We start from the raw sequence: 461,373 nt of genomic DNA on the forward strand, positions 1-461,373 counted from the left end.
AAAGCGCCGTTCCCGTATTTATTCAGGCGAGGCACGCGTAGCTTATATTTGTTTGATTCCGGCCTTTCTAGGATTGATTTTTCTGACGTATTTGCCTCTTCTAGGAGTACTGGGCATCAGCTTGACGAATTGGACTGGCTTGAAAAACCCCGAATTCATCGGCTTTGATAACTATGTCAAGCTATTTACGACTGATCCATATATTAAAGACTCCATTATCGCGACGATTTATTTTGCGGTTTTATCGGTAATCGGCAGTATGATCTATTCCCTGTTTATTGCGTTACTGCTGAATCGAAAAATTCCTGCAAGAGGGTTTTTCAGAGCGGTATTCTATGTGCCGTATGTTTTGCCTGCTGCTGCGATCTACGTAGGATGGTCGTGGCTCTATGAGGGGAATTTTGGATTCTTCAACTATCTTCTCTCCGAGCTTGGGCTGAAAAAAATTCTCTTTATCGCCGATTCCACCTATGTCGTTCCTTCGCTTTCGTTAATTTCGGTGTGGCTGGCAGGCAACTTGATCGTTATCTTTTTGGCCGGACTTCAGAACGTTCCCGTCGTTTACCATGAAGCGGCTGAAATGGATGGCGCGAACGGCTGGCAACGCTTCCGTCATATTACGTTACCATGCATGACCCCAATCATCTTCTACAACCTGCTGATGAGCTTGATCGCCAACCTTCAAGTCGTTACGCCGGCGCTTTCTTTAACGAATGGCGGGCCTGGCAACTCTTCCCGATTCATGACTTATCTCATGTATGATCAGGCCTTTGTGAATTACAAATTAGGTTATGCCTGTGCAACTACGTTCATCATTTTCGCCATTCTTGCGGCCTTTACTGTCGTATTGTTTAAGACGTCTAACAAATGGATTTATAATGAAGGAGGGGACGACAAATGAGTGTAGCAGCATACGGGGGCAGACTTAGAAGCAAAAAACGCAGGGACCTGTTGATGAACATTTTAACTTTTGTCGTCATTATCGTTTTTACCGTTCTAGCCCTCTTTCCGATCTGGTGGATTTTCCGCACATCACTCATGACGAATGCCGAGATTTATAAATATCCTCCTTCCCTCGTACCGCAAAATTGGTTGTTTTCCAACTATGAGAGGACGCTTGAAATATTCAAGTTCTGGAAATACCTGTGGAACACGATGGTCATTATCGTTCCCTCCTGTCTGGCAGGAACCCTTACGGCTACCTTATGCGGATACGCTTTTGCAAGGTTAAGATTCCGGGGCAAAAATTTGATCTGGGCACTATGCGTTGGTTCCATGCTTCTGCCTGCCATGGTAACGCTTATTCCGCTGTACATCGGTTGGACGCGTGGCCTTGGACTTAATGACAGCTACTGGCCATTGATACTGCCTTACTTCTGCGGTGGCGGCGCATTTAATATCTTTTTGATCCGTCAATTCATCATGTCCATTCCAAGGGAACTCGATCAAGCGGCAACGATCGACGGTGCCGGGTACTTCCGCATCTTGTTCAGCATCATTATGCCGGCTATCCGGCCTGCAATGATTGTTGTCGCATTGTTTATCTTCATAGGGTTATGGAACGATTTGCTTCAACAGATGATTTACATCAACTCAAGCGATAAATATACGATTGCCCTTGGACTAACCAACTTTAGAGGCCAATTAAAGAGCGACTGGTCGCTAACGATGGCCGCCACATGCTTGTCTTTTGCTCCAGGTGTCATTTTCTACTTAATTGGTCAAAGGTATTTCGTAGAGGGAATCACTCTAACCGGATTGAAAAATTAGTTTTAAATCAATTAATCAATGTTAAAGCAGTAGCCGGTCTATGACCAGCTGCTGTTTTTATATATTGTTTAAAATCAATTTTTATTTTATTTGATGATTCTATATCTTTTTTTATCTCGAGAAAAATGAGTACTAAGAAGTAACGAATCATCCCAATAAGTATAAAAATTTATTGACTGTGGAACTAGTGTTTCCTTACTTATATTCTGTGGAATATGAACAGAATAGTTATACAGAACATTTCTTATAACCGCTGCGATAAACTCGGGAGAGCTATTGCCGTAAGTTGAATCATTAATGAAGGCTTGAGAATTTATTGTAATAGAGATATCAAGACTTTTAATTTCATTTTGATAGTTAACTTTTGTAGAAGGCAAATCCAGTCTTTTTGGTGCTCCAATAGTTTCAAGTTTAATGAATTCAGTAATAACCGCATAGGTAGGTTCCGTTTTAATAAGTTTTTCATACTCCATGATTCTAGGCAGAATAAATACAATAATGAACGGAAGGATAAAAATACAAGCTGCTAGTTTTCTCTCCAAAATCCATTTTTTATTGGTGCAAAAATAGTAGAAAGAAGCCATTAGTGAAAGTGATGGGAAAACATATCCGTAAATTAATAAAGGAGGGATAGCTATCACGGCAAGAGAAACTCGTCCAAGTAAGAACACTAGAAGCCATAATCCAGTAAGGATATAAAGCGTATTGAGAATGCCTCTATTACTGGTCTTCATTTAGACGAACCCCTCCTAATGAGATAAATAATACCGCATCTCCTATGTAACTAAGATAGAGTATACCTAATGGTTTAATAAGTTCTAACTTTTATAGAACCCTTTGGAAGGACTTTTGGGACCTAAAGTTTCATAAGTGAAAGAGCACCCGTCATTCATCAATCGAATGGAGCGGGTGCTCTTTATTTACAAGGTTTGATTGCTCTGACCGTTATCGAGATCGATGTCATCCTTCGGCTGTTTTGTCTTCCGGCCTCGCAAGAAGCGCATCACTGCCGCGCCTGCCGCAACGATCAGGATCCAGAATTTCTTCGCGAAGACAAGAATGACTGCGAGGAGTCCGAGCTTTTTCGCGGCAACAACGCCAACGCCGCCAAGAATAAGGCCGGTAAGGCCGAAACTTGCTTTTTTATCCGTATCGGCGTTGTAATCCTCATAACGCTGGCCTTCCTTCAACCGGAAGGCAGGCAGCAGCTTGTCTTCCATCGTTTGCCGGTCGGCTGCCAGATGCTCCGGATCGGAGACCAAGACGGCGGATACGACGCCTTGTCGGCTTAGAAGCCGAACATTATAATTGATGAGCTTGGACTGGTCCGCATCGTGCGCAAGCAGCGACCATGCGAGACTGTGCATCTTCTCGTCGTAGAAAGGCGCTACGTCCCAGCCTTCGACATAGAGCCGATTCGCTTCATCTAGCTCTTTGTTCATTTCCTCTGTGCCTTTCTTGTAGCTTTGCAGAAGCTTATCTGCGTCAATATCATCCTTCTCGCTTTCATTGACGTAGCCTGTCTCTTCATATTCAAAGTACAAAGCCCAGCTTTCATTCTCGCTGGACGGGAAGACAACCCCAATCTCTCTATTCGTTGGCATTCCTCCAAGCTGTTCCTGATAAGCTCTGGCATCGTCCCCGTCCAGGAATACGAAATCCTCGCGAAGCTTGAGATCAGCAAGCCCATCGCCCAGTTCAACCGTTTGACCCGTACCTTGGACCCAATTGAGCGTTTGCGCGTCGGCATTTTCCCCATCCGCATGAAGAACGGCCGGTAATCCCGTCAACATCAGGCACGTTATTAAACCGATTTGTAACCATTTCTGTAATCTAGCTTTAACCATTGTCGTAATGACCCCATTCTTAGGTAGTAAATATCACTACGACATCATAACAAATTCAAAGAGGGCTGGATACAATTTATTCCTATACTTACAAATAAATATCAGGGTTTCTTTATTGCGAGGGCAGATTTAGTTAAATACATGGGTGATTGAAAAATCTCCCGATCCGGTATGCCAAGTTCATAGTTCCACAATAGAATAATCAAATTAATTCTATTATTTTAAATAGACGGGTTCCAAAAAGTGTATAATTTTTGTTAGTTTATGTCGAATTGCCGCGCTTTTATGGGGAGGGAATAAAGGGATGAAACCAAATGCGATACCAGGGTCCAAACAGGGGCCAATTGCCTTATCCAAGCTGCTTGTTCCAAATGCGGCATCAAACTATGTCGAGCATCCGCGATTATCGGATATGCTGAACCGGTCGGGTACCTGCCGGCTGACGTTAGTCGCGGCACCAGCCGGATTCGGCAAAACAACGCTGGTCAGCAGCTGGATCAGCCGGCGGGCGGTTCGTGCGGCCTGGCTGTCGCTTGAACCGGCGGATAACACGTTCGTGCGGTTTTGGAGCTGCGCGGCAGCGGCGATTGACCGGACGATTCCGGGCTTCTACGAAGCGGCGATGCCGATCTTCCTCTCATTTGGCGAGACGTCCGCGGAGTCGGCGATGTCTTTTTTCCTGAACGAGTTAATCGGCAGGATTACCGAGAAGATGATACTTATCGTGGACGATTATCATTTCATCGATAATCCGGCCATTCATAATGGTCTTGCTTATTTGCTTGACCATCTGCCAGCTGCCCTTCATCTTGTCATCGTCAGCCGCACGGTTCCGCCGCTTCCGCTGTCACGGATGCGGGCGCGGAGACAGGTGCTGGAGCTGGATGGACGTCATCTGCGGTTCACGGCGGATGAAGCGATGGAGCTTCAAAACAAGACGTCGGAGACAAGGCTTACGCCTGAAGAAATGACGGAGCTTGACGCCAAAACCGAAGGCTGGGCGGTAGGGCTGATTTTAGCCTTTCATTCCTTGGCGGGAACAAGCGGCAACGAAGGTTTTCTTCACTCCTTCGACGGTCACAACCGGTACGTATTTGATTATTTGCTTGACGAGGTTATCCATCGACAGCCGCAGAATGTGCAGAGCTTCTTGCTGCGGACAAGTATTCTGGAGCGTTTTTCCGTATCGCTATGCGACGCGGTGACCGGTTCGACGCACTCCGCTTCCGCGATTTCCTATTTAGAAAAGGCGAATCTGTTCGTCAATCCGCTGGATCATTCGCGTACTTGGTATAAATATCATCATCTATTTGCGGAGGCGCTCCGGAACCGGCTGAACGAAACCTACGACCAGGCAACAAGAAGCGAGCTTCACCGGAATGCTCATCGCTGGTTCGGAGAACGGGGCTTGTATCGGGAAGCGATCAAACATGCGCTAGCGGCGGAGGATTTCGATTCGGCCGGCCAGTACATGGAACGGCATTTGCCCGAGATGATCGGAAGCGGAGAAGAAGCCGATCTGCTTCGATGGCTTAGCGAGATGCCGCTCAGAAGCATCGTACGTTTTACGAATCTGTTCTTTTTCCAGGAAAGCGTACAAGCCGCGAAAGGGCGGGCTGCTGAAGCCCGCCGGTACTTGGATCAAGTCACCGCATTGTTGGATACGGAGCCCGAACTGATTGAAAGCGAACGGATAAAGGAAATGCAAGTGCACATTAGAATGTATAGCAACTCTCTTTCCTATTATGAAGGAGATATTGACGGATTCATCGGACAGCTGAAAAGCAATCTGGATTTATTGGTACGGCATGGATCGATTGCGAATGTCGTGAACATGGGAGAGGCTCTGCTGTACCGCGGTCCAGTCGGATTTGGCGGCAGACTGCGTAAAATCGCTTATTTGTCTTCGAACGTTTCGGCCGATGAGAAGCTGTCGCTAGTGCTGCACCGGAGCCTGGAAGGCTTGGGCGTGATTTTGCTAGCGGATCTGTTATATGAACTGAATCGGATCAAAGAGTCGCGGCTGACACTCGAAAAGGCGCTGTACGGCGGAGCATTTCCGCGCAATCCCGCGGCTTTGGCGCCCGGATACATCCTGCTGTCCAAAATTTTGCAAGCGGAAGGAAAAATGGATCAGGCAAGGAACGTCATCCTGCGTGCGATTGAAGAGATGAGGGAATGCCGTTCTCCTCGCTGGCAGATGATCGTGGAAGCTAGACTGGCGAGACTGCAGCTTGCCGCAGGAGAAACGGAGGCAGCTGCCGCATGGATTAATGCCCGCCATATTCGAATCGTAGATCGCGCGGATGTGAGCCGTGAATACGAGAACTTTTCTTTGGCGCGCGTCTTGATGTCGCAGGGCGAGCTGCGCAATGCTTTGGGCTGGCTTTCGCGAATGAGCCTGGAAGCGAAACAGGCGGACCGGATTGCAAGCCGAATTGAAGCACTGCTGCTTCAGGCCTTATGCCACAAGGAGCTGGCGGATTACGCCAGTGCCGCCTCTGCGTTGGCACAAGCCTGCGAATTAGCGCGCCCGGAAGGTTTTATCCGCATTTTTATGGACGAGGGACAAGCATTAACCCCTCTATTCGAACGGTGGTTAAGCGAAGCTCCGCTGGATGAAGAAATGTTTGCATACGCGAATCTGTTGCGAGAGAGGGTTTCCGAGGGTGGTTTATCTGCTTCGTATGTACGGTTGAAACATAGCTTCACCATCAAATTGACTGAGCGGGAACGTGAAGTATTGCGGAAAATCGGCGAGGGTCTTTCGAATGAAGAAATCGGCGGACAGCTCTTTCTATCCACGGGGACTATCAAGAAGTACGCCTATAATATTTTCGAAAAGCTGCAGGTGAAGAACCGGGTGCAGGCCATCTCGAGAGCAAAGGAAATGGGATTGTTATAAAAGGCTTATTTATGGGATAAGGCTCCTGTCATTAGCGGATGACAAGAATCTTATCCCATTCCTCGCTCACACGAATGATACATCAGATTCGTCGTTGAATTCTTCCTCCAGCACCTCGACCGGTACCGTCTGCTCTTCTTCCGGCGTAGCCATCGGATGAATTCTCGCCGTGCCTGCCCCTACATTAACATGCTCGATAAAAACAGGGACGCCGAAATAAGATACGGTTATCGCATCCGGTGAATCGGCGATCTCCTTTGCTCTAAACGCTTCCACAGTCCATCACCTCTTGCAAAGTATTTACATAGTTGCGGATGTTTATCCACGCGCCGCATCGAACAAAAACACGATTATTCTCGAACAAATTACCTCTTTTCATTCAAATAAATCTCGCTGCGAACAATTAACCTCCCCTCTAAAAACAACTGTCGGTTACTCCTGAACCCTCCTTTCGATAAAATGAAAGCGTATACGATGCTGAGAGGGAGATTATGATGAACTTTGACTTAAATATAGTGCCGTTCAGTCGCAGAGACTCGTTCCTGGCGGTCTCGATTCTGCCTGAAGCCATAGATAGAGAACAAGGCCTGTACCTGCGCACCGTTCGCGGCGGCGATGATAAGTTCGGCGAGGCTTTTCATGTCGCCATGCTGGATGGAAGCGGCCATGCCGTACCATTCCGCTCAGTTGCCTCACCCGAACGGGTGAAGCTGACATCGGAATGCGGCTTAACGGCCGATATCTGTATTTCCGACAGCCGGACGTTCCGAGTTCGGACAAGCGGCTGCGGAATCCGTTTAACCTTCCGTACATCGGCCTATGATTACGCGTTTCAAGAATCGCCGGGCAGATGGGAGGTCAACAGCTTCACCCATGAATGCAGGTTCAGGCTTACGGCGCTTGTCGGAGAACTGCGGATGGAAGTGCCTTGGGATAAAATCAAAAGCTCTTACGTGATCGCCGACTTTTTGCCGGACCGGGCAATAGGGCAATCCGAATTCGCTATCGAAGAATTCCGGACCGTACTGGAGCCGCGGGCTGCTTGGAAACCGTTCGATGATATCGTAAATGAAGTGAAAGAAGAGTTTAGCCAGTGGCTGAATAGCAGCTTATCGATGCCCGAACACTGGGAAGAAAGCCGTACTCTTGCTTCCTATATTACCTGGTCCTGCCTTGTTCCGGCGGAAGGATGCCTGACGCGTCCCGCTATGTATATGTCAAAGAACTGGATGACGAATATATGGAGCTGGGATCACTGCTTTAATGCCATGGCGCTGGTACGGAATAATCCGAAGCTGGCTTGGGATCAGTTCATGATCTTCTTCGACCGTCAGGATGAGAGCGGGCTTATCCCGGATTTCATCAACGATAAGTATGCGTTATGGAATTGCAACAAACCGCCTATTCACGGATGGACGCTTGCTTGGATGATGGCGCGAACGGATTTTATCCAAGAGGAGCAGCTGGCTGAGGTATACGGACCTTTATCCAAATGGACAAATTGGTGGTTCCGGTTCCGCGATAATGATGGCGACGGCATACCGCAATACAATCATGGCAATGACTCCGGTTGGGATAACAGTACGGCGTTTAACAACGGCATTCCCGTTGAGAGCCCGGACTTGGCAGCTTTTCTTATTCTCCAATCGGAAGTGCTGGCCGATATTGCGGAGCGGCTTGGAAAAGCGGAAGAGGCTGTTGGATGGCGGAAGCTTGCCGGGGACACACTAGAGAAAATGATTGCCCATTTCTGGCACAACGGACGGTTTGCGTCCTGCCGCTCCGGCACTCACGAGATATCGGAAGGAGACAGTCTGCTTCTGTTCGTACCGATTCTATTGGGTAAGCGTCTGCCTGAACAAATCCGGGCAGCTCTGCTGCAAGGATTGAGAGAAGAGGGCAGATTTTTGACGAGTAACGGTTGGGCAACGGAAAGTCTAAATAGTCCGTTCTATCATTCGGATGGCTATTGGCGGGGGCCAATCTGGGCGCCATCGACCATGTTATTGGTTGAAGGAGTTGCGGCGGCAGGAGATCGCGAGCTTGCGGAAGCCGTCTCGCGGCGGTTCTGCGCGATGCTTGACCGGAGCGGGATGGCTGAGAATTTCGACGCGGTTACGGGGGAAGGCTTGCGGGATCGCGCATTCACTTGGACTTCCAGCGTATTTCTGATCTTGGGAAATGAATATACAACTTAATGGATAGGCCGCACTTCTTCACTGTCTTAAATGGACTGTTGTGGAAGTGCTTTTGACGTTTGGGGACCTATGACATTGTCTGTCAGAGATGTCCATGCTACAATTCAGATGATTTTTGCAAGAAGCAGCACGGAGGGCATCCCTATGAACGATTTACTGAAACGGCTTCGCATTCGCCTTCAGCCAAGCTCTTACCGAAGCATTCGCACCAAATTTCTTTTCTGCTTTCTAATTGTAACGATTATTCCGCTGCTTTCGCTTGGCGCCATGTCCTACTACCAATCGGCGAATGTTATTAATTCCCAGTTCGGCAAATACGGCGAGAACGCTGTAGCGCAGCTGGAGCAGCAGACGAGTTCCTATTTGAACCGGATGAATCAGACGACGGAGACGATTTATACGTATTTGCTTGATCCCGCGTGGGCTGACTTAGGGGATCAGCCGCCTTCTACCTATAGCGATATTATGGATAAAAATGATTTGGAGGCGCTCTTGAAAGCGCTTAAAAGCGATCGGACGACCGGCATTTATATCCTTACTCGTACCGGCTATTATTATGGGGAAAATAATCTTGACGTATCCAAGCTGCAAGCCATTCCCGCTTGGCATGCGATGCCGGATTCCCAATCGGGCAAATATTGGCTTGGGTTCTACCCTCAGAATCACGGAATGAACGAGACGGCTGGTGCGGGGCTGCCTGTTCTGGGATTGGCCGTGTCGATTAACAACCCGTACGGAGCTTTGAAAGGCAGTAAAATTCTGATCGAAGAGAATGCCGAAGAGCTGCTTCATATGTTCAAGCTGTTCGAGAACGATACGAAGGCTCATCTACGCATCCGTGATTCGAGCGGAAGGATTATTTACGAAACGGCAGGACCTTTTATTTCGCAATCGAGTGATATTGTCTGGAACAAAACCATTGCCGTAAACGGGTGGAACATAGAATCGAGGCTGCCGGCCGCGTCGTTCTATCGTTCCTCCGGCATTATCAGGTCCAATACGATAATCGTGGCAGCGGCTTCCTGTCTTTTGGCATTTGGACTAGCCTATTTGTTCTCCTCCCGTTTTACAGTGCGGATCCGCCGGCTCAAAGACGCAATGCAAAAGGTCAGCTTCGGCAAGCTTCATACGAGAACGCAGGTTGAAGCAAAGGACGAGCTGGGCGTTCTCGATATCAGCTTTAATAATATGGTAAGCGGCATACAGACGTTAGTCGGCGAGATTGAGCAAAGCGAAAGGCTTAAGAAGGAAGCGGAGCTCAAAGCTTTTCATTATCAGATCAATCCCCATCTGCTGTTTAATACGCTTAACTCGATCCAATGGAAAGCAAGGCTTCAGGGAGCGGAGGACATTCGCCAGATGCTGTACCATCTGACCAAGGTGCTGGAGGGCAATCTGGATATCTCGCAGGAGATGATTCCGCTTGGGAGCGAGCTGAGGATTATTGAGCATTATCTCAAAGTTCAGGAAATACGTTATGGCCCCGTGTTTACGTACAAGCTGGAATGCGACGAGCAGCTTAAGCGCTATCTGATTCCCCGTATGACGCTGCAGCCGTTATTCGAAAATATTTTTTTTCACGGATTCGAGGACGGTCAAGGCGAGATTGGGTTGACCATTCGAGAAGCAGGCAATCATCTGCGGCTTATCCTGTCCGATAATGGAGCGGGTATTCCCGCAGCGAAGCTGGAACGTCTTCTCTTGCCGAATATGGAGAAGCGCAAGGGTAGGGGAGGGCTTGGCGTGCAAAACGCGAATCAGAAGTTCAAGCTGCATTTTGGACCGCAGTTCGGGTTAAACGTACAATCGATTCATGGGGAAGGGACAACCATCATTATTGAATGGCCCAAGAAGGAGGAGAATCTGCATGGAAACGGAAACAGCCATTAAAGTACTAATTGCAGACGACGAGAGTATTGTCCGGAAAGGGCTTCGTTCGACCGTACCTTGGGAGAAATACGGAATGGAAGTGGTCTCGGATGCCCCAAACGGACGCAAAGCCTGGGAAGCTTTTCTGGAGCATCGGCCTCAGGTCGTCATCACGGATATCGTAATGCCCGAGATGGACGGCATTGAATTATCGCGGAAAGTGAAGGAAGCAGCTCCCGATACAAAAATCATTTTGCTCAGCTGCCATCGGGACTTCGAATACGCTCAGCAGGGCATGAAGATTGGCGCATCCGGCTATTTGCTTAAAACGGCTTTCGAGGACGAAGAGCTGGAAGAAATGCTGGTGAAGTTTCAAAGAGAGTTTGCGGCGGCTTCGGAATCAGCGGCTGTGAAAGACAAGGAAAGCGATCAAGGAGAGCTTCTTGGCACTCTTCTATATGCTTGGCTGAATGGACACAATGATAAGTTTATCGGCGAAATGGAGAAGCGTTCCCGCGAGGACTGGTCCTTTAACGACGAGCCCGTCTATATCTATTTGATCAAAACTTTGGGCTGTGAATGTTCATGGCCGGATCTGCTTAGGCAAGGAACCTATGAGGATCAGCAGCTGTGTACCGGCATGCTTGTTCCTTACGGGGAAGAACGCTGTTATTGCATGCTGCCGAAATCTAAGGTAAATGCTATGGAAAGCTTTCTGGTGGAGCAAAAAAGCGAGATTGCGAAGCTGCAGTGGGCGAGAAGAGGGCCGCTCTCGGATACGGACGAAAGGCTTGAAGCCTTGCAGTCGCTTCATAAAGAGGCCGAATTGGAGAAAGCTTACAACGTGTCCAAGTCAGATTGGCCGGAAGCCATTTGGCGCGCCGTCAAGCTTCTTCACGACAATCCGTCCGCCGAATGGTCCGTCAGCGACGTGGCAAGGCAGGTAGGTCTCAGCCGAAGCCATTTTTCGATTTTGTTCAAGAAAGCGGTCGGGGACAGCTTTGTTGCTTTCCAATATAAGCGGAAGCTTAAGCTGGCTACGGGATTATTAAGAGATACCAATCTTACGATGCAGGAAATTGCCGAGCGCACGGGGCTTGGCGACAGCAAATATTTCAGTAAATGGTTCAAGCGATGCACGGGGGAAACGCCAAGCCGCTACCGTTCCGAACAAAAAGACAACAGGCATCTAACAGAAGATCACCAACCTTCGTAATCGAACAAAAACACGCAAACAATCGAATACTTATCGGTTTTGAACCGCTTTCATTTTCGTTATGATGAAAGCGGTTCAATTATTATATATCTTATTTTTCAAAAGGGGAGCTGCCAGAAATGAAAAAGAAACTAACCTTTATTCTTCTGACAACAGTAGTGGCGATGTCTGCGCTAACGGCATGCGGCGGCAATAATGAAAGCTCGGGCGGCAACGCGGCGCAGTCCGCGGGCGGCAAAGGTTCAGGCGATGTGAAGAAGCTTCGCTTCGCGACATGGGATACAGGCGATGCGCTTAAGATTGAGCAGGATATCGCGAAGAAATTCGAAGCCGATCATCCCGGAACGCAGGTGCAGGTAGAAGCATACGCGGATGGCTTTGACCAGAAGCTTGCAGCGGGCTTTGGAGCTACGAATCCTCCGGATGTGATGTACATGTGGGACTTTCCAACGTATCACCGGTCGCTTGAGCCTCTTAACAGCTACGCGGACGGCGACAAAGATCTGAACAAGGATGATTTCTACAGCGGTTTGTTCAATTATGCGACTATAGATAACAATCTCTATGGCATTCCGGCAGGCTTTACGACTCGCGTGGTCTACTACAACAAAAAGATGTTTGACGATGCGGGCATCCCGTATCCGAAGGATAGCTGGACATGGGATGATTTACAGTCCGCTGCGCAGAAGCTGACGGATAAATCGAAGAAGCAATACGGCTTTGGCGTACGCGCGGAGAACGATACGTATGATCTGCAAGGCTTTGTATGGAGCAACGGAGGTTCTTATATTTCGGAGGACGGCAAAACAATCGACGGTTATATGAACAGCAAGGAAACGGCCGGTGCCATTCAAATGTTTGGCGACATGCTGAAGAACGGATCGGCTGTGCTGACCGGCGGTAAAGGGCAGCAAAGCGGAGAGGATATTTTCAAAGGCGGAAAAATCGCCATGTGGGAAAGCGGCATCTGGCCGCTGGAATCCTTCAAGCAAGCAGGCATTGACGTAGGCACGGTAGAGATGCCGGCCTTCCCGGGCAAACCGGTAAAAGGCGTCGTTGCCGAATCTGCCCTATCCATTGCCAAGGATTCCAAACAGAAGGAGCTGGCTTGGGAATTTATCAAATATTATGTGTCGAGCGAAGCGATCAAGATGCGCGTAGCCGACTTGCCGGTACGGGTAAGCGTAGTAAGCGAGCTGAAGAAGGATCAGGATCCTCTATACAAGCCTTACTATACGATGCTGGAGCGCTCGGATAATACGCCTGCCTTCCTTCTTAACGACAAGTGGAATGAAGTGAACCGGCAGCTGTCCGCCGCGGTTGAAGCGGTCGTGCACGGCAGCAATGCGCAGGATGCGCTTAATCAAGCCGTGAAGGACAGCGAGCGGTATTTGAAATAACATTACAGCTTTGGAAAGAAGGTTAGGAGATGGCTCAGACCTACTCGCAGACAGCAGGGAACAACGCGGCCAGCCTCACGCCTAGAAGAAAACGCAGATGGGGTGGGGCTGCGCCCTACCTCTTCATCTTCCCGTGGATCTTCGGATTCCTTGTTTTCACGCTAGGCCCGTTGTTATTCTCGCTTATTATTTCGTTTTTTGATTGGCCTATCGTAGGCCAGGTGCATTTCATTGGTCTTGGAAACTACAAATCCATGTTTACGGATGATCCGTTATTCTGGAAGTCGCTTGGCGTAACGCTTAAGTTTGCCGCCCTTTTTGTTCCTTTCAACATTATCGTCGCGCTAGGGCTTGCGATTCTGCTCAATCAGAACACGCGCGGCACGGCTATTTTTAGAACCGCCTTTTATCTGCCATCCGTCATTTCCGGCGTTGCTCTGGCGATGATCTGGTCTTGGGTATACAGCGGCGATTACGGCATCCTGAATTATTTCCTCTCTATCCTTGGCGTGCAAGGTCCGGACTGGCTGAATGATACCAAATGGTCCATGGTTGCGATGGTTGTCGCAAGCCTATGGGGACAAGGCTCCATGATGCTTGTCTTTCTCGCGGGGCTGAAGGGAATTCCGAAGGATCTCTATGAATCAGCTTCGCTTGACGGAGCGGGGAAAATCCGGCAGTTCTTCAGCGTGACGGTTCCCATGCTTAGCCCGACCATTCTGTTCAACCTGATTACTTCCATTATCGCGGCCTTCCAGCAGCTGACTCTCGCCTTATTGCTGACGGGCGGCGGGCCGATGAAAGCCACTTACTTCTATGCGATGTACATGTACGAGAATGCGTTCAAATATTACAAAATGGGTTATTCCGCGGCTAATGCATGGTTTATGTTCCTTATTGTGCTTACGTTGACCTTCCTGGTCTTCAAGTCTTCCGAGGCATGGGTGTTCTACGAAGGCGAGATGAAGCGCAAGCCGCAGAAGAAAATGAAAGCTGGCGGAAAGGGGAAAACAGCATGAAAAAGCTATTCATCTATGCGTTATTGATCTGCTGCTCGCTGCTGTTCGCCGCCCCGCTGTTCTGGGCAGTGACCACGGCGCTTAAGTCACAACCCGAGCTATATCTTTTTCCGCCTAAATGGATTCCTTCCGCGCTCCAATTCAGCAACTTCTCGGATGCCTGGACGATACAGCCCTTCAACTTATTTTTGAAAAACACGGTTATCGTGACGCTGTTGACAACGATTGGCCAGCTGGTATCCTGCACGCTTGTGGCTTACGGATTTGCAAGATTCGAATTCAAGGGACGTAATCTGTTGTTTCTTGTCGTGCTGGCGACGATGATGATTCCTTGGGAAGTTACGATGATTCCGCAATACATGGAATTTAACTACCTGGGCTGGATCAATACGCTTAAGCCGCTTATTGTTCCATCATGGTTCGGGTCGGCCTATTTCATCTTCCTGCTCAGACAATTTATTCTGACGCTTCCGCGTGAACTGGATGAAGCAGCAACGATTGACGGAGCGAACAAGTTTGGCATTCTTGCGAGAATCATCGTGCCGCTTATGGGGCCGCCGCTTATTCTCGTCGGAGTGTTCCAAGTAATGAACTGCTGGAACGATTACCTGGGACCGCTTATTTTCCTTAATGATCAGTCGAAATATACGCTTACGCTTGGACTGTCGCAGTTCAAGGGCATGTTTGGCGTCGATATGCAGTCCATTATGGCGATTACCTGTCTGATCTCGATTCCGCCGCTTGCCGTATTTTTCTTCGCGCAGCGTTATATTGTCGGCGGAATCGCAAATACGGGGATTAAATAACTAGAGAGCTTTGCGATTCGGGAGGAGAAGCATCATGATAAACAAGACAATAGAACGGGATTGGGACAATCTGGCGGTGCTGGAACGAAACCGGGCGGAAAGCCGGGCGTATTTCATCCCCTTTTCTGATATAGAAGGCGCTTTAAGCTATGACAGGGGAAGCTCCCCTTGGTTCAAATCCTTAAACGGCCAATGGAAGTTTCACTATGCGCAAGGGCCTGAGTGGGCACCGGAAGCCTTTTTTGAAGAGAGCTACGATGTGAGCGGCTGGGACGAGATTCAGGTTCCGGGTCACTGGCAGCTAAAGGGCTACGGCCATCCGCATTATACGGATCTTTATTATCCGTTTCCGGTCGATCCTCCTCATGTGCCTAACGATAATCCGACAGGCAGCTATGTGCGGGAGTTTGAGCTTCCACCGGATTGGAACGGAAGAAAGCTGGCGGTCAAGTTTGACGGCGTAGACAGCGCCTTCCATGTTTGGGTGAACGGTGAGTTCGTCGGCTACAGCCAAGGAAGCCGCTTAACGTCGGAGTTTGATTTGACGCCTTATGTGAAAGCCGGGATCAACCGCATGGCTGTCCGGGTTTATCAATGGTCGGACGGGTCCTACCTGGAAGATCAGGATATGTGGTATATGAGCGGTATTTTCCGGGACGTGTATCTGGTTTCCGAGCCATCCGCTATTCGTATTGCAGACTACCGGATCGTGACCGAGCTGGACGCACAATATTGCGATGCAATTTTGTCCGTAAAAGTAGAGTTGAAGGGAGACGACCCGCAAGGGGAAGTCAGATTGAATCTGCTGGATCAAGAAGGCAAGCCGGTTGCTTCCGCGGTTAATCCGATCGGTTCGGCAACCCAGAATCAAGCTTGTACCGAATTCGCGATTCCCGTAACAAAGCCTTTATTATGGAGCGCTGAAGCGCCTGCTCTGTATCATTTGGCGATTAGCGTAGTTGATCAGCATAACCATGTGGTGGAGACGGTTGCCCAGCGGGTAGGCTTCCGCAAGATTGAGGTGAAGGACGGCCAGTTTCTGGTGAACGGCAAAGCCATTTTGCTCAAAGGCGTGAACCGGCATGACCATCACCCGGATACGGGGCGTACGGTTACGCTGTCCACGATGATTCAAGACGTCATTATGATGAAGCAGCATAACATTAATGCGGTCAGAACGGCGCATTATCCGAATGACCCCCGGTTCTATGACGTTTGCGATGAATACGGGTTATATGTCATGGAAGAGACCGATTTGGAGACGCATGGCTTCGAGCCGCTTGGCAACATCTCGCGTTTAAGCGATGATCCCGCCTGGCAGGATGCGTATGTCGACCGGATCCGCCGCATGGTCGAGCGCGATAAGAACCATCCATCGATCATATTCTGGTCGCTTGGCAACGAGTCCGGCTTTGGCTGCAATTTCAGGGCGATGTCGGAATGGTGCAAGCAGGCTGATCCGACCCGTCTCATCCATTATGAAGAAGACCGGGAAGCGGAAGTATGCGACGTTGTGAGCACGATGTACTCCTCCGTGGAGAAAATGGAAGGCTTCGGACAGCTGGTTGATCATCCCAAACCGCATATCCTATGCGAATTCGCTCATGCGATGGGCAATGGACCAGGGGGGCTTAAGCCTTATTTCGATACCTTTGATGCTTACCGAAGATTGCAGGGCGGCTTCGTGTGGGAATGGATTGATCACGGCATCTCCCGGAAGACGGCTGACGGAAAAGACGATTACGCCTATGGCGGAGACTACGGGGATGAACCGAATAACAGCAATTTCGTTATTGACGGTCTTGTTCGTCCCGACCGGACGCCTTCACCGGGACTTATCGAATACAAGAAGATTATCGAGCCTGTAAGGGTCGAATATTTATCGAACCATCGTATACGTGTTACGAACCGGTACGATTTTATATCGCTTGACCACCTCCTTGCAGACTGGAGCGTGATTGCAGACGGACGTACGGTTCAAAGCGGTGTTCTGGTGCTGCCTTCGGTTGGTCCTGGGGAAAGCGTGGAGCTGCTCGTTCCTGTACGGATAGACGTACAGCATACCCGATTGGAGACAGAAGCCGAGCGGTGGTTGAACATCGGTTTTTCTCTTTTGGCGGATTGTATCTGGGGAGAGCGTGGACATGAAATCGCTTGGGCGCAGCTTGCGCTTGAAGCTGTGGAGAGGAACTCCTCGGCGGCAGCTGTAAATCTGCCTATTCGAAGCTTATCCTGCGCGGGGGAAGGACGAGAAATTATTCTGAAAAACGATTTGTTCCAAATGGCCTTTGACTCCCGTCAATCCGGCATCAGCTCGCTTCGAATGAACGGTCAGGAGCTTGTGAACAAGGGGCCGCGCCTTAACTTCTGGCGGGCGCCGATTGATAACGACATGTATGTCCTGCCCGATTGGCGCAAGGCGCATCTCGATAAGCTGACGGAACGTATCGATGCATGCAGCTGGGAAAGATTAAACGCCGAGACCGTTCAGATCAGATGGACCTCCCGCATAGCGCCGCCCGTGCATGATTGGGGTTTCCGCTGCGAAACCATCTATTCCGTAACAGGCTCCGGTTTAATAACGATTGACGTTCACGGGGTTCCGGAAGGCAAACCGCCTGTTATGCTTCCTAAGATTGGACTCCAAATGGAGCTCCCTTCCTCTATGGATACCGTCAAATGGTATGGCCGCGGACCGGGAGAGAATTATTCCGACAGCAAGGAAGCGGGACGTTTCGGCGTATACAGCAAGTCCGTGGATGAGCTGTTTACCCCTTATATTTATCCGCAAGAAAACGGAAACCGTACGGATGTCCGCTGGGTGTCGATCACAGACGGCGGCGGAATCGGGCTGCTTGCCGTTGGTGAACCAACGCTTGAATTCAGCGCTCGAAGATATACGGATGCGGATCTGGAAGCAGCAAAGCATGCCAGCGATCTTACTCCCCGCGACTTCATTACGCTGAATCTGGATTATCGGCAGAATGGTCTTGGCAGCAATAGCTGCGGGCCTGCGCAAGCACCGGATTGCATGGTTACGCCTGACGAATTCCGTTTCCGGTTACTATTAAAGCCTTACCTTTCCGAGGATTCCGCTCCGGAGCGACTCAGTCATCAGATGAGATTGGAAGCGAAGCGCGGCCTCTCCACTCTCGGAAAGGAGTAGGAGATGTCCGACTATTTCCGGGGATTATTGCGTCTGCCGTCAGGCGTTCGCCGATTCCTGATGACCGAGTCTTTGTACGGTATCGGAATCGGACTGTATTCGCTCGTGCTTAATTTGCATTTATTGTCCAAAGGGCTAAAGGAAGATCAGGTTGGCGCTTTGGTATCCGTTGGCATCTTGATTATGGGGATACTGGCTATCCCCGTATCCTTGCTTGCCAATCGGTACGGCCGCAAAAAGCTGCTCGTTACCGGCATCTTGTTTATTGCGGCAGGCAATGTCTTGTACGCCTTTACTAGCGAGCTTGCTTACTTCTACCTGGCCCAAGCTTTAGTCTCAATCGGATTAACGCTGGTAGAGACGACAGAAGTACAGCTTCTCTTTCATTATTGCAATTCCCGCAGGGATGAGATGCGAGCGTTCTCTCTCATGTTTGCAGTCTTTACGGCCTTCACGGGAGCGGGAACTTTAATCGCAGGTTATTTGCCTAGCGAAGCAGCAAGCGGAGAAGGCTATCGGACTGCCCTGCTTCTAGCCGGCCTGGTGTTCGTCATTCATGGAATTGTCCGCGGCTTGATCCTTCCGGCAGAGAGTGGCGCCACTCCTCCTAAGGAGAATAGATTGGATCATAGTAGAAACCGTGAGATGGTGTCCGGTTGGAGAAAAAAGCTGCCAAGCTCCAAGCTATGGCTGTTCTCCGTATTTATGGCTTTGCTAGGCGGGGCGCTTGCGATAACGGGGTCATTCCTGAATGTAATCGTGAAGTACCGGCTGGATTGGCTGGACGATAATGTATCCCTGCTGCTCGCTATAGCGGGAGTTGTTCTCTTCGTAAGTTCTTTACTTACACCTTATATCATGGAGCGGTTTGGCCCGCATACGGCAATTATTTCTGTTTTTCTAATCAACATCGTTATTTTCGCCGCTCTTTTCTGGTCCATGCCGGTATGGCTGTTCACGGTCTTGTTCCTTATTCGCGGAGGCGGGGTGACCATGCTTTCCAATCTAGTAGACAGTAAATTAATGTCCGCGCTCAAAGAAAAAGAGAGAAACCTCTTTGCCGGGATGCGTTCCGTCTTCCGCAGCGTAGGTTCTTCTATTGCCGCTTATTTGGCAGGATTGATTTTGGCCGGAGCAGACTATCGGATGCCCTTCTTAATAACGGCGGTAGTACTGGGCGCAGGGTTGATATGTTATACACGGTGGATTCGTCCGCTTCTGGATTAAATATGTAAAAACAAAGAAAAACCTTCTATAATCGAGGGTTTTTCTTTGTTTTTATAAAAGTAATATTTTGGCTCCAACGTATTACCAATATAGACAATGGGAGTTATAATAAATAGAGCTAATTAATAGAGTTTATTTAAACTATTACAGAAATGGACAGAGGCCGTCATGAAAAACTTATCACGAAAATCGATGTTTTTGGTTATCCTCGCGTTGATCTTTCAATTGGGGCTGGGGAATTATTTGACGCCCAGCACATTCGCCGCCGCGGATCCCGTCATAACCGCAACTTCGGGTTCGGCTTCATTCGCGGCCGGAGACAACACGGCCTCTACGCCGGTTATTGTCGACTCCGGCATAACGGTCACGGATGGAGTCAGCGCTACGCTTGAAAGTGCGACAGTGGCCATAACGGGCAACTTCCATTCGGGGGAAGATGTTCTGGGCTTCATTAACGACGGAGCGACCATGGGGAATATTTCGGCCAGTTACAATGCAGCCACGGGCGTAATGACACTGACGTCTGCGGGCGCAACGGCTGCCTTGGCCCAGTGGCAAAGCGCCTTACGTTCCGTTACCTATACGGATACAGCCGTTGCGCCAAATACGGCAACGCGTACAATTAGCTTCGGCGCAATTGACGGGGCAGGCAATACCAGCAATACAACAACAAGGACCGTTACGGTAACAGCGACGGACCAGACGCCGGTCGTGACCGCGACTGGCGGGACAACCGCTTACATATCCGGAACATCTGCCGTAACTATTGACTCCGGCGTAACGGTATCCGACCTGGATAACACGACGTTGTCCAGTGCGACAGTATCTATCTCGAACGGTTATCGAACCGGTGATACTCTTGTTTTTGTCAACACGAGCTCAGTCCTATACGGCAATATTGTTGCCAGTTATAACGCGGCAACAGGCGTGCTCACGCTGGTGTCCCCAGGCGCAACGGCTGCTTTGGGGCAATGGTCCAATGCTTTAAGCACGGTAACGTTTTCAACAGGGAGTACGACGACGGGGAACCGTACAATCAGCTACATGGTAAGTGATGGTACGAAAACCAGCGCTGCTTCTACGAAAACCGTCAATGTGATTGGGCCTCCAAATTTAACCGCAAGCAGCGGTTCGGCTTCGTTCGTAGCCGGAGATAACACGACCTCGACACCGGTTGTTATCGATTCCGCTCTCACGGTAACCGATGGAATCAGTGCTACGCTTGCAAGCGCGACCGTGGCCATCACGGGTAACTTCCAACCCGGGGAAGATGTATTGGCTTTTACCAACGACGGAGCAACTATGGGGAATACTACGGCTAGTTATAATTCAGCAACAGGCTTGCTGACGCTGGCGTCTGCGGGCGCAACAGCTACATTGGCACAATGGCAAAGCGCATTGCGTTCCGTTGTTTATACGAATACGGCCATAACGCCAAATACGGCAACGCGTACAATTAGCTTCGCCGCTATTGACGGGGCGGGCAATACCAGCAACACAACAACGAGGACCGTTACGGTGACGGCAACGGATCAGACTCCTATTGTGACCACGTCCGGCGGTAAGACACCTTACGTGTCCAGAACAACTGCAGTTGTTATAGACTCCGGTGTAACGGTATCCGATCGGGACAACACAACTTTATCCAGTGCGATAGTATCTATCTCGAACGGTTTTCAATCCGGTGATACTCTTGTTTTTGAAAATACCAATTCGACCTCATACGGCAATATCGTTGCGAGTTATAATGCAGCCACGGGCGTGCTGACTCTGACGTCGTCAGGCGCAACGTCCACTGTGGCGCAATGGGCAAATGCTTTAAGCTCGGTTACGTTTTCGTCAACGAGTGTTACGACAGGGGACCGCAGCATTAGCTACATCGTGAGTGACGGCATGAAAATCAGCGCGGCCGCTACGAAAAACGTCAATGTCGTTGGACCTCCAAACTTGACCGCAACTCCGGGTTCTGCTTCATTCGTGGCAGGAGATAACACGGGCTCGACAGCGGTTGCTATCGATTCCGGTATAACGGTCACGGATGGAGTCAGCGCTACGCTTGAAAGCGCGACCGTGGCCATCACGGGCAATTTCCATTCGGGGGAGGATCTTCTGGGCTTTATCAACGACGGGGCGACTATGGGAAATATTTCGGCCAGTTACAATGCAGCCACGGGCGTAATGACACTGACGTCTGCGGGCGCAACGGCAGCCTTGGCCCAGTGGCAAAGCGCCTTGCGTTCCGTTACCTATACGGATACGGCCATAACGCCAAATACGGCAACGCGTACAATCAGCTTCGCCGCGATTGACGGGGCGGGCAATACCAGCAATACAACAACGAGGACCGTTACGGTGACGGCAACAAACCAAACGCCGATCCTGACCGCAAGCAACGGCTCGACCATTTTTAGGTCCGGTGATCTTGCAGTTCCAACTCCGGTCGCGATTGACAGCGGTCTGACGATAAACGATTTGGACAACGCGACGCTGGCAAGCGCAACGGTTACCGTCTCGAGCCATTTCAGCGCCCAGGAGGATGTACTGGCATTCGCCAACGATAATGCGGCGGCATACGGCAATATTACGGCCAGTTATTCGAGCACGAGCGGCGAGTTGACGATGACTTCGGCGGGAGCTGCAGCAACTTTGTCCCAATGGCAGAACGCTTTACGCGCGGTGACCTACAACAATATAGCCGCAACTCCGGATACCGCGGCTCGCACGGTTAGCTTCACCGTAAACGATGGAACAAGCAACAGCAACAGTGTAACGAAGAGCATTACCTTGATCGCATTAAGCAGCTTAAGCGCTAGTACGAGTGCAGTAAGCGTTCTGGCGGGGCAAACGGCGACTACGGCCATTACAGCCAAGTATTCGGATCTGACCCAGGCGGATGTGACTTCAAACGTATCTTGGTCTGTTCAAAATCCTGCAATCGCCAGCGTTTCAAACGGGACAATTACAGGTCTTCTGGCAGGCAGCACAGTAATCACCGCCGTCTACGGAACCCGATCGGCAGCTATAAGCGTAACGGTAAAAGGAATCACCGTTTCGCAGCCTGTAACTACTCCGGCTCAGAAAATATATTATGATTTCGTTGATACTAACCGTCTCAAAGCTTCTATAAAAGACGCCTTAAACGCCGGGAAATCCACATCGTTCCAGGACACGGTATCCCATTGGGCCTCTAAGGATATTTCACTTGCTGCGAAGTTAGGCATAATCAACGGTTATCCGGATGGCAGCTTTAAACCGGATTCCTCTATTACGAGGGCCGAGTTCAGTACACTTATCGCGAAAGCATTTGCCCTGCGCCTTGGAACGGGAACAACCACGTTCGGAGATACCCAGAATTCTTGGGCGCGAGAGTCCATTCAAATTCTTGCTTCCTTTGGAGTGATCAATGGTTATTCGGATGGAACGTTCCGCCCCGATGATAAGATTACGCGCGCCGAGATGATTGCTATGATCTCAAAAATATTCATTATGCAAGAAAACAAGTCTGGCAATAGCTTCGATGATGTTACAGCCGAGCATTGGGCTAACAAGATCATTGAGGAAGCCGCTTATGCCGGGATTATTCAGGGAAAAGGCAAGAACCTGTTCGCGCCGAACGATAACCTTACAAGGGCGGAAGCCTTAACGGTTATTCTACGCGTGTTGAAACAAGATCCGGAGATTTCAGATCTCCTCCGTTAAGATGAGAAAAAGGCAGTCTCTTAGGTAAAGCACCTGAGACACTGCCTTTTTTGTTTAATAAACCTTATGAATTTGAGAAATTTGCTGCTTTCGGTATTCGCCGGGCGACATCCCGAGCTGCTTTTTGAACATCCGGTTGAAGGACGTTATGTTCTCATATCCGACGTGTACGCTGATGTCATGGATAGACATCTCGGTAACGACGAGTAGCTCCTTAGCTTTGCGGATGCGGATCTCGTTCAGATGATCGCTGAAGTTGGCCCCGGTTTTTTCTTTAATATAAACGGACAAATACGCGGGAGACATGCTTAGCAATTGGGCTAGGTAGGCAAGCGACAGATCCTGTGAGTAGCGGGTGTGCAAAATATCCATAATTAAGGCTGCGATTGGATCCTGCCGGTCTTGCGCGTCATTGATGTAGGAGGCGACACATTCCATAAGCTGTGTAAACGTATCCAAATAATCCTGTGCGGTTCCGCATTCCTTCAATTGCTTAATAATCGAATAGACATTTTCGACGGCATCGGCTTTTAAGTGCAGCGGCTCCAAATTCACCCACACCTTGGAAGCCATAAGAGCAGCTAAGTGTTGATAGGCTTGAGCCGAAGCTCCGGTTTTGACAAATAGGTCAATGAATTGGGACACCAGCTGTATGGCGCTTTCGGCATTGCCGGATTGCATAACCGAGCTAAGAGCTTGCTCGTGTTTTGGGCCTAACAGCATGGGAGGGGGAGTCTGCAGCTTGTCAATGAATTGTATGTCCTCGGTTAGATTCGCTTGCGTGGTCATTTGCTGTACTTCCTGATAGGCAGCGCCAAGATCATGATAACTAACTTTTTGCGTGCCGACGGCTATAGTGATCGAGCAGCGGATATTCTCCCGTTTCAATAGCGGTTTTAAAGTACGCATGAAAGAGGCGATTTTTTCGCGGATACCTCCATAGAAAACCGTGACCACGCAATTGGTCTCAATCTGGAACGTGTCGGTGTCGTCAAACTTTTCGCTGATCCGGTTATGGAGGAATTCGGCAACGCTATTCAGGATATACGGTTGTTCATCCTTGGGGCAAGCTTCTTTGGAAAATCGAAAATGAAAGAGCACAACATGACAGCTAAGGTTGGCTGGCAGCCGGTTGCTCCAATCCGCACTCAAATTTCCGTTAATATTTCTTAAACGGTTTAAGCATTCCAAGCGAGTTAGGGCGGAGAACCGGGATGAATTCGAACCTAGCTTTCTGTAGCTGTGAGAAGGCCCTTTCTTCATAGACATTCTCATGAAAGGCACCCTGCTTTCCAGTTGTATTTGTCCATTTATTCATATTACTTCCATAGAGTGAGTTGGAAGTTAAGCTAATGTTATCTAAATGTCAAAAAAATGATAGACCCGATTTTAGATAATATGCAGGAAGTACTGACTTTTCGGAAATCCGCCTTTTATTCTAAAGAGCTGTATGCTATCGAATGAAATGTGAATAGGCATTCTCCATCCGCTAGATTACACTGTCTGTGAATTAGGCAGCAGCAATCTTAATAGAAGTGGAGTGTGTGAGGAATGAACAGGTTGTTCAAACAAGCGCGGCGTCGGTTTATCGCTGGAACGATGACGGTAGCGCTTGTCGTAACGGGCTTGCCGATTGGCGCATCCGGGACGGCTAACGCGGAGGCGTTGCAGCTCGGACCGGAGTTATTGATTACGGAAATCGTGGCCAACTCTCCGAACTATACGCCTCCGGGCGGAAGCGGTACGGATGATAACGCTTGGGAATATGTCGAGCTGTACAATAACAGCGACGCCGCGATTTCGCTGAGTGACTACATGATTACCCGCGACAGCTATAATGGCGGCGCTCATTACGAGTATCCCCTTGAAGCCGGCCGCTTGCTTGAGCCTCATCAGACGGTCGTTGTAAAAGGTCAAAGCAATGCCTCCGATCCCACTACAGCAGCTGACCATAACACGCTTGCGTCTTTTAACTCGGTATACCACACCGAACTGACGGAGACTCAAATCGCCTATATGGATCAATCCAGCGGAGGAAATCTTCCCAATACCGGTACGCAGACAGTATCGGTCAAACGTGCTTCAAACAAAGAAACGGTTATTTCCGCTAGGTATAACGATGTAGATGCCGCGGGGGCTCCGCTCATCAACTCTTCCAACAACATCGATGACAGCAACGGAAAAAGTATCGTTTTCGCCTATAATCCGCTTAGCGGAACAACGGTGATGACCAAGCTGGCATCCAAGCAAGCGCCAACGCCGGGAACCCTGATTGCGGGTCAACCGGTTATGGATACGGGCGTTCCGGCGACGACGCCTCCAGTATTAACGCATATTCCGGCAACGGCACCAATCGAACCGCAAAATTTCTCCGTGACAGCCGACGTGAGCAGCGACGGTAGTTTGAGCTCCGCGAAGCTTTATTATAAGAAAGCCGAAGATACGGCTTATACGTCCGTAGACATCAACGTCAAGGATGCCGTTCATTCGCTAACCGGCGTCATCCCTGCAAGCGTGATGCAAGGGACAAGCAAGATCGAGTACTATATCGAAGCAACGAACTCTGCCGGCACGACAAGAAGCCCGTCCGCAGCCGACAGCTTCTACGAGCTGCAGATCAAACAAGCCGAGCAGCCGGAAGAGCCGGGGCAGCCACCGGTTCTGCTTATCTCGGAAATCGTGTTCAACACCCCGAATATTGGCAGCGGGGACGTAAATGCGTGGGAATACTTCGAGATTTATAACAACAGCAGTGAGCCGCTTGCGCTGAATGATTACCAAATTCAGTATTTTAACGGTTCTGCGTTAGCGTACGAATGGACGTTCAGAGACAATAAGACGATCCAGCCAGGACAGACGATGGTCGTGCGCGCTTATTACAGCGACGAACAAAACGGCTCGATGGACAAGTTCAACGGAGCCTATAACGTATCGCTAACCGACAACGATATCGTCTCGTTTAATCACCCGTCCGGCAATCTGATCAACACCAATGAGCATACGGTATCGATCGTGAAGAAGACCGGCGAGACGGTCGAAACAATCGTATCGGCCAAGTATAACGACGGTTGTCCGGCGGAAGCGGCGACCAATTGCGACGACCTGAACAATACGGCCGTGATCTACAAGGTGGATGGTCAAAAAACGAAGCTGATGGAGAAGGTAGGAAGCAAGGTTGCGCCAACGCCTGGTTCTTTGGTTGCCGATCAGCTTTCCCCGAGTATCGAGCACGCGCAGGTAGCTGGCTCCACTTTGGTTAAGGATATTCCGATCTCTGCCGTCATTACGAGTGCGGCTGGCACCGTTCAAGGCGCCAAGCTTTACTTCAAGACGGATAAGGATGCGGATTACAGCTCCGTCAATATGACCGCGGGTGCGGAAGACCGCTATAGCGGCGTTATTCCGAAAGAAGCAATGAGCGAGGATGCCGAATACCTCTATTACTATATCGAGGCGACGGACGGTCTTCATACGAGAAAGAACCCTTTCTCCGGCAAACCGTTTGAAGTGCGGATTTTCCACTCGGTGACCGATGCTGCTCATGCTCTTCTCATTACGGAGCTTGTTCCGGACGATAAGGGCAGCGATATGTACGAATACATCGAAGTGTACAATAACACGGGTCGATCCGTTAATCTGAAGGACTATACGATCTATTACGAATTTTCCCACGGCGCGACAATCAGGTGGGATTTAACGGAGGACTTTACTCTGCCTTCGAAGCAAGCGGCGGTTATCTGGCTCAAGTCCGACCTGAGCCTAGACAAGACGCCGGCGGATTTCAATGCGCATTGGAGCTCGGTGACGGGTTCGCCCGTAAATCTGACAAGCGGACAATTGACCTCTCTTTATTCGATCGGGATGGACAATACAAGCGAGGGACGTATTCTGATCGCTCCGGATGCCGCGGATTGGGTTGGCCATTGGGGCGGCGCCATTTCGCAGGCTTGGTATAACGTTGGCAAGGACGAAGTGAATGACGACGGAAAAAGCGTTGTTTACGAATATCCGAAAGGCGATCCGAATCCGCAATTCCTGAATCGGATGTTCGAGCGATCTGCCGGTCAGACGGCTACGCCGGGCGTAATCGTTGAAGGACAGGTGCCCGAAATTCCGCTAGAGGTTCCCGAGGACACGACAAAGCCGGAGATCTCTTATACGGCTCCCGCAGGCAAACAGCCTTTTGGCAGACTGAACGTTACGGCAACAATCGTGGATGATATCAAAGTAGACCGGGCGACTCTCTTTTTCAAAAAGAAAGGCGATTCCGTTTACCTGGAAGCTAATATGCTTCGTTCCTTAACAAATCCAAGCGAGTACAGCGGTACGATCGCCATGGATAAAATCCTCGGTGCTGACGCTCTCGACTATTACATCGAAACGACGGACGGTCAGAACCTTTCCCGTTCGACGGATGGCGGCGCGGCTCTTTACTCGGTTGCGTTTGAACCAAAAAGCAAGCTGTGGCTTGATGTTGCTCCAAGCAGCTTCCTGAAAGGCAATACCCGCATTCAAGGCAACGCTCTTGACGCAGGACGCGCATTAAGCTTGAAAGTGGACGGTCAAACACTGGATAGCGAGAAGGCGTTAAATGACAATGCTTATCTGACGTTTAATGCCGACAATATGGAGAAGAGCTTTAACGACGGCTTATACGTGAACGGACAGCTGGTATCGACGTTCCCTAACGTATCCTACCTTGCGCCTCATGTCGCAACCGTACCCAAAAGTCTGCTGAAGCCGGGCAGCAATGTGCTGCTCGTGACGGCGGGCAACAAGCTTGATCCGCTTGGCACGGAAGGCAATAACGATGACTTCAAGATTGAGAACATCAAGTTCTTGCTTGGCAATGGAGGGCAAGCAGCAATTACCGCCAGAGGCAAGGTGCTTGACAAAGACCAATTTACGGTTGTTGATCCGGCCAAACGGCAAAAGGTCGGCGACAGCGCCGGATATTTCGAATATCTCGAGCTGACCGTCAATCTGCCCGAATCGCTGTTCCAAGGCAATGCGGCGACGTTGGATACAACAACGCTCTCCGACGGCGAACACGTCTTTGAGGTGTCCGACGCCGAAGCGGGAACAAAAGCAAGCGTAAAGGCAATCGTCGACAACACCCTACCGGTGTTTGAGGAATTCTCGGTTAAAGACGGCGAAACCTACAGCGGCAATATTGCGTTGAACGTCAAAGCAGCGGACGCAGCCACCGGTATCGGCTCAACGACGGCTACCTTGGATGGTGAAGCCGTAACGCTGCCAGGTCAAGTAAAAGCATCCGCGCTGTCTGCCGGCGACCATGTCTTCCGCGTTACGGTTACGGATAAAGCCGGTAACGCTGCGGTTCGTTCCGCGACTTTCAGTGTCGCAGACGAGACACCAAGTCAATCCTTCGAGCCAACGCCTGGAAATAACGCAACTAACGTTGGAACTAACGCGCAGCTTAGCGTAAAGGTAAGCGATCCGAACGGGGACGCAATGGATGTCAGCTTCCGTGAAGCTTACCGTTACAACTACAGCAATCGTACGGACATTGAAGGTTATTCCAATTCGACGGACCGTGAACCTCCGCTTGAGTTGACGCCGGCTGGCGAAACGGCAATCTCCGCGGAAGCGGTTAGTCAGGTAAAAGCGGCTGACGGCAGTTATTTCGTGACCGACGCGGACGGCCTGTTCCCGTACCAGCGTTACGACTTCAAGCTTGATCAAGAGCCTGACGATATCGCAAACGTAGAAGTAGTCTGGAAAGGGCATTCGCTGCCCGACCGTCAAGTGACCCTGTATACATGGAATTACAATACGAATAAGTGGGTAAGAGCCGCATCTGGCGTTGGAGCCGAAGACTTCGAATTGAAGGCGAAGGTCAGCGCTCAGGATATGGTTAGAGACAAAACAGTTCACGTGCTTGTCCAGGATCTGGTGCCGGCTGTCGAAGACGGAGTCGACTTCAGCTTCGCATGGGCGAGCGACACGCAATATTATTCCGATTCTTATCCGGAAATTTACGACAAAGAAATGAAATACGTAGCGGACATGAAGGACGAGAAAAAGATTGCCTATCTCATTCATACAGGCGATTTGGTCGATGACTTCAACCGTCCGGACGAGTGGAAGGTTGCAAGCGACAGTATGAAGCGTCTGGAGGATGCGGGCATTCCGTATGGCGTCGTTACGGGCAACCATGACGTCAATCATGATGAATCCAACTACACGGAATATTGGAAGTACTTTGGCCGCGAGCGGTTCAAGGATCAGCCGTATTACGGCGACGACCAGAACAACAACCGCGACCACTACGACCTGATCTCGGTTAAGGGACAGGATTTCCTGATCATGTACCTAGGCTGGAACATTCAGGAAAGCACGGTGAAATGGGCAAACGACGTGCTGAAGAAGTACCCGGACCGTTACGTCATTATCGGTACCCATGAATATATTTCCCCGACGGGCGCCTATTCCGGTCAAGGCGAGATGATCTGGAACGAAATCGTAGCGAAGAATGAGAATGTAAAAATGGTGCTTTGCGGACATTTGCATGGCGTTGCCTACAACGTTAAGCATGTCGAGAACAGCGACCGCGTCGTTATCGAGATGCTGGCGGATTACCAGTCCGGCCCGCAAGGCGGACAAGGCTATATGAGATTTCTGGAGTTTAATCTGGCAGCTGAACAGATCCACGTGACGACGTATTCGGCTTACATGAACGACAGCAATTTCTTCGAGGAAGAAGGCAAGGACGACTTCCTGTTGCCTTACAAAACGCAAGATCCAAGCAAGCAGGTTGCGACTGATTTTATCGGCGTAAACGTCTACGGCAGCAAGGAAATAGGCAGTCAGAAGAACGTGGCAAGCGGCGGCAAGGCAACCGCAAGCTGGCCGAATCTGGCAGGCAACACCCTATACAATTGGTATGCAACGGCCACGGACATAAACGGCGACAGCTCGATTTCGGATATATGGAGCTTCTCGACGGGTGGCACGACGGTACCGCCAACGAATCCAACGAATCCGGGCACTCCGTCGAATCCGGATCCTAGTCCGGATATAACGGTTATCTCCCCGAATGCGATCCCTGCAGCGGGAGAAGTGACACTGAAGCCGGATACGGGTGACAGCGCAATCGCTCTTAGCAAAGATACGCTGGCCAAAATCGGCAATCGCGAAGTAAAGGTCGATACCGGCAGCAACGTTATGGTTACCATTCCGGCTGCGGTTCTGCAGTCTCTCGGCGGTAAGCTGAGCGATGGCAGTCAGCTCGTTATCAAGCTGGACAAAATCGCGCAGAGTACGATCGACCAGGCAGAAGCGGCCGATGGAGCGAACCGCAAAGCGAATATGGAAGCGAAAGGCGCGGCCTTGCAGCTTTCCTTCGGCGAGCTTAGCAAATCCGGCAGTCTGACCACTATCGGAACGCTGCCAAGCCCGGTCAAGATTGAATGGAAGGCCGATGCGATTAACAATGTCAAGCTCGCGGGCATCTACCGCATCGACGAGAGCGGCAATTCGGTCTGGATCGGCGGCGAATACGCGAACGGCAGCTTTACGGCGTCCGTTGATCAACCGGGCAAGTATATCGTTCTGGAATATAACAAGCCTTACAGCGACGTGTCTTCCAGCAACTGGGCTTACGATTACGTACAGGAGCTCTCGTTCCGCGGAATCGTAAATGGCATCAGCGACAGCAAGTTTGGAGCCAACCAGTCTACGACACGGGCGGAATTCGTGACCTTGCTCGCAAGAGCGCTTGGTCTAAGCGGCTCCGCATCGGCGGCCTCGAAGTTCAAAGACGTGAAGGCGGGCAGCTGGTATGCGGATGCCGTGGCGGCAGCCGTTCAGGCGGGAATCGTAACGGGCATTACCGCGGACAGCTTCCAGCCGGACAAACGGATTAGCCGCGAGGAAATGGCCGTTCTGATCATTCGCGCTCTCGAGTACAAGACAGGTTCCGCTATTTCCAGCTCCGGCGACGTTTCGTACACGGATGGGGGCAAGATCAGCGATTGGGCCCAAGAAGCCATTGAAAAGGCGAATGCGCTTGGCATCATGACCGGCCGCGAGAATGGCCAATTCGCTCCGCAAGCGAATGCAACACGTCTGGAAAGCGCGAAAGTTATCTATGAAATTTTAGAGCAAATGAAATAAAGGACAAATTTTACCGGACTGGCGCATGGAGAACCCTTCTCCATGCGCCCGCTCGGGTTTTACATACCAAGGAGGTTTCCAATCTCATGAAAAAGGCGACTGCGTTATTGGCCGTCTGTCTGTTCCTGCTGGCTATCGTTCCGCATGCGTACGCGCATATGAACACGTATGGCTATTCGGACATCAGCGTAAGCAGCGGACAGCTGGAATACGATTTGTATTTGGATATTACGGAAGTGTCCCAATGGATGGATATGCACTCCGGCGGCGTGTTTGTCATTGATCCCGGGAAGTCGAGAACTCCCGCTGAAGGCGAAGTGACTTGGACGGAGGAGGAACTGCGTCCGCTGATTGCAGATTCTCTTGCCGTCAAGGCAGGCGGTCAACTCGTGGAGCCAACGATCGGCGATATTGCGGCAAAAGAAAGAAATAATGGCTTATGTTTGTATGTGAAGCTTATCTATGCGCTTCCAGACGGAGCTTGGGATTATAGCATCGATTACAACTTTTTCTTTGATACCGATCCAGCCCACCAGAACTTTGCGACGTTCCGCGAAGCGGGATCATCCAAGGATATTGTGTTTAATAGCGGCAACCATACGGTGACCGGGCAGCTTGGAGCTTCGGCTGCGGAGGCTTCCAAAACGACGGTTGAGGTGCCGAACTGGCTCATGTCGATGTGGGAATATTTGCGGATTGGCGTCGAGCATATCTTGAGCGGTATTGACCATCTGCTCTTTATTGCCGCGCTTGTTATCGCCAAGCAGCGCAAACGGGATTACGTGAAGGTATTGACGGCGTTTACGGTCGGACACAGCTTGACGATCGCGCTTTCCGCCCTCGATATCGTCAATTTGCCTCCTGCGTTTGTCGAGCCTGCCATTGCTTTAAGCATCGCGTATGTGGCAGTCGAGAATATATGGCTCAAAAAAGTTCAGCGCCGTTGGATGATTGCCATGGGCTTTGGCCTTATCCATGGCTTTGGCTTCGCCGAGGTGCTGCGCGGCGCGATGAGCGACCGTTTCCTGCTGACGTTGTTCTCGTTTAACGTTGGCGTCGAAATCGGACAATTGGCCGTTCTCGCTGTATTGCTTCCGCTGCTTATTTGGATCGGCCGCTACAAAGCATACAAGTACGCCAATTACGCAGCCTCTTCGTTTGTCGGGGTAATTGGACTTTATTGGTTTGTGACAAGGATTATTGAAGGCTAGATAGAGGAGTCTGCAAGATCGCCTCGCCGATTCATTAAAAAATGCCGCAATCATGCGGCATTTTTAATTCTTGATATAGATGGTTGAATTTGTATTCACTGATACCAGTTATATCTCCGCAGCTGCGCTAAACGCCATTCGATCAGCAGCTTACGGGACAAGGTTTTGGAACTAAGCGTTTACCGAAGGAAAAATATGATTCCGTCTATAATCCAATGACCAGTCACGAAAAACTTCGGGGTAACTATTTAATAGTTACGCTGATTTGTTTTTTTCGGCTGTTCGTCCATGCAGAGTTTAATGATCCTCAGGGAGGCAATACTTTTACCATTCAAACCAAACAAGAAGGAGTGGTTAACGAAATGCTTGACGCAAAAACGGTAGAAACCTTAAAATCGACCGCCCCCGTCCTAAAGCAGCATAGTGCTCAAATCGGCAGACGTTTTTAGGAACTGCTCTTTTCGCGGGTTCCGGAATTGTACAATGTTTTTAATCAGACCAATCAGCAATTAGGGCTTCAGCAGGAGGCGCTTGGTTATGTCGTCTACGCTGCAGGAGAGCATATTACCGATCTGGGCTCGCTGTCGGCTGTTATTCGCCGCATAGCGGAGAAGCATCGAGCAATCGGCATTAAACCGGAGCAGTATCCGATTGTAGGCGAGACGCTGCTAATAGCGGTGAAGGACGTGCTAGGCGATGCCGCGACCGACGAAATTATTGGTGCTTGGGGCCGCGCTTATCAATTCATTGCAAATCAATTTATTAGCCTGGAACAAGAACTATATAAAGAGGCGGAGCATCAACCCGGTGGATGGGCGGATTACCGCAGCTTTATTGTAGAGAAGAAGGAGAACCGAGGATATTACCTCATTCTACTTAAGGCCTGAAAACGGTCAACCGGTTGCCCGTTATAAAGCAGGGCAATATTTAACGATTAAAGCAGACGTTCCGGGAGAAGAGTTCACCCATATCCGCCACTATAGTCTATCTGATGCCCCGGGCCATGATTACTACCGGATAACGGTAAAACGCGAGGATGCGCCTCATCATGAGCCTGACGGAATTGTCTCCAACTATTTGCATGAGCATGTTCAGGTAGGCGAAGCTTTGCCGTTTTCCGCACCGGCAGGCGATTTTATTCTAAGGGATTCCGAGCTGCCGATCGTTCTTATAAGCGGTGGAATAGGCATTACGCCGGTGCTCAGCATGTTGAATTCGGTCGTGCAAGAGCAAGCTAACCGCGAGGTTTGGTTTATTCATGCAGCCGCCAATAGCAGTTCCCATGCTTTCAAAGAGCATCTGAGTCAATTAAGCAGCCGCTACTCTAATCTTAAATCGTATGTCTGCTATTCCTCGCCTACCGAGAATGACCGGCAAACCGGAAATTTCGATAGGGAAGGACGTATTGACTTAGACTGGTTGCAATCCATTGTTCCATCCAAAAAAGCCGAGTTTTACTTCTGCGGATCGATTCCGTTCATGGAGGCGATTAATCATATTTTGATCCAATGGGGAGTAGAGCAGGCGCATATTCATTATGAATCCTTTAGCCCTCTAGCCATTCTGAGCGAATAATAGGTTAGAATGGTCTTGATTGTTCTTGAATATTGTATCAAACTAAACTTGACTACAAACTAAAGGAGAGAGAACAGATATGCAATCCGTAGCAGGGAAAGTAGCGTTAATTACAGGAGCAGGGCGTGGTATCGGACGCGCGGTAGCCATTGCGTTCGCGCAAGAGGGCATTCATGTCGGCCTTGTTGGACGAACGCTTGAGAACTTACATAAAGTAGCGGAGGAGCTTAAGCAGTACGGGGTGAAGGTAGCCCTTGCATCAGCTGACGTGGCCGATCTGGCCTCGATTTCCGCAGCGGTCGAGAGCATTCGTGCCGAGCTAGGTGCCATCGACATTCTGATTAACAATGCCGGCATAAGCAAATTCGGCGGTTTCATGGATCTGACGCCGGAAGAGTGGACAAACATCATTGATGTTAACGTCAAAGGCGTGTATTACACGACACGCGCGGTATTGCCTGAGATGATTGAACGCAATACGGGCGATATCGTAAACATTGCGTCCACGGCCGGACAGAGAGGAGCGCCTCTCACAAGCGCCTATACGGCTTCGAAGGCTGCCGTTATCGGTCTCAGCGAATCCTTAATGCTTGAGGTTCGCAAGAATAATATTCGGGTAATCACCTTGACCCCAAGCACGGTTGCAACGGATATGGCTGTGGAGCTAAAGCTAACCGACGGCAACCCTGACAAGGTTATGCAGCCTGAAGACTTGGCGGATTTGATTGTCGCGCAGCTGAAGCTGCACCGCCGTGTCGTATTGAAGCAAGCGGGACTCTGGTCAACCAACCCATAAGGGCGTAATACGAAATAAGAAGCAAGCAAAAGACTGCCGGTATATCGTCAGTCTTTTGCTTGTTGCATACGGAATAGTGTTATATATTCGATATTATTTATAACTCATTCGTAGGCGGAGAGGTGACCATGGCAAATATTAACGATATTGCAAAGCGGGCAGGCGTATCGGTATCAACGGTATCCAGGGTGCTAAATCATAATCCGTATGTATCGGAGGAGAAGCGGGCGGCTGTTCAGCGCGTGATCGACGAATTGGATTACACGCCAAACCGCCTAGCCGTTGATTTAATCCGCCAAGAAACAAGAACCATCGGTGTCATCATGCCCTACAACAACAATCAGGCTTTTGATCAGCTGCTTCACGGCGTCCTTAACCGCTCGGTGGAACACGATTATTCCGTTATGGTGCTGCCTACCAAATACGATCCGGCTAAAGAGCTCCGTTCCTTGGACAGGCTGAAAAATAAACAGCTGGATGGGATTATCCTTACGTCTCGCTCGAATGCATGGGACGCCATCGTCCCGTATTTCAAATACGGGGCCATTGTAGCTTGCGAATATACGGATCATCCGGAGATCGGCTGCGCCTACATGGACCGGTATGCCTCTTTCGTAGACGCCTTCCGATTATTAAAGGAGAAGGGTCATACCCGTGTCGCGTTTACGACGGCAAGAGGTGAAGAGAGCAATAGTACCCGACTGACTTTCAAAGCGTATGAGCATATTTTTGGCGAGCTTTCGCCTGCCTATCATATTAGCGATTGCTACAGCATGGAGGATGGGGTAAGAGCGGCCAAGCAGCTGCTTCATGCCAAGCTGAGACCAACGGCTATCTACGCGAACGGCGATGAGGTTGCAACAGGGATTTTCCAGTATGCAAGGAGCATCCAGCTGGAGGTGCCGGAAGATTTGGCGATCATCGGCCAAGAAAATCAGCCGGTCGGAATCGGATTAGGCTTATCTACGGTTGATCATCAATTGGTGAAGGTCGGAGAGCAAGCCTTTGATCTCATCGTTGAAAAATCCAGGGATAAGATCGAGATCCCGTATCGCATCGTTTTAAGGCAATCGATTTAGCTATTGACCTGAAAAGGATTTCATACTTTAGCCTACAGACAAGAGATTAATTCTAAAGCTGTAGGAGGAAGATAGTTATGTATACGGCCCTTATTTTTGACATTGACGGCACTTTAATCAATACGGAGCAAGCAGTGTTAGGATCTTTGCAGAAGATGCTGAAAGCGTGCTATAACCGGGAGATGGGTCTGGAGGATCTCGCATTTGCGCTGGGGATTCCCGGGACTGTATCGTTGCGTAAACTCGGAATTGGAGACGTGGAGCATGCGAATAAACGCTGGAATGACCTCATGAGGGATTGCCAGCATACGATTCATGTATTTGACGGAATTGGGGAGCTGCTTGCTGAACTTAGGGAGTATCCGGTTCTAAAAGGAGTGGTTACCTCGAAGACGAGTCAAGAGTATCTGGATGACTTTGTCCCCTTTGGTCTTGTTCGCGATCTGCCCTTTGCTTTATGCGCGGATGATACGAATCGGCATAAGCCTCATCCGGAGCCCTTGCTTACCTTTCTTGAAATCTCTGGCGCACGGGCGGACTCAACCATTTATATCGGCGACACCGTATACGACTACGAATGCGCCAGAGATGCCGGAGTAGATTTTGGATTAGCGTTATGGGGATGCAGGCAGCCCGACCTTATTCCCGCGAAGTATAAATTCGAACATCCGAAAGATATACTGGCTCTTATGAATCGTACTTAATGGCAAGGGAGATTGACCTTTCCAATCCCATTGCCAATAATAGAGAAGCAACCCTTAACGCAAGCTGCACCTTATTTTGTCTTCCTAAGGAGATTTACCTTGCATGTCCATACGTTTTAAATTGCTATTATCTTATGCGGCCATGCTGGTCATACCGCTTTTCTCGATCCTGGTTATCAGTCTACTACTGGTTATCTTCTACCAGGGGGATGTGAAGAATCTAAAGGGCGTATATGAAACGACGGAAAACAGGTTTGGTCACGAAGCCGTCGAGCATGCGGTCAAAGAAATCAAACGCACCTCGGTTCGGCATCCCGATTTATTGCTGGACTCGACGTATTTAAATGATATGTCCGCCGATTTGGAGAAGAACGATTCCGGTATCATCGTTAGAAGAAGCGATGCCATCTATTACCGCTCGGAAAATATGGCGCAAAGCCCTCGTCTGGCAGTTGATTTGCCGGAATATGCACGTTCGAATTCTTCAAACGGTTATACGGAGAAAAAAGAAGGAAATACGAATTATGTATTTTTGCAGTTTGACGTCATGTTTAAGGACGAACCGGTAAGCCTGTTTATTATATCGAAGGAAGATCCGCTTACCTACTTCATCCGCAAGTATTTTCCTACTTTATTCGTATGTTCCTTGCTGATTCTGATTATTACTCATGTCCTGCTGACGACTTATATGTCCAAAAACATTATTCGCCGCCTGCAGACCTTGCGGACAGCCGCGCGGGAGATGAAGAACGGAAACCTGGACTTCAAGCTTCAGGTTGAGGGCAAAGACGAGATTGGCCAATTAAGCATGGCATTTGAGGATATGCGTTCGCGCATGCAGGAGTCTATTCAGATCCAAGCGCAATACGAGGTGAACCGCAAAGAGTTGATCGCAAGCATATCGCATGATCTGAGAACGCCGCTTACCGCCATCCGGGGTTATATTGACGGGGTAATGGAGGGTGTGGCGGACACGCCCGAGAAAAGCGCCAGGTACATGAAAACCATCGATGCGAAGGCGGCGGAGCTGGAGCATCTGATCAACGAACTCTTTTTGTACTCCAAGCTTGATCTTAACCGTCAGCCATTCCAGTTTGAAGCGGTAGAGCTCTTGCCTTTTCTAAACGATTTGTCGGAGGAGCTTCAATTCGAGCTTGAGAAAAAATCAATTGCGTTCGAGCCGGATATTGATGTGCCCGCCGGATATTTCGTACGCATGGACAGGGATCAATTCAAACGCGTGCTGAACAATATTATCTCCAATAGCGTCAGGTATATGGACAAACCATTGGCGGTTATTCGGATGAAGGCCTATCTAGAGGGGAATCAGGCAGTCATGAAGATTTCGGATAACGGGATCGGGATGAAGGACAAGGATCTGGAACACATATTCGAACGCTTCTATCGCGTCGACGAATCGCGGAGCAATAAGACGGGCGGCAGCGGGCTAGGGCTTGCCATTGCTAAGCAAATTATGGAGAGCCATAACGGAGAGATAACGGCGGCCAGCAAGTGGACTGCCGGTACAACCATCAGCTTGAGTTTGCCTATTCATTCAAGGGAAGGAGGACGGAAATGATAAAATCGGTTTTGCTTATTGAAGACGATACGTCGATTGCGGAGCTTCAGCGGGATTATCTGGAGATTAACGGATTTGAAGTGCAGGTAGCCGCGGATGGGGAAGCGGGTCTGGAAATGAGCTTGTCCGGTCTTTATGATCTGGTTATTCTGGATCTGATGATGCCCAAGATGAACGGGTTTGAGGTTTGCAAGAAAATAAGGGAGAAGCAGGACATTCCGATTCTTATCGTCACTTCACTCCATGACGATATTGACGTTATTCGGGGGTTAGGGCTTGGCGCTGACGATTACATTACCAAGCCGTTTAAGCCAGCGGAGCTGGTTGCAAGAGTAAAGGCCCATCTGGCCAGGTATGAGCGGCTGGTTGGCAAAAAGGATGTCAAAAACATTATTCAAATCCGCGATCTGTATATCGATCCGGATACGCGCAAGGTGTATGTGAATGACGAGGAAGCCGTATTAACAACGAAAGAATTTGATCTGCTGTACTTCCTGGCGAGCCACCCCAATAAAGTATTCAGCAAAGAGCATCTCTTTGAACGGATTTGGGGAGTTGACGCGCTTGGGGATATGCAGACGGTTACCGTGCATATCCGGAAAATTCGCGAAAAAATCGAAAAGGACTCTGCTTCCCCCGTCCATATCGAAACAGTGTGGGGGGCCGGCTATCGCTGCAGAGGGTAAAAAGAAGTCTGATCCGGGGATCAGGCTTTTTTCTTTTCTTCATAATAGTTAATAAAAATTTAATCGAATATTCACGGCTCGTTGAGATCTTCGCCTTACATTAGGAGAAGTTTAATTAAGGCATGATTTACGAGAGGAGTAGTTATTCCGTTATGCAAAACATTCTTACAGCCGTCGTTCAGGGCATCATAGAAGGATTAACCGAATTTCTTCCGGTGTCTTCAACGGGCCATTTGATTTTGTCCGGAAAGCTGTTGAACTTTACCGGCGACAAAGCGGATACCTTTGAGATTATTATACAGCTTGGAGCCATTCTGGCAGTTGCCGTTATTTATTGGCGGAGAATATTAAACCTTCTGGGAATAAAGGGACTAACGCCGGAGATGACTGGTGATCAGCAGGATAAGCTGCCGGGTAGACTTAATCTTCTTCATATTATTCTTGCCTGCATGCCCGCGATGGTATTGGGGCTAGTTCTGCACTCGTTTATTACATCGTATTTATTCTCCGCTTACACCGTGCTTGTAGGCTTGGTTTTCGGAGGGATCTTTATGCTGTTCGGCGAGAGCAGCAGCAAGTCTTCTGTCCAATCCGCCGGGGTGGATCAGATTACCTATAAGCAGGCTGTTTATATCGGATTATTTCAATGTCTGGCGCTTTGGCCCGGCTTCTCGCGCTCGGGGGCGACAATTGCAGGGGGACTGTTAGCCGGTGTTGGCTATAGAGCGGCAACAAACTTCTCGTTCCTGATTGCGATTCCGATGATGGTAGCCGCCAGCGGGTTCGAGTTATTAAAAAGCTACAACACCTTAACAGCTTCGGATGCGGTATTTTTTATTACCGGCTTCCTGGTCGCTTTTGTGGTGGCTCTAATTGCGGTTATTACGTTCTTGAAGCTACTTGAACGCTTCAAGCTTGCGCCTTTTGCCTATTATCGCTTTGCGCTTGCGGCCGTCTTTCTGGTATACCTGCTGGTTACGGGCAACTAATCGCTCTATTTCATATTCTCGGAGGGAGGTGCGGCAAATTGCATAGTGTTATCGATTGGATATCGAATATAGCGGTTCAGCTTATCGATGCGGTGGGCATTTACGGGATCTTTATCGGCATGGTGCTGGAGAGTGCCTGTATACCGATTCCAAGCGAAGTTATTTTGCTTAGCGGAGGCTTGGCTGCGGCAAACGGTACCCTATCGTGGCAGGCAGTCGTTATTGCGGGCGTCCTTGGCAATGTGGCGGGCTCAATAATAGCTTATTATGTCGGAGCGCTTGGCGGAAGAAAAGTTCTGGATAAGTACGGTAAATATGTTTTCTTTAAAAATTCGCATCTTATTCAAGCCGAGCGGTGGTTCGACCGATATGGAGCAAGCAGTGTGTTTTTTGCGAGAAATCTTCCTTTTATCCGCACTTTTATTTCGCTTCCGGCCGGTATAGCTCAGATGAAGTTTTCCAAGTTCCTGTTGTTCACCTTCTTAGGCTGTATTCCATGGAATCTGGCCTTGGCATATGCCGGATACAAAGGTGGAGCTAATATCGATTTACTGGAGAAATACATGCATCCGGTCAGCTATGCGATTGCGCTTCTGGTTGCGGGAGGGCTGGTGTATTGGTTATTCCTTAAGAAGCGGCTTCGGTTATGACCGGCCGCTGCTTATAACAGCAGTCAGGATGAATACGGGTATAAACGCGTTGGCCATGCCGTCACTTTGGAACGGGTTACTCTTGGTCCTGAAAAGGAACAGGGCATTGAAATCCGGAATGCTCCCAGATTAAAAACAGGTGACTATAGGGCGGAAATACGATTCCGGCATTTCAAGGAGTCCCAAGAAGATCAAATGGATTTTACGGTACCCCGTCCGGATCCAGGTCAAGCAAGTCCAACTCGTATAGGTAACATTCATATTCGTATTAGGGAGTATGCGTTTATCCTTTTTATTTTCCTGATGTTAATGATTGGGGGAGTAGTTAGGCGTAACGGAAATCGATAGAAAAATCACAACGGCTGCCGGGCATCACGTATGACGGCAGCCGTTTTTATTAGCCACTGAATAACCCGGATATTGGAAGCGAAAATATTTTTTCGCGAATGAACAATTCCGCCCATACCGGAGTCTTTCCCTATATAGACAGGAGAGGGGAGTTCATAATGAAGCGACTTATAGAAGCTGTTATGCAAAGATCAGCCATTATTTTAATTAGCGTTGTATTAATCTTGGCGTGGGGGGCCGTATCGGCGCTGCAAATGCAGAGGGATTATCTTCCCGGCATCAATAACACAACCTTAATGGTGTCCCTGCGCGCGTCTTCTTATCAAGCAGACCAAATCAAGCGGGACATTACGGCGCCGCTTGAGGATGCGATCCGCAAGACGAACGGAATAACGAACTTGGAGACAACCTCGTATGACGGCGGGGTATTAATGAATATTTATTATCCCATGGACTACGATATGGGCAAAGCCGAGAACGCCATCAAGCAAGCGTTAAACGATGCGGCGCTGCCTGACGGCGTAAACAAACCCGCTGTAACCAGGCTGACGTCCAGTACTTTTCCGATCTTGAGTTACAGCCTTACGTCAAACAGCAGCAAAATCGATGATTTAACATTGCAATCCGCTACCCAGACCGATATCGTTAACCAATTAAAATCCGTTCCCGGTGTTTCCGACGTCCAGACCGTAGGGGGGGCAAACAAAGGTTATGTCGTTGTGCTCCGCATGAAGGATCTTGTGGCGAATAATCTGACTCTCGACGATTTCAATAAATCCATTACGGCAGATGTTCCAAGTCTGCAAGGAAATATCGCGAATATCAAAGCGTCGTTCCCGATCAAGGTTGAAGGCTGGGATCTGACGGAAGATCAGTTAAGCAAGCTTACGATTAAAAATAAAGACGGAAACAGCGTTCCTTTATCCACAATTGCTGCCGTATATCCGTCTTTGACGGATGTAAAAACCGTTTCCCGCACGAACGGGAAAGCCAATGTTATGCTCAATGTCATTAAAACGCCAACTGCAACCATCAATGATGTGGCGAAGCAGGTCAAGCATCGCGTGAATCAGATCCCGGTTGTTCAGAGCGGGGACGTCAAGATGGAATTGCTCACCGACCGCGCACATGATCTGAACAGTTCTCTGTTGGGACTTGTCCGGGAAGGATTACTAGGCTGCGTGTTCTCCATGCTTTGCGTCTTATTCTTCTTCCGGAATGTGCGTTCTACCTTGTTGATTGCCGTTACGCTGCCAATCTCCCTGCTCGCAACAACGGCCGTATTGAAAGCAATGGGCATTACGCTGAACATTTTAACGGTGTCCGGACTTATCGTTGCGATGGGCCGGATTGTGGATGATGCCATTGTCATTCTGGATAATATGTACCGGAGAATTCAAGAGAACAAAGACAAGCCGGTTCTTGGCGTCCTTTCCGCTGCGGTTGTTGAGATGCTGCCGGCGATTTTCGCATCAACCGCAACAACGATAGCCGTATATGTTCCTATAGCTTTGGTAGGCGGCATTATCGGGGCTACCTATTCCGGTTTTGCCTGGTCGGTAGTTATTGCCCTAACCGTATCGTTCCTTGTCGCGATGATTGTCATCCCAACCTTTGCGATGATGGGTTGGAGCAACCCGAAGGCGGAAGCGGTAACGCTGGAGCCGCTTATGAAGCCATTGCTTCTGTCGGCACTAAAGCGCAAAAAAGCCGTGGTAAGCATCTCGCTCGTCCTGTTTGCGGCAGCGGCAATCTTTGGATCGCAGCTTCCATTCAGCCTGCTTCCAAGCACCGCAAGCGGGCAGGTAGCCGTCAAGGTGGAGCTTCCGAAGGGCACCCCTTTGTCGGAAGTCGATAAAGAAGTCAAAGTCGTCGAGAACGAACTTCAACATAATGCCGGCATTGCTTCCTATACCGCTACTTTCGGCTCCAGTTTTACGCCTACGGCAGACGATGTATTTGACCAGGGCGGCGGATTTATCCAGCAGCCAAACGTAGCCAATCTTTCCATTCAACTGAAAGACAAGAAGAGCGTTAAGGCATTTATTCCTTCTTTGCAGTCGGATTTGAATAAGGTGTCGGGCCAAGGGGCGATCACGGTCACTAATCAGAATATTGCCGGCGATGACTCAACGATCAAGATCATGTTAACCGGCGCGGACCAGCTGACGCTAGAAAAAACAGCCGGGCAAGTACGCGCGAAGCTGGTTCAAATTCCGGGACTTAGCGTGACCGGCCAGACGGACCTAACGAACGGTAATCCGAAATACGAACTCTCGATAGATAAAGAAAAGGCGCTTGCTGCCGGAATCGATCCGGATGAGGTCAATAAGCTGCTGCTTAGATATACCTCCAAAGCAAAGGACTTTGATATCTCGACATCAACGGGAACAGGTACGATTCCGGTGGATGTGTATATCGATTCGGTCAAAGAGGGAGCAGCGACCGGCCAATCCGTGCCGGTGTATTCGCCGGAACAGGTACTTGCCTCCTTAGCGGCAGAGACTGTTAAAGGCAGCGGCGGGAAAGCTTACCGGCTCGATTCCTTTGTAACCATGCAAAAAAGCGATGCTTTATCTTCCATTCAGGAGCGGGATGGCGAGCCGGTGTCTGTCGTTCAGGCTCAGATTACTTCGAGCAATATGAGCAAGGTATCCAAAGACGTGGATAACACCTTAAAGAATCTGCAGCTTCCGGAAGGAGTAAGCTATTCGCTTGGCGGAATTACACAGCAGGTCACGCAGATGATTATCGAGATTGTTATTGCGGTTGCCGTTTCCATCTTGCTTGTGCTGCTTATTACAAGCATGGTATTCAAAGGCTGGAAGGCGCCGATTGCCGTATTGCTAAGCATTCCGCTTGCTTTGTCCGGCATCGTCATCTCTTTGTACGCAATTCATGGACAGTGGAACCTCGCGGCATTTATCGGCGTGTTGATGCTCACGGGGATTGTCGTTACGAACGGTATTGTGCTTATCGATAAGATCGAGCGGAACCGAAAAGAAGGAATGGAGCTTCGCGACGCGGTTATTCAGGGCAGCTTGTCCAGGGTTCGTCCAATCTTTATGACGGCCGGCACCACGATCTTGACCTTGATTCCTCTGGCGCTCTCGCATAGCTCGGATACGGTTATTTCTCAGGTGCTTGGCATTGTCGTTATTGGAGGCATGATTACCTCCACATTAAACAGCTTCTTCATGATTCCGATTATTTACGAGTGGATGCAGGGCAGAGCTGTACGAAAATCCTAATCCTTCATCAGGATGAACAGCCGATATCCGGTTCACAATAATGGAAGAAGCAAGGGGGTATGCACCATCGATATCGCAGCATGGCTTGAACAGTATGGTTACGGAATTATATTTCTCTCATTATGCCTTGAAATGCTGGCCTTGCCTCTTCCTGGTGAGATTATGATGAGCTATGCGGGAATGCTCGTATTTGAGAAGAAATTGAGCTGGCTTCTTAGCATTCTGACCGCATCAGCCGGTGTTACAACCGGAATAACGCTTTCCTACTGGATCGGTTATTGGTTAGGCAAACCGTTTATTGCGAAATACGGGCACCGGTTCCATATGGGTGAGGAGCAAATGGAGCGCTTAACGGTCTGGTTTGAGAAATATGGCGATAAGTTGTTGTTTATCGCCTATTTCATACCGGGGGTCAGGCATATTACGGGTTACTTCTGCGGAGTAACCCGAATGCCGTTTCGGCGGTATGCGATTTATGCTTATTCCGGGGCTGTCTTTTGGGTCAGCTTATTTATCTCGCTCGGAAAAGTGTTAGGGCCTAAATGGGAAGCGTACCACTCCACGGTGAACCGTTATTTGATTATCTTTGCGATTGCTTCGGGTCTGCTGTTTTTGTTATACAATCTCTTGAAAAAGTACAAGTACCGTATCATCTCGTTCCTGCTGGACATGGTCGGCGGAGGTGTACGCCAGGTACGGTCATTGGGAAAAGCGAAATATTTGGTGCTCGCTTCCTTTACCGCATTCGTATTATTGCTCTCGCTTATGTTCGGAATGATTCAAGATTATGTTGCGCAGGAATTCGGGAAGTTTGATGAAGTGACTTATTACTTGGTCTTGATGATAATCGGCTCCGGCTGGCATGATCTGATGGAAGACTTCCTGCAGATAGGCAGCATATATCTTTATGCCCCGGTGATTGCCCTTACCCTGATCGTTATTCGATTCAAAGGGGATAACAAGCTCCTGGAAATATTATTTATGTGCTGGACGATAGCTGGAGGTGTCGTTCTAAATGAAGGGCTTCGCATGGTCTTTCATCGGATAGGTCCGGTCTCTTCCGGTATTCCCATCATGAACACCTTTCCCAGCGAGGATACCTTTACGGCGGTTACCGTATTGGGGTTCTGCGTGTTTCTGATTTTGCGGCATTACAGCGAGGAAGTCATTCATTTTGTCCTGATTGCAGCCGCGGCGCTTTTATGCTTCTTGTTAGGAATCAGCCTCATCTATTTCAACCTGCAATATCCAAGCGATGTAGCCGCAGGTTATGTATTTGGCGGGGTTTGGGTAAGTCTAAACGTTCTAATGCTGGAAGTGAGGCGGAAACTGCAGCGAAGCAGAGTAAGTATAGCTTAAGTTATGGGTCAGGTTTGTTTCGGTAGGAGTTGAATGCGCGAGTGGCGAGCGAGGAACTTAAATCTATCATTCTTCAAGCTAAATCCGGTGATCAAGAGGCGTACGCAGCGCTTGTGAAGCGGTATAAAGGGCATGTTTACAGGCACGCCCTCGGGATGCTGGGGGATCGGATGGACGCCGAGGATGCAGCGCAGGAAGCGTTTATTAAAGCATTTTATTCCTTATCCTCATTAGATACCGCTTATGCCTTCTCATCCTGGATCCTCCGGATTACTTCCAATCTATGCAAGGACAGATTGAAGAAGCGTGCAAAGGCTCTTGAACAAGAGCTGAAGGAAGGTCACAATGAAGATATTGCCGATCCTCATTTGCCGGATACCTTGGAGAAAGTATCCCTTGCGGACGGGCTCGGCAGAATTAGCGCGGATCATCGCGAGGTTCTTCTGCTGCATGAGGTGCAGGGGTACTCCTATGAAGAGATTGCAGCCATATTGGAGGTTCCGCTTGGAACCGTTAAATCGCGGCTATTTGCTGCGAGAATAAATTTACGAAATGAATTACGAAGGGAGGATTAAATGTGGAACGGCATATGAAAGAGCAGCTTTCAGCCTACCTTGACGGGGAATTAAGCCAGGCAGAGAGGAAGGAGGTTGAAGCCCATTTAGAAACCTGCGAGACCTGCCAGGAGCTCTTGGAGGATTTCCTTCAGCTCAAAGATCATTTTGTCCTTTCCTTCAGCACGGTTGAAGCACCAGACAATTTGGAATCGCAGGTTATGCGTTCTTTAAGGATAAGGACATCAGCTGCGGAGAAATATGCGGGCTTGCTTATTTTCCTCTGCATACTGATTCCATTCGTTATCTTATATGCGTTGGCAGGCACGGTCATCATGAAGCTAGTGCACGGATTTTCCAAGTTTATGATCACTCTGATGTACGCGGCATCGCATTATATCCTTAGCATACCCGTCTTGTCGGGAATGACGATCCTCCTATCCTTATCTATCCTTGCCGTTTCTGTCTACTCGTTAAGACGGCTGCTTCATACAACAGTAAGCTGAAAGGTCTGAATGTCTTGCGAAAATCGATCTATGTGATAGGATTCCTTTTACTCCTTATGATCTTGGTACCGGGGGTTGCTTCGGCAAGTAGTATATTCGAGCATCAGAATACAACCGTGCCCGGGGAGCAGACGGTAGACGATGTATATGTAGTTGGCGGGGATGCGGATGTGCTTGGTCACGTGAAAGGGGTAGTCGTTGTCATCAACGGCAGCCTGCATATCGGCAGCACTGCCAAGATTGATGGCGTTGTTGTGGTGATCGGCGGGGAAGTAAATCAGGATCCGGGAGCTGTATTAGGCGATGATTTATACGACATATCTCTCGACAATGCCACGCAAAACAGTCTGCTGCTTGGAAGCGGCATTGTTGCCGGCCTATGGGTGGTGCAGCTTGCGGGAAGCTTGCTCCTTGTTCTAGTTCCGGTACTAATTAGGCTTCTGGGGAAGAAAAAGATGGCTTCCTTCACGGAGCGGTTCCAATCTGTTCCGTTGGGACGCCTTCTCTCTGCAGGATTTCTTAGCGGCATAGCGATAGCAGCCCTTAGCCTGCTGCTGCTTGTTACGGTTGTTGGCATACCGGTGTTGATCCTTGTGCTGATTGCGGCTATAATCGCTGTGGCTTTGGGCTTAACCGTGATAAGCTATAGGATTGGCGATAGAATCAAATGGTCGGAGCCGCGGCCGGATTGGCTCAAGGTGTTGACCGGGGCAGCTTTGTTAGCCGCCTTTTCCAATATTCCTATTATCGGCTGGCTCCTCTTTTTGGCGGCCGCAATGTTCTCGATTGGTATCAGTACGTTATGGATTGCGGGAATGCGTAAAAGAAAAGCTTAATCCTAACACGGCGGCAGTCGGTCACTATGACTGGCTGCCTTATTTTTGCGAAAAAAAAGGATTGATCTTGCGAACAAATTTTAGGTAAAATATGGATGTTGTATGAGGAGGGATTTTATTTTGTCCATTGTGGTTGTCATCGTTATTGTAGCGGCTGCCTTCATCATCATATCGAACGTGATGGGAACCTCCAATTCAAGAGGGAAGCGGTCCAATGGGAGATATAGATCGGGACATTCCTCGGCGGATCCGAATTTGCATTCTCCAATCGTAAACAACCATTCGGATGATCATAACCACCGCCATCACCATCACGGCCAGCATCATGATCATCATCATCACCATAATGATCATGGAAGCAGCCCTTCTTCAAGCGATTCCTCCTCGGGATCCGATTCGGGAGGCGGAGGAGGAAGCAGCGATTAACAAAAAGAAGCTCCCCTCTAGGACAATCAGGCAGTCAACCTGTTCCTTTATGGGGGAGCTTTTTTTCTTCCAGCATCTTCTTAAGAAAAACTTAAGGTTTTTCCTCAGGTTTTATTAAATAGTTTTTCTTATCCTATAGCTTAGATTGCACAGGAGGAGAAGGGAGAACATTTCTCTATGGACCGGAAAGTAAAAATCGGTATCTTGCGGCGGTATGAGAGCTATTGCTACCAGATTTGCCATTATCTTATCCAGCAAGAGCCCTATGCTTCCCAAGCAGCGAAAGAGGCCTTGCTCAGCGTTGCCGTCGATGCTTGCTTTTTTACGGATTCCGACGAAACGCGAAGGGATAAGATCCGCCGCACCAGCATCCGTATGTCCTTGTTATGGCAAGGTAATGGATTTAAGAATAAAACTCAACCTTTAACATAACCGTAGCTTTAAATAAATCACCATCGGTCTCGAGCGTTAGGCGGCCCCCGTGAAGGTCGATAATCGATTTCGCGATCGCCAGCCCAAGGCCGGATCCTTCCGTATGGCGTGAAGTATCTCCTCGTTTGAAGCGCTCGAAGAGTTCGTCTGCGTTATCGTTGATTTCGAACTTCGATACGTTCTTGAAAATAATCGCAACCTCTTGATGGTCAGTCAGCTGCACCGAGATATAGGCACGCGTATGGGCAAGAGAATACTTCAGCATATTCCCGATCAGGTTATCGAATACCCGCCACAGCTTTTGCCCGTCTGCCGAGACATAGACCGGTTCCGTCGGCAGAGAGAAGCGGAACTGAATATCTGAGCTGTCCATTCCTTCTTTATATTCTGCCAGCGCCTGCTGCATAAGCTGAACCAGATCCGTTTGCTCCAGCAGCAGATTCGCATTGCCGCTAGTCATGGTCGATACTTCGAACAGATCGTCTATCATCGTCTTTAACCGCTTCGATTTCTGGTCAATAATCTCGGCGTAAGCCGTCCGTTCTTCCGTAGATGCATCCCCGGACTTAAGCAGTCCCGCATATGTAATAATAGAGGTGAGGGGAGTCCGCAGATCATGACTAACATTGGTAATGAGTTCCGTCTTCAGCCTCTCGCTCTTAGCTTGTTCGTTTTGCATGATGCGGACGCCTTGTCTGAGAGCGTTAATATTGTCTGCCAATGAAGCAAGCACGCCGCTTCCCGATGGGGGAACCGCCTCCGGCATCCGGCCGGCTGCCAGCTCATCTGCAGCGAGGGCAAGCCGGTTCAAATATCCGAGCTGTCTGATGGACAGCATAAACGCGGCAACTCCAGCAACCGCCATAATTAGAGCCAGCAGGAAGTAGAAAGAATCGCTGTAGTAGAAGTAAGCGACAGCCGCCCATCCTCCGGCAAAACCCATTCCGGCAAATATAAAAGCGAATAAGAAGAGCCTTACTCCGGTGCTTTTGTATAGGAAGGAGTTCTTTACTTGTGTCGTTATTTGGGCGACGCCAGCTTTTGCACGAGTAAATGCTCGATTCAATAGGGAGCGCGCCCACTCAGTTTTCACCTCGTTCCAGCTCCGCATTCCGTTAGCTAGAAGCTTCCCCTGCTGAATGGTCAAGGCCAGGCCAATCGCCGCAACTACGAATGCAATAAGCAGCTTGCCGGAATAGAGCAACGGCGATTGAAACAGGGAAGGATAATAGCCCGCCGAATTCACAAGTACACCTGCAACAAGCGCGGAGGTTCCGATGAACAATGCGCTCCTTATATCTATTGGCAGCTTGTTATAGATGTTAGACCCAGTGCCTGTCTCAACACGGATAGACAAAACGCGTTTCAATCGGGCTGCGCCTACAATAAGCAAAATACCGCCAACCAGGACATAGGCGAACAGGGAGAACTGCTCCCATCGATATTGCTTGGCCAATTCCTGCTGGGGACTGTTTCTCGGAACCGCGATCCAGCCCTGATATGGCAGGAGGGAGGAATCCAGCAGCTCATGTGCTCCGATCAAGTCATGCAGCGAATTTGTAATATCTACGGTATAGTCCGTTACATATACATGACCATCGGAATATAGTTCATTCCGCGCAGCCTGTTCATTTTGAGCGTTTAGGCTGGAATGGACAACACCTGAAGACGAATTCCATAAGTAATAGTCGAACTGGTCATGGAAATGGTTGATTTCCGAACGGTAGGCTTCCCGTAGCCTGTAGTAGCTGTCTATACGCTGCTCCTTGTTTTCTCTTACGAGAGCGGTGACCCGGTCGTCATCCTGGAACAACTTCATAAGATCGGCTGTCTTGCGTTCTCTTTCCGCTTTGTAATAATCGGCGGCCGTGTTGTTGTCGACGGCAAGCGCGTCTTGAATGAGGGGTTCGTATTCGTCCCGGATTGCATTAAGCTGTTCGGTAAGAGGACCAAGCTGATTGCGGTAATCCCCGATGTCTTCTCTTTCCACCGTGATGGCGGATTTGGCTTCCTGCTTCGAAATCGAATTAAGCTCGAATAAGTTCAACGTGGCAGCGAATTGATCCAGTTGCGCTCGGAACTCTTGCGTATGGAAATAATCACGGTGAAGGTAGCGGCTGCCTTGATTCAATAAGGTTAAAGGCCCGCTTAGGCCAATAACCAGCAAGAGTGCACAGAGGACAACATGTGTCCTATTTTTCCATTTTGTATCCAATACCCCACACCACTTTCAGATATCTTGGGTTTTTTGGGTCAATTTCTATTTTTTCACGGATTTTCCTGATATGGACGGCCACCGTATTTTCGGCGTTATAGCCCGGCTCCTTCCAGACTCGTTCATAAATGTCATGGATCGAGAGGACTCGTCCTACATTTGTCATGAGCAGCTCCACGATTTTGAACTCGATGGGTGTCAGCTTTACGGCTTCGCCGTTCACCGACACTTCCTTAGCCTCCTGGTCGAGCACGAGACCACGCAGATTAATGATCTTTTTTGCCCCTTCATAGGAGCCGAAGGTGACATATCTCCTAAGCTGGGATTTCACCCGAGCAACAAGCTCCATGGGGTTAAAAGGTTTGGTCATATAATCGTCCGCCCCTACATGGAGTCCCAGTATCTTGTCGCTGTCCTCGCTTTTGGCGCTTAAGATAAGAATCGGAAGATTGCGCTGCTCACGAATTTTATAAGTTGCCGTTATACCGTCGAGTCGCGGCATCATAATATCCAGGATGATAAGATGCACCGAATTGGAATCCAGCATCTCCAATGCTTCCAATCCGTCCTTCGCCTTTAACACGGCAATGCCCTCCTGCTTCAAATAAATTTCAATGGCATCGCGTATTTCTTTATCATCATCAACCACCAGAACCACGCGTTGCTCCATCGCATTCACCCCCTCTATAATATCTTTTCACTCATTATAATTGGAAAATCTTAATATCCGGTGTTCAAATTTATGAAGAACTTCTTAATTTCTCGGTCAGCATAGATAGTCCAAGTTTAATAATCCTTAATTACTTTGACACATAGAGTAATTTCGGTTAGTATTACTCTATCAGACAGAATAGTTAGGCCAAGGAGGGCTCAGTATCATTAGGAGCGACATTATTCGCGGGCATTTGGATCCCATAATCCTACGCCTGATCCTCGAGAAGGATCGGTACGGATATGAAATTTCTAAAGAGATCAGCCTGCGAACGAAGGACAGATTCCAGATTAAAGAAGCGACCTTGTATGCGGTATTTCAAAGACTGGAGAACAAAGACCTTATCGAGTCTTATTACGGTGATGTTTCTCATGGGGGACAGAGGAAATATTACCGAATAACAACGCTTGGCAAGGCTTACTTACGGGAAATGGTTAAAGAATGGGAAGAAATCAAGGGAATTATCGACGTGTTCATGGAGGGATTGAATTGAAATCGATAAAGCAGCATGTAGACGAATTGTTTAAGGGAATTCCGGAGAGCGAGAAGAAGAAAGTGATCAAACAGGAAATTGTGGCCAATCTCCAGGAGAAGGTATTCGATCTGATGGAGCAGGGGAAGGAAGAAGAGGATGCCATCAATAAAGCGATTGTCGAGTTCGGAGACATCGAGGAGATTAAGCAGCAGCTTGGACACAAGCTTCCTACTAGAAGGAACAATGCCAAATTAAATCTTGGCTTCTCGATCTGGGGCAGCCTTCTGATTATCGCGCTTGTTGTATTCGTGAATTTCTACTATACACCGGATGTAATTTGGTTCGTTTACCCGACATTTGCCGTTCTTTGGTGGCCGTTGTCCATGGTGTTTAATTGGTTGCGCTTAAGGTGAGGAGGTCGACCTAATGATAGATAGGCAGCAAGTTGGATTTGCCGCAGTTGGCAGCTTGATGAGTATCTTGTTTTTTATGATCGTCAATTTTTTAACATCTCCAAGTGAAATTTGGTTTATTTACCCGGCCTTTGTATTATTGTTCTGGCCGCTAAGTCTGGCTTCTGTTAGAAAGGGCTATTACAGGCTGTACTCCGTGCTCGGAAGTCTGCTTGTCATCGTCTTTCTGCTTACGCTCAATTACATGGAATCTCCCGAGTTTCCGTGGTTCGTTTACGCCATGTTTCCATTCGTCTGGTGGCCGGTAACGATATATAGCGGATCCAAAGCAAAGACGTTAACATTCGCCATAATCTCGGGCATAAGCTTGACGATTTATTATGCGATCCTGAATGCTGTAATGTCACCTGAATATCCTTGGGCGATTTATCCTACCTTTGCCGTAATCTGGTGGCCGCTCGCTTTGTATTATGTCCGGAAGAAGCAGTACTACCCGTTTTCCATCTCCGCCAGCGCGCTGATGATTGCCTTCTTTATTACGGTTAACCTGGTTTCTTCGCCGGATACTATCTGGGCGATTTATCCTATCTTCGCCATTTTATGGTGGCCGCTTAGCATGTACTACTTTGGGGACAAAAGAATAAAGCGTTGATGTACCAACAAATAAACGAAGTCCATGGGGACAGAGGGGAACAACTATGCCTACTCCAACTGTACGTCAACTAAAAAAGGACATGGCTCCTTATGAAAAATCGCATGCCAGGACCAGCATTCTACAGATCTTGAATACCATTTTGCCGTTTGTGCTGCTTTGGTATTTGGCCTATTGGGCGCTTGATATATCCTATTGGCTTACGCTTGCTCTTTCCGTTGTCGCAGCCGGTTTCGTCATTCGGATCTTTATCCTTTTTCACGATTGTTGTCATCAGTCGCTGTTCAAAAGCAAGAGGCTGAACGAAATCGTAGGGACGATTACGGGCATTCTTACCTTTCATCCTTATCATCAGTGGAAGCATGCGCACTCGATTCATCATGCTACTAGCAGCAATTTAAATAAACGGGGAACCGGGGATGTGTGGATTCTAACGGTAGAGGAGTATTTAACTTCTTCCTTCTGGAAGCGTTTGGGGTACAGACTGTACAGGAACCCTTTCGTAATGTTTGTTCTTGGGCCTTTCTACACGATGCTCATCGAGAACAGGTTCAACCGGAAAAATGCCAAAACAAAAGAACGACTCAATACGTATTTGACGAATCTGGGTCTTGCGGGATTAGCCGCGCTGCTGTGCTATACGATTGGATGGCAAGCCTTCCTGCTGGTTCAAATTCCGATCTTCTATCTCTCCGGAGCAGCCGGGATCTGGTTGTTTTATGTCCAGCACCAATTCGAAGATAGCTACTTCGAAAAGGAAGAGGATTGGGACTATGTGAAGGCAGCGGTAGACGGAAGCTCTTATTACAAGCTGCCCAAGCTGCTTCAATGGCTGACAGGGAATATCGGTTTTCATCATGTCCATCACCTCAGTCCAAGAGTACCGAATTATTACTTGGAAAAAGCGCATGAGAAGACGCCTGCCTTGCATAAGGTGACTACGATAACGATAGCCTCCAGCCTGCAAGCGATACGTTTTCGCCTATGGGATGAGGCCAACAAGAGATTTGTGGGATTCAAGGAGATTCGTCTAATGAAACAAGTCGTCAAACAATAGCTCGAATGAATAATAAAACCTCTTCCCACAAGGAGAAGAGGTTTTTTGTTGTTATTATTCTTGATCTGCTAAATCCTACACGCCTTGAGCGATCATCGCGTCGGCAACTTTTACAAAGCCGGCGATGTTAGCGCCGATAACAAGGTTGCCAGGAACGCCGTATGTTTCGGATGCTTTCATGCTCGCGGAATAAATGTTGTGCATGATTTGTTGGAGCTTGGTATCTACTTCCTCAAGCGTCCAGGACAGTCTTGCGCTATTTTGCGCCATTTCCAGAGCCGATACGGACACGCCGCCTGCATTTGCCGCTTTCGCAGGAGCGAACAGTACTTTGTTGTCCAGGAAGACATCGATAGCTTCCAGCGTGGAAGGCATGTTGGCACCTTCGCCAACCGCTTTTACGCCATTATTGACAAGCAGCTCAGCCGAAGCCTTGTCAATCTCGTTCTGCGTTGCGCATGGAAGTGCGATATCGCAGGCAATCGACCAGATGCCGGAGCAGCCTTCAACGTAGATTGCGTCCGGATGCTCAAGAACATAATCTTTACATCTGCGGTTTTCGACTTCTTTCAGGCGTTTAAGAGTATCGAGGTTAATGCCGGCTTCGTGATAGATATAACCGCTGGAATCGCTGCAGGCTACAACTTTCGCGCCGAGCTGAATCGCTTTTTCGATGGCATAGATGGATACGTTGCCCGAGCCGGAAACAACTACCGTGCTTCCGTTGAAGCCGAGGCCTACGCTCTTCATCATTTCTTCAACGAAGTATACGGCTCCGTAGCCCGTTGCTTCTTTACGGCCAAGGCTGCCGCCGTAACCGATCCCTTTACCTGTCAGAACGCCGGCTTCGTAAGCGCCGACCAATTTTTTGTATTGGCCGAACATGTAGCCGATCTCTCTAGCGCCAACACCGATATCGCCTGCCGGTACGTCTGTATCCGGGCCGATATGCTTGCTGAGCTCCATCATGAAGCTTTGGCAGAAGCGCATGATTTCCAGATCCGATTTGCCTTTAGGATCGAAGTCGGAGCCGCCTTTACCGCCGCCGATCGCTTGACCGGTCAACGAGTTTTTGAAGATTTGCTCAAACCCGAGGAACTTGATAATGCTGGCGTTTACGGATGGATGGAAGCGCAGGCCGCCTTTGTAAGGACCGATGGCATTGCTGAATTGAACGCGGAAACCGCGGTTAACTTGTACTTTGCCTTTGTCATCCGTCCAAGGGACGCGGAAAGAAATAATACGGTCCGGCTCAACCAGGCGGTCGAGGACGGCATGCTCGATATATTTCGGCTGCTGAGCGAGTACGGGAATCAGGGACAAGAATACTTCCTTCACAGCCTGGTGGAATTCAACTTCGCCCGGATTGCGTTTTTGCACGGTTTCAAACAGATCATCAATATAACTGTGGGCAGCTTCTGTGTTCGCTTGTTCAACTTCTTTTACGATACTCATCGCGGTAACACTCCCTCAAGGTTTGTAGGAAAACTTATTCATTTCTCTTTTTTAATTTAGTAGTTTAATATTAATATTAAATATTTAATCGCAACAATATTCAGATAGGATAAAGTTGATGCGTTTTGCGCATGAAGGATAGGGTGAGTTTAGTGGAAGTTAGACAAATGCGATATTTTATGGAAGTTGCGAAGAGAGAGCATGTGACTGAAGCCGCCAATGTCCTGCATGTCGCACAATCCTCGGTCAGCAGGCAGCTGGCTCAATTGGAAAGCGAATTAGGGGTCGATTTATTTATTCGGAATGGACGGAGAGTTAAGCTGACGCCGATAGGGAAGATTCTGCTGCAACGCGTGGAACAAATGCTTCATATGATGAACGAGGCCGAGCGGGAAGTAAAGGAATATTTGGATCCGGAAAAAGGAGTCGTTCGAATCGCGTTCCCGATCAGCTTGGCCGCGCATGTCCTGCCAAAGGCGATTTACGCCTTTCGCAAAAAGTATCCGGAAGCCAAGTTTCAGATGAGACAAGCCCTTTACGCCGATTTGATTGACGGTGTTGTCAACGGCGAATTTAATTTGGCTATGATTGCCCCGCTGCCGGAAGAGGATAAACATATTCAGCAAAAGCTTTTATTTACGGAACGGATTGTAGCGCTGCTGCCCATCCATCATCCGCTTGCCAAGCGGTCCAGCATAAAGCTGTCGGAGATGAAAGATGAGTCCTTCGTCACGCTCCCGGAAGGGACAATTTTCCGTAAAATTGTACTGAATGCCTGCCAAGAAATAGGCTTCACGCCCCATATCGCGTTCGAAGGGGATGACATCGATGCGTTGAAAGGACTGGTATCGGCGGGCCTCGGGATTGCCCTTATGCCTGACGTTACCTTGGTGGAAAACATTCCGCAATCGACAGTGAAAATTCCGCTGGCAGATCCCACGGTTACGCGAAGCATAGGGGTCATCTGTCCGACCCAGCGCAAGCTGCTTCCGACGGAGCAATTGTTTTACCGCTTTCTTACCGAGTTTTATACGCCGGACTACAAGCTGTAACATCGGCCGAAATAATAAAAAGGTATTGAAAAACTCCTTGATAACCAAGGAGTTTTTGTGTTTTTCTTAATTTATTAGGATCATTATTTGAGAATGAACGATGGCTGTTATGGTAAGAATACCATTACCATAAATGGAGATTAGAGGATAGGAAATGACTGATGATTTGATAACCGATTGTCGGGATGTGGTCCAGTTAAAGAAGATCATAAGCCAATCGAGCGATTATAAATCGATTCATGTTTTCGCGGGCGGCCAACAGCTGAATATCTGCTATTTCAGTACATTGATTGACGCGAAGTCCCTTCAGACGAATGTCATTCATTCTTTGCAGAACCGCGCTCTGGACTCGGAGCTTGAGCGTCTTGAGGATATTAAAAACTGGATTCCGATTGAGGACGTGGAAATATCAGACCGGGTAGAAGACATTCAAGCCAAGCTGTTAAAAGGCTGCGTTATAGCTTCGTTCACCCAAGACGACAGTAAATATGCGATTATCTCTATCGCAACGGTTGAAGGAGTACGCCAAAACAACGATACCGAAAATGAATTCAGCGTTGTTGGACCAAAGGTAGGATTCGTGGAAAGTCTGGATACGAATATCGGATTATTGCGATCTCAGGTTAACATTCCTAACCTGGTTGTGAAAGAAATCCTGGTTGGAACAACGTCCAAAACAAGAGTCGCCATCGTTTATATCGAGGGGATAACGAATAAGGAATACGTGCAAACCATTGAACAAAGGCTGGAGGCCATCGACTATGATGTTATTTTCGATACCTCCCAGCTGGACCAGTTTATCTCGGACAATTCGATAACGCCATTCCCTTTATTCCTGTCCACGGAACGGAGAGACCGCGTCGTCTACGCGCTCATTACGGGTCAAGTGGCGGTTATTAGCGACGGATCGCCTTATTTCATTACAGGTCCTTCCACCTTATTTGATTTTTTTAATTCCCCCGAAGATTATTATCTGCCTTGGATACTGGGGTCTTTCTTCCGATTGATCCGTATTTTTGGCGTCATTTTTTCGTTGTTTGCAACCTCCATGTATATCGCGATCACCACTTTTCATTATGAGGTAATCCCAAGGGATTTGCTGGAACCGCTTATATACTCCAGGAGAAATGTCCCGTTTCCGCCGCTGCTTGAAGTGTTGTTCCTGGAGATTACAATCGAGTTTCTCCGGGAGGCCGGCGCCAGGCTTCCGACAAAGATCGGTCAGACTTTAGGTATCGTTGGCGGTATCGTCATTGGTCAAGCTACGGTTTTGGCCGGTTTAACAAGCAATATTCTGGTTATTATCGTCGCCTTCTCGGCGCTCGCTTCGTTCGCCACGCCGATCTATAAGATGTCGAACGCAATCCGCTTTTTGCGGTTCCCCATGATTCTTGCGTCTTCGATATGGGGAGCTCTGGGAATGTTAATCGGGATTGGTTTTCTGCTTGTCCACTTAACCCGTCTGACCTCGCTTGGCGTTCCGTATATTGTACCGATTAACCCTTTAAGAATCCGGGATTTGAAAGACAGCTTTATACGCCCGTCCTATCAATTTAGTAACAAGAGACCAAGCTACTTAAGAACGGAGTCGACGGTCAGGTACAAGCCGAACAAGGTGAAAAAACAGAATAATCTCGATAGAGAATGACTTAAGAAAGCGGGAATGATGGAGTTGAGAAGCAAGGCTTTCCTGATTATTATTCTTAGCGCGCTGCTTACAGCATGCGGCGATACGAACATTGTCAATAACATTAAATTTGTTCAAACCATAGGGTACGATGCCGTCGATACCGGGGTAACCAGTAGTGCTGTTATAGCCAATTACGAAGAACAAGGAAAATCGAAGCTGGAATTTTATGTGACGGAGTCCAAATCCGTATATGACAGCGTGCCAAAGCTTAACATGAAGCTTGACTACCCGGTTAAATTCGGGCAGCTTAGGATGGCGCTATTCGGAGACAGCTTTGCACGCAAAGGGATCAATACAGCAATCGAAAGCTTGATCCGCGACCCCAGAATATCTTCTAGAATGCATCTGGGCGTCGCGGATAGAGATGCCCTAGAGTTGCTGAACGTAAAAGAGAATAGGCATGATCCCTATTTTTTGTCCGATATGATCGAACAAAATATCAAGTATGGAAATTTGCCCAGGATGAATCTTCACTTGACGTTTTTTAATTATTATGGCATCGGCCGGGATTTCTTTCTTCCTCATTTCACTATCGAACGAAACGAGATCAAGCTCGATGGGATCGCCCTGTTTAAAGGCGATAAATTCAAAACCAAAATTGGTATAAAGGATTCCTTTTTGATGAAGCTGTTGCTGGAAAATTCATTAAACGGGAGTATTATGGTTCCGGTAAAAGGACCGAATCAAACACGTGATGAGTATTTCCTGATGAACAGTATCCATTCTAAAACAAAATATAAAGTGATTCATACCGGCCCTCCGGCTTCCATTGACATTCGTGTGGAGCTTAACGCTCAAGTAAAGGATGTCCCTCAATGGATTGATCTTTCTTCAGAGGATCAATTGGCATTACTTGAGAAAAGCATAGAGGCATATTGCCAGAATGAGATTCGAGACCTTATTTCGTTATGCAAAAGAAATGACGTAGATCCTCTGGGCCTGGGGGACCTGATAAGAAGCAGGTCGAAGGAGTGGAAGCCTCAAGAGTTTCAGGAGCAATATAAAGCATTAACAACGGCAGTAAGCGTAAAAGCTCGTATCATCCGTACGGGCGCAGGCGGCTAGCGCTGCAAAGCAATGCATTCCGGGAAGGTGACATAGATTGAACGATGAAATCAGCGACAAATACAAGATATCTCCCTATTTAATCATCTTTCCTCTTTATTCCAGCATGGTGGGGATTGGTGTGCTTACTTACCAAAGAAGATTAATTGAGCATGCCGGTTACAATGCATGGATCTCTGTTATTTTCACGGGGATTAGCATTCATTTTCTCTTATGGATGATTTATAAATTATTATCATCGGCTGAGGATTCTCATGATATAGCTGTCATCAATAAGAAGCTGTTTGGCCGTATTTTGGGCAACCTCTTTAATGCTGCCATCGTTCTGTATTTTGTTTTCGGGGCATTTGTGAAATTTAAGGGATATATTGAATTGGTTCAAGTCTGGTTATTCCCCAGTATGAACTTTCTACCCGTCAGCATTGTCATTCTGCTGCTTGTTTACTATGCTGTCTCTGGCGGAGTCCGTTCCGTAACAGGAATGACGGTTTGGGCGACGATTATTTCATTCGTTTCTATTGTTCCGCAGGTTACACTTACCATTCCATTTTTGCATCCGTTAAACCTGCTGCCACTATTGAATCATTCAATACCGGAGCTTCTTCTCTCTTCAAAGGATATGGCATTTGAGTATTTGGGATTCGAGATACTCCTTTTGTTTTATCCGTTTATTAAAACACCGGAAAAGTCACAAAAATGGGCGCATTTCACCCTCGTTATGATTACGTTATTGTATTTGATGATATTGGTTGTGGCCTTTATGTTTTTCACGGAAGAACAGCTGCGTCATTCTATATGGCCGACATTAAATATGATTGGGATCTTTGAAGTGCCGCTGCTTCAAAGACTTGAATATATGTTCATTTCAATGTGGTTTATTAAGATAATAGTTGGCGTTTCCATCTATGTATGGGCTGCATGCCGTGGAGCGAAGATTGCTTTTCGCATAAGGCCGCGAATAATTTTGGTATTGATTCTCATCGCATTTACGGTACTATGCGAAGTCATTAGGGACCACAGAACCGTTGAAAAGCTCTCGGAAATCTATTCCGAGGTTGGCGTGTATTTTATATACGTCTACATCCCGTTTGTGTTAATAGGCGTTCTGATCCGGCAAAGGTGGGTAAGACATCTTCGGCGCACAAGCTAACGTAGGATAGCTCATGTTCCGATACAAAAGGTGAAGTCAAATTTGAAATGGAGGGTAATGATGGATATCCCGGCTATGTCCGTTGCTTTATCTCAAAGCAAGCTTATGAACGATGTTGGAATCAGCGTCCTCAAAATGGCGAAGGACCATTCGACAGATCAATCGCAGCAGCTGATTCAAATGATGGAGCAAAGCGTGCAGCCGCACCTGGGCGGCAATATTGATTTGAAAGCGTAAGAAGACAAGTGGCAGCCTTAAGCGTCGATTAGACGTGAAGGCGGCCTTTTTTAATTTTCCACGGATTTACTAAAAGTAAGGCTTTACAGGACACCAAAAGGTGTTGTATTATGCGGAGCTGTTTGATTCGATCAAGCTCCCGCAGTGGTTCCGCGTGATTACGGGACTTGTCCAGCTGCTTGGGGCGTTGGACTCCTTATTGGTTACTGGTATCCCGGCATGGCGGGCTGGGCGGGAGTATGGATTGGGATTACGATGTTACTTGCGGTTCTGTCGCATCTGAGAGTAAAGCACCCATTCGGGAAAATGTTCCCGGCTGTCCTGAATCTCGTCATAGCAGCCGCGGTGATCCTTCTGTTTGCGGGGGATCTGGCTCATCCGTTTGGCTGAGTTTCAGCAAATAAACCAAACCGGTACGTTGTCTATTTCAGTCGTACCGGTTTTTATTTATATAAATTTAACAATTCATAGGACTCACCCTAACCATAAAATAGTATAATTATCACTATATTCTGACGACATCTTATCCTAAACTATGGATTGATAGTCCTTTCCCTATATGAGAACGTCGCCGGATTCAATTCCCGGCATAACGGTGATTAATAGAGGAAGTCCGTATCGGAGGCAATCCAATCATGTGAGGAGAGGTAGAGATGACAGAAAAAACCGCAAGCAACAAAATCGTGCTGGAGCCGGAGGCTTTGAAATTTGCGCAGGATACGGCAAATCCGCCGTATTTGTTCGATCTTGGTCCGGAAAAGGGCCGCGAAACGGTAGATAACGTTCAGGCCGGGGATATTGCGAAGCCGTCTGTCGACATCACCGATCTGACGATTGAGGGCGGGCCAAGCGGGCAGGTATCGATCCGCATTATCCGCGCTCCCGATGCAACAAAGAAGCTCCCGGCTATTCTCTATATCCATGGTGCCGGCTGGGTGTTTGGCAACGCCCATACGCATGACCGTCTTATCCGCGAGCTGGCGGTTGGGGCGGAGGCTGCCGTTGTTTTCCCGAATTACAGCTTGTCGCCGGAGGCGAAATACCCGACGGCTATCGAAGAAATTTATGCTGCCCTGCAATGGATGGCGGAGAACGGCGAAGAGCATGGCCTGGATACAAGCCGGCTTTACGTGGCCGGGGACAGCGTTGGCGGCAACATGACGGCGGCCATAACGCTTATGGCAAAAGAACGCAAAGGACCTCAGATTCATAAACAGCTGCTTTTCTATCCGGTTACGGATGCAGGGAATGATACCGAATCCTACAAGGAATTCGCGACGGGTTACTTCCTTCGCCGGGACGCTATGGCCTGGTTCTGGGATCAATATACGACGAACCGCGAGGAACGGGAGGAAATCTATGCCTCGCCGCTGCGCGCGACAACCGAGCAGCTTAAAGGCTTGCCGCAGGCTCTAATCATTACGGGCGAAGCGGACGTTCTTCGCGATGAAGGCGAGGCTTACGCCAATAAGCTTCGCGAGGCTGGCGTGCGGGTCACGCAGGCGCGTTTCCAGGGAACGATTCACGATTTTGTTATGCTTAACGCTCTGGCAGACACGTCTGCCGCCCGCGGCGCGATGCTGCTGGCGAACGCTTGGCTGAAGGAATAGCCTTTTTAAACGGTGAAAATTATATTGCGCCAACGATGCGCAGGCAGGAGCGGAACATGAACAATATTGCTATTTTTGGATTTGGACGGATTGGCAGACAGCTTCTTCGCGTAGCTTTGCAGGATCAGCTGTTTGTACCGGTATCTATCTCGGATATTAAAGACGAAGCGACGCTTGCTGCCCTTTTTGAAGTCGATACGAACTACAAGCGTTGGCCGGAGCCTGTGGCTGGCACGGAGGGAACGATCAAAATCGGCGACCGTTCGATTCTTTATTTGAACTCGTCGCAGGAAATTCCGAACTGGAGCGAGCTTGGCGTTGGGCTGGTCATTGACTGCACGGGACGGGCGGTGACGAGACAGGTAGCGGAGCTTCATCTGGAGCGCGGCGCGAAGCGCGTTCTCGTCAGCGGACCAAGCAAAACTCTTGACGATTGCGATGCGGTATTGCTGAAAGGCATCAATCTCGACAGCTTTGATCCGGAGAAGCACAAAATCATCAGCATGGCGAGCTGCACAACCAACGCGCTTGCCCCCGTTGTTAAGCTCGTCCGGGAAAACTTCGGCATTCAATACGGCTTATTCTCGACGGTGCATTCCTATACGAATACCCAATCGCTGACGGATCAGCCGATGAGAGACCGCAGGGATTCCTGGGCAGCCGCGGAGAATATTATCCCATCCTCTTCGGGTGCGGCAAAGGCGCTTAAGTTTATTTGGCCGGATCTGCAAATTACGGGTAAAGCTTACCGGATTCCGACGCGTACCGGAAGTATCGCGGAGCTCAATCTGGTTACGGAGAAGCCTTGTACCGCGCAGGAAATTAACGATATGTTCCGTCAAGCCGCGCAGGAAGGCCCGCTTAACGGAGTTCTTGATGTGCTGGAAGGGGAGTGGGCTTCCTCGCGTATCGTAGGCGATTCCCATTCTTCGATTATCGATTTGCCGCTGACCCATGTACAAGGCGGACTTTTATCCGTTGCTGCCTGGTATGATAACGAGTGGGGCTATGCATCGCGCCTCGCTGAAGTAGCGGCATTTTTAGGTCGGCAATAATTGCGAATACGAACGTCAACCCCGCTTTCTCCAAGGAGAAGGCGGGTTTTTGCGATTTTCGAACATTGTGGATGAGGTCGCGCAATCGTTGCTTGGGGTCTTAAAATTGGCCTAAATGTCCTATATTGACAACCAAAAGGTTTATGCTATATTAATCTCATGGTTTTACTTGGTATTAAATGGCACCTATTGGATGAACCATCCAAACAAAAGAACCGCTGACCGGGCAACTGGAAGCGCAGAAGACCAACACTTGCTGTGGTCGGCTGCGTTTTTTTGTTTTCCCAGGGATAAAAGAGAAAGGGTGAGAGAGATGCCGGAATTAGAAAAGCTTCGATTCGAGAATGTGGCAAAAAGCTTTATTGTGCGAGATCCGAAACAAAAAGGGGCGACGCAGCAATTTACGGCGGTTAAGGATTTGAGTTTTACCGTCAAGGAAGGCGAGTTTATTACCTTAGTAGGACCAAGCGGCTGCGGAAAATCAACCCTGCTTGACCTCATTAGCGGTTTATCTCTTCCAACTAGCGGGCGTATTTACATGGATGGGAAGGAAATTACCGGTCCAGGCCTCGACAGAGGCATTGTTTTTCAGCAATATGCTTTATTTCCTTGGAAGACGGCAAGAGGGAATATCGAGTTCGGACTGGAGGCAAAAGGCATCCCGAAGCATGAGCGGAGAGAGTTGGCGGAGCATTTTCTGGCGTTAGTTGGTCTAAGCGCCTTCGCTAACCGGTATCCCCATGAATTGTCCGGAGGCATGAAGCAGCGCGTAGCGATTGCCAGAAGCCTTGCTTTTAACCCGGATGTTCTGTTAATGGATGAACCGTTTGCGGCGCTTGATGCGCAGACCCGGGAAACCTTGCAAAGCGAGCTGCTTCGGATCTGGCAGAAAACGAAAAAAACGATTATTTTCATCACGCATGGCATTGACGAAGCGGTATACCTGGGAGAACGCGTTGTTGTTCTGACTCCCGGTCCGGGTACGGTGAAGAAGATCGTCGATATTCCCTTGAAGCACCGGCTGGATGATGCGGATATCCGCTCCAATCCGGAGTTTGTAAAGGCGCGGCATGAGGTATGGAGCTTATTGCATGAGCTGGAGTACCAAGGCGCGTATATATAACGGATTGACGAAAGGAGCGTATCGAAATGGAAAATGTAAAAGCGGTTCCTAGACCCTTGCAGAGCAGAAAGATTAAACTGGGCATTTCGCTAAATGTCCGCAAGCTGTTCAAACAGTCTATCGTCCTGATCTTATTGGCTCTGGTGTGGCAGTTTGCTCCCCTCGCGGGCTTCGCGGATCCGGCTTTCCTGCCCCCGTTCTCCGATGTCGTTCAGGCGTTATGGAATTTGATATTGTCCGGCGAGCTGTTCCATCATTTTGCGGCGAGTATGATTCGTTCGTTAAGCGGATTTGCCTTGGCGCTTGTTATCGCCATTCCGTTAGGGCTTGCGATTGGCTGGTATCCTCTAGCCAGGGAGCTGCTTAATCCGGTTATGGAACTGTTCCGCAACACAGCCGCGCTCGCTTTGCTTCCCGTGTTTATGCTTATCCTCGGCATCGGAGAGACATCCAAAATCGCCATTGTATTGTTCGCCTGCACTTGGCCGATCCTTCTGAACACGATCGCGGCCGTTGGCAACGTTGATCCGCTGCTGATCAAATCGGCCCGGTCCATGAACCTCCCGTCCTATAAGCTTTTCCTCAAAGTTATACTGCCGGCCTCGGTGCCAACGATCTTTACCGGAATCCGGATGGCGGGAACCGGAGCGATTCTCGTCCTTATCGCCGCTGAGATGGTAGGCGCCAAGGAAGGACTTGGCTACCTCATCACGTATTCCCAATATAACTTTCAAATCCCCGAAATGTTCGCAGGAATCCTCACGATCGCTTTGCTTGGCTTGCTGATTAACCAGGGACTAAGCGTGCTGGAACGTAAATTGTCCAAATGGAAGCAGCAAGTATAAACGAAGCGGATATTTTTTTACATTAAAGTTGATTAAAAATATAGGAATACTAGGAGTGAAGAGTATGACCCAAAAACAAATGAAGCTTGGAGCCTTCTTTAACCTGCCGGGACATCATGTGGCCAGCTGGCGTTATCCGTCGACCGATCCTCGCCGGACCTTGCATCTGGAGTACTTAAAAGAGCTGGCGCAGACGGCGGAGCGGGGCAAATTCGATATGATCTTCTTCGCGGATATCCTTGGTCTCAAGCGTCTAGGCAATTTCGCCACCTCAACCGTTAAGCTTGATCCGCTTATTATTATCTCGGCGCTTGCGGCAGTCACCCGGAATATCGGTCTGACGGCGACTCTTACGACCACTTATAACGAGCCGTTCCAGGTAGCGCGCAAGTTCGCGGCTATCGACCATTTATCCGGAGGGCGTGCGGGCTGGAATGTAGTGACCTCAGGCAATGAGAAGGAAGCGCAGCTGTTCGGCAAGGAAAAGCATCTCGAGCATGCGCGGCGCTATGAGAGGGCGGAAGAGTTCGTCGAGCTGACGAAGAAGCTCTGGTTCTCCATCGAAGAGGAAGCGCTTTTTATCGACAAGGAGAATGGCCGGTTCCTGGACGTTGACAAGGTGCACCCCGTTGATCATCAAGGAGAATGGTTTAAAGTGCAGGGTCTGCTCGATGCTCCGTCGACGCCGCAAGGTTATCCCGTCATTGTGCAGGCGGGATCTTCGGAAGCGGGGAAAGAGCTGGCCGCGAAGACGGCCGAGGTGATATTTACCGCCTGGCAGACGCTGGAGGAAGCGCAGGCCTTTTACCGGGACGTGAAAGGGCGCCTTGCCAAATACGGGCGCCAGCCTGATGACCTGAAAATTATGCCGGGCGTGTTTATCACGGTTGCTCACACGGAAGCCGAAGCGATTGCGAAGCGCAAGGAGTTAAACAGCTATATTTCGCCAGAGGTTGGACTGGAGTACCTATCGAATTTTATCGGCGTCGATTTGAGCGGTTACGATGTGGATGCGCCGCTTCCGGCAAGCGGGGAGAACGAGGACAAGACGAACCCGCAGACCCGGACGAATATCATACGCGCTCTTGCGGAGCGGGAAGGCTTAAGCACGCTGCGCGAGGTGTACGAATTTATCGCAGGAGCACGGGGACACCGGGAAATTGTAGGCACGCCGGCCCAGATCGCGGATCAGTTAGAAGATTGGTTTCTAAATGGAGGAGCCGACGGCTTTAATATCATGCCGCCTACGTTCCCCGAAGGCTTAAACGATATTGTGGAGCTTGTTATTCCGGAGCTGCAGCGCCGCGGATTGTTCCGGACGGAATACGAAAGCCATACGCTGCGGGGGAATCTGGGTTTATCCATTCCTGTTAATCCATATCGCATGCAGCCGCAGCAATCGCTTCAATAAATATGAAGAGGTCGGGAGAGGGTCATATGAAGAAACGGTTTACTCATGTTCATGCATTTCTGTTAACGATGGGCTTAGTTAGCGTGCTGCTAGCAGGCTGCTCCGAGAGCAAAGCCAAGTCGGGGGAAGAAGACAAGGTGCTTCAATACAATTCGGCGCCGGGAAGCGTATCGTTTCCGGAGCTGGCGAAGGATTTGGGGTATCTGGGCGATTTGGAGCTGGAATCGATCGGGAGCACGACGGGCGGACCGGAAAGCATTCAATTAACGGCAACGAAACAGATCGATTTTGGTTCGGCTTTTAACGGGGCGATTATCAAGTCCATCTCGCAAAACGTAAAGATCAAATCCGTTATCGGCTCATACGGCAGCGATAAGAACACCTACATCGGCGCATATGTGCTGGCAGACAGCCCAATTAAGTCGCCAAAGGATTTTATCGGCAAAAAAGTTGGCGTGAATACGCTGGGAGCCCATTTGGAATTTGTAACGAAGGATTATTTAAGGAAAGGCGGCTTAACGGAGAAGGAGATCCAACAAGTGACGCTTGTGACGATTCCGTCCGCCAATGCCGAGCAAATTCTGCGCAGCAAGCAGATTGACGTTGTGCTCATGAGCGGTATCGCAAGAGACCGTGCCCTGGACAAAGGGGGCATTGTCGAGCTCTTTAAGGATACGGACGTCTATAAGACGGAGTTTACGGCAGGCGATTATTTCTTCCGGGAGGATTATATCAAGAATAACCCGGACACGGTGAGGCAGTTTGTTGAAGGCGTGGCCAAGGCGATCGAATGGGCACGCACGACTCCGCGGGAAGAGGTCATTCAGCGGTTCGAGGCCATTATCAAGAAGCGCGACCCCAACGAGCCTACAGAAAATCTTAAGTTTTGGAAGAGCACCGGGATTGCGGAGGCCGGAGGCGTTATAAAGCCGGGTGAATACCAGGTCTGGATTGATTGGCTCGTAGCAAACGGCGATTTGAAGAAGGGCCAGGTTAAAGCGGAAGATTTGTACACCAACGAGTTTAATTCCTACGCGAAGAAATAAGGAAAGCCTTAAATTTAAAGAAGAGATGGAGTGGTTAAGATGACGGCAAGACAAATGAAGCTTGGTGCTTTTATCATGCTGCCCGGACATCATGTGGCGAGCTGGAGACATCCGGATTCCGGAGCAGAACGTACTTTTGATCTGGCCTATTTGACGGAGATCGCCAAGACGGCGGAACACGCCAAGTTCGATATGATCTTTTTCGCGGACGGCTTTGGCTCCAATCTGAATGAGCAATCCAGCTCCGCGCTTAAGCTGGATCCGGTTATTCTAATCTCGGCGCTTGCAGCCGTTACGGAGAAAATCGGGTTAGCCGCGACCTTAACGACCACTTATAACGAGCCCTTCCATGTCGCTCGCAAGTTTGGTTCGATCAACCACTTGTCTGGCGGCCGCGCAGCCTGGAATGTCGTAACCTCCGCCAATGACAAGGAATCCTTCCTGTTTGGCAAGGATAAGCATCTGGAGCATGCAAGCCGGTATGAGCGGGCCGAGGAATTTGTTGGGCTTGTCCAGAAGCTGTGGCAATCCATCGACGCCGACGCGCTTGTTATCGACAAGGAGCAGGGACGATTCCTGGATGTAGATAAAGTGCATCCTGTCGACCATGACGGAAAATGGTTCAAAGTAACGGGTACGCTCGATAATCCAGCCAGCCCTCATGGCAACCCGGTTATCGTGCAAGCCGGCTCATCCGAGTCCGGCAAGGAGCTGGCGGCCAAGACGGCTGAGGTTATATTTACGGCCTGGCAGACGCTGGAGGAGGCGCAGGCCTTTTACCGGGACGTAAAAGGGCGGTTGGCCAAATACGGACGGGAAAAGGATGAGCTGAAAATTATGCCGGGCGTCTTTATTACAGTCGCCAAGACCGAAGAGGAAGCGCTAGCGAAGCAGAAGGAGCTGAACAGCTACATTTTGCCGGAGGTTGGTCTGGCTTATCTATCGGCATTCACCAATATCGATTTGTCCGGTTACGATGTGGATGAGCCGCTCCCGGATATCAGCTCGATTGAAGACAAGACCAATCCGCGCATCCGGTACAATATTATCCGGGATATTGCAAGGCGCGAGAATTTAACTTCGATCCGCGCCGTGTACGAACGGATTGCCGGCGCTCGCGGACACCGCGAAATCGTCGGAACGCCTTCGCAAATTGCCGATCAGCTGGAGGAATGGTTTCTGAATGAGGGAGCGGACGGCTTCAATATTATGTCGCCGCATTTCCCGGGAGGATTCGAAGATATTATCGAGCTTGTCGTTCCCGAGCTGCAGCGGCGTGGACTGTTCCGTACCGAATACGAGAGCAGCACGCTGCGCGGGAATCTGGGTCTGCCGCTTCCCGGGACGAGGGCAGAGAAGGATAAAGCGGCGGTTAGCCACTAAGCGGCGTTCGGCGTTCAAGCTGTCGAGAAAGGCTCTACAGTCCGAGGTTAAGGTCCCTAAGGGACCTTAACCTGCCTCGCCCGGGTAAGAAAAAAGCCCTTAAGGCCCCTTAGGGACTTTAAGGGTCTGCTAAAAGCCCGGCATCACCGTATATAAGGCCGAAATCACGAGGTTAAGGTCCCTAAGGGGCCTTAACCCCACCTCACACGTGCCAAAAGAAAGCCCTTAAGGTCCCTAGGGGACTCTAAGGGTCCGCGAAAAGCCCGGCATCGCCGTATATGTGGCCGGATTCATGAGGTTAAGGTCCCTAAGGGACCTTAACTTGCCTCGCCTGGGCAAAAAGAAAGCCCTTAAGGTCCCTGAGGGACTTTAAGGGGCTGCGAAAAGCCCGGCATCGCCGTATTTGGCGTTTCTGCTATCTATAACCTGTCGTATCCGCCGGTTTGCCCGCCTCAATAATCTCAACCAGATAAGGCATGCAGTTGGGCTGTGAACCGTCCACATCCGTGAAGCCGTACACCTGCGCAAGCTGGCCGCTAGACAGGGATTGTCCATTCCAGCGACTTACATCCGGATCTCCCGCAAGAGCAGCGACGGCACGTCCCACATAGCGGGGCGATTCGGAAATAATAAAATGAGGATCCTCGGAAGCGCCTTCTCGCCAGTTCTCCTCCGTAACCTTAAAAATTTCCAGCATGAGTTCGGAACGAAGCCAGCCAGGCGTCAAGGAAACGGCCGTGCATGAATGGGGCTTCACTTCTTGAGCCAGCGCCCAAGCCATGCGATTGATAGAGTTTTTGACCAAATCGTAATACATCGACAATCTGTAATGGTCCTGATTGTACTCGGCTGTTCCGTCCGTCATCTCGACAATCAGCCCGTTCTTGTTCTTAATGAGGAGAGGGAGAACGAAATGGCTCGTAATCAGATGGGTATCAATAGCGAGTCTTAGCATGCGCAGCCCCTTCTCCAGCGAATGCTCCCATACCGGAGTATTCCATTCCACGAGATTTTCGCCGCCCCATATATCATTGACCAGAATATCAAGCCGTCCATGCTCCTGTTCAATGCGGTTCGCCAAAGCCTGCACCTGTTCGGGGATCAGATGATCCACCTGTACGGCAATTCCTTGTCCTCCTGCTTTCGTAACTAGGTCCGCTGTTTCCTCAATGGTTTCCGGCCGGTTGTACTCGGATACTTGCGCCCGTGTCGTGCGCCCCGTGACATACACCGTTGCGCCTGCTGCTCCCAGCTCAATGGCAATGCCACGTCCGGCTCCGCGCGTTCCTCCTGCTACCAGAGCGATTTTTCCATGTAAAGGTTTCATTATTGGCTGCCTCCTAAAAAGAATGGTAAAGCAATTCGTGCTCCGAAAGCATTGGCTTACGGGTTGATTCTCTCCTCATTGTAAACTATAATGACGACATCTTTTGTCATATATAAAATAAACCAAGGTGAATAAATATGAGGGCAGACCGTCTGCTTAGTATTATGATTTTGCTCCAGAATAATGAAATATTGACGACGAGAGAGCTTGCCAAAAGACTCGAGGTGTCGGACCGGACAATCCTTCGCGACATGGATGCGCTTAGTCTTTCCGGCATACCGGTGGTTGCCGACCGTGGGAAAACAGGCGGATGGAGGCTGATGGACCATTTCCGGAGTTACTTAAGCGGTCTGAAGCTGGAGGATACAAAGGCTTTGTTTATTCTTCCCGCCGAACAAATGCTGAAGGATCTAGGCGTCGAGTTAAAGGGACTCGATATCCGTCAGAAGCTGCTGGCTTCCTTGCCCGACTCCTCCAAGAGCGAAGCGTTGCATTATATGGAGAAAATCTATATGGATACGGGAACGTGGAAGCCAGCCGCGGACAAGAATAATGCTTTGCTAACGATTCAAAAAGCGTTATGGGAGGATACCAGGCTCAACATGGCTTATCGGAAAGCCGATGGAACCAGCTCGGAACGAACGGTAAGTCCTTTGGGGCTGGTGGCCAAGGGCAGCTCCTGGTATTTGGTTGCCATGAATGAAGACGGAGATTTACGGAGCTTCAGGGTTTCGAGAATTACGAGGGCGGAAGCTACGGAGGAGTTATTTTCCCGGCCTGCCGAATTCGACCTCGCCGAATATTGGAAGCAAAGCAAGCTGGATTTTGCCGGAGCGCTCCCTTCATTCGAGGTGAAGGTTCTTGTGCATCCATCGATTATCGGGCGTCTCACCTTTACGGACCGGTTTGTAGAAAAGGTAGGCACGGCTGCACCGGCCGCAGACGGGAAGGTTCCGGTAACGCTTCGCTTCAATACGGAGCAGGAAGCCATGGAATATGTCCTTGGCTTTGGAGGCGCCATGATGCTGGCGCAGCCGGACTATTTAGTCGAAAAAATCGTTAGGCAAGCTAAAGCCGTTCTCGCCATGTACGAATAGAAAAACGCAACCGGGAGCGGTTGCGTTTCTTTGTATCTTATTTCCTTATCAGCTGCCATGTCTGAGCGGCATTATTATAGTCCTGCCAGATTTGAACGTTAGTCCCCGCCGCGGTTGCGCCGCCGGAAACGTCAAGCGCTTTGCCGCTGTTCGGGTTAATGAGCTTGAAGTTGCTGCCGCCGGTACCGAGGATTGCCCAACGCTGGGCGGCATTGTTCGTATCCTGCCAGATCTGAACGTTCGTGCCGTCAGCCGTTCCGCCTCCGGAAACGTCAAGCGCTTTGCCGCTGTTCGTATTGATCAGCTTGTAGGAACCGTCGCCTATGCTGGTGATGCGCCATTCTTGGGGTTTGTTGTTCAAATCATCCCATATCTGCACATTAGCCCCGTCAGCCGTGCTTCCGCCAGCAACATCCAACGCCTTGCCGCTAATCGGATTAATCAGCTTGTATACAGCCCCGGACACAACGGTTGGGTTAGCCGGGAACAGGTCGAAGCAATCAAGCTCGCCATACCCGTCCCCTTTGGAGAAGCGGATTTTGTTCCAGCCTGCATTCAGCGTAAGGCGTGCGACCGAAGCTCCCCAGTTTTCCCAGCCTTTGTTCGTAATATATAAGTTGCTGGAGCTAGTGTTGTTGACCGTCAGAACTAAATAGGACCAATCCAGTCCAGTCGTCCCATTGCCTGTCCGCGCGGACATGACATAATCTCCCGCCGCCGCCGCATAGACGTCGAATTCTACATAACTGCTCGCCGTGTCGATATGGCCGGCTTTGCTTCCGCCCGAACCGTTAGGGCTCGAGGAAGCGTAAGCGGCGCCTCCGAATACGCCTGCTTCGCCTTCATAACGGACCCGGCCCGTGTCTCCCGAAGGAATGGCGATTGGAGTATTTGGAGCTGCCGGAGCTCCGAGATTTGGCGTGTTGTCGTCGTTCCAGGTAAACTTCTGTGCCCGGATTTCCCTATTCCAGCCCGCGCCGGAATACTTAGCCGTATGATAGACGATCCAATCCTCCGTACCATCGGGCGATTTCGTGAAAGAATGATGACCGGGACCGTACAAGCCGTTGCCGGATTGGAAGATCGGCTGGTTCCGTTTGGTCCAGGACGATGCTTGCAGCAGGTTGCTGCTCGTATTGGCCGTAACAAGCCCTAAGCAATAACCGTCAGTCCAGCTTCCGCTGGCCGAATAGACGAGACTGATGATGCCGTTGCGGACGATGACCTGAGGTCCTTCGTTAACGGAAGGGGAAGTATTGGTTTCCCAAGAATAAGTCGGATGAGCAATTTCAACCCGGGCCGAGTCGATCGTCCACGGATTGCTCATATGGGCAATATACAGCTTTTGCGAGACATTTGTTGTGCCTTCCCAGCCAGACCATATGAAATACAGATTATTATTTACTTGCAGTACGGTTCCATCAATCGCCCAACGGTTTGTGGAGTCAGTGATTTGACCCTTGTTCACCCATGTACCCGTCATCGGGTCGGCGGAGGTATTCTCCATAACGTACATCCGGTGATTATCGTTGTTCCCGTCATCCTTCGCGTAATAGATATACCAGGCGCCGTTGATGTAATGAATTTCTGGAGCCCAGACATTGCAGCAGCCGGTAGAGATCACTCTTTTGGCGCCGGCGTCAACGCCGGTAAGCGAGCTGGATTTCCAGATCGTCACGTCGCCGCCCGTCGTTTTCGTGAAATAATAGAAGCCGTCGGTATGCTTGTAGATCCACGGGTCTGCTCCGTCCTGGAAAATGACGTTGTAAAAATTGCCGCTTTGCGTGGAGGGAGTCGCGTTTGCCGTCACAGGCAGGACAAGAAGCAATAGCAGGAATAAAACCAAGCCTTTGACACCGCTTACAAAAAACTTCGATTTCATTAATACACCAGCCCTTCGCTTTGAATGTGCATTCACGTATAGTTAATCATTTCCAGGAAGTGAGAAACAGGACGGGATTATAGATTGTACGGACATTTTTTTAGCCGGTGAAAATAGGGAGAGGCTTGGGGCAGCTGGGAGGCAAGGAGAGAGAGAATAGCAGGCAAAAAAGCCTGCTGCATAGCGGCTCGAGGCATACGGCGGGCAAGTGATGGGCGAATAGCAGGCAAAAAGCCTGCTGCATTGCGGCTCAAGGCACACGACGGGTAAGGAAATGAAACAGCCTGCCCGAGATTCTCAGGCAGGCTGTTTATATAAGAAAGAATTAGTTCACTTTAAGATCGTAACGGTCCGCGTTCATGACTTTTACCCAAGCGGCAACAAAGTCGCGTACAAACTTCTCTTGGTTGTCGTCTTGCGCATACACTTCCGCAATCGCGCGAAGGATGGAGTTCGAGCCAAATACGAGATCCACTCGCGTTGCGGTACGGTCAACCCGGCCAGTCGTCCGGTTACGGCCGTAATACACGCCGCCTTCTCTAGGCTCCCAAGCAATGTTCATGTCGAGCAGCTTCACGAAGAAGTCGTTGGTAAGCGTGCCGACGCGATCGGTAAATACGCCATGCTGGGTGCCGCCGTGGTTGGTGCCCAGAACGCGAAGGCCGCCAACAAGAGCTGTCATCTCCGGAGCAGTGAGGTTCAGAAGCTGGGCTTTGTCTACCAAAAGCTCTTCGGCGGATACGCTGTAAGTCTTCTTCAGATAGTTGCGGAAGCCGTCCGCAACCGGCTCGAGCACAGCGAAGCTCTCTTCATCGGTTTGCTCCTGCGTGGCATCGCCGCGGCCAGGGGAGAATGGAACCGTAACGTTAAAGCCTGCCTCCTGCGCGGCTTTTTCGACTGCGGCGCTGCCACCCAGCACGATCAGGTCGGCGATGCTGACCTTTTTTTCCAAGTCCTCCTGAATGCCTTCGAGGATCGTAATGACCTTGGTAAGCTGCTGCGGCTGATTGACTTCCCAATCCTGCTGCGGAGCAAGACGGATACGGGCTCCGTTGGCGCCGCCGCGTTTATCCGAAATACGGAAGGTGCTGGCCGATGCCCAAGCCGTCGTCACCAGCTCGCTGATGGTCAGCCCCGAGTCGAGGATTTTTGTTTTCAGCTCGGCGATCTCTTCATCGGATAAGGTATAGTCAACAGCCGGTACAACATCCTGCCAGATCAGCTCTTCAGCCGGAACTTCAGGTCCCAAATACCTGTCGCGGGGTCCCATGTCGCGGTGAGTCAGCTTGAACCAAGCGCGGGCAAAAGCGTCTGCGAATTCTTCGGGATTCTGGTGGTAACGGCGGGAGATTTTTTCGTATTCGGGATCAACGCGCAAAGCCATGTCGGCCGTAGTCATCATGGTTCGAACGCGGACGGATGCGTCTTCGGCGTCCGGCGCAAGATGATTCTCGTCAGGGTTGATAGCGACCCAAATATGCGCGCCTGCGGGGCTCTTCGACAGCTCCCATTCATAGCCGAACAGCATATCGAAAAACCCGTTATCCCACTGTGTCGGATTTGGCGTCCATGCGCCTTCAACGCCGCTTGTTATGGCGTCGCGGCCTTTGCCGGAGCCATGCGTGCTCAGCCAGCCAAGACCTTGCGCTTCGAGAGGAGCAGCCTCAGGGTCGGGGCCAACAAGGGAAGCGTCGCCTGCGCCGTGTGCCTTGCCAAAGGTATGTCCGCCGGCAACAAGCGCGACGGTTTCTTCATCGTTCATGCCCATGCGGCCAAACGTTTCGCGAATATCGCGGGCGCTTCCGGCAGGATCCGGATTACCGTTGGGGCCTTCCGGATTGACGTAAATGAGACCCATTTGCACGGCAGCAAGCGGATTTTCCAAATCCCGTTCGCCGGTGTAACGATTATCGCCCAGCCATTCCTTTTCATTACCCCAGTAGATATCTTCTTCCGGATGCCAGACGTCCGCGCGTCCGCCGCCAAATCCAAACGTCTTGCCGCCCATGGATTCAATCGCGACATTGCCCGTAAGAATCATCAGGTCGGCCCAGGAAATTTTATTGCCGTACTTTTGCTTGATTGGCCAGAGCAGACGGCGGGCTTTATCGAGGTTGCCGTTGTCCGGCCAGCTGTTGAGCGGAGCAAAGCGCTGCGTGCCGCTGCCGGCACCGCCGCGTCCGTCTCCTGTCCGGTATGTACCCGCGGAGTGCCAAGCCATCCGGATAAAGAAAGGGCCGTAATGCCCGTAATCGGCCGGCCACCATTCCTGGCTGTCCGTCATCAAATTGCGAAGATCCTGTTTAAGAGCTTGATAGTCAATTTTCTTGAATTCTTCGGCATAGTCAAAGTCTTCACCCATAGGATTCGATTTTCTGTCATGCTGGTGCAGAATGTTAAGGTTCAGCTGATTAGGCCACCAATCTCTATTTGAAGTACCACTAGATTTGAAGCTTGTAGCGCTTCCATGCATCACCGGGCATTTACCTGCGTTAGGAACTGTAGCGTCCATCCAATCATCTCCTATTAGCTTTATTAAAGTAGCAAATGATAGAAAAAAATTTGCACTTATCCTCTTTATAAAACGTTATGAAACCGAAATCAATCCAAGTTATAAAAATTCATCCAATCTTCACGCAAATCAGATAATTAAATTGGATTAACGGGAAAAGAGGGACAAATAGAGGATATGAACGCCACATGAAAATTAGAATATCGAAAAACGGACGAGTACTGGTGGGGCTGCAGGCGGAACATGAGGACGAAGATAATTTTCGGTCATCCCGAATAAAGGGCTGGCCTTTTTTCGTGCAATTCGCATAAAAACAACAACTTACTTAAACTTTTGCTGTCGAAACGGTTTCGAATCAAGATGAGCCATGCTACAATGTAGGCAAGTAAACCGCTTTACTCATTTAGGCTAATGATTGTGGTAACGCTTACATGCAGAGTCGGGCGCGGCAGGAGGAAAAACATGCTCAAGCTGAACAATTGGTATATACGACTGCTCGTTTCTTATTTTCCGATCCTGGTGCTGACCGTATCCATGATCATTTTCTTGTCTTTTATCGCAGTTAATGAGATATCCCGGTCAGAGACGGCTAAGGCAGACCGCATTACGACCGGCTATGTCGTAGACAGCGTGGAACGGTCAATTCATGAAGTGGAATTTAATGTGCTGGGGGAAGTCGAGTCGAACAAGAGCTATGCGGCTTATTTGAACGGTTCTTCCGAATCCACAACGATCAAATATAATGTGGTTCATAGTCTCAGGTCGCTGATTGAGGATAACGACCTGGTCGAATCGATTTATTTGTACAGGAAGTCGGACGATGTTGTGCTGACGTCCAGCGGCGAGACCGATTTGTCCGAGTTTGGCGACAGGGATTTCCTGAGCAAGGCAGAGGAAAACCTCGATTACAAGGGCTGGTCGGCAAGCCGCGAATTCAAGGAATACGACGGCTTGAAGCCGGTAAAGGTCATTTCGATGTATAAGGAGACACCGCTTCCTTTTGGCAAGGACGGTATCCTCGTGATTAACATCAATCTTTATAATGTCGAGCAGATGATCAGGAGCATGACGAACCACCAAGTATCGTTCATGCGGATTACCGATGCGGCCAAGCAACCCGTGTATCCGGGAGATAACGGTACGGCTTCCGGCGGCAATGTGCTGACAACGATTACCTCGCAGCCGCTTGGCTGGACCTTCGAGAGCGGTCTGCAAGCCGGGCATTTGATGAGTTGGGTTTCGGTTGTTTCTTATGTATGGGTTATTATCGCTGTCCTGACCTTTGGGGTTGCCATTGTTTATATTATTTGGGTAACCCGGCGAAATTATAAGCCGATCAGGCTCATGATGAACCGGATTCAAGCGCTGCACCTGCGGGGGAGCGACGGCACGGCGGTTAAGCTCGACGATCTGACGATGATTGACCGCGCGCTCGAGAATCTTATCGTCCAATCCCGCGATCATGAGAAGGAGCAGCGCGAAAGCGTTGTGCTTCAGCGCAGGCAGCTGTTCAACGAGCTTATTAGCGGACAGCGCAGCGATCAGATGATGGAACGGCTTCGCAGGCTGAATCTGTTGCCGGATAAGGGACGATTCGCGGTTATGGTCGTTCGGCTAAACAAATACGAGGAATTCCAGGCGGATAATACGCTTCATGAGCAGAATGTATTAAAGTTCGCGCTTGGCAACGTGATACAGGAGCTGGCGAATAACGAAGGCTTGCAAGGCTGGGGAGAATGGTCGGCATCCGACCGGATTACGTTCGTATTCGCATCGGGCGACGGAGCCGCCGATTCTGACATGCTTACTCAGCTTCGCAAGACGGCTGCAGTGGCCAGGGTATGGGTAGAGGGACATTTGCGCTTTAACCTTGCTTTGGGCATTGGCTCCATCGTGAAAGACTGGAACGGAATTGGCGGCTCTTATCGCGATGCGTTAAACGGCATGGAATATCAGTTCGCCATTGGCCGCGATGCCATTACGTTCAGCGGGAATATCCCTCGGGATCAACCGCGCGGTATGTTCAATTACACGCAGCAATGTACCAATTGCGTGCAGGAATTCCGGCTGACCAATGAAAGCTGGCGGGATACGTTCGAGCAGCTGTTCAAGCATTTCGAGACGGACGTCATGAAAGACGAAGATATTTTATCGTTAGTCCAGCTATTCCTGCAGATGCTAAGCCGGGAGCTGAAGGAGCTGTCGGACACGCTGAACGAATGCTTGGACGAAGCCCGTATTTCGGAAGTGCTGGCAGGATTAAAAGGCGCGGCAACGCTTAGCGAGATGAAAGAACAGCTGTCTGATTATTTGGTGCAAGTCTATGATACGTATGTCGCGATGAGCCAGACCAAAGGCTATAAGACGATGATTACAGAGATTAGAGCTTATATCCAAGAGAACTTTGCCGATCCGGACTTGTCTCTCAAGCATTTAAGCGACAAGTTCGAAATATCCGGCAAATACGCCAGCCATTTGTTCAAGCTGGAGTACGATATGAAATTTGTTGATTTTCTCGTACAGCTGCGGATGCAGCAGGCGGAGCGTCTGCTCGCCGAAACGGACGAGACGGTGCAAAATATTGCCCTTCAGGTTGGTTATGCTAATTCTATAACGTTCGGACGGGTGTTCAAACGGTTGACGGGCGTAACGCCGGGCGAATTCCGCAAGCTGAAGATGCGTCCTTCAACAACTCTTATTGGCGCACAGGGCAATCGCGATGAGACCATTACGGAGGATAAAGCTAACGATTAAGTGCTGACGACAGCGGCGTTCCGGATAAATGATTCGGACAGCCGTTGTTTTCTTTTGTAACGCAAAGTTTATCGCGGGAAAAGGCTTTATTACGGGCTTTTTGCGATACGGTTTATGTCGGGAAAATGATTTATTCTAAGCGTCAAAACCCTTATGGGGCAAGGCATTGGCGGAATGGTTTGCATCGTCGAAACTGGTTTATTGTCACTTTCCCGCAGTCCGTGCCATACTGAGGGCACTTCCCAAACACGGGGCGGCAGCGATGCATGTAAGCGTGTTCAATAAATAACGCCCGGTGCAGGAAGCAAATCGAAAAGGGATGAAAGAGGGGTTGGATTCGAATGAAACAAAGCAGAAAAGGAAGAAAGACAGCCAGCACTCTATTAACGGCTACGCTCGTAGGTACGATGCTGCTCAGCGCATGCAGCAACAGCGGCGGCAACGAGAAAGCCAATGAATCAACCGGAGGCGACAAAGCTTCCAGCGGCAAAGCCTCCACGCTTAAAGTTGAAGTATTCGACCGCGGCAATTCTCCTGCAGGCTCTACCATTACGAACAACTACTTGACGAAGCTTGTACAGGACAAATTCGGAACGCCGAACAACATCAACGTGCAATTCGTACCGATTCCGCGTTCGGAAGAGGTTCAGAAGCTGAACGTACTGATGGCAAGCGGCAGCGACGTTCCGGATATCGTATTTACTTACGACTCGGGCACATTCTACCGGTACGCGCAGCAAGGCGGTCTGACGGATCTTGGCGAGCTGCTTGATCAATACGGTCCTAACCTGAAGAAATTCCTTGGCGAAGAAACCCTTGCTTACGGCCAATACAACGGCAAGCAATTCGCGTTCCCGGCCAAACGCTCGCATCTTGGCAAATACTCGTCGTTTATCCGTCAGGATTGGCTCGACAAGCTGAAGCTCCCGGTTCCAACTACAACAGATGAGCTTTACAACACCTTGAAAGCGTTTAAGGAAAAAGATCCGGGTCAAACCGGCGGCAAAGTCATTCCGCTCGGCATGGCGCTTGCACCGGCCCAATTCGAGCCATTGATTTGGTCCTTCATCCAGCCTGTGACAGAGGAACAAAGATACACATTAACGCAGCAGCTTGGTTCTAATGATTATCCGGTGCTGCTGCCAGGCTTCAAGGATGCGCTGCAATTCATGAACAAGCTCTACAACGAAGGTCTTATGAGCGCCGATTTCAGTCTTGACGAGGATAAGAAGAAGCTCGGAGAGGATGCCGCGAAAGGTTTAATCGGTTTCTACAGCGAGGATGACATGAATCCTTTCTATGCGGACGGCACGTACGCAACGCTCCAGAAAAATATTCCTGATGCAAAGCTGTCGGCAATTGATGTTTACACCAACTCGGAAGGCAAGCATCCAAAGCCTGAATATGCGCCAATCGGCATGTATTTAATGATTCCTAAGAGCAGCAAGCATGCGGTGGAAGCCGTTAAATACCTCGACTGGATGGCTTCGGAGAACAACCTGTTCGACATGCAGAATGGCGTCGAAGGCGAGAATTATACTCTTCAGAACGGCGTTCCTATTGTAAAAACAGATGCAACGGACGATGTGAAGAACCGCATTTACAACTGGGGAGATATGGCGATTATCTCGAACGGGAAGCAGCTTGGCGATGCGGACAAGAACGTAGAAGCTTACGTATACGGTATGCCTGAGGCTTACCAGGATGAAACACGCAAAGCGCTCAGCATCTCAAGATCCGACACAATCAAGCCTGTTCTGTTCGACCATCCGATTGAAGCGCAAGCGAAATACGGCACGGCTCTCCGTGATAAACTCAACGAAATCATTGTAAAGACAACAATGGCGAAGCCGGACCAATTCGAGAGCACTTATGAGTCCGTAATGAAGGATTACATGGCAAACGGCGGTCAAGCGATTTTGGATGAACGCACAAAAGCTTACGAGGCAATGAAATAGAGGCAGATCCTACAATATAAAAGCTTGGAGACGACGAGCGTGCATAAGGCTCTCGTCTCCGGGCACATCGTAAGCGGACAGGGGTGGATGGCATTGAAAGGACTCTCGTATTTACGCAGATATTGGCAATTATATGCTCTACTGATACTACCGGTAAGTTACTTTATTATTTTCAAATACGGTCCGATGTACGGCATTCTAATTGCGTTTAAAGACTTCAACTTCTTCCAGGGCATTAACGGCAGCGAATGGATCGGCTTAGACGGATTCAGGGAAGTGTTCGCGATGCCGGACTTTTACAAGGTACTGCGCAATACGTTGATGCTTAACTTCTTGGACCTCATTGTATCGTTCCCGGCTCCACTCTTTCTGGCCATTATGCTCTATGAGCTGAAAATAGGTTGGTTCAAAAAGCTGTCGCAAACAATTTTGTATATTCCGCATTTTATTTCCTGGGTCATAATCGGCGGTATCGTATTGCAGGTATTCGGTACGCAGTCCGGCATGATCAACAACATCATTACGTCGCTTGGCTTTGATGCCATTCCGTTTCTGACGGATAAGAAGGATTGGCTTATTACCTACTTGGCCGTTGGCGTCTGGCAGAGTGCCGGATGGGGTACGATTATTTACTTGGCTGCTCTTACGGGTATTAACAGGGAATTGTTCGAAGCAGCAGACGTGGATGGCGCGGGCCGTCTCAGAAAGATCTGGAACATTACGCTTCCATCGCTGAAACCTACAATCGTAACTCTCCTCATTATCAACCTGGGGCATATGATTGCGATCGGTTTTGAACGTCCTTACATTATCGGCAATACCGCCGTTCGTGATTACGCGGATGTGCTAAGCACGTTCGTATACCGTATCGGCATTGAATCCGGGCAATATACGATTGCTACCGTAGTTGGTTTATTCCAGGCTCTTGTTGGACTCGTCTTCGTGCTTGGCGCGAACTATGCCTCCAAGAAATTGGCGGATCAAAGTATTCTGTAAACTATGCTATCGAAAACGGGAAAGGAGCGGTAAGACATGAGAGATCGAAACGCCAGCCGGTCATTTGATGTGATTAACACTCTTGCGATACTTCTATTCGTGCTGATATGTCTGGCTCCGTTTATTCATATAATTGCGATTTCCTTAAGCTCGTCGCGCGCTATTATGTCAGGCGATGTCAGTATTTATCCGGTGGAAATCAATTGGGGTGCTTACAAGCAGGTAGTCACGGACATGTCGATGATCCGGTCACTCGGCTTTACGATTTTGCTGACGGTTCTATTCACCGTGTTGTGCATGGTGATGTCGATTGCGGCAGCGTACCCGCTGGCCAAAACCAAATTAAAAGGCCGCAAGGTTGTCATGTTTATTATCATCATCACGATGTTTTTCAGCGGCGGCATTATTCCGGAATATATGCTTGTGCGCAATCTGCATCTGCTCGACTCCATTTGGGCGCTTGTGCTGCCGGGACTAATCAGCCCATTTTATCTGATTATTCTGATTACGTTTATTCAAAATATTCCCGATTCGCTTGAAGAATCGGCGGAGATCGACGGCAGCTCTTATTTCCGTACGTTAACGAGCATTATCGTGCCGCTGTCGATGCCGGTTATCGCTACGCTAAGCTTGTTCTATGCGGTAGGCCGTTGGAACGGCTTTACCGATACGCTGATGTACATTACAAGCCCGGAGTTGTATCCGCTCCAATTAAAGCTGTACCAGCTCGTTCAAAACAACATGGTCACCGATTTGATCGCGGCGGAAGGCGCAAGCGGTCGCCAAATGCTGCAGCCGGAAAGCCTGAAGGCGGCAAGCGTTATTTTCGCAACGGTACCAATCCTGATTGTATATCCGTGGCTGCAGCGCTATTTCGTAAACGGCGTTATGCTTGGCGCTGTTAAGGGTTAACCAAAGAGGCGGCAATCGCCGCTAAATTTCTGGAGGATCAATGAGATGGGGAAGGACAAAGGACAATATTCGTTCTCGACCTGCTGGAATATTAAAAGGCATCAAACGGGCAGCGGCATGATCGAAGAGATTCGGGAGCTTGGCTTCCGGTACGTAGAGCTGAACTACAACGTGACGAGCGAGCTGCTGTCCTCGCTTGAGCCGATGATTGAACGGGGAGAAATCGGGGTGTCCAGCGTGCATAATACGTTCCCGCATGTGGCGGATCCCGATTACGGAACCGATTCGGTCCTGCTTGGCTTTGACGACGAAGAGAAGCGTCAGCGGTCGATTGAGCTACTGCTCCGCTCTGCCGAATACGCGAACCGTTATGGCGCGAAGGCGGTTGTGGTTCATCCGGGAGAGGTTCCGTTCGACTACAACATCGATCAGGAGCTCAAAAAGATCTACAACGAACAAGGCCCCGAATCTCCAGCTTACATCAAGCTGTGGAGCGAAATGCTCGAACGCAGGGAAGCGGCTGCCGGCCAATACCTTGACCGGATTGGAGACAGTCTCGAGGAAGTATGCGATCGGATCGAGGCAAAAGGCTTAGACGTATCCATCGGCATCGAAACGCGCTCGCGCTGCTACCAAATGCCGACGTTAAGAGAAGCGAAGACGGTCTTCGACCGGCTGAAGGGCGCCCGGGTCGGGTTATGGTACGATTTTGGCCATGGCATGATGATGGAACGGATGGGGTTGTACGATAACGCCCGCGACATGGGAGCGATAAAGGATCATGTCGTCGGCATTCATATTCACGAGACGGTTGGCCTGTCGGATCATTGGTGCCCTTACGTGCATAGCGGCGACATGAATTATTTTGACCGCTTCCTCCCGATTATCGCTGCTGCTCCCGTCAAGGTGTACGAGCTGAAAGCGGCATGCACGCCGGAAGAAATTGAGCTTAGCCATGACCGGCTGCTCGGAAAGCTTGCGGCATTCGGAGGCTAGATGATGGATATCCGCCAATTGGCAGCATTCGCTCCGCGGTTATATTTCGATAAACAGGAACCCTTTTACCCGGTACGGGTTGGGGTTTCTGTTCTTCATCGGGGAGAGAAATCCCCTTCCTTTCCGCGCAGGTTCGAGCATCTCGCTGACGGCATTGAGTATGTGATTGAATTCGCTATTTATTGGGATTATGACATTCAGCACTTGTATGAGCTCGAGCATGTGTGGATTTACGTCGATTGGAACGGCGGAGTAGCGGAGGCCGAAGCCAGCTTTCACGGCAAGTACTTGAAGGCCTTGCTGCCGGACCGCTCGAACCTAACGGGAAAGACGGTAAGCCTCTATTCCCAGCCGGGGAAGCACGCTTTCTCGCCGCTGCCCGTCTTATTCGAACTGCTGCCAAGCGCAAGAACGGCGACGGAGCAAGGGGCTGGCTCAGACGGCTTGACGCTGCCGGAATGGTATAAGGCCAAGGGACAATACGATGGCAAGACAAGCGAGCTGGTCCGCGCCTATCAGCAGATCTATCACCGCTTTACGCCGTCCTTCGAATTTGTCCCTTATGAGCTTGCGGAGCAGGAAAATGTGTTTGTTCCATGGAAATCGCTGTACGAGGAAATACCGGATAGGATCGAAGCGGAATTGGCAACGATCAGACATACACTTGCCGGCTTGAAGGAGCCTTGGAAGGATGATTACGATGTACGAGAAACTTGTGGCCGTTAACGATGATTGGGTTACGCGAGGCTTGGATAATCAAATAAACGACAGTCAAAGCCGCTTTGATGGCGGGGTAGCGGATCCGGACAGCGGAATTCCGTTTGCTACCCATACCGGCACATTAGCCGTAATGGCTATTTGGGGCTGCGCGCTCGTTAATTCGGATTCACGATATTATCATGACGAGAAGCTGCTCGCCAGCCTGGATCGGGCGGCGGCATTTATTGTCCGCCAGCAGCATGCCGACGGCACGATCTCACCGGGTTGGACGAATATGCATTCGCCGCCGGACACGGCGTTTGCCGTTGTTGGGCTTGCCCAGCTTTACGAGCTGCTCGACATGCATGATTGGGCGGCTTTGGAATCCGTATGCCGGAATATTAGGCGGTTCCTGGAACAATCGGTTCCGGCAATGCTTACCGGCGGCTGCCATACCCCTAATCACCGCTGGGTGCTGACGGCTGCTCTTGGCTTCCTGTACACTCTTACCGGCAATGAGGCTTTGATTGCCCGCGCCGAAGCTTGGCTCGCGGAAGGGATCGATTGTACGGAGGACGGCGAGTGGACGGAAAGAAGCAACGGGATCTACAATGGCGTAAGCGATGTGATGCTGTACCATACCGCCGAGCTGCTTGGCCATCCCGAGCTGCTGGAGCCGGTTCGCCGCAATTTGAGGATGATGGCTTACCTGATTCATCCGGACGGGGAAGTTGTTACGGATTATTCCGGCCGGCAGGACTTTGGCCATAAATACGACATGTCGGGCTATTTGTTCGTATCCTGCCTGATGGCCGAATACGACAAGGATCCGTTGTTCGCCGCGCTTGCCAAGCTGGGCGCAGAGTCGTCTACCCATCCGGGCGCGATTCCTAATAACGCTTTGCTGGGCCTCTTGCTGCATCCGGAGCTGCGGAGCTCTGCGGTTGAGGCAGGCCATCTGCCGGAGTCCTACAAGGTTGTCATTAACGGGCAATTCAACAGGAAGCATTATTTAGGCCGGATGGAGACGGCCGGACATGGCGGGAAAATCTATCACAGCCGGCTTCATCCGGAATTTGGCGCACCGGTCGCCCGGCAGCGGGAGGGGCAAACCAGCGTGACGGTAATGGCGGAGACCAATTCCTTCTTTGCGCTGCGCCACGGAAGAGCTCAGCTGCTAGGCGTGCAAGTAAGCAGCTCGTTTGAGCCGGGCTTTATCAAGATGAACGAGATGGAGCAGCTCGAGAACGGCTATAAGCTGGCCGGATCGGAGTCAAAGGGCTATTATGGCCCAATTGCCGCCGACAGACTGCCTGGGTCAGCCGCAGAGCAAGTAAGCCCTTGGTATCTTTTGCCGCATCAGCTGCGCGAGGTCACTCATCTGCAGCAGCATCAGGTGCAGGTAGAGCTGACGGAAACCGTTGAAGGCTGGCGACTCCGCGTAAGCTGCGACAAGCCGGATGTGCTGTTGACCCAGATTTCCTTTATCTTCGGGAAAGACGGAGAGTTTAGCGGAGGAGAGCGGACGCCTGCCGAGACAGGAACCGAATTTTGGAAAGAAGGCACCGTATCGTTCAAGGCTGGCGAAGACTGGATTAAGCTGGATGGAGGCGCCCATGAGCATCGGATGAAGACGATTCGCGGAGCAGCTTATCCTTCGGACTGCCAGACGCTTGTGGTAAATGTGCTGACGCCGTATGACCGGACCTTTGATATTCGGCTGTCGCCTTCAAACGGCAGGGGGAGGAACGGATAATGACGGTATATATAGAGCCTCGGGATAGCGCAAGATCTGCGGTTGGCGATGAAGAACACCGTATTTTGGAGCTGCTGGCGAGCCGCTATGTCGGAGCAAATCCGCCTATTCCGTTTGCGTATCGCCCCTTCTCGAAACAGGGTATTTTGCAAAATGAAGAAGGTCTGTACGACATGGAGCTTGGCTCCAGATGGCCGCAGGCGGTAACCGGCGATTACGCTTACGTGTACGGGCTTGTATGGAGCGACAATGAACGCTCGATTGATTGCAATCTGGAGCCGATTGGCCCCATTCGACTATACATGAACGACCAGCAGCTGTTCCGTACGTCCGCCGTGGAAGAGATGAAGCCGGATGCCCGCGTAGTTGTTCCGATGCTGCTGGCGCAAGGCTGGAACCGGATTCTGATCGAAGCAAGACGGACTCCTGCGGGCTTTGGCTGCCGGTTTGGGGCGGATGAAGCGAAGGTACGGATTCTGAACGTGCTTGCCCCATTCACCGGACGGGACGGGTGCGCGGGATGGGTATTCTCCGAACCGGTGAAGAAGTCTCTGTACGGGGAAGAAGGTTTCCCTAACGAACGTTTGCCGGAAGAGGAGTCCGGCATCCGCTGGCTTCCCCGCACGAATTGGCAAGAGGATGAAGCCTCGCAGCCGAACCTGGAGCGCCTCTTCGGTACTCCGGAGACAACAGTGGCCGGTTACGGCTGGACCAAGCTTCCGTTCCTGTCGGGAACAGAATCGCTTGTGCTTGAAGGACGGGTATGGGGACCGGCTTCGGTATGGCTGGACGGTATGCTGGTGCTAAGCCTGGCTGAAGCGGGTGTTTTCCGCCAAAATCTGAAGCCTGCATCCGGCAGCGGTCATCTGATAATCCGCACGGATAGCGGCTCGAATGGCTGGGGCTTTGAGCTGAAGGTTTCGTCGGACGACAAGCCGCTGGCGCTTCAGCAGCCCGTACACATTCATGGCTATGACGGGGAGTGGATGTATGCCGGCCCAATCGCGGCAAATGCGGAGCTGGATGCTTCAGAGGTTGGCCGGCTGTCTGCTCTTCTGCCTGCCGTTCGTTTGGATGGTCAAGCCGCGGGCAGCACGTATTGGGAGCTGGATATGCCTAAAACCCGTCTTCGTCCTTATTATGAAAATGCGATGCTGAGCAATAAGTGGACGGTAGGGACGGCTACCAATTACGGGCGGTGGGACTATCCGCTTGGCGTTACGATGTACGGTTTGCTGCGCACGGCCCGGGAATTGAACCGGGAGGACTGGTCCCGTTACGCTTTGTCGCATATCCGCACCTGTACGGATATGTACGATTATGCCTTATGGGACCGTCAGGAGTATGGATTCCCGAGCATTAATCATCAGCTGGTGCTGATGAAGATGCTGGATAATTGCGGATCGTTCGGCTCGGCGATGCTGGAAGCCTATCTTCAGGAAGGAGACGATGTGTTCCGCCGCATTGCGGATTCCATCGTTGACTTTATGCTGAATCGTCTGGAGCGGAGAGAAGACGGAGCTTTCTTCCGGCTCAGCGAAGGGGAATATTTCGACAAAACCATGTGGGCGGACGATCTGTACATGAGCGCGCCGTTTCTGACCCGTTACGCCGTTATTACCGGGGACCGGGAAGTGCTGAACGAGGCAGCCCGGCAGTTTTTGCTGTTCCGCCGTTACCTATTTATAGAAGAAGAACGGATTATGTCGCATGTTTATGATTTCAAATACGGCCAGGCAACCAGAGTGCCTTGGGGACGGGGCAACGGATGGGTGCTGTTCTCGCTTTCCGAGCTGCTTGAGCGTCTGCCGGAGGATCATTCGGACCGCGAGGCATTGCTTGATTTCTTCAAGGCGATGTGTGCCGGAGTTGCCGGTCTGCAGAGCGGCTCGGGCCTTTGGAGACAAGTGCTGAACGAGCCGGAAGCCTATGAGGAAGCCTCTTGTACCGCGATGTTCGCTTACGCCTTCTCGAGAGGTATCCGTTTCGGCTGGCTGCAAAACAGCGATGACCATGACTTTGCAGCAGCGGCAAGAAAAGCCTGGAAAGGTCTGACGGAGAAAGCCATCGACCGTTCGGGCAGCGTACACGGCGTATGCAGCGGCTCGCGATACTCCTTCTCGCCGGATTACTATATGTACGATCTGCGTACCGTCGTGAACGACAATCATGGGATTGGCATTATGATGCTTGCCGGAGTTGAGGCAAGCAAGCTTAACCGCGCAGGAAGTGTGGTCTAACGGGTTCATGCGGCTTCGGAAGGAGGGGATTACCGCTGTTCGCACTTAAGCTTGGGGCGGCACTAGCCCTTGGTCTGCTCATCGGGGTAGACCGACAGCTTCGTCATAAGCCGCTAGGCATTAAGACAAGCATGGTCATCTCGGTAGCGAGCTGCCTCATTACGATGGTATCCATCGAAGCGGCTTCCTCTCTTTCCCGTCCGGGGATGACCAATATGGATCCGATGCGTCTCGCCGCCCAAATCGTAAGCGGAGTTGGCTTTATTGGCGCCGGGGTTATTCTGCGGCGGAACAACGACGTCATCTCCGGCCTGACAACGGCCGCGATGGTGTGGTCCGCTTCTGCGCTCGGCATTGCGGCGGGAGCGGGCTTTTACAAGGAAGCCTTCACGGCTGCCGGCATTATCATTCTGGCCGTTAACCTTGTGCCGCTTGCCGTTCGGGCGCTTGGCCCTTCCAAGCTGCGGGAGCGCGACGTATCGGTCTGCCTGACCTTCGACCGTTCGGCCGAGCTGGACGGGATGCTTGCAAGCATCCGGTCGGATCATCAGATCAAGCATACAACGATCAAGGACATTGGGGACGGCCGGATGCAAATCCGGCTTGTCCTGTCCTCCGGAGAGCTGTATCCGACGACTTCGATCTACGAGGAAATGCGCCGGTTTAAAAACGTTCTATCGGTTGAAGTCGAAAATTTGAGCTCATAATAGCAATTTACAAATATTCCAGATAAACGTTGAAAGCGCTCTCCTTTGCGCGCATAATGGACTTAAACATGTTTCGCGCGATTGGAGAATCGTCAATGATGAAAGCGACCATATATGATGTAGCTAAAGAAGCCGGCGTATCCATTGCTACCGTATCCCTTGTCATTAACGGCAAGGGGAAAATCAGCGAGGAGCGCCGGGAAGAGATCAGGCAAATCATGCTGCGCATGGGTTATAAGCCAAGCATGATCGCATCCGCGCTTACCGGTAAAAAAACGTATGCAATAGGTCTGCTTGTGCCGGACATCTCTAATCCTTTTTTCGCTGAGATCGCAAGGGCGGTTGAGGATGAAGGGCAGCGGCATGGCTACAGCGTCTTTATATGCAGCACGGACAACAAGGACGAGAAGGTTGAGCATTATGCCGTCCTGCTGCAGCAAAAAAACGTCGATGGCGTTATTATCAGTACCGGCTTGAAGGAACTGTCCGTATTAAACCCGCTGCTGCAGGGGGGAGTTCCGGTTGCCCTGCTGGCTAGGGAGTTTCCTACCGTAGAGGTTCCGACTGTGGTTGTGGACGATTATGCGGGAGGGGCTGCCGCAGCCGGTCATCTAATCTCGCTTGGCCATACCCGGCTTGCCGTTCTGGCCGAGCAAGGCTCGATCAGCAGCAGCAGGGAGCGGGTACGGGGGTTCAGGCAGACCGCCGAAGCGGCGGGACTGATGCTGGACCCGTTATTTGTCGTCAGCTGCGGCCATAAGGATGGCAAGGACAGGGCCTGGGAGCTGCTTCAGATGAAGGACCGCCCGACGGCGATTTTTTGCTGCAACGATCTGCTGGCCATTGGCGCGCTCCGCGCGGCCAAGGAGCTGGGGCTGCGGATTCCGCAGGATTGCTCGATTATCGGATTTGACGATACGGTGCTTGCCTCCGTCACGGATCCGCCGCTGACAACGGTCGCCCAGCCGATTGAACAGATGGGGCAAAGAGCGGTGCAGCTTCTTGTCCGCCAGATCAGTCAGCCGGGAGAAGAGAGTGAACGGATCGTGCTTTCCCCTTCACTGACTATCCGGCAGTCATCAGCGGTGCCTGACATTGCTTCCGTCTATAATCATCTTAGCGAGAAGAGCTCAGGCTGATTGTTCAGCTTGTTTCAATGCCCGTAGTCCGGAAACCTTTCGGACTGCGGGCTTTTTGCTGCTTGTCCGTAGCTGGTATACTGGGTAAAGAAAGGCGTATTCGTAAAATTTGCGGGGTAACGGGAGGAAATGATGAGCATTGTACGGTTTGGCATTATAGGGGGCGGCTGGCGCAGCGAGTTTTTTCTGCGTATCGCAAAGGCGCTGCCCGAACGATTTGATGTTGCAGGCGTAGTTGTACGCGATGAGGAGAAGGGCAGAGCATTCGAGCAAGCATGGGGAGTGCCGACGTTCCGCACGGCTGCCGCGATGCTGGAAGCCGGTTCTCTTGCGTTTGTTGTCGTCAGCGTACCGAGGAAGGTTGCTCCGGACGTAATCCTCGAATTGACGGGACGCGATGTTGCGGTATTATGCGAGACGCCGCCCGCCGAGAAGCTGGAGGATCTTATCGCGTTATACCGGCAGGTCGGCGGCAAGGGACGGGTTCAGGTTGCCGAGCAATATGCGTTTCAGCCGAATCACGCCGGGAGGCTGGCTATCGTCCGCTCCGGCAAGCTTGGCCAGGTGACCCAGGCTCAAGTATCGTCCGCTCACGATTATCATGGTATCAGCCTGATTCGCCGCTATCTCGGCATTGGCTTCGAGAATGCAAGCATTCGCGCCGCGGCTTTCGCTTCGCCGATAATGGAAGGTCCGGGCCGTTCCGGTCCGCCGGCAGAGAGTCAAATAAAGCAATCGGAGCAGGTTATGGCGTCGTTTGATTTTGGCGGAAAATACGGCGTTTACGATTTTACCGGAGACCAGTATTTCTCCTGGATCCGTTCGCCGCGCGTGCTTGTGAGAGGGGACCGAGGCGAAATCAACAACTTTGACGTCCGTTACTTGCTTGATCATTTGACGCCGGTCCATTTGCAGATGACCCGTCAGCAGGCAGGATTGGACGGCAATTTGGAAGGCTATTATCTGAAGGGCCTTCACTTAGGCGAGCAGGTCGTGTATAAGAATGACACGGCGCCGGCTCGTCTGACCGACGACGAAATCGCGGTGGCGGCATGCCTGGAGAAGATGGGAGTATATGCTGCCGGCGGCGAAGATTTCTATAGCCTGGCGGAAGCCTGCCAGGATCATTATCTGGCGCTAATGATGAAGCAATCCCTGCAAACGGGCGAATCGGTCACGACGGAAACCCAATGCTGGGCGCAGCATAATTAAGAAAAACTTTAGATTTGCCCTGCTTAATTTTTAAACATTGAGTCTTATTCTGATTAAGTCAACGCAGGCGGCAATTGGCTTAACAGAAGGGCAGGGACATTTATGATGAAATACACAAAAGGCAGCATTCTATCGGTTCTTTTTTTATTCTATCTTTATCTTTTGCTTAAGGTGATCTTGTTTAAGTTCAACTCGGTTAACATAGCGTTTCTATGGCAAAAGCTTCACTGGACGTTAGAGTATCCGGAATATATGCGGTACGGTCTGGAGCGGGCCAATTTTACCCCGTTCAAATCAATCTCGCAAAATCTTCACGGGCTGTCGGAGCGTCACGAACAGGTAAATCTGTTCGGCAATATCGCGATCTTCCTGCCTTGCGGAATTCTTGTTGGCTTATGGACGAAGCATGACTCCATTTCCTTCCTTGGTGCAGCTGCGCTTTCGTTTGGTTTAAGCCTGGCCCTGGAATGCTCGCAGCTTGTTTTCGCGATGGGCAGCTTTGATGTCGATGATCTTATTCTTAATGGCTTTGGCGGACTCCTGGGATGGTGGATCCTGTTTGTCGTACGCAGAGAAAGAGCCCTTGCGCAAGTTTAACTTGCGCGAGGGCTTTTCGCATATGTACCGCCGCCATTAACCTTACAGGTACAAGCTGTGTCCCGAACACGGCTTGTACCTTTTTTAATGCGGATCCCTTCATTGGTTAACGTCCATACAGCTTCCGGTAAGTCTCCGGCGTCATGCCTTCCCTTTGGCGGAAGGTGGAGACGAAATGGCTCGCATCGCGAAAGCCTACCGCTTCGCCAATACGGCGTACGGTCCAGTCCGGCCGGGAAGGCAGCCATTCCTTCGCTTTCCGGATCCGCAGCTGAATGAGATACGAATAGGCCGTTTGGCCAAACAGCTCGCGGAATCTTTCGTTCAGCTGCCTCTCGCCGATGCCAAGCTGCACGGCCATGTCGGCCAATCCGATCTCCGGGTTGGCGAAGTGCTGCTCCAGCCAGGCCAGCAGCACTTGAAGCCGCTCCAGCCGTTTGGACATGGACGGGCGGTTGTCCGTGCGGGCGTTGGTCCGAAGGAGCGTCAGGAATTGGTACAAATCGGCCGATGACTGCCAGCCGGATGGATCGCTTCCGGCTTCGGCAAAGGTCAGCATGTTGAATAGCTGATCGCTAATCCGGTCGTTGCCGGCCTCCCATTGAAAGCGCTCGGCGCTTCCCCAGCCGAATGACTGCACGATACTGGCAGCCATACCTCCGCGAAACGTAATATAACCCGTCTGCCACCAGCCGTTTCTGGCCTCGTACCGGTGCGCTGTGCCCGGGGCAAGAAGGACGCCGGAGCGCTCATTCATTTTCCAGGTTTGACCGCTAACCGTTAATTCGCCTTCGCCTTCCAAGGTTTGGAGCCAGTGGAAATAGGGATAGCCCTCCGGTCTGTCCAAAGTCTCCTGATCGGGATTGAAGCCAATCGTTTCGAGCTGCAGGGGCAGCGGCTCCGAAGGGAAGGCGGGCACGACACGTCGCATCATAGGAACCTCCATATTTTTATATGCGAAATCATTAATTTTATATAGGTAACGGCAATGTGAAGGCTTACAATAGAAGAATATAATGCAGTTTTATCATATACAAAGAGGTGTGACAAGATGATAAATACGAAAAAACCGAAGATTTGGTATGGTGGTGACTATAATCCGGATCAATGGGAGAAGGAAGTCTGGGACGAGGATTTACGGATGTTCAAGCTTGCCGGAATCGATGTGGCAACTCTTAACGTGTTCGCCTGGGCAAAAAACCAGCCTGACGAGGATACCTATGATTTCGGCTGGCTCGACGAGGTGATGGACAAGCTTCATGCGGACGGCGTTGGCGTCTGTCTGGCTACAAGCACGGCGGCGCATCCCGCATGGATGGCCCGTAAATATCCGGATGTGCTGCAAGTCGATTTCAACGGCAACAAACGCAAGTTCGGCGGGCGCCATAACTCCTGTCCGAACAGCCCAACCTTCCGCAAGTATTCCGTGCGTATGGCGGAGAAGCTTGCCGAGCGGTACAAAGATCATCCGGCCCTGCTCATCTGGCATATCAACAATGAATACGGCGGCGCGGGCAACTGCTATTGCGACAATTGCGAAGCGGCATTCCGCGTATGGCTTAAGGATCGTTACGGAACGATCGAAGAAGTAAACAAAGCTTGGAATACGGCATTCTGGGGTCATATTTTCTACGACTTCGAGGATATCGTTCTGCCAAGCGGCCGCAGCGAGGAATGGTACGGCGCCAACGGCCGGACGGAGACAAACTTCCAAGGTCTGTCGCTCGACTACATGCGTTTCCATTCGGACAGCCTGCTCGAGTGCTACAAGCTGGAGTACGAAGCAGTCAAGAAGATTACGCCGGATATTCCGGTTACAACCAACCTGATGGGCGCTTTCAAAAAGCTGGATTATCATAAATGGGCGAAGCATATGGACGTTATATCCTGGGATAACTACCCGCGCTTCGATACGCCGCACAGCTATACCGGCATGATGCATGACCTGATGCGAGGCCTGAAGGACGGCCAGCCGTTTATGCTGATGGAGCAGACGCCAAGCCAGCAGAACTGGCAGCCGTACAACTCGCTTAAGCGTCCGGGCGTTATGCGCTTATGGAGCTACCAGGCCGTTGCGCGCGGAGCGGATACGATCCTGTTCTTCCAGCTGCGCCGTTCCATCGGGGCATGCGAGAAATATCACGGCGCGGTTATCGAGCATGTCGGCCACGAGCATACCCGCGTATTCCCCGAATGCGCGGAGCTTGGCGCAGAGCTTGGAAAGCTGGGAGATACTTTGCTGGATGCGAAAGTGAAAGCAAAGGCTGCGATCCTGTTCGATTGGGAAAACTGGTGGGCGATTGAAATGTCCAGCGGTCCGTCCATTGCTCTTAAATACGTGAATGAAGCTCATAAATTCTATGATGCTCTGTACCGTGCCGGCATTGCGGCCGATGTGGTCAGCGTGGAAGCGGACCTGAGCGGATACGACCTGGTTATTGCGCCGGTCATGTACATGGTGAAGGATGGCGTGGCCGAGAAGCTGGAAGCCTATACGGCAGCCGGCGGCGCGGTTATTACAACCTACTTCAGCGGTATCGTAAACGAGACCGATCTGGTAACGCTGGGCGGTTATCCGGGCAAGCTGCGCAACTTATTCGGCATCTGGGCGGAAGAGATCGATGCCCTGCTTCCTTCGCAGCGCAACCGGATTGTTCTGTCCGACAACACGCTTGGGTCGAAGGCGGAATACGAATGCGGCATGCTCTGCGATCTCATTCATTCGGAAGGCGCCGAAGTAAAGGCCGTATACGGGGATGATTTCTACCGCGGCATGCCTGCCCTAACGGTTAACAAGTTTGGCGAAGGCGAAGCCTGGTACCTGGCGACAAGCCCGGAAGATGCCTTCCTGCAGGACTGGCTGCCTCAGCTATGCGCTTCCCGCGGCATCAAGCCGCTTGTCTCCGGCACGCCGGAAGGCGTGGAGACAACGATCCGCTCCAAAGACGGCCAGGATTATCTGTTTGTGCTTAATCACAATGCGGATGCCGTTACGGTTGCGCTTGGAGAGCAAACCGGGATTGATCTGCTTACGGGAGCCAGCGTCCAAGGCGGCGCAACGGAGCTTAAAGGTTATGACGTGCAGATCATTAAGCTTAATCAGGCATAGAATAGGGGTATAACAGCATAGCAGTCCGGTTCAACTATAAGCCAGCCGCTCTTCATACGGCTGGCTTATTTTTATAGTGAAAATTCAAATAGGGAAATAGACCCAGCAGTTCTTTATAGTGTATAATTATCCAAGATTGATAGATTGATAGATTGATAGATTGATAGATTGATAGATTGTTAGTTGGACGGTGTTTTTTTTATAACAAATTTAAAGCGCTTACAAAAATCCAGCTTAGAGGGACTCCATGGCTATTACGAGAAACGATAGGAGGACGGGCGGATGAAACGATTTCCCATGATGCTTCAGCTGATGCTGATTCTGATCTGTGTCATGGCTATTCCTACTGCCATTCTGACCTGGTACAGCGGCACTCAAATCGTGGGTTATTCGGAAGACGCTATTGCGGACACCTCGCTTGAGGGGCTTATCGCGAACAGGGAGCTTAACGAGAATGCTCTAAGCAATCTGGCGCAGGATGCGGTCCAGCTGGCCGGCACGAATATATTTGACCGGATCCGCAGCTTCAGGACGTACTCGGCGCTTAATTCGGATTATAGCGATGTGTCCAGCGCGCTAAGAATACTAAATGAGCTGGCGAGTCTGAACCACCGCGTGGATGGCGTATACTCTACCTATTTCCTGCTTGACGAGGCGGATTACGTGGTCTCGACCGACCGGGGAATTACAACGCTTGACCGTTACGAACCGGTAGATTGGATGGAGAACGCGCTTGCCGGCCGGAGAGGAATTGGAGGCGTCTGGTACCCTCGCCAATTGCAATCCGGCATGCAGGTTGTATCCTATGTTTTGCCGTTAAACCGCCTGTCAACGACTACGCGTGGAACGATTGTCGTAAATTTGAAGGAGAGTCAGATTGCCGGCTATTTGAAATCCTCTGAACCGGGCTCTGAAGGTTTTATGCTTCTGAAATCCGACGGCACGGTTATTTCGCACAATGACAAGTCCTTGCTGCTGACGGACGGCAATAAGCAGCCGTTTATCAAGCAAATCCTAAGCAAAGGCAAAAGGGAAGGTTATGCCTACCATGTATTGAACGGCGAACGGCTGCTGTATACGTGGTCCCGCTCGGAGCAGCTCGGCTGGTGGAACGTAAATATTTATTCGATGGACCAGTTAATGACCAAGACGTATAACCTGCAGAAAAGCATTATTTTTATTACGGGTGTGATCATTATCGCAGGCACCATTCTTGCCGTATTGCTGGCCACCTGGTTATCCCAGCCGGTACGGAGGCTTGTCCGAATGATGCGCGAGCGCAGCAATCATGGCGGCACGAACAAAAACGAGCTGGCCTTCCTGGAGTCGGCGTTCAGGCGGATGCAGGAAGAGGAGGAAGGCTTGCATACGCTGCTTCAGGAGCGGGAGCAGGATACCCGAAGCTTATCGATTCATCAGTTGCTTCGGGGCGAAGTGAAGAAACAGATCGCGGAAATGTTCCCTGAGCCCTATTACACCGTTGCGGTTGTCTCCATCGACCGGTACAGAAGATACGTCAGCAAGAATAACCCTGAGACCCGCAGCTTTCACCGTTATCTATTGCTCTCGAAATGCGAGAGCTTGTTCCCGGAAGGTCTGCATGCCCGGGGGATTTACCAAGGCGACGGCTGCTTCGTATTTGTGATTAATTTCGGGCAGGAAGAAATGGATAACGATCTTCAAAGAATAAAGGCTACGCTTGTTCAAATCCGGGATACGGCGCTTGATCTGCTTGGCCATTCGGTTACGACCGGAGTCAGCGGCCGGACGGAATTCAGGGAATCGATCCCAGGGCGGGTTGCGGAGGCAACGGATGCAATCAAACAACGCATGATCAAGGGGAGCGGCTGTATTTTTTACTGGAAGCCCGATGATGACCGCGGCAAGAAATATATGTACCCGACAAACAGCGAGCGGCGTATCGTGAATTTCCTGGAGCGTGCCGACTTAGGCAGCATTTTGAAGGAACTGGATCGTATCCGGTCCGATATTCATGCCGATGCCAACGTTTCCTATGACAATATCCTGTTTATTTACAATCAGCTGCTTGGCGTTACCATCCGTCATCTCCGGGAAAACAACATCAGCACGTCGCGGATCTTCTCCGGACGGGGCAACATCTACTCGGCGATCGCATCCACCGACACGCTTGACGAACTGGAGAACAATCTACGCGATTTCTTTACCGAGATTGTTCAGCATCTGGAGCGGAGTACGGGAGAAGCGAATCACGGCGAACGAATTATTCGTTATCTGGAGGAACATTTCCGAAAGGAAATTGTGTTCGAGGAAATGGCGAAGGAGATTGGCATCAGCTATTCCTATATGCGGAAGATCGTTTATGAGTTAACCGGCAAAAGCCTCATCGATTATATGAATCAATTGCGGATCGAGAAGGCGAAGCAGCTGCTAATCGAATCAAAAATGACGATCACGCAAATTGCTTCCGAAGTGGGCTACTATAACGTTCAAAGCTTTAACCGTTTTTTCCGCAAGTATGAAGGGATGCCTCCAAGCAGCTACAAGACGTCGAGATCCAAATCATCGTAAGCAAAAAAAAAGAGCTGTCATGCCGCCTGCAGGACAGCTTTTATTTTTGCTCATGCCTATCAGATTTGATCAAAAAACGCGCCGGATAAGCAGAAATGATGCCTTTGCAATCAAAAATGACAGGGAGAATCAATACTCAAGATTTACCGTTTGGAAAAAGCGGGGGTATGATGAGGTCAGCCACGGACGATGTCTGAAGCGAGCACAAGGGCCGGGGGATGTTAAAGGTTGAGGGGGTGAGAACGTGAAAGTTGAAAGCGCTTCACAACAAAATGAAACCGCTTTAAAGCCCCTCGGATTAAACAGACGAGGGATGACGTATTATCTTCGGCGGGATTGGCAGCTCTACGCGTTGTTATTGATTCCGCTGGCTTTTGTACTAACCTTCAAATACGCACCGATGTCAGGCCTCATTCTTGCTTTTAAAAACTATAAGATTGCAAAAGGGTTCTGGGGCAGCGATTGGGTAGGCTTCCAAGTGTTCCAGGAGATATTCGCCAAGCATGACTTTGGCCGGGCCGTACGCAATACGCTTCTGCTTAACAGTCTTGATCTGTTGTTCAGCTTTACGATGCCGATTGTGCTGGCCTTGCTGCTGAACGAAGTAAGAGGCGTAAGGTTTAAACGGGTGAATCAGACGCTGCTGTATCTGCCGCATTTTCTATCGTGGATTATTATCGGAGCGATTGCTTATCAGCTGCTCAGCGAGAGTAACGGCGCGATCAATAATCTCATTGCCATGATGGGAGGCGACCGGATTCCGTTCCTGCAGGACGATACCAATTGGCTGATCAGTTATCTGGCGATTGGCGTCTGGCAGAGCATGGGCTGGGGAACGATCATCTACCTTGCCTCGATCAGCAGCATCAACCCGGAAATGTACGAAGCAGCCATCGTTGACGGCGCCGGGCGCTGGAGGAAGGTATGGAACGTGACGCTGCCATCGATTCGCGTAACGATTGTTACCTTGCTTATTATGAATCTCGGCAAAGTCATGGAGGGCTCATTCGAGCGCGTATTTGCCCTGCAAAACAAGGCTACGACGGAATACACGGTTACGATTCCCGTATTGGTGTATCGTTGGGGGATTGAGAGCGGCAACTTCAGCCGGGCAACGGCGCTTGGATTATTCCAGGCTGTCATCGGACTTGTGCTTGTGCTTGCTGCGGACCGGATTGCGAAGAAGCTTGGCGAGGACGGAATTTTATAGGCTTATGCTTACGAAGCAAGAATTTCCAACAAACCAAAGACACGTGGCAATTCTTTTTAGGAGAGGTGACCATGAAAGCAACGAATAGCACACTTGCTGTTCATCGCAGAAGGCGGTTTGATATTTGGGATGTGCTTATTCACCTCTTTATCATCATTGCCTCGCTGGCCTGTTTGCTGCCGTTTCTGCATGTCGTATCCAAATCTTTAAGCGAAGACGCATTTGTTATCGCGAATAAAGTTTTCATCTGGCCGGAAGGTTTTACATTCGAGGCCTACAAGAAAATTTTCGCGGACCACAGTATTTTGCGCTCCTTGTATGTATCGGTTCTTGTAACGGTGCTGTTCACGATCATTGGAATGATCATAACTATATGCGCCGCATATCCGTTATCCCGCAAGCAACTAAAGGGACGTACCGTGCTGACGTTTATCTTTATCTTCACCCTGTACTTCAGCGGCGGTATCATTCCCGAATATTTGCTCGTTAACAACCTGGGGCTGCTGGACACCATGTGGTCTATTATCCTGCCGCCGGCCTTCAGCGCCTTTAACCTGCTGATCATGAAGACGGCACTGTCGAGCAGCATACCGGACAGTCTGGAAGAATCGGCAAGGATTGACGGGGCCGGACATTTCCGGATTCTTGTCAGCATTGTGCTGCCGCTGTCCAAACCAATCATTGCAACCTTATCTCTCTTTTATGCGGTTGGGCGCTGGAATACGTACCAAGACGCATTGTTTTACATCAAGCAAAACGTGGATATGCGGCCACTGCAGCTGAAGTTGTATTACCTGGTTATTCAAGCGAGCGAAAGCTTCCAGCTGGAAGCGACTCAGGTATCGCTCAGTAATCCCGAAGTCCTTAAAGCATCCTGCGTGGTATTCGCGACTCTTCCCATTATTTGCGTGTACCCGTTTATCCAGAAGTATTTTGTCCAAGGCGTTATGCTTGGGGCCGTGAAGGAATAACCTCGAATACGAAAATTAATTATTGGGGGAACAAGCAATGAGCAAAAAAAATATGGTATCCATGTTTATGGCTTTGTTTGTGGTATTCAGCATTTTGTCTGGCTGCACCAATAACAACAATTCGAATACAAAGAGCTCTACCGAACCTTCTCCTTCCGCAAGCGACACAGCTAGCAATACGCCAAGCGAAAGCCCGGCAGGCAAGTATCCGGATTATTCGAAAGGCTTCCCGGAGAAGGTTACTCTTCAGATTCCGGTTTATGAACGCGCTTTCGAAGGCTGGAATGTATCGGATAACTACTATACGCGCTGGATTCAAAAGGAATTCGGCGATAAGTATAACATCGACGTCAAATTCATACCGATCACAAGAAACAGCGAAATTACGGACTATGAGCAGCTGCTTGCTTCGCACAAGGCTCCGGATATTATTTTCCACTACGATATGCCGCAAGCGCTTGCCTACTACGGCGAGGATGTCATGCAGGAGCTGGACTACGATGAAATCGCCAACTACGCGCCTACTTACTGGAAAAATATGAGCGAGACAATCAAGCAATACGGTGTCGTAGACGGCAAAAACGTATTCTTCTTTGCACAGCGTCCGCCAGCCGATAACTTCACCACGCTGATCCGCAAAGATTGGGTGGAGAAGGTTGGCATGAAAGTGGAGGATCTGACCTCCCTTGAGAAATATAACGAAATGTTGGAGAAATGGAAAGCGGCTGGACTTGGCGTTGCAGGCGCATCCCTCTTGCAGAACAACTATACCTTCAACTATGCCTTCCGTGATTGGCCGATTGACCCGAAATACCGTGCGCTGTATTCCGATCTTGGCGTAGCGGACCTGACTACGAAGGAAACAGAGAAGTACCTGAAAAATCTGAACTACCAGTACAATCATGGGCTGATCGACAAAGAATTCTATTTGCGCAATGACGATGCGAAGACGAAAGCGGAATTTGTTGCAGGCAAAACAGGCACATACGGCTTCTATCTCGCTAGCAATACCGATGTGCTGACCGCTACACTGAAGAACAATCCGAATGCGCAATTTGCGGTGCTTCCGGGTACGGCTGGAGTTCCGGAAGGCAACAAGCCGCAAGGCCGCGCATACTGGCCATTCGGCTTGATTATGGGGATCAACTATGAATCGACGGATGAGGAACGTGCCGCTGTATGGATGTACCTCGAATGGATGAGCCAGCCGAAGAACCTGTTCTACCTCCAGAACGGTGTTGAAGGTCAGAACTATACGCTGGATGCAGACGGTCTTGCCGTTAAGAATCCGGATTACAAAGGGGAATCCGTACTGTCCCAGAACAACAATAAAGACTATTTCGCACTCGTCAGTGAAGTTGTGCAATACACGGATCCGGCTGTAACGCGCAAAGCCTACTTGCAAAATTGGTCGCCTCCCGGCTACGAGAACTTGGCTGAAGATGTGCTGAATAATTTTGAGAAGTTAGCGGAATTCCGTACGCCGGATGCTCTGTTCAGTGTTGTTCTCGAGAAAGTAAACGAGTACAAAGCCGATCTGAACTCGCTATTCCAGGAGCTGTACGTGAAGGTGGCTATGGCTCCGGAGGATCAGTTCGACAAAGTCTATGGAGACGCGAAGAAGACTTATCTGGATGCCGGCTACCAGGAAATTCTGGATGAGAAGCAAAAAGCGATCGACGCAGGCCAATTTAAGTAATCTCTAAAATAACATTCGGGCCCCTGCGCAAGGCTGGGGGCAAGGGTTGGAACCAAACGTTGGAGTAAAAGCACGCTGTTTTATGGCGTGCTTTTTGTTATTTTAATTTATTACAAACCTCACTTAATAAATTACATTTTATTAAAAATCCTAGCAGGTATAATTTTTTACATGAGCTCACCTTATACGGAAAGAGGGATTGATAAAATTGAAAGCGGTTTTAGGCAGAGATAGCCAGCGCATCAAAATAAGGAAAAAAAACCGAATCGTTCAAAACATCAAAAGAGATTTTTTGTTATACGCCCTTTTGCTGCTGCCAATGGCATATATCGCGATTTTCAAATATGCGCCAATCTATGGCGTGTTGATGGCCTTCCAGGAGTACAACATTTTTCAGGGCATTAGCGGAAGCGAATGGGTTGGGCTTGACGTGTTCCGGTTTATTTTTGAACAGGACAGCTTTTACCGGGCTTTAACAAATACGCTTGTTCTTAATCTTCTCGATTTGGCTGCAGGCTTCCCGGCACCGATTATTCTGGCGATTTTGTTAAACGAACTTAGGTTTACGCGATTCAAAAAACTGACGCAAACCGTTCTGTACCTGCCGCATTTTCTGTCGTGGGTCATTATCGGAGGCATGGTATACCTGATGTTCTCGTCGGGCGGCATGGCGAATACGATGTTGTCCGGCCTTGGTCTTGGCAAAATCGAGTTTCTCTCCGACAAGACAAACTGGCTGATCATGTACGTGGCTATCGGGATATGGCAGAGTGCAGGTTGGGGAACCATCCTATATTTGGCCGCCATGATCAGTATAAACAAGGATCTGTACGAGGCGGCAGACATCGACGGTTGCAGCAGGGTTCGTAAAATTTGGCATATTACTCTGCCGGGCATCAAACCAACTATCATCATTCTGCTTATTCTGCAGATCGGTAGAATGGTCTCGATCGGATTCGACCGGCCATTCGTCATGGGAAATTCTCTTGTCAGCGACTACTCCGATGTTATCAGCACTTATGTCTACCGGATAGGGATTGGATCCGGCGATTTCTCCCAGGCAACTGCTGTCGGATTGTTCCAATCGGTTGTAGGGCTGCTCTTTCTCGTATCGGCCAATTACGTTGCTAAAAAAATCGGCGAGAATGGAATCTGGTAAAGGGCGTGAGTTTGTTGAACAAATCAAAAACGAATCTCGTAGATATGCTGATTGTATTATTCATAACGGCGGTTTCAATAACCTGTCTTGTTCCCTTCCTATATATGATAGCGCTTTCCTTAAGCTCGAATAATGCGATAATATCGCAAAAGGTTTCGCTTTGGCCGGTAGAACTCACGTTCGAAACCTATAAAACGATTCTGAGCGATATCGATATGCTTTATACCCTTGGTTATACCATTGTACTTACGATTTTGTTTACCGCATGCTGCATGTTTTTAACCATATGCGCCGCTTATCCGCTTACGAAGAAAAGACTTATGGGTAGAAATTTTTTGTTGACCGCTATGGTATTTACGATGTATTTCAGCGGAGGACTCATTCCTAGCTATATCCTGGTGAAAAACCTGGACATGATGAACACGATGAGCAGTCTGATCTTGCCTGGCGCTTTAAGCGTCTTTAATATGATCATACTGAAAACCTTCTTCTCGTCTCTTCCGGAAAGTCTGGAGGAAGCTGCCGCGATCGACGGTTGTAATGAATGGGGCATTCTGGTTAAGGTTGTACTTCCGTTATCCATGCCTTCTATAGCAACCTTAAGCCTTTTTTACGCGGTTGACCGGTGGAACGGCTTCCAGGATGCGTTGTTTTATATCACAGACAAGAACTTGTACCCGATGCAATTAAAGCTGTATCAGATTATTACCGCCAATCAGCAGCTGGATGCGCAGCAAGGCGAAGGAAGCACGGGAGCGTTTATCGTTCCGGAATCCTTAAAGGCTGCAAGCGTCATGTTTGCTACCGTACCGATATTGCTGGTTTACCCTAAGCTGCAGAAGTATTTTGTTGACGGAGTAATGACGGGGGCTATCAAAGGTTAAGGCAATACCTCGTGGGCAGCCGTACGGAAAGGTGGTGATCGTTGCCAAATTGCCGGATTTCGTGAACAATTATTGGGGCCATGTAGGATTTCATAAAGACGACTAAGAATAAAAAAGCGAGGTTGAAAACATGAACAAAAAAATGTTGGTTTTACTGCCCGTTCTTACTTTGCTAGCCAGCGGATTGGCCGGTTGCGGCGGCGATAACAATAATAAAGAGAATCAACCTGCCGAATCCTCGGCCGCTTCAACCGCGACGAAATCGCCTTCGGGACCGCCTACTACGCTTACGGTGGAGGTATTTGACAGAGGGATACAAGGCCAGCCGGATCTGAACAACAACACCTGGACCAGGTATATTAACGAACATTTCGGCAAGCCAAACAATGCGGTTGTAAAATTTGTTCCGGTTCCGAGATCGCAGGAGATTGATAAGCTTAACGTTATGATGGCAGCGGACGAGGCTCCGGATATTTCCTTTACTTATGACAGCGCAACCGTATCCCGGTACGCCAAGATCAACGGCATTATGCCTTTGGAAGATTTGCTTGAGAAGTATGGTAAGGATCTGAAAAATTATCTGGGCGAGAACGTTCTCACTTACGGGCAATTTAACGGAAAACAGATGGCGATCCCCGCAAAACGAACATCGCTGGCTTGGATCGGCAGCTTCATCCGGAAGGATTGGCTGGACAAATTAGGGCTGCCGGTTCCGACGAACAGAGATGAATTATATAATACTCTTGTTGCATTCAGAGACAAAAATCCCGGAGGCGTAGACGGCGTTATTCCTTGGGGATTGGCGGCGACCGGCATGAATTACGGCACCGGCAATTTGGCCGAGTCCTTCTGGGGCGAACAGTCGGAGGAGGATTTCGTAACCTCTCCGAACTGGTTAAAGCCAGGAAACAAGGAATCGCTGAAATTCCTCAACAAGCTGTACAATGACAAATTGATCAGTCCCGATTTTGCGCTCGACAAAACGGCAAAGCAGGCGGACGCGGACGTGACAAACGGCAAAGTCGGATTTTTCAGCGCTAACTGGGATTACGCGTTTAGACAAAACATAAGCGAGCCGCTAAAAGCCAATGTGCCTGATGCTAACTTTATTCCGATCGATACGTTTAAAAACGATGAAGGCAAATACAAAAAAATGGTTTACAACGAAAATGGCCTAAATGTGTTTATTCCGAAGTCCAGTAAAAATGCGGAGCTGGCGATTAAGTACTTAAACTGGATGGCAAACCCCGAAGTGTTATTTTTCCTGCAATACGGGGAAGAGGGTGTAAACCACAAAACGGTTGACGGAATTCCGCAAGTTATTGCGCAAACCGGCGACAATATGCAAATGAGCCCGCAAAATCTCGACTATACCCTGGTGGTAAACGGCGTTGAGCTTGGCGATCAAGAGAAGAATATTAAAGCCCTATCCGCTTCGTATCCCGGATTGGAAGAGACGGCGGAGCAGTCCTACAAAATCAATACGACGGACGGTTACACCGCCTTTTTCTACGATACGCCAAATGATGCCAACATCAAGTTCGGCAAAACGCTTGGCGATATGAACAAGCAAATGACCGATAAGCTGATTGTATGCAAGCCTTCCGATTTCGACAGCTTATACGACAAGCTTGTGGACGAGTATATGGCGGCAGGCGGCAAGGCCGTTATGGAAGAGAACGTGAAAATTTACGAAGCGATGCAGGCAAACAAGAAGTGATATAATGGGTTGGCTTGCTGGCAAGCCTATGGACTTAAGGGTCCATAGGCCTTTGTCCATATAAAGTGAATGGCTGCGATTATGACGAGAAGAACCTATCGGGAGGTACTTATGTATAGTGTCATTATTGTAGATGATGAGCCATGGGCGATTAAAGGGATAAGGAATGCCTTTGACTGGAGCAAACACGGATTTGAAATAACCGGTCAGTTCACAAGCGTTCATAAAGCATTTGAGTTTATATGCGAGGAAAATCCCGACCTGATCGTTACGGACATTAGAATGCCTGAAATTTCCGGGCTAGAGCTGATGAGGATGACCAGAGAAAAGGGCAAGCATGCCGACTTTGTAGTTGTAAGCGGTTTCGCCGAATTTGCCTATGCGCAGGAGGCAATAAGATACGGGGCGCTGGATTATTTCTTGAAGCCTATCGATATCGAGTTGGCGGAAACCTTAATTAATAAGCTGGCTGTCCATTTTGCCAACAAAAGAGGCCATCGTAATAACCTTATCCTGGAGGCGTTAATGTCGGCGGACGAACATGAATTGAGCCGTTTAACTCCTTTTTTTGATTCTTCTTCGAATGATGACTATTATCGCGCGCTTATTCTTTATTCGAATCGCGATCAAATCAGCGGCAAAAAGAGGTTTGATGTCAAGCATGCCTTGGAGATAGAGCTGGGATCTAGAAAAACGCTATACATACTTAAAAGCGGCAAATTGGCGGATTTGAAGGGACTTGCTTTGGCGGGTTTGGTGGGATCAGATATTAAAGCTGCGGGAATCAGCAGCATCTCGAATCATTACAAGGATGTTGCCAAGCTGATCAAGGAATCCGATCTGGCGGCCTCGAAGGTCTTTTTAAATGAGGATGAAAAGGGTTTATTCGAATTCGAGCAAAAGCTGAATACAGTCAAGCCTTTTATAGATAGCATTTCTGTCATTATTCAGGAGAAACAATTCGAAGCTTTGGAAGATACCATGGGGAGGCTCAAAAACGACTTCAGCAAAAATAATGCCGGCATGGGGGAGGTTGTTTATTTATGGAATCAGGTGGTCGGCGTATTATTGGCTTCCTTTTACGAGGAGCTGAAAGACATGGAGCTGGGCTTCCTCAATTATTCCGAGCTCAAGGAGCGCTTCGAGAACTTTGAGTCCTTATGCGGTTTTTTGTATGATGTCCTTCTCTATATCCGGCAGCTGAACCGCCAATGCGAAAGTGAAGGCGATATCGGTTCCTATTTCGCCCAGATGGTGAAATATATCGATAATCACTATTCAACCAAGCTGTATCTAAAAGATTTATCCGCAAAGTTTTTCCTTAATCAGGTCTATTGCTGCCAGCTGTTCAAGAAAAACTTGGGGAAAACCTTCTCGGAATATGTCACGGAACTCAGGATAAACAAAGCCTGCGAGCTGTTGAAGCATACGGAAATGTCCGTTGAGGAAGTAGCATTAAAGGTAGGAATCATGGATTATTATTATTTCAATAAAGTATTCAAGAAGCAATGCGGAATAACCCCCGCAAAGTACAGAAAATGCTGATTTTTAAATTAACGTATCGGAGTGGGCAGCTTGAAGATCAGCAGACTGAAGCTTAAGCATCAGATCTTCCTTATCGTGTTATTTACGGTCATCATCTTTACCTTTATGGAGGCTTATTTCTATTTCAGCTTTTATAATCTGACCCAGACAAGGGCCGCTAATTACGGCAATAAAATAATTGAGCAGACGCGCCAAAAGATCGATTCGGTGTTTAACGATATAAAGATCAGCACGAATACTGCTGTAGATAATAGGAAAATTCAGGAATTTACAACGGCGGATAATGATTACACGAGAGATATCGATATCGGCAATTACGTCATCGACCTGATGGAGTACATGAGATCCTTCAATTCCTATGTAAGCGGCATTGTCATTAATGATAATGAAGGCAGAAAGGTTTACAGCGTCGATTCGAAAACCGGCGATATCTTTTTCCTGAATCATTATAACGCGTTTATCAATAAGTACAAAAACGACAGCGAAGCTTTAAAAGAAGGAAGGTTTACGGATTTGTTGAAAGACGGCAAATCAGGAAATAAATATTTCTTTTATGTGGCACCTATTATCGAATCGATAGGCGGCGTTCATTTTTCGCAAAGAACCGGCTTTTGTTCCATTATGGTCAATATCGGAAAGCTGCAGGAGCTGATCGAAAACACGGAGCTTACGCCTCACTCCGCCCTGTATATTCTGAACAGCAGCAACGAAGTTATAGCTTCCAACCAGGCAGGCTTCCGCGGCGTTTTGTTCGAGGATATCCTGTCGGCGGACCGGGACAGCTTGACAAGCGGAGTGAAAACGAAGATTAACGGGGAGAAGGTTATCGTCCAGGAGAAAGGTCTGGAACAAGCAGACGGGTGGAGCATCGTCAGTATTATTCCGGTTCATGAATTGACGGCGGACATGAACCCCATTAAACACAACAGCATTGTAGCCGGAATCGGAATCATTCTGAGCCTCTTTATTCTCGGTTATTTCTTCCTGAATAATTTGACGCGGCCGGTTATGGGCCTTGTAGCGGATATGAGGAAAATCGGCAAGCGGGAGGGCTTTAGAGTAAAGGTCCGTTCGACGAATGAAGTTGGGGTGCTCGCTTACGATATCAATCGGATGATTGATAAAATGGAGAATATGTCCAGCCATGTTATTAGCACGCAAGCACGATTATACGAATCGGAGCTCAATAAGAAGCAGGCGGAGTTTTCCGCTCTACAAAGTCAAATCAATCCGCATTTTCTTTATAATACTTTAAATTGCATCAGCGGCATCGGGCTGGAATACGGCAGCAAGGAAATCGCTCAAATTACCTCGTGTATGTCCAAGATTTTCCGATATAGCGTGAAAGAGGATGAGCTGGTACGGATCAGCGAAGAAATCGAATGCATTAAGGCTTATTTGAATATTATCTCTATTCGATATGAGAACAAATTTGCAATGGAAGTGCGCATAAACCAGAAGCTATTGAACCTGCAAACACCAAAAATGATTTTGCAGCCCATTGTGGAGAATGCCGTTTACCATGGACTTGAGAGAGTGGATGCAGGAGGAGAGCTTAAGGTAAGCGGCCATTTCGATGCCAATGGAGACATATGCTTCACGATAACGGATTCGGGAAGAGGAATGGATGAGGAGAGGCTTAGACAGCTAAGAGAGAAGCTGAATGCGGAGTATTCGGACAGAGGATCGGGGAAAAGCATCGGGCTGCCTAATATTAATAACCGAATAAAGCTGCTGTTCGGAGATAGCTACGGCGTAGTAGACATCGTTAGCCGGTTGGGATGCGGAACGACCATAATCGTCAAAATACCAGCTTTGGAACAATAATGGCAATAAGGGATGGTTCCGCTACGTTGGATCAGTTGAAGAAAGATCAATAGATTTGTCCACCTTCCATACTTCCTTTTCCTTGAGCATCTCTTGAAATTATTGCTATAATTTCCTAATAGAGCTTCAGGAGAGAGAGCATGCAAAGGAAAAAGGGGGATGGAAGATGGAGCAATGCAATGAAAGCTTTATTATAAGCATCGACCGTTTCAAGCCGCATACCTTTCATTTGGAAGAGGGAGACGGTCTTTTTATCTCGCATTCTCATGATTACGACGAATTGACTTTGGTTCTGGATGGCGAAGGCTATTACAGTTCCCCGGAACAAAACATAAAGGTTAGCGCGGGAAGCTTGATCCTGATTCCTCCCGGGCTGCATCACGGCTTTGTTTGCACGAAGCCTTGGAGAGGGGTATCCGTTCATTTCAGCCATGAGCGAATTCCGCTCCAATCCCGGTTTCTGTTTCATGCCGGATACGAATGTAATCGAATTCAACATATTCAGCTTGACGAGGAAGATACCGAGTGGGCGGAAATCAGCTATAGCCAGCTGGAGAAGGAATGGAAGAAAGATCGGGGCAGCATGGATTCCTTCAATATAATGAGAATCGCTTTCGAGACGGTGATCGTCTTATTCCAGCGATATCAAGCCCCCTCTTCCCAAACGGCCCGAAGCAAGAATGATCAGGCGATTATTCAGGAAGTACTGAAAGAAATTCACGCCAGATTCTATAGTCAGCTTACGGTTCATGAGCTGGCCTCCAAGCATTTTGTATCGGAGAGCAATTTGCGCAAGAAGTTTACCGAGATCGTTGGCGTATCGCCGAAGCAATACATGATTAATCTGCGGATGGAGGAGGCGAAGCGTCTGCTGCGGCAGACCGACAAAGCCATCGAATCGATTTCCTCCGAGGTTGGCTTCACCTCCTCCAGCCGGTTCTATGATTTCTTCGTGAAAGCGGCTGGGGTAACACCGTTCGAATGGCGCAAACAAAACATGAAATAACGATTCCTATGAAGCTGTCTCTTGGGGCAAAGTCATTAAGTTAAGTCTATCTTAATGGCATTGCTCCAAGAGACGGCTTTTTTTCGACCGTCGAAATCGATTTGGCTATTCCGCTTTTTGAACAAAAAATAAAGCGCTTTCGTAATTGTTCGCCGAGGGGAGTCTCCTAGATAATAGGAGATGAAAGACGTAATGCTGAAGGAGCAAGAAAAGGAGAGAGTAGATGACACAAGCTAAGACATTCTGTAACCCTATTGTTGCAAACGCTGGCGATCCATGGGTGTATAAGCATACGGACGGTTATTACTACTACATGTGTACGCTGGGAAGCCGTCTGGAACTGACGCAATCCGCCAGCTTGACGGGACTTGCGGGGGGGCGCAAGCAAACAATTTGGACACCTGAGGCTGGAGGCTCGTACAGCAGCAATCTGTGGGCGCCGGAAATTCACTTCCTGAATAACAAATGGTACATCTACTACACCGCTAATGATGGAGGAGGGGATGATACCCGCCGGATTTGCGTCCTGGAGAATGAGCAGGCGGATCCGCTTGAGGGCAAGTGGAAGTGGAAGGGCGCGTTGCAGACTCCCGTACCCGGTCTGGACGGAACCGTTCTTGAGATGGGAGAGCAGCTGTACTTCCTGTACGCCGGATATGGTCACTTTCCGGATTACGGATCAGCCATCTATATCATGCGGATGACGAATCCGTGGACCTTAACCGGAGAACAGACCTTGCTGACGGCACCAACCCTGGAATGGGAGAAGCAAGGAGGCATGGCCATAAATGAGGGACCTGTTATGCTGAAGCGTAACGGAAAAGTATTCCTTATTTATTCCGCCAGCACGACCTGGTCCGAGGATTATTCGCTTGGGATGCTGACCATGGAGGATTCGGCCGATCCGATGGCTGCGGATTCCTGGAAGAAAACGATGCAGCCGGTATTTAAGAAGAGCGTGGAGAACGGGGTATACGCAACCGGACATAACAGCTTTACCAAGTCGCCTGATGATCAGGAGGATTGGATTGTTTACCATGCGCTCCATGCGCCGGGAGTGGAGACCAAGCATCGTGCTACCCGTATTCAGAAGTTTGGCTGGCATCCGGACGGATCGCCTGATTTTGGAGTGCCTTACGGGGATACGTTTGCCTTGAATGTGCCATCGGGGGAATAAGCAACAGCTCTTTTTTTTGCCAATTGATACATCAATTCTGTAACTAAATAGTTTTTCTGCTAGGTAAAACGAAAGGGAAGCTCTATAATACGCAGGATTTGATGAGATTAGCGTTATTAATTCCATTATTTTAAAATGAAAACGTTGACATTAAGGGGGATAAATATGGGAACGATGAAGAAACGTTTGCTTAACTTGATGCTTGTATCCGTACTGACCGGTTCCGCCCTGGCGGCCTGCAGCAACAACAATAATGATCCTAAGGAGTCCTCGGACCCGGCCGCAACAACCGATAGCTCGCAAGCGCCGGCAGAGACGACGGCTTTCTCGGATATCAGCCCAACGATTCGCGGCAATAAAACCCCAACCCAAGAGCAGATGGATGAAGTCAACAACACGTTAAACGATACTTATCTTGGCGACCTGTACGACGAGAAAATTCCAAGCCATTATGATGCTTATCCTTATAAAAAGGATGTCACGCTGGACGTATGGCTGCCGGCCGATTCCCAGATTCCGGATATGAACAACCAGGTCGTACAGAAGCAGGTTGAGAAATTAACCGGCATCAAGGTTAATTTCATTACGCCTCCGGTTGGACAGGAAGCGGATGCGTTTACGCTGATGATGTCTTCGGGCGAGCTGCCGGACATTATTATCGAGCCGGAACGTTACCCAGGCGGACTTGAAGCGGGCGTTAAAGACGGCGCTTATCTGGATTTGACGGATTACATGGATAAATACGCTCCGAACTATAGCGAATGGCGCAACTCCGATGAGACTAGAAGAAAAACAACGGTAACGGACAGCGGCAAGCTGCTGGGCTTCTACGGCATCGCTCCTTATTCCGAATGGATGTGGTTCGGCATGCTGATCAAGAAGGAAGCGCTTGAGAAGACGGGGCTCGAAGTGCCGAATACGATTGACGAATGGCATACGTTCCTGACCAAAGCGAAGGAAGTCGGCTACAGCGAGCCGCTTAACTACGGTTCCACTTACGGCCAGATCTTTACGGGCATCATCAACGGTGCTTATGGCGTATGGGACTGGACGTTTATGGATGCGGACGGCAAGGTGCAATGGGGACCTGCCCAGCCTAAGGCGAAGGAATACCTGGCTACCATGCAGCAATGGAACAAAGAGGGACTGCTGAACAAAGACTGGGCGACAGCGGACTTCAATCAGCGGATGGCAAGCGCTATTTCGGCTAAAACCGCCGTTATGATGGATTCTCCGGATACGATGTGGAGCTACTGGAAGCAGCAGAACAATATTGACTTCGTTGGCGCTTTGAACCCGGTTCTGAATGCCGGCGACAAGGCGGCAACTACTTACAAGAACTTCAAAAGAACCGGCAGATCAGCTGCCATTACAACGCAGGCTGGCGACGTGGAAGCGGCTATGAGATTTCTTGATTTTGCTTACAGCAAGAAGGGCTGGGAGATTCTGAACTACGGCGAATACGGCAAGGTGCATCTGGTTGACGAGACAGGAAAGCCTTACTTCCAGCCGGATAGCTATATTTACAAAGATCCGGACGGTCAACCGGTGGCGACAACCCTTGTGAAATACCGCATGCACTCCTGGCCGGATATCCGCGACGAGCACAACTCCAATCCGCTTATCGTGGCAGAAGGCAGCTATTCGGGCGACATCCGGAAAAGCTGGACGGAAAATATGGACACTAGCGTAGCCATGCCTCCGATTACGTTCACGACGGAAGAAGCCTCCCGCGAGGCGGAGCTTGGCAACCAGCTGTCGACGCTGCGCAATGAATATTTTGCCAAGATTATCAAGGGCCAGCTGCCGGTAGATGCATACGACAAATTTTTGAGCGAAGCGAAGAAGATGGGGCTTGACGAGTTCCTGAGCATCCATCAGGCTGCGCTTGACCGGTATAACGCACGGTAATTTCAAGTTCAGGTTCATACAGGAGATAAACGGGCATGGCTGTCTGCGGAATCCGCAGGCGGCGATGCCCTACCTGGGAAATAAGGCGGTGGAAGCATGAGAACGGGTCAAATCATCAAAAAAGACGTTAGAAAAAACTGGTTTGTCTATTTATTGGCGGTACCTGTCATCGCATGGTTTGTGATTTTCTGCTATGGGCCGATGTGGGGACTGTTAATCGCGTTTAAGGATTTTAAGCCTCTGCTTGGTTTTTCGAACAGCGATTGGGTAGGCCTGAAACATTTTATCGATTTCTTCGAGGGACCGTATTTCTGGCGGGTCGTCAAAAATACGCTGCTTCTGAACGTATGGGGACTTGCCTTTGGCTTCACCGCTCCGATTATTTTGGCGTTATTGCTCAATGAAATACGCGACGGCAAGTTCAAGAAGCTGGTACAGACGATCACTTACATGCCGCATTTTATCTCTCTGGTTGTCGTCTGCGGGATGATTCATATTTTCACGGCGGATGAAGGGGTTATTACCCAGCTGCTTCAGCTGATCACAGGTAAGGATTATACCTCTTTGCTCGGGTATTCCCAATTTTTCAGGCCGATCTATACGTTCTCCGACATCTGGCAGACGATCGGGTGGTCCAGCATCATCTATCTCGCAGCCATGAGCTCGATCGATTCGACGCTGTACGAAGCGGCGGATATGGACGGAATCGGCAGACTGAAGAAAATGTGGCATATTACGCTGCCGCAGATCAGCCCGGTCATTATCATTCTGTTTATTTTCGCCGTAGGCGGCATCATGGCGTCCAGCTATGAGAAGATTATCCTTCTCTACAATCCGCTTACTTACGATAGAGCCGATGTTATTGCATCCTATGTCTACCGGAGAGGCTTGCGCGAAGCAAGCTTGAGCTATTCGACGGCCGTAGGCCTTATCAGCTCGTTAGTCAACTTTGCCCTGCTCTGGGTAACGAACAAAATAGCAAGCCGCAAATCCGAAGTGAGCTTATGGTAGAAAGGGGAGGCTTTTACGATGAAATATCATTCGATCAGCAGCAGAGCATTTGATGTCATGATCTATGTCCTGCTTACGGTTTTAACATTGTGCTGCCTGTATCCGATCGTCCATATCATCTTCGCTTCCGTCAGCGATCCGGCAAGACTGGTTGCGCATAAAGGCATTCTTTTAAAGCCGCTTGGCCTTACGATGGACGGCTATAAGCTGATTTTTAAGGATAACAGTCTATTAGTCGGCTACAAGAATACCATCTTGTATGTAGGGCTTGGAACGCTGGTGAATATGCTCATGACGATTATGGGCGCTTTCGTTCTGTCCAGACGCGATTTGTATTTCAAGAAATATATCATGATCATCATAACCGTGACGATGTTCTTTGGCGGCGGTTTGATTCCGTGGTTCTTATTAATGAAGGATATCGGCCTGTACAACAATCTATGGGCCATGATTCTGCCTACGGCCCTGAATACATGGAATATGATCGTGCTCCGTACCGGCTTCCAGTCGATTCCGACTGAGCTCGAGGAAGCGGCGATTATCGACGGCGCAAGCCAGCTGAAGCTGCTCGTAAACGTAATTTTGCCGTTGTCCAAGGCAACGCTCGCCGTTATTTTCCTCTATTATCTCGTAGGCAACTGGAACTCCTGGTTTAACGCGATGGTCTTGCTGAAGGACCGGGATCAGTTCCCGCTGCAGCTGCTGCTTAAGGAGATTCTGGTGGCGAACGATTCCACGGCTACGACTCAGGGCAGCGCCGGCGGCGTTGTAATCGACAGTGCATCCAGCGCGACCGCTTTCCGGGAATTGGTGAAGTATTGCACGATCGTCTTCTCCACGCTGCCGATTCTGATGGTATATCCGTTTCTTCAGAAATATTTTGTTAAGGGCGTCTATGTTGGTTCTATTAAAGGCTAATTGCAAAGGAGCTTGCTAACCTATGAAACCTACGATTCCCCGTCCCGAATTTCCGCGTCCTCAGTGGATTCGGCCTGATTGGATCAACCTGAACGGGCAGTGGCAGTTCGAGATCGACCATGGCAAAAGCGGCAAGGAGCGCGGCTTCCAGGAGCCCGGTCTTGAGCTGTCCGGCACGATTACCGTGCCGTTCTGCCCGGAGAGCAAGCTCTCGGGCGTGGAATACAAGGATTTTATGGCAGCGGTCTGGTACAAAAGAGAGATTATTCTTCCGGATGATTGGGCAAACGACGGGCGAGTTCTGCTTCACTTTGGCGCCGTGGATTACGAGGCCGAGGTATGGGTGAACGGTACGTCGGTAGGCAGGCACCGCGGCGGTTATTCCTCCTTCAGCTTTGATATTACTTCTGCGGTCTCGGCGGGAAGCAACGTAATTACCGTTTACGCGGTAGACGACCTTCGATCAGGACGTCAGCCGCGTGGCAAGCAATGCGGAGGGTATTATTCATCAGGCTGCGATTATACCCGCACAACGGGCATCTGGCAGACGGTATGGCTGGAGCGGGTACCGGAGGCTTATTTGGCAGGGATGAAGCTTGTCCCGGACCCGGACAATGCATGTGCGCATCTGGAGCTGCAGCTTAGCGGAAGCGGGGTTAAGACAGGCACCAGGCTGGCTGTAAAAGCCTTGTATGAAGGCGCGGCGGCTGGCGAAGCGGCAATTGCCGTATCCGGTCCGTCGGCAAAGCTGACGCTCCCGTTATCGGCGGTTCATCTCTGGGAGCCGGGCAGTCCCGAGCTGTATGATCTCGAGCTGAGTCTGGTTCGGGATGGACAGACGCTTGATACGGTCCAATCTTATTTTGGGCTTCGCTCGGTGAAGCTGGACGGGATGGCATTCCGCATTAACGGCAAATCCGTATTCCAGCGGCTTGTGCTGGATCAGGGCTTTTACCCGGACGGCGTCTATACGGCGCCAAGCGACGAGGATCTCCGCAAGGATATCGAGATCTCGATGGGGCTTGGTTTTAACGGCGCAAGACTGCATGAGAAAATATTCGAGCCCCGGTTCCTGTACTGGGCGGATAAGCTTGGTTACCTCGTATGGGGCGAGCATGCCAACTGGGGATTGGACATTACGACTTCGGAGGGGCTGGCCGGCTTTTTGCCGGAATGGCTGGAAGGAGTGGAGCGCGATCTCAACCATCCCGCGCTTATTGGCTGGTGCCCGTTTAACGAGACTTGGGATAAGGACGGGACCAGGCAAAATAACGAGGTGCTCCGCATTGTCTATGAGGTGACGAAGCGGATGGACCCGACGCGTCCGGTTATCGATACTAGCGGTAGCTTCCATGTCGTCACGGATATATTTGACGTTCACGATTACGATCAGAATCCAGAGACGTTCAGGGCGAGATACGAGCCGATGAAAAGCGGCGGCGAAGTGTTTAATACGTTTCCCAAGAGGCAGCAGTATGAAGGTCAGCCTTATTTCGTCAGCGAATACGGCGGGATCTGGTGGAATCCGGACCAGAAGGATGAGAAGTCGTGGGGCTACGGCGACCGTCCGGCATCGGAGGAGGACTTTCTTGCCCGATATGCGGGGCTTACGGATACGCTGCTGGATCATCCCATGATGTTTGGCTTCTGCTACACGCAGCTGTATGATGTGGAGCAGGAAGTAAACGGCTTGTATACGTACGACAGACGGGCGAAATTTGACCCTGAGCTGATCCGCCGTATTAACAGCCGCAAGGCGGTAATAGAGGATTAAATTGTGAGGCTTCCGGGCAACCGGAAGTCTTTTGTTATGTAAGCAACGCAAGACTTCAGGGTAACCGGAAGTCTTTTGTTTTGTTGCTAGAAGGAGGAATAGGGAGGGTGACCCTATAATATGTAGTTGCGAGGTGATTTTATGAAACAGCTTGGAATACTCTTCTGTGTGTTGTTGCTGTTGCTAACCGGATGCCAGAACTCCGATGATGGGATTGCTAAAGCCCAGGAGAAGATCGAGCAATCCAATCTCACTTTTAGAATCCCAAAACTAGACGGATATGAAGTTAATTATGTGCAACGCGTCGGTCCGCCAAAGGATGAGCAGGGTAATGCCATTGGGGACAAGCAAGAGGTTCTTGTTACTTATACCGATCATAAGGGCAAGCTGATGAAGCCGGCAGACGAACAGAAAGCAGATAAGGAAAGAGATATCTTATATGGACCTTATCAAGGTGAAACGTTCATTACGATAACCTATAGCAGTTTCGAGTCTGATCTGGATAATAGTCAGGATATAGTAATTGACGGTGAGCAAGTTCAGAGAGCAGTTGCAGGCGAGCGCACTTTGCTTCTTTTTAACGGTGAGGAAGGTTCAATCATGTTGGAGTATAACAAATTAGATGAAGCTGCTATTACGCAACTGACTGAACAGGTAGTCAAAGAGAATAAATAGATCTAACCGATTAAGACTTCCGGATTTCCGGAAGTCTTTTTTTGTAATTTGAAGGAAGAATAAGTCTCCTTCTTAAGACCCTGGTACGGACGTAAAGTACTATTTATTTGGTAATTTTTGTCGAAGTTATTGAAATGACATATACAATATATATAATATATCTTGTGTGAGTGCCACAGCTATGATGCACGGCTAGGAGGTGGGAAGCCAGCGTTTCGTTTTCGAATTTGCAGCATCACTAATTAAACCATAAGAGGTGTGAAAACATGATTCGAAAGTTAACGGCAATCAGTCTAGCAATTGTCAGTACGCTGTCTTTCACGGCGGCAGGATCGTATGCCGATCCGCAGCCGGCGGCACAAGGATCCACCATTTCATGGCCGGACAAACAACAACTTCCAACCTTCAAGCAGCCTAAGCAGCTGGAGGTTGCGGACATTTATGATGCTCCGGGCGATGTGAAGCTTATGCTGTCTACCTTGCAGGGGATTGTCAACCGTAAGGAGCCCCGTATCTACCTGCTGGAAAGCAAGGAGGAAGGCAAGTTCAAATGGCTGAATGATCTGGATGTCGACTATAAAGTGCGCGACGATTATTTTGACCTTTTGAAAAAGTTCCAAAAAGAAGTAAAGGGTATCATTATCTATGATCCTAACGTACCGGATTCCGTAAACGTGGCTACAACGCTGGCGGGGCTTCGTGACGGCGTGGCTGTAAGCCCAGAGCTGGCCGCAAAGCTGGAAGCCGCACCGTATAACTTCAAAGTAATCGAGGATCTTCAAGGCAAATTCAAAGACCGCGTAGACGCTTATACATGGGAGTACGAGAACTTGTGGAAGGAAACAACCCACCGGATGCTGGTTGGTTTGAGCCCTGAAGTATCCGCGCGTCCGCCTGCGAATCAGCCGGATACTTACAAGGTTGTAGCGCAGGAGCAGACGGAAGAGCGCGATGCGAAGAACCGCAAAGTGTATGATCTCGACCTGTCGTCCTTCTTGGCGAAGCCTGATGTGTACGTGAAGTTCGGGGATGCTTTTACCCAGGATGGCTGGGGTTCGGCGGTTCACGAAATTTCGGTGAAGGCTGACGGAGTGGAGATTGCGCACTTCTTGCCGGGTACGGATGCAGAGAAGCCTTTCCTGTATGACCCGCAAAGCTCCCAGGTATCTTCGGGCAGCGGCGGCCACCGCTTTGCGGATGGCGGCAACTATTTCACGTACAAGTTCACGCCGCCTGCCGGCACGAAGGCTCTGACCATGTCGGTTGAGATGTGGAATGAGTACAAGGTGAGCGCGACCAATGACCAGCCGTTCTCTTCCCTGACGAAGGAGCCATACGGTTACCTGCGCGATTATGCGGTAGCGAACAAAGCGATGGTCTTCTGGCTGGATTCCAATGATCCGGCGGAGAAGGAGCTGTTCGAGAAAATCCTGTCCGATGTGAAGCCGGGAACTCCGTATCTCGGATGGTTCAGCAACGATTTCCAAGGCGAGTTCAGCGGCGTAGAGGTTGCTTCGAATCATGGCGTATACGTGCTTGCGGCGGACTGGTTCAGCAATATGACCGTGTTCTCCGGCACGAAGCCGGAATTCTCGAAGCCTAAAGCTCCGAAGCCGGTGAAGCTGGATAACAAAATTTACGTAACGTATACCTTCAGCGAAGGCGACAACCTGCAATATAACCAGCATAGACTGCGGAATTTGTGGGATGATCCAAAACGCGGCCAGGTGCCGATCAACTGGACTTCCAGCCCGCTGCTCTACGATGCCGCTCCTGCCATGCTGAACTACTTCTATGGCACGGCAACGGCTAACGATCAGATTATCGCAGGTCCTTCCGGAGCGGGTTACTTCTACCCTGCAGCTTGGCCGGAGAAGGCTCTCACCGATTATCTGAAAAACACGAAAGACTACCTGAAGAAAACAGGCATGAACATTCCGTATGTGCTTAACCGTCTGAATGGTGAAAACCTCCCGCTCAGCAAAGAGAACAATGCGGCATACCGCGATCAATATGAAGTGCCTGGTCTGTTCATCGGCTGGGATAACTTCACTAAAGTAGACATTGTAGACGGTGTTCCAACGTCTAACATCCAAGGCGTAGGCTCCGTCAACGATACGAAAAAAGCTCTCGCGGATGCCAAAGCGAAATGGGACGGCAAATCGCCGCTGTTCGTATCCCTCGGCATTCTGGCATGGGGCATGACGCCAACGGATCTGGCGAACGTTACAGCCGAGCTTGGTCCTGAGTATCAAGTGGTCCTCGCGGACCAATACTTCTCGCTGATCCGCGACGCCAACGGCTTGAAAAAGTAACCTGATCAGACAAAGACCTCCGGGGTTGCCGGAGGTCTTTGTCATTTCCGAGACTAAAGCTGACTGTCCCGTCCTTGCCAAACTGTCCGTCCACGCCGCTTGTCCGTCCTTGCCAAACTGACCGTCCGACCGAGTCAAACTGACCGACCTTGCCAGACTGTCCATCCACGCCGCTTGTCTGACCGTGCCAAGCTGACCGTCCTTGCCTAGCTGACCTACTACGCCGCCTGTCCGACCGTGCCAAGCTGACCGTCCTTGCCAACCTGATCGTCACTCGCTAACGAAACGTAGTAACCTTATTTGTGACAAATCGACTATCTGCCGAATCTAACGAACCGTAGTAACGCTATTTGGCACATATAAGGTCATATGCCGCACAAAACCATCGAATAGCGATACGTAGTTTCTTTAGAACATCAAAAGCTCCGAAATCGGGCAAATAGCGATACGTAGTTTCGTTAGCCGTAGCCACAACTTGGGATTAGCCGCGTTAGTTGGTGGATATGCAGATTACTTGAGTATCGCACGCGATCATATTATGCGCACCGAAGTCACAATCCTCCCTCAAACCTGATCATCGTAATAGCTACAACTCAAATCCTCCAGCGACCAAAGCTTGGACGTTCTTTGAAGCTAGTCCAAGCTAACGAAACGTAGTATCGTTATTTACTGGAAAACAGCCGCATTCGGATTCTAACGAAACTGAGTAACGTATTTGGCTGATTAGAGACCACATGGTGCTTAAAAGCAGCAAATAACGATCTGTAGTTTCGTTAGAATTTCAAAAGCCCCAAAAACGGGCGAATAGCGATACATAGTTTCGTTAGCCTCCTCTGGAGCAGCAACAGCAACAGCAACAGCAACAGCAACAGCAACACAGCAAGCACGCGCTCAGACGGCGAGCGGACCATCATCACACCCGTAAAGCGTATGTACGATACCGCTGTTTACCGCTGGCTACTATTAGAAGCCGGAGGTCGACCAGCCTGACTAGGATCCGGCGCGCATATTGGTCCGAAACCCGCAGATGGGCAGCGAGCTCGGAAGGAACAAACGGCCGCAGCAGCCTTCTGGCGTAACGGATGGTCTCCGCTTCAAGACAGCCCAAAGACTCCGGCACATCCGCCGCAATGAATTTACCTATAAAGGAGAGCACGAGCTGCTGGCAGCGCTTAGGTTCCTCAACGATGGAGAGGTAAGCAACCGGCAGGAACACCCAGTTGTCCAAAGCGAGCAGGCAATGCCGCCAGCACAGATCCTTAAACCGCCGCACATCCAGATCCCGGGCATGAGGACCGTAGCCTTGGATTTCTATGCCGCCTTTTGCGTCTCCGCCAGGCATATAAGCCAAATCGAGATAGCGATAACCGTTGTGGAAATCTTGCACCTCCCACTCCGGGTAGAGGTGTTTGAAGCTGCCGACGGCCGGGAACCAGACCAAACGCAGAAATTCGATCGTGCCGTGTCCAAGTCCTTTCTCCAGCAATTCGCGTCTTCGTGGGTTGTTTTCTTCGCGAATCATGCTCTGCATCCATTCCTCAAAAGCTTGTTCGAATTTGATTATGACCCTCACATCCTTTTCTGAAAAGGGTCATGAAGACAAACAAAAACGCCGCTTCGAAATCGTCTTATCATGGAGATAAAACGAAAATCAAAACGGCGTGTTCTTCACGACCAACTATTTATTAACAGTATAAATTAATAATAAATGAGAAACAAATCGCTCTTTTATGAGAAAAATGAAAGAATTTCCAGCGTATTTCAGCTTTTCTGTGAAAATGTTAATCCAAACTTCATATTTGCATGTGGTACAATTACCCAGAGCATGAATGGTTCAGGGCTTTATACCTACATTTATTCAAGGAGGTATATATGATCATACATAGCATGCAAAAATCTGTGAAGATCATGTCTTGTGTAATGGCTTTAGCGCTTCTCTGGCTTAGTGCTGGACCGCTTGCAAGCGTTTCTGCAGCAGAAGCGGGAACAACGGTTCGGGTAAATGGCGAGAACGCGAAGCTGTCAGATTCCATTATTACACAAAAGAACAGAATGTATGTACCGGCAGCGCGCATTGCTACGATGCTTGGCGCCGAGATCAGCTGGGACAGCAATAATGAAGAACTTACAATAGATACAGCCTATAATGATGAAGTTGTATTCGGCAACGGCGTACCGGTCGTGTATTTCAACGACAGCCGTTACAAGATGGATGCGGTACCGTTCATGGAAGACGGCAGAATGTACGTGCCTCTCCGCCAGCTGGCTGACGTGCTCCATGCAGACCTGACGTGGGATACCGATTCGAATACGGCAAAGTTAACCGATGTGGACCGTGCGGCCGTAACCGATGAATACGGTCTTGCAGAGATCAGCAAGGAATACGGAATCAGCGCCGCGACTTTGCTCAAGCGCAACGGTTTAAACAGCAAGGATCAGGTAAAGCCCGGAACAAAATTGAAAGTTGTTATCCCTTCATTCTTGGATAATCCGGCTTCATCTTATACGCAAAGCGATTTAACGCTGCTTGCGAAGATTTCCCAAATTGAAGCAGGCAGAGACTCCTACGAAGGACAGCTTGCCATTGCGAATGTTATTCTGAACCGGGTGAAGGACTCCCGTTTTCCGGATTCCATTCACGATGTAATCTACTCCGGCAAGCAATTCCCCCCAGCTCACAACGGGCTGCTAGACAAGAGCAAGCCGAATGCTAGCGCGCTTCGCGCAGCAAAGGATGCCTTGAACGGGAGAAATAACGTTTATGACGCCGTTTATTTCTACAATCCGAACGTCACCAGAGGATCGTTCTGGAGCAGTCTCGAGGTTGTAGCCAGAATTGGCGGACACAATTTCGCAAGATAACAGGATAAGATCATCGATGCACCTCATCTAATGAGGTGCATTTTTTTATATTGATTTTTACCCCTATCCGGAACAATTTGAAACCTCTTATCGCTGGCCGATGCCTTGCTGGAAGAGAAGAAAAAGCATTTTACAGCCATAATTAGGGAAAAAACATGTCATATAGGTCCGGATACGCAGCTTTATAAATAAAAGTGATTAATATTACAGAATATCTTATAGACATTTTTCGACGAACGCATTGAACCTAACGAAAGCCTGCGTTAGTATTAAGTATAGTAAAAAACAGAGTGTCGAAGTCGGATTTTATAGATTGATGTGAGGTGGATGTTGTTTGCAACTTCAAGTGACGAATAGTCCGTTTACGGGCGAGCAGGCAGAACTGCTTAACAAGCTGCTCCCAACTTTAACAGGATCTCAAATGCAATGGTTGAGCGGTTATTTAGCTTTTTACGGCGCGGGCAATAACACGGCTCTGGCATCGGTTGCCGCAGGAGCAGCTGTTGCGGAAGCGCCTGCGACCGCACTTTCTGTAGTGCCTGCTGTGCCGCAAGGTCCTAAGGATGCTACCATTTTGTTCGGATCGCAAACAGGCAATGCGCAAAGACTGGCTGGCCGTCTTGCTGAAAAGCTGAAAGCCCAAGGCTTTGAAGTAACATTGTCGGCGATGAACAAGTTCAAGACCAACAAATTAAAAGAAGTCGGCTATTTGTTTATCCTCGCAAGCACGCATGGCGAAGGAGATCCGCCGGATAACGCCTTGACGTTCTACGAATTCCTGCATGGCAAACGTGCTCCTAAGCTGGAAGGCATGAAGTTCTCCGTTCTGGCTCTTGGCGACACATCGTACGAATTTTTCTGCAAAACAGGCGCAGACTTTGATTCCCGTCTCGCTGAGCTTGGCGCTGAACGTATCGTTGACCGCGTGGACTGCGACGTTGATTTCGAAGATGCGGCAGCCGGTTGGCTTGCGGCAGTAAGCGGCGCGGTTAGCGCTGCACCATCGGCAGCAGCGGCTCCGCAAGGAGCAGCCGTATCGGCTTCCCCGGCAGCAGCAGGCGAGTCCGAATACTCCCGTTCGAATCCGTTTATGGCTGAAGTGCTGGACAGCTTGAACCTGAACGGCAGAGGCTCCGATCGCGAGACACGCCATTTGGAGCTGTCGCTTGAAGGATCCGGTCTGACTTATGCGCCTGGCGATGCGGTTGGCGTATACGCGCAAAACGATCCTGCATTAGTAAACGACATCATCACGCTTCTTAATTGGGATGCGAATGAGAAGGTTGTAACGGGTAAAGCAGGAGAGACTTCGGCGCTGCGTGAAGCCCTGCTCCATCATTATGAAATTACGGTATTAACGAAGCCGCTGCTGGAAAAAGCCGTTGCTTTCTCGGGCAATGCCAAGCTTGCCGAGCTTGTTAAACCGGAAAATAAAGAAGAACTGAAAGCGTATCTGAACGGACGCGATCTGCTTGACCTGCTCCGTGATTTCGCGCCTTGGACACTGAAAGCAGCGGATGTTGCAAACCTGCTCCGCAAGCTGCCTCCGCGTCTTTATTCGATCGCAAGCAGCATTGAAGCGCATCCGGAAGAAGTGCATCTGACCATCCGCAAGGTGGAATACGAAGCGCATGGCCGTGACCGCAAAGGAGTATGCTCGGTATTTGTATCCGAACGTCTGCAGCCTGGCGACAAGCTGCCGATCTTTATTCAACAGAACCCGAACTTCAAGCCGCCGGTTAGTCCGGAAACGCCTGTGATCATGGTTGGTCCCGGCACTGGTGTTGCTCCATTCCGCGCATTCCTGGAAGAGCGCGAGGAATCGGGTGCCGATGGCCAGACCTGGCTGTTCTACGGCGATCGCCATTTCGTAACGGACTTCCTGTACCAGACGGATTGGCAGCGCATGCTGAAGGACGGCGTATTGTCGAAGCTGGATGTAGCATTCTCCCGTGATTCGGATGAGAAGGTCTACGTACAACACCGCATGCTGGAAAACGGCGCAGAGCTGTACAAGTGGCTGGAAAACGGCGCTCATGTATATGTCTGCGGCGACGAGAAGCACATGGCGCACGACGTTCAATCCGCGATCCTGTCGATTATCGGCCAATACGGCGGCAAATCTCCCGAGGATGCGGCAGCCTACCTGTCCGCTCTGCAAGAGCAAGGACGTTACCAACGCGACGTATACTAGGCGCTCGATCGGCAGCGCATAGCAAATAGATAAGTATAGGCCCATTACATGGGCAAAGGAGCTAACAGCAATGGCAAAGAACCATAAAGTCGAGCCCGTCGGCGGACCGCCGAGCGACGTGGAACAACTGAAACTCGAAAGTAACTATTTGCGCGGTTCGTTGACCGACTCGCTGGCAAACCGGATTACCGGCGGCCTTCCCGAGTTGGATAACCGACTTCTGAAATTCCACGGAAGCTATATGCAGGATGACCGCGATTATCGCAACGAGCGCGAAAAGCAAAAGCTCGAGCCTTATTATCAATTTATGCTTCGCGTCGTTACACCGGGCGGTGTAGCGACTCCGGAGCAATGGCTTCTGATGGACAGCCTGGCTGACAAATACGGTACGGGCAGCCTGAAGCTGACTACGCGTCAAGCGTTCCAGCTGCATGGCGTATTGAAATGGAACCTGAAGAAAACGATTCAAGAAATCAATGCGGCTATGCTGTCGACACTCGCTGCATGCGGCGACGTTAGCCGTAACGTCATGTGTAACCCGAATCCGTACCAATCGGAGCTTCATAGCGAAGTGTACTACTGGTCGCAGGAGCTTACGAAACATCTGGCGCCAAAAACGCCTGCTTACCATGAAATCTGGCTGGACGGCGAGAAGGTTGTAGACGGCGCGGAGCAAGGCGAGGTTGAACCGATTTACGGTCCTGTCTACCTGCCGCGTAAGTTTAAGATCGGTATTGCCGTACCTCCTTCGAATGACGTAGACGTGTACTCGCAGGATCTTGGCTTTATTGCGATCCTTGGCGAAGACGGCAAGCTTGCCGGCTTTAACGTCAGCGTTGGCGGCGGCATGGGGATGACGCATGGCGATACGGCGACTTACCCGCAGCTTGCTAAAGTCATCGGCTTTGTAACCCCTGATCAAGTATTGGATCTGGCGGAAAAAGTCGTAACGATCCAACGTGACTACGGAAACCGTTCCGTACGTAAATACGCTCGTTTCAAATATACAATCGATCGTCATGGCCTTCCTTGGTTCATAGACGAGCTGCAAGACCGTCTCGGCTGGGAGCTTGCTCCTGCCCGCGAATTCCGCTTCGAGCACACGGGTGACCGTTACGGCTGGATCAAAGGTAAAGACGGCAAATGGAATCTGAACCTTTATGTTCAAGCCGGCCGCGTTGTGGATACGGAAGGCAATAAGCTGAGAACGGCGCTCCGCGAAATTGCCAAGATCCATACCGGAGATTTCCGTTTGACGGCTAACCAGAACCTGGTTATCGCTAACGTTACCGCTCAGAAGAAGACAAAAATCGTTGCTCTTTTGAAGGAATTCGGCATTGCGGAAGGCTCGAACTATTCGGCGCTCCGTCGCAGCGCATTGGCCTGCGTAGCCCTTCCAACCTGCGGTCTTGCCATGGCGGAAGCAGAGCGTTATCTGCCGTCGCTGATCGACCGTCTGGAGCCAATCCTTGCTAACGCGGGACTGGCGGATCAGGAGATCAACATCCGGATGACAGGCTGCCCGAACGGCTGCGCGCGTCCGGCGCTTGGCGAAATTTCGTTTATCGGCAAATCGCCTGGCAAATACAATATGTATATGGGGGCAGGCTTCGCGGGCGACCGCCTCAGCAAGATGTACAAAGAAAACATCGGCGAAGACGAAATCATTGATACCCTTACACCTATCATCAACCGGTATGCGGCTGAACGCAACAACGGCGAGAATTTTGGCGACTTTGTCATCCGTGCGGGTTACGTGAAGGCTGTAACGGACGGAACGAACTTCCACGACTAACAGCAAAGCGGTGCAGAGAACAAACTCTGCACCGCTTTTTTTTGCGTTAACCTTTATATGGAAGATTCAAGACGGGAACCTGCAGAAAGTTCTGGATCGCAATCGCGCATGCGCCAAGCACGCAGGATTTTTTTCCGATGGTAGAAATTTTGATTTCCCGGTAGTGGCTCACTCTGGAGTTTAAATTCGATTCAATGAGCGGCAGGGAATCCGGATAAATCCGCAGCAATTCGCTGTCCAGAACAACTACCTCCGGGTTATAAATATTAATTATGTTATTTAATCCGATGGACAGATAATAGATGAACTGCTCCATTAGCTTCGTCACTTCCGGATCCTTCTCTTCCATCCAGCGTCCGATTTGCGCGTAGGTGATGTCCGCGTCCGGCTTCTTGGCGCGCAATAACTGGAGGACGCTTGTCTCGGAAGCGTATTTCTCCCAGCAGCCTTGATTGCCGCAATTGCACGGAAGGCCGCTAGGCACAACAATCATATGGCCAATCTCCCCAGCAAAACCGTCCCGCCCCCGGAAGAAGGAGTGATTTATCATCATGCCCATCCCGATGCCGGAATGCAAAGTGACGCTTAACAGATCGTTGGTCTCGTGGTGGAAAAAAACGCGTTCTGCGAAAGCGCTGAGATTAGCATTGTTCTCAAGCTTGACCTGCAGGGCAAGAGCGTTCTCCAGATCGCTCTTCAGCGGGACGTCATGCCAGTCAAAGGACGGGATATAATGAATCACTTCATCCGTTGAGACAAGCCCGTGAATGGCGATGACAATGCCGACAATGCCGTACCGGCTGGCAGCGAAGCGCTCCTGATAATGCTTGATCTGCCCGGTCAATAAGGTCAAGATATCCGCGTAAGCGTTGTTCTGAAGTTTAATGGTGTCGGAGAGGACAAGAGAGCCTTGAAGATCCGAGATCGCGAAGGAAATCTGATCATACTCCAGATCGATGCCGATCGCATAACCGGCCTCCGCGTTAATGGACAGCATAATCGGTTTGCGGCCGACCTGGTTGTATTCGATTTCTTTCTCGATAACCAATTCCTCGTCAAGCAGATCCGAGACCTGACCCGATACCGTCGCCCGGGTGAGGGCGGTTACTTTGGAGACGTCGGCTCTCGAAAGCATGCCTTCCTTCAAGATTTCTTTCAGAATCAGAGAGCGATTCATTTTCTTTATATAAGAAGCGTCGCCGGTAATCATTTTATCCTCCTAGTAGCATAAATACGGAATTGACAATGGAGATAGTGCTTGTTACATTAATAATACAATTAATTTGTTCATTAAACAAACAAATTATTAGAGCGTAAAAAGGAGCGATGACAGGATGGGTATTTTGCAGGATCTGGTCAAGGATATTCCGATTCCGCGCATGGCCAAGGTGAAAGTCAATTTCGACGATACAAAAATTGAGGATATCGCAAGCGAGCTGCTGCCGAAGCTTCAGCGGGAGCAAATTACAAGCCGCGTCAAGCCGGGCATGGAGATTGCAATCGCGGTAGGCAGCCGCGGACTTGACCGTCTCGTAGAAATTACGGCGGTTACCGTGAAGTTCCTGAAGGATGCAGGAGCAAAGCCTTTTATCGTGCCAAGCATGGGAAGCCATGGCGGGGCGACGGCGGAAGGACAACGCGAAGTGCTCGCTCATCTGGGCGTAACGGAAGAGACGGCAGGATGCGAGATCCGCTCATCGATGGAAGTTGTGCAGCTTGGCGAGCTTCCGAACGGCCTTCCTGTCTATCTGGATAAATTCGCTGCCGCGGCGGACGGCATTGTGGTCATTAACCGCGTGAAGCCGCATACGGCTTTTAGAGGCAATGTAGAAAGCGGTATCATGAAGATGATCAGCATCGGTCTTGGCAAGCAAAGAGGCGCGGAGGCGTGCCACCAGCTTGGCTTCAAATATATGGCGGAGAATGTTCCGGCTATGGCAAAGCTTATTATGGAGCAGAAGCCGGTACTGTTTGGCGTAGCGTCGATCGAGAATGCTTTCGATAAAGTCCGGTTCATCGAAACGCTTACTCCTGATGAAATCGTAGAGCGGGAGCCGCAATTCCTCGCCCAAGCGAAAGAGCTGCTGCCGAAGCTGTTCTTCGACCAGCTGGAAGTTCTTATTATTGATCAGATCGGCAAGAACATCAGCGGCGACGGAATGGATCCCAACATTACGGGCCGTTATCCGACGCCTTATGCCCATGGAGGGCCGGACGTGAACAAAATGGCCGTACTCGACCTGACGCATCAGACGGAAGGCAACGCAAACGGCGTTGGAACGGCGGATTTTACAACCCAGCGTCTCGTAGACAAGATGGACCTGGAGAAAACGTACGCAAACGGTCTGACTTCGACGGTTGTGGCGCCGACCAAGATTGCCACTACGCTTCCGAATGACCGGGAGACGATACAGGCGTCGATCAAGACGTGCAATATTTTGCATTTTGACCAGGTAAAAATGGTGCGGATCAAAAACACGCTGGAAATTGGCGAGATTGAAGTATCGGAAGCTCTCCTGGAATACGTGATGCATCATCCGCGCATGGAAGTTGTAAAGGATTTGTATGAGCTTGATTTCGATAACGACGGAAACTTGTTCTAGATCAGAGACAATGGGGAGAGAAGAGATATGACGGCTAATTTATTTGATTTAACGGGGAAAACGGCGGTTGTAATCGGCGGCAACAGCGTGCTTGGCTCTTCGATGGCAGCAGGTCTTGCCGCTCACGGCGCGCATGTTGCGATTGTTGGACGGAATCTCGAAAAGGCACAGGATGTCGTAGACTCCATTATCAGCGATGGCGGCAGCGCGAAGGCGTTCCAGGCGGATGTATTGTCCAAGGAGTCGCTTCTTAAGGTACAGTCGGAGATTGAAGCGTGGAGAGGCGGATGCGATATTCTGCTCAATGCTCCGGGCAAAAACAGCCCAACTCCATTCTTCGAGCTAGAAATGGAAGAGTGGGATGACATTATGGACGTCAACCTGAAAGGGATCGTGCTCACCTGCCAAATCTTTGCGAAGCGGATGATCGAGCAGCAGCGGACGGGCAGCATTATTAATATTTCATCCGTATCTTCAACAACGCCGTTGTCCAAAGTATTCACTTATTCGGTATCCAAAGCCGGTCTTAACAGCGTTACGCAATTCCTTGCCCGCGAATTCGCCGAGCAAAGCATCCGGGTGAATGCCATTATTCCGGGGTTCTTCCCGGCAGAACAGAACCGTAAAATATTAAGTGAAGAACGTGTTGCCTCCATCATGCGTCATACGCCGATGAACCGCTTCGGAACGCCGGAGGAGCTTCAAGGCGCAGCGGTATGGCTGGCTTCGGAGAAAGCATCGGGCTTCGTAACGGGAACATTGATCCGCGTGGACGGCGGTTTCGGCAGCATGACGATCTAGAGAGGGGAATGGAAGTGCATACTGAAAAATATGTTGCCCTGCAGGACATTCTTCGCGAGATGGGATCGGTTGTGGTTGCTTTTTCCGGAGGGGTGGACAGTACCTTTCTGCTAAAAGCGGCGGTGGAGACGCTAGGACCGGAGAATGTGCTTGCCGTCACGGCCGATTCGGAGACTTATCCGACGAGCGAGCTGGAAGAAGCCAAGAAGCTGGCGAAGCAAATCGGCGTGCAGCACGAAGTCGTTTCGACTTCGGAGCTGGCTATTCCGGGGTATGCGGAGAACAATAAGAACCGTTGTTATTTTTGCAAAAGCAGCCTGTTTGACCACCTGTTCCCGCTGCTCGAAGAGCGATCCTTCGCCAATCTGGTGTACGGCGTTATTGCGGATGACAAGAACGAACACCGTCCCGGCATGCAGGCGGCCAAAGAAAGAGGCGTCAGAGGCCCGCTGCTGGAGGCGGATTTATATAAAGAGGAAATTCGGGAGCTGTCGAAAGCCTTTGGCCTGCCGACATGGGATAAACCTTCCTTTGCCTGCTTGTCCTCAAGGATTGCTTACGGTGAGAGAATTACGAATGAGAAGCTGCTGAAGGTGGAACGCGCGGAAGCTTATTTGAAATCGCTCCATATTCGCCAAGTTCGCGTGCGTACTCACGACGAGATTGCTAGAATAGAGGTAGAACCTGGCGATATGCCGCTAGTCCTCGCTCATCACGAGGAAATAGTGGGGCAGCTTCAAGCCTTTGGTTATAAATACGTAACCCTTGATCTGCTCGGATACAAGAGCGGCAGCATGAATCGATCGCTTAATCTATAATTCGGGCAAGCCGTTTCACCTTGGGGAAAAAGGAAGGATTATCAAATGTCGAATTACGTCATTGGGCTTGATCTGGGCACAACCAGTGCCAAAGCCTGTATCTTTAACCGCGTTGGCCATCTTATTGCGGAGGCGGAGGAGCTTGTTGAATCGGAATACCCGCAGGTAGGCTGGGTCCAGCAGGATGCGGCTGCTATTGAACGCTCTGCCGTTCTGGCCGTACGGAATGCGATCCGGAAAGCCGGGATCGGAAAGGACGAAGTTGCCGTCCTCGGATTTTCCGCGGCTATGCATTCTCTTGTATCGGTAAGCGCAGAGGGTAAGCCGTTATCCCCTGCTTTGATCTGGTCGGACGGAAGGGGAACGGATCAGGCGGAGCGTCTGACAGAGGAAGAGCGTCAACGTTACTACGCGAGAACGGGTACGCCGATCCATCCCATGTCGCCCTTCTTAAAGCTGCTGTGGATGAAGGAAGCTGGATACGAGCCTTACCATCAAGCAGCCTATTTCATGTCGATCAAGGAATATCTGATTTATTGCTGGTTCGGCATGCGGGTTATCGACTATTCGATGGCATCGGCTACCGGATTGTTTAACCCGTATACGCGGGAATGGGATGGGGAAATGCTGGATTTGGCCGGTATTCAGGCAAGCCAGCTATCCGAAATTGTTGCCCCTACGACCCTTTTAGGTACGATAAACAGGGAGATTGCCGAAGAAATGGGAATCGCTCGGGAGCTGCCTGTGGCGATTGGCGCCGCGGACGGCCAGCTGGCTAATCTGGGGATTGGCGCGCTGCTGCCCGGAGAAGTTGCCGTATCAGTCGGGACAAGCGGAGCAATCCGCCAAGTCACTCATGAAGCGAAGGTCAGCAGCCGCGGCGAGACGTTCTGCTATTCTTTTACCGAGGATTCCTATATTATCGGCGGACCTACGAACAATGGCGGCATTGCGCTCCAGTGGCTGAAGCAGCTTCTGAATGATCAAGGCAGCTATGAAAGCTTCCTTGCGGAGGCGGACAAATCAGCTCCCGGAGCCGAAGGCCTGCTGTTCCTCCCGTATATTAACGGGGAGAGAGCGCCGCTATGGAATCCGCGGGCAAGAGGCAACTTCTACGGCATGACCGTTGCTCATACGAAGGCGCATTACGTTCGCGCCGTACTGGAAGGCATTACGTTTAATCTGTATCAGATTGGACGGGCCTTGGAGCAGCTTGCCGGTCCTTCCCGGAAAATTTACGTCAACGGGGGCTTGGCGCGTTCGCCGTTCTGGCTGCAGATGATGGCGGATATTTTCGGAGCGGAGATTTACGTATCGGAGAACCACCACAGCGCAGCTTGGGGAGCCGCCTGGATTGGGCTGGTCGCAATCGGGGAAGAGAAGGATCTGGCTTCGATCAAGTTTAATATCCCGATGGGGGAAGCGGTACATCCGAATCCCGGGAACAGCAAGGTTTATAAAGCCATTTATGATCGCTACGAGAAATTGGCAGCCAGTATTGCAGCATTGTTCTAAAGATCCGAAAAGGCTTAAGAGGTGAATACATGCTTGAAGAAGTGCTAAGACAGGTACAGGACGGCAGGCTTAGCGTGGAGGATGCTGCCAAGCAGCTGGCGACATTCGAGAACTTGGGCTTTGCGAAGGTGGACCATCACCGGAAAAAACGTCAGGGCTTCCCCGAAATCGTATATGGGGAAGGCAAATCGGCGGAGCAAATCATCGGGATTGCGAAAGCTTTGCAGGCGCAAAATCATGAGGTTCTTATTACTCGCGTGTCTCGGGAAAAAGCGGACGAGATCCGGATTGTGTGTTCCGATTATCAATACGATGCCGTAGCTAGACTGCTGTTCTGGAAGCATGCGGACAATCGGGAGAGCAAGCTGAACGGGTATGTTGCGGTTGTGGCGGCAGGCACATCGGATCTGGCGGTTGCCGAAGAAGCGGCTGTAACGGCTGAAGTTCTGGGAAGCAGCGTACGCCGCTTCTACGATGTTGGGGTTGCGGGCATTCACCGCCTGCTGTATCATGCGGAAGAAATTCAGCAAGCCGCCGTTTCGGTCGTGGTAGCCGGAATGGAAGGGGCACTGCCAAGCGTTGTAGGCGGCCTTGTCGCCCATCCGGTTATTGCGGTTCCGACAAGCGTGGGCTATGGGGCTAACTTTAGCGGTCTGTCGGCACTTCTTACCATGCTGAATTCATGCGCCTCCGGCATCAGCGTAGTCAACATCGACAACGGATTTGGCGGTGGTTATAACGCCGCACTGATCCACCAGCTTATAAATAAAGGAGCTGCTGGCTTATGAAAACCTTATATATCGATTGCTTCTCCGGCATTAGCGGAGATATGTTTATCGGCGCTCTCCTGGATGCGGGAGGCGACGCCGCCCATCTGCAGGCAGAATTGAAGAAGCTTCAGATCAGCGACGAATATGAGCTTACCTGGAAGCATGTGATGAAGAACGGCATCAAGGCTTTGAAGTTTGATGTCGAGCTGAAGCAGGAGGGGCAGGGGCACAGCCATGAGCACGACCATGATCATCATCATGGACATAGCCATGAGCATGAACACGGACATGATCATCATGAACATGCTCATGAACACGGACATGATCATCATGAACATGCTCATGAACACGAGCACCATCATGACCATCACCATCATGCGCATAGCCATGATCATGAGCACGATCATGGCCATAATCATTCGCACGAGCACCATCACGATCACAGCCATAGCCATTCGCATGATCACGGTCATCATCACCATGATCATCGGGCGTACAAAGACATCGTCCAGCTGATCGGGAAGTCTGCCTTGACGGACGAGGTTAAGCAAACCGCGCTCCGAATCTTCAAGAAGATTGGCGAGGCCGAAGGGAAGATTCATGGCCTGCCGCTCGAACAGGTTCATTTTCACGAGGTAGGCGCGGTTGATTCCATCGTTGATATTGTTGGCGCAGCGATTCTGCTTCACCAGCTGCAGATTACAACGGTGAAATGCGCGCCCGTACCGGTTGGAGTCGGCAAAATCCGAATCGACCACGGCGTTTATCCGGTGCCCGCGCCGGCAACGCTCGAAATGCTGAAGGGTATTCCGATCGAGCAGTCGACGATCCGTGCGGAGCTTACGACGCCTACCGGCGCAGCTTTTGCGGCAGTGCTTGCCGAAAGCTTTGGCCCTATGCCTTCCTTCAAGGTAGAGGCAATCGGGTATGGCGCCGGGACTAAGACGTTCCCGGATCATCCGAATGTTTTGCGCGTTGTAATTGGAGAATAGCTGCAGGAGATAGGAGTCGGGCGAAATGTTCAATCAGCCGGCATATGAGCATGAAGACAGCGGAATGATCAAGCTCGAAGTGAATCTTGACGATATTTCGGGTGAATGGCTCGGGTATGTCATGGACTTGCTGTTTGAGGCGGGCGCTAATGACGTGTTCTACACGCCGATCTATATGAAGAAGAACAGACCGGGAACGATGCTTCAGCTGTTATGCGCGCAGGACAAATTAGAGGCCATGAAAGCGATTTTGTTCCGCGAGACTACAACGCTCGGCATCCGCTATTATCCGCTAACCGTTCACCGGCTGGAGCGGGTATTCGAAACGGTCCACACGGAATGGGGGCCAGTCACGGTCAAGAAAGGCTTGTATAACGGAGAGATTGTCCAATGGGCACCGGAATACGAGGATTGCAGAAAAATTGCAAGCACGCTTGGCATCCCTCTTAAACAGGTTTATGATAGAGTTCGGATGGAACGAAATGGTTAAATAGACGAAGAGAGACAGGAACCTTTGGGAGGATGTATTGGATGGGGAGTTTAATCACAGTTTTGCTGCTAGGTCTGGTGCTTGGCATCAAGCATTCCATTGAACCCGACCACATTATCGCGGTATCAACGATGGTGAGCAATCAAAAGAAGCTGTGGCGTTCAACGCTAACGGGAATCTTTTGGGGAATCGGCCATACAAGCACGTTATTTATCGTAGGAATGGTGCTCGTCCTCTTAAAGGGAGAGCTGCCGGAAGTATGGGCGATGTCGCTGGAGTTTCTGGTAGGTGTAATGCTCGTTTATTTAGGTTATAAAAATGTCGTGTCGGTAAAACGCGCCTATCAGCATTCCCATCGGCATGACAAATCCTCTCTCATTAAAGTGACGGTAATTGGCTTTATCCATGGTCTTGCCGGAAGCGCGGCGATGGTTATTCTGACCTTGTCAACGGTAGAGTCGGTATGGGAATGTGCTTTGTACATTCTGGTATTTGGCGTCGGAACGATCACGGGCATGCTGATTTTCACAACGATTCTGGGCATTCCGTTTGTATATAGCAAGACAAGCGTAAAGCTGAACCGTGGTTTAATGCAGGCTGCGGGCACGGTTAGCTTTTTGTTCGGCCTTTATTATATGTACAACCTTGGGGTTACGGAAGGGCTGTTTGAGTTATGGGTGAAATAAATCCGTTATTCGGGGTATAGAATTGATGCAAACGAAAAGAAGACGTTACTCTCTCGGGGGAGCAACGTCTTCTTTTATTTTCCAATAAAATTCGCCCTCTTAAAACCTTATAACGTTATAATATCCCTTCATAGTGGAATTTTCCACCTTACCTTAAGCCGCTTCCTGTTCCATGATAGATTTACTAGAAATTAACAACTCAATGTCACTAAATACATGGTGGTGATGAATGGGAGTTTGCTTACGTTATGCAGCAAAATGACTTGCATCGGGGTCTGGCAGCTAGCCTGGGTTTAAAATCCAATCCTAATTCAAAACCAATAGAGGTGAAATGATTGAACTTATCGATGATGAGAAGATCTTTATGGAATCTCCCTTTGTTATTAGTGGTTTCAATCCTTACCGGAATATTAGCTTTTGCACCTAATGCGCATGCGGAGGAAGAGCAGGCCGTATCTGCCGCGCGTACGGGACCAACAAATCTGCGTATTGCCCAAGACGAGAATGGCAAGGATCTCATTACTCATAATACAGCGAAAATCGCATGGGATCTGATAGGCGACGAGACCAATAACAATGATATCGACATCTGGAATGCGGATACCGATGCTTGGATGACTTGGGGAGACCGAAGCAAGCAGGAAATAGGCGGGTTAACGCCGGAAACGACTTACCGGGTCTATATTACCTGGTATGCGGATCGCCCTTCGCTGGACTATAAAAGCAATATCATCGAGTTTACCACCGCACCCGATACAAGCGAATATCCCGATCCGCCGCTTGCTCCTCCGGGACATCTCCACACCACCGCGATTACCGATAACAGCATCACCTTGAAATGGACCGGAAGCCCCGGCGCAAACGGTTACGATCTGTATGTTAACGGCGCCTGGAAGCAAGGCATATGGGACGGTTCCAATACGGTAACGTATACCCTTCCCGAAGGAGGCCATACAGCCGGTACCGCGTATAAGTTCGAGGTTGGGGCACAGAACCTGCCGAAGGTATCGGCGAATAGCAACGCCGTAACGGTAACATGGGGCGGGCTGGCAGCTCCAAGCGGTTTGCAGGCGGTAACCGCAACCAGAACGACGGCAGCGCTTGGCTGGGCGGAGACTCCGGGTGCCACCGGTTACGATATTTACGCAAACGGCCAGCTTATCGGCTCTAGTATCGAGAACCGTTATGTTGCTTCCGGTCTTCAAGAAGGAACGAGCTACGCCTTCAAGGTTGCAGCGAAAAACGCGGTTTGGCGCTCGGCAGACAGCTCGTCGGTTACGGTTGTTCCGGGAGCCGATTACAATATCGTCACGTATTATACGCTTTGGTCTCCGAGCAGTACGGGACGGAACTATCATCCGTCTGACGTGGATGTCTCGCAAATTACTCACGTGAATCTCGCTTTTGCGGACCTGTGCTGGAGAGGGTTTGGATCAGGCGCTGCAGCTTGTCAGAATGCAGTAGTTCCAACGCAAACGGATTATGTCTATGACGGCGAAATGATTGTGGGGGATCCGTCGGTTGACTTGGCGCTCTTCGAGGAATGGGCAGCTATTCGGGATGCGAACCCTCATCTGAAGCTTATGATTTCAGTCGGTGGCTGGTCTTGGTCGAATAACTTCTCGAATATGGCCAGTACGGAAGAAACCCGGCGCGCCTTCGCCAATTCGGTTGTAAAATTCCTCCGTGCCTATAAACTCGACGGAGTCGATATCGACTGGGAATACCCGGTTGAAGGCGGAGAGGACGATAATTCCCGAAGCCCGCTGGATAAGGAAAACTTCGGGCTGATGGCGCAAGCCGTAAGGGAAGCGCTGGATGCGGCAGGCTCGGAAGACGGCAAATATTATTTGCAGACGATCGCCTCGGGCCAAGGGGATAATTTTGTGGTCAATTCGAATTTGGGCGAATCCTCGGACGATCTTGATTTTATCAACATTATGACTTACGACTACAGCGGAAGCTGGGATACGCTCGCCCATCATAACTCCCCGCTTTATTACGACAAGAATCATCCGAAGGATTACGCGAAGCGCAATAACGTGCTTGGCGCCGTGCTTGCCGAGCTGAACGGAGGCGTGCCGAACTACAAAGTGAATATAGGCATTCCGTTCTACGGCAAGGGCTGGGTTGGCTGCGAACCCGGCGGCCAATATCAGACCTGCGCGAGCGGGACGCCATTCGGAACCTGGGAAAACGGTATTTTCGATTTTACCGACATAGAGGAAAATTACTTGAATGCCGAGGGTTACGAGCATCAATGGAATAACGAAGCCAAGGTGTCCTATTTGTACAATGCGGACAAAGGCGTATTCCTTACCTACAATGACGAGTCCTCTATGATGTATATTGCTTCGCTCGCGAAATCTCTTGATTTGCCCGGCGTCATGAGCTGGGATATTAGCGGGGACCGCAACCGGACGTTAACCACAAGACTCGCCAAGGATCTTCCTATTACAGGCGTATCCGATCCCGATGCGCTGTCCGCGCCAATCGGTCTGCAAGCCGCATCCATCAGCAGCGGAAGCATCAAGGTCAAATGGAACGCTTCCGAACATGCGACGGCTTACGAGGTCTACGTAGGGAAAGTGTTAGCGGGAACAACCGCGGGTACGGAATATGATGTGACGGGGCTTACCCCTGGCACAAGTTATGCGGTTGAGGTATTGGCCATTCAAAAAGACAACGATACGCTCGTAAACGTATCGGCCTTCAGTACTCCGCTGAACACCAAGACAGCGCCGGTGAAGACCACACCGTCTGAACCGGTGAAAGGGCAGGAGGGCTTGAATACGCAGGTTACAAAAGAAGGCGATAAGCTATTGGTCAGCCTGCCAAGCGATGCCGCGCTGAAAGAAATTGCTTCGGCTGTGTCCACAACGTTCCCGATTATTGTGGAGGGCGACGGCAAGCAGCTTGAGGTTGCTTTGCCAAAAGAAATTACGGCTGCAATCGCGGCTAAAGGCAGTGACTCGGTTATTGTTATCCGCTGGAAAGGCGCGGCGTTCTCGATTCCGGCAGCCGCTTTGCCGGCGGGAACGGATATCCGGATCTCGATGGAGACCTTGGATTCAAAGCTGCTGCAGCAAAGCGGTATCCCGCTTGTGACGGCCCCATTGTCCTTCAAGGTAGAGGGCAAACAGGCGAACGGTACATTTAATGAAATCACGAATTTCGGTGACTATTTCTTATCGCATAGTTTTACCGTAAAAGGCTCGGAGATCAGCAAAGCTCAAACAGCAGGCGTCGTTTATCTGCCTGAGTCGAATGAGCTTCGCCCGGTTCCGTTATTGTTCACGGACAATGCCGATGGTACGGTAACGGCGGAATTAAAGAGGAAGGGCAATAGCGTTTACGGTCTGGTGAAGACGACCGTTTCCTATACGGATACGCTGGCAGGCTGGGCTCAGCAGGAGGTATGGCAGGCAGCTTCCAAGCTGATCGTGAGCGCAGATGCTGACGGCAAGTTCAACGGAGCGCGCGATCTGAATCGTGCGGAAATAACATCGCTTATCGTGAAGGCACTAGGTATCCTGCCTGACTATTCAAGCGCAGGTACGGCCTTTAAGGATGTAGCCGCAAATTCCGCTTTTGCGGCGGATATCGCGGCGGCGAAGAAGGCCGGTCTGGTAAACGGCAAAGGCAACGGTCTCTTTGATCCAACGGCTGCAATCACTCGCGAAGAAACGGCGGTCATTCTGGCGAAAGCATTGGCTTATGCCGGAGTAACAACGCAGGCGGATTCCGCCGTGTTGAACCACTTCGCGGACCGCTCACAGGTGTCCGGCTACGCGGTGCCTTCGCTTGCTCTTCTCGTTGAAAGCGGAATTATGAAAGGCGTTTCGGCGCATAGTTTAGCTCCTCGGACAAATGTCACCAAAGAGCAGGCAACGGTGCTAGTGATGAAGACACTCCGGTCCGCCGGATTGTCGAACTAAGCGGTAAACCGCCCGAGAATTCGGGCGGTTTTTTCTTTTTCCTGCTGCGGGCTATACGCGAATACATCCGCAGACTGATTCACCAGTGAAGGGATTGGCTTAAGATTGAAACATTGATTCGAAATGTAACGATCGTTTAAATTCAGTTTAAAAATGAACGGTAAGATGATGACATCAACAATTCTTGGGAGGAAACAGGAATGGAATATAAGAATGGGAAGAAGCCAAACAACGGTGACTGGGCGGTTGAGGCTAACGGTCTAGTCAAATTGTTTGGAGATAACAAAGCGGTGGACGGCGTCAACTTGAACGTGAAAGCCGGCACCATTTATGGCGTGCTTGGTCCAAACGGGGCAGGCAAAACAACAACGATCCGCATGCTGGCGACGCTGCTGCGTCCGGATGCGGGCTCGGCCCGGATCTTTGGACACGATGTGCAAAAGGAGTCTCAGATCGTCCGCCAATTGATTGGCGTTACCGGCCAATACGCATCGGTTGACGAATCGCTCAGCGCAACCGAGAATTTGGTTATTTTCTCTCGTCTGCTTGGACTGGGACGTGCGGAAGCGCGGAAGAAAGCCGCTGATCTCCTGGAAGAGTTCGGATTGACGGAAGCGGCTAAGCGCCCCCTTAAGAATTTCTCCGGCGGTATGAGACGCCGTCTGGACCTCGCTGCCAGCCTTATCGCGCAGCCGCCTCTTATCTTTTTGGATGAGCCGACTACAGGACTTGATCCGCGTACCCGCGCTCAAATGTGGGATACGATCCGCCGCCTGGTGAACACGGGCTCTACGGTTCTGCTTACTACTCAATACCTGGATGAAGCAGACCAGCTCGCTGACCGGATTGCCGTAATCGACCGCGGTCTTGTCGTAGCTGAAGGCACGGTAGACGAATTGAAGCAATCGGTGGGGACTTCTTCGTTGCAGCTCAGAGTTCTGGATCAATCCGATATTGAAATTGCTCGCCAGACAGTGGAGCATGTGCTTCAGGTTCAAGCAACCTTAACAAGCGAAGCTGCCAAAATTACGGCCCCAATGGCCAATGCCGACCTGGTTACGGATCTGTTAATTGCGCTCCGCGAGAAAGGGATTACTTTATCCGAAGTCAGCGTTCAGAAGCCAACTCTTGATGAAGTGTTCCTGACCATCACCGGACATGGCGTTGAAGAGAAAGCGCAAGAAACGGAAACCGAAACAAAAAGAGCGGAGGCTGTAAACGTATGAGTTCATCCGTAAAAACAGGTCATCTAAAAAACCACACAAGCTTTATTCAATCCTTGCGTCACTCGCTTACCATGGCATACCGGGGGATTTTGAAAATCCGCCGGACCCCCGAGCAGCTGTTTGACGTAACGCTGCAGCCGATCATTTTCACCTTGATGTTTACTTATATTTTTGGCGGAGCGATCTCCGGTGACGTGCAAAGCTACCTGCCCGTGATTATCCCGGGTATTCTTGTCCAGACGGTAATTACCACATCCATCGTAACCGGCGTTCAGCTTCGGGAGGATATGGACAAAGGCGTCTTCGACCGCTTCAAGTCCTTGCCGATTGCCCGGATAGCCCCGCTTGCGGGAGCCTTGTTAGCCGATACGATCCGGTATACGATTGCTACCGTGCTTACGTTTTCCATGGGCTTCATTATGGGGTACCGACCTGACGGCGGTATCGGCAGCGTTGTTCTTGCCGCTTTGCTCGTTATTTTTGTCTCCTGGGCGATGAGCTGGATCTTTGCTTTCTTTGGCGTTATCTCCCGTACGGCATCCAGCGTGCAAGGGATCTCGATGCTCGTATTATTCCCGTTAACGTTTATGTCCAATGCGTTCGTACCGGCAGATACGATGCCTAACTGGCTGCAGTGGTTCGTAAACATCAACCCGGTTTCCCACGTTGTCTCGGCGGTTCGCGAGTTGACCAATTCCGGCACGGTTGGATCGGATATGGTCTGGTCCTTGGTAGGCGCAATAGCTATCGTTGCTGTATTTGCACCCATTACGGTTCGCGCTTATATGCGACGGACATAAGACTTGCTTAATCGAAAGAGATGGCATAATCGCCATCTCTTTTTGTCATTCTATTAGCGCAAATCTCAACTGTTTAAATTCAGTTTAAGCAGCAGCGTTACTATATCTGTGTAAGGAACAAACAACAAACATGGATATAGGAGATGGTCTTTATGACAACTGATTATACAAAGAAACAAATCGCGATTATCGGTGGTGGACCAGGCGGACTTACACTGGCTCTCATCCTGCAAAGACATGGCATTGCCGCAACGATCTATGAACGGGGAGCTCAGGACGGAAATGCCCAGCGTGGCGGCTCTCTAGACATACATGAGGATTCGGGACAGATGGCGCTGAAGGAAGTGGGGCTGCTGGAGCAGTTTCAGGCGATTGCCCGCTATGAGGGAGAAGATTTCCGCCTGTTTGATAAAACCGGTAAGATTTATATGGACGACAGAGCGGAGGACGGAGAAAAAGGCGACCGTCCGGAGATTGACCGCGGCGTGTTATGCGATCTTCTGCTGAATGCATTGCAGCCGGGTACGATACGATACGGTTATAAGCTGACGGAAGCCGTTGCGGTAGAAGGCGGTCAGCATGAGCTTCATTTTGACAACGGCGAGAAAGTGACGGCTGAACTTGTCATAGGGGCGGATGGCGCTTTCTCCAAGCTTCGTCCGCTGCTGACCGATGCGCAAGCCTCTTACTCCGGATTAACGATGGTGGAGCTGCGTGTGGATGCGAAGGCACATCCGGATCAAGCGGCTTTTAACGCAAGAGGCAAAGTGTTTGCGCTTGATGATAACAAAGGAATACTTGCTCAGCTAAATGGGGACGGTAAAATTAAAGTATACCTGACCTTTACGGAGGGGCAGAACTGGCTGGGTACCTGCGGCATCCCGTTTGACCAGCCGAAGGAAGCGAAGCAGCAGCTGCTGGCGTATTTCAAAGATTGGGCAGAGCAGCTTCAGAACTATATTCACAAGTCGGAAGATCTTGTTCTGCCAAGACGGATTTATATGCTGCCCGTTGGACTGAAATGGGAGCATAAACCTGGAGTTACGCTTATTGGTGATGCTGCGCATCTGATGTCCCCGTTTGCGGGCGAAGGCGTAAATCTCGCCATGCGCGACGCAGCCGAGCTTGCGCTTGCCATTGCCGGTCATGAGGATACCGATCAGGCCATTCAAGCCTACGAAACGAAGATGTACGAGTATTCTGCGGAGTCGGCAAAATCGTCCGATGACAATCTGAAGCTGATGTTCTCGGACAAAGCCGCGTCAAACCTGAAAGCTTTGTTTGACGAGCTTCATGCGCAGTTTGCCCAATAAAAATAAGTGAGGCTGTGCCCGTTTATTGGCACAGCCTCTTTTTTAATTAATGCAACAAAATAAACTGCTTTACTACACGAGTATATTTATCCGCTTCTTCAATTCTGAGAAGCGGCCATTTTTTATAGGCAGGAATGGGTAATTGTGGTAAAGTCAGCGTAGTGATGCGAATTCCATTGCAAATGGAGAGGTTCGATTGAAAAAGATCATTTGCGTGTTCCTCATGCTCATCGTTGTTTTGTCCGGCTGCAGTCAATCCTCCTCCTTGATAAAGGAAACCGATTCGCATAAGCTGAATCAGAAGGTGAAGTCTTTTGTCGACCGGAATAAAAGCAAAAGCGGCCTTTATCTATACTCTGTCGCAGGGAAAGAGGAGTATTTTATCGTGAACTACTCTACGGCCCAGCAGGGGGAAAAGTTGAAGTTCCTTGCGGGTATTCGCGCAGAGATTCGGGAGGATGTATTAACGATTCAATTGGATGTGAAGGAAACCTCCGATCCGAAGGATAAACGAATAAAGCCATTGTCTATCTATAAGCTTAATAAGCAGGAAGAGGCAAGTAAAATACAGGTTAAGATTAACGGACAGGAGACTCCGATTGATATAGTCGGCAGCTGAGAGCTGAGTCAAGTAAGGAGGTTTGCGGCATGGATGGAAGCAACGAGGCAATCAGCGGTGAAGATAAAGGCTCAAGCATTTGCGAGGTGCTTCAAATATTGGGGGCGAAATGGGCGTTTCTTGTACTGGAGGAGCTGATGAACGGACCGTTGAGATTTAATCAGCTTCAAAGGAATGTCTCCATAGTGAAGACTCAATCGTTAACGAATACAGTACGGCATCTGGAGAACAATGGCCTTGTCATGCGCCAGGTATTTCCGACAGTGCCGGTGACCGTAGAGTATTCCCTGACCGAGAAGGGGAAAGATTTTCAGGCTGCGCTTAGAGAAATGGAGAAATGGGTGCAAAAATGGGGCGATTCCCCTAATCCCCGGCTTAGCCGTTCCTAACGGCAATGTCGCAGTCGAACCGTAAGAGCTATTAGCTCTTGCGGTTTTTTTGTCCTTCCACTCACTTACCAAACGGTTAGTTACTCCAAAAGGATGGATTATGCCAAAACAAATTGCGTTCTTACTAAAAGTAAGCAGCCTCGTTATAATCCGAATTAACAAATCGTTTTGGAAAAGGAAGTGTCGTTATGAAACGTGTTGTGATTTACGTCTTGATGATTGCGGTATTTTTCACAGCCACCTCGGAGCTCGTAATTGCCGGAATCCTGAATGTGTTAGCCGATCAAATGAGTATATCGGTAAGTCTGGCAGGTCAGTTGATCACGGTTTATTCTTTGGCCTTTGCGATTGGTACGCCGGTTATTATCGCATTATCCGCGCGAATACCGCGAAAAAGACTTCTGCTCCTCGCCATAGTCGTATTTATAGCCGGTAATTTCCTGTCCATTGCAAGCACGAACTTCATGGTTTTAATGGCAGCGCGGATGCTGCTTGGGGTTAGCTCCGGCGTCTTTATCGTGGCAGCGTTTAGCGCAGCGGCCAAGATGGTGCCGGTAGAAAAAATCGGCAGCGCGATCGGAACGATAATCCTCGGATTCAGCAGTGCGATGATTTTTGGGGTTCCGCTAGGCGTTGCTTTGACGAATATGTACAGCTGGCAGACAATCTTTTTGTTCCTTGGCATAGGAGGCGTTGCGATCCTTATTGGTCTTGCTCTCTTGCTTCCGCAAATCGAGGGGGATGCTCCGGTTCCCTTCAAACAGCAAATGGGGCTGCTGGCTAATCCGGTGATCTTCTACGCCTTGCTGCTTGTGTTGTTCAGAGAAGCGGGCAACTCGGTGATGTTTACGTATATTGCTTCCTTCCTTGGCGACATTCTTCATAGAAGCTCCGCGGAAATCGGCCTTATGATGCTATTGTTCGGTCTGGCCGGTGCGATTGGCTCCAGAATCGGAGGCTCTGCCGTAGACATATGGGGAAGCGCCAAGTTAATACTGATCGGTGTCATGATCCATGTTGCTGCCCTGTTGCTGCTGCCGCTGGCCGTCCATTCCTTTCCGGTAGCCATTACCTTGTTGTCGCTATGGATCATGTCGATGTTTACTTTAGGGCCTGCGACACAGACTTACTTCATCGAGCGTGCTCCGCAAGCGTCGAATCTGATTATCAGCCTGAATATTTCCGTCACTCAGGTCGGCATCGCCGCAGGAGCCAGCGTCGGCGGACTGGTCGTCAATTGGCAAGGCACCGTCCTCTATAATCCATTAGTCGCGGGACTGGTCCTCATCCTCTCCCTAGCCTCAGCCGCTGTCTCCATCCGAAAAAGCCGGCAGTTGAAACTCCCAACTCTCTAAAAAAACAGGCCGTGCAGGTTGTTAAAACCTCACGGCCACGTTTTTCTCCTCCCAATAAAAAGGTAGGATGCAACGGAGTATTTGAATGATTCTGCAGAAGCGCAGCGTTCGCTTTTGTGAGGGGATTCCAATCCAATTGGAATAGTTCCTAAGGAATCCCCGAGCAATGGCGATCGGAAGAACATTCAAATGCGCAGTTTGCACTCTAACCGTCCATCACCCTCTCCCGTGCAAAGCCTTATACTCCGAAGGCGTACATTTCTTATACGTCTTGAACACCCGGTTAAACGTCGGCAGACTACCGAAGCCCGACCTCATTGCGACTTCCATGATCGACAAATTCGGATCGGTCAGCAGCTTCTCGGCATGCATGATACGGTGCTGAATCAGGTAGTCGTAATAGGACAACCCCATATACTGCTTGAACATACGCGTGAAATGATACTTGCTGAAGCCGGACAGCTCGGCAAGCTCCTCAACGCGAATATCCTCCGTGCAGCGCTCGTTCATATAGTTGCAAACCTGCAAAAATTTATCGATGTATTTGTGCTGCTTATGGCTCTTGGTACGCGGGAAACGGCGTTCCTCATGCATAAAGTTACGGCCCAGAGCGACAAAGAAAGAGATGAGCTTGGCGTAAGTCGAAGCCTCCTTCAGCATCGTATAGCTGAAATACTCGTTCACCAGCTCGAGCAGCATTGGCCTTAACAAGCCATGCAGCTCTTTATTTTGCTCTGCCGTAATCAAGAGGCAAGGACGGAGCAAATGAAAGGTAGAGTCAAAGCCGTTCAGGGCGTACAGCAGCGAGCAGTCGAACTGAAGAATAAGTCTTGTCCCGGAATCCGGGGCAAAAATCTCGTGCAGCTCGCCCGGAGGCAGGACCAGTATATCGTTAGGATAGAGGACATGCTTGGTCTCATTCACGATAACGGTGTAAATGTTCTCGAACGGCATGATGACTTCCACAGCGGTATGCCAGTGAATCGGATAGTTTTCGACTTCTTTGTTCAAATAAATGCGCAATCCGGGATGTTCACCGTAGGATACCGTTTCTTTGGCTCCGTTAAGAATGGGGATCATGTATCACTCTTCCTCTCTTGTTGGTAACTAATCAGATAATGGCATCCTCGTCTCATAAAATCAATAAGTCTATCAAAAAAGGCAATATTTGATTAGTTGAAAGCTATATTTACGAAGAGCGGTTTATCAAATAAAGCTATAATGAAGCCAATGAAAGCGAATACATTTGTTGGTAAATGACTTCTAATTTGCATTATTTCATTATGAGGTCCACATGACCATACGACTAAAGTAGTTAAATATAGCTATTTTTAATCGGTCAGTAGACGAAATGGACTAGAGGAGAGTGGAGATAAATGGAAGGCTCAAGCAAGGTATTGGATGTTACGCCACTTTGGAAGCATGTCAGAAAAGAGTGGAAGCTGTATTCCTTTCTCGTTATTCCCGTCATCTATTTTCTCATTTTCAAGTACGCTCCCATGATCGGAAATGTAATCGCTTTCCGGAAATATCGGGGCGGGCCAAACTTTCTTGGCACGGAATGGGTAGGGCTGCAGTACTTCCGGATGTTTATGAAGGATCCAACCTTCTGGCGGGCGTTCTGGAACAATATTTTCTTAAGCGTTGCTTACCTGATTATCCGATTCCCGTTAACCTTGATCTTCGCGCTCCTGATCAACGAGATCAGAAGGCTGAAGCTGAAAAAATTCGTTCAGACCGTATCCTATCTCCCGCATTTTATCTCAATGGTTATTTTGGCAGGTATGGTAAAAGAGATGCTTTCCGTCTCGGGTCCGATTAACGCGCTGCTTGGCCATTTCGGAGTCGATCCGATTCAATTCATCTCGCTGCCGCAATGGTTCTCAACCATCTACGTATCTTCCGGTATCTGGCAGGGACTCGGGTGGGGCACCATCTTGTACCTTGCAGCTATGACAGGGATCAATACGGAGCTTTACGAGGCAGCACGGATTGACGGCGCCAGCCGGTCCAGACTTGCATGGCATGTTACGATTCCGGGTATCTTGCCTACGATTATGACACTTCTCGTTCTTGATATCGGCGGTATTATGGGCTCGAACTTTGAGAAAATTTTGCTCCTGTACAACCCGCTTACTTATGAAACGGCGGATGTTATCTCGACCTACGTATACCGGATGGGTATTACAAACGCGAACTTCAGCTATGCAACCGCTGTCGGCTTGTTCGAAGGGGTTATCGGTCTCATCCTGGTAACGACAGCGAACGCTATTTCGAAAAAAACGACGAAATCAAGTCTGTGGTAGGAAGGAAGTGTTGAGCGTGAAAGCAACTCCAGGTTCTCGGATTTTTAACGGCGTAAACGCTTTGATCATGACCGTAGTTGTCCTCTTTACCTTATATCCGTTCGTTTATCTAGTTGCGCAGTCCTTCAGTTCCGAGGCTGCCGTCTACGCGGGAAAGGTAACGTTTTATCCTGTAGATTTCACTACGCTTACTTATAATGTCATCCTGAGCAAGCCTGATTTCTTCCGCTACTACGGCAATACGATTTTGTATGCGGTAGTCGGCACCCTCATCGCCGTATCGGCGACGGCTGTTATGGCGTATCCGCTCTCAAAGGAAAAACTTCGTCTTAACAAGTTCTTTATCCCGTTTGTGCTATTCACCATGTACTTCGGCGGCGGTCTTATCCCGAACTACATTCTCGTAGCCAAAACGCTGGATATGCGCAACACGATTTGGGCCCTTGTTATTCCCGGTGCGATCAGCGCCTTTAACGTTATATTGATGAAAACCTTTTTCGCAAGTCTTCCTAATGAGCTTGAGGAATCGGCCAAGGTTGACGGACTTGATGTCTATGGCATCTTCCTTAGAATTACGCTTCCATTATCCAAGCCGATTCTGGCAACCATGCTCTTATTTGTTATCGTAGGGATCTGGAACAGCTGGTTTGATGCTTCGTTGTACCTGCAGTCGAAGGAGAAATGGCCTGTAGCCTTATATTTACGGCAAGTTATCGAAACGGCGATCAGCCCGGCTGAACTTGGAGCAAGCGCGGAGCAAACGACGCAGATTGCGGCTACGGTTAAATCGGCTGCGATGGTATTAACTTCGCTTCCTATGATTTGTATCTATCCGTTTGTGCAGAAATATTTCGTGCAAGGCATGATGATTGGCGCTGTGAAAGGGTAGTACGCGATATAACCGGAACGGCCGTGAGGCAAGTTCTGTTATATAAATGCAATGATTAAAAGGGAGGCACGTCATGAAAAGATTCAGTAGAGCAATGGGATTGATTTTGTCGGTTATCATGGTTATGTTTGTCATGGCAGCATGCAGCGGGAACAATAACGAAAAGTCCAGCAACAGCTCCGCTTCGCCTGAAGCATCCGCGGCAACTACGGGTAATGCTGCGGCATCGGATAAACCTGCCGAGGATTACGCATACGGTGAGGACGTAACATTCCACTCGAATGAGCCGGTAAAGTACTCCATGATGTTCAGCGACAACGAGGGCTATCCTTACAAAAAAGACTGGAGAATCTGGAGCGCGATTCAAGAGAAAACAAACGTATCTTTTGATCTGTCGGTTGTAGCAAGAACGGAATACGAAAACCAAAAATCGCTCCTTGTAAACAGCGGCGATGCTCCGTATATCATCCCTAAAACTTATGATGAATCCGCATTCGTTGCAGGCGGACAAATCGTTCCAATCAGCGACTATGTGCAATATATGCCTAACTATCAAAAAGCGGTAAAAGCTTGGGGCATGGAAAATGACCTGAAAGCGAAAATGCAAGCTAACGGTAAATACTATGTTCTTCCCGGCATGTGGGAAGCACCGGGCGGCGGTTACTCGTTCGTTATCCGTAAGGATATTTTCGAGAAAGCCGGCGTAGACTTGTCCAAAGAAACAAGCTGGACATACGAAGATTTCTACGCGGCTATGAAGAAAGTTAAGGAATTTACTGGCGCTAAATACGTATTCTCCGATCAATCCAAAGGCGAATCGACTTTAAACATCGCAGCCGTAGAATATGGCGTAACTGCCGGTTGGGGTAAAGCCAACGGCATGCGCTTCAACCAGGATACGAAGCAATTCGAATTCGCTGACAATACGCAAGACTTCAAAGACTATGTTTCGTACTTCAATAAACTGATTACGGAAGGCATCATGGATCCGGAATCGTTCACGCAAGAAGACGATGCGGCAAAAGCGAAGTTCTACAAAGGCGATACTTACGTTATCAATGCCAACTATCAAGTATTCACGGATATCCAAACAAAGATGGAAGATCCAAATGCCCAGCTGATGATTATCACGCCTCCAGGTGGTCCTAAAGGCCAACTGCAAGTTGAAAACTCCCGTCTTGAGAACGGCATTATGATCAGTGAGAACGCTTTGAAAGAGCTGGGCGAAGAGAAATTTATTAAAATGCTTCGTTTCGTTGACTGGCTCTGGTACTCCGATGAAGGTCAAACGCTCAGCTTGTGGGGGGTAGAGGGCGAGACGTATACAAAGGATGCAAGCGGTAAAATCACGCTTAATCCGGATATTACTTACAACGGCATGAACCCTACTGCAACGAAAAAATTGAATGCAGACTACGGTTTCGGCGGCGGCGTATTCGCATACGGCGGCACAACGAAGCTTAGACAGTCGAAAATGACAGACGGTGAAATCGACTTCAACAACCGCATTCTGAACAATCGTACGGCTCGCCCGGTTGCGCCGCCAATTATGGCTACAGCGGACGAAAGCGAACAGTTGAACCTCATCTCGAAGCCGCTTATGGACTATATAAGCACGATGACACTCAAATTCATCACGGGCCAAGAGAAGATCGACAACTTCGACAGCTATGTAAAACAAACGCAAGCGAACGGCAGCGACCGTTACGCGCAAATGGCTAATGACATCTTCAATAAAACGAAGAGTGTTCTTGGCTACTAGACCATAAAACAATAAGGGCTAGATGAACCTGAACGGTTCGTCTAGCCCTTATGTAATATGCCGCTTCATTAACCGAAACGGCCCGTAATGTAGTCATTAGTCCGTTGATGCGTAGGATTCGTGAAGATGGTTTCCGTTTTATCGTATTCAACCACATGACCGTTGAGGAAGAAGGCCGTTTTGTCGGATACGCGCGCTGCCTGATGCATGTTATGGGTAACGATAACGATGCTGTAATCCTGTTTCAGCTCGGAGATCAGCTCTTCGATCTTGGAAGTCGAGATCGGATCAAGTGCGGAAGCGGGTTCGTCCATCAGAATGACATCCGGCCTAACCGCAATCGTACGCGCGATACAGAGACGTTGCTGCTGACCGCCGGATAAAGCCAAAGCGGATTTGTGAAGACGGTCCTTGGTTTCTTCCCAGATCGCAGCTTTCCGCAGGGATTGTTCAACAAGCTCATCCAGCTGCTTCTTGTTCTTAATGCCGTGATAACGCGGGCCGAAAGCGATATTCTCGTAAATCGATTTATGGAACGGGTTAGGGCGCTGCCATACCATCCCGATTTTTTTGCGAAGCGCTACGACATCCGTTTCCGTGCCGCTGATCTTCTGCTCTTTCAGCCAGATATCGCCGGTAACCCGGCAGGATGGGATCAGGTCGTTCATCCGGTTCAAGCTTCTGAGGAAGGTTGATTTACCGCAGCCGGAAGGACCAATTAAGGCAGTCACTTCTTTTTCGGCGAAATCAAGCGAGACGTCATGAACGGCATGCTTTTCTCCGTAGTGAACATTTAATTGTTTGGCGGCCAATGCGATTTCTGTCATGCTTGTTACCCTCCTAAAAAGAATTGCAAAGCAATTCTTGCTTCGTAAGCATCATCTTATTTCGAAGCTGTAAATTTATTATGCATGTAACGACCAAGCGCCCGTGCTCCAAGGTTGAAGAGCAGAACCGTAATGATCAGCACGGCCGAAGCGCCTGCCGCGATTTGCGTAGCATCCGGAGCTAAGCCCTCCGAGTTAACCTTCCAAATGTGAACGGCGAGGGTTTCGGCCGGACGCATAGGGTTAAGCGGCGAAGCGGAGTGGAGCGGGTTCCAGTCGGAAAAATCAAGACGCGGGCTGCTCATGCCGGCGGTGAACAGAAGCGCTGCTGCTTCGCCGAAGATCCGGCCGGCAGCCAGAATCGAGCCGGAAAGCACGATTGGCAGGGCAATCGGTAGCTGAACCGAGCGGATGGTTTTCCATTTGGAAATGCCAAGCGCAAGACTTGCTTCCTTCTGCTGGAGCGGTACGCTGCGGAGACCTTGCTCGGTAATCCGTACCATCAGCGGCAGGTTAAAGATCGTCAGCGCGATTGCGCCGGATAGCAGGGAGAAGCCCAGGTTGAATTTATTGACGATAACAAGCAGGCCGAACAAACCAACGATAATCGAAGGAAAGGAAGACAATACTTCGACGACCAGACGAATCGCGGAAGTGATTTTGCCTGCTTTTGCGTATTCGCTCATATAAATACCTGCGCCGATGCCAAGCGGCACGGTAATAATCATCGTAAGTACTAACAGGAACAGAGAGTTGAACAGCTGCGGACCGATACCGCCGCCTTTACGGATCGTTTCTGGCGGGGAAGTAAGGAAATGCCAGCTGATATGGCCAAGTCCACGGAACAAAATGTAGCCCAAAAGTCCGATCAGGGCGAGAGCGATTAAGCCCGTGATGAAAATAATAATGCCGGTTGCGATTTTATCTACTGTTTTGGCACTCATAGCTTCTTCCTTCCTTCCAGCCAGCGAATGATAAAGACGAATACAAAGGTCATAAGCATCAGCATTAATGCTAGCGACCACAAGGCGTTATTTTGAACGGAGCCCATCGCCGTATTGCCCATGCTAAGCGTAATGGCGCTGGTCAGCGTTGAAGTCGATTCGAATAAGGAATGCGGGATATGCGGTGCGTTACCGATGACCATCTGCACGGCAAGGGCTTCACCAAATGCTCTCGCAATACCAAGTACGATACCTGTCATTTGCGCGGGAAGCGTAGTAGGCAGGACAATGCGATATATTGTTTGCCAACGGGTTGCGCCAAGTGCGTAGGAACCTTCCTTCAGGCCCGCGGGCAGGGAAGCCAGCGCATCCGTTGCTATAGTCGTAATTGTAGGTAAAATCATAAAGGCGAGCACAATAGCGCCTGCTGCGATCCCGACGCCTTGGCCAGGGAACAGGTTGCGGAATAATGGAACGATGACGCTTAAACCAACAAATCCGTATACAACGGAAGGAATACCTGCAAGCAGTTCGATAACCGGCTGCATAAATGTCCGGCCCAACTTCGGAGAGAGCTCAATCATAAATACTGCCGCGCAGAATCCGAGCGGAGCAGCAATGATAGCAGCAAGAATCGATGTGCTGAACGAACCAAAAATAAACGGCAAGGCGCCAAACAACGCCGGTTCGCCATCCGGTTTCCATTTGAGTCCTGTTAACAAATCCTTTACGTTTACGCCGTTTACGATAAAGGTGCTAAGTCCTTTTGAAGCGACGAAGTAAACCATCGAAAAAATGGTGATGATAAGAAACAAGATGCAGATGAATGTATATACTTTGCCAACCCATTCCTCCGCAAGATGCGGCGTGGCTACTTCCCGATCATTAGACTTCTTCATCGCGACCACCCTTTACATAATTAACATGTAGGCATGCAGTCAAGAGACGAGCTGGCCCGCCTCTTGACTATGCCTTTATTTATTGGAGATTAATTATTTCGTTACTGCGCCTTGAGCATCGCGTTTAACTTCCATTTTGCTTACTGGAATGTAGCCCATTTCTACTACGTCGCCTTGGTCGCCTTGAACATCTTCAGATACCATGTAGTCGAGGAATGCTTTAGTAGCTGCATCAGGCTCGCCTTTTGTATACATGTGCTCGTAAGCCCATACCGGGTAAGTGCCGTTAGCTACGTTATCTACATTTGCTTCAACGCCTTCGTATTTAACAGCTGCGATCGAATCGTCCAGGTAAGACAGAGCCAGGTAACCGATAGCGCCAGGAGTTTCGCTTACGAGCTTCTTAACCGTACCGGAAGCATCTTCTTGGATCGAACCTTGAAGGTCTTCTGTTTTAGTGCCAAGAGCGAATTTCTCGAAAGTAGCGCGAGTACCGGAGCTCGAAGGACGGTTAACGATTTGGATTTTCTCGTCTTTACCGCCAACGTCTTTCCAGTTCGTTACTTTACCAGTGAAGATGTCAACCAGTTGTTGCTTAGTCAGGTTGTCAACGCCAACGTCTTTGTTTGTTACGGCAGCCATAGCAACTACTGCTACTTGATGGTCAACCAGCTCTGCTGCTTTGTCAGCATCCAGCTTTTCTTCAGCGAATACGTCGGAATTGCCGATTTGGGCTTGGCCTTCCGATACTTGAGTCAGACCAGTACCGCTGCCGCCGCCTTGAACTTGAATCGATACGCCGGAGTTTTTGTCCATGAACTCTTTGGATACTTGGTCAACCAGCGGTTGAAGAGCAGTAGAGCCTGCTGCCAGAATCGATCCGGACAGATCAGCGGAAGCTGTGTTATTTGTTGTTGCATTGTTTGTAGCGGCAGCATTACCATTTTTATTTGCATTGTTATTGCCGCAAGCTGCGAGCGATAAGGACAATGTCAGTGCCATAGTGACGATCAGAGATTTTTTCATTTGAGTAGGTTCCCCTTCCAAACTTTTGTTTTTGTTTTGCTTACATGAGTTATTGTAGTTGGGCTACGTAAACGCAAAACGTTAATCATGTTAACGCAATGTAAATTTTTTTGAGAGTTGTTAACCTTGTCCGGATGATTGTAATCCTCTATAGTAAGGGTGAAATTTCTCCTTATGAAATGAGGATGTATTAGATGAAGGAAGCTGAACTGAAACATGTACTCAATCAGGTGGAAAGCCGGCAGGACGAGTTGTTCGATTTGCTCGCTGAACTGGTCGCTTTCCCGACGGTAAGCCCGCCGGCGCGCAATACGATGCAGGCGCAGATGTTTATGAAGCATCAGCTTAGTAGTCTTGGCTTCGAGGCAGAACTGTGGGAGGTCTATCCGGGAGATCCAAACGTAACCGCGGTTAGACGAGGGACGGAGAGCGGTTCTTACAAAAGCCTGCTTCTGAACGGGCATATGGACGTTGCGGAAGTGGGCGACAGCAAGGAATGGTCCGTTCAGCCGTTTCAATTAACGCTTAACGATGGACGGGCATACGGCCGCGGGACAGCCGATATGAAGGGCGGCCTTGCCGCTTTGTTGTTTGCCATTAAGCTTCTAACGGAAGCCGGTATCGAGCTTAAGGGAGATCTGTTATTCCAATCGGTTATCGGGGAAGAGGCCGGCGAAGCTGGCACTAGAGCCTGCATGGAGCGCGGCTGCGATGCGGATTTCGCCATTGTGGCGGATACAAGCCATCTGGCGGTTCAAGGACAGGGAGGCGTGATTACCGGCTGGGTTACGGTGCAAAGCCCGGTTACCCATCACGATGCGATGCGCTCCCGGATGATTCATGCGGGAGGAGGGGTGCATGGGGCAAGCGCGATCGAGAAGATGGCGAAGCTTATTGCCGGACTGCAGGAGCTGGAGAGATACTGGGCGGTAACGAAGTCCTATCCGGGATTCCCGCCTGGCTCCAATACGATTAATCCGGCTGTCATAGAAGGAGGACGCCATGCCGCGTTTGTTGCGGACCGCTGCTCGCTTTGGATTACCGTTCATTTTTACCCGGACGAAGATTATGAATCGGTAGCAGCAGAAATTGAGGATCATCTGATGTGCGTGGCGCAGGGCGATCCATGGCTGCGGAATCATCCGCCAACGTTCCGCTGGGGCGGCAGATCCATGATCGAGGAGCGGGGAGAAATTTTTCCTTCATTAGAGATTGATCAAGGCAGTGATGGCGTGATGACGTTGCTTGCGAAGCATCGGGAAGTTCTGAACCGCGAGGCGGAAGTTGGAATGACGCCAACGGTTACGGATGCAGGCTGGATCGGGCGCGCAGGAATCCCGACGGTCATTTACGGACCGGGGGAGTTAAGCAAGGCCCATGCCGTAGACGAAAGCCTTGATCTTAGTGAGCTTATTGAATATACGAAGGTGATGACCGCTTTTATCGCCGACTGGTGCAACCGGGAAAAAGCATAAAAGATGAAAATGACGTATACAGCCCTTATAATGAATAATGTTAATGACGATTCAGAGGAGAGATCATGAGATGACGAACATCAATGAGTTTATTGCAGGTTGGAAGAACCACCGCAAAGTCTTGCACGACTTGCTGGCGGATGTAACAACAGAGCAGCTGTCCTTTAGACCTTGGGAGAAAGGAATGTCTGTCCAGGAGCTTGTCCTACATATTACGGGGGCAATGGATATGTTCGTGAAGACGGTACAAAATGGCGTTCATACGCAAGGGGACAAGCATGCTTATGCAACTGCCGATGAGCTGAGAGCTGGCGTAGCGGCTACAACGGAAAGCACCGAAGCGATTCTGCGATCCCTAACTCCGGAACAGCTTGCGCATACGATCGATTTCTTCGGGAACCAGGTTCCTGCTTTTGCGCTGCTGCAAAATGCGAAAGATCATGAGATCCATCATAAAGGCCAGCTGTTTACATACCTGAGATTGGTTGGCATTGAGAAGCTGCCATTCTTCGTGGGCCGCGGATAGGACTGTTAAAGTATAGCACTGGACGGTGCAAAGCACCGGATGGTATGATGCTTGAGGGTGAATACAATATGAATAATGATATTACGAATGCGAATAATAACGAAAATAACGATAATACCGAAGTCTGGGACGCGCTGATGAAAACGATCTTCCAGAAGGGACTCGCGACACTAAAACCATTCTTCCCTCATGTGGAAGGTCTTATAGTGAACGATGAGAAGTTTGGGCAGATCTTTATTTACCGCGTGACGAATGACTTCAAGAAAACGTATGACTGCGGCTTTTTCCTGCGTGAGCTGGCGGAACAGTTCCAGGATGGCGGCCGTGAAGCCGGTGAATGGATGGCTTCCTTCTTCTACGAGCTGATGAAGTCTAACAAAGGCGGCAAAGAGCTGCCTGCTCCTCCCGACAGCGAACAGAAGGAAGAGCAGTTTATCGATGATGTGTTGTTCCCGCATTGCCTTAGCGCGGTCAGCGAGGAATTTGCGCCGCTTGCGATTACGGGCAACAGAGGGCTGGATGAGAACCTTACGCCTGTTCTTGAGCTTGGCTTCAAGGATGTTCCGGAAGAGAAATGCGTTTTCCCGATTCATTATCTGTATAAAATGATGCAGCTCAACCGCGATCCTTCGGATACGATTCTTGTCCAATTGGCCAAGCTTCGTCAGAAGTATGGCGTAGAGTAAAGAGGATCGGATTGATGAACCGTCCCTTGGAGGGATGGTTTTTCTTTTGGACTAGACTGATGATTTGTTGGAATGATATGATGTTTACGGGTGAAGCGAATAATGAATAATGAGACGACAAACGAAGAGATCCAAGGCAATTCAGAGGAAGAAGCGAAGCAATTCGCTGAGCTTGTCAAGGCGGTCCAGCATAACGGCTTTGTCGCTTTGAGACAGCATTTCGAAGATGTTCAAGGGCAAGTATTGAACCAAGAGCTTTATGGTCCCGTGTTTGTTTACAAAGTGAAGGATGAATCCGGCAACGATTACGTTTGCGGCTTTTTCCTTCGTGAGTTAATCGCGAATTTCCAAGCGGGCAACGAAGAGGCGACAGAATGGATGGCTTCGTTCTTCTACGAATTGATGAAGACCGAAGGGGGTAAACCGCTTCCGCAGCCTCCTGCAAGCGAAGATGATGCCAAAGCTTTAATCGATAAAGTTCTCATCCCGCATTGCATCAAGTCTGTTGAAGACGAATTCCCCGAGGAGAAGGTTCATGCAGGTCTTGCCTGGAACGAAGAGCTGAAAGGACCTGTATTTGAAACAGGTTTCCCGGCGATTTCCGACGGTAATAATGTTTGCGCTTTCTCTCTGCATCTCTTGTATACGCATCTTTTGATTAACCGCGATCCTGCGGAATTGCTGCTTCGGGGACTGTACAAGATCCGCGAAGAGCATGGCATGGATTAGAAAAAACAGCTCCTTTATAGGGGCTGTTTTTTTGTTGCCGCATCTTTTGTGATATACTGTTTATTAAGTACACAATTATGACATGACCGGTATGGAGGATAACGGGATGGAGCATGGTGATGAGGAAGACGTACTAAAATCCTTGCCGCGGGGGGTTGCATTGGCATGGGGGCTGGTGAAGGAATCGCAGAGGGGACCGAAGCGCGAGCTTTCTATCGACCAAATTGTTGCGGCTGCAGTAGAGCTGGCGGATAAGGAAGGACTTCAAGCTGTCTCGATGAGCCGGGTTGCGTCATCTTTGGGTTTTACGGCGATGTCGCTTTACCGCTATGTGCAAAGCAAAGACGATTTGCTCCTGCTTATGCAGGAGTCGGTCTGCAAGCTTCCGGATAGGCCGGAGGAAGAAGAGGCGGATTGGCGCGAGGGTATGCGGCAGTATGTGCGGGATTGCATCCACGTATTTCTGAAGCATCCCTGGTATGCGGATATTCCGGTATCGGGCGTGCCCCTAACGCCTAATAATCTGCTGTTTGTGGATCTGGCCCTGCGGCCGATGCGGAAGCTTCCGCTTAATGACTTTGAGAAAATGTCTACCGTTCTGCTGCTCAGCAATTACGCGCGTTCCACCGGTCAAATTCAAAGGGACATGGTTCGAGCGATTGAAGGTGGGGCAAGTCCAGGCTCCTTCAGCGGACTCGATTATACGAAGGCGCTTAAGATTCTCGTGAAGGAGGAGCATTATCCGGATCTGCAGCCGCTTATTGCATCAGGCGTATACACGGAGGAGAATCCGGCGGATAATCCAATCGGCAATGATTTCGATTTTGGCCTGGAGCGGATTCTGGACGGAATTGAGCATTATCTCGCTTCCAAAGGCTAGATGCGAAAAAGCCAGCCATTTGATGAAAATCATCAGATGGCTGGCTTTTCTGTTTTCGGAATTCTATTAACTAACGGCGTCCGGCTTTCTTGCGGAAGGAGAAGATGCTCCAGACGAACGCAAGGGTCAAGATGAACAGACACCAGCCAACAGCCCACCAAGCGCTATTATCCAGCGGCGTACCCGTCAGCAATCCCCGGATCGTCTCGATGACGGGCGTAATCGGCTGATGATTGGCTACGCCTTGCAGCCAAGAGGGCATTGTATCCGTTGGGACAAAGGCGCTGGACAAATAAGGGAGGAACAGAAGCGCAAAGCCGTATCCGCTTGCTGCCGCCGGACTTCCCGCTACCAGGCCGATAGCTGCAAATAACCAGGTGAAGGTCAAAATAAACAGGGTAATGACGGCAATCGCAAGCACCCATTCGATAAAGCTGGCGTTTGGACGGAAACCGACAAGCAGGGCGACTCCAATCACAACGGCCGTTGCAAATAGATTTCGGGCGAGACTAGCTGCGACATGACCGGTCACAACGCTGAGGCTTTTGATCGGCATCGTTCGGAACCGGTCGATAATGCCATTGGTCATATCGTTGGATACGTCAACGGCCGTGCTTGAAGAGCCAAACCCCGCGCAGAGCAAAATAATGCCCGGGACCACGTAATTCACATAATCCCCGCCGGAATCGATTGCTCCTCCAAAAACGTAAGTAAACAGAAGCATGAGCATAACAGGGAGCATAATCGCCATCATCAGAGCCTCCGTATTACGCAGGCTGTGACGGAGACTACGGCCGATGAAGACAAGGTTGGTTGTCAGCATCGTTGCCGGTTTTGCAGGTTTAGTGGAAGTGATCATACGTGTTGCACCTCTTTTCCGTTAGTTGTTAAGGCGACAAATACATCGTCCAAGCTAGGCCGGCGGATATTGACCCGCGTCCCATGCGGAACCGAATGAACTAGATCATTCAGCGTCCGGCTAATATCTTGAATGCTGCCGGTTGTAGGCAGCGTTTGAATAACCTCGTCATGGCCGTTTAAGAGTTCAATAACTTCTCCTCCGACACGCGCCTTTAATTGCTCGGCACTGCCGGTCGCAACGATCCGGCCGCCGTTAATGACGGCGATCTGATCGGCCAGTTGATCGGCTTCCTCCAAATATTGCGTAGTCAGAAAGATCGTCCTGCCTTGACTCGCCAGTTCGCTAATGATATCCCACAATGCCCGCCGGCTGACGGTATCCAGACCGGTAGTGGGTTCATCCAGAAAGATGACGGAGCGATCGACCACAAGGCTGATGGCAAGGTCCAGTCTTCGGCGCATGCCTCCCGAATAGGTTTTTACCCGTTTCTTTGCCGCGTCAACAAGATCAAATGCCTTTAACAGCTCTTCCGTGCGAGTTCGGGACTGTGAAGAAGTAAGCCCCGACAGTCTGCCTATCATTCGCAAATTTTCTTCGGCGGACAAGACTTCATCCACTGCGGCGAACTGGCCGGTGAGGCTGATATGCTGCTTGACCAGCTCCTGCTCGGTCTGAACGTTATACCCTCCAACTATAACCTTTCCCCCATCGGGTGCAATTAAGGTAGACAAAATATGAATCAAAGTTGTTTTGCCTGCTCCGTTAGGGCCCAGCAGGGCAAAGACGGATCCGGCCGGTACGGACAGGTCAAGTCCGCTTAATACGGTTTGTTTCCCGAAGCTTTTGCGGAGACCCGAAACTTCAATCGCCATTGATTTCACAAAGCGCCTCATTTCTGTGTACGTTGTACACTGATTATTATATAAACAGTATATGATATAAACATTAAATGATGCAATGATTTTTTGGAAAAGAGAACGGATCACAAACTTTGCTGTTTCAATTGACCACTAGAGGTGTAATAGATAATACGAGATCGGATACGGTTTCGAATACGAGAACGGAATAAAGGAGAGATAACTATGCCAAAGGAAAACACAGGTAGCGGTCTGCTGGTAGGTACAATTGTAGGGACAGCGGTTGGTGCTGTCGGGGCGCTTCTGCTAGCGCCGAAAACAGGTGTGCAGCTGAGGGAGGATATCTCGAATAAGTTCCAGGCACTCAGCCAGCGTACTCAGGAACTTGCTTCCACGGCGAAGGACAAAACTAAGGATGTTCTGTCGAGCGTCAGGGAAGAGGCGTCGGACTTGACCGATAGGGCGAAGAAATCCAACGAGCATGTCATGGATGCCTTCAGCTCCGCCAAGGACGATATGAAAGACAAGATGAGGTCCACAACGAATTAAGAAGCGGATCGAAGGGAGAGGTTGTCCACCGGACAACCTCTCTTTTTTTGCGCTAGGGATTGGCAAAAGAAAACCGCCCGTCTCGTATCGAGACGGGCGGTTCGTTCAGCCTCCTTCGCTTTGCGGCGGATGCAGAAGCTGTCTTAATTTATCAAGCGCACGCTTCTGGAAGCGGGATACGCTCATTTGGGATACGCCAAGCTGATCGGCGATTTCCCTCTGGGATTGGCCATGCTGATAGACGAGAACGAGCACTTTGCGTTCCTCATCCTTGAGCTGCGCCATGGCATCGCTGAGGGCGATCCGGTTATCGACATGGCTGTAATTATCGCTGTTGTCGCTTATGACATCGCCAATTGTCGCACTGTCCCCTTCGCTGGAGAGCGGGGTGTCAAGCGAGACGTATTGATAAGATTCGCGGGAAGACAAGACTTCGATCGTTTCCTCCACCGATAATCCCAAATAAGCGGCAATTTCGTCCATCTTGGGAGAGCGCTCGAGCTTGGTTGTCAGCTCGTCGATGGCTTTTTGGACGAGCAAGCCTTTTTCCTTCATATTTCGAGGCACCTGTATGTACCAGGACTTGTCGCGCAAATAATTTTTAAGCTGGCCAATGACGCTTTTCATGGCGTAGCCTTCGAATGGAACGCCCTTATCGCTATCGTACTGCTTGAATAGGCGCAGCATGGACATTTGGCCGACCTGATACAGATCCTCGTAGAGATCGGGGCGGTTTCTCGAAATTTTTGACACGGCCATCCGGACCAAGGATTCAAAATGCTGCAACAATGCCGTTGCGGCATCGTTGCAGCTCATTTCCTTATATTTTTGAAGCAGATCAGCAATTTGCTGCTGATTCAGGCAGGATGATTGTGATTTCATGCCATCTCCTCTTTCCTACCAAATCGCTTGGTTAGAATCACCTCGGTGCCTAATTCCGAGCGGACCTCAACCTGGTCCATTAATGCCTGCATCAGAAAAAGACCGAGACCTCCCACATTCGCGTCGATTAATGGCTTTTCGTGCAGGGAAGCATGCGCAATAACGGTCGGCTCGTAATGAAAGCTGCTCCCGGAATCCTTGACCCGGATTTGAAAGGAGTCTTCCTCTGCTTCAAAGATGACTTCAATGATCCCGAATTCCCCTCCGTTGTAGGCATGCAGGACAACGTTGCTGCATGCTTCCGTAACGGCTACCTTCATATCTTCTATTTCTTCGTAAGAAAAGCCTTCCTTGGCGGCCAGCCCCGACAGGGTCAGCCGCACGATATCAATATATTCGGCTTTCGCCGGTATAGTTAAGCTAGTCCATGGTTTCATCATTGTTCCCGTTCCTCTCCGCTTATCCTATTATAGCTTAATGTTGTTTGAGTTTTCTCCAAATTCGTAAGGAGGAAATAATGCCGTCTGTTATAGCGCCGGTAATCCTCCCGTTGCTCGGCCGGGCGGTTCCGCTATCGTAGACCTCCCGCTGAGCTTTGCTTTTGACGGTAGCAACAAGGCCCGCGGCCGTTTCCTTCATTACGCCGGTAAAGCTGTGCAGGGTCTGGCCGATGTCATGCACGGTTGCGAATACGACATCCAGCGAACGGAGCTTCGTGCGGACATCAAGGGTCATCTCCGTGGTGTTATGAATCATTTCCTTCACGTCCCCGCTGATCTCGGAGACGTCGGTTCGAAGCTCACCGACCGTGTTTCGTACTTCGTTCAAGGTTGAAGTCAACGCTTTGATGGTCTGAATAAGGAAAAACATCAGGATGACGAAAGCAACCGTAATGACGGCAATAATGATCTGAATGAATATATCCATTACAATCACATCCTCTTTTTTTCTTTTTTAATACCCTAGAAATATGTAAATGAAACAGCCGTGTAATTGTAAATATAATGGTATACTTGATTTAAGAGATTAAGAGAGAAGGAGATTTCTATGTTTCGAGCACTCAAATTCAATATCAGAACCAAGATTGCAATCGGATATTTCCTTATTCTTATCTGTCTTGGTACTTCAATCATAGCGGTGACCGACCGTATTGAGGCGCTGCAAAACGAGGTTGAGACGATAACGACCAGGGATGTGGAAATCCACAGTCTGATTTCCGCCATTCAATATGATGCCCTTAATATGGCAACTGCCCACCGGGGATATCTGCTTACAGGAGAAGAGAACTATCTGGATCCCTACGAGAAAAGTAAATCTGAGTGGGAATCAAACTATACGAGCCTATACGCTAATATTTCAAATCCAATAACTCAAAAAGATCTTGAAGATGTCAAGATGACAATACAGGAATGGCTCACCAAGGTGGCAGAGCCTACGATTGCAATGAAAAGGCAAGCTCAAACTGACGATATTTTAGACGTTTTCAACAAAGATATTGGCAAACAGCAGATGGACAGCCTCCGAACGAAATTCGATAGCATCGGAAATCAGGAAGTCCAGGCAACAAGGCTTCATATCATTGATCTTGAAAATAAGAATAGAATACTAACGGTCGTCATCTACATCCTGCTGCTAGTCGCAACCATTATTTCGTTTATGATTGTATCGTTTGTGTCCAGCTCTATTGTCAAAACAATTAAGCAGGTCGTGGCGACCATTAAGGAGATCGCTTCTTCCGGCGGCAATTTGGCAACCCGGATCAAGGTCAACACAAAAGACGAGATCAAGGAGCTTGGGGACGCAACCAACGAGCTGCTTGCAAGCCTGGAAGCGCAAAGCTGGATTCAGGCCAAGGTTGCGGAAGTCGCAACGATGACGCAGGGGATTAATGATCTGCAGGTGCTTGCCCGGACGTTTCTGACGAAGGTCGCACCGATGGTGAACGCGTCTTACGGCGTGTTTTACATCCGGAAAGGGGCAGGCGATCAGCAGCGTCTGGAGAAGCTGGCCTCTTACGCCAGCTCCGGGGAAGATGCAGGCAAGTCCGATATCCGCTTTGGAGAAGGACTGGCAGGGCAATGCGCATTAGAAAAACGCATCTTCCTTGTTAATCAGACGAAGGATCATGCTCCGCTTATTTCAACCGGACTATTTCAGCTGGAGCCGCGCAGTATACTGATCGTGCCCATTGAATACGAGGACAGGCTGGAAGCCGTTATCGAATTCGCTTCGCTTGAATCATTCACCTCCCAGCACCTGAAGCTGATGGAAGAGGTTGAGAAAGACTTCGGCATAGCGGTTAATAATGTAGCCGGACGTATGGAAGTCGAGCGTCTGCTTAGCGAATCCCAGGTATTAACCGAGGAATTGCAGATGCAGCAGGAAGAGATGCGGATGACAACCGAGCATCTGGAAGAGCAATATCTGGTGGCCGAGCAGAAGACCAAAGAGCTCGAGAAAGCGAAGGAGGAATTGGAGGATTACTCTGAGCAGCTGGAGAAAAGCTCGCAGTACAAGTCTAATTTCCTTGCGAATATGTCGCATGAGCTTCGCACGCCGCTCAATAGCATTCTCATTTTATCGCAGCTGCTGGCAGAGAATGAGAACCATACTTTAAACGAAGACGAAGAAGGTTATGCTAAAGTTATTCATACTTCGGGTACGGATTTGCTTAAGTTAATCGACGATATTTTGGATTTGTCGAAGATTGAAGCGGGGAAAGTTATTTTGACCGTGGACGAAGTGAATCTGACCGAAATTCCGGAGCTTATGAAGCTGACCTTTAACCCTATAGCGGAAAAAAGAGGAGTTAACTTTGCGATTGACATGGCCGAGAGTCTTCCTGTCGTATGGTATACGGATGGCCAACGGCTGCAGCAAATTTTGAAAAATCTGCTGTCCAACGCCTTCAAGTTTACGGAGAAGGGCTCCGTTCGATTAGGATTCGATCATACGGATGACGGGATGCTGGCGATTTCCGTAACGGACACGGGAATCGGTATTCCAAAGGATAAGCAGAAGCTGATCTTTGAAGCCTTCCAGCAGGTGGACGGCAAGACAAACCGGATTTACGGCGGAACGGGACTAGGGTTGTCCATCTGTAACGAGTTTGTGAAGCTGCTGGGCGGGTCCATCCAGCTCGATAGTACGCTTGGCGAAGGCAGCTGCTTTACCGTCTATCTGCCTCTGCTTAGTCAAGAAATGGTTGCTTCCATTCAATTGGGTCAAATGGAAGCATCGGCGGCCATTGAAATCACGGACAAGGAACAGGTTGAAGAGACGCAGCCGTCTGGAGAGGAAGCAGCGGAAGAGCCGATCGCCGGCTGCGTGTTTGCAGGGAAGAAGGTATTGCTTGTTGAAGACGACGCGCGCAATGTGTTTGCGCTCGTTAACGCGCTGGAGAACAAAAAGATGCAGGTGACGGTTGCGGGCAACGGCAGGGCCTGCATGGATCTTTTAATAGATAATAAAGACTTTGATCTTGTTCTGATGGACATTATGATGCCGCTTATGGATGGGTATGAGACGATGAGGGAAATGCGCAAGCAGCCGGAGCTGCAGGCCATGCCGATTATCGCGTTGACGGCAAAAGCGATGAAATCCGACCGTGACAAATGTCTCGAAGCGGGTGCTTCGGATTACATCAGCAAACCATTACAGATGGATCAATTGTATTCGCTTATGCAGGTATGGCTGACGAAGCAGGTGGGGAGCTAAATGGACAATCAGCAGCACTTTGATTTACCGGATCATACGCTTGATGAACTGCCGGCTAACGAATGGGAAGACATTGAGATCGAGCTGTTGATTGAAGGGCTATTCCGTGCATACGGTTATGATTTCCGTCATTACTTAAGATCCTCCCTCAAGCGGCGGATACGGAACCGGATGTATATGGACGGCGTGCAGACTGTTACCGGAATGCTGGAAAAGGTTTTGCACGAGCCGGATTATGTCCATAAGCTGACCAATGACTTCTCCATCAAAGTAACGGAGATGTTCCGTGACCCAAGCTTTTTCCGGGCATTCCGCGAGCGGGCGGCTCCGCTGCTGGGCAAGCTGCCGGAAATCCGGATTTGGCATGCGGGCTGTTCAACAGGCGAAGAAGTGTATTCCATGGCTATTCTGCTGCAGGAGCAAGGACTGCTCGAGAAGGCCAGAATTTATGCAACAGATATGAGCGAGCGTGCCATTGAGCAGGCGAAGAAAGGGAAGTTCCCTCTTAAGCGGATGCAGACGTTTACCAAAAACTATTTGCAGGCCGGCGGAACAAAGGAGTTCTCCGCTTATTACACGGTTGAAAGGGATTATGCGTTATTTGACCCCGCTTTGGCACAGCATGTGATGTTCGCCCAGCATAACTTGGCAACGGACAGTACGTTTAACGAATTTCATGTGATCCTATGCCGCAATGTCATGATTTATTTTAATCCCGAGCTGCAGGACCGCGTACACCGGCTGTTCCATGAGAGCTTAACGGAGGCGGGGATATTGGGGCTTGGCAGCATGGAATACCTGATCGCGCCTTGGAAGCAGCATTACGAGGAGCTTGCCGACGGCGAGCGGCTTTTTGTGAAAAAGGTTTAGATTATACGGCTAAACAGAAGCGAGTGTGAGCAGATTGAATACCCCAAAAACGAAACAAGGAAAAAACCTGGAAGACATTCAGGAAATGAATCGCTCGCTTCTAATTCGACTGATGAGGAAGCGTCAACAGGTGTGTACCCGCGCGGAATTAACGCAAGAGTCCGGACTTAATCAATCTACAATTACGAATATAATCAACGAGCTGATTAACGGGGGGCTTGTCGTGGAGACAGGCGTCATCGAAGGGAAAAAGGGCCGCAGATCCATTGGCATCCGTTTAAACAACGAGCCGTTTAAGGTCGTAGGCATCCGGCTTTCCCGTAAATCGATTACGGTTGCCCTCTATGATCTCGGCGGAAAGGAATATGGCAGCAAGCAGGTCTCGATCCGTAATTTGGAAGGGTCCGATACGGCTTTTGCCAAGATGAAAGGGCTGATTGCCGAGATTATCGAACCCTGCAAGGAAACGGTTAAAGCTATCGGAAATGCAACGCCGGGCCCGCTTTTCCGCAGTGAAGGCCGAATCGCGCTGATGACCGAGTTTCCAGGCTGGGAAAAGATTAATATTCAAGACGAGCTGAATCGGGAGTTTGGCTTGCCTGTTTATATTGAGCATGACGCCAAAGCCGGAGCATTAGCCCATTGGTGGTTCAGTGAACCTCATCTGGATCATGGCGTTATGGTATACGTAGCTGCCGGGCAGGGGGTAGGCGCAGGCATTGTCGTGGACGGCAAAGTATATAGGGGAACGCTTGGCATGGCCGGTGAAATCGGACATATGAGCATCGATTACAACGGTCCGTTATGCGAGTGCGGCCATAAAGGCTGCCTTGAGCTTTATTGTTCGACAACCGCGCTTCTAAAAAAGTTGCATAAGGAGCATTCCGCTCTTCCGTCCGTTTGGAAAGCGGTACAAAAAGAGGATTCTGCGACCGTTGAAGCTGTCCGAAGCGTGTCCTGGTTCCTTGGATTTGGACTTGTCAATATCATCAACACGTTTAACCCGGACCGGATCATTATCGGTGATGAATTGTCTAATGCGGGAGAGCTTGTCCTTCAGACGATTAGAGAAGTTATCGATTCCAATGCGCTTCCGGTTGTATCAAGCCGGGTTACGCTGGAATTAGCTTCACCCGCTGTAGACGATATCCTGGTAGGAGCTGCGACAACGGCCATTGACAGCTTGCTGACCCAGCCTTCCGTCTTATTCGGGCAATAGGCCTTAGTAAAATGGCTAAGGTCTTTTTTTAAAATTTAACAATTGATCAAATCAATTAATTGATTTATAGTAACAATAGATAAGGTAAATTTTTACATTGTTGCCGCAGCGGAGGGAGCTTTGAAGGAATGAGTGTCTTACTAGGAATTGATATCGGGACTTCAAGCGTTAAGTCTCTGCTCATGGATGCGCAGGGCAACGCGATTGGCTTCTCGCAGATTGAATACGATATCAGCATTCCGTCGGTTGGCCGCGCGGAGCAGGATCCGGAAATCTGGTGGGATCTCGTTTGCAGGGCAACCACACATGCGCTTGGTCAAGCGAATATCAAGGCAGACAGAATCACGGGTATCGGACTATCGGGACAAATGCACGGATTAGTAGCCCTCGACCGGCATCATAACGTGATTAGACCGGCGATCATCTGGTGCGATCAACGCTCCACCGGAGAAACGGAAGAGCTTAACCGGTTATTTAGCCAGGAGGAGCTTGGCAAGCTTATTCAGAATCCGGTTGCTGCCGGCTTCCAGCTGCCGTCGCTTATCTGGCTAAGAGAGCATGAATCCGAAAGTTACGGGAAGATTGCCCATGTGATGCTGCCCAAGGATTACATCCGGTTCCGGCTCACCGGTGAGATTGGCGTCGATACAACGGATGCATCAGGTACTTCCGCTTACGATGTGGCAGGCAAGAACTGGGCCGTATCGCTGCTGAACCGGGCTGGAATAGATACCGCCATATTCCCTGCCCCGGGTGAACCATGGGAAATCGCCGGACAGGTATGCTCAAAGGCAGCTGCAACGAGCCCTTTGAAACAAGGAACACCCGTTGTTTATGGCGGGGCGGATCAAGCGATGCAGGCTATCGGAAACGGCATTCTTGCTCCGGGTATCGTATCTTGCACGATTGGGACGGGGGGCCAGTTATTTACTCCGATTGACACCCCGGTATACGACCCGTTATTGCGTACGCATACCTATGTTCATGCCGCTCCAGGCAAATGGTATCTGCTCGGAGCATCGATGAGCGCGGGGCTTTCCCTGAGGTGGCTGGCCGGCAAGATTCTGGGCCGCAATGATTACAGGCAGCTCGACCTTGAGGCGGCTGCAGTGGCAGCAGGCAGCGAGGGCTTGTTGTTCCTGCCTTACTTGGCAGGTGACCGTACGCCGCATATGGATGCATACGCCAAGGGGATGTTCTTTGGACTTACCCTTAACCACGGCTACGAGCATATGGTTCGCTCCGTGCTGGAGGGAGTTGGCTATTCCATGCGGGACAGTCTGGAGATCTTTAAGAAGCTTGGCGTGGGGATGGATCGAATCATCGTCTCCGGCGGCGGGGCCAAAAGCCAATTGTGGAAACAGATTCTGGCGGATGTGCTGGGCAGCGAGGTGTACACAAGCACGATGAAAGAGCAGGCCTGCGTGGGGGCTGCTATAATGGCCGGAGTAGGCACAGGGGTATATGCCCATGTAGAGCAAGCGATTGCCGCAATCGTACGGATTCAAGAAGAGCCCATCCGACCGCTTTCCGAAAACAGAGATATTTATGCTAGACAATACGAAGTCTACAAGCAGCTGTATGCAAGCAACAAAGCACTTTTTCCAATGCTGAGTCGACACGATTAACCAAATGGAGGGACAAGCCGTGATGAATCAATGGGAAATGCCTAACCTGTTAAGGCTTGAGCAAGGGGAATCGGCAAAACTTACGCGGTAAGCGAAGACGGAATCAGCTTTGCCAAGACGGGACGAAGCATCGGGCTTTCAGACCGGTATACGCTTCCATCGGTTCGCGACCCGCATGTATTTCAGAGTGAAGACGGCAAGTACCATATGCTGATGACGACAAGCCTGATCGACAGCGGTAAAAATAAAGGATGTCTGGCGCATCTCGAATCGGATGATCTGGAGAACTGGACGGAGCTTGAGCCTTTTATCGTTCCCGGCTATCATGACGAGCCGGAGTGCTCGGACTGCTTCGAGTGGAACGGCTGGCATTATCTTATTTTTAGCAATGACGGAACGGCTCGTTACCGGTATGCCCGCGATCTGAACGGACCTTGGCTGCGGCCGGCAATGGACGTGTTTGACGGTCCGCAATGGCGGGTGCCGAAGACGGCGGCTTTTCCGGGAGGCCGGCGAATTGCCGCAGGGTTTCTCTCGTCCCCGGGCAAGTACGGCGGAGAACTGATCCTGCGGGAGGTCGTGCAGCTGGCTGACGGCTCTTTAGGGTTCAAGTTTGTGCCGGAATTGACGGAGCAATCAACCGCAGCGCCGAAGCTACTGGAGTCGTTCCGCTTGGAGGGCGGGGCCGGATGGGCGGATAAAGCTGCCGGGCAGCAATCGGAATCCTATCGGCTGTCCTTCCAAGCGAAGCCTGAGGACCAAACGATGTACTTCGGCTTTTCCGTAGCCGATTCCTCTAACTTTACCTCTGGCTACGATGTGCGTTTTGAACCGTCACGGAGAAAGATCGGAATTCACCGCATTCATGCTTCTACCCTGCAAGAAGATGAACTGTCCTCCATTTACGATGTGGACGGACTGGATCAACCTGTCTCGGTTGAAGCTGTCATTAAGCCAGGCTGGATCGATTTATGCGTAAATGGTCATCGGACGCTTATTTCCCGAATCGACATGCCATGCGGACATCTTCGTTTCTTCGCTCAATTCGGTTCTGCCGAGTTTGCTTCCATACAGCTTGAAAGGACAGAGTAGGTAGCCGGGGGTGGTACAGAAAAAGACCGGCGAGCATTCGCCGGTCTTTCTTATTCACCCACATATTTGGTTAGAATCACTTCGGTGCTGCTCTCAGTTGACTGCACCGTTACTTCATCCATGAGAGCCTCCATTAGATAAATGCCGAGGCCGCCGACGGGCAGCTCGCTGATTTCGATCCCTTGCAGGGGAGGGCTGTCAGTTCCGGTTTCGGAATGCTCGAATGGAGGGCCGTCATTTTTGACAATAATCGTGATCCCCGCCTCTGTTGGCTGGAAGGTAATGTCGATCAGACTGCCTTCTTCCTCCTCGGAGCCTCCATGCAGCACAGCATTCGTACAAGCCTCGGATACCGCGACCTTCATATCTTCGATGTCTTCATAGGAAAAATTCAGTTTGGACGCAATACCGTAAAGGCATACTCTTACGATATCGATATAATCGGCATGGGAAGGGATTTGTAATCTTATCATGATTATCCCTGTGTCCCTTCCGATAAATAACCGGATATACCCGTCAAATCAAACAATCGTTGAATGGACGGGGGAATATCCTTGACCGAGAATGGCGCATTAATGCCGTCACGGTATTTGAGCACGGACACGATAATGCCGATACCCGTACTGTCGATATATTTCAAATCGCGAAGATTAAGCACGAGACCGCGGTCGGTCCGCTCCATCAGCGGCTCCAACGCGGCTCTAAGCTGAGTAACGACCGATAGGTCAAGCTCTCCGCCAAGCGATAAAATGTAGCTGTCGTTTGTTTCTTTTTGCTCAATCTGGAATTGCTGAGACTTCATCTAATCCACTCCGATCATTATATTAAGATAGTCCTCCGTTAGACGGAGGAGATATGGTAATAAGCGATAGATTCAAGAGTTCCGGTATCGTAGTTGATAAACAGCTTCAGCACATTCTCCTGGCGTTCGTATACAATACCGTCCTCCGCCTTATAATCAGGTTCGCCGAGCGCCTCTATTAATGCTTCGATCGAGACCGGAATTTCTTCATCATCGATCCAGATGGTGCTTGCGCTGCCGCTTACCTTGATTTCATCCATGATGCCGTCACGGAATACAATGTCCATGTTCGGATATTCGTAGGTTTCCATTTCGGTTAACCATTCATCTTGGGTGACGCGGATCGGTTCTCCAAGCATACGCCGGGCAGTAATCTTATCATCGTAAAGAGAAAGCCCGTTGACGGATTGCAGCTTGAAGTCTGATGTCGTATAGTCCGCATGCGAGACGGTCGCCCACTCGGATGCGGATGCTGTGGCCGTTGTCTGCAGCTCATGAACGGGATGAGGAAGAGACATATAAGCAAGCGGCACAACGCCGATGATCCCTCCTGCAAGGTAACATGCTATAAATGTATTCTTCATAAGTTATCCCTCCAGCCTTTGTCATTCGCCTTATTATCGATTACCCGGGCAGGAGGGAGTTGAAACAGGCTGGAGTAAAAATTATTTCGTATACAAGGTTACAAGACAAATATCGTCCTTCTGCACGGTACCGCTATCCTGCGGGATCATGGCGGTTACCAGCCCTGAAGGTTCTAATTGATCTTTATTTCTCATCAAATCAATCAACGTATCATAGGAGGGTTCTTCACCGGTTATCGCAGCTATGCCGTCGGTTAACCCGTCCGTATACAAAACGATTCCGGCTTTCCGCTCATACTGAAGACTGCCTTTGCTTAGCTTTAGCTTATTAAACAAACCGATAGCGCTGCAGCAAGGCTCAAGCAGGGCAGGCTTGCCGTCCAGGAAGGCAATTCCAGGGGGATGGCCGGCATTTACGTATTCAATCGTTTTGTTCTCCACGTCAAGCACCAAATAAATAGCGGTAAAATAGTAGTTCATCAGTTCATCCTTGATATGCAGCTGATTCATGTAACGGTTAAGCTCAAGCATCACCTGTTCCATATCGTTCATGCGCGTTATCGTATCCCGAAGCACGGAAGAGATGTACATGCAGACAAGGGAAGAGGAGATGCCGTGGCCCATCATATCCAGAAGGATCACGCCATATCGGTTCTTGTCAATCCGATACCAGTTATAGAAATCCCCCGCCAGCTCCGAAGAAGGCTGATAGGCCGCATTAATTCGCACATTCTCATCGTCAATCTCCGTGCTGAGCACGCTGAGCTGCACCTGCTTGGCCAGCTCCAGATTATATCTCATATTTTTGTCGCGTTCTTTGTGCCGGTCGATTTCCTGCTTCAGCCGCATCGCCGAGCGAATACGGGCAAGCAGCTCCATCCGGTTGATCGGCTTCATGACGTAATCGCAGGCTCCGGCATCGAGTGCTTCGGCCATTTTGTTCGAATCGCCAACCGCGGTTACGAATATGATGGGTATATCTTTGTAACGGCAGTCCCGCAATACCGTACGGCATGCTTCAATTCCGTCGATGTCCGGCATCATCATATCCATCAGAATGAGCTCGACATCCAGGTCTGATGAGGTAGTGGAGCCTCCTGTGCCAAGCATATCGTAAAGCTCATGGGCTGACGAGGCCGTTAATAGATTCCGATAACCGGCCTTATTCAGGATGGTTTGTATGATAAGTTGGTTGGTCGCGTTATCGTCAACAATGATAATACTCATCCGGGAGCACTCCTTTCTTTGTTTCTATTCTTTTTACACTATACCATAGATCAAAGACCTACCCGTAGGAGTAGGCCTTTGATGTGGAATGTTCGGTTATAAACGGTACTCCGGATAGTAGTAGACGGAGGAGTCGTATTCGTCATCCTTATACTCCTTGCCGCCCCAAGCGATAACCAGAATTTTATCCCTGTCCATCTCTTTCTCCAGATGCTCCGCGTATTGCTTGGAGATCCCAAGCGATCTCATCTTGGCGCGAAGCTCATTGCCGGTGGAGCGGAAAATGTTGGCGATAGCCGTTCCGACGCCTTCCGCCGCTACGCTGATTTGCTCGGCATTGGTATTTTTGGCAATGCGCTCCGTGCGGTCCTTATCGTGAGTCAATACAAAGATGTTCTCTCTCGCATAGCCGTCACGTTCGAAGCGGTGAACCTGCTCCTGTACCTCCAGCATGTTATTAACCGTGTGTACTCTTGTCGTCATGGTTTGAGTTGTCATTGTAATTCCTCCTCGATTTTCCTCGATTTTAATGAAATTGGTGCTAGCGCTGCTTGCTGGTTATGCTCGTCTTCGTCCCAGTATAAGAGAAGCGATAAAGAGGACGATAAAGACCACGAATAGGATTTTCGCAATACCCGCGAGTGCGGAGGCGATGCCCAGAAATCCGAACAGGCCGGCGACGACTGCGAAGATGAAGAAGAGTAGAGCCCATCCTAACATGTGAATCACCTTTCTTTCGATTGGGATACTTGCTTGTTTTGTTTGCCTTGCTTGTCTTGCTTGATAGGTATTTAACCATGATAGGGGAAGGTGAAACATCTTCTTCCGCAAAAAGTCTGCCAAGTATTTTACTTCATTAATAGTCAAATAAAAAACAGCCTGCAGGGGATTATCCCTGCAGGCTGTTTGACAAGCCAAGCGATTAATTTCGATTAAGATGTTCGTTCAAGAGACCCGGAAAATCGGTAATAATGCCCGTTACGCCGATGGAAATCAGCTTGTCCCATTCGGCGGGATGATTGGCCGTGTAAGGATAGATCCGAAGTCCAGCCGCGAGAGCGTCTTCGGTATCCTGGGCTCCGATATGGCCATGATGGGGGTGAAGCGACCATACCTCCGTCTCCAGCAGCGCTGCGTACGAAGCATGATGAATGAGATCGGCGGCATAGAGCAGTCCGATACGGAGCTCCGGCTCTGCCTGCTTCAGCCGTAGAAGCAGCTTATGGTCGAACGAAGAGACAACGGTGCGCTCCAGGCGGCCTTCGCCGCGGAGATAGTCCAGCAGTACCTGGTCGAGAAGGGCGCCTGCGGAATCCTTGACTTCGACATTGATTTCGATGTGTTCGGGCAGCAAATCGTATACTTCCTCCAGGAACGGGACTTTTTCGCCGGCAAAAGAAGGCGAAAACCAGCTTCCCGCATCCGCCTTGCGGATGAATTCCGAATGCAGCGAGCGGATCGCTCCGGAGCCGTCCGTTGTCCTGTCCAGCGTATCGTCATGGCAGACAATAAGCTTGCCGTCCTCCGACAAGTGAATATCCAGCTCAACCATATGGCTGCCTTGCTCGGCCGCAAGCCTGAAGCTCGCAAGCGTATTCTCGGGTGCTTCTCCGGCTGCGCCTCTATGTCCAATGACAATTGGGCTGCTTGCATGAATATTGGGCTCGATTTCTCTCGACATTCTCTTGTTCCCTCCCAGTCGGGCTCCATTGACATCCCATGGATTACCCTATCGCTTGCCTTCATTATAGGTTGGGAGTGTTAACTTGTCCCTCACTGATTATAAATCTAAAAAAAATCTTTAGAAAGACACTGTTTATTTTCAAGTAAGCGTTGTCACATTTCTTAATCTTAATAAAACGCTGACATAGGAGTTACAAATGGCAGTTATTCTTGGACTTGCCAAGCCATATCAGGTTCAGCAATTTCTTGAAAGGGCGGTTGTAGACACATGAATTCGTCACTCTATTCAGACAAATCCAAGTCGGTCTTGTCTCCGGCATCCGCGGCAACACCAGGCAGCCGGATCAACGCAGGCGCGCTGAGAAGAATGCGGGAGCATCTCCTCGGGTACCTGTTTTTGGCGCCAAGCGTGGCTATATTCATCCTGTTTTTCTTCTATCCGATGGCTCGCTCCGTCTATCTGAGCTTTCAACTTACCGACCCCCGCGGCAGGGTTGCCGCCTACGCCGGATGGGATAATTATTCGCGCATGATGGAATCATCCGCCTTCTGGAACAGCCTCTGGATCACGGTGAAATTCACGCTTATGACCGTGCCAGCCGGTCTAGTCCTCGGCTTGCTATGCGCCAGCCTTGTTCATTCCGCAGGCAAAGGGAGCAAGCTGTTCCGCTTCATTTTCTCGCTTCCGCTCGCGCTCTCCGTCGGAACGGCATCCATTCTGTGGATGATCCTGTACCATCCGTCGCTCGGCATGCTCAACTATTTGCTTGGGCAGATCGGCTTCGGACAAGTCCAATGGCTGACCGATCCGGGCGCGGCGCTTGATTCCGTCTCTCTTATGACGGTATGGATGAACTCCGGCTTTCCGTTCGTCCTGCTTCTGGCAGCTATTCAGGGGCTGGATAACGATATCATGGACAGCTCGCGAATTGACGGCGCATCCATGTGGAGAACGTTTTTCTCGATCAAGCTGCCTCTGCTGTCGCCAACGCTTTTCTTCCTTGCGGTTGTGTCGATCATGAGCGCCTTCCAATCTTTCGGACAAATCAATATCTTGACCCGGGGGGGACCGGCGGGTTCAACCGATGTGCTGGTGTACTCCATCTACCGTGAAGCATTTATCAACTACCAGTTCGGTACCGGCAGCGCGCTGGCGATTGTCCTGTTTATTCTGATGCTTCTGCTGACGGCCGTACAATTCCTTGTTCTCGGAAAGAAGGTGCATTACCAGTGAAGGCTTTCAGTCATCCGCGTAGTCCCTTCCGCTTATTCAGCCTTTACGGCCTGCTCGTCCTGCTATCGCTGTTAGTGCTTGGACCGCTGCTTTACTTGCTTGCCCAAATCTTTATGACGCCGGACGAGGCAAGCCAATTTCCGCCCAAACTTCTTCCTTCGGGTCTTCATACAGGGGAGTTGAGGAACGCCATTGATACCGTGCCGATTTTCGGCTTTATTCTCAATAGCTTTGTGCTGGCGGTCTCGATTATGATTCTTCAGGTGCTGACGGCGGCGCTGGCCGCTTACGCATTTGTCTATATCCGGTTCGCCGGCAGCCGGTTCTGGTTCGCTTTATTTATCAGTACCATGATGATTCCATGGGAAGTTACGATTATTCCCAATTATTTGACCGTCAAAAGCTGGGGATGGCTCGATTCGTTTCAAGGGCTTATCGTACCGTTTGCCGCTTCGGCGTTTGGCGTGTTCCTTCTTCGGCAGTTTTTCATGCAGCTGCCGCGCGAGCTTTTTGAAGCGGCGCGTATCGACGGCTGCGGACATTTCCGCCATTTTATGTCCATCGTGCTTCCGTTATCCGGCCCGGCTGCTGCATCGCTTGCGGTGTATGTGTTCCTGAACGGATGGAATCAATACTTGTGGCCGCTGCTTGTTACAAGCAGCGACGCGATGCGAACGGTTCAGATCGGAATCGCGATGCTCCAGTTCGAGGAGCTGACAAGCTGGAATCTGGTGCTGTGCGGAGTCGCGCTTGTCTTGGTGCCGTCGTTTGTCCTGCTGGGACTCGGCCTGAAGCCGCTTGTGCGGGGAATTACGGCCGGCGCGGTGAAGGGTTGATCTTACTCGGGTACTTGTCCTATCGGACTTGCCATATAGAAAAAAACATTATTTTAAGGGAGAGAAAAGAAACCATGGTTAAACGCAATTGGAAAATGGTATTGCCTGTGGCGGCTATGCTCGTGCTGCCTTTATCAGCTTGCGCATCGAATCCGAATAACGGAGGAAACGAGCCGTCGCCTACTGCCTCGGCTTCCAATACGGAGACCACCGCCAATGCGGGAGCAGCTTCCACCGAGCCGGCCAAAGAGCCTGTCAAAGTGGTCTGGTGGCATTCCATGAGCGGCGAGCTTGGCACAGCCGTGGACAAGCTGGTCAGCGATTTCAACGCTTCGCATCCCGATATCAAGGTAGAGGGCGTCTTCCAGGGCACCTACGACGAGAGCTTGAACAAGCTGAAGGCTTCCATGGATTCGAAGTCCGGTCCTTCCTTAATCCAGGTGTACGAGATCGGTTCGAAATTCATGATCGATTCCGGCGCCGTTACGCCGGTGCAGCAGTTCATCGACGAAGAGAAGTACGACTTATCTTCGTTGGAGCCGAATATTGCTAAATACTATACGTTTGACGGCAAGCAGTACTCCATGCCTTTCAACACTTCCAATCCGATTCTTTACTATAATAAGGATCTGTTCGAGAAAGCCGGTCTTGATCCAAACAAGCCGCCTGCGACTTACGAAGAAGTAGCAGCCGACGCTAAAAAATTGACCGGGAATAAAGTAACGGGAGCATCCTTCGCCATCTACGGCTGGTTTATGGAGCAGCTTCTGGCTAATCAAGGCAAGGACCTTATCAATAACGGGAACGGCCGCGAGAGCGCCGCTACGGAATCACTCGTAAACCAGGAAGCAGCCGTAAATACGCTGACTTGGTGGAAAGGCATGGTCGACAATAAATCCGTTCTGAATCTCGGACGCAAAACGGATGACACGAAAAAAGCGTTCCTGGCCGGCCAAATCGCCATGACGCTGGACTCGACGGCTTCGCTGCGCGGCATTGTTGACGGCGCGGCAGGCAAGTTCGAAGTAGGCACGGCATTCCTGCCTAAACCCGACGCTTCCTCCGAAGGCGGCGTTGTGATCGGCGGCGCGAGCAACTGGATTCTGAACAACAAGCCGGCAGAAGAGCAGAAGGCCGCTTGGGAATTCATGAAGTATCTGGCTGAGCCGGCCGTGCAAGCGGAATGGCATATCAATACCGGTTACTTCCCGATTACGACAAAAGCTTATGACGAGCAGATCGTAAAGGATAACCTCGCGAAATATCCGCAGTTCCAGACGGCTGTTGACCAGCTTCATGCTTCCAAGCCAAGCACGGCAAGCCAAGGCGCCGTTATGGGCGTGTTCCCTGACGCGCGTCAGACGGTGGAGGGCGCGATTGAAGAAGTGTTCACGGGCAAGAAGGACGTTAAGGCTGCGCTTGACGCCGCAGCAAAACAAATTACTGAGAAAATCGATATCTACAATAAAACGGTATCGAAGTAATGCAGCGAAGAACAGCTCTGGGGCTAAGCGCTCCAGGGCTGTTTTTTTGTTTTCGGCAAATAAATTCAGAATTGTCTGATAATATTGTTTCAACGAATCGATAGCTGGTTAAGTAATGACATGATAGCATTTCAAATCGAAAAGGATGTGGGATCGATGGATAAGCATAAGGTAAATGTCAATGGCATCGATATGGTATACGAAGAATGTGGCAAGGAAAACGAAAAAGCGATTATTCTGCTTCACGGTTTTTGCGGATCGTCCCATTATTGGCATAATGTTTGTCCGCTGCTGACCGATCACTACCGTGTCATTATGCCGCAGCTGAGGGGGCATGGCGAGACATCGGTACCAGACAATGTGTATACGATGGAAGTAATGGCCGATGATATAAATGCATTAATCGAGAAGCTTGGAATTGAGAAAACCGTTGTATTCGGCCATTCTCTCGGCGGCTATGTAACGCTGGCCCTTGCGGATAAATACCCTGACAAGCTGGCCGGATTCGGACTGATTCATTCCACCGCCCTGCCGGACACGGAAGAAGTGAAGAGGAAAAGGTACCAGGATATCTCCTTCATCCAGAAGGAAGGAATCGAGCCTTACGTACACGAGCTGATTCCGAAGCTGTTCAAGGAATCCAAGAGGCAAGATATGCCTGATGAGGTGGAAAAGGTTAAAGAGGCCGGACTCAAAATGTCTGCAAAGGGAGCTATTCATACGCTTGAAGGCATGATGATGAGGCCGGACCGAAGTGCGATGCTGCATGAAGCCAAGTACCCGATTCTGCTTGTCGCCGGCGCGGAGGATGAGGTGGTATCCCCGGACGATACCTTCTCCGTCAATGAAAAAGAGACAGCTAAGACAACCTACGAATATCCGCATATTCAGGAAAATACGTTCGAAGGCGTCGCTCATATGAGTCTGGTCGAAGCTCCCGAGCAGCTGGCCAGAGTTATCGCGAACTATCTCAGAACCCTTAGCGAGAAGGAGCCCGTGAGGGCGCTGTAAAAACGAATAGAAATGTTCAAACCCGTGCAGGCTCAGCGCCTGCACGGTTTTTAATATTTTTCAGTAAAAGCTGCTCGAAAAACAACCGGTTGTGGGTTAGAATAAGTGGGCAAGATCATTATCGACAAAGGACGTGTATAGTCAAATGGCCAAGCTGACACCTTATTTTTACTCCGAGGACGCTAAAGCGCAAGCCGGATTTTACGTGCAGGCTCTTGGCGGTGAAATCATCGATCAAATGACGTACGGGCAAGCTCCGGGTACGGACGAATCGATGAAGGACAAAATCATACATATGGTTTTTCAAGCTGCAGGCGTTACCTTCTACATTGCCGATACCATGCACGAGCCTCCGGGACGCAGTACGAGCTTTGATCTGAACCTCGAATTCAAAACGGACGAGGAAGCGCAGAAAGCCTTCGCCAATCTGTCGGAAGGCGGACGGGTGATCATGCCGCTGGAGAAGCAATTTTGGGGTACGCTGTTTGGCCGGGTAGAGGACAAATTCGGCATCAAATGGCAGATCAGCACGGAGCCGAAATCGCAAAGCTGATTTTACGATAGAGGTTTTCTCATAAGGAGAGGCAAACAAAGTGATGGCAAACGAATGTCCGATCTGCAAGGGGAACAATAAGTGCGGCAATCTGCAAGGACTGCCGGCCGGGGAATGCTGGTGCAGCAAAGAGGTTTTTCCGCAAAAGGTGTTTGAACAGATTCCGTCTGAATTAATGGGAAAAGCCTGCGTATGCCAAGCTTGTCTGGAAAGGCTGAAGCGGGAATCGAAGGAAGGGTCCGGGGAGATGCAATCATGAATCCGATAAATCCATTAGAAGTAGAGGATTTGCTGCGAACGTTTACCGGGGAAGAGATTTACGTCCATAGCGAAGCAACATCCTACGTTTTTGTGCGGAACTTCAAGCTGAAGCTGACGCAGGCTTTTGCAGCGGGGGAGGGGCCGTTCCGGATTGCTTTGCGATTTGATGAAATCGGCTGGCTGCGAATGGAAGCGCTCACGCATTACGAGCTTGATGCGGAAGGACGCTTGCTGTTGGCCGGCTACGATGACAGAGGACGAATGAATGTTGCGCTGCACCTCGGAAAGGAGCCGTTTGCGGAATGAGTACAGAACCAAGAAAGCTGCTCGCCGTATTTGCCCATCCGGATGACGAGTCTTTTATTTGCGGCGGTACGTTAGCGAAGTATGCCGACAGCGGCGTAGAGATTACGCTTGTCAGCGCAACAAGAGGTGAGATGGGCAGGCGAATGGGCAATCCGCCGTATTTGAACCGCGAGACGATGGCTGCGGCCCGCGAGCAGGAGCTTCGGGAAGCGTGCGAACGCCTCGGGGTCAAGCATCTGCATTTCTTCGATATTCGCGATAAAACGGTAGAGTTTGCCGATCCGGATCAATTGGCTGACCGTATAGCCGGATTAATACGGGAAGTTAATCCCGATGCTATTCTTACTTTTCATGAGAAATGGGGCGGGCATCCGGATCATTGCGCGATTGGCAAAGCTACGATTGAAGCGCTTGCCCGCACAGGACTTGAGAAAGCCTTGTATTTCATTTCGTTCGGGGATTCGCTGGCCTATCCGGAAGCTTATGGTTATTCCCAAGAAGAGATTGCCCGGATTGACGTAAGCCGCTATAAAAAAGCGAAGCTTGCGGCGTTCCGAGCACACCGCTGCCAGACGGAAATCGATGAATGGGTATGGCTGCCTGACCGTCAGGCCATGAGCCGTTTCGGGGATCATGAATATTTCATCAAAGGAAACAAAGAGGCGCTCAAACTCGGCAATGCCGATTTGTTCTAGCGCCTCTTGGGGAAACTTATTCAAATTCGCTTAAAGCCGTTGCAGCCAGATTTTGAATGACCACATTGTCCATCGGCGGATTATGCAGACCGGCCCGGACATCCCTGTAATAACGCTCGAGCGGCTGCTGACGGGATAAGCTGGTGCCCCCAACGATCCGCATGGCCAGATCAACAATCTTGATGGCATTATTGGTTGCCACGTATTTCGCGAGACCAAGGTCAGCTTTCAAAGCTGGCCTGTTTTCCGTTTCCCGGTCCCAGCGTTCCGCGATCGAATAGAGCATCGTATGGGCGGTGCGAAGCTCAAGCTCCATCTGGCCAATCGAATGCTGGACGGAAGGAATAGACGAGATCGGCTTATCCATCTGGCCGGGCTTGTAGGAGTTGGCGAACGACAGGGCATAATCTCTTGCGGCAAGCGCAATGCCAAGATAGCAGGCCGGAATATGCAGCAGCCAGCCGCCCCCGTCATCCGTCCCTTTGCCGGTAAGCCGGTGATCGGCGGGAACAAAGACTTGATCAAGCACAACATCGTGGCTTCCGGTCGCGCGCATGCCAAGCGTATCCCACGTTTCGATGATGGAGACCTGCTCGTCCCGGCTCACCATGAAATCGCTAACGCTGTCCTCGCCCGGAATATAAGCGGTTACGACAAACCGGTCGAGGATGGGGGACAACGTACTAAAGGTTTTGCGCCCCGATATAAGCCATCCTCCTGGGACGGCGGTTGCGTTTGTTTCGGGCTTGCCGCCTCGGCTTGGACTGCCGGAGGCTGCTTCGCTGGCAAAGGTGTTGATCATAGCTCCGTCCTTGACTACGGCCGCGCAAAGGTCAGCGAAGACGGGCTCCTGCCATTTTCGGGAAGTGCGCAGATGCAGCATCTGCCCCATATGCCAGCCAACCGCAAGCGCGGTAGAACCATCGCCGTAAGCCAGTCTTTCCTGCAGCATGACCATCTCATAGAGAGAAATCTCTTCTCCGCCGTAAACCTTGGGAACCGTAAGCTTCAAATATCCCGCCTCGCGCAAGTCCGCGAAATTATCAAACGGAAACGAACCTTCACGGTCGTGCCGGGATGCTCTTTCCGCGAAGCTAGCCGCCAATTGATCTACTTGCAATACCCGGGCTTGTTCTTCTTCGTTCCGGATATATTGATCTACCCAACGAGTCATCTATTTTCGCTCCTCTTAAAATGAATATTCACAGATAAGGGCTATGCTGCAGGTTATATGCCTTACCTTATTATAGCAAGCAGAGGAGGCGTGTCGCTATCAGGCTTGAACTCCGATATGGCGGTTTGACGCGAATTCGAACAAGCCTTTGTCCGTTATTTTGAGCTCAGGGATGACCGGTAGGGCAAGGAAGGATAACGTCAGGAACGGGTTGAAGGCATCCGGTGCGCCAATTGTGCGAAGTGCCGCATAGAGGCCAAGCATTTGTTGATTCACTTCGCTATAACTTTGTTCGGACAACAGACCGCCGACAGGCAGGGATAAGGAAGCTAGAACTTCGCCGTCTGCCACAACCGCAAGCCCGCCGTTCATCGAAGCCACATGGCGGATTGCAAGCAGCATGTCTTCGTCGGTTACGCCGGCGCAGATGATATTGTGCGAGTCATGGGCTACCGACGATACGATCGCGCCTTTGCGGAAGCCAAAGCCTTTTACAACCGCAAGACCGATATTACCGGTCCGGTGATGACGTTCTACGACGGCAAGCTTAAGCTGGTCGCGTTCGGTCGAAGGAATAAACCGCAGCTCCCGATCTCTTGCTGCTTGTTCCTTCAAATGCCGGGTCACGAGAGAGTTCGGAATGATTCCGATAACATTGCACGTATCGGACGCGAGCGGAAGCTCAAGAGCATCCGGCCGGAGCGGCTTCATTCCCGCATTAATATCGTCGGATGAATGCATCGGTTCCGGGGAAGCTTGCGCAGCACTAACGGAAAAGACCTCCTCCTGGAGCGTTCCGTTGCGAAATACGCATACGCCTTCTTTAAATACCTGCCGGATCGCAAGCATCTCCAGATCGTCAACGATTACAAGATCGGCCTTATAGCCGGGAGCAATGGCGCCTTGCCCGCGCAGACCAAAGCATTCCGCGGCGTTCAGGGTCGCCATCTGGATGGCGGTAACCGGATCTAGCCCTTTGCTCACGGCCAGACGGATGCTGTAGTCGACGCTTCCTTCCTCCAGCAGATCGTCGATTAATTTATCGTCGGTCACAAACAGGCATCTTCGGCTGTTTCCGGCGTTAACGGCAGGAAGGAGCGCTTCCAGGTCCTTGGCTACTGTACCTTCGCGGATCATCAGATACATGCCAAGCTCAAGCCGGTGCCTTGCTTCTTCCGCGTCAATAGCTTCATGATCCGTGCGGATGCCCGCGGCCATATAGAGATTGAGCTGTTCCCGGTCGATGCCGGCGGCGTGACCGTCGATATGCGCAGCAAGCTCATTCGCGTCAGCCAACTTGCTGATCATGCCGGGACTGCCGGCAGCAAGGGCGGGGAAGTCCATCACTTCAGCCAGGCCAAGTACTTTGGGATGCGCATAAAACGGCCGAAGATCTTCCGCTTCTAAAGTTGCGCCGCTTGTCTCGAACGGGGTAGAGGGTACGCAGGACGGCAGATTGACGTAAATATCGAGAGGAAGGCCTGCGGATTGGTCAAGCATATATTGAATGCCTTTGCTGCCCATCACGTTAGCCATTTCATGCGGGTCGGTCACAACGGCCGTAACCCCATGCTGCAGAACAACCTTCGCGAATTCGCGCGGCGTCAGCATTGAGCTCTCGATATGCACATGGCCGTCAATCAATCCGGGAATGATCCATTGCCCTGACGCGTCAATCACTTCCCCACCCTCCGTGTACTTGCCGATCCCCGCAATGATGCCGTCTACGATTGCGATATCGCCGGACATGATGCTGCTCGTAAACACGTTTACAATTTTGCCGTTCCGTATAATAAGATCTGCCGCAGCGCGTTTGGCTGCTACGTCGATTCGCTTCGCGAGTTTGTCTTTTGTATTCATGACAGCTATTCTCTCCTTTTTTTACTAAAATAAAAAAACTCCCGATTACCGCCGATGCTGAAAGAAGCATGCTGGTAATCGGGAGTTTACGGTTCCCGGTAGAAACCCCCGGCCCGTATTGCCGAGGTTATACGCAATATTGGATTCTATTGTAGAAGATGGACAACGGGAATGCAACTGCTTATTTTGAATTCTTCGGATTGAAACGCGTACAGCCGCCTAAGGACGGCGAAGCCGTTTCACCTTGTCGCAGGCGCAATATGAGTCGGAATCTGACCGTTTGGATACGGGCCTTCCCAGCCGAGATAGTAGTGGCGGATCGGCTTCAGCTCATCATCCAATTCATACACAAGCGGAATGCCTGTCGGAATGTTCAAGTCTGCAATGCCGTCCGGCGGTATTTGGTCCAAATATTTGACCAATGCCCGCAGCGTGTTCCCATGGGCGGCTATAATAACCTGTTTTCCGGAGGAAACGGCGGGAGCGATTTCGGCATTCCAATACTTCAGAACCCTTGCCTCCGTGTCTTCCAGGTTTTCCGTTAACGGAAACTCGCCTTCCTTAAGTCCGATGTAACGATGGTCGGCAGCTACGTATCGCGGATCGGTTGCGTCGAGCGCCGGAGGACGGACATCAACCGATCTGCGCCAAAGATGCACCTGCTCCTCTCCGTATTTGGCGGCGGTTTCCGCCTTGTTCAGCCCTTGCAGGGCGCCGTAATGCCGTTCGTTCAACATCCAGCTCTTGTGCTCCGGTATCCATAAGAGATCCATCTCTTGAAGGATAATCCATAAGGTTCGGATGGCTCGTTTCAAGACGGAGGTATAGGCGATGTCGAAGACGTAGCCGTGTTTTTTCAGGATTTCCCCGGCTTCCCTGGCTTCATCCAGACCTTGCGTTGACAGGTCTACATCGGTCCAGCCCGTGAACCGGTTCTCGACATTCCATACGCTTTGCCCATGGCGGATCAGGACGATTTTTTTCATGAGGCGACCTCTTTTCCAAAGTTTGCTTATCTCTATAATGTTTCCAATCGAGAAAAAAAACAAGCCAACCCGGATAAAATCGGGTCAGCTTGTTCCAAATCTTTATTAACTTCTCAATGCGCTTCGGCATGGTCAACATGCTTCAGATGTTTATGGTTGAACGCAATGAGAACAACGGCCAGGATAACGAAGCCGCCGCCGATATAGAACGGGGCATGGAAATCGAACCATTCGGCGAATTTGACCGCGTAATACGGGGCAAGTGCGCCGCCGATGAACCGAAGGAAGCTGTAAGCCGCGGATGCGGTTGGTCGTTCGACCGGAGCAGCGTTCATAACGGCTGTCGTGATAAGGGTATTATTGTTGCCAAGGAAGGCCCCTGCAAGAATAACCATGCAGATGACAACCGCTTTTTCAGTAGTCCAATAGCCCATCGCAAACAAAGTGCAAGCGAAGAGAACAAGTTGAATGCACATTGATTTGATTGTGCCCGAACGCGCCGGTTACCAGCATGGCTACGGCCATAACGGCATTGTAGCTCGTAAAGAGAAGCGTAAGATCGCTGTCGGACGCGTGAAGCTGATCCTTCATCATCGGCAGGATCGGGTCTACCAGACCAAGGCCCATAAAAGCGATAATGCTTGCGAATGCAATCGCCCATACGGCGATCGGCTGGTTGAACATGGACTCGGCGGGTTTAAGCGGAGCCGCGGTAGCTGCTGGTTTAGCAGTTGAAGACATATTCGTGTTATCCCTCTCTTTAGATAAATTGGTATAGTCTCTATGAATCAGAGTCAACAAACGAACCAATCGTATCGCTACATTAATCTTTACGTCAACGTTAACTTTGTGCTAATTCCTGGCTGGGTAAGACGATTAACCCTTATTTTTAAAATGATAATATCGGGTGTCACAAATAAAGACCTCTCCCCGTTCTATTTGCAAAAGCGCAAAGAGGAGAGATCATCTATGACGGAATGGACAGTGGTTGTCGTTGGCGGCGGGTATGCGGGAATTCATGCGGTAAAGGCGGTTTGGAAGCAGTATGGCGCTCATGCGGAAGGACGGAAGCTTCGCCTTCTTTTATTGGATCCGAATCCTTATCATCTGCGCAAGGTGCTCTTGTTCAAGCCGGCGGTAGGGGCTGACCCAATCACGGTACCGTGGCGGCAAATTTTGCCGGAAGCGGCCGAGCACGTGCAGGGAAAAGCACGGCGTGTAGATGCAGATGCGAAAGTGCTCGAATATGAGGATGCGGAAGGCAACTCCGTACGGCTCGCTTATGACACGCTGGTTGTTGCGGTTGGCAGCGTAGCCCGCGAGACGGAGTCCGGTTTTGGAGGCATTGCCCTTACGGGAATGGAGTCGGCCGTCCGAATCAGGGAAGCGTGGGGCTATAATATGCAGGCTGCAAGGGTGGAAAACAACGCGGAGGAACGCCGTCGCCTGCTCACGGCAGCCGTGGCCGGAGCGGGAATTACCGGCATTGAGACGGCCTCGGAGTTAGCGTACGCCATGAGAGAAGAAGGAGCCAGACAGGGACTTAACCCCGAAGAAATTCGGGTTCATCTGATGAATGCCCAGGATCGCTTATTTCAGGAGGGGCCAATGAAGGCAAGCCGCAAGCTGGAGGAGGAGCTGGCGAAATGCGGCGTATCCGTGCATCATCGCAGCAAAGCGGTACGCGAGGAGAACGGCAATCTAATGCTCTCAAGCGGTGGAGCTCTGCCGGTTGGCCTTACGGTATGGACGCTGGGTCTTGTTCCGAATCCGGCCATTCGCAGCTTAGGTCTGCCGGTAACGAAAGACGGCAGGCTTATCGTGGACGAATGCTACCGTGTCAAGGATGCCAAGGGCGTGTATGCCATTGGGGATTGCGCGTTTATCGTGGACCCGGATAACGGCGAAGCTGCCCGCATGACGTGTAAAGAGGCCATTCCGCAGGCACAGCGATTAGGCAAAATCATTGCGGCGGACAAAACCGGCAGCCAGGCCCCCCGCCATAAACAGGTGATGGATGGCTTTACGATTGGACTTGGTCCGGGACGGGGAATGACATGGACGCGCAAATGGGGGCTTGATATAATCATTTCGGGAAGTTTATCTTATAAAATCAAACGTTTTGTCTGGGATTACGCTAGTATGCTGAAATCATAAGGAGACGTCATATGATTGAGCTGTACGAACGTTATAAAGGGTTGTTGTTCAGCCTTGCTTATCAGTTAACCAGCTCGGTCGCCGATGCGGAGGATGCGGTTCAGGACGTATTTCTCAAGGTTCAGAATATGAATCCGGATAAGCTGCACGAGCCCAAAGCGTATTTGTGCAAAATGATAACGAATCGCTGTCTGGATCATCTGCGTTCGGCAAGAGTACGCCGGGAGCAATATGTCGGTCCGTGGCTGCCGGAGCCGATAGCACAATACTACGATGACGGACTGGAGGAAGTAGTTCGCCATGACCTGCTGTCTTACGCCATGCTTGCTCTGCTCGAAAGGTTGTCGCCTTCGGAACGAGCCGTATTTGTTCTGCGCGAAGCGCTTGGGTTCGATTATCCCGCTATTGCGGAATTAACGGGAAAAAGCGAGCAAAACTGCCGTAAGCTGATGAGCCGTTCCAGAGCAAAGATGGGAATAACGGAAGAAGAGCTGCAGGCTGGCGGTACAATCGAGCAGGCGTGGATAAACCGGTTCGTAGCGGCCTTATCCGAAGGCGAGGTCGACACCGTGCTGTCGATGCTGGCCGAGGATGCCGTGCTGATATCCGACGGAGGAGGCAAAGCATCGGCGGCGGTCCGGCCAATCGAAACAAGGGAGCGCGTGGCGCAGTTCCTGCTGGGCATTTTCCGCAAATCCCAGATTACGAGCCATATGACGGTAGAGCTAAAGCCGTTAAACGGGGAACCCGCCTTCGTATTCCGGCAGGAAGGAATCGTAGATTCGGTCGTATTTCTTGAGCAGCGCGAAGGGGTGCTTCATCGGATATTTATCGTCCGCAACCCGGATAAGCTTCACAATGTATAAAAAAAACGGTTGTGCTTGTTGAAAACAGGCACAACCGTTTTTTTATTTATTTCGCTACTTTTTCGCGATTGAGGTATACCGTCTCGCCAGTGCGGGCGGATTCGTAAATCGCTTCCAAGATTTCGGTTACGACAAGAGCTTGCTCTGCTTTAACAACCAGATCCGTATCGTTCAGGATCGCGTTGATCCAAGCGGCGCATTCCACGTCGATATCGCGCTCCGAAGCGCCGTCATAGAACGCTACGCCGCCAGCGGAAAGGTCGATTTCCTTAACGAACAAGCGGCTGTTCTCTTCGCCGTTGATGCGAAGGCCGTTCTTCATGTCCGCTCCGCCTTCCGTACCGCAAAGCGTACATTTTGCTTCGTCGATATCAAGCGTATTCAGCGCCCAGCTTGCTTCAAGCGTAATCGTTGCGCCGTTCTCCATCTTGATAAAGCCTACAGCAGAATCTTCTACCGTAAATTTCGCAGGATCCCAAGGTCCCCAAGCGTTAGCTGCATTTTCTTTGGAGCCAAGCTTATGGAATACGGAGCCCGTTACGGAAACCGGCTTGTAGTTGTCCATCATCCACAGCGTCAGGTCAAGCGCGTGAGTACCGATATCGATAAGCGGTCCGCCGCCTTGTTTCTCTTCGTCGAGGAATACGCCCCAAGTCGGAACCGCGCGGCGACGGATTGCATGAGCGCGCGCATAGTAGATTTCGCCCAGCTCGCCTTGCTCGCAAACCTTTTTGAGGACTTGGCTGTCCGGACGGAAACGGTTGTTGTAACCGATTGTCAGCTTTTTGCCTGTGCGTTTCGCAGCATCCAGCATAGCTCTTGCTTCAGCAGCCGTCTTAGCCATTGGCTTTTCGCACATAACATGCTTGCCGGCTTCAAGGGAATCTATCGTAATAAAGGAGTGCGAGTCATTAGGCGTTAATACATGCACAACATCGATCGTCGGATCGGCAATCAGCTCGCGGTAATCCGCGTATACTTTCGAGCCTTCAGCGCCGTATTTTTGGGATGCTTCTTCAGCGCGTTCCACCACAACGTCGCAAAAGGCAACGATTTCAACATTCTTGTTCTTGCTGAGTGCAGGAAGATGCTTGCCATTAGCGATACCGCCGCAGCCGATGATGCCAACCTTCAGTAATTTACTCATGTCCAGCCTCCGTTTAAATGGATTTATATAAAAAAGTTGTTTATGCCCTTACTATAGGTTTGACCGATATTTAGAGTCAATAAGGCTATAAAAAAGTTCTTGTCTGTGTCGTATAATTATAGTCAGAATGTCTTTATGTTCTAGTTTTACTTTGGTAAATGGTATGCTACCTTAGAAATAAGTCGTAAATATGAAGTTATCCCAAATAATCGGTCTGAGGAGTGGAAGTTATATGATTAGAGTCGCAATGTTAAGCTATTGGCATGTTCATGCATGGGATTACACGAGAGAGGCGCAAGCGCATCCGGATACGGAAATCGTAGCGGTATGGGATGAAATTCCGGCTAGAGGCGAAGAAGCAGCTTCCAAGCTGGGCGTTCCTTTCTTCTCTAATCTGGATGAACTTCTTGCACGCGAAGATATTGACGGAGTGATCGTGGACGCGCCTTCCAATATCCACCGTGAGGTTATGGTAAAAGCCGCACAAGCCGGCAAGCATATCTTTACGGAAAAAGTGTTGGCGCTTACAACGAAGGAAGTTAACGAGATCCTGGCGGCAGTGGAAGAAGCGGGCGTTAAGCTGACCGTATCGCTGCCAAGACTCAACGACTGGTATACGTCTTCTATTCAGAACGTGCTGGAATCCGGCATTTTGGGCAAAGTTACCTTGACGCGCGTCCGCTTGTCCCATAACGGCGCAACCGCAAACTGGCTTCCTGAGCATTTCTACAGCCTGGAGCAATGCGGCGGCGGCGCATTGATTGACCTTGGCTGCCATCCGATGTATTTGACTAGACTGTTCCTTGGCGAAATGCCGGTTCAGGTTCAAGCTTCGTACGGTTACGTAACCGGCAAAGACGTGGAGGATAACGCGGTATCCATTCTCACGACGGCCGGCGGCGCTATCGGTATCGTGGAAGCGGGCTTTGTAAATGCCCATTCGCCATTCACGATCGAGATTCACGGCACGGAAGGCTCGCTCTTGTACGGTACGCCGGAAGACCGCATTCTTGTCCGCAGCAATAAGAACGGGGAATCGGAGTGGACGGAAGCGGATAAGGCAAGCGGCCGCATCAAGGCATTCGAGCAATGGGCTGACCATATCCAAAATAATACGGTTGCAGCAGAGAACATCCGCATGGCGCAGGATCTGACGGCGCTTATGGAAGCATCTAACCGCTCGGTTGCTGAGAAGCGGGCTGTACGTATTGAAGAAATCCGCTAATACGATGACTGGCATGGATGAACGGGAGCAGATCGTGGAGACCGACAGCAAGGTAAGCGCAAGACCGTATCCTTATGCCATTATGAAAGAAAAGATGGACGCGCTAGAACGGCTTGATCTGCATTTCAGATGGGGACGTTACGGCATCAGGGTGCTCAAATGGCATCTGACCACCTTTAAACCTGGACAGCTGATCAAATTCCACAAGCATTCGGAGTTTGAATTCCACTTCGTGCCGCGCGGCAAAGGAACGGTCACCTTGATTGACCATATTTACAAGCTGAACAGCGGCATGTTTTATTTGACCGGTCCCGGCGTTGTGCATCAGCAAACGGCGGATAACCGTTCCGGCATGGAGGAGCTGTGTCTGCATGTGGATATCACGCGTCTGCCGGACGGAGAAGAACGGGAAGAATGGGGCTCGGAGTGGGAAAACAAAGAGTCGGAAGCCTGCATTCAGGCGCTGACCGATTTTCCGCTTCGACCGTTTATGGATCAGCATGATGCCATGACATGCTTCCTTCAGGCTTACATGGCTTGGCGATCCGGCGAGCTTGGGGCTTATACGACGATCCGCCAGTCCTTGATTCAAATATTGCTGCGCGCCGCCAAAGCAACCGTTGACCGGGATGGCCAGCAGATGCTTCCGGCGAGGGATATTCAAGCGCATCGCTTCGAGATGGCGCAGCAATATATTTACGATAATTACGCAAGACCGCTAACCCTGCAGGAGGTTGCGGACCGGATCCAGATCAGCACAAGACAGCTGCAGCGCGTCTTTCACCGGTACGGGGTAAGCTCCTTCAGCAGCTATTTGGAGGATTTCCGGCTGCAGCGCATTTGCGAAGAGCTGGTCGAGACCTCGAATACGGTGGAATCCATCGCGGTCAACCATGGCTTTACGAATACGAACTACCTGTTCCAGGTGTTCAAGAAAAAGATGGGGATGACACCGCTCGCTTATCGTCAGCGTCATCAGTTAACGAGTGTATAAGAGTAAAGGGCAAGCCAGAATTGGCTTGCCTTTACTTTTTTATCCTATAACGGCCATTTCCTTCTTGTATTGCGAAGGCAGCATGCCGGTCCATTTCTTGAACGTCTTCGTAAAATGGGCCTCGTCGTAATACCCGACTTCCTTGGCAACGGAATGGATTTTCATATCGCTGGCCTGCAGCAGCGCTTTGGCCTTCTCGATCCGGTATTGATGAACATAATCGAGGAAGTTAACTCCAAGCTCCTGCTTGAACAACGTGGATAGATAGGTGCTGGAGACAAACAAAGCCTTGGCGATTCCGGCCAAAGTCATCCCATGATCGGCATAGGAAACTTCGATTAATTCCAACGCCTGCTGAACTTTCCGCTTAGGCGTACGCTGCGGGTTCATCGTTGCAACGATCTGCTGAATCGTCCGGTATATAAAACCGGCCAGTTCCTCAAGCGTCTCAATGCGGGTCACCTGTTCCCGCAGTTGTTCAAAGTCCCTTATCCAGTCGAAGGTGGAGCTGTCCGCCTGAGGAAGCAGCTGGATAAGACGTCCTAGAAAGGATAACGCCCGGTTGTTGATTACTTTGCGGGAATGGGAGTAATCCGACTGGAAGACCGTCAGCCATTGTTCGGCCGCGTTTAACATCTCGGCATAGAGGCCCGAGCGCAAGTATTCCAACGCGGATTGCTCGAGGTGAAGCAAGTCGAGCGGATTAATATGCCCGGGGAGCTGAACTTTGACGGTTCCGGCAACGTCACGGTAATAATGGGAGCTGCCCGGGCCATGGAAGAAACGCTGCTCCAAAGCCTCCAAGGCTTCTTCATACGCGGCATGCAGCTGGTTCATATCCGGCTTCGTATCGCTGATGCCGATACTGACGGTTATTTTCAAATAGTTGAACAGGTTTTCCTGGAGTTGTGAAAGGGCATTGCGGAGCTTGTCGCCCAGCCATTCGAATATCCCGTTAAAGACAACGGCTACACCGCGGGGCTCCGCAACAAGCTCAACGGGCTGCAGCAGCATGTTCTCCAGTGTTTCCTGTATGATGTTGGAGGCGGCAATGCCAAGCAAATGCTGATCGCTTCGGTTATAATTCAAGCTTTCCACCGCTCTACCGTCCATGCTGATGACCATGACCAGAACATGCTGATAGACAATGGTCATTTGGGTTGTTCTCATTTGTTCGAATCTGTTCTCCGCCGGCATTGCCGGCGAACTGAGCCATTGCTTCAAATATTGGCTTTTCGCGATGGGAAGGTGGAGATGAAGCTGATGCTCCAAATCCTTAACCTCATCCGTTAAGCGGCGTTCCCCGTATAACCGCTCCGTTAATCGGATAAAGGTTCGCTTGATCTCATCGGGAGAGCATGGCTTGACGAGGAAATCGGTTACCCCCAGCCTAATGGCGCGCTGGGCATTTGCGAAGTCGTTGTAGCCGGACAACAAGACGCACACCGTCTCATAACCGCGTTCACGCATGGTTGTCAGGAGCTGCAGCCCATCGATAATCGGCATGCGGATATCGGTAAGCAGCAAATCCGGCCGATTAGCCTCTAGCATCTGAAGCGCCTCCAGGCCATTGGCGGCAATCCCGCAGATTTCTATTTCAATGGATGCCCAGTCAATGAGTTCTACCAATCCTTCACGGTTCAATTCTTCATCTTCTGCAATAAGTAGCCTTAGCATAACTTACCTCCGCTTCGCCGGTAGAGTTAACAGCACCCTGGTTCCGAGACCGGTTGTGCTCTGAATCGCAATAGAAGCCTCCTCTCCATAAAAGATCCGTACACGTTCGGCAATATTGGATAACGCATAGCTGTCGCTGCCCTCAGGCGTTGTTCCTTCCTTCAGCTGCCGCTGCAGAACGGCCAGCTTATCCTGTGGAATACCGATGCCGTTGTCGGTAATCTCGATCACTACCATATTGCCAGCCAATGATGCCTCAACATGGATAAAGCCGCCTTCATCCTGCAAAGGCTCGACTCCATGAACAACGGCATTTTCGATAAGTGGCTGCAGCAGCAGCTTGGGAATCAGATAATCCTTCAGCTCGGCGGCCAGCTCAAGCTCGCACGTCAGCCGGTCCTTGAAGCGGATTTGCTGAAGGAACAAGTAATGCTCGATCAGCTCGAATTCACTGAAGAGCTCAATGGCATCGCGGCCTTGGCTTAAGCTGATTTTAAAGATAGAGGACATGGAGTAGATCATTTCGCCAACGGTTTTATCCCCGTTTCTCTCCGCGGTCCAAGCAATGGTATTAAGCGTGTTGTAGAGAAAATGCGGATTAATCTGCGATTGAAGCAGCTTAAGCTCTGCATTTTTTTGCTTAAGCTGGGCTGTATACATCTCGTCTATTAAAGTGCGGATTCTGCCAACCATCTTGTTGTAGCCCGCACCCAGCTGTCCGATCTCGTCCATTCCTTTGAGCGGAACATATTCATCGAAGCTGCCTTTCTGGAACTTCTTCATCGAAGCTAGAATGGAGCGGAGCGGACGGATAATAAAGCCGGCAATCGCCCAGGAAAATACAAGACTCAGCAACAGGGTAGCGATAATAACGCTCACGGTAACAAGCATAATTCGGTTAAGCTCTGCAACCAGCTCGCTCCGCGGCTGAATCACGATTACCTTCCAGCCCGTTAAGGCAGAGGTGCGCTCGGCAAATACCCAGTCGCGCGCATGAATGGAATGTCCGGCATCCGCGACGCTTTTTACGTTCGAATCCAGATAAGGCAGCTGCTGCATCGGCCTGCCGACCCATTGTCCCGTACTGTCGGACAGCACGGTTCCGTCCGTATTAATGACAGCGATTGCAAGATCGTCGGCGGAAGAGGTATACGAGCTTCGGATATCCTTCTCGTCAATGCCAAGCAGCAGCACGCCTTGCGGCTCGTAAGTGGTATTGTCCTTCATGACCTTGGTGAGCAGCAGCTTGGACTTCGTATCGCCGGTGAAGATGCTTTTCTTGCTGCCCGGCAATTCCATGCTCCAGGTTTCAATCTGAGGATTCGCCAATATGGTCTTATAGTTGTACAGCCTCTTGTACTCCTCGAACGGAATAGCTGCCGACAGTCCCTTGTTATTGAACTGGAGCGGGGCAAAGTGGTCGGAGTAGATGGTCAGGAATTGAAAGTACGGGCGCGTCACCATCAGACGGTTTATGGAATCGATTACATTTTGATTCGTCACAAATATTCCCGTTTCCGGCTTCGAGCGGAGCAGCGCCTGAATCTCGGGCGTCAGGAACAGATAGTTGGAAATATCCAGCGCGTCCTGCGCGATATAGTCGAGATGGTCAACAGCCTGCTGGGCCGTGCTTTGCTGCTTGACCTCCATCTTTTTCACGATCTCGCTTGAAGCAATCCGGTAAGCGAAGATGCCTGTAACGGTAATCGTCACGATGAGAAGAGGAACGAACCACAGTAGGATTTTGTACCGGATCGGCAGGTTTAAATACCAGGTCTGGAGCAGTCGTTTGATCATAGAACAGCCCTTTTCTAAAAGTCGGATATCTGGCTTTCTCTCTCTACTATAAATTGTAATTGGTAGATTGGCTATGCCGGAAACTTTAGTTCCATATCAATTTTTCCATATTCTGAAAAATGTACAAGCGATTCTGAAAAATGATCGGGTTGCGCAGCCAGCGGGGGCTATCTTAGGGTGGTTCGGCTATACCGAGCTTGCTCCTGCTTAAAAAATATACAAGAATTCGGAAGAATGGATTCTACTAACCGGGTGTGTTCCTTTTTTATAATCGATATGCAGACTGTACAACTCATGGAAAGTAGGGAAAGGATTGAACGGCTTCACCCGGAGAAGAGCAAGCACGGTGCTGGCCGTCCTGCTGGCTGCAGCCAGCCTGACAGCCTCCTGCCGTAATGAAGGAAGCGGCGCTTCCGTGTCCTCCATGACGAACCAGAGCCAGAAGTCAGGCGAGGTATACACGCTAACGTTCTTCACCAACAACTCCAACCGCACGGTTGGACAAGGCAAGATGGAACAAGATCTGATCGACCTCTATATGAGGGAGCATCCGTACGTCAGGATTGAAGTGGAGACCTTGTCGCCTGATCCGCAATATCAAGACAAGATCAAAGTGTACACGGCTTCAAACAAGCTTCCGGATATTATCAGCACTTGGGGAAACAGCAATTTTCTAAAGCCCTTAGTGGAGAGCGGCGCGATTGCGGAGATCGACCGACAGAGCTTAAGGGATCTAGGCTTCGTAGAATCCGCCATGGACGGCTACAGCTTTAACGGCAAGCTGTACGGATTTCCGAGGAATTCCGACTTCTGGGTGCTGTATTACAACAAGAAGATATTTGCTGACAACGGATTGAAGATTCCGAAGAAGGAAGCTGACCTCATGGATGCGATTGCCAAGCTGAAGGGGAAGGGCATCGTGCCTATCGCAATCGACGGGCGCGAAGCCTGGACGAGCGGGATTTGGTTCGATACGATGCTGCAGCGCGTGTCCGGTACATGGGATATTTCCAAGAAAGCGATGGACGGAAGCGGCAGCTTTCGCGACCCATCCACGGTGAAGGCAGCGGAGGCGATTCAGCGCTGGGTAAAGGCGGGAGCCTTCGGAAGCGAGTTTCTTAATCAGGACTACGGGGCCGCCCGCAATCTGTTCAGCCAAGGTCAGGCAGCGATGTTTATGATGGGCGAATGGGAAATGGGGATGGCCTCAGACCTTAGCTTGCCGGAAGATGTGCGCGAGAATATTGGCGCCTTTGCCATCCCGGCGGTAGCGGGAGGCGAAGGGGAATCAAGCGATTTGACGGCATGGTTTGGCGGCGGCTACTCCGTATCGGAGACATCCGCGCATAAGGAAAAAGCGATTGCTTTTCTGAAGTGGATGTTCCGGCCGGATAATTGGGCAAAAGGCGTGTGGCAAAGCAGTATTACATTCCCCGCCCAGAAGTATTACCAGTTCATTACGGGTACCGAAACAGAGCTGCAGAAGGAGCTGAGCGATATTTATACAATGGCATCCTCATACAGCGGGACGGTTGCACAGGACAAGTTCACGACGGAAAATCAGAAAATCTATTACGACTCCTTGCAGCTGCTGGAGAACGGGTCGCTTACGCCGGAGCAATTCACGGAGACGATTGCAAACGCGGCGAAGCGCTCTCAGGAAGACGCCAGCTAGTCCTTATTCCTACTCTTTCATGATTATACGAACGGAGGTTTACAAGCATGAAAAGAAAGATTGCCGTTCTTGCAACAGCGGCGATGATCTGGTCGACACTTGCAGGAGCCCTGCCCACGCTGGCGGCGGATGCGCCGGCTGGCAGCGTTCCTGCCTACTTTAACAAGAAGCTGTCCGTTGAAGCCCGGGTGGATGACCTGCTTGGACGCATGACGCTGGACGAGAAGGTCGGCCAGATGGTACAGGCGGAACGCGCTTCCATTACGCCGGAGGAAGTACAGACGTATTTCATCGGTTCTGTCTTATCCGGGGGCGGTTCGTTTCCGAACGGGAAGCAATCGGACAGCACGCGCGACAATTGGGCGAAGATGGTGGATGGCTACCAGGACGGCGCGTTGTCGACAAGGCTCGCCATTCCGATTCTGTACGGCGTAGATGCCGTTCACGGGCAAAACAATATCATCGGCGCAACGATGTTCCCGCATAACATTGGCCTTGGCGCCTCAAGAGATACCGCGCTTGTCCAGCAGATTGGAGCTGCGGCAGCGGAAGAAGTGAAAGCTTCCGGCACTAACTGGGCGTTTGCCCCAACCATTGCTAATCCGCAAAACGCGAAGTGGGGGCGTACTTACGAAGGCTTCGGCGATGATCAGACGCTTGTTGGCGATATGGGCGCGGCCTTCATTAAAGGGATGCAAGGTACAACGGCAGCACAGCTTGCCAGCTCAAGCAAAGCCGTTGCGACAGCCAAGCATTTCCTTGGAGAAGGCTATACGGACAACGGAGTTAACCAGGGCAACATTACAACGATGACGGAACAGCAGGTGCTTGATACAAGCTTGTCTATGTACGAGTCAGCTGTAAAAGCGGGCGTTCGTACGGTTATGGCTTCCTATAACAGTATTCAAGGCATCAAGATGCATGCGAATCAACGTCTGCTCACCGATAAGCTGAAAGGCTCCAAGCAAGACGGAGGACTTGGCTTTACCGGCTTTGTCATCTCGGATTATAACGCGGTGCAGCAAATTACGAAGGACTGGAACGGCACGGCCGTCAGCGGTCTCAAGGATCAAATCCGGGTAGCGGTTAACGCAGGCGTGGATATGATGATGATGCCGTCCGACTGGAAAAATACGATTACCAATCTGAAGCAGCTGGTGCAGGAAGGCAAAATTTCCGAAGACCGGCTTAATGACGCGGTACGCCGCATTTTACGGGTGAAAATCGAATCCGGTCTATTCGAGCATCCGAAGACGGATCCTTCGCTAACCGATACTTTTGGTTCCGATGCGCATAAAGCGCTGGCACGCACGGCCGTATCCGAATCGCTTGTGCTGTTAAAAAACGATAGCGTAAACGGCTCGCCGATTTTGTCGCAGCTGAAGGATATGGACGATATTTTCGTCGCGGGCAAAAGCGCCAATGACATCGGCCTGCAGCTTGGCGGCTGGTCGATTACATGGCAGGGCTCGGCCGGCAATATTACGCCGGGCACAACGATTCTGAAAGGCATTCAGGACGTACCGGGCAAGACGGTAACCTACAACCAGCATGGACGCGGCGCAGCAGGCCATGATGTGGCCATCGTTGTTGTTGGGGAATCGCCTTACGCGGAATCTAACGGGGATAACCTGAATGATCTGAAGCTGACAAACGATGATTTGGCTACGTTGACCAATGTTAAGGAATCGAATATTCCTACCATTGTTGTTCTCGTGTCCGGCCGTCCAATGATTATTGGCGACCAGCTGAACGATTGGGACGGTCTGGTAGCCGCATGGCTGCCGGGTACGGAAGGGGCAGGGATTGCTGACGTTCTGTTTGGCAGCAAGGACTTTACAGGGAAGCTGCCAATCCGCTGGCCGTTCTATACGGAATCCTACAAAACGATTAAACCGGGAGAAAGCAACCTGGATGACAGCCAGACGTTATTCGGCTTTGGCTACGGCCTTGCGAAAGACGAAGCTACTCCCGCGCTGAAGCCGGTTCCGGAGAAGCCAAACGCGGTTGCCGCGGTTGCGGTTCCGGGCAAGATCGAAGCGGAGGCATTCACGGCTATGAGCGGTATCCAAACGGAGAAGGTATCCGATGGCAGTGATCCGGGTCTTGATGTCGGCTGGACGGATCCGGGCGATTATCTGGACTACAAGATTAACGTGCCGGCTGCCGGCGTTTATCCGATCTCAGTCCGTTACGCCGTGGGGGCGGGCACGGCAACAGGCGGCAAGTTCCTGGACGGGGACGGCAAAGCAGCAGGCGTACTCTCGGTCAGCAATACGGGAGGCTACCAGAACTGGCAGACCGCAACGATTGACGGTGTATTCCGGAAAGCAGGCGTTCAGACGCTTCGCTTCCAGCTGACAGGCGGCGGAATCAACCTTAACTGGTTTGAGATCGGCGAGAAAACCAGCGAAGTGCCGGATGAGCCGGTAGATGGAGGCGGCAGTAATCCGGGCAATACGGAAAATCTGCCTGTCGTTCAGACCGGAGTCGTCGAGTCCTGGGTGACGAATGAACGGGATTCGAAAAATATCAACTGGTATTATGCGCCGCGCTGGAAAGACGGCGACAAGAAGCTTGAGCAGCAAGCTCCGCTTGACGTAACCACCGTGGGAGCGGGTACGGATCAAACAACCATCACGCTGGACCCTTCCAAGGAGTACCAGTCGATGGTGGGCATGGGCTCCTCGGTTGATGAATCCACCATTCATAATATGATGATGATGAGCGATGACAAGCAGAAGCAGCTCGTCCGGGATCTGGTTGATCCGGCTAGCGGAGCGGGCATGAGCCTGATGCGTCTGACGATTGGCACAGCCGACTTCACGGCGCAAAAGTTCTATACGTATGATGACATGCCTGCCGGTCAGACCGACGTAAATCTGGAGCATTTCTCGATTCAGAAGGATATCGATTACGGCATTATCAAGCAAATCAAATCGATGCAGGCCGTAAATCCGAATCTGCAATTTTTCGCTTCGCCTTGGAGCCCGCCGGGTTGGATGAAAACATCGGGCAGCATGATCCGCGGTTCCGTGAAGACGGAATACTTGCCTGTCCTTGCGGATTATTACGTGAAATACATTCAGGCTTACCAAGCACAAGGCATCACCATCTCGGCGATGACCCTGCAAAACGAGCCTTTGCTGGAGATTGACTATCCTAGCACCAAGATGCCTTGGGAGCAGGAAGCCGAGCTTGCGAGACTGCTTCGCACGAAGCTGGACGCGGCAGGCTTAAACGATGTGAAGCTGTGGATTTTTGACCATAATCCGGGAGACACGATGGCTTACCCGGCCAAAATTCTGGAGAGCCAGGATAACCGCGATGCGATCGACGGTACGGCCTTCCATGATTATGGCGGCGATCTCGCGCAAATGACGGCGCTGCATAATCTGTATCCGGACGAGAACGTTTACCTGACGGAACGCGCGGTATGGGGAACGGAAGGCGCCGACCGGATTGCGCAATATTTCCGCAACTGGGCACGCAGCTACAATTCGTGGGTTGTGATGCTCGACAGCGACATCAAGACGCATCAATGGACGGGTACGCCTGATCCAACGATGCTGGTCCAGGACTCGTCCAACCGCGACAGCTATTGGCTGACGCCGGAGTACTATATGCTCGCGCAATACTCGAAGTTTGTAAAACCTGGCTATACGCGTATAGACAGTAATTACGGCTCCTCGGATAAAGTAACTAACGTTGCTTTCCTGAGCCCGGATAAGAAAACGGTCGTAACGGTTGTTATCAACCAGACAACAGCAGAACAGCCGATCCGGATTGTAAGCGACGGCACGCAGTTCAGTGCGGCTGTACCGGCCAAATCCGTCGTGACTTACCGCTGGAACCGTGCGGATATCGCTGCGATTCCAGGCTCTATTCAAGCGGTTGATTATGCAGCGGCAGAAGGGACTTACCAGGCGGACGGTTCCTATCTCACCGGCATTAACGAAGGTGACGATACGGCTTCGGCTTCCTTCGAATACAACGTTCGCGTGACGGATGCGGGCAGCTATTATGCCGATCTGGAATACAGCGGCGTGCCGGCGGAAGGAGCAGCTTATGAGCTTCAGCTGGACGGGCAAACCATTGGCAGAAGCGGGCTTAAGCAAGCGACGGATGCAGGACATTTTGCAAAAGCACGCGGAATCGTAGATCTGACGGCCGGCGTTCATAAGCTGAAGCTGATTGTGACGGGCACTCAGATGGATGTGAACAGCTTGTCGTTCGCGAAAGCAGCGGCCGCGCAAACCGTACCGGGTCTGCTTCAGGCGGAAAGCTTTGCGGACTCTTCCGGCGTTCTGGTGGAAAGAGCGGGCAGTACAGGCAGTCAAGCAACGGCTTATTCGGCAGGGAACAATTGGACGGAGTATGCGGTAACTGCACCGGCTACGGGAGATTACAAGATTACTTACCGGTATGCTTCGGCGAATGCGGAGGCACAAGCAGCCTGGGACGGCGCAGAGGTGGCTTCGCTGAACGGTTCAACCGGAGTTGCGGATTGGCAGCTTGCGGCAGGAACGATTCATCTAGAAGCGGGCACGCAAACCATACGTTTGACGGGAAGCGACGGTCTCCTGATTGACTGGATGGTTATAGGTTCTACGCTGATTGCGGATCCATCACAGGCATTAAACGAAAATTCTCTGGGCGGCTCTCATGTATCGGTCGAGCTGTTTGGCGACACGTTTGCCGCCGAGCTTACGGCAGAACATTGGCAGGTTCTTGGTCTGGACTGGTTGACGGTATCGGAAATTAGCCGTGTAGACGATACGCATGCCATTGCGACATTGGCTGGAGAACCGGCGGATATTGACGGAGATGCAGCTGTAGCCCTGACGGCGGAGGCTTCCGAAACAACGGGAGGTACTGCCGCAACGAGCACGGTGGTTCCGGTACATGCCAATAATGATGCGGAGACCGTATCCGTGGCGGGCGGAACGCTTCCGTACGGAGTTAATGGCCAATCGATTACGCTTTCCATTAGCGGCGGCAAGTTTAAAGAAGCGGGCCTTGATCAAATTACGCTTGGCGGAGATGCGGCAGCAAGCGGCGTTGCCGTAAAGAGCGCAACGTTTGTAAATGCACAGCAGGTTGAGTTGGTCCTTGCCTGGAACGAAACGCCATATTATGGCGACCGTACGGTTACCGTTAACGTACCGCCGGCTGCTTATGGAGATTCATCCGACGGGAAAACCGTTATCGCATCGTTCAAAATGGCGGGAACGGCTAACCATGCCGAACCGATTACGATCCCGGGCAATATTGCGATAAGCGATTATTATCAAGTGTCCGGCGTAACGGCTGGTCAATCGCTTACTGGCTTTGATAAAGGAGATTGGGCGGACTTTAACCTGGATGTTCCGGCTGACGGCACGTATATCGTAGCTCTTCGGGTGAAATATCCAAACGGCGGCACTAACGGCATTCAGATCCTGAATGCGGAAGGCACAGCGCTTGCCTCCATTAATGTGCCGAACATGTCCGGCTCGACATCCGTCGTTGGCGTACGCACGGCAATCGACTTAAATGAAGGAGAGCAGCGTATCCGGATTTTGAGCGGCGTTGGCGGCTTTGATATTCAACAGCTTTCAGTGGAGGCATTGACACCTGCAAAGGCAGATAATAATGGACTCGTCAAAGTAGAGGCCGAAAATTATACGATGGCTGATGCGCTTGTTATTCAATATGGAGCTCAGGTTAACAATCTGGGATACGTCAGTGCAGGCGGTACAATCAGCTACGCGGTAAATGTTCCGGAAACCGGCAATTACAGCTTGAAATACCAGTATGCAACGAATCAGTCCGGCGTATCGGTATCGTTCCATTCTGATGGAGCCTTGCTGGCAACAACAAGTCTCCCGGGTACGGGCGGCTGGGGCAATTATGCCTCCGCCAGCGATATCGTTCATTTGGAAGCGGGCGTTCATACCGTCAAGCTTCTGGATAACGGCGATGGCTTTAACCTGGATTGGTTCTCGCTTGCAAAAACGGATGAAGTACCGGTCGTAATTAGTGGACGCGTGGATCTTCCGGTTATTAGCGGCAGCCAGTCGGGTACGAAGCAAACGATCAAATTAACGGCTCCTACAGCAGGAGCGGCCATTCATTACACGACAGACGGCTCGCTTCCTACGGCATCAAGCAAAACCTATACAGGCTCGTTCACCGTGGATGACACGGCGGTCATTCGCGTTATTGCCGTAAAAGATGGAATGAAAGACAGCTTTGCCGCTTACCACTTGGCATCGGAGCCGATTACAGGCGGCGATAATGGCAACGGAAACGGTAATGGTAACGGAAATAGTAACGGAAACGGAAGTGGCAGCGGAACGGATACAGGAAACGGTAGCGGTAATGGGTCACAACCCGGAGGCAAGGTAACGATTAAAGCTCCGGCACCGGTTGTGAACAGCTCCACCGGAAGAGCCGTCAGTACACTTACTCAAGCTGCTCTGGAGGATGCGGTGAAGCAGGCGTCCGCAGGCTCGAAGCTTGTATCCATTGAAGTGCCTGCTGCCTCGGGGCAAAGCAGCTATGAAATCGTTCTTCCGGCATCTTATGTAACAACCGGTACAACCAAGCTTGAATTGGTTACGCCGATTGGCGTTATTACGATTCCGGGCAATATGGTAACAGGCGCAAACGGCGCATCGACAATCAGCATCGTGATTACAGCTAGCACGACATCCGGGTTTGATGCTGCTATTGCAGATCAGTTCGCGAACAAACCGTTCATCGATTTGCAGGTGCTGGTAGACGGCAAGCCTGTTGTCTGGAGCAATCTGCTTGCGCCGGTTAAGGTAGCTATTCCTTATTCGCCTTCTGCAACAGAGAAAATAAATGTTAATGCGATTACCGTCCGTTATATTGACGAACAAGGAACGGTAACCCCGGTACCAAGCGGTCATTATGATCCGGCATCGGGTACGGTCATCTTCACAACAACGCATTTCAGCAAGTATGCCGTCGCATATGTCTTCAAAACCTTTGAAGATATTGCGAAGTATGGCTGGGCGAAGGAAGCCATTGAATCGATGGCGTCCAAAGGAGTCATTACGGGTATAACCGATACGACCTTCTCGCCGGCTAAGCAGGTGAAACGCGGAGACTTCGTCCTGCTGCTAGTCAGAGCTCTTGGCCTGAACGCTGCGGCGGAAGGAAACTTCAGCGATGTGAAGGAATCGGCTTATTATTATGATGCCATTGCAACAGCTAAGGCGCTTGGCATCGTCCAGGGTAAAGGCGGCAATCTGTTTGAGCCGGAAGCATCGATTACGCGCCAAGAAATGATGACGCTGGCTGCAAGAGCGCTTGAAGCCGCCCATATTCAACTGCAAGCTGGCAGCGGCGCTGATCTGCAGGTTTTCACGGACGGCAATGCGGTTGCGGGCTACGCGAAGGATGCTGTTGGAGCGCTGGTGAAGAACGGTATTGTAACGGGAAGCGGCTCTAAGATTGATCCGAACGGTACGGCTACAAGGGCAGAAACAGCAGTTATTATCGACCGGATGTACCGTTTGCAATAATCTCATAAGAGAAGGCGAAGCGGGGGCGAAACCTTGCTTCGCCTTTTTTTGTGTTATACTGAACAAAGTAAAGTAACTTCGTAGGGAAACAAGGTGGACAACTTGAATGACAGAATCGTAATGCCCGTGTGGATGCTGGGCTTGTTTGTCGTGGTCATGAATACGACCATGTTTAACGTCTCGGTACCAAGTATAATTAACGATCTCGGAATCACTTCGGATCTTGGCTCATGGATTGTATCCAGCTATTCGATTGGATATGCCTTATCAACGGTGATTTACAGCCGCTTATCGGACATCGCTCCAATACGCAGGCTGGTAGCCATAGGGCTGCTTATATTAGGTCTTTCCTCAGTGCTTGGAATCTTTGCCCATAATTTCGCTCTTCTGCTGACGGCGCGGATTCTTCAATCGGCAGGGGCAGGTACGATGGCCGGACTTGGACTTGTTCTAGCAAGCCGTTATATTCCGGTAGAGCGAAGAGGCCGGGCGATCTCGATGATTGCGGCCGGCAGCGCAATGGCGTTTGGTCTTGGGCCGATTGTAGGCGGCGTCATCAGCGAATATTTTGGCTGGAACGGCCTGTTTGTGGTTACTTGCCTGGTGCTGGTTATTTTACCGGTCTTGCTGAAGCTGCTGCCGAAGGAAAATCCGCAGCCGGCCAGCTTTGACTATTGGGGTGCCGCCTGGACCGTTATTAATGCGACTTCCTTACTGATTGCGGTAACGCAACAGTCCGTCCTCTGGCTTCTGGTCAGCGTGATTACAATTGTGATTCACGTGCTCCATATCCGGAGGGCGAAGGGTAACGGAACCTTCGTGAATCCGGAAGTCTTCCGCCAGCCCGGCTATATCCGGCTACTGGTGGTGGGCTTCTGCCTGCTGATCATTAACCTGGGCAACCTGTTTCTGATGCCGCTTGTCCTGGCGAATCTGTTCCATAAATCGGAGATGCTGATTGGCTTCCTGATTGCTCCTGGTGCTATTCTATCGGCGGTTTTAACGCCATTTGTCGGGCGCTGGCTGGACCGGTACGGAAATGTCCGGTTCCTGTTTATCGGAACAGCGGTCTTGACGGCCGTAATGGCTATGTTTATGACGGCTCTTGGCAGCTCGCCTTTTGTTATCATGTGCGGATACTTGCTCTTCTCGCCGGCTTTTTCGGCCACGCTGGCTTCGCTTAATAACCAGACCTCAAGCATTTTGCCAAGGCATTTGATTGGCTCCGGCATGGGGATGATGCAGCTCATTCAGTTTTTCGGCGGCTCCTTGTCGGTAGCGATTTGCGGAGTTTTGCTCCATAAGATGAGCGGCATCACGCTGGAGCATGCTTATAACCATGTCTATCAACTGCTCTTCATTTGCCCGATCATAGCGATTGTAATGTTAGGGTGGTATTACTCGTCTTACCGGAAAAGGGTACAAGCTCAAAAGCTTGTTTAATGTTTTCGTCTAAGCTTCACCGGAAAAGATAAACGAAAAAGGGCTGTCCCAAAGCGGGACAGCCCTTTCGTATGTTTAGAAGTATTTCTCCATAAGGATGGACAGCATCTGAATGCCTACTTCGTTCTGTCCGCCTTCGGGAATAATGATGTCGGCGTATTTTTTGGACGGCTCGATAAAGGCTTCGTGCATCGGTTTAACCGTCTTCAAATACTGATCGTGAATCGATTGTATGGAGCGGCCGCGCTCTTCAATATCCCGCAGCACGCGGCGTAGGATGCGCACATCGGGATCGGTGTCCACAAACACCTTGATATCGAGCATCGCACGCAAATCTTCGTCGGACAGCACATGAAGCCCTTCTATTACGATGATTTTGCAAGGTTTGAGCGCAACCGTCTTATCCTTAAACCGGGAGTGGTTGGCAAAATCGTAGACCGGTGCTTCAGCCGTCTGCCCGGATTTCAACTGCTTCAAATGCTCGATCAAGAGCTCGTTGTCAAAAACAAGAGGATGATCGTAGTTCAGACCTTCGCGCTCGGCAAAGCTCAGATGCGGATGATCCTTATAATAGTTATCTTGCGAGATAAAAGTGACTTTATCTTCGCCAAGCCGTTCAATAACGGAGCGGGCTACCGAGGTTTTCCCCGAACCGGTGCCGCCAGCAATACCGATAATAAGCATAGTTATTCTTAAATCCCCCTAAATGTGTAAAGCCCATCAATTCAAGTATTGTATCATAGCGTGGCTCGAAAAACATCTGCATTGGCTTTGAGATTATTTAGGATGCCAAATGCTTTTTTATTTCGACTGTACAAGGACTTGAACACCCCGAAGTAAGTGTCATAGATAGCTTTGTTCCGAGGATTGGGCGTGTAGAAGGCGCTTACCTGCACAAAAGATTTGGCTGCATCCAGATTTGGAACGATGCCAAGACCAACTGCCGCGGTAATGGCTGCCCCGATGGCGCCGGCATTTTGCGGACTGTCAACCGTCTCGATCGTCCGTCCCAAAATATCGGCGAGGATCTGGCAGGTGAGCGGGGCAAGCGCGCCGCCTCCGACAAAACGGATCGCTTGGGAGGTCGTAATCTTCCGATCTTGCGCTTCGAGCTGCCATCTGAGATGGTAACAGATGCCTTCCAGCACGGCATGGATGAGCTCGGTTTTCCCCGTTTCAATGCTGATGTTGAAAAACAAGCCCCGTGCATGCGCGTCCTCAAACGGACAGCGATTGCCATGCAGCCAAGGCGTAAAGATAACGCCATTGCTGCCGGCAGGCACGTCTTTGATCGCATGCATCATGTAATCGTATAGGCTGCGATACATCGTTTCCTGGGAATCGGATACTTGTTTCTTCTCCAAATAGATGCCGATTTCATCCAAGGCCAGATGGTTTTTGACCCATTCCAGGCATTTGCCCGCCGTCTCCAGCTCGCAGAAATAATGAAAATGCTTCGGTCTGGCACCAACGATGGATGCGATCATGCTGCTCGCATCGATAATCTGCCGGTTCACAACCGTCGATACCCAGCCGGAAGTGCCCAGGTAAATATGCGTATCGCCTTCCGCAACCGCACCGGCTCCCACGCCGATAAGAGAGGCATCGCCTCCACCGCCAAATACGGGCGTGCCTTCCCTAAGCTCGAGCTCCGCGGCAGCCTCGGCGGTTAATAATCCGGCCATTGCCGTGGACGGAATCACCTTCGGAAAATGCTCGGTCCGGACGCCAAACATTCGGCACATTTCCTTGCTGAACCGGTTGTTTCTCGCGTCGTACAGCAGCGTCGCATAGGCTGTGTCCTCGGTCATAACAAATTCGCCCGTACATTTGAAAAGCAGATATTCCTTGACGTCCAGCCACTTGTGAACGCGGCGGAATACCTCGGGTTCATGCCGCTGCACCCATTGGTATTTCCAGACGGGATCCTTGACGCTGGCCGGAACGGCGCGGGTGATCGCAAGCGACTTAAGCAGCTTGAATACATTAGCCCCGGCAATTTGAATGCCATGCCTAATTCCTGTACGGTGCTCCTCGGAAGCCCTGGTATCCATGTAGCTCATTGCCTGGCGGACAGGCTCGCCTTGTTCGTTAACAAGCACAAGACCTTGCATTTGGGCGCAAAAAGATATGCCGCTAATATGCGAAGCTGGGATGCGGCTTTTTTCCAGCACTTGCCTTGTTGTTGCCCGCATCGCCTGCCACCAGTCCGCCGGATCCTGCTCCGCGCCGCCATTGTCCAGAATCATTAGCTCATAGCTATGCAGAGCGCTGGCCACAAGCGACACGGAGGGGGACAGATGGTAAAGACATGTTTTGACGCCGGAGGTTCCTATATCGTAAGTGAGCACGTAAGCACTCATTTGCTGCACCCGCCTTTACCTTTTACATGGACTGATTGGTATCTTCATCCTTGGCCTGGTAGGCCGATTCCGGAATGCGTAGCGTTACGGGAAGCAAAGCGGCCGTCAGCACGACAAACAGCAGCATCGGCCAGACGATAGAGTCCAGTGCTTCGTTCAGAACTTCAAACAAGTAGACAAAAGCAATGCCGGAAACCTGCCCCATCAGCAAAATCATGCCAAGCGAAGTGCCTTCCCGGACGGGATAAGCAAGCTCCGAGCCATGCTGGAATAAGATCGGGGCGACGCCCATAATGGTGAAGCCCGCAAGTCCGGCAATTACGGTTACCGGAACGAACTGTTCCGCAAAGGTTAGTCCCAAGTAGGCAGGAATGAGCAGCGTAATGGCCGCAATAAAAAAAGGCGCCCGAATCCGGTGTCCATCCGATAGGATCGGCAGAGCAATTGCGCCAATAATCCCGGCGACGATAAATACGGCGCCAACAAGCCCGGCTTCCTCGGAAGTAAATCCCCGTGGGGTAAGGATCGTTTCCAGCAGGGTAAGAATCGTGTTGAAGATGCCGATGCAGATAAAGCTGACGAGCAGGATTAGGAAATAGTTTTTGTTCTCGATAAGAAGACCAATCGATTGGAAGCGTAACACCTCTTGTCGGGGGGCGGTATTGGTCAGGGAAGCGGGAGGTTTCACGAATACAAACGCAGTGGCGAGACCTGCAGCAGCAATGGCCAACGCCGCAAACCACATAAACAGGTCGGGGATGCCGGAAGCTTCCGCGATTGCGGGAGCAAGCGCCATCGGAACGATAAATCCGATATATTGGGCAAGCGTCAGAATACCGGCTGCCGTAGATCTCTCCCGAAGCGGGAACCAGTCCGAGGCTACCTTTGTAGCGATATTAAGCAGGAAGGGCTGCCCGATTGCCAGAATGAACTGAAAGATTAGGACAAGCGTGAAATCTTCCGCATACAAGGCGCGCATTAAGCTAAATACGGCAGTCAGAGCTGCGCCGATCAGAAGGGAAACTTTGTAGCCCCATTTGTCTATGACCCATGAGGCAGGCATGGAGAATAAGATAAACATGATCATAAAGCTCATGGAGCATAACGTGACGGACATGCTGCCCACGCCGTAATAGTCTTCCGCCAAACTAGAGATTGGCGCGAGGGAAAGCCACATCATTTCGGTGGATACGATAATCGGGACAATCGATAAAAGAATGATCCATTTCATGAGGAAGATTCTTTTAATAATAATTCCACCTTTCGGCTAGGAGGTAACTGCAGCCTGCTTCGAATATTTTTTCAAATACACCAATCGCATCAACAGGCTTTCCAGGTAATGAATAGGCTTGACTTGGCCAAGTAGCTTAGCTCCGATATGGGCCTTGCCGTTTTTCTCCAAAACCATACCAACGGCTAGAGCATCATCATAGGAAGCGCCGCAGCATAAAGCGCCCATTCCGCGGATCAGCACGGCTGAGGAACTTTTGAGAGCGGCGGATACCTCTGAAGGGGAGAGCGCGGTGTTCCTTGCCGATGTGCCGATCAGCTGGGCGAAGTCGTCAAGCAGCGGCCTCAGCGGCTGGCCGGTCTGGGAGAAGACCGTAATCTCCGGAATGCCGCTCCAGTGAATATGGTTAATCTGCTTATGCGTACGGTAGATTTGCTGGTAGACCCAAGCTTCCTCCGGCATGGCGGCATCCAGTTCGTCATACCGGGCAAGGAGCTCGGAGCCGGAATCGTCAAACATAAGGAAACCATCCTCCGTTCTTCTGCTATGATACAGCATCCGGGATGCAGGTGCCGGAGAGGAATAGCTCAGCCCAAGCGCAAACCGGCTTAACGCGGCCGCATCGGCTTCTTGCTCGCCGGTTAAGCTTTTATACGTATCGTCGATATATTGACGGCAAGCGTTGTCCAGCTCCAGAGCGGCTTCGAAGGCTTCCGTATCGTTGGCGCCGTAACAGACGGCACCGTGGTTTTTCATAATAATAGCCTTGTTTGAGGTGAGGGAAAGCGCTTTGGCAACATTGCGCTGCAGCTTCTTCGTACTCGGGAGCGCGTAAGCCCCGCATAATACCTGTCCTGCCAGCAAGCCGCCGTTAATCGGAACGGCATTTACATTACAGGCGCTGATGACGGATGCATATTCCTGATGCGTATGGATGACGAAATAGGCATTGGGAAAACGTTTGTAGACCTCGGCATGCACGCCTTTCTCGGAGGAAGGCTTGATATTGCCGCTATAGCTGCAATCGGAGATTTGAACGGTAACGATATCCTCCGGCGTAAGCGAGCGGTAATCCCGGCCGCTTGGCGTAATGACGAACCGGCCGCCCTCGATGCGATGGCTTACGTTTCCCCAGGTGCGGGCAATCAGACCGGTCTCCATCAGCTTGATTCCGGCTTCGATAACACGCTGCTTCGCTTCCTCGATAGCTGTCACGGGCATCCTTCTATCCCTCCAATAAGGCTACATTGCCGAAAATACGGTCAAAACGGACAAGGACGTCATCAATCATTTCTTCCGTGTAAGCCCCGCTGGTGTACAGCCGGCTGCCTGCCAGAGTTACGATTCCTTCGGCCATGTAGGCCGCGCCCATATGCTCCATCTCTCTTTTCCGTTTGGACGTTTCCGACAATACCTTCGGAATTTGCCAAGGCTTCGACCAGTTGATGGAAAAATGCATCGTGCCTACGGTCTCGAGGTGGCAGATCGATCCTTGGTTAAAAACGACAAACGGCAGCTTGTGTTTGCCGATTAAAGACTGCAGTCCTTCGGTCAGCCGGTCTGCCATCCGGCCGGATCTCGGGATCGCGTTCGTCCGTTCTATCTCGCATAACGTGTAGTAGCCGGCTACGCAGCTGAGCGGATTCGCTGCCATCGTACCGCCGATTAGCGCCTTCTTATGCTTGCTTCCGGCTTCAATGCCCGCGGACAAATATTTCATATATTCCTTCTTGCCGCCAAGGCCGCCAGCACCCGGATAACCGCCGGCAACAACCTTGCCGAAGACCGTCAGATCCGGGGATACCCCGTAATAACCCTGCGCTCCGGACATTCCGATTCGGAAGGCCGTAACCACCTCGTCGAAAATAAGGAGGGCGCCGTATTTGCGGCAGAGCTGCTCCACGCCCTTATTGAAATCCTGGTCAACCGGTCTTGTGCCGCTCTCCGGTCCAACCGGCTCGATCAGGACGGCTGCCGTGCCGCCGCGCAGCTGATTGAAGCGGAGCTTTCGTTCCAGATCCTCCAGATCGTTCGGGAAAAACTCCTGGGTATGCTTGAAGATATAACGAGGAACGCCATGCGCTTGCGTCCATTTGGAGCCGGGGATGCGGATGCCATAGGCCAGCTGGTCGCTCCAGCCATGATAAGCGCCGCCCATCTTGATAATCTTTTTCTTCTTGGTTGCCAGACGCGCCACGCGGATAGCCGCCATGCAGGCCTCCGTGCCGGAGCCCAGCATGCGGAACATCTCGACGGAGTCGATGCTGTCGGCGATTTTTTTGCCTAGTTTATATTCGTATTCATGGAAAAGTCCGGTTGAGGGGCCGCAATCGTTCAGCAGCTCGATGACCTTCCGGCGTACCTCGGGCGGGTTGCTTCCGAGCACCGTTGGGCCGCCGGCCTGCAGAAAATCATAATAACGGTTGCCGTCGGCATCATAGAGGTAAGCGCCTTCGGCTTTCGTAAATACAAGTGGAAACGGATGGTTAAAGGCTAGGTTATGCTGGACGCCGCCGGGAATAATCTGCTTGGCTTCGTCTATCATCTCTTTCGATTTCGCGCATTTCGCTTCAAAATAATCCTCTTCATACTTCTTCAGAGCATCGGGTCTTATCGAATAAATCGGCTGCTCGATAAGCCGGTCAAGCTGGCTTGTCACGGCCTTTACATCGGGATAGCGGGAAATCGAAAAAGTCCTCTCCATATGTACCCTCCTACAGATATTGGTCACGCAAGGGGCAGAGAAATAATAATTCAAGTATATATAAACGGTTCGAAAGAAGGAACCAGTTTAGGTAATATCTCACAAAAATATTTAACAGAATTAATGCTTTTCTACTAAGGAACGATTAGATAAAACCGTTTTTCATCTGTACGATTACCAAAGCTTTCTCCATAATTGAAATAAATCCCAAATTAAGGGGAGGTGTAAGCCAAGGTGGGTGGGGGGCGAATGAAGAAATTTCGTGATAAAAGACGGTATTACCGGAAGATGGACCAAAGAGTTGAGCAATTCGAGCATCATTTAAATGATGTAAACTCCTGGTATTACATGTGGCATATGCATTTGGATAATTGGGGAAAGAGCAGAAATACAAAAGAAAGAAGAATCCATGTCCGACACTATATAAAATTGTTAAAAAAGATAGAAGCATCGGAGCTGACAGCAGCATTGCCTTTTCAAACATTTGTTTATCTAGATGGTGAAGACCCCACCGATGACGCTTTTTTTATCCATACACCAAATCCGAATGCTTCTTTTCCGGTTATCCTGCCAGTCGAGGATTGGATAATAGATGAGAGAGAACTGCCTCCGTTACTCAGGGGCTTGGTTGATTTGGACACTATGGAGGTTGGCCGGTACGGAAAGAATACCTATTACATTCAGATAAAAAATTTAGGATTAAGAATCAAATAAAAAAGACTGCATGAGCAGTCTTTCACTTATCGACTTATTCTTCGAGCAATTTGCTCTTAAGCACGGCTATCTCTTCAGCAGATACGCCGATGGCGAGCAGGTATTGTTCGCCGGAACCGTATTTGCTGTACAGATGTTTGAGCATCATCACCATGTTATCCGGGGCGGAGCCCATGAAGCGCTCGAACATTTCCACCGCTGCCGGATCCGCGCTGCCAAGATGCTTATGGCGCATTTCGTTAATCATTGGAGCCAGGCATTCCGCCGTCAAGCTGTAATCGTTTATGATTGTGTTGTTCGGAACTTGAACGGTGTCCAAAAGCAGTGCGGAGATGACGCCTGTCCGATCCTTGCCCGCCGTGCAATGATACATGGAGGCCTCCTCCGTATTCTGTGCCAGATGCCCGAATACCTCGCGAAGCTGAGACTGCGAATGCTCAAGCATATCGACGTAAAGCTCGCCGAGACTTTGAACCTGCGTCACATCCGGCGTTGCCGGATTAATTAGACTGACATGGCGATAAATCAAATCCCGCGAAGCAGCGAAAACGTTCGGATCCTTCTCCAGCTCTTGTTCATGCCTCAAATCGACGATAAGCCGTACGTTTCGATCCATAATGAGTCGTTGGTCAGCGTCAGTCAGACGATGAAGACCATCCGCGCGGTATAGCCGGCCCCATTGCGTGATTTGACCGTCGTTCGTCTCGTACCCGCCTAAATCACGCATATTATAAGCGCCCTCGAGCTTTACAACCCGGTTCATTTGAGGGTGTTGAATGTTAGTTGTCATGAATTTCTTACACCTCCGACTATTAGTACATGAATATCTGGCACGAGTTAAGTATGCAACTTGTATGTAAGTTGTGTGTAATTGTAAAGTTGAATATTTGTAAAATGAAAAATAAAAAACCGGAGGCCATTAAGGCTTCCGGTCTACGCGTCTATCTCATCAGTCCGCCGAGAATGAACTGCTCATGGACATCGGCGTATTGCTCCGTGACAGCGGCTTTGGCCGCTGCGATATCACCGCTCTTAATCGCTTCGTAAATCCGGCGGTTCGTTTGAACGGAGCGGCTTGGCTGGTATTGCGGATATTTTTTGCGGTAAGCAACGGTATGGAAGACATACCGCCCGCGGTACAGCTCCATAATTTGCAGCATGCTTTCGTTATGAATCGTCCGGAGGATCGTTTCGGTAAACAGCAGGGTATGGTTGTAATAACCGTAGTAATCGCTTTGCTCCATAGACAGCTGCTGCTGCTCAAGCAATTGGCGCATCGTTTCCACATCGAAAGCAAGCTGGCGCTTTAAGGCCGTGTCCAGCGCGAACAGCTGCATAGAGACAAGAACTTCATACATTTCGCTAAAATCATGGGCGGACACTTCCTTAACCATTACTCCCCGTCCGCGAAAGGTTCCCACAAGTCCTTCCCGTTCCAGCAAGGAGATAGCTGCACGGATTGGGGTCCGGCTCATGCCAAGCAGTCCGGCAAGCTCATTTTCCGATAACATGGAGCCGGGCATATATTCCGCGCGCATAATCCGCTCCCGAATTTCACGATAAGCGATCGTTTCCAGAGAAGTAGAAGACATATGATCTATTCCTTTATCTGTTTTTAGTTTAATAGTAACAAATGTCTCGAAAATACTGCAATGAGGAAGATAACCTCCAAATGTCCCTTGCCAACTCATTGTATTATTGCCATAATACAGTCATAGCAGGAAGCAGGTGAGGGTTATTGCTGACGTTTCAGGATTTGCAGCTGAATAATAAAATGCCGGTTTATATGCAGATTGCCCTGTATGTGAAACGGCGTATTTTGTTAAAATGGGCCGTATCCGGCGACAAGCTTCCTTCCAGAAGGGATATCGCGATGCAGCTGAACATTAATCCGAATACCGTTCAGAAGGCGTTTAAGCTGATGGAGGATGAAGGATACGTCCGAACGAGCAGCACCACGGGAAGCGTGATTTATCTGGACGATGAGATATACGGGCGGATCGAAACCGAGCTGACCAAGGAAATGGTGGCGGCGTTTATCGCGGAAGCCAAGGAAGCGAATCTCTCGTTCAAGAAAACCGTGGAGCTTCTAACGGAGTTGTGGGAATAAGTTTTTTATACAGTGATTGTATTAGTCGATTAATACAGGAGGTGCTGGCAAGTGAAAGGTTTGTACCGGCTGCTTAATATTCAATTTGCATCCATGCTGCCCGTATTGTTGATTCTGACGGCGGGGATGATCGTTACGCCATATCTTCTGCTGCAATCCGCGGCTGAGAAATTAAACGAAAATTCCGTTCATCCAAGATTCGAGAGCTTGTATGCTACATCCGGCTGCAAGACGGCGTTGTTCGTGTTTATTGCCGTATTTTGCGTTTATTTTATCGTGAAGCAGTACAACGCATATTGGGGAAGCAAAAGCATTTATACGTACTTGACTCTTCCGGTAAAGCGCGAGGCGTTTTACTGGAGCAATCTGTTATCCTTTATGATCGGGCTGCTGCTGCTTTTTGCCGGACATTTGCTGGCGATCCGCTGGGGGTACTCGGCGTATGCGAGTCATATCGGCAGCTATGCGGACGGCAGGTTCGTGATGCATAACGGGTTGTTTCTCGCATTTATCCGTTCTAATTTCCTGAAGCTGTTATTGCCCGTAAGCATCAGCGGCTGGGTGGCTTCGGTCAGCATACTCGTAAGCCTGGCAACCGGACTTTATTACGCGTTCCTGTGCGAACGCGGCAGACGGCATTGGTACATCATTCTCGTCATTGCCGCAGGGTGGATCATGAGGCATATTCTGAATGCTCAGATTGAAGCGCCGAATTTGGATTGGACGATGGCAAAGCTGTATGCGTATAGCATAGCCCTGTTTCTCTTGAGCGGTTTCTTCATCTGGCACGGCATGAGGCTGGTCCGGAAAGGAGTTATCGCCTGATGCTGCGTTTAGGGAAAAAAATATCGCGCCATGCGGCTCTTCCGGTATTCATCCTGGCGCTGCTTCTGATTGCGTCGCAATTCATGCAGGTTCATGCGGACAGGGATAACGGAGTCTTTTATTTAAAGGATCATGAGGGAGACCAAGCGGCGTTGTCTGATGTGACAATCAGCGGAGAACTCGGAGACGGTTTTCACAGTACCTTGTTTAATCTGGCTAACGGAGAGGTAACGACGGATACGAAGTTGTTTGATCCGCCACGGGCGGTTTGGTACAACAGCGTTCAGCCCGATAAGGTAAAAGGGAAATGGAAATTTGACAACCTCTTTTCGCCGGACTCGATCGTGGCTAGAGATCCAGACGATCCAGGATCCTATCGGCAAGCATCGGTACATCCGAATATTACCGAGTATGATGAGAGCAATCAGCCGAGAAGCGATAATAGTGCCACTTACACGAACCGGCTCGAATACGGGCTGGCCAAGATTGGAGACCAGTACTATTTCGTGGTTCCCTCGACAAACAGCTATATCGGTACAAGCGGAATCTATCGATTACATTTTATTGACGGCAGGGAGTACAAAAATCAATTGCCGGCATCGGAGGCCCTTGCCACCTTCAGCCTGGATAAAAACAAGGGAGACGGCTCTTCTGAAATACAGGTGCTTGGACTTGAAGCGGTTGGCGATAAGCTTGCTTTAGTGCTGGAGGAGGATCATAAGCTGGTGATCCGGAGCTACGATAGCAAGAGCGGAGAGCAGTTAGGGGAAGCGGCCATAAGCGGCTTTTCGATTTCGGGATCCGATAAGGCCCAAGGCCGTTCGTTCTATGAATCTTATGAAGCTTATTCGGATTCCGACAGCAGCAGGCTGAGCGTGGCGTTTATGAGCAGTCCGGACCAAGGACAAGTGCGCAAAACGATTTGGAGCTTTGATCTTGCGGACGGAGTAAAGCTGCTGGACGAAACTGCCGTCAGCTACCCGGATGATATGGAGTCCAACTTACGCAACATGAAAAGCATTCACTATATTAATGGCAAGCTGTATGTCATCTATCAGTCAACGGAAACAAAGGATGAAAGCGATATTGTGTTTGATATCGCCCGGCCTAAACATCTGATGATACGAGTCTACAAGGCAGCAAAGCTTGAGTATGAAGGCGAGCTTGTCACGGACAGGAACCAGGACAGCAACAGGGTCGAACTCCTGGCAACCAGTTACGACTATAATCCAATGTATAACAGGGAATTTGACCATATTTCAATCCGGCCAGCGGAATAAGGAGGGATGTACCATGATGATTGTCCGGAAGCTATCCCGTCATCTTGCCATTCCCGTAGGCATATTAGCCATCCTGCTGATTGGAATCTTTTCTTGGCTGAACCATGCCCATCAGAATGCGGGGACCTTATATATAAAAGATCATTTTGGCGACCGGTCGGCAATTGACCCGATAAGAATCTCCGGAGATATTAGCGACCAGTACGCCAGCACAGCGTTTGAGATAGACAAGGGGAAATTAACGAAGCATACCGAGGTGTACGATCCTCCTCTACTTCTGCCGGATCATTACAAGTACGTTAACGGGGGCAAAAAAAGGATAGACAATCTGGAGTATGAAGTACACGGAGACGGCGCGTTTTACGTTTTGTATACCGACAAGAATGTGTTAAATGTTAAGAATAACGGCAAGTCCTCGCTTGTCTATGCGAATATTGCGAAAGCGAACGCGGACGGCAACTACTCCAATTCGCTGGAATACGGACTCGCAAAGCTTGGAGACCATCTGTACTTTACCGTGCCTACCACCGCAGAAAGTACGGGCACAAACGGCATTTACGAGCTTTCTTTCGCAGAGGAAGGAATGACCCGGACGGTGACGGAATTCAGTCTGGATCAGAATAAAGAGAGTGCCTCGCTTGCCGTGCTTGGACTTACGGCAGCGGGCGACAAGCTTGCGCTTATATTGAAGGAGAACGGGCATGTCGTCGTGAGAGGTTATGATCCGGAAAGCGGGAAGATGCTTGGCAATATCAGGCTTGATCCATCGGGCAGCGTGTATTCGGATCAATATGAGGTCTATTCCAATGATAAAGTTTTGAATCTTGTCTTTCAGAACAATTCCATTCAAACGGATTATAATACCTTTTATCACAAAACGGTATGGAGTATCGATTTCCAAAACGGGATGCAGCTGGTGGATACAACCAATCTGGACTATGCAAGCACCTGGAAGGATTACTATCGCAGCCGGATGAACATGCAATACCTGGGTGGAAGGCTGTATCTGCTTTATACGTTTACGGAACCTAGACCAGAGGATCGGTTTGATGGCTACCTGCCGATTCATTTAATGATAAGAGTGTATAAGGCGAATCAGCTTCTTTACGAAGGCGAGCTGGTATCGGATTTGAACGATGACCGGGTTAATACCTTTAACTGGCCGGAAGGAACCTCTCATGATCTCCAGCTCTACGACTATCGTTTATTCGACCATCTGAAGCTTGAGCGAGGAAAGGGGGAATAGCCATGCTTGAATTAAATTACGTAGAGAAAACATTCGGCGATGCCAGACCTATCCTGCATGTCCGGGATTTGACCATTCCGAGCGGCGAGATTGTTGGCGTATTGGGCGAGAACGGAAGCGGGAAAACCACGCTGCTCAAAGCGATTATGGGACTGGGTGAGGTCCAGCATCGGGACATTTTGCTGAACGGCCGACCTGTAGAGGAGCAGTATGATCAGATTGCGTATATAACCGAAGAGGGAAGCTACATTCCGAAGCTGACACCGGTTCAGTATGCGGAATTTCTCTCCGCTTTTTACCCGCAATTTGACCTTGCGTATTATCATAAGCTGCTGAAGTTTTACGAGCTGGAACCCGATAAGAGAATTCGTACTTTCTCGAGAGGTCAGAAATCCAAGCTGGAGATCAGCGCGGGGATGGCGAAAGGCGCCAAATACATTCTGATGGATGAACCGTTCCTCGGCAAAGATATGTTTACGCGGCGGGACTTCCTGAAGCTGATGATCGGCAATTTGAAGGGGGATGAGACGATCCTGATCGTTACCCATCATCTTGACGAGATCGAGACGGTTATCGACCGCGCGCTCATTATGTCCAGAGGCCGTATTGAAGCGGATCTGTACATGGATGACCTGCGGGAGCAGGGCAAGGAGCTTGCCGCTATCATGGCGGAAACAGCAGGCTACCGCCCGGACCGTTATAAAAGCGTACTGGAATAAAGATAAGGAGCAGCGTTGCGAGACGCGGCTCCTTTTTTTACTTCATCTGCCCAATAGACAAGCTTACCTTATAGTTGCCGTAGCCAAGCAGTTCGTCGAGAAAGCTTGTCAGCTCCAGCTGCGAGCCGACGCGCACGCGCATCCAATAGCAGCCTTCGCCGCTTACGCGGTGAACCTCGACAACCTGACTGCTGCTGCCCGCGAATTGCTGGAACGCCTGATGTGCCGTATTGGATGCTAAAAAGACGGTGACAAAGGCAAGGACGGTCAAGCCGATTTTCTCGGGGTTCCAATTGACCGTTGTGCCTTCAATGATGCCAAGATCCTGAAGCTTGCGGACGCGGGCGCCTACGGCCTGGCCGGTCATATGGACCTGCTCCCCGATAGATTTGTGAGACTGGCTGGCATCCGCAATCAGGCAGCTTAATATTTGTCTGTCGATATCGTCAATTCCGTATGAGCTTAACATGTCGGAAGAAATCCTTTCATTATGAAAATAAAAGCGGCTATATCGTTTCACGAGGTTATTCGTGCGCGACGCGGCTTATTTTATAATTGTATCAGAGACGATTAGAAATGAGGGATGCAAATATGAACATTCAACTTATTAGGCATGCCACGCTGTGGCTGGACTATGCGGGAGTACAGTTTCTCGTTGATCCGATGTTTAGCGAAGCCGGCGTAAATCCGCCGATTATGAATGCAACGAATGACCGGCGCAACCCGCTTGTTCCGCTGCCTTTTTCCACGGAAAAGCTGCTGCAGCCCGATGTTATTCTCGTCAGCCACCTCCATCCCGACCATTGGGATGCCGCCGCGATAGAGACCCTGCCGAAGTCGACGCCTCTGTTCTGTCAGCCGGGGGATGGGGCAACGATCATGGGCCAGCAATTTGCTAATGTAACGGAAGTCGGGCAATCCGTATCGTATAAAGGGATAACAATCGCAAGAACAAGCGGTCGGCATGGGACGGGAGAGATCGGCAAAAGAATGGGTCAGGTATCCGGCTTTGTTCTTCAGGCGGAAGGCGAGCCGACCCTTTATATCGCAGGCGATACCATCTGGTGTGATGAAGTAAAGCATGTTTTGGATGCTTTCAAGCCGGATGTTTCGGTGGTGAACGCGGGCGGGGCGCAATTTGCCTTTGGCGATCCCATTACGATGAATACGGAGGATGTCATCCGGGTATGCCGTTATGCACCGTCTGCGAAGGTGGTTGCCGTTCATATGGATACGATCAATCATTGTCTGGTGACAAGAGATGTTCTCGCGGAAGCGTTAAGCGCTGCAGGGCTGCTTGGTCAGGTTCTAATTCCTGCGGACGGGCAGCGGCTAACGTTAGACAAGTAATGCCGGATGGTCCGGTTAAAAGCTTCCGGCGCATCCGCGTTGGCGCAATGACCCGAAGCCGGAAGGATCACGAGCTGTGAATGCGGCTCCAGCCGATGAAGCTCCTCGGCGGCATCATGGATCAGCTTCCGGTCAAATTCTCCGAGAATAAGAAGCATCGGGTAAGGCATGGATTCTGTTTTCTCCGTAAAAAAGGAGCCCATGCCGCTCAACGCCTGAAAGGACTGGCGCCGGAAGTGCCGGATTCCCTGTTCAAACAGAGTGCGCCCTTGTTCGGTAGCGCAAGAGACGTTCAAGACATATTGCTTGAATTTGGTCATGGAGAATAGGATGTATCCAATCCATTTCAGCCCTTCGGCCTGCTGTTCTTTGCGGACCCGCTTATTGGCTTTATGAATGGAGTAACCTCCAACGATGATGACGGACTGTACCAGATGGGGATATCGCTCAGCAAAAGCCTGCGCGACCAGCGAGCCAAGGGAGACGCCAAGCAGATGGCAGGATGCGATCCGGTTGTCTGCCAGAATACGGCTGATGATGTCCGGCATGTCTTGCATGGTGAGCTTGGATTTAGCTCCCGCGCTGACACCGTGTCCTGGCAGATCAAGAACGATAAGCCGGTAATGCTCAATCAGATCCGGGATTTGCTCTTGGAATAAAGTGTGGTCAGCAAAAGCGGCATGCAGCATGACGATCGTTTCCTTGTCCTCATTGCCGGTTATGTAGTAGTTAAACTCTCTTTTTCCTAGTCGGACAACCTTCTGTCCTAAAGAAATCATCGATATTTCCCCCTATAGTCGGAATCGGTAATTTTAATAGATCCTTTTAACTTACGCGGCAGTCATGGCAGTCATGTCGGAATAAAACAACGGCTGTACTTAGATAGTTGCACAGCCATTGTTTGTAACTATAACATCCTTCTTACAAATCCCGTTCATCGGCTCCAATCGCCAAAATCTCGCGGATATCCGCATCGGTAAGCGAAGACAGCTGCTCTTCACCGGGCCGGATAATGTCGTCGATCATATTTTTCTTCCGCTCTTGGAGCGCGTACATCTTATCTTCGACCGTGCCGTGGGCGGCCAGCCGGATAACCTGAACCACCTTGGTTTGTCCAATCCGGTGAGCCCGGTCAGCTGCTTGCTGCTCTACGGCAGGGTTCCACCATAAATCATACAAAACAACGGTATCGGCACCGGTCAAGTTAAGTCCTGTTCCGCCCGCTTTAAGCGATGCGAGGAAGATGTCCTTCTCCCCGTCGTTGAACCGGTTGCATAGCTCTACCCGCTCGGCCGCTTTGGTACTGCCGTCGAGATAGAAATAAGAGATACCCTGGCGGACCAGTTCTTTGCTGATGAGACCCAGCATCTCGGTGAACTGCGAGAAGATCAGCATCCGTTTGCCGGTGCTGCGGCATTCCTCAACGATTTCGAACAGCTGCTCGAACTTGGCGGAGCTGCCTTCGTAATCGGTAATAAATAACGCCGGATGGCAGCAGATTTGGCGCAGCCGGGTCAGGCCGGCCAAAATTTTAATCCGGTTCTGCTTGAAGCTCCGGTCATTATCCAGATGCTTGACGGTTTCCGTACGCAGCTTGGCCAAATAGGAGACGTACAGCTTCTTCTGCTCCGGCAGCAGACTGGTCGCCTGCAGGGTCTCGATTTTCTCCGGCAGCTCCTTCAGCACGTCGGATTTCAGGCGGCGAAGCAGGAAGGGGCGCGCACGGCGCGCGATGTTTTCCCTCGGCAGGTCGGAGAAAACCTTGCGGGCAGGGAACAGCTCGGGGAACACGGCGCCAAAGATGGACCATAGCTCCTCGACTCTGTTTTCAAGAGGAGTACCGGTTAACCCGAAACGGTTCTTTGCCTGCAAGGCTTTTACGGCCTGCGCGGTTTGAGTCGTATGATTTTTGAACGCCTGCGCTTCGTCCAAGATAACCGTATGGTAGAAGCGTTGGACATACAGCTCGATATCCCTGCGCAGCAGCGGGTACGACGTGATAACGACGTCGATTCCATTCAGAGACCTGAGTTTGGCCGCTCTTTCCGGCCTTGTTCCGTCCGCGATGACCACTTGGATTTCCGGAGCGAATTTCTTCAGCTCGCTAAGCCAGTTGTACATAAGGGATGCCGGCGTAACGATAATAGCGGGCTGTTCCTGTTCCCGGATCTCCGGAAGGCAGGAGAGAAGGAACGCAATGCTTTGAATGGTTTTGCCAAGTCCCATATCGTCCGCCAGAATGCCGCCGAACCGGTAATGGGCTAGCGTCTTCATCCATTGGAAGCCATAGGACTGATAGTCCCTTAGCACATGCCGCAGCGTGGCCGGTACTTCAAATTCCAGGTGATCCGGGTTGCGGATATGAGCCAGCAGCTTGCGCAGCGATTTGCCGAGCTGAATGGTTCTTCCTTCATTCTCGAAATCCCCGAGATGGAGTCCACGCGCCACCGGGATACGGAAGACGGATTGATTCAGGTCCGTACGGAGAAAGCCCGTCTCGTTAATTATCCTCTTAATGGCTTCGTATTCCTTGCCATCGAGCGGCAGCAGCGCGCCTTCCTGCAGCCGGTGGAATCGGCGCTTCTCCACGATAGAGCGAAGAACGCTGCGGATCTCGTCGTCGGAAATGCCGGTCAACTCGAACTTGAATTCCAGCCAGTTGGTTCTCTCGTCCACTTCAACCTTCAGCAATGGCGGAGTATTCGGGACAACGATCCGCGTCTTAACGGCCGAGGTGGCATGAACCTGCAGCAGCTTCCCCAGCTTCGGAATGGTATGTCTTAGAAATTCGTATTCGCTTTCCTCATCCTGCATGTAGTAGCCAAGCTCCGTCGTAATAAAGCCGCTTTGCTCCATCATATCGAGGATCTGATTTTCCCGGTCTCCATCCCTGAGAAGGATCCGGTCCTCGGTCTTGTAGTCCGTATAAGCTGCAAGCGGGTTAATCTTGATATCCCCGTATTGAAACTCCAGCTCGGCGAGCAGTCTGTCCCTGATCCGGTCCAGATAGAGCCTTGCTTGCAGGGGAGTTTGCACGATTTTTTCCGATACGCTTCGGGTCACTTCTACCTTACCAAGCTTCATCAGCTCGGGGACGACCTTCTCCATAAAAGGCTCGATCTGTTCCGGCGAGATGACGACATGCTGACGGTGCGAAGCATCCAGCATATTTTTGAAATCGGCCAGCTGTTTGCACGAGGCTTCTGGAAGCTGCTTCATCCGGCCTTCGCTTAATACCATGTTGTAGGCGGTTAAGACGGTGATCTTGTCCAAACCTTCAACGTTCAACTGAAAGCCCGCTTCGTCCTGCTCGCCAAATTCGAATCGGATAGGGGAAGCTTCCTCGTTTATTTGCAGGCCGGCGGTAACGGCGCCCTCCTGATCAACCAGCACGGAAGGACAAGCCGCAAGCAGAGGCAGCACGGTTGGCCAATCCGCAGGAGGGATCATCAGCATCCGGTTGTTTGGCTTGCCGCGAGTCTTCCCGTTTAAAGGCGCCGCCTCTTCCTGATAAAGCGCTTCGTTCCTGCTGATCCGGGCTAATTCGCCCAGCAAGGCGTAATCTTCATTTCGGTAACGATGCTCGGCAGGATTAAACGTAAACTGCTTGGAGAAGGTGCGAGTGACGTTCAAAGCTATTCCTTCGATAAAAGCGCGGATATCCGGCACGACGTAAAGCCTGCCAAGTCCCGTGCGAAGCTCGATTCCTATCCGGTAGTTCCGGTAACCGCTCGAGAAAATCACGCAGGTGAACTGAATCTCAACGGGTATGCGGGTGTCTCTTACATATCGCGTACTGCCAAGAAGCGCAGACTGTCCCCGTTCGCGGCTGCCGAATAAGTCCAATATGCTGGACGACAGCAGCTGGTCACTTGCCGAGATGCGGGCCAGGTTAAGCGCTTCTTCGGGCAGCTCAGGCACCTCCAACAGATGCAGCAGCATGGCTGCGACATGTTCGCAATATTTATCTTCGGGATCAAAGTCCGGGCAGGTGCAGGTTGCCACGATTTCTCCGCGGATGCGGGTGGCCGTCACAATCAGATCGCGGTTGGTCCGGACATTGGCTTCGCAGAACGGCTTGTCCGGGTCATACCGCAATATCGTCACCCCGCCCGCCTGCCAGATGGATTCCCCTTCCTCGAAGGCGAACCGGCCGCATAATACCCGGACATCATCATCGGTATATTGAAAGCTCATTAGCAGTAATCCTTTCCGGCTACTCGCTCAGTTGTTGCAGCAAACGCATCAGCTCGCCGCGTTCCTCCGGCGATATCGAAGCGAGAACCATGTCTGCCGACTCGCTCATCGCAAGCCGCGCTTGTTGAATGAGCGGAGGCGCTATATCGGACAATTGGATATAAGTAGCCCGGCGGTCTTCCGGGTCAGGCAGTCGGACAATCAGCTTCTCCTGCTCAAGCGCATCCACGAATTGCGTAACGGTACGCGGCTTAATGCCAAGCTTTGCGGCGATATCGCTCATCCGGATTTGTCCGGCTTCTTCTACGGATACAAGAAAGCGCAGCCTAGGCCCGGACAAATATTCCGGTACTTCGAAGGCAGATAATTGGGCTTCGAACCGGAGATGCAGCCGGTGGGTAGTCCGAAGCAGCGTTTCCAGCAGGTGGCCGGCGGATGGTATGGTTGTATCGGATGCTGCCATAGTTCCTCCTTGACTTTTGATACATGAATTCTTATAGTCTACTTATCGAATAATTAGTGAGTATACTCAATATGTGTTCATTCCGTATTTTGATTTTACACGATTCCGCATGACATTCCAATAAGGAGGGCTTATTCCTATGGCTCAAACGATGCAAGCCATCCGTTATTATCAATTTGGGGGACCCGAGGTGCTTCAGCTGGAGGAGGCGCCAAAGCCGGTTCCGCAGGAAGGGGAGGTGCTGATCCGGATTGCGGCGGCTGGAGTACTTCCCGTGGATTGGAAAATCCGCAAAGGATTATTTCCGATGCCTGTCAAATTCCCCGTCACTCCGGGAACGGCTTTTGCCGGTGTAATCGAAAGCGCGGGTCCGGGAGTGACCGGGCTTGTAGCCGGGCAGGAGGTATTCGGAAGGAGCACAAACGGGACCTATTCGGAGTATACAACGGCTCTGGAGGATTCGTTTGCGCTTAAGCCCTCCTCCATCAGTTTTGCTCAAGCGGCCACGATTTCCGGAGGAGCAACAACGGCCTGGTCTGCGATCAACAACGCGGGCATCAAGGCCGGGGACCGCGTATTTATTCATGGTGCGGGTGGCGGAGTAGGCTTGTTCGCCGTCCAGTTCGCCAAATGGAAAGGGGCCAATGTTATAGGAACGGCGAGCCCTTCGAATATGGATTTTATTCGATCGATTGGCGTAGATCATGCCATTGATTATACGGCCGGTCCTTTTGAAGCAGGGCTGGAGCGGGAAGTGGATTTTATGCTGGATACGATTGGAGGAGTTACGCTTGAACGATCTTGGCAGCTTATCAAGCCGGGAGGGGCTTTGCTTACCCTAACAGGTCAGCCTCCAATAGAGCGGGGACAGCAGGAGGGCGTACGCGTTCTTCGTTCAGCGCTGGCATCCAAGCAGGATTTAGCGGATATTGCGGAGCTGATCGGCACAGGTGCCGTTCACGCGCAAGTTCAGGCAGTATTTCCATTGAGAGAGACACGCGAAGCTCATATCATCTCGGAAGCGGGACATGGCCGCGGGCGTATCGTACTCGATATGGGAAAATAATAGTTGTACAAAAACTGGTAAAAAACCGTGCAATCCAACGATTGCACGGTTTTTTTGCGCGGAAATCTTAATTTTACAAGCAATGTTCTTTAATTTATGTAGTTTAACGTCGGCTGAATAAAGATAGAATGAAAAAGGTGTATTAGAATGGTACCAGTTATGCGCGAAAAGGAGATTAAGCACATGTCCAAACCAAATGAACCAATCGTAACGCATATTTTTACGGCAGATCCTTCTGCGCATGTATTCGAAGGTAAAATTTATATTTATCCTTCCCACGACCTCGATCACGACGGCCCGACTAACGATAACGGCGACCAATACCAGATGGAGGATTATCACATTTTGTCCATGGATGACGCGAATTCACCGTGCGTCGATCACGGCGAAGCTCTTCATGTAAAAGATGTGCCATGGGCTTCCAAGCAAATGTGGGCACCGGATGCCGCATTCAAGAACAATACCTACTACTTGTATTTCCCGGCTAGAGATAAAGAAGGCATTTTCCGGATTGGCGTAGCTACAAGCCAAGCTCCGGCGGGGCCTTTCAAGGCAGAAGAAAACTATATTCCCGGCAGCTTCAGCATCGATCCCGCCGTTCTCGTAGATGAAGATAATCGTGCCTATATGTATTTCGGCGGTCTGTGGGGCGGACAGCTGGAGAAGTGGACAACTGGCGAATTTGTTGCCGACGCCGCTGATCCGGATGTAAAAGGACCTGCTCTTGGACCACGCGTAGCGGAACTGAGCGACGACATGCTGACCTTCAAATCCGAGGCGAAAGAGATTTCCATCGTGGACGAGGAAGGCAATCCGCTGCTTGCAGGCGACGAAGACCGCCGTTATTTCGAAGGACCGTGGGTGCACAAATACAACGGCAAGTACTATCTGTCGTATTCGACGGGCTCGACTCATAAGCTTGTGTATGCCATTGGCGACAATCCGCAAGGACCTTTTGTTTTCAAGGGTACTATTCTCACGCCGGTTATCGGCTGGACAACCCACCATTCCATCGTGGAATTCCAAGATAAGTGGTACCTATTCTATCATGATGCATCGCTTTCAGGCGGCGTTGACCATAAGCGTAGCGTGAAGTTTACCGAGCTGAAGTATAACGAAGACGGCACGATTCAAACGATTGATCCTTACAACAACTAATAGGAAAAGCACGGAGCCATGGCTCCGTGCTTTTTTCATTGCTATAAGATGGTTAATCCCGCGCTTGCATAGCCTTCAACGGTAGTTGCGACATCCAGCCCTGCCGTGACGGAAGCCGAGAAGACAAGGAGCAGTCGCGTACCGGCCGTCACGGGAATAGAGAGTCCGGTAGTCAAGCCGGAAGAAATCGTACCAAGCGCCAGAACCCCGGTCAGAGCCGGACTTAAGGTTACCAAGGCGCCCGGCACAGCCGTAAACGTATTGTTTGGCGTTGCGGATTCGAAGAGCTGGGCTGTAACGGTTACTGTCGAGTCTACCAGAGTTAAGGCTTCAGTTGTACTGAAGTAAGCAGCCAACGAGGTAATCGTTCCGGTACGCGGCGCTGAGAATGCCATGTTCAGGAGTAGACCTGCGGCTCCGGTCAAGTCAATTGTGCCGCTTTCTGGTATGAATCCGCTTTGCGGGCGCCAAGGCAGGATGAGGCATGGTCCATGCAAAATACTTCTTGCTCAACCTGGCTGCCTCATCTGCAGCTCTGCGTCTGTTATGACAAGCTTGGGGAGTGGCTGAAAGCCTACGAGCATAATGAAATCGCACGCGCCTATCGTCCGGATCATCCGTCCGTCCAACATAATAAAACCTATCTCGAAGGGCTGCTTTTACCGGCGCAGGCGTTGGAAGCATCCGATTTAAGCCTTACGCAGACCGCTCCATGATAATTGCCGGATCTCGGAGGCGGTCCGGCCGGTAGCTTGCTTAAGCTGCCTTGCGAAATGATGGGAGGTCTTAAAGCCGCAGCGCTGAGCAATCTCCGTAACGGTAAGACCTGTATTGTTGAGCAATTCTACCGCTTTCTGAATACGGTAGCTCCATAGATATTGGAAGGGCGTAGTCTGCTCATATTGCTTAAATAGTCTTGCCAGATGCTCGGGAGAGACGTTTGAGGCAGCCGCAATTTCTTTTAAAGTCACATCTTCGGCGAAATGCTCGTGAATCCATGCTAATGCCGCATAAATCGCCGGATGCTTCTCCTTTTGCTCCAAAGACCGTCTGGATTCAATCGGATACAAATGCAAGGCGGCTAGTCCAAGCTGCTGCATGACGGGGTCGGTTGGCAGAGCATCCCGCTGAAGACGGAGCAGGAGATCCGTAAGCCGGTTCATTTCTTCGGTAAGCGGAAGACATTCCGGCAGCAGCCGAAAGGATTCCCGGGTCTGTTCCGCAAGCTCCGGCACATGTACCGCAATCCAGCGATGCCAGGTATCCTCGGTTTTCGAGAAGACAAACTGCTCTTCACGTCCGGGCAGCAGCAGTACGACATGCCCGGGCTGGACATGGAGCTCACGGCCATCGATTGTAACGGTCATCTCTCCCGTATACAGCATCACAAGCTGAAAATCCTGCTGGATACGCGAACCGAATTTGCCTCCCGGCGGGTAGACGACGGAGCCGGCTACGGCTGATGCTACATGCATAAAATCACCTCAGACTGATTGTAAATCCAAGGTGCAAGAATATCAATCACAGATACAATTGTGTAATTCGCAGCCATTGTCCGGATCGGGTAAGGGGAGTACGATGAGTGTATCGCTCGAGCAAAATGAATCAAAAAGGAGAATGATTTGTGAATACGACTTATACGGATCCGCTTACTCCCCTTACGGATGAACAGATTTCCTTTTTCAGAGAGAACGGATATTTGTTATGGAAGAAAGGTATGTCCAGCGATTTGATCGATGCCTTTAACGGACACATTTACGATATCAGGAACCAGCCGCAGGTGCCGGAGTGGGCGGCTTGCGAGGAGTCGAAGAAATATTCGCTGCGTCTCTTTAACTCCCATAAGCATGACAGCATGTCCAGACAGCTGATGAAGCATGCTCTTGTCCGCGGAGCGCTTGCGCAACTGATGGGCAAAGAAGCGGTATGCGTGCAAAGCATGTATTTCTACAAAGAGCCAGGCTCGCCGGGACAGGCTGCCCACCAGGATTACTACTACATCAAGAATGATCCGATGACGATGATTGCCGCATGGACGGCGATGGAGGATCTGATCGATATCGAGAATGGCTGCTTGTGGGTAATGCCGGGTACCCATAGGCTTGGACTGCTGCCGCATGGCTCGGTCAAAAACATCGAGGAGCATGAGCCCTGGACCGAGGAAACGGAAGGCGTGGATACAAGCAAACAGATTCCGGTTGTGATGGGGAAAGGAGATATTTTGTTTTTCAGCGAGCTGCTTATCCATTCGTCGGGAAAAAACCGGAGCAAGGATCGCTGGCGCCGATCCTATGTATGCCATTACATCCGCGAGGACTCCCATGTGCTTCACCGGGAGGATTTGCGCCAGAAATATCCATTATATTAAGCGCACGAAAGAAGAGAGCTGGCAGGCTCTCTTCTTTTTGCGTATAATTAGTTTACAACCGTAACGGTTTACAATGATAACTAAGAAGGTGTTTAAGAAGATGGCAGCAGATGCAATGGATATTTACCAGTCCTTTTTCCGGATTACCCGCCAACTGAAGAAGCTGGCTTTTCACAGTGCGGCTAACCTCGGCTTAACCGTGCATCAGATCAATATTCTGGAGTCGGTCCGGCTGAACCCGGGGCAAAAGCAGAAGGAGCTGACGGAGAAGCTGGTATTCGCCAAAAGCCGGGTCAGCGTTCATATTGACCAGCTTGCCCTGAAGGGGCTTATCGTAAGGGAGCCTTCCGAGCAGGACCGGAGAGAGATCCAGCTGTTTATTACACCCGCCGGCGAAGAGCTGTGCGAGCTGTACAATCAGGAGGCGGCTTCTTATAAAGCCTTAAGCAGCGCGCTTGAGAACCTGCCTCCGGATGATGTCGATAAGCTGCATAAGCTTCATCAGCAGATCCTGAGCCATCTCTAAGCGGACGATTAAGAAAGAAGGGGTTCCGATGTCCAGAATGTACGGAGGTCCAGGGGGAATGGGCTTTAACAAGATGAAATTCGATGATGGAGCGAAGCCGAATATTACAAAGGCGATGCTCGTCCGCATCTCCGCTTATTTTGTCCCTTACTGGAAACAAACCGTAGTTGTATTGTTTATTTTGCTTCTTTCCTCGGGATTGGGGCTGCTGCCGCCTATTTTTATCCAGCATATCGTGGACGATGCGCTACCGAATAAAGATATGAGGCTGCTCTTGGAGCTGGTGCTTATATCGCTTGCCGCAACCGTTGCGTCCGGCCTGCTCGGCGTGCTGCAGAGCTATCTCAATTCCTATATTTCGCAAAATATCGTATACGATATGAAAAACCAGATGTACCGGCATCTGCAAAAGATGCCCATGCAGTTCTATTCCAACGTGAAGCAGGGCGAAGTCATTACGAGAATGACAAGCGATATTTCCGGCATTCAGGGGGTATTCAACAGCACCGTCGTCAATTTTGCGAGCAACCTGTTTATTCTTGCGACAACGCTTGGAACATTGTTCGTCATGAACTGGAAGCTGGCTATTCTCGGGATGGTTGTTGTTCCCCTGTTTCTATTTCCAACTCGCAAAATGGGTCGTGTCCGCTGGAAAATCGCCAAAGAAACACAGGAGAAGATGTCCGAGCAGAACCATATTATTCAGGAAACGCTTAGCATTAGCGGCTATCTGCTCATGAAGCTGTTCACGAAGGAGCGGAAGGAATACGAAGGCTTTAAGGCCGTGAATGCCGAATCCACCCGTCTGCAGATCAGGGAGTCAATGGCCGGCCGCTGGTTTATGATGCTGCTGTCCACGTTTACAACGATTGGACCGATGCTCATTTACTTGTATGGCGGATACTTATATATTCAAGGCGAAATTTCGGTCGGGGAAATTATCAGCTTTGTTGCTTTGCTTGGACGGATTTACGGACCGTTTGGCCAAATGACGAATCTGTACGTCGATATTAACCGCTCGATCGCTTTGTTTGAACGAATCTTCGACTATTTCGATATGGAGCCGGTTATCGTCAATAAGCCGGAAGCGCTGCCGGAGAATATATCCGGGCAGAATATTGTTTTTGAGGATGTAAGCTTTGCTTATCAGAAAGACAAACCCGCTCTTAGAAAAATCTCGTTTATGGCCGAATCAGGGACAATGACAGCTCTTGTTGGTCCAAGCGGGGCGGGAAAGACGACCATTACGAATCTGCTGCCGCGGCTCTATGAGCGCAGCTCGGGCCGTATCCGCATTGGCGGAACGGATATCAAGGATATGACGCTGGAGTCGCTCCGGTCGCAGATTGGCTTGGTCACTCAGGACAGTTATTTGTTTAACGGGACGATCCGGGAAAATCTGATGTATGCCAATGACGAAGCCTCGGAAGAGGAAATGCAGGAGGCATGCAAGGCGGCTTATATCCATGATTTCATTATGGAGCTGCCGGACGGCTACGACACGGTTGTAGGCAACAGGGGGATGAAGCTTTCTGGCGGGGAAAAACAGCGGATTTCCATTGCGAGGGTGCTGCTCAAAGATCCGGCCATTATTATTCTGGATGAAGCGACATCCTCGCTTGATACGGTATCGGAGTACTATATCCAGAAGGCAATGAGCGTCCTGCTGCAGAATAAGACAAGTATCGTGATTGCGCATCGGTTGTCCACCATTATGGCGGCCGATCAAATACTGGTCGTGCAGGACGGAACAATTGTGGAAAAAGGCAGGCATGAAGAGCTGCTTCAGCATAACGGGGTATACAGGGACCTGCACGCGAAGCAGTTTGAGAGGATGAAGGAGGAACAATGACCAATGACCGTAAATATTGCGTTGCTGCGAGGCATTAATGTCGGCGGGAAAAACAAAATCAAGATGGCAGACTTGCGCGAGGCATTAACCGCTATCGGATTACAGGATGTTCAGACGTATATTCAGAGCGGCAATATCTTATTCAAGTCGGAAGAGAATGAGGCTGTGCTGCGCAGCCGGATCGAGCAACGGATTGAAACGGTGTTCGGTCTATCGATCAAGGTCATTATGCGGACAGCGGAGGAGCTGCGGGTTATCGCCGCAAGCTGTCCGTTTACCGAAGAACAGCTTGCGGCGGCGGCAGCCACGACGCAGGGGGAATACCTGTATGTGTCGATGATGCTGGAAGAGCCGGCAGCCGAGCAGCTCGATAAGCTCCGGTCGTTCGAAACGGCGGAGGAGCTATTCGGCAGCAAGGGACGGGATCTGTATTTGCTGTTCTATCAAACGGTGCGCAATTCCAAGCTTGCCGTAAAAGCGGAGAAGCTGGGCGTGCATTCCACCGTCCGCAACTGGAACACGATTAACAAGCTAGTAACGCTTTCGGACGGGATGGAATCGTCTACGTCTCCGTCATGACTCCGCCGTTCACATGCAGGACTTGACCGGTAACAAACGAGGAATCGTCGGATGCGAGATAAATATAAGTAGGCGCTAGCTCGAACGGCTGGCCGGCGCGTTTCATCGGCGTCTCCAGGCCAAAGGTTTTGACGTATTCAGCGGAATAGCTGGATACGATAAGCGGCGTCCAGATCGGACCTGGGGCAACGGCGTTTACGCGTATGCCGCAGCCTACGAGCTGAAGAGACAAGGAACGGGTGAAGGAGACGATGGCTCCTTTCGTGGAGGAGTAATCAACCAGCAGCGGTGCTCCGGCATAGGCCGTAACGGATGCCGTGCTAATAATGGAGCTCCCGGCCTTCAGGTAGGGAAGCGCAGCTTTCGTCAAATAAAAGTGAGGAAAGATATTTGTCCTGTACGTATCCTCAAGCTGCTCGTTAGAAATGTCCAGAATGCATTTTTGCGGGAATTGTACGGCTTGATTCAAGACTAGGATGTCCAGACAGCCGTAGTGCCCGATTGTTTTTTGCACAATTTCTGCGGAAAAATCCGGCTTTCTAAGATCGCCTTCGATCAGCAGGCAGCGCCCTCCGTATTGCTCTACCATCTGCTTGGTTGCAAGCGCGTCTTCGCGTTCGTACAAATAAACGATTGAGACATCCGCGCCTTCCTTCGAAAATCCGATCGCAACGGCGCGGCCAATCCCGCTGTCGCCGCCTGTAATGATCGCAACCTTGCCTTTCAGCTTGCCGCTGCCCTTGTATTCCGGGTTATCCGAGATCGGAGTCGGATTCATGAGATATTCCAGGCCGGGCTGCCGGTCCTGATGCTGCGGCGGGAAGGTCACCGGTACCTGCTTGCACTTGGTTTCCTGGCTGTAATAAGGATAAATGGGAATCATGTTGGTCCTCCAAAACAGAAAAGTTTGCTTATAGGATATTCACCTATTCCAGGGAAGGTGTACGGTTGCCTATACCAAACCCTGGGTATTGGCATACATTAAGGCAGATTCAATTACTTTTCTGATAAAGGAGTAATTTCAAATGACGAAATCTAATCGGACATTTGTCCCGGGTGGCTTTCAACCAGGGGGGGTCCCTCCAGGCGGGTTTCCTCCTGGCGGATTTCCTCAGCCGTGGGGCTGGCAGCCGCCGCGTCCTCCATGGTGGGGCTGGGGACCACCGCCACGTCCACCGTGGTGGGGCTGGGGACCACCGCCGCGTCCGCCATGGGGCGGACCGGGATTTGGATCGGGACCAGGATTTGGGCCAGGACCAGGATTTGGACCGGGAGGTCCTGGCGGCCCAGGCGGCCCAGGCGGCCCAGGTGGTCCGCCTCCGGGAGGACCGCGGGTTAGCAGAAGGTAACTGAATAAAAATTTATCATTATAGATTTAATGTAATTTCCATAATTAAGGCGATTGTTGCTTCCGTAAGGGAGTAAACACTCGTCTTTTTATTTATTTGCTTCCGTTACTATTATTTCAGCAACATCCTAATAATTTGAAAATAGTTATAGAACTTTAGTATCCGCTATGATATTTTAATAGATGTGATTTTAGTAGGTAAGAATAACCAAATAGGGAGCGGGAATCATGAAAAAAGTAACAAGTCTTTTGCTGGCGATGCTGCTTGCATTTGGAGCATTGTTCGCAGGAGCGGCAAGCGCGGCAACCCCGGAAACAACGGCTGCGACTGACACCAGCCCGAGCTTCGCTGATGTGTCCGGCCACTGGGCGAAATCGGCAATCGACCGTTGGAGCTCAAGAGGGGTCATTAACGGGGTAACCTCACAGAAATTTGAACCGGAGCGTGCTATTACGCGCGGAGAATGGGCAGCATTAATTAATCGTCTTTTTCAATACCGTCAAGCAGCGGAGATTCATTTCAAGGATGTAGTTGCTGCTGATTGGTTCGCTAATGATGTAGCCATTGCATATGAGACTGGCTACATGAAAGGTTATACGGACGGTACATTCCGCCCCGGTGCCAATATTTCACGAGAGGAAGCAGCGTTAACAATAGCAAAACTGCTTTCACTTCCGGCAGCTGCTGCGAATGCATCTTTCCATGATGCAGGCAAGATCTCGGGCTGGGCGTTGCAGGGAGTTGCTTCCGCTGCGCAAGCAGGTATTATCACAGGATACACGGATGGAGAGTTCAAGCCGGCCAAGCAAGTTACACGCGCTGAAGCGGCTAGCATCCTCGACCGTGCTTTTAATACATACGGTGTCTGGACGGAAGCGGGAGTAAATGGTCCTGCCGAAGGCGTGCAGAAACAATCTGGCAGCGTTATCGTAAATTCGGCCGGCACTACGCTCCAAAACATGGATATTGCCGGTGATCTGATTATTGGCAAAAATGTAGGCAATGGCGATGTTTATTTGAAAAACGTTACGGTTCATGGAAAAACCTTCGTGTATGGCGGAGGCGAGAACAGCATTCACCTTGAAGATTCCGTGATTCTTACCGTAATCGTTAATAAAGCAGAGGGTACGGTGCGTATTGTCGCGCAAGGTAAAACGACCGTTCAGGAAATCACCGTTCAAACGGGCGCCAAATTGGAAGCAGCGGAAGGCGTGGATATTAGTAAAGTAACCCTTTCGAATCAATTGCCGAATAACTCCCGCGTTGTATTGACCGGACATTTTAATACCGTCAATGTTGAAGCGGAAAGCATTATTGTTCAGATTCCAAAAGGATCTATTGATCAAATGGTTGTGGCGGATTCGGCTGTCGGAACCAGCGTGCAAGCAGACAAGGATGCGACCATTGTGAATGCGGTACTAAACGCAGCTGTCAAAATGCTCGGCGAAGGTACGGTTGAGAAAGCGGTTGTCAACTCAACGGGTGTATCCATGGAAAAGGCTCCGAAAAAAATGGAGACAGGCAGTGACGTCCCCTCTGATGTCAAAGTAAACGTTGGCGGAAAAGAGCAGCCTGCAGGTACGGATAGTCAAGGCAGCATTGGCGGCGGTGAGCTTAGTGGAGGTAACTCTGGAGGCGGGAGCACAGGAGGCGGCAATACTGGCGGTGGCGGCACAGGAGGCGGCAATACCGGTGGAAACACGGGTGGCGGCAATACCGGTGGCGGAGATACAGGCGGCAGCAATCCTGGAAACATTTATTTTGAGATAGATCTTGCCAAGGATCGAGTCATCAGCGGCGAACCCGTAACTGTGACAAGTACTCGCGACGGGATAGCTTACTTCACGGATGAATATTTTGAAAATATCGAAATGCTGAATGCTTTGGTTGATGCCGGTAAAGCCAAGAAAATGGAAGTGAAAAAGGATGTTCCGGCGAACTTTGATACTAGCGATTTAACCTTCAACAACTGGATGTACGTGGTTGTCATTGATTCAGAGGGTAAGTCTTCCTATCATCGAATGGTTACAATCTTGGATAAGGCCGGAACTCCGCTCGCTTCGTTGGGCGGCGGTGCCGAGACCAACTTTGAGTGGGAGAAGTTCAGAATTGAGTACAACCGTGATGTTAAGCTGGTTGAAGGTAAAGATCTCCGCGCGGCCATAACAATAGCCACAAAAGACAGTAACGGTGAATTTCTGCCGCTGAGTGCGGGAGATGCCGTGGAAATTAACGGAAACGAAATTCTGTATACGCCAGAGAAAAAGTTTAAGCTGCGAGAGGTACGGTTTAAAATTGCGGCAGGAACTTTAGAAACCTTGAATGGCGATGATCAGAACGATGAAACGATATCGTATCAGCATGATTCCTATATGCTGATTTATGTAGATGGAGAAAGAAAAAGCAGCATGACAATCCCGGTAGGAACGGTTATCCATTTTAAGGTAACTCACGGCGGGACGGTTTACTTTGTTCTTGACGATACACCGGGCGGTAACTACGAATATGAGCAGGAAGTTAACAATAACTTCGGTGGCAAAGTGGTTATTCCCGATGAGGCAGCAGATCAAGAATATACATTCGATACGACCGGTTTCCAGCCAGGCGAAGATTATATGCTTATTACGGAATGGGGCTGGAGAGTTACTATTCATTTGACGGAGGCAGCAAAATAATAGAGTTTAAAAAGAACACGGCTTCTATGCATAGAAGCCGTGTTCTTTTTGTTCAAGGCGCCTGCTGCAGCGCCTCCATCGCAAAAGCAATCCATTCGCGCGTAGCGAATGACTGGTAGCTGTCGCGGCGCCAGATCATGGCCAGATGCCAGGGAATACTTGGCGAGGTCAGCGGGATAATGCGAAGCCGTTCCAGATCGAGCTCCCGGCATATCGCTTCGGGCAGCAGCGCGATTCCCAGCTTTGCGGCTACCATCTCGCTGATGAAATCCCACTGGGTGCTCTTGAAGACGACATCCGGCTGGAATCCCAGCTTCTCGCATTCGGCGATGATCCGGTCATGCAGAGTAAATTCCTCATGGAAGAATAGAAACGGCTCTTCCTTAAGCTCAATAAGCGGCACTTCACTCCGGCTGGCGAGCTTATGCGAAGGAGGGACAACCAGCATCAGGTCCTGCCGCAGAAAGCAGAAGGATTCGAACTTCTCTTCATTCGTCGGCAGCAGAATAACCCCGATATCGAGCGCGCCAGAGCCTACATCGGCCTCGACCTTTTTAGCACCGTGCTCAAACAGCTGCATCGTAATTTTGGGATACTTCTCGCGAAACTTTCCGATGATACGGGGGAAAAAGGTGACCCCAACCATAGGCGGCAGGCCTATTCGTATATGCCCGACCTTAAGCTCCATCAGCTCGGACAGCCGCGAATTCATATTGCCGAACGATTGGACCATTTGCTGGGCTTGCTCGAGCAGAATCGAACCGGCATCGGTTATCACGATTTTTTTGCCGACCCGTTCGAATAGGACAACTCCTAGCTCTTCTTCGAGATTTTTGATCATTTTACTGATGGTTGGCTGGGTAATATAAAGGGATTGTGCGGCTTTCGTGAAGCTTTGGAAGCGGGCGGCTTCCACAAAGTATTGCAAGTGTCTTATATCCAAGCGCAAGCTTCTCCTTATCCATAGATAATTGGAATGAAAACCATTCTGTAAATGTATTTTACCTATGAAAAAGGCTGCTGTACACTTCCATTAAAGGGAGTTGGCCGCTATGCGTTACGCAGTTAAATTAATGATTCAAGTTTTATTCTTTATTGTATTCTCATGGCTGATGAACCACCTGGTTGAATGGCTTCATTTGCCTGTTCCCGGCAGCATTTTGGGTATGCTAATCCTGTTTATCCTGCTGCAGGCGAAGATTATTCCTCGCACATTCGTGGAGTCCGGCTCCGATTGGCTTATTGCGACTATGCTGCTCTTTTTTATTCCGCCCGCGGTTGGCATTATTGGCTACAAGCAGCTTATTATGAGCGAAGGCGTTCAAATCGCGCTTGTTATTACCTTGGGCACCGTGATCGTTATGTTGTGCAGCGGACTGGTGGCGCAGCGGGTAGCTAAACGCAAGGAGGAATCGCGCATATGATTATGTCGGCCGTAAGCCTGCTGATTACCGTTCTTGTATATATATTGTCTCAAAAAATTTACCGTTATAAACCGATGATGGTCTTATCTCCGCTAATTGTGACGCCCGTAGTGCTGATTGTGCTGCTGGCGGTAACGAGAACCAGTTATGCCGACTATAACGCAGGCGCGCATTGGCTGTCGGATATGCTGGGTCCGGCAACGATCGCTTTCGCTATTCCGTTGTCCAGACATTTTGATCTCATCAAAAAGCATGCTGCGCAGATCATAATCAGCGTATTAACCGGCTCGGCTGCCGCCGTTGCTTCGTCATTATGGCTGGCACAAGGCCTTGGTCTTAATGACAAAATTATTTACAGCCTTATTCCGCATTCCGCAACAACGCCGATTGCCATGAATGTGTCTCAATCCATTGGCGGCATTCCTACAATTACGGCCGTTGCCGTCATGATAACCGGGATTTTCGGCTCTTTGGTAGGGCCGCCTATTATCCGTTTGTTCCGAATCCGCAACGAGGTTGCGCGCGGCGTTCTGCTTGGAACAAGCGCGCATGGGGCAGGGACTTCCAAAGCGTTTGAGCTTGGCAGCATATCGGGCACCGTATCCAGCGTGTCGATGATTTTGACGGCTATTATTACGTTATTTCTAACACCGCTCCTGTTGGGACATTAAAGCAACATTAGAGAGGAATACTCATCATGCAAACCTTATCGAAGCGGCAGACCGTATTACTCATCACTTTCCTGGTGCTGGTGTGGGGAATCAACTGGCCGCTATCCAAATACGCGCTGCATTACATGCCGCCCATCTTGTTCTCGGGGGTCAGAACGTTACTTGGGGGCGTGCTTCTCCTTGCTGCCGCGGTTCCGAGGTACCGCCGGTTCCAATTACGGCAGACCTGGCCGATCTATCTCTTGTCTGCAGTCGTTAACGTAGTGCTGTATTACGGGCTTCAGACGATTGGCATTCAGTATTTGCCTGCCGGTTTGTTCTCGGCGATTGTTTTTCTTCAACCTGTACTAGTCGGGCTATTCTCATGGTTGTGGCTTGGCGAGTTGATGAACGGGTTAAAAGTAATCGGCTTGGTTCTGGGCTTTGCCGGCGTAGGGGTTATATCGAGCGGCGCGAGTGGCGCTTCCGGGCATATTTCCGTGGCGGGTATTTTGCTAGCGCTTGGCTCGGCGTTAAGCTGGGCACTGGGTACGATCTATGTGAAGAAGTCGAGCGGCAAGGTCGATAATATTTGGCTCGTTACGATGCAGCTCATAATCGGCGGACTGTTTATGACCGGGCTTGGTTCCGTCACCGAAAGCTGGTCGGAGGTGGAGTGGAGCGGCCGATTTATTCTCAGCCTGTTATTCATCTCCATTTTTGTTATCGCGCTTGGCTGGCTTGTCTTTTATAAGCTGATGGATTCGGGAGAGGCGAGCAAGGTCGCGTCCTTTACCTTCCTGATTCCGCTCGTTGCTATCCTGATCGGAACAATGTTCCTGCATGAGCCGTTTACCTATTCGCTGTTAGCCGGACTTGCGTTGGTGCTTGGCAGCATCTATCTGGTAAATCGGCCGCGGCGCCGCAACGCTGTTCTTTCCTAATTAAAAAACCGCCTGAGGCGGTTTTTTTTGTTAGTTTGTCCGAATAAACGGATGATCGTGAATATCGAGGGTTTCATAAGCTTTGCCGACCATATCTCTGTCCTTGTCGAATAGATGGGACGCTTTATCGAAAATGCCGCTTGATTTGGCTACATGGTTTAGCTGCTCGACCATAAACTCCGAGTTGCAAAGCACAAGCACCTTTTTACTATAGGCGGTAAGCTCCTGCTGGAATTGTACGGCTCTTTCCGCCACTTCGGGGGAATAAACGACTGGCTCACCGTCGGAGGTCACCATGCCGCGATGATCCACCAGCACGTCAAGCTCGTCTTTTCCGTATGCGGAGCAAATGCCAAGCACGATATTGGACATGTATTCTACGTCCTGCTTGCCCGATGCCAAGCCGTTTACCTGGAACGATAACAGCTTTTTATCCGGATCCAGCGTGTAATGCACCCGGTCTTTGAAAGGAACGATGAAGTCTTTCGGCTGATAGGCTTGCTTGAGAGAGAAGCGCTCGCCAGAGAATAGATAGGCAACGCCGATTTGCAGGGCAGAGGCAATCTTCTCGATATTGATAATGCTGACATTCCGTTCCCCGCGCTCAACGCCGCTTATGTAACTCCGGTCAAGACCGGCACGATAGGCTAAATGCTCCTGTGACATTCCGCTCCGGGCGCGCAGCTCTTTGATTCTTTGTCCAAATTCGATGCGAATATCCACGTTAGACCGCCCCCAGAATCTAGTATTCTCCTTTGAGATTATCTGCAATGTGACTTAAAGTCAACAGACGGATGGACGTAATGGCGATATGATAGATTCAGTTCATTGTCGTAGGAGGATTCTATGCCATTTATCCAATTACGGGATATTCCGGTTAATTATCAGATATATAATGCAGAATACGCATCGGAAACGATTGTTTTGATACATGGATTGGGACTTAACCAGGAAATATGGGAGCCTATTCTTCCCTTTATGAAGGAGCATTACCGAATTGTTCTGCTGGATTTGCGAGGACATGGCCTGACGGAGAGAGGCGATGTTCCCGTAAGCTGGGAGTTGTTTACCGAAGATTTGCTTATGCTGCTAACCAAGCTCGAGCTTGGTCCGGTTCACCTGCTTGGACATGGCTTTGGCGCAAGCCTAGCCGTAAAGTTCAGCCTGGAATATGCGGAGCTGGTGAAAAGCCTTGTTCTGTTGTCGACGCCCGCCTTCTTGCCAAGAAAAACGGTAGCGTCCATCATCTACGGCCGCAAGCAGCTCATAAACAAAGGATCCATGCTGAATCTTGCGGAAAGCTTGGTTAGCGGAATCTTTAAGCTGACGGAGGAAAATGCATTATACCGTAAAATCATAGCGGGCTATATGGCCGTGTCTCCGGAGACTTATTTCGATACATTCGAATTGTTTGCGGAATCGCCGGTTAACGAGGATTTCGCCCTATTGGCCCATCCTACGCTGACGCTAATCGGCTCAGAGGATTCGATCTCCCTGACATCCAATGCGCTGTCCTCACAGCTGCTTATGCATTCGTCCGTCGTTGTGGTTCCGGGCGCAACCAATACGTTATTCATAGATCAGCCGCAATTTACGTTTGAACGAATTCACGAGTTTATTACGGATCCATCGCAAGTGATAACGGATTACGCCTCCTTCGAATGTCATGTCGCGAAATACGTCATGCAGTATTTCAACGATGCATTTGACCAGGTGCTGAACAAAAAGGCGGTACAGGCTTAAGGCCTGTATCGCCTTTTTTGGTTTATAATAGAACATAATCTCTCATAGGATTGGTGGGAATCATGGATACGAAGAATACGATTTCGAATATTCCGCTATTGCGCCACGCCGTTATTCCTGTAGAGTAAAACAACTTATTCAGTAAGTATTTGACAAATCTATGCGTTCTGTTGTAAAAATGTAATAACAAAATTATATACCAGCTTGCGATGATGAAGAGAGTACGCATAACGATTACTCCAGAGAGCTGATGGATGGTGCGAATCAGTGTAGGGATTATGCCGAATTGGGCTTCTGAGCATCCAAACCGAAAAAGATTTTTGAGTAGGCTTTGGCGAAAGTCTCGTCGTTACAAGAGACGCGTATTCCGGCATCCAGCATGCGTCGATACGTCAAAGCGAGTCCGATTTGCGCGAATCGGGCTAATGAAGGTGGTACCACGGGGTTTCTCGTCCTTTTCCAAGGATGAGAGCCCCTTTTTTATTTCTATGTTGAAGAAGGGAGCAAACACATGAGCACGGTATTAACGGGCATCAAGCCAACAGGAAAAGTGCATATCGGCAATTACATCGCAGCTATTAAGCCAGCCCTGGAAATTGCGAAAAATCAGGACCGCACGGCTTTGTATTTTATCGCGGATTATCATGGTCTAACGTTTATTCAAAATCGGGATGAGTTTAACGACTTGTCTTACGGGATTGCGGCAACCTGGCTGGCTTTGGGGCTTGATCCGGAGAAGGTTGTATTTTACCGCCAATCGGATGTGCCGGAGATTTTCGAGCTTAGCTGGATTCTGGCCTGCATGGCACCCAAGGGTCTGATGAATCGTGCTCATGCTTATAAGGCGATCGTGGATAAGAACGAGCAGCTCGGCGTGGACACCGATACCGGCGTTAACATGGGCTTGTTTACTTACCCGATCCTGATGGCGGCGGATATTTTGCTTTTTCAGACGGATCAAGTTCCGGTCGGCAAAGATCAGATCCAGCATGTCGAGATTGCAAGGGATTTGGCGGAAGCTTTTAACCGCAGCTACGGTGAGACCTTTAAGCTGCCTAATTATATCGTGGATGAGCAAACGGCCGTAATACCGGGACTGGATGGACGGAAAATGAGCAAAAGCTACAACAATACGATTCCGCTATTTGAGTCAGCCGACAGCTTGAAGAAGCTGATTGGCAGAATCAAGACCGATTCTACCCCGCCGCACGAGCCGAAAGACCCGAACACCTCGAATATTTATCTGCTTTTTAAAGAGTTTGCTTCGGATGAGCAGATGAAAGGATTACGAGAAAAATTCCAAAGCGGCATCAGCTGGGGGGAAGCGAAGCAGGAGCTTTATCAGGTTATGAATGCTTTCCTGGAGGAGCCGCGGGAGAGGTACAATCAGTACATGGCTGACAAGGACCAAATTGATGATATTTTGAGAGAAGGCGCAAGGAAAGCGAGGGCTATAGCCCAACCTTTGCTGGAGCAGGTGAAATACAAGTTGGGGAGATACAGGTAATAGATCGGAGGATTAAGATGGGTCATCTAATGGCAAACCTCAGATGAGACATCCACTACCTTTACGGTGAACGGAGAACCTTTTCCGGCGTTTGGATTCCAGGTTGATGACATGGATGTGCTGTGTAAGAAAGTAACGGACGGTGGTGTTAGGGGGCACGGCGATTGGCTGGCTGAGCCTGTTGAGGAAGGTAGAAGATTTCTTGAAAATTTATGATTTGGACGGTAATTTAATCGTTGCGCATACAGCCTAAAAATTGAAGGGAAAGAAGAAAACTCTACTTCCTCCTGATGAGGTAGTAGAGTTTTTTTCCTATTTAAATTCGATTGTAGGATTTCAAAGTGATAAGGCTCTTCAGAGTCTTATAAGCCCGCCATTCCAATCTTGCCATTTCACTTGGCGGTTCCCATTGGATTTTCCATCCACCGTCTTGTGCTTGCTCGGATTCTAGTACGTTTAAGTGGGCATCAATAACCGCATCCGAAAAAATCCTTCTGCAATACGAATCGGAAGCAGGAGCAAAATCTAGAGGAGTAAGTCCGTAAGATTGAGGCGGAGCTTCCAAACAGAAGTAATTCGCCTTAAATAGTTCATCAGAGAGCTTGGCAAATAGTTTGTTTACTTCAACGGTTTGAGGGAGGCTTTCAAGCAGACAGAATGCGGTAATAATCGTATGAGAATCCTCATAATGCGAAGAAGAGATATCGTTCAAGCATATTCCGACAGCTTGCTCCAGCCATGGATTATGAATACCTTGCCAATTCAACAAGCCAACTAAACCAGTTAGCCGGCTAAAAGAGGGTTGATCGGATGATGGATAATTCCAATGCGCGGCACGCGGATAATTGCTCGAAGAGGCGGTTATAGTTGGGATCCCTGCTTGTAAATCCGCATTATTCTCAACATATTTACATAACTGACCCGCTAGCTCCGGTTCTTTAATATTAGCTTCATAAAGAGTTCTTAGACCAAACTCGATAAAGAGAGGCTGACTTTCCGGTGCCCGTACATCGGGTTCCAGTGCATGTCCAAACCCGCCGTCTTCATTCTGATAGGCTTTTAGTGCATCCACTACACGATTCGCGGAACCATTCAAAAAGAATAATTCAAATAGTCTTCTTTCTAGCAATCGGCCATTTTTCCAGATAAAAGCTGCAGCGTTCTCAAAATTCATGCTCCACCTCACAGAATTGTTTGTTTTCTGATAGATCAAACGCTTCAATCATTTAACCCTTTGCCTTCAAGAATTTGCTGATAGTATTTTTCAATTCTGGCTTCGCGCGTTTTGGATTGCTTGGCGGCGGAGAAATGAAGCAGGTAGGCTCTTTGCCGGCCTGGCGTTAAAGCTTCGAACGCTTCTTTAAAAGCAGGGTGTTCCCTGAGTTTAACCTGGAGTTCTTCGGGAACCGAATACTCGTCATTCTTTTTATAAGTAATTTCCTGGCCGGACTTCTCTATTTCAATGGCCACAAGGATATAAGCCTTCAGGATATCTTCCATTTCTATAATTTGCTCGACATTCGTGAAGCGGATTTGGCGCGCAGCCTGCACGTTTTCCGTCTGTTGAATGAGAATGCCGTTAGGGTCCTTGAGCAGAGCGCCTTTCTGACACAGAATGGCACAGTACTCTTTAAAGCCGTGGATGATTATTTATATAACCATCAACTTTGCGGTTTAAAGTACTGTTTGTCATTAGAAAAACCTCTCATTACGATTAATACAACCGATTCTTATAACCGTCCTCAAGCCGGGCGGCAATGACCTCGGGAGTTGATCCATCCAGGTTGGCGTGCTCGGAAATGATTTTGGCAGGGGAGGGCAGCTGCTCTTTGTCGAGCCACGTTTCGGGCTTCCATAGCTGTGAGCGCAGGAACGCTTTAGCGCAGTGCATATAGCATTCTTCGGCCTCTACAACGATACCGATTTGAGGTGCGCGGTCTTTTACGGAAAGCGGCTTTAAAAGCTTCTCCTCTTTCGTTATGTAAGCACGGCCGTTTATTCTTAAAGTTTCTCCAAGTCCCGGGATAAAAAACTGCATGCCGATATGCGGATTCGATAAAATGTTGCGCAAGGTGTCTATTCTTTTATTGCCCGGACGTTCTGGGATTATTAGATGCTTATCGTCCAAAACATGAACAAATCCGGGCGCGTCGCCTCTTGGGGATACATCGCAATTCCCGTGGGAATCCGCAGTCGATACAACAAGAAAAGGAGATTTGGAAATGTAGTTGCGGCAGTTAGAATCGATGACGGAAATAACCTTATGCTCTACAAGCTCACTCGGATAGCCGATTAACGATCGAAGCTCTGCTTCGGAAGTTATCAACTGGCTTTGATCTATTCCTGTCAAAACGCAATCACCCTCTCAAGGAGATTCCATTATTTTACCATAGGTTAGAAGGGGTTACGAGGTACAGGAAAACAAATTCGCTCCTTTTTATGAAGTGCTAAAAAGGTCTGATCCATTGCCGAACATAACAAACATGTACATCTATATTAATGTTTTCGAGGATGATGAGAAAAGGGATCCTGAGGGTTTCATTGCCCATTTCTTACGGGAAATGACGTTTTACTTGGCTTTGACGACTCAAAAGCTTACGAATAGCCGATTTGCCCCTTACTTTCGAAAATTCTCATCTTCTCAACTAATTAAATTGAACCAATATTAATAGAAGGGACTGACCGAAAGCTTTGTGGCTTACGGGTCAGTCCCTTTCTTCTGCAGCTTAACGATATGAAATTGCGCAACTAGAGCGGCGGCTCTTACTTGTAATTCGCAACGTCCGACTTACGCGTTTTCCTGCAGCCGGCTCCGGTATTCCCTTGGCGTGCAGCCAAAGCGCTGGCGGAACACGGTGTTGAAGTAGCTTAAGCTGTTGAAGCCAACGTCGAGTGCTACTTCCATGATCTTGGCATCGGATTGCCGCAGTCGGCTGGCAGCCTGTTGGACGCGGTAGCTATTCATATATTCGATTGGGCTTTTTGTTGTAATCCGTTTGAAGAAACGGCAGAAATACGACTCGCTCATTCTAGCCAGCTCGGCGAGCTTCTGCAGAGGAATAGGCTCGGCATAATTTTGTTCGATATATTCGATAACGGTCTTCAGCCGCTCAATCCGGAAGCCTTCCTGCTCGGGCTTTACCCGTACGGACGGTTTACCCAGGCTGACCAGCTTGGCCACTATGTTAAACAGCAATCCTTTTATCGTAAGCTCCGAAGCGGCTTGTTCGTTACGGTGAGCCTCAAATAACTGGTCGAGCATCGCAAGAAGCTCCATGCTTGGGCCAGGCTCCCGGCGCAAATGGGCTGGTACTTCATATCTTCTCTCCAGAACGGGAGAAATATAACGGTCGAACAAATAATCGATGGATCCGCTGCTGAACAAGCTGGAGTGGAACACAACAGCGTCGAATGAGCAAGGTTTGTCTCCAACAACGTATCCGGAATGAAGCTCACCGGAATTAACGAAGATCGCTTCACCTGCTTGCAGTTCATAATCCTGCAGATCTACCCGGAATACGGCTGTTCCTTCCGTTACTAGCAGCAGTTCAAGCTCGTCATGCCAATGCAAATCCAGTAGTGGGGCATCAGACGGGCAGGTGATTTCGTATAGGCTGACCGGATAGATCGGGCTACCATGCTTGCGAGCTTCTTTTAGCAAAGATTTATCCATAAATAAAACTCCTAAGGAAAAATAGCCAATGTCAAAATCGTGATAATAATGAGCAATATTTAGGCAGAGTTAAAGAGAATAAGACAATATTATTATAACATAACCGCTTACAAGGTTCGAGAAGCTACTGAGTAGGCTAGAAACAACCTAGAAATCCTTGCAAGGCAAGACTTTTAGACGATCCAATAAGCAAACGCTTAAGAAGCTATAATTGCTTCGCAAATATTAAGCAAATGCTTACGAAGTTTGAATTGCTTCACAATTCATTAAGCGAATGCTTACGAAGCTATAATTGCTTCGCAATTATTTAAGCAAATGCTTACGAAGTATGAATTGCTTCACAATTCATTTTAGGAGGAACCCAAACATGAAATTTACCGATGGTTATTGGCAAATTCGCGAAGGCGTTCATATGCAACACCCGGTTGACGTTCGCGAACTGAAGGAAAAGAACGGCAAGTTGACAGCTTACATGGCTACAAAGCCTGTTGTTATCAAAGGCGATACGCTGAACGGCACGATGCTTACAGCCGAGATCAGCTCTCCAATCCCTGATGTCATTAAAGTTCGCTGGGTTCACCATGCCGGCGTAAAACAAGTTGGCCCTGAATTCGAAACTTTTGTTGACGCAAATCATAGCGTATCCGTCGAGCATGACGAGCAATACACAACCCTGACAAGCGGCGGCCTGCAGGCACGTATCCGCAAATCGCCGACTTGGGGACTGGAATTCATCCAGAACGGCCGTAAGGTGACTGGCACAGCGCAAAAGGCTGCGGCTTACGTCCAAGAACAAGACAAAGCGTTCTTCCGCGAAATGCTGGATCTTGGCGTCGGCGAGCAAGTATACGGTCTTGGCGAGCGCTTCACTCCGTTCATCAAGAACGGCCAGGTTGTTGACTCCTGGAACGAAGACGGCGGCACAAGCTCCGAGCAAGCGTACAAAAACGTACCATTCTACTTGTCGAGCGCTGGTTATGGCGTATTCGTCAACCATCCGGAACGCGTATCGTTCGAGATTGGTTCCGAGGTTGTATCGAAGGTTGGCTTCAGCGTGCCGGGCGAGCATCTGGAATACTTCATCGTAGGCGGCAAAACGCTCAAGGATGTACTAGACAACTACACGAAGCTGACCGGCAAACCGGCATTGCCTCCGGCATGGTCGTTTGGCCTGTGGCTGACAACGTCCTTTACAACGGACTATGATGAAGCAACGGTTAACAGCTTTATCGAAGGAATGGCTGAGCGCAATATTCCGCTTCATGTCTTCCACTTCGACTGCTTCTGGATGAAAGAATACGAATGGTGCAACTTCGAATGGGATGCGGACATGTTCCCGGATCCGGAAGGCATGCTTCGCCGCCTGAAAGAACGCGGTCTTCGCATTTGCGTATGGATCAACTCTTACATCGGCCAAAAATCGCCTCTCTTCCAGGAAGGCATGGAAAACGGCTACCTCGTTCGCAAGCCGGACGGCAGCGTATGGCAATGGGATAAATGGCAAGCGGGCATGGGTCTTGTCGACTTCACGAACCCGGATGCGGTGAAATGGTACAAAGGCCATCTGAAACGTCTAATGGACATGGGCGTCGACTGCTTCAAAACGGACTTCGGCGAGCGCATCCCTACGGATGTCGTTTACTTCGACGGTTCCGATCCGCAAAAAATGCACAATTACTATACACAGCTGTACAACAAAGCGGTATTCGAAGTATTGGAAGAAAACCGCGGCAAAAACGAAGCCATGCTGTTCGCTCGTTCAGCTACGGCGGGCGGCCAGCAGTACCCGGTACATTGGGGCGGCGACTGCTCGGCGAACTATGATTCGATGGCGGAATCGCTCCGCGGCGGCTTGTCGCTTGGCCTGTCCGGCTTTGGCTTCTGGAGCCATGATATCAGCGGCTTCGAACGGACAGCTCCGCCTGACATCTACAAGCGTTGGGTTGCCTTCGGCATGCTTAGCTCGCATAGCCGTCTTCACGGCAACGAATCGTACCGCGTGCCTTGGCTGTTTGACGAAGAGTCCGTTGACGTCCTTCGTTACTTCACGGAGCTTAAGAGCAGCCTGATGCCTTATCTGTTCAACCATGCGGTTGAAGCAACCGAAACAGGCGTACCGATGATGCGTGCGATGGTTCTCGAATTCCCTGAAGATCCAACGACTCATTACTTGGACCGTCAGTATATGCTGGGCGAAAGCCTGCTTGTTGCTCCAATCTTTAATACCGAAGGTACAGCGAAATATTACGTACCGGCGGGCAAATGGACCAGCCTGATCGACGGCACGACGGTTGAAGGCGGCAAATGGGTAGAAGAGCAGCACGGCTACAGCTCGATTCCGTTGCTTGTTCGTCCTAATACGCTTCTTGCTATCGGCAGCAACAACCAAAAGCCGGATTACGATTATGCGGATAACGTAACGCTGCACCTGTTCGAGCTGGAAGACGGCGCAACGGCAAAAGCGGTTATCCATGATCTGAACGGTCAGCCGCAAGCAACGGCTACGGCGGTTCGCACAGGCAGCACAATTGAGATCAGCTACGAGGGCACAGGCAAGCCATGGCAAGTCGTACTGCGCGGTATTGCGCAGGCAGCGGCTGTTGAAGGCGCTGAATCGCAGCAAACATCCGAAGGCTTGAAGCTTGTTCCAGCCTCTGCTAAGAAGATCATTGTAAAACTGTAATTTGTAAAACGATCGGCGACCGGCCGCTTGCTCGCAAAAGAGCAAGCGGCTGTTTGCCCATTCGTACGTAACAGAGATACGCGGCAGCAATAGAAAAAGCCCGGAAAGGGAGTTTCAATCCCCTTTCCGGGCTGACAAATATCTATTTGCCGAAGCGGAACCAGCTCAGCTTCGTTTCGCCTTCGCCTTGAACAACCAGATACACTTGGTGCATGCCGGCTGCTTGCACAATCGATCCGGTGACTGTCTGCCAAGCAGAGCCTGCTTGCAGCGTCATACTGCCAACGAGCGGACCTTCCGGAGCATCCAGGCGGATCTCCAGGGCTGCGCCTTTCGCAGACAAGGCTCTGGCCTCGAAGAAGCAGATTTCTTCGCCGATCAGGACGTCATCGTATCGGAGCCAAGCTGCGGACGACGTTGTTGCTGCGCTGTCGCCGCCTTCGGTGTTGTCGCTAATGATGATATTGGAATAATCGTCATAATTCACGGCACCGGTAACTTGGGACAAATCGCGAGGCGGAATCGTCTCGCCGGCAACGGTTAAGGTTCCCTCCAGGCGAATATCGCCGGAGGATGCGCCAACGAGGAACGCATAGCTGCCTTGCTCGACGCACATTTTGCTTCTGGTCACATCCCAGAAGGCAAGAGCGGAACGGTCCAGCACAAAGCTTACTTCCCTTGATTCGCCGGCAGAAAGCGCAATGCGTTCGAACGATTGGAGCTGTCTGAGCGGACGTTTCACCCGGGATTCCAAGGCTCTTGTGTACAGCTGAACCACTTCTTCGCCGTCTACTTCGCTAGTATTCGTAATGCGGAAGCTAACGGTAATCGTATCTTCAGACTGCTCAAGCGCGAGAGCATCGTACTGGAAGCGGCTATAGGATACACCGTGTCCGAATGGATACAATGGCTTCCCGGCAAAATACTGGTAAGTGCGTTCGCTTTTGATAATATCGTAATCCATAAATTCGCCAAGCTGGTCAGCCGACTCATACCAGGTCATGTTGACGCGTCCAGCCGGGTTGTAATCGCCGAATAGGACGTCTGCAAGCGCATGGCCAAGCTCTTGACCGGCATGCGACAGATAGACGATCGCAGGTATGTTCTCCTGTACCCAAGGCATGGCGAACGGATAGCTGCCGACAACAACAACAACAGTATTGGGATTAACGGCGTAGACTTCGCGAATGAGCTTTTCTTGATAAGCGGCAAGCGTCAGGTCAGGGCGGTCAATCGTCTCTTTCCCGTTAATGAGCGGGTGGTTGCCGACAACAACAACCGCAACTTCGTTGTTACGCGCTGCAGCAATCGCTTCCTGCAGGCCGTCGGTTTCTTTTTCAATCGCGAAAGGCTCGGCAATAATCGCATCGCCATCTTGGACTTCCAAAGCTCCGGTCTCCGCATTTACGGTTACTGGACGATTGTTCCAAGTCGTAAAGGTAACGATGTTCTCGTCATGCTGCGGGCGAACGTGGAATACTTCCTTGGTGAACCATTCCCAAATATGCTCGGAAGATGCGGTGATTTTCTCGTCGTCGGTTGTCAGGTAGAGCTTGTTGTTCTCCGCGATGAGCGTATGGCTGTCCCAGCCCCAGTCGGTTGTTTCGAACAGATCGGCAGAATCGGCGCCCTGGGAGCTTGCGGACAGCGAGTTTTTCTCGTCGCTGCCAAGCGTGACGTACTTGCCGTTCTTCAACGATTTAAGCTTCACGCGATTGCTGCCCGTTGCAAGGGTTACCTCTTGATGGGCACCGTTCATTTTCTTCCGAATGCCTTCGAACGGCGAAATGGAGTAAGGCATAAGACCGCTGTACCAGTCGCGGTATACGATGCCGGCCAGCGGACCGATAACGGCAGCTTTGCTCAGCTTTTCCGCGGATAGCGGCAGGATACCGTCGTTTTTGAGCAGCACGATGCTTTTGCGTACGGCATCAAGGGCAAGCTCGGCATGCTCCGGCTTCATGATCACCGATTCGTCGATTGCCGCATAAGGGTTGCGGTCTGCCGGATCAAATTCGCCAAGACGGAAGCGGACGCGGAATGTGTTGCGCAGCGCGATGTCGAGATCATTTTCCGTCAGCATTCCTTCCGCTAGCGCATCGCGGATCGCCTGCTTCGAGATCGGATGGTCGTCGGTGATGCTGTCTACGCCGGCTTTGATCGTCAGAGCTACCGCTTCCTTGTACGTATCGACGTAATGATGGTCATTGACGGTGCCAAGCACGTCGCCGGCGTCGCTTACGACAAAACCGTTCATGCCCCAATCCCGTTTGACGATGTTGTTCACATCCGGATTGATGTTGGCGGGAACGCCGTTCACCGAATTGTAGGCGGTCATCATCGACAGGGCTCCGCCTTCCTTGAACGGAATTTCGAACGCTTTCAGGTAGTATTCGTTTTTGTTGCGAGGGTCCAGGCTGACAGAGCATTCTCCGCGATTAATCTCGTTATTGTTGCCGATAAAATGCTTGAGCGATGCGACCGCTTTCACGTAAAACGGATGGTCGCCCTGAATGCCTTGCGTCAGCGCAGCGGACAGCTTGCCAGTCAGATGCGGGTCTTCGCCGTAAGCTTCTTCGGTACGGCCCCAGCGCGGATCGCGCTCCAAATCGACGGTTGGCGCCCATAACGTTAGACCGTTATGCGTCGGATTCTGAGAATAGAAGCCGCGTGCTTCGTCGCCGATGACGCTTCCAATCTTGCGGAGCAGGTCTTTGTCCCAGGTACAAGCGAGGCCAATCGGCTGAGGGAAAGTGGTTGCTTCGCCCAGCCATGCCATGCCATGCGCCGCTTCGGTGCCATGCTTGTAAGCTTTAACGCCGAGATGAGTAATCTCGTCCTGGTACTGGCACATCAGATTGATTTTTTCTTCTAGGGTAAATCGGTTAACCAAATCATTAACGCGCTGCTCGAGCGGCAGATCGGGGTTTTGAAATGGAAAGTTCTGCTTGGAATGTTGGGTCACGACAAAAGTCAGCTCCTTTAATTGTAAGGGGTTTCAAAAATTCTAACATGCCGGCGCAACCGTTCATACCCGACAAATTGGAGATAAAATCCCTGTACAATTAGCGGTAGAACCCCTAGAATGTAAACGCAATCAAATTTTTACGTAATGGTGACAGGGGGCTTGCAAGATGTTTCAGATGTTCTCGCACCTGCTTAACAACGTGAAGCTGAGAACAAAGCTCATCTTATCCTGTATCGTAGTCGCATTCATCCCAATTCTGATCGTGGGCGTGTTTCTGACAAACGAGCTGCGCAATATGGCGCTGGATAACGCGATGGAGCAGACGCATACAAACGTGCAGCGCGTCAAAGCAAGAACGACTGAGCTGATGAATGTCGCTTACGACAGCGCTTACCGTCTGGAGAACAGCCGGCTGGAGGCTGTGACGAACCGGAAATACGAATCGACCTACGAGGTTGTTAAAGCATACCGGGAATATACCGATTTCAACGAGATCCGGCAGCAGCATGACGAAGTGGCGAATATCCGGTTTTATATGGAGAATCCAACGATGCTGAACAACTGGGATTTCATCCAGCCGGACAATTCGATTAAGGAAACAGTCTGGTATACGAATGCATTAAGACCCGGCAGCGGAGTGAATTGGTATTATCTCGAGGATGAGCGGGATCAGCGGAATTATTTAAGTCTCGTGCACGGAATAAGCTTTTCGAGCAACCATACAAGCGGCGTTCTGGTCATTACGCTAAATATGCAGGCACTGAACAGCATCCTGAATCAGGAATCCTTCGAGACGATGATTGTAGACGACAATAACCGGATTGTTGCAGCAAACCGGATGGGCCGGGCGGGGAAAACGCTGCAGGAAATTGACTACGAGCAAAGTATCGTGGAGGAGAAAAGCGGAATGTACTCCGCGAATATAGACGGTCAGGCCTCGCGTGTCCTGATTGAGCCTTTGATACCCGAAGCCAGCAGTAATACGCTTCGCATCATTTCCGTATTTTCGGTTGATACGATTGTAGCGGATGCCAATCGGATTAACTCCCTTGCCTTAACGGTTATTTCAATCAGCTTGATAATTGCTATTTTCCTGATTATAGGCGTATCCACGATTATTACGAAGCGGATGCTCCGCTTGAGCAAGCATATTACGAAGGTTGCGACCGGCAAGCTGGACATCGTGATGGAGATTGACGGCAGGGATGAGATTGGACAGCTGTCCAGGCAATTTAATTCCATGGTGTCGAGCATTAATAGCCTCGTCGAGGAAGTCCAGGAATCCAACAAGATGAAAAGCCTGCTTGAAGCCAAGCAGAACGAAATCAAACTTAAGATGATGGCCAGCCAGATTAATCCGCATTTCCTGTTTAACGCGCTGGAATCGATCCGGATGAAAGCCCATTTGAAAGGGGAAAAGGAGATCTCGCAGGTTGTCCGCCTGCTTGGCAAGTTAATGAGGCGCAGCATCGAGGTCAGCCAGCGGCTTACGCCGCTTGCCGATGAGATCGATATTGTCCGCAGCTATTTGGACATTCAGAAATTCAGGTATGAGGACCGGTTATCCTACGAGCTTCATGTGGATCCGGTTGTGGAAAGAGTGTCGATTCCTCCTCTTATTATTCAGCCGCTTGTCGAGAATGCGGTTATTCACGGCTTCGAGAACAAGATGGAGGGCGGCATGGTAACGGTTCGGGCAGTAAGGGAAGGTGATTACGTCCGGGTTGAAGTCATCGATAACGGTGCGGGGATGTCCCGCGAGAAAATAGATAGGCTTACCCAGCATTTGAACGAAACAGAGGATGCAGAAAACAACCGGATTGGTCTGCGCAATGTCCATTTACGCCTGCAGCTGACGTACGGACCGGAGCACGGGCTTCAATACGAGAGTGAACCGGGTATAGGGACGAAGGTCTCCTTCACCTTACCTTTTGGGGAGGATTTATATGTATAAAGTATTGCTTGTAGACGATGAACCGATGATCCGGGAAGGTCTCCGGACTTTGCTGGAATGGGAGAGCCTCGGTTATGAGGTGGTGGACACCGCAGCCAACGGCAAGGATGCCCTGCAGAAATGCGAACAGCATGAGCTGGATCTCATTATCGTGGATATTCGGATGCCGGAGATGAACGGGCTTGAGCTGATCCGAACGATCCGAGAAAACGGCGGCACGATGCATGTATTGATTCTGAGCGGTTACGCGGATTTCGAATATGCCAAGCAGGCTATTGTCCAGCGAATCGATGGATATTTGTTGAAGCCCGTTGACGAGGACGAGTTGATGGAATACCTGCAATCCCTGAAGAAAGAACTGGATCTCGAGTATGAGACCCGCCAGAAACGCTTGGACGAACGCCAAGGCATTGCGGAGGATGACTTGAAGCGTCTGCTTGTTGAAGGAAGCATAGGCTCAAGCCTGTCTCAGCTGTCCGCCTCTCCGGATTGGAAGGAGTTCGAATTGCTGCTCATTAAGACGCATGAACGGAATGAAGAGGAGACGGCCGGACATGCCCAGATTAAACGCAGGTTATCCGAGCGGCTGGAGCAGTCCGGCACGGGCCTGGCTATCGCTATGGAGCCGTATTTGCTGATCCTGCTGAATAAAGGTCTGGACAATGAGCGTTTCCGCCAGGAAATGTATGCGATGATTGCCGATGCCTGCGAAGGATTGGCTTCGGATTTTACCGTCGTGTCGGGAGGCAAGGCGGCGTGCAACGCGGATATTCCGGCTGTCTATAAAAAGGCGCTTGAACGGATGAAAAACAGGTTCTTCCTGGAAAGCGGGCAGATTATCGCGGAGGATCCGCATTTGCCGGGAGGCAGTGGGGATGCCAAGCCGGACTTGACCGGAACGGCGGAGAAGCTTTACCTGGCGCTCGAGATTGTAAACAGGGAGGCAATCCGGCAGCAGATCGAGGAATCCGCGGATGCGATGAAAGCGATAGGATTTGGCGAAGCCGAGATGAAGGCGGCATTTGTTGAGCTTGTGTCGGCCGTCCTCGATAAACTCGCGTCCAAGCGGCCGGAGCTTCCGGTACGCGATTACCGGCAGCGCATACCGGAGCTGTTCCGTGAATACCGGATTAGTTCGCTGACCAGACTTGTTACGGCGATCATCGATCAGATTGCCGACGCTCTAGACAACTCGTCTGCGGACAAGCAGATCAAGCGCATGATCGACCTGATTCACCGGAATTACAAGGAGAACCTGAAAATGGAGACGCTTGCCGAATTGTTTAACTATAACAGCGCTTATCTCGGTAAGCTGTTCAAGCAGGTAACAGGAGAAAACTTCAACACGTATCTGGATAAAGTACGGATGGAACAAGCGAAAATATTACTTGAGCAAGGACTTAAGGTGTATCAGGTTGCGGAGATGGTCGGCTATGCGAACGTCGATTATTTCCACAGCAAATTCCGCAAGTACGTAGGCTCTTCGCCGTCTGTTTTCCGAAAGAAAGAATCCTAAAAGGAACGCGTGGTTTTCTCTCTCATGGAGAAAACCATGCGTTTTTTTCATGCAGTGAATCCGCTTACACTAATTTTTATATGATTTTATGCCAAATCCTTTGGGTACCGAGATCTGCCATGTATCCGTTATCATGAATGCATAAGGCAGGAGGGATACCGATGAAAGCGGTCACAACTAGCGTTCCGCAGCAGACGCGTAAAAAAAGAGAGAGAAACTTTTGGAAAACAGCTATCCGTAACAGATACTTATACATGATGTCGCTGCCTTTCATAATCTGGGTGTTTGTATTTAGTTATTATCCGCTCTGGGGCTGGACAATGGCCTTCCAGAAATTTAAGCCGGCCAAATCGTTCTGGGAGCAGGACTGGGTAGGCTTCGATCAATTCAAAACGCTGTTCCAGGATGATACGTTCTATCTTGTTATGAGAAATACGCTGGCGATGAGCTTTATGGGAATTATCGCAGGCTTTGCGGTACCGATCATCTTCGCGGTTCTGCTTAATGAAGTCCGCAGCATGGCCTTCAAACGGTTTGCCCAAACCGTATCGTATCTGCCTCACTTTGTATCCTGGGTTGTCGTTGCGGGTATCGTATCCAAGATGCTCTCGGCCGACCACGGTACTATAAACGAAATTCTGATGTGGCTTGGAATTATCGATACGCCGATTCAGTTCCTGGCGAAGCCGCATTACTTCTGGGGCATTGTAACGGTCTCCGATGTATGGAAAGAGATGGGTTGGAACACCATTATTTATCTGGCGGCCATTGCAGGCATCAGCCAAGAGATGTATGAGGCAGCAAGAGTAGACGGAGCCAACCGTATTCGCCAGATTTGGCACATTACGCTGCCGGGCATTCGCTCGACGATTGTTATCCTGCTCATTATGTCGATCGGTCACTTGATCCAGATCGGCTTCGAGAAACAGTTCCTGCTCGGGAACAATCTTGTTCGCGACTATTCTCAAGTCCTTGATTTGTATGCGCTTGAATACGGCTTGCAGATGAGCCGTTACTCGTTTGGTACAGCGGTAAATATTTTCAACTCGGTTGTTAGTATTATTCTTCTGTTTATGGCAAACGGGCTGTTTAAGAAAATTACGAAAGAAAGCATCATGTAAGGAGGAGGGTGAGCCATGACATCAAAAAGACTGCTGGGCGGCGCGCCTCTGTCAGACCGGCTTCTGAGTGTGTTCGTATACGTATTCGTCATCTTCGTAATGATCATCACTTTGTATCCGTTCCTGAACGTGCTTGCTCTTTCATTTAACGATTCCGTAGATAGCGTAAGGGGCGGGATTACGATCTTCCCGCGTGACTTTACTACTGAAAACTATAAAGTAATCTTCTCCTTCGGCGGCTTGATTACCGGCTTCAAAATCTCCGTATTGCGTACGGTAGCCGGTACAGTCGTAGGTTTGATCAGTGCTTCGATGCTCGCGTTTACGCTGAGCCGGCCGGACTTTCAGGGACGCAAGTTCGTATCCGTCTTCCTGGCGCTGACCATGTATGTATCGGGCGGTTTGATTCCGGTCTACTTCCTGATCCGCGACTTGCACATGATGGGAACGTTCTGGGTCTACATCCTTCCCGGTCTCGTAAGTGCGTTTAACGTATTCGTCATCCGCTCCTTTATGGATGGCATTCCATATGCGCTTCAAGAGTCGGCCAAGCTCGACGGCGCGAATGACTTTACGATCTATTGGCGCATTATTCTTCCGATGGCAAAACCGGCGCTCGCAACAATCGCTCTGTTCCTTGCCGTTGGTCAATGGAATTCCTGGTTTGATACTTATCTCTACAATGGCTCCAAAGAATCGCTGACTACGCTGCAGTTCGAGTTGATGAAGGTACTGCAAAGTACAACTTCCGGCAATAACGTGGATATTCATAACTCGAATATGACGCAAATGATGTCGTCGGTTTCCCCGGAATCCGTAAAAATGGCGATTACGATCGTCGTAACCGTACCAATCCTGGTTGTTTATCCTTTCTTGCAGAGATACTTCGTCAAAGGTATGACATTAGGCGCCGTAAAAGGCTGATCTGATGATTAGAAGCGGTATTCTTGGGGAAACCCGTTAATACGATATGGTTCTCATAAATATATAGGAGGGTTATTACATGAATCAAATCAGCAAATGGTCAAGCCTGGCATTGTCTACTACGTTAGTTGCCGGTTTGCTGGCGGGCTGTGGCAGCAATAACAATGATGAAAAAAATAGCGGCAGCAGCGCGAATACTGGCGGCAATGCAACAAACGCGGAGTCGGCTGCTCCGGAAGATACTTCACCGCTTACATTGACGTATTACAGCGAAGATCCATCGCCTAACTGGGCGAACATGCAAGACGAAATCGGCAAAACCCTTACAGAGAAAACAGGCATTACCCTTGATGCGGAATTCGCGGTAGGCGATGCGGTTCAAAAGTCGTCCCTGATTGCGGCAAGCGGCGAATACCCGGACCTAATCAGCGCAAAGACAAGCATCAGCAAATTTGTTGACGCCGGCGCTGTACTTGATTTGACTGATCTGATTGATAAATACGCTCCTCACTTGAAAAAACTGTTTGAAGGAAACATGAATCGCCTTCGTTACAGCGATGATGACCATTCGATCTATGTCATTCCTTCCTATAATGGTATCGGACAGCAGTACTTCAACGCTGGCGGCGGCTTCGAGCTGCAGCACCGTGTTGTTAAAGAGCTGGGCTACCCGCAAATCCGTACGGTAGCGGATTACGAGAAAGCAATCAAGGACTATCTGGCTCTTCATCCGAAAGACGAGAACGGCAACCCGAATATCGGTCTGACTCTGAATGCTGACGACTGGCATATGTACATTTCGGTAACGAACCCTGCTTTCCTCGCAACAGGCGGTTCCGATGACGGCGAGTTCAACATCGATGTGGATACACAAAAAGTAACGTATCACTTCCGTCGTCCGGAAGAGAAAGAATATTTCAAATGGCTTAACCATATGAACGCTGAAGGCTTGCTGGATCCGGAAAGCTTCGTTCAAAAATACGATCAATACAAAGCGAAAATCGCTTCCGGCCGCGTTCTTGGCTTGATTGACCAAGACTGGGATTATGGCGATGGCGAGAAAGCTCTGAAAGCAGCAGGCAAATTCGATCAAGGCTACGGCCACTATCCAGTTACGATGTCCGCAGATGTGAAAGAAGCATCGTTCTGGCCAACCGGCTTTATGGCTGGCAGCGGCGTAGCGATCTCCAAGGACAATCCGGATCCGGTTCGTACGATCAAATTCCTTGACTATCTGGCTTCCGATGAAGGTCAAGTGCTTGTAAACTGGGGTATTGAAGGCAAGCAATACAATGTTGTTGACGGCAAACGCGTTATTCCTGAAGATGTAAATAACCGTAAAATCAACGACGCCGTTAACTTCACGAAAGAAACGGGTATCGGCCTTTACAACCTGCTCAGCGGTCACTACGGCGACGGCGTGAAAGATCCAAGCGGCAACTACTACACAACAAGCTTCCCGGAGCAAATCGTAGCAGGCTTTAACGATGTAGAGAAAGAAACGCTTAAAGCTTACGGTGCAACGACTTGGAAAGATCTGTTCCCTAAAGAGGAAGAGTTCAAAGTTAAGCCTTGGGGCGCAGCATGGAATATTCCGGTTCCTGGCGACAGCGAAGCCGTAGTTATCGAGAAGAAACTTACGGACATCACTTGGAAACGTATTCCAGAAGCGATCTTGGCTAAACCGGAAGACTTTGATAAAATTTGGGATGCCTACCAACAAGAGCTGGTAAAAGCTAATGTTGAAAAAGCAGAAAAAATCCGCGAAGATCTGGTTAAAGCTCGCGTGAAGCTGTGGAACGAATAATAAGCAATTGACGATAAGAGAGCCCGAATTTTGCGGGCTCTCTTTGGCTTAGGGAGACGGAGGATGCGTGATGGGGAAAGTACGGGATTGGAAGCTCTGGTATGAGCAGCCGGCATCGGTATGGGAAGAAGCCTTGCCAATCGGCAACGGCCGGATTGGCGGAATGGTATTCGCGGGAACGGAAATCGATCAAATACTGTTGAATGAGGATACTTTATGGGCCGGCTTTCCGCGGGATCCGATTAATTATGAAGCCCAGCGTTATTTGGCCAAGGCTCGGCAGCTTATATTTTCCGGGAAATACGCGGAAGCCGAGCGGCTGATTGAATCCACCATGCAAGGACGGGATGTTGAGCCTTACTTGCCGCTTGGAGGTCTTTCAATCGTGCGCAGAGAAGACCGGGAATCCGCCGTATCGCAATACAAACGGGAGCTGCATCTGAATGAAGGGATTGCCGCAGCCAGCTACCGGGATGGCGATGTTGCGGTACAGTCCCAATATTTCGTGAGCGTGCCGGACCAAGCGCTTATTGTCCGTTACGAAGCTGCAGGCGGAACTTTGAACCGCGATATCGTTATGGATTCCTTGCTGCAGTACCGGTTAGAGGAAACGGCGGAAGGACAGCTTCATTTGATTGGACAAGCACCAAGCCACGTGGCCGGCAATTATCATAAAGATCATCCTATGGATGTTCTCTATGAGGAAGGGCTTGGCCTGCCGTTCGAGATCCGGGTGAAGGTGGAGACCGATGGAACGGTGAAGAACGGAGAGAAGGGGCTTGAGGTCCGGAATGCGGCTTACCTTCATATCTATTTGACTGCCGAAACGGGCTTTGCCGGGTACGGCCAGTCGCCGGATCAAGAGGCTTGCTCGGCACGCTGCTCTAGTCGCCTGGACAAGGCTGCGGCACTTGGATTCGAAGCGCTGCGCAGCCGTCATATCGAAGATCACCGGGTGTTGTTCGACCGTGTTTCCTTCTCTTTAGAAGATGAAACGGACGGTTCCGACAAGCCAACCGACCGCAGGCTTGCGGACTATCAAACGACCAAGCAGGACTCTCATTTGGAGGCGCTCTATTTCCATTTCGGACGTTACCTTCTGATGGGAAGCTCGAGACCGGGTACGCAACCCGCGAATCTGCAAGGAATCTGGAATCATCATGTGTCGCCGCCATGGCATAGCGATTACACGATTAACATCAATACGCAGATGAATTACTGGCCTGCGGAAGTATGCAACCTAAGCGAATGCCACGAGCCGCTCTTCACCATGCTTAAGGAGATGAGCGAAGCTGGTTCGCGTACTGCGAGAATTCATTATGGCAGCAGAGGCTGGACCGCCCATCATAATGTGGACATTTGGCGGATGACGACGCCAACCGGCGGAAGCGCCAGCTGGGCATTCTGGCCGCTTGGCGGCGCATGGCTTGTCCGTCAGGTATGGGAGAGCTACCTGTATAACCTGGATAAGGATTTTCTCGGCGAGAAAGCTTATCCGCTGCTCAAAGGAGCGGCTTTATTCTGCCTGGATTGGCTGATTGAAGGACCAAACGGCGATTTGGTTACGAATCCGTCCACCTCGCCGGAGAACAAGTTCCTGACGAGCGATGGAGAACCTTGCAGCGTTTCGTATGGTTCGACCATGGATATTGCCATCATTCGTGATCTATTCCAGAACTGTCTGGAAGCTATTGACGTACTAGGCGTGGAAGAAACGGAGTTCCGTGACGAGCTTCTTGCGTCGCTGGACCGTCTACCTGCTTACAAGATTGGCCGTCATGGCCAGCTTCAGGAATGGTATGAGGATTTCGAAGAAAGCGAGCCGGGGCATCGCCATGTTTCGCATCTGTACGGGGTTTATCCGGGCAAAGAAATTAACGAAAATACGCCGGAGCTGCTGGACGCGGTTGTCGCGACGCTTGATCGCAGGCTGGCGAACGGCGGCGGGCATACCGGCTGGAGCTGCGCTTGGCTGCTGAATCTGTTTGCCCGCTTGAAGGATGAGAAGCAGGCCTACGGTGCCGTGCAGACCTTGCTTGCGCGATCCACTTACCCGAATCTGCTTGACGCCCATCCGCCATTCCAGATTGACGGCAACTTTGGCGGAAGCGCGGGCATTGCTGAGCTTCTGCTCCAAAGTCATCTGGGTACTATTGACCTGCTGCCTTCGCTGCCCGCATCGTGGACTAATGGCCAGATCAGCGGCTTGAAGGCAAGAGGCGGATATGTGGTTGATGTGGAATGGGCGAATGGAACGCTGAAGCGGGCCGCCATTGAAGCAAGAATAAGCGGCGTTTGCAAGCTTCGCTATGCCGGTTCTATCCGCGTGGAGGATGAGAAAGGGACGGCCGTTGCTCTTAGCGACGGCGGTTTTAAAGCGGTGCATGGCTGTACGTATTACGTTTATTCAGACGCAGAATAGAAAAAAAAGTTGTCCCGCGTAGTTGAATGCGGTAACCGTCTCCTCTCTCTAAAAATAGGATACTAGTAATCGTCATAGGAGAGAGGAGATTCATCATGTCAAACGGCAAGAAGGCAAGAATCAGTTTATCTCCGCCGGAATTTACGTATTTTAATGAGATCAAATATTCGGTTGGCAAAGATCCGCTTGTAAGGGTTGGCCAGCTGGCGGATCATGGGGACGGTCAATTCGAGGTTAAGCTGTTTGTAAAAGGGCTCAAAAAAGCGAAAGCGCTGGCGACCCTAATCGCTTCGGACAAAGTCATCGGCGAGATCGGTATTCACGTTAAAGTCATCAGCGGCGGGAGAGCAATTAGCCCGATAGCACGTACCTTGACGGCGAAAGAGCTCGCGGGACTGTACCGGATCGCATTTCGCACAAACGGGATTTTCCAGTTTGTCGCCCTTCGATCGATTTTCGGCAGCACCTACGTTTATCCGGTATTCCGGATTAAGGTCGTCCAGTTCTATAATGATGACCTTTCCGATTTCTACGGGAACTATAATAACGTAGCGGCCTTTGTGTTCCGCAATGTTCTCCGTAACGAAATCGACGGAGTCCACATCCAGTTTTCAACGGCTAAAAAGAGAAGAATCAGCAAGAAAGGTTAAAATGCAAACTGCGCATTTGAATGTTCTTCCGATCACCATTGCTCAGGGATTCCTTGATTAAACGAAGTAGGGTTGGAATCCCCTCACAAAAGTGAACGCTTGTAAGCTTTCAGAATGAAAGCTGCTTCGTAAGCATCAACTTGTTCTCCAGAATCATTCAAATTGCTCCTTTTGCCATTAACCATTGTCCGAAGCGGCTGTGCAGGAAAACCTGTACAGCCGCTTTTGTTTTTTATTTCCCTTGCGGACGGGCGCATCCGTCAAGTAAATTGAGAGATATACATCCAAGTGAAGGACTGAGCGCCAATGTTCACCCGATTATTCCGCTTGTTAACGCCGGCTACGTTTAAAAACCGGATCTTGCTGTCCCTCTTGATCTTCCTTCTTGTTCCTATCGCGCTGCTATTCCTATACAATTTCCGGGAGACGGAAGAGCTGCTGCAGCGGAATGCCTCGGACAAAAACATCGAGCAGCTGGAAGGGCTCAAGACCGATCTTGTTGATCTGATGAGCCTTGTCATGAAGACGGGGATGCTGCTCGAGCAGGATTCCGTTCTTCGTCAGGTCATGCAGAAGCCGGAGCAATACGATGCCATCAACCGCAAGAAAATCGTTGAAAATAAGTTCGCGGGTATCGAGAATAGCTTTTTCCTTACCGGAGCGACGGTTTACTACACCCTGATCGACTTAAAAGGAAACGCTTACACCTCTTATACGCCGGAGAATTCCTTGAATTACGAGGAAATCAGCTCGGAGGCATGGGTACAGGAGCTGAAGCGGGAAGGCGGTCAACGGTACATTTGGCGCACGAATGATCAATCCACCGAAATACGGGAGGTAAAGGGCAACCGAATGCTCAGCCTTTTTGAAGTATTGAGGGACGACGGTCTGAAGCCTTTTGCTTACGGGCGGTTCAGTATTGATTACGAAGCATGGTTTGCGGAGAAAACGCAGGGCAGCAGCGGGGAAGGGGCTTATTTCCTGCTCGATGCCGGCGGGAATACCATCCTTCAATCCTCCTCTGAAGAAAGCGTGCCGCCAGCCGTTGCCGCGTCCATCGCGTCAGCCGGCCTGAACGGGGAGAATGATGCTTCCTCCACCTCAATCTTGAATAACCAGATGATGTATACGTATAGCCATGTTCAGGAGCTGAACGGTTATCTTGTTAAGAAGGTTCCTCTATCGCTGCTGTTTAATGAGGTGGACAAGCAGAAGAAACGTTCTTTTGCCCTCTATATCGCTATTCTGATCTTGTTTATGCTGATGATTTACTTGATCTCCTCCACGGTTACCGGACCGCTGAAGCTGCTTCAGCGAAAGATGGAAACAACGGTCAAATCCAATCTTAAGGCCAAGCTGCCGGAGCAGGGAAGGGGCGAGATTCTGGCCTTAACCCGAAGCTTTAACTCCATGATAGCCGACATTAACGGTCTTTTAGAAAGATTAAAGCTGGAGGAGCGGCAGAAGCAGTTTGTCCGGTTCCAGGTGCTGCTGGGGCAGATGAATCCCCATTTTCTGCTGAATACGCTCAATACGATCAAAAGCATAGCCTTGGATAAGGACGAGGACGATATTTACGATATTTGCGTAGCGCTCGGAAAGATACTGGAAACGACGCTAAATACGGAGGCTGACCTTATTCTTCTCAAAGAGGAGATCATCCTTATTGAATCTTATATGGACATTCAGCGGAAGCGGTTTGGACATGGCATTGAGGTTCAATACGAGGTAGAGGGCGAGCTTGAATTTGCGCTAATTCCGAAGTTCAGTCTGCAGCCGCTTGTCGAAAATTCGCTGCTGCACGGATTTGGACAATCCCAGCGGGAAGGGCGCATCATTATACGGGCAGCTAGCCGGGGCAGGCAGCTTATTCTGGAAGTGATCGATAACGGAGTTGGGATCGAGAAGGCGAAGAATAGGCAATCCGCGCGGAAACGGAAAAGCATCGGTATCCAGAACTTGCGGGAAAGTCTGGAGCTCATGTTCAAAAATCAGCCTTCGGGACTCCAGTTGGAATCGTCGGAAGAAGGAACGCGGGTGACGATGAATTGCCCGCTGCTGTTATCCAAACCTTATACGGAGGAGGGACTTGCCCATGTGGCGGACATTAATCGTTGAGGATGAGCAGCATGCAAGAGCAAGCTTGCGCAAATTATTTTCGAAGGCGGATATTCCGTTTGAAATTGTTGGCGAAGCGGCAGATGGCGAAGAAGGGCTGCGGATGATCCGGGAGCTTCAGCCCGATGTCGTGATATCCGATATTTTTATGCCGGTGATAGACGGCGTACGGCTCTTGCAGCTTGCCAGGGAGGAAGGGTTCGAATGCCGGTTTGTTATGCTTACGGCCGTCAGCGAATTCGAATATGCCCGTCAGGCCGTAGAATATGGAGCTTCGGGGTACTTGATGAAGCTGTCTTTGGATTTGGCAGGCTTAAGGCAGGCGATGGAGAAGGTAGCCGCCGAGCTTGCGAGAATGGAGAAGCTGCGCAAGGCGGACAAGTGGTTTCCGGAGAAGACGGCGCAGGAGCCAACCGATCATCCGGAGATGAATCGCATTATTGCCTATATTGAAGAGCATTTCGCCGAGGATATCACCTTGAAGAGTCTCGCTGATTTGATCCGCATGGATGCAAGCTACGTCAGCGATTTGTTCAAGAAGAAGACGGGCTCCACCTTAACGCATTATATCCAGAACCGGCGCGTGGCGGCAGCGAAAATGCTGCTTGCAGAGACCGAGAGGACCGTCAGCGATATCGGCAGAACCGTAGGCTTCGAGAATGACAACTACTTCATCAAAATCTTCAAACGATGGTGCGGCGTCACGCCAAACGAATACCGCAAAGAACAAAAATTCGTTCTATGATTCCCCAAACGCTGTTCATCCCCCAATTGCCGGGCAGGTGATAAAGTTAAAGACGTAGCAAACAGGCTGGACATCTTCAGAAGGGGGAAAACGAATGAAAAGAAAAGGCTGGTTAAAGACCGTACTGATTACGACCTTGGCTGCAACGATTCTTGGGGCATGCGGAAGCAACGGCGGCAATAACGGAAATACCGGTGCAAGCCCTGGAACGGCAAGCGAATCTCCGGCAGGCAAACCCGGAGAGAAAGTAAAGCTTACCCTGTGGGGAGCCGTTCCCGCAGAAGCGGGCCCTCAAGCCGTCATTGACAACTGGAATAAGGAAAATCCGGATATTCAGGTTGAATATATCCGCTACGTCAACGATGATCCCGGCAACCTGAAGCTTGACACGGCGCTTATGACCGGACAGGATGCGGACCTCTATATCAACTACACGCTCACTAGGTTGCAAAAACGCGTGGACGCCGGCGTAGCACTCGATCTTAGCGGCAAAACCGATTACAACATCGATGATCAGATGGGGCAGGATGCGGCGCAATGGAAAATCGGAGACAAATATTACGGTATTCCCACAAAGAAAAATATGCTGTTCATCTGGCTGAACAAAGATATGCTGGACGCTGCCGGACTGCCGATCCCTTCTGTGGACTGGACCTGGGATGATCTGAGAGAGTACGCGAGCAAGCTGAAAAATGACAAGGTATACGGACTTCTCCAGCATGATGCTGCGTTCACCGCTACAATCGACGGAACGATTGCCGGTCTTGGTGTAACGAAGCCGGACGGGACTTCCAACTTCGATAACGATCTCTGGAAGAAACAATTGCAAACGGTTCATGACATGATGTTTGTAGACAAATCGACGCCGGAGTACGGCGAGCAGGTAACGAGCAAGATGCCGGTAGACACGATGTTCCTGAAAGGCGAGGCAGCGATGCTGTCGGCAGGCGAATTTATTTTCCGTAACGCGAATGACTTGACCAATTTCCCTCATGACTTCAAAATCGCGTTCGCTACGATTCCTAAAGTAACGGCGGACCAGAAGGATTACAAATATCCGGGCGGTCTAGGCGACGTGCTTTCCGTAAACGCGAAATCCAAGCATCAGGACGCTGCCTGGAAGTTTGCGAAATGGTATGCGGACGGCGGCATGCTGCCGATGGCAAGCGGCGGACGTATTCCGTCATCGAAGAGCGTAGACAACAAACAAGCGATGGATCTGCTGCTTAAAGGCGTAGAAGACAAGTACGATACCGAATCAATGAACAAAGTCGTATTTGGCCAGTTCCCTTCGTTCCAGCTCAGCGTACCGCAGCAGGCTTTGGATGCGCGGAAGGAAGAGTACGAGAAATTCTTCTTAAACGAGCAGGATCTTGATACCACGCTCAAAAATATGGCCAAACGCCATCAGGAATATATCAAGTAACCGAATATAGCCTTTCAGCCCCCAAGAGAGAAGAAGGATTCCCCGCTTCCTTCTTCTCTCTTTGCTATATTCAGACAGCTCTATACGATCAAGAAAGGCGGCGTTTTCTGTGAAAAGGAAAAGCTGGATTCAGAAGCAAGGCTGGATTGGTTACGCGTTTGTTTTACCGAATATGCTGGGCATCCTGGCCTTCTTTATTTTGCCTGCCCTGTATTCCTTCGCCATGATGTTTACGGATTATCAATTCGCTAATCCCAACTGGAAGTTCACCGGCATGGACAATATCAACCGTTTGTTCGGCGATGATCAATTCTATGCCTCGCTTAAGCATACCGCCATCTTCCTGTTCTCCGTTCCCGTCTCGCTGGGGCTGGCATTCCTCGTTGCGCTGGTGCTCAACCGAAGCGTGTACTTGAAGGGATTGCTCAGGGGGATGTTCTTCCTGCCGTATATCTCAAGCGGCGTAGCCGTTGCGTTTGTCTGGATGCTGCTGTTCCAGCCGTCCCAAGGACCAATCAATGAGGTGCTTCGCTTTATCGGCATTGTATCGCCTCCGGGCTGGTTTGCGGATACAAGCTCGGCGATGTATGCGATCGACGTGATCCAAATCTGGTTTATGCTTGGCTACAACATGATTATATACTTGGCGGCCCTCCAGGAAATCTCGACCGAACAGCTGGAAGCCGCGCGTATCGACGGAGCAGGCTCGGCAACCATTACCTGGCGGATCGTATGGCCGCTTGTTAGTCCAACAACCTTTATGCTGCTTATTACAGGTCTGATTATGACCGTTAAGTCCTTCTCTCTAATCCAGGCTATTACGGGCGGCGGTCCAAGCGGCAGCACGACCATTTTGTCGCTGTTCGTCTACAAAACAGCCTTCAGTTACTATGAGATGGGTTATGCGTCAACGATATCGTGGTTCCTGTTCGCTTTTATTCTAATCATTACGATCATCCAGTGGGTTGGCCAAAAACGCTGGGTCCATTACTAAGAGAGGAGCAAGCCTGATGATTGAAACCAATAAGAACCTACCGGTTAAGCTTTCCGTTACGATCTTGATGCTGATCGCAGGGTTGTTTATGATTGTCCCTTTCTTATGGATGATCAGCACATCCTTCCAGACCCCAAGCGAAGTATTCCGCCATTGGCTTCCTTCGAAGCTCGACTGGAGCAGTCATAAGCGGATTTGGTCGGGAAGCTATAACTTTTTGCCTTATTATTTGAACTCTCTGAAAATATCGGTGATAGGCACAGCCGGCGCCGTCTTTATGTCGGCGCTTGCCGCTTACGGCTTTGCCCGTACGGAATTTAAAGGGCGGAACACCCTTTTTATGGTCTATTTATCCATGATGATGATTCCTCCTCAAGTTATCTTTGTTCCGAAATTTATCATGTTTAACTGGCTTCATATTTATAACACCCATTGGGCGCTCATATTGCCAGCCATGTTTTCGATCTTTGGCGTGTTTATGCTCCGGCAGTTTTTCCTGGGCATTCCGAAGGAGATTACGGAGTCGGCTTTTCTTGACGGCGCGGGGCATTTCCGGATCTTCTTCCGTCTTGTTCTGCCGCTGGCTAAGCCGGCCTTGGCGACGTTTGCGATTATCGATTTCTCTTGGCAATGGAATGATTACGAGAATGCGCTTGTCTTCCTGCAAAGTCCCAAGCTGTATACGATTCCTCTAGGCCTCCAGAATTTCGTTCTGGAAAACAACGTTGATTACAACGGCATGATGGCAGCCTCTTCGGCGGCAATCGTTCCTATGATTCTAATTTTCCTGCTTGGCCAGAAGTACATTATACAAGGTATTTCCAGTACGGCCGTTAAAGGCTAAATTGAAGGAGGCTTATGACATGAGACATGAGAGGGTAAAGTCCGATGTAACGGTTATTGGCGGAGGTCTGGCAGGAATCAGCGCGGCGATTGCCGCTGCAAGATTGGGGCAGAAGGTGGCGCTTGTCCATAACCGCCCTGTGCTTGGCGGCAATTCCAGCTCCGAGGTGCGGGTATGGGTATGCGGCGCTACCGGGCATGGCGTTAACCGGTATGCCCGCGAAACCGGCATTATGGGAGAGCTCTTCATTCAGAACCAGTATCGCAATCCGGAAGGCAATCCTTATCTCTGGGATGTAACGCTGCTGGAAGCGGTAAGAGCGGAGCCTAATCTAGCCTTGTATATGAATACGGATGTCCGGGAAGTCGAAGCGGACGGAGAACTCGACGACAGGACGATTCGCAGCGTAACGGGCTGGATGATGGGCTCGGAACGGGAAATTACGTTTGAGAGCGAAGTGTTCCTCGATTGTACGGGGGATGGACTTGTTGGCTTCCTGGCAGGGGCGGCTTACCGGATCGGGCGTGAGGCTCGTGACGAATTCGGGGAAGACTGGGCCCCTGAAGTTGCCGACGATATTACGCTTGGAAGCACACTGCTGTTCTATACGAAGGACGCCGGCAAGCCGGTCCGGTTCGTTGCTCCTTCGTTTGCGAAAGACATTACGACAACCTCGATTCCGATCAAGCGCGTGATCCGCAGCGGCGACTCCGGCTGTCACTACTGGTGGATCGAATGGGGCGGCGAGTTCGATACCGTCCATGAGAACGAACGGATTCGGGATGAATTATGGTCCGTTATTTACGGAATCTGGGATTATATTAAAAACTCCGGCAAATTCGAAGCCGACCATATGACGCTGGAATGGGTAGGCTCCATTCCGGGCAAGCGCGAATACCGGCGCTTTCTGGGCGATACCATCCTGACTCAAAACGACGTGATCTCCCAGCGTCCGTTCGAGGACCGCATCGCCTTTGGCGGCTGGTCGATTGACCTGCATCCGCCGCAAGGCATGTACGCAACCGAAAGCGGCTCCAAGCATCTCCATGCCGACGGCATCTACCATATTCCGTTCGGCTCCTTGTACTCCCGGAATGTCGGCAATCTGCTGTTCGCGGGACGTAATGTCAGCGCCTCTCATGTTGCCTTTGGGACAACCCGCGTTATGGCAACCTGCGCGGTAATGGGGGAGGCGGCCGGCGTTGGCGCCGCTCTGTCGGCCAGCAAAGGCATTACGCCACGCGAGCTGCGCGAGCGGCATTTAACCGAGCTTCAGCAAACGATGCTGCGCATGGATGCTTCCATTATTGGTCTACGCAATGAAGATCCGGCGGATTTAGCGAGAACGGGAACGGTGACGGCATCCAGTACGATGACGCAAATCTGGCTTGATCGTCCGGCAGAAGAGTATCGGCTTGCTTCGGATATCGGATTTGTGTTTCCTGCTGACGGCGGCTTTAATAAATTAACTCTTCTCGTTTCAGCATCCGAAGCAACCAGCTTGACCGTTGAGCTCTGGGATACGGGCCGTCCGGAGAATTATGTGCCCGCTGGCTTTAAGCAAGCCTTAACTATCCCGGTTGCAGCGGGGGAGAACCAATGGCTGGATGTGCCTGCAGACAGTGAGCTCTTTGGTGATGAGCCTTGCAATGTGTTTGTTATTGTCCGCGCCAATGAAGCGGTTAGCCTCCACACGTCAGCCGTTCCGTTTACTGGCGTGCTAGCGTTCGAGAGAGGGGTTAAGCCGATGGTAAGCTCCGATCTGGAGGACCATCAGCCGGATCAGCCGGTGATTGAGTGGTCCATGAAACGACTGGTTCGGAAGCCTTTCTGCTTTGCGGTTGGCACAGGAGCTTTTGCGCCGGACAAAGTCATTGACGGTTATGCGCGTCCGTATGGCGGCCCGCATTCGTGGGTGTCCCAGCCGTTGGCGGAAGGCCGGGAGGAATGGGTGGAGATTGCGCTTGAAGCGCCGGCCGATGTAAGGGAAGTTCATATCACCTTTAACGATGACGTGAACGAGGATTTGATTAACCTTCATCATCATGAGACACCGTTCCTTGTTATTCCGGAGGTTGCCAAATCGTATGAGCTGCAGGCATGGGCAAGCGGCGAATGGATCACAGTCGCGAGCGACGGCGGGAACCGGACACGTAAAAAAATCCATACGCTGGGCAAGCCGGTACGGACGGATCGGATCCGGGCTGTGGTAAAGGAAACCAACGGAGGCGAACATGCCGAAGTGATTGAAATTCGCATTTATGAATAAGGTTATAGAACAAAAAGCAGGGTGGAATCTTCGTATTCCACCCTGCTTTTTTATATTCGTCATGTAACTAGCAAGTAATGATTTTGGAATATACATTTAGGATGTAATTCATTTCAGTTCCGTCATCATTTAGAATTGATTCATCCGTTCCGATAATCGTTAAACCATCAAACTGTGCTTCCTTTTTGTATTGAATCAGTACATTCTGTAAATTGCTTACCTTGTTCAACGTACAACCAAATGGCAACTCTAATCCCTCATAATAAGAAAAAACGGATATCCTGAAGGCAGGTATTTGAGAATCTCCCCAAACGTAAAAAAGAAAAGATTTCCCCCTAAAATGCTTCTTTAAATATGCCGACCATGCATACTCAATAAAGATAAAAATCTTTTCTAACTCATGAATAGAAACACTGTCTTTCTTCATTAGTTTATTTAACTTCTGAATGGTATAGAGATTATATTTAGCTTCTGAAATGTATTGACCGCTGTCATTAGAGAACAAGAGGGCAGGCTTTTCTGCTATCTCAATAATTTCGTTGTAAGCTTTTATACTCTTATTTCTCAAGAAATCAATCATTATATGGTTATCACATCTTTCAAGAGAGATTTTAGTCCCAAAAGTTAAAAATGACATCTCCTACAGTCTTTGGTTTCCAATACAATATTTGGTCTAATTCCGCCTTATTTAGGTTGTTTTCGTTTAACAACGCATGTGTTTTCTTATCAATAACTAATCGTTGTTTAAGTGTATTTACAGTTAACACTTTGAAACCGCTACTCGATGCATCTATAACACTAGAAAGCGAGTCGTCGACAAATGCAATATCGAAGTATTGAACGGAAGAAGCAAACGCAACGAATGGATAAGAACTGTTTAACAGGATAAAAGCACGTCTGTCCACCATATCAAGCTCCGCTTTGAAAAAGTTCCGCGATAAATACGGTTCTTCAAAGGACAGTAGTTTTCCTTTGGAATAGTCCGCTACCGCGTGGCAAAGTCTTTTGAAATTTATTGAATTGACTTTTGGCAATTCATCGGCAAGGAATCCCGACACACCTCGCATAAGATACACTGTTATCACCTTACCATTTACTCATGAGCAAGAATATTAATAAGCTTGCCAAACGGATCGCGGACATAGAATCGCCGAACGCCCCAAGGCTCATTAACAGGTCCGTATTCTATAGGAAATCCAGCTCTCTTCATGCCTTCCAATGCAGCATCGACATCGTCGACTTCAATCGATAGGTCGGGCGTTGGCGTTTCTGAGCCACCCTGCGAAGCAAAACTAAGTTGAATGTGCATCTCTTCATCTAAACCATATGTTCTAATCCAACCATGATCCATCAATAAATCAAGGCCGAGCACATCCTGGTAGAAGCATTTTGCCGCTGCGGCATCCTTTGCAAAGATATTTGCGACGATTCGTTTGACCTTCATTTCAGACCTCCCGGATATAAGCATCAATATAAAATACATTCGACATCTGTTCGTTCATTCTTCTTTGATAAGACCAAAATCCACCAGGTTTGAAGCAGCTCATCAAATTTTCTTTCCAAAAGGAATTGAAAAATACAGGGCGGTATGTATAATGGAGTTAAGCGCTTAACTAATTTTACTTAACTTTGTTTCATATTGTCGAATAAAGTCTTTACATTTACTTATTTTATGTCTAATTAAGCGATTAACTAAACGGGAGGCACTATGACTACTATCCGATTGACGATGGCCCAGGCTTTGGTTCGGTTCCTCGATGCGCAGTATGTTTCAATCGATGGCGAGGAGATCAAGTTCGTTCAAGGCGTCATGGGGATTTTTGGACACGGCAACGTAACGGGGATCGGCGAGGCGCTGGAGTATAGCCCCGGCAGTCTGACTTTGATCCAGGGCAAAAACGAGCAAGGCATGGTGCATGCGGCTGCGGCCTTTGCCAAGCAAAAGAACCGCCTGCAAATCTATGCGTGTACCTCTTCTATCGGACCGGGCGCGCTGAATATGGTGACCGCCGCTGGAACAGCTACCGTGAACCGCATCCCCGTACTGTTGCTGCCCGGAGACAACTTTGCATCCCGCCAACCTGACCCGGTGCTTCAGCAGCTGGAAGTCGCTTCCGATTATACGGTGTCCGCTACGGATGCTTTCAAGCCGGTCAGCAAATATTGGGACCGTATCGTACGGCCCGAGCAGCTCATGTCGGCAGCGCTCCAAGCGATGCGCGTGTTGACGGACCCGGCGGAGACGGGTGCGGTAACGTTAGCATTGCCGCAGGATGTTCAGGCAGAAGCTTACGATTACCCGGAAGCGTTTTTTGGTAAGCGCATTCATTATATCGATCGCCGTCCGCCTGCCCAGGGTGCGGTGAAGCGCGCGGCAGAGCTGCTTAAGGGCAAGAAGAAGCCGCTTATTATTGCCGGCGGAGGCATATTGTACGCATCGGCCGTGAGCGAGCTTCAAGACTTGGCGGAGACGTACGGCATTCCGGTAGCGGAGACCCAAGCCGGAAAAAGCGTGCTCCCTTGGAATCATCCTCTCAATGTTGGCGGCGTTGGAGTAACGGGAACGCTGGCTGCCAACCTGCTGGCCAAGCAAGCGGATGTCATCATAGGGGTAGGAACAAGGTATTCCGACTTTACCACATCTTCCAAATCGGCTTTTGCGGATGATGTTCAATTTATAAATATTAACGTGAGTCCGCTGGATTCCGCCAAATGGGGCGGCGCTGCCTTGACAGGCGATGCCAGACTGGGACTAACGCAGCTTGGAGAGGCTCTTGCGGCATCCGGCTATCAAACCGCTTATGGAGATCATGAAGTTGCGGATCTGAAAAAGACCTGGGATGCCGAGGTAGACCGGTTATACACCTTGGAGCATGAGCAAGGACTTGCCCAGACCCATGCGCTTGGCGTTATTCAGAACACGATTGATCCAAGCTCCGTCATTGTCTGCGCGGCAGGCAGCCTGCCGGGGGATCTGCACCGCTTGTGGAGACCGGCCCAGCCGAAGACTTACCATATGGAATACGGTTTTTCGTGCATGGGCTATGAGGTGAGCGGAGCATTTGGCGCGGCGCTGGCAACAGCTGGTGAGCGAGAAGTTTACGCCGTTGTAGGGGATGGAAGCTACTTCATGCTTCATTCCGAACTGATCACAAGCCTGCAGGAAGGCGTTAAAATCACGATCTTATTATTTGATAATCACGGCTTCCAGTGTATTCACAACCTGCAGCGCGGCCACGGAAGCGAAGGCTTCGGCAACGAATTCCGCTACCGCGACAATGCTACGGGACGACTTACCGGCAGCTATATGCCGATTGACTTTGCGGCACATGCCCGCAGCTTAGGGGCAAAAGCCTATAAGGCGAATTCCGCGGAAGAGCTTAAGGCAGCGCTCCTTCAAGCCAAGCAAGAGACGGTATCGACCTTGATCGAAATTCCTGTCGTGCCGGGCACCAATACAGCCGGTTACGAATCCTGGTGGAACGTTGGCGTACCGGAAGTATCAGTCAGCAATAAAGTGCTGGACGCGCATGTGGACATGAAACAGCGGATCCGCGCCGCAAGAACGATATAAGACGCTAAGGGAGCTGAGGCTGATGAAGACATTGCCGTTCAAGATTGGCGCCCATCCGATCAACTGGGTCGGAGAAGACGTGAAGGAGCATGGTGCCGACACCACATACGAGCAAATTATGGACGATATGCAGCGGTTAGGCCTGACCGGTACCGAGATGGGACGCAAGTATCCGACTGATATCGAGGTTCTGAAGCAGGAGCTGGCGAAAAGAAACCTGCAGCTGGTATCCCAGTGGAAATCCGTGCTGTTCTCGGATCCGGCTTACCGGGAGGAAGAGCTTGCGGCTTACGAGCAGCATGTCGAATTCCTCAAGGAAATGGGCAGTACGGTGATCAGTACTTGCGAGGTTGGCGGTTCGCTTCATTTCGATCCGCGCCGCACGCCTCACGAGAAGGAAATTATTCCGCTTGACGAAGCAGGCTGGAAGAGTCTTGCCGAAGGGCTGAATGCAGCCGGAGCACTGGCCAAGCAGCATGGTCTTAAGCTGACCTACCATCATCATGGCGGAACGGCCGTGGAAAGCCCGGAAGAAATCGACCGTCTAATGGAGCTGACCGACCCGGACCTCGTGTACCTGCTGTTTGATACCGGGCATGCCTACTATGGCGGAGCCAATCCGCTTGAGGTGCTTCGCAAGCATTATAACCGGATCGCCTACATTCATCTGAAGGATGTAAGACAGCATGTGCTGGATGAGGCGCGAGCGGAAAAGGCCGATTTTATCACTTGTATCCGCAAAGGCGTGTTTACGGTTCCGGGAACCGGAGATTTTGATTTCCGCCCGGTTGTGGAGGAGCTGCTGGCCCGCGGTTATAACGGCTGGGCAATGCTTGAGGGGGAACAGGATCCTGCCAAATCTCCGGCATACGAATTCGCGTCCAAAGCCATCACTTATCTGGAGTCGCTACTTCCTACGAAAGCGGGGGAATCCCAATGAACGACATCAAGTTTCCGGCTGACCGGTCTCTCGACTTCACGGCAATCGGCCGTCTCTGCATCGATCTGAACGCGAACGAAATTAACCGTCCGATGGAAGAGACCAGTACGTTCACGAAATATGTGGGCGGTTCTCCGGCCAATATTACGATCGGCATGTCGCGGTTCGATCTGAAGACCGCATTTATCGGCAAAATCGCCAATGATCAGATGGGCCGCTTTATCCGCGATTATCTGAAGAAGAACCGGATTGATACAAGCAATGTCGTAAACGACTACACGGGTGCGGTTACCGGGCTTGCTTTTACCGAAATTAAGAGTCCAACCGACTGCAGCATCTTGATGTACCGCGACAACGTGGCCGATCTGCTGCTTACGCCAGGCGAAGTGGATGAGGAGCTGATCGCGAAATCCAAGCTGCTTCTTATTTCCGGAACGGCGCTTGCCCAAAGCCCTTCGCGCGAAGCGGTGTTCCAAGCGCTTCAATACGCGAAGAAGCATGGCACGGTTATTGCCTTTGATCTGGATTACCGCCCTTATACATGGAAATCGCAAGAGGAAACGGCCGTTTATTATAATCTTGCCGCCGAGAAATGCGACATTATCCTCGGAACGCGGGAAGAGTTCGATATGATGGAATGCTTCGAGCAGGAGCATAACGATCATAGCACGGCATCGAGATGGTTCAATCATTCCGCTCAGATCGTCATTATCAAGCACGGCAAAGAAGGCTCCATCGCTTACACGAAGGACGGGGCAAGCCACCGTGCCAAGTCGTTCCCAGCCAAGGTGATCAAGACCTTTGGCGCCGGCGACTCCTATGCGGCTGGTTTCCTGTACGGCGTTATGCAGGGCTGGACGCTCGAGAAAAGCATGGAGTTCGGCAGCGCGTCCGCGTGTATCGTTATTTCCAGCCACAGCTGCTCGGATGCCATGCCAAGAGCAGAGCAGGTTCATGATTATATCGCCCGCTGCGAACGCGGTGAAATTGTAGTCTAATTCGCAAATACAAGGAAGAGGTGCTCCTATGACACAACAATTAAAAAACTGGATTGGCGGTCAATGGGTAGAAGCTGCAGCAACGCAAAGCGAGCCAGTCTACAACCCGGCTACCGAAGAAGTTCTCGCAAACGTTCCTTTGTCTACGAAAGAAGACGTTGATCTGGCCGTACGCACGGCTGCCGAAGCATTCAAAACTTGGAGCCGAACGCCGGTGCCAAAGAGAGCTCGTATTCTTTTCAAATATCAGCAGCTTCTGGTCGACAACTGGGATGAGCTTGCGAAGCTGGTAACGTTGGAGAACGGCAAGAGCTACGGCGAAGCGTACGGCGAGGTGCTTCGGGGGATCGAATGCGTGGAGTTTGCGGCAGGCGCGCCAAACCTGATGATGGGCAAACAGCTTCCCGATATCGCAACCAACCTGGAATCTGGCATGTACCGCTATCCGATTGGCGTTGTTGGCGGCATTACGCCGTTCAACTTCCCGATGATGGTGCCTTGCTGGATGTTCCCGCTTGCGATTGCCTGCGGCAATACGTTTGTTCTGAAGCCTTCGGAGCGTACGCCGCTTCTGGCTAACCGTCTGGCTGAGCTGCTGCAGGAAGCGGGACTTCCCGAAGGCGTGTTTAATATCGTTCACGGCGCTCACGATGTCGTAAACGGCATGCTGGAGCATCCAACGATTAAGGCGATTTCGTTCGTAGGCTCTCAGCCTGTAGCCGAATATGTGTATAAAACGGCTTCGGCGCACGGAAAACGCGTGCAGGCGCTTGCCGGCGCGAAAAACCATTCGATCGTTATGCCGGATGCGGATCTGAATCTGACGGTAAAAGAAATCGTAAACGCAGCCTTTGGCTCCGCGGGCGAGCGATGCATGGCGTGCTCCGTCGTTGTGGCCGTAGGCGAGGTTGGCGACACGCTTGTCGGCAAGCTTAAGGAAGCTGCCGACAACATTACGATCGGCAACGGCATGGAGGACGGCGTATTCCTTGGTCCTGTTATTCGCGGACCTCACAAGGAACGTACGCTTAAATATATCGACATCGGCGAGAAGGAAGGCGCTCTGCTGATCCGCGACGGCCGGAAGGATGCTGCTTCGGATGGTCAAGGCTACTTTGTTGGCCCAACCATCTTTGACAAGGTGCAAAGCGAGATGAAAATTTGGGAGGACGAAATTTTCGCTCCTGTCCTGTCGATTGTACGCGTAGACACGCTGGACGAAGCAATCGAGCTGGCTAACCGTTCCGAATTCGCGAATGGCGCTTGCCTGTTCACGCAAAGCGGGGCGTCGATGCGTCAATTCCGCGAAACGATTGATGCAGGCATGCTTGGCGTTAACCTGGGCGTTCCGGCTCCAATGGCCTTCTTCCCGTTCTCGGGCTGGAAGAAATCGTTCTACGGCGACCTGCACGCAAACGGCACCGATGGCGTCGAGTTCTTCACGCGCAAGAAAATGGTTACAACACGCTGGTAATCGATCATACGGGAGGTCTACTCGATGTCAAAAGTGAAAATCGGCATCATCGGCGCTGGCCGAATCGGTAAAATACATGCAGAAAATCTGCTTAAGCATCCGGAGGTCGAGATCGTTGGCGTCAGCGATCTGTTCGCCGGACCGGAGCTTGAAGCCTGGGCGGCGGCAAAGGGCATTGGCCTCTTGTCCAAAGATTCCGATGCGATTATCGGGCATCCGGATATCGATGCTATCTTTATTTGCTCCTCCACCGATACGCATGTGCCGCTGATCAAGCAGGCGGCGCAAGCCGGCAAGCATATTTTCTGCGAGAAGCCGGTCAGCATGTCCATCTTGGAAACGGCTGAAGCGATTAAAGCGGTGAAGGAAGCCGGGGTGAAGCTGCAAATCGGATTCAACCGCCGCTTCGATCATAACTTCAAACGGGTAAGAGAGCATGTGGAAGCGGGAACCATCGGGGATTTGCATATCGTAAAGATTACTTCCCGCGATCCGAATCCGCCATCCAAGGAATACATTAAAGTTTCCGGCGGATTGTTTATGGATATGGCCATTCACGATTTCGATATCGCGCGTTTTGTATCCGGCAGCGAGGTCGTGGAAGTATTCGCGCAAGGTAGCGTTCTCGTTGATCCCGTATTTGAAGAATGCGGCGATATCGATACGGCCATTGTTACTCTGAAGTTCGCAAACGGCGCCCTAGGCGTTATCGACAACAGCCGCCAGGCGGTGTACGGCTACGATCAACGCGTTGAAGTGTTTGGCTCCAAAGGGAGCGTTGCGATTGCCAACGACCATCCGAATACGGCTGTTGTGAGCACGGCAGAAGGAATTATTTCCGACAAACCGCTGCATTTCTTCCTGGAGCGTTATATGGGCGCTTACGCGGACGAGTCGAAGCAGTTTATCGACAGTCTGGTTCACGGCACGGCATTGCCGGTAACCGGAGAAGACGGATTGCAGGCAGAACGGATCGCGCTTGCCGCGAAGCTGTCCTGCAAGCTGAACCGATCGATCAAGCTGGCAGAGCTGGACGAATTGCTGCTTCAGTCTGCCATACTATAACGGAGGTATCGAACATGTCCAAGCTTATCGTCACATCAGAGAGAGCAGCGGGTCCGGACGGCTCCGTCCTGTCCATTACGCCTGAATCGGCCGGATGGACCTATGTCGGTTTTGAAGTTCTGAAATTGCAGAAGGGCCAGACCGTCGAGAGACAAACGGAAGACAAGGAAGTATGCCTTGTTCTGCTGAGCGGGCTGGCGAACGTAAAGGCTGCCGGCAAGGAATGGAGCGAAATCGGCCGGCGGATGAGTGTTTTCGAGAAAATCCCGCCGTATTCGGTCTATGTCCCTAATGGTCAATCTTACGGAATCGAGGCTCTTACGGAATTGGAGGTTGCCGTCTGCTCCGCGCCTGGCCACGGAAACCATGAAGCGCGTTTGATCGCGCCTGAACAGGTAGGGACGGAAGTAAGGGGCTCCGGCAATATCGAACGTCTCGTCCAAAATATTTTGCCGGAGCAGGAGCCGGCCGACAGCCTGCTTGTGGTAGAAGTGTTTACGCCAAGCGGCCACTGGTCCAGCTATCCGCCTCACAAGCATGACCGGGACAATCTTCCGGAGGAATCGATTCTGGAGGAAACCTATTATTTCAAGGTAGATCCCGGGCAAGGTTACGCGATTCAGCGGGTCTATACGGATGAAAGGGATCTGGATGAGACGCTGGTCGTGAAGAACGGCGAGGCCGTGCTTGTTCCGCGAGGCTATCATCCGGTTGCGGCACCTCCCGGCTATGAAGTCTATTACCTGAATGTCATGGCGGGACCGCGCCGCGTATGGAAATTCCACAATGATCCCGATCATCAATGGATCTTGAACTCTACGGCCAAGTAAGCCCGGCAATTGGCGCTCCGAGCGGTTGCAACTGCTGATAGAAACACTCATAATAGGAAATCATGGGGATAGGTCATCTATCCCCCATCTTACTTTTCAGAGGGATTCGGCATGAAAGCAACCATATACGATGTGGCCAAAGAAGCAGGGGTCTCGATTGCCACTGTCTCCAATGCCATTAACGGAAAAGGCAATGTCAGCAAGAAAAGACGGGAACAAATCTTTAAAATTATGGAGCAGATGAATTACCAGCCTAACGTAAATGCTTCCGCCCTGATGGGGAAGAAGACCTATACGCTAGGATTGCTTATACCGGATATATCCAACCCGTTCTTCTCCGAGATTGCGCGGGCTATCGAGGATCAGGCGCATCAATTGGGGTATAGCGTGATCATGTGCAGCACGGACAATAAAGACGAGAGGGTGGAACGTTATATTGCGCTGCTGGAACAAAAGAACGTTGACGGTATCCTGATTGGAACCGGGGTAGACAACCTGGATATCCTGACCAACCTGCAGGCCAGAAAAATTCCGATTGTGATGATATCGCGTGAAGCGTCAGCTTTGGAAGTAGATACGGTTGTAGCCGACGACTATGTTGGCGGGTTGATGGCTGCGCAGCATTTGATTGAAATGGGTCATACCCGGATCGCCATCTTGTCCGAGCAATTGAAGGTAAGCAGCGCCCGGGAAAGGATCCGCGGCTTCAAGCAAGGGCTGCAGGACCGGCAGATTTCATTCGACGATCGCAATCTCGTCATCTGCGATTACATGGTTGAGGAAGGACGCCGCGGAGCCGGCGAGCTGCTGGGCCGCGGGGACCGTCCAACCGCGATATTCTGCTGTAACGACGTGCTTGCAATCGGGGCGATGCAGGAAGCGAGGAGTCTCGGGATCAAGGTGCCCGAGGAGCTGTCGATTGTAGGCTTTGACGATACAATCCTGGCGGCTGTCGTAGATCCGCCGCTTACTACGGTAGCACAGCCGATTGCCAGCATGGCGAAGCAGGCGTTCCAATTGATGATCTCCAATCTGGACGAAGCCGAGCCGGTCAAAAAAAGAATCGTGCTGCGGCCGGAAATCAATATCCGTCAATCGACGGCAAAAGCAAACAGCTGATGAGATGCCTCCTGTAAGCCGGGAGGCATTTTATGTTTGTTCCTAGCCGGATTGGATGGCTTAAGTTACGCAAAATTGGCTGGTTACAGAAGCATGCCCGGACTTTATGATGAGGTCACTAACATCATAAAGCAAAGGGTGGTACGCATTGAAGGAACTAATCTCCTTTATATTTCTGACGGCGGCGTTTATATCCGGTCCGTTTCTTATTGTATTATTCGGACGTATGGCTGTACACGGCGAGGAGCTTCTGGAAGCGGAGCAGAAGGCTCATTAAAATAAAAAGACGTATGCTTTGTGTCCGGAATGAGGACGCTGCATACGTCTTTTTTAATTTGACATCGTCGCTCTCAATGCTAGGGCAAATTTATCAATCCCCGTCACAATTTCGTCGACGGAAGAACGGGCATAGGATAATCGGACAAATCCCGGCTCTGTGCCGAACACGCTGCCCGGAATGAACAATACGCCATGTTTGATCCCGTTGTTAAGCAGGTGGTAATCTTTGATTTTTCGGTTGATTTTACACCAGAGATTTAATCCTCCTTGGGGCAAATGGAAGGAGACCTCGTTCCCAAGTTTCGTCTGCAGCGCCTCCGCCATCATGTCGCGACGCAGGCGAAGCGAGTCCCTCAGCCGTTCCAGATGCGGAGTAAGCGAAGCGGACTCGAGCAAATGCGCTGCTATCCATTGCGGGAACATGCTAAGGCCAAAATCCATCTGCTGCCGTGCATCCGACAGACGCTGGATAACCGTATGAGGCGCTGCCATCCAGCCGATCCGAAGGCCGGAAGCCGCTACCTTCGATAAGGAACCGATATATAAGACGCTTCCGTTCCGGTCTATAGCCTTGATAGGAGGAGGAGCGTTGTCATCGTAGGAGGTCAAGCTGAACGGATCATCCTCAACGATAGGTATTCCGAGCTGTTCACAGCAACTCAAGACCTCTTCTCTCCGCTGGGCGCTCATGACCATTCCGGTCGGATTCTGAAAGTTCGGATTGAGAAATACCATGCGGATCCGGTGCTGCTTGTATAGAGCCCGTATTTCCTCCGGATCAACTCCATCTTCATTGACCGTTAATCCAAACAAGCGGATACCCGCTGATTGGAACATAGGCAGGGAGTAGCAATACGACGGATTTTCGATCGCGATCGCATCACCCGGATTCAGCAGGCATTGCGTAATGAGATACAAGGATTGCTGAGAGCCCGAAGTAACCAGAATGGAGTCATCGGTGGATTGAATCCCGCGCTGCTCTTGAAGAAAGTCGGTTATTGCCGAGCGCAGCGGGACATAGCCTTGAGGATCTCCGTATCCGAGCGGCTCATGAAACGGCTGGTTCCGCATAATCGACGAGATCTCTTCGTTAGGCGACAGCTCTGGAGCTAATTCTCCGTTTGCGAAGTTAATAAACGGCTCTCCGCTTTGAACCGCTTCCCGAATCCTGCGCATGAATGGCAAATTAGGCAGGAACGAACCGCCTTCCACGTAACGGCTCCAATTCGGCGCGGGGTCCATTCCCCATAGATGCCCGCAGACGCGTGTGCCGCTCCCCGTCACGCTTTCGATCATTCCGGAAGCGCGAAGATTCTCGTAGGCTTGGACAATGGTGCTCCGGTTAACGCCCAATTGCTCGGCCAGCTTGCGTTCGGAAGGCAAGTGGCTGCCGGGAGGCAGCTCTCCTAACGAAATTCTTTGCTCCAGATAGTCCGCGATTTGTTGATACAGCGGTTTTTTATCATTTCTGTCCGGTCTCCACATGCTGTTCACCTCTTAATCACTACAATACTATACGGAAGAGCCATCCGTCTAAGTCCGAGGCAGTAACATTGATTTTGTCATGCCGATTAAAGTGTGCTAAAATTAGCACATATTATTGCGAAGGAGGAAACGTTCCGGCAGCTATGGCACAACTGAAACGGTTTGGATTTGGCGTTCAGGCGTTAATCGTATTGGCTTCCCAGACAGAGCTGCTGACAAGCAGCGAAATTGCAGAGCGGATTCATTGCGAGCCAACCGCTTTGCGCAAGATTCTGTCGCAGCTCGTGGAGGGCGGCATCATTGAAGTGAAGCAAGGGCGTACCGGCGGCTACCAGCTGGCGAAACGTCCGGAGCTCGTTACGCTCCGCGAGGTATATAAGACCGTGCATGAAGAGGAGCCTCCATGGGACCGCATGCTGGACACAACCGGAAATCATCATTTCGGCAAAAAAGTAAACGAGTCTTTCAAGCAAATCATGTCGGATATTTCCGATCAGGTTTATTTTGTGCTGGGTAACTATACGATATCCGATTTATTGGATTAGAAATAGTCGTTCATCCATTTTAGAGCAGCCTCTACAGAGGTTTTCTCATTCTAAATTGTGCAGAAATACGCACACATTCAAAGGGGAATTCTTTTATGAAAATCAAATGGTATGGCCAATCTTCTTTCTTGCTGACAACAGACGAAGGCACGCGGATCTTGATCGATCCTTACGGACGTCTCCTTGGCTACAGGATGCCCAAAAATATCGAGTCCGACATCGTTATCGTCACGCATGATCATAAAGACCATAACCAGATTCAAGTGGCTTCCGGCGAATATATGCTGGTTAATCAGCCAAGACCATACGGGAAAAAGGATGTATCCATCACAGGCATCCCGACCTTTCATGACAAAGTAGGCGGCAAGAAAAGAGGCCCGAATATCGTTTATGTGATTAAGGCAGGGGATTTGACGGTATGTCATAGCGGTGACCTGGGACATCTGCTGACGGCGGAGCAAATCGCGCAAATCGGGAAAATAGATATTCTGATGGTTCCGGCTGGCGGAAAGATGACCTTAAACGGTACGGATGCCGCTGCGGTTATGAACCAGCTCAATCCTGCCATTACGATTCCGATGCATTACCGGACTAAGGCGCTTGGACTGCCCGGCAAGCTTTTGTTCGATAAAGTGGAGAATTTTATCTCGGCAGCCGGCAAACCAAGCCGGGAAGTGAAGGAGCTTGACGTGAAAAAAGAATCGCTGAAGGATTATGCAGGCATCGTTACTTTCCTGTATGATTAACGAGTAAGGGAAGGAAGGATTGCAACGATGGGCAGGCAAGCAATATCGGAAGCAAACGGATTTAAATTTTTCATTACTCTCGTAACCGCCGTTGGCGGCGGGATCATTTTCTACCTTCTTAATACGCCGATACCGTGGCTGCTAGGGCCTATGATTGCAGTGTTAATCGCATCAAACGTATGGAAAGGCAAGTATAGATGGCCTCGCCAAATCCGCAATTCCGGCATGATGATTGTCGGGTATACCATCGGTCTGTCCATGACGGGAACGGCGCTCAAAGAGATGGGCGTACAGCTTCCGACGATGTGCCTGATGACCGTTATTTTGCTGCTATTATGCGGCGGAATTGCCTTTGTGGTGTCAAGGTTTTCGGATACGGACTTCGAGACCGCTTTGCTTGGCAGTATCCCCGGCGGTTTGTCGCAGGTACTGGCGCTTGCCGAGGAGACCAAAGGCGTAAATTTGACCGTTGTCACAATGACGCAGGTCGTTCGGCTAATGATTATTGTCATTGGGATTCCGTTACTTGTGTTTAGTCCGATCTTCGGACAAGTGCATGACGCGGCGGCTGCAGCCGTGCCGATCGCGGCCAAGCATGAAAACTGGGCAGCTCTATTCCCGAACATATTGATATTTGCGCCGGTATGCGCCATTTGTGCGATTGCGGGCAACCGGATCAAATTTCCGACCGCTTTTCTGCTTGGACCCGCGATTTCTACAGCTATTCTGCAAGGAATCGGGCTGCACGGGCCATCGCTTCCGTCTACGTTAATAAGCGCATCGCAGCTGATGATCGGCACGTATGTGGGGCTGCTGCTTAAGCCGGGCAAGCTCCAGCGGAAGGTAAGGACGTTTTCTTTTGCCATCGGAAGCGGTCTAGTGTTAATGCTTTGCGCATGGGGGCTTAGCGAGTTGATGACCTTGCTTCATCCGGTATCGCGGTCTACCGCTTTACTTAGTCTTGCGCCGGGCGGGATGGATCAGATGGGGATACTGGCCCATGAGATCAATGCGGATCTGTCGATGGTATCCGGTTATCAATTGTTCCGTACCTTCTTTATTTACTTTGCGGTATCGCCGCTGCTGCGACTGTTATTCCGGATCAAGCTGAAAAGCCCGCGCGCGGAGCAGCCGCACTAATCCGAAGTTGAAGGGAGAACGAAGCCGTTATGAAAATCATGGTTGCCGGAGCTGCCGGCGTTGTTGGACGTTTGCTGCTGCCTTTGCTGACCGAAGCGGGGCACGAGGTAATGGGAATGACCAGGAGCGCTTCCAAGGTGGAACAAATCGAGCAAGCAGGAGCATTTGCCGTTGTCGCCGATGTATACGACCGGGACAGACTGTTCGAATTACTTGCGGATTACCGTCCGGATATAGTGATTCATCAACTCACCGCTCTAAGCGAATGGAACCTGGCGGATAATGCGAGAATTCGCATAGAGGGGACCCGTAATCTGGTTGATGCAGCCTTGGGCGCTAAGGTGCCGCGAATGATTGTGCAGAGCATTTCTTGGGCTTACGAGCCTGGCGAATCGGTCGCAACCGAAAAGGACCGGCTGGATGAAGAAGCGCCGCTGCCGCGGAAAATTTCGGTTGACGGTGTCATTGCGATGGAGCGGGCAGCAGCGGAAATGCCGCATTCCGTTATTTTGCGGTATGGGGCTTTGTATGGACCAGGCACGTTTTATGATCATGAAAACGGGATGTTCGCCGGGCAGGTGAAGCTGGGCAATGTTCCGGCAACCGATGGCCGGACCTCGTTCCTTCATATCGAGGACGCAGCCCGCGCTGCCCTTCAGGCACTGGATTGGCCGGCTGGCCCCGTAAACATCGTGGATGATGTACCGGCGGAAGGGAAGGTCTGGCTGCCCTTATATGCCAAGTCGCTTGGCGCGCCGGAGTCGGTTATGCAGGATGGCATGAACCGGGGAGAGCGGGGGGCCTCGAACGAAAAGGCTAAACAGCAATACGGATGGACGCCTAAATACCCGTCTTGGCGGGATCAATTGTTAAGGACTTGAGACATTATGTATCAAGTCCTTAATTTTACAACACCAATATTCTAAAGTTCACCCCTCCTTCATTTGGAAATGAAAGCGTTATTATTTAGCTAGACCTGCCACCTAGACTTCCATCCAATAAGATTTGGGAGGTAAAGAGGCAATTATGAAGAAGATGAAGAAGGTGACAGCCGCCGTTTCCGCAATGGCGCTTGCCATCAGTCTTAACACCGTCTATCCCACAGTCACGCATGCTGCCATTCCAAGTTCCCCCGCTAACTCCACGATTTTTGGTCCTAATGTGTATGTGTTTGATCCAGCTATGTCTAAAGCCGATATTGAAAGCGTTACCAGTGCCGTATACGGCGAACAGGAAAGAAACGAATTTGGCGATGAACGGTATGCGCTGCTCTTCAAGCCGGGCACCTACAACGTCAATATGAACGTCGGCTTCAACACATCCGTAGCGGGTCTTGGACAGAATCCGGATGATGTTACGATAACGGGCGCTTTGAATGTCGATGCCAAATGGGATAACGGTAATGCGACCCGGAATTTCTGGCGCTCGATCGAGAACGTGAAGATCGCGCCAAGCGATCAGAACACGACCGTCAGGTATGCCGTTTCCCAGGCTGCTCCCATGCGCCGCGTGCATGTCGTCAGCAAAGACATGCATCTGTTTGATTTTACATCCTCCTGGGATGCCGGCTGGGCGAGCGGCGGATATTTGGCGGATTCCAAGATTGACGCCAATATTATTCCCGCATCGCAGCAGCAATGGTTCTCTCGCAACAGCGAATGGAACAGCTGGTCGAACGGCGTATGGAACATGGTGTTTGTCGGAGATAAAAACGCGCCTTCCGGCGAATTTCCCGACCCGCCTTATACCGTGATCGATAATACGCCGGTTGTCCGCGAAAAGCCATATGTATATATCGATAATCAAGGTCAATACCGGGTGTTTGTTCCTTCGCTTCAGAAGAATACGCAAGGTGTCAGCTGGGCGAACGGCCAGACGCCGGGCCAGTCAATCTCCATCGATGATTTCTATATCGCTAGGCCCGACACGGCAACATCGTCAGCTATCAACGCCGCTTTGGAAGATGGGAAAAACCTGTTCTTCACCCCTGGTATTTATCATCTAAGCGACACGATTCACGTAACCAACCCGGATACCGTTGTTTACGGCATCGGACTGCCGACGTTGATCCCGGATAACGGGCAGGACGTCATTGTCGTTGACGATGTAGACGGGGTTAATGTGTCCGGACTTGTCATTGAGGCAGGCGAAAAAACCTCATCGACCCTGTTAAAGGTAGGCGAGCAAGGCAGCACAGCTGATCATTCGGGCAATCCGATCTCGCTCTCCGATGTGTTCTTCCGCACCGGCGGCCATGTGAACGGCAGCAATGATACGGCCCTCGAAATTAACAGCAACGATGTTATCGGCGATCACTTCTGGATCTGGCGCGCCGACCACGGAGCCGGAGCAGCGTGGGCATCGAATGTCTCGAAGAACGGTCTAGTCGTTAATGGGGACGACGTTACCATCTACGGTCTATTTAACGAGCATCATAATGAATATCAGACAGTCTGGAACGGCAACGGCGGACGGTTATATTTCTATCAATCGGAGATTCCTTATGATGTTCCGGACCAACAATCCTGGATGAGCAATAACGGAACGGTTAACGGTTACGCCTCCTACAAAATCGGCGATCAGGTAACAAGCCATGAAGCTTGGGGGCTTGGCATTTATTCATATTTCCGGGATGCGGCGATCAAGCTGGAGAACGCGATTGAAGCGCCGGCTAATCCGGGCATCAAATTGCATAATCTGACGACGATTTGGCTGAACGGAACCGCAGGCAGCGAGATTACGCATATTGTCAACGGAAACGGCGGCAGCGTGACCTCCAGCAGCAACATGAGACAAACGATGAAATTGTTCGCGGGGGGCGACGCGGAAGCGCCAACCGCTCCAACAGGCTTGACCGCAACGCCGGTATCCAGCAGTCAAATTAACCTCGGCTGGACGGCTTCAACCGATAACGTTGGCGTTGAGGGCTATGAAATATACCGGAACAACACGCTGATCGGATCTACGATTGCTACCGCATACAACAGTACGGGATTAAAGGCATCTACCAGCTATACGTATAAAATCGTAGCAAAGGATGGCAGCGGCAACCGTTCGGCAGCCAGTAGCCCGGTTACAGCCGTTACGCCGGAAATATCCGGCGGCGCGCTTGACCGCACAGGCTGGACGGCGGAATCGTCGCCTTCCAGCGGAGATGCTCCGGCCAATATGTTTGATGGAGCAGGTACGCGCTGGAGCGCCGGTGTTCCGATGGCAAACGGCCAATACATTATTGTGGATATGAAAACGGCAGCGGATATCACGAAGATCGTAACGGAATCGAGCGGGTCCGACTATGCCAAGAGCTACGAAGTTTATGTATCGGCGGACGGCACGAATTGGGGAAGCAGCGTAGCCAGCGGCAATGGAGCAAGCGGCGCAACAACGATTAATATCACGGCAGCGGGCGTCCGCTATATCAAAATGGTTCAGACCGGTACATCCAGCAGCTGGTGGTCGATCAATGAATTTAACGTATATGGCGTGTATCGGAATACGCAGGTGGATACAACCGCGCCGGATACCATCATTGCTTCTTCCCCGGCAGTTGTATCGGGTGACAGTACCCCGTCTTTTACTTTCGGCAGCAATGAAGACGGCTCAACGTTTGAGTGCAGCTTGGATAACAATGGCGAGTATTACACAGCTTGTTCTTCGCCGATTACTTTTTCGAAGCTTGCGGACGGCTCTCATACGCTGTATGTCCGCGCGGTAGATATTTTTGGCAATACGGACGAAACGCCTGCCCAATATACTTGGGTGATCGATACGGTCAAGCCGGTTATCACGCTTAACGGCGACCCGGTTGTTCAATTGGAGAAAGGAACAGCCTACACCGATTCTGGAGCAGCTGCAGCAGATAACCATGACGGGGATTTGACCGGGCAGATAACGGTTACGGGATCGGTGGATACAACAACGGCAGGAGACTATACGGTTCAATATTCCGTATCTGATGCCGCCGGTAATGCCGCAGTTGCCGTAACCCGTACGGTCCACGTGCTGGAACCGGTTGTGTCGGAAGGACCTTCCGCTACGATTACCGGTGGGCCTAATGCCCTTACGAACAACAGCTCGGCTTCTTTCAGCTTTATAAGCAACCGGGAAAATGTGACCTTCGAATATAGCCTGGATAATTCGGATTGGGCAGCGACAGCTTCGCCTCTCGTATTATCGCAGCTTGCCGACGGGCCTCATACCGTGCAAATTCATGCCTTGAATGGCCAAGTAACAGGCGAAGCCGCATCCTATACCTGGACGATAGATACGGTGAAACCTGTTATTACGCTTAACGGCGATGCAGAAATTCAGATTGTGAGAGGCACTGCCTATCAAGATCAAGGGGCAACGGCAACGGACAGCCGACAAGGAAACCTAAATGCCGTCGTTACAACAGGCGATGTTGTAGACGTAAATACCGTTGGCGTTTATACGATTCTTTATAACGCAACCGATGATGCAGGCAATACCGCCGACGAAGTCAGCCGCACGGTACGGGTAGTAGCTCCGCCTCCGGTGACCAGCGGCCCATCGCTATCCAGCGATGCTAGTTTGAGAGCAATCAGCCTATCGGCAAAAGGGCTGGCCATTAGCTTGTCTCCTGCTTTCAGCCCGGCTACAACCGACTATACGGTTGAGACGGAAGCTGATCAATTGGATGTAAGCGCGGCTGTATCGGATTCCAAAGCAAGAATAGGGCTCAAAGTAAACGGCCAGGTTTCGGCATCGCAAAGCTCCGTTAATCTGACGCTTGGAGCTAACGTGTTGGAGTGGACGGTAGTAGCGGAGAACGGCAATACAAAAACGTATAAAGTGACCGTTACCCGCGTAGCAATTCCATCTCCGGTCTTTACGGATCTTCAGGGACATTGGGCGGAGGAACTGATCAAGCAGGCTGCAGAGAAAAAGATTGTTAACGGATATTCGGACCGTACGTTCCGTCCTGACAATACCGTAACGCGTGCCGAATTTGTCGTTATGCTCGTGAAGGCACTGCAGCTGCCGAGTTCAAGCAAGGAAGCGACGTTTACTGACGGAGCAAGCATTCAGGAATGGGCGGCAGATGCTATTGCAATCGCTGTAAATGCCGGTATTATTAACGGCTATGCCGACGGAACCTTCCGTCCGGACGCAGCTATTACCCGTGCAGAGATGGCGGTTATCATTGCGCGTATCCTTCAATTGCCGACAGCTTCTGCCGGGAGTACAGGATTTAATGATGATGAGGCTATCCCGGCATGGTCGAAAGAGGAGATAGAAGCGTTAAAGCAAGCAGGAATCCTTAACGGACGCGGAGGCAATCTGTTTGTGCCAAACGGAACGGCTACGCGTGCCGAAGCTGTTGTGCTGCTGCTCCGGCTTCTGGAGCAATAGCATCTAAAAAAACCACGCCAGCCGGCGTGGTTTTTAGTATTAATTCCCAAAATAAACATGGTATGCTGAACAGGTAGACTAATAGGATGATGGGATGTGAAAAGAATGGCCGAAGTTACAGCAGGTCGTAATCAGCTTACGTTTGATATTGTTATTCAGGCTGCACCAGAGGATGTATGGGCAGCGGTTGCCACCTCAGAAGGGGCTCAAGCAACTTTATTTGGCTGCACGATGCAATCCACCTTTGAGCCGGGAGCGCGAATCGAATACCGCGGGCAAGGGGCGGACGGAGACAACACGCTTCATGTTTACGGTTTTGTCCGCAGTTATGAACCCAATCATGAATTTGCTTATGAACAGCATGCCGCGCCGGCTTACGATCCTCATCATGAGACAAACTATTGCGATATGCACTTCCGTATTTTGCCTGAAGGAGAGGCAACGCGACTGATTTTTACCTGCGACTGGACGGCTGGAAATGCCGGATATGAGCATGCCAAGGCCACTTATCCCGAGTCCGATTATATGGATGGGATTAAGAAATTTGCGGAATCACGGTAATCGCCTTTTTTGAGGCAAGCATCGCTTAGAATCATTAAGCTGACCGCTTAACCGGATTTTTTGCTCGTTATCTTCGCAAGGCTAGACAGGTATGTCTAGCCTTGTTTGTTATGTCCAGGCTTGCTTATCCAGCCATGCTTGTCTCGGCTATGGTGTTAAGGGGAATTATTCCTTATCAAGAATGTGGTTAAGTGGTTCCCTGCATTGGTTGACGCCAAACTGCAACGTATGCTAATCTTGACTACGTTACTTATTTAGTAAATTAGTAAATAAGTATGAAGGAGATGATGAGCAAATGGAGAAACAACGCAAGCGCGAACTAGGGACAGCTTACGCCCAGACCTTCCGGAGAATGGGTGTTTATCAGATTCGGAATACGGAGAACGAGAAAGTTCTGGTACTAGGCACAATGGATTTGGATGGAGCAAAGAACCGGCTCGCCTTCATGCAGCAAACAAATATGAACACCGTATTTGAATTGCAGCAGGATTGGAACAAGTACGGGGGAAGCTGCTTTATTTTTGAAGAGCTGGATTCGATCAAGCCGCGCGAGGAGAATGTGACGGACCGTTCCGAGCTGAAAAAGTATCAGGCGGAAGTGGACGCTCTGCTCGAGCTTTGGATCGAGAAGCTTCAGCCTTATGATGAAAAAGGGTATAACCGCCGGCCTCGTGCGAATTAGATCGTAACAACTTTTCATTCCATAATATACAAAAACAACCCGCGACTTCCTTTGGAGGCTGCGGGTTGTTTTTGTATAACAGGCGAATAAAACAAGCAGCAAGGAAGCATACTAGCGGTGTATTTTTCACATTATTTCCAGTTTTCGTTTTGAATCAATTCTGCTTGCTGCTGCGGCGGTTCTTGGCATTTCTTCTAATCACGTACCAGACGATAACTGGAGAGAGAAAATTCAGAGCAAGCAGGGAACCGAAGATCAACCACAGGAACCATTCGGTATTTAGCATTTTCTGATAGATCCAGGAATGATAGAAATTCATAGGCCAGCTCCTAGTATGATATGTAAACCAATGTTTACCAGTTATTGTGATCGATTGCGGTTAAGCCTATACCACCTTAAGGGAAGAGGTGAGGGACTTTGTCCTCTATACAGGAATTGCTTAAAGGAACCTTCAAGCCATCCGTGAAGGAGAATGCGGCAGCGCTTGAACAGATACTGGGTAATAGCGTCGATGTTCAAAAGCGTGATTTTCTGCTATGCGGCAAAGCGGGCTCCCCGGGACTTCTTTGCTTTATGGACGGGCTTGCGGATACAACGCTTGTAGAGGCCATCGTCCGGGCGCTTGTCGTGACTGGCAGCCAATTAAACCGTGAACCGGCGGAGCTCGCAACGGCGGAATCTATCCGGACAAGCCTGTTGTTTAACGCAGCGGTAAAGGACTGCCCGAATGTGAGGGATGGCATTAACGGGATCCTCTCGGGCGATACGCTGGTGGTTGTGGAAGGTCTTGATCAGGCGCTGCTTGTGAGCACGAGGGGCTGGAAGGACCGCGGGGTAGAAGAGCCATCTTCGGAAAATAACGTACGCGGGCCGCGGGATGGCTTTATGGAAAGCATCCGCACGAATACGGCTCATGTACGCAGGCGGATTAAAGATCCGATGCTGCGTTTCGAATCGATGGTAATCGGTACCAGGTCGCAGACGGATGTGAACATCGCCTACATTTCCGATCTTGTCAAGGAAGGGCTGGTTGACGAGGTTAAAAGCCGCCTGAATCGGATAAAGATCGATTCCGTCATGGAGAGCGGGTATATCGAGGAGCTTATCGAGGATGCGCCTTTGTCCATGTTCAACACGGTACAAAGCACGGAACGGCCGGATAAGGTAGCTTCCGCGCTGCTTGAAGGCAGGGTGGCGATCTTTATCGACAACACGCCGGTTGTCCTGATCGTCCCGACCTTCTTCTGGCAGTACATCCAGGCACCGGATGATTACTACAACCGTTACTGGGTAGGAACCTTTTTCCGCATTGTAAGATATTTTGCGTTCCTGATCAGCCTCATGCTGCCTTCCGTATATGTGATGCTGGTTTCGTTCCATCACGAGATGATCCCAACCCAGCTTGCCTTGACGATTGCGTCCGGCCGGGAGGTTGTCCCGTTCCCGGTACTGCTCGAAGCGCTTATTATGGAGCTTGCTTTTGAGCTGATGCGTGAAGCGGGCTTAAGAATGCCCAAGCCGATTGGTCAAGCGGTCAGCATCGTAGGCTCGCTTATTATCGGTCAGGCTGCCGTACAGGCGGGTCTTGTGTCGCCGTTTATGGTTATTATTGTTGCGATAACGGGAATTGCCTCGTTTGCCATTCCAAGCTATTCCTCGTCGCTTGCGATTCGGATGTTCCGCTTCCCGCTTATGATCGCATCCGGATTTCTTGGCCTGCTTGGTTTTTCGACGATGTTTTTCGCGCTTCTGCTACATGCCTTATCCATTCGTTCGTTTGGCGAATCGTACTTGGCGCCGGCAAGCCCTTACCGTCCTACCGATCAACGGGATACGATGCTGAGACTTCCGTTGTGGATGCTGGATGAGCGTCCGGGATTTGCCCAGGATGTTGACCGCATGGGTGATAATCAGATGCCCGGATCCTCTTAGCAAAAAGGGTGATTAACGATGAGAAGGTTTCTTCTAAGTCTACTGGTTAGCTCCATCATACTGCTTGAAAGCTCTTGCGTGGGATTAAGGCAAATTAACGAGCTGGCGATTGTAACCGCCGTTGGCATTGATTCGGGCACAAAGCCGGGAAAGGTGAAGCTGTCCGCTCAAATTATCCGTCCCGCGGACGCGCGCGGTCAGACCGGTGCTCCTGCCGGCGGTACCGGGCAGCCGATTTATTCGATCTCGACGGAAGGAAATACCATTTTCGATGCCATCCGTAACTTGGGCCGCTTCTCGTCGCGCAGAGTCTACTGGGCTCATAATTTCTTGATTGTCATGAGCGAAAGTTACGCCCGGCAGGGAATTGGCGATATGGTTGATTTCTTTACGCGTAATCACGAGCTTCGAATGAATACATGGGTTGCTGTCACGTCCGACAAGCCGGATGAGTTGATCTCGACGATTACGGGGATTGAGGTTGTGCCAGGGGAGGCGGTAGACAAGCTTTTTCGCAACAATCAAATTGTCGGATTGGCGCCGGGCAGCAATATGATGAACCTGGAGGAGGCTTTGTTGAGTACTTCTGCCCAGCCGGTTGTCGCAAGATTGCAGCTGCAGCCTAGGGGGATCTCGAATAAAAAACCGGAAGAGCACGGCTCGCTCAAACAAGTGGAATTAGCCGGAGCAGCGGTATTCCGCGAGGATAAAATGATCGGTTGGCTGACGCCAAAGGAAGCACGCGCCACCTTGTTTTTCCTCGAGAAGCTGGAGAGCGGGATTGAGGTTATAGACTGTCCGAACGATGAGAACAGGCGGCTGACGCTGGAGTTCAAGAATGCTCGCATGACCGTGAAGCCGTTCTATGAGAATGAGACCCCGAGGTACCAGATCCGGCTGAGGTCGACCGCGGATATCGTGGAAAGCGGTTGTAATGTCCCTGTAGAACAACTGCGGGATCTGGCCGATACTCGTCTGGAGAAATTGATGAAGCAGCGGATACAGAATGTATTGGATAAAGCGCAGAGGCAATACCATTCCGACTTTCTAAAGCTGGGCGATATCTTTCGGAATAAATATCCACAGGAATGGAAGCGTGTAGGCAAGGACTGGAATCAAGTATTCGAGGGCGCTAAATTCGAAATTGAAACGTACGTGGATGTCAAATCGGCAGTCGTAAAAGCAGCAGGGGACGGGATCAAATGAAAACCTTCAGAATATCCAACGGGATGTTTATCGCGATGATCGTCAATCTCATATTTGTAAAAGCGATTGGCGTGACGCAGGGCGAGCTTGCCCGGGTGATCGGCCAGGATATGTGGATCGCTACGTTTATCGGGATGCTGCAAGGGATAGTCATCATGTATATCACCTATCTGGCCCTCAGGAAAACGCCTGACCGGGATTTTATTTCGCTGGGCGGAGCCGTGCTGGGAAAATGGTTCGCAGCTCTTGTCGCGCTGGTCATTTTCGTCTTTTACCTGGCTGCCTTTGGGCCGATTATGATTACTTACGTCTACCATCTGCAGGAATATTTTCTGCCGGAGGCACCTATTTCGCTGTTTATCATCGCATCGCTTCTGGTAGGAGCGCTTGGCTGCTATTACGGCCTTGAAGTTATTGCAAGGATTGCTTTGGTTGGGCTGCTGTTTATATTTTTCCTGAACGGGCTGATCATTATTGGCTCGACCCATGAGTTTGATATCCGCAATCTGCTTCCGGTGCTCGAAAGCGGTCTGCCGCAAACGGCGGCGGCAAGCCTGCACTTTGATGCGGATTGGGCCATGGCGACAATGCTTGCGGCCTTGATCTACCCCCATGTGAAGGATGTGAAGAAATACGGCGCCAAGCTGGGCATAATCGGGATTGTGACAAGCGGGTTAATCATTGTCATTTGGGCTATTCTGGAGGGCGCGGTGTTATCGGGAGAAGTTACGGCCCAATATACGCTTTCCTGTATGAAGCTGGCTCGTAATGCGCATATCGGCAATTTTTTGCAGCGCTACGAGATGATCATGATTGCCCTGTATTCCATCTCCGCCTTGTTCGAAGTGATGTTCTGCGTATACGCGACCTCGGTCTGCGCGAGCCGGATATTCGCATTAAAAAGCAATAAGCCGATGATTATACCGGTATGCTTCATCCTTGGCGCTTTTGGTTATTGGGTGGTGAACGATCATTTCTGGGCCCTCAAATACCTTGAGTTTTATTGGCCGAGAGTAGCGCTTCCGATTGCTTTTGGGCTGCCCGTTCTGCTGCTTCTCCTGAGGCTGATGTTCGGCAAAAAGCTTCAGAAAGCGAAGCATGCAACGTAGATAAGCTTGCTACTCTATCCTTGTTCGCCTACAATCGGGGGTAGGTACAATATTGCAGCTTGACGTGGGAAGAGGGGAACAGCCATGCAGACTTATACCGATCGGCAGTTTGAGAACGTTGATTTCAGCGGGGAAGATTTCAGGGAAGCCGAGCTGACGCGTTGCACGTTTATAAAATGCAAGTTTATCGGCGCTCGGTTGGAAGAAGCTATTACAACGGGCTGCAAGTTCGAGGAATGCGATTTCCATGGTGCCGCGATTAATGCTTCCGTACATACCGAGTCGGCGTTTACGAATTGCTTGTTTGAAGGAGCAAATCTGTTTGTCGCGAAGTTCACGGCTTGCAAAATGACCGGCTCCGACTTTACCCGTGCCGAGCTGAGCGGAATTACGATTGTTAAGGGCGATTGGTCCTATACGAATCTCAGGCACGTAAAGCTGGACAAGCAAAATCTGAGGGATATCCGCTTCGTGGAAGCGGATTTGATGGGAGCCTCGCTCGAGAAATCCGATCTTCGCAAATGCGATTTGTCGGGGGCAAACCTGACGCAAACGAACTTAAGCGGCGCGGACTTGCGGGGGGCCGAGCTGGAAGGCGTGCCTTGGAAGACGGTTAATCTAAAGGGAGCCCGAATGGATCCTATACAAGCGATTACGCTGCTCAGGTCGCTAGGCGCCAAGGTAGAGTGATGAAAGCGCATTAAAAATCTGCTAGGATAGAGTTATTAGCATTTATCCTTTCATCATACATAAGGGGAGAAGCGGAAATGGCGGAATCTGCGGGCATTACGAGCTTTCTTGAAACAGTGGATACCGAAACCGGCGAAAGGAACGTTCTGGCTTCATTCGATTATCTGCTTGAGGCACCGAACTGGACAAGCGACGGCAAGACTCTAATTTATAACAGCAAGGGCCGGATTTACAGCTTTAATATTGAACAGGGGACAAGCACGGAGATCCCGTCCTCCTTTGCCGTGCATTGCAATAACGACCACGTATTGTCACCGGATAATACCCGGCTTGCGGTCAGCCATCATACGAGAGAAGACGGACAATCCCGTATTTATACGTTCCCGTTGGAGGGAGGAGATCCCGTTCTTGTCACGCCATTGGGACCCAGCTATCTGCATGGCTGGTCGCCGGATGGCCGAACTCTCGCTTATTGCGCGGAGAGAAAAGGCCAGTACGATATCTATACGATACCGGCAATCGGCGGCGAAGAGACGCAGCTGACGAATACGCCGGGACTCGACGACGGTCCCGAATATTCGCCTGATGGCGGCTATATCTGGTTCAACTCCGTCAGAACGGGCCTTATGCAGGTCTGGCGAATGAAAGCCGATGGCAGCGAGCAGACTCAAATGACGTTTGACGAGAGCAACAGCTGGTTCCCCCATGTGTCGCCGGACGGCAAGCAGGTTGCTTATATCACCTACCGGAAGGGGGATGTGGCACCGGGAGATCATCCGGCTAACAAGCATGTGGAGATCCGTCTAATGGACAGCAATGGCGGAGAATACCGGACTCTTGTCCAGCTGTTTGGCGGACAAGGGACGATTAACGTCAATTCCTGGTCGCCTGACAGCCGAAAGCTTGCTTTTGTCAGCTATCGTTTGGAATCTTAAAATGACATTCTAAAAGCCGCTCTATTTTCGCCCTTTACTAGGAGGCGATAGAGCGGCTTTTTCCTGTCTCCCGCAAGTCCGTTACAGACAGGAATGCTTCATAAACTGGATAAAGGAACGGACATGGAAAGCCATAATATCGGCCTTCCGGAAAGCTAGGCAAATATGGCGCTGCTGCACGTTTCCCGGCAGCTCGCGAAGCACCAGCTCCTTCGCCTGCACCTCTCTTGTCACGCTTCGCCAAGGCAGCATGCCAATGCCAATCCCGTGCTTGACGGATTCCTTGATCGTCTCGATCGCCCCAAGCTCCATGATCACCGTCCATTCCAGGCCGTTATCCCTCGCCCATAGCTCGGACAGTTCTCTGGAGGTTGAGCCGTGTTCATGCAGAAGGAAGGATTCATTCTTTAAATCTTCGACTAAGATGGTTTCTTTGTGGGCAAGCGGATGATTATAAGGCAGTACCAGCTTCAAATCATCATCCGCCAGCGGAATAATCTCGAGATCGTCAAAGGGGCGGACGATTAACGATACAACCGCGACATCAATCTCGAATTCTCTCAGCAGATTGATAACCGTACCGGCCTGCTTCACCGTCATTTGGGGCATGACCTTGTCGTATTTAGCCTGAAAGGCAGCTAAATAGGGTGGGAGGAAATAGGTAGCCGGCGTATAGCTTGCCCCTATTTTCAGATGCCCCCGGCCCTGCTCCCGGTGCTCTTTCATCAGTTGGCTGGACTCATCCAATAACGCGCATATCCGCTTGGCATAGGGTAGAAGGGTTTGTCCCGCTTCCGTCAGCCTTAGCTGCCGGGGATGTTTATAGAACAGCTCAACGCCAAGCGATTCCTCGAGTTTTTTCAAATGAAAGCTGACCGTTGGCTGTTTAAGCTGTAGCTGTGCCGCAACCTCGGTTAAGGTAGACAGGCGTGCGGCATGGGCAAATACGCGAAGCTGCTGAATATTCATTTTGGGCTCATCTCCTTAACTCTTCTTGTCATACTATAGATAATTTCGATGAAGCTATCAATATGGATAGATGTTATTTAATATAACCTTATCATTCACTTAATCTTCCATTTACAATCCGTCGTTAATCTGAGAATGAAAGAAAAAAGACATTGGAGGGGTAAGAGAAATGGCAAACGGATATAAAATGAAGGGTCTTATGCTTGTCAGCGTCTTGGCGGCAACAGCAGCACTGTCGGCGTGCGGAAATAACGGCAATAACGAGGCTAATACGGCAGCAGCAGGCAACGGCGCAACGAATGCCTCCTCAACAACGGAAGCAAGCACGGAGCCATCAGCGGATGCAGCGGCTAGCCCGGCTGCGGCGGATGCAAGCAAGGATGAGCCTCTCGTTGTATATTTGAATGATTTCGACGATATCGTAAAACCAATGTTCGAAGAGAAGACAGGCTATAAGCTGGAGATCGTTTCCGGCAACGGAGCCGAGATCGCTTCGCGTATCGAAGCGGAAAAAGGCAACCCGCATTGGGATGTTGTATGGATGGACTCGATGCCAACCATCGACCAAATGGGTAAAAACGGACAGCTGCTCGATAACTGGACGCCAAGCAATCTGGATGGATTGACGGATTTCGCGAAGACCGTTGTCCCTGCGAACCATACTTACTTCCCTACGGGCGCGCATGCCGCATCCGTTATCGTCTATAACACACAAGCATTTGACGCAAACAGCGCTCCCAAAACATGGTATGACCTGCTTGACGCGAAATATAAAGGCTTAGTAGGCATGGCCGATCCGGCGGTAGCCGCGCCTGCTTATCCGTTCGTAGCGTGGTTCTTCCAATCCGAAGGCATGGAGCAAGGCAAAAGCTACTTCGAAGGTCTTCTGAAGAACGGCGTTCATGTGTATCCGAAGAACCCTAACGTCGCTAAAGCGCTGACCGACGGCGAGATCAAAGCGGCGGCTCTACAAGAAAGCAATGCGTATACGCTGAAAAATTCCGGCGAACCGGTTGATATTGTCTGGCCGGCAGAAGGCGCACCGGCATCGGTTCGCGTGGCAGCCATTCAAAAAGAGTCCAAGCATCAAGAAGCGGCAAAAGCATTCGTTGAATTCCTCCTAGATCCGGCAACCCAGCAGGCGCTTATCGATAAAGGCGACGAGAGCTATTTCGAGCCATCGGTAAAAGGCGTTAACGCAAAAGCCGACCGTGCGGCAGACGCGAAGCTGCTTGTAGCGGAAGCTGGCTGGGCGGGCGAGCATGAAGGCGAAATTAAACAATGGTTCGCGGATAACGCGGTGAAATAATGCTGCGACTTCGATCACAAGGAAACCGGACTGGCTGGCTCGTGCTGGCCGTCCTGTTTCTTCTTATTCTGCTGCCGCTTATTGCTGTCGTTATTCAGGTACTCCTGCCGGGAGTATTTTTCGGTCATTTCGAGCTTGGCGATTTATCGCTTTTGCTGGATGTATTCCGGCGGCCGCTATGGTATGTTTCCCTGAAAAATTCGGTCATTCTTGGCCTTGGAACCACGGTGCTGGCCACTATTATCGGTACGGCCATCGCGATGGCCAGATCGAACTGGGCTTTCCGCGGCGCCAAGCTGCTTGATTTTGCCGTATGGATTCTGATTATTACGCCATCCTTTATTTTGGCGCAGGGCTGGGTTATGTTTGCCTCCGCAGACGGACTCGCAGCCAAGTGGCTGGGCTGGCATAGCCTGCATTCGTTTATTTTTCAGCCAATCGGGCTTATTGTCGTCATGACGCTCAGCAAATTCCCGCTTGCTTATTTAACCGTCTATTCCGCGCTCGAGTGGAAGGTTGACCGGCTGAGCGAAGCTGCGCGATTGTCCGGCGGGTCCAGCTGGACGGTATGGCGTACCATTCAAGCGCCGCTCCTGCTTCCGGCCATCTGTTCCGGAGCCATGCTTGTCTTTATGGATACGGTAGGCGACTTTGGTCTTCCGGCGTCCATAGCGACCATTTTCCGTTTTCCAACCTTGCCTTATTCGATTTATTCCGCATTGTACACGTCGCCGATCCGGTTCGATATGGCAGGGGCGTTATCGTTCTATCTCGTGCTGCTCATTGCCCTGGCGATGAGTGTTCAGCTGTATGCCATGCGCAAGTCGCGTTATGATTTCCTGTCTTCGAGAGCAACGCGCTCAGAACCGAAGAAACCGCGTAAGGGCTGGATTTATCTCGTTATTGGCAATATCGTGTTTCTTGCCGTCGTCATCGGTATTCCGTTTGGCTCCAATCTGCTGATGTCTATTTCGGGCAGCTCGACCGCCGGTAAAGGGCGCGAGTTGACGTTCGAACATTATAAAGCTTTATTTGCCGGTAATAACCGCACGTTGCTGGAAGGTCTTGTCCATTCGCTGGAGATTGCGGCCGTAGCAGCCGTTATTGGATTGTTTGTAGGATTCCTTGTCGCGTATGTATTGACGTATTCGCAGTTCAAGCTGCGCAAAACCATTGACGTTATCTCTCTTGTATCGCTTGCCGTACCCGGAATCGTACTTGGGATCGGGTATATCTTCATCTGGAATCAAGCATGGCTCGAGAAGATAGGACTTCTGCTGTACGGAACGCCTTGGATTCTGATTCTGGCTAGCGTAGCCGGCGTGATTCCGGTAATTACGCGCGTAGTGGTCGGGGCGATGGCGAAGGTACCGAGACAGCTATTGTCCGCAGCGCAGATGCAAGGCGCGTCGTTCAGCCAGAGGGTTACCACGATTCTGATGCCGTTAATAAAAGGGGCTCTCCTCTATGCGGGTCTTGCCGCGTTTGGAGCAAGCGTTTTTGATCTGGCGATCTCGTCCATTTTGTATCCGCCTAACTTTATGACGCTTCCGGTTGTCATTAACAAAGCATTCGAGGATCTCAAGTTTGGTTATGCGGCAGCAGCAACGCTGACCGGCGGGGGGATTGTCATCGCGATCATTGCCGTTATGGAAATGCTTATTAAACCTTCAAGAAAGCGGGTAAAATCATGACGAATACGATACTGGAAGTCGAACGGCTGGGCAAATCATTCGGTTCCCATACCGCGCTGCGGGATATCCATTTCTCGGTAAAGCAAGGGGAGATTATCAGCGTGCTTGGACCGTCCGGCTGCGGCAAATCCACGCTGCTCCAGCTGATTGCCGGTCTTCAGCAGCCGGACGAAGGCGAGATCCGTCTGCGCGGCGCAACGGTTGCGTCGGTAACCCGGCTGGTTCCGCCGGAGAAACGCGGCATCAACATGGTATTCCAAGATTACGCGTTATGGCCGCATATGACGATCTATGACAATATCGCTTACGGTCTCCGAAGGCAAAAGGCAGCGGCGGCTGCAATCCGCGAACAAATCGCGGAGCTTGTAGCACTCCTGCACCTGGAAGGGCTTGAGGATAGACTTCCGCCGCAATTATCCGGCGGACAACAACAGCGGGTAGCTATCGCGCGTGCGCTGGCAACGAAACCGGATCTGTTGCTGCTTGACGAGCCGCTCTCCAATCTGGATATGCGGCTCCGCATCGAGATGCGCTCGGAGATGGCTTATTTGTTCCGTCAGCTGGGCACAACCGTATTCCATGTTACGCATGATCCCGATGAAGCCTTTGCCATGGCCGATCGTCTTATGATTATGCGGGCTGGCGCCGTTGACCAGATTGACCGGCCGCAAATTTGCTATGACCGTCCGGCAACCCTATCCGCAGCTATGCTGCTTGGAGCGGGCAATCGCTTAAAGAGCAAGCTGGTGCGGGAAGGGGAGCATACAACCGTAAGGATTGCGGGACAAGAAATTATGGGCACGTCACCTGGCTCTCCGGAGGTTCAAGGAACCGAGCTGGTTGATCTGCTGTTCCGCCCGGATTCCGCCGAGTGGCAGTCCGTGCCAACGGCTGCGGCGAACCAGCTGCCTGTACACGTGCTGCATAGCGTATTCGAAGGGAAACGATGGCGCGTGCTTGCAAAGACATCCGACGGACAGCCGATCTCCTTCCTGCATGATGAATACCTGGATGCGGGAGAGGAAGGCAACCTGCATATTCATGCTTCCGACGCGTTTGTGTACCCGCAGCAATCGGCATAAAGGCATTGCGGCAAAAGAATTTTCCGCCGTAAAGTGGTGCTCGATGCTGCACTAACACGAAATAGTGAGTATCTCCGCCTAATGCTGCCCGAGGGTTGTATTGGTATGGAAAAGGGGTGTCCCATTGTCATGTTCATGACATATGGGACACCCCCTTTTGTTAACACCACAAGTGCGGGTTAGAAGAAATAGTGCGGGTTGGGCTGCTGGAGATAGCCGAAGGCTTGCGGGTAATGCTGTTGCTGCTGCGGATAAGGCTGAGGTCCAATGGGACCATATGAGCCATAGTTCTGCGGTTCATTGAGATAGGGCAAATAGGGCGGTTGAGCTTCCGGCTCGCGTACCATTTGCTGTGGCTGGCAATTAGCCGGGGGGCCAATGACTGTAGTATCCGTAATCGGTGCCAGCGTGTCTTTGACCATTTGCTCGTTCAGGCAGTAAGTATGGGCTAGAACGCCAGGCGGCGTCAGGCGGAGCATATCAGAATAACCGATAAACTCCGGCACCGGTGCGTCAAAGATCGCAAGCAGATGGGTGTTATCCACCGTTGCGATTTCGTAATGCGGCCAGCCTTGTGGCACGTTGGCGACTTGACCGGGCTGTATCGGAAAGTTCAGCAGCTTTTTCGTAAACGGGTTAATAATCGATACAACGGCCGAACCGGATATACAATAGACCAGCTCGGTAGCGTTCTGATGAATATGCGGCTCTACCACATTCGAACGGCTGAGATAAATATCGAGCAAGGAAACATTGCCAAGCGTATTTAACTGTTCAATCGACAAGGTATTGATGAAGTTGCGGTTGTCTTTCTTGAACGTTGTGTTTGTGTTCACGTCGTACCAGAACTGCACATTAGGGGAAGTGAAATCCATATAGGATACCGCCACTAGCTCTCCGCCTTTCCAGACTCTAGACTAATGGGATATCCTATGCATTCGTCCGGAACGGCGTTCGCCTATTTCAAATAGGACTTGCCCGGGTTCTTCACGACCGGCCACTTCTCCTTGCGAAGCGCGTTCAGAAGCTCGGGGCCAACATGCAGATTATCTCTAATCAGATCCCTTGGCGTAAGCGCCATCCATTGGTTGAGGGATACGTCCATAAACCGGTCGCTCTTGAACATCTCCAGAAACCATAAGGACTCATCGCCGGTATTCTGAATGTAATGCCCATAAGCAAACGGCACGTATCCGACATCCCCCGCCCTGTAATCAAACGTTCTTGCGGCACCGTTCCCGGCAAAGACGGTCATCCGTCCTTGTCCGGTCAAATAATATTGCCATTCATCATTGTTTGGATGCCAATGCAGCTCCCGCATAGCGCCGGGCTTGATCTCGACAAGCGCTGCGGCAATCGTTTTGGCGGCATGAAAGTTGGTGGAGTCGGCAATCCGCACCGTACCGCCGGGCGTTACGATAGGCGTCTGGGCAAGAAGGCGGTATTTGAAGCTATGAGGTACCGTGCCATAAGGCGAGTGCACCTGCTGGCTTTCGATGGAGCCGGGTACTTCATCCTGGAAAATATAAAGCTGATCCGTCGGGATCGAATCAAAGGCCGATTCCGGTACGCCAAAGTTGGCGCATAATACGTCTTTTGGCGTATGGGCGAACCAGTCGGAGATCGACAGCGTATTCAGGTCCGAAAATTTGCCATCGTCAAAAACAAGCAGAAACTCGCAGCCATGCTCAAGCCCTTGTATGGAATGAGGCAGTCCTGCCGGAAAAAACCATAAGTCGCCTGCTTCAACATCCGCGATGAAATTGCGTCCGTCCTGGTCGACGGATGTGATTCTCGCGCTTCCCCATATCATGTAAGCCCACTCGGATTGCTGATGCCAATGCAGCTCGCGGACGCCGCCGGGCGTCAAATACATGTTTACGCCGGCAAGCGTTGTGGCAATCGGCATCTCGCGCTGCGTAATCTCGCGGGACCAGCCACCCTGATTGAGCTGCATATGCGTATCGGAGAACGAGAATTTCAGATTCGGCACCAGTCCGTTATCGGTTATCGGAGGACGAAGCATATCGGGATTTTCCAAATCCCTCATCATGTCCCGCGGACCTAAGTCAGGGCCTCCCGCGCAATCGATAGGCCGGTAAGGCTGAGGAATGGCAAACGGTTCGCTTTTCTCGCTCTTCGCCTCAGGAGATACGTTGGATTCAGCAGGTTCGTTATTGGAAGCATGTGCATTTTGACTGCCGGCGTTGGAGTCGTTCATTCCTTTCCCTCCTAAAATAAGCTCTTCAAGCATGCTTATGACGGAAGGGTTGGTTATTATGAGGCAGGCTGGCAGAAAAAAAGCCGGGCAATCTGCCCGGCTGTCATGCGTTTTTTAGAAATCGGCTGGTCCCATTTTGCCATCCTGGAAGTCAACAAAAGCTTGAAATACTTCCTGACGGCTGTTCATGACAAATGGTCCTTGTTGGAAGACCGGCTCATCGATTGGTTCACCGCTTAGAACAATCACAAGCGTATCGTCGGTCTGACCTTCAATCCGAATCGTTCCTGCCGTATTGGAAAAGAGGACAAAATCTCCTTCGGCGGCTTTTCGCTCTCCATTAATGAGGGCACTGCCTTTAAGCACCATCGCCGCAGTATTATACGACGCCGGGAGTTCGAAGCTTGCTTGACCGCCCGCTTTAAAAGAGATGTCAAACAGATTAACCGGCGTAAAGGTTTGAGCAGGACCGGTTACGCCATTGAAGCTGCCCGCGATGACGCGAACCGTACCGCCGCCGTCAGGAAGCTCCGAATACCCCATATCCGCTTTGAGCAGCTCCTGATATTTCGGCGCATGCATTTTGTGCGCGCGGGGGAGGTTGACCCACAGCTGAATGACATGGAACAGTCCGCCGCGCCGGGAGAAGCCTTTCTCATGATATTCTTTGTGCAGCAGACCGGAGCCCGCCGTCATCCATTGCACGTCGCCGGGACCGATAATCCCGTGATGACCTTTGTTGTCATGGTGCTCGACGTAACCGTCGTATGCGATGGTAACCGTCTCGAATCCGCGGTGCGGATGGGCGCCAACGCCTTTCACCTCATTGCTTGGCGGGAACACAAACGGTGCATTGTAATCCATCAGAATAAAGGGACTAAAGCGCTCGCCGAAGTTCGTGCCGCCAGGGAAATAATTCGATACCCGGAAGCCGTCGCCAACCATATGGACTGGAGCCCCTTGATATACGCCTTCTACTGCCCGGAATGTTGTTGTCATGATCGAAGCAACTCCTTCTATGTGAATTTTTTCGATGAATAATTATCTTAATTTAAAGATATTGTACTATAAAAAAGTAAGTATGTAAAGAGGGGGAGAAAAGTGCTATCCGGTTGTGTTTTGATTTTTCAGCTTTAGCTGTAAATGTTTCAACTTAAGCTGTAAGTTTTGTTTCAAGAAAGTCAATATCCATGTAATTGTATAATTATGCAAGAAAACTGGGAGCTTAGCAATTTATGTCGGACGACATGAACATCTATACAATCGCAGTCGCATATACTTCGGCTTTTTTATTTTATGTATAGAAGTTCTTGTCGGTTGCTCAAGACAAGAACTTCTATACATAGACAAAGTCGGTGGCAATAATGTAAGAGTTATTAAGCGCTAACGGGACACGCTAGTTCAGTAACACGACATCAGCCAGCGTATTACGTGTTCGGTTGTTTTTTGTTGAACTAAAGGGAGGATAACAATAAAGAATGATATAATAAAATTTAAAAGTTAAAGATAAATATTGAGGTGGAAATTATGGGAATTTATGCCGATGTTTTAATAGTCATTGATTTACAGAATGGTGTTTGCTACAACAAAGAGCACCTGTTTAGATTAGAAAAATTACTTACTAAAGTAAATGAAAGAATCTCCTTGTACAGAAAGTTGCATAAACCAATTATTTTTGTTCAACACTGTGATGAGGAATTAGTACCTGGAGAAGAACATTGGGCTATTAATGCTAAACTTGATGTTCAAGCACAAGATTTTCTGGTAAATAAAATACATGCAAACTCTTTTTACAGAACGAACTTAAAAGAAATTTTAGATCAATTAAATGTACACAGTATAGAATTTTGTGGTGCCCAAACTGAATACTGTATGGATGCTACAATTAAATTTGCTCATGGGTTAGGTTATAAAAACCTTATGGTAAAAAACGCAACCTCCACATTAAATAATTCATCTATGTCAGCAGAAGAGACAATTAATTTTTATGAAAACATGTGGAATCATAGATATTTAGAGTTCATACAAGATGAAAATTAAAATAAACGTTAATTGTTCGGTCGTTGGCATTAAGTTAACGGTGAACTATAGTTGAATTAGAAAAGCTGCAGCGGATCAGAGGATCTACTGCAGCTTTTGTTTTGTTGAAGTAAAGGGCAGGATAATTTAACTAATTAGCTTTGTTCATGCTTGCTTGCTAACGGTATTCATACATGAATCAAACCTGCGGGCGGCGCCATATATCCTTGAAGTCTACTTTGCCCCAGACATTCATGCTGATGCCGTTTAGCGAAGTTTGATGGCTGACCGCTCGGATATGATGATGCAGGAAAAGAAGGTAATACTCATCTTTAAGCTCATCTTTAAGCTCTCGAAGAATGGAAAGCCGTTCCGATTGATCGGGTGCACGTAAACAATCCGTTATTCGATTATCTATGGTTTGTTTCCACTTGGGCGGGAGAAGATTCCGAATCAAGCTGCTGCCAGCACGGAATGTATCGATCAGCGTAATATCAACCTGCTCGCCAAGTACTTCCCCAACCGATATCATGTCGGCCTGTATCATGACTTCCATTTCAACTAATTGCTCAACTGGGACTACTTGAATATCAATTTGAATACCCAGTTTTTCGCAAGAGCTTTGTATCCATGCGGCGTTTTCTCTATTGAAGGGATTATCATACGTATATAGCTTTAAAGGTTCTCCATTATAAGAGGATGCTGCTAAAAGCTCCATTGCTTTGGAAGGATTGTAAGATGCTTTCTCGCGCTGCATTTCGCTTTCATTCTCCTCCGTGAAGATAAATCCGTTAGCTGGCATCACCCGAGATCCGTTCATGCTGCCGATGATTCCACACCGGTCAAGACCTAAGTGAATCGCCTCCCGCAGCCGAATGTCCTGCAAGGGCCCCCGTTTGATTTGATTAAAGATCAGATAGTTACATCCTTGCTCAAGCTCCTGCAGGGTATTCAGTTCTTGGTTAGCTGCAGCTTCATTCGGTTGGGGATCGTAGTACAGCATATGCGTATTCTCCTTCGAAGCCGTTTCCAGAGCTGATCCTTGATAATTCGGCCATATCCAGATCTCAATGCGGTCTAGATGCGGGCGACCCTCGAAATATTGTTCATGGGCTTCTAAAACTAGCATCGAAGAATTGTTCTTCACGATGCGGTATGGTCCAGTTCCGTTAGGCATGTCGGCATGCTCTCCATCCCAGCCGTTTGGAACAATATAACAGCGATCCGTGCTGAGTATATTAGGAAATGCGGCTATCGGTTCAGTAAGCTCAAAGGTAACGCTATGCTTGCTGGATTCATAGATATTCGCTATGAAATCATTCATCCAATCAGAGGGAGAGCTAACGAGCATGCGCTTAAACGAATGAATGACATCGCAGGGAGAGAAAAGATGACCATCATGAAAACGAACCCCTTTGCGCAGATAGAACGTCCATTTCTTGAACGTTGCATCAGACTCCCAATGATGCGCGAGACTCGGAACCAATCTCTTCTCCTTGGTCGAATACCCGACAAGTTTGTTCATCAATTGCCTCAGCCAGTTCAAATCCGAGCTGCGCAACACCTTTGCAGGATCTAGTACAGAAACCTGCCGAGAGTATGGAAGCCTTAATATATCGAGTTCCTCTTCATTGGATTGAATACCGAAATGGAGGTTAATCCCTCTTATAAATTTCTGTTGCTGGATCTCATCCAAAGAGGCGATTAACTGCCAGGCTTCCTGAATGCTTTCCTTTCCAATCAACTCGTGAATCTTGCGCTCAGTAAGCTCTTGTCTTGCTAAGATAAATTTGAGCTCCGATTGATTCCCGCGGCCTCTTCCGGGTTTCCAGTCAATGAGATGCTCGGCCGACATTCTCTGCAGGACGAGCGTCGTATTTCGGCGGGTGCAATCGAGCGCTTCCGCAATCTCTTCCAAAGGTACCGGGAAAGCTTGGAAGTCAGCGATAGCGCCGAATCGGTCACGCAGCTTTTCATAATAATCCATTAGCTTCATAACAAATTGACCCCTCTAAAAATTGGTAATAGCAAGCCGATGAGGAACGATAATCAGAGATGATCATTATAAACAAAGACGGCTCAATAAAAAAGGTGAAACCAATTGACCGTTTTTTCACTTTTTATATATTATTTAAACCTGCATAATGTTTATTAATCAAGAAGCCTAGTTATAAGGAATCGAGAAGATTAAGCAAGTATGATTATGAAGAAAGCAGGACTATGTAAATGATTAAGAACAAGGTTTGCTGAGTCTATGTCAATCCAGCCTTACAGTTTTTAGCTTCTAATGTGTAAGTATAAGTGTTAATATTCATGAATCAATTAATTTCCCGCTTAATTTTAAAAATTATGGAGGTTGAGATGAAGAAAACAGTATTAGTATGTGTAAGTGTAATGAGTGGCGCTTTAATGATGGGTCCAATGAGTTCTTATGCCGCAAACGATGATTATGATGCATATGGCGGAGTAAACGGTTTGCTTTCTGAGGGTAGATTATATGCCCCTCTCCGTAGTATGGCGACGAATAATCTATTCCAATACGATGAAAAGCTTGATAAATATCTTGAAGTGAAAATAAATTGGAATCAGAAGACAAAAACTGCTTCACTAACTAAAGGCGGGAAGACTTTTACTGCTACTGTTGGTAATGGAGTATTGTTGAGAAATGACACGGTGTATGTACAATTTAAAGCTCTAAGTAACTTCTTCTATCCGAACGATTATATCAAATGGGATACATCTACTTTGACAGGAAGCTCTGAGCACATTACGGTTTATGCTCGTCCATTAACAGATATTCAAGCATTGACTCTTGCAACAAATGCGATGTCCAAGAAGAAACAATGGATTCAATATCATAAAAATAACGTAGAAATAGGTCTTCCTGAGTCAGAATATATTCAATGGAATAAAAGTCTTACTAAATTTAAAGCGGTCTTTCATTCAAACGGGCTTGTTGGCGAGTATGACTATGGCTACGGAATTGAAGCTGAGATGACTAAGAAGGTTAATGATTGGACGATTACTTCATTTAATTATTTCGATAGTACAAGGATATATTATCCTTAATCGTCCCTGATCAACCGCTAGTCTGGTCATTAGTGGATAGGCATTAAAAAGGGAACACTTGCTCAAGCAAAAGTAGAGATTGAAAAAAATAAATAAGCTAACACGGAGAACGATAGCTGAATAAGATTATGTGCAGTTGGTCATACGATCGGCTGCTTTTTTTCATTGAAGTAACGGGCTATTTAGTACAGTAAAACCTTTGGGCTTGTTCAAATTGTGATATTATTATTGAAATATCTTCCAAGGGGATGGTTTGATGAAATTTGTTATGATATTTGGTCCGCAGGCTGTAGGGAAAATGACAGTGGGGCATGAACTGGAAAAAGTAACTGAGCTAAAGTTGTTCCACAATCACGTAACAATTGAAATGCTAGCTCCCCTATTTGGTTTTAATGGTGAAATGTGGAGATTAGTAAATAAATTTCGTCAAGACATATTTGAAGCCGCCGCTGAAAGTGATATGTATGGAATGATTTTTACTTATGTATGGGGATTCGATTTGAATGGTGATTGGGACTATGTTGAGAAAGTTTGTAAAACAATCGAAGATAAAGATGGCGAGGTGTTTTTTGTTGAGCTTGAAGCCGATCTTGAGAAAAGAATTGAGCGTAACAAAACTCCTCACAGACTTGAACATAAACCAACAAAAAGGGATGTTGCTCGTTCTGAACAGGATCTATTACAGACAATGGAGCAACATCGATTAAACTCCTTCGAGGGAGAAATTAAAAGAGAAAATTACATCAGAATAAACAACACGAATTTAAATGCTTGTGAGGTTGCTGAAATCATTAAGAACAGATTCGCTTTATAACGATTTTTTGTTGGACTAACGACGATTGTAAAACAATAGCCCAATTACACACGGCAGCAGCTGGCAAATGGGGAGTTTATAATAGATGTCATAGGGGGATAAAATTGATAAAGGCAATAGTTTTTGATTTTGACGGCTTAATTATAGATACGGAAACGGTTTGGTATCATGCTTACAAAGAAGTGCTTCGGGGCTACAATGTGGATTTTCCCTTGGAGGTATTTGTTAAATGCATTGGTACGGATGATGCAACGCTAAATGCATTTATTGAAGATAAGTTAGGATTAGAAAACATCGAGATTATTATGAATTTAACCAAAGAAAACCACAAATCGAGAATGGAGCTGCTGGACATCAGAGAAGGTGTGAGGGAATATCTGATTGAAGCCAAAAATCTAGGGTTAAAAATAGGATTGGCTTCAAGTTCCTCAAGTCAATGGGTTGAAGGATTTTTAAAACAACTTCATATAATTGATTACTTCGAAGTAATCAAGACGGGTGATCAGGTCGAAAAAGTTAAACCAGACCCGACTTTATACATAGAAACACTCGAAGCCTTGAATATTAATGCAAACGAAGCTATTGCGTTCGAAGACTCGGCAAATGGGGCAAGAGCTGCAATAGCCGCTGGTTTAAAATGTGTGATTGTACCCAATGAAGTGACAAAGAAAATCAACTTTGAAAAATTTCACTTGAGAATAAATTCAATGAGAGAAATGAGTTTAACTCAGGTCATTTCACACATATCATGAATCTATGTTTCTCGGACAAATAAACAAAAGGGGAACGTTAGTTGAATGGAGACGCAACGGCAGCCGGCCTCACGATCGGCTGCCGTTTCCATTAAAGTAACGGGCAGGATAATTTCAATATGTGTTATACTTTTAAGGTAAAGTTATGTTTCGTCATACTTGAAAATGCTGTCATATTCAGTAGGGTATAGGGCATTTTGAAGCTGCCGGTCCTTGATCGACGTTGGAATAAGGGTTCAAAGATTAACTATTCTTAACCGCGTAGTTTAAGAGATACATTAAAAAGAGGTGTAAAGGCGTGACAGCAGCAGAAATAGTTGAGCAATTTTTCTCTCGGGTACGCTCCGGTCTTGAGCCTGATGCAGCGCATGACTATATGGCAACGCGTGTCGCGGCGCATCAGGTGACAGCGGAAAATGAGGAGACCGTCGAACGGACGCCACAAAATTATGCGGACCATGTCCGGGAGATGATGAAGGCATATGGGGCATTCCATCTGCAGGTCGAAGAGTTCCTCGCCGCTGAGGATCGTGTCTATGTTAGGTGGAAGCAAACAGGGATTCATGTTGGGGAAATCGACGGATTTGCGCCAACCGGCAAGCCAGTCATCGAAATCGCAAGCGCCGTATATCGTATTGAGAATGATAAAATCGTCGAATATTGGATTCAGATCGACCGCGAAGGCATTCGCAAGCAGTTGGAACAAAATACAGCGAGGTAGTCTGAGACTATAAAAAATAAGGATCATTACTGTATTGGTGAACTCAAAACGAAGCAGCAGCCTGTATTATATGGCTTGCTGTTTTTTTGTTAAAGTAAAGGGCAGATTATTTGAAATTTTTTTATAATGCTCCCAAACATAAAACTATAATTCTAAAGGGTGTGGTTTGGGCTGGGGTACTTTCTGTGGTAGGTCCATATATAACAATTAGGTCTCGGTTCGCAGGGGTTCTAGAAAAGCGTTGCCCATTTGTTAATACTATTTGAGTATATGGAGCAATATTTAATCGTAATCGTCCATCACTACTCACCAACTCCGTATTAAAATAATCTACTTTTACATTCTGATAGGGGCTATTTTTTACTATGACAATTGCTTGATACTGTGGAGGGTAAATTAGAAGAGCAGGTGCATTTCCGTCATAATATCCAGTCACTCGATCTCCTACTGACACCATTACATGGTCTACAAAATAAGTTTGGGGTGACACCACGAAATTTACTAATGCTCCCAATCCGTTGTCTACAGATATTAATTTATAGCATCCTTCACCATTTTGACCTGTAAAAAAATCATTAATCGCTGTGATAGTCCCGTGAAAAGAATAAAAATTTGTCATACAATACCTCCTTTTGCTTTGCTCCATAAAGATAATGTACTATTCGTAAAGTCAAATAACCTGTATTTACAATATGTAGGTTAACAACTATATGATTGTGCAAATGCCCAGAAAGGAGATTCCTCAATGAATAGCGTATTGCGCTAACAGGAGACATTAGTTAAAAACCAAGACCGGCAACAGATCGGAGATCCGCTGCCGGTCTTGGTGAAGTAAAGGGCAGGAATATGGAGCAAATTAGCAAATGGGAGAATAAAGACTGAATACGAGTAGGTAGGTGGTTACCTTGTCACCTGACATTGAAGCTAAAATAACTATATTAGTAAGTGACGACAAAGGGAATGGGAAGAATAAACCAGCTTATTCAGGCTACCGTCCAGCACATTTAGTGTTGTGACGTGATCTTGCGAAGTATTCGTCAGATAAACCTTTAAAAACCAAGGAAAGAGAGGCAGCACACGATTTGAAGCTGCGTATGCAACCTCCTAAAAAATAGATCCTAATATGAACAAAAGTGTTAGTGAAATAAAAAATATATTAAATTTATTCAAAACCGATACCTCTATCACTCTACTAATGAACCCATATACGATTATTTGTGATTATCTGTTCCTCAGACATAAAATTCCCAATTCTGCCTACACTCCATACATTAATTCAAATAATAAGAAAACAATAACTTCATAACATACCCACCATTTGAGTTTAATAAAGCATACAAATTGGTTGAGGACCATGAGCGCAATAAGTTTGGGTTGGTTCCTTGTATTCTAAAAAGATCTCTTTGCTTCTATAATTTTTTTTGCCCACAGTGAACTTTTTAAAGCCCTCGAGCGTCACAATGCTGTTAAACAGTTTTTATCAGCACAACAATCCCAACAATAGAAAGGAGTCCCGTCTGCAATGAGCACGAACGAGTTCGAAGATTCGGCCGAGATCCGACTTGCAGTTCGGGGAGACGAGCGTGCGTTGGCAAGACTTCTGCAATCGAATTATGAGATACTTTACCGTTACATGCTTAAAGTGACGATGAATAAAGCGTTAGCTGAAGACCTTGTTCAGGAAACAATGTTAAAAGCAATCGAGCGAATCGGTACATTTAAGGCAAAATCAAAGTTTTCGACTTGGCTTATCGCAATAGCGACTCATCTGTACATGGACGAGTTGCGACGTAAAGGGAGAGAGTACCAATCTTGTATCGACGAACAAGCACTTCATATAATTCGATATGACACTTTATTAGTCCAAGAAGAATGGCCTTTTGCGCTCGATGTATTGGCTGGCATGCAGCCCAACGTACGAGTACCCATTCTTTTAAAGTACTATTACGGATATTCTTACGATGAAATTGCAGAATGGCTTGGTATCCCACTAGGAACTGTTAAGTCGAGGTTACACAACGGATTGAAACTACTGCGAAGGGAGCTGCGCGGGAATGATCAACAGAATATCGAAAAAAATTAACATAAAAATGATGAAGGCTTCCAAGCAACGAACGGAGACAGAAACTCTCGAAAATCAGGAAGAAATCATAACAATACTCACAGAATCCTTGAATAGTTGGGATGCAAGCATTGAGCTACCAGTTCCGCATATAATCGAGCTGGAGCAACTCATTTCTCACCATAAGGAGAAAACCAAACGCAAGCTTTGGCGTGATCTAATAATACTTTGGATGCTCGGTATCCTTGTAGTCGGAAGTATGATGCTTATTTACGATTGGAATGATAGCGCGTTTTGGCTTCTACAAATATTAGGCGTGATTGGTGGCTTGATGTTCTTGAGATTCTTAAATCGCGAGAACAGGGAGGCGAAATACAAATGGACAAGATGAAACTAGCGGTGATGGGCATTGTTTTTCTTTTGTTACTTTGTCAGTCTTCCTGGCTCTACAGCGATGCGAGGAAACGCAGTCGCAGTCGCTACCCATGGATTTGGGCTATCTGGGGTCTCATTCAATTCCCCTTGCCGCTAATTTTCTATTGGCTCATCATCATTCGAAGAAAAAAACACGAATAAGGAGAATTTACTATATGGATAAAATTACAAATTCTCAGCTAATCTCAATCATTGCTCCGCTTTTTTTGGTGCAAATATTGTTAATTGTGATTGCTCTTATCGCACTATATAAAGCTGAGCAAACTCGCGGGCCAAAGTGGCTCTGGGTCATTATTATCGTGGTCGGCAACTTGGTTGGCTCGATAGCTTTCTTTTTGTTTGGTAGGAGGTCGAGTTAATGAGAGCACTGCTCTCCGTGAACAAGCTAACAAAAAAATTTGAACACACCCTGGCAGTCGATGATATTGGCTTTGAGATTGGGGAAGGCCGATGTGTCGCGTTGCTTGGTCCCAACGGGGCTGGCAAAACGACGACAATTCGGATGTTAACGGGTTTATTGCAGCCAACTCTCGGAACAATCCAATTCATGGGGATGAGACAAAATCAAGACCGTCGTGAATGGATTGGATACCTACCACAGACACCGGCATTCTATGGTTGGATGACGGGTCGTGAATTTCTAATCTATATTGGTCAACTATGTGGACTCTCTGCAAAAGATTCTGCTTTACGTGGGGATGAGTTATTAACACGCGTTGGAATTGGTACCGCTGCTAAGCGAAGGATCTCGGGTTACTCGGGTGGTATGAAACAGCGACTCGGTCTTGCACAGGCACTCATACACCGGCCTAAGCTACTTGTATTGGATGAGCCCGTGTCAGCCCTTGATCCGATTGGCCGTCGCGAGGTAATGTCACTGATCGCTGAGATAAAGAGTGAGACAACAGTGTTGTTTTCGACCCATGTACTTCATGATGCTGAGGAACTGTGTGATGACATTCTCATTATGCGTGAGGGACGTCTCGCGATTAGTGGCCCTTTAACCAGTATTCGCGAGGCAAATCGTCAATCGATATTATCACTGGAGCTTGAAGGTGATAACTACTCGCAACAATGGTTAGCAGGATGGCTAAAGAGGGCTCCTAAAGATTTTAAGATCATATCAGAGTCTTCGTCAGGTGCCAGGATCATCGTGCAAGACCTCCAAACAGCTCGTAACGCTTTACTGAAAGAAATTTCAGAGTACGAAATTAGAGTGGCAAAGCTGGAAATCGGATATACAACTTTAGAGGATTTATTCCTTAAGGTGGTGAATGCACCATGACGAAATGGTTTGTTTTATTCCGCAAGGAATATTTGCAGATGATTCGGAACTATACCATTATATGGCTGCCGATCAGTTTTATCTTACTTGGTGCTTCACAACCAATCACATCATTTTTCATGCCGGACATCCTATCAAGCGCTGGTAACTTACCCGAGGGTTCGGTAATATCTATCCCTACTCCAATGCCGTTCGAGGTGATGGAAAGTTCTCTATCGCAATTTGGGGTTATTGGTTTGCTGTTGATTACATTAACCAATATGGGCGCTTTGTCTTATGAGAGGTCATCAGGTACTGCAGCGATGATTCTCGTTAAACCTGTTTCTTTCTTGTCCTTTGTAACCGCTAAGTGGGCGGCTAACCTCTCGCTTACCTTGATATCGTTCACACTCGGTTACTGTACCGCTTGGTACTACACAAGCACTCTATTTTCACCATTAAATTTTAAAGTGGTTTTTATAGGTGCATTGTTTTTTGCTCTGTGGCTCAGTTTCATCGGTACACTAACCTTGATGTTTAGTTCACTCATTCGTAGTCCAGCTGCAGCCGCCTTTAGTGCACTTACAATCGCAACAATGCTCACTATAGTATCAAACACACTTCCGTTTAAATGGAGCTGGAATCCCGGCCGACTTCCCGCTCTAGCCGCTAATAGCCTAGATGAGACTGCTCGATTAAATGGGAGTACATTTTCTAACTTAATTACTGTAGTCATAACGATGATGGCAGTAGTTATTGCTCTTTTTGCCGCTGCGAAATCCATGAGAAGGCGTCCATCCGATGGTTAACCCTCGCTATCAATACAGTAGTTACAATCAGCATGGATTTCGCTTGATAAAGTGTATATAGTTACTGTCCTGCCTGAATACTATAAGTAACTTAAGACAAGGACTGCCAATCCGAAATCCGATTAACACAAATGTGTAATAATGGAGGCTATATCTTGAATTCACCTTACATCGAGGTTAGCGATATAAATAAGAGCTACGGCCAACAAAAAGTATTGAACGGGGCGTCATTCTCGATCGAAAAAGGGACCATCGTCGGCCTGCTTGGGCCGAATGGTTCAGGGAAAACGACGCTGGTGCGTTTGTTGAATGGTGTCATTCTTCCGGACCAAGGCAAGATGCAGGTACATGGATACGATCCGGTCACTGACGGAAACGCCATAAGGCGAATAAGCGGCGTGGTTACGGAAGGTGCCGGACTGTATCATGAGATGAGCGGGGTTGCCAATCTACGGTTCTTCGCAAAGCTATATAACTGTTTCGACGAGCAGCGGGTCCAGAGTTTATTGAATCAATTCGGCTTAGAAAGCTCGCAGGAGAAGAAGGTCGGTAGTTACAGCACAGGCATGAAGAAACGCTTGGCTTTGGCGAAAGCGCTCCTACATCAACCGGAGATCTTGTTCCTGGACGAACCGACGAACGGGCTCGATCCAGAAGGCATTAACCAAGTCGTGAGCGATTTGAGATACATGAACGAAACCTTCGGGACGACGATCATTTTATGTTCGCACGTGTTGCATCAGATGGAGTCACTGTGTCATACCTACATTTTTATGAAGAATGGAACCATTCTTGATTCCGGAACAAAAAAAGAACTGATGAAGAAGCATGTGAAGACGATTCAACTTCGATTAACAACCGGGATTGCCGTAGAAGGAGATCAATACCATGGCTATCCTATTCGGCGACTGGGGCCAAATCAGGTCCAATTGGAACTATCTTCAACGGATCAGATTTCGGCATTACTCCGTCAAGTATTGCAAGAAACATGGGTGCATACTTCAGAGATTATGAATCATGACCTGGAATCGCTTTATTTTCAAGTTAGAGGTGAGCAACAATGAACTGGAATCAGATTACAGCGATCGCACAGAAAGACATCAAGGCGATCACAAGCAATGTGCAAGTATGGCTCGGGCTAGTCCTTCTTCCGCTTGTGTTTGGAGTATTGTTGCCGGGCGCCTTGATCCTGCTGTTGAAATCGATAAACTTTGTCGATAATGATCTCGTCGATATGGTACAGAAAGTGATTAAGCAGCTGCCGGAAGGGGCAAAGAAAGAGCAGATTACGGAGCTTCCAACGTTCAATCACCAGATTATCTACATTTTCGTGAACTATATGCTTGGACCATTCTTTTTGATCATTCCAGTGATGAATTCTTTAATGATTGCACTTAACAGCCTCGTTGGAGAAAAAGAGCGCAGAACTCTGGAAAGTCTGATGTTCGCACCGATTGAGGTAAAAGACCTGTTCTTTGGAAAACTAATTGCAACCTTCATCCCAACCTTCGTCGTCACACTGGCCAGCTTCATCCTGTGCGGTATGATCGTTAACGGGCTGTCATACTCCATGTTTGGCGGTCTTATCTTCCCGAATCTATCCTGGTGGATCATCTTGCTTTGGGTGGCACCGATGTTCTCCGGACTGGTTATTCTAATAAGCATTTTTATCTCCGCACGGTCCAAAGGCTTTCAAGAAGCACAGCAAATCGGAGGCATCGTCGTGTTACCTGTTGTAGGGGCTGCCATCTCCCAAGTCACCGGTATCGTACTCTTAAGTCCACAGCTGTTGCTAGGCGCTGGCTTTGTGCTACTACTCATCAACTTCTTATTACTGCGCCGGCTTACGAAGATGAACCAACGGCATGTATTGTTTGAGCGTCAAGTTCATTAAAAATCTAAACCGTCTTTTGGCACCAGCTAAGGATAGGAAAAAGGGTGTCTGACAATATAGGGCGGACAAGATCAGAGCTATTCTTATGTCCGTTATGTCTGAATAGTAAACCGTGAAGGTAATAAGCCGGATATTTGCTTTCAATCATCGTAAGTGAACTGAAGACGTGGTTGATGCGTTATGTGGTGGACATATTAAATGACATTCGAAAGCATCATTCATTCAATGGATGATGCTTTGTTACATATTGGATGAAACATGAGTTAGCGTGAATTGCAAGATAACGATAAGTTGGGAGAGTGTGTTGCAAATAACTAAACAAATAAGTACAATATCTATTAAAATAGCAAACAAAAATGAATGGGGTCTAACTATACATGCGTCAAGATATATTTACCGAGCTTAACGACTTGAAGAACGGGTTCTATTATGATGCCGCAAAAGAGCAATATGTTTGCTTAGTGTGCGGAGCAGCTTTTGAGCAAGGAGCGGTGTACCGTGTGCCGGGGATTGAAGACCGAATGTACGAAGCGCGCAAATTCGCAGCCTTTCACCTGGAAGCCGAGCATGGTTCCATGCTGGAGCAGCTTCTAGAGCTGGATAAGAAAACGACAGGTTTAACAGATCTGCAGAAGGATTTAATCCGAGGCTTTGCAGCCGGGCTGTCGGATGCGGAAATGGTCAAGCGCACCGGAGCCGGCAGCGCCTCCACGATCCGTAATCACCGGTTTGTACTGAAGGAAAAGGCTAAACAGGCGAAGCTTTTGTTGGCTATTTTTGAGTTAATGGAAAAAGGAGTCTTATCCGATGCTCCCAAATTTGTACCCGTTCATGCAACGGCAACCCAAGTGGATGAGCGGTATGTTATGACGGAAGAAGAAAATGACAAGTTGCTCAAGCAGTATTTTCCACAAGGTCCCGACGGCCCCTTATCTGTATTTCCGCGCAAGGAAAAACGAAAAATTGCGGTTTTGAGGCACATCGCCTCCTATTTCGAGAAAGACAAAAAGTACAAAGAAAAAGAAGTGAATGAGCTGCTGAAGCGGTTTTGGGAGCAGGATTATGTCACTGTGCGCCGGTATATGATCGAATATGGTTTTATGGACCGGACGGACGATTGCAGCTTGTATTGGATAAAAGGTTAAAGGGGAGTGGTAAACATGCTGTCAATGGTTGAAATAAGTGAGGATTTACTGCAGGCAGAAATGGACATTTTGAACTCGGATCCGGTTTTTAACCGTGTCACGATTGATTCGGAAGTAATGAGTCCGGAAGACCTTGCGCGGGATAAAGAAAACGGCTCGAAGATAGGGGCTGAACGATACCTGATTAAGGAAGGGGAGCGATTCGTCGGAATTTTGGAATTTCTGATGTTGAACCCCAGCGACAATTGCACCTGGCTTGGTTTGCTGCAGGTGGACAAAAAGCTGCAAGGCCACGGATACGGTCCTCGGATGCTGGATCTTTACCTGGAAGAGATGAGAAGGAGGAATGTTTCGTTATTTCGAATCGGCGTTTTGGAAGGCAACGATCCGGCGCTTGGTTTCTGGCGGCATCAAGGCTTTGAAGATATAAAAATGGTAAAAACCGTTATCAACAACCGCAACAAGACGGTATTCGTGTTGGAGAAAAAAATAGAATGTTAGATCATTCAGATAATAGATCGCGAGGCTCCCAATTTAAACCGTTATTTTTAGGAATATCTTCGGCTTTCTTTTTTGCTTTTGCTTTTGTTCTTAACGCTTCTATGGAGCTATCGGGTGGGAGTTGGGCTTGGAGCGCTTCGTTGAGATTCTTGTTTATGATCCCATTATTACTGAGCATAGTACTGGCCCAAAAAAAATTACGTCCTCTTTTGTTTGTTATCCCCTCGACCCTGATAAAATGGAAGGATGAGCAACACGGACTTTTGCTCCCGCTAGTGGGTCATTATATTCGAGTAGAATTACGGTCTGCTGAATTCAATGGTCACCCCACATCTGACTTAGAACAAGCGGATTTCTAGTAATGAATGTAGCTCTTGTTCTGGGAGAAGGACAAGTGCTACATCCATTATCGATTAGAGACAAGATTATTTCCATTATTGCAAAGGGATGTAATTGTAAAGCTTGTCCCAACTTGGTGTGGCCATGTTCGCTCTATTCTTTAAATCGGAAAAAGCCTGGTACAACATATCCATTTCATTGGAAGAAACTGCCTTACCACTTAGCGTGGTTCTGCCGATGGAGGTTGCTAATATAATCTTCAGCACGATAAAAAACAGCTTGCGATATTTTCGAACTAATTGATATTGATTCGCAGGCGTAATTGTGTAACCGTTTTTTATCAACACTTGATGGCCTTCATCTATTGCGTCAATGACGTAGTTAAGCAGCCTTTTGTCTTTGGCAGCTTTGCGCAGGTTCCCATTATACGAGACGGCAATGCGATTCAAAGGCAAAATCATAATGAAGTGGCTTTTCAGCCATTCATCCATATTTGTAAAGGTGATCGTCTTATACCTTGTGTTCTTTAAAGCTTGGTCAATGACCGATCGCCAATTTAGTTGCTCTCCCAAGCCACCCAAAGCCAAAGTCACCTTTGGGCCGCGCAAGCAGGTTACCCGACCGTTCTCTCTCCATCCGGCAAGCGACTGAAAAGCAAATACAACGTTTTTCTCTACAGGGCTATTGGATTGCAAATAATGCCTCATTTCAATGGGACTTGCATTATTACCCATAATAACAATGTATTTGCTTCGATTCGCTGCAAGGGCTGGAAGGACTGCCTCGAAATCCGGATATTTCATTACTACGAAGATTAGATCATAAACATCCTCCGGCTGTAATTCACGAATCACGTTTACTTTATCGACTGTTGTTCGGAGCTGTAAATAATGGCGGATCACATTGCCGTTCTGCTGCAACTCTTCCGCGCGCCGCCCTCTTGCTAACATTGTGACTTCGTTTCCATTGTGAACTAATTCGTGAGCTAAATAACTTCCCAATACACCTGCTCCGTAGACCAGTATTCTCATGGTATTCCTCCATATTGATTGTTTCGGAAATAAAAAGTTTTTAAATATGTGGTGGTTGTATTAAAAAACTTTCGAATTGATTTTATCTCCGATCAGAATGTCTCGTCAATGGTTTTTTAATTTGAAACCATTAAATTTAAAAACCTTTCGAAATGTGCTACATTGATTTATGCGGGATGGAGGAATGTTTAATGAATAAATTCGAAATAAGGACTCAGAAAAAGAAGACGGCAGTTGTTCATGCCGCGTTAAAGCTTTTTAAAGAAAAAGGATTCGTTCAAGTAAGCATAAAGGATATTGCCGCTGAGTCCGGCGTGTCATCTGTATCGCTATATAACTATTTCGAAAACAAAGAAGGGATTGTTAAGGAATGCGCGAACGTTTTAATGCAGAATACCCTTCATATGGCCGAAGAGATCATGAATCAAGACATCGATTTCAAAGATAAAATCATTCAAGTCATGGATGTTTGCGCCGATCAGGACTATCAATTGCTTGGTTCGCCTGGCGCCGTAGAGGACCATGTGTTATCGAGTCTATATAGTGAAAATACGAATAAAATTAGAATTCAAATGCTTCAAGAGCTTATTGAACTTGCGAAAGAGGAAGGAGCTATTCACTCTTCCGTTTCTCTGGAAACTGTTCTCGAATTGTTAAACGCGATTGGAACCATTCAATTATCTTGGGCAAAATCAGGAAACTATAAAGAAAAGATGGCTGAGATGAACCGTCTGTTGTTATTCGGGTTGATTGGCAATGGTTAATGTGATTGCGTTAAGTGGGTATGTGTTGGATGTGTGGGAATGCAACGTCACGGAAAAGACGGAGTAAAATTCGATTTCGCTCTATAAATGATAGGCTGAACCGTATCACAGTTTATCATTACGCATACGGGAGACTATAGTTCAAACAAAAGCTGCAGCAGATCGGAGGATCTTGCTGCAGCTTTTGTTTGAAGTAGCGGGCAGTTAATGATAGGGGCTAGAAGGCGGTACTAGATAGAACAAAGTATAGTGTACTGTTGAGCTAAGGGAGACCATAACAAAACCACCCTTTAGAAGTTTAACATAGCCTAGATTCTAAATACTGCACCCACATCACGTGCAGCTCAGCTTCCGATACCTGGAATGCGCCATGAAAATCAGTAGCATCGCGTATGAATTTGTTGAGCTCATCTGAACTGTAAGAATGGAGGAGAAATTCAACGATCAAATGCGAGAATCCATATCCCCCTATCTTCTCGAATTCCCACGTATCGTTAGTTAATGCTTGAAAGCTAGGGACAGCCTTATTTCGAATCGCTTCGGAGGTGCTATACTTGATATATTCTTGTGACATTTGTTTGGATTCATGTCCGCCAAGCCCATGAGTAAGCCATTTTGGTGCCAAAGGATTAATATCCTTCACTAACCACATCGTAAACAAACTTATCGTGTTGCGTAGTACCGATTGGTACGTATGTTCAGGGCCTGGGTTCAGTGGAGATACAATTCTTATTTTGTTGTGTTCGTAGGTACCCATGAACCAGTTAGGCGCATCCGGTTCGCCTATTGCTTGGTGAAAAGTGGACAGATCCGGATAGATTTCGATAGTGATTTTCTGAGATGGTCGATGACGATAGGTTGTTAGAATTCGCTCTACATTGGATTTCAATTCCTCGAATAAGTCATGGTATACCTTATTCATACCATCATGCTTGGTGGAAGCCTCGTTCTTATCCACAATCGATATCAATTCTTTGATAGACATGATTGTAATGTCACCCCATTCTTTTAATGCTATTTTTAATTTGTTTAATGCACGATAGAGTCTGTTCTTAACCGCGCTTTCAGGCATCCCGATGATTTGGGATATGTCCAATAAAGTGCAGTCGACGAAAAACCGCAACGATATGATTTGCTGATCTAACTCATTCAATTGTGCTAATGCAGCACTAATATCAAGACGGATATCAACATTTTTAACGATATCGAGGGAAATCGATTGGGACTGAAAATCGATAACCTCGTGCACTTTTTTTTTATTTCTTGATCTTGAACGATACTCATTTTTCACGATATTCTGCGCGATTTTGAATAGCCAAGTAAATATACTGGAGTTATGCTTAAACAAGTGGAAGTTTTCCATTGCTTTTAAAAAAGCTTGTTGCGTTAAGTCATCAGCAACTGCTGAATTTGTTTTTACTGCGATATACTTTCGGATTCTCTCTTGATATTGATTATAAATGTCTTCGAAATGCTGGATCTGTTCCTGCTCCTCCGGAAGAACAGGGATTTTCGTTTTGTCTTGAGCTCGTGACACCAGTAGTACCTCCTCCTGAACTTACAATTCATTAGACACCGGGGGGAGGTAAAAAGCCACATCATTTTAAAAAAATAATTTTAAGACGCCATTCTTCATTAAACGGATATAAGAAAACATGACCAGCGAAAGACAAAACGGAAGCAATGAAAGGGCACAGGAGTTAATCATGGAATTTGAAGAATATGATTAGGGAGTGAGTGTACGGAATACGATAGTTCAGAAGTTCACTGCCGTAGCGGATTAAGTGAGGTTTTGAAGGAGAAATACCGTTAAGCTAAAGGGGAACGATAGTTCGACCGATATAGCTGCAGCAGATCGGAGGATCAGCTGCTAAAGCAATAGGGGGATTAAATTCAATGGAGGAAAAGTTTTATCGGCACATAGGAGTTTACGGAATATGTATGGTTAACGAGAAAATTTTAGTTATTCGAAAAAGTTTAGGCCCTTATTCCGGCCAATTTGACTTGCCTGGGGGACGACTAGAAGTATCGGAGTCCTTAGAGCAAGGCTTAAAAAGGGAGTTTAACGAAGAAACAGGATTCAAAGTCAAAGAACTTAACAATATTGGTGTTTGTGATTTTTCTGTGTTATGGACACTACAGGATGACTCTACTGAGTTCGTGCATCATATTGCGATTTTGTATGAGGTTATTGTCGCGGGAATAATTGGGGAAGCCGTGGTTCAATTCGATGGACAGGACTCAAATGGTTACGACTGGATTTCAATCGATGAGGTTACGCCGATAAATTCATCACCGTTGGTCCAGCAAGCAATCGAATGGTTTCGTACGAAGACAATCCCCGTTAGTAGAAGTTCATATGACTACAGATCTGTACGCTAACTAGAAACGATAGTCAGATGGAGGCAAAATGAAACGGATTTGAAAAGGATTATAACTGATTTTGACATTTAAGGGGCCATAGCGACAGGGTTCTTGAAGTCAAAGATTGAATTAGTGCAGCAGCCGGCAAACAATGCTCGGCTGCTTTATATTGAACTAAAGGGAGTTTCGCGGAACTTTTAAAGATCCGAAGATTGAGAAAGATAGAATTGGGCATGCGGACCAGACAACAGCATAAGCTGCCGCGTTACTCTATGGGGTCCGACATTCCTGGTATTCGAACTCGTCGATTTTGCCCGACGTTAAGAGATAATAGATGGTTGCTTCTTTATGGTATGAAGTTTGTCTCGATATGCGGTTGTTGCGCTGCTGAAGATCAGAGTAGCGGGCCGGATAATCATAGTGCACAAGATGATTTGCGGCCGTAACGTCGAGACCGGTATTAACAGAATCCGTAATAAGCAGAACGGTAGATTCCGGGAATTTATTAAATCTGTCTATAAGTTCATTGACCTCATGGATGGAGAGCTGTTTCGTCATAATAAAAACGCCTTTGATGTCCTCGTCCGCAGAAAGCTCGTCTAATAACAGGGCGGTAACGGCATTCGACTTGGAGATGACAACCGCCTTTTCCCTTTTGTCACTTACATCTCGGATGATGGACTTCAGCATGCTAATTTTTTGCGGATTCCGGTTGCACATAAGCGCCATTTGCTCTTTGATCGCCATGAGCTGTTTTTTTTCAAAAATGGAGGAGGCCCGGCCATCTCGCTCGGAGGCCGTAAAGTAATTATTCAATAGTTTCAAGTATTCAGTTTCATATTCGGGCTCCAAGGATACGACGATCTGTTTTTCAGTAATGTTCATGATATCAGTCATCCTTCCTTTTCTTATTCTTTAAATAATAGCAATTTAACTTATGATAAGGTTCTCTCGACGAAACGGCAAGCTTCATAAAATGGAATTTTACAAATGCTACGGCAAGAAATTGCCTTCAACGGCCGGACAAACGTAACAATTTCATAGCTGAGACATACACATAAGGTATAACATCTTTACTTCAGTGACTATTCTAACTATAATCACAGTAAACATTTGGAATGTGTGACTGGCGTAAACGTGGAGACCCACGAGGGAGCACATATTGTCATATGCCGTACGCCTGGGCAGAGGTAAGGGAGAGGTATCCCTTACCTCTGTGTGTTTTAGGAGGTAAGAATGATGGTCCTGAGAGAATGCGCTCGATCTGATTTTTAAAAATTCGAAATAGAAGTGTGCTGGATTACCAATCAGATTCATTCAGGGAGGAAATAACATGCTATACGAGTTGCGAATCTATACGATTTACGAAGGAAGAATGGATGCCATTCAAGACAGATTTAAGGAGCATACGTTTAGAATTTTTACAAGACTGGGAATGAAGGTCGTGAGTTTCTGGATAGATGCAACAGGCAAAAACAAACTATATTATGTGATGGAATTTAAGGATATGGCGCAGCGTCAAATGCTATGGGAGCAGTTTAAGAAAGACATCGAATGGATTCAAGTTAAACGCAATTCGGAAGAAAACGGAGGGCTCATAGTCGAAAAAATTGATGAATATTTTATGAATCAAGCTGAATTTTTCAGATTGGGAAATTGAACTAACGAAGAACTATAGCTAAATGAATATAGCGGCAGCCGATCAGCGATCAGCTGCCGCTTTTATTGAACGAAAGGGCAGTATGGCGTGATTGCACACTTTTAATTTCATGAGAGAAATAACTGGGATTCAATGCAAGTAACGATCAATCGTTTGTGCTACGTGCTAACAAATGTTTAAGGTTATCATCGATAAATTGATTATCGGCACTGTTGATTCCGCGGCCGGCAAAATGGCCCCAGATCGACGGGATTGGTTTAAAGACTGCATGAGGTATACGACTAGCCTCGTATTCATTATCGTCCGCTGTGCAGAAGAGGTCTGTGCTTCCCGGCATGATATAGGTAAGAGCTTTGATGCTCTTAAGTGCCTTATCGAAATCTCCGTTATAGGAGGGGTTCGCGCTAATATCGGCATGCTGCCCTGTCCATAACATGGCTAGGACATTATGCGGATCCATTTTCATAAAGCTATCCTCCCAGACGCCGGCCACAAAATCTTCCAAGGAGTCAAATCCCATCTCACGATAAAGCTCCTCTCTATAAAACGCATGCGATAATCCCCATCCCGCATAGACCCGGCCAACGGCACGCATGTCTGCAAAAGTCAACTGGTCTAGCTTGCTTGAATCGAAACCAACTGCCGATAACAGCGCAGCTTTCAGACTGTTCAAGACAACAAATGTATGAGGCCAGGGCTTGGCAATTCCCGCGAAAGGCGCTATTCGTTCTACCATCTCCGGGTAACTTGCCCCCCATTGAAATGCCTGAATACCTCCAAGGGACCATCCAACAACGAGAACAATCTTTTGAATGCCGAACTTTTCGGTAATCAGCCGATGCTGGAGCATTACATTGTCATAGACGGTCACCTGCGGAAAGTTCGCACGGTCGAATGGCGGAGGCGTGTTACTAGGGGACGAAGATAATCCGTTTCCGAGCAGGTTTGGAACGATGATGAAATATTTCTCGGGATCAAGGGCCATCCCACTCCCAATCAACCATTCATTTTGAACATGCTGGTCGCCAAAAGCAGTAGGATAGACAATGACATTGTCTTTCTTCTCATTCAGCATCCCGTAAGTCTTATAAGCTAGAAAAGCGTTCGGTAAAGTCACACCGGATTGCAAAGAAACGTCACCCAATTCAAAAGTTTCATACTCCATCGTGTTGTTTGCTCCTTTCAAAATCAAAGCATACTTTTAAATTTGTATTTCTTGTTGTTAGTATAGATCCGTGATATCCTCAATAAAAGTGAATGGAATTCATAGTAGTATTCAATAATTTTGAAGGTTAAGGAGGGTCAAATAATGGAGTTGCGCCAACTAAATACGTTCCGCATGGTTGCATCAACATTAAATTTTACTCGGGCTGCCGAAGCGCTGAACTACGTCCCTTCCAACGTCACGATGCAAGTTAAAGCATTGGAGGATGAGCTTGGCGTCCGCCTCTTTGATCGCTTGGGCAAGCAGCTCGTTCTCACTAACTCGGGTAAGCGTTTTTTAAGTCATATTCAAGGCGTTCTCGACAAATTGGATGAAGCTCACAGCGTCGTTCATGACCATGAAAATCTAAGCGGCACCTTAACGATAAGTGCCAATGAGGTTATTTGCGCCTATCGGCTTCCAGCTGTCTTTCGACAGTTTCGTTCGCAGCATCCTGGAGTACGTCTGATCTTCCGCTCCGTTCCGAATCAAGAGCTCAAGCAAACACTCTTTGAGGGAACCGCGGATGTCGTCTATATGCTGGACGAACCGATCCGCTCGACCGCACTTACCGTGGAAACATTGCGTGAAGAAACTTTCCGCTTGTTCGCTGCCCCAGATCATCCGCTCGCAAAGCAAGCTGTGCTAAAGCTTGAGGATTTCCACGGGCAAGTGTTCCTCACCAACGAGAAGGGTTGTCCCTATCGAACGATGTTTGACCGGTCATTTGAGAAAGAGGGCATGGATAGCATTACGTATTTAGAATTTCAAAGTGCTGAGGCCATTAAACAATGTGCGATTTCAGGAATCGGAATTGCCTTTCTTCCGGAAATCGTAACGGAAGCCGAGGTTGAACGCGGCGAGCTAGTTCCCCTTTCATGGCAAATTCCCGACTTGCGCGTTTATACACAGATGTTGTGGCATAAAGACAAGTGGCTTTCCCCAATCGTATTATCTTTCATAGAAGCAGCAAGGGAAGTATTAGCCTTACAAAATGAAAATGATCTGCTGGAAAATGTTTAAAGGAATTAATTTCCCCTCTTTTGCCTATCTCGGGAACGCTGGTGGTTACAGCTTGCGTAATTCGCTTAATATATCTTCAGGCTCAAACCGCTTCATGAAGTCCGGGTTAACGTATGCCGAACGGACGAAGCCACTCTCGTCAATCATGAATGTCGAGGGCACTGGAAGAATCCAACGGCTCGTGGCGTTGTATTCAGCCAGATCGAGACCTAAGCCTTGCTGAAATACGTCTTGTACGTAGAAGGGCACGTCGTATAGGATACGATACATCGCCGCAACCAAACCGTTCCGGTCGCTTAGAACATGGAAACGCAGCTCTTCCTTTTCTATTTGGGACAGCGTGGCATCTGGGCTTTGCGGACTGATTGCGATCAGTTGAGCGCCAAGCTTTTCGATCTCGGGCAGCACTTGCTGATAAGACTTGAGCTGTCTGCTGCAGTAAGGGCACCAGCCTCCACGGTAAAAGGTTAAAACGACAGGGCCTTTGGCCAGCTCATCGTATAAATGGACTGCCCGACCGAGTGCATCCTGCAGGGTGAAATCCTTAGCTTTCTGTCCAACATGAAGACCAAACGGGTCTGGCGATTCCTGTTGCTCCCGGATTAGCCGCGACAGAGCGGCCTGCGCTTCCATCGGCGTATGAGGGTCAAACGTCTTCTTCATCTGCGCTAGTTCTTGATTTAAGGTCATTGTCATTCTCCTTTTTTTATATTTTTATAAACCCAATAACCAGAAAAACGATGCCAATCGCGATGGAGAGGTAACCGGCAACTTTCCTTACAGGACCGCCCCATCTTGCTAATTTGCTTAGAATGGAAATAGAAAAGACTGCGACGGCCACGAGGATCACGCCTTTCCCTAACGAATAGGTCGTCATGAGCAACGCTCCGTGCAACGGACTCCCCTGAAGTGCGATATAACTAATCAGCGCAAAAAAGATGGGAATCGCGCAAGGCGAGATAACAAGCCCGTAAGGAATCCCTAGCTTGAAAGCGGCCAAATTGTTTTGCGGGTGCTGTGGGCGGTTCAGCTTTTGAAAAGTAGGCATTGCGAATGTAATGACACCAAGCAGCTGCAGCCCGGCGAATATGTCAAAGAGGGGCGGAATCCAGGTTAGCAAACGATACTTTTCAACAGCGGGCAGGAACTGATGGCCGAGCAGTGAGATGATCAAACCAAACAATACCGAAGTAACAACCATACCCGAGATAAAGTTGATAGCGATCCGGATGGCTTTTCTTCTCTCTCCGGCAGCTCCTTTCTGTACATAACTTGCAAACATAGCAAGCACGGGCAAATAACAGGCCAATACCGCGCTTACGATTCCGACGATAAACACGAGAATGTAGGTAGAGGCGGAAATTCCGCCTGTAATCGAAAAATGATATAACTCTTCCATTTGTTTCTCCTTTTTCTAGTGGATTTATTGATTAAGTAATTCATACACGCGTTCACGAAGCTTAGGCAGTGAGGGCAAAGTGGCAAATTCCGCTTTCCCATTGATAAGAATCGCTCCGGCACTGAAAATGTTCAGTTCCTGAAGACGCTCAAACTGATCAACCACATGCAATTCCTGAATCTCGATTTGCGGAAACTCGGCCGCGACTTGCTTCACTGCCTTCATCGCTTTTTGACAAATGGAACAGCCCGGTCCAGCTGTTACAACCTCGATTAACAATAGATCTCCTCCTTCTTTTCCTTCTTGATAAAAATCCACCATGCAAAAGGAAGATTTGCATTGATTATAAGGATCGCGCTGTTAAATCCTTGTTAAGTCAGCGAAGCTTCGTAAGAATGCATCTTTGTCCTCGTTTCGCCGAAAAATGTGTGATATCCTATTTTCATTGTCATGGAAGGAAGGAGTGGGTGATATGCGAATCCTCATTGTCGAAGATGAGGAGGATCTTTCACGCGCATTAGCCAAGGGTTTAAGGCGGGAAGGTTATGCGGTGGATATCGCCGCTGACGGGCTAACGGGGTGGGAGCTCGCGGATACCAATGATTATGACTTGATTCTCCTCGACATCAATCTTCCGGAGCTGGATGGGATTTCGCTTTGCCAACGAATTCGCCAGTCCTCGCAGTATAACGATGTTTTTATTCTCATGCTGACAGCCCGCAACCATCCGGATGAGGTGGAGGAAGGGCTTGATTCGGGTGCGGATGATTACCTCCGCAAACCGTTTATGTTCAATGAATTGGTTGCCCGCATCCGGGCGCTTCTTCGCCGGAGCACGTCCGTGAAAAGCCCCGTCCTGCAGTTCGAACGGCTTAGTCTTGATTCAAAGACAAAGGAAGTCTGGCTGGAGAATGTGCTTATCCCATTAACGAAAAAAGAATTTGGTTTGCTCGAATATCTGATGCTGCATCCAGGCGAGGTCGTTTCGTCGGAAAAACTCCTTGAGCATGTTTGGGATATCTTCGCGGATCCTCTTTCATCAACGGTCAGGGTTCACATCAATTCCTTGCGCAAAAAGCTCTCGATCCATGATCCAGAGGCAGGAGAACGATATATTCAGACTGTTCAAGGTTATGGGTATAAATGGGCTCAGAGCCGCGAAAAAGAGGAAACGACATGAAACCATGGAACCGGCTTTCACTGCGTGCAAGATTGACGTTGTTCGCTATTCTATTTTTGGGGATCTTGATCACTCTATATGTGGGGATAGATACTTTATTATCCGTGTACAAGTTTATTCCGGAGATGCAGGGGCGACTCCTAAGCTTGCTTGTCGTATTGGCAGGCATGGTTCTCAGCGCGCAATGGCTCGCAGTGATTATCCTGAAGCCTGTCAAACGAATGAGTGAAACCGCAGCTGGAATAACGGCAGCTACCCTGCACCAACGGCTGGAGATTGACGAGCTTCATGATGAATTGAAGAAGCTAGGGATTGTATTTAATACGATGCTGGATGGACTGGAACACTCTTTTACTCAACAAGCTCGTTTCGTTTCCGCGGCTGCGCATGAATTAAGAACGCCGCTTTCCATCCTTCGAACGAATCTGGAAGTGGCCGGAGACGGTGATAGCATTGATTCAAGCGAATGGAGAGATTATAGGGCGACGACAGAGCGGACGCTTGCCCGCCTAGAATCATTAACGGAGGATTTATTGCTGTTGGCTGACGGTACTTACAATCGGGAAAATAACATGCACAAGGTTGCGGAGCTTGCTGACATTCTTGCGGACGCAACTTCTTTCATGAAACCGATGGCAGACAAATACGGGGTGACACTTCATTTGGCGGAGCCCTGCGATGCCCTTGTTAAGGGGGAAGAAAGCTTCTTATTCCTGGTCTTTCGCAATCTGCTCGACAATGCGATACGGTATAATCGGCCAAATGGGAACGTGACGCTGCAGGTATCGCAGGAAGAGGGACGGATTGTGGTTCGGGTTTCGGACACGGGAAAGGGAATACCCCTTTCATCAAAGGAACTGGTTTTCGAGCGGTTTTACCGACTTGACTCCTCACGGGCACGTCGTCATGGCGGCGCTGGGTTAGGCCTGTCAATCGTTCGCCATTTGCTGTCAATCTCCCAGGGTACCGTTGAACTCGAGTCGAGTTCCAAATCGGGCAGCGTGTTTAAGGTTACCTTGGTCCGGGGTTAAGATGCAGACCAGATACATACCGACAATTTTTTGGACAAGAGTAGAAACGAAAACCTCCATTCGGGCACGAACATTCGTGTAGGATCGGAGGTTTTTGATTGAAGAGGCACTTTTATTCAAGAATATTTACAGGTGCCTGAGAATGGAAACGATTACGCACACTTTGTTTACCAATTAAACAAAGTGTGCTACGATAGAATTGAAGTTTAAAGCGCTTTCTTAAAATGAATATGAAGCTCAGCAATGAAGATTCAAAGCAGCCTAGTAAAGCAGTCACTATTACCAATGAGGAGATCCGAAAAATGAAAAAGCAAGGTTTAAATCCCTATCTTCCCTCATGGGAATACATTCCCGACGGGGAGCCGCATGTCTATAATGACCGTGTGTATGTTTACGGCTCACATGACCGGTTCAATGGGCATGTCTTCTGTCTAAACGACTATGTCTGCTGGTCGGCACCAGTGGATGACTTGGCAGACTGGCGGTATGAGGGCGTTATTTATCGGATAACGGACGATCCACTCAATCGGGATGGCCGGATGTGTCTCTATGCGCCAGACGTTACGCAGGGTTCCGATGGCCGTTATTATTTGTACTACGTACTGGACAAGGTCTCCGTCGTGTCGGTCGCAGTTTGCGATACGCCGGCCGGCAAATTCGAGTTCTATGGTTACGTGCAGTATCCCGACGGCACGCGTCTTGGCGAGCGGGAAGGCGATCAACCTCAATTCGACCCAGGCGTCTTGACAGAGGGTGACAGGACGTACCTGTACACCGGATTTTGCGCCGTCGGCGACAAGTCCCGCATGGGGCCTATGGCAACGGTGCTCGGTCCCGATATGCTTACCATTCTGGAAGAGCCTGTTTTCATCGCCCCAAGCGAGCCTTACAGTCAGGGCAGCGGGTACGAAGGGCACGAGTTTTTCGAGGCGCCTTCCATTCGTAAAATAGGCGATACCTATTATTTCATCTATTCTTCGGTCGTCATGCATGAATTGTGTTATGCTACGAGCCAGCATCCGATTCGGGGCTTTGTCTACCAAGGCGTCATTATCAGCAATAACGATCTCCATATCGATACCTACAAACCTTCAGACAAACCGATGTATTACGGTGGTAACAACCATGGAGGTATGGTGGAGATACTAGGACAATGGTATATTTTCTACCATCGCCATACCAACGGTACGAGCTTTTCCAGGCAAGGCTGCATCGAGCCGATTGCATTCCGGGAGGACGGAACGATTCCTCAAGTCGAGATGACTTCTTGCGGAGCTAATGGGGGGCCGCTGATTGGCCGCGGGGAATACCCGGCCTATTTAGCCTGTAATCTATTCTGCCAGGACGAAGCGGTATACACGGGAACACACGGAGCTTGGATGGACGGCCGGTTCCCGAAGATTACCCAGGACGGTAAGGACGGCGACGAAGAAATCGGGTACGTTGCCAATATGCGGGACTCCGCGACGGCAGGGTTCAAATATTTCGAATGCCAGGGTATCCGTCAGGTGAAAATCAAGGTTCGTGGCTACTGCCGCGGTTATTTTGCCGTGAAGACGGCGTGGGACGGACCGGAGCTCGGCAGAATTCCAGTAGACTTTACGAACGTATGGACCGAATATTCGGCGGACATCGTTATACCGGATGGCAAGCAAGCCTTATATTTCACGTATGTGGGCATGGGTAACGCAAGCCTGGCTTCATTTACGTTAAATTAACTTAGCGAGCAAAAACGAAGGAGCATGCTGCGGCAGCTCCTTTTGTCATTTTCGACGATAGACCGGATAATATTGTTATGATTTTAAACAAATTGTAGACAGCATCAAGAAAAAAAAGGTAAAATTGATATTGTAGAATAGAGTTCTATAATATCAAACTGAAAGAAGACCGAATCATGCCGATCATCCAATCGCTCGATCGGGCGCTGTCCATTCTGGACCTGTTCGACGAGCGGAACAGAGAGCTGAAAATTACCGAGATCAGCGCACAAATGCAGCTTCACAAGAGCACCGTTCATTCGCTGCTCAAGACACTTCAACTGCACCGGTATATCGAGCAGGACGCGGAGTCGGGTAAATACCGGCTGGGCATGCGGCTGCTCGAGAAGGGACAGCTGCTGCTTCAGGGCTTCGATATCCGGGAGATTGCGCGTCCCCATCTGGAGCAGCTGTCGCAGGAGACGGGTCAAACTACGCATTTGGTCGTACAAGACGGCTCGGAAGGGGTGTATATCGACAAGGTGGAAGGTGCGAAAGCAGCCATCCGATATTCCCGAATAGGCAAACGCGTCCCGCTGCACAGCAGTGCAGTTGGCAAAGTGCTTGCTGCCTATTTGCCAGTAACGGAACTGAACCGGATCCTTGCAGCGTATCACTACCAGATCCAGACACCGCATACGATAACGAACGAAGCCGATTTGCGCGCCGAGCTTGAGCGCATACGGGCAAATGGCGTCGGATTCGACCGTGAGGAGAATGAATCGGGAGTGCGATGCACAGCCGCGCCGGTGTATGATCACAGCGGTCATGTCTCCGCCGCTGTTAGCATCTCCACGATGGTGTCCACTGTTAACGACGAGGAGTTCGCCGAGTTAGCCGCGCTGGTCGTACGGACGGCAGACAGCATCTCTAAAGGGCTTGGCCGATTATAAGTCCGTGTTCTCACGTACATGCCGTTTGGCATGTGCGGATGACTACTCAAATATGAGAACATAGTTTTATAATATAAAACTGAAATGGAGTTGAGCGTATGCGTATCGTTCGTTACCGGGAAGCATCGTTTTCACGATTAGGCGCTTTGACGGAGGAAGGGGCAGTCTATCAGCTGGAAGCGTCGGACCTGATGGAGTTGGTGGCCGAGGCGCGAGCTAAAGGACTATCTCCGTCCGAGCATGTAACCGGCTTGATCGCGGGGAAGGCGCCTATTGCTTTCTCTCTCGAAGAGCTTGAACTGCTGACACCCGTCGACGCGCCGGAAGTATGGGCAGCTGGCGTCACTTATTTGCGCAGCAAGGAAGCGCGGAATTATGAGGCAACCGGGGGAAAGCTGGATGCCACTACGTTCTACGACAAGGTGTATGAGGCGGAGCGGCCGGAGCTGTTCCTGAAATCAACCCTTGCACGCACCGTTGGACCAGGAGAGCGGGTATGTCTCCGCAGCGATTCGAATTGGCAGGTCCCTGAAGCCGAGCTGGGTCTCGTGCTTGATCGAGAAGGGACTATCATCGGTTATACGGCCGGCAACGACATGAGCTGCCGAGACATTGAAGGCGAGAATCCGCTGTACCTGCCGCAGGCCAAGGTATGGAGCCGTTCCTGCTCGATAGGGCCAGCCGTCCGTTTGGCTGAAACGGTCGCCGATCCGTATGCGCTGAAGATCATATGCCGGATTTACCGCAACGGCGAGAAGCTGGTCGACGAGCAGGCAAGCACGGGCATGCTGAAACGCAGGCTGGAGGAGTTGGTAACGTTCCTGAAGCGGGATAACGAGCTCTATGACGGAACGGTACTGCTGACCGGCACCTGCTTGGTACCGCCTAATCAGTTTACTCTTGATTCGGGAGACCGGATTGAGATTGAAATCGAAGGCATCGGTATCTTGGCCAATACGGCTGTCTATAAACATGAACTGACGCAGCCATTTTATCAGACCAATTAGGAAAGGGTGAGTGTTCATGAATGAACAAGCCAGAATCATAGATAATTATATTCACGGAGAATGGACGGCCCCGCTGTCCGGCAAGCGGATACCAAGCATTAATCCGGCAAATAAGAGAGAGGTTGTCGGCGAGGTGCCCGATTCGATTGATGCCGATCTGGAGAATGCCGTAGCCGCCGCCGAAGCGGCCCGGGTTTCCTGGCGGAAGCTGACCGGCGCGCAGCGGGGGGCCCTGCTCTTCAAGGCCGCGGATCTGCTCGAGGCGAGACAAGAAGAGATCGGAAGAATGATGACGCGCGAGATGGGAAAAACGTTGCCTGAAGCCAAAGGCGAAACGGTGCGCGGCGCGGCGATCCTCCGCTATTATGCCGGCGAAGGCATGCGCAAGGTTGGGGACGTCATCCCTTCAACCGATGCCGAAGCGCTTATGTTCACGACACGGGTGCCGCTTGGCGTCGTTGGCGTTATCTCGCCCTGGAACTTTCCGGTTGCCATTCCCGTCTGGAAAATGGCTCCCGCGCTTATTTACGGAAATACGGTCATCTGGAAGCCGGCTACTGAAACCGCTATCACAGCTGCTCTTGTTATGCAATGCTTCCATGATGCAGGATTCCCGGCCGGCGCGGTAAACATGATTGTCGGCAACGGCAGCGTAATCGGCAGCGGGATTGCGTCGCACAACGGCGTTCACGGCGTCACATTCACCGGCTCCAACGCGGTGGGCAAGCGGGTCGGGCAGGCAGCGCTTGCGCGCGGAGCGAAATACCAGCTCGAGATGGGCGGGAAAAACCCGGTCATCGTGGCTGCGGATGCCGACCTTGAGCTTGCCGCGGAAGCTACGATCAGCGGCGGGCTGCGCTCCACCGGCCAGAAGTGCACGGCGACCAGCCGCGTCATTGTCGTTAGCGACGTTTACGAAGCTTTCAGGGAAAAGTTGGTAGCCAGAGTAGCGGAGCTGCGAGTGGGCGACGGACTCAAGGAAGACAGTTGGCTTGGCCCATGCGCTAACGAGAGCCAGCTCAATACCGTCATGTCCTATATCGGTAAGGGCAAAGAGGAAGGAGCGCGGCTTCTTGTCGGCGGTGAACGGCCGAACCAGCCTGAGCTCGCCGACGGCTTCTATGTAACGCCTGCCGTATTCGACGACGTGAAGCCTGATATGGCCATTGCAAAAGATGAGATCTTTGGTCCTGTACTGTCGCTCATCCGGGTGGACAATATGGAAGAAGCCATCCGGGTTGCCAACGATACCGAATACGGTCTCAGCGCTTCCATCTATACACGGAATATCGGCAATTTACTGACTTTCGTTCAAGATATGGAAGCTGGGCTGGTTAGGGTTAATGCCGAAACGGCTGGCGTTGAGCTTCAGGCTCCGTTTGGCGGGATGAAGCAGTCGAGCTCGCATTCACGCGAGCAGGGGCAGGCTGCGATTGAATTCTTCACCTCCATCAAGACCGTATTCATTAAGCCATAGGCCTTCGAGAGGGGCAATTCGGGATGAATGAGCAGATTAGAACCATAATGGGCGGAGACGACGGGAACTTCTTCTCCGTGAAGACACATGCGCCTGGGCCTGCGGGCAAGCTCCCGCTTACGCCAGACTTATTGCTTCATGCGCCAAGCGGCGATCTGTTCGGGCTGACGCAAAATGTCGGCATGGGCTGGAGCCCGAGCCGGCTCGGCGGGAAACAGGTGCTGATCATGGGGACGATGGGCGGTATCCGGAATGAGGATGGGAGCCCCGCTGCGCTGGGCTATCATACCGGGCATTGGGAAATAGGGATGCTCATGAAGGCAGCCGCTGACGAGCTGACCCGTGCCGGCCACATCCCGTTCGCCGGCTATGTCAGCGATCCGTGCGACGGGCGCAGCCAAGGAACGACGGGGATGTTTGACTCGCTGCCTTACCGTAACGATGCGGCGATCGTGGTTCGGAGGCTGGTGCGCTCGCTACCTACCCGTTCCGCCGTTATCGGGGTGGCGACCTGCGACAAGGGACTGCCAGCCATGATGCAGGCGCTGGCCAGCATGCATGATCTCCCCGTTATCATCGTACCCGGCGGCGTAACGCTGCCTCCGACATCCGGGGAGGATGCGGGCAAGATCCAGACGATTGGCACCCGGTATGCCCACGGTGAACTCAGTTTGGAGGAAGCGGCGGACCTCGGCTGCCGCGCCTGTGCGACGCCGGGCGGCGGCTGCCAATTCCTCGGAACTGCGGGAACGGCGCAGGTGGTCGCAGAGGCTCTGGGTTTGACGGTGCCCCACGCGGCACTCGCACCTTCCGGCCAACCCGTCTGGGAAGAGATGGCGCGCCAATCCGCGCGAGCAGCGGCGGCTATGGCGGAGCAGGGCATCACATCGGCCCATGTGCTGACCGATGCCTCTATCCGGAATGCGATGGCGGTTCACGCCGCGTTCGGCGGCTCCACGAATCTGCTGCTCCATATTCCGGCGATCGCGCACGCCGCAGGTCTGTCAATACCAGACGCAGGCGACTGGACCGCGATTAACCGCAGTGTTCCGCGACTTGTCAGCGTATTGCCGAACGGACCAATCCCCCATCCGACCGTCCGCGTGTTTCTAGCAGGCGGCGTTCCGGAGGTCATGCTTCATCTAAGAAGGCTCGGAGTCATTGACGACCGGGTACTCACTGTGACTGGATCAACGCTGGGCGAAGTGCTCGATTGGTGGGAGGGCTCGGAACGCCGCCGCCAGATGCGCAGCTATCTGCTGGAGCAGGACGGGATCGACCCGGACAGTGTCATCTACAGCCCGGAGCGAGCCAAAGAGGCGGGACTAACCTCAACGGTGACGTTTCCGACCGGCAATCTGGCGCCGGAAGGGGCGGTCATCAAATCGACGGCCATTGACCCGGCTGTCATCGACGGGAATGGCATTTTCCGACATGTCGGGCGAGCCAAGGTATTCACAACCGAGCGTTCGGCCATCCGCGCCATCAAGACGGGCGGGATCGTAGCAGGCGACGTGCTGGTGCTGATCGGCCGCGGACCTTCCGGTACGGGTATGGAAGAAACTTATCAGCTGACATCGGCTCTGAAGCATCTGCCTTACGGCAAACAGGTATCTCTGCTGACCGATGCCAGGTTCTCGGGCGTATCCACCGGAGCCTGTATCGGACATATCGGACCGGAGGCTCTGGCCGGTGGACCAGTAGGTCGGTTGCGCACCGGAGACTGGATAGATATCCGGATTGATACTCGCCGGCTGGACGGTACCGTCCATATGGTCGGCTGCGGCGACAAACCGGAGACCGAGTTGGCAGGAAGCTTGATACTGGCCTCCAGGCCGCAGCATCCCGAATTGGCTGAGGATCCTGCGCTGCCGGACGATACCCGGCTGTGGGCTGCGCTTCAGGCTGTAAGCGGTGGAACCTGGAAGGGATGCGTCTATGATGTGGACCGGATCCTTGAGGTCCTTTCAGCAGGCATGAATGCGCTTGCAGACTATAAGTCGGGACCGCATGCAGATTGGAAAGAACGTAAAATTGATTAAAAGCCCTTACTTTATCTAAACAAACAAATGGGAGAAACCAATTAATGGCGACTCCCATTTGTTTGTTTAGATGAGAGTAGAGTTTCGTAAGCCCCGAATAAAGCTTCCAGGATTTTTATGGTAAATTTACCAGAACAGCAAAAGGAGGCATATATGAAGACAACTATCTATATGGTCAGGCATGGAGAATCGCCATACAATGAAGGAAATGAAAGGACAAGAGGGCTGACCCCAAAAGGGAAGTATGATATTAAAAAAGTAACGAGGTTACTTATAAGTGAAGGAGTAGACCTGATTATATCTAGTCCTTATTCACGGGCAATTCTTAGTGTTCAGGGATTGGCCGAGCACTTAAAGGCAGATATTAAAGTATTTGAAGGGGAGAATAGTCTAATCGTTTCACGAATTTCTTTTGGAAATAAACAACTGTGGGAGGTATAAATATGTTTGAGAACTTTGATTTCAGACCAGGAGTAGTAAAATTTAACTCATATAAATTAAGTCCTGAAGATATGACTGATATTAAATGGTTAAGTGAAGATATGTTTATGGTCGAATATCCAAATGGATACTTAGTTGATGTCGGATGGTACGGTAGATTTTCAACTCTTGACGGCGTTTTTATTGTATATATTATCAAGAACACAGAATGGAGCAACCCCGTATTCAAAGAAGAATACCGGTCAGTAACAGAATTGTATGAAGGAATGAAAAAAGTAGTTCATAAAGTAAACCAGTTAATAAAGGAATAGATGATTGAAGTCTAGTTGAAGCATGGTATACTTTGCCTATCTTTGTAATAGAGGAGATTTCGATGAAGAAAAAGCTCGCTGCATTATTATCTATTTTACTTATGATCAGTTTTATTGTGGTCACAGGATCATCGGCCTTCGCTGTAGGGGGGAAGCAAGTTCTTCGGATGGCTTCCGCTTATGTCACAGACGAGCTTGATCCAGCTTCGGCTCAAGATACGAGCACGTTTACACTCTTGGGAGGCTTGTTCGAGGGGCTTGTTCGTTTGGATGAAACGGGACAAGCAGTACCTGCAATAGCTAAGTGGTGGAAAGTTTCGAATAATGGGCTAACCTATACGTTTACGCTCCGTTCGAACGCCAAATGGAGCAATAACCAACTCGTGAAAGCAACCGATTTCGAATACTCTTGGAAAAGAGCGCTGGCACCGGCAGCTCAGAATACATATGCCTATAACATGTATCCGATTTCCAATGCCAAAGCTTACAATACGGGAAAGTTGAAGGACGTTTCAAAAGTTGGTGTTAAAGCGTTGAACGCGACGACACTACAGGTTACGTTGGTCGAACCGATCGCTTATTTTCCGCAGCTATTGGCAGAACCGATCTTCGCGCCGGTACCGGCTTCCGTTGTGAAGGCGAACAAAGATTGGGCTTCGAATGCCGCAACCGTTGTTTCGAACGGTCCGTTTAAGATTAAGCAATGGCAAAAAGGAAAGCTTGTTCTTGTGAAAAATCCATCCTACTACGATGCGGATAAGATTCGATTGACGGAAGTGCAGGTTATTCAGCCAACCTGGCAGACTTCATCCACAGCGGCTTACGTGAAAGGAAATTTGGATTGGGTTGGTGGCGGGGAAGAGATCTATTTCGAAGAGTTGAATGATAAGGCGTACAAAGATTACAGAGTTGTGCCGCAAGCAAGTACATACTATTATCAGTTCAATGTGAATAAAGCTCCATTCAATAATTTAAAAATCCGCAAGGCGCTGGCGATGGCCGTTGACCGTAAGGCAATCAACTATGGCACACCTGCCTATGGATTCGTTCCCAATGGCATACATGGTGTCAAGAATGAGTTCCGCTTCGAATTTGCAGACAACTATTTTACGGAAGATACGAATAAGGCGAAGTTGCTTCTTCAAGAAGGCTTGAAGGAAGAAGGGCTGACGGAACTACCGCGCTTTACGGTTATTACAAATGCGGGCTCGCACGAGCAGATTGCCGACCAAATCGTTTCAACATGGGAGGAACGTTTAGGCGTCAAGGTGGATATAGACGTGCAGGAATGGGCGGAGTTGCTCAGAAATCGGTCTCAAAATAACTTCCAGGTGGCTAGAGCGGGATGGGGGGCTGATTATAACGATCCAGCTTCTTTCCTGGAATACTTCACCTCTTGGAGTTCGTCTAACGATTCCGGATGGAACAATTCGGCTTACGACCAGTATATGAAACAGGCGCAGCGCCAAACGAATGCTCAGCTCCGCAACCAGCTTTATGCCAAGGCGGAAAAGCTTTTGATTGACCAAATGGTGATTCTCCCGATTTACTATTACAAAATGGATATTCTCCAAAAACGGAATTTGAAAGGTATGCACGTTAAGTACGAAGGAACGGTTGATTTCAGCCGCGCTTATTTTGAATGAACAACAAGGGAGCAACGGAAGTCGCTTACACAGCGGCTTCTTATTTTAATTTAGCTCAGTATAATCCAACAAGGAGAACGTCATGAAAAAAGTGAACGTAATTGCTCTTGGTATGGCTGTTTTATTGGTATTGTGCTTGATTAGTTCAAAGAAGAACTCCTTTGAGCGAACCGTTGATGAAAAACTCATCCATATTGTAATTCCGAAGGATGATCATATAAGGTTTTCTTCTAGTCCATATGAATACATGAATACCGAAGAAAGTAAGACGGACTACGAATACATTGTTTCGCATGGAGACAAGTCTTTGCGTTATATGCTTCGCAAATTTGCTAGCAGTAAGGACGATGGATTACAGGAATATATTATGGCTCTCGCCTGTTCTGAAATTCTACAAGAGGATCCTGCCGCAAAAGATTGGGATTCCGGCAGAAAGTGGTATAACGATAGGTTTGCAAACACCGAGTAATACGTTAAATCCAATATACGATACGAAAGCGAAATCAAAAAACGCGCCTGAACCATAGCGGTTTTGCGCGTTTTGTTGGGACGGATATGAGTCAGGACGGAATGTTCATAGCGGTCTGTATATTGTTCAGATCGAGCTCAATTTGCTCCGGGATATGGTAAGGATGGTATAGGCCCCGCTGCATCATGTAGTTTGTTATTTTTTCATGGGAGTCTATAGCTTCATTGAGCTGTCTCATCAAAATTTGCTTGATTTCGGGGGTAACGCATTCGGTTACGGCCATGGCGTAGTTTCTGACTCCGCTCTTGGCGTTCATCAAAAAATCCATTGCGATCACGTCGTCGGTCAGCGTATGAAGCCCTGTCAAGTGTTCTATTAGGGTGTTCATGTTCCTATCTCCTTTATCCTTTAGGTTAGAGTCACTTTAGACAGCACTCCACTGAGCTCCTGAAGCTGCTGCTGTGATAATTGTACGTCTTGCCGCAAAATTTGATTGAGCTCCGGGTCGGTTACCAGAGCTTGCATGGTTTTGGATTTGGTCATGCAAACGGTCTTGAACGCAGCGATTTCATGAACCTCCAGCATCTCATGCAAAGCGTAATTGGAATTCATTCGGATTGTCCTCCCTGTATTCACCCATAGTCAGGGCTTTAAGATGACTTTGATGCAATTGTCCGTTTTCGTATCGAACACTTCATAGCCATGCTTGGCTTCGCTTAGCGGAATGACATGCGTAACAATATCTCCTGGGTCTACTTTGCCCGACGTAACCAGCTCGTACATATAAGGCATGTAGTGAATGACCGGGGCTTGTCCGGAGCGGATATTCACGTTGCGTTGCATGATGTCCCCAAGTGGGAATCCGTTATATCGTCCGCCGTATACCCCGGTGACTTGGATGGTCCCGCCTTTGCGGACAGCCTGAGACGCAATGATAAACGCGCTCATGGTGCCGCCTTGCAGTTTCAGACCGCTGGCTAGAAATTCGAGATCGCTCATCTTGCCGTCCATTCCTACCGCATCGATCACGACATCGGCGCCGCCTTTGGTCATTTCCTTGAGCGTGTTGCCGATATTCTTATCCTGTTCGAAGTTTACGATTTCCACATGGTTCGTTCGCTTCGCATGCTGCAAGCGGTAATCGACATAGTCAACGGCGATGACCCGCTTTGCTCCCTTCAGCCAGCAGAATTTCTGTGCCAGAAGTCCGACAGGACCGCAGCCGAGCACGATGACCGTATCTCCACTCTTGACGCCTGCGTTATCCACGCTCCAGAATGCAGTCGTCATGGCATCGGCGATCAAGCTCAGTTTTTCGTCCGGCTGCTCGCAGCTTTCGGGAATCTTGAAGTGGGTGAAATTGGCAAACGGAACTCGCAGATACTCGGCTTGCCCGCCAGGGTAACCACCGGTCGTTCCGGAGTAGCCGAAATATGCGCCCATATCCCCGTGTTCGTTTGAATTGTCGCATTGGCTTTCCAGCTGATTCGTGCAATAAAAGCATTCTCCGCATGCGATGTTGAAAGGGATGATCACCCGGTCGCCTTTCTTTACCTTGGTCACTCCAGGGCCAACTTCTTCTACAATCCCCATTGGTTCATGCCCGATGACATAGTTTTCCTGAAGGTTAGGGATCATCCCGTGAATCAAGTGAAGATCCGAACCGCAAATGGCGGAACTGGTGATTCTTACAATCATATCGTCCGGTTTTACAATCTTCGGATCCGGCACCTCTTTGACCACGACATTTTTAATCCCTTGATACGTTACCGCCTTCATGCTTTATGTCCTCCAATATGTTCATCTGGGGTCCGATCAAACATTCCTTTACGCGACGTATCACCCGGGAACAAATTCATCTGCCCGATCATCACCGTATTTTTCGCTGAAAGCTGGTCGAGTTGGTACTGCTCGTTCAGCTCGTAAGGATGGAACCATTTTTTGCGAATCATAAGCTCCGTGATTTCTTGGTGCAGCGCAATTCCCTGCATAAGATGATTGCGAAGAAGCGCTCTTACATCGGGAGAAGCCGTTTCCGTCAGAGCGATGGACAAATTTCGTACACCTTCCTTGGCACGGATAAGGAAGTCCATTGCAAATGTCATATCTGCCATCTCCGGCATATTTAACGAATTAATTGGGTCTAAATAATCGGTATTCATTGGCGTTCCCCTTTAATGAGTGATAGGTGTCGGGCTATTCGGAACAGGAGCTTGGAATGGAGCTCTTGCGTAGATGGCCTGAAGCTCGGCGATCTGCTGCGTGGATAGAATGACATCCTTCTGCATTAACGCTTTCAGCTCTTGGTCAAAAACCAAGCCTTGCATAAGTTTTGACTTAGCCAGGCAGAGTGTTTTGAAGTTTAACGCTTCATGCAGTTCCATTGATTCGTGCGGCGCTAGCGTTGGCGTATCCATTAAGTAAGTATCCTCTCCTTTCTTTTATCCGATTTAGCTTTTCCAGCGCATAGAATCCTATGCAAAAATGGATGGCCGGAAATGTGAGTCCAATATTCACATGCAGTCGTAAGAATATAAACAAAATATCAACCGCATACTTATTTCTGTTTAAGTTTATTTGATTTGCTAAAGAAAGGAGGACTCACCTTGCCTAATGAAAACAAAATTGATCTAGCTACCGAGCATGCAAAAAAACCGGCAGAAGGCGCACTTTACTCGAGCGGCAACACGCTGGAGCAGCATGCATCTAATGCGGTTTCGGAGGTACAAACGGCTTTAAATCAGGCGTTAAGCTCGATAAGTGATTCTAATGCGGCAACAAATTCTCAAGCGTTGGAGACAGCCCGGCAGCAATTGACCCAAGCAGAGGAATTTTTAGATCAAGCGCAAACTTCGGCAAACGCATTGCGTCTGCCTGACCAACAATAAGTATCTTTTGTTTTTGCCCCACACTTAAAAAGATCAATAAAAGGAGCCTTCCAATCCACTCTCAAGAGTGGTTTTGAAGGCTTCTTCTATATAATCTTTTGTTTTGCCGTTTCCACGCGTGTCATGGTCCCAAAGTAGATGACGCAGAACACTCGAGTCATCAGGAATGTGAGGAATATCGTAGCCCACGACCAAAACCAGTTCCAATGAACATACCGAATCAGATCGGTATATTGTAGGAGCAGTACCTCAACTATCGTCAGTACAGTAGTGAATAACACGTAATAGCCGAATTGAACCCAGCCGCTCCGATGGCTCGGATAATACGCGTTAAACAACGCGCATGTCATCGGATAGGCCATATATTCGTAGGTGAAACTCGTCCGGCTAACGTCGGCAAACTCCCTTACGGGATAGGCGAGAAGCTGGAGTTCGACTACGACATGACCGAAAATACACGTCATATACTGTTTGAACAAAAAAGCGACCATTGCCAATCGAAGTTTCTGCCGCGGGATGATGAGAATCAACATTAATGAAAGGATCCACACTGAAACGATAATGCCGTATTGCACAAGCAAACTCATCCCTCGCTCAATTCCTTTCTGAAAACTTTTCGGTCTCTAAAGAACCAGCTCACTAGAACGTGAACGGAGAGGAATATAATCGATAACACGATTGCCATCAGACTCCAGTGAAAATGAACATATTCCACCAATTCGGTTTTTGCGGCTAGCATCCCGTCGATAAAGGTGAGCAGTGAAATCCAGACAGCAAAGTAAAAACACGTTGTCAATTTATTCGCACGAGGTCTATGAATGTAATACAGACCGCTGGCAACAGGCGTCCACACAACTTTGAACGTGATATTCAAATCCGATGCTTTGGGAAATTCACGTAACGGGTATGCCACCAAATCAAAATGAACGAGCAGAACTTCTACTATCCATCCAACAGCCTGACACGCAAGAAAGCACAAAACAAATTCATGAGCTTTTGCTCTTGGAACAAGAAAATAGATGGTGGTTATACACACAAACCAGACTAGCAGCAATAAATTTCGTTCCATGTCCATGGCCATAGCTTGTACAGGGAAGGAGGCTCCTATGTATTGTGTAGCAAACGTTTACTCGTTGGTCGTTATAGACACTCACATGCAGTCATATAAATAGGTGATAGCAGTTCGAGCGTGTTGAGGAGGATTCTATACAAGTGATGTTACCGAGCGAAACGTATTTTGGTAAGTTGGAGGCGGTTTTTTTATTTTACGGAGCCATGCCTACAGGCGTAACTGTTTCTGAAACCGGGCGTATCTTCATTTGCTTTCCGAAATGGGGAGACGACGTAAAATTTACGGTGGCTGAAATCGTTCACGATACCATTCAGCCCTATCCTAGTTTAGAAGCTAATGCGGTAAACCCATCGAATATCGCAACGTCCTTCATTAGTGTCCAAAGTGTCGTTGCTGATGGCAGGGGAACGCTGTGGGTACTGGATACGGGGGCTCCTAATTTCTCGGAACCCATCAAAGGGGGAGCGAAGTTAGTCGCTGTAGATTTACATTCAAATACCATCAGAAGCGTTTATACATTTACGGATGATGTTGTCCTGCCAACCACTTATCTGAATGATGTCCGATTTGATTTTCGTGTCGGTAAAGCCGGATACGCCTATATAACGGATTCGTCTTCCCGAGGACCAGGAGCCATTATTGTCGTCGATTTAGAAACGGGCAATGCCTGGAGACGGTTAAACGGAGCAAATTCAACCTCGCCCGATCTCTTTTTCTTACCGAAAGTGGAAGGTAGAATTCTGATGAATCGAAACAAAGACGGATCTACTTCACCCTTTAGATTGGCATCCGATGGAATAGCAATTTCCCCGGACGGCAAGACGTTGTATTTTTGTCCCCTCTCCAGCCGTCATCTCTACTCGATTTCAACGGAAGTCCTTAGAGACCGAACGATACCGGATAAGAATTTACAACATTACGTGAAGTATTGGGGCGAAAAAGGGGCATCAGATGGAATGATCACCGATGCAAAAGGAAACGTTTACGCCGGTGACTATGAAAATAATAGTATTCGAAAGATATTGCCGAATGGAGTAATGGAAACCATCGCACATGATCCGAGAATGTTATGGCCGGATACTTTTTCTATTGGTCCAGATCAATACTTATATTTCATCGTAAACCAATTACATCGGCAGCCAAGATTTCATTATGGTAATGACCTGCGGGAGAAGCCTTATAGTTTACTCCGTATAAAAATAAACGAACCAACGGCTCCTACCTTTTAATAAATATTTCACGACTCCCCCAGTGCACCATTCGATTAAACGAGGAATGATATTTAAGCCATTCAGGAGCAGTTTGCCACAACGGCAGCTGTTCTTTTTTTATTAAGCGAAAGGAGGCAAAGTTTCATTATATAGATGTGGTCTATGCCTATTCTAAAATATATTAATTTGGTATATGGATTGTTTCGTATTAATATGTAGTTACCAAAGACAATAACGGTTGAAGGAGAGAATGATGATGGAACAACACTACTATAGAAACGCTCATATTTTTTGGGATGAAGTAATTGAATCGGTTGTGATTCGATGGAATTCCTTCGCCAAGGGGGATGAATTTAGAGAACCTTTAGATAGATTGATTGAATTAGCTGTGATCAAGAAGGCGAAGAAAGCTTTATTTGATAACAGTCATATCCTGGTCATGAAAGACGATATGAAATGGTTGTCTGAAGAGTGGCTGCCCAGACTAAAGAATGCCGGTATTCAATACACAGCTACCGTTAATCCAGCTCATTCAGAACGCAACCACGGCTTGAATAAAGAAATTGCTGAAGAAAGTACAACAAAACTGCAACATCACGAATTTGAAGGGGTACAAAAAGCAATTGTATGGTTATCGGAAATAGCTGCATGATAGAAAAGAGGAAAAAGAAAATTCTGTATGGACAAACTTTATAGTAAGTTTCTATGTTTATGTTTTATTGACGGAATATTCATTCATTTAATCGGAGGAGATTACAAATGAGCAAGTTGCAAATCGGTGTTGCCGGATTAGCCGTTATGGGCAAAAACCTAGCCTTAAATATAGAAAGCAAAGGATTCACGGTAGCCTTGTACAACCGTTCTTCGGAAAAAACAAAAGAGCTTCTGGCCGAAGCACAAGGCAAAAATTTCGTGGGCACATACAGCATCGAAGAATTCGTGCAGTCTCTGGAGATACCTCGTAAAATTCTGATTATGGTTAAAGCCGGGAAACCAACGGATGATACCATTAATCAGTTGGTGCCTCATCTTAGTCCCGGAGATATCATTATCGACGGAGGTAATGCTTATTTTCCGGATACGGAGCGCAGAAACCGAGAATTGGAGTCCAAAGGAATCCGGTTCATTGGAGCAGGGGTTTCCGGTGGCGAAGAAGGAGCGCTTAAAGGACCGTCTATCATGCCTGGCGGCCAACGTGATGCCTATGATCTTGTAGAACCGATTCTGACGGCTATTTCCGCCAAAGTGAATGGCGATCCTTGCTCGACTTATATCGGAGAGGGTGGTGCCGGCCATTATGTCAAAATGGTGCATAACGGAATTGAATACGGGGACATGCAGCTTATCGGAGAAGCTTACCATCTGATGAGAGACGTGCTTCATGTGGGTGCGGACGAATTGCATAACATTTTCACTGAATGGAATAAAGGAGAGCTGGACAGTTATTTAATCGAGATTACGGCGGATATTTTCTCCAAAAAGGATGCAGCGACCGGCAAACCGATGGTGGACGTGATTCTGGATTCCGCAGGACAAAAAGGAACTGGAAAATGGACCAGCGAAAGCGCACTAGATCTCGGTGTTCCGCTCTCTATCATAACCGAATCCGTCTTTTCCAGATTCATTTCCGCAATGAAAGAAGAACGCGTAGCGGCAAGCACAAAACTGAGCGGTCCTGCGTCGCATAAATACGAAGGAGATACTGTCGAATTTATCGAAGCGGTAAGACAAGCTCTTTACGCTAGCAAAATTGCTTCTTATGCGCAGGGATTTGCTCAGATGAAGGTGGCTTCGGAGCATTACGGCTGGCATTTGAATTATGGCAATATTGCCATGATTTTTCGGGGAGGGTGCATTATTCGAGCCGGTTTCCTGCAAAATATCAAAGATGCTTACGACAAGGATCCGGCATTGAACAACCTGTTCCTAGATGAATATTTCGGCGGCGTTATCGAAAAATACCAAGAGGCCTGGCGCAAAGTTGTTGCGATCGCGGTAACCAGAGGTATTCCAGTTCCCGCATTCTCTTCTGCGCTTGCTTACTATGACAGTTACCGGTCGGCAAATTTACCGGCCAACCTGCTTCAGGCACAGCGGGATTATTTCGGAGCCCATACGTTTGAACGGGTGGACCAAGCTGGAAGCTTCCACTTCCAATGGTTGCAGAACAATGACTAAACGATTAGACTACAGGAATTCTAACGTGGAACATTAGATCCACCAATCGAGAAGCAGCACGCGATTCGCGTCTGCTTCTTTTTTTAGGCGATAGGACAGGATAGTGTGATAGGACACTAGTTAGAACAGAGATCTCAAGTTTTCTCTAATAGTGTTGATAATCTTTAACACGGTACACCGTCTTATTTTGTAACACCATGCCCGCTTTACGCGTTTATAAAAAAGGGTGGAAACCAAGTGAGTGCAGCTGTTAGAGTGAAGTTTAATCCAATAGAGGTGTGACATGAAGAGTATTCGTAATCCATGGTTGAAACTTAGAGAGGGAATCTGCCAAGAAGATTTTGACTTGATTAACAGACTCCAAGAACGATGTCTTCGCGAAGATCAGACGACGCTGAAGCTCGAGTTGGACTACAAGCTTGGCGTATATTCAGGGACAGACCGCTCGGGGATCCGCCAAATCAATGAATACATGTACTTCGATGGACATGAGTTAATTGGCTATATGGGGATTTGCGAATTCGGAGGCGCAGATACACCGCTCGAAGTGAACGGAATGGTGCATCCAGAATACAGGCGCCAGGGAGTTTTTGATACACTAAGCAGGCTGGTTCTGGCAGAGTGGAGCCGCAGATCCTCCAAAAGCATGCTTTTATTGAGCGATCGGAAGTCTGAAGCCGGACAAGCGTTCATTCAAGGAACCGGCGCAGAGTACCATCATTCGGAGCATGAGATGTATCTTCGGGTGTATCGACCGGTGATACACGATGACCTAAAGGGCATTGTATTTCGGAAGGCGACAAACGCCGATGCGCGGGAGATTCACCGGCAGAATGCGATATACTTTGGCGACAAACTGGGGGAAGAGGAGACAAACGAAGTTATGGAAGGGATGATCCTGCCTGAAGAGGAAGAACAGAGAGGCATGACCATCTATCTTGCGGAAGCTGACCAACAGGTCATCGGGAAAGTCCATCTCCAGCACTCTCCCGGCATCGGGGGCATCTATGGTCTGGGCGTTCTGCCCGAGTATCGTGGCAAGGGATATGGAAGAGCGATTCTCTTGAAGGCGATAGATAAGTTGAAGGAATCAAGCGCAGGGGAGATCATGCTGCAAGTGGCCGTGGAGAACGCCAATGCCCTTCGGCTCTATCAATCATGCGGTTTCGTGGAGACCTCGACGATGGATTATTATGAGCTAAAATAAGGAGCAGCCGAGGTTGTTTCCGAGGGGCACTGGAAGCTTTTTTCGCCTTGATAAACGATCGGGAAATATGTAGAGAGGGCGGTATTTCCGTGGACAACTCGCAGAAATTAAGGATTGGGGCTATGCAGACTAGAATCCAGGATCAATTTGGTCAAGACATTTTAAATATTTTAAGTGGACAAGCGATGTTTAACGAATTTTATGATCATCAGCTCATGGGGAAAGGTGATTATGCCCCTTTTAATGAAGCGATGTGCTCAAACGACACAACCTCTGCGATCTTCAGCGATGAATTTAATCGATTAAGAGCGTCCGGCCATCGGGTGCCTCTAGAAGAGTACATGAAGATTACCGTGACTCCTTTGCAATCTCTGTTTGAGAAGAAATTCAAATGCATCGCGGTGTGGTTCGGTGACGACATGTTCTGTCAAATCAATTTACTGACCTTATTAGCGTACTTAGAGCAAGCAAGATACGATGGAAAAGTGTATTTCCATATGGTTAACGAACTGACTTATGATGTGGAAGAAACGGAAATCAAGCTGGGAGGCTATCAAGAAATCTATCAACAGGTTTTGATTCAGCACCGTTTGCCCGAAGCGAATTTATTGCCCGCAATGTACCAAGGCATTCGTTTATATCTGGAGTATATAAAGGAAGAGAATGAAATCACTGCGTTTATGAAGAAGCATAGCGATGAGCCGCGGGATGAATTATTGCAGCGCTTATTTAAACGATTTCCCCACTATGGCTTGGGTGATACGCAGTACATCAAATTAATGGAAGCCCTTTAACGTAACAAGACAAAGAAACAGCCGGCCACTATGACCGGCTGTCCATTGCTATTTTTTAACCACAGGTACCCAGAATTCACCGTAAAAGGCACCCTCGCCGTTATCTTCGCGATAGGTCGCATTTGGACCGCCGATGTAGGCATAATCGGTAATCTGGCTCAAAACTTCTCCGAAAGCAAGGTAAGTCAACTGATCGAACAAGGTTTCTTTGTCGCCATTTCCGGCAACCACGATGTACTCGCTCTCCGGAAACTCGATCATGCGCGTTGCGTCACCAACTGACTTTCCGGCTTCTACCGCGAAATAATTCCACGGCTTGCCTTGATAAACCTCGTTCACCGACCATTCACGGTCATCTTTTGCAGCGTCTTTAAGCTTAGCAAACCGCCCGTCAGCCTTGAGTTTGCCCCAAAACTCGGCTTTTTCCTTTTGCAAAGCTGTCATGTCTTGAAAATTGGACTGGATCGAAAAACCGTATGCGGTCAATGTGAACGATTTTTTGTGCTCAATTGTATATTCTGCTGCCATATGAGCTCCTTTCGAATTTTACCAAAGATTAGGATTCGACTTTCTTTGCGCGAAGCCACATTTCGCCGTAGAATTCTCCGTTCTCGGCTGCTTTGACGAATGTTGAGTTGCCAGGTCCTACGTATTTGTAGTCTGTAATTTCTTGCAGCAAGCCGCCGAAAACTTTGCCTGTGATTTCATCGGCTAGACTGTCTTTGTTACTGCCTGTGCCAGGCACAACGAGGTAGTCGCCAGCGAGGAAATCGAGGACGACCGCGCCTTCCACCTTGAAATCTCCCATTACGCCGAAGCCGCGCCAAGCCTTGCCGTCGAGCACGTAATTGATTTGATATTCTTGCCCGTCAGCCAGCGCGAGAAGCTCGGCAAGCTTGCCATTTTCAGTGATTTCAGCCTTTTTCGCGGCCGTTTTTGCTGCATTGCCTGCCCAGTCGTTGAAGTCCTCGAATGTAACACCGAAAGCAGTCATTTTGTAGTTTTCCGAAATCGCTTGAATCGTATAATTTGGCATTTTGTTCTCTCCCTTGCGGATTTTCTTTTACAAGATCGATTCTATTTGCCGAATGTATCAAAAAATGATACTTTTTTGATACAATAAAATCATGAAGAAAACAGAACGAGTAAACCTAATCATGCGCTACATCAATAACCGCGCACATTTTACGATAGCCGAGATTCAGCGGGAGTTCAAGATTTCCCGCGCGACGGCGATCCGCGACATTAACGAGATTCAAGCGATGGGTTTTCCGCTGACGACCGAGCTGGGGCGGGGGGGAGGCTATAATGTCCTGCAAAATCAGTATTTGCCCGCAGCACGATTCACGCCGGATGAGCTAAAGGCGATTTTTATCAGCTTTATCGCCTCGAAAAATTCACAGCTGCCTTATTTGCAAAATCGCCGCTCCATCACTGAAAAACTTATCGGCATCGCGTCGCAAACTCAGCAAGACGAGCTAATCGAGCTGAATCATATTTTGCTTTTTGAGAATACGAATCCAGCTAATCCGAATCTATTGGAGCTCGATGACGCAGCGCCTGCGGAGTTAAATCAGTTGATTTCGCTTGCGGTGAGAGATAAGCATTTACGCGTAACGTATGAGCCGAATCCTGGCTGGCCGCAGTTGCTGGACGTTTTTTTGCTTCATATTTTCAACTCGAACGCCCAGTGGCTAGTCGAGGTTTATGATTTTGATACGGATGAGTTTCGTTATTTGCCTGTTGATTTGCTGCGGGATTCCGCCATTTCCGAGCATGAGCTGAAGTATTCCGAGCAAGAGATTTTAAGCAAGAAACGGATTGGTGCACGTCAGTCCAATCTTGTTGTAAAGCTTGACGCGGCTGGGATTCAGCGTTTTAAACGCATGCACCCGCCGGGAATTATTTTGTCCTTTACCGGAATGTTTCAATCGAGCGGGATATTTAATGTTCAGCTCAATGTGACCGATGTTGAGGAACTGGCTTATTACGCGGATTGGCTATTATTTTTGGGGAAAGGGGTCGTGTTTGAGCGTATTCCTGAAGAGCTGCGTTTGATTTTGGAGGATCGTTTAACCCATCTAAGATTTCCTAACTAGTTTACTGTTGTATAAAAGTCAATTTTAGCGACGATACTTCTGAATATCTAGTATATTTGGAGGTTGTTTCTATGGGTCAACAACTAAGTTATGATAAAACTCAACTTATAATATCAAACTTTCTGAATGAGAGTAACGATAAAGTATTTTGCTTTCTGACAGCAGATCATACAACTGGAAATTCGTTTGTGTTAAAGAGGTACTGTAAGGATAATGCTCATGCAGCTTACATGAACTTAATGTCTACTAGGTCTACTAAATCGTTGATCCTCCAATTACTGCATTCGATAGAAGTACCTTTTGTAAAACAATATCAAAATGATTACTTAGTTCACTTATTATGTTCGGAAATCGCGAAAAAGAAGATCTCTCATTTTGTTTTTGATCATATTCAAGAATTCGAAACGAGCCAAAATATTTCTGAGATATTCGAGCTATTAAGATATCTAAATATCAATACCGATGTTCAATTTATTTGTGTAGGCTCAAGCATGTCGGTGAGCTTATCCGCGGAAATTACTAGGCGCAGCGAGTTTCTAAACGTCATCTAAAAAGAATGTTTCCGTTAAATCCCGATCAACACTGCCGTCGGCTTGGCAGCAGCTGAAAGTCATCAGCTGCTGCTTTTTTTATTGAAGGAACAGGTACGTGTTGAGCAGAAATTTCATTTTTATTAGCTATTTAGTAACCCCAGTGCCATATATCTTAACTCTCACTTTCAGGTCAAAGACCAAACGGGGGTATATTCTCTGCCATTCTTCCCAATCCTTCTGCCCATTATAATGAGCGGCTGTATACATCATGCCAAGCCCGATCGGATCTAACTGCGCCTTTTGCAATTTATGAAGCAGGGCAAGAAAGCGTTTGGTCGAGGCTTCTGCTGTCGCCTCTTCGTACTTTCGCCAGTCATTCTCGAACATCCGCTGGTTTGATTGCTCAACGATACCCCCAAACCAGACATTTATTTTTACTCTCTCCTTATCTGCAGGGCTAAATTTGAACGATCGTTTGAATCGCTCCGTTGCGAGCGTATACTCAATCTCCTTGGTCTTTGTAATAAACTCGAATTGCTGATAGTGATACATTAATTCGTTGAGAAGTCTTGTTTCATCTGGATTCAGAATCAATTTCATTTTCTCTTTATTGAACAAGCCAACCTGATTGATCATAAAGGTTTTACCTTGCGACTTGACGATCGGCATAAAGGGATCCATACCCTTTTCATTCATTCTCCGATAAAAATCAAACAATTGGGCAGTCATTGTATAAGCGGATTCAGTCCCGATTTTGCCGAAGCTAAACGTAAGCGCATTGGTGGGCATTCGTTCAGAACTTGTCGTCGTATTTAGAATATCTTCGGCTGATGGGGAGCCGACCATCATGTAGGCTATCCCTTGAATATCTCTTTTTCGCGTAAAAAAGTCGACGGCTTCGGTGATCCCCGTCTTTGCTAAAGATTCGCCAATTACGAGTATTTTGGTGTGGCCAAAGTCTAGCTCCTTATCTACATTTGCTCTAATCATCCGCAGTGCTTCCGGAATCGTATCAGCTGTCTGTCTAATGATCTGAGACTTCATGTCTCCTACCTCAAATTTGGCCGACGGAATGGCCAGCTTGAGTGAAACGAGGTATTGATCCTCTCCGCCAACTTCCTCTTTATCCAGCCCTATCGCCAGCACAAAAAAGCGCTTATCGATATCTTTGAAGGAGGTGGATACGCATCCCGTGGTCAGCATGACAAACATAGAGGCAATCATCAGTATTCGTATCACAGCGGTTTTCCTTTCAGAGATAAAACGTACACAAGCAAGACGAGGAAAATCTCACTCCATAAACGGACATTTAGCCAAGACCATGCTGCATAGGTAATGATCTTTTCGTCCGTTATTTGAAAAAGCAATTCCGTAACGATCCCAACAATACCAAACACGATAATGGGATGGATACCAGGACGCAGCTTTATTTTTTTGGGAACAAAGCCTTTGATAAGCTGATAGCCGATGTGCCACACAACGGTTGTGAACAACAGGGACAAATTTAAAAAAAGCAGCAGATAAACATAAACCATCCTTTCGACAAAACCGTACTCCATCTGGAACGCATCGGCGGTTGATACCCAGACATAAACGTATCGATCAACCCCCTCTGTTCCGTGGATTCCAATAGGAATAAAAAAGGTAGTAGCGAGTACCCCGATTCCCATAATCGGGATAAACCACAAGTGCCGAAGACTAAGCTTAGAGGTTAGCTCCCGATTAAAAATAACAATGTTAATATAACCGGTAAAAACGTAGGAAGCGGCACTAATGGATTGGATGTTCGGCAGCTTAAACATCGAATCGGTTGCAACGTTCCAGACGGCATACCAATTCATATACTCGCTTGTCACGGCCTTAAACAGAATGATTAAGACTAAAGGCACGCTGACAAGAAGCACAATCTCCATTAAATAAAGCACAGTCTTGGTTGATTGAGAGGCACACCAACAGATAATAAGCATAAAAAAAGCCGCTAACAAGACAGATGACATTTCTGGCAGCATATACCGGGTCATGATAATGGCATACGAGGTAACGACGACCATTCCGGAGATAAACCACATTACCGCGACATATAACAAGATCGGAATACCTAGAAAAGAAGGGAGCCGGCGAGAGAAAATCTCTGGCAGACCTTTGCCCTTGAACGCCATCATCGCTTTGGTAAAGAGTACCGTTAAAATCGAACCGATCAGCACCGCGCTTAAGATGCTTGTGACCGGCCCTTCATGCCGATGCATGATTAAGATGCTGGGCACGTACAGAATCGTATTGATCAGCATGCACATCATAATGGAATAATAGTAGTATCTTTTCAAAGAGATGTGCTCCTTTACTTATAGCTTTGATTCTTCTCGTTAATGAATAGTTTCAGATACGGTTGATCAAAGCTTCTTAGGTTGGCCAAATAACAAGCAAAAGCAAATAATCCAACGAGCACGCCCACCAATCCAAACAAGCTCGCAAAAAGAATCAAAGGATAACGAATAGCCCTCACGGCAAAGCTCATGGTATTAATTGGAATGACAAAATTGGAAATAGCCACGGCTGAAGTCACGATAATCATAATGCTGCTTACAAGCCCGGCTTGCTGTGCAGCTTGTCCAAGAATGAGGCCTCCTACCGTAGTAGCCGTGCCCCCAATCACTTTGGGTAATCGAATACTTGCCTCAGTTAATGCCTCTGTCATAAACAACATAAAAATCACTTCGATATAGGAGGGATAAGGAACGGCGCCGCGGCTTCCCGCTATGGAGAGCGCCAATTGCGCGCGGAAAAATTCAGGGTTATAGGAAACAACGGCTATATACAGGGCAGGCAAGCTAATCGTTAAGATTAAAGCAATATAACGAAGGGTGACTAGACCTTTCGCAACCCAATACGGCAAATACAAATCGTCCATGGACGACATAAAGTCATAAAATACGGAGGGAATAATAAGAACAAAGGAAGTTCCCTCAAGAAGGATGACCATTTTCCCCTGCGATAAATTTAACACGACGCGGTCTGGTCGGTTCGTAAGCATCATCGTTGGAAATAACGATTTTTTTTTGCCATTCAAAATATTTTCCAGCTGTCCTGTTGCTTGCAGCATCTTTACATCGATTCGGGAAAGTCTCTCCTTCACCTTTGCGAGAATGGACGGATCGGCGATCTCAGAATCATAGATAAGATAACTGTTTGTTTTTGAGATGGTCCCAAGCTCATAGCGTTCCATCTGAAATCCGTTTGATTGATAACGGTGGCGAATGATATTCAGATTGGTCGTAATATTCTCGGACAGCGCTGACTGCGGGCCTTGAAGGGTTGTTTCGATGTCTGAATCAACGGGTGTATCATTTGTTGCTTTCTCTGCTTTGAAAAAGTAATAGTTTGTTGGCGAGACCAATAGGGCATAGCCATTGATAAGCTCATAATACAGCTCTTGCTCCGTTGCGACTGTTTTGCAAACGCAAACGGTCTGAATATATAACTCCGGTTCCGGAAGATTGAAAATCGGTTTAATCAAAAGGGCATCTATTTTTTCAGTCTCAATGACTGTACTCATATAATAGAGCTGAAGGGGAACTGTCCCCTTGATACTTTGGGTTTGGAGCTCCTTCGAATAGGTCTGGATTTGTTGGATGAAGCGAGAAATCTGTTCCACTAAGGTCCCCCCCGGTCATAAACATCATAGCCCTTAGTCTTTCCCAACCCTTTCCTATTTAAGCACAGCGCATTGCTTCCTTAGCGATATGCATACCTGCAAAAAAAAGACAGCTCCAGCAATTAACCTGCTGTAAGCTGTCGTTCATGTTTATTTCGCAAGCTCCGGAACCTGCTGCTGCACATAAGCTCGGACGTCTTCCGCATCGTCCAGATCAAGCACGGCCTCCGCGAGGGAAGTGAGCTTCGCGCGGTCTAAACGCGAGAGAAGCGCGCGGGCTGGAAGGACGGCGGATGCGCTCATGCTGAATTCATCCAGTCCTATGCCAAGCAGAATCGGAATCGCGATAGGGGTTCCGGCCATTTCGCCGCACATGCCAACCCATTTATTCTCCTTGTGCGCCGCCCGGATAACCTGATCGATCAACCGGAGGACAGGAGGGTGGAGGGGATCGGATAAGTAGCCAAGCTTCGGATTCATCCGGTCGGCTGCCATCGTATATTGCACAAGGTCATTGGTACCGATACTGAAGAAGTCGACCTCCCGGGCGAACCGGTCCGCCATTTGGGCAGCGGCAGGAATCTCAATCATAATACCGGCTTCAATCCGTTCGTTAAAAGCGATATTTTCGCTTCTAAGCTCCTGCTTGGCTTGCTCTAGCAGAGCTTTGGCCTGCCGCCATTCGCCAAGCGTAGCGATCATCGGGAACATCACTTTCAGATTGCCGTAGGCGCTTGCGCGCAAAACGGCACGAAGCTGGGTCTTGAACAGCTCCGGACGGTCCAGACAAATCCGGATCGCACGGTAGCCGAGGAACGGGTTGTCTTCCTTCTCGAGCTGCAGGCTTGGAAGTTCCTTATCGCCTCCGATGTCCATTGTCCGGATAACGATAGGAGCACCTTGCCCAAAGGCCTCAGCCGCATCTTTATAAGCGGTGAACTGTTCATCCTCTGTAGGCAAGTCGGAACGGCCCATGTACAGAAACTCGGTACGGAACAGGCCAACGCCTTCGGCACCTTGCTCATGTGCCTGACGCGCATCTTGCACGGAGCCAATGTTGGCGACCAGTTCAACCTGGTGTCCGTCCGCGCTAACCGAAGGCATGCCACGGAATTGCTCAAGCAGCGCGCGTTGTCCCGCGGCTTTTTCTTGCAGCGCTTGATATCTGGCAAGCTCTTCGTCTTTCGGCTCGACCAGCACAATTCCTGATGCGCCGTCTACGATAACAAGCTGACCGTCCTCAATACGCAGCGCTTCATCTCCGGCGCCAACAATCGCGGGGATGCCAACAGAGCGGGCGATAATAGCGGAGTGGGAGGTGCGTCCACCTACAGCCGTAACGAACCCGCCAATGACAGAAGGATCAAGCTGAGCCGTATCCGACGGTGTCAGATCAAAAGCGAACAGGATAGACTTTTCCTGTGAATGGGTAGCGGTTGTTGCAGTAGGAACGCTATCGGCGTCCGTGCCGTGGCCAAGCTTTCGGATGACGCGGCGGCTGACATCGCGGACATCCGCGGCGCGTTCCCGCAAATATTCGTCATCCAAGGCGGCGAGCATATCGGCTACTTCTTCGCCGGATTCGTTCATCGCCGCTTCCGCCTTGTAGCGTTGTCCGCGTATCCGTTCCTGTGCCGCGCCAATCAATTCTTCGTCTTCAAGCAGCATCAAATGCGCTTCGAAAATTTCGGCTTCCTTCTCGCGCCCGTCCGCAATCATGCGGCCATGAAGCTCTTCAAGCTCACTACGCGCTGCCGCCACAGCAGAATCGAAGCGGCTGAGTTCAGCCGCTTCTTCACCTGCTTCGACGTAAGTTATTCCTAGAGGAGCAGCCTCTTCGCGGAGGACAACCGCTCGGCCGATTGCGTAACCTTCCGAGGCGGCGATCCCTTTTATCTCGGTTGCCATCATTTGCGTGCCTCCTTACTAGGCTTCCACAGAAGCCAGCACAGCACCAATAGCGTCAACCGCAGCTTCAGCTTTTTCTCCTTCGGCACTGACAGTTACGGTATCATTTTGCTTGGCTCCAATCGACAGCACGTTAACCAGGCTTTTTGCGCTGACCTTACGTCCGCCTTTCTCGATGTAAACCGTGCCTTCGCAAATTTTAGCAGCTTCAACGATTTTTTTAGCAGGACGGGCGTGGACGCCCGTCGGGTTCATAACTACGTATGCTTTCTCCACCATAAATCCTCCTAAAACTATTTATATGACTACATGCGTTTTTTGATTTGTTCTTTCAACCGTTCCGACTGCGTACCGAAAATCGCTTGCACGGCACCTTTGCCAAGGCGCATAACGCCTGCCGCTCCAAGACGCTTCAGTTCAGCGTCGTTCACCGCTTTCTCGTCTTTCACGATCAGACGGAGGCGGGTGATACAAGCATCGATGCTCTCGATATTGCCGGAACCGCCAAGCGCTGCGAGAACCTGGCTCGCTTTATCGTCGCCCGCACCTGCCGGAGCACCGTCCTTGCCGCCTTCTTCCACCAGATCATCGTCTTCGCGGCCAGGCGTTTTCAGGTTTAGCTTCACAATAACGACGCGGAACAAGACATAGTATACAACCGCGTATACGAGACCAATCGGGATAATCATCCAGCCCTTCGTGGAGAGCGGATAGTTGATCGCGTAGTCAAGGAAGCCGGCCGAGAAGCCAAAGCCATGATGAATGCCAAGCTCAACGACAAGCCATGCGGATATACCGGTCAATACGGCGTGGATCACGTACAGCACCGGTGCCACGAACATAAACGCGAATTCAAGCGGCTCTGTAATACCCGTCAGGAACGAAGCAAGAGCGGAGCCGATAAAGATCGAAGAGACAAGCTTTCGTTTTTCCGGTTTTGCCGTATGAATAATCGCAAAGGCAGCAGCCGGGAGGGCGAACATCATGATCGGGAAGAAGCCTGTCATGAACATGCCGGCAGTTGGGTCGCCTGCGAAGAAGCGGTGCAGATCGCCGTGAACGACGTTGCCCGCAGCATCCGTGTAGTCGCCGATTTGGAACCAAGCGATTGCGTTAATGACATGGTGCAGACCAAACGGAATAAGAAGCCTGTTGGCCGTCATGAAGATAAACGCGCCGACGCCGCCAAGGTCAACAATCCAGCGGCCGAACGTATCGAGCCACGATTGGACTGGTCCCCAGATGAGACCAAAAATAAGACCTACGATAACCATCGCAAACGAGGTGATAATCGGAACAAAACGTTTGCCGCCAAAGAAGCCAAGCCAATCCGGCAGTTTGATGTCATGGTATTTGTTATAGAAGTAGGAAGCGACAAGACCCGCAATGATACCGCCCAATACACCCATGTTAAGCGTTGTGTCTTTATCCACGAGACCCGTGAATACGGTTGGGATTTTGCCCAGCACGTTCGTAAGAACAAGATACGCGATAACAGCGGCAAGCGTTGCAACCGCATCGCCGGCCATCCCGATCGCAACGCCAATCGCGAAGATGAGAGGCAGGTTGTCAAATATCGCGGAGCCGCCCGCTGCAAGGAACGGAGCGATATAATGGTTCAGGAAGTCGCCGAACTGGCCAAATCCGAAATCTTTTACATAATCGATGTTCCCGAAACGCAATAAGAGGGCTGCCGCAGGCAAAGCTGCGACAGGAAGCATTAGAGATTTACCGATCTTTTGCAAAAATGCGAGCATCTTATCTCACTCCATGTTAATAGTTTAGGTTTTCAGAACAACCTTAATCGTATCCGGTTCTCCGGCATTAACGGTTTTGAAGGTGCATTCCACTTTCTCCGCGCCGTCTTCGTTCGCTACGATAATCGGCGTTATTAGCGGATAACCCGCATCGCGGATTTTATCCAGATCGCATTCGAGAAGGGTTTTACCCGCTTTGAAGGAATCGCCTGTCTTCACAAGCGCTTTGAAGCCGTCGCCGTTTAAAGCAACTGTATTGATGCCAACGTGAATAAGCAGCTGCAGTCCGGATGAATGCTCAATGATCAAGGCGTGATGCGTATCGATCAAATGGCTCACGATGCCGTCAAACGGCGCGATGACGCGGCCATCCGTTGGCTCGATTGCAACGCCTTCTCCCATTAAGCCTTGCGCGAACGCTTCATCCGGCACTTCGCTGAGCGGAACAAGCTTGCCGCTAAGAGGTGCAGCTACGCTAACGGAATTCGATTTTTTGCCAAACCATTTCATATGATCTACTCCTTGCTATCCATGTTGTTGTCTGTTTATGTTCATTCTGTATCCACCGAACGGAACAGCCGGTACAAATGCATCGCGAGATAACCGATCTCGTCGGTGGAGACCTTGACGTTGAGTCTTTCTCCGATCATCCGCGCAATTAATTCCGCCTTGTGATGCTCGGTAGGTATCTTGTCTTTAATCTCAGCGGAGAAAGGATTTTCCGTTTCCTTATTCTGCAAAATACGTTCCATCATATAACGCAAATGCATAATCAGCCGGGCATAATCCGAGCTCTTCTTGGACATTGGCGCTTCCCGCCAGCCTTCGATCCGCTCTACGATCTCGTTCATCAGCTCCGTCAGCTGAACCATCTGTCCTGCCGTAACGGACCCTGCTGCCGAATACACGTGATACGTAAGAAAGCCGACTTCATCTTCAGGGATAGTGACGTCGAATTTCTCGCTGATCATCTTGGCTGCCTTGGCAGCGATCTTGAACTCTTGGGGATAACACATCTTCGTTTCGTACAGGAAAGGATTGACGATTTCCATGCCGTTTCTTAACCGGTAGACGACAAACTGGATATGGCTCGGCAGAGCGAAATACACTTTCGGATCGACAGGCGTTCCCAGCCGTTCCCGAATCTCATCAATGATCTGCTCGGAGATTTGCACCACTTCCGGATCCAATTCCTCCAGCAGAGAATGGTAATGCAGCGCTTTATCCCGGTCGTCAAGCCGGTACCGCTTCTCGATTCGTGGGTCTTCGGCATCGATAAACTTCTGGCCTTTGCATGAGAAGCCAATGCCTTTGCCAAACAGCACGTATTCCCTCGATGAATTCGGCTCCATCGTAAGGATGACATTGTTGCCAACGATCCGATCGATCCGAAGTTGTCCCGTAAGTCCCACGTCAATCCCTCCTCTCAGTAGTAAATTCCCCATTATGAGCACAAAAAAACCAAGAAAAGACACCGCCGTATTCCGGGCGGATACTCTCCTTGGCTCATGCCTAGTCGAACTAGTAACATGCCAAAAGGCTTGTTATATATTTGGCTCGTTATCACTATAAATCATGCAAGCGTTTACGTCAATTGAAAAATATTCATTCTTTGAATTACTCGATCTGATTCTTGAGACCTACCTTGCATGAACCCTTCCAGGTGGCTTTCATATAATAGTAGATAAAGTATCCTTTGAGATTTAGAGGGTCAATTAGGTGGAGATTATTTGTTTATAGAAGATGCGGCGGCCGTAGTTCAGCTGTATTATAAATGAAAACCTTCTTTTTTTGCAGGGAAGCTTGACGTATGCTTTAGAATTAGGCACAATTACTTACTAGAGACTTCACTTACTATACGTATATTACTTACTTTACGTACATGAATAGGAATGGAAGTAATGTCAATCATTAGACTATTAGATCACGGTGGCATTGCTGAGGAGGACATACGGATGGGTTCATCAGGGAATGACGGGAATTTTGAGTTTGGCATTTACACATTAGGCGATCTTGCGGTTGATCCCCATACGGGCGGGCTTAAGAGCGCAGGAGAACGAATGAAGGAAATTATCCGGGCAGCCAAAGTTGCGGATGAAGCGGGTATTGACGTATTTGGGGTAGGCGAGCATCACCGCTTGGACTTTGCTTTATCCTCGCCACCGGTTATACTTGCCGCAATTGCGCAGGCGACCTCCCGCATTCGGCTTACAAGCGCGACTACGGTACTAGGGACTGCGGACCCAGTACGGGTATTCGAGGATTTTGCGACGCTGGATCTCATCTCGGACGGGCGTGCGGAAATTATCGCAGGCCGCGGTGCTTATATCGAATCGTTCCCGCTCTTTGGCTTTGAGCTGGATGACTATAAAGAATTGTTCGCTGAGAAGCTGGAATTAATGAGACAGCTTAATTTGTCGGAACGGATTACATGGAGCGGCCGTCTTCGCAGTCCTTTGGAGAATGCGGAAATTGCTCCGCGTCCGGTGCAGCCGGCTATCCCGCTCTGGGTCGGCGTAGGCAGTACGGCGGAAAGCGCGGCTCTGGCCGGTCGGCAGGGGGCAGGGATGGCACTGGCGCTGCTTGGCGGAGAACCGCAGAAATACAAGCATCTTGTAGACTGCTACAAGGAAGCGGGCATCGCAGCTGGCTACCGGGAAGAAGAGCTGAGGGTAGCGATTACCGGCCACTGTTACGTTGCGAAGACAACCGAGCAGGCGCTGGATGAATTTTATGCCGGTTATTCGGTGTACTATTCCCAGTTCATGGGCGGCAAGGAGAACGGAACTCCGCTCTCGCGTGAGGATTTCGAGAAGCTGGCGGGATCGCTTGCGATCGGAAGTCCGGAGCTGATTGCGGAGAAGATAATCGCTCAGCATAAGCTGTTTGGGCATTCCCGCTTTATGGCCCAGATGGATATTGGCGGCATGCCTGCCGCTCAGGTGGAATCGTCCATCCGACTGCTGGCGAAGGAAGTTGCGCCGCTTGTCTCTGAAGCACTGCAAGTAAAAGTGTAGTTAAACGATTGTAAAAACTTACTATTCATACTAGACAACTCGGAAAAACAGCGTTATACTCAATCCAATCATTTAAAAAATTTAATGGAATAAGGATCTTCGGGGCAGGGTGAAATTCCTGACCGGCGGTAAACGTGATTCCCTGCCTGGCAGAGGATAGCAAAGCCCGCGACTCCCTGAGCTGACTAACAGCAAGGGGACTGACTTGGTGCAACTCCAAGGCCGACGGTATAGTCCGGATGATAGAAGATCGCTTAAGTAAGCCTGCAGAAGGCGGGAAACCGCCCATATGCATGTTTATTTGAGTTGGCCCCGATTCGCGAAATCAAGCGGATCGGGGCTTTTTATTGCATAGCGTAACCGTCTGCTGCTCTTCTAGCCGAAGGCGCAGCCGTAACGCTTGCTCCGTCCTGTATTCAGAAAGGGTACTTCATTATGAGCAATGTCACCGCATCACCACTTATTCGTACCAAATCTCCCGTTAAACCGGAGTTTTGGCTGGTTGTTCTAGGAGCCGCGCTGTGGGGCGTGGATCCGGTATTCCGCATTATTTTGCTGAAAACATTAACGTCTACCCAAATCGTGCTACTGGAGCATATCATTTTGTTCATTGCAGCAGCCCCCGTATTATGGAAGTTCCGCGCGGATCTTCGCGGGGTTCGTCTCCGCCAGCTTGGCGCATTGCTGTTTGTCTCATGGGGCGGATCGGCGCTGGCAACGATTCTGTTCACGCAAGGCCTCGTTCACGGCAATCCCAATGCGGTCCTGCTGCTGCAGAAGATGCAGCCGCTTTTCGCAATTGTGATGGCAAGGATCCTATTGAAAGAGCTTCTGCCCAAAAAAATCGGACCTTTGCTCGTGCTGGCTATTATCGGAACCTATTTGCTGACCTTTGGCTTTACGCTCCCTTTTGGCCATGTCAATGAATTTGTCCAGGTCGGCAGCTTGCTGTCGCTAGGCGCAGCGGCGTTATGGGGCGGATCGACGGTAATGGGGCGTTATCTGCTTGGCAGCATGAAATACGAGACGGTTACATCCCTGCGATTTATGATGGCATTGCCACTGCTGCTCGTGATTACCTGGTCGGAGGGAGCAGCATGGAAGCTGGCGGAAGGAACGGACTTGGTAGCTGTTATCGTCAATCTGCTGCTTCAGGCTTTGCTTCCGGGGCTGCTCAGCCTGCTTGTCTACTATAAAGGTCTAAGCAAGATCAAGGCTTCTTACGCGACAATCGCCGAGCTAAGCTTCCCGATGGTAGGCGTTCTCCTGAACTGGACGGTATTTGGCCAAGTGATCACTAGCGCGCAGATTACAGGTTTTGTGTTTATCTGGTTTACGTTGTTTTTCATTTCCAAGCAGCAAAATTAAGGCTGGAACTATCGCCTTTAACCGCTTTCATATCGGCTCAATTGCTGATATACTGCGGTTGGAGGTGTAGGAAATAATGGAGAATAGAACGTTCAAATGGGGCATTCTTGGCGCAGGCTGGATTGCATCCCAATTCGCCCGCGATTTGGCTTTTGCCCAGGATGCTGAGCTAAGCGCGGTAGGCTCTCGCTCACTTGAGAAGGCGGAAGAGTTTGCCGGTAAATTCGGCGGTAAACGCGCATATGGAAGCTATGAGGAGCTGGTGAACGATGCCGAGATCGACATTATTTATGTCGCGACTCCTCACCCGTCCCATAAGGAACATGTTCTGCAATGTCTTCGCACAGGCAAAGCGGTATTATGCGAGAAGCCGTTTACGGTTAATGTAAAGAAGCGGAAGAAGTTGTGCAATACGCAAGAGAAAACCGCATCTTCTTGATGGAAGCGATGTGGACGCGGTTCCTGCCGGTCATCCGCAAGGTCCGTGAGTGGGTTAAAGAGGGCCGTATCGGCGATGTTCGGCTGCTGAAGGCAGACTTTGGCTTCCGTACCGGAATTAATCCGGAAGGACGTTTATTCAAACCGGCTTTGGCTGGTGGCGCGCTGCTGGATGTCGGCATTTATCCGCTTTCCTTCGCAACCATGTTATTTGGAGCAAATCCGAAGCAGATTCTTAGCACCGCTCATCTTGGCGAGACTGGCGTAGACGAGGAGAACAGCATCCTGCTATCGTATGAAGGCGGTCAGACCGCTTTGCTGAGCTCGGCCATCCGTCTGAACTCGGGCAGCGATGCTTACATAATGGGGACAGAAGGCTCGATTAAGATTCCTTCCTTCTTTAATGCCAAATCCGCAACGCTAACCGCAGCGGACGGTACGGAAGAAACCTTCTCGGATGACCGTACGACGCTTGGTTACGTGTATGAGGCCGAAGCGGCAGGACAATATCTCCGTGAAGGCAAGCTTGAGAGCGAGGTTATTTCGCTGGACGAAACCCTGCAGCTGATGCGGATGATGGACGAAATCCGCGGGCAATGGGGACTGCGTTATCCATTTGAATAATAAATGAAGAAAAGGACCGGTTCTGTACCGGTCCTTTTTGTCTTAAAATAAAAAAGTGGCCCGCATTCGGGATACGGGCCAAAGAGACAAGCTATATCAAATAGGGAGTATAGTCATTATGTTCTCCCAAGATTAAACAAAGCTGAAAAGTACATTAGTTTCACATAAAAAATAAGGGCCATTGTCCACGAAGCTAAGGTATAATGATCTTTATATTGTTTGCCATTTTGCCGGAGGGGGAAAATCCACATGGAAAATATTAATTTTTGTATGGCTTGCGGAGATAAGCTGGAAGTAAGGGAGATTGGCGGGGAGAACCGTAAAGCTTGTCCAAGCTGCAGCTTTGTTCATTGGGGTAACTACAGTGTCGGAGTAGGTGCTTGCGTCGTTAGAGATAACAAAATACTGCTTGTCCGCCGTGCCCATGAACCGGGAAAAGGGTATTGGACAACGCCGGGCGGTTACATTGAACAGTTCGAGCAAATTAGAGGTTCGGTTGCCCGTGAAGTATTGGAGGAAACAGGTATTCGCGCGATCGTGTCCAAAATTATCGGCATACGCGACCGGCCTCATTCGGTGCATGACGTCTACATTACCTTCGAAATGGAATACATAGACGGCGAGCCTCGCCCGGACGGCGTTGAAGTAGACGGCGCAGGCTTCTTCAGCCTTGAAGAAATGGAGTCGATGAACGTCGCCGACTTGACCGCCTGGCAGGTTGATATCGCTCTAAATGGAGGTGAAGGCGGCTTGGCCGAGGATACCAAGCCAATCCGCGACAGCCTTAAGAAGTACGGCCTCTACCGGGCTAAGTAAGTAGAGGAGCCTGTCTATGATCCTTGTAAGCTCCTGTCTGGCGGGACTTGAAGTCAGATATAACGGCACACACTGTTTAAACAGCAAGATAAGGGAATGGGTCGAGCAGAAAAAGGCGATGACGATCTGCCCGGAGCTGATGGGCGGATTTACAACGCCAAGAGAGCCCGCGGAGATTATCGGCGGGAACGGGGAAGACGTTCTGGACGGAATTGCTCTAGTTATCGAGCGTTCCGGTAGAGACGTGACGGAGTTGTACGTAAAGGGAGCTAAGGCCGCCCTTGATGTCGCATGCGAGCTTGGAGCAACCGTAATTGTCTTGAAGGAAAACAGTCCATCCTGCGGCAGTTCCTTCATCTATAATGGCGAATTCGTCGGCAAGCGTATCGCGGGCAATGGCGTTACGTCGGCGCTTCTCAAACGCCATGGCTTCAAAGTGATCTCCGAAGCAGAACTTGCACACGAGCTCCTATAAAACAAAGAGCCCCGGATTCAATTCCGGGGCTCTTTGTTTTGTTCCCACTCCCACACCCGATAAACAGGTGTGGGACGAAGCGTTTGTGATGTTTAAGGTGCGTGCTAAGAGGGATGGAGGAAAATGTATCGCCTGGAGGAGCGAAGCGTTTGCCTTTGTACTCGTGAGTATACAACTAACTACTTCGTTCAACTCTCACGAGTACAACAGCAGCCGCTAGGCGATACTTTTCCGTAATCCCCGACTGGTAGCATGCTCCTACTAACTTCACATCTGCTTCGTCTTAAACAACCGGTTTATCGATCCGCCATTATTAATGATCCGCAAAGCATTCGCCAGCAGATCCGCCATTGGCAGAACAACAAACTTGTCCGAATGGTTCGGGTCAATCGCGATCGTATCCGTAATCACTACCTCTTTAATGAAAGGATGCGTAAGCTTCTCGAGCGCGTTTTCCGAGAACAGGCCGTGAGTGGCGCAGATAAAGGCATCGTTGGCGCCGCGCTTATTCAAGGCTTCCACAACCTTGATGATGGTGCCGCCCGTGTCAATCAAATCCTCGATGATAATCGGCGTCATGCCTTCGACCTCACCGATAATATGCGTGATTTTCGATGTATTGTGGGCAGGACGGTTCTTGATCATAATCGCGAACGGACAATCCATGTAGTTGGCAAGCTTCTCCGCCGTAGTTGCGCGTCCGGCATCCGGCGAGACGACAACAGGGTTTTTGATGTTTTTGCTCTTCAAATAATCGGTGATCAGATCAAGGGCGGTAATATGATCGACAGGAATTTCGAAAAAGCCCTGAATCGGATCGGCATGCAGGTCTACCGTAATGAGGCGGTCAGCGCCAACCGTTGTCAAGACATCGGCAACGAGCTTGGCGGAAATCGGCTCGCGCGGAGCGGATTTCCGTTCCTGACGGGCATAACCGTAATAAGGCATAATGATATTGATTGTTTTTGCGGAAGCCCGTTTGGCCGCATCAATCATAATCATAAGTTCAACAAGATGCTCATTCACCGGATGAGACAGTGATTGAATGATATAAACATGGGCCGAGCGAATCGACTCTATGTAACGCAGGCTGATTTCCCCGCTGGCCAGCCTGGAGATCTCAATGTCTCCAAGAGGAACGTTAAGTTTTCGGCATAGCTCTTCCGCGAGCGGGCGGTTCGAGGAGCCGGAAAAGATTTTTACATTTTGCATCCGCTTGTCTCCTTACGTTCGATATACAGATAGTCCCATTATAGCCTTTCCCCAAACAAATTCAAAATTCCCGTAGGCCCAAAAAAGAAAAGCGGCCTTGAAAAGTCCGCTTAGGACCTCTCAAGACCACCTGTTCTACGCTTATTTCGCTACGATATCCTGAATTGCTTTTTCCAGCTTGTCGAAGAGCTGGTCTTTATTAATCGATCCGCCTTGGTACTCTTGCATGGCAGCGCCCCAGCCTTGCGGTACGCCGTCCGGGTAACGACCCCAATGCCAGCCGCCGGCAGTTGCCGCTTGCTCGGATACAGCAACGCCCATTTGACCGATTTCATCCGCTGTAGGTTTGATGGAAGTCAGAGCAGGGATAAATTTGAATTCTTTTGTCAGATACGATTTGCCTGTGTCCGAAGTAACCATCCAGTCCAGGAACTTTTTCGCTTCTTCAGCGTTTTTGGATTTACTGTTTACGATCCAGAAGTTTGCAGGGCCCGTGTAGATATGAGCATTGCCGCTGTCGTCAATCGGAATAGGGAGCAGGCCAACGTTCAGCTTCGCTACTTTGTCCACGTCGCCTTGGATCCAGTTACCTTGTTGAATCATTGCTGCTTTGCCGGATGCGAAGTTCGCAACTTGCGTCGCATAGTCGGTTGTCAGCTTGTCTTTTTGGCTGTATTTGAACACTACGTCAACGTAGTTAATCCATTTCTTGAATACATCATTGTCTTTGAAGTTTGCGCTGCCGTCTTTTGTTCCGTTGATGAAGGCGATTGGATCCGGCTGTTCGGCAAGACCAACGTTGATCGTGTGGTGACCAATCGACCACCATTCGTTTGTCGTCGAGAACGGCGTAATGCCTGCTGCTTGCAGTTTTTTCGCTGCGTCCTCAAGCTCAGTCAATGTCTTAGGAAGGGTAGTGATGCCGGCTTTTTCAAACAAGTCTTTGTTATAGAAAATGCCGTAGCCCTCGATGTTCATCGGCATGCCGAGCAGTTTGCCGTCTACTTGAGCAGGTCCTGCAGCAGCAGGGATGACGTCTTTCGCCCAAGGCTCGCCGGACAAGTCCGTCGCACGGTCATAGTAAGCTTCAAGCGCTGCATAACCTTCGGAGTTAAAGATCTCCGGTTCGGAGCCGGAAGCGATTTCAGCCTTCAGCAGGGCATTGTAGTCTTCGCCGCCGCCATGCGTTTCGACTTCGACTTTTACGCCGGTTTCTTTCTCATATTCTTCAGCCATACGGTTAAGCGCGTCGGCAATTTCCACTTTGAATTGGAATACTTTGATTTTTACGTCTTTCTTTGGAGCCGTAGAAGCTTCCGTTGTTGCGTTGGCGGATTCAGAAGGCTTGTTGCTTGCTTCGGAGCCCGAGTTACTACCGTTGTTGCTGTTATTGCCGCAGCCGGCTGCCGTTAAAATCAGGATCGCTGCAGCGAGAAGAATAGAAAACTTTTTCATTTTGTTAACCTCCCCATTTTTGTCAAAAGGTTGTTCTCTTTACAAGTTTGATTATATGGAAGCTTAAAGCCAAGAAACACAGACGTTTTTGTCGTGAAAAGTGCAAAATATTGATATTACCACAATAGAATTTATACGTTTCGGAGAACTCGAAACATAAATTCTTTTTGGCGATAAAACCTACCTCTAAACGCGGTCGTTCATCTTAGAGAAGCCTCGATAGAGGTTTTCTCACCCTTTAAGCGATCCCGAAGAGATTCCCTCGATAATATGCTTTTGCAGCATCAGGAACATAACGATGATCGGCATAATCCCCATCGTCAAGCCGGCAAGGGCCAGATCCCATTGCTTCGTATATTGCCCGAAGAAGCGGGTGATCGCAAGCGGAATGGTTGTCAAATCCTTGTTCGAACCGATGATCAGCACCGGCAGCAGGTAGTCGTTCCAGATCCACAGGCCGTTAAGGATAATAACCGTTACGATAATCGGGCGAAGCAGCGGGAACACGATCCGCCAGAACACGCCATACGGCGAGCAGCCGTCTACTACGGCCGCTTCTTCGATCTCTAGCGGGACGCTTTTGATAAAGCCGTGGAACAAGAAGACCGAAAGCGATAAGCCAAAGCCGAGATAACAGACGACAATGCCGAACATATTGGCCCTAAGCTCCAGGAAGCTTGTTACGCGTACCAGCTGCAGCATAACCGACTGGAACGGAATGATCATGGCCGAGATAAATGCCGTGAACAGGATTTTGTTAAAGACGGTTGGCTTGCGGACAAGCCGGTAGCCCGTCATCGCGCTGATAATAACAATCCCCGTAACGCTGATGCCGGTAATCAAGACCGAGTTCAGCAAAGCTTTCGGGAATTTAATAATATCCCATACCTTCGAGTAATTCGTGAACAGGTACTTGTCCGGGAGAGAAGCGGCATCCACCATAATCTCGCCAAGTCCTTTTACCGAATTGACAAGGACGAAGTAAAAAGGAGCAATGAAAAGCAGAGCGAGTAGGATCGCTGCAGCTGCTACGGCCCAAAGCCGGGAACGGGAAGCTGTCATTTACGCTTCAACCTCCTTCCGTTTGGTCAGCCACACTTGCGTGACGGCAATGATGGAGACGGCAAAGAAGAACAGCATCGCTTTGGCGGTGCCCAGCCCGTAACGGTTGTTGACCAGCGCCTCCGCATAAATGTTATAAGCAAGCGATTGGGTGGAAGTACCCGGACCGCCTTTTGTCAGGGAAAGGTTCAGGTCGAACATTTTAAACGCGCCGGATGTCGTCAAGAACAAGCAGACCGTAATGGCCGGCATAACAAGCGGCATGATCACTTTGCGGACGGTTTGGAAATAGGTCGCTCCGTCAATCGTCGCGGCTTCCATCAAGTCTTTCGGTACGCCAACGATCGCCGCGATATAAATAACCATCATGTAGCCGGTTGTCTGCCAGACGAAGACGATAACGAGTCCCCAGAAGCCTGTCTCCGGCGTGCCGAGCCACGGAAGCTCGAAGAAGTGCCAGCCCGTCATTTCGCCGATGGTTTTGAACCCTTTGGTAAAAATAAACTGCCAGATGTAACCGAGCAGAATACCGCCAATCATGTTAGGCAGGAAGAAAATGGTGCGAAGCGTATTGCGTCCCCGCATCGGGCGGGTCAGCAGGAGCCCCAGGATAAGAGCCAGAATATTGGTCACGACTACGGTCACGACGGTAAACTTCAGCGTAAATTTAAAGGATGCCCAGAACTTATCATCGTTCGTAAAGATGCGGTGGAGATTATCCATGCCGATCCATTTGGCTTTGTCGAGATCTAGGCCATTCCACTCCGTGAAGGAGAAGTAGAAGCCAAGCAGGAACGGAATAAGCACGATAATCGTGAAGACGATCATGCCCGGTCCGACAAATACAAGCTGCTGTATCCATTCGTTTGATCTTTTTCGTAAGTTCAATTGGAGTCCCCCTTCGTAATGCGGCTTTAAGTATCGGTGCATAGCTAGACTATAAACAGTTATTGAAATTTGAACCACCGATAGATATGATGGGTTAGGTGTAATATATTGACCTTGGGGGTTAGGACGTCATGTTTGCGTTCGCAACGAGTATTAACCGGAAGCTGATGGCGCTCTTGCTTGCCGTCACGATTATTCCGATTACGGTGTCGATGATTATCTCGAACTATTACATCAAGGATAAGGTGACGCAGCAGTCGATTCACGAGAATCAGAACCTGCTGGCGCTTGGCAAAAACAACATCTTGGGCTATATGGATAAGATCAACGAGAACTCGCTTGACGTGTATCTGAACATCAATAAGTCCAATTCGCTGTATGCCCTGATCGAGCGGGGGCAGTCGCCAAGCGTAAACGTACCGATGTTCGACGAGAAAAATAATTTGCAGATTTACGCCCATATGCTGAACATTTATCAGTCTACGAACGGGATCCATCAAATCCAGCTGCAGATCGGGGACGGCAAGCTGACGTATCTGATGGCCCGCGGATTTTTCCGGAGAGGGATCAACCAGCCGCTGGAATGGCCAGCGGAGCATGGCTCGAGCCCGAAGCCGTTTGTGGAGGCTACGCATACAAGCGCGCATTATAATTTGGATTGGAGTCATGCCGTCAAAGAGGAAAGCGTTTTCACTTTGCGCCGGCCGATTATACGGACGCCAAGCGACGAAGTGATCGGTTATTTGTCGATGGACGTTAAGTCGGATGAGTTGAACCAAATCTGCCGGCAGCTGACGATGTCGTCCGAGGAGCAGCTGTATATTATCGACCGGAGCCGCAATTTCGTGTGCTCGGTGAACGGGCAGGAAGACCAAGACCAGCTGAAATGGACGAATCAGGTTCTTGCTTCCAAGCAGGAAAATGGCGTGATCAAATGGCAGGACCAGTCTTTTTCCGGCATCGTCATTTATGATACACTCCGTACCAATTACATGGATTGGGTTGTGGTGAAGCAGCTTCCGTACTCTTATTTGTACGAGAGCGCAACGGCGATTCGGACGATTAATACGTCGGTAATCGCGATCTTTATGTTGCTCGCGGTTATCGCAAGCTTCCTCGTCAGTTACCAGTTCACGAAGCCGATCAAGCGGCTTATCGGGCATATCAATCAGGTGCAGTCCGGGAATTTCAACGTCGTGGTACCGGTTGACCGGAAGGACGAGATCGGCATATTGGCAAGGCGTTTCAACACGATGATTCAGACGATCCGGGATTTGATCAATAGCGAATACCGGCTCGAAATTGCCAATAAGACGAACCAGCTGAGAGCGATGCAGGCGCAGATCAACCCGCATTTTCTGTACAATGCCCTGCAGTCCATCGGGACGCTGGCACTTCATGCCGGGGCGCCAAAGGTATACACGCTTATCACTTCCATTGCCAAAATGATGAGGTATAACATGAACACCAGCGAGTCTATTGTTCCTTTCTCGATGGAGCTGAATCATGCGAAGGCGTACCTTGAGCTGCAGCAGCAAAGGTTCAACGAACAGCTGACCGTGCATTACGAGATCGATCCGGCCTCTCTTTCGGTACAGGTGCCCAAAATGCTGCTGCAGCCGCTTGTCGAGAACTATTTCAAGCATGGCTATGAAACCTCGGGGCGCAGCGGCGTTCTTCGGTTGTTCTCGGAAGTTACCGACGACGGAAGCTGGCTGACGATCCGGATTGAGGACAACGGAAGCGGGATGGATCCGGATAAGCTCCGGGAGCTGAGACAGCTGTTATTCCGTTCCACCGGAGCGCTGCTCGAGGAGCAGAAGAGCATCGGCATCAGCAATGTATGGATGAGGCTGAAGCTATATTACAACGAGGAAGCGGAAATGAGCATTGACTCTTCGCCGTCGGGCGGATTTACCGTAACCTTGCGAATACCTGTGCAAGAGCTGGAGGAACGATCATGAAAATACTCATTGTAGACGATGAACAGCATGTGCGCGAAGCGGTTAAGCTGCTGATTGATTGGGAGCAGCTCGGAATCAAAGAAATTTATGAAGCCGATAACGGCGATTCTGCCATTGAAATGCTGGGGAACATGCAGCCGGAAATTGTCATTACCGATATGCGCATGCCTAACCGGGATGGGGTAGAGCTGCTGGCCTGGATGAAAGAGCAGGGGCGAAAAAGCAAAACGATCGTCATCAGCGGATACGACGATTTCCATCTGGTGCGCAGCTCCATGAAATACGGCGGCCAGGATTATTTGCTGAAGCCGATTGACCCGGAGCAGCTGACGGAGGCGCTTCAGAAAGCCAAGCAAAGCTGGGAGCAGGAGGATCAGGCGCGCAGGCTTGATCAGCAGCGCAGCATCGAGATCAACCAGATTAAGCCGGTGTACCGGGATAAGCTGTTCTCGACGATGATCAGCGAAGCCGGGGCTGGCGGACAAGTGGGGGTTCCGGCCGTGCTTAAGGAGGAATTTCAGCTTGACCGTGCGACGGAGTGTCAGGTCATCATTCTTAGCACGGGAATGCTGGAGCCTCAAATCTCCCGCAAATTTGACGGCAACCGCGATTTGCTCACTTTTTGCCTGATCAATGTGTGCAACGAAATACTAAAGCCGAAAAATAGCGGCTTTGCGTTCCGTTATTGGAACAGCGAGCATGAAATTATTATTTTGATGTGGGACCGGCTGGCGGAATGGGAGGGGCTGCTTGCGCAAATCACGGAAGGAATCGTCAAGTCGATTCATGGACGGTTCCATTACGGGGTAGGGCATAAGCAGGCTTTTCCAATGGGGTTATCGTTATCGTACCAGGAGGCAAGAGCCGCGCTGAAGCAGCGGAATCTGCTCAAGGACAACAGCTACATTCATTGCAGCAAGCAAGGTGTTAAAACGGGAATCCACTCCTTGAGCATTGCCGCTTATGAAGAGCGGTTCCGTCTCGCGGTATGGGGCGGCAAGGAGAAGGATATCGAAACGGCCGTCGACAGCTTCCTGGAGAATGCGCGGCTGCTGCCGGTTATTACTCAAGAGCAGATTGAGCTGTGGCGCTTCGAATACGAATCCATGCTGAGCCGCTGGCGGCAGGAGCTTGCGGCCAAGCAGGACATTCAGGCAGCCGCGGAACCATCCCCTGGTCTGCCGTTGTATATCTTGCTGGATGAGCAGGGCAGATTGTCCCTGGAGCTATGCAGGCGCGAGCTGCTGAACGGGCTTACCGCGTTTGCGGCATTAACGGGGGCCGGCGGCAATAAAGAGCATAGCATTATGCGGGACATCGCCAGGTACATGGAGCAGAATTATAACCGCGAGGTTACGCTGCAGGATATCTCCGAAAGATTCTACCTGAGCAGAGAATATATTTCCCGCCGCTTCAAGCAGGAGATGGGGGAGAATGTCTTTGATTACCTTGGCCGTATCCGTGTCGAGAAAGCGAAGCTTTTGCTGCAAAATCCCAACCTGAAGATCGCCCAGATCGCCGAGATGGTCGGTTATGACGACGATAAATATTTCAGCAAGGTGTTTAAGAAGTTTGAGGGGCAGTCGCCTAACCAGTACAGGAAATTGTGATGCGCATGGTCAAATTACGATGAAATGGTACGGTAAAACTGCGCAGTCGAATGTTCTTCCAATCGCTGTTGTTCCCGGATTCCTTGAATTTAAATTGTAATGGTGGGAATCCGGGAACAAAGGCGAACGCTCCGCTTTTCCAGAATCATTCGAGCAGCTTCGTTATACCAACCATTTTGAAATTTGAAAAAGCGCTCACAAAAGAAAAAAATAAAAAGAAAGAAGGAGCTGGCCATTGCGGCAGCTCCTTTGTTTTGTTAGTTAGTTTTTGCGGGTGAGCAGGATTGGTTGGTTATTCGATCATGTTTTTGGTGGCTTGGTACATGTTCTCGGCGTATTTGTCGATATCGTCGCGGGACATACGGAGACGGTCTACCGAGGTGCCGTAGCCGATCTCGGATTTGCCTTCCTGGAGTCCTTGGAAGATGCCGTCGGCAAAGGCATCGAGAGGTTCGCCGTGAAAATGGAGACCCGCGCCGCCCAGATCGGTATTAACGGCCGGAGGGGCAACCTCGATGACCTCTACGGAAGTCGCCGAGAGCTGATGTCTCAAGCTGATCGTAAAGGAATGAAGTGCAGCCTTCGTAGCAGAATAGATCGGTGCAATGGCGAATGGCGTAAAGGCCAGACCGGATGTCACATTGATAATGGCCGCGTTCTCTTTTTCCGCAAAAAACGGAGCAAACAGCATCGCAAGATGGAAGGGCGCTTCAATGTTTGTTGTCAATTCTTTATTGAAATACGCCCAATCGTTCTTTACATCCGCTTTTAATACGTTGAAACGCTGCTGAATCCCCGCATTGTTAACCAATACGTTGGTCGCCGGATAATTCGTGGTCACCCAATCAAACAGGGCAATCCGCTGCGCTTCATTGCTCAAATCGCTAGCTTTGGTTATAAGGCCGGGCAGCTTGTCTTGCGCGGCTTGGAGTACTTGCTCACGCCGTCCGGTTACAATAACCGTATTTCCGGCTTTCATGAATCGTTCCGCGAATGCTAATCCAATTCCCGTGCTTCCGCCTGTGATGAGTATCGTATTTCCTGAAAGTTTCATATTAACGCCTCCTGGGTTTGTTTGATATAACGTTGTATTTTTACTTCGATTCCCTCAAGGGATTCCGTCATTAAAGCCATTTGCGCCAGCACTGTCTGCTTATGCTTGTTCAGCATGTCAAGACGAAGACTCACCGTGCTTGCGCCTTCAATGACCCAATCGATATATTGCTTGATATCATGGATAGGCATATTTGTGTTTTTTAGACACATGACCGTTCCGAGCAAGGTCATTTGATTTTCCGAAAATAACCTTCTGCCGGCATGATCACGCTCAATTAGCGGGAGCAGCCCTTTTTTCTCATAATAACGAATCGTTGATTCCGGTATATCTAATTTGGCAGCAGCTTCACCAATGGAATAATAGTTCATTTGGAGTCCTCCAATTTGTTGTCGACGGGAATATCATACGACTTAAACCTTGGTTTAAGTCAAGCGAATAAAAAAAGAATTTATTGTGCCTTTTCAAAGGCATGGTAAAATACTCCATACGGCTTATTTCTACATGGAGGTGTATTGAAATGACTAATAGCATCTCACTGAGACAGCTATCCAGCCTGGACGAGGCCGAGACGTTGAATAAGGAATTTGCCGCGCATTTTCCGTGGTATCGGCAAGGCGATTATTATATCAGATGCTTGGAAGAGAACCTTGCAGGGAAACGAATAACGTTGATGGCCTTTTGCGGGGAGAAGCTGGCGGGTTGCTGTCATCTGATTTACGAGTCCAAATACCCGTATTTTGCCGAACGGAAGATACCGGAAGTAAACGATTTAAACGTATTTCAAGAGTACAGGAAAAAGGGGATCGCCAGCATGCTGCTGGACGAGCTCGAGCGCAAAACATCGGAATCGTTCAAATATATTGGACTTGGCGTCGGATTATATAAGGATTACGGTAATGCCCAACGATTGTACGGTAAACGGGGATACGTCATGGACGGCAACGGGCTGACCTACCATAATGTCGAGGTTAAACCCGGCACGGACGTGTTTGTGGATGATGAGCTGTTGATCTATATGGTGAAAGAGCTATCCTCGAGGAGTTAATCAAGCATTAGACAAAAAAAGCGCCGCTGGAATCATCCTGCGGCGCTCGTTATTAATGCGGTTTACACTCTTCCGAGCAATGACGATTATGCTCCCCTTCGCATTCCTCGCAGCAGATATGACGCTTGTCGCAGGTCACATTCGCGCAATTGACGTAGCGGTCTTCCGGTTTGCCGCAATGATGGCATTTGCCGATGACGACATCTTCTTCCGTCCGGTTGATCGGCACGGAAATCCGGTCATCGAATACGTAGCATTTGCCATCCCATAAGCGGCCTTTTACTTCCTCATCCTTGCCGTAAGTGACGATACCGCCCTCCAGCTGGGCTACGTCCGTAAAGCCTTCCTCCATAAGAACGCCAGTCAGCGTCTCGCAGCGGATACCGCCGGTGCAGTACGTAAGAATGGGCTTATTCTTCGCGTCCTCCGGCAGGTTCTTGCGAATCCATTCCGGGAACTCGCGGAACGACTCTACCGTAGGACGGATTGCGCCGCGGAAGTGTCCGATATCGTATTCGTAATCGTTCCGTCCGTCGATGATAATGACATCATCCTGCTGAAGCTGCTCGTAAAATTCCTTCGGAGACAGCCGTTTGCCCGTCAGAACATTCGGATCCATCTTTTTCTTGTAGCGCAAAGTAACAAGCTCGTTCTTATGGCGGACGAACAGCTTTTTGAACACATGTCCTTCGGACTCGTCAATCTTGTAGGTGATATCCTTAAATAAAGGATGCTCGTTCATATACGCCATATAAGCATCGGTCTGCTGGGTGGTGCCGGAGCAAGTGCCGTTAATGCCTTGATCGGAAATGAGAATACGGCCTTTGACGCCAAGATCTTTGCAGAAGCGAAGATGCTCGGCCGTTACCTGCTCGGGATTCTCGATATGCACGTATTTATAATAAAGCAGAATGCGGTAAGGTTTATTTTCGGTCATTGGGTTACTCTCCAAAAAACTGTTTGATTTCCTCTTGCACGGCTTCTTCCACCTGCTTGAGGCATTCTTCCTTGGTGCCCGCGTAAATCCGGTTCTCATTCACCATCGCATAAGGCCTTGCGCGGCACAGATTGCACATATTGAGGCAATCCGTGCGCATGACCGCCGCTTCCGGAAATTTCTCCTCAAGCTCCTCAAGAGGCAGCAGTGCCATTTCGTTGCGGGTACATACCTCAACAACAACTAACCCTAGTCCCATAATTAATCACCGACCAGAAAGAACTTTCAATTTGCGTGCTTCGTCATTCACTTTGCATTCCGGCGCGCAGTAGCTTTCATGCTCCGCTTCACACTCTGGGCAGCAAATATGCTTGCGATGGCAGAGGTCGTCCGCACAGTTGATGTAGCGGTCTTCCGGCTTGCCGCAGTGGTAGCATTTACCGACGATAATATCTTCGTCCGTCCGGTTGATTGGCACGGAGATACGCTCATCAAATACATAACATTTGCCATCCCACAGATGACCCTTTACCTCTTCGTCCTTGCCGTAAGTTACGATTCCGCCTTCCAGCTGATTAACATCCGAGAAGCCTTCCTCAAGAAGAACGCCGGTCAGCGTCTCGCAGCGGATACCGCCCGTGCAATACGTAAGAATTTTTTTGTTCTTCGCGTCTTCCGGCAGATTCTTGCGGATCCATTCCGGGAATTCGCGGAAGGATTCGACCGTTGGACGGATCGCGCCGCGGAAGTGTCCGATATCATATTCATAATCGTTGCGTCCGTCGATAATAATAACGTCATCTTGCTGAAGCTGCTCGTGAAACTCTTTCGGCGACAAATGCTTGCCCGTGCGGACGTTTGGATCCAGCTTTTTGTCGTAACGAAGGGTAACGAGCTCTTTCTTGTGACGGACGAAGATCTTCTTGAACACATGACCCTCGGATTCGTCAATCTTGTATACCATATCGGCGAACAGCGGGTTCTGGCGCATATGCGCGATGTAAGCATCCGTCTGTTCAATCGTGCCGGAGCAAGTGCCGTTGATGCCCTGCTCGGAGATCAGGATGCGGCCTTTAACGCCAAGATCCTTGCAGAATTGAAGATGCTCCGCCGTAAGCTCGGCAGGGTTGTCGATGTGAACATATTTATAGTACAAAAGGATACGGTAAGGTTTGTTTTCGCTCATGTCTAACGCTCCATTATATAAGATTATCATTATATGTTAAAACTCTTAAATCACTTAGTCAACAAGGATTCCAAGGCATTCTTTTGAACATTCATGGCAATTCATTGGTTCATTACCTCTTTGAGGAAAATGGACGAGCTGGTCGGCAAAGTAGCGTCTTTTCGGGTAACAACGCCGATAGCTCGGGAAGGCAAAGCCTCCGTTAATTTCACCTCGAGTAACGTTCCGTTATTCAGCTCCTGCTGGGCAAACCGGCGGGTAAGAAAAGCGGTGCCGTACCCCCTCTGCGCGAACTCGATAATCATCTCCGTGCTGGTCAGCTCAATGTCCGGTTCCTTATAGATGCCGTGACCGGCGAGCCATTGCTCGACAAAGAGCCGTGTACTGCTGCCTGCCGTAGGCAATAATAAAGGAAGCTTCAGCAGCTCGCGGACCGAGACCGCATTGTCCGCCAACTCCTTATAAGCCTCTCCGACAAGGAAACAGTCTTGAATGGACATCAGTGGCCGAATAGCCAATTCCTGATCGTCAAACGGCAAATGGACAAAGCCAAGATCGATATTCTCTTCCTTTAACTGCTTGGAGATCTCGTTTGTCTTGCTTTGCTGAAGACGAATGCGCACATTCGGATGCTCGGCATGAAACTTATCTATATAAGGAAGCAGAATATGCTTGATAATCGGGCCGCTTGCTCCGATGCGAAGATCGCCTCCATGCAAGTTGGCAAGCTCCAGCAGCTTGCGTTCCCCGCGTTCGATAAGATGGAAGGATTGCTCGATATAGTCTAGCAGCGCTTTGCCTTCAATGGTAAGCTTTACGCCTTTCGAGCCGCGGTCGAACAATTTCACGCCAAAGGAATCCTCCAGCTGCTTGATCGCATAGCTGACCGATGGCTGGGTGACATGAAGAATTTCGGCGGCTTTCGTGAAGTTGCCCGTCCTTGCCGTGTACAAAAAAATCCGGTAGCTTTCTAAGCTATTTAATTTGTTTGGCATAAACCCTCTCTATCGCAAGGCTATTGAATTGTGATTTCATTTATTGCACATTTGAAATTATAATAAAATTAATCCATATAGTCAAAAGAGAAAGGTTGGTTTTTCATATGTCAGGAAGCAGCTTTGGCACTCATTTCAAAATGACCACGTTTGGCGAATCGCATGGCGAGGCAGTAGGCGTTATTATTGACGGCGTTACTCCGGGGGTAGAGCTTACGGAAGCGGATATTCAAGTACAGATGGACCGCCGCAAGCCGGGTCAGTCCTCGGTTACGACTCCCCGCAAAGAATATGATATTATCCGCATCCTGTCCGGTGTATTCGAAGGCAAAACAACAGGCGCTCCGCTGGCCGTTATGTTGAACAATACCGACATGAAGTCCAAGGACTACGAGGCGAACCGCAAGTTGTTCCGTCCGGGTCATGCCGATTTCACTTACGTGCAAAAATACGGCCACCGCGATCACCGCGGAAGCGGCAGGGCTTCGGGCCGGGAAACGGCGGGCCGCGTGGCTGCAGGCGCTATCGCGCGCAAGCTTCTGGAACGCCGCGGCGTATCCATCGTTGCGTACACGAAAGAAGCGGGCGGCATTAAATGCGAGACGTTCGACGAATCCGTTATCGAGAAAAATCCGATGCGCGCAGCTGATCTGAACGCCGCGGAAAGAATGGTAACGCTCGTGGAGGATCTGGCGGCTAAAGGCAACAGCTGCGGCGGCGTGGTGGAATGCATTATCCGCGGCGTGAAGCCGGGTATCGGCGAGCCGGCATTCGATAAGCTGGACGCGGAGCTTGCGAAAGCGATGCTGTCCATCGGCGCGGTTAAGGGCGTTGAGTTTGGCGCAGGATTTGCGGCAACAACCATGTTCGGCAGCGAACATAACGACGAGATGGATGCAAACGGGTTCTTGACCAATAATGCCGGCGGGATTGTTGGCGGCATCAGCACGGGGCAGGATATCATTTTCCGTATCGCGGTAAAACCAACGTCGTCGATCTCGCTTCCGCAGCAAACGGTTGACGAAGAAGGCAACGAGCATACGATCCAAACGCTGGGACGTCATGATCCGTGCATCTGCCCGCGCGTTGTGCCGGTAGTGGAAGCCATGGCTTGCATGGTGCTCGAAGACTTGTACAAACGCCATACGGCTTTGCATGATTAACATTAAATTTATTTTATCAATAAATATTACATCCCTCGTAAAAAATAAACTATAATGATGGATGTTATGGTTTATTAAGCAAGAAAGAAGGGGAATTGGACATTGGACTTGACGCCTTTTGAATTTCTGACTACACTACTGTCCATTGTATTTATTGATCTTATTCTCGCTGGCGATAATGCGATTGTGATTGGGATGGCGGCAAAACGGCTCCCGAAGGAGACGCAGAAGAAAGCCATCCTGTATGGTACCTTCGGGGCTATTCTGCTTCGGATCGTTGCAACCGTGCTGGTTGTGTATTTGCTTCAGATTCCCTGGCTGCTTGTTGCGGGAGGAGTCATTCTTCTCTGGATCGCGTACAAGCTGCTTGTGCAGGAAGAAGATCATGAGAACATTAAGGCAGGAAGTACGCTTTGGGCTTCCGTGTGGACGATTATTGTAGCGGATGCGGCAATGGGGCTGGATAACGTAATTGCCGTTGCGGGCGCCGCTCAAGGACATACGTTGTTAGTCATTATAGGTCTGATTATCAGTATTCCGATTGTGGTATGGGGAAGCACCTTGTTTATCAAGCTGCTCAGCAAATTCCCTTGGATCATCTATGCAGGCTCGGCCGTGCTGGCCTATACGGCTTCAAAGATGATTACTCATGAGCCGGCGTGGAAGGCTTGGTTCGAAGAAAATCAGGTCGTTAAGTGGCTGGTGATCGCCATTGCTGTTGTTGCGGTGCTTGGCGCAGGACTTTGGACGAACGAATGGAAGAAGAAGCATCCTCAAGCTGCACACGAATAGAAAAACCGATGTTAGAGCGGACAGGCTCTAATGTCGGTTTTTTGTTTTTCTTTCAAAAATGAATACACTGATTTTTATACCTTTATCCCTGATATTTGCATAGAGATTTCCCAGTTGTTCCCTTATAATGGGCATGGTTCGGAATTCAACAAGATAAGCATACCGTGAAATTCAGGTAACAGGTACTAGTCAACAGGATAAGAAAGGAGGAGCAGACGGATTCCCCATCTTTACCTATGATTGTTACTATGAATTGGAGGTTGAAAATGATGCAGGCCAAACGCCGCAGACATCCTTTGGCAAAACTTCTCCTTATATGCTTACTCTCTACCTTACTCGTACCGCTTCATGTTACTTCTGTACTTGCCGCAGACACGGCTGTTGTTGAGGAAGATTTCTCTGCTTATCCTATTGGCGCGCTTACAATTGGAAGCGGTAACAATTGGACGAAGGAAGGAACGGCACCGGTTGTCGAGGTTGTTAACAATCCAGATACCAATCAGCAATACGCTGCAATCAGCCATGATCTGACCGGCTCCTCTTATTTCGGTCAACGGTTTACTCCTCAGAGCGGAGGCATGATTCTGCAATTTGACCTTAATATGCCTACAAGCAAAGGCGGAACCTTCTGGGTCATGGAAGGGAAGGTCAACGCCACAAACGCAGCCGTTACCCGTATGGTGATGGATGGCGGCGTGATCAAAATGCAAAACGGACCAACCCTTGTCACGTATGACACAACGCATTGGTACCGGTTTACGTTCGTTTACAATATTCCGCAGAAAAAATATACCTTATCGATCAAAGATTTAAATACAGGCAATACGGTTAACTCCAGTGAAAACTTCTACAGCGCCAGAGAACGGATCAGCAGCTTCGGCTTCTTCACCAATGCGGGCGGAGGCCGGTACAACCTGGCGAATATGAAAGTTACGGCGCTTGATCTGGCTTTGGCCAATGTTCAGCTTAAAGCCGGCGATTATGCTCCTTCCTTTGCTTTTGACCCGACAAATAACAACTACACAATCGATGTGCCTTATTCCGCAAGCGTCCTGACCGTAACGCCAACGGCAAGTTATACGGAAGGCGTTCAAGTGAGCGTTGGTCATTCAACGGTTGAAAGCGGTTCCTCGATTGATGTGCCGATTAACGGAGCTTTATCGCCCGTGAGCATTACGGTTGCTTCCAAGCAATATACGGATGTAGCCCGTACTTACACGATTAATGTCAAAAAATTGGACAAGGCTCCCGTTGTAACGGATGTGGCCGCGGAAGGCCATGACGGCAAGGTGCTGATAGGCTGGAAGGCTCCGATTGATCCGGCTTACAAAGAGGCCAATATCTACATCGTTAATGAAGACGGTACGGAGACACTGGCCGCTACGGCGCCAAAAGGAATGTATATCGCAGCTGTTGAAGGCCTTGATAATGGTTCGGAGTATACGTTTAACGTCAAGGGTGTTTACGCGTATGAGGGAGAAGAGCTGACAGAATCAGCTCCCTTAACCGTGAAAGCCAAGCCGCAGCTGCTGCCGGCCCGGCAGATGGAGGACTTGGATCGCGGGCTTGTTGCCGTAGAGCAGGATGGACATGTCTTCCTCTCTTGGCGATTCCTTGGCACGGAACCGGATAATATCGGCTTTAACGTATACCGTGACGGGTTAAAAATAAACTCGGCACTGATTCAATCGAGTACGAACTATGTGGATGAGGATGGAAATGCGGATTCGTCTTATTCCATCCGGGCCGTTGTGAACGGTGAGGAGCAAACGCCGTCCGAAACGGTACAGCCTTGGAATACGAATTATTTGAACGTACCGCTGGATAAGCCTGCCGATGGCGTGACTAGCGCTGGCGAAGCGTACACTTACCGCGCGAATGACGCATCCGTAGGCGATCTGGACGGGGACGGTAAATACGAAATCGTATTGAAGTGGGATCCAAGCAATTCGAAGGACAACTCCCAAGCGGGTATTACCGGCAATACGTATTTGGATGCGTACAAAATGGACGGTACGCGCCTATGGAGAATCGACATGGGTCCGAATATCCGTTCAGGCGCCCATTATTTGCACCCGATGGTGTATGACCTGGATGGAGACGGCAAAGCGGAGGTGGCAGCCCGTACCGCCGACGGAACGGTAGACGGCAATGGAACCGTGATTGGCGATGCAGCTGCCGATTACCGAAATTCAAGCGGTTACGTCCTTGACGGGCCGGAGTTCTTCACGATCTTTGAAGGTGCGACAGGCAAGGCACTGGATACGGAGGACTATGATCCGCCAAGAGGCAATATCGGAGATTGGGGGGATACGTACGGCAACCGGATTGACCGTTTTGGAGCAGCGATTGCTTATTTGGACGGCGTGCATCCAAGCTTGATCCTGCAGCGCGGCTATTATACGCGGATGGTACTGGTGGCGTACAACTGGCGAGACGGGGAACTAAGCAAGCTGTGGAAGTTTGACTCTCCGAATCCGGGTTACGGACAAGGCAACCATCAGCTGAGCGTGGCGGATATCGATGCGGACGGCAAGGACGAGATCGTAACCGGCAATACGGCTATTAACGACGACGGTACTTTATTTTGGAATACGAAGCTGGGCCATGGCGACGCCATGCATCTCGGCGATCTGATTCCTTCCCATCTTGGACTAGAGCTGTGGACGGTGCAGGAGGAGACAGGCGCTCCGTATTCGGCAACGATGATTGACGCGCGGACAGGGAAGCCGTTATACGGACAGCCCCAGATTGGCGCGGATACCGGTCGTGGCTTGTCCGCGGACGTGGATCCAAGATACGAGGGGGAAGAGTCCTGGGCCATTGACGCCACGAAGTCGGCCGCAACGGAAAGTAACTCAAGCGGCTTTATGTTTAACGCGGAAGGTACCAAAATTTCTACCCAAATCCCAACCTCTAACTTTGCGATCTGGTGGGACGGCGATTTAAGCCGCGAGCTGCTTGATCATGATTGGAACGCTGCAACAGGCAATGGCGTGCCGAAGATCGACAAATGGGACTACGAGAATAGCTCGCTTGTCCGGTTAGAGACGTTTACCGGGACGTATTCCAATAACGGAACAAAAGGCAACCCGTCTCTGCAAGCCGATCTGCTTGGGGACTGGAGGGAAGAGGTGGTTGTCAGGACGGAAGACAGCAGCGCGCTTCGCATTTATACAACGACGGACGTAACGGATCAGAAGATCCGCACGCTGATGCATGATCCGGTATACCGATTAGGGGTAGCTTGGCAGAACACCGGCTATAACCAACCGCCGCATACAAGCTTTTACCTCGGTAACGGAATGGAGAAGCCGGATGCTCCGAACATTTACCTCGTCGACAACACGGCTCCAGCTACAGCCGATAATGCGCCGGCAGGTTGGGTTAATCATAACGTGACGGTAAACTTAACGGCGAATGACAGCATTTCCGGCGTTGACGCTACTTATTATACGTTGGACGGAAGAGCTGAGCAGAAGGGGACTTCCGTTCAAATAACGGAGGACGGTGTCCATACCCTTGTTTATTGGAGCGAAGATCACAAGGGGAATGCGGAAGCTCCGCATACCGTAAAGATCCAGATCGATAAGTCAGCGCCTGAGCTAAGTGTAGTACTGGATAAAACGGAGCTATGGCCGGCTAATCATAAGCTGGTTGACGTAAAAGCCGTTGTAAAAAGCACGGACCTTGTGTCAGGCGTCGATTCGGTCGTATTAACCTCCATTACAAGCAACGAGAAGCTTGCAGAAGGAGCGAATGCGGATATTCAAGGGGCTGAATTCGGTACGCTAGATCAAGCCTTTAAACTGAGGGCAGAGATGTCCGGCAGCAAGAATGGACGTACGTATACGATCAAGTACACGGCAAAAGACAAAGCGGGCAACGTAACGGAGAAGTCCGTAACGGTTATTGTGCCTCACGATCAGTCCGGCACAAAGGGATAGGAGATAAATAAAAAAAGGTGAGCCTGCGAGGGCTCACCTTTTTGTAATAAAGAATAAATTAGTTCTTAATCATTTGACGCAGAACCGTTTGCAGGATACCGCCGTTACGGTAGTAGTCAACGTCCACGAGGGAGTCGAGGCGTACGATAACTTTGAATTCGATTTGGGAACCGTCTTCTTTAGTAGCGATAACCGATACCAGGTCACCAGGCTGAACATCGTTCGTCAGACCAACGATATCGAAGGTTTCGAAGCCTGTCAGACCAAGCGCCTGCCAGCCTTGGCCAGCTTGGAATTGGAGCGGAAGAACGCCCATGCCAACCAGGTTGGAACGGTGGATACGCTCGAAGCTCTCCGTAATAACGGCTTTAACGCCGAGGAGGAACGTGCCTTTAGCTGCCCAGTCACGGGAGCTGCCTGTACCGTACTCTTTACCGCCGAGTACAACCAGGTTTGTTTTGTCCGCTTGGTATTTCATCGAAGCATCGTATACGGAAGTCACTTCGCCAGTAGGCTGGTAAGTCGAGAAGCCGCCTTCCGTGCCTGGAGCCATGTGGTTACGGATACGGATGTTCGCGAATGTACCGCGAACCATAACTTCGTGATGACCGCGGCGGGAGCCGTAGGAGTTGAAGTCTTTCTTCTCAACGCCGTTTGCGATCAGATATTTACCGCCTGGAGCATCTGGACGGATGCTGCCTGCAGGCGAGATATGGTCGGTTGTAACCGAGTCGCCGAGAGCAAGCAAAGTTTTTGCTGCTTTGATGTCTTCAACGTCGCGGATGCCGTCAGCAAGGCTGTCGAAGAACGGCGGGTTAGCGATGTAAGTGGATTTTGGATCCCACTCGTACAGTTCGCCTTCCGGTACCGGAATAGCGTTCCAACGTTCGTTTTGCGTGTATACATTTTCGTATTTCGCACGGAACATTTCCGGGGACAGCGAAGCGCTCATCGCGTCAGCGATTTCCTGGTTCGTTGGCCAGATGTCTTTCAGGAAGACAGGCTCGCCTTGCGGATCGAAGCCGATTGGCTCGCTAGCAAAGTCGATGTTAACTGTACCAGCCAGCGCGTAAGCAACAACAAGCGGCGGCGATGCCAGGTAGTTCGCTTTGATTTGCGCGTGGATACGGCCTTCAAAGTTACGGTTACCGGACAGTACGGCAGCAACAGTCATGTCGTTGTCAGCGATTGCTTGGCTTACGTCTTCGGGCAATGGACCGGAGTTACCGATACATGTTGCACAGCCGTAACCAGCAACGTGGAAGCCAAGTGCTTCGAGGGACTCGAGCAGACCAGCTTTTACGAGGTAGTCGGTAACAACCAGGGAACCTGGAGTCAGCGAGCTCTTCACGTATTCAGGCTTAACGAGACCGCGAGCGACAGCTTTCTTCGCCACAAGGCCTGCGCCTACCATTACGCTAGGGTTAGAAGTGTTCGTACAGCTTGTGATAGCGGCCAGAACGACAGCGCCAGCTTTCATTTCGCTTACTTTGCCGTTAGCGTGGTTAACGGTAACGACTTCTTCCGTTTTCTCGTCAGTCAGGCCATAACCGCCTTTGTCGACTGGCTTGCGAACGATTTCGTTCCAAGCGTCCTTCATCGAAGTCAGCTCGATACGGTCTTGCGGACGTTTAGGACCAGCAAGGGAAGGAACAACCGTGGACAGGTCGAGCTCAACCACTTCAGTGAAGACAGGGTCCGGAGTTGCGTCCGTACGGAACATGTCTTGCGCTTTGTAGTAAGCTTCAACCAGCTCGATTTGCTCTTCTGTGCGGCCAGTTTGGCGCAGGAAGTCGAGTGTAGTTGCGTCAACAGGGAAGAAGCCGATTGTTGCGCCGTACTCCGGAGCCATGTTGGCAACCGTTGCACGGTCTGGAAGGCTGATGTTGGACAAGCCGGAACCGAAGAACTCGACGAATTTGCCGACAACGCCTTTTTTACGAAGCATTTGAGTGATAGTCAGGGCAAGGTCTGTCGCCGTAGCGCCTTCTGCCAGGCTGCCAGTCAGTTTGAAGCCGATAACTTCCGGAGTTACGAAGTACAGCGGTTGGCCAAGCATACCAGCTTCAGCCTCGATACCGCCAACGCCCCAGCCAACGATACCAAGACCGTTGATCATAGTTGTATGGGAGTCCGTACCTACGAGGGAATCCGGGAATACGAATGTTTCGCCGTCAACGGTTTTTGTAGCTGCAACGGATGCCAGGTACTCGAGGTTGACTTGGTGAACGATACCCGTATCCGGCGGAACCGCACGGAAGTTATCGAATGCCGTTTGTGCCCAACGGAAGAAGCGGTAGCGCTCTGCATTCCGTTCGAACTCGATGCGTTGGTTGATTTCAAGCGCATCCGGGGAACCAAATGCGTCAACCATTACGGAGTGGTCGATTACGAGATCGACTGGTACAAGCGGGTTGATTTTTTTAGGGTCGCCGCCTGCTTTTTTAACCGTTTCGCGCATTGCCGCAAGGTCAACGACAACCGGTACGCCGGTCAAGTCCTGCAGAACGATACGGGAAGGGATGAAAGGAATTTCTTTGTCGTCGCGGTTAGCCGCCCAATCAGCGAGTTGTTTTACATGCTCTTTTGTGATAGCACGGCCGTCGAATTGACGAACAGCGCCTTCGAGCAATACTTTAATCGAAAATGGAAGTTTGGAAATGTCGCCAAGTCCTTGTTTTTCCAGACCTTGAAGGCTGTAGTAAGCATAGGATTTGCCGCCGACTTCCAAGCTCGACCGTACAGAATAGTGGTCTTGATTTGCCATGTTCGGGTATTCCTCCTTGAATGATGTTGACGATTTTGTTGTTTCATTCTGTGAAACTCTATTTCAAAAATCGTTATGTCTCTATTATAGCTCGAGTTATGAGGTTCGTAAAGCAGATTCAGACAGACAAAGGCGGAAATTCGAGGCTATATACGCAGGCAGCTGGCAGAATGCATCATTGCTTTCCAGTAGTCACTTACTATTGTATAGCAGTTGCGATAGAACTTCGTTATAATGGACATGATGTCATCATGAGAGGAGAATTTAGTCATGACAACAACGAAAAAGCTTGGCAACGTCAAGCTGTCTATATTAGATCTTGCGCCGATTGTTGAAGGCTCGACGGCCTCGGATGCTTTGCGCAACAGTCTCGACCTGGCCCAGCATGCGGAAAAATGGGGCTATACCCGCTATTGGGTAGCCGAGCATCATAGCATGCCGGGAATCGCGAGTTCGGCTACTTCATTAGTAATCGGACATATTGCTGGCGGTACATCGACCATTCGCGTCGGCTCCGGCGGCATCATGCTGCCGAACCATGCGCCTCTTGTTATCGCGGAGCAATTCGGTACGCTTGAATCGCTGTATCCCGGCCGAATTGATCTTGGTCTTGGCCGAGCTCCGGGCAGCGACCGCCAGACGATGATGGCGCTGCGCCGCGATTTGTACGGCGGAGAGAATTTCCCGGCGATGCTGGAAGAGCTTCGCGGCTTCTTCCGCGGACCGGAATCGGAGAAAGCGGTACGCGCGGTGCCGGGCGAAGGCCTGGATGTGCCGATCTGGCTGCTTGGCTCCAGCGATTTCAGCGCGAGGCTGGCAGGTGAGCTGGGCTTGCCGTTTGGCTTCGCGAGCCATTTCTCGCCGGACTTTACGCTGCCGGCGCTTGATATTTACCGCAGCAGCTTCAAGCCGTCGGCTTATCTGGATAAGCCGTATGCGATGGTTGGCGTAAACGCCATCGCAGCCGATACGGACGAGCACGCGGAATGGCTTGGCACAACGCTGGAACAGCAGTTCCTCAATCTGATCCGAGGCGGCGTGCCAAGAAAAATTCAGCCGCCGGCCGATCTCGAAGGCTTCGCGAATCCGTATGAGCTGACGGCCGTGCGCAATCAGCTTCGCACGGCGATCAAAGGCAGCCCGCAGACGGTTGAAGCAAAGCTGAACGCGTTTATCGAGCAGACAGACGCGGATGAAGTAATTATTAACTGCGCGATTTACGATCACCAGGAGCGGCTGAAGTCCTACGAGCTGATCGCTCAGCTTGGATTAAGCGGCAGCAAGGGATAAGCGGTGGAGCAGCCTTCGGGTCTGCTCTTTTTTTTGTTTGAAGAGATTGCTTAACGATACGCGGTATCGTTAAGGCGAGCTAAAAGGGCTGGGATGGTGAGCTTGACGATGTGCTACATCGTTAAGGAGCGGAAAGTGTGAAGGGGGCGGAAATGTGGCGGTGGCGATGGATAGCAAATTGCAGCATCCCCTAACAAAAAAAGCCGTAGCAGGTCAGCTGCTACGGCTTTTCTCTTATCGTTTAACGGAGGTTTGGAATTTCAACTTCCGGATTTGTATCCGCTTCATAGTCAATCCCGTCGGTTTCGAAGCCGAACAGCTGGAAGAATTCGCGGCGGTAGCCTTCAAGATCGGATAGCTCGTAAACATTTTCCGTGGTAATCTCGCTCCACAGCTTGTCTACCGCAGCTTGAACGTCTTCGCGCATTTCCCAGTCATCCATGCGGATGAGGCCTTTTTCGTCAACCGGCGTAGGGCCGTCTACATATAGGCGGGTAGCGAACATGCGGTACATTTGCTCGATGCAGCCCTCGTGAATGCCTTTTTCCTTCATTACTTTGAAGAGCGCCGAGATGTATAGAGGCACGACCGGAATGGCGGAGCTGGACTGCGTAACCAGTGCTTTGGCAACCGCTACATAAGCGCGTCCGCCAGTGGAGGACAATTGCTCGGTAAGGTTGTGAGCCGTAGCTTCCAGATCGTTCTTCGCGCGGCCAATGGTGCCGTCACGGTAAACCGCATGCGTAATTTCCGGACCGATGTACGAATAAGCAATCGTGGTAGCGCCTTCAGCCAGCACGCCTGCTGCTTGGAGGTCGTCGATCCACATTTGCCAGTCTTCGCCGCCCATTACGGTAATCGTCTGGCTGATTTCTTCTTCCGTAGCCGGTTCAATCGTAGCTTCGGATACAACGCCGTTATGGAAATTAACGGTTTTGTTCGAATAGGATTGACCAATCGGCTTGATCACGGAATTGAACACTTCGCCTGTCTTCGGATGAACTCGACGAGGCGCGGCAACGCTGTAGACGACCAGATCAACCGAGCCAAGCTCCGTGCGGATCAGATCGATCGTTCTTGCTTTGGTATCGTCGGAGAATGCGTCGCCGGTGATGCTGTATGATTTCAGGCCGGATTCTGCGGCAGCCTTCTCGAAAGCAGCAGAGTTGTACCAGCCTGGCTTCGCCGTACGGTTGCCTTCCGCGCCTTTGCTCGTAAATACGCCAACGGTATTTGCGCCAGCGCCAAACGCCGCAACGATACGGGAAGCAAGACCGTAACCCGTAGATGCACCGATAACAAGCACATTACGCGGGCCTTTCAATTTCGGTTGGGATTGTACGTATTCCACTTGGCGGTTAACTTGCTCTGCGCATCCAACCGGATGGGCCGTTGTGCAGATAAAGCCGCGGGATTTCGGTTTAATGATCATATGGTAAATTCCTTTCTTCATTAAAATCATAATTATAGGTTCAGTCCAATAAGACAAGCCATTTCTCATTTTACCGATTTTTAGCTCTAAAGGGAAGTTCACGCACAAAGGAAATCACAAAAACAGGGCTAAGCCCGTTGAAACAGCGAACGCTGCAGGCTTAGCCCTTGTCGTGGAAGTATAATGCGGCTTTTCTAGTAGCGGCCGGCGATTTGCTGCTCCGCCATCTGGATCAGGCGTTTGGTAATCGTTCCGCCAATAGAGCCCATATCGCGAGTAGTCATATTGCCGTAGTAGCCGTCAGCGGGAAGCTCTATGCCAAGCTCTTGCGCGATCTCGAACTTTAGTTGTTCAAGCGCTGCGCGTGCATTTGGGACTAACAATGAATTTCGGTTAGGCATTGATTGACAGCCTCCTAATTAAATGGTCGGAATTTGACTAATTCTTAACGTTATTATGCGATGCGAAAAAAGAATTATACGTAAATCTCTCCTTTTTTTACCTTTGTGAAACGGTTTATAAAGGGGCAATGACTGTAATTCGGCCAAGTTGCATAAACTGGATGTATTCCATACTGTAGGAGATGTGATACAGATGAAGGATTTGTTCGGAAGAGCCGTATCGTTTGGACTTGGATTTGCGGTGACAAGCAAGGAGCAAGTAGAGAAGCTGGCGGAGGAATGGGTGCGCAAAGGCGAAATCACCAAAGCCGAATCGTCCGTGTATGTCGATGAGCTGCTCAAGAAAGGCGAAGAAACACGGAATAAAATTGAAGAAATGATTCGCGAACGCGTCCAATCCATCATAGGCGAAAAATACGTAACAAGAGAGCAATACGAGCAGCTGGAGCAGCGGGTGGCGGCGCTGGAGCATAAAGAAACACCTGTGGATTGATCTGAGGCGGATGTATGAGCGTAAGATCAAAATTCCGTCATTTGCAGCGTTATCGGGAGATCGCGATCGCTTTTGTCCGCAATGGCTTCGGATATATCGCCAAGGATCTGGGTCTGCCGGATACGGGACTGGTGCTGCGTGGCGGTGAACGGCAAGGCATTCGCAAGCGCGGGGTCGGAGAACGGCTTCGCATGTTTCTGGAGGAGCTTGGACCAACCTTCGTGAAGCTAGGCCAGATGGCGAGTATACGGCCCGATCTGATTCCTGCCGGGATTATTGCGGAGCTCGAGCAGCTGCAGGATCATGTCCAGCCTTTTTCGTATTTGGAAGCCGTACATATTATTGAAGATGAACTGGGTTCGCCGCTTGAGCAATTATTTGCCGAGTTCAGCGAAGAGCCGCTGGCTTCCGCGTCAATCGGGCAGGTATACCGGGCCAAGCTGGTTGACGGTACGGTGGTAGCAGTCAAAGTACAGCGCCCGTCTATACAAAAGGTCATCGAGACGGATCTCGATATTTTGTCGGAGCTGGCGCGGGTAGCGGAGCATCGTCTCGAATGGGCGCGCAACTACCGGCTTCGCGACATGATCGATGAAATTGCCAGAGCGCTTCGAGCCGAGCTTGATTACGGGCTGGAGGCACGCAATGCGGAACGGTTCGCCGCCCAGAGCAGCAGGTTTGACGGCATCATCATTCCGGCGGTGTATTGGGAGTATACAAGCAAGCTTGTTCTGACGATGGATTATGTGGAAGGCATTAAGCTGTCGGATCGCGAGCGTCTTGAGCAGGAAGGCTATGATCATAAAAAGCTTGCGGAACGGTATTCCAAAGCAATCTTCCACCAGGTGCTGGTGGACGGCTTTTTCCATGGGGATCCGCATCCGGGGAATGTGCTGGCTTTGCCTGACGGGAACCTGGCTTTCCTTGATTTTGGGATGGTCGGAAGGCTTACGCCGGACATGAAGCAGCATTTTGCCACCTTTGTAATCGGCCTGCGCAATCAAAGCACAAGTACGATCATCCGGGCGATTAACGGGATGGGCTTTATCCCCGACGATACGGACAGGAAGGCACTCCGGGCTGACGTGGACGAAATGAGGGACAAATATTACAAGGTTCCCCTAAGCCAAGTAAAGATAGGGGAGTCGGTGAATGAGCTGTTCGCGCTTGCTTTCCGCCATGGGATACGAATTCCGTCAGAGCTTACCTTGCTGGGGAAAACGTTCCTCACGCTGGAAGGCGTAGTGACGGCGCTTGACCCGAACTTCAGCGTATTTGACGTCGCCGAGCCGTTTGGCCGGAAGCTGGTGATCGAGAAGCTGGACCCGCGGCGGCTCGCGCGGAAATGGGTGGATGATATCCCGGATTATCTGGAGCTGCTTTCGGATGTCCCGCTTAGTCTGCGGAGCGTGCTTAATATGATGCGAAGGGGAAGGTTAGGGCTGGATCTTGCCATTCCCGAATTAAATGCCGTGCTTAAAAAGCTGGATCAGATAAGCAACCGGCTAAGCCTCAGCATTGTGCTGCTGTCGTTCAGCATTATTATGGTTGGCCTCATTATAGGTTCGTCGATGGGGCATCAGAGCACATTGCTGTGGGATATACCGGCGATTGAGATCGGATTTGGGATTGCTTCGATTCTATTTGTGTGGTTAATTGTTGCGATCATACGGAGTCGGTAATGGAAAAAGGAATTACGGAAATGTATCTCCTTTCGGCCGCTGTTGCCAGTACTTTACCTTAACAATTTTTCAAGGTGGTAAAGTACATGGCAAAGGCGAACGTTTCACTCCTCCAGGAGATACATTACCTTCATTCCTCTTCCATTTTTATAGGGGAACAGGAAAAGGAGCAGGGGGATTCCTGCTCCTTTTCTTTTGAGAAAAGATTATAATCTTCTGCGGTTGAAGTATTTGATGAACAGACACGACAGGAGCAAGACAAGGATTGCGATGCCGGCTGTAATGGCTTCGCGGGAGTTATCCTGCTTGGGCTGATTGCCCATGCCCATGCCGGGGAAGCCGCCGCCCATACCGCCGCCTTGGAATCCACCCGGTGGCTGGCCCATGCCGCCGCCCTGGAACCCGTCCGGCGGCCCGCCCATGCCGCCGTCCGGGAATCCCATGCCATCGCCGCCTTGAAAACCGTCCGGAGGCTGTGCCATATCGCCGCCTTGTGCTGCGCCTTGCTGCTGGCCGCCGTTGCCTTTGCCAGTGTTGCCTTGGCCTTGCTGCGCATCAGCGCCATTCGCGCCTTGCGCGGCAGCCGGAACCGCGCCTTGCTTGGTGTCCGCAGCGCCATTGGCGCCCTGCTGAGCCGCGGCACCTTGCTGAACCGCATTGCCGCCCGCAGCACCCTGCTGCCCGCCTGCGTCAGCGGCATTTTGCTGACGGTTGCCGCCGCGCATGCCACCGCCACCGCCGCCAAAACCGCCACCGCTTCCGGAGCCGTCGCCGGAAGAGGCGATCGTGCCGTCAAGCTGCTGCGAAATATTGCTGATCATGCTTGCATTGGTAGAGACCAGCGATTTGACGCCCGCCTCATACTGCTCGTACGTATAGAACGAGGAAGGATCCGCTTTTACATATGATGCAATCATCGTGTTGAGCTCATTTACTCTTGCCTGGAATTGCGAATCCGACAAGTAACCGTCAACGATCTTTTGAAGCATCTCATGGTACTTCTCTTTGTATTCATCCACGGCAAGCAGCTTCGCGATTAGCGGCCGATCAGCCACCGCGCTTTGCGTAGGCTCATCGATTAGAAGACTGCTTGAACCTCCGCCGCCGCCCATCATCCCCATGCCGCCAAAGGCCATATTATAATCCCATGGCAAAATCGAGAAGACGCCTTTATCCTCATACAGATAATAGTTTTGCTTGTTGCTGCCCAGGTAGCTGTCCATATTATTGGTAGCTACGTTTAGGGAGATATAGCCAAGTGCATCATCGACATTGATATATTTCTCCAGATCGGTGCCGCTGTTCAGCTCTTTGAGCATATCGATCAGAATGTCGTTATTGGATGATTTGGATTTTTGCGCAAGACCCGGGTAAGAATCAAGCTTGTCGTCAATCCAGAGCAGATCGCTGCCCGTACCCATAATGCCTTTATACAAAGCGCCGTAAGAGTTGCCGAAATTGCGGTTCAGGTATTCGTCCCCGACTTGTTCAACCGCCAGGTAGAAGCCCCATAGCTTGTTATTGACATAGACGTTAACGAACGAAAACTTCGGAGTCGGCAGGCCCATCTGTTCCGCCAGCTCGTAGGTCAGAAATTCGCGCATATAAGAAACATCGCTGTAATTGTTGTTCAGGTTGATTTTGCTGATGCCGCCAAGCGTCTGGTTCACGTATTCGTCAAAAGAGATCTTGAAGCTGTACCTGTCGGAATCGTCCATCTGCACAACGCTGCGCAGGCTTAGATTACCCTTGGCGCGGATGCCAACGTTATCGAAATGTTCTCCGTTATAATCGACGGACGCCGCGTGATATTCCTCGGCGCTGGCATTATCGATGATGTCCTGAAACTGATCTTCATCGATCGTAATGTTTACGTCGACGACTTTGTCCTTCGGAAATACGGTTTCGTCTACAAACTGCTCCTCCTTGGAGATGGCTTGGTTCTCAGTACTTTCTCCCTCATTGGTAGCTGCCGGCTTGGTGCCGCATCCTGTTAACCCGATGATCAGAATGATGGAGAAGAGCGTCAGTATAAACTTCGCTTTCATCTTAAACACCATCCTGTCTTTTACGATACGTAATCTCCGTTATAGCTGATCAGAACGGCATTGCGAACGCCGGCAATCTGCGACAGCTCGTTTACGAAACGGCCTTCCTGATCGTTCAGACGGACTTCCAACGTAACTTCGATATGGCCTGCGGATACGTTTTTTTGCTTCACGTTATAGCGTTTAACCATCTTGCCGACTTGTTGTTGAACGGCTTTTTCGCTCTCGTCATTCGCGCATTGAACAACCAGAAGGTACGGATTTTCCACCTTGCCGCCTTTTACGAACAGGAAGAGGACAAGCCCGATAATAACAGAGCCAACAACGGCAAGAGTGAAGAAGCCTGCGCCGGTTACGATACCCGCAGCTGCTGCCCAGAACAGGAAGATCAGGTCGGTCGGGTCTTTAATTGGCGTACGGAAACGAACGATCGAGAGCGCGCCGACCATACCGAGTGACAGGACGAGGTTCGAGTTGACCGCCAGAATAACGACGGAAGTAATAATAGTCATCCCGATCAGGGAGACGTTAAAGCTCTTGGAGTATAACACCCCGCTGAAAATTCTTTTGTAAAGCGTGTAAATAAACAGACCGATTAAGAAAGAGATAGCGAGCGTAATCAGCATTTTCGAAATGTCGATGCTTGAATTGAAGTTGTCGAGGACCGAGCTTTTGAAAAGGTCGGAAAACGTATTGGTCGTATCGGTTGCGTTTGTTGTTGTATCCATTGGTTTAATAATCCTCCCACGAGTTATATTTCAGAAATTTACGGCAGATCACGTACTTGGACGCCGATTGCCGGTTCAGGCCTTCAAGCTGCAGCGCAGTCTGAATGTAGCCCGGAATGTACTCATCGAATTTCACTTCCAGGATGATGAGATCTTCATCAATCGCTTTGACGGGCGCCAGCTCGGGATCAAAAATATCCACCGCATGCAGCCCGGTCCGCAGATCCTTGTCGAACGTAATCCGTACGTTGCCGTTGTGGCAGACATAAGGCTCGCGCACATAATCCACGATTACCTTCGGGCGCAGCAGATTGTCGTGCATTTCATTGTAGATCTCCATAAAAAGCGGCTTGTCCGGTACGTTCAGAACCTCGTAATCGCCAGCCATAATGCGGTTGTACATGTCTCTGGTAAGCGGCTCCTTCAACTTGGCGATGTAGTCCATCCGTTTAAGCTTTTTCTCGAAATGAATGACTTTGTCTTGGCCGTTGTAGATGCGAATCCGGTATTTCTTCCTGTCCCGGAAGCCGCCCAGCTTGTCGTTTAAGGCATTATTGATAATATCGTCGAAATACAAGCTTCGGATATGGTATTCACCGGTTGAACCAGCATGCTCATCGGGCTGCATCAGATTCCTTAACCGCTGGCGAATCGTGAAATATTGCAGATGGTTGATGAAAAATTTCAGCTCATTCCTGAATTTGATCTTGCTCATTATTACACCTCATTTCACTGTCACGTTTACCTTCGTTTACATTCTCTTAACAAAACTAATTGTATAGGCTGAGTCTGATGCTAATCTTAACGCTGGCTGAAAGAATGCTGAATGTCTTCATGCGCATGGCAAAAAGGCTATCCGCCATTTGGTATGACGGATAGCCTTTTCTCATCAATGAAGCGGCAGCCTGATCTGGAACGTGCTGCCTGTGCCTACTATACTGTCTACGTGAATAGTGCCGTGATGCTTCGCGACAAGGGACTGGGTAATGGCAAGGCCAAGGCCCGTACCGCCGCTTTTGCGCGTTCGCGAGGATTCGCTCCGATAGAATCGTTCGAAGAGATGGGGCAGATGCTCTGCCGCTATACCGGAGCCATTGTCGGATACGGTGATTATCGCTTCAGATGCTTCCGTGTATAGCTTAAGGGTCAAGCTGCCGGCATCGGGATCGGTATGCTGAACGGCATTCAGGAACAGATTCAGCACCGCTTGTTTAAGCTGATCGGGATGCCCGGACACCTGTATGCCCGGATTGGTTTGTAGGCTGACCTTGCGGGTGCCGCCTAGTAGACGAAGCTGGGGCTCCATTTCTTGCAGAAGCTTGTCCAGCCGGATCTCGATCCGTTCGGGCGAAGGAGCCTGATCAAGCTTGGCGAGCAGGAGCAAATCCTCAACCAGCTTGTTGATCCGTCTGGACTCCAGCTGCATGCTGGTTAAAGCGGAGCGGAGCTGATCCGGATTGGAAGCGGCCCCGCGCAGCAAGACTTCGATAAAGCCATGAATAGACGTAAGCGGCGTTCGCAATTCATGCGATGCGTCGGCGATAAACCGTCTCATTCGTTCCGTTGTCTGCCTTTCGGCTTCAAAGGAAAGGTCCAGACGCTCCAGCATCCCGTTAAAGGCTACGGCAAGCTGGTCGATTTCCTGCTGCCCTTGATTCACGGGCAGTCTATCGTTCAGATTAGCGGCATCCGTCTGGCTGACCTTTTGCACGACGCTCGACAACGGCCGAAGCGTGCGACGCAGCAGGGGAATATAGAGCCATAAGCCGGCAGCCAGCGCAAGCACGGACAATCCGATAAAGATCGCAAGCTGAGTCATCAGTATTTGCTTCAGAGAAGCGGTATCCGTTCCGGCCTGGATGATGCCGTCGGGATGTCCGGGAGGCCCCGTGACATGAAAGACGACCAGCTGCTGCGTACCTTTTTTGTCCGTCAAGATTCGGTAAGAGCCATGCTGATTAGGCTGTTTAAGCAGCTCTTTATATTGCCCGGCCGATAATTGAGGCGCGTTAAGCTCGTCATCCCGCGACAGATCGGTAAATTCGCCTTCAAGATTAATGGAGGCTAGGGACAAGCCCGGCTGATAATAAAATGGTGCCGGTATCGGCAGCTGCAAAGGCGGCGAGCTGCCGGGTTGACTGCCGGAGCCGATCCCGCCGCCGAAGGGCTTGCCGCCAAACCAGTCATGAGGAAGCGAGATTAATTGGGCTTCCAGCGCTTCGGCTTTATTTTTATATTGAAAATCCTTCATCAAGACATATTGCAAAATACCGATCATAAGCAGCAGAGCCGCCATGACAAACAGGGAGCGCTGAAGAAGCTGAAATCGGAGGGAGCGGGGGGATAAGACCGATCGTCTCATGACAGATCCATCCTGTAACCGACACCCCGCAGCGTACGGATAAGCCTGTGCTCCTTATCGCCAAGCTTGTCCCGCAGGGAGCGGATATACACCTCGACGATATTTTCTTCCCCGCCAAACCGGTAACCCCATACGCTGTCCAATATTTGCGCTTTGCTGAGCACAATGCCGTTGTTCAGCACGATGTATTTCAACAGCTCATATTCGGTGGGAGAGAGCTCCAGGATCTGATCCTGGTAGATCAGCTCCTTTTTCACGTCGTTAACGCGGAACGGACCGTAGGCCGCCTCGCCAAGCAGGCTTGGGAACTGGTTGCGGAGCCGGGCTTTAATCCGGGCGAGCAGCTCTTCGAAGCTGAAGGGCTTCACGACATAATCATCCGCGCCAAGCGTTAAGCCCTTCACCCGGTCTTCGATCTCATCCTTCGCGGTAAGCATAATAACCGCAACGTTCGCTCCGGTGTCTTTGACTGCTTGGCAAACTTCAAACCCGTTCATCTCCGGCATCATTACGTCGAGAATAAGGACATGGGGCTGAAACGCCTTTGCCAGCTGCATGGCCGCTGCTCCGTCCTGGGCGGTACGGATGTCAAACCCTTCGTTCAGAAGACCCAGCTCAAGAAACTGTATAATATGCGGCTCATCGTCAGCCAGCAATAATCGGATTCCGTTCATAAATGCGTTGCTCCTCGTTCCTATCTATAACTTCATGGTCTACTTATTATCGTCGTTTTTAGCATGAATTTCATTAACCGCAAATAAAAAAGCTGCCGACCCCATAAGGGAAGGCAGCTTGCGTGTTAGATGGACAGCTTCTGGCCGGGCTCGAGGAGCTGGCCTTTTAAGCCTTTTCCTTCCAAAGCCTGAACGAAGGCTTCCGCATCCTGGCGGATAATCGGGAAGGAATTGTAGTGAACCGGGATTGTCACCTTGGCGCCGAACCATTCGGCCGCTTGAAGGGCATCTTCGGGGCCCATCGTGAAATGGTCGCCAATCGGGATGAGGGCAACGTCAATGTTATGACGGTCACCGATCATTTTCATATCGCCATACAGAGCCGTATCGCCAGCATGGAGGATCGTCTTGCCGTCCACCGTAATAATGTAGCCGCCCGGCATGCCGCCATAAATAATGCGCTGCTCTTCCGCGATGGTAATGCCGGAGCTGTGGAAGGCTTGAATCATTTTCGCTTTGGCAAAGCCAAGATCAACGGTCCCGCCGATGTTCATGCCAATCGTCTCAAGGCCTTTCCAGGACATGTAGGTAGCAAGCTCGACGTTCGCAACAACCGGAGCATTGTTCGCGCGGGCGATAGGCTCCGCATCCAGGATATGATCCATATGGGCATGCGTCAGAAGGACCGAGTTGACTTTGATGTCTTCCGGCTTCGTTACAGCCAGTTCATTCCCTCTCAGGAAAGGATCGATTACAAGCGAGTTATCGCCGGAAGTAATTTGGACACAGGAATGCCCGTGAAAAATAATATCAGTCATTGTAGCAGCTCCTTAACGATTGTTTTGTTGGACAAGTCTCGTGGTAAGTTTAATGCGTACGCTCGACGGATCGGTGACAAAGGCGGCTCCGTCCTGCTGTTCAACGGAAACGCCTGCAGCAAGAAGCCGTTCAAGGACCGACGACAGTTCGCCGGAATCCGGATATACGATCGTAAAATAGTCCAGACCGGTTGATCGAGGGGAGGGAGCGGGAGCTCCGATGCCAGCCCATACATTAAGTCCGATATGGTGGTGGTAGCCTCCGGCCGATACGAATAATGCCCGCATCTGGGTATAATCGCCGACAATATCGAAGCCTAGCAGACCGTTGTAGAACGCTCTCGATTCCGGGATGCCCACCGTATGAAGGTGAACATGGCCCATGATGGTTTCAGGCGGCAGACCTTTCGTTATATCTTCTTCGCCGGCTTCGTGCAATAGACCTTCCCAGTCGATTGGATCGGTTGCCATAACGTAATCGCCATTAACGTCGCGCTTCCATTCGGATCTTGGACGGTCGGCATAAATCTCGATTCCGTTATGGTCGGGATCGGATAAGTATAACGCTTCGCTGACCAAGTGATCGGCCTGACCAAGCGGGATGCGGTGAGCGATCAGCCGTTTCAGAACGATGCCAAGCTCCTTGCGGCTGGGAAGCAGCAAGGCATAGTGGTACAGCCCGGTTGTTCCTCTGCGCTCAGGCGCTACGACAGCATCCGGTATTTGCTCAAGCAGAATGAGAGCTGTCTTGCCATCAGCGGTTAATGCGGCAGTCGTGCTTGTCTGCTCCAGAATTCGGAGGCCGATAACCTCGTTGTAGAAGCCGAGAGATTGTGCAAGATTGCTGATCTTGAGCTTTACAGCGCCAAGAACGGTATCTGGATGGATGCTTGTGGACATGAAGTAGCCCTCCTTCGCTTAGTTACTTTTTGTAAATTAATATAAATAATATATTTAGTGTTGTCAAGTTATGGGATTGTGAAAACGTGAGGAAGGGGCGTGAGTAAGGTTCCGGAAATCGCTTATGTACCTGTGTTAGTTTGGAATAAAAATGCGAATACGATACGTGGTCTCGCCCGGAGATGGCAGATAACGAATTAAGAGGAAAAACCGTGCTGCAGTCGGATTTGAGGTACTGGAGGTAGCGGGAGGGCGGTGTAATCGGAAGCTCTGCCAACATGCGGCGCCAAAAATAAAAGCCCGCGCAATGGCGGGCTTTGCTGAATTATTTATTTGATAAGACCGGCATGCACGAGACCGTTGCGGATGCCGCTGTCGCTTACATGCGTCGTAATGTAATTCGCGAATGGCTTCAGCTCTTCATGGGAGTTGCCCATCGCAATGCCAAGGCCAACAACCTCGAGCATTTCTTTATCGTTCAGACCGTCGCCGAATGCAACGGCTTCCTCCGGAGCGATGTTGAGCAGCTTGAGCAATGCTTTAATCCCTTGCGCTTTGGAGCCGTCAACGGTAAGCACGTCCATCGCGGTGTCATGCCAGCGGATAAAGCGAAGTCCCGGATTAGCCTCTCCGTATAGATGCTCTTCGTCGGCGGTGCAATGCAAGAAGATTTGATAGACGTCTTCCTTCTGCCAGAAGTCCGGATCAAAGCCCGGCTGCGCAACGCGCAGCGATGCTACGGAATTAAACACATGCGGGTGAGATTCCGTATTGCGGTAGAACGAATCATGTCCTTCGAACACGAGAGTATGATTGTAAGCGGAAGCATGGCTGACCAGGGTCTCCACGTCTTCGCGCGGAATAGGGCGCCGGTAGATGGCTTCTCCTTTGTATACGACGTACGCGCCATTCAGGCTGACATAAGAATCAATACCAAGCTGCTCGGCAATCGGAGCGAAAAAGTAGGGCGCTCTGCCCGTTGCGATAACGGCAGGTACACCGCTGGCTTGCAGATCGCGAATCGCGTCAATCGTATCCTGCGGGATTTGTTTTTCTTCATCCAATAATGTGCCGTCGATGTCAAAGAAAGCAATTTTGTATGGCATAAGCTTACCTCTCCTATCCCTATTTACGGATTCATCTATTTATTGACGTACTATAACACCGATTTCCGGGATTAGGCAAGCTTTAAAGGCTGGAAGACGACGCAAAACAATGCGAACATTTTGATTGAATCGGTGTAAAGAAGTAGGAGTTAGACGCATTATGCGATATAATCAGATGGGTATCTATAATTGGGAAATAAGGAGAATGCACGCAATGGAAAAAACATTGATCTTCGGGCACAAAAATCCGGATACAGACACAATCTGCTCCGCGATTGCCTATGCCAAGCTGAAATCGAAACTTGGTTTTAACGTTGAAGCCGTACGCCTTGGCGACGTTAACGGCGAAACGCAATATGCTCTGGACTACTTCAAGACAGAAGCTCCGCGTTTTGTTGAAACCGTAGCAGGTGAAGTAAACAACGTTATTCTGGTTGACCATAACGAGCGCCAGCAAAGCGTTTCCGATATTGATCAAGTTCGCGTCGTTGAAGTTATCGACCACCACCGTATCGCTAACTTCGAAACTGCGGCTCCTCTGTACTTCCGTGCCGAGCCAGTAGGCTGCACAGCTACAATTCTGAACAAGCTGTACAAAGAAAACGGCGTTGCAATCGGCAAAGAAGCCGCTGGCCTGATGCTGTCCGCTATTATCTCTGACTCCCTTCTGTTCAAATCGCCTACATGCACGGAGCAAGACGTAGCGGCAGCTCGCGAGCTGGCTGAAATCGCTGGCGTTGACGCTGAAGTTTACGGTCTGGAAATGCTGAAAGCCGGCGCGGATCTCCGCGACAAAACAATCGAGCAGCTTCTGTCGCTTGACGCGAAAGAATTCTCGATGGGCAGCGCAAAAGTAGAAATCGCGCAAGTTAACGCGGTTGACACAAACGACGTCCTGGTTCGCCAAGCGGATCTGGAAGCGGCAATCAACGAAACCATCGCGAAAAAAGGTTTGGATCTGTTCGTATTCGTGGTTACCGACATTCTGAACAGCGATTCCATCGCTCTTACTCTGGGTGCGAAAGCTAACGCTGTTGAGCAAGCTTACAACGTTACTCTGGAAGGCAATAAGGCGCTTCTGAAAGGCGTTGTGTCGCGTAAATCGCAGATCGTCCCTATTCTAACCGAAACTTTGAGCAAGTAATATCAGATCGAAGTTTCTGGTTCTAACCGAAACTTTGAGCAAGTAATATCAGATCGAAGTTTCTGGTTCTAACCGAAACTTTGAGCAAATAATACGCTATATAATAGAAGAAAGAGGATGTCCCAGGTGGACATCCTCTTTCTTTTTGCTGCCGCTAGCGCTGCTTCAGCCTCAGCACCATATCTTCTTCATCCCAATATTGATCCTGCGATTTCATGGCATTCCGCTCAATGCCAAATACCTCAAAACCGCAGCTGGCATAAAGCGCTTTGGCCGCCGCATTCTCCGATATGACGGTTAGATTAATCTGCTCGAGACCATCAAGTTTCGAGGCTTTATTTATCAGCTCCGAAACCAGCCGCTTGCCAGCTCCTTGACCGCGGGCCTCCGGAGCGACATACATTGCGTAGATATTCCCTTTATGAATAATTTTCGGTTTACTTTCTCTCACGAATGTAACCATGCCAACCAGCTTGCCTGCAAGAAAGGCACCTAAAGTGAAACGTCCTTCATCCGGCCTAAGCCCACTTGCGATCTCGGCAAGCGATCTTACGACCTGGATCTCGTAAGTGGTAAGGAATGCTTCGGGACTTTCAAGCAGGGATTGCAGACGAAGCTCATGGTAAGCTTCAACGTCGGCTTCGGTCAAAATTCTGATTTCCACAGTGTCACCTCCATTACGGATTGAAATTCCATAAGGGAGGGTGGCTTTCCTTCACCCTGTAAATAAAAAAATGGCTGAGCCAGATGGCTCAACCATTGTGTATTCTAGATCTAGTTAACGACACGGCGCGCAGTTACGTATTTGCCGGACCAGTAAGAGCTGGACATGTCGGATACGGTAACGCCTTGGCTTGTGGAGCTGTGAAGGATTTTTTTCGAACCGGCATATATCGCCACGTGGCTGATGCTGATGCCGTTCGTGCGGAAGAACACAAGATCACCCGTGCTCAGCTCCGTCTTTGGAACTTTCTTGCCGACCGTAGCTTGCTCTGCTGCCGTGCGCGGTAGGTTAACATCCAGGCCTGCAAACATGAACTTCGTAAAGGACGAGCAGTCAAAAGCATATGTAATTCCAACTGGGGCACCGTATTTGTAAGGTACGCCTAAGTAATTTTTTCCTTCGCTGATCAAGGCCAGCGTTTTTTCCGTTGCGGCATTTGCGTGATTTGTTGTAGTAGCAAGAGTGAAGGCTGATGCGGCAATCGTTGCGACCAGGCTAAATGTCATTATTTTTTTAAGGGATTTAAATGTGTTTTTCATGGTAGTATGGTTTCCTTTCGTTTGGAAGTTCATTCGAATATAGATTCCATCTTTCGCTGAAATTACTATAACATATCCGAAACAACACAAAATTTTACAATTAGAGCGAAAGATCAATGAATTGTAAAGAAAGACACCTTTATGAGAATTAAATGAGAATCTCTTTAGAAACGCTCTCATAAAAGTCTCATCAAAAAAGTCTCATGTTATTGACGCTTGAAGCACGGTGAAATATAATTAGGTAGCCTATTATTAATAGTACTAAAATAATTAGCGGCTTACATATTTAAAGAATGAGGTGATCAAATGGCCGGCGGTGGAGAAGAGGCCGCAGCACGAAGACTAATTGAAGTATTTATGCTGTTCAACAAGATGAACTGGAACCATCAGCCGATGGATCTGAAGCAGAAGCATAGCGAGCTGCGGCTGCTAGTTGTAATCAAGCGAATGGGCAACGGGGAAGATGAAGGGGTCAAAGTATCCGATTTAAGTAAGTTTCTGAAAGTGACTTCACCTACGGTTACGCAGCTGCTTAACCGGCTTGAAGAGATGGGGCTTATTGTCCGCAAAGAGGATCCGAGAGATAGAAGAGCGGTCCTCGTATCCCTGACCGAAGAAGGTGAACTGACCGCCAAGAAGGCGCTGCATGGTTTTATGCAGCGGATGAACGGTCTTGTTGATTTTTTGGGGGACGACGATACGGAGCATTTAATTCGTCTGCTCAGGAAGACAACGACTTATTTCGAACAAATGAATCTGAACGATTCAAATGGAGATGATGTTAATAAATGTTGAAATTATTCCGCTATTTAAAGCCGTTTCGGCTTTTTGTCATTGGTGTCTTGGTCTTTGTCTTTTTGCAGACGTTATCGGACCTGTATCTGCCAACCTTGATGGCGGATATCGTAGATAAAGGCGTATCTGTAGGCGACAAGTCTTATATTTGGAAAATCGGCGGCTTCATGCTGCTTGTTGCGGCAGCCGGCGGGATTTGCTCCGTATTGGCCAGCTATTTCTCCTCGAAATCCGCAATGGGATTTGGACGGGATGTCCGCAGCAAAGTATTCAAGCATGTCGAGAACTTCTCGCTGCAGGAGTTCGATAAGATTGGTACAGCTTCGCTGATTACCCGGACAACAAACGATATTACGCAGGTACAGCAAGTGCTCATTATGATTTTGCGGATGATGATTACCGCGCCAATGATGTGTATCGGCGGTATTATTATGGCTATCTCGAAGGATGCCAAGCTGTCGCTTGTATTTGTAGTCGTTATTCCGGTACTGGCAGGCGCTATCTTCCTGGTGGTGCGTAAAGGGATTCCGCTGTTCAAAGCGATGCAAGTGAAGATTGATAAATTGAACCTTGTACTGCGCGAAGGCCTTACGGGTATCCGTGTCATTCGTTCGTTTGACCGGATCAGCCACGAGAGTAAGAAATTCGATGCGGCCAATGCCGACCTGACCGATACGGCGGTGCGCGTAAACAAAATTATGGCGGTACTTATGCCGCTGATGATGCTGATCATGAACATTTCGACGATCGTCATTATTGCGATTGGCGGTATCCGCATTGATCATGGAAATATGCAAATCGGTTCCCTGATGGCTTTTATTCAATACGGCATGCAAATTATGTTCTCGCTTCTGATGATGTCGATGATGCTGATCATGATTCCTCGCGCGCAAGCATCGTCTGTCCGTATTAATGAAGTGCTCGAAATGGTGCCAACGCTGTCCGACAAAGAAGTAACGAAGAAAAACAGCGGCAAGGAAGGCTATTTGGAATTCCGCGGAGTGACATTCAGCTATCCTGGCGCGGAACAGCCTGCTTTGTCGGATATTTCGTTCCAGGCAGGCCCTGGCGAAATTACCGCCATTATTGGCGGTACCGGTGCGGGTAAATCCACGCTGGTCAGCTTGATTCCGCGTTTCTATGATGTGGATGCGGGTCAGATTATGATTGACGGCATGGACGTCAGAGATATGTCCCAGGAAGATCTCCGTCATAAGATCGGCTTTGTTCCGCAAAAGGCGGTTCTCTTTACCGGAACGGTGGCGGAAAATATCCGTTACGGCCAGGAGGATGCATCGGATGAAGAAGTTGCTCATGCAGCGGCAATAGCGCAAGCTTCCGAGTTTATCGGCCGGATGGAGCAGGGCTACGACTCTATGATTGCGCAAGGCGGCAATAACGTATCCGGGGGTCAGAAGCAGCGCTTGTCTATCGCTAGGGCATTGGTGAGAAGGCCGGAAATTTACGTGTTCGACGACAGCTTCTCGGCGCTGGACTTCAAGACGGATGCCAAGCTTCGCGCGGCACTGAAGTCTGAGGTAGGCAACTCGACGGTTATGCTTGTCGCGCAGCGTGTAAGCACGGTTATGGATGCGGACCGGATTATCGTTCTTGATGAAGGACGTATTGCTGGGATCGGCAATCATAAGGAGCTTATGCAAACTTGCGAAGTTTACAAGGAAATTGTATCTTCGCAGCTGTCAGAGGAGGAGATTGCATGAGCCAGCAAAAAGGTAACGGCCGCCCGGGCGGACCTGGCAGAGGCCCGGGCATGGGTGGTCCCGGCGGATTCGGGATGCCGGTGCAAAAGGCGAAAAACTTTAAAGGAACGCTGTTTCGGTTAATGGCTTATCTGAAGCCGCATCAAACCAAGCTTCTGCTGGTGCTGCTTACCGCAATTCTGAGTACGGTATTCAGTATCGTAAGCCCGAAAATTATGGGTCACGCGATGACCAAGCTGGCCGAAGGCTTTTTTGGGAAACAAAATGGCGGGACGGGAATCGATTTTGACGCGATTAATCAGATTCTGCTTATTCTCGTCGTTCTCTATATCATCAGCTCGGTGTTCAGCTATATTCAGCAATATTTGATGGCGGGCGTAGCCCAGAATACCGTATACGATCTACGTAAGCAGGTGAACGCGAAGTTCAACCGGCTGCCGCTCAAGTATTTCGACTCCAAATCCAATGGCGAAATATTGAGCCGGGTCGTTAACGACGTGGACAATATCGCCAATACGTTGCAGCAAAGCTTAACTCAGCTGATTACATCCGTAATTACGCTGGTTGGTATTATCATTATGATGCTCACCATCAGCCCGTTGATGACCTTGATTGTCTTTCTGACAATCCCGCTCAGCTTGGCGGCGACTGCCGTTATCGCTAAGCGTTCGCAGAAATATTTCGTGAAGCAGCAATCGGAGCTTGGCAAATTAAACGGACACGTGGAAGAGATGTATACCGGGCACAAGATCGTTAAAGCTTTTGGCCGCGAACGCGAATCCATGGAAAAGTTCGAGAAGATGAATGAGCAATTGTACGATGCCGGCTGGCGCGCCCAATTCATCTCCGGCATTATTATGCCGATCATGAGCTTTATCGGAAATATCGGTTACGTATTCGTCAGCATCGTTGGCGGTATCCTTGTTACGAGACGTGCGATTGAAGTCGGAGATATCCTGGCTTTCATCCAGTACACTAGACAGTTCACTTGGCCAATCACGCAGCTGGCGAATATCTCGAACGTTATTCAATCGACAATCGCTTCAGCTGAACGCGTATTCGAGCTTCTGGACGAGGAAGAAGAAGTGCCGGAAGCAAATCCGGGGAAAACGATCACCCGTCCAAGCGGTTCCGTGCATTTTGATCATGTGAAATTTGGTTATACAGCGGATAAAACGTTGATCGATAACATGAACATCAATGTGCTGCCGGGTCAAACCGTAGCGATCGTAGGTCCAACAGGTGCCGGTAAAACCACTCTCGTAAACTTGCTTATGCGGTTCTACGAGCTGAATGACGGGAAAATTACGATTGACGGCGTCAGCATTACGGATCTACAACGCAGCAATTTGCGCGGCATGTTCGGAATGGTGCTTCAGGATACCTGGCTCTTTAACGGAACAATTCGCGATAATATCGCGTATGGACGGGAAGGAGCGACGGAGGAGGATGTCGTCAACGCAGCTAGAGCGGCGCATGCCGATCACTTTATCCGGACGCTGCCGGACGGTTACGACACGATTCTGAACGAAGAAGCGTCCAATATCTCGCAAGGGCAAAAGCAGCTGCTCACTATTGCCCGGGCAATTCTGGCTGATCCGTCCATTCTGATACTTGATGAAGCAACTTCCAGCGTCGATACCCGTACGGAGGTCTTCATCCAGAAGGCGATGGGCCATCTGATGGAAGGCCGCACAAGTTTCGTTATCGCGCACCGTCTGTCGACGATCCGCGACGCGGACCTGATTCTCGTCATGAATCAAGGCTCGATTATCGAGCAGGGAACGCATGAGGAGCTTCTGGAGCAAGGTGGCTTCTATGCGGATTTGTATAATAGCCAGTTTACGGGGAAGGCGATTGAGGCTGTTTAGTTTTAAAGGCAAGGCAAGGGATTACGGGTTTGTATCTCTTCCGGCCGCTGTTGCCATCGTAAAATTCCGAATAAACTCGTTTTCAACGAGATTTCACGATTGGCAAAGGCGAACGTTTCACTCCTCCAGAGATACAAACCCTCCATCCCCCTCCGACTTTAAAACACACAAACCTCGAATTAGCCTCCCTGAATGGCTATTTGTGGGGGAGGGCGAAAGAGAAAGCGCGTTAGCTGCGCTTTCTCTTTTTGTTTGTCATAAAGGTAGTGATGCGCAACAAATGTTATCGCATGACGTCTTAATAGTTAATTCCAAAGATAGGAAAATGAAATGCGGGGGTACATCATGTGAGAAAAATCTTTATTTTTATTGTTGTTGTTTTTTTAATGGGAGGCACGTATCTGTATCTTCGTATTGGACCATTGTCGCCACAGCATGCATTGAAAAAACAATTGGAACACATTATTCAAGAACATGATCAAGTGTCTATTCAAGCTCTCTCATTAGACAAACCAACAATGGAATATTTACTTGAGTTGCCGACTGACACAGTAGTTGAATCTGCAACGGATTTTCAAGGAGGTTCAAAACAAGTGGGTTATTTGGTTAGCAGGGTGGGGGCCAAGCCGCTTCATGTATATATGACAGTAGCTACCAACTCTATATACCATAAACTTTTTCCTAAATGGACTTTATTAAAAATAACAATCGCACCAAATGGAACGCTACCTTCCATTCGTGAGCTTCAAAAGACTGCAGAATCGGAAAGAAATCAAGTCGGGATGGAGGAACTACAAGCGGAAAAAGGCGACTACCTGGTTGGAAAAACAATCGACAGCAACATAGCTGAAATTTATGTCGTGCATCATATTTCGGGGAAAGAAGCTAGGACAAAGTCGCTTTCCGACTTTTTGGCGAATGAGGATAAGGATGATGTGATGATCTACCATGTAAAAGATATTCAGCTTTATAATGACCTTGCAATTGGTGAGAGGGTAATAGTAAAAACATCGGGTTATATCATGCAGTCGCAGCCGCCACAAGCGGTGGCCGAAGAGATAATTAGATGGAAAGAAGGAGCGTAGGCATGTCTAGAACTATAAATTCGGAAATAAGGAATAGGAGCATGGATGATGAAAGTCGTAAACGCAACGAAAGAAGACATAAAGCAGTGGTTAGCATTAGCTGCTGAGGTGGAAGAGCTGTTTGGACCTATGATTGATGATCCCTTGTTTGTTCAGACGCTAGAACGGAATATCCGCGAGGGCAGGGCTTTTTGCATACGGGAGAATGACGGTCTGCCCGGGGAGCAGCTGCTTGGAGGAGTTCTCATCTCCACGAAAAATGCTCCTTCCTATAAGATCGGCTGGCTGGCGGTATCTGAACAAGCAAGAAAAAAAGGGGCGGCCTCCGCGCTTATGAAGCATGTCCTTGAACTTCTTCAATCCCCGGCGGAGGTGTCGGTGGTTACGTTTGGCGTAGATGTGGAGGGCGGACTTCCGGCAAGAAGGCTGTACGAAAAGTTTGGGTTTATGCCTCAAGAGGAGCCTGTTCCGAATGGACCGGAAGGCGGCAGCAGGCAGCTGTTCAGGCTGATTATGAACTAAACAATTGGGAGGGATAACATGCGGTTTAAAGCCGTACTCTTTGATCTGGACGGAACGTTGCTCGACCGCGATGCCTCGTTGGCTTTATTTATCGATGATCAATATGAACGTTATCCGGCGTTTCAGAAGGTGCCGAATGATGTTTTTACAAGACGGTTCATCGAGCTTGATCAGCACGGCTATGTATGGAAGGATAAGGTATATGAGCAGCTGTTGGCTGAATTTGAAATTGACGGTTTACGCTGGGAAGAGCTGCTGGAGGATTATTTGATATCGTTTCAAAAACATTGTGTCGGGTTCCCTCATCTCAATCAGATGCTGTCCTCTTTAAAAAGCTGCGGAACCAAAATCGCTCTAATTTCAAACGGCTACGGCCAGTTTCAATTCGATAATTTCAAAGCATTAAATATCGCTCCTTTTTTCGACGAGGTTCTTATATCGGAATGGGAAGGGCTTCGAAAGCCGGATCCGGCTATTTTTCAACGGGCGCTCTACAAACTGGGCGTGAAGGCGGAGGACGCTCTTTTTGTTGGCGACCACCCGGACAGCGATATAAGAGGAAGCCGCGCGGTTGGAATGAAAGCCGTCTGGAAGTTTAATTCTAATTTTTCTCCCGATGTAGAGGCGGATGGTATTGTTCATGAATTGGATGAACTACTCAAATTTATATTTTAATGCAGGTTAAAGCGAACAAATTAGCTTTAAATTCTTTTGCGTATCTGTCACATATCACATCCCTTGCCCGTCATACAGGTAAAATTTGCGAAGGGATGATGAATGATGCAAAAGGTTGACGTTGTTGTGGTTGGTGGAGGAATTGCGGGTTTAACCGCTGCTATTTACGCAGCCAAAGCCGGGAAACAAACGGTAGTCATTGAAAAACAGAGCCGCTTAGGCGGCCGAGCCGTTTCCAACAAGAAAAAGGGTGCTTACTTTAATCTGGGCGCGCATTCCTTATATCAGGGGGATGCGTATGCGACTCTCAGGGAACTGGGATTGACCTTGCAAGGAAAGCGGCCTTCATCGTTCGCTTATGGCGTTTGGAAAGGGAAATTGAGCACCTTGCCTTCGGATATGAAATCCTTGTTTACGACCCCGCTATTGTCTTGGAAAGGAAAGATGGAGTTTGCTTCCTGTCTTATGAAAGTTAAAAAAGCGGATACTCGTCAATTTGACCGAATCAGTATCCGCGAATGGGTAGAAGGGAATATGCGAGATCCTATGGTGCGCAATATCTTTTATTCGCTCTTTCGTGCCGCCAGTTATGTCGTCGGGCCGGATTTGCCAGCTGCCGGTCCTGTATTGAAGCAGCTGCAGAATGCCCTTAAAGGCGCATTGTACCTGGATCGCGGCTGGGGCGAATTGATCGAGGAATTGCGGACAAAGGCATCCGACCTGGGAGTACGGTTTTTAACCAATACCAAAGTCTCGGCCATCGATACCCATGGCGGGATCGTGCGGCAGGTTCTCTGCGCAGACGGAACGAAAATCGATACGCAGCATGTTATTCTTGCCACAGCGCCTTCCATAGCCAATGAGTTGGTACCCTGTGCGGAAGAAACAGCCCTTCACACCTGGAAAGAACAAGCGATTGAGGTCACCGCGGCTTGCCTGGATGTGGCCTTGAAGCGGCTTCCCGAGCCTAAACAACAATTTGCTTACGGGATTGATCAGACGGTGCTTCTTAGCAATTATTCGCGTGCGGCTTATCTTAGCGACGATGGAGCGCAGGTCATATCCCTCATTAAGTACCAAGGGAAAGAACCGGATCCGGATAAAGATTTGCAAGAGCTGGAAGGCGTGCTGGATTTGATGCAGCCGGGATGGCGGGAGCAATTGGTTGTGAAGCAATACCTTCCAAAAATGACGGTTTGTCACGACTTTTTGCATATGAAACGTCTTGAGAATCCCGGACCCGCTGTCCCGGAAATACAAGGATTATATGTAGCGGGAGAATGGGCCTCGCACGGTGAAGTATTGGCCGATGCTGCGACGGCAAGCGCCAAAAGAGCCATACAACACATGCTCTTCCTTGAGGGTAAGGAGAGGAATGCCTTTTATGAGCATAGGGGAGTTATATAAACGTTATAAAACGGAGCTGTTTTCGTTAGCCTATCGGATGCTCGGCAGCGTTATGGATGCGGAAGATATCGTACAAGATGCTTTTTTGAGTTATAACGGGCTGTCTGATGCAGGGACCATCCGGAACGAAAGGGCATTCCTATACAAAATCGTCACGAATCGTTGTCTTGATCTTTTGCGCTCGTCGGCGAAAAAACGGGAAATGTACGTTGGTCCATGGCTTCCGGAGCCCCTAATTGATAAAGGGGCTTCGGACAACGACCCATCTAATAAGTATTTGCGGTCCGAGTCGATTTCCACGGCTTATCTTCTGCTTCTGCAGCAACTGAGCGCAACGGAAAGGGCGGTTTTTCTACTTCGGGAGATTTTTCATTATTCGTTTGAAGAGATTGCCGATATTGTCGGGAAAAGCAGTACGAATTGCAGGCAAATTTTTCACCGAGCTAAAAAAAGCATTCATTTCGATCCGGATCAACAACCGTCGGTTTCCGTTGCGGAGGAGAAGATTAAAGAGTTTGTGAATTCACTCTTGCAAGGAAATACGACGAAGCTTCTTGAATTGGTTAGCGAAAATGTGGTGTTCTACTCGGACGGCGGAGGCAAAGTAAGAGCGGCGCAAGTGCCTGTTGTTGGCTTTGAGCAAGTGCTGAAGCTGCATCAATATTCGATCAACCTGCATAAGGGTAAGATGACGTATTCGTTCCTCCTGGTGAATGGGCTTCCCGGAATCCGGCTTCGTACGGATGAAGGGATTCAATATGTTTATTCTTTTGCTTATCGGAATGATAAGATCGAAGCGATTTATGCTGTCGCCAATCCGGAAAAGTTATGGCATATATAGTGAATTTTTGTTGCGTTGACCCTTATCTCAGATTTTTTGGGGGATAGGGTCTTTTTTTCTTTCATTTTGACACCAATCGTAAGATCGTCTACCTGCCTCTCCTAGCAGACCTTATTTTTGTATCCCTAAATAGAGCGTTTTATCGGTTTGGCTGGAGAAGCAAACACGATAAAGTAAGGATTAAAGAAAGCACTTACATTTTTCGTGAAGCGCTTTCTCTACTAAGAGAGGGGTAGTCGAAACATGAGAGCAAAGAAGAAAGCCGGAATGATGCTGACCGCAGGGATGGCGCTTGCGCTAGCCGTAACGGGATGTTCATCGTCCAACGGCGGCGGTAACACGGATAACAAAACGAATTCCGGGAACGCAGGCGGCAAGAGCGGCAGTCCGGTAGAAATTACGTTCTGGAATATGTTCGGCGGCGGCGAAGGGGATTTCGTCGATCAGATTATTAAAGGATTTAACGATTCGCAGCAAGAGGTGATCGTGAAGCAGCTGCGTCTGGAATCGAACGAATATTACGCGAAGTTAGGCACGGCGCTTTCTTCCTCTAAGGGTCCGGATGTAGCCGTAGCCCACGTCGACCGGATTTCACCTTTTGTGAAAGCAAAGCAAATTGTGCCTGTTGACGAGCTTGCAAGCAAAGTCGGGTTTGATCTTGGACAGATCAGCGAATCGAATATGACAAGCGTCACTTATGACGGCAAGCCGTACGCGGTACCGCTCGACACTCACTTCCACATGCTCTACTACAATAAGGACATTCTCAAAAAAGCGAATCTCTTAAATGAGGATGAAACGCCTAAGCTTGATAATGTGAGTCCGGAAGGTTACTTGAATACGTTAGCTCAAATTAAAACAGCCGTTCCGGATGTGCAGGCGATGGCCGTTAACACACCTTATTTCCAAGAGCCGTTCCTGAATATGTACTATGAAGCCGGTGGCGATATCCTCTCGCCGGATTTGAAGAAAGCGGCTATTAACAATGACAAAGCACTAAGCGTACTGAAATTCTATGATGAAATTTATACCAAGCAGTATGCGGACATTAACGACAAGAATCCTTGGGATACGTTTAGCAACGGCAAAGCCGCATTCTGGTTTGGCGGGGTATGGGAAGCAGGGGGGCTGCTTGGAGATGCTTCGAAACATATCGGCGCAATGCCATTGCCTGCGATTTTCGGAAGCCAGACGCATTGGGGCAGCTCGCATACGCTTGTTATTCCGTCGTATGTCTCTGCGGAAAAACAAGAAGCTGCTGCCAAGTTTATGAAATACTTCTCCGAAGTGGGCGGCCAGACTTGGGGGAATGCCGGTCATGTGCCTGCGAACAGCAAGGTAACGGCTAGCGAAGAGTACAATAAGCTGCCTTATCGTCAGTTCTTTATCGAAGCGCAGAAGACCGTTAAATTCGCGCCGCAAACGGATAATTATACGACGATCATTACGACGATTGCCGAATCGCTGCAGAACATCATTTTCCATAACGAATCGGCTGAAGACGGCTTGAAGGATTTGGAAAAGCAGATTAACGAGATTTTGGCTAACTAATACAGCTCTTGAAGGGAAGGCTGGGCAGGTATAGCGGTACTGCCCGGCCGTCTCTAGATAAATGAATGAAACAGAGAAGCAGGGAGAAACACATATGGATACCAAACCGATTGAACTGCGCAAGAAAAGAGTATCGGGGAACCGGGCAAAAGCCGAGCTAAAAGCGATACTGTATATTGTTCCTTTTTTGATCCCGTTCGCCCTATTCTATTTGTGGCCCGTCCTGCGTGGGGCCTGGATCAGCCTTCATGTCTGGAATATTCAAGGGATGCAGCGGTACGTGGCGCTCGACAATTATAAGCGGATTTTTGAAAATAGCGATTTCTACAACTATTTATGGAATTCGTTTTATTTTGTACTCATCTGTGCTCCGACGGTTCTCGTATTGGGGCTGATCCTAGCGCTCATTATTAATCAACGGATCTGGCTGAGAACCTTGATTCGTTCCGTATATTTCCTTCCTTATGTCTTGTCGGTTTCGGTAATCAGCTTTATTTGGCTGAAGCTGTTTGATCCGAAGAACGGTCCGGTCAACGGCCTGCTGGGACTTCTTGGCTTGCCTCAGGACATTAATTGGCTGACGGATCACCGGTTTGTATGGTGGGCGATTACGATTGCGACGGACTGGTGGACGGTTGGATTCGTTATGGTGCTGTTCCTGGCGGGTCTTCAGGAAATTCCCCAGGATCATTATGAAGCTGCTACGATCGACGGAGCTGGTACATGGAGCAAATTCTGGCATATTACGATACCGGGATTGTCCAGAGTCATGAAGATTCAAATCTTCTATCAGGTCATCAGCTGCTTGAAATTGTTCGGTCAAGTTCAGATTATGACCGGCGGCGGTCCGGGGGACTCCACGAACACGATGATCCGTTATATTTACGTGACGGGCTTCAAGAAAGATATGTTTGGTCTTGCTTCCGCGCAGTCTATCGTATTTTGCGTCATCATGCTGCTCATTGCGGTCATTCAATTTAAACTTACGGATCGAAAGGATTGAGGGGATTAACATGAACAAGTGGGCTCTTAACATCATTGCAATGGTACTGGCGGTTCTTTTCGTGTTCCCGCTCATCTGGATGCTGCTTGTCTCCTTGAAGCCGGACGGAACGAATGTTTATGCCATGTCCGACTGGGTTCATTTCGCTGATTTGACGTTCAGCAATTACAAGAAGGTGATAACCGGCTCCGAGATCCTAAGATGGACCTGGAACAGTACGATTATCGGCGTCATTACAACGCTGTTATCCATACTGCTCAGCTCTCTGGCTGCGTATTCTTTCTCCAAAATGCCATTTAAGAGCAAAGGCTTTTTATTTGTCCTCATTACCTCGGGACTTCTTATTCCGACGGAAGCGATTCTGATTCCGTTATACGAAACGACGCTGCATCTGAATTTGATTGATAATAAGTGGGCTATTATTCTCCCCGGCCTTACGAATCCGATTGGCATTCTTCTTCTCAAGCAATTTATGGACGGCGTTCCGAAGGATTATATCGAGGCCGCTCAAATTGACGGAAGCGGAACCTTTCGAATTTGGTGGAACATCTGCCTGCCGCTGACGAAATCGGCGATGGTATCGGTTGGCATATTCTTTCTGATTTTATCCTGGAATAATTTCCTCTGGCCTTATCTGACGATCACCTCTGAAGAAAATATGATATTGTCGGCAGGACTGCCTACGTTTTTATCGAATAATAATATGTCCTTAAATATGATTATGACGGCAAGCGGCATTGCGGCTATTCCAACGATTCTGGTCTTTGCCATTCTACAGCGCCATATTGTGCAAGGGGTGGCGATGTCTGGCGTGAAGGGCTAATGAAATAATCGGGAAGACGCTTGCCAATAAAAACGGCATGTCCGGCAGGAGCAGCGAGGTACAATGAGAAAACAATCCGGCTGGGCAAGGTTTTTGCCCTCGATGAATATATGGAAGAGCAGCATACGCTACAAATGGATGCTGCTCTTATTTCTATTTTCCCTGACACCGTTAATCGTGATGGGTACGATCTCGTATTCTCTCTCCAAATCGACAATTAACGAGAAGGTAACGGAATATTCGGAGCAGCTGCTCAAGCAGACGGCGGATAATATAGATACCCGTCTGGGTATCTATAAGGACCTGATGATGCAGGTCGTGAATAACGGCGAGATTATCCGGATGCTGCGGGATCTGGATAAGACAAGTCCGGCTAAGCCTTACGATATCGACAGCTTGTCGCTGACGACAAAGCTTTCCACGATTATTGCGATTAATCAGGACATTCAATCCATATCGTTTATTTCCAAGGAACATTATATAAAAGGAATTTACAGATGGAAGAACCGCACGCCCGAAGAGGTAAGCGGTTTCTTGAATACGCTTGAGGACGGAAGCAATTTCAGATGGTTTCCGACGCGGCTTAACACGTATGTAGACAGCTTGAATACGCAAAACGTCCATGTTTTTTCGCTTTCCAAGCAGATTTATAAAACTTCGGACGACAGTCCGGTAGGGATTATAGCGGTACTGGATATCCGCGGCGAAGTGCTGAAGGAGCTTGGATCAAGCTCAACCAACAACAACCGGGATATTCAAAGCTTCGTTATCGACGGTCAAGGCCAGATCGTTTCTTATGGCAATAATGACATGATTGGGAAAAATGTAAATGAAGTGCTTGGGGAACAAGGTTATAATCAAATCGTTCATTCCGGCCTGGAGGAATCCCGCTTTCCAATTAAGGAACAAGGGAAGAAGCTGATTGTTAATTACAAGAAGCTTCACACCAATGACTGGATTGTCGTAAACGTCATCTCCGAATCGATTCTGTATCAGGATTCCGACCGTCTGCTGCGGACGATATGGATTATTGCACTGCTTTGTATCGTTTTCTCTATTATAACGGCTATCTTTCTTGCAAACTCGATCAGTAATCCGATTCTGAAGATGATCCGGCTCATGAGACAGGTCATGTCAGGGGATTTGACGGTCCGATTCCGAGTCAAGAAGCATAGCGACGAGTTTGATATATTGGGCAATAATTTCAATTACATGGTGGCCCGGATTGATGAGCTGCTGAAGACGGTGTATGAGGAGCAAAATCAGAAAAGAACAGCGGAACTAAAAGCATTGCAAGCGCAGATCAATCCTCATTTCCTGTATAATACACTCGATATTATCAAATGGACGGCCCTTATCCAGAAGGCGAATAATGCCGCGGAGATGGTCAGCCTGCTGTCCCGTCTATTGCGGATCAGCTTGGACAAAGGGAAAGAGACGGTCACCGTTGAAGAGGAAATCGAGCATGTGCAGTGTTATCTGGGAATCCAGAAGTTCCGGTTTAATTATAAAATCAAAACGGAGGTCTACGTAGAAGACGGTGTCCGTCATCTGCAGACCCCTAAGCTGATTCTTCAGCCGATTGTCGAAAATGCGATCCTGCATGCTTTTTCCGATTCGGAGCAAGAGGGTCAAATCGATATTTCCTGTACCAGAAGCCCCGACGGAGGCATTCGCTTTCAGATTTCCGACAACGGGAAAGGGATGGATCCTGCTTATGCAAGGAGCCTTCTCCGCAATCAGAATCAGGAGCAGGGCGGCAAGACGGGAGGAATAGGGCTCGCGAATGTGGATGAACGAATCAAGCTCATTAGCGGGAAAACGTATGGCATCGATATTGCAAGCGAGCCGGAAGCGGGAACAACGGTTACGATCAAGCTTCCGTATTTGGAATAGGAGAGATTATGGCAGATGTACCGAGTGATGATTGTCGAGGATGAGTTTATCGTACGCTACGGTATTCGCTCTATGATCGATTGGGAGAAGGTAGGATTGGAAGTAACGGGCGAAGCCGCCAATGGAAAAGAGGCACTGGAGCTTATTCGCCAGGATCCTCCCGATATTCTGATCACGGATATCAAGATGCCGGTTATGGACGGGATTCAGCTCATTGAGGAAGTACGGAGCAGCGGATTTACGATGAAAGTGATTATTTTAAGCAATCTGGAAGAATTCCAATATGCCCAAAAAGCCATTCGTTACGGAGTTTCGGAGTATATGATCAAGTCGGACATGATGCCAAGGGACTTCGAAAAAGCATTAATGAAAGTCAAAGCTTCCTTGGATACGGGCGAGTCAGATGCCGGAACAAATACAAAAGCGTCTATTGTTGAACCGGCACGGAAGGAAAAGCTGCTGCTGGGACTGATTGAAGGAAGCCGCCTGGAAGAAGTTGAAGCCGATTCGACGCTAGAGGAAGCGGAGCTTAATGGCTTCCATCTGCCTGCCTATCTCCTGTACACGCTTTTTCACACGAGAGACTGCGGGTTGTTTGAGAAGCAGCAGGTCATTCATGAATCGTTCGAACAGATCGAAAGCGACCGAAGCTTTGTCGTGTTTGCGGATAAACAAGGGGAAATAAACGTTCTGCTTCCGTTTCCGCAGCATGCTGCTGCCGAAACGGGTGGGGTCAAGCAGCTGGCCGAACGGATTATCTCCCATCTATCGCAGGCTTACGGGCTTGTATGTACGATTGGGTTAAGCGGAAGAGTAGGCGAGTGGACGGAGCTAAGCAAGGCATACGGCGAGGCTTTGGCGGCCGCTAAGCAAAGCATGTTCGCTGGGATCGGGAAAGCGATCTCTTATTCGGAGCTTGCCGGAGCCAAGGAAGCGGACGGTTCGCCAATCAAGGTAAGCCAATCCCATATCCATACCTTGCTCTATGGACTGCAGTCCAAGGAGCTTCACGATTATGTGAGCAGCTTGTTTGACCAGCTTGGCAGGCGGCAGGATCCGGATCTGGTGCAGCTTATCTCCCTTGAATTAATTATGATTCTAACGGCGATATGGCCGGATGTATCCCATGATCAGCAGCATGTGGTTCATTTGAAAAAGCAGTATTTCGACCAACTATCGAAGCTGGAGACGATTGAGCAAAGCCGCGGCTGGTTCCTCCAAGCCTACGCGGAGCTTCTTGAGCATATGATCCGCATTTATAACAGTGACCGGAACAGTATAATAAAAGCAACGCAATATATTCAGCAGCATTATCAGCAGGAAATTTCCTTGCAGTCCATCAGTCATTTCGTTCATCTGAGCAAAAATTATTTTGCGAATTTGTTTAAGAAGGAAGTCGGGGAGAGCTTTCTGGAGTATGTAACGAGGATACGGATTGAGAAAGCAAAGGTATTGCTGGCCGGTGAGATGAAAGCTGCCGACGTTGGACAGATGGTTGGCATTCAGGACCCGAAATATTTCTCCAAAGTATTCAAGAAGATTACGGGAGCAACCCCTTCGGAATATAGAAGTCTGGTGAAAGAGAATAAAGAAAAAAACGGGAATAAAGACAGCTCTGAAACAGGGCAATAAATAAGTCCGCGGAAGGTGAAAGTGTGGGGATAAAGCTTTCTGCATGGTTATTCGTTATGGTGGCATGCATGGGATTGCTGATCGGATGCGACAGTTCGGATAAAGCTGAAGCACCGGTCCGAAAAACGGCCAAAGCACCGGTCGAAATCTTGTTCTGGAATCCGTTCGGCGGCGGAGAAGGAGACTACGTTGGCCAAATCATCAAGGATTTTAACGAGTCCCAGCAGGGAATCGTCGTCCGGCAGCTTCGTCTCGAATCCAACGAATATTACGTCCGGCTAAGCACGGCATTATCTTTCGGGAAAGGCCCCGATGTGGCTGTTGCCCATGCGGACCGGGTATCGCCGTTTGTGAAAGCGAAGCAGATTATCCCGCTCGACGGGCTGGCGCAGCTTGCCGGATTAGATTTCAGTCATATAGAAGCAACAAACCGAAATAGCGTCGTGTATAACGGTGAGACGTATGCGGTTCCGATCGATACGCATTTTCACATGTTGTATTACAACAAGGATTTGCTGGCTAAAGCCGGCTTGGACGAGGACGAGGTGATCTCCAAGCTCCGCCATCTAACGCCGCAGGAGTTTATGGATTTCCTTACTTTGCTTCATGACCGTTTGCCCGGCGTTCAGCCGCTTGCGGTGAATACGCCTTTTTTCCAGGAGCCGTTTCTGGATATGTATTACGAAGCCGGGGGCGAGCTGCTGACTCCCGATTTGAAGCATGCGGCGATTAATAATGACAAGGCGCTGGAGGTGCTCCGGTTTTACCAGAAGCTGTTCGCCAGCGGTCTAAGCGATCTTAATGATAAAACGCCTTGGGATACCTTCCACAACGGCCAGTCCGTATTCTGGATGGGAGGAATATGGGAAGCGGGACATCATCTGAAAGATTCGTCCTTTCAGAGTGGGATAATGGAGCTCCCGTCCTTGTTCGGCGGGAATAAGCAATGGGGCAGCTCGCATACCTTGGTTATTCCAACCTATGTGACGAAGGAGAAGCAGCTTGCGGCGATGGCTTTCATCCGATATTTCTCGGAAGTCGGCAGCTTGACCTGGGGGGAAGCGGGCCATGTTCCTGCCAACAGTACGGTGCAAAACGACTCCCACTATCAGAACCTTCCGTACCGCAAGCTGTTCCTAGAATCGTCGCATCGTGTGAAGCTGGCTCCCAATACGGACAAATATTCCGCTTTGTACACCGTTCTGTCGGAGGAGCTTCAGAATATTATTGCGAACCGAGAGGATCCCGTGAAAGGCCTCGTTGATTTGGAGCAAAAGTTAAACGAACTGTTAGCGAGCTGAGGGAGGGTTAATAATCGAATGGATCCGGAAATCACGATTAATCTGCCCATTGAACCGCATGAGGTGCCAGCATTAAGAGAACTCGTAGGTTGGGATGCGCGGCATTCCGATTATCCCGCTTTGTTTGAGCGTTGCAACTTTTGGGCAGGTCTCCGGGATGAACAGAATGAGCTTATTGCCTTCGGTTACGTCGCGGGAATGGGCTTGCAGCATGGCTACATGGAGGACATCATCATACATCCTCATCATCAGCGAAAAGGTATAGGTCAGGCACTGGTCAAAAAGCTGCTCGAACAATCCGAACATGCCGGCCTTGAGATCGTAACCTTGACCTATGACTCCAAACACACATCCTTCTATACCGAATGCGGTTTCGTTCCGTGTCCCGGAGGTCTGTGGAGGAAAAAGTACTAATTCGATGCTGTTTAATAGGGCTAGAGATTTCGGGAAACATCCTGAATCTCTAGCCCTTTATTATTCCTCTCCCCCGAGAGAAGGGAGGAATAGAGGAAATGTATCTCCTGAAGAGTGGAACGCTCGCCTTTGCCATTCGTGAAATCTCGTTGAAAACGAGTTAATTCAAAATTTCACGATGGCAACAGCGACGTAAGGAGATACATTTCCGGCATTCCGGCCACATCTCTCCAAAATGTTGTTCCTCTTTTCCATCCATTCTCGAAATCTCCCATTGCATTGTACAAATCATTACTCCCACCATCAATTTAAATGGCGAAATCCTCAATTCCCCCTTCTCAATTCCCCATTTGATTGCATCTTTTGCCCATATCGACTCTCTTCCTACTCCTTTACTCTGTGGATGTAGCCATTTTCACTACACAATTAAACGGAGGTAGGGTCATGAAAAAATGGGTAGCAGGTTCGCTCAGCATCGCTTTGCTGGGAACAATGCTTGCAGCGTGTTCTTCCAATAATGATAAGAACGGCGGCAGCTCGAACACGGGCAGTAACGGCAACAGCTCGGCGGAACAGCCGGCAGAAGCAACAACGTATCCGATTAAGACGGATAAGACGCTCTCGTATTGGGGCGAAATTAACGGTCAGCTGATCGGCGTGAAGGAATCCCACAAGGATATTCCGTTCTTCCAGGAATGGCAGAAGAAAACCGGCGTACCGCTCGAATTTACGGAGCCGCCAACCGGTCAAGTAAAGGAAGCGTTTAACGTGATGCTCGCATCCGGCAAGCTGCCGGATATGGTGGAGTACAACTTCATCGGCGACTTCCCGGGCGGTCCGGAGAAAGCGATCCAGGACGGCTATATCGTGAAGCTGAACGATCTGATCGATAAATACGCGCCTAACCTGAAGAAGTATCTGCAGGAAAATCCGGATATCGACAAAATGGTGAAAACGGACAGCGGCAGCTACTACGCCTTCCCGTTCATCCGAGGCGACGAATACCTGCGCGTTTTCCAAGGCCCGATTATCCGCAAGGACTGGCTGGATGAGCTTGGCCTGCCTGTACCTGAAACGATCGACGACTGGACAGCGGCGCTTACCGCATTTAAAGAGAAGAAAGGCGCTGCTGCACCGCTTACGTTCAACAGTAAGCCGCGGTTCTTCAACGACGGCGGCAACGGTGCCTTTATGGGCGCGTTTGGCGTAACGCGCGGCTTCTACCAGGAAGACGGCAAGGTCGTGTTTGGTCCGGAGCAAGAGGGCTACAAGCAATACTTGGAGCTGTTCCGCGACTGGTATTCGAAAGGCCTGATTGACAAGAACATTGCAACGGCAGACACCAAATCGGTTGACGGCAACATTGCATCCGGCGCAACGGGCGCTTCGATCGGCAATGCCGGCGGCGGTATCGGCAAATGGCAGCCGCTTGTTGAAGCGAAGGATCCAAAAGCCGTTCTGATCGGCGCTCCTTACCCGGTACTGAAGAAAGGCGACACGCCGAAATTCGGCCAGCATAACACCGCTTACGCATCAGAAGGTACGGTAGCGATTACGACGCAAGCAAAAGATCCTGAGCTCGCTGTCAAAATGCTCGACTACGGCTATAGCGAAGAAGGCGGCCTATTCTTTAACTTCGGTACGGAAGGCGTCAGCTACAACATGAAGGACGGCTACCCGACTTACACCGATCTTCTGCTGAAGAATCCGGACAAGCTGGCTCCGGCGCAAGCGATCTCGCTCTATACGCGCGGCAGCTACAACGGTCCGTTCGTTCAGGACAAACGTTATGCCGAGCAATTCTTTGCTCTTCAGTCGCAGCGCGACGCGGTAACCACATGGCAAAAAACGGACGCGGCGAAATACCAGCTGCCGCCAATCACGCCATCGCCGGAAGAAGCTTCCGAGTACGCGGCAATCATGAACGACATTAACACGCTGGTAGACGAAATGTCCCTGAAGATCATCCTGGGCACGGAGCCGTCCGATGCGTTCAACAAGTACGTGGAAAAAATGAAATCGCTCAATCTGGATCGCGCGATCGAAATTCAGCAGGCGGCGCTTGACCGTTACAACAGCCGTTAATAGATAGCAAGAGAGGAGAGGGCCTTGAAAGCCCTCCTTCTCCCTCAATAAGGAGTGAGGCATGTGGGGAAAAACCGCTTTATCCGCGATTTTAAGCTAAACAAACTGCTCTATCTGATGATGCTTCCCGTCATCGCGTATTACCTTATTTTTCACTATATTCCCATGTACGGGGCGTTAATTGCCTTCAAGGAATACTCTCCGATGAAAGGCATCCTGCACAGCGATTGGGTTGGCCTTAAGCATTTCCATGATTTCTTCGGCAGCTATTACTTTACACGGATCCTTAAGAATACGCTTGTCATCAGCTTGTATTCGTTAATCTTCGAGTTCCCCGCACCGATTATATTGGCGCTGCTCATTAACGAGGTTAGAAACAAAACATTCAAACGGGTAGCGCAAACGATTACGTATATGCCTTACTTCATCTCTCTCGTAGTCATTTGCGGGATCATTACGGACTTTACGAACGCTGACGGCATTATCAATAGATTGTTTATGCTGTTTGGCTATGACGGCCAAGCGATGCTGCAGAAGCCGGAGCTGTTCCGTCCGATTTACATTTTGTCGGAGATCTGGCAGCGGATCGGCTGGGAGTCGATTATCTATATCGCGGCGCTAATGAGCATCGACCAGGAGCAGTACGAAGCGGCCAGAATAGACGGCGCAAGCCGGATAAAGCAAATCTTCTTTATTACGCTTCCGGGCATTCTGCCGACGATTACGATCATGTTCATCCTGCGGATGGGCAATATGCTGAACGTTGGCTTCGAGAAAATCATTCTGTTGTATAACCCGGTTACCTACAATACGGCGGATGTGATCTCGTCCTTCGTCTACCGGAAAGGTTTATTGGAATTTGGATGGAGCTACAGCTCGGCAGTCGGATTGTTCAACTCCGTTGTTAACCTTGCCTTGCTCGTTACCGCCAATTACATCAGTCGCAAGGTGAATAAAAGCAGTCTATGGTGAGGTGAGAATCCATGCAAATGAAGGCGACTTTATCCGAGAGAGTGTTCGATGTCGTTGTATACGCCGTCTTGATCCTCCTCATCGTGTCGACGTTATATCCGCTGCTCTATGTTTTGTTCGCTTCCTTCAGCGACGCGGGGCAGCTTGTAGCCAATAAAGGCATCTTATGGCATCCGCTTGGACTAAGCTTTGATGCGTATACGAGCGTGTTCAAAAATCCGGGCATTACGACCGGCTACAAAAATACGCTGTTTATCCTGGTATGCGGAACGGTTCTCAACCTGATTATGACCGCGCTGGGGGCATATGTCTTATCCCGCCGGGATGTCATGTGGAACAATCTGTTCATGGGCATGATTTTGTTAACGATGTTTTTCAGCGGAGGTCTGATTCCGCTCTACCTCGTTGTAAAAGGCGTAGGCCTTTTGAATACGTTGTGGGCAACGATTATTCCGTTTGCGATCAGCACGTTTAACCTGATCATTATGCGTACCGCGTTTAAAGGCATCCCGGAGGCGCTTGAGGAATCGGCCAAAATCGACGGAGCGAACCACTTTACGATTTTGTTCCGGATTATCATTCCGCTCTCGATGCCGGTTATCGCGGTTATGATTCTGTATTATGCGGTAGACAAATGGAACGGCTGGTTCTACGCCTCGATCTTTATCCGAAGCCGCGAGCTGTTCCCGCTGCAGCTGGTGCTGCGCGAGATTCTGATTGCGAATTCGACGGACAGCATGGCATCGGGCGCTTCGGCAGGGGACCGGTTCCAGATTGGCGAGACGATTAAATACGCGACCATTATGGTGGCTACGGTTCCGATTTTATGCGTTTATCCGTTTGTCCAGCGCTTTTTCGTCAAAGGCGTTATGGTAGGCTCGGTTAAAGGCTGATTGACTTAAGGAGGCAAGGAACATGCAAGCAAGCTCGGCTCAAAGCAAGTTGGATCATTCGCGCATTTGGAAGCAGCTTGAAGAGAAGGTAGACCGCATGATCGTTCAAATCGGGGAGAAATCTCCGCATGCGGCCAAGGCAGACGGCATTTACGATAATCAAAGAATCGACTGGTGGACTTCAGGCTTCTGGCCGGGTATCCTGTGGCTGATGAACGAAGCGACCGGCGACGAGAAATATAAGGCGGCAGCCTGGAATTGGGATGAGCGGCTGGAAGCGCAAATGCTGCAGCCGAACTCCTTCGACCATGACGTAGGCTTCCACTTCCTGCCGACGGCGGTTGCGAAATACCGGATTACCGGCGACAAGGACGCGTTGCGCCGCGGCTTGTTCGCCGCAAACTTTATGGCCGGACGCTTTAATTTGAACGGACGGTTCATCCGCGCCTGGAACGGCGACATGCATGGCTGGTCGATCATCGATACCTGCATGAATCTGTCGCTTCTATACTGGGCATCGGCCGAGAGCGGAGATTCGCGCTTTGCGCATATTGCCAACGCGCATGCGGATACGGTATTGAAACATTTTATCCGCGAGGACGGCTCGGTCAATCATATTGTCTGTTTCGATCCGGAGACGGGCGAATTCGACCAGGTGCGCGGCGGGCAAGGGGCAGCGCCGAATTCCGGCTGGAGCCGCGGCGCTTCCTGGGCCTTGTACGGAATGGCGAACACTTACCGTTATACCGGCAATATCGAATATTTGCGCGCGGCTCAGCGCGTTGCGCATTATTTTATCGCGAATCTGCCGGAGGATCATGTTCCGCACTGGGATTTCCGCGCGTCGGAGCGGATGGAGGAAGAGCCGCGCGATACGTCGGCCGGAGCGATTGCCGCTTCGGGTCTGATCGAATTGGCAGCTCTGCTGACCGGGAAGGAAGGCCGTATCTACCGCGAAGCGGCAGAGCGGATTCTGGAGTCGCTTTATTCGAATTACGGCACGTGGAACGAACCTGCGCATGAAGCGATTCTGAAGCATGGCACCGGCCATAAACCGGCGGGGCAGAACGTGGATGTGTCTCTCATCTACGGCGATTATTTCTTTGTTGAGGCGATTGCGAAGCTGAACGGCTGGCAGCAGCGCATGTTCTAATACCGATTATCGCTTAGCGGCACAAATAGCCCGATTGGAGTATTCCAATGGGTTATTTGTGCTGTTTTCGTGCTTCAGTAGAGCTATCGTCAATCGTTTTGCACATATTGCAACTTCCTCTGGCGCCTTTTGTATGCGTATAATAGGGTTCTAAAGCTGGCAAACAACATGAGCAACCTTAACATTTACGTACAGGCGAGGAGATCTTGGTTTGAATATTCGATCCATATGGCAGAAACGGAAGAGCATTATCGTAACTTGGCTGATTTCCTATTGCGCGGTATTATTCGTACCGATACTAATCAGCTTAATTGTATATTCGCAGTCGAGCGCGGCGCTTCGAAGCGAGATTCACCGTGCCAATGATTCGCTGCTCAAGCAGGTTGGCTATACCATCGATAATCAGGTGGACCAGATGAAGCGCCTGACCATGGAGCTGACTTGGAATGCAAGGCTTCAAACCTTGATGTATTCGAGCAGAACGGAAGCGGATGCGCAATTCGATGCTTATCAGCTCGTAAAGGAATTTCAAACCTATCAAACCTCTTATGCTTCAATAGATGAATTCTACGTCACCTGGGAGCGGGAGCATTCGGTATTGCGCTCCGGGAATGTCCGCGATATGAAGACAGCCTTTGCGACTCTTCACGACACCGGCCAGATGAGTTATGAAGAATGGCTGGCGGCCGTTGAGACCTCGGAGCACAATCAGTTTACCCTGCTGCCGCTTATGGATGCGGGGGCTATGCAGTCTTCTATCGCTTACATTACTCATTTGCCTAAAGATCTGAACGGCAGGCAAGCAGGCACGGTAGTCGTTATGTCGGATTTGGCCAGATTCCAGAATGCCATCAAGAGCATCTCCGGCTTCAGCGGAGGGTACGTTCTTATTCTGAACCGGAATAACGAGGTGCTGCTGTCCAATCTGCCGAAGAAGCAGGGCGAAGAGATTATCCTGCAGAAGGTGCGGAGCGGCGGCGAAGAGATGCCGACCTCGATGAAATCGGGAGATTCGGAAATCTTTTACCTGCAATCGTCCGTATCGGATCTGAAGTATGCGCTGGTGATCCCCAGCAGCATTTATTGGCAGAAGGCTGAATATGTCCGGAAGCTGACGCTGGTGAGCGTTCTGATCAGCGTGTTGGGAGCAGGCGTGCTTACCTGGTTCTTTATGCGCCGCAACTATTCGCCGATTCAGAAGCTGGTAGAGTCGCTAACCGACAAGAATAACGACGAAGAGCATACGGAATGGAATGAGCTGAGCTTCATTCAGCGGGCGGTCAGCCGGACGCGAAGCGAGAAGGACAAAATCGCCATGCAGCTCCAGATGCATCACAACGTGCTGCGGTCGAATATGCTCAGCAGGCTGCTGAAGGGGCGGCTCGATTCGCCAATTCCGTATGAGGAAGCCTTCAAGACGTACCGGATGGAGCAAATCTCGGATGATTACGCGGTTATTTTATTTGTTATCGAAAATGATGAAAGCCTTTACGAGAAGCTGCCGGGCATTGACGACAATGAACGGAGAAGATTCCTTCAATTCATTATCAGCAATGTCGTGGAGGAGCTTGCCGGACGTTACGATCATGCGGGTTACGTGGCCGAAATGGACGACATGATGGTCTGCCTCGTGAATTTGTCCTGCGGAAGCGGGGACGAGGAGCAATACAAGAAAGACTTGCATGAGATCGCGACGGAAGCGCAGCGCTTCCTGAAGCGTTACGATATGGATCTTACGGTGGCGATCAGCGGCAAGCATAGCACCTTGCCGGGCATTGCAGCCGCTTATAGCGAAGCGGTAGATGCGATGGAATATAAAATGGTGCTTGGCAAAAAAGGCATCATCACCTATGACGATATCCGCACGACGCCTTCCGATGCCGTTCAATTCGGTTATTATTATCCGCTTCAGGCGGAGCAGCAATTGATCAATCTGATCAAGAGCGGCGATTTTGAACAGGCTTCCGCTTTTATGAATGAGATCACGGACCGCAACTTCCAGCAGCCCATGATGAATCTGACGCTGGCCAAATGTTTTATGTTTAATCTGGTTGGAACGATGGTGAAGGCTATTAACGAGCTTGGCGACGGCAAGGGCAGCGTCCTTAACGATAATCCGAATTGGATGAATAGCATTATGGCTTGCGATACGGTCCAGGAGATGCGGCAGGAGCTTCATTCTTTGTTAAGGGATGTATGCGCTTTCGCCTCTGCAAGGCTCGAATCCAACATGACGCATGAGCGGGCCGAGTCCATCCGCGATTTGTCGGCTCGCGTGGCCGGATACATTAATCAAAATTACGGCGATACCAATATGAACGTCAATACGATTGGCGAGCATTTCGATTTGAAGGGCAGCTATTTGTCCAAGCTGTTTAAGACGCAGACTGGCGAGGGACTGCTGGACTATCTGCATAAATACCGGATTGCGGAGGCGAAGCGGCGGATGACGGAGCTTCAGGAATCCGTCAATGAGGTATCGCGCGCGGTTGGTTATAACGATGCCGCAACGTTTATCCGGGTATTCAAGAAGTACGAAGGCATAACGCCGGGCAAATACAAGGAAATGAATTAGGGAGGATATCAGAATGAAGAACTATCGCATAATTACGATCCTCCTGATCGCTGCCCTATCGGCTTGCTGCCTTGCCGGCTGCAAGCAATCGGACAATAACGGACAAAACTCAACGGCCGAGGAGAAGGAGGAAAAGCAGCCGTCAACAGCTCCAGACGAGACCTTGACGTATTGGGCGGAATTAAACGGCAATGCGGCGAGCGTAAAGCCGCGGTTTCAGGACGTCCCCTTTTTCCAGGAATGGCAGAAGCGCACGGGCGTGAATCTGAGATTCATACAGCCTCCCGCCAACCAGGCGAAGCAGGCTTTGAATGTTATGCTGGCATCGGGCGAGCTGCCGGACATGATTGAATATGAATGGGCGACCTTCCCCGGCGGCCCGGAGAAAGCGATAAAAGACGGCTATATCCTGAGGCTAAATGATCTGATTGATAAATACGCACCGAATTTGAAGCGATACTTAAGCGAGCATCCGGATATTGACAAGCAGATCAAAACGGCCGATGGCAGCTATTATGTGTTCCCGTTTATTCAGGGTGATGCTCGCCTGAGGACATACCAAGGCCCCATTATCCGCAAAGACTGGCTGGAGGAGCTGGGCCTGTCCGTTCCGGTAACGATTGACGATTGGCATACGGTGCTCAAGGCGTTCAAGGAGAAAAAAGGCGTCCAGGCGCCGCTTACGTTCCTTAGTACGCCCAGTCCGCTGTTTGGCGTGGAGAACGGCGCATTTGTTGGGGCGTTTGGCGTGAAGAAAGGGTTCTATTTGAAGGACGGGCAGGTCAAATTCGGTCCGATTGAGCCTGGCTACAAGCAGTTCCTGTCCTTGTTCCGCGACTGGTACGCCGAAGGGTTGATTGACCGCAACATTGCAACGGTGGACACAAGAACGATTGATTCCAGCATGCTGAACGGCAGAAGCGGCGCAAGTATCTGGAATGCCGGCTCAGGGATCGGGACGTGGCTGCCGCTGCTTAAGGAGAAGGATCGGGGCGCGGAGTTTGTGGCCGCGCCTTATCCGGTCCTTCATCAAGGGGATCGGCCGATGTTCGGACAAAGAGTGAATCCTTACATGAGCAGCGGCGGCGTTGCGATCTCGACGAAGAGCAACCATGCCGAGCAGGCGGTTCGGATGCTGGACTACGGTTATGGCGAAGAGGGACATCTGCTCTTCAATTTCGGAATTGAAGGCGTAAGTTATACCATGCAAGGCGGAAAGCCGACGTACACGGATCTGATTCTCCATAATCCGGATAAGCTGGCTCCGTCCCAAGCCATTGCGATGTACAGCAGGGCGAGTTACTTTGGCCCGTTCGTGCAGGATGTAGCATATATGGAGCAGTATTATATGCTTCAGGAGCAGAAGGACGCCGTCAATATTTGGGCGGATACCGACGCGGAGCAGTATATGCTGCCGCCGGTTCAGAAGACCGAGAGGGAAAGCGCTGAGTTTTCCGCCATCATGCAGGACGCCACGACGCTCGTGGACGAAATGTCCTTGCGCATTATTCTGGGAATCGATCCTCTCGATTCGTTCGATGATTACGTCGCCCAGCTCAAAGCGCTTAATATTGACCGGGCGATCGCGATACAGAAGGCGGCGCTTGACCGCTATAATGCCAAATAGCCCGTTTGATAGAATGTACACCATTCGAACAAGCAACCCTTATTTTTTCTGCATAGAATAGATAGATTACTTGCAGAAAGGGGTGACGAGAGATGCAGTTAGTCATGGTGTGCTCGGTTAGCGGGATTATCGGCTCTGTGATTACGTTTGCATTCGGCGGATGGATGGAATCATTAACTCTATTGGTAGTTGCCATGGGCATTGATTATGTGTCAGGCCTAACCGCATCGATTAAGGAAGGAAGAGGTTTGAACAGCTTCTTCGGTGCCTGGGGGCTTGCACGCAAAGGAATGATGCTGCTCGTCATTCTTCTTGCGCATCGGATTGATATTTTGCTTGAGCTCGATAATATTACCATGGGTGCAGCTATCTATTTCTATATAGCGAATGAGATCATTTCTATTATAGAGAACTACGGCCGGATTGGTCTTCCGCTGCCAGACCGCATACGCAAAATGATTGAAGTGCTGAAGGATAAAGAGAAGTAAGATTAGGGTTGCGTTGTACAAGCGGTGTTCGCTATAATGGGAACAAGTGTTCGATTTATAGGAGGCGATAGCAAATGGCTATCCGGTATGCTGATGAACAGGTACGCGAGCGGGAGGCTCCGGCTTATTCGGCAGAGGACGAAACAACGTTTGTGCAGCGCTATATCCTGCTTGGAATCGTGATGCTCGTATTGGATCATGATATAAGGGTAATGGGGACGGGCTCCATTAAGCTTCCGAGGCTGTATGAATCGCTGCTACGCGGCATACAGGATCGGGTCTTGCTGGAGCAGGCCGCACTGCGCATGCAGTTCAGGAAGGCGGGCATCAAGCTGATGGAGGAACGCAGATTGAAGGAAGGAATGGAGACGGTCTACATATGCCGCGGCAGCACAATGCGCTGCTATCTGCCCTGGAGCTATTTGAAGGCAGAATCGGAGCAGGCCATTAAGCAATTCTTTAAAAGTTAAGTCACAAAAAGTTCATTATTTTGTCATATTCGGGAAAAAACTTTTCCTGATTCTGCAGTTTAATGTTGAGAACTTCGGACGATGTTATGTAATATAAGAATTAAACACTAAGACAATAAGATCGCAAAGGGGAGCACGTAGCAATGCACAAATGGATCATGTTCGTACTATTATCAGCGGCATCTCTTCTCGGGGTATACTTGCTGACATTCGGCCTCCCAGCCAAACCGGTAGACGAATCTGCTTCACTTCCTGAAGGTACGGTACTCGTTAAAGTTGAAGCGAACAGCGACTTTACTTACGGTCAAGAGGAATACCATGTGAAGGTTGGCGACAAAGTTATCCTGAAGCTGCAAAATAAAAGCGGTATCCATGGTTTGAAGATTGAAGATCTGAACGTTGATCTCGAAGGCGATAATCTCGAGACAAACCTGGAATTCGACAAGCCAGGAGAATACGTAATGCATTGCTCCGTCCCATGCGGCGCAGGTCATGCGAATATGAAAGCGAAGCTTATTGTAGACGCGGCATAACGATAAGGAAAGAGGAGCCTCAGGGCTCCTCTTTCGATTTGTATTTATGCTCTATCGCGGTCGCGGCTTCTGCCGCGTTCAATCAATCTGTCCGCAATAAACCCGAGAAGAGCCCATGTTGCGACGGTAAGTACATACATCAGAAGAACGTTTACTTTATGGATGTCGACGAACATGTCCACGATCCATGCCGGAGGGCTAAACATAAAAAAAACGAAATTATGCGGATCGTAACCGGTTGAATTATAAACACATAGGGCAAGACCTATGAAGGTAGCCACAAACATAACGGGATAGCGCATAACGTACCGATCCTTTCTCAGGCTAATGTTGCCGTAATGCGACTGCTTGGGTTATTATGTGACAAAAGGATATTTGTCATTCGACAAGTTGAAGGGAGCATGACCATTTATGATTACGCATATCGTATTGTTCAAGCTGAAGGACGGAAGCAGTGAAAATGTGGAACGCACGGCTCAAGTATTGCGGGATATGGAAGGCAAAATCGACGAGCTGAAATCGATCGAAGTTGGACTTGACGTTATCCATTCGGCACGCTCTTACGACATCGCTTTGATCACGAGATTCGAGTCGATGGAAGCGCTTGAAGCGTATCAGGTTCATCCCGTACATAAAAAGGTCATCGAGCATATTAACGAAGTTCGCGAAGCTACTGTTGCCGTTGACTTCGTAAGCTAATTGGACAGGGGAGCGCGAACCGTTCATGGGAGACGTCTTTGAGATTATGACTTATTTGATCGTGATCCTCATCAGCAGCGTTGTGATGGTGGCATGGTTAAAGAAAAAAGGAAAAAAGAAGAAAGCAAGGCTGAAAGCGGGCGAATAAAGACATGTATTATGTAAATAAAGAACAAATTGCAGTTAGATTAAAGGCTATACCGGATATCGCAGCGGCGCTTGAAACATTGGCTTCAAGCTGGCAGGGTACGCTGCTTGAAGGTCTGGCACAGGAGCGGGCTTTGCACCTCGCGATTGAGACCGTTACGGATGTCGGCAGTTACCTGATTGACGGATTTATATTAAGGGATGCCAGCAGTTACGAGGATATTGTGGAGATTGCCGGAGAAGCGGGCGCATTCCCGGAAGCGATGCAGCCGCTGCTTATCGAGCTGGTTAAGCTCCGCAAACCGCTTGTTCAGGATTATTACAGCTGGCCTAGAGCCGAGCTGCATGCCCTGACGAGGGATATTCCGGAGCAGCTTCGTTTGTTCGGCGAGTCTGTACAGCAGTATTTGGAGCGCGAGCTGCCGGACGAATCCGATTTACGAAAAGATTGAAATACGTTACAATGACCCTAACAATGCCTGCAAAGGTGGTGATGGGTTGATGCTGGAGAAGCAGCGCGCGATGGAAACGGAATCCCGCAGCGTGGAAGGAACAACGCGGGGCCGGATTTTGTTCTTGCTGAAGACAAACGGTCGATTAAGTGCAGGACAGTTATCCGCTGAGCTTGGAATAACCGAAATGGCAGTAAGGCGGCATATATACGCACTCGAGCGTGAAGGCAGCATCAGCATCGTCTCCGTTAAGCAGGGGATGGGGCGGCCGGTTCACGCTTATGAGCTGACGAGGCTTGCCGATGACCGCTTCCCGAAAAACTATAATCTTCTTGCGCTTGATCTGCTTGAGGAGCTGGCGGAAGACCCCGAGACAGCAGGGCTGATTACCCGCATGTTCGAGGGACGCCAGCAGAAGCTGCTGGACCGATACGAGCCAAGGATGACCGGCAAAAGCCTGGCGGAGAAAGTAACGGAGCTGGAAGCGATTCAGAATGCCGGCGGTTACATGGCTAAGGTAGAAGGTAAGGATAACGGTCAATACGTTCTCCATGAATATAATTGTCCGATTGCGCAGGTTGCGGGTAAATACGAGCAAGCTTGCAGCTGCGAGCTTTCCTTATTCGAGTCCTTGCTCCAGACGAAGGTGGAGCGGACGGAATGCCTTGCCAAAGGCGGGGGAAGATGCAGCTATACCATCGGAATTGAACATCAGGCTAACGGTTCTTAACGAACCGTTAGCTTTTTTTATTGGCTTCCTTTGTGTCAGGTCAAGCCCATGCTGCTTATAATGGCAATACGAAATGGGCATTCGCCCGCTCAAAGCAAAAGGAGGGAATGGTCATGACGGTTATGGAATGGAGTGCGCTGATTGCTGCCATCACGTTTGTAATTCTTGCTGCGGGCCTCTTGATCGGCGTCCGTACCGCGCTTAGCAGGCTGTCGCAGCTGCAGCTTCAGGCGGAGGCGATGCAGGCGGATATCCGGCAGACTTCAGGTAAAATGGGAGCCTTTGCCGATACGGCCCAGCAGACGGTCAACACGGCGCATCTTCAACTGCAGCAAGCGAACCGGCTGTTTGAAGCGGTCGGACAGATCGGGGATACGATTGGACATACGACAACGGCGATTCATCGCGTATCCAGCGTTATTTCGCAATCCGCGGTCAAACATGCGGAGAGTGCGGCGGCAGAGCGTCAGGCGAGTTCCATGCTTGAATGGATGGAGCTTGGTATGGCTTTCTGGCAGCAATGGCAGACTAACCGTAAACGTTATGAACCCTCCAACAACGGGCAGGGCGAATAGCTCTAATTTGAAGGGAGCGATTTTTCATGGCATCAAGTAAACAAACAAAAGGGTTTCTGTTTGGCGCAATCGCAGGAGGTATCATTGGTTCGGTGACGGCATTATTGTTCGCGCCTAAAGCGGGCAAGGAGCTGCGCCATGACATCTCGGAAGGCGCAAGAAGAGTTCAGGAGCATACCGTTAGAGCGGCAGGTCAAGTATCGGATACAACGGTTAGAATTGCGAAGCAAATCGGCAATCAGGCGACTGAGCTGGCGGATACGGCAAGAGCAGCAGCGGGAGCCGCTGTATCCAGCGTGAAACAACGCCGCGCTGAGCTGGCAGAATCGGTAGAGGAAGTTACCGATGAAGTGACGGATACTCTTGAAGATACCGCGGAAGAAATTTTCGAAGACGCGAAAGAGCTTCAAACCATCAATTAATTAAGTCCCCGGACGTATCGGAATCGGTTGCTGCAATCACCCGCGACATCACCTGTGATTTCCTTGAACCTGATATGGAATTGAGATAAGATGATGGAGGTACATTTTTGCACCTCGATTCATATAGTATTGAAGCTTCAAGGTCTCTTTTACATCAAAAGTTCAAGAAAGCGGTGTGTTTGTGCAGCAACCGATTGCGATACTAGACTCAGGCGTAGGCGGCCTTACCGTTGCCAGAGAGGTCATGCGCCAGCTGCCGCGTGAAAAAATCGTTTATTTTGGCGATACCGCCAGAGCTCCCTACGGTCCTCGAGACCCGAAGGTTGTGACTCGTTTTACGCGTGAAATCGTAGATTATTTAATTCAATTTCGTCCTAAAATGATTGTAATAGCTTGCAATACCGCAACCGCATTCGCATTGGAAGAAATACGCGCAATCGTGGATATCCCCGTAGTTGGCGTCATTAAGCCGGGAGCAAGGGCGGCGCTTGGCCGGACGATTACAGGCTGTATCGGTGTAATCGGTACGGAAGGTACGATAAAAAGCGGCGCTTACGAGCATGCGTTACTTGAAATTTCTCCTAATGTGCATGTGATTAGCGAAGCTTGCCCTCTTTTTGTTCCGCTTGTAGAGAAAGGGAATTTCCGTTCTTTGCAAACCTATGAAACCATCCGCAACTCGATAGGCCACCTTCGCAAATTCCCGATGGACAGCTTGATTCTGGGCTGTACCCACTATCCGTTTCTCGCCGATGTCATTCAGGAGGTTGTTGGTCCAGACATTAACCTGATTAGTTCGGCCGATGAGACTGCGCGAGAAGTAAGTAATATCCTGCAGGATCAGGGGATGCTGTCTCGGGGAGAAGTCGTGCCGGTCCACCAATTTTTCTGCAGCGGAGAACCTCAAATGTTCAAATCGATTGCCCAGCAGTGGCTTGGGGAGCAAATTGAGTTGACTCCTGTCGTATGGCAGGTGCCTCAGATCGGATAACAAATAACGGCTGTCCTGATTCGCGTTCCAAGGCGAAAGCGATAAGGGCAGCCTTTAACAATTTCATTTTTATACATAACGTAATTACTCTAGCAGGGATGGGGGACAAGCCATGAACAAGGAAGATCAGGTCATAATGGGTTTCAGGGATTTATATAACAAGCTGGTATGGCTTAATAAAACGAAGATGGAAGTCAGTCTTAAGGGTTATAAGTCTTCCGAAGTGCATTGCATCGAATATATTGGAAGAAATGCGGATTCCAATGTGACGAAACTTGCGGAATCCTTTTATATGACAAGCGGAGCGATCAGCAAAATGACAAAGAAGCTCATTCATAAGGGCCTTATCGAAAGCTACCAGAAGCCGGAAAACAAGAAAGAAATCTATTTCAGGCTTACGGAGCAAGGGAAAGCTATTGATAAGATCCATTATGATCTCCATAAAGAGTTTCAAGAGCGGGATAAAGAAGTATTCGAGCAGGTTACCGACGAACAATTCGAAGGAGTTCTTCGATTCGTGGAAAAGTATAGCCGGCATTTGGATGCGGAGATTAAGAAACAAGGCTTGGATATCAAGTCGGAAAATGAATAAGAGGAACGTGAACCAAATGCAGCCTGGCTCTATTGAGCAGAGGCTGTTTTTTTATTGCGGTTTTTGTTGACAAGGAAACAAAATCGCGTTACGATGTTTTTGCTTCCGAGGAAGGAATAATATCGTATCTAGGAGAGTTCAAGTGACCATACAGAAATCACGGCAACAATCACACTCAGAACCAACCGTAGACAAGCATGCCTTACTATTTGGTCTTATCTCCGTGTTTCTTTGCGGGTTAGGGTTTAGTATTATAACGCCGGTCGTCCCTTTCTTAGTCCAGCCTTATGCTGGCAATCCGGGCGAACAAGCGATCTTTGTTACGCTTCTAACTTCCGTTTATGCCGTCTGCGTGTTTTTTGCGGCCCCTGCGCTAGGCGCTTTGAGCGACAAATACGGACGCCGTCCGCTGCTCTTAATCTGTCTGCTCGGTTCCGCAATCGGTTATTTCGTATTTGGCTTGGGAGGAGCCCTGTGGATACTCTTTGCCGGACGCATCATAGAAGGAATAACGGGCGGGAGCATCGGCACGATCTTCGCCTATTTTGCAGACATCATCCCTCCGGAGCAGAGAACCAAATATTTCGGATGGGTGAGCGCGGTTGTTGGCGTCGGAACCGTTATTGGCCCCACTCTCGGCGGGTTGATTGCCAAGCTTGGTTATTCCGCCCCCCTGTATTTCGGAGCAGCAACTACGTTGTTGAACGTGGTGTACGGATACCTGTTCATGCCGGAGAGTCTCAACAAACATCATCGATTGAAGCAGATTACCTTCGTCAGGCTGAATCCATTCATACAGCTTGCAAGCCTGCTTTCTATGAAAACCTTAAAAAGGCTGCTTGTCTCCGCGTTCTTGCTCTGGATTCCGAGCGGATCTTTGCAAGCCGTCTTCTCGCAATTCACCATGGATGCTTTCAACTGGAGGCCTGCCGTAATCGGACTCATGTTTTCCATAATGGGGATCCAGGACAGCCTGTCGCAAGGCTTCATCATGCCCAGGCTTTTGAAAAGGCTCGATGATAAACAGATCGCCATTCTCGGAATGGTCTCGGAGATGATCGGCTACGGTTGTATTGCAGCATCGGCTTTGTTCTCTTTTTATCCTCTGCTTATCGCCGGCATGTTTGTATTCGGGTTTGGCGATTCGATCTTTGGCCCTTCCTTCAACGGAATGCTCTCCAAATCGGTCGATTCCAGCGAACAAGGAAGGATTCAAGGCGGCAGTCAATCTATTCAGGCTTTGGCAAGAATGATCGGTCCGATCGTTGGAGGCCAAATCTATGTGATGGTTGGCCACGCGGCGCCTGCTTTTATGGGGATGATTCTTATAGCCGCGGCAATACCGGTTCTATATAGGAGTAAGCAAGCGACCTGACGGTATTGATTTGCAAGGATTATAAGCCCCGGTGTTGGCATGCGCCGCAATCCGCATGAATAGCATGATAAAAGATTACAGCCAATGTTCGATAACAAGGGGGAGTAGCGGCATGGAAGAGCTCGTAAACGGGCAATACGGGTACCGTGACACGGTGGCGGATTGCGACAGACTGATGCGTACTTATCCTTTTGTCCGGGGATACGTCATAGGGCATAGCGTGCTGGGCAGACCCATCGTAGCGCTCAAATGCGGGGAAGGCACTCGGCGTATCCATATGAACGGTTCCTTCCATGCGAATGAATGGATTACCACTCCGCTGCTCATGCGGTTCGTTGAAGAATGGGCCGGGGCATGCGCGCAAAATGGTTCACTGTTCGGGGAACAGGCTTGTCAGCTGTACCGGGAGACGGAAGCGTGGTTCGTTCCGATGGTGAATCCCGACGGCGTTCAGCTTGCGCTCGAAGGCATTGATGCGGATAATCCGTTCCGGCAGCAGCTCCTGCAGTGGAATAAAGGCTCCGAGCAGTTCGATCAATGGAAAGCGAATATACGCGGAGTGGACCTGAATGATCAGTTTCCTGCCCACTGGGAAGAGGAGCGGCTTCGCAGAGGTATGGAGGGTCCGGGTCCACGGGATTTTCCGGGGCCGTTTCCGTTAAGCGAGCCGGAAGCCCAGGCACTTGCCCGTCTGACGCAGTCGCTGCAATTCGACTCCGTGCTTGCCTTACATACGCAGGGCGAGGAGATTTACTGGAATTACCGGGAATACGAGCCGGAGCATGCCGAAGGCCTTGCGGAACGACTGGGAGAGGCGAGCGGCTACAAGCCGGTGAAGCTTACAGGCAGCGATGCCGGTTATAAGGACTGGTTCATCCAACGTTTTCGCAGGCCGGGCTTTACGGTTGAAGCGGGTTACGGCGTAAATCCGCTGCCCCCAGAAGCGTTTAACGGCATTTACTCGAAGATCGGCCCTTTGCTGACGGAATTTCTGCGGCTTCACCGCTGACGGACATAAAGATGATTCCGGGGCACACCTGTGCTATAATGATCGGCAAAAGCTGATGAAGGTGGTGTGCCTCATGCGCAAATGGTTCTCGCTCCGGCATTGGAAGAGCACATTTGTCCGGATCTATAAGCTGATAGTCTCCAGAGAAGTGGCCATTACCGATAAATTATTATTTCTTGTGCCGGTTATTCTATATTGGGTGCTGCCGGACGCGCTTCCTTTCGTCCCCATTGACGATATTGCGGTGACGATGCTGCTCGCCGAATGGTTTGCCCGGAGAATGGAGAAGAAGTATAATAGGATCAGGTAATGTTAACCATTGGGTTGGTATATGCTTACGAATTCACAATTCTTTTTAGGAGTGGAATAGAATGAACGTCAAAATTACGCGCAACGCAGCGAAAGTACTGAAATTGGAATTGGACAAGCCCGAGAACGAAGGCAAGAAGCTTCGCGTATACGTGACGCATTCGCATGGCGACCACGCGCATTACGGCATGGCGATTGACGAGCCTAACGAGAAGGACGTTGTGGTATCGACGGATAAAGAGATCGACGTTATCCTCGAGAAGGACAACGAATTCCTCGACGGCGTGCGAATTGATTACTTCTACGTGCCGGAAGAAGGCTTTGCGGTAACGAACCCGTCCAAAGGCAACAGCGGCGACCACTAAGAGCAGGAATAGATACGATTGGATTGGAAAAGACTCAACATCAGATGTTGGGTCTTTTTATCAATGGAGGGGAAGGTACGTTCAGATGGTTCGTCATGCTCGATATTATTTAGCCGGAATCATTGTGGTCATGCTGTTCATCCTCGCCGCAGAGCTGATCTGGCTTCCCGCGCCGCTGCGGACGTCCTCCGGCATGCTCTGGATCGATATGATCGACGATCTGCTGTATGGCCTTGCCGTTATTCCATTGTTATGGGGCGCCGGAGCATTGATCGGGATCAGGCGGTTATGGAAGGAGCAGGGCCGATTGGGCGGTGGAAAAAGAAGATGGCTCCTGCTTACCGTCCGCACGCTGCTTCTTGCGGTAAGTGCGGTGGGAGTTGTATTCCTGCTCGTAAAACCGGAGGATCTCCTGATCGGCCTTGGCGTGCTCGCGATTGGCCTGATTCTGTTGTTTGTGGATCTAATCTGGAGTGATGTCGTATACCGCAGGCTTGCGGGTAGCGGTGAACGGCTAAGATGGCCTTGGCGGAGCCTGATGGGGCTGGTCCTGATGGCTGCGCTATTTGCCTGTCTGGCTTTTCCTACGTCTTACAATGTCACCTATCCGGGTTTAACGATGGGCATGAACCGGTACGCGCATGTAGACGGAGGCAAGCCGGTAGGCAGCATCAGCGGCGTGCTTGTCTTCGAACGGATTGCCGTGCCTGCGGATTGGGTGTATGCCAAGCTGCTGCCGATGTACAGCTTCGAGAAGAGGAGCAAGAATGAACCGCCGTTAACGGAGTCTTACACCGAAGTTGTGCAGATGAAGCAAGGTGCCGACGACGTGGCGGGAGCTATCGCAATGGGCAAGGCGGGGATAGGCAAGGGGATTGAGCTCACCGGCGCCCGGGTGCTTGCCGTTGCGGACAACGCACCGGCCAAGTCCTTGATTAAGGCTGGCGATGTCATTATCGCGTTAAACGGCAAATCTATCAGCAATATGACCGAGCTGACGGATTATATGGTAAACCAGGTAAAACCGGGTGATTCCGTTGAAGTAACGCTCCTGCGGGGAAAAGAGACGATTAAGGTACAAGTGCCGACGGGTGAAGCGGAGGCGTCCGGAGACCTGCCGAAGCGCGCTGTTTTTGGCATTGGAGCGGAAAATGACTGGCATGCGGATATTCCGCGCCGGATTGTGTACCATCATTACATTGCGCATATCGGCGGACCTTCGCATGGCGCCATGCTGACGCTTGCGCTGATCGATCAGCTGACGCCGAGCGGGGTAACGCATGGCGTACGGGTCGCCGGCACCGGCACGATCGAGCCGGATGGCTCGATTGGCCTTGTTGGCGGCATCCCCCAGAAGGCATACGCCGTTAGCCGCACCGATGCCGAAGTGTTCTTCGTGCCGGCCGCTTCGCTTGAAGAAGCGAAGGAGGCGGCGCCGGGGCTCAACATCGTGCCGGTGAAAACCATCGACGAGGTGCTGGATTGGCTGAAGGCGCACGCGAAGGAATAAGGTGTAAAAAAAGGCTGTCTCCTCATGGTCGATTGACCCGAGGGGACAGCCTTTTTGCTGTGCGCGGCGCTATCTGCCCGCGCCGCTTGTACTCACGGCGGTTGCCGTGCCGCCGCCCGCGCTTGCCTCTACGGCGGCTGCGCGGAAGGATGCGATCAAATCATGCTGTACGATTTGATCAGACATGGACAGCTCGGTGCGCGCGTCTTCCACCGCACCGAGGCATTTCTGCACATCGCCAAGCTTATTCGCTGCGATGTTCCAACACTTGCCATTCTCGGCGACGGCATCGCCGGAAGGCATGTAGTAGACGGTGCCGTCGGTGAAGGCACCGCTGCGTTGCACGACCAGCTTGCTTTGCGGCTGGCTCGTAAGAAGCGGCTGACCAAGCAGCGTCATGTCAGCCGTCGAGATGCCGAGCAAATGCAGGATCGTTGGCGTGACATCAAGCTGTCCGCCTACGTTCGTATGCGTGCCGGCGTATTTGCCGTCAGGCAGATGGACGATAAACGGCACCTGCTTCAGAATCATCTCCCGCTGCAGGTCGTTCAGCGGCTGTCCAAGGAAGGTCTCGAACAAGCTCCAATCCCGGATCGAGTTGTCATGGTCGCCATAGAAAGCAACGATGGTGTTATTCCACAGCCCTTCAGCCTTTAGCCGGTCGATGAAGGTACCTATGGATGCGTCGACGTAATGAACGGCTTGCAAATAGTCGCCCATTATCGTGCCGTCCAGCTCGCCGACATTCAGCTTCTGCTCCGATTCCGGCAGCGTAAACGGATAATGGCTGGATAACGTAATCAGGAACGAATAAAACGGCTGCTGCTCCTCCTTCGCCATCAGATCCACGGACTGCCGGAAGAACGAATTGTCGCCTAGCGACCAGCCTAGGGGCTCGTCCATATCGTAATTCTTTTTGCTGTAAAAAGTATCGTACCCCATATTGGCGTACATCGTATTCCGGTTCCAGAAGCCGCCCTCGTAAGCATGGAATGCGGCGGTCGCATAACCGTTGTCCTTAAGAGTACTTGTCATACAGTTGTACTGATGATTCGGATACTGGATAAAGACGGAGCCGCTCATCATCGGCTGCAGCGAGCAGTTGCTCAGGAAATCGGCGTCCGAAGTCCGGCCTTGGGCCGTCTGGTGGTAGAACTGGCTGAAATACGCGCTTTCCTTCACCAGCTTATTCAAATTTGGCGTGATTTCCTGGCCTCCGATCGATTTGCCGATCATAAAGTTCTGGAAGGCTTCCATCTGTACCACAATGACATTGCTGCCTTTGTATTCGCCAAACGTAGGGTCCGATTCAAGCGATTGACGCTTATCGCCGCGGGCTTCCGTCCATGCCATCGCCTCCGCTGTTTCTTCGGCGGAAGCCTGCTCGGAGTCGATCCAATGCAGCTTCGCGTAGCGGTAGACATCATAGCCGTGGAAACCAACGATGCCTGTAACATTATACAGCGAGACGTTCCACCAGTTGCCGTCGAACAGACCAAGCGCCCATGTTTTTTTCGCTTCGTTAACATTGCCGATTGACATCGACATCCCGATTGCGAAAATCGCGGCGCTAACGGCTATTCGAATGACGGCTTTACGCCAAAGCGGCGTTCTCCGCGGAGAAGAGTAGCCGTATCCATATCCATTGGAATCTTTGCGGAGATCCAAACGGCCTTTCCAGATTACATAGACGCCAAACGGAATGATCAGCAGCCAATCTACTCCAAGCAAAAAGTCTTTCGCATGCATTAACGTCCCGATACTCTCTCCAAGCGAATCTACTTGGTTCGCCTGAAGAAGCACGGGTACGGAGATAAAGTCCTGGAAGTAACGGTAGTAGATTAAGTCTGCGTACATAATGAACGATAACAGCAGATTCAGCGCAATCAGAGCAATAATCCGGCCGCGGGTCGGCAGCCAGAATGTCCAGAAGGTGACAAGCGCCAGCGTGCCGATCGCAACAACGGTATCATAGCCGTCCATATCCATATTCGGAACATGGATCAGCTTGTTGAACCATAACTGTTTTAACAACATGACGATAAAAAAGAAGATAACGTCGACGCCTTTGAGGCGGTTCAGCCATTCCAGCGTGAATCGCATCAAGCGGCGTACGGCGTTCGGTTGCTCGGTATAACTTAACATAAACGTAAAAATCCTTTCTCTTATTTCCGGGGAGGCAGCGGGCCGAAGAACTGAATATTATATCCGTATATTACAATAAGTTTTTAACAAAATCCATTAAACGGGCAGGATAGTTACATGAACCTCCCTATCATTAACCCATTTTTCTATAAATAGTTTCTAGTCTAGCCAATAGTTAGCTATTAGTCCATGCTGAAGAAAAACAACTCACGTACACTGTACAATCTTTATAGGAGGTGTCATGGTTGAGTTGTCCCGATACAAAAAAACGGTGCAAAAGGAAACCCATTATTGTATGCCATCCAAAAGGAAAGAAAAAGAAACGTCATCCGCATAAAAAGCATATTTGTATAAAGTGTCCTCCGCTTAACGGACAGCAATTATTAAGTGGACTTGCTGAAGCAATTGTAGAGGCTGGGCCTCAAGGACTTGCGGGAGCACTTGGACCCCAAGGATTAACAGGACTTGTGGGAGCAATAGGAGCACTTGGACCTGAAGGATTAGCAGGAGCACTTGGACCCCAAGGAGCAGCAGGCCTTGCAGGAGCGATTGGCTCACTTGGACCCCAAGGACTCGCAGGAGCACTTGGACCTCAAGGAGTAGCAGGCCTTGTAGGAGCGATCGGTTCACTAGGACCTGAAGGACTTGCAGGAGCACTTGGACCCCAAGGAGCAGCAGGCCTTGCAGGAGCGATTGGCGCGCTTGGACCCCAAGGATTGGCGGGGCTTGCAGGAGCAATTGGCGCAGCTGGAGTGACGGGTCTAACAGGAGCAACGGGACCAGCTGGTCCAGCGGGACCTGTAGGGCCGACAGGCGGAGTATTAGGCTTTGCGGACTTCTTTGCCTTGATGCCTCCTGATAATGCAGCAACTGTGGCTCCTAATACGGACGTTAGTTTTCCGCAAGATGGTCCAATTAGCGGGACAGCAATTACACGTTTAAATGCGAGCTCATTTAACTTGGCGGCAATTGGCACATATCAGGTTTTGTTTCAGGTAAACGTAAACGAGGCGGGTCAATTGCTTTTAACGTTAAATGGCGCTGACCTAGCTTATACGGTGGTTGGGCGTGCAACTGGAACTTCTCAAATCGTAGGAATGGCGCTTGTGCAAACAACGGTCATTAATTCAGTGATCACAGTTCGGAATCCCGCAGGTAATGCCGCGGCACTCACAATTACCCCATTAGCTGGAGGGACCAGGTCGGATTCTGCACATCTTGTTATTATGCAGATTGCATAGAGGGTAAAAATCTATACGGGATGCTAAAACAGGGATATTTTCTATCTGACATAGAGAACATCCCTGTTAGATATTTAGTAGAAAAGGTACATAAATTAGATATTATCCAACATTTTTTTGTATAGTTGTTCAAGCTAACGGGAGATTAAGCTAAACGGAGAACGTTAGCTTAATACAAAAGGAGCCTACAAGGCTCCTTTTTATTAATTATTCTTTTTACGATTCGGAAAAGCACCGCCTGGGCCGAAGAACTGGTAGTAGTTACATTGGATGCGGCCGTTAAAGAGCTTGCGCTTCTTATCCGCTGGCTTCCCGAAATAATGCTCGACGCTTGCGGACGGGCTGATGGCAAAGAAGGACCAGGTCGGCAAATAAAGCGCGGAGCGTCCGAATTGCATCAAAGCCATTTCCGCATCCTTGTCATCGCCTAACCGCTCGCCGTAAGGCGGGTTCGTAATAATGACGCCATAATCGCCTTCAGGCTTGATTTTTGCCACCGGCATAACCTTTAACTTAATTTCTTTGCCAAAACCTGCCTTTTTAACCGCGGCTTCCGCAATTTCTATCGCATAAGGATCAATGTCGGAGCCAGCGATTTGCAGAGGGATATCATCCTTCACGGCGTCAAAAGCTTCTTCCCGCGCTTCATCCCACAGCTCGTGGGGAACAAGCGGCCAGCCTTCCGCGTTAAACGAGCGGCGAAGGCCGGGAGCGATATTCCAGGCGATCATGGCAGCCTCCACGAGAATCGTGCCGGAGCCGCAGAACGGATCATACAGCGGACGCTCCGGATTCCAGCGGCTGAGGTCAACAAGGGCTGCGGCCATTGTCTCTCGGATTGGCGCTTCGGTCGATACTTTGCGGTACCCGCGCTGGTGCAGGCCTGCTCCCGTTGTATCCAGCGTCAGCATCGCCATATCGTTCATGAGCGTCACTTCAATGACATAACGGCCGCCGTCCTCGTGGAACCATTCGGTGCCGTAGCGGTCCTTCATTTTCTCGACTACGGCCTTCTTGACGATACTTTGGCAGGCGGGAACGCTGGTTAGCTGAGACTTCTGCGAACGTCCGTTAACGGGGAACTCCCCGTCCTCCGGGATCCATTCCGGCCAATCCAGCGCTTTTGTTCCTTCGAAAAGCTCTTCAAAGGTTGTGGCCTTGAACTCTCCCATATTGACGAGAATGCGTCCCGCGGTGCGAAGCCACAGATTCGTGCGGCAAATATCGATCGGCTGCCCGGTGAAACGAACGCGGCCGTTCTCCACCTGAAGGTCTGTGTAGCCGAGAGTTTTCAGCTCGCGCGCAACGACCGCTTCCAGTCCCATCGGTGCGGTAGCGATCAGATTAATCGTTGTCATGATTACAATTCTCCCCTTACCTGTGAAAACATAAGTTGTATCCACACGGTCAAAATCATACAATCAAGTATAGGACAAAGAGGGTAGCTTTTACAAATTGTAAAAATAGAGAGGTTGAGAGTAAATTGACAGACGAACAATATGTTGACGGGTTATATGGCGAAGATCTGGACCTTGTCCGTACAAAAAAAGGGATTGCCGACCGTGGCATGCCCGATATATCGATAGCTGATGGATACGGCAGGCTTCTGACGATGCTTGCCAAGATGAATGGGGCGAAGACGGCGCTTGAGATCGGTGCGCTTGGCGGCTACAGCGGGATCTGCATTGCCCGGGGGCTCGCCGAGGGAGGAGTGCTTACTTCATTAGAGCTGAAGGCGGAATACGCGGAAGTGGCTAAGGTGCATATGACGGAAGCGGGTCTTGGCGACGTCGTTGAATATATAATCGGGGATGCCCGAGAGAGTCTTGTGAAGCTGAAGGAAGAAGGAAGAACTTTCGATTTCTTCTTTATTGATGCGGACAAAGAAGGTTACCCGGTTTATCTGGAGCATGCGATTGCGCTCTCCAATCCGGGTGCGGTCATTATCGGAGACAACATCCTGCTGCGGGGCCGCACGACGGATCCGGCCAAAGAAGGTCCGTCCGTCAAAGCCGTCCGTAACTTCAATCAGCGGATTGCAAGCGACGAACGCCTAATGAGCACCGTTCTTCCGGGATATGACGGTCTTGCGATTGCGATCGTAAAATAAAACAAGCGATAGAGAAGGGCAATGATGCTTTCCGGCATCGTTGCTCTTTTTTTGTTCGGTTCTTAAATAGGTCTTTAGACTCGGATGTTTACGGTAAATCTATGAAAATAGAATCACTCTTCATGGTAAAAAAAGCTAGTTTATAGTAAAATGGAATTAGTTTTTTTCTCGGAAAAATGAAGGCGGATCGTAGGTGCTATTGATATGAAATGGGTTCGGCATGGCAATAAGGAATCCGGATTAACCTTGGTGGAAGTGCTGGCTGCTCTAGTTATATTATCCGTTGTAAGCCTGGTGCTGACCTCCTTCTTCACGAATGCACTTGCTTACGCGAAAGGCAATCAGAGCAAAACGGTTATGGTCAATCTGGCCCGCAACGCGTTGTTTTATATGGAGAAGCAGCGCTTTGAGCCGATCCAGACCTACTTCTCGAATACCTCAAATACGGCTATTAACTGTCCTCTAACCGGATGTAATACCGCTGTGAGCCAGCTGGCCGAAGATTCGGCTGTCTTGCAGCAGATTCTAAATCCCAATATTAATGGCGTGCAGTATACCATTTCCGTAATCTACCAGAGAGATATGCATAACGGGATGCTCCACGATGCGGACAAGAAAAACATGGCAGAAGAGCTGCTGCCCGTTCTGGTGCGGGTAGAGAAAGCCAACGGATCAGCCAGCGCTCGTAATGCGGCGGAAGTGGAGGGATATATCGCCAGTGAGAGAGTTCGTTAAGAAGTGGCGGAACGAGGAAAACGGTCTGACGCTTGTGGAGCTGATAGCGGCTATGACGTTGTTGTCGATCGCTGCGGGCATTATTTTTTCCGTCGTTACCTTTGGCATGAATACGTATAACCGGATCGAAACGGAAAATGCTCTGCGGGATGATGCGGATCTGCTGATGTCGTCCATTATCACGGAGCTGTATGCTTACGGTCCGGATCTGATTTCAACGAATGAGAGCGGCATTACGCTGGTACGCGATGCAGGAACCAGGGAAGAACAGCAGATTTTTATCCAGAATAAACAGCTTCATATCGGCGGCAGAACGGTGGATACCCGCTCGGATGTGGATATGCCGAGTCAAACGGATCCATCCTCTGAAGCTTCATCCATTGAGCTCAAATGCAAGACGAATGTAACGGAATGCAGCAGCGGTCTCATTGAGATCCGGCTGGTGCTTGAGCAGAATCATAACGGGCGTAATCAGCAGCTGACTCTGGAAAGTAAATTCGGGTTTTAGGGGGAAGGGTGCATGGAGAGCGGGAAAGAGCGCGGGTACGCTCTGGTCTTGGTTCTGTTTATGATTCTGCTGCTGACCATACTGGGTACGGCGGTTGTCAGTTCGACATTAGGCGGGGCAACACGGGCAGAGACGCGTGAAAATGATGTGCAAAGCCTTCATCTGGCGGAGAAGATGCTAAATGAAGCAGCCTCTTATCTTGTCACGAAGTATAACGGCAGAGAAGATATTGCGCCGGAAGAGCTCTCGCAATTGATGCAAGCCGGCATTGATGAGCTGCAACGGCTCACGACCAGCACCGACCTGCCGGGAGCCAGCGGAAAAATTACGGCTGTAACAACGGAGCAGGTAAGCGTCGGCGATCAGACCAGCTATAAGCTCAACCTGACGGCGGAAGCAGTGGTTCACGGCGTAACTAGACGGCTTACCCAGCAGATTACGATAGGCGCTTATCCCGATTTTCTGAATTACGCCTTTGGTTCGGAGAACGATGTCATTATTAACGGTGCTGCCTATGGGATGGGCAATATTTATGCCGGTCATGATTTTCTTATCGATAACACCGCGAAATACATTTATAACAATGATCCTGATAAAACAAAGGATACGAAATATCCGTTTTTTGACGGCAATATCTATATTCAGAATATGGACTCCATCAAAGTGCGGGACAAAATCACGGGCAACTACCAGCCGTATTCGCGAACGGATCTGACGCTGCAGCAGATTCTTGGGGTGGACAACAGCAAAATTCAGCTCCGGGATCAAAAGAAGTTTATTTCGATTAACGTAACGGAATCCTTTATCGATAAAGCGCAGGAAGCAACAAATATCACTGACCGCAATAGTATTAAAGCGGCTGTCGATTATGCATTGGCGCATAGCGGAGAAACGGGCAGGTTCAATAATCTGGCGGCTGTTTTGAAGAATGGCAGCGGCGTAACGTTGACCTCCGGTCCTCCCGAGAAGCCAACTTTGCCTACGGACCTGGACGATACGGCAGCAATGGATGCTTATAATGAAGCTTTGAAGGAATACGATGCTTATTTTATGCAATTTAACTCCTTATCGAGCACCGTTCTGTTTAATGGAAACTTGAAGCTGGACGGCTTGGATTATAGGAGCTTGATCTTCACGGATTCGGCCAAGCAGGACAACCATAAATGGCTGATCGTAAACGGGGATTTGACGATATCGAACTATTCCAGTGATCCGCTGGTGGTCAAAGCCAATATTTTGGTTACGGGCAATGTATTTATAAGCGACAGCGTTCAAGTGGATTCCACGGTATTTGCGCTGGGGAGCACCACTATAGAAGACGCGCAAATCAAAGGAATTAAAACCGACAAAGGGGAACGCAAGCAGCTGATCATGATCTCGAAAGGGCCGGTTTTGGTCAACAAGGTTGACTCCTTCCAGGATTATGGCATATATAACCCCAAAGACGACGATAAAAGTCCCAAGATTCTCGATGCTTTCTTTTATACGGATGAAGATGCCGAGCTGTATGGCGTTGGTTCAATCTTCTGGCTGCGGGGAGGCTTCTTCTCGAAGGGCGATTTGACGATTAATGCCGTGCTTGGCAAAGCCTCCGAAGGAGCTTCGGATATTATGTTCGATGCAAGGCTGCAAAGCACCATTCCAATTAATGAATCGCGGTTTATCATCAACTACGATTATGATTTCTTCGAGAACCAATACGAAGGTTTGCCCCGCGTCAAGAAACTAAGCGTTATCGTGGGGAAAAAGCAGCTGGTATCCTCTACTGAGTCTTGAAAAAACGAAGTAAACCTTGATACGGCAGCCGGAGCGGCTGTCGTCTTTTTTTTGCTGCTATGAAGAGCATCTCTTACACCAAAGTAACTAGATGAACTTTTTTTCAGTACTACTAGCGAAAAGATAGAACTGATATACTTGAAAATGGAAATTTCTTCACTGCTCTCGCAAAATTCATAACTATCTCTAAGGAGGTTGTAAAATGACAATACCGCAACGCAAGCTTGGCTCGACAGGGATAACCGTGGGGGAAATCGGGATGGGCGGAATGCCGCTCTCCGTTAACGGACGCCCTTCAGAGGAAGAAGGCATTAGAGCGGTGCATGCCGCATTGGAGCAGGGTATTACCCTGTTCGATACAGCGGATTCGTACTGCTTGGATTCGACCGAAAAAGGCCATAACGAACGCCTGCTCGCCAAAGCTTTACATAACCGTCCCGAAGTGCTCATAGCAACAAAGGGCGGGCACATTCGCCCGGATGGCCGCTGGGAAACGGATGGCCGTCCCGAGCATTTGCGTCAAGCGTGCGAGGACAGTTTGCGTGCTCTCGGCGTGGAAGCCATCACGCTTTATCAATTCCACCGTCCGGATCCTAAGGTTCCGTTTGCGGAATCCGTGGGAGCAGTCTCTGAATTGCAGAGGGAAGGGAAGATCGTTCACGTGGGACTGTCGAACGTTTCCGTTGCACAGCTGGAAGAGGCTCGTCAAATGGTAACGGTCGCGTCAGTTCAAAACCGTATGAACTTGTTTGACCATTCTTCGATGGAAGTGCTGAAGCGCTGCGAAGAGTACGGAATTGCTTTCCTGCCGTACAGTCCGCTAAACGGCATCGGCAATGCGCAAGGCATAGGCAGCAACGAGACGCTTTCGCGGATCGCCGGAAACCATGATGCGTCTCCGCAGCAGGTCGCGATTGCATGGCTGCTCCGATTGTCGCCAATCATTCTGCCGATTCCCGGCGCCAGCAAAGCGGTGAACATCGTTAACTGCGCCGGAGCAGCCAACTTGGAGCTTTCTGACAAAGACCTGGCGGATTTGAACGGCATCGCTGCTCAAATCACCGCCTAATGCTATTCAATCCAACAGCCCCGATCCTGTACAGGATCGGGGCTGTTTTTTGGATGCTGAATTAATATTTCTCGCCGCTAGTCGTGCTTCGCTCCACGATGATCGTTGTTTTTGCGGTTATGGACGGATCATTTCTGTAAGTGACCGTGATGGTGACTGTGCCCGTTTTTATGCCGTTTACGCGGCCGCTGCTGTCTACCGCAGCAATGGATGGATTGCTCGAAGACCACTGCAGATCGCCTTTAATGTTGGTTTTGCCAGCGGCGGGACTGGAAGCCAGAGCAGCGAACAAATCCTTGGATTTGCTAACCTGGATCCGGTAGGAGCTTTCCAGCCTTAGAGTAACCGATTTGACGGCAACCTCTTGTTCCGCAATGTAGACCTTTCCGTTTTTCGTATGAACGGTAACCTTGATTTTCACTTTACCTGGTTGTTTGCCGGTAAAGGTCAGCGATTTGCTTGTAGTGGAACCCTTTACATCTAGCGGGCCTCCTCCGGTACCATTTGGGACTGTCCATTCATAAGAAGTGATGACATCACCCGTTGCCGTTGTCAGGTCAACAGACAGGGTACCGTCTGTTCCAAGCTCGATTGCGCTTGGCCCCGAAATAACAGGGACCGGATCAATAACCTTAATGAGCGCGCTGCCCGTTACTCCGCTGCCGTCCTGCGCCTGGACGGTAATAGTAGCTTCTCCAACGCCAACAGCGGTGACAAGTCCTGAACTGTTCACGGTTGCTGCGCTTGAATTGCTGCTCGGCAGCCAAGCGATGGATTTATCCGTTGCATCTGTTGGACTTATGACAGGATTGAGCTGATAAGTGGAGCCTACGATCATGGTTGTGCCTGTCAGAGTGATCGAAGTTACTTTTTTATATACGGATAAGTCTTTATCTAATGTGTAAGTATTGTTCTGATTTGTAACAACCGAGAGGCGAACCTTGGCTTTTCCTACGCTCTTGCCTGAGACGGAAACGGTTTTGTTTGTTGTTCCATTTAAGCTGACGTAGCTTGAACCTTCCTTAATGCTCCACTGATAACTTGTAATTTGTTCGTAATCTGCTGTATGCAAGTCAGCGGTTAGGTTAATCGTATCTCCTGATGCCACTTGTTCCTGACCAATAATGTTTAATCCCGGGACAATGGCAGTAACTGCTGCTTTTGCGGTTAATCCGCTGCCATCCGTTGCTCTTGCGGTGATCTGGGCTGTTCCGGCTGCAATACCTTTAATAATACCGGAACTGTCGACGGTAACGAGGTCCGGGCGATCCGATTCCCAGATGTACGTTGAAGCATAGGTAGCGTTAAGCGGCGCATAGGTTGGAATCATTTTCCGGCTGTCGCCAACAAGTACCTTTGTATCGGTCAAGCTAAGCGAGGTCAGTCTAGTTACAGCCTCCAGAACATAACCAGGGAATGTCAGGGTTCTTGCGGATTGCTGGCCAATATCGTTAAACGTGAGTACCGCGTTTTGAAGCGGGTATAAGCCATCGACGGTAGGTTTCACTGCAATCTGGAAGGACACCGGCGAAGCGATATAACTATTGCCGCTTAAGGTATAAGTAATGGTAGGGAGAGTACCCAAAACGGTATATCCGTTTGCTGCCGTACCGGTTTTCGTCCAGCCTGACGGAAGACTGGTTACTTCCAGCTTCGCAGGCAAGGATTCGCTGAATGTTATGTTCGTAATCTTCATCTTGTCTGCGGATAAGGCGTCGCTTGACGGAATCGTTTTTGGCGTAACGGTATAAGTGAAAGTAGCGGTTGTATTCGTCTGTACCCGGTTATCCGTTACATTATTGGATGCTGTACGACTTAAATCGATATTGGATTCTACTTTAACGATTTTTACATTAATCGTCCGGCTGACCTCCGCACCGCTCTTATCAGTTGCAATAATCTGGATTTGCATGTCTCCTCCATTAGGAAACGGGTTAGCTACTTGTTCGTTAATCGTACCACCGGAAAGTATGGTTTTGTTCTTGAATACAGGATGAGTGTCTCCTCCGTAAATAAAGTTTACGGTTGTTTTCAGCTCACGGTCCGCAAGGTCAAAGTCATCGACCTGATAGTTCAGCAAAATATTTTGATAGGACGGGATAAAATTATTGCTTGCCGAATTGTACTCTACCGGCGAGTTAACCGTCAGCTGAGGAGCATGGTTAGAGCCAATATAGGCCCGGTACATTGTATTGACAAACAATTGCTGCTCCCAGTCCGGGAATTTGGAGTTCGTATGCCCGGAACCGGAGTATGTTACATTCCCTTTGGAATAAGTGTAATAGGAGTTCCAGCTGTCGCCGGATGTTCGTTTGCCGCCGCTCATGTTATACCAAGGGATAACGGTCGGATCTTCCAAATCAAGCGTGTAGTACTGGTTGTGGGTAGTCGCTACATTGGTCGTACTGCTTAATAGAAAAGGGAACTGCGTTAACAAGCCGTCATTCACTTTTTCCGTTGTTGTTGAAGATTCGGGAGCCCCGAGACCCAGGTCTGTTCTTGGTGCAATCTGACCGGTAATAGCCTGGAATTTGTTCAGCCAGTTGCTGCTGTTCGAGTTGCTGCTGTTATAGATCGTATCATGGGTGAACATGACGCTTTGCCCGGTGTTTTTAAAGGCGATTACGGCCGCCGCCGCATCATCGTTAATTGGAGCGTTGTTGTTGTAGATATCGCCAAAGCCAAAGATCAGCATATCGTATTTGCCGTTTAAGGTTTTATAGCCCGTGCTGTTGAACGTATTCATATTCATGACATCGATGCTTATGCTATAAGCGTCTTTGTTATTGCCCGATGTTGGAACGAGATAGGATGAACTCATGTTGTTAGTATTGTTCAAAGTACTGGCGCTGCTGTCGTTAGGCATAACCTGAAGAACCTTAATATTAATCTTCTGATCCTGGAACCGGTAAACCCCCGAACTATAATCCTTCAGCTTGGTGTTGAAATCGACCGCTTCAAGCCGCCAATATTGAATGCCTGAATAACCCTTAGGCAGTGTGTAAGAGATCGTTCCCGTTGCACTATCCGCCTGCTTGGCAGCTACCACTTGCTCAGCGCCAAAAGGTAGGGAGCTATCCGTACTGATGTACAAATTCAGCTCAATGTTTTTCTGACTGATATCTCCTACGTTGCCAATCTTGTAATTGAAGGTGATTGTGTTTCCTGCGTTGTATTTGTTGGACTGATTAGCCGTATATTCGATTGGTTTGCTTGTTACCGTCAATTGCGGGCGAACATTGGCTTTCTCGAGCAGATTTGTCTTGCTGATGAAGTTCGCTGCGGAAGAGATATGGGATGAACTCACGAAAATAGCGTTTGTCGTGCTTCCGTCTTTATATGAAAGGAAGTTCTTCTTCAGCAAGGCTTTGGAGCTTGAGCTTAAATCCGCTTGATACTCGATGCCATTCTTAGTTGAAGAATCGTTGTAAAAGACAACCGGGAGACCTTTCTTAATGAAATCGTTAGTAATCTCATCCGCCTTCAGCTGCGTGATATCGTTCTGAATACTGCTTGTGTTATGGTTGTTGCTTTGCGTTGAACTGCCTTTGGTTTGCGCGCTAAGCAGGGACATGCTGTACGGCGTCTTTTTCTTATTGTCTTTATCGACCAACGTGCCTTTCCCTATGTATACCGCATCGTATTTACCGTCCAAATCATCGCGGGATGCAACAAATTCCTTCATGCTGTATGTATCGATGGTGAAGGGGATGGGGGAGCTGCTGCCAAGTATGGAGGACAGATCCGATGTTCCGGATTCGGTTACTTCGAGAATTCGAATGGAATCGCGGAAGGAGGTGAGCTTGAATTTCTGGGAGCTTTGAATCGTAGTGCCGCTAAGGAGTAGATTGCTGCCGGTTGAAGCGGTACTCATATAATTGCTCTTGCCTACCGAGTAGAAAGAAACGGTTCCGTCGGAGTTAGATGTAATCGAAAACTTCTGATTATCGTTCGTAATGGTATCGCTGATAGCGGTCAGCGAGCTGTTATTGCTGTCTGCCGATAGATATTTTCCCGTATTATTCGATTTCAATGTGTAATAGCTGCCTGACTTAGCCAATACGAAAAGCTCTTCCGTCCACACCTTGTCCGAGTCGGCAACAGGAGTTGAGTTGTTTGATGCTACCCTCGCGTATTTGCCTTTCTCGACCGATTTCAGCGCAACCATTCCCAGGTCGAAGGTATCCGCAGCATCGGCTTGTTTTGCGGGAAAGCCTACGAATGCGAATAGAGACCCAAGGAGAGTGACAACTAAGGCGATGGAAATTTTTTTCTGAAAATCAACCAGTTTCATAGTCCTATCCTCCTATTTTTACATTCTCTTTACTTAGTTCCATTTACCTAAAAAACTTATTGAAATCTAGTAATAATGCGCTATAATCAGTTTAAGTCAGTGGGTCGGTAGATGCAACAATTAATACAATAAATATTGCCAAAATTGGTTCCGTGGTCTAGAATTCTGGGTATAAAGGACCCAGCAGGATATAAGAGAATGGGGCTGTTAAGAGATGGTGGCTATTAAGAAGAGACTAGGAGATTTATTGGTCGAGAGCGCCATAATATCCGAGGAACAGCTGCAGAAGGCGCTGCTAGAGCAGGGCAAATCAAAGCAGAAGCTAGGCGACTTGCTCATTGCGCAAGGGTACATAACGGAGCAGCAGCTCATTGAAGTGCTGGAATTCCAGCTAGGAATTCCGCATGTTAGCTTGTATAAATACCAGATTGATCCGGAAATCACCCAGATCATCCCCGAAAGCATGGCCAAGCGCTACCAGGCGATCCCGCTCCAGAAAGACGGCGGCAAGCTCATGGTGGCAATGGCGGATCCTCTCGACTACTTCGCGATTGAAGAACTGCGCATGAGCACAGGCTTCCGAATCGAGCCGGCTATTTCCAGCAAGGACGAATTGCAGCGGGCTATCGCAAGACATTACGGCCTGCAGGACTCCATGAGTCAAATGATGATTGATCTTCCGACACAGGAAGAGATCCGCGAGACTGAAATTACCGATGAAGATTCTCCCGTCGTACGGCTCGTGAACCAGATGATCCAACAGGCGGTACAGCTTAGAGCCTCTGACATTCACGTTGACCCGGGTGAGACCAGCGTAACGATCCGTTACCGGATCGATGGGGTGCTTCGCACGGAACGGGCTTTGCCTAAGCAGATGCAGGGCTTTATTACGGCAAGACTCAAAATCATGTCCAAATTAAATATCGCCGAGCGGAGGCTTCCGCAGGACGGCCGGATGAAGATGCAGTTCGAGTTCAAGACGGTAGATATCCGCGTAGCTTCCTTGCCTACCATTCACGGCGAGAAGATTGTTCTGCGTCTGCTAGACCTAAGCACGGGCGTCAAAGCGGTTGACCAGCTTGGCTTCAATAACCACAACGTCCAAGTGTTTAAGGAAATGATTGAGCGGCCATACGGCATTCTGCTCATTACAGGTCCAACGGGCAGCGGGAAAACAACCACCCTGTATTCCGCGCTCAGCCACTTAAATGAAGAGGATACCAATATCATTACCGTTGAAGATCCGGTAGAGTACCAGCTGGATGGCATCAACCAGGTTCAGGTTAACCCGACAATCGGATTAACCTTTGCAACCGGCCTGCGCTCGATCCTTCGTCAGGATCCCAATGTCGTTATGGTCGGCGAGATCCGGGATACGGAGACCGCGGAGATTGCCATCCGAGCCTCCCTGACCGGCCACTTGGTATTGTCCACCTTGCATACGAATGATTCCGTCAGCTCCATTACGCGTTTCCGGGATATGGGGGTTGAGCCTTACCTCATCGCATCTTCGCTTATCGGAGTTGTTGCGCAGCGTCTTGTCCGCCGGATATGCAATGACTGCAGGGAAGCGCAAGAGCCTACCGATCAGGAAAGATTATTCCTAAGAAGCCGGGGGATTCAGGCGCAGACCGTTTACCGGGGCAGAGGCTGCGGGAACTGCGGCAGCACGGGTTATCGCGGCAGGGTCGCTATTCACGAGGTTTTGCATATCAATAACGAAATTCGAGAGCTTATTACTTTAAACGGTTCGTTAAGCGAGCTTCGCGAGGCAGCTAACAAGCAAGGGATGATCCAGCTGATGGACGACGGATTAGAAAAAGTAACCCGCGGCATTACGACACTGCAGGAAGTTCTCCGCGAAACCGTGGCCAATTAATTCACGCTAACGAAGTAAGAATCGCCACGAGCAGCTTTCTAGCCGTTTTTTATATATGGTCATTCTTTTTAGGGGGACAGCCGTGTTTAACGAACTTATTCTGAATTGGCTTAAGCAGGCCTATGAGCTCCGGGCGTCGGACTTGCATTTGTCGGTTGGCAATGTTCCCGTATTCCGGATTAACGGAGAACTCCATAAGAATGGCGATTCCGTCATCACTGCGCAAGCTGCAGAGGCAATGGCATTAAGTCTAATGTTAAGCGGGCAGGCGGATACGCTCCGCATCAAGGGAGAGGTAGACTTTTCCCTCGCATTGCCGGGGTACTGCCGATTCCGGATTAATGTATATAAGCAAAGAGGATATATTAGCCTTGCCGCCAGAACAATTCCGACTCAAATTCCTACCTTGGAGCAGCTTCAGCTGCCGCCGTCTCTGGCCTCACTGGCTGAGAAGCATCAAGGGCTTGTCCTGGTGACGGGACCAACGGGAAGCGGAAAATCCTCGACGCTTGCCGCTTTAATCGATCATATTAACCGGACACAAGCGAGACATATCGTAACTCTTGAGGATCCTATTGAATTCATACATACAAGTCAGTCTTCGATTATTGACCAAAGAGAAGTTGGCCAAGATACAAGCAGCTTTACAAGCGGTCTTCGCGCCGCGCTGCGGCAAGATCCCGATGTCATTCTCGTTGGCGAGATGCGCGATCTCGAGACGATTTCGGCAGCTATTACGGCAGCGGAGACGGGGCATCTAGTGCTGGCAACCTTGCATACGTCCGATGCTCCGCAGACGATTGACCGGATCATTGATGCGTTTCCCGCACACCAGCAAGGACAGATTCGTACACAGCTAGCATCCGTGCTTGTTACCGTCGTGTCTCAGAGGCTGCTTCCGAAGCGGGGAGGAGCAGGCAGAGCATGTACAACGGAGATTCTGGTTAATACGCCTGCCGTCTCCAACCTGATCCGGACGGATAAGGTGCATCAGATAAAAAGCATTATGCAGACAAGCCGTGCCCAAGGCATGCACACGCTGGAAATGTCCGTGAAGGAGCTGCTTCACTCCGGCATCATTCATCCATCCGCGGCTAAGCCGTATATGGCGGAAGGAGGTCTCTAATGCCGCAATTTGCTTATCATGTGAAGACAACCGGGGGCAAGCAGCTGCAAGGCAAGCTGAACTCTATGGACAAGTCGTCGGCGGTTGAAGAGCTGCGCAAGCGCGGGTTGACGGTTTTGTCCGTCGAAGAGATCCGCAAGAGTGTACTATCAACCGAGATTTACATTGGCAATCCGGTAAAAAGCATTCATTTTATTATTTTCTGCCGTCAATTCTCAACGTTAATCCGAGCAGGGGTAACGATTGTAGAAGCAACGAATATCCTTGCCGCGCAGACGGAAAGCAAACCGCTTAAGAAAGCTTTGGTCGATGTAAGCTCGGCCCTTCTAAGAGGTATTCCGTTCTCGCAGGCGGTTCAGGAGCATAAGCGGATTTTTCCGCCGTTATTTGTCAGCATGATCCGTGCCGGTGAAGAAACGGGGGATTTGGAAGGTACGCTTGACCGGTTAGCTTTATTTTTCGAGAAAGCTCATACGACCAAAGAGAAAATAAAATCGGCGATGACCTATCCGGCGGTTGTTGGTCTGATGTCCATCGCTTCCGTAATTTATTTGCTTCAAGGCGTTGTACCGCAGTTCGTCACGATGTTTGAATCGTTTGATACCGAGCTGCCGGCCATAACGAAGATTGTATTGGCTTTGAGTAAAAGCATGTCCCATCAATGGTATTACTGGATTATATCGTTTGTTGTCCTTATTGTGGCCTATCAGATATACAAACGCACGGAGCGGGGCCGGTATGTACTGGATTACGCCAAGCTGAAGGTGCCGATCTTCGGAAAGCTGGCTCAAAAAGGCGCAATCGCTCAAATGTCGAGGACGCTCTCCTCGTTATATGCAAGCTCCGTGCCGGTGCTTCAATCTCTGACCATTGTGGAGGAGGTGGTAGGCAATAAAGTGATCGGCGGATACATAAGGAAATCGGGGGAGTCGCTGCGGCAAGGTAATTCCTTGTCCGAGCCTTTTAAGAAAGCATGGGTATTTCCTCCGCTGGTCACTCAGATGATTGCGGTAGGGGAAGAGACCGGCTCGCTTGACCAGATGCTGGCCAAGATCGCGGACTTTTACGAGATGGATGTCGACAACACGGTCGATCGTCTGAAGTCTCTGATCGAACCGCTGCTTATCGTTTTCCTTGCGGGCGTAGTCGGGCTGATCGTCATGGCGATCATTTTACCGATGTTCACCTTGTATTCCAGTGTTCATTAATAACTTGGGGTTTTACAAGCAAGACAACATAGAAGAGACAAAAAAACAAATATTTTAGGAGGAAACCAACATGTTGAAAAAAATGATGAAACGTCTGAAAAAAGAAGAAAAAGGCTTTACTCTGATCGAGCTTCTGGCGGTTATCGTTATTCTTGCTGTGATCGCGGTAATTGCGGTTCCTTTGATTGGTAAGATTATTGATAATACTAAGAAGGATGCGGATGTTGCAACTGCTCAACAGATTTATGATGCAGCTAAATTATACGTAACAGGTGAGCTTGCTGGAGATTTTAACGGTAGTGCTAATACAGGTCTAACTGTTTATCTATCTGATTTGATTAGTAAAAAATATTTAGCTAACAATACTGCATTACCAAGCTCAAAAAATAATCTCGTTTCAGGTTCCTCCACAGCTTCTGCAACTGAAGTAGTATTTGATACAAACGGTGATTTAACCTCAGTTAAATTAAGCGATGGTACCACAACTAAAACCATAGACGCCAATGAGCTTAAATTAGGTAAAGGAGAATAACTAGTAAAT

General features: G+C 49.7%; 399 protein-coding genes, 5 pseudogenes, 3 riboswitches and 1 other annotated feature (1 of these 408 only partly in view). Of the genes and pseudogenes, 282 read left to right on the forward strand and 122 right to left on the reverse strand.

The genetic code is table 11. The annotated features are described in order from the left end of the window. Both WFJ73_RS00760 and WFJ73_RS00765 read left to right on the forward strand, forming a co-directional pair. Positions 1–901, forward strand: partial view of a carbohydrate ABC transporter permease gene (locus tag WFJ73_RS00760; protein WP_336771052.1) — the 3' portion only. It extends 23 nt beyond the left edge of the window; only the last 901 of its 924 coding nucleotides appear in the window; its start codon lies off the left edge, out of view; its stop codon occupies positions 899–901. Continuing rightward, positions 898–1,770 (forward strand): carbohydrate ABC transporter permease, encoded by an 873-nt coding sequence (locus WFJ73_RS00765; RefSeq protein ID WP_336771054.1) that lies wholly within the window; start codon positions 898–900, stop codon positions 1,768–1,770. The genes WFJ73_RS00760 and WFJ73_RS00765 overlap by 4 nt, the downstream gene beginning before the upstream one ends. A gap of 86 nt (positions 1,771–1,856) precedes the next feature. Here WFJ73_RS00765 and WFJ73_RS00770 read toward each other — a convergent pair whose 3' ends face one another. Next, entirely contained in the window at positions 1,857–2,504 is a 648-nt protein-coding gene (locus WFJ73_RS00770; RefSeq protein ID WP_336771055.1) for a hypothetical protein, read from the reverse strand. Between the two features lie 186 nt (positions 2,505–2,690). Continuing rightward, positions 2,691–3,617 carry a DUF2167 domain-containing protein gene (locus tag WFJ73_RS00775; RefSeq protein ID WP_336771056.1) on the reverse strand — a complete coding sequence of 309 codons (927 nt, stop codon included), beginning with the start codon at positions 3,615–3,617 and terminating at the stop codon, positions 2,691–2,693. A gap of 304 nt (positions 3,618–3,921) precedes the next feature. Between WFJ73_RS00775 and WFJ73_RS00780 the strand changes: the two genes are divergently transcribed. Then, entirely contained in the window at positions 3,922–6,522 is a 2,601-nt protein-coding gene (locus tag WFJ73_RS00780) for a LuxR C-terminal-related transcriptional regulator (protein ID WP_336771058.1), read from the forward strand. A gap of 66 nt (positions 6,523–6,588) precedes the next feature. On the opposite strand, the gene WFJ73_RS00785 is transcribed toward WFJ73_RS00780, so the two are convergent. Further along, positions 6,589–6,798 carry an H-type small acid-soluble spore protein gene (locus tag WFJ73_RS00785; RefSeq protein WP_201004197.1) on the reverse strand — a complete coding sequence of 70 codons (210 nt, stop codon included), beginning with the start codon at positions 6,796–6,798 and terminating at the stop codon, positions 6,589–6,591. Positions 6,799–7,016: 218 nt separating this feature from the next. Between WFJ73_RS00785 and WFJ73_RS00790 the strand changes: the two genes are divergently transcribed. The 9 genes from WFJ73_RS00790 to WFJ73_RS00830 all read left to right on the forward strand — a co-directional run bounded on the left by WFJ73_RS00790 (position 7,017) and on the right by WFJ73_RS00830 (position 23,122). Then, a complete protein-coding gene (locus tag WFJ73_RS00790; protein WP_336772102.1) occupies positions 7,017–8,720 on the forward strand; it encodes an amylo-alpha-1,6-glucosidase in 1,704 nt (567 codons plus the stop codon). A 144-nt stretch (positions 8,721–8,864) separates the two neighbouring features. Continuing rightward, positions 8,865–10,610 (forward strand): sensor histidine kinase, encoded by a 1,746-nt coding sequence (locus WFJ73_RS00795; protein ID WP_336771061.1) that lies wholly within the window; start codon positions 8,865–8,867, stop codon positions 10,608–10,610. Continuing rightward, positions 10,588–11,805 (forward strand): response regulator transcription factor, encoded by a 1,218-nt coding sequence (locus WFJ73_RS00800; protein WP_336771063.1) that lies wholly within the window; start codon positions 10,588–10,590, stop codon positions 11,803–11,805. Before WFJ73_RS00795 ends, WFJ73_RS00800 begins: the two co-directional genes overlap by 23 nt. Positions 11,806–11,924: 119 nt before the next feature. Then, entirely contained in the window at positions 11,925–13,205 is a 1,281-nt protein-coding gene (locus WFJ73_RS00805) for an ABC transporter substrate-binding protein (protein WP_336771065.1), read from the forward strand. A gap of 29 nt (positions 13,206–13,234) precedes the next feature. After that, positions 13,235–14,224: a carbohydrate ABC transporter permease gene (locus WFJ73_RS00810; protein ID WP_336771066.1), complete on the forward strand. Its 990-nt coding sequence runs from the start codon at positions 13,235–13,237 to the stop codon at positions 14,222–14,224. After that, complete coding sequence (locus WFJ73_RS00815) at positions 14,221–15,030, forward strand: carbohydrate ABC transporter permease (protein ID WP_336771067.1); 810 nt, start codon at positions 14,221–14,223, stop codon at positions 15,028–15,030. Before WFJ73_RS00810 ends, WFJ73_RS00815 begins: the two co-directional genes overlap by 4 nt. A 34-nt stretch (positions 15,031–15,064) precedes the next feature. Continuing rightward, entirely contained in the window at positions 15,065–18,196 is a 3,132-nt protein-coding gene (locus tag WFJ73_RS00820; RefSeq protein ID WP_336771068.1) for a glycoside hydrolase family 2 TIM barrel-domain containing protein, read from the forward strand. A 3-nt stretch (positions 18,197–18,199) separates the two neighbouring features. Beyond that, positions 18,200–19,423 carry an MFS transporter gene (locus WFJ73_RS00825; protein ID WP_336771069.1) on the forward strand — a complete coding sequence of 408 codons (1,224 nt, stop codon included), beginning with the start codon at positions 18,200–18,202 and terminating at the stop codon, positions 19,421–19,423. Between the two features lie 168 nt (positions 19,424–19,591). Next, the gene (locus tag WFJ73_RS00830; protein WP_336771070.1) at positions 19,592–23,122 is read left to right on the forward strand and encodes an S-layer homology domain-containing protein; all 3,531 of its coding nucleotides are present in this window, start codon (positions 19,592–19,594) and stop codon (positions 23,120–23,122) included. 54 nt (positions 23,123–23,176) lie between these two features. Here the strand turns inward: WFJ73_RS00830 and WFJ73_RS00835 are convergent, their stop codons facing one another. Then, on the reverse strand, positions 23,177–24,274 hold the full coding sequence (locus tag WFJ73_RS00835; protein WP_336771071.1) for a helix-turn-helix domain-containing protein: 1,098 nt from the start codon (positions 24,272–24,274) through the stop codon (positions 23,177–23,179). Between the two features lie 399 nt (positions 24,275–24,673). Between WFJ73_RS00835 and WFJ73_RS00840 the strand changes: the two genes are divergently transcribed. From WFJ73_RS00840 to WFJ73_RS00920, 17 genes and pseudogenes are all read left to right on the forward strand, one after another. Beyond that, positions 24,674–31,261, forward strand: coding sequence for an S-layer homology domain-containing protein (locus WFJ73_RS00840; RefSeq protein ID WP_336771072.1), 6,588 nt, complete (start codon positions 24,674–24,676; stop codon positions 31,259–31,261). Positions 31,262–31,347: 86 nt separating this feature from the next. Further along, positions 31,348–32,472 carry a HupE/UreJ family protein gene (locus WFJ73_RS00845; RefSeq protein ID WP_336771073.1) on the forward strand — a complete coding sequence of 375 codons (1,125 nt, stop codon included), beginning with the start codon at positions 31,348–31,350 and terminating at the stop codon, positions 32,470–32,472. Positions 32,473–32,948: 476 nt separating this feature from the next. Next, a pseudogene (gene hmpA / locus WFJ73_RS00850) lies at positions 32,949–34,047 on the forward strand (NO-inducible flavohemoprotein). 79 nt (positions 34,048–34,126) lie between these two features. Next, positions 34,127–34,843, forward strand: a complete 717-nt coding sequence (locus tag WFJ73_RS00855; RefSeq protein WP_336771074.1) for a 3-ketoacyl-ACP reductase — start codon at positions 34,127–34,129, stop codon at positions 34,841–34,843. Between the two features lie 128 nt (positions 34,844–34,971). Beyond that, positions 34,972–35,922, forward strand: a complete 951-nt coding sequence (locus WFJ73_RS00860) for a LacI family DNA-binding transcriptional regulator (protein ID WP_336771075.1) — start codon at positions 34,972–34,974, stop codon at positions 35,920–35,922. Positions 35,923–35,999: 77 nt separating this feature from the next. Next, positions 36,000–36,626, forward strand: a complete 627-nt coding sequence (locus WFJ73_RS00865) for an HAD family hydrolase (RefSeq protein WP_336771076.1) — start codon at positions 36,000–36,002, stop codon at positions 36,624–36,626. A gap of 103 nt (positions 36,627–36,729) precedes the next feature. Continuing rightward, positions 36,730–38,205, forward strand: a complete 1,476-nt coding sequence (locus tag WFJ73_RS00870; RefSeq protein ID WP_336771077.1) for a sensor histidine kinase — start codon at positions 36,730–36,732, stop codon at positions 38,203–38,205. Next, positions 38,202–38,891 carry a response regulator transcription factor gene (locus WFJ73_RS00875; RefSeq protein WP_336771078.1) on the forward strand — a complete coding sequence of 230 codons (690 nt, stop codon included), beginning with the start codon at positions 38,202–38,204 and terminating at the stop codon, positions 38,889–38,891. Before WFJ73_RS00870 ends, WFJ73_RS00875 begins: the two co-directional genes overlap by 4 nt. Positions 38,892–39,043: 152 nt before the next feature. Continuing rightward, positions 39,044–39,880 (forward strand): undecaprenyl-diphosphate phosphatase, encoded by an 837-nt coding sequence (locus tag WFJ73_RS00880; protein ID WP_336771079.1) that lies wholly within the window; start codon positions 39,044–39,046, stop codon positions 39,878–39,880. 38 nt (positions 39,881–39,918) lie between these two features. Beyond that, positions 39,919–40,530 carry a DedA family protein gene (locus WFJ73_RS00885; RefSeq protein WP_336771080.1) on the forward strand — a complete coding sequence of 204 codons (612 nt, stop codon included), beginning with the start codon at positions 39,919–39,921 and terminating at the stop codon, positions 40,528–40,530. Between the two features lie 506 nt (positions 40,531–41,036). Next, positions 41,037–44,129, forward strand: coding sequence for an efflux RND transporter permease subunit (locus tag WFJ73_RS00890; RefSeq protein ID WP_336771081.1), 3,093 nt, complete (start codon positions 41,037–41,039; stop codon positions 44,127–44,129). A 108-nt stretch (positions 44,130–44,237) separates the two neighbouring features. After that, positions 44,238–45,488, forward strand: a complete 1,251-nt coding sequence (locus WFJ73_RS00895; RefSeq protein WP_336772103.1) for a VTT domain-containing protein — start codon at positions 44,238–44,240, stop codon at positions 45,486–45,488. Positions 45,489–45,529: 41 nt separating this feature from the next. Beyond that, positions 45,530–46,063: an RNA polymerase sigma factor gene (locus WFJ73_RS00900; RefSeq protein WP_336771082.1), complete on the forward strand. Its 534-nt coding sequence runs from the start codon at positions 45,530–45,532 to the stop codon at positions 46,061–46,063. A gap of 2 nt (positions 46,064–46,065) precedes the next feature. Further along, positions 46,066–46,548, forward strand: coding sequence for an anti-sigma factor family protein (locus WFJ73_RS00905; protein ID WP_336771083.1), 483 nt, complete (start codon positions 46,066–46,068; stop codon positions 46,546–46,548). Between the two features lie 56 nt (positions 46,549–46,604). Next, positions 46,605–47,384 carry a hypothetical protein gene (locus tag WFJ73_RS00910; RefSeq protein WP_336771085.1) on the forward strand — a complete coding sequence of 260 codons (780 nt, stop codon included), beginning with the start codon at positions 46,605–46,607 and terminating at the stop codon, positions 47,382–47,384. A 120-nt stretch (positions 47,385–47,504) separates the two neighbouring features. Continuing rightward, entirely contained in the window at positions 47,505–47,810 is a 306-nt protein-coding gene (locus WFJ73_RS00915; protein ID WP_336771086.1) for a hypothetical protein, read from the forward strand. A 177-nt stretch (positions 47,811–47,987) separates the two neighbouring features. Beyond that, positions 47,988–48,242, forward strand: a complete 255-nt coding sequence (locus tag WFJ73_RS00920; protein ID WP_336771087.1) for a hypothetical protein — start codon at positions 47,988–47,990, stop codon at positions 48,240–48,242. On the opposite strand, the gene WFJ73_RS00925 is transcribed toward WFJ73_RS00920, so the two are convergent. Both WFJ73_RS00925 and WFJ73_RS00930 read right to left on the reverse strand, forming a co-directional pair. After that, positions 48,214–50,373 carry a sensor histidine kinase gene (locus WFJ73_RS00925; protein ID WP_336771088.1) on the reverse strand — a complete coding sequence of 720 codons (2,160 nt, stop codon included), beginning with the start codon at positions 50,371–50,373 and terminating at the stop codon, positions 48,214–48,216. The genes WFJ73_RS00920 and WFJ73_RS00925 overlap by 29 nt on opposite strands. Before the next feature lie 61 nt (positions 50,374–50,434). After that, positions 50,435–51,127, reverse strand: a complete 693-nt coding sequence (locus tag WFJ73_RS00930) for a response regulator transcription factor (protein WP_336771089.1) — start codon at positions 51,125–51,127, stop codon at positions 50,435–50,437. A 205-nt stretch (positions 51,128–51,332) separates the two neighbouring features. Here WFJ73_RS00930 and WFJ73_RS00935 point away from each other — a divergent pair, with 205 nt between their 5' ends. Genes WFJ73_RS00935 through WFJ73_RS00950 form a run of 4 tightly spaced genes read left to right on the forward strand, consistent with a single transcriptional unit; the run spans position 51,333 to position 53,766 of the window. Beyond that, positions 51,333–51,662 carry a PadR family transcriptional regulator gene (locus tag WFJ73_RS00935; RefSeq protein WP_127496115.1) on the forward strand — a complete coding sequence of 110 codons (330 nt, stop codon included), beginning with the start codon at positions 51,333–51,335 and terminating at the stop codon, positions 51,660–51,662. Then, entirely contained in the window at positions 51,659–52,057 is a 399-nt protein-coding gene (locus WFJ73_RS00940; RefSeq protein WP_127496082.1) for a permease prefix domain 1-containing protein, read from the forward strand. Before WFJ73_RS00935 ends, WFJ73_RS00940 begins: the two co-directional genes overlap by 4 nt. 13 nt (positions 52,058–52,070) lie before the next feature. Then, a complete protein-coding gene (locus tag WFJ73_RS00945; RefSeq protein ID WP_336771090.1) occupies positions 52,071–52,709 on the forward strand; it encodes a hypothetical protein in 639 nt (212 codons plus the stop codon). 46 nt (positions 52,710–52,755) lie between these two features. Next, positions 52,756–53,766, forward strand: coding sequence for a fatty acid desaturase (locus WFJ73_RS00950; RefSeq protein ID WP_336771092.1), 1,011 nt, complete (start codon positions 52,756–52,758; stop codon positions 53,764–53,766). Between the two features lie 75 nt (positions 53,767–53,841). Here the strand turns inward: WFJ73_RS00950 and gdhA are convergent, their stop codons facing one another. Further along, positions 53,842–55,221: an NADP-specific glutamate dehydrogenase gene (gdhA, locus tag WFJ73_RS00955; RefSeq protein WP_127496079.1), complete on the reverse strand. Its 1,380-nt coding sequence runs from the start codon at positions 55,219–55,221 to the stop codon at positions 53,842–53,844. A gap of 152 nt (positions 55,222–55,373) precedes the next feature. Here gdhA and WFJ73_RS00960 point away from each other — a divergent pair, with 152 nt between their 5' ends. The 13 genes from WFJ73_RS00960 to WFJ73_RS01020 all read left to right on the forward strand — a co-directional run bounded on the left by WFJ73_RS00960 (position 55,374) and on the right by WFJ73_RS01020 (position 68,888). After that, the gene (locus WFJ73_RS00960) at positions 55,374–56,273 is read left to right on the forward strand and encodes a LysR family transcriptional regulator (RefSeq protein ID WP_336771093.1); all 900 of its coding nucleotides are present in this window, start codon (positions 55,374–55,376) and stop codon (positions 56,271–56,273) included. Between the two features lie 154 nt (positions 56,274–56,427). Continuing rightward, positions 56,428–57,921: a spore germination protein gene (locus WFJ73_RS00965; protein ID WP_336771095.1), complete on the forward strand. Its 1,494-nt coding sequence runs from the start codon at positions 56,428–56,430 to the stop codon at positions 57,919–57,921. Positions 57,922–57,939: 18 nt separating this feature from the next. Beyond that, entirely contained in the window at positions 57,940–59,028 is a 1,089-nt protein-coding gene (locus WFJ73_RS00970) for a Ger(x)C family spore germination protein (RefSeq protein WP_336772104.1), read from the forward strand. A gap of 37 nt (positions 59,029–59,065) precedes the next feature. After that, positions 59,066–60,178: a GerAB/ArcD/ProY family transporter gene (locus WFJ73_RS00975; RefSeq protein ID WP_336771096.1), complete on the forward strand. Its 1,113-nt coding sequence runs from the start codon at positions 59,066–59,068 to the stop codon at positions 60,176–60,178. Between the two features lie 60 nt (positions 60,179–60,238). Next, entirely contained in the window at positions 60,239–60,415 is a 177-nt protein-coding gene (locus WFJ73_RS00980) for a YjfB family protein (RefSeq protein WP_336772105.1), read from the forward strand. A 144-nt stretch (positions 60,416–60,559) separates the two neighbouring features. Then, the gene (locus WFJ73_RS00985; protein ID WP_336771097.1) at positions 60,560–60,805 is read left to right on the forward strand and encodes a DoxX family protein; all 246 of its coding nucleotides are present in this window, start codon (positions 60,560–60,562) and stop codon (positions 60,803–60,805) included. A gap of 263 nt (positions 60,806–61,068) precedes the next feature. Further along, positions 61,069–62,025, forward strand: a complete 957-nt coding sequence (locus WFJ73_RS00990; RefSeq protein ID WP_336771098.1) for an alpha/beta hydrolase — start codon at positions 61,069–61,071, stop codon at positions 62,023–62,025. 56 nt (positions 62,026–62,081) lie between these two features. Beyond that, complete coding sequence (locus WFJ73_RS00995) at positions 62,082–63,080, forward strand: type I glyceraldehyde-3-phosphate dehydrogenase (protein ID WP_336771099.1); 999 nt, start codon at positions 62,082–62,084, stop codon at positions 63,078–63,080. Positions 63,081–63,393: 313 nt separating this feature from the next. Further along, positions 63,394–64,203 (forward strand): ABC transporter ATP-binding protein, encoded by an 810-nt coding sequence (locus WFJ73_RS01000; protein ID WP_336771101.1) that lies wholly within the window; start codon positions 63,394–63,396, stop codon positions 64,201–64,203. A 26-nt stretch (positions 64,204–64,229) separates the two neighbouring features. Further along, positions 64,230–65,048: an ABC transporter permease gene (locus WFJ73_RS01005; protein ID WP_336771103.1), complete on the forward strand. Its 819-nt coding sequence runs from the start codon at positions 64,230–64,232 to the stop codon at positions 65,046–65,048. 64 nt (positions 65,049–65,112) lie between these two features. Next, on the forward strand, positions 65,113–66,459 hold the full coding sequence (locus WFJ73_RS01010; protein WP_336771104.1) for an LLM class flavin-dependent oxidoreductase: 1,347 nt from the start codon (positions 65,113–65,115) through the stop codon (positions 66,457–66,459). 26 nt (positions 66,460–66,485) lie between these two features. Continuing rightward, complete coding sequence (locus WFJ73_RS01015) at positions 66,486–67,505, forward strand: ABC transporter substrate-binding protein (RefSeq protein WP_336771105.1); 1,020 nt, start codon at positions 66,486–66,488, stop codon at positions 67,503–67,505. Between the two features lie 39 nt (positions 67,506–67,544). After that, the gene (locus WFJ73_RS01020) at positions 67,545–68,888 is read left to right on the forward strand and encodes an LLM class flavin-dependent oxidoreductase (RefSeq protein ID WP_336771106.1); all 1,344 of its coding nucleotides are present in this window, start codon (positions 67,545–67,547) and stop codon (positions 68,886–68,888) included. Between the two features lie 415 nt (positions 68,889–69,303). Here the strand turns inward: WFJ73_RS01020 and WFJ73_RS01025 are convergent, their stop codons facing one another. Beyond that, the gene (locus tag WFJ73_RS01025; RefSeq protein ID WP_336771107.1) at positions 69,304–70,215 is read right to left on the reverse strand and encodes an SDR family oxidoreductase; all 912 of its coding nucleotides are present in this window, start codon (positions 70,213–70,215) and stop codon (positions 69,304–69,306) included. 137 nt (positions 70,216–70,352) lie between these two features. Here WFJ73_RS01025 and WFJ73_RS01030 point away from each other — a divergent pair, with 137 nt between their 5' ends. After that, a complete protein-coding gene (locus tag WFJ73_RS01030) occupies positions 70,353–71,312 on the forward strand; it encodes a helix-turn-helix transcriptional regulator (RefSeq protein WP_336771109.1) in 960 nt (319 codons plus the stop codon). 37 nt (positions 71,313–71,349) lie between these two features. On the opposite strand, the gene WFJ73_RS01035 is transcribed toward WFJ73_RS01030, so the two are convergent. The 3 genes and pseudogenes from WFJ73_RS01035 to katG form a co-directional block, all read right to left on the reverse strand. After that, positions 71,350–71,778 carry an RICIN domain-containing protein gene (locus tag WFJ73_RS01035; protein WP_336772106.1) on the reverse strand — a complete coding sequence of 143 codons (429 nt, stop codon included), beginning with the start codon at positions 71,776–71,778 and terminating at the stop codon, positions 71,350–71,352. Positions 71,779–71,787: 9 nt separating this feature from the next. Further along, positions 71,788–73,194: pseudogene (locus WFJ73_RS01040) on the reverse strand (family 43 glycosylhydrolase); the annotation flags it as partial. A gap of 325 nt (positions 73,195–73,519) precedes the next feature. Further along, entirely contained in the window at positions 73,520–75,706 is a 2,187-nt protein-coding gene (katG, locus tag WFJ73_RS01045; RefSeq protein ID WP_336771110.1) for a catalase/peroxidase HPI, read from the reverse strand. 462 nt (positions 75,707–76,168) lie between these two features. On the opposite strand from katG, the gene WFJ73_RS01050 reads away from it, so the two are divergent. The 12 genes from WFJ73_RS01050 to WFJ73_RS01105 all read left to right on the forward strand — a co-directional run bounded on the left by WFJ73_RS01050 (position 76,169) and on the right by WFJ73_RS01105 (position 91,672). Continuing rightward, positions 76,169–78,460: a helix-turn-helix domain-containing protein gene (locus WFJ73_RS01050; protein ID WP_336771111.1), complete on the forward strand. Its 2,292-nt coding sequence runs from the start codon at positions 76,169–76,171 to the stop codon at positions 78,458–78,460. A gap of 341 nt (positions 78,461–78,801) precedes the next feature. Next, a complete protein-coding gene (locus tag WFJ73_RS01055; RefSeq protein ID WP_336771113.1) occupies positions 78,802–80,418 on the forward strand; it encodes an extracellular solute-binding protein in 1,617 nt (538 codons plus the stop codon). Positions 80,419–80,511: 93 nt separating this feature from the next. Then, the gene (locus WFJ73_RS01060) at positions 80,512–81,414 is read left to right on the forward strand and encodes an ABC transporter permease (RefSeq protein WP_132305242.1); all 903 of its coding nucleotides are present in this window, start codon (positions 80,512–80,514) and stop codon (positions 81,412–81,414) included. A gap of 36 nt (positions 81,415–81,450) precedes the next feature. Continuing rightward, on the forward strand, positions 81,451–82,326 hold the full coding sequence (locus WFJ73_RS01065) for a carbohydrate ABC transporter permease (protein ID WP_132303517.1): 876 nt from the start codon (positions 81,451–81,453) through the stop codon (positions 82,324–82,326). 45 nt (positions 82,327–82,371) lie between these two features. Then, entirely contained in the window at positions 82,372–83,322 is a 951-nt protein-coding gene (locus WFJ73_RS01070; RefSeq protein ID WP_336771114.1) for a sugar phosphate isomerase/epimerase family protein, read from the forward strand. After that, the gene (locus WFJ73_RS01075; RefSeq protein WP_336771115.1) at positions 83,323–84,048 is read left to right on the forward strand and encodes a hypothetical protein; all 726 of its coding nucleotides are present in this window, start codon (positions 83,323–83,325) and stop codon (positions 84,046–84,048) included. It abuts the gene before it with no gap. Further along, positions 84,014–85,777, forward strand: coding sequence for a hypothetical protein (locus tag WFJ73_RS01080; RefSeq protein WP_336771116.1), 1,764 nt, complete (start codon positions 84,014–84,016; stop codon positions 85,775–85,777). Before WFJ73_RS01075 ends, WFJ73_RS01080 begins: the two co-directional genes overlap by 35 nt. Then, positions 85,777–88,017 carry a glycoside hydrolase family 88/105 protein gene (locus tag WFJ73_RS01085; protein WP_336771117.1) on the forward strand — a complete coding sequence of 747 codons (2,241 nt, stop codon included), beginning with the start codon at positions 85,777–85,779 and terminating at the stop codon, positions 88,015–88,017. Before WFJ73_RS01080 ends, WFJ73_RS01085 begins: the two co-directional genes overlap by 1 nt. Positions 88,018–88,052: 35 nt before the next feature. Beyond that, positions 88,053–88,724 carry an MgtC/SapB family protein gene (locus tag WFJ73_RS01090; protein WP_336772107.1) on the forward strand — a complete coding sequence of 224 codons (672 nt, stop codon included), beginning with the start codon at positions 88,053–88,055 and terminating at the stop codon, positions 88,722–88,724. Between the two features lie 98 nt (positions 88,725–88,822). After that, the gene (locus tag WFJ73_RS01095; protein WP_336772108.1) at positions 88,823–89,863 is read left to right on the forward strand and encodes a LacI family DNA-binding transcriptional regulator; all 1,041 of its coding nucleotides are present in this window, start codon (positions 88,823–88,825) and stop codon (positions 89,861–89,863) included. A gap of 129 nt (positions 89,864–89,992) precedes the next feature. Further along, positions 89,993–91,075: a Gfo/Idh/MocA family protein gene (locus tag WFJ73_RS01100; protein ID WP_336771118.1), complete on the forward strand. Its 1,083-nt coding sequence runs from the start codon at positions 89,993–89,995 to the stop codon at positions 91,073–91,075. Between the two features lie 102 nt (positions 91,076–91,177). Next, positions 91,178–91,672: a VanZ family protein gene (locus WFJ73_RS01105; RefSeq protein ID WP_336771119.1), complete on the forward strand. Its 495-nt coding sequence runs from the start codon at positions 91,178–91,180 to the stop codon at positions 91,670–91,672. A gap of 106 nt (positions 91,673–91,778) precedes the next feature. Here WFJ73_RS01105 and WFJ73_RS01110 read toward each other — a convergent pair whose 3' ends face one another. Further along, entirely contained in the window at positions 91,779–92,606 is an 828-nt protein-coding gene (locus WFJ73_RS01110) for an AraC family transcriptional regulator (RefSeq protein ID WP_336771121.1), read from the reverse strand. A 117-nt stretch (positions 92,607–92,723) separates the two neighbouring features. Here WFJ73_RS01110 and WFJ73_RS01115 point away from each other — a divergent pair, with 117 nt between their 5' ends. The 18 genes from WFJ73_RS01115 to WFJ73_RS01200 all read left to right on the forward strand — a co-directional run bounded on the left by WFJ73_RS01115 (position 92,724) and on the right by WFJ73_RS01200 (position 119,133). Further along, positions 92,724–94,781 carry a beta-galactosidase gene (locus WFJ73_RS01115; protein WP_336771123.1) on the forward strand — a complete coding sequence of 686 codons (2,058 nt, stop codon included), beginning with the start codon at positions 92,724–92,726 and terminating at the stop codon, positions 94,779–94,781. 282 nt (positions 94,782–95,063) lie between these two features. Further along, positions 95,064–97,331 (forward strand): AraC family transcriptional regulator, encoded by a 2,268-nt coding sequence (locus WFJ73_RS01120; RefSeq protein ID WP_336771124.1) that lies wholly within the window; start codon positions 95,064–95,066, stop codon positions 97,329–97,331. A 244-nt stretch (positions 97,332–97,575) separates the two neighbouring features. Then, on the forward strand, positions 97,576–98,541 hold the full coding sequence (locus WFJ73_RS01125) for an ABC transporter permease (protein WP_336771126.1): 966 nt from the start codon (positions 97,576–97,578) through the stop codon (positions 98,539–98,541). Positions 98,542–98,612: 71 nt separating this feature from the next. Then, positions 98,613–99,512 carry a carbohydrate ABC transporter permease gene (locus WFJ73_RS01130; RefSeq protein ID WP_336771127.1) on the forward strand — a complete coding sequence of 300 codons (900 nt, stop codon included), beginning with the start codon at positions 98,613–98,615 and terminating at the stop codon, positions 99,510–99,512. A gap of 37 nt (positions 99,513–99,549) precedes the next feature. Then, entirely contained in the window at positions 99,550–101,211 is a 1,662-nt protein-coding gene (locus WFJ73_RS01135; RefSeq protein ID WP_336771128.1) for an ABC transporter substrate-binding protein, read from the forward strand. A gap of 208 nt (positions 101,212–101,419) precedes the next feature. After that, the gene (locus tag WFJ73_RS01140; RefSeq protein WP_336771129.1) at positions 101,420–102,370 is read left to right on the forward strand and encodes an ABC transporter permease; all 951 of its coding nucleotides are present in this window, start codon (positions 101,420–101,422) and stop codon (positions 102,368–102,370) included. A gap of 44 nt (positions 102,371–102,414) precedes the next feature. Further along, positions 102,415–103,254, forward strand: coding sequence for a carbohydrate ABC transporter permease (locus WFJ73_RS01145; protein WP_336772109.1), 840 nt, complete (start codon positions 102,415–102,417; stop codon positions 103,252–103,254). A 130-nt stretch (positions 103,255–103,384) separates the two neighbouring features. Next, positions 103,385–104,974, forward strand: coding sequence for an extracellular solute-binding protein (locus WFJ73_RS01150; protein ID WP_336771131.1), 1,590 nt, complete (start codon positions 103,385–103,387; stop codon positions 104,972–104,974). 111 nt (positions 104,975–105,085) lie between these two features. Then, the gene (locus WFJ73_RS01155) at positions 105,086–106,519 is read left to right on the forward strand and encodes a response regulator transcription factor (protein ID WP_336771133.1); all 1,434 of its coding nucleotides are present in this window, start codon (positions 105,086–105,088) and stop codon (positions 106,517–106,519) included. Positions 106,520–106,549: 30 nt separating this feature from the next. After that, positions 106,550–108,346: a sensor histidine kinase gene (locus WFJ73_RS01160; RefSeq protein ID WP_336771135.1), complete on the forward strand. Its 1,797-nt coding sequence runs from the start codon at positions 106,550–106,552 to the stop codon at positions 108,344–108,346. 166 nt (positions 108,347–108,512) lie between these two features. Continuing rightward, on the forward strand, positions 108,513–109,352 hold the full coding sequence (locus tag WFJ73_RS01165; RefSeq protein WP_336771137.1) for a helix-turn-helix transcriptional regulator: 840 nt from the start codon (positions 108,513–108,515) through the stop codon (positions 109,350–109,352). 223 nt (positions 109,353–109,575) lie between these two features. Beyond that, positions 109,576–110,529 carry a glycoside hydrolase family 43 protein gene (locus WFJ73_RS01170; RefSeq protein WP_336771138.1) on the forward strand — a complete coding sequence of 318 codons (954 nt, stop codon included), beginning with the start codon at positions 109,576–109,578 and terminating at the stop codon, positions 110,527–110,529. 165 nt (positions 110,530–110,694) lie between these two features. Beyond that, on the forward strand, positions 110,695–112,440 hold the full coding sequence (locus WFJ73_RS01175; protein ID WP_336771139.1) for an ABC transporter substrate-binding protein: 1,746 nt from the start codon (positions 110,695–110,697) through the stop codon (positions 112,438–112,440). A 96-nt stretch (positions 112,441–112,536) separates the two neighbouring features. Further along, entirely contained in the window at positions 112,537–113,451 is a 915-nt protein-coding gene (locus WFJ73_RS01180; protein ID WP_336771140.1) for an ABC transporter permease, read from the forward strand. Positions 113,452–113,469: 18 nt separating this feature from the next. Beyond that, the gene (locus WFJ73_RS01185) at positions 113,470–114,369 is read left to right on the forward strand and encodes a carbohydrate ABC transporter permease (protein WP_336771142.1); all 900 of its coding nucleotides are present in this window, start codon (positions 113,470–113,472) and stop codon (positions 114,367–114,369) included. Between the two features lie 22 nt (positions 114,370–114,391). Next, positions 114,392–116,143: a glycoside hydrolase family 2 protein gene (locus WFJ73_RS01190; protein ID WP_336771143.1), complete on the forward strand. Its 1,752-nt coding sequence runs from the start codon at positions 114,392–114,394 to the stop codon at positions 116,141–116,143. A gap of 141 nt (positions 116,144–116,284) precedes the next feature. After that, on the forward strand, positions 116,285–116,818 hold the full coding sequence (locus WFJ73_RS01195) for a hypothetical protein (protein WP_336771145.1): 534 nt from the start codon (positions 116,285–116,287) through the stop codon (positions 116,816–116,818). A gap of 266 nt (positions 116,819–117,084) precedes the next feature. Continuing rightward, the gene (locus WFJ73_RS01200; RefSeq protein ID WP_336771146.1) at positions 117,085–119,133 is read left to right on the forward strand and encodes a GxGYxYP domain-containing protein; all 2,049 of its coding nucleotides are present in this window, start codon (positions 117,085–117,087) and stop codon (positions 119,131–119,133) included. Between the two features lie 913 nt (positions 119,134–120,046). Here WFJ73_RS01200 and WFJ73_RS01205 read toward each other — a convergent pair. Further along, positions 120,047–120,655, reverse strand: a complete 609-nt coding sequence (locus WFJ73_RS01205; RefSeq protein ID WP_442955911.1) for a transcriptional regulator — start codon at positions 120,653–120,655, stop codon at positions 120,047–120,049. Positions 120,656–121,005: 350 nt separating this feature from the next. Here WFJ73_RS01205 and WFJ73_RS01210 point away from each other — a divergent pair, with 350 nt between their 5' ends. The 3 genes from WFJ73_RS01210 to cysI all read left to right on the forward strand — a co-directional run bounded on the left by WFJ73_RS01210 (position 121,006) and on the right by cysI (position 125,984). Continuing rightward, complete coding sequence (locus WFJ73_RS01210) at positions 121,006–121,995, forward strand: cell wall hydrolase (RefSeq protein WP_336771147.1); 990 nt, start codon at positions 121,006–121,008, stop codon at positions 121,993–121,995. 334 nt (positions 121,996–122,329) lie between these two features. Further along, positions 122,330–124,189, forward strand: coding sequence for an assimilatory sulfite reductase (NADPH) flavoprotein subunit (locus tag WFJ73_RS01215; protein WP_336771149.1), 1,860 nt, complete (start codon positions 122,330–122,332; stop codon positions 124,187–124,189). Between the two features lie 70 nt (positions 124,190–124,259). Next, complete coding sequence (gene cysI, locus WFJ73_RS01220) at positions 124,260–125,984, forward strand: assimilatory sulfite reductase (NADPH) hemoprotein subunit (protein WP_336771151.1); 1,725 nt, start codon at positions 124,260–124,262, stop codon at positions 125,982–125,984. A 46-nt stretch (positions 125,985–126,030) separates the two neighbouring features. Here cysI and WFJ73_RS01225 read toward each other — a convergent pair whose 3' ends face one another. Continuing rightward, positions 126,031–127,194, reverse strand: a complete 1,164-nt coding sequence (locus WFJ73_RS01225) for an ROK family protein (protein WP_336771152.1) — start codon at positions 127,192–127,194, stop codon at positions 126,031–126,033. A gap of 124 nt (positions 127,195–127,318) precedes the next feature. On the opposite strand from WFJ73_RS01225, the gene WFJ73_RS01230 reads away from it, so the two are divergent. The 15 genes from WFJ73_RS01230 to WFJ73_RS01300 all read left to right on the forward strand — a co-directional run bounded on the left by WFJ73_RS01230 (position 127,319) and on the right by WFJ73_RS01300 (position 144,299). Further along, complete coding sequence (locus WFJ73_RS01230) at positions 127,319–128,587, forward strand: lactate racemase domain-containing protein (protein ID WP_336771154.1); 1,269 nt, start codon at positions 127,319–127,321, stop codon at positions 128,585–128,587. 27 nt (positions 128,588–128,614) lie between these two features. Next, positions 128,615–129,388, forward strand: coding sequence for an SDR family oxidoreductase (locus WFJ73_RS01235; protein ID WP_336771155.1), 774 nt, complete (start codon positions 128,615–128,617; stop codon positions 129,386–129,388). Positions 129,389–129,396: 8 nt separating this feature from the next. Continuing rightward, entirely contained in the window at positions 129,397–130,206 is an 810-nt protein-coding gene (gene larE / locus WFJ73_RS01240; RefSeq protein WP_336771156.1) for an ATP-dependent sacrificial sulfur transferase LarE, read from the forward strand. A 45-nt stretch (positions 130,207–130,251) separates the two neighbouring features. Beyond that, positions 130,252–131,721: a gluconokinase gene (locus WFJ73_RS01245; protein WP_336771158.1), complete on the forward strand. Its 1,470-nt coding sequence runs from the start codon at positions 130,252–130,254 to the stop codon at positions 131,719–131,721. Positions 131,722–131,750: 29 nt separating this feature from the next. After that, on the forward strand, positions 131,751–132,509 hold the full coding sequence (larB, locus tag WFJ73_RS01250; RefSeq protein WP_336771160.1) for a nickel pincer cofactor biosynthesis protein LarB: 759 nt from the start codon (positions 131,751–131,753) through the stop codon (positions 132,507–132,509). Next, positions 132,506–133,483 carry a LarC family nickel insertion protein gene (locus WFJ73_RS01255; protein WP_336771162.1) on the forward strand — a complete coding sequence of 326 codons (978 nt, stop codon included), beginning with the start codon at positions 132,506–132,508 and terminating at the stop codon, positions 133,481–133,483. The genes larB and WFJ73_RS01255 overlap by 4 nt, the downstream gene beginning before the upstream one ends. A gap of 25 nt (positions 133,484–133,508) precedes the next feature. Next, positions 133,509–133,973, forward strand: coding sequence for a nickel insertion protein (gene larC / locus WFJ73_RS01260; protein WP_336771164.1), 465 nt, complete (start codon positions 133,509–133,511; stop codon positions 133,971–133,973). Between the two features lie 41 nt (positions 133,974–134,014). Next, a complete protein-coding gene (locus WFJ73_RS01265) occupies positions 134,015–134,659 on the forward strand; it encodes a HupE/UreJ family protein (RefSeq protein WP_336771165.1) in 645 nt (214 codons plus the stop codon). Between the two features lie 386 nt (positions 134,660–135,045). Then, positions 135,046–138,597, forward strand: coding sequence for a glycosyl hydrolase family 18 protein (locus WFJ73_RS01270; RefSeq protein WP_336772111.1), 3,552 nt, complete (start codon positions 135,046–135,048; stop codon positions 138,595–138,597). Positions 138,598–138,797: 200 nt separating this feature from the next. Then, positions 138,798–139,823 carry an ATP-binding cassette domain-containing protein gene (locus WFJ73_RS01275; RefSeq protein WP_336771167.1) on the forward strand — a complete coding sequence of 342 codons (1,026 nt, stop codon included), beginning with the start codon at positions 138,798–138,800 and terminating at the stop codon, positions 139,821–139,823. Then, positions 139,820–140,623: an ABC transporter permease gene (locus WFJ73_RS01280; protein WP_336771169.1), complete on the forward strand. Its 804-nt coding sequence runs from the start codon at positions 139,820–139,822 to the stop codon at positions 140,621–140,623. Before WFJ73_RS01275 ends, WFJ73_RS01280 begins: the two co-directional genes overlap by 4 nt. Before the next feature lie 152 nt (positions 140,624–140,775). Beyond that, positions 140,776–141,936, forward strand: coding sequence for an FAD-dependent oxidoreductase (locus WFJ73_RS01285; protein ID WP_336771170.1), 1,161 nt, complete (start codon positions 140,776–140,778; stop codon positions 141,934–141,936). Positions 141,937–142,132: 196 nt separating this feature from the next. Further along, positions 142,133–142,555 carry a hypothetical protein gene (locus WFJ73_RS01290; protein WP_336771171.1) on the forward strand — a complete coding sequence of 141 codons (423 nt, stop codon included), beginning with the start codon at positions 142,133–142,135 and terminating at the stop codon, positions 142,553–142,555. A 29-nt stretch (positions 142,556–142,584) separates the two neighbouring features. Continuing rightward, a complete protein-coding gene (locus WFJ73_RS01295; RefSeq protein WP_127495997.1) occupies positions 142,585–142,944 on the forward strand; it encodes a winged helix-turn-helix transcriptional regulator in 360 nt (119 codons plus the stop codon). 188 nt (positions 142,945–143,132) lie between these two features. Continuing rightward, complete coding sequence (locus WFJ73_RS01300) at positions 143,133–144,299, forward strand: MFS transporter (protein ID WP_336771172.1); 1,167 nt, start codon at positions 143,133–143,135, stop codon at positions 144,297–144,299. 216 nt (positions 144,300–144,515) lie between these two features. On the opposite strand, the gene WFJ73_RS01305 is transcribed toward WFJ73_RS01300, so the two are convergent. After that, positions 144,516–145,379, reverse strand: coding sequence for a helix-turn-helix transcriptional regulator (locus WFJ73_RS01305; protein WP_336771173.1), 864 nt, complete (start codon positions 145,377–145,379; stop codon positions 144,516–144,518). Between the two features lie 296 nt (positions 145,380–145,675). On the opposite strand from WFJ73_RS01305, the gene WFJ73_RS01310 reads away from it, so the two are divergent. The 3 genes from WFJ73_RS01310 (at position 145,676) to WFJ73_RS01320 (ending at position 149,256) form a co-directional block, all read left to right on the forward strand. Beyond that, on the forward strand, positions 145,676–146,605 hold the full coding sequence (locus tag WFJ73_RS01310; protein ID WP_336771174.1) for an ABC transporter permease: 930 nt from the start codon (positions 145,676–145,678) through the stop codon (positions 146,603–146,605). 67 nt (positions 146,606–146,672) lie between these two features. Continuing rightward, the gene (locus WFJ73_RS01315; protein WP_083778252.1) at positions 146,673–147,494 is read left to right on the forward strand and encodes a carbohydrate ABC transporter permease; all 822 of its coding nucleotides are present in this window, start codon (positions 146,673–146,675) and stop codon (positions 147,492–147,494) included. Positions 147,495–147,567: 73 nt separating this feature from the next. Continuing rightward, on the forward strand, positions 147,568–149,256 hold the full coding sequence (locus WFJ73_RS01320) for an ABC transporter substrate-binding protein (protein WP_336771175.1): 1,689 nt from the start codon (positions 147,568–147,570) through the stop codon (positions 149,254–149,256). A 68-nt stretch (positions 149,257–149,324) separates the two neighbouring features. Here the strand turns inward: WFJ73_RS01320 and pstB are convergent, their stop codons facing one another. The 4 genes from pstB to WFJ73_RS01340 form a co-directional block, all read right to left on the reverse strand. Next, positions 149,325–150,083 (reverse strand): phosphate ABC transporter ATP-binding protein PstB, encoded by a 759-nt coding sequence (gene pstB, locus WFJ73_RS01325; protein ID WP_015843418.1) that lies wholly within the window; start codon positions 150,081–150,083, stop codon positions 149,325–149,327. 56 nt (positions 150,084–150,139) lie between these two features. After that, the gene (gene pstA, locus WFJ73_RS01330) at positions 150,140–151,027 is read right to left on the reverse strand and encodes a phosphate ABC transporter permease PstA (RefSeq protein ID WP_336771176.1); all 888 of its coding nucleotides are present in this window, start codon (positions 151,025–151,027) and stop codon (positions 150,140–150,142) included. After that, complete coding sequence (gene pstC / locus WFJ73_RS01335) at positions 151,024–151,926, reverse strand: phosphate ABC transporter permease subunit PstC (RefSeq protein WP_336771177.1); 903 nt, start codon at positions 151,924–151,926, stop codon at positions 151,024–151,026. The genes pstA and pstC overlap by 4 nt, the downstream gene beginning before the upstream one ends. A 93-nt stretch (positions 151,927–152,019) precedes the next feature. After that, entirely contained in the window at positions 152,020–152,952 is a 933-nt protein-coding gene (locus WFJ73_RS01340; protein ID WP_336771178.1) for a phosphate ABC transporter substrate-binding protein, read from the reverse strand. A gap of 194 nt (positions 152,953–153,146) precedes the next feature. On the opposite strand from WFJ73_RS01340, the gene WFJ73_RS01345 reads away from it, so the two are divergent. The 5 genes from WFJ73_RS01345 to WFJ73_RS01365 all read left to right on the forward strand — a co-directional run bounded on the left by WFJ73_RS01345 (position 153,147) and on the right by WFJ73_RS01365 (position 157,248). Further along, entirely contained in the window at positions 153,147–154,427 is a 1,281-nt protein-coding gene (locus WFJ73_RS01345; RefSeq protein WP_336771179.1) for an acetylornithine deacetylase, read from the forward strand. A 70-nt stretch (positions 154,428–154,497) separates the two neighbouring features. Beyond that, entirely contained in the window at positions 154,498–154,953 is a 456-nt protein-coding gene (locus WFJ73_RS01350) for a DinB family protein (RefSeq protein ID WP_336771180.1), read from the forward strand. Between the two features lie 68 nt (positions 154,954–155,021). Next, positions 155,022–155,639, forward strand: coding sequence for a hypothetical protein (locus WFJ73_RS01355; protein ID WP_336771181.1), 618 nt, complete (start codon positions 155,022–155,024; stop codon positions 155,637–155,639). 102 nt (positions 155,640–155,741) lie between these two features. Continuing rightward, on the forward strand, positions 155,742–156,368 hold the full coding sequence (locus tag WFJ73_RS01360) for a hypothetical protein (protein WP_015843425.1): 627 nt from the start codon (positions 155,742–155,744) through the stop codon (positions 156,366–156,368). 106 nt (positions 156,369–156,474) lie between these two features. Then, on the forward strand, positions 156,475–157,248 hold the full coding sequence (locus WFJ73_RS01365; protein WP_132303701.1) for a TetR/AcrR family transcriptional regulator: 774 nt from the start codon (positions 156,475–156,477) through the stop codon (positions 157,246–157,248). A 70-nt stretch (positions 157,249–157,318) separates the two neighbouring features. Here WFJ73_RS01365 and WFJ73_RS01370 read toward each other — a convergent pair whose 3' ends face one another. Beyond that, complete coding sequence (locus tag WFJ73_RS01370; protein ID WP_336771183.1) at positions 157,319–158,107, reverse strand: ABC transporter permease; 789 nt, start codon at positions 158,105–158,107, stop codon at positions 157,319–157,321. Beyond that, on the reverse strand, positions 158,104–158,991 hold the full coding sequence (locus WFJ73_RS01375; RefSeq protein WP_336771184.1) for an ATP-binding cassette domain-containing protein: 888 nt from the start codon (positions 158,989–158,991) through the stop codon (positions 158,104–158,106). Before WFJ73_RS01375 ends, WFJ73_RS01370 begins: the two co-directional genes overlap by 4 nt. 201 nt (positions 158,992–159,192) lie before the next feature. Here WFJ73_RS01375 and WFJ73_RS01380 point away from each other — a divergent pair, with 201 nt between their 5' ends. Beyond that, positions 159,193–159,516 (forward strand): YtxH domain-containing protein, encoded by a 324-nt coding sequence (locus WFJ73_RS01380; protein WP_127495984.1) that lies wholly within the window; start codon positions 159,193–159,195, stop codon positions 159,514–159,516. Positions 159,517–159,621: 105 nt separating this feature from the next. On the opposite strand, the gene WFJ73_RS01385 is transcribed toward WFJ73_RS01380, so the two are convergent. The 3 genes from WFJ73_RS01385 to WFJ73_RS01395 are packed head-to-tail and all read right to left on the reverse strand — an operon-like array spanning position 159,622 to position 161,325. Beyond that, entirely contained in the window at positions 159,622–160,398 is a 777-nt protein-coding gene (locus WFJ73_RS01385; protein ID WP_336771185.1) for a sigma-70 family RNA polymerase sigma factor, read from the reverse strand. Further along, the gene (rsbW, locus tag WFJ73_RS01390) at positions 160,395–160,835 is read right to left on the reverse strand and encodes an anti-sigma B factor RsbW (protein ID WP_442955921.1); all 441 of its coding nucleotides are present in this window, start codon (positions 160,833–160,835) and stop codon (positions 160,395–160,397) included. Before rsbW ends, WFJ73_RS01385 begins: the two co-directional genes overlap by 4 nt. 37 nt (positions 160,836–160,872) lie before the next feature. After that, on the reverse strand, positions 160,873–161,325 hold the full coding sequence (locus WFJ73_RS01395; protein WP_336771187.1) for a DUF948 domain-containing protein: 453 nt from the start codon (positions 161,323–161,325) through the stop codon (positions 160,873–160,875). A gap of 120 nt (positions 161,326–161,445) precedes the next feature. Between WFJ73_RS01395 and WFJ73_RS01400 the strand changes: the two genes are divergently transcribed. The 5 genes from WFJ73_RS01400 (at position 161,446) to WFJ73_RS01420 (ending at position 168,924) form a co-directional block, all read left to right on the forward strand. After that, positions 161,446–164,115 carry an ATP-binding protein gene (locus WFJ73_RS01400; RefSeq protein ID WP_336771188.1) on the forward strand — a complete coding sequence of 890 codons (2,670 nt, stop codon included), beginning with the start codon at positions 161,446–161,448 and terminating at the stop codon, positions 164,113–164,115. Beyond that, a complete protein-coding gene (locus WFJ73_RS01405) occupies positions 164,116–164,985 on the forward strand; it encodes a CheR family methyltransferase (protein ID WP_336771189.1) in 870 nt (289 codons plus the stop codon). Between the two features lie 130 nt (positions 164,986–165,115). Continuing rightward, positions 165,116–166,204 (forward strand): ROK family protein, encoded by a 1,089-nt coding sequence (locus tag WFJ73_RS01410; RefSeq protein WP_336771190.1) that lies wholly within the window; start codon positions 165,116–165,118, stop codon positions 166,202–166,204. A 128-nt stretch (positions 166,205–166,332) separates the two neighbouring features. Further along, positions 166,333–167,832 carry a xylulokinase gene (gene xylB / locus WFJ73_RS01415; RefSeq protein ID WP_336771191.1) on the forward strand — a complete coding sequence of 500 codons (1,500 nt, stop codon included), beginning with the start codon at positions 166,333–166,335 and terminating at the stop codon, positions 167,830–167,832. Positions 167,833–167,901: 69 nt separating this feature from the next. Further along, positions 167,902–168,924, forward strand: coding sequence for a hypothetical protein (locus WFJ73_RS01420; protein ID WP_336772112.1), 1,023 nt, complete (start codon positions 167,902–167,904; stop codon positions 168,922–168,924). A 50-nt stretch (positions 168,925–168,974) separates the two neighbouring features. Here WFJ73_RS01420 and WFJ73_RS01425 read toward each other — a convergent pair whose 3' ends face one another. The 7 genes from WFJ73_RS01425 to WFJ73_RS01455 all read right to left on the reverse strand — a co-directional run bounded on the left by WFJ73_RS01425 (position 168,975) and on the right by WFJ73_RS01455 (position 173,218). Continuing rightward, positions 168,975–169,397 (reverse strand): ATP-binding protein, encoded by a 423-nt coding sequence (locus tag WFJ73_RS01425; protein WP_336771192.1) that lies wholly within the window; start codon positions 169,395–169,397, stop codon positions 168,975–168,977. A gap of 2 nt (positions 169,398–169,399) precedes the next feature. After that, entirely contained in the window at positions 169,400–169,726 is a 327-nt protein-coding gene (locus WFJ73_RS01430) for an STAS domain-containing protein (protein WP_127495978.1), read from the reverse strand. A 38-nt stretch (positions 169,727–169,764) separates the two neighbouring features. Beyond that, positions 169,765–170,310 (reverse strand): hypothetical protein, encoded by a 546-nt coding sequence (locus WFJ73_RS01435; protein ID WP_336771195.1) that lies wholly within the window; start codon positions 170,308–170,310, stop codon positions 169,765–169,767. 81 nt (positions 170,311–170,391) lie between these two features. Then, positions 170,392–171,537 carry a fused response regulator/phosphatase gene (locus WFJ73_RS01440; protein ID WP_336771197.1) on the reverse strand — a complete coding sequence of 382 codons (1,146 nt, stop codon included), beginning with the start codon at positions 171,535–171,537 and terminating at the stop codon, positions 170,392–170,394. 96 nt (positions 171,538–171,633) lie between these two features. Next, positions 171,634–172,035 carry a general stress protein gene (locus WFJ73_RS01445; protein WP_015843466.1) on the reverse strand — a complete coding sequence of 134 codons (402 nt, stop codon included), beginning with the start codon at positions 172,033–172,035 and terminating at the stop codon, positions 171,634–171,636. A gap of 60 nt (positions 172,036–172,095) precedes the next feature. Beyond that, the gene (locus tag WFJ73_RS01450; protein WP_127495974.1) at positions 172,096–172,257 is read right to left on the reverse strand and encodes a DUF1328 domain-containing protein; all 162 of its coding nucleotides are present in this window, start codon (positions 172,255–172,257) and stop codon (positions 172,096–172,098) included. A 202-nt stretch (positions 172,258–172,459) separates the two neighbouring features. Beyond that, positions 172,460–173,218: a glycerophosphodiester phosphodiesterase gene (locus tag WFJ73_RS01455; RefSeq protein ID WP_336771202.1), complete on the reverse strand. Its 759-nt coding sequence runs from the start codon at positions 173,216–173,218 to the stop codon at positions 172,460–172,462. Between the two features lie 270 nt (positions 173,219–173,488). Between WFJ73_RS01455 and WFJ73_RS01460 the strand changes: the two genes are divergently transcribed. The 8 genes from WFJ73_RS01460 (at position 173,489) to WFJ73_RS01495 (ending at position 179,600) form a co-directional block, all read left to right on the forward strand. Then, on the forward strand, positions 173,489–174,454 hold the full coding sequence (locus tag WFJ73_RS01460; protein WP_336771204.1) for a carbohydrate ABC transporter permease: 966 nt from the start codon (positions 173,489–173,491) through the stop codon (positions 174,452–174,454). Then, positions 174,451–175,290, forward strand: a complete 840-nt coding sequence (locus tag WFJ73_RS01465) for a carbohydrate ABC transporter permease (RefSeq protein WP_336771206.1) — start codon at positions 174,451–174,453, stop codon at positions 175,288–175,290. The genes WFJ73_RS01460 and WFJ73_RS01465 overlap by 4 nt, the downstream gene beginning before the upstream one ends. 74 nt (positions 175,291–175,364) lie before the next feature. Next, complete coding sequence (locus tag WFJ73_RS01470; protein ID WP_336771208.1) at positions 175,365–176,774, forward strand: ABC transporter substrate-binding protein; 1,410 nt, start codon at positions 175,365–175,367, stop codon at positions 176,772–176,774. Between the two features lie 156 nt (positions 176,775–176,930). Beyond that, the gene (locus WFJ73_RS01475) at positions 176,931–177,785 is read left to right on the forward strand and encodes an alpha/beta fold hydrolase (protein ID WP_336771210.1); all 855 of its coding nucleotides are present in this window, start codon (positions 176,931–176,933) and stop codon (positions 177,783–177,785) included. Between the two features lie 145 nt (positions 177,786–177,930). After that, positions 177,931–178,338 carry a VOC family protein gene (locus WFJ73_RS01480; RefSeq protein ID WP_336771214.1) on the forward strand — a complete coding sequence of 136 codons (408 nt, stop codon included), beginning with the start codon at positions 177,931–177,933 and terminating at the stop codon, positions 178,336–178,338. A gap of 43 nt (positions 178,339–178,381) precedes the next feature. After that, on the forward strand, positions 178,382–178,597 hold the full coding sequence (locus WFJ73_RS01485; protein ID WP_336772113.1) for a cysteine-rich CWC family protein: 216 nt from the start codon (positions 178,382–178,384) through the stop codon (positions 178,595–178,597). Beyond that, positions 178,594–178,905: a DUF1806 family protein gene (locus tag WFJ73_RS01490; RefSeq protein ID WP_336771216.1), complete on the forward strand. Its 312-nt coding sequence runs from the start codon at positions 178,594–178,596 to the stop codon at positions 178,903–178,905. Before WFJ73_RS01485 ends, WFJ73_RS01490 begins: the two co-directional genes overlap by 4 nt. Next, on the forward strand, positions 178,902–179,600 hold the full coding sequence (locus tag WFJ73_RS01495; RefSeq protein ID WP_336771218.1) for a PIG-L family deacetylase: 699 nt from the start codon (positions 178,902–178,904) through the stop codon (positions 179,598–179,600). Before WFJ73_RS01490 ends, WFJ73_RS01495 begins: the two co-directional genes overlap by 4 nt. Before the next feature lie 16 nt (positions 179,601–179,616). Here the strand turns inward: WFJ73_RS01495 and WFJ73_RS01500 are convergent, their stop codons facing one another. The 5 genes from WFJ73_RS01500 to WFJ73_RS33345 all read right to left on the reverse strand — a co-directional run bounded on the left by WFJ73_RS01500 (position 179,617) and on the right by WFJ73_RS33345 (position 184,361). Next, positions 179,617–180,774 (reverse strand): acyl-CoA dehydrogenase family protein, encoded by a 1,158-nt coding sequence (locus WFJ73_RS01500; protein ID WP_336771220.1) that lies wholly within the window; start codon positions 180,772–180,774, stop codon positions 179,617–179,619. 99 nt (positions 180,775–180,873) lie between these two features. Beyond that, the gene (gene ade / locus WFJ73_RS01505; protein ID WP_336771222.1) at positions 180,874–182,634 is read right to left on the reverse strand and encodes an adenine deaminase; all 1,761 of its coding nucleotides are present in this window, start codon (positions 182,632–182,634) and stop codon (positions 180,874–180,876) included. 55 nt (positions 182,635–182,689) lie between these two features. Next, a riboswitch (purine riboswitch) is annotated at positions 182,690–182,787 on the reverse strand. 86 nt (positions 182,788–182,873) lie between these two features. Continuing rightward, positions 182,874–183,620: a 2,3-diphosphoglycerate-dependent phosphoglycerate mutase gene (gene gpmA, locus WFJ73_RS01510; protein WP_336771225.1), complete on the reverse strand. Its 747-nt coding sequence runs from the start codon at positions 183,618–183,620 to the stop codon at positions 182,874–182,876. Between the two features lie 113 nt (positions 183,621–183,733). After that, entirely contained in the window at positions 183,734–184,096 is a 363-nt protein-coding gene (locus WFJ73_RS33340) for an MFS transporter (protein WP_442955912.1), read from the reverse strand. After that, positions 184,035–184,361, reverse strand: a complete 327-nt coding sequence (locus WFJ73_RS33345; protein ID WP_442955913.1) for a hypothetical protein — start codon at positions 184,359–184,361, stop codon at positions 184,035–184,037. Before WFJ73_RS33345 ends, WFJ73_RS33340 begins: the two co-directional genes overlap by 62 nt. Positions 184,362–184,589: 228 nt before the next feature. Between WFJ73_RS33345 and WFJ73_RS01520 the strand changes: the two genes are divergently transcribed. Beyond that, complete coding sequence (locus tag WFJ73_RS01520; protein WP_336771227.1) at positions 184,590–185,777, forward strand: NAD(P)/FAD-dependent oxidoreductase; 1,188 nt, start codon at positions 184,590–184,592, stop codon at positions 185,775–185,777. An 11-nt stretch (positions 185,778–185,788) separates the two neighbouring features. Next, positions 185,789–186,643 (forward strand): RNA polymerase sigma-70 factor, encoded by an 855-nt coding sequence (locus WFJ73_RS01525; RefSeq protein ID WP_336771229.1) that lies wholly within the window; start codon positions 185,789–185,791, stop codon positions 186,641–186,643. A 46-nt stretch (positions 186,644–186,689) separates the two neighbouring features. Here the strand turns inward: WFJ73_RS01525 and WFJ73_RS01530 are convergent, their stop codons facing one another. After that, positions 186,690–187,790, reverse strand: a complete 1,101-nt coding sequence (locus WFJ73_RS01530; protein ID WP_336771231.1) for a Gfo/Idh/MocA family protein — start codon at positions 187,788–187,790, stop codon at positions 186,690–186,692. Between the two features lie 232 nt (positions 187,791–188,022). On the opposite strand from WFJ73_RS01530, the gene WFJ73_RS01535 reads away from it, so the two are divergent. After that, a complete protein-coding gene (locus WFJ73_RS01535; RefSeq protein ID WP_336771233.1) occupies positions 188,023–189,015 on the forward strand; it encodes a Gfo/Idh/MocA family protein in 993 nt (330 codons plus the stop codon). Further along, positions 188,999–190,009: an AraC family transcriptional regulator gene (locus tag WFJ73_RS01540; RefSeq protein ID WP_336771235.1), complete on the forward strand. Its 1,011-nt coding sequence runs from the start codon at positions 188,999–189,001 to the stop codon at positions 190,007–190,009. Before WFJ73_RS01535 ends, WFJ73_RS01540 begins: the two co-directional genes overlap by 17 nt. 39 nt (positions 190,010–190,048) lie before the next feature. On the opposite strand, the gene WFJ73_RS01545 is transcribed toward WFJ73_RS01540, so the two are convergent. Both WFJ73_RS01545 and WFJ73_RS01550 read right to left on the reverse strand, forming a co-directional pair. Further along, the gene (locus WFJ73_RS01545; RefSeq protein WP_336771237.1) at positions 190,049–191,686 is read right to left on the reverse strand and encodes a response regulator; all 1,638 of its coding nucleotides are present in this window, start codon (positions 191,684–191,686) and stop codon (positions 190,049–190,051) included. A gap of 3 nt (positions 191,687–191,689) precedes the next feature. Then, positions 191,690–193,483, reverse strand: coding sequence for a cache domain-containing sensor histidine kinase (locus WFJ73_RS01550; protein ID WP_336771239.1), 1,794 nt, complete (start codon positions 193,481–193,483; stop codon positions 191,690–191,692). A gap of 313 nt (positions 193,484–193,796) precedes the next feature. On the opposite strand from WFJ73_RS01550, the gene WFJ73_RS01555 reads away from it, so the two are divergent. From WFJ73_RS01555 to WFJ73_RS01565, 3 genes are all read left to right on the forward strand, one after another. Next, complete coding sequence (locus WFJ73_RS01555; RefSeq protein ID WP_336771241.1) at positions 193,797–195,158, forward strand: ABC transporter substrate-binding protein; 1,362 nt, start codon at positions 193,797–193,799, stop codon at positions 195,156–195,158. A gap of 47 nt (positions 195,159–195,205) precedes the next feature. After that, on the forward strand, positions 195,206–202,693 hold the full coding sequence (locus tag WFJ73_RS01560) for a glycoside hydrolase family 3 N-terminal domain-containing protein (protein WP_336771243.1): 7,488 nt from the start codon (positions 195,206–195,208) through the stop codon (positions 202,691–202,693). A 93-nt stretch (positions 202,694–202,786) separates the two neighbouring features. Further along, positions 202,787–204,136: an MFS transporter gene (locus WFJ73_RS01565; RefSeq protein WP_336771245.1), complete on the forward strand. Its 1,350-nt coding sequence runs from the start codon at positions 202,787–202,789 to the stop codon at positions 204,134–204,136. Between the two features lie 75 nt (positions 204,137–204,211). Here the strand turns inward: WFJ73_RS01565 and udk are convergent, their stop codons facing one another. The 5 genes from udk to WFJ73_RS01590 are packed head-to-tail and all read right to left on the reverse strand — an operon-like array spanning position 204,212 to position 210,434. Beyond that, positions 204,212–204,820: a uridine kinase gene (gene udk / locus WFJ73_RS01570; protein ID WP_336771247.1), complete on the reverse strand. Its 609-nt coding sequence runs from the start codon at positions 204,818–204,820 to the stop codon at positions 204,212–204,214. Positions 204,821–204,873: 53 nt separating this feature from the next. Continuing rightward, positions 204,874–206,499 (reverse strand): xylulokinase, encoded by a 1,626-nt coding sequence (locus WFJ73_RS01575; RefSeq protein WP_336771248.1) that lies wholly within the window; start codon positions 206,497–206,499, stop codon positions 204,874–204,876. A gap of 22 nt (positions 206,500–206,521) precedes the next feature. Beyond that, positions 206,522–207,730 (reverse strand): MFS transporter, encoded by a 1,209-nt coding sequence (locus tag WFJ73_RS01580; RefSeq protein ID WP_336771250.1) that lies wholly within the window; start codon positions 207,728–207,730, stop codon positions 206,522–206,524. Between the two features lie 36 nt (positions 207,731–207,766). After that, complete coding sequence (locus WFJ73_RS01585) at positions 207,767–208,951, reverse strand: class II aldolase/adducin family protein (protein WP_336771252.1); 1,185 nt, start codon at positions 208,949–208,951, stop codon at positions 207,767–207,769. Positions 208,952–208,955: 4 nt separating this feature from the next. Next, the gene (locus tag WFJ73_RS01590) at positions 208,956–210,434 is read right to left on the reverse strand and encodes an aspartate aminotransferase family protein (protein ID WP_336771254.1); all 1,479 of its coding nucleotides are present in this window, start codon (positions 210,432–210,434) and stop codon (positions 208,956–208,958) included. Between the two features lie 249 nt (positions 210,435–210,683). Between WFJ73_RS01590 and WFJ73_RS01595 the strand changes: the two genes are divergently transcribed. Then, on the forward strand, positions 210,684–211,148 hold the full coding sequence (locus tag WFJ73_RS01595; RefSeq protein WP_336771256.1) for a hypothetical protein: 465 nt from the start codon (positions 210,684–210,686) through the stop codon (positions 211,146–211,148). A gap of 34 nt (positions 211,149–211,182) precedes the next feature. Here the strand turns inward: WFJ73_RS01595 and WFJ73_RS01600 are convergent, their stop codons facing one another. Then, positions 211,183–211,938, reverse strand: coding sequence for a tyrosine-protein phosphatase (locus WFJ73_RS01600; RefSeq protein ID WP_336771258.1), 756 nt, complete (start codon positions 211,936–211,938; stop codon positions 211,183–211,185). A 151-nt stretch (positions 211,939–212,089) separates the two neighbouring features. Beyond that, positions 212,090–212,740 carry a GntR family transcriptional regulator gene (locus tag WFJ73_RS01605; RefSeq protein ID WP_336771260.1) on the reverse strand — a complete coding sequence of 217 codons (651 nt, stop codon included), beginning with the start codon at positions 212,738–212,740 and terminating at the stop codon, positions 212,090–212,092. Positions 212,741–212,886: 146 nt separating this feature from the next. Between WFJ73_RS01605 and WFJ73_RS01610 the strand changes: the two genes are divergently transcribed. From WFJ73_RS01610 to WFJ73_RS01630, 5 genes are read left to right on the forward strand one after another with little or no spacing between them, the layout of a single operon-like run. Next, positions 212,887–213,258 (forward strand): GntR family transcriptional regulator, encoded by a 372-nt coding sequence (locus tag WFJ73_RS01610; protein WP_336771262.1) that lies wholly within the window; start codon positions 212,887–212,889, stop codon positions 213,256–213,258. Positions 213,259–213,309: 51 nt separating this feature from the next. Next, positions 213,310–214,083, forward strand: a complete 774-nt coding sequence (locus WFJ73_RS01615; protein ID WP_336771264.1) for a hypothetical protein — start codon at positions 213,310–213,312, stop codon at positions 214,081–214,083. Then, positions 214,083–215,363: a hypothetical protein gene (locus tag WFJ73_RS01620; RefSeq protein ID WP_336771266.1), complete on the forward strand. Its 1,281-nt coding sequence runs from the start codon at positions 214,083–214,085 to the stop codon at positions 215,361–215,363. The genes WFJ73_RS01615 and WFJ73_RS01620 overlap by 1 nt, the downstream gene beginning before the upstream one ends. 13 nt (positions 215,364–215,376) lie before the next feature. Next, positions 215,377–216,609 (forward strand): hypothetical protein, encoded by a 1,233-nt coding sequence (locus WFJ73_RS01625; RefSeq protein ID WP_336771268.1) that lies wholly within the window; start codon positions 215,377–215,379, stop codon positions 216,607–216,609. Between the two features lie 2 nt (positions 216,610–216,611). Then, positions 216,612–217,328 (forward strand): ABC transporter ATP-binding protein, encoded by a 717-nt coding sequence (locus tag WFJ73_RS01630; RefSeq protein WP_336771270.1) that lies wholly within the window; start codon positions 216,612–216,614, stop codon positions 217,326–217,328. 37 nt (positions 217,329–217,365) lie between these two features. Here the strand turns inward: WFJ73_RS01630 and WFJ73_RS01635 are convergent, their stop codons facing one another. Continuing rightward, positions 217,366–217,797 (reverse strand): Lrp/AsnC family transcriptional regulator, encoded by a 432-nt coding sequence (locus WFJ73_RS01635; protein WP_336771272.1) that lies wholly within the window; start codon positions 217,795–217,797, stop codon positions 217,366–217,368. 122 nt (positions 217,798–217,919) lie between these two features. Here WFJ73_RS01635 and WFJ73_RS01640 point away from each other — a divergent pair, with 122 nt between their 5' ends. Further along, complete coding sequence (locus WFJ73_RS01640; protein ID WP_336771274.1) at positions 217,920–218,678, forward strand: MBL fold metallo-hydrolase; 759 nt, start codon at positions 217,920–217,922, stop codon at positions 218,676–218,678. On the opposite strand, the gene WFJ73_RS01645 is transcribed toward WFJ73_RS01640, so the two are convergent. From WFJ73_RS01645 to WFJ73_RS01655, 3 genes are all read right to left on the reverse strand, one after another. Continuing rightward, positions 218,630–219,457: an alpha/beta fold hydrolase gene (locus WFJ73_RS01645; RefSeq protein WP_336771276.1), complete on the reverse strand. Its 828-nt coding sequence runs from the start codon at positions 219,455–219,457 to the stop codon at positions 218,630–218,632. The genes WFJ73_RS01640 and WFJ73_RS01645 overlap by 49 nt on opposite strands. Before the next feature lie 142 nt (positions 219,458–219,599). Next, entirely contained in the window at positions 219,600–222,875 is a 3,276-nt protein-coding gene (locus tag WFJ73_RS01650) for a DEAD/DEAH box helicase (protein WP_336771278.1), read from the reverse strand. A gap of 19 nt (positions 222,876–222,894) precedes the next feature. After that, complete coding sequence (locus tag WFJ73_RS01655) at positions 222,895–223,338, reverse strand: MarR family winged helix-turn-helix transcriptional regulator (protein WP_336771280.1); 444 nt, start codon at positions 223,336–223,338, stop codon at positions 222,895–222,897. Positions 223,339–223,477: 139 nt separating this feature from the next. On the opposite strand from WFJ73_RS01655, the gene WFJ73_RS01660 reads away from it, so the two are divergent. Beyond that, positions 223,478–224,404, forward strand: coding sequence for an NADP-dependent oxidoreductase (locus WFJ73_RS01660; RefSeq protein ID WP_336771282.1), 927 nt, complete (start codon positions 223,478–223,480; stop codon positions 224,402–224,404). Between the two features lie 183 nt (positions 224,405–224,587). Then, complete coding sequence (locus WFJ73_RS01665; protein WP_336771284.1) at positions 224,588–225,562, forward strand: glycoside hydrolase family 43 protein; 975 nt, start codon at positions 224,588–224,590, stop codon at positions 225,560–225,562. 41 nt (positions 225,563–225,603) lie between these two features. Here the strand turns inward: WFJ73_RS01665 and WFJ73_RS01670 are convergent, their stop codons facing one another. After that, positions 225,604–226,059, reverse strand: coding sequence for an exosporium glycoprotein BclB-related protein (locus tag WFJ73_RS01670; RefSeq protein WP_336771286.1), 456 nt, complete (start codon positions 226,057–226,059; stop codon positions 225,604–225,606). Here WFJ73_RS01670 and WFJ73_RS01675 point away from each other — a divergent pair. Further along, positions 226,054–226,278, forward strand: coding sequence for a hypothetical protein (locus WFJ73_RS01675; RefSeq protein ID WP_336771288.1), 225 nt, complete (start codon positions 226,054–226,056; stop codon positions 226,276–226,278). The two genes, WFJ73_RS01670 and WFJ73_RS01675, sit on opposite strands and share 6 nt — an antisense overlap. On the opposite strand, the gene WFJ73_RS01680 is transcribed toward WFJ73_RS01675, so the two are convergent. Next, positions 226,252–227,037, reverse strand: a complete 786-nt coding sequence (locus WFJ73_RS01680) for an AraC family transcriptional regulator (protein WP_336771290.1) — start codon at positions 227,035–227,037, stop codon at positions 226,252–226,254. The two genes, WFJ73_RS01675 and WFJ73_RS01680, sit on opposite strands and share 27 nt — an antisense overlap. A gap of 149 nt (positions 227,038–227,186) precedes the next feature. Between WFJ73_RS01680 and WFJ73_RS01685 the strand changes: the two genes are divergently transcribed. The 4 genes from WFJ73_RS01685 (at position 227,187) to WFJ73_RS01700 (ending at position 230,887) form a co-directional block, all read left to right on the forward strand. After that, entirely contained in the window at positions 227,187–227,930 is a 744-nt protein-coding gene (locus WFJ73_RS01685; protein WP_336771292.1) for a phytanoyl-CoA dioxygenase family protein, read from the forward strand. Between the two features lie 100 nt (positions 227,931–228,030). Continuing rightward, positions 228,031–228,456 (forward strand): MarR family winged helix-turn-helix transcriptional regulator, encoded by a 426-nt coding sequence (locus tag WFJ73_RS01690; protein WP_336771294.1) that lies wholly within the window; start codon positions 228,031–228,033, stop codon positions 228,454–228,456. A gap of 28 nt (positions 228,457–228,484) precedes the next feature. Next, positions 228,485–230,308: an ABC transporter ATP-binding protein gene (locus WFJ73_RS01695; protein WP_336771296.1), complete on the forward strand. Its 1,824-nt coding sequence runs from the start codon at positions 228,485–228,487 to the stop codon at positions 230,306–230,308. Between the two features lie 3 nt (positions 230,309–230,311). After that, positions 230,312–230,887, forward strand: a complete 576-nt coding sequence (locus WFJ73_RS01700; protein WP_336771298.1) for a DUF1697 domain-containing protein — start codon at positions 230,312–230,314, stop codon at positions 230,885–230,887. Here WFJ73_RS01700 and WFJ73_RS01705 read toward each other — a convergent pair. Next, on the reverse strand, positions 230,871–231,770 hold the full coding sequence (locus WFJ73_RS01705; RefSeq protein ID WP_336771300.1) for an SDR family oxidoreductase: 900 nt from the start codon (positions 231,768–231,770) through the stop codon (positions 230,871–230,873). The two genes, WFJ73_RS01700 and WFJ73_RS01705, sit on opposite strands and share 17 nt — an antisense overlap. 693 nt (positions 231,771–232,463) lie before the next feature. Between WFJ73_RS01705 and WFJ73_RS01710 the strand changes: the two genes are divergently transcribed. Continuing rightward, positions 232,464–234,911 carry an S-layer homology domain-containing protein gene (locus WFJ73_RS01710; RefSeq protein WP_336771302.1) on the forward strand — a complete coding sequence of 816 codons (2,448 nt, stop codon included), beginning with the start codon at positions 232,464–232,466 and terminating at the stop codon, positions 234,909–234,911. Positions 234,912–234,963: 52 nt separating this feature from the next. Here the strand turns inward: WFJ73_RS01710 and cidR are convergent, their stop codons facing one another. Further along, positions 234,964–235,854 (reverse strand): cidABC operon transcriptional activator CidR, encoded by an 891-nt coding sequence (gene cidR, locus WFJ73_RS01715; RefSeq protein ID WP_336771304.1) that lies wholly within the window; start codon positions 235,852–235,854, stop codon positions 234,964–234,966. Positions 235,855–235,963: 109 nt separating this feature from the next. On the opposite strand from cidR, the gene WFJ73_RS01720 reads away from it, so the two are divergent. Genes WFJ73_RS01720 through WFJ73_RS01730 form a run of 3 tightly spaced genes read left to right on the forward strand, consistent with a single transcriptional unit; the run spans position 235,964 to position 237,929 of the window. Further along, the gene (locus WFJ73_RS01720) at positions 235,964–236,335 is read left to right on the forward strand and encodes a CidA/LrgA family protein (protein WP_336771306.1); all 372 of its coding nucleotides are present in this window, start codon (positions 235,964–235,966) and stop codon (positions 236,333–236,335) included. Then, complete coding sequence (locus tag WFJ73_RS01725) at positions 236,332–237,006, forward strand: LrgB family protein (RefSeq protein ID WP_336771308.1); 675 nt, start codon at positions 236,332–236,334, stop codon at positions 237,004–237,006. Before WFJ73_RS01720 ends, WFJ73_RS01725 begins: the two co-directional genes overlap by 4 nt. A gap of 26 nt (positions 237,007–237,032) precedes the next feature. Continuing rightward, a complete protein-coding gene (locus WFJ73_RS01730; RefSeq protein ID WP_336771310.1) occupies positions 237,033–237,929 on the forward strand; it encodes a DMT family transporter in 897 nt (298 codons plus the stop codon). 30 nt (positions 237,930–237,959) lie between these two features. Here the strand turns inward: WFJ73_RS01730 and WFJ73_RS01735 are convergent, their stop codons facing one another. Continuing rightward, a complete protein-coding gene (locus tag WFJ73_RS01735; RefSeq protein ID WP_336771312.1) occupies positions 237,960–238,652 on the reverse strand; it encodes a helix-turn-helix domain-containing protein in 693 nt (230 codons plus the stop codon). Positions 238,653–238,775: 123 nt separating this feature from the next. Here WFJ73_RS01735 and WFJ73_RS01740 point away from each other — a divergent pair, with 123 nt between their 5' ends. Together WFJ73_RS01740 and WFJ73_RS01745 are read left to right on the forward strand one after the other, a co-directional pair. Next, a complete protein-coding gene (locus tag WFJ73_RS01740; RefSeq protein ID WP_336771313.1) occupies positions 238,776–239,672 on the forward strand; it encodes an alpha/beta fold hydrolase in 897 nt (298 codons plus the stop codon). Between the two features lie 200 nt (positions 239,673–239,872). Beyond that, positions 239,873–240,132 (forward strand) — a binding site (T-box leader). A 51-nt stretch (positions 240,133–240,183) separates the two neighbouring features. Beyond that, the gene (locus WFJ73_RS01745; protein WP_336771314.1) at positions 240,184–241,179 is read left to right on the forward strand and encodes a tryptophan--tRNA ligase; all 996 of its coding nucleotides are present in this window, start codon (positions 240,184–240,186) and stop codon (positions 241,177–241,179) included. 316 nt (positions 241,180–241,495) lie between these two features. Here the strand turns inward: WFJ73_RS01745 and WFJ73_RS01750 are convergent, their stop codons facing one another. The 4 genes and pseudogenes from WFJ73_RS01750 to WFJ73_RS01765 all read right to left on the reverse strand — a co-directional run bounded on the left by WFJ73_RS01750 (position 241,496) and on the right by WFJ73_RS01765 (position 244,852). Further along, positions 241,496–242,353 carry a hypothetical protein gene (locus WFJ73_RS01750; RefSeq protein WP_336771316.1) on the reverse strand — a complete coding sequence of 286 codons (858 nt, stop codon included), beginning with the start codon at positions 242,351–242,353 and terminating at the stop codon, positions 241,496–241,498. A gap of 44 nt (positions 242,354–242,397) precedes the next feature. Further along, positions 242,398–242,829, reverse strand: a pseudogene (locus tag WFJ73_RS01755) (YdeI/OmpD-associated family protein); the annotation flags it as partial. A 64-nt stretch (positions 242,830–242,893) separates the two neighbouring features. Continuing rightward, positions 242,894–243,520 (reverse strand): pyridoxamine 5'-phosphate oxidase family protein, encoded by a 627-nt coding sequence (locus WFJ73_RS01760; RefSeq protein WP_336772114.1) that lies wholly within the window; start codon positions 243,518–243,520, stop codon positions 242,894–242,896. 447 nt (positions 243,521–243,967) lie between these two features. Continuing rightward, complete coding sequence (locus tag WFJ73_RS01765) at positions 243,968–244,852, reverse strand: AraC family transcriptional regulator (protein ID WP_336771318.1); 885 nt, start codon at positions 244,850–244,852, stop codon at positions 243,968–243,970. Between the two features lie 367 nt (positions 244,853–245,219). Here WFJ73_RS01765 and yicI point away from each other — a divergent pair, with 367 nt between their 5' ends. Beyond that, positions 245,220–247,535 carry an alpha-xylosidase gene (gene yicI / locus WFJ73_RS01770; RefSeq protein WP_336771320.1) on the forward strand — a complete coding sequence of 772 codons (2,316 nt, stop codon included), beginning with the start codon at positions 245,220–245,222 and terminating at the stop codon, positions 247,533–247,535. A 142-nt stretch (positions 247,536–247,677) separates the two neighbouring features. On the opposite strand, the gene WFJ73_RS01775 is transcribed toward yicI, so the two are convergent. After that, a complete protein-coding gene (locus WFJ73_RS01775; RefSeq protein ID WP_442955922.1) occupies positions 247,678–250,389 on the reverse strand; it encodes a glycoside hydrolase family 3 C-terminal domain-containing protein in 2,712 nt (903 codons plus the stop codon). 280 nt (positions 250,390–250,669) lie between these two features. On the opposite strand from WFJ73_RS01775, the gene WFJ73_RS01780 reads away from it, so the two are divergent. The 13 genes from WFJ73_RS01780 (at position 250,670) to WFJ73_RS01840 (ending at position 269,293) form a co-directional block, all read left to right on the forward strand. Continuing rightward, positions 250,670–252,457, forward strand: coding sequence for a sensor histidine kinase (locus WFJ73_RS01780; protein ID WP_336771324.1), 1,788 nt, complete (start codon positions 250,670–250,672; stop codon positions 252,455–252,457). Beyond that, positions 252,450–253,973, forward strand: coding sequence for a response regulator transcription factor (locus tag WFJ73_RS01785; protein WP_336771326.1), 1,524 nt, complete (start codon positions 252,450–252,452; stop codon positions 253,971–253,973). Before WFJ73_RS01780 ends, WFJ73_RS01785 begins: the two co-directional genes overlap by 8 nt. A gap of 161 nt (positions 253,974–254,134) precedes the next feature. Then, positions 254,135–255,094, forward strand: a complete 960-nt coding sequence (locus WFJ73_RS01790) for an ABC transporter permease (RefSeq protein WP_336771328.1) — start codon at positions 254,135–254,137, stop codon at positions 255,092–255,094. Positions 255,095–255,109: 15 nt separating this feature from the next. Continuing rightward, positions 255,110–256,018 (forward strand): carbohydrate ABC transporter permease, encoded by a 909-nt coding sequence (locus WFJ73_RS01795; protein ID WP_336771330.1) that lies wholly within the window; start codon positions 255,110–255,112, stop codon positions 256,016–256,018. A gap of 79 nt (positions 256,019–256,097) precedes the next feature. Beyond that, positions 256,098–257,825, forward strand: coding sequence for an ABC transporter substrate-binding protein (locus tag WFJ73_RS01800; protein WP_336771332.1), 1,728 nt, complete (start codon positions 256,098–256,100; stop codon positions 257,823–257,825). Positions 257,826–257,895: 70 nt separating this feature from the next. Next, the gene (locus tag WFJ73_RS01805; protein ID WP_336771334.1) at positions 257,896–260,247 is read left to right on the forward strand and encodes a glycoside hydrolase family 95 protein; all 2,352 of its coding nucleotides are present in this window, start codon (positions 257,896–257,898) and stop codon (positions 260,245–260,247) included. 95 nt (positions 260,248–260,342) lie between these two features. Continuing rightward, entirely contained in the window at positions 260,343–260,897 is a 555-nt protein-coding gene (locus WFJ73_RS01810) for a hypothetical protein (RefSeq protein ID WP_336771336.1), read from the forward strand. 306 nt (positions 260,898–261,203) lie between these two features. Further along, positions 261,204–263,015, forward strand: a complete 1,812-nt coding sequence (locus WFJ73_RS01815) for a cache domain-containing sensor histidine kinase (protein ID WP_336771338.1) — start codon at positions 261,204–261,206, stop codon at positions 263,013–263,015. After that, a complete protein-coding gene (locus tag WFJ73_RS01820) occupies positions 262,993–263,760 on the forward strand; it encodes a response regulator transcription factor (RefSeq protein WP_336771340.1) in 768 nt (255 codons plus the stop codon). The genes WFJ73_RS01815 and WFJ73_RS01820 overlap by 23 nt, the downstream gene beginning before the upstream one ends. Positions 263,761–263,854: 94 nt before the next feature. Further along, positions 263,855–265,186 (forward strand): ABC transporter substrate-binding protein, encoded by a 1,332-nt coding sequence (locus WFJ73_RS01825; RefSeq protein WP_336771342.1) that lies wholly within the window; start codon positions 263,855–263,857, stop codon positions 265,184–265,186. 109 nt (positions 265,187–265,295) lie between these two features. Next, the gene (locus tag WFJ73_RS01830; protein ID WP_336771344.1) at positions 265,296–266,180 is read left to right on the forward strand and encodes a carbohydrate ABC transporter permease; all 885 of its coding nucleotides are present in this window, start codon (positions 265,296–265,298) and stop codon (positions 266,178–266,180) included. A 16-nt stretch (positions 266,181–266,196) separates the two neighbouring features. Further along, positions 266,197–267,024, forward strand: coding sequence for a carbohydrate ABC transporter permease (locus tag WFJ73_RS01835; protein ID WP_336771346.1), 828 nt, complete (start codon positions 266,197–266,199; stop codon positions 267,022–267,024). Between the two features lies 1 nt (position 267,025). Further along, positions 267,026–269,293 carry an FAD-dependent oxidoreductase gene (locus WFJ73_RS01840; RefSeq protein WP_336771348.1) on the forward strand — a complete coding sequence of 756 codons (2,268 nt, stop codon included), beginning with the start codon at positions 267,026–267,028 and terminating at the stop codon, positions 269,291–269,293. A 67-nt stretch (positions 269,294–269,360) separates the two neighbouring features. Here the strand turns inward: WFJ73_RS01840 and WFJ73_RS01845 are convergent, their stop codons facing one another. Genes WFJ73_RS01845 through WFJ73_RS01855 form a run of 3 tightly spaced genes read right to left on the reverse strand, consistent with a single transcriptional unit; the run spans position 269,361 to position 270,737 of the window. Continuing rightward, positions 269,361–269,873 carry a hypothetical protein gene (locus tag WFJ73_RS01845; RefSeq protein ID WP_336771350.1) on the reverse strand — a complete coding sequence of 171 codons (513 nt, stop codon included), beginning with the start codon at positions 269,871–269,873 and terminating at the stop codon, positions 269,361–269,363. 31 nt (positions 269,874–269,904) lie between these two features. Then, positions 269,905–270,360 (reverse strand): hypothetical protein, encoded by a 456-nt coding sequence (locus WFJ73_RS01850; RefSeq protein WP_336771352.1) that lies wholly within the window; start codon positions 270,358–270,360, stop codon positions 269,905–269,907. Between the two features lie 26 nt (positions 270,361–270,386). Beyond that, on the reverse strand, positions 270,387–270,737 hold the full coding sequence (locus WFJ73_RS01855; protein ID WP_336771354.1) for a VOC family protein: 351 nt from the start codon (positions 270,735–270,737) through the stop codon (positions 270,387–270,389). A 264-nt stretch (positions 270,738–271,001) separates the two neighbouring features. Between WFJ73_RS01855 and iolD the strand changes: the two genes are divergently transcribed. From iolD to WFJ73_RS01895, 8 genes are all read left to right on the forward strand, one after another. Beyond that, positions 271,002–272,867: a 3D-(3,5/4)-trihydroxycyclohexane-1,2-dione acylhydrolase (decyclizing) gene (gene iolD, locus WFJ73_RS01860; protein ID WP_336771357.1), complete on the forward strand. Its 1,866-nt coding sequence runs from the start codon at positions 271,002–271,004 to the stop codon at positions 272,865–272,867. A gap of 22 nt (positions 272,868–272,889) precedes the next feature. Continuing rightward, positions 272,890–273,807: a myo-inosose-2 dehydratase gene (gene iolE / locus WFJ73_RS01865; protein ID WP_336771358.1), complete on the forward strand. Its 918-nt coding sequence runs from the start codon at positions 272,890–272,892 to the stop codon at positions 273,805–273,807. Beyond that, positions 273,804–274,805 (forward strand): 5-dehydro-2-deoxygluconokinase, encoded by a 1,002-nt coding sequence (gene iolC / locus WFJ73_RS01870; protein ID WP_127493617.1) that lies wholly within the window; start codon positions 273,804–273,806, stop codon positions 274,803–274,805. The genes iolE and iolC overlap by 4 nt, the downstream gene beginning before the upstream one ends. 28 nt (positions 274,806–274,833) lie before the next feature. Beyond that, positions 274,834–276,279: a CoA-acylating methylmalonate-semialdehyde dehydrogenase gene (locus WFJ73_RS01875; RefSeq protein WP_336771363.1), complete on the forward strand. Its 1,446-nt coding sequence runs from the start codon at positions 274,834–274,836 to the stop codon at positions 276,277–276,279. Between the two features lie 24 nt (positions 276,280–276,303). Continuing rightward, positions 276,304–277,344, forward strand: coding sequence for an inositol 2-dehydrogenase (gene iolG, locus WFJ73_RS01880; RefSeq protein WP_336771365.1), 1,041 nt, complete (start codon positions 276,304–276,306; stop codon positions 277,342–277,344). Between the two features lie 14 nt (positions 277,345–277,358). Beyond that, the gene (iolB, locus tag WFJ73_RS01885; RefSeq protein ID WP_336771367.1) at positions 277,359–278,174 is read left to right on the forward strand and encodes a 5-deoxy-glucuronate isomerase; all 816 of its coding nucleotides are present in this window, start codon (positions 277,359–277,361) and stop codon (positions 278,172–278,174) included. 111 nt (positions 278,175–278,285) lie between these two features. Continuing rightward, on the forward strand, positions 278,286–279,293 hold the full coding sequence (locus WFJ73_RS01890; RefSeq protein ID WP_336771369.1) for a LacI family DNA-binding transcriptional regulator: 1,008 nt from the start codon (positions 278,286–278,288) through the stop codon (positions 279,291–279,293). Between the two features lie 148 nt (positions 279,294–279,441). Next, entirely contained in the window at positions 279,442–279,570 is a 129-nt protein-coding gene (locus tag WFJ73_RS01895) for a hypothetical protein (RefSeq protein WP_265525124.1), read from the forward strand. A gap of 53 nt (positions 279,571–279,623) precedes the next feature. Here the strand turns inward: WFJ73_RS01895 and pdxR are convergent, their stop codons facing one another. After that, positions 279,624–281,057 carry a MocR-like pyridoxine biosynthesis transcription factor PdxR gene (pdxR, locus tag WFJ73_RS01900; protein WP_336771375.1) on the reverse strand — a complete coding sequence of 478 codons (1,434 nt, stop codon included), beginning with the start codon at positions 281,055–281,057 and terminating at the stop codon, positions 279,624–279,626. Positions 281,058–281,200: 143 nt separating this feature from the next. Between pdxR and WFJ73_RS01905 the strand changes: the two genes are divergently transcribed. The 7 genes from WFJ73_RS01905 to WFJ73_RS01935 all read left to right on the forward strand — a co-directional run bounded on the left by WFJ73_RS01905 (position 281,201) and on the right by WFJ73_RS01935 (position 290,104). After that, positions 281,201–281,602 carry an Rrf2 family transcriptional regulator gene (locus tag WFJ73_RS01905; RefSeq protein ID WP_336771377.1) on the forward strand — a complete coding sequence of 134 codons (402 nt, stop codon included), beginning with the start codon at positions 281,201–281,203 and terminating at the stop codon, positions 281,600–281,602. 95 nt (positions 281,603–281,697) lie between these two features. Then, positions 281,698–282,348: an MBL fold metallo-hydrolase gene (locus WFJ73_RS01910; RefSeq protein ID WP_336771379.1), complete on the forward strand. Its 651-nt coding sequence runs from the start codon at positions 281,698–281,700 to the stop codon at positions 282,346–282,348. A gap of 27 nt (positions 282,349–282,375) precedes the next feature. Then, positions 282,376–283,488 (forward strand): AbrB family transcriptional regulator, encoded by a 1,113-nt coding sequence (locus WFJ73_RS01915; protein ID WP_336771381.1) that lies wholly within the window; start codon positions 282,376–282,378, stop codon positions 283,486–283,488. A gap of 29 nt (positions 283,489–283,517) precedes the next feature. Continuing rightward, the gene (locus WFJ73_RS01920; RefSeq protein WP_336771383.1) at positions 283,518–284,369 is read left to right on the forward strand and encodes an NAD-dependent epimerase/dehydratase family protein; all 852 of its coding nucleotides are present in this window, start codon (positions 283,518–283,520) and stop codon (positions 284,367–284,369) included. A gap of 145 nt (positions 284,370–284,514) precedes the next feature. Next, positions 284,515–288,861, forward strand: coding sequence for an S-layer homology domain-containing protein (locus tag WFJ73_RS01925; protein WP_336771385.1), 4,347 nt, complete (start codon positions 284,515–284,517; stop codon positions 288,859–288,861). A gap of 105 nt (positions 288,862–288,966) precedes the next feature. Continuing rightward, the gene (locus WFJ73_RS01930) at positions 288,967–289,422 is read left to right on the forward strand and encodes an SRPBCC domain-containing protein (protein ID WP_336771387.1); all 456 of its coding nucleotides are present in this window, start codon (positions 288,967–288,969) and stop codon (positions 289,420–289,422) included. A gap of 295 nt (positions 289,423–289,717) precedes the next feature. Beyond that, the gene (locus WFJ73_RS01935; RefSeq protein WP_336771389.1) at positions 289,718–290,104 is read left to right on the forward strand and encodes a GIY-YIG nuclease family protein; all 387 of its coding nucleotides are present in this window, start codon (positions 289,718–289,720) and stop codon (positions 290,102–290,104) included. Positions 290,105–290,258: 154 nt separating this feature from the next. Here WFJ73_RS01935 and WFJ73_RS01940 read toward each other — a convergent pair whose 3' ends face one another. After that, positions 290,259–290,423, reverse strand: a complete 165-nt coding sequence (locus WFJ73_RS01940) for a hypothetical protein (RefSeq protein WP_164775418.1) — start codon at positions 290,421–290,423, stop codon at positions 290,259–290,261. Between the two features lie 98 nt (positions 290,424–290,521). On the opposite strand from WFJ73_RS01940, the gene WFJ73_RS01945 reads away from it, so the two are divergent. The 5 genes from WFJ73_RS01945 (at position 290,522) to WFJ73_RS01965 (ending at position 295,976) form a co-directional block, all read left to right on the forward strand. Then, entirely contained in the window at positions 290,522–292,036 is a 1,515-nt protein-coding gene (locus tag WFJ73_RS01945; RefSeq protein ID WP_336771392.1) for a spore germination protein, read from the forward strand. Positions 292,037–292,054: 18 nt separating this feature from the next. Beyond that, entirely contained in the window at positions 292,055–293,242 is a 1,188-nt protein-coding gene (locus tag WFJ73_RS01950) for a Ger(x)C family spore germination protein (RefSeq protein WP_336771393.1), read from the forward strand. Next, positions 293,239–294,351 carry a GerAB/ArcD/ProY family transporter gene (locus WFJ73_RS01955; RefSeq protein ID WP_336771395.1) on the forward strand — a complete coding sequence of 371 codons (1,113 nt, stop codon included), beginning with the start codon at positions 293,239–293,241 and terminating at the stop codon, positions 294,349–294,351. Before WFJ73_RS01950 ends, WFJ73_RS01955 begins: the two co-directional genes overlap by 4 nt. Before the next feature lie 84 nt (positions 294,352–294,435). Further along, a complete protein-coding gene (locus WFJ73_RS01960; RefSeq protein ID WP_336771396.1) occupies positions 294,436–295,041 on the forward strand; it encodes a pentapeptide repeat-containing protein in 606 nt (201 codons plus the stop codon). Positions 295,042–295,118: 77 nt separating this feature from the next. Beyond that, positions 295,119–295,976, forward strand: a complete 858-nt coding sequence (locus WFJ73_RS01965; RefSeq protein WP_336771398.1) for a TolB family protein — start codon at positions 295,119–295,121, stop codon at positions 295,974–295,976. Between the two features lie 81 nt (positions 295,977–296,057). On the opposite strand, the gene WFJ73_RS01970 is transcribed toward WFJ73_RS01965, so the two are convergent. Further along, positions 296,058–296,945 (reverse strand): LysR family transcriptional regulator, encoded by an 888-nt coding sequence (locus WFJ73_RS01970; RefSeq protein WP_336771400.1) that lies wholly within the window; start codon positions 296,943–296,945, stop codon positions 296,058–296,060. A gap of 169 nt (positions 296,946–297,114) precedes the next feature. Here WFJ73_RS01970 and WFJ73_RS01975 point away from each other — a divergent pair, with 169 nt between their 5' ends. Genes WFJ73_RS01975 through WFJ73_RS01985 form a run of 3 tightly spaced genes read left to right on the forward strand, consistent with a single transcriptional unit; the run spans position 297,115 to position 301,030 of the window. Then, positions 297,115–298,254, forward strand: coding sequence for an ABC transporter substrate-binding protein (locus tag WFJ73_RS01975; protein WP_336771402.1), 1,140 nt, complete (start codon positions 297,115–297,117; stop codon positions 298,252–298,254). Then, complete coding sequence (locus WFJ73_RS01980; RefSeq protein ID WP_336771404.1) at positions 298,254–299,948, forward strand: ABC transporter permease; 1,695 nt, start codon at positions 298,254–298,256, stop codon at positions 299,946–299,948. Before WFJ73_RS01975 ends, WFJ73_RS01980 begins: the two co-directional genes overlap by 1 nt. After that, positions 299,945–301,030, forward strand: coding sequence for an ABC transporter ATP-binding protein (locus WFJ73_RS01985; protein ID WP_336771406.1), 1,086 nt, complete (start codon positions 299,945–299,947; stop codon positions 301,028–301,030). Before WFJ73_RS01980 ends, WFJ73_RS01985 begins: the two co-directional genes overlap by 4 nt. A 179-nt stretch (positions 301,031–301,209) precedes the next feature. Here WFJ73_RS01985 and WFJ73_RS01990 read toward each other — a convergent pair whose 3' ends face one another. The 3 genes from WFJ73_RS01990 to WFJ73_RS02000 form a co-directional block, all read right to left on the reverse strand. Beyond that, positions 301,210–301,920, reverse strand: a complete 711-nt coding sequence (locus WFJ73_RS01990) for a cupin domain-containing protein (protein ID WP_336771408.1) — start codon at positions 301,918–301,920, stop codon at positions 301,210–301,212. Between the two features lie 68 nt (positions 301,921–301,988). Further along, positions 301,989–303,251, reverse strand: coding sequence for an oxalate decarboxylase family bicupin (locus WFJ73_RS01995; protein WP_336771410.1), 1,263 nt, complete (start codon positions 303,249–303,251; stop codon positions 301,989–301,991). 114 nt (positions 303,252–303,365) lie between these two features. After that, complete coding sequence (locus tag WFJ73_RS02000; RefSeq protein WP_336771412.1) at positions 303,366–304,250, reverse strand: pirin family protein; 885 nt, start codon at positions 304,248–304,250, stop codon at positions 303,366–303,368. Between the two features lie 528 nt (positions 304,251–304,778). Here WFJ73_RS02000 and WFJ73_RS02005 point away from each other — a divergent pair. Further along, entirely contained in the window at positions 304,779–305,291 is a 513-nt protein-coding gene (locus WFJ73_RS02005) for a cysteine hydrolase family protein (protein ID WP_336771414.1), read from the forward strand. A gap of 178 nt (positions 305,292–305,469) precedes the next feature. Here WFJ73_RS02005 and WFJ73_RS02010 read toward each other — a convergent pair whose 3' ends face one another. Then, positions 305,470–307,266, reverse strand: coding sequence for an ABC transporter substrate-binding protein (locus WFJ73_RS02010; RefSeq protein ID WP_336771416.1), 1,797 nt, complete (start codon positions 307,264–307,266; stop codon positions 305,470–305,472). 317 nt (positions 307,267–307,583) lie between these two features. On the opposite strand from WFJ73_RS02010, the gene WFJ73_RS02015 reads away from it, so the two are divergent. From WFJ73_RS02015 to WFJ73_RS02030, 4 genes are all read left to right on the forward strand, one after another. After that, a complete protein-coding gene (locus WFJ73_RS02015) occupies positions 307,584–308,339 on the forward strand; it encodes a stalk domain-containing protein (protein ID WP_336771417.1) in 756 nt (251 codons plus the stop codon). Between the two features lie 256 nt (positions 308,340–308,595). Beyond that, positions 308,596–309,153, forward strand: coding sequence for a shikimate kinase (locus WFJ73_RS02020; RefSeq protein WP_336771419.1), 558 nt, complete (start codon positions 308,596–308,598; stop codon positions 309,151–309,153). 107 nt (positions 309,154–309,260) lie between these two features. Next, the gene (locus WFJ73_RS02025; RefSeq protein WP_336772115.1) at positions 309,261–309,905 is read left to right on the forward strand and encodes an HAD family hydrolase; all 645 of its coding nucleotides are present in this window, start codon (positions 309,261–309,263) and stop codon (positions 309,903–309,905) included. 298 nt (positions 309,906–310,203) lie between these two features. Continuing rightward, complete coding sequence (locus WFJ73_RS02030; protein WP_336771422.1) at positions 310,204–310,626, forward strand: ester cyclase; 423 nt, start codon at positions 310,204–310,206, stop codon at positions 310,624–310,626. 121 nt (positions 310,627–310,747) lie between these two features. On the opposite strand, the gene WFJ73_RS02035 is transcribed toward WFJ73_RS02030, so the two are convergent. Continuing rightward, complete coding sequence (locus WFJ73_RS02035) at positions 310,748–311,245, reverse strand: hypothetical protein (RefSeq protein WP_336771424.1); 498 nt, start codon at positions 311,243–311,245, stop codon at positions 310,748–310,750. A gap of 903 nt (positions 311,246–312,148) precedes the next feature. Here WFJ73_RS02035 and sigY point away from each other — a divergent pair. The 11 genes and pseudogenes from sigY to WFJ73_RS02090 all read left to right on the forward strand — a co-directional run. Next, a complete protein-coding gene (sigY, locus tag WFJ73_RS02040; protein WP_336771425.1) occupies positions 312,149–312,709 on the forward strand; it encodes an RNA polymerase sigma factor SigY in 561 nt (186 codons plus the stop codon). After that, positions 312,681–313,079 (forward strand): YxlC family protein, encoded by a 399-nt coding sequence (locus tag WFJ73_RS02045; protein ID WP_336771426.1) that lies wholly within the window; start codon positions 312,681–312,683, stop codon positions 313,077–313,079. Before sigY ends, WFJ73_RS02045 begins: the two co-directional genes overlap by 29 nt. Next, positions 313,067–313,264, forward strand: a complete 198-nt coding sequence (locus WFJ73_RS02050; protein WP_336771427.1) for a hypothetical protein — start codon at positions 313,067–313,069, stop codon at positions 313,262–313,264. The genes WFJ73_RS02045 and WFJ73_RS02050 overlap by 13 nt, the downstream gene beginning before the upstream one ends. A 14-nt stretch (positions 313,265–313,278) precedes the next feature. After that, entirely contained in the window at positions 313,279–313,482 is a 204-nt protein-coding gene (locus WFJ73_RS02055) for a PLD nuclease N-terminal domain-containing protein (RefSeq protein WP_336771428.1), read from the forward strand. Next, complete coding sequence (locus WFJ73_RS02060; RefSeq protein WP_336771430.1) at positions 313,482–314,408, forward strand: ABC transporter ATP-binding protein; 927 nt, start codon at positions 313,482–313,484, stop codon at positions 314,406–314,408. The genes WFJ73_RS02055 and WFJ73_RS02060 overlap by 1 nt, the downstream gene beginning before the upstream one ends. Further along, entirely contained in the window at positions 314,405–315,196 is a 792-nt protein-coding gene (locus WFJ73_RS02065) for an ABC transporter permease (protein ID WP_336771431.1), read from the forward strand. Before WFJ73_RS02060 ends, WFJ73_RS02065 begins: the two co-directional genes overlap by 4 nt. Before the next feature lie 155 nt (positions 315,197–315,351). Beyond that, positions 315,352–316,260, forward strand: a complete 909-nt coding sequence (locus WFJ73_RS02070; RefSeq protein WP_336771432.1) for an ABC transporter ATP-binding protein — start codon at positions 315,352–315,354, stop codon at positions 316,258–316,260. Beyond that, positions 316,257–317,090 carry an ABC transporter permease subunit gene (locus WFJ73_RS02075; RefSeq protein ID WP_336771433.1) on the forward strand — a complete coding sequence of 278 codons (834 nt, stop codon included), beginning with the start codon at positions 316,257–316,259 and terminating at the stop codon, positions 317,088–317,090. The genes WFJ73_RS02070 and WFJ73_RS02075 overlap by 4 nt, the downstream gene beginning before the upstream one ends. Before the next feature lie 377 nt (positions 317,091–317,467). Then, positions 317,468–318,235, forward strand: coding sequence for a DUF2087 domain-containing protein (locus tag WFJ73_RS02080; RefSeq protein WP_336771434.1), 768 nt, complete (start codon positions 317,468–317,470; stop codon positions 318,233–318,235). 15 nt (positions 318,236–318,250) lie between these two features. Next, complete coding sequence (locus WFJ73_RS02085) at positions 318,251–318,736, forward strand: GNAT family N-acetyltransferase (RefSeq protein WP_336771435.1); 486 nt, start codon at positions 318,251–318,253, stop codon at positions 318,734–318,736. After that, positions 318,730–318,978 (forward strand): annotated as a pseudogene (locus WFJ73_RS02090) (hypothetical protein); the annotation flags it as partial. The gene WFJ73_RS02085 and the pseudogene WFJ73_RS02090, both read left to right, overlap by 7 nt. Positions 318,979–319,170: 192 nt before the next feature. On the opposite strand, the gene WFJ73_RS02095 reads toward WFJ73_RS02090, so the two are convergent. Then, positions 319,171–320,106 carry a ketopantoate reductase family protein gene (locus WFJ73_RS02095; protein WP_336771437.1) on the reverse strand — a complete coding sequence of 312 codons (936 nt, stop codon included), beginning with the start codon at positions 320,104–320,106 and terminating at the stop codon, positions 319,171–319,173. A gap of 191 nt (positions 320,107–320,297) precedes the next feature. Here WFJ73_RS02095 and WFJ73_RS02100 point away from each other — a divergent pair, with 191 nt between their 5' ends. Then, the gene (locus WFJ73_RS02100; RefSeq protein ID WP_336771439.1) at positions 320,298–320,870 is read left to right on the forward strand and encodes a TetR/AcrR family transcriptional regulator; all 573 of its coding nucleotides are present in this window, start codon (positions 320,298–320,300) and stop codon (positions 320,868–320,870) included. A gap of 298 nt (positions 320,871–321,168) precedes the next feature. On the opposite strand, the gene WFJ73_RS02105 is transcribed toward WFJ73_RS02100, so the two are convergent. Continuing rightward, entirely contained in the window at positions 321,169–322,407 is a 1,239-nt protein-coding gene (locus tag WFJ73_RS02105; protein ID WP_336771441.1) for an RNA polymerase sigma factor, read from the reverse strand. 359 nt (positions 322,408–322,766) lie between these two features. Between WFJ73_RS02105 and WFJ73_RS02110 the strand changes: the two genes are divergently transcribed. Next, positions 322,767–323,252, forward strand: a complete 486-nt coding sequence (locus tag WFJ73_RS02110) for an NUDIX hydrolase (protein ID WP_336771443.1) — start codon at positions 322,767–322,769, stop codon at positions 323,250–323,252. Between the two features lie 252 nt (positions 323,253–323,504). On the opposite strand, the gene WFJ73_RS02115 is transcribed toward WFJ73_RS02110, so the two are convergent. Further along, a complete protein-coding gene (locus tag WFJ73_RS02115) occupies positions 323,505–324,119 on the reverse strand; it encodes a C-terminal helicase domain-containing protein (RefSeq protein WP_336771445.1) in 615 nt (204 codons plus the stop codon). Between the two features lie 227 nt (positions 324,120–324,346). Next, positions 324,347–324,427, forward strand: a riboswitch (ZMP/ZTP riboswitch). Positions 324,428–324,567: 140 nt separating this feature from the next. On the opposite strand from WFJ73_RS02115, the gene WFJ73_RS02120 reads away from it, so the two are divergent. After that, a complete protein-coding gene (locus WFJ73_RS02120; RefSeq protein WP_336771447.1) occupies positions 324,568–324,894 on the forward strand; it encodes an NIPSNAP family protein in 327 nt (108 codons plus the stop codon). Positions 324,895–325,039: 145 nt separating this feature from the next. Here the strand turns inward: WFJ73_RS02120 and WFJ73_RS02125 are convergent, their stop codons facing one another. After that, positions 325,040–326,059, reverse strand: coding sequence for an alpha/beta fold hydrolase (locus WFJ73_RS02125; RefSeq protein ID WP_336771448.1), 1,020 nt, complete (start codon positions 326,057–326,059; stop codon positions 325,040–325,042). Positions 326,060–326,203: 144 nt separating this feature from the next. Here WFJ73_RS02125 and WFJ73_RS02130 point away from each other — a divergent pair, with 144 nt between their 5' ends. Further along, positions 326,204–327,121 (forward strand): LysR family transcriptional regulator, encoded by a 918-nt coding sequence (locus WFJ73_RS02130; RefSeq protein ID WP_336771450.1) that lies wholly within the window; start codon positions 326,204–326,206, stop codon positions 327,119–327,121. Between the two features lie 45 nt (positions 327,122–327,166). Here the strand turns inward: WFJ73_RS02130 and WFJ73_RS02135 are convergent, their stop codons facing one another. From WFJ73_RS02135 to WFJ73_RS02145, 3 genes are read right to left on the reverse strand one after another with little or no spacing between them, the layout of a single operon-like run. Beyond that, the gene (locus WFJ73_RS02135) at positions 327,167–327,811 is read right to left on the reverse strand and encodes a peroxiredoxin family protein (protein ID WP_336771451.1); all 645 of its coding nucleotides are present in this window, start codon (positions 327,809–327,811) and stop codon (positions 327,167–327,169) included. Between the two features lie 16 nt (positions 327,812–327,827). After that, entirely contained in the window at positions 327,828–328,520 is a 693-nt protein-coding gene (locus tag WFJ73_RS02140) for a cytochrome c biogenesis CcdA family protein (protein WP_336771452.1), read from the reverse strand. Positions 328,521–328,544: 24 nt separating this feature from the next. Further along, complete coding sequence (locus tag WFJ73_RS02145; RefSeq protein ID WP_336771454.1) at positions 328,545–328,799, reverse strand: thioredoxin family protein; 255 nt, start codon at positions 328,797–328,799, stop codon at positions 328,545–328,547. A gap of 193 nt (positions 328,800–328,992) precedes the next feature. Here WFJ73_RS02145 and WFJ73_RS02150 point away from each other — a divergent pair, with 193 nt between their 5' ends. The 11 genes from WFJ73_RS02150 (at position 328,993) to WFJ73_RS02200 (ending at position 340,774) form a co-directional block, all read left to right on the forward strand. Next, on the forward strand, positions 328,993–329,700 hold the full coding sequence (locus WFJ73_RS02150; protein WP_336771456.1) for a response regulator transcription factor: 708 nt from the start codon (positions 328,993–328,995) through the stop codon (positions 329,698–329,700). Further along, positions 329,697–330,731 (forward strand): sensor histidine kinase, encoded by a 1,035-nt coding sequence (locus tag WFJ73_RS02155; RefSeq protein WP_336771457.1) that lies wholly within the window; start codon positions 329,697–329,699, stop codon positions 330,729–330,731. Before WFJ73_RS02150 ends, WFJ73_RS02155 begins: the two co-directional genes overlap by 4 nt. A 302-nt stretch (positions 330,732–331,033) precedes the next feature. Next, on the forward strand, positions 331,034–332,449 hold the full coding sequence (locus tag WFJ73_RS02160; RefSeq protein WP_336771458.1) for a family 43 glycosylhydrolase: 1,416 nt from the start codon (positions 331,034–331,036) through the stop codon (positions 332,447–332,449). A 176-nt stretch (positions 332,450–332,625) separates the two neighbouring features. After that, complete coding sequence (locus WFJ73_RS02165; RefSeq protein WP_336771459.1) at positions 332,626–333,381, forward strand: IclR family transcriptional regulator; 756 nt, start codon at positions 332,626–332,628, stop codon at positions 333,379–333,381. 98 nt (positions 333,382–333,479) lie between these two features. Further along, positions 333,480–334,388: a fumarylacetoacetate hydrolase family protein gene (locus tag WFJ73_RS02170; protein ID WP_336771461.1), complete on the forward strand. Its 909-nt coding sequence runs from the start codon at positions 333,480–333,482 to the stop codon at positions 334,386–334,388. A 16-nt stretch (positions 334,389–334,404) separates the two neighbouring features. After that, positions 334,405–335,865, forward strand: coding sequence for an alpha-ketoglutaric semialdehyde dehydrogenase GucD (gene gucD, locus WFJ73_RS02175; protein WP_336771463.1), 1,461 nt, complete (start codon positions 334,405–334,407; stop codon positions 335,863–335,865). 23 nt (positions 335,866–335,888) lie between these two features. Then, positions 335,889–337,907 carry a YjhG/YagF family D-xylonate dehydratase gene (locus WFJ73_RS02180; RefSeq protein ID WP_336771465.1) on the forward strand — a complete coding sequence of 673 codons (2,019 nt, stop codon included), beginning with the start codon at positions 335,889–335,891 and terminating at the stop codon, positions 337,905–337,907. A gap of 153 nt (positions 337,908–338,060) precedes the next feature. Further along, positions 338,061–338,348 carry a phosphoglycerate mutase family protein gene (locus WFJ73_RS02185; RefSeq protein ID WP_442955914.1) on the forward strand — a complete coding sequence of 96 codons (288 nt, stop codon included), beginning with the start codon at positions 338,061–338,063 and terminating at the stop codon, positions 338,346–338,348. A 2-nt stretch (positions 338,349–338,350) separates the two neighbouring features. Continuing rightward, positions 338,351–338,659: a hypothetical protein gene (locus WFJ73_RS02190; RefSeq protein ID WP_336771467.1), complete on the forward strand. Its 309-nt coding sequence runs from the start codon at positions 338,351–338,353 to the stop codon at positions 338,657–338,659. A gap of 62 nt (positions 338,660–338,721) precedes the next feature. Continuing rightward, complete coding sequence (locus WFJ73_RS02195) at positions 338,722–340,305, forward strand: peptide ABC transporter substrate-binding protein (protein ID WP_336771469.1); 1,584 nt, start codon at positions 338,722–338,724, stop codon at positions 340,303–340,305. Positions 340,306–340,387: 82 nt separating this feature from the next. Continuing rightward, complete coding sequence (locus WFJ73_RS02200) at positions 340,388–340,774, forward strand: hypothetical protein (protein WP_336771470.1); 387 nt, start codon at positions 340,388–340,390, stop codon at positions 340,772–340,774. A 91-nt stretch (positions 340,775–340,865) separates the two neighbouring features. Here the strand turns inward: WFJ73_RS02200 and WFJ73_RS02205 are convergent, their stop codons facing one another. Genes WFJ73_RS02205 through WFJ73_RS02225 form a run of 5 tightly spaced genes read right to left on the reverse strand, consistent with a single transcriptional unit; the run spans position 340,866 to position 343,191 of the window. Then, positions 340,866–341,162, reverse strand: coding sequence for a spore coat protein (locus tag WFJ73_RS02205; RefSeq protein WP_336771473.1), 297 nt, complete (start codon positions 341,160–341,162; stop codon positions 340,866–340,868). A gap of 20 nt (positions 341,163–341,182) precedes the next feature. After that, entirely contained in the window at positions 341,183–341,386 is a 204-nt protein-coding gene (locus WFJ73_RS02210; protein WP_336771474.1) for a hypothetical protein, read from the reverse strand. A 30-nt stretch (positions 341,387–341,416) separates the two neighbouring features. Next, positions 341,417–342,553, reverse strand: a complete 1,137-nt coding sequence (locus WFJ73_RS02215; protein ID WP_336771476.1) for a zinc-dependent alcohol dehydrogenase — start codon at positions 342,551–342,553, stop codon at positions 341,417–341,419. After that, on the reverse strand, positions 342,550–342,936 hold the full coding sequence (locus WFJ73_RS02220; protein WP_336771478.1) for a spore coat protein: 387 nt from the start codon (positions 342,934–342,936) through the stop codon (positions 342,550–342,552). Before WFJ73_RS02220 ends, WFJ73_RS02215 begins: the two co-directional genes overlap by 4 nt. 12 nt (positions 342,937–342,948) lie before the next feature. Then, complete coding sequence (locus WFJ73_RS02225) at positions 342,949–343,191, reverse strand: hypothetical protein (protein ID WP_063184921.1); 243 nt, start codon at positions 343,189–343,191, stop codon at positions 342,949–342,951. 189 nt (positions 343,192–343,380) lie between these two features. Between WFJ73_RS02225 and WFJ73_RS02230 the strand changes: the two genes are divergently transcribed. After that, a complete protein-coding gene (locus tag WFJ73_RS02230) occupies positions 343,381–343,662 on the forward strand; it encodes a hypothetical protein (RefSeq protein WP_336771482.1) in 282 nt (93 codons plus the stop codon). Positions 343,663–343,748: 86 nt separating this feature from the next. Here the strand turns inward: WFJ73_RS02230 and WFJ73_RS02235 are convergent, their stop codons facing one another. Both WFJ73_RS02235 and WFJ73_RS02240 read right to left on the reverse strand, forming a co-directional pair. Next, complete coding sequence (locus tag WFJ73_RS02235; RefSeq protein WP_336771484.1) at positions 343,749–344,249, reverse strand: CBO0543 family protein; 501 nt, start codon at positions 344,247–344,249, stop codon at positions 343,749–343,751. Beyond that, on the reverse strand, positions 344,246–344,743 hold the full coding sequence (locus WFJ73_RS02240) for a CBO0543 family protein (RefSeq protein ID WP_336771485.1): 498 nt from the start codon (positions 344,741–344,743) through the stop codon (positions 344,246–344,248). The genes WFJ73_RS02235 and WFJ73_RS02240 overlap by 4 nt, the downstream gene beginning before the upstream one ends. A gap of 125 nt (positions 344,744–344,868) precedes the next feature. Between WFJ73_RS02240 and WFJ73_RS02245 the strand changes: the two genes are divergently transcribed. The 5 genes from WFJ73_RS02245 to WFJ73_RS02265 all read left to right on the forward strand — a co-directional run bounded on the left by WFJ73_RS02245 (position 344,869) and on the right by WFJ73_RS02265 (position 350,124). Then, on the forward strand, positions 344,869–345,963 hold the full coding sequence (locus WFJ73_RS02245) for an L-dopachrome tautomerase-related protein (protein WP_336772116.1): 1,095 nt from the start codon (positions 344,869–344,871) through the stop codon (positions 345,961–345,963). Positions 345,964–346,195: 232 nt separating this feature from the next. Next, positions 346,196–346,597, forward strand: coding sequence for a hypothetical protein (locus WFJ73_RS02250; RefSeq protein ID WP_336771488.1), 402 nt, complete (start codon positions 346,196–346,198; stop codon positions 346,595–346,597). Positions 346,598–346,704: 107 nt separating this feature from the next. Then, positions 346,705–348,123 carry an NADP-dependent phosphogluconate dehydrogenase gene (gene gndA / locus WFJ73_RS02255; RefSeq protein WP_336771490.1) on the forward strand — a complete coding sequence of 473 codons (1,419 nt, stop codon included), beginning with the start codon at positions 346,705–346,707 and terminating at the stop codon, positions 348,121–348,123. 346 nt (positions 348,124–348,469) lie between these two features. Further along, positions 348,470–349,330 (forward strand): GNAT family N-acetyltransferase, encoded by an 861-nt coding sequence (locus tag WFJ73_RS02260; protein ID WP_336771492.1) that lies wholly within the window; start codon positions 348,470–348,472, stop codon positions 349,328–349,330. Between the two features lie 89 nt (positions 349,331–349,419). Continuing rightward, positions 349,420–350,124, forward strand: a complete 705-nt coding sequence (locus tag WFJ73_RS02265; RefSeq protein ID WP_336771494.1) for an AraC family transcriptional regulator — start codon at positions 349,420–349,422, stop codon at positions 350,122–350,124. 48 nt (positions 350,125–350,172) lie between these two features. Here WFJ73_RS02265 and WFJ73_RS02270 read toward each other — a convergent pair whose 3' ends face one another. Then, positions 350,173–350,652 (reverse strand): GyrI-like domain-containing protein, encoded by a 480-nt coding sequence (locus tag WFJ73_RS02270; RefSeq protein ID WP_336771496.1) that lies wholly within the window; start codon positions 350,650–350,652, stop codon positions 350,173–350,175. Positions 350,653–350,680: 28 nt separating this feature from the next. Further along, positions 350,681–351,160, reverse strand: a complete 480-nt coding sequence (locus WFJ73_RS02275) for a hypothetical protein (protein ID WP_336771498.1) — start codon at positions 351,158–351,160, stop codon at positions 350,681–350,683. A 91-nt stretch (positions 351,161–351,251) separates the two neighbouring features. Here WFJ73_RS02275 and WFJ73_RS02280 point away from each other — a divergent pair, with 91 nt between their 5' ends. After that, on the forward strand, positions 351,252–352,223 hold the full coding sequence (locus WFJ73_RS02280) for a helix-turn-helix transcriptional regulator (RefSeq protein WP_336771500.1): 972 nt from the start codon (positions 351,252–351,254) through the stop codon (positions 352,221–352,223). 71 nt (positions 352,224–352,294) lie between these two features. Then, the gene (locus WFJ73_RS33350; protein WP_442955915.1) at positions 352,295–352,774 is read left to right on the forward strand and encodes an AAA family ATPase; all 480 of its coding nucleotides are present in this window, start codon (positions 352,295–352,297) and stop codon (positions 352,772–352,774) included. A gap of 126 nt (positions 352,775–352,900) precedes the next feature. Here the strand turns inward: WFJ73_RS33350 and WFJ73_RS02285 are convergent, their stop codons facing one another. The 8 genes from WFJ73_RS02285 to WFJ73_RS02320 form a co-directional block, all read right to left on the reverse strand. Further along, entirely contained in the window at positions 352,901–353,995 is a 1,095-nt protein-coding gene (locus tag WFJ73_RS02285; RefSeq protein WP_336771501.1) for a Ger(x)C family spore germination protein, read from the reverse strand. Then, the gene (locus WFJ73_RS02290) at positions 353,992–355,080 is read right to left on the reverse strand and encodes a GerAB/ArcD/ProY family transporter (protein WP_336771502.1); all 1,089 of its coding nucleotides are present in this window, start codon (positions 355,078–355,080) and stop codon (positions 353,992–353,994) included. The genes WFJ73_RS02285 and WFJ73_RS02290 overlap by 4 nt, the downstream gene beginning before the upstream one ends. Before the next feature lie 14 nt (positions 355,081–355,094). Then, the gene (locus WFJ73_RS02295; RefSeq protein WP_336771503.1) at positions 355,095–356,408 is read right to left on the reverse strand and encodes a spore germination protein; all 1,314 of its coding nucleotides are present in this window, start codon (positions 356,406–356,408) and stop codon (positions 355,095–355,097) included. Between the two features lie 150 nt (positions 356,409–356,558). After that, positions 356,559–358,319 (reverse strand): phosphoenolpyruvate--protein phosphotransferase, encoded by a 1,761-nt coding sequence (ptsP, locus tag WFJ73_RS02300; protein WP_336771505.1) that lies wholly within the window; start codon positions 358,317–358,319, stop codon positions 356,559–356,561. 15 nt (positions 358,320–358,334) lie between these two features. Beyond that, entirely contained in the window at positions 358,335–358,595 is a 261-nt protein-coding gene (locus WFJ73_RS02305; protein ID WP_174806540.1) for an HPr family phosphocarrier protein, read from the reverse strand. A gap of 26 nt (positions 358,596–358,621) precedes the next feature. After that, positions 358,622–360,073 (reverse strand): N-acetylglucosamine-specific PTS transporter subunit IIBC, encoded by a 1,452-nt coding sequence (gene nagE / locus WFJ73_RS02310; protein WP_127493934.1) that lies wholly within the window; start codon positions 360,071–360,073, stop codon positions 358,622–358,624. 24 nt (positions 360,074–360,097) lie between these two features. Then, the gene (locus WFJ73_RS02315) at positions 360,098–360,583 is read right to left on the reverse strand and encodes a PTS sugar transporter subunit IIA (RefSeq protein ID WP_336771507.1); all 486 of its coding nucleotides are present in this window, start codon (positions 360,581–360,583) and stop codon (positions 360,098–360,100) included. Positions 360,584–360,624: 41 nt separating this feature from the next. Continuing rightward, positions 360,625–361,485: a PRD domain-containing protein gene (locus WFJ73_RS02320; RefSeq protein ID WP_336771508.1), complete on the reverse strand. Its 861-nt coding sequence runs from the start codon at positions 361,483–361,485 to the stop codon at positions 360,625–360,627. A 543-nt stretch (positions 361,486–362,028) separates the two neighbouring features. Here WFJ73_RS02320 and WFJ73_RS02325 point away from each other — a divergent pair. The 5 genes and pseudogenes from WFJ73_RS02325 to WFJ73_RS02345 all read left to right on the forward strand — a co-directional run bounded on the left by WFJ73_RS02325 (position 362,029) and on the right by WFJ73_RS02345 (position 366,811). Beyond that, positions 362,029–363,090 carry an LLM class flavin-dependent oxidoreductase gene (locus WFJ73_RS02325; protein WP_336771509.1) on the forward strand — a complete coding sequence of 354 codons (1,062 nt, stop codon included), beginning with the start codon at positions 362,029–362,031 and terminating at the stop codon, positions 363,088–363,090. Positions 363,091–363,181: 91 nt separating this feature from the next. Further along, positions 363,182–363,345: riboswitch (FMN riboswitch) on the forward strand. Positions 363,346–363,525: 180 nt separating this feature from the next. Next, positions 363,526–364,458: a DMT family transporter gene (locus WFJ73_RS02330; RefSeq protein WP_336771510.1), complete on the forward strand. Its 933-nt coding sequence runs from the start codon at positions 363,526–363,528 to the stop codon at positions 364,456–364,458. Between the two features lie 76 nt (positions 364,459–364,534). Continuing rightward, positions 364,535–365,520 (forward strand): annotated as a pseudogene (locus WFJ73_RS02335) (Gfo/Idh/MocA family protein). Between the two features lie 249 nt (positions 365,521–365,769). After that, complete coding sequence (locus WFJ73_RS02340) at positions 365,770–366,336, forward strand: NUDIX hydrolase (protein WP_336771511.1); 567 nt, start codon at positions 365,770–365,772, stop codon at positions 366,334–366,336. A gap of 16 nt (positions 366,337–366,352) precedes the next feature. Then, positions 366,353–366,811 carry a DUF523 domain-containing protein gene (locus WFJ73_RS02345; protein WP_336771512.1) on the forward strand — a complete coding sequence of 153 codons (459 nt, stop codon included), beginning with the start codon at positions 366,353–366,355 and terminating at the stop codon, positions 366,809–366,811. A 267-nt stretch (positions 366,812–367,078) separates the two neighbouring features. Here WFJ73_RS02345 and WFJ73_RS02350 read toward each other — a convergent pair whose 3' ends face one another. The 4 genes from WFJ73_RS02350 to WFJ73_RS02365 all read right to left on the reverse strand — a co-directional run bounded on the left by WFJ73_RS02350 (position 367,079) and on the right by WFJ73_RS02365 (position 371,428). Then, positions 367,079–368,023 carry a ribose-phosphate diphosphokinase gene (locus WFJ73_RS02350; protein WP_336771513.1) on the reverse strand — a complete coding sequence of 315 codons (945 nt, stop codon included), beginning with the start codon at positions 368,021–368,023 and terminating at the stop codon, positions 367,079–367,081. A gap of 141 nt (positions 368,024–368,164) precedes the next feature. Then, entirely contained in the window at positions 368,165–369,478 is a 1,314-nt protein-coding gene (locus WFJ73_RS02355) for an ABC transporter substrate-binding protein (protein ID WP_336771514.1), read from the reverse strand. 231 nt (positions 369,479–369,709) lie between these two features. Continuing rightward, complete coding sequence (locus WFJ73_RS02360) at positions 369,710–370,540, reverse strand: carbohydrate ABC transporter permease (RefSeq protein WP_336771515.1); 831 nt, start codon at positions 370,538–370,540, stop codon at positions 369,710–369,712. Further along, positions 370,541–371,428 (reverse strand): carbohydrate ABC transporter permease, encoded by an 888-nt coding sequence (locus WFJ73_RS02365; protein WP_127493959.1) that lies wholly within the window; start codon positions 371,426–371,428, stop codon positions 370,541–370,543. It abuts the gene before it with no gap. Positions 371,429–371,559: 131 nt separating this feature from the next. Between WFJ73_RS02365 and WFJ73_RS02370 the strand changes: the two genes are divergently transcribed. Together WFJ73_RS02370 and WFJ73_RS02375 are read left to right on the forward strand one after the other, a co-directional pair. Further along, positions 371,560–373,392, forward strand: coding sequence for a cache domain-containing sensor histidine kinase (locus tag WFJ73_RS02370; RefSeq protein ID WP_336771517.1), 1,833 nt, complete (start codon positions 371,560–371,562; stop codon positions 373,390–373,392). Beyond that, positions 373,389–375,002, forward strand: coding sequence for a response regulator transcription factor (locus tag WFJ73_RS02375; RefSeq protein WP_336771519.1), 1,614 nt, complete (start codon positions 373,389–373,391; stop codon positions 375,000–375,002). Before WFJ73_RS02370 ends, WFJ73_RS02375 begins: the two co-directional genes overlap by 4 nt. 292 nt (positions 375,003–375,294) lie before the next feature. Here WFJ73_RS02375 and WFJ73_RS02380 read toward each other — a convergent pair whose 3' ends face one another. Together WFJ73_RS02380 and WFJ73_RS02385 are read right to left on the reverse strand one after the other, a co-directional pair. Next, on the reverse strand, positions 375,295–376,056 hold the full coding sequence (locus WFJ73_RS02380) for an SDR family oxidoreductase (RefSeq protein WP_336771520.1): 762 nt from the start codon (positions 376,054–376,056) through the stop codon (positions 375,295–375,297). Further along, a complete protein-coding gene (locus WFJ73_RS02385; protein WP_336771521.1) occupies positions 376,053–376,427 on the reverse strand; it encodes a MerR family transcriptional regulator in 375 nt (124 codons plus the stop codon). Before WFJ73_RS02385 ends, WFJ73_RS02380 begins: the two co-directional genes overlap by 4 nt. A gap of 149 nt (positions 376,428–376,576) precedes the next feature. Here WFJ73_RS02385 and WFJ73_RS02390 point away from each other — a divergent pair, with 149 nt between their 5' ends. After that, positions 376,577–377,104, forward strand: coding sequence for a GNAT family N-acetyltransferase (locus WFJ73_RS02390; RefSeq protein WP_336771523.1), 528 nt, complete (start codon positions 376,577–376,579; stop codon positions 377,102–377,104). 52 nt (positions 377,105–377,156) lie between these two features. Here the strand turns inward: WFJ73_RS02390 and trhO (WFJ73_RS02395) are convergent, their stop codons facing one another. From trhO (WFJ73_RS02395) to WFJ73_RS02410, 4 genes are all read right to left on the reverse strand, one after another. After that, positions 377,157–378,041 (reverse strand): oxygen-dependent tRNA uridine(34) hydroxylase TrhO, encoded by an 885-nt coding sequence (gene trhO, locus WFJ73_RS02395; protein WP_336771525.1) that lies wholly within the window; start codon positions 378,039–378,041, stop codon positions 377,157–377,159. 4 nt (positions 378,042–378,045) lie between these two features. Then, positions 378,046–378,300, reverse strand: coding sequence for a DUF1450 domain-containing protein (locus WFJ73_RS02400; protein ID WP_015843630.1), 255 nt, complete (start codon positions 378,298–378,300; stop codon positions 378,046–378,048). A 6-nt stretch (positions 378,301–378,306) separates the two neighbouring features. Beyond that, positions 378,307–379,227 (reverse strand): oxygen-dependent tRNA uridine(34) hydroxylase TrhO, encoded by a 921-nt coding sequence (gene trhO / locus WFJ73_RS02405; RefSeq protein WP_336771530.1) that lies wholly within the window; start codon positions 379,225–379,227, stop codon positions 378,307–378,309. Positions 379,228–379,328: 101 nt separating this feature from the next. After that, entirely contained in the window at positions 379,329–380,222 is an 894-nt protein-coding gene (locus tag WFJ73_RS02410) for a LysR family transcriptional regulator (RefSeq protein ID WP_336771532.1), read from the reverse strand. A 107-nt stretch (positions 380,223–380,329) separates the two neighbouring features. Between WFJ73_RS02410 and aroC the strand changes: the two genes are divergently transcribed. From aroC to WFJ73_RS02425, 3 genes are all read left to right on the forward strand, one after another. Next, positions 380,330–381,385 (forward strand): chorismate synthase, encoded by a 1,056-nt coding sequence (gene aroC, locus WFJ73_RS02415; protein WP_336771534.1) that lies wholly within the window; start codon positions 380,330–380,332, stop codon positions 381,383–381,385. 108 nt (positions 381,386–381,493) lie between these two features. Continuing rightward, complete coding sequence (locus tag WFJ73_RS02420) at positions 381,494–382,177, forward strand: TerC family protein (RefSeq protein ID WP_336772117.1); 684 nt, start codon at positions 381,494–381,496, stop codon at positions 382,175–382,177. A 266-nt stretch (positions 382,178–382,443) separates the two neighbouring features. Then, a complete protein-coding gene (locus tag WFJ73_RS02425) occupies positions 382,444–386,124 on the forward strand; it encodes a rhamnogalacturonan lyase family protein (protein ID WP_336771536.1) in 3,681 nt (1,226 codons plus the stop codon). A gap of 58 nt (positions 386,125–386,182) precedes the next feature. Here WFJ73_RS02425 and acnA read toward each other — a convergent pair whose 3' ends face one another. Further along, a complete protein-coding gene (gene acnA, locus WFJ73_RS02430) occupies positions 386,183–388,891 on the reverse strand; it encodes an aconitate hydratase AcnA (protein ID WP_336771538.1) in 2,709 nt (902 codons plus the stop codon). A 270-nt stretch (positions 388,892–389,161) separates the two neighbouring features. On the opposite strand from acnA, the gene WFJ73_RS02435 reads away from it, so the two are divergent. Next, positions 389,162–390,181, forward strand: coding sequence for an LLM class flavin-dependent oxidoreductase (locus WFJ73_RS02435; RefSeq protein WP_336771540.1), 1,020 nt, complete (start codon positions 389,162–389,164; stop codon positions 390,179–390,181). A gap of 241 nt (positions 390,182–390,422) precedes the next feature. Here WFJ73_RS02435 and fabV read toward each other — a convergent pair whose 3' ends face one another. Together fabV and WFJ73_RS02445 are read right to left on the reverse strand one after the other, a co-directional pair. Further along, positions 390,423–391,613, reverse strand: a complete 1,191-nt coding sequence (gene fabV / locus WFJ73_RS02440; protein ID WP_336771542.1) for an enoyl-ACP reductase FabV — start codon at positions 391,611–391,613, stop codon at positions 390,423–390,425. A gap of 194 nt (positions 391,614–391,807) precedes the next feature. After that, positions 391,808–392,014, reverse strand: coding sequence for an alpha/beta-type small acid-soluble spore protein (locus tag WFJ73_RS02445; protein WP_336771544.1), 207 nt, complete (start codon positions 392,012–392,014; stop codon positions 391,808–391,810). Between the two features lie 193 nt (positions 392,015–392,207). Here WFJ73_RS02445 and WFJ73_RS02450 point away from each other — a divergent pair, with 193 nt between their 5' ends. Continuing rightward, positions 392,208–392,507 carry a phasin family protein gene (locus WFJ73_RS02450; protein WP_127496966.1) on the forward strand — a complete coding sequence of 100 codons (300 nt, stop codon included), beginning with the start codon at positions 392,208–392,210 and terminating at the stop codon, positions 392,505–392,507. Between the two features lie 14 nt (positions 392,508–392,521). Then, positions 392,522–394,189, forward strand: coding sequence for an ABC1 kinase family protein (locus WFJ73_RS02455; protein WP_336771547.1), 1,668 nt, complete (start codon positions 392,522–392,524; stop codon positions 394,187–394,189). A gap of 206 nt (positions 394,190–394,395) precedes the next feature. On the opposite strand, the gene WFJ73_RS02460 is transcribed toward WFJ73_RS02455, so the two are convergent. From WFJ73_RS02460 to WFJ73_RS02495, 8 genes are all read right to left on the reverse strand, one after another. Continuing rightward, positions 394,396–396,237: a CotH kinase family protein gene (locus WFJ73_RS02460; RefSeq protein ID WP_336771548.1), complete on the reverse strand. Its 1,842-nt coding sequence runs from the start codon at positions 396,235–396,237 to the stop codon at positions 394,396–394,398. Positions 396,238–396,257: 20 nt separating this feature from the next. Beyond that, a complete protein-coding gene (locus WFJ73_RS02465) occupies positions 396,258–396,965 on the reverse strand; it encodes a DUF4956 domain-containing protein (RefSeq protein ID WP_336771549.1) in 708 nt (235 codons plus the stop codon). A 4-nt stretch (positions 396,966–396,969) separates the two neighbouring features. Next, a complete protein-coding gene (locus tag WFJ73_RS02470) occupies positions 396,970–397,680 on the reverse strand; it encodes a polyphosphate polymerase domain-containing protein (RefSeq protein WP_442955916.1) in 711 nt (236 codons plus the stop codon). A 174-nt stretch (positions 397,681–397,854) separates the two neighbouring features. Beyond that, a complete protein-coding gene (locus WFJ73_RS02475) occupies positions 397,855–399,327 on the reverse strand; it encodes a sensor histidine kinase (protein WP_336771550.1) in 1,473 nt (490 codons plus the stop codon). After that, positions 399,324–400,001: a response regulator transcription factor gene (locus WFJ73_RS02480; protein WP_336771551.1), complete on the reverse strand. Its 678-nt coding sequence runs from the start codon at positions 399,999–400,001 to the stop codon at positions 399,324–399,326. The genes WFJ73_RS02475 and WFJ73_RS02480 overlap by 4 nt, the downstream gene beginning before the upstream one ends. Before the next feature lie 125 nt (positions 400,002–400,126). Next, positions 400,127–400,819, reverse strand: coding sequence for a metal-dependent hydrolase (locus tag WFJ73_RS02485; protein ID WP_336771552.1), 693 nt, complete (start codon positions 400,817–400,819; stop codon positions 400,127–400,129). A gap of 12 nt (positions 400,820–400,831) precedes the next feature. Then, a complete protein-coding gene (locus WFJ73_RS02490; protein WP_336771553.1) occupies positions 400,832–401,719 on the reverse strand; it encodes a VOC family protein in 888 nt (295 codons plus the stop codon). Between the two features lie 329 nt (positions 401,720–402,048). Beyond that, positions 402,049–402,825 (reverse strand): Cof-type HAD-IIB family hydrolase, encoded by a 777-nt coding sequence (locus WFJ73_RS02495; protein ID WP_336771554.1) that lies wholly within the window; start codon positions 402,823–402,825, stop codon positions 402,049–402,051. 214 nt (positions 402,826–403,039) lie between these two features. Here WFJ73_RS02495 and WFJ73_RS02500 point away from each other — a divergent pair, with 214 nt between their 5' ends. Then, the gene (locus WFJ73_RS02500; RefSeq protein ID WP_336771555.1) at positions 403,040–403,969 is read left to right on the forward strand and encodes a manganese-dependent inorganic pyrophosphatase; all 930 of its coding nucleotides are present in this window, start codon (positions 403,040–403,042) and stop codon (positions 403,967–403,969) included. A 154-nt stretch (positions 403,970–404,123) separates the two neighbouring features. Here WFJ73_RS02500 and WFJ73_RS02505 read toward each other — a convergent pair whose 3' ends face one another. Both WFJ73_RS02505 and WFJ73_RS02510 read right to left on the reverse strand, forming a co-directional pair. Beyond that, the gene (locus WFJ73_RS02505; protein ID WP_336771556.1) at positions 404,124–404,633 is read right to left on the reverse strand and encodes a GNAT family N-acetyltransferase; all 510 of its coding nucleotides are present in this window, start codon (positions 404,631–404,633) and stop codon (positions 404,124–404,126) included. 110 nt (positions 404,634–404,743) lie between these two features. Further along, positions 404,744–405,232 carry a C40 family peptidase gene (locus WFJ73_RS02510; protein ID WP_244935721.1) on the reverse strand — a complete coding sequence of 163 codons (489 nt, stop codon included), beginning with the start codon at positions 405,230–405,232 and terminating at the stop codon, positions 404,744–404,746. Positions 405,233–405,538: 306 nt separating this feature from the next. On the opposite strand from WFJ73_RS02510, the gene WFJ73_RS02515 reads away from it, so the two are divergent. The 24 genes from WFJ73_RS02515 to WFJ73_RS02630 all read left to right on the forward strand — a co-directional run bounded on the left by WFJ73_RS02515 (position 405,539) and on the right by WFJ73_RS02630 (position 433,565). Beyond that, positions 405,539–406,027: a MarR family winged helix-turn-helix transcriptional regulator gene (locus WFJ73_RS02515; RefSeq protein ID WP_336771557.1), complete on the forward strand. Its 489-nt coding sequence runs from the start codon at positions 405,539–405,541 to the stop codon at positions 406,025–406,027. After that, entirely contained in the window at positions 406,021–407,748 is a 1,728-nt protein-coding gene (locus tag WFJ73_RS02520) for an ABC transporter ATP-binding protein (protein ID WP_336771558.1), read from the forward strand. Before WFJ73_RS02515 ends, WFJ73_RS02520 begins: the two co-directional genes overlap by 7 nt. After that, positions 407,745–409,619, forward strand: coding sequence for an ABC transporter ATP-binding protein (locus tag WFJ73_RS02525; protein WP_336771559.1), 1,875 nt, complete (start codon positions 407,745–407,747; stop codon positions 409,617–409,619). Before WFJ73_RS02520 ends, WFJ73_RS02525 begins: the two co-directional genes overlap by 4 nt. A 347-nt stretch (positions 409,620–409,966) precedes the next feature. After that, entirely contained in the window at positions 409,967–410,704 is a 738-nt protein-coding gene (locus WFJ73_RS02530; protein ID WP_336771560.1) for a DUF3221 domain-containing protein, read from the forward strand. A 45-nt stretch (positions 410,705–410,749) separates the two neighbouring features. Next, a complete protein-coding gene (locus tag WFJ73_RS02535; RefSeq protein WP_336771561.1) occupies positions 410,750–411,226 on the forward strand; it encodes a GNAT family N-acetyltransferase in 477 nt (158 codons plus the stop codon). Positions 411,227–411,244: 18 nt separating this feature from the next. Then, positions 411,245–411,901, forward strand: a complete 657-nt coding sequence (locus tag WFJ73_RS02540; RefSeq protein WP_336771562.1) for an HAD family hydrolase — start codon at positions 411,245–411,247, stop codon at positions 411,899–411,901. Positions 411,902–412,003: 102 nt separating this feature from the next. Beyond that, on the forward strand, positions 412,004–413,308 hold the full coding sequence (locus tag WFJ73_RS02545) for a phytoene desaturase family protein (protein WP_336771563.1): 1,305 nt from the start codon (positions 412,004–412,006) through the stop codon (positions 413,306–413,308). Beyond that, entirely contained in the window at positions 413,286–414,149 is an 864-nt protein-coding gene (gene sigJ / locus WFJ73_RS02550) for an RNA polymerase sigma factor SigJ (RefSeq protein WP_336771564.1), read from the forward strand. The genes WFJ73_RS02545 and sigJ overlap by 23 nt, the downstream gene beginning before the upstream one ends. Positions 414,150–414,392: 243 nt before the next feature. Then, positions 414,393–415,700 (forward strand): ABC transporter substrate-binding protein, encoded by a 1,308-nt coding sequence (locus tag WFJ73_RS02555; protein ID WP_336771565.1) that lies wholly within the window; start codon positions 414,393–414,395, stop codon positions 415,698–415,700. 94 nt (positions 415,701–415,794) lie between these two features. Further along, a complete protein-coding gene (locus WFJ73_RS02560; RefSeq protein ID WP_336771566.1) occupies positions 415,795–416,703 on the forward strand; it encodes a carbohydrate ABC transporter permease in 909 nt (302 codons plus the stop codon). 10 nt (positions 416,704–416,713) lie between these two features. Next, positions 416,714–417,526, forward strand: a complete 813-nt coding sequence (locus WFJ73_RS02565) for a carbohydrate ABC transporter permease (RefSeq protein ID WP_336771567.1) — start codon at positions 416,714–416,716, stop codon at positions 417,524–417,526. 63 nt (positions 417,527–417,589) lie between these two features. Beyond that, positions 417,590–419,422, forward strand: a complete 1,833-nt coding sequence (locus WFJ73_RS02570) for a sensor histidine kinase (RefSeq protein WP_336771568.1) — start codon at positions 417,590–417,592, stop codon at positions 419,420–419,422. Between the two features lie 15 nt (positions 419,423–419,437). Next, positions 419,438–421,054 (forward strand): response regulator, encoded by a 1,617-nt coding sequence (locus WFJ73_RS02575; protein ID WP_336771569.1) that lies wholly within the window; start codon positions 419,438–419,440, stop codon positions 421,052–421,054. 23 nt (positions 421,055–421,077) lie between these two features. Next, positions 421,078–422,355 carry an ABC transporter substrate-binding protein gene (locus WFJ73_RS02580; RefSeq protein ID WP_336771570.1) on the forward strand — a complete coding sequence of 426 codons (1,278 nt, stop codon included), beginning with the start codon at positions 421,078–421,080 and terminating at the stop codon, positions 422,353–422,355. Between the two features lie 18 nt (positions 422,356–422,373). After that, positions 422,374–422,769, forward strand: coding sequence for a GNAT family N-acetyltransferase (locus tag WFJ73_RS02585; protein ID WP_336771571.1), 396 nt, complete (start codon positions 422,374–422,376; stop codon positions 422,767–422,769). A 444-nt stretch (positions 422,770–423,213) separates the two neighbouring features. Beyond that, the gene (locus tag WFJ73_RS02590) at positions 423,214–424,854 is read left to right on the forward strand and encodes an extracellular solute-binding protein (RefSeq protein WP_336771572.1); all 1,641 of its coding nucleotides are present in this window, start codon (positions 423,214–423,216) and stop codon (positions 424,852–424,854) included. A 117-nt stretch (positions 424,855–424,971) separates the two neighbouring features. Continuing rightward, entirely contained in the window at positions 424,972–425,826 is an 855-nt protein-coding gene (locus WFJ73_RS02595; protein ID WP_236013348.1) for an ABC transporter permease, read from the forward strand. A gap of 11 nt (positions 425,827–425,837) precedes the next feature. Next, positions 425,838–426,719 (forward strand): carbohydrate ABC transporter permease, encoded by an 882-nt coding sequence (locus tag WFJ73_RS02600; protein ID WP_336771573.1) that lies wholly within the window; start codon positions 425,838–425,840, stop codon positions 426,717–426,719. 22 nt (positions 426,720–426,741) lie between these two features. Continuing rightward, positions 426,742–427,872 (forward strand): glycoside hydrolase family 88 protein, encoded by a 1,131-nt coding sequence (locus WFJ73_RS02605; protein ID WP_336771574.1) that lies wholly within the window; start codon positions 426,742–426,744, stop codon positions 427,870–427,872. Positions 427,873–428,083: 211 nt separating this feature from the next. Next, positions 428,084–430,447, forward strand: coding sequence for a helix-turn-helix domain-containing protein (locus WFJ73_RS02610; RefSeq protein WP_336771575.1), 2,364 nt, complete (start codon positions 428,084–428,086; stop codon positions 430,445–430,447). Between the two features lie 13 nt (positions 430,448–430,460). After that, positions 430,461–432,074 carry an extracellular solute-binding protein gene (locus tag WFJ73_RS02615; protein ID WP_336771576.1) on the forward strand — a complete coding sequence of 538 codons (1,614 nt, stop codon included), beginning with the start codon at positions 430,461–430,463 and terminating at the stop codon, positions 432,072–432,074. Positions 432,075–432,166: 92 nt separating this feature from the next. After that, positions 432,167–432,562 carry a phage holin family protein gene (locus WFJ73_RS02620; protein WP_336771577.1) on the forward strand — a complete coding sequence of 132 codons (396 nt, stop codon included), beginning with the start codon at positions 432,167–432,169 and terminating at the stop codon, positions 432,560–432,562. A 74-nt stretch (positions 432,563–432,636) separates the two neighbouring features. Then, complete coding sequence (locus WFJ73_RS02625) at positions 432,637–433,032, forward strand: hypothetical protein (protein WP_336771578.1); 396 nt, start codon at positions 432,637–432,639, stop codon at positions 433,030–433,032. 143 nt (positions 433,033–433,175) lie between these two features. Next, complete coding sequence (locus tag WFJ73_RS02630; RefSeq protein WP_336771579.1) at positions 433,176–433,565, forward strand: cytochrome C oxidase subunit II; 390 nt, start codon at positions 433,176–433,178, stop codon at positions 433,563–433,565. A 44-nt stretch (positions 433,566–433,609) separates the two neighbouring features. Here WFJ73_RS02630 and WFJ73_RS02635 read toward each other — a convergent pair whose 3' ends face one another. Further along, positions 433,610–433,867, reverse strand: coding sequence for a hypothetical protein (locus tag WFJ73_RS02635; RefSeq protein WP_015843679.1), 258 nt, complete (start codon positions 433,865–433,867; stop codon positions 433,610–433,612). A 109-nt stretch (positions 433,868–433,976) separates the two neighbouring features. Between WFJ73_RS02635 and WFJ73_RS02640 the strand changes: the two genes are divergently transcribed. From WFJ73_RS02640 to WFJ73_RS02700, 13 genes are all read left to right on the forward strand, one after another. Further along, complete coding sequence (locus WFJ73_RS02640) at positions 433,977–434,264, forward strand: Dabb family protein (protein ID WP_336771580.1); 288 nt, start codon at positions 433,977–433,979, stop codon at positions 434,262–434,264. A 25-nt stretch (positions 434,265–434,289) separates the two neighbouring features. Next, positions 434,290–434,412 carry a hypothetical protein gene (locus tag WFJ73_RS02645; RefSeq protein ID WP_015843681.1) on the forward strand — a complete coding sequence of 41 codons (123 nt, stop codon included), beginning with the start codon at positions 434,290–434,292 and terminating at the stop codon, positions 434,410–434,412. 4 nt (positions 434,413–434,416) lie between these two features. Further along, positions 434,417–434,863: a DUF86 domain-containing protein gene (locus WFJ73_RS02650; protein WP_336771581.1), complete on the forward strand. Its 447-nt coding sequence runs from the start codon at positions 434,417–434,419 to the stop codon at positions 434,861–434,863. Between the two features lie 49 nt (positions 434,864–434,912). Beyond that, positions 434,913–435,593 (forward strand): helix-turn-helix transcriptional regulator, encoded by a 681-nt coding sequence (locus WFJ73_RS02655; protein WP_336771582.1) that lies wholly within the window; start codon positions 434,913–434,915, stop codon positions 435,591–435,593. Positions 435,594–435,706: 113 nt separating this feature from the next. Next, entirely contained in the window at positions 435,707–436,168 is a 462-nt protein-coding gene (locus tag WFJ73_RS02660) for a DUF948 domain-containing protein (RefSeq protein WP_336771583.1), read from the forward strand. A gap of 26 nt (positions 436,169–436,194) precedes the next feature. Continuing rightward, on the forward strand, positions 436,195–436,590 hold the full coding sequence (locus tag WFJ73_RS02665) for a YtxH domain-containing protein (protein WP_336771584.1): 396 nt from the start codon (positions 436,195–436,197) through the stop codon (positions 436,588–436,590). 181 nt (positions 436,591–436,771) lie between these two features. After that, positions 436,772–437,581, forward strand: a complete 810-nt coding sequence (gene racE, locus WFJ73_RS02670) for a glutamate racemase (RefSeq protein ID WP_336771585.1) — start codon at positions 436,772–436,774, stop codon at positions 437,579–437,581. 112 nt (positions 437,582–437,693) lie between these two features. Next, positions 437,694–438,173 (forward strand): MarR family transcriptional regulator, encoded by a 480-nt coding sequence (locus WFJ73_RS02675; protein ID WP_336771586.1) that lies wholly within the window; start codon positions 437,694–437,696, stop codon positions 438,171–438,173. Positions 438,174–438,315: 142 nt separating this feature from the next. Continuing rightward, entirely contained in the window at positions 438,316–439,548 is a 1,233-nt protein-coding gene (locus WFJ73_RS02680) for an MFS transporter (protein WP_336771587.1), read from the forward strand. A 112-nt stretch (positions 439,549–439,660) separates the two neighbouring features. Further along, on the forward strand, positions 439,661–440,557 hold the full coding sequence (locus tag WFJ73_RS02685; RefSeq protein ID WP_336771588.1) for a M14 family metallopeptidase: 897 nt from the start codon (positions 439,661–439,663) through the stop codon (positions 440,555–440,557). Between the two features lie 73 nt (positions 440,558–440,630). Beyond that, on the forward strand, positions 440,631–440,867 hold the full coding sequence (locus WFJ73_RS02690) for a hypothetical protein (protein ID WP_336771589.1): 237 nt from the start codon (positions 440,631–440,633) through the stop codon (positions 440,865–440,867). A gap of 61 nt (positions 440,868–440,928) precedes the next feature. Next, positions 440,929–441,231 carry an iron-sulfur cluster assembly accessory protein gene (locus WFJ73_RS02695; protein ID WP_127496923.1) on the forward strand — a complete coding sequence of 101 codons (303 nt, stop codon included), beginning with the start codon at positions 440,929–440,931 and terminating at the stop codon, positions 441,229–441,231. An 85-nt stretch (positions 441,232–441,316) separates the two neighbouring features. After that, positions 441,317–442,741 (forward strand): PDZ domain-containing protein, encoded by a 1,425-nt coding sequence (locus WFJ73_RS02700; protein WP_336771590.1) that lies wholly within the window; start codon positions 441,317–441,319, stop codon positions 442,739–442,741. A 69-nt stretch (positions 442,742–442,810) separates the two neighbouring features. On the opposite strand, the gene WFJ73_RS02705 is transcribed toward WFJ73_RS02700, so the two are convergent. Further along, a complete protein-coding gene (locus WFJ73_RS02705; RefSeq protein WP_336771591.1) occupies positions 442,811–444,886 on the reverse strand; it encodes an LTA synthase family protein in 2,076 nt (691 codons plus the stop codon). 467 nt (positions 444,887–445,353) lie between these two features. On the opposite strand from WFJ73_RS02705, the gene WFJ73_RS02710 reads away from it, so the two are divergent. Beyond that, on the forward strand, positions 445,354–446,127 hold the full coding sequence (locus WFJ73_RS02710) for a collagen-like protein (protein WP_336771592.1): 774 nt from the start codon (positions 445,354–445,356) through the stop codon (positions 446,125–446,127). A 203-nt stretch (positions 446,128–446,330) separates the two neighbouring features. Here WFJ73_RS02710 and WFJ73_RS02715 read toward each other — a convergent pair whose 3' ends face one another. Then, positions 446,331–447,485 (reverse strand): THUMP domain-containing class I SAM-dependent RNA methyltransferase, encoded by a 1,155-nt coding sequence (locus tag WFJ73_RS02715; protein WP_336771593.1) that lies wholly within the window; start codon positions 447,483–447,485, stop codon positions 446,331–446,333. Positions 447,486–447,610: 125 nt separating this feature from the next. On the opposite strand from WFJ73_RS02715, the gene WFJ73_RS02720 reads away from it, so the two are divergent. From WFJ73_RS02720 to WFJ73_RS02740, 5 genes are all read left to right on the forward strand, one after another. Continuing rightward, entirely contained in the window at positions 447,611–448,237 is a 627-nt protein-coding gene (locus tag WFJ73_RS02720) for an O-methyltransferase (RefSeq protein ID WP_336771594.1), read from the forward strand. A 204-nt stretch (positions 448,238–448,441) separates the two neighbouring features. Beyond that, a complete protein-coding gene (locus WFJ73_RS02725) occupies positions 448,442–448,972 on the forward strand; it encodes a type IV pilus modification PilV family protein (protein ID WP_336771595.1) in 531 nt (176 codons plus the stop codon). Continuing rightward, on the forward strand, positions 448,956–449,480 hold the full coding sequence (locus WFJ73_RS02730; protein WP_336771596.1) for a PulJ/GspJ family protein: 525 nt from the start codon (positions 448,956–448,958) through the stop codon (positions 449,478–449,480). The genes WFJ73_RS02725 and WFJ73_RS02730 overlap by 17 nt, the downstream gene beginning before the upstream one ends. Before the next feature lie 12 nt (positions 449,481–449,492). Then, positions 449,493–451,256 carry a hypothetical protein gene (locus WFJ73_RS02735; RefSeq protein ID WP_336771597.1) on the forward strand — a complete coding sequence of 588 codons (1,764 nt, stop codon included), beginning with the start codon at positions 449,493–449,495 and terminating at the stop codon, positions 451,254–451,256. A 202-nt stretch (positions 451,257–451,458) separates the two neighbouring features. After that, a complete protein-coding gene (locus WFJ73_RS02740) occupies positions 451,459–452,325 on the forward strand; it encodes an aldo/keto reductase (RefSeq protein WP_336771598.1) in 867 nt (288 codons plus the stop codon). Between the two features lie 61 nt (positions 452,326–452,386). Here the strand turns inward: WFJ73_RS02740 and WFJ73_RS02745 are convergent, their stop codons facing one another. After that, entirely contained in the window at positions 452,387–456,619 is a 4,233-nt protein-coding gene (locus WFJ73_RS02745) for a DUF5057 domain-containing protein (RefSeq protein WP_336771599.1), read from the reverse strand. Between the two features lie 214 nt (positions 456,620–456,833). On the opposite strand from WFJ73_RS02745, the gene WFJ73_RS02750 reads away from it, so the two are divergent. The 4 genes from WFJ73_RS02750 to WFJ73_RS02765 all read left to right on the forward strand — a co-directional run bounded on the left by WFJ73_RS02750 (position 456,834) and on the right by WFJ73_RS02765 (position 461,364). Then, positions 456,834–458,498, forward strand: a complete 1,665-nt coding sequence (locus WFJ73_RS02750; protein ID WP_336771600.1) for a GspE/PulE family protein — start codon at positions 456,834–456,836, stop codon at positions 458,496–458,498. A 55-nt stretch (positions 458,499–458,553) separates the two neighbouring features. Next, a complete protein-coding gene (locus WFJ73_RS02755) occupies positions 458,554–459,624 on the forward strand; it encodes a type IV pilus twitching motility protein PilT (protein WP_336771601.1) in 1,071 nt (356 codons plus the stop codon). Continuing rightward, positions 459,624–460,832 (forward strand): type II secretion system F family protein, encoded by a 1,209-nt coding sequence (locus tag WFJ73_RS02760; protein ID WP_336771602.1) that lies wholly within the window; start codon positions 459,624–459,626, stop codon positions 460,830–460,832. Before WFJ73_RS02755 ends, WFJ73_RS02760 begins: the two co-directional genes overlap by 1 nt. Positions 460,833–460,902: 70 nt before the next feature. Beyond that, a complete protein-coding gene (locus tag WFJ73_RS02765; RefSeq protein ID WP_336771603.1) occupies positions 460,903–461,364 on the forward strand; it encodes a type II secretion system protein in 462 nt (153 codons plus the stop codon). Positions 461,365–461,373 lie beyond the last annotated feature (9 nt).

It is taken from the genome of Paenibacillus sp. MMO-58, from assembly GCF_037146255.1.
GTDB lineage: Bacteria > Bacillota > Bacilli > Paenibacillales > Paenibacillaceae > Pristimantibacillus.

Bases quoted from the DNA above. Each gene is read 5' to 3' on its own strand.
- WFJ73_RS01350 (WP_336771180.1), top strand. From the start codon at position 154,498: ATGACGAACATCAATGAGTTTATTGCAGGTTGGAAGAACCACCGCAAA.
- gndA (WP_336771490.1), top strand. From the start codon at position 346,705: ATGAGCAAGTTGCAAATCGGTGTTGCCGGATTAGCCGTTATGGGCAAA.
- WFJ73_RS01640 (WP_336771274.1), top strand. From the start codon at position 217,920: ATGAACATTCAACTTATTAGGCATGCCACGCTGTGGCTGGACTATGCG.
- WFJ73_RS02685 (WP_336771588.1), top strand. From the start codon at position 439,661: ATGGAAGAGCTCGTAAACGGGCAATACGGGTACCGTGACACGGTGGCG.
- WFJ73_RS02635 (WP_015843679.1), bottom strand. From the start codon at position 433,867: ATGCGCTATCCCGTTATGTTTGTGGCTACCTTCATAGGTCTTGCCCTA.
- WFJ73_RS02000 (WP_336771412.1), bottom strand. From the start codon at position 304,250: ATGACAACAACATTCCGGGCAGTAGAAGGCGTATATCAAGGGGCTCCA.
- WFJ73_RS02465 (WP_336771549.1), bottom strand. From the start codon at position 396,965: ATGGATACAACAACAAACGCAACCGATACGACCAATACGTTTTCCGAC.
- WFJ73_RS02740 (WP_336771598.1), top strand. From the start codon at position 451,459: ATGACAATACCGCAACGCAAGCTTGGCTCGACAGGGATAACCGTGGGG.
- WFJ73_RS01675 (WP_336771288.1), top strand. From the start codon at position 226,054: ATGCAAAATACTTCTTGCTCAACCTGGCTGCCTCATCTGCAGCTCTGC.
- WFJ73_RS02535 (WP_336771561.1), top strand. From the start codon at position 410,750: ATGATGAAAGTCGTAAACGCAACGAAAGAAGACATAAAGCAGTGGTTA.
- WFJ73_RS00860 (WP_336771075.1), top strand. From the start codon at position 34,972: ATGGCAAATATTAACGATATTGCAAAGCGGGCAGGCGTATCGGTATCA.
- WFJ73_RS00775 (WP_336771056.1), bottom strand. From the start codon at position 3,617: ATGGTTAAAGCTAGATTACAGAAATGGTTACAAATCGGTTTAATAACG.
- WFJ73_RS01805 (WP_336771334.1), top strand. From the start codon at position 257,896: ATGGGGAAAGTACGGGATTGGAAGCTCTGGTATGAGCAGCCGGCATCG.
- WFJ73_RS01650 (WP_336771278.1), bottom strand. From the start codon at position 222,875: ATGAGCTTTCAATATACCGATGATGATGTCCGGGTATTATGCGGCCGG.
- WFJ73_RS01450 (WP_127495974.1), bottom strand. From the start codon at position 172,257: ATGTTAGGATGGGCTCTACTCTTCTTCATCTTCGCAGTCGTCGCCGGC.
- udk (WP_336771247.1), bottom strand. From the start codon at position 204,820: ATGCTTATTATCGGTATTGCTGGCGGCACCGGTTCGGGGAAAACCTCG.
- WFJ73_RS01105 (WP_336771119.1), top strand. From the start codon at position 91,178: ATGATGAAATACACAAAAGGCAGCATTCTATCGGTTCTTTTTTTATTC.
- WFJ73_RS02210 (WP_336771474.1), bottom strand. From the start codon at position 341,386: ATGAATTCCAATTACGCTTTGCATGAGATGCTGGAGGTTCATGAAATC.
- gdhA (WP_127496079.1), bottom strand. From the start codon at position 55,221: ATGAGTATCGTAAAAGAAGTTGAACAAGCGAACACAGAAGCTGCCCAC.
- WFJ73_RS02035 (WP_336771424.1), bottom strand. From the start codon at position 311,245: ATGACAAATTTTTATTCTTTTCACGGGACTATCACAGCGATTAATGAT.
- WFJ73_RS01235 (WP_336771155.1), top strand. From the start codon at position 128,615: ATGACGGCTAATTTATTTGATTTAACGGGGAAAACGGCGGTTGTAATC.
- WFJ73_RS02135 (WP_336771451.1), bottom strand. From the start codon at position 327,811: ATGACCTTAAATCAAGAACTAGCGCAGATGAAGAAGACGTTTGACCCT.
- WFJ73_RS01185 (WP_336771142.1), top strand. From the start codon at position 113,470: ATGAAATATCATTCGATCAGCAGCAGAGCATTTGATGTCATGATCTAT.
- WFJ73_RS01435 (WP_336771195.1), bottom strand. From the start codon at position 170,310: ATGAAGAATACATTTATAGCATGTTACCTTGCAGGAGGGATCATCGGC.
- WFJ73_RS02595 (WP_236013348.1), top strand. From the start codon at position 424,972: ATGATGCTTCCCGTCATCGCGTATTACCTTATTTTTCACTATATTCCC.
- WFJ73_RS02515 (WP_336771557.1), top strand. From the start codon at position 405,539: ATGGCCGGCGGTGGAGAAGAGGCCGCAGCACGAAGACTAATTGAAGTA.
- WFJ73_RS01705 (WP_336771300.1), bottom strand. From the start codon at position 231,770: ATGATTCCCATTTATCCTTATTACAGCCAGGAAACCAAGTGCAAGCAG.
- WFJ73_RS02455 (WP_336771547.1), top strand. From the start codon at position 392,522: ATGAGCGTAAGATCAAAATTCCGTCATTTGCAGCGTTATCGGGAGATC.
- WFJ73_RS01890 (WP_336771369.1), top strand. From the start codon at position 278,286: ATGAAAGCAACCATATACGATGTGGCCAAAGAAGCAGGGGTCTCGATT.
- WFJ73_RS01710 (WP_336771302.1), top strand. From the start codon at position 232,464: ATGAAAAAAGTAACAAGTCTTTTGCTGGCGATGCTGCTTGCATTTGGA.
- WFJ73_RS01530 (WP_336771231.1), bottom strand. From the start codon at position 187,790: ATGAGTAAATTACTGAAGGTTGGCATCATCGGCTGCGGCGGTATCGCT.
- WFJ73_RS00840 (WP_336771072.1), top strand. From the start codon at position 24,674: ATGAACAGGTTGTTCAAACAAGCGCGGCGTCGGTTTATCGCTGGAACG.
- WFJ73_RS02100 (WP_336771439.1), top strand. From the start codon at position 320,298: ATGAATAAATTCGAAATAAGGACTCAGAAAAAGAAGACGGCAGTTGTT.
- WFJ73_RS01980 (WP_336771404.1), top strand. From the start codon at position 298,254: ATGCTGCGACTTCGATCACAAGGAAACCGGACTGGCTGGCTCGTGCTG.
- WFJ73_RS01230 (WP_336771154.1), top strand. From the start codon at position 127,319: ATGGGTATTTTGCAGGATCTGGTCAAGGATATTCCGATTCCGCGCATG.
- WFJ73_RS01620 (WP_336771266.1), top strand. From the start codon at position 214,083: ATGCTGCGTTTAGGGAAAAAAATATCGCGCCATGCGGCTCTTCCGGTA.
- WFJ73_RS01600 (WP_336771258.1), bottom strand. From the start codon at position 211,938: ATGACAACTAACATTCAACACCCTCAAATGAACCGGGTTGTAAAGCTC.
- WFJ73_RS01190 (WP_336771143.1), top strand. From the start codon at position 114,392: ATGAAACCTACGATTCCCCGTCCCGAATTTCCGCGTCCTCAGTGGATT.
- WFJ73_RS02565 (WP_336771567.1), top strand. From the start codon at position 416,714: ATGAACAAGTGGGCTCTTAACATCATTGCAATGGTACTGGCGGTTCTT.
- WFJ73_RS02360 (WP_336771515.1), bottom strand. From the start codon at position 370,540: ATGACAGCTTCCCGTTCCCGGCTTTGGGCCGTAGCAGCTGCAGCGATC.
- WFJ73_RS02545 (WP_336771563.1), top strand. From the start codon at position 412,004: ATGATGCAAAAGGTTGACGTTGTTGTGGTTGGTGGAGGAATTGCGGGT.
- WFJ73_RS02445 (WP_336771544.1), bottom strand. From the start codon at position 392,014: ATGCCTAACCGAAATTCATTGTTAGTCCCAAATGCACGCGCAGCGCTT.
- WFJ73_RS02140 (WP_336771452.1), bottom strand. From the start codon at position 328,520: ATGGAAGAGTTATATCATTTTTCGATTACAGGCGGAATTTCCGCCTCT.
- WFJ73_RS01200 (WP_336771146.1), top strand. From the start codon at position 117,085: ATGATTCGAAAGTTAACGGCAATCAGTCTAGCAATTGTCAGTACGCTG.
- WFJ73_RS01995 (WP_336771410.1), bottom strand. From the start codon at position 303,251: ATGAACGACTCCAACGCCGGCAGTCAAAATGCACATGCTTCCAATAAC.
- WFJ73_RS02350 (WP_336771513.1), bottom strand. From the start codon at position 368,023: ATGCAAAATGTAAAAATCTTTTCCGGCTCCTCGAACCGCCCGCTCGCG.
- WFJ73_RS01965 (WP_336771398.1), top strand. From the start codon at position 295,119: ATGGCGGAATCTGCGGGCATTACGAGCTTTCTTGAAACAGTGGATACC.
- WFJ73_RS01645 (WP_336771276.1), bottom strand. From the start codon at position 219,457: ATGATTTCTTTAGGACAGAAGGTTGTCCGACTAGGAAAAAGAGAGTTT.
- WFJ73_RS02715 (WP_336771593.1), bottom strand. From the start codon at position 447,485: ATGACAACGATTAATCTGATCGCTACCGCACCGATGGGACTGGAAGCG.
- WFJ73_RS01845 (WP_336771350.1), bottom strand. From the start codon at position 269,873: ATGATTGATTTCTTGAGAAATAAGAGTATAAAAGCTTACAACGAAATT.
- WFJ73_RS00825 (WP_336771069.1), top strand. From the start codon at position 18,200: ATGTCCGACTATTTCCGGGGATTATTGCGTCTGCCGTCAGGCGTTCGC.
- WFJ73_RS01475 (WP_336771210.1), top strand. From the start codon at position 176,931: ATGGATAAGCATAAGGTAAATGTCAATGGCATCGATATGGTATACGAA.
- WFJ73_RS01085 (WP_336771117.1), top strand. From the start codon at position 85,777: ATGACGGTATATATAGAGCCTCGGGATAGCGCAAGATCTGCGGTTGGC.
- WFJ73_RS01835 (WP_336771346.1), top strand. From the start codon at position 266,197: ATGATTGAAACCAATAAGAACCTACCGGTTAAGCTTTCCGTTACGATC.
- WFJ73_RS00815 (WP_336771067.1), top strand. From the start codon at position 14,221: ATGAAAAAGCTATTCATCTATGCGTTATTGATCTGCTGCTCGCTGCTG.
- WFJ73_RS02750 (WP_336771600.1), top strand. From the start codon at position 456,834: ATGGTGGCTATTAAGAAGAGACTAGGAGATTTATTGGTCGAGAGCGCC.
- WFJ73_RS01385 (WP_336771185.1), bottom strand. From the start codon at position 160,398: ATGAAATCACAATCATCCTGCCTGAATCAGCAGCAAATTGCTGATCTG.
- WFJ73_RS02095 (WP_336771437.1), bottom strand. From the start codon at position 320,106: ATGAGAATACTGGTCTACGGAGCAGGTGTATTGGGAAGTTATTTAGCT.
- yicI (WP_336771320.1), top strand. From the start codon at position 245,220: ATGAAATTTACCGATGGTTATTGGCAAATTCGCGAAGGCGTTCATATG.
- fabV (WP_336771542.1), bottom strand. From the start codon at position 391,613: ATGATCATTAAACCGAAATCCCGCGGCTTTATCTGCACAACGGCCCAT.
- WFJ73_RS01910 (WP_336771379.1), top strand. From the start codon at position 281,698: ATGAAAATCAAATGGTATGGCCAATCTTCTTTCTTGCTGACAACAGAC.
- WFJ73_RS01495 (WP_336771218.1), top strand. From the start codon at position 178,902: ATGAGTACAGAACCAAGAAAGCTGCTCGCCGTATTTGCCCATCCGGAT.
- WFJ73_RS00890 (WP_336771081.1), top strand. From the start codon at position 41,037: ATGAAGCGACTTATAGAAGCTGTTATGCAAAGATCAGCCATTATTTTA.
- WFJ73_RS01745 (WP_336771314.1), top strand. From the start codon at position 240,184: ATGAGCACGGTATTAACGGGCATCAAGCCAACAGGAAAAGTGCATATC.
- WFJ73_RS00870 (WP_336771077.1), top strand. From the start codon at position 36,730: ATGTCCATACGTTTTAAATTGCTATTATCTTATGCGGCCATGCTGGTC.
- WFJ73_RS00875 (WP_336771078.1), top strand. From the start codon at position 38,202: ATGATAAAATCGGTTTTGCTTATTGAAGACGATACGTCGATTGCGGAG.
- katG (WP_336771110.1), bottom strand. From the start codon at position 75,706: ATGGACGCTACAGTTCCTAACGCAGGTAAATGCCCGGTGATGCATGGA.
- WFJ73_RS02050 (WP_336771427.1), top strand. From the start codon at position 313,067: ATGGACAAGATGAAACTAGCGGTGATGGGCATTGTTTTTCTTTTGTTA.
- WFJ73_RS01280 (WP_336771169.1), top strand. From the start codon at position 139,820: ATGAGTTCATCCGTAAAAACAGGTCATCTAAAAAACCACACAAGCTTT.
- WFJ73_RS01985 (WP_336771406.1), top strand. From the start codon at position 299,945: ATGACGAATACGATACTGGAAGTCGAACGGCTGGGCAAATCATTCGGT.
- WFJ73_RS02560 (WP_336771566.1), top strand. From the start codon at position 415,795: ATGGATACCAAACCGATTGAACTGCGCAAGAAAAGAGTATCGGGGAAC.
- WFJ73_RS01405 (WP_336771189.1), top strand. From the start codon at position 164,116: ATGGACAATCAGCAGCACTTTGATTTACCGGATCATACGCTTGATGAA.
- WFJ73_RS02470 (WP_442955916.1), bottom strand. From the start codon at position 397,680: ATGAGCAAGATCAAATTCAGGAATGAGCTGAAATTTTTCATCAACCAT.
- WFJ73_RS00945 (WP_336771090.1), top strand. From the start codon at position 52,071: ATGATAGATAGGCAGCAAGTTGGATTTGCCGCAGTTGGCAGCTTGATG.
- WFJ73_RS01095 (WP_336772108.1), top strand. From the start codon at position 88,823: ATGAAAGCGACCATATATGATGTAGCTAAAGAAGCCGGCGTATCCATT.
- WFJ73_RS01605 (WP_336771260.1), bottom strand. From the start codon at position 212,740: ATGTCTTCTACTTCTCTGGAAACGATCGCTTATCGTGAAATTCGGGAG.
- WFJ73_RS01480 (WP_336771214.1), top strand. From the start codon at position 177,931: ATGGCCAAGCTGACACCTTATTTTTACTCCGAGGACGCTAAAGCGCAA.
- WFJ73_RS01535 (WP_336771233.1), top strand. From the start codon at position 188,023: ATGATTAGAGTCGCAATGTTAAGCTATTGGCATGTTCATGCATGGGAT.
- WFJ73_RS02110 (WP_336771443.1), top strand. From the start codon at position 322,767: ATGGAGGAAAAGTTTTATCGGCACATAGGAGTTTACGGAATATGTATG.
- WFJ73_RS01750 (WP_336771316.1), bottom strand. From the start codon at position 242,353: ATGAATTTTGAGAACGCTGCAGCTTTTATCTGGAAAAATGGCCGATTG.
- WFJ73_RS02435 (WP_336771540.1), top strand. From the start codon at position 389,162: ATGACAACAACGAAAAAGCTTGGCAACGTCAAGCTGTCTATATTAGAT.
- WFJ73_RS00930 (WP_336771089.1), bottom strand. From the start codon at position 51,127: ATGGAGCAACGCGTGGTTCTGGTGGTTGATGATGATAAAGAAATACGC.
- WFJ73_RS02400 (WP_015843630.1), bottom strand. From the start codon at position 378,300: ATGGGACTAGGGTTAGTTGTTGTTGAGGTATGTACCCGCAACGAAATG.
- WFJ73_RS01305 (WP_336771173.1), bottom strand. From the start codon at position 145,379: ATGATCCCCATTCTTAACGGAGCCAAAGAAACGGTATCCTACGGTGAA.
- WFJ73_RS00965 (WP_336771095.1), top strand. From the start codon at position 56,428: ATGACTGATGATTTGATAACCGATTGTCGGGATGTGGTCCAGTTAAAG.
- WFJ73_RS02215 (WP_336771476.1), bottom strand. From the start codon at position 342,553: ATGAAGGCGGTAACGTATCAAGGGATTAAAAATGTCGTGGTCAAAGAG.
- WFJ73_RS33345 (WP_442955913.1), bottom strand. From the start codon at position 184,361: ATGTCTTCAACTGCTAAACCAGCAGCTACCGCGGCTCCGCTTAAACCC.
- WFJ73_RS02640 (WP_336771580.1), top strand. From the start codon at position 433,977: ATGATTACGCATATCGTATTGTTCAAGCTGAAGGACGGAAGCAGTGAA.
- pstA (WP_336771176.1), bottom strand. From the start codon at position 151,027: ATGAGTGCCAAAACAGTAGATAAAATCGCAACCGGCATTATTATTTTC.
- WFJ73_RS01165 (WP_336771137.1), top strand. From the start codon at position 108,513: ATGGAGCAATGCAATGAAAGCTTTATTATAAGCATCGACCGTTTCAAG.
- WFJ73_RS01075 (WP_336771115.1), top strand. From the start codon at position 83,323: ATGATGGATATCCGCCAATTGGCAGCATTCGCTCCGCGGTTATATTTC.
- WFJ73_RS01355 (WP_336771181.1), top strand. From the start codon at position 155,022: ATGAATAATGATATTACGAATGCGAATAATAACGAAAATAACGATAAT.
- pdxR (WP_336771375.1), bottom strand. From the start codon at position 281,057: ATGTGGAGACCGGACAGAAATGATAAAAAACCGCTGTATCAACAAATC.
- WFJ73_RS02655 (WP_336771582.1), top strand. From the start codon at position 434,913: ATGCTGGAGAAGCAGCGCGCGATGGAAACGGAATCCCGCAGCGTGGAA.
- WFJ73_RS02280 (WP_336771500.1), top strand. From the start codon at position 351,252: ATGAAGAAAACAGAACGAGTAAACCTAATCATGCGCTACATCAATAAC.
- WFJ73_RS01680 (WP_336771290.1), bottom strand. From the start codon at position 227,037: ATGCATGTAGCATCAGCCGTAGCCGGCTCCGTCGTCTACCCGCCGGGA.
- WFJ73_RS02325 (WP_336771509.1), top strand. From the start codon at position 362,029: ATGGGTTCATCAGGGAATGACGGGAATTTTGAGTTTGGCATTTACACA.
- iolE (WP_336771358.1), top strand. From the start codon at position 272,890: ATGAAGACATTGCCGTTCAAGATTGGCGCCCATCCGATCAACTGGGTC.
- WFJ73_RS01795 (WP_336771330.1), top strand. From the start codon at position 255,110: ATGACATCAAAAAGACTGCTGGGCGGCGCGCCTCTGTCAGACCGGCTT.
- WFJ73_RS01635 (WP_336771272.1), bottom strand. From the start codon at position 217,797: ATGTTAAGCTCATACGGAATTGACGATATCGACAGACAAATATTAAGC.
- ade (WP_336771222.1), bottom strand. From the start codon at position 182,634: ATGAATACAAAAGACAAACTCGCGAAGCGAATCGACGTAGCAGCCAAA.
- WFJ73_RS02760 (WP_336771602.1), top strand. From the start codon at position 459,624: ATGCCGCAATTTGCTTATCATGTGAAGACAACCGGGGGCAAGCAGCTG.
- WFJ73_RS02675 (WP_336771586.1), top strand. From the start codon at position 437,694: ATGAACAAGGAAGATCAGGTCATAATGGGTTTCAGGGATTTATATAAC.
- WFJ73_RS00765 (WP_336771054.1), top strand. From the start codon at position 898: ATGAGTGTAGCAGCATACGGGGGCAGACTTAGAAGCAAAAAACGCAGG.
- WFJ73_RS02380 (WP_336771520.1), bottom strand. From the start codon at position 376,056: ATGAAACTTTCAGGAAATACGATACTCATCACAGGCGGAAGCACGGGA.
- WFJ73_RS02615 (WP_336771576.1), top strand. From the start codon at position 430,461: ATGAAGAACTATCGCATAATTACGATCCTCCTGATCGCTGCCCTATCG.
- WFJ73_RS02570 (WP_336771568.1), top strand. From the start codon at position 417,590: ATGAGAAAACAATCCGGCTGGGCAAGGTTTTTGCCCTCGATGAATATA.
- WFJ73_RS01520 (WP_336771227.1), top strand. From the start codon at position 184,590: ATGACGGAATGGACAGTGGTTGTCGTTGGCGGCGGGTATGCGGGAATT.
- WFJ73_RS02020 (WP_336771419.1), top strand. From the start codon at position 308,596: ATGAAATTTGTTATGATATTTGGTCCGCAGGCTGTAGGGAAAATGACA.
- WFJ73_RS02315 (WP_336771507.1), bottom strand. From the start codon at position 360,583: ATGAAATGGTTTGGCAAAAAATCGAATTCCGTTAGCGTAGCTGCACCT.
- WFJ73_RS01100 (WP_336771118.1), top strand. From the start codon at position 89,993: ATGATGAGCATTGTACGGTTTGGCATTATAGGGGGCGGCTGGCGCAGC.
- WFJ73_RS01360 (WP_015843425.1), top strand. From the start codon at position 155,742: ATGAATAATGAGACGACAAACGAAGAGATCCAAGGCAATTCAGAGGAA.
- WFJ73_RS01825 (WP_336771342.1), top strand. From the start codon at position 263,855: ATGAAAAGAAAAGGCTGGTTAAAGACCGTACTGATTACGACCTTGGCT.
- WFJ73_RS01005 (WP_336771103.1), top strand. From the start codon at position 64,230: ATGGAAAATGTAAAAGCGGTTCCTAGACCCTTGCAGAGCAGAAAGATT.
- WFJ73_RS02080 (WP_336771434.1), top strand. From the start codon at position 317,468: ATGCGTCAAGATATATTTACCGAGCTTAACGACTTGAAGAACGGGTTC.
- WFJ73_RS02480 (WP_336771551.1), bottom strand. From the start codon at position 400,001: ATGAACGGAATCCGATTATTGCTGGCTGACGATGAGCCGCATATTATA.
- WFJ73_RS01790 (WP_336771328.1), top strand. From the start codon at position 254,135: ATGAAAGCGGTCACAACTAGCGTTCCGCAGCAGACGCGTAAAAAAAGA.
- WFJ73_RS02590 (WP_336771572.1), top strand. From the start codon at position 423,214: ATGAAAAAATGGGTAGCAGGTTCGCTCAGCATCGCTTTGCTGGGAACA.
- WFJ73_RS02250 (WP_336771488.1), top strand. From the start codon at position 346,196: ATGATGATGGAACAACACTACTATAGAAACGCTCATATTTTTTGGGAT.
- WFJ73_RS00950 (WP_336771092.1), top strand. From the start codon at position 52,756: ATGCCTACTCCAACTGTACGTCAACTAAAAAAGGACATGGCTCCTTAT.
- WFJ73_RS02735 (WP_336771597.1), top strand. From the start codon at position 449,493: ATGGAGAGCGGGAAAGAGCGCGGGTACGCTCTGGTCTTGGTTCTGTTT.
- WFJ73_RS02630 (WP_336771579.1), top strand. From the start codon at position 433,176: ATGCACAAATGGATCATGTTCGTACTATTATCAGCGGCATCTCTTCTC.
- WFJ73_RS01180 (WP_336771140.1), top strand. From the start codon at position 112,537: ATGAGAACGGGTCAAATCATCAAAAAAGACGTTAGAAAAAACTGGTTT.
- WFJ73_RS01440 (WP_336771197.1), bottom strand. From the start codon at position 171,537: ATGAGTATTATCATTGTTGACGATAACGCGACCAACCAACTTATCATA.
- WFJ73_RS02645 (WP_015843681.1), top strand. From the start codon at position 434,290: ATGGGAGACGTCTTTGAGATTATGACTTATTTGATCGTGATCCTCATC.
- WFJ73_RS01010 (WP_336771104.1), top strand. From the start codon at position 65,113: ATGACCCAAAAACAAATGAAGCTTGGAGCCTTCTTTAACCTGCCGGGA.
- WFJ73_RS00800 (WP_336771063.1), top strand. From the start codon at position 10,588: ATGGAAACGGAAACAGCCATTAAAGTACTAATTGCAGACGACGAGAGT.
- WFJ73_RS01630 (WP_336771270.1), top strand. From the start codon at position 216,612: ATGCTTGAATTAAATTACGTAGAGAAAACATTCGGCGATGCCAGACCT.
- WFJ73_RS01255 (WP_336771162.1), top strand. From the start codon at position 132,506: ATGAAAACCTTATATATCGATTGCTTCTCCGGCATTAGCGGAGATATG.
- WFJ73_RS00920 (WP_336771087.1), top strand. From the start codon at position 47,988: ATGGACCGGAAAGTAAAAATCGGTATCTTGCGGCGGTATGAGAGCTAT.
- WFJ73_RS02125 (WP_336771448.1), bottom strand. From the start codon at position 326,059: ATGGAGTATGAAACTTTTGAATTGGGTGACGTTTCTTTGCAATCCGGT.
- WFJ73_RS02005 (WP_336771414.1), top strand. From the start codon at position 304,779: ATGGGAATTTATGCCGATGTTTTAATAGTCATTGATTTACAGAATGGT.
- WFJ73_RS02660 (WP_336771583.1), top strand. From the start codon at position 435,707: ATGACGGTTATGGAATGGAGTGCGCTGATTGCTGCCATCACGTTTGTA.
- WFJ73_RS01300 (WP_336771172.1), top strand. From the start codon at position 143,133: ATGAAACGTGTTGTGATTTACGTCTTGATGATTGCGGTATTTTTCACA.
- aroC (WP_336771534.1), top strand. From the start codon at position 380,330: ATGTCAGGAAGCAGCTTTGGCACTCATTTCAAAATGACCACGTTTGGC.
- iolB (WP_336771367.1), top strand. From the start codon at position 277,359: ATGTCCAAGCTTATCGTCACATCAGAGAGAGCAGCGGGTCCGGACGGC.
- WFJ73_RS00980 (WP_336772105.1), top strand. From the start codon at position 60,239: ATGGATATCCCGGCTATGTCCGTTGCTTTATCTCAAAGCAAGCTTATG.
- WFJ73_RS01915 (WP_336771381.1), top strand. From the start codon at position 282,376: ATGGGCAGGCAAGCAATATCGGAAGCAAACGGATTTAAATTTTTCATT.
- WFJ73_RS01400 (WP_336771188.1), top strand. From the start codon at position 161,446: ATGTTTCGAGCACTCAAATTCAATATCAGAACCAAGATTGCAATCGGA.
- WFJ73_RS01810 (WP_336771336.1), top strand. From the start codon at position 260,343: ATGTCAAACGGCAAGAAGGCAAGAATCAGTTTATCTCCGCCGGAATTT.
- WFJ73_RS01815 (WP_336771338.1), top strand. From the start codon at position 261,204: ATGTTCACCCGATTATTCCGCTTGTTAACGCCGGCTACGTTTAAAAAC.
- WFJ73_RS01150 (WP_336771131.1), top strand. From the start codon at position 103,385: ATGAACAAAAAAATGTTGGTTTTACTGCCCGTTCTTACTTTGCTAGCC.
- WFJ73_RS01700 (WP_336771298.1), top strand. From the start codon at position 230,312: ATGACCGTAAATATTGCGTTGCTGCGAGGCATTAATGTCGGCGGGAAA.
- WFJ73_RS01580 (WP_336771250.1), bottom strand. From the start codon at position 207,730: ATGAAATGGATCATTCTTTTATCGATTGTCCCGATTATCGTATCCACC.
- WFJ73_RS02705 (WP_336771591.1), bottom strand. From the start codon at position 444,886: ATGTTAAGTTATACCGAGCAACCGAACGCCGTACGCCGCTTGATGCGA.
- WFJ73_RS01875 (WP_336771363.1), top strand. From the start codon at position 274,834: ATGACACAACAATTAAAAAACTGGATTGGCGGTCAATGGGTAGAAGCT.
- WFJ73_RS01935 (WP_336771389.1), top strand. From the start codon at position 289,718: ATGGAGAAACAACGCAAGCGCGAACTAGGGACAGCTTACGCCCAGACC.
- WFJ73_RS02495 (WP_336771554.1), bottom strand. From the start codon at position 402,825: ATGCCATACAAAATTGCTTTCTTTGACATCGACGGCACATTATTGGAT.
- WFJ73_RS01315 (WP_083778252.1), top strand. From the start codon at position 146,673: ATGACCGTAGTTGTCCTCTTTACCTTATATCCGTTCGTTTATCTAGTT.
- WFJ73_RS01000 (WP_336771101.1), top strand. From the start codon at position 63,394: ATGCCGGAATTAGAAAAGCTTCGATTCGAGAATGTGGCAAAAAGCTTT.
- WFJ73_RS02270 (WP_336771496.1), bottom strand. From the start codon at position 350,652: ATGGCAGCAGAATATACAATTGAGCACAAAAAATCGTTCACATTGACC.
- WFJ73_RS01365 (WP_132303701.1), top strand. From the start codon at position 156,475: ATGGAGCATGGTGATGAGGAAGACGTACTAAAATCCTTGCCGCGGGGG.
- acnA (WP_336771538.1), bottom strand. From the start codon at position 388,891: ATGGCAAATCAAGACCACTATTCTGTACGGTCGAGCTTGGAAGTCGGC.
- WFJ73_RS00830 (WP_336771070.1), top strand. From the start codon at position 19,592: ATGAAAAACTTATCACGAAAATCGATGTTTTTGGTTATCCTCGCGTTG.
- WFJ73_RS01690 (WP_336771294.1), top strand. From the start codon at position 228,031: ATGGCAGCAGATGCAATGGATATTTACCAGTCCTTTTTCCGGATTACC.
- WFJ73_RS01775 (WP_442955922.1), bottom strand. From the start codon at position 250,389: ATGTGCCAGTACCAGGACGAGATTACTCATCTCGGCGTTAAAGCTTAC.
- WFJ73_RS02015 (WP_336771417.1), top strand. From the start codon at position 307,584: ATGAATCAATTAATTTCCCGCTTAATTTTAAAAATTATGGAGGTTGAG.
- WFJ73_RS02425 (WP_336771536.1), top strand. From the start codon at position 382,444: ATGATGCAGGCCAAACGCCGCAGACATCCTTTGGCAAAACTTCTCCTT.
- WFJ73_RS01905 (WP_336771377.1), top strand. From the start codon at position 281,201: ATGGCACAACTGAAACGGTTTGGATTTGGCGTTCAGGCGTTAATCGTA.
- WFJ73_RS01575 (WP_336771248.1), bottom strand. From the start codon at position 206,499: ATGAGTGCTTACGTGCTCACTTACGATATAGGAACCTCCGGCGTCAAA.
- WFJ73_RS01070 (WP_336771114.1), top strand. From the start codon at position 82,372: ATGGGGAAGGACAAAGGACAATATTCGTTCTCGACCTGCTGGAATATT.
- WFJ73_RS00770 (WP_336771055.1), bottom strand. From the start codon at position 2,504: ATGAAGACCAGTAATAGAGGCATTCTCAATACGCTTTATATCCTTACT.
- WFJ73_RS01525 (WP_336771229.1), top strand. From the start codon at position 185,789: ATGATTGAGCTGTACGAACGTTATAAAGGGTTGTTGTTCAGCCTTGCT.
- WFJ73_RS02165 (WP_336771459.1), top strand. From the start codon at position 332,626: ATGCCGATCATCCAATCGCTCGATCGGGCGCTGTCCATTCTGGACCTG.
- WFJ73_RS01975 (WP_336771402.1), top strand. From the start codon at position 297,115: ATGGCAAACGGATATAAAATGAAGGGTCTTATGCTTGTCAGCGTCTTG.
- WFJ73_RS33340 (WP_442955912.1), bottom strand. From the start codon at position 184,096: ATGTGCATTCAACTTGTTCTCTTCGCTTGCACTTTGTTTGCGATGGGC.
- WFJ73_RS02225 (WP_063184921.1), bottom strand. From the start codon at position 343,191: ATGGATACGCCAACGCTAGCGCCGCACGAATCAATGGAACTGCATGAA.
- WFJ73_RS02170 (WP_336771461.1), top strand. From the start codon at position 333,480: ATGCGTATCGTTCGTTACCGGGAAGCATCGTTTTCACGATTAGGCGCT.
- WFJ73_RS01955 (WP_336771395.1), top strand. From the start codon at position 293,239: ATGAAAACCTTCAGAATATCCAACGGGATGTTTATCGCGATGATCGTC.
- WFJ73_RS02180 (WP_336771465.1), top strand. From the start codon at position 335,889: ATGAATGAGCAGATTAGAACCATAATGGGCGGAGACGACGGGAACTTC.
- WFJ73_RS01175 (WP_336771139.1), top strand. From the start codon at position 110,695: ATGGGAACGATGAAGAAACGTTTGCTTAACTTGATGCTTGTATCCGTA.
- WFJ73_RS02650 (WP_336771581.1), top strand. From the start codon at position 434,417: ATGTATTATGTAAATAAAGAACAAATTGCAGTTAGATTAAAGGCTATA.
- WFJ73_RS02160 (WP_336771458.1), top strand. From the start codon at position 331,034: ATGAAAAAGCAAGGTTTAAATCCCTATCTTCCCTCATGGGAATACATT.
- WFJ73_RS02390 (WP_336771523.1), top strand. From the start codon at position 376,577: ATGACTAATAGCATCTCACTGAGACAGCTATCCAGCCTGGACGAGGCC.
- WFJ73_RS01960 (WP_336771396.1), top strand. From the start codon at position 294,436: ATGCAGACTTATACCGATCGGCAGTTTGAGAACGTTGATTTCAGCGGG.
- WFJ73_RS02540 (WP_336771562.1), top strand. From the start codon at position 411,245: ATGCGGTTTAAAGCCGTACTCTTTGATCTGGACGGAACGTTGCTCGAC.
- WFJ73_RS01015 (WP_336771105.1), top strand. From the start codon at position 66,486: ATGAAGAAACGGTTTACTCATGTTCATGCATTTCTGTTAACGATGGGC.
- WFJ73_RS01970 (WP_336771400.1), bottom strand. From the start codon at position 296,945: ATGAATATTCAGCAGCTTCGCGTATTTGCCCATGCCGCACGCCTGTCT.
- WFJ73_RS02220 (WP_336771478.1), bottom strand. From the start codon at position 342,936: ATGAATACCGATTATTTAGACCCAATTAATTCGTTAAATATGCCGGAG.
- WFJ73_RS02525 (WP_336771559.1), top strand. From the start codon at position 407,745: ATGAGCCAGCAAAAAGGTAACGGCCGCCCGGGCGGACCTGGCAGAGGC.
- WFJ73_RS00990 (WP_336771098.1), top strand. From the start codon at position 61,069: ATGACAGAAAAAACCGCAAGCAACAAAATCGTGCTGGAGCCGGAGGCT.
- WFJ73_RS01445 (WP_015843466.1), bottom strand. From the start codon at position 172,035: ATGACAACTCAAACCATGACGACAAGAGTACACACGGTTAATAACATG.
- WFJ73_RS01195 (WP_336771145.1), top strand. From the start codon at position 116,285: ATGAAACAGCTTGGAATACTCTTCTGTGTGTTGTTGCTGTTGCTAACC.
- rsbW (WP_442955921.1), bottom strand. From the start codon at position 160,835: ATGAAACCATGGACTAGCTTAACTATACCGGCGAAAGCCGAATATATT.
- WFJ73_RS01855 (WP_336771354.1), bottom strand. From the start codon at position 270,737: ATGAAGGTCAAACGAATCGTCGCAAATATCTTTGCAAAGGATGCCGCA.
- WFJ73_RS01135 (WP_336771128.1), top strand. From the start codon at position 99,550: ATGAGCAAAAAAAATATGGTATCCATGTTTATGGCTTTGTTTGTGGTA.
- WFJ73_RS02065 (WP_336771431.1), top strand. From the start codon at position 314,405: ATGACGAAATGGTTTGTTTTATTCCGCAAGGAATATTTGCAGATGATT.
- gpmA (WP_336771225.1), bottom strand. From the start codon at position 183,620: ATGAAAAAAATCGTCCTGATCCGCCATGGGCAAAGCGTATGGAATGTC.
- WFJ73_RS02045 (WP_336771426.1), top strand. From the start codon at position 312,681: ATGATCAACAGAATATCGAAAAAAATTAACATAAAAATGATGAAGGCT.
- WFJ73_RS01030 (WP_336771109.1), top strand. From the start codon at position 70,353: ATGAGGGCAGACCGTCTGCTTAGTATTATGATTTTGCTCCAGAATAAT.
- WFJ73_RS01720 (WP_336771306.1), top strand. From the start codon at position 235,964: ATGCGTTACGCAGTTAAATTAATGATTCAAGTTTTATTCTTTATTGTA.
- WFJ73_RS01740 (WP_336771313.1), top strand. From the start codon at position 238,776: ATGCCATTTATCCAATTACGGGATATTCCGGTTAATTATCAGATATAT.
- WFJ73_RS02755 (WP_336771601.1), top strand. From the start codon at position 458,554: ATGGTCATTCTTTTTAGGGGGACAGCCGTGTTTAACGAACTTATTCTG.
- WFJ73_RS01310 (WP_336771174.1), top strand. From the start codon at position 145,676: ATGGAAGGCTCAAGCAAGGTATTGGATGTTACGCCACTTTGGAAGCAT.
- WFJ73_RS01285 (WP_336771170.1), top strand. From the start codon at position 140,776: ATGACAACTGATTATACAAAGAAACAAATCGCGATTATCGGTGGTGGA.
- WFJ73_RS01170 (WP_336771138.1), top strand. From the start codon at position 109,576: ATGACACAAGCTAAGACATTCTGTAACCCTATTGTTGCAAACGCTGGC.
- WFJ73_RS01050 (WP_336771111.1), top strand. From the start codon at position 76,169: ATGCTCAAGCTGAACAATTGGTATATACGACTGCTCGTTTCTTATTTT.
- WFJ73_RS01490 (WP_336771216.1), top strand. From the start codon at position 178,594: ATGAATCCGATAAATCCATTAGAAGTAGAGGATTTGCTGCGAACGTTT.
- WFJ73_RS02130 (WP_336771450.1), top strand. From the start codon at position 326,204: ATGGAGTTGCGCCAACTAAATACGTTCCGCATGGTTGCATCAACATTA.
- WFJ73_RS01470 (WP_336771208.1), top strand. From the start codon at position 175,365: ATGGTTAAACGCAATTGGAAAATGGTATTGCCTGTGGCGGCTATGCTC.
- WFJ73_RS01590 (WP_336771254.1), bottom strand. From the start codon at position 210,434: ATGGAGAGGACTTTTTCGATTTCCCGCTATCCCGATGTAAAGGCCGTG.
- WFJ73_RS01320 (WP_336771175.1), top strand. From the start codon at position 147,568: ATGAAAAGATTCAGTAGAGCAATGGGATTGATTTTGTCGGTTATCATG.
- WFJ73_RS01625 (WP_336771268.1), top strand. From the start codon at position 215,377: ATGATGATTGTCCGGAAGCTATCCCGTCATCTTGCCATTCCCGTAGGC.
- WFJ73_RS01765 (WP_336771318.1), bottom strand. From the start codon at position 244,852: ATGGATAAATCTTTGCTAAAAGAAGCTCGCAAGCATGGTAGCCCGATC.
- WFJ73_RS02450 (WP_127496966.1), top strand. From the start codon at position 392,208: ATGAAGGATTTGTTCGGAAGAGCCGTATCGTTTGGACTTGGATTTGCG.
- pstB (WP_015843418.1), bottom strand. From the start codon at position 150,083: ATGACAGAAATCGCATTGGCCGCCAAACAATTAAATGTTCACTACGGA.
- WFJ73_RS02205 (WP_336771473.1), bottom strand. From the start codon at position 341,162: ATGAACACCCTAATAGAACACTTGACAGGGCTTCATACGCTGACCGAC.
- WFJ73_RS01130 (WP_336771127.1), top strand. From the start codon at position 98,613: ATGAAAGCAACGAATAGCACACTTGCTGTTCATCGCAGAAGGCGGTTT.
- WFJ73_RS02240 (WP_336771485.1), bottom strand. From the start codon at position 344,743: ATGGCCATGGACATGGAACGAAATTTATTGCTGCTAGTCTGGTTTGTG.
- sigJ (WP_336771564.1), top strand. From the start codon at position 413,286: ATGAGCATAGGGGAGTTATATAAACGTTATAAAACGGAGCTGTTTTCG.
- WFJ73_RS02345 (WP_336771512.1), top strand. From the start codon at position 366,353: ATGATCCTTGTAAGCTCCTGTCTGGCGGGACTTGAAGTCAGATATAAC.
- WFJ73_RS01380 (WP_127495984.1), top strand. From the start codon at position 159,193: ATGCCAAAGGAAAACACAGGTAGCGGTCTGCTGGTAGGTACAATTGTA.
- WFJ73_RS01110 (WP_336771121.1), bottom strand. From the start codon at position 92,606: ATGATGCGACGTGTCGTGCCCGCCTTCCCTTCGGAGCCGCTGCCCCTG.
- WFJ73_RS02700 (WP_336771590.1), top strand. From the start codon at position 441,317: ATGGTTCGTCATGCTCGATATTATTTAGCCGGAATCATTGTGGTCATG.
- gucD (WP_336771463.1), top strand. From the start codon at position 334,405: ATGAATGAACAAGCCAGAATCATAGATAATTATATTCACGGAGAATGG.
- WFJ73_RS01695 (WP_336771296.1), top strand. From the start codon at position 228,485: ATGTCCAGAATGTACGGAGGTCCAGGGGGAATGGGCTTTAACAAGATG.
- WFJ73_RS02150 (WP_336771456.1), top strand. From the start codon at position 328,993: ATGCGAATCCTCATTGTCGAAGATGAGGAGGATCTTTCACGCGCATTA.
- WFJ73_RS00810 (WP_336771066.1), top strand. From the start codon at position 13,235: ATGGCTCAGACCTACTCGCAGACAGCAGGGAACAACGCGGCCAGCCTC.
- WFJ73_RS02010 (WP_336771416.1), bottom strand. From the start codon at position 307,266: ATGAAGCTAATGGATTATTATGAAAAGCTGCGTGACCGATTCGGCGCT.
- WFJ73_RS02490 (WP_336771553.1), bottom strand. From the start codon at position 401,719: ATGTCCACAAGCATCCATCCAGATACCGTTCTTGGCGCTGTAAAGCTC.
- WFJ73_RS02200 (WP_336771470.1), top strand. From the start codon at position 340,388: ATGAAAAAAGTGAACGTAATTGCTCTTGGTATGGCTGTTTTATTGGTA.
- WFJ73_RS01120 (WP_336771124.1), top strand. From the start codon at position 95,064: ATGAAACGATTTCCCATGATGCTTCAGCTGATGCTGATTCTGATCTGT.
- WFJ73_RS01295 (WP_127495997.1), top strand. From the start codon at position 142,585: ATGGATGGAAGCAACGAGGCAATCAGCGGTGAAGATAAAGGCTCAAGC.
- WFJ73_RS02475 (WP_336771550.1), bottom strand. From the start codon at position 399,327: ATGAGACGATCGGTCTTATCCCCCCGCTCCCTCCGATTTCAGCTTCTT.
- WFJ73_RS01265 (WP_336771165.1), top strand. From the start codon at position 134,015: ATGGGGAGTTTAATCACAGTTTTGCTGCTAGGTCTGGTGCTTGGCATC.
- WFJ73_RS02120 (WP_336771447.1), top strand. From the start codon at position 324,568: ATGCTATACGAGTTGCGAATCTATACGATTTACGAAGGAAGAATGGAT.
- WFJ73_RS01920 (WP_336771383.1), top strand. From the start codon at position 283,518: ATGAAAATCATGGTTGCCGGAGCTGCCGGCGTTGTTGGACGTTTGCTG.
- WFJ73_RS01785 (WP_336771326.1), top strand. From the start codon at position 252,450: ATGTATAAAGTATTGCTTGTAGACGATGAACCGATGATCCGGGAAGGT.
- WFJ73_RS01730 (WP_336771310.1), top strand. From the start codon at position 237,033: ATGCAAACCTTATCGAAGCGGCAGACCGTATTACTCATCACTTTCCTG.
- WFJ73_RS02620 (WP_336771577.1), top strand. From the start codon at position 432,167: ATGCAGTTAGTCATGGTGTGCTCGGTTAGCGGGATTATCGGCTCTGTG.
- WFJ73_RS02690 (WP_336771589.1), top strand. From the start codon at position 440,631: ATGCGCAAATGGTTCTCGCTCCGGCATTGGAAGAGCACATTTGTCCGG.
- WFJ73_RS00970 (WP_336772104.1), top strand. From the start codon at position 57,940: ATGGAGTTGAGAAGCAAGGCTTTCCTGATTATTATTCTTAGCGCGCTG.
- xylB (WP_336771191.1), top strand. From the start codon at position 166,333: ATGAGTGTCTTACTAGGAATTGATATCGGGACTTCAAGCGTTAAGTCT.
- WFJ73_RS01080 (WP_336771116.1), top strand. From the start codon at position 84,014: ATGATTACGATGTACGAGAAACTTGTGGCCGTTAACGATGATTGGGTT.
- WFJ73_RS01560 (WP_336771243.1), top strand. From the start codon at position 195,206: ATGAAAAGAAAGATTGCCGTTCTTGCAACAGCGGCGATGATCTGGTCG.
- WFJ73_RS02195 (WP_336771469.1), top strand. From the start codon at position 338,722: ATGAAGAAAAAGCTCGCTGCATTATTATCTATTTTACTTATGATCAGT.
- WFJ73_RS01930 (WP_336771387.1), top strand. From the start codon at position 288,967: ATGGCCGAAGTTACAGCAGGTCGTAATCAGCTTACGTTTGATATTGTT.
- WFJ73_RS01850 (WP_336771352.1), bottom strand. From the start codon at position 270,360: ATGCGAGGTGTGTCGGGATTCCTTGCCGATGAATTGCCAAAAGTCAAT.
- sigY (WP_336771425.1), top strand. From the start codon at position 312,149: ATGAGCACGAACGAGTTCGAAGATTCGGCCGAGATCCGACTTGCAGTT.
- WFJ73_RS02305 (WP_174806540.1), bottom strand. From the start codon at position 358,595: ATGGTGGAGAAAGCATACGTAGTTATGAACCCGACGGGCGTCCACGCC.
- WFJ73_RS01665 (WP_336771284.1), top strand. From the start codon at position 224,588: ATGTCCAAACCAAATGAACCAATCGTAACGCATATTTTTACGGCAGAT.
- WFJ73_RS01820 (WP_336771340.1), top strand. From the start codon at position 262,993: ATGTGGCGGACATTAATCGTTGAGGATGAGCAGCATGCAAGAGCAAGC.
- WFJ73_RS01340 (WP_336771178.1), bottom strand. From the start codon at position 152,952: ATGAAAAAATCTCTGATCGTCACTATGGCACTGACATTGTCCTTATCG.
- WFJ73_RS01500 (WP_336771220.1), bottom strand. From the start codon at position 180,774: ATGACTCGTTGGGTAGATCAATATATCCGGAACGAAGAAGAACAAGCC.
- WFJ73_RS02765 (WP_336771603.1), top strand. From the start codon at position 460,903: ATGTTGAAAAAAATGATGAAACGTCTGAAAAAAGAAGAAAAAGGCTTT.
- WFJ73_RS02605 (WP_336771574.1), top strand. From the start codon at position 426,742: ATGCAAGCAAGCTCGGCTCAAAGCAAGTTGGATCATTCGCGCATTTGG.
- WFJ73_RS01800 (WP_336771332.1), top strand. From the start codon at position 256,098: ATGAATCAAATCAGCAAATGGTCAAGCCTGGCATTGTCTACTACGTTA.
- cysI (WP_336771151.1), top strand. From the start codon at position 124,260: ATGGCAAAGAACCATAAAGTCGAGCCCGTCGGCGGACCGCCGAGCGAC.
- WFJ73_RS02485 (WP_336771552.1), bottom strand. From the start codon at position 400,819: ATGACTGATATTATTTTTCACGGGCATTCCTGTGTCCAAATTACTTCC.
- WFJ73_RS02340 (WP_336771511.1), top strand. From the start codon at position 365,770: ATGGAAAATATTAATTTTTGTATGGCTTGCGGAGATAAGCTGGAAGTA.
- WFJ73_RS01940 (WP_164775418.1), bottom strand. From the start codon at position 290,423: ATGAATTTCTATCATTCCTGGATCTATCAGAAAATGCTAAATACCGAA.
- WFJ73_RS02555 (WP_336771565.1), top strand. From the start codon at position 414,393: ATGAGAGCAAAGAAGAAAGCCGGAATGATGCTGACCGCAGGGATGGCG.
- WFJ73_RS01395 (WP_336771187.1), bottom strand. From the start codon at position 161,325: ATGGATATATTCATTCAGATCATTATTGCCGTCATTACGGTTGCTTTC.
- WFJ73_RS01545 (WP_336771237.1), bottom strand. From the start codon at position 191,686: ATGCTAAGGCTACTTATTGCAGAAGATGAAGAATTGAACCGTGAAGGA.
- WFJ73_RS02370 (WP_336771517.1), top strand. From the start codon at position 371,560: ATGTTTGCGTTCGCAACGAGTATTAACCGGAAGCTGATGGCGCTCTTG.
- iolD (WP_336771357.1), top strand. From the start codon at position 271,002: ATGACTACTATCCGATTGACGATGGCCCAGGCTTTGGTTCGGTTCCTC.
- WFJ73_RS01025 (WP_336771107.1), bottom strand. From the start codon at position 70,215: ATGAAACCTTTACATGGAAAAATCGCTCTGGTAGCAGGAGGAACGCGC.
- WFJ73_RS00855 (WP_336771074.1), top strand. From the start codon at position 34,127: ATGCAATCCGTAGCAGGGAAAGTAGCGTTAATTACAGGAGCAGGGCGT.
- WFJ73_RS01780 (WP_336771324.1), top strand. From the start codon at position 250,670: ATGTTTCAGATGTTCTCGCACCTGCTTAACAACGTGAAGCTGAGAACA.
- WFJ73_RS01425 (WP_336771192.1), bottom strand. From the start codon at position 169,397: ATGATAAGATTACAAATCCCTTCCCATGCCGATTATATCGATATCGTA.
- WFJ73_RS00845 (WP_336771073.1), top strand. From the start codon at position 31,348: ATGAAAAAGGCGACTGCGTTATTGGCCGTCTGTCTGTTCCTGCTGGCT.
- WFJ73_RS00880 (WP_336771079.1), top strand. From the start codon at position 39,044: ATGCAAAACATTCTTACAGCCGTCGTTCAGGGCATCATAGAAGGATTA.
- WFJ73_RS01225 (WP_336771152.1), bottom strand. From the start codon at position 127,194: ATGATTACCGGCGACGCTTCTTATATAAAGAAAATGAATCGCTCTCTG.
- WFJ73_RS00795 (WP_336771061.1), top strand. From the start codon at position 8,865: ATGAACGATTTACTGAAACGGCTTCGCATTCGCCTTCAGCCAAGCTCT.
- iolC (WP_127493617.1), top strand. From the start codon at position 273,804: ATGAACGACATCAAGTTTCCGGCTGACCGGTCTCTCGACTTCACGGCA.
- WFJ73_RS01370 (WP_336771183.1), bottom strand. From the start codon at position 158,107: ATGATCACTTCCACTAAACCTGCAAAACCGGCAACGATGCTGACAACC.
- WFJ73_RS02745 (WP_336771599.1), bottom strand. From the start codon at position 456,619: ATGAAACTGGTTGATTTTCAGAAAAAAATTTCCATCGCCTTAGTTGTC.
- WFJ73_RS01660 (WP_336771282.1), top strand. From the start codon at position 223,478: ATGGCTCAAACGATGCAAGCCATCCGTTATTATCAATTTGGGGGACCC.
- WFJ73_RS01055 (WP_336771113.1), top strand. From the start codon at position 78,802: ATGAAACAAAGCAGAAAAGGAAGAAAGACAGCCAGCACTCTATTAACG.
- WFJ73_RS01205 (WP_442955911.1), bottom strand. From the start codon at position 120,655: ATGATTCGCGAAGAAAACAACCCACGAAGACGCGAATTGCTGGAGAAA.
- WFJ73_RS02665 (WP_336771584.1), top strand. From the start codon at position 436,195: ATGGCATCAAGTAAACAAACAAAAGGGTTTCTGTTTGGCGCAATCGCA.
- WFJ73_RS01595 (WP_336771256.1), top strand. From the start codon at position 210,684: ATGAAGAAATTTCGTGATAAAAGACGGTATTACCGGAAGATGGACCAA.
- trhO (WP_336771525.1), bottom strand. From the start codon at position 378,041: ATGACCGAAAATAAACCTTACCGCATTCTGCTTTATTATAAATACGTG.
- larC (WP_336771164.1), top strand. From the start codon at position 133,509: ATGTTCAATCAGCCGGCATATGAGCATGAAGACAGCGGAATGATCAAG.
- WFJ73_RS00790 (WP_336772102.1), top strand. From the start codon at position 7,017: ATGAACTTTGACTTAAATATAGTGCCGTTCAGTCGCAGAGACTCGTTC.
- WFJ73_RS01925 (WP_336771385.1), top strand. From the start codon at position 284,515: ATGAAGAAGATGAAGAAGGTGACAGCCGCCGTTTCCGCAATGGCGCTT.
- WFJ73_RS00995 (WP_336771099.1), top strand. From the start codon at position 62,082: ATGAACAATATTGCTATTTTTGGATTTGGACGGATTGGCAGACAGCTT.
- WFJ73_RS00910 (WP_336771085.1), top strand. From the start codon at position 46,605: ATGATCTTGGTACCGGGGGTTGCTTCGGCAAGTAGTATATTCGAGCAT.
- WFJ73_RS02500 (WP_336771555.1), top strand. From the start codon at position 403,040: ATGGAAAAAACATTGATCTTCGGGCACAAAAATCCGGATACAGACACA.
- WFJ73_RS02060 (WP_336771430.1), top strand. From the start codon at position 313,482: ATGAGAGCACTGCTCTCCGTGAACAAGCTAACAAAAAAATTTGAACAC.
- WFJ73_RS01950 (WP_336771393.1), top strand. From the start codon at position 292,055: ATGAGAAGGTTTCTTCTAAGTCTACTGGTTAGCTCCATCATACTGCTT.
- WFJ73_RS02625 (WP_336771578.1), top strand. From the start codon at position 432,637: ATGGCTATCCGGTATGCTGATGAACAGGTACGCGAGCGGGAGGCTCCG.
- ptsP (WP_336771505.1), bottom strand. From the start codon at position 358,319: ATGATGGCAACCGAGATAAAAGGGATCGCCGCCTCGGAAGGTTACGCA.
- WFJ73_RS02410 (WP_336771532.1), bottom strand. From the start codon at position 380,222: ATGCCAAACAAATTAAATAGCTTAGAAAGCTACCGGATTTTTTTGTAC.
- WFJ73_RS02575 (WP_336771569.1), top strand. From the start codon at position 419,438: ATGTACCGAGTGATGATTGTCGAGGATGAGTTTATCGTACGCTACGGT.
- WFJ73_RS01550 (WP_336771239.1), bottom strand. From the start codon at position 193,483: ATGATCAAACGACTGCTCCAGACCTGGTATTTAAACCTGCCGATCCGG.
- WFJ73_RS01020 (WP_336771106.1), top strand. From the start codon at position 67,545: ATGACGGCAAGACAAATGAAGCTTGGTGCTTTTATCATGCTGCCCGGA.
- WFJ73_RS01455 (WP_336771202.1), bottom strand. From the start codon at position 173,218: ATGTCGAGAGAAATCGAGCCCAATATTCATGCAAGCAGCCCAATTGTC.
- WFJ73_RS01460 (WP_336771204.1), top strand. From the start codon at position 173,489: ATGAATTCGTCACTCTATTCAGACAAATCCAAGTCGGTCTTGTCTCCG.
- WFJ73_RS02510 (WP_244935721.1), bottom strand. From the start codon at position 405,232: ATGAAAAACACATTTAAATCCCTTAAAAAAATAATGACATTTAGCCTG.
- WFJ73_RS02585 (WP_336771571.1), top strand. From the start codon at position 422,374: ATGGATCCGGAAATCACGATTAATCTGCCCATTGAACCGCATGAGGTG.
- WFJ73_RS01485 (WP_336772113.1), top strand. From the start codon at position 178,382: ATGGCAAACGAATGTCCGATCTGCAAGGGGAACAATAAGTGCGGCAAT.
- WFJ73_RS02725 (WP_336771595.1), top strand. From the start codon at position 448,442: ATGAAATGGGTTCGGCATGGCAATAAGGAATCCGGATTAACCTTGGTG.
- WFJ73_RS01245 (WP_336771158.1), top strand. From the start codon at position 130,252: ATGTCGAATTACGTCATTGGGCTTGATCTGGGCACAACCAGTGCCAAA.
- WFJ73_RS01430 (WP_127495978.1), bottom strand. From the start codon at position 169,726: ATGAAGTCTCAGCAATTCCAGATTGAGCAAAAAGAAACAAACGACAGC.
- WFJ73_RS01065 (WP_132303517.1), top strand. From the start codon at position 81,451: ATGAGAGATCGAAACGCCAGCCGGTCATTTGATGTGATTAACACTCTT.
- WFJ73_RS00865 (WP_336771076.1), top strand. From the start codon at position 36,000: ATGTATACGGCCCTTATTTTTGACATTGACGGCACTTTAATCAATACG.
- WFJ73_RS01345 (WP_336771179.1), top strand. From the start codon at position 153,147: ATGAAGGAAGCTGAACTGAAACATGTACTCAATCAGGTGGAAAGCCGG.
- pstC (WP_336771177.1), bottom strand. From the start codon at position 151,926: ATGAAGAAGTCTAATGATCGGGAAGTAGCCACGCCGCATCTTGCGGAG.
- WFJ73_RS02185 (WP_442955914.1), top strand. From the start codon at position 338,061: ATGAAGACAACTATCTATATGGTCAGGCATGGAGAATCGCCATACAAT.
- WFJ73_RS33350 (WP_442955915.1), top strand. From the start codon at position 352,295: ATGGGTCAACAACTAAGTTATGATAAAACTCAACTTATAATATCAAAC.
- WFJ73_RS01725 (WP_336771308.1), top strand. From the start codon at position 236,332: ATGATTATGTCGGCCGTAAGCCTGCTGATTACCGTTCTTGTATATATA.
- trhO (WP_336771530.1), bottom strand. From the start codon at position 379,227: ATGAGCGAAAACAAACCTTACCGTATCCTTTTGTACTATAAATATGTT.
- WFJ73_RS02355 (WP_336771514.1), bottom strand. From the start codon at position 369,478: ATGAAAAAGTTTTCTATTCTTCTCGCTGCAGCGATCCTGATTTTAACG.
- WFJ73_RS02190 (WP_336771467.1), top strand. From the start codon at position 338,351: ATGTTTGAGAACTTTGATTTCAGACCAGGAGTAGTAAAATTTAACTCA.
- WFJ73_RS01210 (WP_336771147.1), top strand. From the start codon at position 121,006: ATGATCATACATAGCATGCAAAAATCTGTGAAGATCATGTCTTGTGTA.
- nagE (WP_127493934.1), bottom strand. From the start codon at position 360,073: ATGCTCGCATTTTTGCAAAAGATCGGTAAATCTCTAATGCTTCCTGTC.
- iolG (WP_336771365.1), top strand. From the start codon at position 276,304: ATGTCAAAAGTGAAAATCGGCATCATCGGCGCTGGCCGAATCGGTAAA.
- WFJ73_RS02055 (WP_336771428.1), top strand. From the start codon at position 313,279: ATGGATAAAATTACAAATTCTCAGCTAATCTCAATCATTGCTCCGCTT.
- WFJ73_RS01145 (WP_336772109.1), top strand. From the start codon at position 102,415: ATGCTGATTGTATTATTCATAACGGCGGTTTCAATAACCTGTCTTGTT.
- WFJ73_RS02155 (WP_336771457.1), top strand. From the start codon at position 329,697: ATGAAACCATGGAACCGGCTTTCACTGCGTGCAAGATTGACGTTGTTC.
- WFJ73_RS02235 (WP_336771484.1), bottom strand. From the start codon at position 344,249: ATGAGTTTGCTTGTGCAATACGGCATTATCGTTTCAGTGTGGATCCTT.
- WFJ73_RS01115 (WP_336771123.1), top strand. From the start codon at position 92,724: ATGATAAATACGAAAAAACCGAAGATTTGGTATGGTGGTGACTATAAT.
- WFJ73_RS02600 (WP_336771573.1), top strand. From the start codon at position 425,838: ATGCAAATGAAGGCGACTTTATCCGAGAGAGTGTTCGATGTCGTTGTA.
- WFJ73_RS02330 (WP_336771510.1), top strand. From the start codon at position 363,526: ATGAGCAATGTCACCGCATCACCACTTATTCGTACCAAATCTCCCGTT.
- WFJ73_RS00805 (WP_336771065.1), top strand. From the start codon at position 11,925: ATGAAAAAGAAACTAACCTTTATTCTTCTGACAACAGTAGTGGCGATG.
- larE (WP_336771156.1), top strand. From the start codon at position 129,397: ATGGAAGTGCATACTGAAAAATATGTTGCCCTGCAGGACATTCTTCGC.
- WFJ73_RS01655 (WP_336771280.1), bottom strand. From the start codon at position 223,338: ATGGCAGCATCCGATACAACCATACCATCCGCCGGCCACCTGCTGGAA.
- WFJ73_RS02385 (WP_336771521.1), bottom strand. From the start codon at position 376,427: ATGAACTATTATTCCATTGGTGAAGCTGCTGCCAAATTAGATATACCG.
- larB (WP_336771160.1), top strand. From the start codon at position 131,751: ATGCTTGAAGAAGTGCTAAGACAGGTACAGGACGGCAGGCTTAGCGTG.
- WFJ73_RS01155 (WP_336771133.1), top strand. From the start codon at position 105,086: ATGTATAGTGTCATTATTGTAGATGATGAGCCATGGGCGATTAAAGGG.
- WFJ73_RS02520 (WP_336771558.1), top strand. From the start codon at position 406,021: ATGTTGAAATTATTCCGCTATTTAAAGCCGTTTCGGCTTTTTGTCATT.
- WFJ73_RS02695 (WP_127496923.1), top strand. From the start codon at position 440,929: ATGAACGTCAAAATTACGCGCAACGCAGCGAAAGTACTGAAATTGGAA.
- WFJ73_RS00780 (WP_336771058.1), top strand. From the start codon at position 3,922: ATGAAACCAAATGCGATACCAGGGTCCAAACAGGGGCCAATTGCCTTA.
- WFJ73_RS02115 (WP_336771445.1), bottom strand. From the start codon at position 324,119: ATGAACATTACTGAAAAACAGATCGTCGTATCCTTGGAGCCCGAATAT.
- WFJ73_RS02275 (WP_336771498.1), bottom strand. From the start codon at position 351,160: ATGCCAAATTATACGATTCAAGCGATTTCGGAAAACTACAAAATGACT.
- WFJ73_RS01275 (WP_336771167.1), top strand. From the start codon at position 138,798: ATGGAATATAAGAATGGGAAGAAGCCAAACAACGGTGACTGGGCGGTT.
- WFJ73_RS00820 (WP_336771068.1), top strand. From the start codon at position 15,065: ATGATAAACAAGACAATAGAACGGGATTGGGACAATCTGGCGGTGCTG.
- WFJ73_RS02375 (WP_336771519.1), top strand. From the start codon at position 373,389: ATGAAAATACTCATTGTAGACGATGAACAGCATGTGCGCGAAGCGGTT.
- WFJ73_RS01585 (WP_336771252.1), bottom strand. From the start codon at position 208,951: ATGCCCGTGACAGCTATCGAGGAAGCGAAGCAGCGTGTTATCGAAGCC.
- WFJ73_RS02075 (WP_336771433.1), top strand. From the start codon at position 316,257: ATGAACTGGAATCAGATTACAGCGATCGCACAGAAAGACATCAAGGCG.
- WFJ73_RS02085 (WP_336771435.1), top strand. From the start codon at position 318,251: ATGCTGTCAATGGTTGAAATAAGTGAGGATTTACTGCAGGCAGAAATG.
- WFJ73_RS02460 (WP_336771548.1), bottom strand. From the start codon at position 396,237: ATGAAAGCGAAGTTTATACTGACGCTCTTCTCCATCATTCTGATCATC.